The 461,373-nt window shown below is 43.0% G+C and carries 362 protein-coding genes, 3 tRNA genes and 1 other RNA gene (2 of these 366 cut by a window edge); 172 read left to right on the top strand and 194 right to left on the bottom strand.

Features of this window, described 5'->3' with window-relative positions:
* From CLV51_RS16460 to CLV51_RS16480, 4 genes are all read right to left on the bottom strand, one after another.
* Positions 1 to 392, bottom strand: partial view of an ArsR/SmtB family transcription factor gene (locus tag CLV51_RS16460; protein WP_106529151.1) — the 5' portion only. Its footprint begins 280 nt before the window's first position; the window shows 392 of its 672 coding nt (coding positions 1–392); the start codon lies at positions 390 to 392; the stop codon falls past the left edge of the window.
* 105 nt (positions 393 to 497) lie between these two features.
* Positions 498 to 2,348, bottom strand: a complete 1,851-nt coding sequence (locus tag CLV51_RS16465) for an ABC transporter ATP-binding protein (RefSeq protein ID WP_106529152.1) — start codon at positions 2,346 to 2,348, stop codon at positions 498 to 500.
* 447 nt (positions 2,349 to 2,795) lie between these two features.
* Complete coding sequence (locus CLV51_RS16475; RefSeq protein WP_106529154.1) at positions 2,796 to 4,382, bottom strand: vitamin K epoxide reductase family protein; 1,587 nt, start codon at positions 4,380 to 4,382, stop codon at positions 2,796 to 2,798.
* A gap of 204 nt (positions 4,383 to 4,586) precedes the next feature.
* Entirely contained in the window at positions 4,587 to 4,796 is a 210-nt protein-coding gene (locus CLV51_RS16480; RefSeq protein ID WP_106529155.1) for a hypothetical protein, read from the bottom strand.
* 400 nt (positions 4,797 to 5,196) lie between these two features.
* Between CLV51_RS16480 and CLV51_RS16485 the strand changes: the two genes are divergently transcribed.
* Positions 5,197 to 6,042 (top strand): zinc metalloprotease, encoded by an 846-nt coding sequence (locus tag CLV51_RS16485; protein WP_106529156.1) that lies wholly within the window; start codon positions 5,197 to 5,199, stop codon positions 6,040 to 6,042.
* A 95-nt stretch (positions 6,043 to 6,137) separates the two neighbouring features.
* Here the strand turns inward: CLV51_RS16485 and CLV51_RS16490 are convergent, their stop codons facing one another.
* From CLV51_RS16490 to CLV51_RS16530, 9 genes are all read right to left on the bottom strand, one after another.
* Positions 6,138 to 7,790, bottom strand: coding sequence for a serine hydrolase domain-containing protein (locus CLV51_RS16490; protein WP_106529157.1), 1,653 nt, complete (start codon positions 7,788 to 7,790; stop codon positions 6,138 to 6,140).
* Positions 7,791 to 8,023: 233 nt separating this feature from the next.
* Positions 8,024 to 8,518 (bottom strand): anthrone oxygenase family protein, encoded by a 495-nt coding sequence (locus CLV51_RS16495; RefSeq protein WP_106529158.1) that lies wholly within the window; start codon positions 8,516 to 8,518, stop codon positions 8,024 to 8,026.
* 25 nt (positions 8,519 to 8,543) lie between these two features.
* Positions 8,544 to 9,185 carry an NAD(P)-dependent oxidoreductase gene (locus CLV51_RS16500; protein ID WP_245898802.1) on the bottom strand — a complete coding sequence of 214 codons (642 nt, stop codon included), beginning with the start codon at positions 9,183 to 9,185 and terminating at the stop codon, positions 8,544 to 8,546.
* A 66-nt stretch (positions 9,186 to 9,251) separates the two neighbouring features.
* Positions 9,252 to 10,067 (bottom strand): helix-turn-helix domain-containing protein, encoded by an 816-nt coding sequence (locus CLV51_RS16505; protein WP_106529160.1) that lies wholly within the window; start codon positions 10,065 to 10,067, stop codon positions 9,252 to 9,254.
* A 132-nt stretch (positions 10,068 to 10,199) separates the two neighbouring features.
* On the bottom strand, positions 10,200 to 11,462 hold the full coding sequence (locus CLV51_RS16510) for an MFS transporter (protein WP_106529161.1): 1,263 nt from the start codon (positions 11,460 to 11,462) through the stop codon (positions 10,200 to 10,202).
* Between the two features lie 40 nt (positions 11,463 to 11,502).
* A complete protein-coding gene (locus CLV51_RS16515) occupies positions 11,503 to 11,730 on the bottom strand; it encodes a hypothetical protein (RefSeq protein WP_106529162.1) in 228 nt (75 codons plus the stop codon).
* Between the two features lie 41 nt (positions 11,731 to 11,771).
* Entirely contained in the window at positions 11,772 to 12,362 is a 591-nt protein-coding gene (locus CLV51_RS16520; RefSeq protein ID WP_106529163.1) for a TetR/AcrR family transcriptional regulator, read from the bottom strand.
* 117 nt (positions 12,363 to 12,479) lie between these two features.
* The gene (locus CLV51_RS16525; RefSeq protein WP_146151304.1) at positions 12,480 to 13,142 is read right to left on the bottom strand and encodes a hypothetical protein; all 663 of its coding nucleotides are present in this window, start codon (positions 13,140 to 13,142) and stop codon (positions 12,480 to 12,482) included.
* 49 nt (positions 13,143 to 13,191) lie between these two features.
* Positions 13,192 to 13,959: a helix-turn-helix transcriptional regulator gene (locus tag CLV51_RS16530; RefSeq protein ID WP_106529165.1), complete on the bottom strand. Its 768-nt coding sequence runs from the start codon at positions 13,957 to 13,959 to the stop codon at positions 13,192 to 13,194.
* 199 nt (positions 13,960 to 14,158) lie between these two features.
* On the opposite strand from CLV51_RS16530, the gene CLV51_RS16535 reads away from it, so the two are divergent.
* Positions 14,159 to 15,856, top strand: coding sequence for a hypothetical protein (locus tag CLV51_RS16535; RefSeq protein WP_106529166.1), 1,698 nt, complete (start codon positions 14,159 to 14,161; stop codon positions 15,854 to 15,856).
* On the opposite strand, the gene CLV51_RS16540 is transcribed toward CLV51_RS16535, so the two are convergent.
* On the bottom strand, positions 15,846 to 16,037 hold the full coding sequence (locus tag CLV51_RS16540) for a hypothetical protein (protein WP_106529167.1): 192 nt from the start codon (positions 16,035 to 16,037) through the stop codon (positions 15,846 to 15,848). The genes CLV51_RS16535 and CLV51_RS16540 overlap by 11 nt on opposite strands.
* Before the next feature lie 103 nt (positions 16,038 to 16,140).
* The gene (gene nudK / locus CLV51_RS16545; RefSeq protein WP_106529168.1) at positions 16,141 to 16,716 is read right to left on the bottom strand and encodes a GDP-mannose pyrophosphatase NudK; all 576 of its coding nucleotides are present in this window, start codon (positions 16,714 to 16,716) and stop codon (positions 16,141 to 16,143) included.
* Positions 16,717 to 16,774: 58 nt separating this feature from the next.
* On the opposite strand from nudK, the gene CLV51_RS16550 reads away from it, so the two are divergent.
* A complete protein-coding gene (locus tag CLV51_RS16550) occupies positions 16,775 to 17,524 on the top strand; it encodes a DeoR/GlpR family DNA-binding transcription regulator (RefSeq protein WP_106529169.1) in 750 nt (249 codons plus the stop codon).
* A gap of 221 nt (positions 17,525 to 17,745) precedes the next feature.
* Entirely contained in the window at positions 17,746 to 19,095 is a 1,350-nt protein-coding gene (locus tag CLV51_RS16555) for an outer membrane beta-barrel protein (RefSeq protein ID WP_106529170.1), read from the top strand.
* A gap of 48 nt (positions 19,096 to 19,143) precedes the next feature.
* On the opposite strand, the gene CLV51_RS16560 is transcribed toward CLV51_RS16555, so the two are convergent.
* The 8 genes from CLV51_RS16560 to CLV51_RS16595 all read right to left on the bottom strand — a co-directional run bounded on the left by CLV51_RS16560 (position 19,144) and on the right by CLV51_RS16595 (position 29,377).
* Positions 19,144 to 20,292: a FecR family protein gene (locus CLV51_RS16560; protein ID WP_158267043.1), complete on the bottom strand. Its 1,149-nt coding sequence runs from the start codon at positions 20,290 to 20,292 to the stop codon at positions 19,144 to 19,146.
* Between the two features lie 204 nt (positions 20,293 to 20,496).
* Positions 20,497 to 21,054, bottom strand: a complete 558-nt coding sequence (locus tag CLV51_RS16565) for an RNA polymerase sigma factor (protein WP_106529172.1) — start codon at positions 21,052 to 21,054, stop codon at positions 20,497 to 20,499.
* Between the two features lie 444 nt (positions 21,055 to 21,498).
* On the bottom strand, positions 21,499 to 21,771 hold the full coding sequence (locus tag CLV51_RS16570) for a hypothetical protein (protein ID WP_106529173.1): 273 nt from the start codon (positions 21,769 to 21,771) through the stop codon (positions 21,499 to 21,501).
* Complete coding sequence (locus tag CLV51_RS16575) at positions 21,734 to 22,612, bottom strand: hypothetical protein (protein ID WP_106529174.1); 879 nt, start codon at positions 22,610 to 22,612, stop codon at positions 21,734 to 21,736. The genes CLV51_RS16570 and CLV51_RS16575 overlap by 38 nt, the downstream gene beginning before the upstream one ends.
* Before the next feature lie 159 nt (positions 22,613 to 22,771).
* Positions 22,772 to 24,220 carry a SusD/RagB family nutrient-binding outer membrane lipoprotein gene (locus CLV51_RS16580; protein WP_106529175.1) on the bottom strand — a complete coding sequence of 483 codons (1,449 nt, stop codon included), beginning with the start codon at positions 24,218 to 24,220 and terminating at the stop codon, positions 22,772 to 22,774.
* Between the two features lie 18 nt (positions 24,221 to 24,238).
* Positions 24,239 to 27,628, bottom strand: coding sequence for a SusC/RagA family TonB-linked outer membrane protein (locus CLV51_RS16585; RefSeq protein ID WP_158267044.1), 3,390 nt, complete (start codon positions 27,626 to 27,628; stop codon positions 24,239 to 24,241).
* A 186-nt stretch (positions 27,629 to 27,814) separates the two neighbouring features.
* Positions 27,815 to 28,750 carry a FecR family protein gene (locus CLV51_RS16590; RefSeq protein ID WP_106529177.1) on the bottom strand — a complete coding sequence of 312 codons (936 nt, stop codon included), beginning with the start codon at positions 28,748 to 28,750 and terminating at the stop codon, positions 27,815 to 27,817.
* A 96-nt stretch (positions 28,751 to 28,846) separates the two neighbouring features.
* Positions 28,847 to 29,377 (bottom strand): RNA polymerase sigma factor, encoded by a 531-nt coding sequence (locus tag CLV51_RS16595; RefSeq protein WP_106529178.1) that lies wholly within the window; start codon positions 29,375 to 29,377, stop codon positions 28,847 to 28,849.
* 280 nt (positions 29,378 to 29,657) lie between these two features.
* Between CLV51_RS16595 and CLV51_RS16600 the strand changes: the two genes are divergently transcribed.
* On the top strand, positions 29,658 to 30,968 hold the full coding sequence (locus CLV51_RS16600; protein WP_106529179.1) for a sensor histidine kinase: 1,311 nt from the start codon (positions 29,658 to 29,660) through the stop codon (positions 30,966 to 30,968).
* On the opposite strand, the gene CLV51_RS16605 is transcribed toward CLV51_RS16600, so the two are convergent.
* A complete protein-coding gene (locus CLV51_RS16605; protein WP_106529180.1) occupies positions 30,969 to 33,377 on the bottom strand; it encodes an ABC transporter permease in 2,409 nt (802 codons plus the stop codon). It lies immediately after the preceding gene.
* A gap of 258 nt (positions 33,378 to 33,635) precedes the next feature.
* Between CLV51_RS16605 and CLV51_RS16610 the strand changes: the two genes are divergently transcribed.
* Positions 33,636 to 33,938: a hypothetical protein gene (locus CLV51_RS16610; RefSeq protein ID WP_106529181.1), complete on the top strand. Its 303-nt coding sequence runs from the start codon at positions 33,636 to 33,638 to the stop codon at positions 33,936 to 33,938.
* 1 nt (position 33,939) lies between these two features.
* Here the strand turns inward: CLV51_RS16610 and CLV51_RS16615 are convergent, their stop codons facing one another.
* The 6 genes from CLV51_RS16615 to CLV51_RS16635 form a co-directional block, all read right to left on the bottom strand.
* Positions 33,940 to 34,338 (bottom strand): hypothetical protein, encoded by a 399-nt coding sequence (locus CLV51_RS16615; protein ID WP_106529182.1) that lies wholly within the window; start codon positions 34,336 to 34,338, stop codon positions 33,940 to 33,942.
* A gap of 112 nt (positions 34,339 to 34,450) precedes the next feature.
* Positions 34,451 to 35,215: an SDR family oxidoreductase gene (locus CLV51_RS16620; protein ID WP_106529183.1), complete on the bottom strand. Its 765-nt coding sequence runs from the start codon at positions 35,213 to 35,215 to the stop codon at positions 34,451 to 34,453.
* A gap of 99 nt (positions 35,216 to 35,314) precedes the next feature.
* The gene (locus CLV51_RS16625; protein ID WP_106529184.1) at positions 35,315 to 36,322 is read right to left on the bottom strand and encodes an NAD-dependent epimerase/dehydratase family protein; all 1,008 of its coding nucleotides are present in this window, start codon (positions 36,320 to 36,322) and stop codon (positions 35,315 to 35,317) included.
* A 66-nt stretch (positions 36,323 to 36,388) separates the two neighbouring features.
* A complete protein-coding gene (locus tag CLV51_RS16630; RefSeq protein ID WP_211302029.1) occupies positions 36,389 to 36,970 on the bottom strand; it encodes a Crp/Fnr family transcriptional regulator in 582 nt (193 codons plus the stop codon).
* A 58-nt stretch (positions 36,971 to 37,028) separates the two neighbouring features.
* Positions 37,029 to 37,172 carry a hypothetical protein gene (locus CLV51_RS29170; protein ID WP_158267045.1) on the bottom strand — a complete coding sequence of 48 codons (144 nt, stop codon included), beginning with the start codon at positions 37,170 to 37,172 and terminating at the stop codon, positions 37,029 to 37,031.
* 181 nt (positions 37,173 to 37,353) lie between these two features.
* Positions 37,354 to 37,986: a helix-turn-helix transcriptional regulator gene (locus CLV51_RS16635; RefSeq protein WP_106529185.1), complete on the bottom strand. Its 633-nt coding sequence runs from the start codon at positions 37,984 to 37,986 to the stop codon at positions 37,354 to 37,356.
* A 45-nt stretch (positions 37,987 to 38,031) separates the two neighbouring features.
* On the opposite strand from CLV51_RS16635, the gene CLV51_RS16640 reads away from it, so the two are divergent.
* From CLV51_RS16640 to CLV51_RS16675, 8 genes are all read left to right on the top strand, one after another.
* Positions 38,032 to 38,742 carry an NADPH-dependent FMN reductase gene (locus CLV51_RS16640; RefSeq protein WP_211302030.1) on the top strand — a complete coding sequence of 237 codons (711 nt, stop codon included), beginning with the start codon at positions 38,032 to 38,034 and terminating at the stop codon, positions 38,740 to 38,742.
* A 129-nt stretch (positions 38,743 to 38,871) separates the two neighbouring features.
* Positions 38,872 to 40,614 carry an ABC transporter ATP-binding protein gene (locus tag CLV51_RS16645; protein WP_106529186.1) on the top strand — a complete coding sequence of 581 codons (1,743 nt, stop codon included), beginning with the start codon at positions 38,872 to 38,874 and terminating at the stop codon, positions 40,612 to 40,614.
* Positions 40,598 to 42,358, top strand: a complete 1,761-nt coding sequence (locus tag CLV51_RS16650; protein ID WP_106529187.1) for an ABC transporter ATP-binding protein — start codon at positions 40,598 to 40,600, stop codon at positions 42,356 to 42,358. Before CLV51_RS16645 ends, CLV51_RS16650 begins: the two co-directional genes overlap by 17 nt.
* A 45-nt stretch (positions 42,359 to 42,403) precedes the next feature.
* Positions 42,404 to 42,616, top strand: coding sequence for a hypothetical protein (locus CLV51_RS16655; protein WP_106529188.1), 213 nt, complete (start codon positions 42,404 to 42,406; stop codon positions 42,614 to 42,616).
* A gap of 127 nt (positions 42,617 to 42,743) precedes the next feature.
* Complete coding sequence (locus tag CLV51_RS16660; RefSeq protein WP_106529189.1) at positions 42,744 to 43,328, top strand: TetR/AcrR family transcriptional regulator; 585 nt, start codon at positions 42,744 to 42,746, stop codon at positions 43,326 to 43,328.
* Positions 43,329 to 43,374: 46 nt separating this feature from the next.
* Complete coding sequence (locus CLV51_RS16665; RefSeq protein ID WP_106529190.1) at positions 43,375 to 44,589, top strand: MFS transporter; 1,215 nt, start codon at positions 43,375 to 43,377, stop codon at positions 44,587 to 44,589.
* Between the two features lie 71 nt (positions 44,590 to 44,660).
* Positions 44,661 to 45,458 carry a PhzF family phenazine biosynthesis protein gene (locus CLV51_RS16670; RefSeq protein WP_106529191.1) on the top strand — a complete coding sequence of 266 codons (798 nt, stop codon included), beginning with the start codon at positions 44,661 to 44,663 and terminating at the stop codon, positions 45,456 to 45,458.
* A 4-nt stretch (positions 45,459 to 45,462) separates the two neighbouring features.
* Complete coding sequence (locus CLV51_RS16675) at positions 45,463 to 46,587, top strand: serine hydrolase domain-containing protein (protein WP_158267046.1); 1,125 nt, start codon at positions 45,463 to 45,465, stop codon at positions 46,585 to 46,587.
* 135 nt (positions 46,588 to 46,722) lie between these two features.
* On the opposite strand, the gene CLV51_RS16680 is transcribed toward CLV51_RS16675, so the two are convergent.
* Complete coding sequence (locus CLV51_RS16680; protein ID WP_106529193.1) at positions 46,723 to 48,609, bottom strand: glycosyl hydrolase family 18 protein; 1,887 nt, start codon at positions 48,607 to 48,609, stop codon at positions 46,723 to 46,725.
* Positions 48,610 to 49,158: 549 nt separating this feature from the next.
* Between CLV51_RS16680 and CLV51_RS16685 the strand changes: the two genes are divergently transcribed.
* Complete coding sequence (locus tag CLV51_RS16685) at positions 49,159 to 50,442, top strand: glycoside hydrolase family 99 protein (protein ID WP_106529194.1); 1,284 nt, start codon at positions 49,159 to 49,161, stop codon at positions 50,440 to 50,442.
* Between the two features lie 29 nt (positions 50,443 to 50,471).
* Here CLV51_RS16685 and CLV51_RS16690 read toward each other — a convergent pair whose 3' ends face one another.
* Positions 50,472 to 50,867, bottom strand: a complete 396-nt coding sequence (locus tag CLV51_RS16690; RefSeq protein ID WP_106529195.1) for a hypothetical protein — start codon at positions 50,865 to 50,867, stop codon at positions 50,472 to 50,474.
* 458 nt (positions 50,868 to 51,325) lie between these two features.
* Between CLV51_RS16690 and CLV51_RS16695 the strand changes: the two genes are divergently transcribed.
* From CLV51_RS16695 to bioA, 5 genes are all read left to right on the top strand, one after another.
* A complete protein-coding gene (locus CLV51_RS16695) occupies positions 51,326 to 51,859 on the top strand; it encodes a hypothetical protein (protein ID WP_106529196.1) in 534 nt (177 codons plus the stop codon).
* Positions 51,860 to 51,914: 55 nt separating this feature from the next.
* The gene (locus tag CLV51_RS16700) at positions 51,915 to 52,586 is read left to right on the top strand and encodes a response regulator transcription factor (RefSeq protein WP_106529197.1); all 672 of its coding nucleotides are present in this window, start codon (positions 51,915 to 51,917) and stop codon (positions 52,584 to 52,586) included.
* A gap of 48 nt (positions 52,587 to 52,634) precedes the next feature.
* Positions 52,635 to 53,903, top strand: coding sequence for a sensor histidine kinase (locus CLV51_RS16705; protein ID WP_106529198.1), 1,269 nt, complete (start codon positions 52,635 to 52,637; stop codon positions 53,901 to 53,903).
* A 764-nt stretch (positions 53,904 to 54,667) separates the two neighbouring features.
* Complete coding sequence (locus tag CLV51_RS16715) at positions 54,668 to 57,226, top strand: ATP-binding protein (protein ID WP_106529200.1); 2,559 nt, start codon at positions 54,668 to 54,670, stop codon at positions 57,224 to 57,226.
* Between the two features lie 65 nt (positions 57,227 to 57,291).
* The gene (bioA, locus tag CLV51_RS16720; protein WP_106529201.1) at positions 57,292 to 58,572 is read left to right on the top strand and encodes an adenosylmethionine--8-amino-7-oxononanoate transaminase; all 1,281 of its coding nucleotides are present in this window, start codon (positions 57,292 to 57,294) and stop codon (positions 58,570 to 58,572) included.
* Positions 58,573 to 58,628: 56 nt separating this feature from the next.
* Here the strand turns inward: bioA and CLV51_RS16725 are convergent, their stop codons facing one another.
* From CLV51_RS16725 to sppA, 5 genes are all read right to left on the bottom strand, one after another.
* Positions 58,629 to 59,123: a DUF2911 domain-containing protein gene (locus CLV51_RS16725; RefSeq protein WP_106529202.1), complete on the bottom strand. Its 495-nt coding sequence runs from the start codon at positions 59,121 to 59,123 to the stop codon at positions 58,629 to 58,631.
* A gap of 111 nt (positions 59,124 to 59,234) precedes the next feature.
* Entirely contained in the window at positions 59,235 to 59,765 is a 531-nt protein-coding gene (locus tag CLV51_RS16730; protein ID WP_106529203.1) for an SRPBCC family protein, read from the bottom strand.
* Between the two features lie 162 nt (positions 59,766 to 59,927).
* A complete protein-coding gene (locus tag CLV51_RS16735) occupies positions 59,928 to 60,458 on the bottom strand; it encodes an SRPBCC family protein (protein WP_106529204.1) in 531 nt (176 codons plus the stop codon).
* A gap of 39 nt (positions 60,459 to 60,497) precedes the next feature.
* Positions 60,498 to 61,604 carry an ABC transporter permease gene (locus CLV51_RS16740; RefSeq protein ID WP_106529205.1) on the bottom strand — a complete coding sequence of 369 codons (1,107 nt, stop codon included), beginning with the start codon at positions 61,602 to 61,604 and terminating at the stop codon, positions 60,498 to 60,500.
* A 150-nt stretch (positions 61,605 to 61,754) separates the two neighbouring features.
* Positions 61,755 to 63,506 carry a signal peptide peptidase SppA gene (gene sppA, locus CLV51_RS16745; RefSeq protein WP_106529206.1) on the bottom strand — a complete coding sequence of 584 codons (1,752 nt, stop codon included), beginning with the start codon at positions 63,504 to 63,506 and terminating at the stop codon, positions 61,755 to 61,757.
* A gap of 86 nt (positions 63,507 to 63,592) precedes the next feature.
* On the opposite strand from sppA, the gene folK reads away from it, so the two are divergent.
* From folK to CLV51_RS16760, 3 genes are all read left to right on the top strand, one after another.
* Positions 63,593 to 64,078, top strand: coding sequence for a 2-amino-4-hydroxy-6-hydroxymethyldihydropteridine diphosphokinase (folK, locus tag CLV51_RS16750; protein WP_106529207.1), 486 nt, complete (start codon positions 63,593 to 63,595; stop codon positions 64,076 to 64,078).
* Positions 64,079 to 64,359: 281 nt separating this feature from the next.
* Positions 64,360 to 64,989: a deoxynucleoside kinase gene (locus tag CLV51_RS16755; protein ID WP_106529208.1), complete on the top strand. Its 630-nt coding sequence runs from the start codon at positions 64,360 to 64,362 to the stop codon at positions 64,987 to 64,989.
* A gap of 26 nt (positions 64,990 to 65,015) precedes the next feature.
* On the top strand, positions 65,016 to 65,318 hold the full coding sequence (locus CLV51_RS16760) for a hypothetical protein (protein WP_106529209.1): 303 nt from the start codon (positions 65,016 to 65,018) through the stop codon (positions 65,316 to 65,318).
* A gap of 78 nt (positions 65,319 to 65,396) precedes the next feature.
* On the opposite strand, the gene CLV51_RS16765 is transcribed toward CLV51_RS16760, so the two are convergent.
* Positions 65,397 to 66,632 carry a BaiN/RdsA family NAD(P)/FAD-dependent oxidoreductase gene (locus CLV51_RS16765; RefSeq protein ID WP_106529210.1) on the bottom strand — a complete coding sequence of 412 codons (1,236 nt, stop codon included), beginning with the start codon at positions 66,630 to 66,632 and terminating at the stop codon, positions 65,397 to 65,399.
* A gap of 120 nt (positions 66,633 to 66,752) precedes the next feature.
* Here CLV51_RS16765 and CLV51_RS16770 point away from each other — a divergent pair, with 120 nt between their 5' ends.
* The gene (locus CLV51_RS16770; RefSeq protein WP_106529211.1) at positions 66,753 to 69,209 is read left to right on the top strand and encodes an MG2 domain-containing protein; all 2,457 of its coding nucleotides are present in this window, start codon (positions 66,753 to 66,755) and stop codon (positions 69,207 to 69,209) included.
* Positions 69,210 to 69,350: 141 nt separating this feature from the next.
* Here CLV51_RS16770 and CLV51_RS16775 read toward each other — a convergent pair whose 3' ends face one another.
* The 3 genes from CLV51_RS16775 to aspA form a co-directional block, all read right to left on the bottom strand.
* Entirely contained in the window at positions 69,351 to 70,514 is a 1,164-nt protein-coding gene (locus tag CLV51_RS16775) for a porin (RefSeq protein ID WP_211302031.1), read from the bottom strand.
* A gap of 41 nt (positions 70,515 to 70,555) precedes the next feature.
* Positions 70,556 to 71,896: an anaerobic C4-dicarboxylate transporter family protein gene (locus CLV51_RS16780; RefSeq protein ID WP_106529212.1), complete on the bottom strand. Its 1,341-nt coding sequence runs from the start codon at positions 71,894 to 71,896 to the stop codon at positions 70,556 to 70,558.
* A gap of 153 nt (positions 71,897 to 72,049) precedes the next feature.
* Positions 72,050 to 73,453, bottom strand: a complete 1,404-nt coding sequence (gene aspA, locus CLV51_RS16785; protein WP_106529213.1) for an aspartate ammonia-lyase — start codon at positions 73,451 to 73,453, stop codon at positions 72,050 to 72,052.
* A gap of 137 nt (positions 73,454 to 73,590) precedes the next feature.
* Here aspA and CLV51_RS16790 point away from each other — a divergent pair, with 137 nt between their 5' ends.
* Positions 73,591 to 74,691: a lipase family protein gene (locus CLV51_RS16790; protein WP_106529214.1), complete on the top strand. Its 1,101-nt coding sequence runs from the start codon at positions 73,591 to 73,593 to the stop codon at positions 74,689 to 74,691.
* On the opposite strand, the gene CLV51_RS16795 is transcribed toward CLV51_RS16790, so the two are convergent.
* Positions 74,688 to 75,230 (bottom strand): hypothetical protein, encoded by a 543-nt coding sequence (locus tag CLV51_RS16795; protein WP_106529215.1) that lies wholly within the window; start codon positions 75,228 to 75,230, stop codon positions 74,688 to 74,690. The two genes, CLV51_RS16790 and CLV51_RS16795, sit on opposite strands and share 4 nt — an antisense overlap.
* 108 nt (positions 75,231 to 75,338) lie before the next feature.
* Here CLV51_RS16795 and CLV51_RS16800 point away from each other — a divergent pair, with 108 nt between their 5' ends.
* A complete protein-coding gene (locus tag CLV51_RS16800) occupies positions 75,339 to 75,743 on the top strand; it encodes a hypothetical protein (protein WP_106529216.1) in 405 nt (134 codons plus the stop codon).
* A gap of 214 nt (positions 75,744 to 75,957) precedes the next feature.
* Here the strand turns inward: CLV51_RS16800 and CLV51_RS16805 are convergent, their stop codons facing one another.
* Positions 75,958 to 77,163: a hypothetical protein gene (locus CLV51_RS16805; protein WP_106529217.1), complete on the bottom strand. Its 1,206-nt coding sequence runs from the start codon at positions 77,161 to 77,163 to the stop codon at positions 75,958 to 75,960.
* A 658-nt stretch (positions 77,164 to 77,821) separates the two neighbouring features.
* Between CLV51_RS16805 and CLV51_RS16810 the strand changes: the two genes are divergently transcribed.
* Positions 77,822 to 77,895, top strand: a tRNA-His gene (locus CLV51_RS16810).
* A gap of 88 nt (positions 77,896 to 77,983) precedes the next feature.
* On the opposite strand, the gene CLV51_RS16815 is transcribed toward CLV51_RS16810, so the two are convergent.
* Entirely contained in the window at positions 77,984 to 78,949 is a 966-nt protein-coding gene (locus CLV51_RS16815) for a glycosyltransferase family 10 domain-containing protein (protein WP_106529218.1), read from the bottom strand.
* Positions 78,950 to 79,151: 202 nt separating this feature from the next.
* Here CLV51_RS16815 and CLV51_RS16820 point away from each other — a divergent pair, with 202 nt between their 5' ends.
* The 3 genes from CLV51_RS16820 (at position 79,152) to CLV51_RS16830 (ending at position 85,125) form a co-directional block, all read left to right on the top strand.
* Positions 79,152 to 79,745 (top strand): DUF445 domain-containing protein, encoded by a 594-nt coding sequence (locus tag CLV51_RS16820; protein ID WP_106529219.1) that lies wholly within the window; start codon positions 79,152 to 79,154, stop codon positions 79,743 to 79,745.
* 161 nt (positions 79,746 to 79,906) lie between these two features.
* Entirely contained in the window at positions 79,907 to 82,486 is a 2,580-nt protein-coding gene (locus tag CLV51_RS16825; RefSeq protein ID WP_106529220.1) for a TonB-dependent receptor, read from the top strand.
* Between the two features lie 167 nt (positions 82,487 to 82,653).
* Positions 82,654 to 85,125, top strand: a complete 2,472-nt coding sequence (locus CLV51_RS16830) for a TonB-dependent receptor (RefSeq protein WP_106529221.1) — start codon at positions 82,654 to 82,656, stop codon at positions 85,123 to 85,125.
* 238 nt (positions 85,126 to 85,363) lie between these two features.
* Here CLV51_RS16830 and CLV51_RS16835 read toward each other — a convergent pair whose 3' ends face one another.
* Positions 85,364 to 86,017, bottom strand: a complete 654-nt coding sequence (locus CLV51_RS16835; RefSeq protein ID WP_106529621.1) for a protein-L-isoaspartate(D-aspartate) O-methyltransferase — start codon at positions 86,015 to 86,017, stop codon at positions 85,364 to 85,366.
* Positions 86,018 to 86,139: 122 nt separating this feature from the next.
* Here CLV51_RS16835 and CLV51_RS16840 point away from each other — a divergent pair, with 122 nt between their 5' ends.
* Both CLV51_RS16840 and CLV51_RS16845 read left to right on the top strand, forming a co-directional pair.
* Complete coding sequence (locus CLV51_RS16840; protein WP_106529222.1) at positions 86,140 to 87,864, top strand: phospho-sugar mutase; 1,725 nt, start codon at positions 86,140 to 86,142, stop codon at positions 87,862 to 87,864.
* 103 nt (positions 87,865 to 87,967) lie between these two features.
* A complete protein-coding gene (locus CLV51_RS16845; RefSeq protein ID WP_106529223.1) occupies positions 87,968 to 88,906 on the top strand; it encodes a DUF2279 domain-containing protein in 939 nt (312 codons plus the stop codon).
* A 151-nt stretch (positions 88,907 to 89,057) separates the two neighbouring features.
* Here the strand turns inward: CLV51_RS16845 and CLV51_RS16850 are convergent, their stop codons facing one another.
* Positions 89,058 to 89,555 (bottom strand): phosphoribosyltransferase family protein, encoded by a 498-nt coding sequence (locus CLV51_RS16850; protein ID WP_106529224.1) that lies wholly within the window; start codon positions 89,553 to 89,555, stop codon positions 89,058 to 89,060.
* 125 nt (positions 89,556 to 89,680) lie between these two features.
* Here CLV51_RS16850 and CLV51_RS16855 point away from each other — a divergent pair, with 125 nt between their 5' ends.
* The 11 genes from CLV51_RS16855 to CLV51_RS16905 all read left to right on the top strand — a co-directional run bounded on the left by CLV51_RS16855 (position 89,681) and on the right by CLV51_RS16905 (position 100,299).
* The gene (locus tag CLV51_RS16855; RefSeq protein WP_106529225.1) at positions 89,681 to 91,003 is read left to right on the top strand and encodes a 4Fe-4S dicluster domain-containing protein; all 1,323 of its coding nucleotides are present in this window, start codon (positions 89,681 to 89,683) and stop codon (positions 91,001 to 91,003) included.
* 34 nt (positions 91,004 to 91,037) lie between these two features.
* Positions 91,038 to 91,817: a (Fe-S)-binding protein gene (locus CLV51_RS16860; RefSeq protein ID WP_106529622.1), complete on the top strand. Its 780-nt coding sequence runs from the start codon at positions 91,038 to 91,040 to the stop codon at positions 91,815 to 91,817.
* A gap of 23 nt (positions 91,818 to 91,840) precedes the next feature.
* On the top strand, positions 91,841 to 92,344 hold the full coding sequence (locus CLV51_RS16865) for a hypothetical protein (RefSeq protein ID WP_106529226.1): 504 nt from the start codon (positions 91,841 to 91,843) through the stop codon (positions 92,342 to 92,344).
* A 192-nt stretch (positions 92,345 to 92,536) separates the two neighbouring features.
* Entirely contained in the window at positions 92,537 to 93,949 is a 1,413-nt protein-coding gene (gene miaB, locus CLV51_RS16870; RefSeq protein ID WP_106529227.1) for a tRNA (N6-isopentenyl adenosine(37)-C2)-methylthiotransferase MiaB, read from the top strand.
* Between the two features lie 64 nt (positions 93,950 to 94,013).
* On the top strand, positions 94,014 to 95,255 hold the full coding sequence (locus CLV51_RS16875) for a sigma-54 interaction domain-containing protein (protein ID WP_106529228.1): 1,242 nt from the start codon (positions 94,014 to 94,016) through the stop codon (positions 95,253 to 95,255).
* A 23-nt stretch (positions 95,256 to 95,278) separates the two neighbouring features.
* Positions 95,279 to 95,800 (top strand): LPS assembly lipoprotein LptE, encoded by a 522-nt coding sequence (gene lptE, locus CLV51_RS16880; RefSeq protein WP_106529229.1) that lies wholly within the window; start codon positions 95,279 to 95,281, stop codon positions 95,798 to 95,800.
* A gap of 98 nt (positions 95,801 to 95,898) precedes the next feature.
* Positions 95,899 to 97,023, top strand: coding sequence for a hypothetical protein (locus CLV51_RS16885; RefSeq protein WP_106529230.1), 1,125 nt, complete (start codon positions 95,899 to 95,901; stop codon positions 97,021 to 97,023).
* Positions 97,024 to 97,031: 8 nt separating this feature from the next.
* Positions 97,032 to 97,379, top strand: a complete 348-nt coding sequence (secG, locus tag CLV51_RS16890; protein ID WP_106529231.1) for a preprotein translocase subunit SecG — start codon at positions 97,032 to 97,034, stop codon at positions 97,377 to 97,379.
* A gap of 143 nt (positions 97,380 to 97,522) precedes the next feature.
* The gene (gene mltG / locus CLV51_RS16895) at positions 97,523 to 98,575 is read left to right on the top strand and encodes an endolytic transglycosylase MltG (protein ID WP_106529232.1); all 1,053 of its coding nucleotides are present in this window, start codon (positions 97,523 to 97,525) and stop codon (positions 98,573 to 98,575) included.
* Between the two features lie 13 nt (positions 98,576 to 98,588).
* Positions 98,589 to 99,551: a YihY/virulence factor BrkB family protein gene (locus tag CLV51_RS16900; RefSeq protein ID WP_158267047.1), complete on the top strand. Its 963-nt coding sequence runs from the start codon at positions 98,589 to 98,591 to the stop codon at positions 99,549 to 99,551.
* A gap of 139 nt (positions 99,552 to 99,690) precedes the next feature.
* A complete protein-coding gene (locus CLV51_RS16905; RefSeq protein ID WP_106529234.1) occupies positions 99,691 to 100,299 on the top strand; it encodes a redoxin family protein in 609 nt (202 codons plus the stop codon).
* Between the two features lie 85 nt (positions 100,300 to 100,384).
* On the opposite strand, the gene CLV51_RS16910 is transcribed toward CLV51_RS16905, so the two are convergent.
* A complete protein-coding gene (locus CLV51_RS16910) occupies positions 100,385 to 102,913 on the bottom strand; it encodes a M14 family metallopeptidase (protein ID WP_106529235.1) in 2,529 nt (842 codons plus the stop codon).
* Positions 102,914 to 102,981: 68 nt separating this feature from the next.
* Between CLV51_RS16910 and ggt the strand changes: the two genes are divergently transcribed.
* From ggt to CLV51_RS16930, 4 genes are read left to right on the top strand one after another with little or no spacing between them, the layout of a single operon-like run.
* Positions 102,982 to 104,688, top strand: coding sequence for a gamma-glutamyltransferase (gene ggt / locus CLV51_RS16915; protein ID WP_106529236.1), 1,707 nt, complete (start codon positions 102,982 to 102,984; stop codon positions 104,686 to 104,688).
* A gap of 21 nt (positions 104,689 to 104,709) precedes the next feature.
* Positions 104,710 to 105,240, top strand: coding sequence for a DUF1572 family protein (locus CLV51_RS16920; RefSeq protein ID WP_106529237.1), 531 nt, complete (start codon positions 104,710 to 104,712; stop codon positions 105,238 to 105,240).
* A 4-nt stretch (positions 105,241 to 105,244) separates the two neighbouring features.
* Positions 105,245 to 105,667, top strand: a complete 423-nt coding sequence (locus tag CLV51_RS16925) for a hypothetical protein (protein WP_106529238.1) — start codon at positions 105,245 to 105,247, stop codon at positions 105,665 to 105,667.
* Between the two features lie 6 nt (positions 105,668 to 105,673).
* Positions 105,674 to 106,726 (top strand): aminotransferase class I/II-fold pyridoxal phosphate-dependent enzyme, encoded by a 1,053-nt coding sequence (locus tag CLV51_RS16930; RefSeq protein ID WP_106529239.1) that lies wholly within the window; start codon positions 105,674 to 105,676, stop codon positions 106,724 to 106,726.
* Between the two features lie 55 nt (positions 106,727 to 106,781).
* Here the strand turns inward: CLV51_RS16930 and CLV51_RS16935 are convergent, their stop codons facing one another.
* From CLV51_RS16935 to CLV51_RS16950, 4 genes are read right to left on the bottom strand one after another with little or no spacing between them, the layout of a single operon-like run.
* Positions 106,782 to 107,771, bottom strand: a complete 990-nt coding sequence (locus CLV51_RS16935; RefSeq protein WP_106529240.1) for a DUF5007 domain-containing protein — start codon at positions 107,769 to 107,771, stop codon at positions 106,782 to 106,784.
* A gap of 31 nt (positions 107,772 to 107,802) precedes the next feature.
* Complete coding sequence (locus CLV51_RS16940) at positions 107,803 to 108,477, bottom strand: hypothetical protein (RefSeq protein ID WP_106529241.1); 675 nt, start codon at positions 108,475 to 108,477, stop codon at positions 107,803 to 107,805.
* Between the two features lie 32 nt (positions 108,478 to 108,509).
* Positions 108,510 to 110,051, bottom strand: a complete 1,542-nt coding sequence (locus CLV51_RS16945) for a RagB/SusD family nutrient uptake outer membrane protein (RefSeq protein ID WP_106529242.1) — start codon at positions 110,049 to 110,051, stop codon at positions 108,510 to 108,512.
* Between the two features lie 18 nt (positions 110,052 to 110,069).
* Positions 110,070 to 113,225 carry a SusC/RagA family TonB-linked outer membrane protein gene (locus CLV51_RS16950; RefSeq protein ID WP_106529243.1) on the bottom strand — a complete coding sequence of 1,052 codons (3,156 nt, stop codon included), beginning with the start codon at positions 113,223 to 113,225 and terminating at the stop codon, positions 110,070 to 110,072.
* A gap of 825 nt (positions 113,226 to 114,050) precedes the next feature.
* On the opposite strand from CLV51_RS16950, the gene CLV51_RS16955 reads away from it, so the two are divergent.
* Entirely contained in the window at positions 114,051 to 118,835 is a 4,785-nt protein-coding gene (locus CLV51_RS16955) for a translocation/assembly module TamB domain-containing protein (protein WP_146151305.1), read from the top strand.
* 403 nt (positions 118,836 to 119,238) lie between these two features.
* On the opposite strand, the gene CLV51_RS16960 is transcribed toward CLV51_RS16955, so the two are convergent.
* Positions 119,239 to 120,441 (bottom strand): bifunctional 3,4-dihydroxy-2-butanone-4-phosphate synthase/GTP cyclohydrolase II, encoded by a 1,203-nt coding sequence (locus CLV51_RS16960; RefSeq protein WP_106529245.1) that lies wholly within the window; start codon positions 120,439 to 120,441, stop codon positions 119,239 to 119,241.
* A gap of 425 nt (positions 120,442 to 120,866) precedes the next feature.
* On the opposite strand from CLV51_RS16960, the gene CLV51_RS16965 reads away from it, so the two are divergent.
* Together CLV51_RS16965 and CLV51_RS16970 are read left to right on the top strand one after the other, a co-directional pair.
* Positions 120,867 to 124,103, top strand: a complete 3,237-nt coding sequence (locus tag CLV51_RS16965) for a TonB-dependent receptor (protein WP_158267048.1) — start codon at positions 120,867 to 120,869, stop codon at positions 124,101 to 124,103.
* Between the two features lie 104 nt (positions 124,104 to 124,207).
* A complete protein-coding gene (locus CLV51_RS16970; RefSeq protein WP_106529247.1) occupies positions 124,208 to 125,671 on the top strand; it encodes an OmpA family protein in 1,464 nt (487 codons plus the stop codon).
* Here CLV51_RS16970 and CLV51_RS16975 read toward each other — a convergent pair.
* Positions 125,668 to 126,411, bottom strand: a complete 744-nt coding sequence (locus CLV51_RS16975; protein WP_245898807.1) for an alpha/beta hydrolase — start codon at positions 126,409 to 126,411, stop codon at positions 125,668 to 125,670. The two genes, CLV51_RS16970 and CLV51_RS16975, sit on opposite strands and share 4 nt — an antisense overlap.
* 57 nt (positions 126,412 to 126,468) lie before the next feature.
* Here CLV51_RS16975 and CLV51_RS16980 point away from each other — a divergent pair, with 57 nt between their 5' ends.
* The 5 genes from CLV51_RS16980 to CLV51_RS17000 all read left to right on the top strand — a co-directional run bounded on the left by CLV51_RS16980 (position 126,469) and on the right by CLV51_RS17000 (position 131,647).
* Complete coding sequence (locus CLV51_RS16980; RefSeq protein WP_106529249.1) at positions 126,469 to 127,176, top strand: esterase family protein; 708 nt, start codon at positions 126,469 to 126,471, stop codon at positions 127,174 to 127,176.
* A 7-nt stretch (positions 127,177 to 127,183) separates the two neighbouring features.
* Complete coding sequence (locus CLV51_RS16985) at positions 127,184 to 128,260, top strand: ATP-grasp domain-containing protein (protein WP_106529250.1); 1,077 nt, start codon at positions 127,184 to 127,186, stop codon at positions 128,258 to 128,260.
* Positions 128,261 to 128,408: 148 nt separating this feature from the next.
* Positions 128,409 to 129,509 carry a carboxylate-amine ligase gene (locus CLV51_RS16990; protein ID WP_106529251.1) on the top strand — a complete coding sequence of 367 codons (1,101 nt, stop codon included), beginning with the start codon at positions 128,409 to 128,411 and terminating at the stop codon, positions 129,507 to 129,509.
* A gap of 32 nt (positions 129,510 to 129,541) precedes the next feature.
* A complete protein-coding gene (locus tag CLV51_RS16995; RefSeq protein WP_106529252.1) occupies positions 129,542 to 130,438 on the top strand; it encodes a type 1 glutamine amidotransferase in 897 nt (298 codons plus the stop codon).
* 12 nt (positions 130,439 to 130,450) lie between these two features.
* Complete coding sequence (locus tag CLV51_RS17000; RefSeq protein WP_106529253.1) at positions 130,451 to 131,647, top strand: hypothetical protein; 1,197 nt, start codon at positions 130,451 to 130,453, stop codon at positions 131,645 to 131,647.
* 67 nt (positions 131,648 to 131,714) lie between these two features.
* Here CLV51_RS17000 and CLV51_RS17005 read toward each other — a convergent pair whose 3' ends face one another.
* Entirely contained in the window at positions 131,715 to 132,527 is an 813-nt protein-coding gene (locus tag CLV51_RS17005) for a hypothetical protein (protein WP_106529254.1), read from the bottom strand.
* Positions 132,528 to 132,669: 142 nt separating this feature from the next.
* Here CLV51_RS17005 and CLV51_RS17010 point away from each other — a divergent pair, with 142 nt between their 5' ends.
* Positions 132,670 to 133,788 (top strand): hypothetical protein, encoded by a 1,119-nt coding sequence (locus tag CLV51_RS17010; RefSeq protein WP_106529255.1) that lies wholly within the window; start codon positions 132,670 to 132,672, stop codon positions 133,786 to 133,788.
* 50 nt (positions 133,789 to 133,838) lie between these two features.
* Complete coding sequence (locus tag CLV51_RS17015) at positions 133,839 to 134,225, top strand: RidA family protein (protein WP_106529256.1); 387 nt, start codon at positions 133,839 to 133,841, stop codon at positions 134,223 to 134,225.
* Positions 134,226 to 134,323: 98 nt separating this feature from the next.
* Here CLV51_RS17015 and CLV51_RS17020 read toward each other — a convergent pair whose 3' ends face one another.
* The 4 genes from CLV51_RS17020 to CLV51_RS17035 form a co-directional block, all read right to left on the bottom strand.
* On the bottom strand, positions 134,324 to 134,629 hold the full coding sequence (locus CLV51_RS17020; protein WP_106529257.1) for a rhodanese-like domain-containing protein: 306 nt from the start codon (positions 134,627 to 134,629) through the stop codon (positions 134,324 to 134,326).
* Positions 134,630 to 134,667: 38 nt separating this feature from the next.
* A complete protein-coding gene (locus CLV51_RS17025; RefSeq protein WP_106529258.1) occupies positions 134,668 to 135,480 on the bottom strand; it encodes a PASTA domain-containing protein in 813 nt (270 codons plus the stop codon).
* 115 nt (positions 135,481 to 135,595) lie between these two features.
* Positions 135,596 to 136,582: a D-alanine--D-alanine ligase gene (locus CLV51_RS17030; protein ID WP_106529259.1), complete on the bottom strand. Its 987-nt coding sequence runs from the start codon at positions 136,580 to 136,582 to the stop codon at positions 135,596 to 135,598.
* A 149-nt stretch (positions 136,583 to 136,731) separates the two neighbouring features.
* Positions 136,732 to 137,079 (bottom strand): 4Fe-4S dicluster domain-containing protein, encoded by a 348-nt coding sequence (locus CLV51_RS17035; RefSeq protein WP_106529260.1) that lies wholly within the window; start codon positions 137,077 to 137,079, stop codon positions 136,732 to 136,734.
* 95 nt (positions 137,080 to 137,174) lie between these two features.
* Between CLV51_RS17035 and CLV51_RS17040 the strand changes: the two genes are divergently transcribed.
* Together CLV51_RS17040 and CLV51_RS17045 are read left to right on the top strand one after the other, a co-directional pair.
* A complete protein-coding gene (locus CLV51_RS17040) occupies positions 137,175 to 138,173 on the top strand; it encodes an aldehyde dehydrogenase family protein (RefSeq protein WP_106529261.1) in 999 nt (332 codons plus the stop codon).
* Positions 138,174 to 138,595: 422 nt separating this feature from the next.
* Complete coding sequence (locus CLV51_RS17045; RefSeq protein WP_106529262.1) at positions 138,596 to 140,179, top strand: trypsin-like peptidase domain-containing protein; 1,584 nt, start codon at positions 138,596 to 138,598, stop codon at positions 140,177 to 140,179.
* Positions 140,180 to 140,439: 260 nt separating this feature from the next.
* Here CLV51_RS17045 and CLV51_RS17050 read toward each other — a convergent pair whose 3' ends face one another.
* From CLV51_RS17050 to proS, 3 genes are all read right to left on the bottom strand, one after another.
* Positions 140,440 to 141,201, bottom strand: a complete 762-nt coding sequence (locus CLV51_RS17050; RefSeq protein ID WP_078672331.1) for a LytR/AlgR family response regulator transcription factor — start codon at positions 141,199 to 141,201, stop codon at positions 140,440 to 140,442.
* Positions 141,198 to 144,128, bottom strand: a complete 2,931-nt coding sequence (locus CLV51_RS17055; RefSeq protein WP_106529263.1) for a sensor histidine kinase — start codon at positions 144,126 to 144,128, stop codon at positions 141,198 to 141,200. Before CLV51_RS17055 ends, CLV51_RS17050 begins: the two co-directional genes overlap by 4 nt.
* A gap of 146 nt (positions 144,129 to 144,274) precedes the next feature.
* On the bottom strand, positions 144,275 to 145,750 hold the full coding sequence (gene proS / locus CLV51_RS17060; protein WP_106529264.1) for a proline--tRNA ligase: 1,476 nt from the start codon (positions 145,748 to 145,750) through the stop codon (positions 144,275 to 144,277).
* Between the two features lie 291 nt (positions 145,751 to 146,041).
* Between proS and CLV51_RS17065 the strand changes: the two genes are divergently transcribed.
* Positions 146,042 to 147,052, top strand: a complete 1,011-nt coding sequence (locus tag CLV51_RS17065; RefSeq protein WP_106529265.1) for a hypothetical protein — start codon at positions 146,042 to 146,044, stop codon at positions 147,050 to 147,052.
* Between the two features lie 160 nt (positions 147,053 to 147,212).
* A complete protein-coding gene (locus CLV51_RS17070) occupies positions 147,213 to 148,778 on the top strand; it encodes an OmpP1/FadL family transporter (protein WP_106529266.1) in 1,566 nt (521 codons plus the stop codon).
* Between the two features lie 201 nt (positions 148,779 to 148,979).
* Here the strand turns inward: CLV51_RS17070 and miaA are convergent, their stop codons facing one another.
* From miaA to CLV51_RS17095, 5 genes are all read right to left on the bottom strand, one after another.
* Positions 148,980 to 149,879, bottom strand: a complete 900-nt coding sequence (miaA, locus tag CLV51_RS17075; protein WP_106529267.1) for a tRNA (adenosine(37)-N6)-dimethylallyltransferase MiaA — start codon at positions 149,877 to 149,879, stop codon at positions 148,980 to 148,982.
* Between the two features lie 122 nt (positions 149,880 to 150,001).
* Positions 150,002 to 150,583: an IS1096 element passenger TnpR family protein gene (locus CLV51_RS17080; protein WP_106529268.1), complete on the bottom strand. Its 582-nt coding sequence runs from the start codon at positions 150,581 to 150,583 to the stop codon at positions 150,002 to 150,004.
* A gap of 97 nt (positions 150,584 to 150,680) precedes the next feature.
* Positions 150,681 to 152,117, bottom strand: a complete 1,437-nt coding sequence (locus CLV51_RS17085; RefSeq protein WP_106529269.1) for a CCA tRNA nucleotidyltransferase — start codon at positions 152,115 to 152,117, stop codon at positions 150,681 to 150,683.
* 70 nt (positions 152,118 to 152,187) lie between these two features.
* Complete coding sequence (locus CLV51_RS17090; protein WP_106529270.1) at positions 152,188 to 152,757, bottom strand: L-threonylcarbamoyladenylate synthase; 570 nt, start codon at positions 152,755 to 152,757, stop codon at positions 152,188 to 152,190.
* A gap of 21 nt (positions 152,758 to 152,778) precedes the next feature.
* On the bottom strand, positions 152,779 to 153,915 hold the full coding sequence (locus CLV51_RS17095) for a glycosyltransferase family 4 protein (protein ID WP_106529271.1): 1,137 nt from the start codon (positions 153,913 to 153,915) through the stop codon (positions 152,779 to 152,781).
* 171 nt (positions 153,916 to 154,086) lie between these two features.
* Here CLV51_RS17095 and CLV51_RS17100 point away from each other — a divergent pair, with 171 nt between their 5' ends.
* Positions 154,087 to 154,899 carry a 2,3,4,5-tetrahydropyridine-2,6-dicarboxylate N-succinyltransferase gene (locus CLV51_RS17100; RefSeq protein WP_106529272.1) on the top strand — a complete coding sequence of 271 codons (813 nt, stop codon included), beginning with the start codon at positions 154,087 to 154,089 and terminating at the stop codon, positions 154,897 to 154,899.
* Between the two features lie 110 nt (positions 154,900 to 155,009).
* Positions 155,010 to 155,093 (top strand) — tRNA-Leu (locus CLV51_RS17105).
* Between the two features lie 451 nt (positions 155,094 to 155,544).
* On the opposite strand, the gene CLV51_RS17110 is transcribed toward CLV51_RS17105, so the two are convergent.
* Both CLV51_RS17110 and CLV51_RS17120 read right to left on the bottom strand, forming a co-directional pair.
* Positions 155,545 to 156,087 carry a hypothetical protein gene (locus CLV51_RS17110; protein ID WP_106529273.1) on the bottom strand — a complete coding sequence of 181 codons (543 nt, stop codon included), beginning with the start codon at positions 156,085 to 156,087 and terminating at the stop codon, positions 155,545 to 155,547.
* 715 nt (positions 156,088 to 156,802) lie between these two features.
* Entirely contained in the window at positions 156,803 to 157,852 is a 1,050-nt protein-coding gene (locus CLV51_RS17120) for a WD40/YVTN/BNR-like repeat-containing protein (protein ID WP_211302032.1), read from the bottom strand.
* Positions 157,853 to 158,236: 384 nt separating this feature from the next.
* On the opposite strand from CLV51_RS17120, the gene CLV51_RS17125 reads away from it, so the two are divergent.
* Both CLV51_RS17125 and CLV51_RS17130 read left to right on the top strand, forming a co-directional pair.
* Complete coding sequence (locus CLV51_RS17125; RefSeq protein WP_106529275.1) at positions 158,237 to 159,130, top strand: winged helix-turn-helix domain-containing protein; 894 nt, start codon at positions 158,237 to 158,239, stop codon at positions 159,128 to 159,130.
* Positions 159,131 to 159,371: 241 nt separating this feature from the next.
* Positions 159,372 to 159,812: an rRNA adenine methyltransferase gene (locus tag CLV51_RS17130; RefSeq protein ID WP_106529276.1), complete on the top strand. Its 441-nt coding sequence runs from the start codon at positions 159,372 to 159,374 to the stop codon at positions 159,810 to 159,812.
* A 432-nt stretch (positions 159,813 to 160,244) separates the two neighbouring features.
* On the opposite strand, the gene CLV51_RS17135 is transcribed toward CLV51_RS17130, so the two are convergent.
* The 5 genes from CLV51_RS17135 to CLV51_RS17155 all read right to left on the bottom strand — a co-directional run bounded on the left by CLV51_RS17135 (position 160,245) and on the right by CLV51_RS17155 (position 162,596).
* Complete coding sequence (locus CLV51_RS17135) at positions 160,245 to 160,826, bottom strand: YdeI/OmpD-associated family protein (protein WP_106529277.1); 582 nt, start codon at positions 160,824 to 160,826, stop codon at positions 160,245 to 160,247.
* Positions 160,827 to 160,988: 162 nt separating this feature from the next.
* Positions 160,989 to 161,384, bottom strand: a complete 396-nt coding sequence (locus CLV51_RS17140) for a DoxX family protein (RefSeq protein WP_106529278.1) — start codon at positions 161,382 to 161,384, stop codon at positions 160,989 to 160,991.
* 7 nt (positions 161,385 to 161,391) lie between these two features.
* Positions 161,392 to 161,856: an SRPBCC family protein gene (locus tag CLV51_RS17145; protein WP_106529279.1), complete on the bottom strand. Its 465-nt coding sequence runs from the start codon at positions 161,854 to 161,856 to the stop codon at positions 161,392 to 161,394.
* Positions 161,857 to 161,873: 17 nt separating this feature from the next.
* On the bottom strand, positions 161,874 to 162,206 hold the full coding sequence (locus CLV51_RS17150; protein WP_106529280.1) for a VOC family protein: 333 nt from the start codon (positions 162,204 to 162,206) through the stop codon (positions 161,874 to 161,876).
* A gap of 66 nt (positions 162,207 to 162,272) precedes the next feature.
* Positions 162,273 to 162,596, bottom strand: coding sequence for an ArsR/SmtB family transcription factor (locus CLV51_RS17155; RefSeq protein WP_106529281.1), 324 nt, complete (start codon positions 162,594 to 162,596; stop codon positions 162,273 to 162,275).
* A gap of 1,829 nt (positions 162,597 to 164,425) precedes the next feature.
* On the opposite strand from CLV51_RS17155, the gene CLV51_RS17170 reads away from it, so the two are divergent.
* Positions 164,426 to 164,779 (top strand): DUF6463 family protein, encoded by a 354-nt coding sequence (locus tag CLV51_RS17170; protein ID WP_106529284.1) that lies wholly within the window; start codon positions 164,426 to 164,428, stop codon positions 164,777 to 164,779.
* 175 nt (positions 164,780 to 164,954) lie between these two features.
* Here CLV51_RS17170 and CLV51_RS17175 read toward each other — a convergent pair whose 3' ends face one another.
* Both CLV51_RS17175 and CLV51_RS17180 read right to left on the bottom strand, forming a co-directional pair.
* Positions 164,955 to 165,398: an SRPBCC family protein gene (locus CLV51_RS17175; protein WP_106529285.1), complete on the bottom strand. Its 444-nt coding sequence runs from the start codon at positions 165,396 to 165,398 to the stop codon at positions 164,955 to 164,957.
* Positions 165,399 to 165,478: 80 nt separating this feature from the next.
* Positions 165,479 to 165,970 carry an SRPBCC family protein gene (locus tag CLV51_RS17180; protein ID WP_106529286.1) on the bottom strand — a complete coding sequence of 164 codons (492 nt, stop codon included), beginning with the start codon at positions 165,968 to 165,970 and terminating at the stop codon, positions 165,479 to 165,481.
* A gap of 121 nt (positions 165,971 to 166,091) precedes the next feature.
* On the opposite strand from CLV51_RS17180, the gene CLV51_RS17185 reads away from it, so the two are divergent.
* The 5 genes from CLV51_RS17185 (at position 166,092) to CLV51_RS17205 (ending at position 170,865) form a co-directional block, all read left to right on the top strand.
* Positions 166,092 to 167,093: a GlxA family transcriptional regulator gene (locus CLV51_RS17185; RefSeq protein ID WP_342748473.1), complete on the top strand. Its 1,002-nt coding sequence runs from the start codon at positions 166,092 to 166,094 to the stop codon at positions 167,091 to 167,093.
* 95 nt (positions 167,094 to 167,188) lie between these two features.
* On the top strand, positions 167,189 to 168,532 hold the full coding sequence (locus CLV51_RS17190) for a hypothetical protein (protein WP_106529288.1): 1,344 nt from the start codon (positions 167,189 to 167,191) through the stop codon (positions 168,530 to 168,532).
* Positions 168,533 to 168,835: 303 nt separating this feature from the next.
* Positions 168,836 to 169,576 carry an SDR family oxidoreductase gene (locus tag CLV51_RS17195; protein ID WP_106529289.1) on the top strand — a complete coding sequence of 247 codons (741 nt, stop codon included), beginning with the start codon at positions 168,836 to 168,838 and terminating at the stop codon, positions 169,574 to 169,576.
* 230 nt (positions 169,577 to 169,806) lie between these two features.
* Positions 169,807 to 170,373 carry a hypothetical protein gene (locus CLV51_RS17200; protein ID WP_211302033.1) on the top strand — a complete coding sequence of 189 codons (567 nt, stop codon included), beginning with the start codon at positions 169,807 to 169,809 and terminating at the stop codon, positions 170,371 to 170,373.
* Between the two features lie 72 nt (positions 170,374 to 170,445).
* Positions 170,446 to 170,865 (top strand): SRPBCC domain-containing protein, encoded by a 420-nt coding sequence (locus CLV51_RS17205; protein WP_106529290.1) that lies wholly within the window; start codon positions 170,446 to 170,448, stop codon positions 170,863 to 170,865.
* Between the two features lie 36 nt (positions 170,866 to 170,901).
* Here CLV51_RS17205 and CLV51_RS17210 read toward each other — a convergent pair whose 3' ends face one another.
* Entirely contained in the window at positions 170,902 to 171,603 is a 702-nt protein-coding gene (locus tag CLV51_RS17210; protein ID WP_106529291.1) for a LytR/AlgR family response regulator transcription factor, read from the bottom strand.
* 5 nt (positions 171,604 to 171,608) lie between these two features.
* Positions 171,609 to 172,694: a sensor histidine kinase gene (locus CLV51_RS17215; RefSeq protein ID WP_106529292.1), complete on the bottom strand. Its 1,086-nt coding sequence runs from the start codon at positions 172,692 to 172,694 to the stop codon at positions 171,609 to 171,611.
* Positions 172,695 to 172,886: 192 nt separating this feature from the next.
* Here CLV51_RS17215 and CLV51_RS17220 point away from each other — a divergent pair, with 192 nt between their 5' ends.
* Positions 172,887 to 175,325, top strand: a complete 2,439-nt coding sequence (locus CLV51_RS17220; protein WP_106529293.1) for an outer membrane beta-barrel family protein — start codon at positions 172,887 to 172,889, stop codon at positions 175,323 to 175,325.
* Between the two features lie 79 nt (positions 175,326 to 175,404).
* On the opposite strand, the gene CLV51_RS17225 is transcribed toward CLV51_RS17220, so the two are convergent.
* Both CLV51_RS17225 and CLV51_RS17230 read right to left on the bottom strand, forming a co-directional pair.
* The gene (locus CLV51_RS17225) at positions 175,405 to 176,250 is read right to left on the bottom strand and encodes a sugar phosphate isomerase/epimerase family protein (RefSeq protein WP_106529294.1); all 846 of its coding nucleotides are present in this window, start codon (positions 176,248 to 176,250) and stop codon (positions 175,405 to 175,407) included.
* 234 nt (positions 176,251 to 176,484) lie between these two features.
* On the bottom strand, positions 176,485 to 176,874 hold the full coding sequence (locus CLV51_RS17230; RefSeq protein WP_106529295.1) for a YciI family protein: 390 nt from the start codon (positions 176,872 to 176,874) through the stop codon (positions 176,485 to 176,487).
* Between the two features lie 184 nt (positions 176,875 to 177,058).
* On the opposite strand from CLV51_RS17230, the gene CLV51_RS17235 reads away from it, so the two are divergent.
* Positions 177,059 to 178,966: an AAA domain-containing protein gene (locus CLV51_RS17235; protein WP_106529296.1), complete on the top strand. Its 1,908-nt coding sequence runs from the start codon at positions 177,059 to 177,061 to the stop codon at positions 178,964 to 178,966.
* Here the strand turns inward: CLV51_RS17235 and CLV51_RS17240 are convergent.
* The 4 genes from CLV51_RS17240 to CLV51_RS17255 all read right to left on the bottom strand — a co-directional run bounded on the left by CLV51_RS17240 (position 178,953) and on the right by CLV51_RS17255 (position 182,772).
* Positions 178,953 to 179,879, bottom strand: a complete 927-nt coding sequence (locus CLV51_RS17240) for an alpha/beta fold hydrolase (protein WP_106529297.1) — start codon at positions 179,877 to 179,879, stop codon at positions 178,953 to 178,955. The genes CLV51_RS17235 and CLV51_RS17240 overlap by 14 nt on opposite strands.
* A 551-nt stretch (positions 179,880 to 180,430) precedes the next feature.
* Positions 180,431 to 180,988, bottom strand: a complete 558-nt coding sequence (locus tag CLV51_RS17245) for an RNA polymerase sigma factor (RefSeq protein WP_106529298.1) — start codon at positions 180,986 to 180,988, stop codon at positions 180,431 to 180,433.
* A gap of 158 nt (positions 180,989 to 181,146) precedes the next feature.
* Positions 181,147 to 182,241 carry an oxidoreductase gene (locus CLV51_RS17250; RefSeq protein WP_106529299.1) on the bottom strand — a complete coding sequence of 365 codons (1,095 nt, stop codon included), beginning with the start codon at positions 182,239 to 182,241 and terminating at the stop codon, positions 181,147 to 181,149.
* 84 nt (positions 182,242 to 182,325) lie between these two features.
* Positions 182,326 to 182,772 (bottom strand): Crp/Fnr family transcriptional regulator, encoded by a 447-nt coding sequence (locus CLV51_RS17255; protein WP_106529300.1) that lies wholly within the window; start codon positions 182,770 to 182,772, stop codon positions 182,326 to 182,328.
* A gap of 108 nt (positions 182,773 to 182,880) precedes the next feature.
* Between CLV51_RS17255 and CLV51_RS17260 the strand changes: the two genes are divergently transcribed.
* From CLV51_RS17260 to CLV51_RS17315, 10 genes are all read left to right on the top strand, one after another.
* Positions 182,881 to 183,516, top strand: coding sequence for a LysE family translocator (locus CLV51_RS17260; protein WP_106529301.1), 636 nt, complete (start codon positions 182,881 to 182,883; stop codon positions 183,514 to 183,516).
* A 115-nt stretch (positions 183,517 to 183,631) separates the two neighbouring features.
* Positions 183,632 to 184,081, top strand: a complete 450-nt coding sequence (locus tag CLV51_RS17265) for a KTSC domain-containing protein (protein ID WP_106529302.1) — start codon at positions 183,632 to 183,634, stop codon at positions 184,079 to 184,081.
* 131 nt (positions 184,082 to 184,212) lie between these two features.
* Positions 184,213 to 184,296 (top strand) — tRNA-Leu (locus tag CLV51_RS17270).
* Between the two features lie 616 nt (positions 184,297 to 184,912).
* Entirely contained in the window at positions 184,913 to 185,716 is an 804-nt protein-coding gene (locus CLV51_RS17275) for an SDR family NAD(P)-dependent oxidoreductase (RefSeq protein ID WP_106529303.1), read from the top strand.
* A gap of 66 nt (positions 185,717 to 185,782) precedes the next feature.
* The gene (locus CLV51_RS17280) at positions 185,783 to 186,640 is read left to right on the top strand and encodes an RNA polymerase sigma factor (RefSeq protein ID WP_106529304.1); all 858 of its coding nucleotides are present in this window, start codon (positions 185,783 to 185,785) and stop codon (positions 186,638 to 186,640) included.
* A gap of 332 nt (positions 186,641 to 186,972) precedes the next feature.
* A complete protein-coding gene (locus CLV51_RS17290) occupies positions 186,973 to 187,500 on the top strand; it encodes a DUF3237 domain-containing protein (protein WP_106529306.1) in 528 nt (175 codons plus the stop codon).
* Between the two features lie 300 nt (positions 187,501 to 187,800).
* Positions 187,801 to 188,907: a BF3164 family lipoprotein gene (locus tag CLV51_RS17300; protein ID WP_106529308.1), complete on the top strand. Its 1,107-nt coding sequence runs from the start codon at positions 187,801 to 187,803 to the stop codon at positions 188,905 to 188,907.
* Between the two features lie 38 nt (positions 188,908 to 188,945).
* Positions 188,946 to 189,503 (top strand): hypothetical protein, encoded by a 558-nt coding sequence (locus CLV51_RS17305; protein WP_106529309.1) that lies wholly within the window; start codon positions 188,946 to 188,948, stop codon positions 189,501 to 189,503.
* Between the two features lie 20 nt (positions 189,504 to 189,523).
* The gene (gene lepB, locus CLV51_RS17310) at positions 189,524 to 190,207 is read left to right on the top strand and encodes a signal peptidase I (RefSeq protein WP_106529310.1); all 684 of its coding nucleotides are present in this window, start codon (positions 189,524 to 189,526) and stop codon (positions 190,205 to 190,207) included.
* A 4-nt stretch (positions 190,208 to 190,211) separates the two neighbouring features.
* The gene (locus CLV51_RS17315; RefSeq protein ID WP_106529311.1) at positions 190,212 to 192,041 is read left to right on the top strand and encodes an O-antigen ligase family protein; all 1,830 of its coding nucleotides are present in this window, start codon (positions 190,212 to 190,214) and stop codon (positions 192,039 to 192,041) included.
* A 74-nt stretch (positions 192,042 to 192,115) separates the two neighbouring features.
* On the opposite strand, the gene CLV51_RS17320 is transcribed toward CLV51_RS17315, so the two are convergent.
* The 14 genes from CLV51_RS17320 to CLV51_RS17385 all read right to left on the bottom strand — a co-directional run bounded on the left by CLV51_RS17320 (position 192,116) and on the right by CLV51_RS17385 (position 216,117).
* Positions 192,116 to 193,516: a SusD/RagB family nutrient-binding outer membrane lipoprotein gene (locus CLV51_RS17320; RefSeq protein ID WP_158267049.1), complete on the bottom strand. Its 1,401-nt coding sequence runs from the start codon at positions 193,514 to 193,516 to the stop codon at positions 192,116 to 192,118.
* Between the two features lie 20 nt (positions 193,517 to 193,536).
* The gene (locus CLV51_RS17325; RefSeq protein ID WP_158267050.1) at positions 193,537 to 196,605 is read right to left on the bottom strand and encodes a SusC/RagA family TonB-linked outer membrane protein; all 3,069 of its coding nucleotides are present in this window, start codon (positions 196,603 to 196,605) and stop codon (positions 193,537 to 193,539) included.
* A 512-nt stretch (positions 196,606 to 197,117) separates the two neighbouring features.
* Entirely contained in the window at positions 197,118 to 198,029 is a 912-nt protein-coding gene (locus CLV51_RS17330) for a glycoside hydrolase family 25 protein (protein ID WP_106529314.1), read from the bottom strand.
* Positions 198,030 to 198,032: 3 nt separating this feature from the next.
* A complete protein-coding gene (locus CLV51_RS17335) occupies positions 198,033 to 199,337 on the bottom strand; it encodes a hypothetical protein (RefSeq protein WP_106529315.1) in 1,305 nt (434 codons plus the stop codon).
* A gap of 285 nt (positions 199,338 to 199,622) precedes the next feature.
* Positions 199,623 to 200,735, bottom strand: a complete 1,113-nt coding sequence (locus CLV51_RS17340) for a TlpA disulfide reductase family protein (RefSeq protein WP_158267051.1) — start codon at positions 200,733 to 200,735, stop codon at positions 199,623 to 199,625.
* A 35-nt stretch (positions 200,736 to 200,770) separates the two neighbouring features.
* Positions 200,771 to 203,350: a M1 family aminopeptidase gene (locus CLV51_RS17345; protein WP_146151306.1), complete on the bottom strand. Its 2,580-nt coding sequence runs from the start codon at positions 203,348 to 203,350 to the stop codon at positions 200,771 to 200,773.
* Between the two features lie 34 nt (positions 203,351 to 203,384).
* Complete coding sequence (locus CLV51_RS17350; protein ID WP_106529318.1) at positions 203,385 to 204,797, bottom strand: TlpA family protein disulfide reductase; 1,413 nt, start codon at positions 204,795 to 204,797, stop codon at positions 203,385 to 203,387.
* Positions 204,798 to 204,865: 68 nt separating this feature from the next.
* Complete coding sequence (locus CLV51_RS17355) at positions 204,866 to 205,936, bottom strand: TlpA disulfide reductase family protein (protein WP_106529319.1); 1,071 nt, start codon at positions 205,934 to 205,936, stop codon at positions 204,866 to 204,868.
* Between the two features lie 20 nt (positions 205,937 to 205,956).
* Positions 205,957 to 206,820, bottom strand: coding sequence for a hypothetical protein (locus CLV51_RS17360; protein WP_106529320.1), 864 nt, complete (start codon positions 206,818 to 206,820; stop codon positions 205,957 to 205,959).
* A 32-nt stretch (positions 206,821 to 206,852) separates the two neighbouring features.
* Entirely contained in the window at positions 206,853 to 208,349 is a 1,497-nt protein-coding gene (locus tag CLV51_RS17365) for a RagB/SusD family nutrient uptake outer membrane protein (RefSeq protein ID WP_106529321.1), read from the bottom strand.
* Between the two features lie 23 nt (positions 208,350 to 208,372).
* Positions 208,373 to 211,960, bottom strand: a complete 3,588-nt coding sequence (locus CLV51_RS17370) for a SusC/RagA family TonB-linked outer membrane protein (protein ID WP_106529322.1) — start codon at positions 211,958 to 211,960, stop codon at positions 208,373 to 208,375.
* Between the two features lie 143 nt (positions 211,961 to 212,103).
* Positions 212,104 to 213,279, bottom strand: coding sequence for a FecR family protein (locus tag CLV51_RS17375; protein ID WP_106529323.1), 1,176 nt, complete (start codon positions 213,277 to 213,279; stop codon positions 212,104 to 212,106).
* Positions 213,280 to 213,330: 51 nt separating this feature from the next.
* Positions 213,331 to 214,020 (bottom strand): RNA polymerase sigma-70 factor, encoded by a 690-nt coding sequence (locus CLV51_RS17380; protein WP_106529324.1) that lies wholly within the window; start codon positions 214,018 to 214,020, stop codon positions 213,331 to 213,333.
* Between the two features lie 33 nt (positions 214,021 to 214,053).
* Positions 214,054 to 216,117 (bottom strand): carboxy terminal-processing peptidase, encoded by a 2,064-nt coding sequence (locus tag CLV51_RS17385; protein ID WP_106529325.1) that lies wholly within the window; start codon positions 216,115 to 216,117, stop codon positions 214,054 to 214,056.
* Positions 216,118 to 216,558: 441 nt separating this feature from the next.
* On the opposite strand from CLV51_RS17385, the gene CLV51_RS17390 reads away from it, so the two are divergent.
* A complete protein-coding gene (locus CLV51_RS17390; protein ID WP_158267052.1) occupies positions 216,559 to 218,901 on the top strand; it encodes a mechanosensitive ion channel family protein in 2,343 nt (780 codons plus the stop codon).
* Here CLV51_RS17390 and CLV51_RS17395 read toward each other — a convergent pair.
* Positions 218,898 to 219,254 (bottom strand): winged helix-turn-helix transcriptional regulator, encoded by a 357-nt coding sequence (locus CLV51_RS17395; RefSeq protein ID WP_106529327.1) that lies wholly within the window; start codon positions 219,252 to 219,254, stop codon positions 218,898 to 218,900. The two genes, CLV51_RS17390 and CLV51_RS17395, sit on opposite strands and share 4 nt — an antisense overlap.
* A 155-nt stretch (positions 219,255 to 219,409) precedes the next feature.
* On the opposite strand from CLV51_RS17395, the gene CLV51_RS17400 reads away from it, so the two are divergent.
* Positions 219,410 to 220,207 carry an SDR family oxidoreductase gene (locus tag CLV51_RS17400; protein WP_106529328.1) on the top strand — a complete coding sequence of 266 codons (798 nt, stop codon included), beginning with the start codon at positions 219,410 to 219,412 and terminating at the stop codon, positions 220,205 to 220,207.
* A gap of 89 nt (positions 220,208 to 220,296) precedes the next feature.
* Here the strand turns inward: CLV51_RS17400 and CLV51_RS17405 are convergent, their stop codons facing one another.
* Together CLV51_RS17405 and CLV51_RS17410 are read right to left on the bottom strand one after the other, a co-directional pair.
* Positions 220,297 to 221,325: a hypothetical protein gene (locus tag CLV51_RS17405; RefSeq protein ID WP_211302034.1), complete on the bottom strand. Its 1,029-nt coding sequence runs from the start codon at positions 221,323 to 221,325 to the stop codon at positions 220,297 to 220,299.
* Between the two features lie 159 nt (positions 221,326 to 221,484).
* Positions 221,485 to 221,880 carry a DoxX family protein gene (locus CLV51_RS17410; protein WP_106529329.1) on the bottom strand — a complete coding sequence of 132 codons (396 nt, stop codon included), beginning with the start codon at positions 221,878 to 221,880 and terminating at the stop codon, positions 221,485 to 221,487.
* 259 nt (positions 221,881 to 222,139) lie between these two features.
* Between CLV51_RS17410 and trhA the strand changes: the two genes are divergently transcribed.
* Positions 222,140 to 222,784: a PAQR family membrane homeostasis protein TrhA gene (trhA, locus tag CLV51_RS17415; protein WP_106529330.1), complete on the top strand. Its 645-nt coding sequence runs from the start codon at positions 222,140 to 222,142 to the stop codon at positions 222,782 to 222,784.
* Between the two features lie 160 nt (positions 222,785 to 222,944).
* On the opposite strand, the gene CLV51_RS17420 is transcribed toward trhA, so the two are convergent.
* Complete coding sequence (locus CLV51_RS17420; protein WP_245898810.1) at positions 222,945 to 223,808, bottom strand: AraC family transcriptional regulator; 864 nt, start codon at positions 223,806 to 223,808, stop codon at positions 222,945 to 222,947.
* Between the two features lie 94 nt (positions 223,809 to 223,902).
* On the opposite strand from CLV51_RS17420, the gene CLV51_RS17425 reads away from it, so the two are divergent.
* A complete protein-coding gene (locus CLV51_RS17425) occupies positions 223,903 to 224,859 on the top strand; it encodes an NADP-dependent oxidoreductase (RefSeq protein ID WP_106529331.1) in 957 nt (318 codons plus the stop codon).
* 186 nt (positions 224,860 to 225,045) lie between these two features.
* On the opposite strand, the gene CLV51_RS17430 is transcribed toward CLV51_RS17425, so the two are convergent.
* Positions 225,046 to 226,737 (bottom strand): sodium:solute symporter family transporter, encoded by a 1,692-nt coding sequence (locus tag CLV51_RS17430; protein WP_106529332.1) that lies wholly within the window; start codon positions 226,735 to 226,737, stop codon positions 225,046 to 225,048.
* Positions 226,738 to 226,829: 92 nt separating this feature from the next.
* Positions 226,830 to 227,711 (bottom strand): inositol oxygenase family protein, encoded by an 882-nt coding sequence (locus tag CLV51_RS17435; protein ID WP_106529333.1) that lies wholly within the window; start codon positions 227,709 to 227,711, stop codon positions 226,830 to 226,832.
* Positions 227,712 to 227,916: 205 nt separating this feature from the next.
* Here CLV51_RS17435 and CLV51_RS17440 point away from each other — a divergent pair, with 205 nt between their 5' ends.
* A complete protein-coding gene (locus tag CLV51_RS17440) occupies positions 227,917 to 228,930 on the top strand; it encodes a LacI family DNA-binding transcriptional regulator (protein WP_106529334.1) in 1,014 nt (337 codons plus the stop codon).
* Positions 228,931 to 228,979: 49 nt separating this feature from the next.
* Here the strand turns inward: CLV51_RS17440 and CLV51_RS17445 are convergent, their stop codons facing one another.
* From CLV51_RS17445 to CLV51_RS28925, 6 genes are all read right to left on the bottom strand, one after another.
* Complete coding sequence (locus CLV51_RS17445; RefSeq protein WP_106529335.1) at positions 228,980 to 229,339, bottom strand: nuclear transport factor 2 family protein; 360 nt, start codon at positions 229,337 to 229,339, stop codon at positions 228,980 to 228,982.
* Between the two features lie 95 nt (positions 229,340 to 229,434).
* Positions 229,435 to 229,989, bottom strand: a complete 555-nt coding sequence (locus CLV51_RS17450) for a DUF1415 domain-containing protein (RefSeq protein WP_106529626.1) — start codon at positions 229,987 to 229,989, stop codon at positions 229,435 to 229,437.
* Between the two features lie 45 nt (positions 229,990 to 230,034).
* Entirely contained in the window at positions 230,035 to 230,601 is a 567-nt protein-coding gene (locus CLV51_RS17455) for a hypothetical protein (RefSeq protein WP_106529336.1), read from the bottom strand.
* Between the two features lie 60 nt (positions 230,602 to 230,661).
* Positions 230,662 to 231,579: a class I SAM-dependent methyltransferase gene (locus tag CLV51_RS17460; protein WP_106529337.1), complete on the bottom strand. Its 918-nt coding sequence runs from the start codon at positions 231,577 to 231,579 to the stop codon at positions 230,662 to 230,664.
* A gap of 202 nt (positions 231,580 to 231,781) precedes the next feature.
* Complete coding sequence (locus CLV51_RS17465) at positions 231,782 to 232,744, bottom strand: polyprenyl synthetase family protein (RefSeq protein WP_106529338.1); 963 nt, start codon at positions 232,742 to 232,744, stop codon at positions 231,782 to 231,784.
* A 14-nt stretch (positions 232,745 to 232,758) separates the two neighbouring features.
* Entirely contained in the window at positions 232,759 to 233,004 is a 246-nt protein-coding gene (locus CLV51_RS28925; RefSeq protein ID WP_146151307.1) for a hypothetical protein, read from the bottom strand.
* 2 nt (positions 233,005 to 233,006) lie between these two features.
* On the opposite strand from CLV51_RS28925, the gene CLV51_RS17470 reads away from it, so the two are divergent.
* From CLV51_RS17470 to CLV51_RS17480, 3 genes are read left to right on the top strand one after another with little or no spacing between them, the layout of a single operon-like run.
* A complete protein-coding gene (locus CLV51_RS17470) occupies positions 233,007 to 233,435 on the top strand; it encodes a response regulator (RefSeq protein ID WP_106529339.1) in 429 nt (142 codons plus the stop codon).
* Between the two features lie 57 nt (positions 233,436 to 233,492).
* The gene (locus CLV51_RS17475; protein WP_106529340.1) at positions 233,493 to 234,311 is read left to right on the top strand and encodes a helix-turn-helix domain-containing protein; all 819 of its coding nucleotides are present in this window, start codon (positions 233,493 to 233,495) and stop codon (positions 234,309 to 234,311) included.
* A gap of 38 nt (positions 234,312 to 234,349) precedes the next feature.
* Positions 234,350 to 235,165, top strand: coding sequence for an SDR family NAD(P)-dependent oxidoreductase (locus CLV51_RS17480; protein WP_106529341.1), 816 nt, complete (start codon positions 234,350 to 234,352; stop codon positions 235,163 to 235,165).
* 58 nt (positions 235,166 to 235,223) lie between these two features.
* Here CLV51_RS17480 and CLV51_RS17485 read toward each other — a convergent pair whose 3' ends face one another.
* From CLV51_RS17485 to CLV51_RS17500, 4 genes are all read right to left on the bottom strand, one after another.
* A complete protein-coding gene (locus tag CLV51_RS17485; protein ID WP_106529342.1) occupies positions 235,224 to 235,649 on the bottom strand; it encodes a DoxX family protein in 426 nt (141 codons plus the stop codon).
* A 3-nt stretch (positions 235,650 to 235,652) separates the two neighbouring features.
* Positions 235,653 to 236,402 carry an HvfC/BufC N-terminal domain-containing protein gene (locus tag CLV51_RS17490; protein ID WP_106529343.1) on the bottom strand — a complete coding sequence of 250 codons (750 nt, stop codon included), beginning with the start codon at positions 236,400 to 236,402 and terminating at the stop codon, positions 235,653 to 235,655.
* Positions 236,386 to 237,213 (bottom strand): HvfB family MNIO-type RiPP peptide maturase, encoded by an 828-nt coding sequence (locus CLV51_RS17495; RefSeq protein WP_106529627.1) that lies wholly within the window; start codon positions 237,211 to 237,213, stop codon positions 236,386 to 236,388. Before CLV51_RS17495 ends, CLV51_RS17490 begins: the two co-directional genes overlap by 17 nt.
* Positions 237,214 to 237,297: 84 nt before the next feature.
* Positions 237,298 to 237,639, bottom strand: a complete 342-nt coding sequence (locus CLV51_RS17500) for a hypothetical protein (protein WP_106529344.1) — start codon at positions 237,637 to 237,639, stop codon at positions 237,298 to 237,300.
* 550 nt (positions 237,640 to 238,189) lie between these two features.
* Here CLV51_RS17500 and CLV51_RS17505 point away from each other — a divergent pair.
* Complete coding sequence (locus tag CLV51_RS17505; RefSeq protein ID WP_106529345.1) at positions 238,190 to 238,918, top strand: hypothetical protein; 729 nt, start codon at positions 238,190 to 238,192, stop codon at positions 238,916 to 238,918.
* A gap of 7 nt (positions 238,919 to 238,925) precedes the next feature.
* Here the strand turns inward: CLV51_RS17505 and CLV51_RS17510 are convergent, their stop codons facing one another.
* Positions 238,926 to 239,792, bottom strand: coding sequence for a hypothetical protein (locus tag CLV51_RS17510; protein ID WP_106529346.1), 867 nt, complete (start codon positions 239,790 to 239,792; stop codon positions 238,926 to 238,928).
* Positions 239,793 to 239,870: 78 nt separating this feature from the next.
* Positions 239,871 to 240,854 (bottom strand): LuxE/PaaK family acyltransferase, encoded by a 984-nt coding sequence (locus CLV51_RS17515; protein ID WP_106529347.1) that lies wholly within the window; start codon positions 240,852 to 240,854, stop codon positions 239,871 to 239,873.
* Between the two features lie 150 nt (positions 240,855 to 241,004).
* Here CLV51_RS17515 and CLV51_RS17520 point away from each other — a divergent pair, with 150 nt between their 5' ends.
* The 4 genes from CLV51_RS17520 to CLV51_RS17535 all read left to right on the top strand — a co-directional run bounded on the left by CLV51_RS17520 (position 241,005) and on the right by CLV51_RS17535 (position 245,165).
* Positions 241,005 to 241,463: a hypothetical protein gene (locus tag CLV51_RS17520; RefSeq protein WP_106529348.1), complete on the top strand. Its 459-nt coding sequence runs from the start codon at positions 241,005 to 241,007 to the stop codon at positions 241,461 to 241,463.
* A 90-nt stretch (positions 241,464 to 241,553) separates the two neighbouring features.
* Positions 241,554 to 243,092, top strand: a complete 1,539-nt coding sequence (locus tag CLV51_RS17525) for an acyl-CoA carboxylase subunit beta (RefSeq protein WP_106529349.1) — start codon at positions 241,554 to 241,556, stop codon at positions 243,090 to 243,092.
* A gap of 92 nt (positions 243,093 to 243,184) precedes the next feature.
* Entirely contained in the window at positions 243,185 to 244,024 is an 840-nt protein-coding gene (locus CLV51_RS17530) for a UbiA family prenyltransferase (protein WP_106529350.1), read from the top strand.
* Positions 244,025 to 244,061: 37 nt separating this feature from the next.
* A complete protein-coding gene (locus tag CLV51_RS17535; RefSeq protein ID WP_106529351.1) occupies positions 244,062 to 245,165 on the top strand; it encodes a M42 family metallopeptidase in 1,104 nt (367 codons plus the stop codon).
* 119 nt (positions 245,166 to 245,284) lie between these two features.
* Here CLV51_RS17535 and CLV51_RS17540 read toward each other — a convergent pair whose 3' ends face one another.
* The gene (locus CLV51_RS17540) at positions 245,285 to 246,052 is read right to left on the bottom strand and encodes a hypothetical protein (RefSeq protein WP_106529352.1); all 768 of its coding nucleotides are present in this window, start codon (positions 246,050 to 246,052) and stop codon (positions 245,285 to 245,287) included.
* A gap of 201 nt (positions 246,053 to 246,253) precedes the next feature.
* On the opposite strand from CLV51_RS17540, the gene bioB reads away from it, so the two are divergent.
* Positions 246,254 to 247,240: a biotin synthase BioB gene (bioB, locus tag CLV51_RS17545; RefSeq protein WP_106529353.1), complete on the top strand. Its 987-nt coding sequence runs from the start codon at positions 246,254 to 246,256 to the stop codon at positions 247,238 to 247,240.
* Positions 247,241 to 247,288: 48 nt separating this feature from the next.
* On the opposite strand, the gene CLV51_RS17550 is transcribed toward bioB, so the two are convergent.
* From CLV51_RS17550 to ytxJ, 4 genes are all read right to left on the bottom strand, one after another.
* On the bottom strand, positions 247,289 to 248,560 hold the full coding sequence (locus CLV51_RS17550) for a hypothetical protein (RefSeq protein ID WP_106529354.1): 1,272 nt from the start codon (positions 248,558 to 248,560) through the stop codon (positions 247,289 to 247,291).
* A gap of 35 nt (positions 248,561 to 248,595) precedes the next feature.
* Positions 248,596 to 249,021 carry a type II 3-dehydroquinate dehydratase gene (gene aroQ, locus CLV51_RS17555; RefSeq protein ID WP_106529355.1) on the bottom strand — a complete coding sequence of 142 codons (426 nt, stop codon included), beginning with the start codon at positions 249,019 to 249,021 and terminating at the stop codon, positions 248,596 to 248,598.
* A 37-nt stretch (positions 249,022 to 249,058) separates the two neighbouring features.
* Complete coding sequence (locus tag CLV51_RS17560) at positions 249,059 to 249,637, bottom strand: UbiX family flavin prenyltransferase (protein WP_106529356.1); 579 nt, start codon at positions 249,635 to 249,637, stop codon at positions 249,059 to 249,061.
* A gap of 117 nt (positions 249,638 to 249,754) precedes the next feature.
* Entirely contained in the window at positions 249,755 to 250,087 is a 333-nt protein-coding gene (ytxJ, locus tag CLV51_RS17565; RefSeq protein WP_106529357.1) for a bacillithiol system redox-active protein YtxJ, read from the bottom strand.
* 368 nt (positions 250,088 to 250,455) lie between these two features.
* Between ytxJ and CLV51_RS17570 the strand changes: the two genes are divergently transcribed.
* The 4 genes from CLV51_RS17570 to CLV51_RS17585 all read left to right on the top strand — a co-directional run bounded on the left by CLV51_RS17570 (position 250,456) and on the right by CLV51_RS17585 (position 254,543).
* A complete protein-coding gene (locus tag CLV51_RS17570) occupies positions 250,456 to 251,817 on the top strand; it encodes a UDP-N-acetylmuramate--L-alanine ligase (protein WP_106529358.1) in 1,362 nt (453 codons plus the stop codon).
* Between the two features lie 33 nt (positions 251,818 to 251,850).
* Positions 251,851 to 252,624 (top strand): 3'-5' exonuclease, encoded by a 774-nt coding sequence (locus CLV51_RS17575; protein ID WP_106529359.1) that lies wholly within the window; start codon positions 251,851 to 251,853, stop codon positions 252,622 to 252,624.
* 72 nt (positions 252,625 to 252,696) lie between these two features.
* Positions 252,697 to 253,437 (top strand): polyprenol monophosphomannose synthase, encoded by a 741-nt coding sequence (locus tag CLV51_RS17580; protein WP_106529360.1) that lies wholly within the window; start codon positions 252,697 to 252,699, stop codon positions 253,435 to 253,437.
* 224 nt (positions 253,438 to 253,661) lie between these two features.
* Positions 253,662 to 254,543, top strand: a complete 882-nt coding sequence (locus CLV51_RS17585) for a DMT family transporter (protein WP_106529361.1) — start codon at positions 253,662 to 253,664, stop codon at positions 254,541 to 254,543.
* Positions 254,544 to 254,612: 69 nt separating this feature from the next.
* On the opposite strand, the gene CLV51_RS17590 is transcribed toward CLV51_RS17585, so the two are convergent.
* Positions 254,613 to 255,362, bottom strand: coding sequence for a DeoR/GlpR family DNA-binding transcription regulator (locus CLV51_RS17590; protein ID WP_106529362.1), 750 nt, complete (start codon positions 255,360 to 255,362; stop codon positions 254,613 to 254,615).
* 405 nt (positions 255,363 to 255,767) lie between these two features.
* On the opposite strand from CLV51_RS17590, the gene CLV51_RS17595 reads away from it, so the two are divergent.
* The 8 genes from CLV51_RS17595 to CLV51_RS17630 all read left to right on the top strand — a co-directional run bounded on the left by CLV51_RS17595 (position 255,768) and on the right by CLV51_RS17630 (position 267,368).
* The gene (locus CLV51_RS17595; protein WP_106529363.1) at positions 255,768 to 258,941 is read left to right on the top strand and encodes a SusC/RagA family TonB-linked outer membrane protein; all 3,174 of its coding nucleotides are present in this window, start codon (positions 255,768 to 255,770) and stop codon (positions 258,939 to 258,941) included.
* An 11-nt stretch (positions 258,942 to 258,952) separates the two neighbouring features.
* On the top strand, positions 258,953 to 260,611 hold the full coding sequence (locus CLV51_RS17600) for a RagB/SusD family nutrient uptake outer membrane protein (RefSeq protein WP_106529364.1): 1,659 nt from the start codon (positions 258,953 to 258,955) through the stop codon (positions 260,609 to 260,611).
* Between the two features lie 399 nt (positions 260,612 to 261,010).
* Positions 261,011 to 263,863, top strand: a complete 2,853-nt coding sequence (locus CLV51_RS17605; protein ID WP_106529365.1) for a S9 family peptidase — start codon at positions 261,011 to 261,013, stop codon at positions 263,861 to 263,863.
* Between the two features lie 126 nt (positions 263,864 to 263,989).
* Positions 263,990 to 264,664 carry an ATPase gene (locus CLV51_RS29620; protein ID WP_106529366.1) on the top strand — a complete coding sequence of 225 codons (675 nt, stop codon included), beginning with the start codon at positions 263,990 to 263,992 and terminating at the stop codon, positions 264,662 to 264,664.
* Between the two features lie 135 nt (positions 264,665 to 264,799).
* Positions 264,800 to 265,639: a helix-turn-helix domain-containing protein gene (locus tag CLV51_RS17615; RefSeq protein WP_106529367.1), complete on the top strand. Its 840-nt coding sequence runs from the start codon at positions 264,800 to 264,802 to the stop codon at positions 265,637 to 265,639.
* Between the two features lie 59 nt (positions 265,640 to 265,698).
* The gene (locus CLV51_RS17620) at positions 265,699 to 266,145 is read left to right on the top strand and encodes a GNAT family N-acetyltransferase (protein ID WP_106529628.1); all 447 of its coding nucleotides are present in this window, start codon (positions 265,699 to 265,701) and stop codon (positions 266,143 to 266,145) included.
* A gap of 51 nt (positions 266,146 to 266,196) precedes the next feature.
* Positions 266,197 to 266,700, top strand: coding sequence for a cupin domain-containing protein (locus CLV51_RS17625; RefSeq protein ID WP_106529368.1), 504 nt, complete (start codon positions 266,197 to 266,199; stop codon positions 266,698 to 266,700).
* A gap of 50 nt (positions 266,701 to 266,750) precedes the next feature.
* Positions 266,751 to 267,368, top strand: a complete 618-nt coding sequence (locus CLV51_RS17630) for a DUF4230 domain-containing protein (protein WP_106529369.1) — start codon at positions 266,751 to 266,753, stop codon at positions 267,366 to 267,368.
* A gap of 11 nt (positions 267,369 to 267,379) precedes the next feature.
* Here CLV51_RS17630 and CLV51_RS17635 read toward each other — a convergent pair whose 3' ends face one another.
* Positions 267,380 to 268,099: a hypothetical protein gene (locus CLV51_RS17635; protein WP_106529370.1), complete on the bottom strand. Its 720-nt coding sequence runs from the start codon at positions 268,097 to 268,099 to the stop codon at positions 267,380 to 267,382.
* 253 nt (positions 268,100 to 268,352) lie between these two features.
* Between CLV51_RS17635 and CLV51_RS17640 the strand changes: the two genes are divergently transcribed.
* Entirely contained in the window at positions 268,353 to 268,673 is a 321-nt protein-coding gene (locus tag CLV51_RS17640; RefSeq protein ID WP_079468754.1) for an RNA recognition motif domain-containing protein, read from the top strand.
* 415 nt (positions 268,674 to 269,088) lie between these two features.
* On the opposite strand, the gene CLV51_RS17645 is transcribed toward CLV51_RS17640, so the two are convergent.
* The 4 genes from CLV51_RS17645 to CLV51_RS17660 all read right to left on the bottom strand — a co-directional run bounded on the left by CLV51_RS17645 (position 269,089) and on the right by CLV51_RS17660 (position 272,712).
* The gene (locus CLV51_RS17645; protein WP_106529371.1) at positions 269,089 to 270,411 is read right to left on the bottom strand and encodes a dihydrolipoamide acetyltransferase family protein; all 1,323 of its coding nucleotides are present in this window, start codon (positions 270,409 to 270,411) and stop codon (positions 269,089 to 269,091) included.
* A gap of 70 nt (positions 270,412 to 270,481) precedes the next feature.
* Entirely contained in the window at positions 270,482 to 271,729 is a 1,248-nt protein-coding gene (locus CLV51_RS17650) for a CinA family nicotinamide mononucleotide deamidase-related protein (protein ID WP_245898812.1), read from the bottom strand.
* Positions 271,730 to 271,849: 120 nt separating this feature from the next.
* Positions 271,850 to 272,260 carry an acyl-CoA thioesterase gene (locus tag CLV51_RS17655; RefSeq protein WP_106529372.1) on the bottom strand — a complete coding sequence of 137 codons (411 nt, stop codon included), beginning with the start codon at positions 272,258 to 272,260 and terminating at the stop codon, positions 271,850 to 271,852.
* A 44-nt stretch (positions 272,261 to 272,304) separates the two neighbouring features.
* Complete coding sequence (locus CLV51_RS17660) at positions 272,305 to 272,712, bottom strand: DoxX family protein (protein WP_106529373.1); 408 nt, start codon at positions 272,710 to 272,712, stop codon at positions 272,305 to 272,307.
* 320 nt (positions 272,713 to 273,032) lie between these two features.
* Here CLV51_RS17660 and CLV51_RS17665 point away from each other — a divergent pair, with 320 nt between their 5' ends.
* The 3 genes from CLV51_RS17665 (at position 273,033) to CLV51_RS17675 (ending at position 278,940) form a co-directional block, all read left to right on the top strand.
* Positions 273,033 to 276,113 (top strand): tetratricopeptide repeat protein, encoded by a 3,081-nt coding sequence (locus tag CLV51_RS17665; protein WP_106529374.1) that lies wholly within the window; start codon positions 273,033 to 273,035, stop codon positions 276,111 to 276,113.
* 60 nt (positions 276,114 to 276,173) lie between these two features.
* On the top strand, positions 276,174 to 277,823 hold the full coding sequence (locus tag CLV51_RS17670; RefSeq protein WP_106529375.1) for a hypothetical protein: 1,650 nt from the start codon (positions 276,174 to 276,176) through the stop codon (positions 277,821 to 277,823).
* A gap of 187 nt (positions 277,824 to 278,010) precedes the next feature.
* Positions 278,011 to 278,940, top strand: a complete 930-nt coding sequence (locus CLV51_RS17675; RefSeq protein ID WP_106529376.1) for an HU domain-containing protein — start codon at positions 278,011 to 278,013, stop codon at positions 278,938 to 278,940.
* A 6-nt stretch (positions 278,941 to 278,946) separates the two neighbouring features.
* Here CLV51_RS17675 and CLV51_RS17680 read toward each other — a convergent pair whose 3' ends face one another.
* Complete coding sequence (locus CLV51_RS17680; RefSeq protein ID WP_106529377.1) at positions 278,947 to 279,843, bottom strand: SDR family oxidoreductase; 897 nt, start codon at positions 279,841 to 279,843, stop codon at positions 278,947 to 278,949.
* 269 nt (positions 279,844 to 280,112) lie between these two features.
* Complete coding sequence (locus CLV51_RS17685) at positions 280,113 to 282,203, bottom strand: prolyl oligopeptidase family serine peptidase (protein WP_211302035.1); 2,091 nt, start codon at positions 282,201 to 282,203, stop codon at positions 280,113 to 280,115.
* Positions 282,204 to 282,374: 171 nt separating this feature from the next.
* Here CLV51_RS17685 and pfkA point away from each other — a divergent pair, with 171 nt between their 5' ends.
* From pfkA to CLV51_RS17705, 4 genes are all read left to right on the top strand, one after another.
* Positions 282,375 to 283,355 carry a 6-phosphofructokinase gene (gene pfkA / locus CLV51_RS17690; RefSeq protein WP_106529379.1) on the top strand — a complete coding sequence of 327 codons (981 nt, stop codon included), beginning with the start codon at positions 282,375 to 282,377 and terminating at the stop codon, positions 283,353 to 283,355.
* Between the two features lie 12 nt (positions 283,356 to 283,367).
* Positions 283,368 to 284,855, top strand: a complete 1,488-nt coding sequence (gene pyk, locus CLV51_RS17695; protein ID WP_106529380.1) for a pyruvate kinase — start codon at positions 283,368 to 283,370, stop codon at positions 284,853 to 284,855.
* Between the two features lie 193 nt (positions 284,856 to 285,048).
* On the top strand, positions 285,049 to 285,618 hold the full coding sequence (locus CLV51_RS17700; RefSeq protein WP_106529381.1) for a TetR/AcrR family transcriptional regulator: 570 nt from the start codon (positions 285,049 to 285,051) through the stop codon (positions 285,616 to 285,618).
* A 40-nt stretch (positions 285,619 to 285,658) separates the two neighbouring features.
* Positions 285,659 to 287,065, top strand: a complete 1,407-nt coding sequence (locus tag CLV51_RS17705) for an MFS transporter (protein ID WP_106529382.1) — start codon at positions 285,659 to 285,661, stop codon at positions 287,063 to 287,065.
* Between the two features lie 212 nt (positions 287,066 to 287,277).
* Here the strand turns inward: CLV51_RS17705 and CLV51_RS17710 are convergent, their stop codons facing one another.
* Positions 287,278 to 288,438 (bottom strand): MFS transporter, encoded by a 1,161-nt coding sequence (locus CLV51_RS17710; RefSeq protein ID WP_106529383.1) that lies wholly within the window; start codon positions 288,436 to 288,438, stop codon positions 287,278 to 287,280.
* Positions 288,439 to 288,571: 133 nt separating this feature from the next.
* On the opposite strand from CLV51_RS17710, the gene CLV51_RS17715 reads away from it, so the two are divergent.
* The 5 genes from CLV51_RS17715 (at position 288,572) to CLV51_RS17735 (ending at position 292,865) form a co-directional block, all read left to right on the top strand.
* Positions 288,572 to 289,927 (top strand): NAD-dependent succinate-semialdehyde dehydrogenase, encoded by a 1,356-nt coding sequence (locus CLV51_RS17715; protein ID WP_106529384.1) that lies wholly within the window; start codon positions 288,572 to 288,574, stop codon positions 289,925 to 289,927.
* Positions 289,928 to 290,013: 86 nt separating this feature from the next.
* A complete protein-coding gene (coaA, locus tag CLV51_RS17720) occupies positions 290,014 to 290,970 on the top strand; it encodes a type I pantothenate kinase (protein ID WP_106529385.1) in 957 nt (318 codons plus the stop codon).
* On the top strand, positions 290,971 to 291,555 hold the full coding sequence (locus tag CLV51_RS17725) for a Crp/Fnr family transcriptional regulator (RefSeq protein WP_106529386.1): 585 nt from the start codon (positions 290,971 to 290,973) through the stop codon (positions 291,553 to 291,555). It abuts the gene before it with no gap.
* 64 nt (positions 291,556 to 291,619) lie between these two features.
* The gene (locus tag CLV51_RS17730; RefSeq protein WP_106529387.1) at positions 291,620 to 292,066 is read left to right on the top strand and encodes a DoxX family protein; all 447 of its coding nucleotides are present in this window, start codon (positions 291,620 to 291,622) and stop codon (positions 292,064 to 292,066) included.
* Between the two features lie 43 nt (positions 292,067 to 292,109).
* The gene (locus CLV51_RS17735; RefSeq protein WP_106529388.1) at positions 292,110 to 292,865 is read left to right on the top strand and encodes an MBL fold metallo-hydrolase; all 756 of its coding nucleotides are present in this window, start codon (positions 292,110 to 292,112) and stop codon (positions 292,863 to 292,865) included.
* A gap of 74 nt (positions 292,866 to 292,939) precedes the next feature.
* Here CLV51_RS17735 and tssD (CLV51_RS17740) read toward each other — a convergent pair whose 3' ends face one another.
* The 5 genes from tssD (CLV51_RS17740) to CLV51_RS17760 form a co-directional block, all read right to left on the bottom strand.
* Positions 292,940 to 293,326, bottom strand: coding sequence for a type VI secretion system tube protein TssD (tssD, locus tag CLV51_RS17740; protein ID WP_106529389.1), 387 nt, complete (start codon positions 293,324 to 293,326; stop codon positions 292,940 to 292,942).
* Between the two features lie 156 nt (positions 293,327 to 293,482).
* Entirely contained in the window at positions 293,483 to 294,007 is a 525-nt protein-coding gene (gene tssO / locus CLV51_RS17745; protein WP_106529390.1) for a type VI secretion system TssO, read from the bottom strand.
* 76 nt (positions 294,008 to 294,083) lie between these two features.
* Positions 294,084 to 295,259 (bottom strand): hypothetical protein, encoded by a 1,176-nt coding sequence (locus tag CLV51_RS17750; protein WP_106529391.1) that lies wholly within the window; start codon positions 295,257 to 295,259, stop codon positions 294,084 to 294,086.
* Between the two features lie 10 nt (positions 295,260 to 295,269).
* The gene (locus CLV51_RS17755) at positions 295,270 to 296,124 is read right to left on the bottom strand and encodes a TssN family type VI secretion system protein (protein WP_106529392.1); all 855 of its coding nucleotides are present in this window, start codon (positions 296,122 to 296,124) and stop codon (positions 295,270 to 295,272) included.
* A 110-nt stretch (positions 296,125 to 296,234) separates the two neighbouring features.
* Complete coding sequence (locus CLV51_RS17760) at positions 296,235 to 297,197, bottom strand: type VI secretion system baseplate subunit TssG (protein ID WP_106529393.1); 963 nt, start codon at positions 297,195 to 297,197, stop codon at positions 296,235 to 296,237.
* A 225-nt stretch (positions 297,198 to 297,422) separates the two neighbouring features.
* Here CLV51_RS17760 and CLV51_RS17765 point away from each other — a divergent pair, with 225 nt between their 5' ends.
* Genes CLV51_RS17765 through CLV51_RS17775 form a run of 3 tightly spaced genes read left to right on the top strand, consistent with a single transcriptional unit; the run spans position 297,423 to position 300,773 of the window.
* Positions 297,423 to 298,481 carry a PKD domain-containing protein gene (locus tag CLV51_RS17765; RefSeq protein ID WP_106529394.1) on the top strand — a complete coding sequence of 353 codons (1,059 nt, stop codon included), beginning with the start codon at positions 297,423 to 297,425 and terminating at the stop codon, positions 298,479 to 298,481.
* A 9-nt stretch (positions 298,482 to 298,490) separates the two neighbouring features.
* Positions 298,491 to 298,922, top strand: a complete 432-nt coding sequence (locus CLV51_RS17770; RefSeq protein WP_106529395.1) for a GPW/gp25 family protein — start codon at positions 298,491 to 298,493, stop codon at positions 298,920 to 298,922.
* Positions 298,923 to 298,946: 24 nt separating this feature from the next.
* Positions 298,947 to 300,773 (top strand): type VI secretion system baseplate subunit TssF, encoded by a 1,827-nt coding sequence (locus CLV51_RS17775; RefSeq protein WP_106529396.1) that lies wholly within the window; start codon positions 298,947 to 298,949, stop codon positions 300,771 to 300,773.
* Here the strand turns inward: CLV51_RS17775 and CLV51_RS17780 are convergent.
* The 5 genes from CLV51_RS17780 to CLV51_RS17800 form a co-directional block, all read right to left on the bottom strand.
* Positions 300,683 to 301,813 carry a transglycosylase SLT domain-containing protein gene (locus CLV51_RS17780; RefSeq protein WP_106529397.1) on the bottom strand — a complete coding sequence of 377 codons (1,131 nt, stop codon included), beginning with the start codon at positions 301,811 to 301,813 and terminating at the stop codon, positions 300,683 to 300,685. The two genes, CLV51_RS17775 and CLV51_RS17780, sit on opposite strands and share 91 nt — an antisense overlap.
* Positions 301,813 to 302,730 (bottom strand): hypothetical protein, encoded by a 918-nt coding sequence (locus CLV51_RS17785; RefSeq protein WP_146151308.1) that lies wholly within the window; start codon positions 302,728 to 302,730, stop codon positions 301,813 to 301,815. The genes CLV51_RS17780 and CLV51_RS17785 overlap by 1 nt, the downstream gene beginning before the upstream one ends.
* Before the next feature lie 99 nt (positions 302,731 to 302,829).
* The gene (locus tag CLV51_RS17790) at positions 302,830 to 304,200 is read right to left on the bottom strand and encodes a DUF5458 family protein (RefSeq protein WP_106529399.1); all 1,371 of its coding nucleotides are present in this window, start codon (positions 304,198 to 304,200) and stop codon (positions 302,830 to 302,832) included.
* 38 nt (positions 304,201 to 304,238) lie between these two features.
* On the bottom strand, positions 304,239 to 304,685 hold the full coding sequence (locus tag CLV51_RS17795) for a hypothetical protein (protein WP_106529400.1): 447 nt from the start codon (positions 304,683 to 304,685) through the stop codon (positions 304,239 to 304,241).
* A gap of 28 nt (positions 304,686 to 304,713) precedes the next feature.
* Positions 304,714 to 307,164, bottom strand: a complete 2,451-nt coding sequence (locus CLV51_RS17800) for an AAA family ATPase (protein ID WP_106529401.1) — start codon at positions 307,162 to 307,164, stop codon at positions 304,714 to 304,716.
* 582 nt (positions 307,165 to 307,746) lie between these two features.
* Here CLV51_RS17800 and tssD (CLV51_RS17805) point away from each other — a divergent pair.
* From tssD (CLV51_RS17805) to CLV51_RS17845, 9 genes are all read left to right on the top strand, one after another.
* On the top strand, positions 307,747 to 308,136 hold the full coding sequence (gene tssD, locus CLV51_RS17805) for a type VI secretion system tube protein TssD (RefSeq protein WP_106529402.1): 390 nt from the start codon (positions 307,747 to 307,749) through the stop codon (positions 308,134 to 308,136).
* Between the two features lie 3 nt (positions 308,137 to 308,139).
* Positions 308,140 to 309,306, top strand: coding sequence for a hypothetical protein (locus CLV51_RS17810; protein WP_106529403.1), 1,167 nt, complete (start codon positions 308,140 to 308,142; stop codon positions 309,304 to 309,306).
* Between the two features lie 17 nt (positions 309,307 to 309,323).
* Positions 309,324 to 309,794 carry a toxin-antitoxin system YwqK family antitoxin gene (locus CLV51_RS17815; RefSeq protein WP_106529404.1) on the top strand — a complete coding sequence of 157 codons (471 nt, stop codon included), beginning with the start codon at positions 309,324 to 309,326 and terminating at the stop codon, positions 309,792 to 309,794.
* Positions 309,795 to 309,903: 109 nt separating this feature from the next.
* Positions 309,904 to 311,715, top strand: coding sequence for a type VI secretion system Vgr family protein (locus tag CLV51_RS17820; protein ID WP_106529405.1), 1,812 nt, complete (start codon positions 309,904 to 309,906; stop codon positions 311,713 to 311,715).
* Positions 311,715 to 313,103 (top strand): hypothetical protein, encoded by a 1,389-nt coding sequence (locus CLV51_RS17825; RefSeq protein ID WP_106529406.1) that lies wholly within the window; start codon positions 311,715 to 311,717, stop codon positions 313,101 to 313,103. Before CLV51_RS17820 ends, CLV51_RS17825 begins: the two co-directional genes overlap by 1 nt.
* 96 nt (positions 313,104 to 313,199) lie before the next feature.
* On the top strand, positions 313,200 to 313,760 hold the full coding sequence (locus tag CLV51_RS17830) for an RNA polymerase sigma-70 factor (protein ID WP_106529407.1): 561 nt from the start codon (positions 313,200 to 313,202) through the stop codon (positions 313,758 to 313,760).
* 80 nt (positions 313,761 to 313,840) lie between these two features.
* Positions 313,841 to 314,917 (top strand): FecR family protein, encoded by a 1,077-nt coding sequence (locus CLV51_RS17835; protein ID WP_106529408.1) that lies wholly within the window; start codon positions 313,841 to 313,843, stop codon positions 314,915 to 314,917.
* 140 nt (positions 314,918 to 315,057) lie between these two features.
* A complete protein-coding gene (locus CLV51_RS17840; protein ID WP_106529409.1) occupies positions 315,058 to 318,378 on the top strand; it encodes a SusC/RagA family TonB-linked outer membrane protein in 3,321 nt (1,106 codons plus the stop codon).
* A 25-nt stretch (positions 318,379 to 318,403) separates the two neighbouring features.
* On the top strand, positions 318,404 to 319,957 hold the full coding sequence (locus tag CLV51_RS17845; protein ID WP_158267053.1) for a RagB/SusD family nutrient uptake outer membrane protein: 1,554 nt from the start codon (positions 318,404 to 318,406) through the stop codon (positions 319,955 to 319,957).
* A gap of 375 nt (positions 319,958 to 320,332) precedes the next feature.
* Here CLV51_RS17845 and CLV51_RS17850 read toward each other — a convergent pair whose 3' ends face one another.
* From CLV51_RS17850 to CLV51_RS17865, 4 genes are all read right to left on the bottom strand, one after another.
* Positions 320,333 to 321,385 carry a DUF3137 domain-containing protein gene (locus tag CLV51_RS17850; RefSeq protein ID WP_106529411.1) on the bottom strand — a complete coding sequence of 351 codons (1,053 nt, stop codon included), beginning with the start codon at positions 321,383 to 321,385 and terminating at the stop codon, positions 320,333 to 320,335.
* 28 nt (positions 321,386 to 321,413) lie between these two features.
* The gene (locus CLV51_RS17855; RefSeq protein WP_106529412.1) at positions 321,414 to 321,941 is read right to left on the bottom strand and encodes a hypothetical protein; all 528 of its coding nucleotides are present in this window, start codon (positions 321,939 to 321,941) and stop codon (positions 321,414 to 321,416) included.
* 36 nt (positions 321,942 to 321,977) lie between these two features.
* Positions 321,978 to 322,280, bottom strand: a complete 303-nt coding sequence (locus CLV51_RS17860) for a hypothetical protein (protein WP_146151310.1) — start codon at positions 322,278 to 322,280, stop codon at positions 321,978 to 321,980.
* Between the two features lie 151 nt (positions 322,281 to 322,431).
* Positions 322,432 to 323,649, bottom strand: coding sequence for a DUF6807 domain-containing protein (locus CLV51_RS17865; protein ID WP_106529414.1), 1,218 nt, complete (start codon positions 323,647 to 323,649; stop codon positions 322,432 to 322,434).
* A gap of 142 nt (positions 323,650 to 323,791) precedes the next feature.
* On the opposite strand from CLV51_RS17865, the gene CLV51_RS17870 reads away from it, so the two are divergent.
* From CLV51_RS17870 to CLV51_RS17900, 7 genes are all read left to right on the top strand, one after another.
* Positions 323,792 to 325,345, top strand: a complete 1,554-nt coding sequence (locus CLV51_RS17870) for a hypothetical protein (RefSeq protein WP_106529415.1) — start codon at positions 323,792 to 323,794, stop codon at positions 325,343 to 325,345.
* Complete coding sequence (locus CLV51_RS17875; RefSeq protein ID WP_146151311.1) at positions 325,326 to 325,604, top strand: hypothetical protein; 279 nt, start codon at positions 325,326 to 325,328, stop codon at positions 325,602 to 325,604. Before CLV51_RS17870 ends, CLV51_RS17875 begins: the two co-directional genes overlap by 20 nt.
* A gap of 140 nt (positions 325,605 to 325,744) precedes the next feature.
* Complete coding sequence (locus CLV51_RS17880; RefSeq protein WP_106529417.1) at positions 325,745 to 326,368, top strand: hypothetical protein; 624 nt, start codon at positions 325,745 to 325,747, stop codon at positions 326,366 to 326,368.
* A gap of 251 nt (positions 326,369 to 326,619) precedes the next feature.
* Positions 326,620 to 327,756 carry an AAA family ATPase gene (locus CLV51_RS17885; RefSeq protein ID WP_106529418.1) on the top strand — a complete coding sequence of 379 codons (1,137 nt, stop codon included), beginning with the start codon at positions 326,620 to 326,622 and terminating at the stop codon, positions 327,754 to 327,756.
* Positions 327,753 to 328,484 carry a hypothetical protein gene (locus CLV51_RS17890; RefSeq protein ID WP_106529419.1) on the top strand — a complete coding sequence of 244 codons (732 nt, stop codon included), beginning with the start codon at positions 327,753 to 327,755 and terminating at the stop codon, positions 328,482 to 328,484. The genes CLV51_RS17885 and CLV51_RS17890 overlap by 4 nt, the downstream gene beginning before the upstream one ends.
* A complete protein-coding gene (locus CLV51_RS17895) occupies positions 328,477 to 330,846 on the top strand; it encodes a hypothetical protein (RefSeq protein ID WP_106529420.1) in 2,370 nt (789 codons plus the stop codon). Before CLV51_RS17890 ends, CLV51_RS17895 begins: the two co-directional genes overlap by 8 nt.
* A complete protein-coding gene (locus CLV51_RS17900; RefSeq protein WP_106529421.1) occupies positions 330,843 to 333,542 on the top strand; it encodes a hypothetical protein in 2,700 nt (899 codons plus the stop codon). The genes CLV51_RS17895 and CLV51_RS17900 overlap by 4 nt, the downstream gene beginning before the upstream one ends.
* On the opposite strand, the gene CLV51_RS17905 is transcribed toward CLV51_RS17900, so the two are convergent.
* The 3 genes from CLV51_RS17905 to dnaK form a co-directional block, all read right to left on the bottom strand.
* On the bottom strand, positions 333,500 to 334,513 hold the full coding sequence (locus CLV51_RS17905; RefSeq protein WP_106529422.1) for a dipeptide epimerase: 1,014 nt from the start codon (positions 334,511 to 334,513) through the stop codon (positions 333,500 to 333,502). The genes CLV51_RS17900 and CLV51_RS17905 overlap by 43 nt on opposite strands.
* A 33-nt stretch (positions 334,514 to 334,546) precedes the next feature.
* Positions 334,547 to 337,201, bottom strand: a complete 2,655-nt coding sequence (locus tag CLV51_RS17910; protein ID WP_106529423.1) for a 4-alpha-glucanotransferase — start codon at positions 337,199 to 337,201, stop codon at positions 334,547 to 334,549.
* Positions 337,202 to 337,384: 183 nt separating this feature from the next.
* Complete coding sequence (gene dnaK / locus CLV51_RS17915) at positions 337,385 to 339,289, bottom strand: molecular chaperone DnaK (RefSeq protein ID WP_106529424.1); 1,905 nt, start codon at positions 339,287 to 339,289, stop codon at positions 337,385 to 337,387.
* A 280-nt stretch (positions 339,290 to 339,569) separates the two neighbouring features.
* Here dnaK and CLV51_RS17920 point away from each other — a divergent pair, with 280 nt between their 5' ends.
* The 4 genes from CLV51_RS17920 to argS all read left to right on the top strand — a co-directional run bounded on the left by CLV51_RS17920 (position 339,570) and on the right by argS (position 344,267).
* The gene (locus CLV51_RS17920) at positions 339,570 to 340,931 is read left to right on the top strand and encodes an OmpA family protein (RefSeq protein ID WP_106529425.1); all 1,362 of its coding nucleotides are present in this window, start codon (positions 339,570 to 339,572) and stop codon (positions 340,929 to 340,931) included.
* Positions 340,932 to 341,061: 130 nt separating this feature from the next.
* On the top strand, positions 341,062 to 341,547 hold the full coding sequence (locus CLV51_RS17925) for a GNAT family N-acetyltransferase (RefSeq protein WP_106529426.1): 486 nt from the start codon (positions 341,062 to 341,064) through the stop codon (positions 341,545 to 341,547).
* A 79-nt stretch (positions 341,548 to 341,626) separates the two neighbouring features.
* A complete protein-coding gene (locus tag CLV51_RS17930; RefSeq protein ID WP_106529427.1) occupies positions 341,627 to 342,214 on the top strand; it encodes a porin family protein in 588 nt (195 codons plus the stop codon).
* A 124-nt stretch (positions 342,215 to 342,338) separates the two neighbouring features.
* Positions 342,339 to 344,267 carry an arginine--tRNA ligase gene (gene argS, locus CLV51_RS17935; RefSeq protein ID WP_106529428.1) on the top strand — a complete coding sequence of 643 codons (1,929 nt, stop codon included), beginning with the start codon at positions 342,339 to 342,341 and terminating at the stop codon, positions 344,265 to 344,267.
* A gap of 265 nt (positions 344,268 to 344,532) precedes the next feature.
* On the opposite strand, the gene CLV51_RS17940 is transcribed toward argS, so the two are convergent.
* From CLV51_RS17940 to lepB (CLV51_RS17950), 3 genes are all read right to left on the bottom strand, one after another.
* Positions 344,533 to 344,907, bottom strand: coding sequence for a tetratricopeptide repeat protein (locus CLV51_RS17940; protein WP_146151312.1), 375 nt, complete (start codon positions 344,905 to 344,907; stop codon positions 344,533 to 344,535).
* 99 nt (positions 344,908 to 345,006) lie between these two features.
* Positions 345,007 to 345,495, bottom strand: a complete 489-nt coding sequence (locus CLV51_RS17945) for a cytidine deaminase (RefSeq protein ID WP_106529430.1) — start codon at positions 345,493 to 345,495, stop codon at positions 345,007 to 345,009.
* A 140-nt stretch (positions 345,496 to 345,635) separates the two neighbouring features.
* Positions 345,636 to 346,832 (bottom strand): signal peptidase I, encoded by a 1,197-nt coding sequence (gene lepB / locus CLV51_RS17950; RefSeq protein WP_106529431.1) that lies wholly within the window; start codon positions 346,830 to 346,832, stop codon positions 345,636 to 345,638.
* 176 nt (positions 346,833 to 347,008) lie between these two features.
* On the opposite strand from lepB (CLV51_RS17950), the gene CLV51_RS17955 reads away from it, so the two are divergent.
* Positions 347,009 to 347,878, top strand: a complete 870-nt coding sequence (locus CLV51_RS17955) for a MerR family transcriptional regulator (RefSeq protein ID WP_106529432.1) — start codon at positions 347,009 to 347,011, stop codon at positions 347,876 to 347,878.
* On the opposite strand, the gene CLV51_RS17960 is transcribed toward CLV51_RS17955, so the two are convergent.
* Positions 347,875 to 348,522: an alpha/beta fold hydrolase gene (locus CLV51_RS17960; protein WP_106529433.1), complete on the bottom strand. Its 648-nt coding sequence runs from the start codon at positions 348,520 to 348,522 to the stop codon at positions 347,875 to 347,877. The genes CLV51_RS17955 and CLV51_RS17960 overlap by 4 nt on opposite strands.
* A gap of 8 nt (positions 348,523 to 348,530) precedes the next feature.
* A complete protein-coding gene (locus CLV51_RS17965) occupies positions 348,531 to 349,715 on the bottom strand; it encodes a sigma-54-dependent transcriptional regulator (protein ID WP_106529434.1) in 1,185 nt (394 codons plus the stop codon).
* A 125-nt stretch (positions 349,716 to 349,840) separates the two neighbouring features.
* Here CLV51_RS17965 and CLV51_RS17970 point away from each other — a divergent pair, with 125 nt between their 5' ends.
* The 3 genes from CLV51_RS17970 (at position 349,841) to cysM (ending at position 352,427) form a co-directional block, all read left to right on the top strand.
* Positions 349,841 to 350,350 (top strand): GrpB family protein, encoded by a 510-nt coding sequence (locus tag CLV51_RS17970; protein WP_106529630.1) that lies wholly within the window; start codon positions 349,841 to 349,843, stop codon positions 350,348 to 350,350.
* A 139-nt stretch (positions 350,351 to 350,489) separates the two neighbouring features.
* The gene (locus tag CLV51_RS17975; protein WP_106529435.1) at positions 350,490 to 351,302 is read left to right on the top strand and encodes a serine O-acetyltransferase; all 813 of its coding nucleotides are present in this window, start codon (positions 350,490 to 350,492) and stop codon (positions 351,300 to 351,302) included.
* Positions 351,303 to 351,545: 243 nt separating this feature from the next.
* Complete coding sequence (gene cysM / locus CLV51_RS17980) at positions 351,546 to 352,427, top strand: cysteine synthase CysM (RefSeq protein ID WP_106529436.1); 882 nt, start codon at positions 351,546 to 351,548, stop codon at positions 352,425 to 352,427.
* A gap of 142 nt (positions 352,428 to 352,569) precedes the next feature.
* Here the strand turns inward: cysM and CLV51_RS17985 are convergent, their stop codons facing one another.
* Positions 352,570 to 353,604 (bottom strand): pyruvate dehydrogenase complex E1 component subunit beta, encoded by a 1,035-nt coding sequence (locus tag CLV51_RS17985; RefSeq protein WP_425430494.1) that lies wholly within the window; start codon positions 353,602 to 353,604, stop codon positions 352,570 to 352,572.
* Between the two features lie 148 nt (positions 353,605 to 353,752).
* Here CLV51_RS17985 and CLV51_RS17990 point away from each other — a divergent pair, with 148 nt between their 5' ends.
* Positions 353,753 to 354,376 carry a hypothetical protein gene (locus tag CLV51_RS17990; protein ID WP_146151313.1) on the top strand — a complete coding sequence of 208 codons (624 nt, stop codon included), beginning with the start codon at positions 353,753 to 353,755 and terminating at the stop codon, positions 354,374 to 354,376.
* 210 nt (positions 354,377 to 354,586) lie between these two features.
* On the opposite strand, the gene CLV51_RS17995 is transcribed toward CLV51_RS17990, so the two are convergent.
* A complete protein-coding gene (locus CLV51_RS17995; RefSeq protein WP_106529439.1) occupies positions 354,587 to 355,759 on the bottom strand; it encodes an acetyl-CoA C-acyltransferase in 1,173 nt (390 codons plus the stop codon).
* Positions 355,760 to 355,955: 196 nt separating this feature from the next.
* Here CLV51_RS17995 and dnaG point away from each other — a divergent pair, with 196 nt between their 5' ends.
* Positions 355,956 to 357,923: a DNA primase gene (gene dnaG / locus CLV51_RS18000; protein ID WP_106529440.1), complete on the top strand. Its 1,968-nt coding sequence runs from the start codon at positions 355,956 to 355,958 to the stop codon at positions 357,921 to 357,923.
* 9 nt (positions 357,924 to 357,932) lie between these two features.
* On the opposite strand, the gene CLV51_RS18005 is transcribed toward dnaG, so the two are convergent.
* Entirely contained in the window at positions 357,933 to 358,430 is a 498-nt protein-coding gene (locus CLV51_RS18005; RefSeq protein ID WP_106529441.1) for a dihydrofolate reductase, read from the bottom strand.
* A 12-nt stretch (positions 358,431 to 358,442) separates the two neighbouring features.
* Positions 358,443 to 359,264, bottom strand: coding sequence for a thymidylate synthase (locus tag CLV51_RS18010; protein WP_106529442.1), 822 nt, complete (start codon positions 359,262 to 359,264; stop codon positions 358,443 to 358,445).
* A gap of 343 nt (positions 359,265 to 359,607) precedes the next feature.
* Between CLV51_RS18010 and CLV51_RS18015 the strand changes: the two genes are divergently transcribed.
* Positions 359,608 to 362,604, top strand: coding sequence for a SusC/RagA family TonB-linked outer membrane protein (locus tag CLV51_RS18015; protein ID WP_106529443.1), 2,997 nt, complete (start codon positions 359,608 to 359,610; stop codon positions 362,602 to 362,604).
* 30 nt (positions 362,605 to 362,634) lie between these two features.
* Positions 362,635 to 363,951: a RagB/SusD family nutrient uptake outer membrane protein gene (locus CLV51_RS18020; RefSeq protein ID WP_106529444.1), complete on the top strand. Its 1,317-nt coding sequence runs from the start codon at positions 362,635 to 362,637 to the stop codon at positions 363,949 to 363,951.
* Positions 363,952 to 364,131: 180 nt separating this feature from the next.
* Here the strand turns inward: CLV51_RS18020 and CLV51_RS18025 are convergent, their stop codons facing one another.
* Positions 364,132 to 365,310, bottom strand: coding sequence for a proline dehydrogenase family protein (locus CLV51_RS18025; protein ID WP_106529445.1), 1,179 nt, complete (start codon positions 365,308 to 365,310; stop codon positions 364,132 to 364,134).
* Positions 365,311 to 365,493: 183 nt separating this feature from the next.
* Here CLV51_RS18025 and CLV51_RS18030 point away from each other — a divergent pair, with 183 nt between their 5' ends.
* Both CLV51_RS18030 and CLV51_RS18035 read left to right on the top strand, forming a co-directional pair.
* The gene (locus CLV51_RS18030; RefSeq protein ID WP_106529446.1) at positions 365,494 to 366,291 is read left to right on the top strand and encodes a FecR family protein; all 798 of its coding nucleotides are present in this window, start codon (positions 365,494 to 365,496) and stop codon (positions 366,289 to 366,291) included.
* 105 nt (positions 366,292 to 366,396) lie between these two features.
* The gene (locus CLV51_RS18035) at positions 366,397 to 367,242 is read left to right on the top strand and encodes a dienelactone hydrolase family protein (protein WP_106529447.1); all 846 of its coding nucleotides are present in this window, start codon (positions 366,397 to 366,399) and stop codon (positions 367,240 to 367,242) included.
* 193 nt (positions 367,243 to 367,435) lie between these two features.
* On the opposite strand, the gene CLV51_RS18040 is transcribed toward CLV51_RS18035, so the two are convergent.
* From CLV51_RS18040 to bluB, 9 genes are all read right to left on the bottom strand, one after another.
* Positions 367,436 to 368,770 (bottom strand): RagB/SusD family nutrient uptake outer membrane protein, encoded by a 1,335-nt coding sequence (locus CLV51_RS18040; RefSeq protein ID WP_106529448.1) that lies wholly within the window; start codon positions 368,768 to 368,770, stop codon positions 367,436 to 367,438.
* A gap of 14 nt (positions 368,771 to 368,784) precedes the next feature.
* Positions 368,785 to 372,153 carry a SusC/RagA family TonB-linked outer membrane protein gene (locus tag CLV51_RS18045; RefSeq protein WP_106529449.1) on the bottom strand — a complete coding sequence of 1,123 codons (3,369 nt, stop codon included), beginning with the start codon at positions 372,151 to 372,153 and terminating at the stop codon, positions 368,785 to 368,787.
* A 17-nt stretch (positions 372,154 to 372,170) separates the two neighbouring features.
* Entirely contained in the window at positions 372,171 to 374,795 is a 2,625-nt protein-coding gene (locus CLV51_RS18050; RefSeq protein ID WP_106529450.1) for a zinc-dependent metalloprotease, read from the bottom strand.
* 518 nt (positions 374,796 to 375,313) lie between these two features.
* Positions 375,314 to 376,222, bottom strand: a complete 909-nt coding sequence (locus CLV51_RS18055; RefSeq protein ID WP_106529451.1) for an alpha/beta hydrolase — start codon at positions 376,220 to 376,222, stop codon at positions 375,314 to 375,316.
* Between the two features lie 38 nt (positions 376,223 to 376,260).
* Positions 376,261 to 376,851, bottom strand: a complete 591-nt coding sequence (locus CLV51_RS18060; RefSeq protein ID WP_106529452.1) for a TetR/AcrR family transcriptional regulator — start codon at positions 376,849 to 376,851, stop codon at positions 376,261 to 376,263.
* 566 nt (positions 376,852 to 377,417) lie between these two features.
* Positions 377,418 to 378,119, bottom strand: coding sequence for a LytR/AlgR family response regulator transcription factor (locus CLV51_RS18065; RefSeq protein ID WP_106529453.1), 702 nt, complete (start codon positions 378,117 to 378,119; stop codon positions 377,418 to 377,420).
* A gap of 34 nt (positions 378,120 to 378,153) precedes the next feature.
* Positions 378,154 to 379,341 carry a DUF4407 domain-containing protein gene (locus CLV51_RS18070; RefSeq protein ID WP_106529454.1) on the bottom strand — a complete coding sequence of 396 codons (1,188 nt, stop codon included), beginning with the start codon at positions 379,339 to 379,341 and terminating at the stop codon, positions 378,154 to 378,156.
* A gap of 13 nt (positions 379,342 to 379,354) precedes the next feature.
* Entirely contained in the window at positions 379,355 to 380,863 is a 1,509-nt protein-coding gene (locus CLV51_RS18075; RefSeq protein WP_245898815.1) for a sensor histidine kinase, read from the bottom strand.
* A 109-nt stretch (positions 380,864 to 380,972) separates the two neighbouring features.
* Positions 380,973 to 381,617 carry a 5,6-dimethylbenzimidazole synthase gene (gene bluB, locus CLV51_RS18080; RefSeq protein ID WP_106529632.1) on the bottom strand — a complete coding sequence of 215 codons (645 nt, stop codon included), beginning with the start codon at positions 381,615 to 381,617 and terminating at the stop codon, positions 380,973 to 380,975.
* 158 nt (positions 381,618 to 381,775) lie between these two features.
* On the opposite strand from bluB, the gene CLV51_RS18085 reads away from it, so the two are divergent.
* The gene (locus CLV51_RS18085) at positions 381,776 to 382,183 is read left to right on the top strand and encodes a Dabb family protein (protein WP_106529633.1); all 408 of its coding nucleotides are present in this window, start codon (positions 381,776 to 381,778) and stop codon (positions 382,181 to 382,183) included.
* A gap of 35 nt (positions 382,184 to 382,218) precedes the next feature.
* Positions 382,219 to 384,144, top strand: a complete 1,926-nt coding sequence (locus CLV51_RS18090; protein ID WP_106529455.1) for a gamma-glutamyltransferase family protein — start codon at positions 382,219 to 382,221, stop codon at positions 384,142 to 384,144.
* Between the two features lie 88 nt (positions 384,145 to 384,232).
* Here the strand turns inward: CLV51_RS18090 and CLV51_RS18095 are convergent, their stop codons facing one another.
* The 6 genes from CLV51_RS18095 to CLV51_RS18120 form a co-directional block, all read right to left on the bottom strand.
* The gene (locus CLV51_RS18095) at positions 384,233 to 384,931 is read right to left on the bottom strand and encodes a membrane or secreted protein (protein WP_106529456.1); all 699 of its coding nucleotides are present in this window, start codon (positions 384,929 to 384,931) and stop codon (positions 384,233 to 384,235) included.
* Between the two features lie 139 nt (positions 384,932 to 385,070).
* Positions 385,071 to 386,546, bottom strand: coding sequence for an EndoS/ChiA family endoglycosidase (locus CLV51_RS18100; protein WP_106529457.1), 1,476 nt, complete (start codon positions 386,544 to 386,546; stop codon positions 385,071 to 385,073).
* Between the two features lie 49 nt (positions 386,547 to 386,595).
* Positions 386,596 to 388,221, bottom strand: a complete 1,626-nt coding sequence (locus CLV51_RS18105) for a RagB/SusD family nutrient uptake outer membrane protein (RefSeq protein ID WP_211302036.1) — start codon at positions 388,219 to 388,221, stop codon at positions 386,596 to 386,598.
* A gap of 25 nt (positions 388,222 to 388,246) precedes the next feature.
* Positions 388,247 to 391,531, bottom strand: a complete 3,285-nt coding sequence (locus CLV51_RS18110) for a SusC/RagA family TonB-linked outer membrane protein (protein ID WP_158267054.1) — start codon at positions 391,529 to 391,531, stop codon at positions 388,247 to 388,249.
* Between the two features lie 352 nt (positions 391,532 to 391,883).
* The gene (locus tag CLV51_RS18115) at positions 391,884 to 393,083 is read right to left on the bottom strand and encodes a FecR family protein (RefSeq protein WP_106529459.1); all 1,200 of its coding nucleotides are present in this window, start codon (positions 393,081 to 393,083) and stop codon (positions 391,884 to 391,886) included.
* A 75-nt stretch (positions 393,084 to 393,158) separates the two neighbouring features.
* Positions 393,159 to 393,761 carry an RNA polymerase sigma factor gene (locus tag CLV51_RS18120; protein WP_106529460.1) on the bottom strand — a complete coding sequence of 201 codons (603 nt, stop codon included), beginning with the start codon at positions 393,759 to 393,761 and terminating at the stop codon, positions 393,159 to 393,161.
* A gap of 100 nt (positions 393,762 to 393,861) precedes the next feature.
* Here CLV51_RS18120 and CLV51_RS18125 point away from each other — a divergent pair, with 100 nt between their 5' ends.
* Positions 393,862 to 394,923 (top strand): saccharopine dehydrogenase family protein, encoded by a 1,062-nt coding sequence (locus tag CLV51_RS18125; protein ID WP_106529461.1) that lies wholly within the window; start codon positions 393,862 to 393,864, stop codon positions 394,921 to 394,923.
* 54 nt (positions 394,924 to 394,977) lie between these two features.
* Here the strand turns inward: CLV51_RS18125 and CLV51_RS18130 are convergent, their stop codons facing one another.
* Together CLV51_RS18130 and CLV51_RS18135 are read right to left on the bottom strand one after the other, a co-directional pair.
* The gene (locus CLV51_RS18130; protein WP_106529462.1) at positions 394,978 to 395,997 is read right to left on the bottom strand and encodes a DUF4240 domain-containing protein; all 1,020 of its coding nucleotides are present in this window, start codon (positions 395,995 to 395,997) and stop codon (positions 394,978 to 394,980) included.
* A 105-nt stretch (positions 395,998 to 396,102) separates the two neighbouring features.
* Positions 396,103 to 396,468, bottom strand: coding sequence for a winged helix-turn-helix transcriptional regulator (locus CLV51_RS18135; protein WP_106529463.1), 366 nt, complete (start codon positions 396,466 to 396,468; stop codon positions 396,103 to 396,105).
* Between the two features lie 202 nt (positions 396,469 to 396,670).
* Between CLV51_RS18135 and CLV51_RS18140 the strand changes: the two genes are divergently transcribed.
* From CLV51_RS18140 to CLV51_RS18165, 6 genes are all read left to right on the top strand, one after another.
* A complete protein-coding gene (locus CLV51_RS18140) occupies positions 396,671 to 396,994 on the top strand; it encodes an antibiotic biosynthesis monooxygenase family protein (RefSeq protein WP_106529635.1) in 324 nt (107 codons plus the stop codon).
* Between the two features lie 135 nt (positions 396,995 to 397,129).
* Positions 397,130 to 397,726: an RNA polymerase sigma factor gene (locus CLV51_RS18145; RefSeq protein WP_106529464.1), complete on the top strand. Its 597-nt coding sequence runs from the start codon at positions 397,130 to 397,132 to the stop codon at positions 397,724 to 397,726.
* A 123-nt stretch (positions 397,727 to 397,849) separates the two neighbouring features.
* Positions 397,850 to 399,037 carry a FecR family protein gene (locus CLV51_RS18150; protein ID WP_106529465.1) on the top strand — a complete coding sequence of 396 codons (1,188 nt, stop codon included), beginning with the start codon at positions 397,850 to 397,852 and terminating at the stop codon, positions 399,035 to 399,037.
* Between the two features lie 227 nt (positions 399,038 to 399,264).
* Positions 399,265 to 402,579 (top strand): SusC/RagA family TonB-linked outer membrane protein, encoded by a 3,315-nt coding sequence (locus CLV51_RS18155; RefSeq protein WP_245898817.1) that lies wholly within the window; start codon positions 399,265 to 399,267, stop codon positions 402,577 to 402,579.
* 27 nt (positions 402,580 to 402,606) lie between these two features.
* On the top strand, positions 402,607 to 404,250 hold the full coding sequence (locus CLV51_RS18160; RefSeq protein WP_106529466.1) for a RagB/SusD family nutrient uptake outer membrane protein: 1,644 nt from the start codon (positions 402,607 to 402,609) through the stop codon (positions 404,248 to 404,250).
* Between the two features lie 249 nt (positions 404,251 to 404,499).
* On the top strand, positions 404,500 to 405,468 hold the full coding sequence (locus CLV51_RS18165) for an endo-beta-N-acetylglucosaminidase H (protein ID WP_211302037.1): 969 nt from the start codon (positions 404,500 to 404,502) through the stop codon (positions 405,466 to 405,468).
* Between the two features lie 78 nt (positions 405,469 to 405,546).
* On the opposite strand, the gene zwf is transcribed toward CLV51_RS18165, so the two are convergent.
* The 9 genes from zwf to CLV51_RS18210 form a co-directional block, all read right to left on the bottom strand.
* A complete protein-coding gene (gene zwf, locus CLV51_RS18170; protein ID WP_106529467.1) occupies positions 405,547 to 407,055 on the bottom strand; it encodes a glucose-6-phosphate dehydrogenase in 1,509 nt (502 codons plus the stop codon).
* A gap of 83 nt (positions 407,056 to 407,138) precedes the next feature.
* Complete coding sequence (locus CLV51_RS18175; protein WP_158267055.1) at positions 407,139 to 409,187, bottom strand: TonB-dependent receptor; 2,049 nt, start codon at positions 409,185 to 409,187, stop codon at positions 407,139 to 407,141.
* A gap of 231 nt (positions 409,188 to 409,418) precedes the next feature.
* On the bottom strand, positions 409,419 to 409,910 hold the full coding sequence (locus CLV51_RS18180) for a hypothetical protein (protein ID WP_106529469.1): 492 nt from the start codon (positions 409,908 to 409,910) through the stop codon (positions 409,419 to 409,421).
* 3 nt (positions 409,911 to 409,913) lie between these two features.
* Positions 409,914 to 418,388 carry an RHS repeat-associated core domain-containing protein gene (locus CLV51_RS18185; RefSeq protein ID WP_158267056.1) on the bottom strand — a complete coding sequence of 2,825 codons (8,475 nt, stop codon included), beginning with the start codon at positions 418,386 to 418,388 and terminating at the stop codon, positions 409,914 to 409,916.
* Between the two features lie 19 nt (positions 418,389 to 418,407).
* Positions 418,408 to 419,154, bottom strand: a complete 747-nt coding sequence (locus CLV51_RS18190) for a LolA3 family protein (RefSeq protein ID WP_146151314.1) — start codon at positions 419,152 to 419,154, stop codon at positions 418,408 to 418,410.
* A gap of 4 nt (positions 419,155 to 419,158) precedes the next feature.
* Positions 419,159 to 420,397, bottom strand: a complete 1,239-nt coding sequence (locus CLV51_RS18195) for a hypothetical protein (RefSeq protein ID WP_146151315.1) — start codon at positions 420,395 to 420,397, stop codon at positions 419,159 to 419,161.
* Between the two features lie 27 nt (positions 420,398 to 420,424).
* A complete protein-coding gene (locus tag CLV51_RS18200; RefSeq protein WP_106529473.1) occupies positions 420,425 to 431,542 on the bottom strand; it encodes a DUF5977 domain-containing protein in 11,118 nt (3,705 codons plus the stop codon).
* A gap of 44 nt (positions 431,543 to 431,586) precedes the next feature.
* Positions 431,587 to 432,696 carry a hypothetical protein gene (locus tag CLV51_RS18205; protein ID WP_106529474.1) on the bottom strand — a complete coding sequence of 370 codons (1,110 nt, stop codon included), beginning with the start codon at positions 432,694 to 432,696 and terminating at the stop codon, positions 431,587 to 431,589.
* 5 nt (positions 432,697 to 432,701) lie between these two features.
* On the bottom strand, positions 432,702 to 434,924 hold the full coding sequence (locus CLV51_RS18210; protein WP_106529475.1) for a coiled-coil domain-containing protein: 2,223 nt from the start codon (positions 434,922 to 434,924) through the stop codon (positions 432,702 to 432,704).
* 602 nt (positions 434,925 to 435,526) lie between these two features.
* Here CLV51_RS18210 and CLV51_RS18215 point away from each other — a divergent pair.
* On the top strand, positions 435,527 to 437,026 hold the full coding sequence (locus CLV51_RS18215) for a hypothetical protein (protein WP_106529476.1): 1,500 nt from the start codon (positions 435,527 to 435,529) through the stop codon (positions 437,024 to 437,026).
* 47 nt (positions 437,027 to 437,073) lie between these two features.
* On the opposite strand, the gene ssrA is transcribed toward CLV51_RS18215, so the two are convergent.
* The 4 genes from ssrA to CLV51_RS18235 all read right to left on the bottom strand — a co-directional run bounded on the left by ssrA (position 437,074) and on the right by CLV51_RS18235 (position 441,701).
* Positions 437,074 to 437,447, bottom strand: a transfer-messenger RNA (tmRNA) gene (gene ssrA / locus CLV51_RS18220).
* Positions 437,448 to 437,528: 81 nt separating this feature from the next.
* Positions 437,529 to 438,860: an RIP metalloprotease RseP gene (rseP, locus tag CLV51_RS18225; RefSeq protein ID WP_106529477.1), complete on the bottom strand. Its 1,332-nt coding sequence runs from the start codon at positions 438,858 to 438,860 to the stop codon at positions 437,529 to 437,531.
* An 85-nt stretch (positions 438,861 to 438,945) separates the two neighbouring features.
* Positions 438,946 to 440,112, bottom strand: a complete 1,167-nt coding sequence (locus tag CLV51_RS18230; RefSeq protein WP_211302038.1) for a 1-deoxy-D-xylulose-5-phosphate reductoisomerase — start codon at positions 440,110 to 440,112, stop codon at positions 438,946 to 438,948.
* A gap of 89 nt (positions 440,113 to 440,201) precedes the next feature.
* Complete coding sequence (locus CLV51_RS18235) at positions 440,202 to 441,701, bottom strand: GH3 auxin-responsive promoter family protein (protein WP_106529479.1); 1,500 nt, start codon at positions 441,699 to 441,701, stop codon at positions 440,202 to 440,204.
* 379 nt (positions 441,702 to 442,080) lie between these two features.
* Between CLV51_RS18235 and rplU the strand changes: the two genes are divergently transcribed.
* The 7 genes from rplU to CLV51_RS18270 all read left to right on the top strand — a co-directional run bounded on the left by rplU (position 442,081) and on the right by CLV51_RS18270 (position 447,121).
* A complete protein-coding gene (rplU, locus tag CLV51_RS18240; RefSeq protein WP_245898819.1) occupies positions 442,081 to 442,437 on the top strand; it encodes a 50S ribosomal protein L21 in 357 nt (118 codons plus the stop codon).
* Between the two features lie 51 nt (positions 442,438 to 442,488).
* On the top strand, positions 442,489 to 442,767 hold the full coding sequence (rpmA, locus tag CLV51_RS18245) for a 50S ribosomal protein L27 (RefSeq protein WP_079468897.1): 279 nt from the start codon (positions 442,489 to 442,491) through the stop codon (positions 442,765 to 442,767).
* A 65-nt stretch (positions 442,768 to 442,832) separates the two neighbouring features.
* Entirely contained in the window at positions 442,833 to 443,255 is a 423-nt protein-coding gene (locus tag CLV51_RS18250) for a histone (protein ID WP_106529480.1), read from the top strand.
* Positions 443,256 to 443,524: 269 nt separating this feature from the next.
* A complete protein-coding gene (locus CLV51_RS18255; protein ID WP_106529481.1) occupies positions 443,525 to 445,213 on the top strand; it encodes a DNA polymerase/3'-5' exonuclease PolX in 1,689 nt (562 codons plus the stop codon).
* Entirely contained in the window at positions 445,210 to 445,905 is a 696-nt protein-coding gene (locus CLV51_RS18260) for a PrsW family intramembrane metalloprotease (RefSeq protein ID WP_106529482.1), read from the top strand. The genes CLV51_RS18255 and CLV51_RS18260 overlap by 4 nt, the downstream gene beginning before the upstream one ends.
* A gap of 76 nt (positions 445,906 to 445,981) precedes the next feature.
* A complete protein-coding gene (locus CLV51_RS18265) occupies positions 445,982 to 446,617 on the top strand; it encodes a DsbA family protein (RefSeq protein ID WP_106529483.1) in 636 nt (211 codons plus the stop codon).
* Between the two features lie 9 nt (positions 446,618 to 446,626).
* A complete protein-coding gene (locus tag CLV51_RS18270) occupies positions 446,627 to 447,121 on the top strand; it encodes a GNAT family N-acetyltransferase (protein ID WP_106529484.1) in 495 nt (164 codons plus the stop codon).
* Between the two features lie 203 nt (positions 447,122 to 447,324).
* Here CLV51_RS18270 and CLV51_RS18275 read toward each other — a convergent pair whose 3' ends face one another.
* The 8 genes from CLV51_RS18275 to CLV51_RS18310 all read right to left on the bottom strand — a co-directional run.
* Entirely contained in the window at positions 447,325 to 448,704 is a 1,380-nt protein-coding gene (locus CLV51_RS18275) for a di-heme oxidoreductase family protein (protein ID WP_106529485.1), read from the bottom strand.
* Positions 448,705 to 448,712: 8 nt separating this feature from the next.
* The gene (locus CLV51_RS18280; RefSeq protein WP_106529486.1) at positions 448,713 to 449,789 is read right to left on the bottom strand and encodes an imelysin family protein; all 1,077 of its coding nucleotides are present in this window, start codon (positions 449,787 to 449,789) and stop codon (positions 448,713 to 448,715) included.
* 27 nt (positions 449,790 to 449,816) lie between these two features.
* The gene (locus CLV51_RS18285; RefSeq protein WP_106529487.1) at positions 449,817 to 450,251 is read right to left on the bottom strand and encodes a QcrA and Rieske domain-containing protein; all 435 of its coding nucleotides are present in this window, start codon (positions 450,249 to 450,251) and stop codon (positions 449,817 to 449,819) included.
* A gap of 25 nt (positions 450,252 to 450,276) precedes the next feature.
* Positions 450,277 to 451,527, bottom strand: coding sequence for a hypothetical protein (locus CLV51_RS18290; RefSeq protein WP_106529488.1), 1,251 nt, complete (start codon positions 451,525 to 451,527; stop codon positions 450,277 to 450,279).
* Positions 451,528 to 451,801: 274 nt separating this feature from the next.
* Complete coding sequence (locus tag CLV51_RS18295) at positions 451,802 to 454,285, bottom strand: Calx-beta domain-containing protein (protein WP_106529489.1); 2,484 nt, start codon at positions 454,283 to 454,285, stop codon at positions 451,802 to 451,804.
* Between the two features lie 31 nt (positions 454,286 to 454,316).
* The gene (locus CLV51_RS18300) at positions 454,317 to 456,485 is read right to left on the bottom strand and encodes an OmpA family protein (protein ID WP_158267057.1); all 2,169 of its coding nucleotides are present in this window, start codon (positions 456,483 to 456,485) and stop codon (positions 454,317 to 454,319) included.
* A 19-nt stretch (positions 456,486 to 456,504) separates the two neighbouring features.
* A complete protein-coding gene (locus tag CLV51_RS18305) occupies positions 456,505 to 457,419 on the bottom strand; it encodes a PorP/SprF family type IX secretion system membrane protein (RefSeq protein WP_106529491.1) in 915 nt (304 codons plus the stop codon).
* Positions 457,420 to 457,475: 56 nt separating this feature from the next.
* Positions 457,476 to 461,373 carry the 3' portion of a Calx-beta domain-containing protein gene (locus CLV51_RS18310; protein WP_158267058.1) on the bottom strand. It continues 3,179 nt past the right edge of the window, so only the last 3,898 of its 7,077 coding nucleotides appear in the window; the start codon falls outside the window, past its right edge; it ends in the stop codon at positions 457,476 to 457,478.

The raw sequence follows: 461,373 nt of genomic DNA on the forward strand, positions 1-461,373 counted from the left end.
GCCTGTTTCAATAAACTGTCGGCAATGGAAACGCCCATGTTACCCGCCAGATGATCATAGCATGTTCTGCAATGTTTTATGGCAGCATTATGTTTGCTATGCACTATCTTTTTCTGTTGCTCAACAGGAACAAGATTGGCAATAGCTTCTATCGCATAAGCTACCTCTTGCTTTGAGAAACGATAATAAGCATGCCGGCCTTGCCTTTCCACCGTTAATAAATCAGCCTGCACCAGTTTACTCAGGTGCATGCTTATATTCTGAGGAGAAGTATTGGCGCTGATGGCCAGCTCAGTGGCAGTATAAGCCTTGTCGTCCAAAAGCGTCCATAAAATAAGTGCCCTTACAGGATCACCTATCAGCGAGGCAATGTGACCAATTTGAGTTTCCATATACGTTCATAGTTAAGTTCAAATTGAAGTGTCAAAGATAATACTTTTTCATCTTTGCAGTCTAAAAATAACAATGCGTTTATATCAATAATGCAGTAAAATACACTACCGGTAGCCCATAGCCTGTAAATGAAATAATTCCGCATAGTGTCCGCCTTGTGCCAGCAATTCATCATGACTGCCAATTTCAATCAACTCTCCTTTTTCCAGTACCAGTATCCTGTCGGCCATACGCACAGTGGAGAAACGATGTGAAATAAGAACAGAAGACCTGCCCCTGGTGAGATCAGCAAAACGAAGAAATACATCATATTCCGCCCTGGCATCTAATGCAGCAGTAGGTTCATCCAGTATAAGCAATTGCGCGTCCTTCATGTAAGCCCTGGCCAGTGCGATCTTCTGCCACTCCCCTCCGGATAATTCTATGCCCTGGCCAAAACGACGCCCCAGCATCTGATCATATTTTCCCGGTAGTTTTTCGGTGAAGATATTCGCCAGGCTTTGTTTTGCAGCGGAAACAATTAATGCGCGGTTTTCCTTTTCACGGATATCACCGATCGCAATATTCTGGGCTACACTCATCTGGTACCGGAGATAATCCTGGAAAATAATACCTACCTGCATCCGCAATTCAGCAAGATTGTATTCCCGCAGATCATACCCATCCAATAAAATACGGCCTTCCGTAGGATCATATAACCTGCTTAGTAACTTCACCAACGTTGTTTTCCCGGCGCCATTTTCTCCTACAAGCGCTAATTTTTCACCTGCATGTAAAGTAAAGTTGAGATGACGGTTAGCCCATTTTTCCCCATTGAAATATTTGAAACCTACATTCTCAAATACAAATCCATGTTGAATAGGATGGGGAAATGGCCTGGGATTAGCTGCTATCACCATATGTGGCTTGATATCGAAAAAATCAAACAGATCGCGCAGGTAAACCGCCCCTTGCGATATAAAAACAAACCGGCCCAACACACCTTGTAATAGTCCTCTCAACTGCATAAAAGTACCCGCCATAAAGGTGAGATCGCCGATCGACTGATTTCCGTTTACCGTGCGCAGCATAATAATTAAATATGCACCATAGTATCCTGCACTGCCCAATATAGCAAATACAGTTCCCCAGGCAGTGCGGCGGAGGGATAATTGCCGGCTGTCGCGGTAAAATTTACCAGATAAATAATGGAACCGGCTTATCAGGAAACCGGAAAGACTGAATATTTTCACCTCTTTGGCCGTTTCATCACTGGCACCCAGATAGCGGATATATTCCAGTTCACGACGTTCAGAAGTTTGCCCGAAATAAAGCGCATATGTTTTGTTATTAAAATGAGATTCACCTAAAAACGCTGGTATTACAGCTATCAACAGTAACAGGATAAGCCAGGGATTAAACAGGACCAATCCGGTAATAAGAAACCCCATGGTGATAATATCCTGCACCTGCCCTAACGTTTGCGATAATAAGACGGTGCGTCCCACAGTTTGTTGCCGCGCGCGCTCCAGCATATCATAAAATGAAGCATCCTCAAATTGATCAAGATCAAGTATGGCAGCATGCTCCAATATTTTTACCGAGGTATTGTTCGCAAATAGATCACCCAGCAAAGTATCCAATAGGGTAATGATCTTTCCTACACTATCTGATAATATCACCAATCCAAATTCCATAGCCACCAACTGCCACAAATGGTGCCGTGAATGGTTGATTTTATTTTGACTCAGCAATATCACATGGTCAATAATCAGCTTCCCGGTATAAAGAATAGCCAGTGGTATGGCTGATTGTATAATACGTAATAAAGCATTGGTGATAGTGAGCCAGTAATTGGTTTGCCAAACCATTTTAAAAAATTTTGGCAGGTTGCGCAATGCAGCCATTCGCTCACCATAGGTTAATTCATTTTCTCCGGATAATGATTTGGGGAATAGAAAACGCCAGAAATTCATTACTGTAGTTTAAAAATCTGATATCAAATATAGATACACGAAATACTTTGTACTAAACAAAAAGGGGCTGACCCTAATATCAGCCCCTTCACTCAACCATATCCCGGTATACTTACCACCTGTTAGGCTGGCAGCTGCCTGCATAAGCGCAGAAACAATTTAAGTTAGACGGGCCTGCGTAACCGCAGTTGTTACCGTTAGGACCACTAGGGCCATACGGAGGCACGCAATCAGCGTTAAATAAAGAACAGCTGAGAGTCGCTGCTTCACCACCGTTGATGGTTCTTAAATCATTTCTGCTAAGGCTTTTGCCAAAATTCATGTTTTCCATTTTTTTTCGGTTTTTAATATGAGAGAAATAATATGCTGCAAGACTGCAAATTGCAGCATGGTGCTTGTGAGTAGCAGTCCTTCTCACAACTTAGTTTATGATGCGACGATTTTATTTTATTGCTTCACGGTGGCACTGAATGAGGCCGCCAACGAAGGGATCAACTGAAACATATCCCGTATGACATAGTTACGTGGTAACTGGCGTCCGTTAATAAAAAAGGTAGGGGTACCTTTTACTTGTGCTACATGGTCCATCCAGTGGATATGTGCTTTCAACAGGTCATCTATATTTACATCGGGTACAGGTCCCCATTTTTGTTGCCATTTTTCCAGGTCCATCCATTCGAACCAGTCAGATAACATTTCCGACAACTCACCGTTATTATGTATACTACCTGCCTTTTGTAAAATGGCTTTTACCGCCAGGGTTAGTCCGTTTTCGGGATCGTTGTAAGGGAAAAGAAAACGAAATTTTATACATAGTATCCCGTTATAAGTGGCATACAATTCGTCAATAATTTTATGTGCAATGGCACAGGGGCCGCAGTATGGATTACAGGCTATTGTAATTTGCACAGGAGCGGTATCATCACCCAGTAGCAGTTCCTGTTCCCAGGTAGTGCAATCTACATATGGCCTTTGCGCCGCCTGAAAAGTATACAATGATTCATCTTTTTTCCATCTCAACAAGTCTGTTGCCTGCATCAATCTTTCCCTGATATTTTTCACGAATTTCTTTACTACCAGCAGGGAATAACATACTATTACCTGGATGATGAAAAAAGACAAAAAATAGGTAGCCGTTACCCTGAAAGTTTTGATAGCATAGTAAGCCAGAATACTCTGTGCAAGAATTACAGCAACTATTCCCAGGCATATCACACACCATTTTTTAAGTAAAAATTGTTGCGCATACAAACTCAATCCTGCTATCACTATTACTGGTACAGATATTAACAGCGCGGTATGCAATAAAGCAGGATGCCAATGGGATAATACATAGCAACCGGATTGCATTACAAAGTAGGATAGCGAGAAGTCTGCTATTGAAATACCGGCAATTCCTTTGGCGTAACTGCTTCTTAGTACAGCATCGCACCCGGATGCGCTTACTGCGTTACAAACTTCTTTCACTGCTTTTATCTGCATTCCTAACTCCACAGAAATGGCAGCAATGCTAATCATCAATCCGGTAAAGGCCAGCAAACCCCATGCGGCATTTATTAAATAAAAGTTACGGGAGGTCACATAAATAAATACTGATAGCAGCAACATAAAAAATATGCCGGAAACTGTCTTTAAAGAACGGCTTTCCTTGATCAGGCGTGTGTTTTCCTCATAGCTCCAGGATGGATGATCATCCGCAAATAAAACAATACCCGTCCAGTTTTTCTTCAGCAGTTTATTATTGCGCCAATCGTTTTGCCCATCTACCTGTAGCATGTATTCCTTTCCGTCATCTTCTTTTATATGAGCCAGGCAAGGGTAGGTAAATTGTGAGATATAGGCTGCATTGCTTTCGATAGCACGATAATTCATTTTCCCCATGTCCAGGAAATCAATTAGCGAAACCAGTGAAGGGTAGTCAGGATGGGATTTTATCTCCTGAAAAATGAAATTTTTATTCACCTTAATGCCAATCTTACGCAGCCAATTATAAGCGATTTCTTCAAACGCCGTAACCTGTTGATTCGTTTTCATATTTTTCTTTGGGCTAAAAAGTCATTTTGAGTATGGTAATTACAAGTCCATCTTTCCGGAAAGTATGGACGGCTACTTTATTTTAAAATTAGTACACAACAGAAACAACCAACCTATTAAAAAGGATGAAAAATATTTTATTTTTTTTAAATAACAACCACTCCAAATAAAGTGGTTGTTATTAAGAGAATGGCGGTTAATCCATTAGTGACCAAAATTACAGATGCAATAATTTGTTTGATTACAACTGCCGCCGGAAAGACCTAACGACAGGCAATGGGAATTACATAAAGCATTACCTGATGGTAAATAACATATCGCACTTGGCACCCTGTCAAAGGAATTTACGCCACCGGCAATAGTCTTCATGTCGCTTCTGCTAAGGCTTCTGCCTGATAACACTGTTTTTTTCATTTGTTGAAATTTAGAGAGAAAAGTAATTAAGGGGTCTAACAATCATGGAAGGGTATTCATAAGGTTTAACATGTTAAATAAGGGTATTCGGTATAGTATATGTCGGCATTTAATAACTAAGCGTGCTTTCTGAAAGTAAAATTAGACTTTAGCATGTTTGCACCCTAGCCTTATATTAACTCTCTCTTTGCAAAAATTCACCTTGTTAATTTTTCGTTGAACGAAGCGTTAAATTTTTAATCTGATGAAAATATTTTTCAGATTTTTTCACCCGTTTTTTAATCTATGTTGTTTATGTTATACGCCCGAAATTGTTTCATGATAATATTTATTGTTACCCTCAAAAATATTTTAACCCTCAATCAATACTTTCATTTATTCATTATTAATCCCGGTAATTATGAAGAAAAATGCTATCCTATCAACATGTGTGTTATTATTAACCACCCTTTTGTTTAGCTGCCAGAAAGAAACGTCCCGTAATATGTCGGAACACACGAAAGAAAAAATACCAGACGAGTATTTGAATACATTCAATCTTTTGAAGAATGAGAAAGGAATACCTGCTGCCAGTATCAGCTATGAAGCACAAACAAAAGAATTCATTGCAGGAGATATGGTGTTTACGGCAGCGTTGTATAATAATATAATGTATACGCAACAGCATCCGAAGACAGAGCAGCAGTGGAACAATGTATTTGTAAGTTATGCCAGTTCACAACACATCTTATATTATTTAGACCCTTCTCTTTTTCCTTATTATTATTTTGGCCCCCTGGAATGGGCCGTCTGGTACTGGAATGGAAGCAGTCCGAATATTTCTTTCACCCGAACCGGCGATCGTTCGGCGGCCAATCTTATTGTAGATTCTTATAATGATCCAACAGACAGTTCCTGGATAAGAACTACACTACCTGCAGGCAATGGCAATGTTGGCAACAGGATACGGCTTAATCTGGGTGTAAATGAGCGTAACCATTATGTAAATCATATTACCAGCAGCAACGAAGAAAAACTGCTGTTGATGATGCATGCATTAGGCCATACGCTGGGATACCTGCATGCAGATCAGTATGCAGGGTTGTTGATCCCGGGAACGCCTGATCCGGCTTTTCATCAGGCAAATGCGTGTGGCTCTGTTATGCGATCGGTTACTTATGTCTGCGGATGGGGATATGACGGCATTAAAAGATGGAGCCCTTCTGATATCACTGCTATTCAATGGGGTTACAGGTACAAGTATTGAATATAGTTCCGGCAGGGCATACCACTGAGATAAAAGAAAATAAACGCAGAAACCCTTGTAGGTTCAAATCCTACAAGGGCTTTTATTTTTTGGAATTACTTTACTACTGCCGGTAAAATATATCGCTCCATTATTTTATCTACCTGCGAATGACCGTAAGGCGTATTATAAGCCGTAGAAGTGATCACTACTACCAGCGGCAACTCTTTAAATACAAAAATCTTATTCCCTCCATTGCCGCTGCTATAAAACGTTTCCTGCAATTTGCCGTTCACTTTATATGTTTTGTTCCAAAACAGGTATCCATAAAATTCATCTTCGCTACCTGCAATAGGCAGGTATTTGGTGAATGTTTTTTTGACCCAGTCCGCAGGAATAATTTGCTGTCCCTCCCAAATGCCATTATTCTTATACAGCTGTCCGAATTTTGCATAGTCCAAAGACCGCATCTGCAGCCCACCGGCAGTACTTACCACTTTTTGTGGGGTGTACATCCATTGGTATGTTTTTATGCCCAATGGTTGCATCAGCATTTTGTGCGTATACTTTTCCAGGCCTTCCGGAACAGCTTTATTCAGTACATCTCCAAGTACAACTACGCCTGCTGTAAAATACATCCAGTTATTACCAATGATACTGGTACTGTCCATAGGCAGGTCCAATGTAAATTTCACCCAGTTACTGGTGGGATACATTTTTTCTTCATTACCCGGAGAATTATCATCCATATCATAGCCGTCAAACGCAGAACTCATTGTCAATAAACTTTTGAGCGTTACACTATCTTTTTTCGAGGTGTAATTTTCAAATTGTTTCAGGTGGTAGTAGGTGCCTAATGTTTGCTGTTCATTTTTTATATAGCCATTATTGATAGCAATGCCCATCATAGCCGATGTGAAAGATTTCCCCACAGACCGGGTATCATGGAGAGCATCCCGTTTTGCATCATTAAAATATTCCTCTATTAATAATTTCCCGTCTTTGATCACAACGATGCTCGTGATATCTTTAAATATTTTATCAGCAATTTTAAAATTGAGTTCTTTTATTTTTGTTGTATTGTAATCATCTGTTGAAACGTTCCAACCACTTCCGGAAGCTATACTTTGAATTTGCACCGCCTTCTCGTCCACTGCAGGTTTTACTACAATCATTTGAAGGTCGCCGGCAGCAATAACCTCCCCTACTTTTATTTCGGTGGTTCTCACATATGGCCTTGCTTCTATTCTCAACAAATGTGTGCCCCTTGTTAATGCTTCTTCTCCGCCATTTATCATAAATCTCATCCATAAAAACCTTCCCCATGAATCTTCGTTGGTGGTGCTGGTGAAAGGTACCCTGAGTATTGTCTTCGTATTTTTATTTTGCGGAGAACCTGCACCCGGAGAAAGATTTTCCTTATAGACCAGGATGCTGTCTACAAAAAAAGAAAATTGATAGTTCCCTTTTTTTGTCAGTTCCTCCACCGTTAATGCAGGTGCTAACGGGTGCAGATAGTTTGTTAACGAATTCCCTAAAAAGGCTCTTATATTTAAGTCGGATGGTACTTTCCATTCAAACGTTTTCAGAAAATCAGCCGCAGTATACTGCTCAATTGGAATAACAGCCGACATAAAAGTTATCTTGCCAATGTTGGATTGATGCAGCGGACTGGTGATACCATCACTTTTTATAAAGTCTTTTGTTTGCCCGAAAGTTGCACCGGAAAACAGCAGGATGACAACTATCCCAGTAATTTTTGTTTTCATTAGTTGATACTTCATTTATAGGGGTACTAAAGTTGATAAAATGAATGTAGTAGCTGTTTGTTGAGTCTGATAAACTATGTTCTGCTGATGAAAGACGCTGAATGGCGTTGGCGAAAGATGAATAATGCTACGGAAAGATAATTCATTTAACAATATCTTTTAAAAAGAGAAGGATACAACCAGGGAGAGGCCACCCCGCTCCCCTGCCAGGCAGGAGAGCGGGGTGGCTTGTTTTAGCGCTCATCGCTGAGACAAGCCAGCGTTACCAACATCATTGAAAGTATAGAAGTAATGGTGCGAACATTATTCAGGGTATTCCACGGCTGTTCAAACCGGATTCTTTGCGCAGCCATTTCTGCGGCAGAAGCGGCATGTAAATTAAAAGCTTCCATCATGTCATTTAAAGGAACATTGCCAAAAGCTGTAACCCCAAATCCACCAATTAAATATACGATCGTAGCAGCCAGCAGCAATAAAAACCGGGGCGAATGAAAAGATGTATAATTCAGGTAGGTGGCGAGTGGCAACATCACTAACGTACCTAAAAAGCTGATAAAAAAAACAGGATTCAGGATGGCCTTATTAAAGGTTTGTATAGTGGCTATATACGCTTCATCCGGCATGCGGGCCAGCCCTGTGGTAACAGAACAGGACCATGTATAAAAAACGCCTGCCACTAAACCTGTTGTGGTGGCAGCAATCAGCAGTATTATTTTTTGCAGTGTCATGATAACTGGTTTCTGGTGATGATAATTAATAAGAAATACCCGGTGTTTTGTGAAGCCAGGTGTTATCTGTTAATTGTTTTAACATAAAGTCGGCAACATCGGCGCGTGAAACTTTAACTTTAAGCGATTTATCAGTAGCTGCAAACCCATACCTGTACTCCCCTGTACGGTTACCATCCGTTAAATTTCCGGGACGTACTATCACCCAATCCAGCTGACTGTCTTTAATGTATTTCTCCTGCAGCGCATGATCAGCGAAACCTTTCTTCAGTAAGAACGGAACAATAATATTCCTGAAGATAAATGGTGTTTGCTCCAGTACTTTCCGGCTATCGCCATAGCCCAGGGAGGTTTGACACACGAAACGTTTAACCCCTGTTTGCTCCATGGCACGGATAATATTGCGTGTACCTTCCGACCGCACAGTACCGGTTTTATTAGCCGGCTTACCAAGTGCGGATAACACTGCATCCTGTCCCCGCATGGCAGGTTCTATGGAGCGGTAATCCATCACATCGCCTTGCAATACCTTCAGTTGTGGATGTTGTAACTGCAAACCTGCCGGATTGCGCGCAAACGCGGTAACAGTATGTCCCTGCATCAATGCCTGTTCTACCAGTTGGCGGCCCGTGCCACCTGTTGCTCCGAAAATAAGTAACTTCATCATCGTTGGTTTTATAACACAAAGCTATGATGGCAACCATTCCGGAAATAGAACAAAACCGACAGCCTGCTATTTTGTTATTAAAGAAAAATTAGTACCTGCTTCTTTGGATTGTTTCTGATACTGGAAGGGGGAAATCCCTGCAAACTCTTTAAATACACGGATATAATGAGATTGATCCGCATAATCATTTTCAAAAGCTATGTCAGACAGCTTGTTGTAATCGTTATTTCTCAACTGGTCTAAAGAACTCTGAAAGCGGCAAATTCTTGAAAATAATTTTGGCGAAATACCAACACATTGCTTAAACCTGCGCTCAAAGCTCCTTTCGGTAAGCTGTAAATTTTTTTGTAGTTCCTTCAAACCAATGTTACCTTTCGACTGTATAATTTGTGATAATGCGTATTGGGTTATTTCGTCGGTGGGTGCCTGATTTTTTTTAATCTGGATATATAAAAAAGAGGATATTATTTCAATCTGATCAGCAGTAGATGCAGCGGTCATCAGTTTTTCTGATAGCCGGAAAGATGGTGCCGCAGGCAGCAGGTTCAGATCTACACAGGTGTTGGTCAATTCATCTGCATTTAATCCGAAAATAGATTTTAAGGCATTCGGATAGCAACAGATGCCTATTGTGCTCACTTGCCCTATTAACTGAAGCGCTGTATACTTAGTAGTTTGTCCGTATAAAAGAATGTCCGGGAGTTGTTTATTATGCTGATAAAATGTACCTTCTTCTGACCGTTGAAACATAAGTCCCGGGCAACCATCTGCCATTGGTCCAAAGGTTTTGGGTAAATGATCCACGGAAGTACTCTCCAGCGTCCAGAAATACCGGATGTGGTTTTTAAGATAATCAGGTGGTGATAGTTCTTGGTATTTCATTTTTTAACAGCAGAAATTATTACCAAGATATAAATTTTTGCTGATTTGATAAAATCCGGAAGATTGTCTTGATCAGATAAAAGAAGGCTGCACCAAAAACAGGTACAGCCTTCTTTTATTATCTTGTAAAAACTATACTTCCACCGCCACACTCTCCTCCTTTGGCAATTGTTTCGCTGCTTTTGCTTTCACCAATGCACTTACCCTGTACACCATATAAATACAGGGAATGGTGATGCCTACAATCACCCAACCCACTGTATCGTAATGTTCCAGCGGACTAAATTTATCTTTCTGCACTACAATCATTCCTCCAATTGCAGCAGCAACACCACCGGCAATTTGTTGTAAGGAAGAATTGATACTCATAAATGCGCCACGGTCTTCCATATCAGGTATCCCTGTTGTGAGGGTGGTAGCAGGTACCATTCGTCCCATTATACCCACCATCATCAGCACGTTTAAGGCAATCACGATCCACAATGGCTGCGCTGTAAGATGTGTGTAAACAATCACAAAGACCAGCATATAAAGAGAGGAGAAAGTAAACAACAGGAATTTATCAAACCGGTCGCTTAACCTGCCCACTATTGGCATAATAAAAAGTGCGCCAACCCCGGATACCATAAATAAAAGTGGTAATTGTTGTGGGGTTACATGCAGATTATTAATGGCAAAGGCACTGCCAAAAGGCATCATCATAAAACCACCGATAGAAAGCAGCGCTGTAGTTGCAAAACCAATGCGGTAGTTCCTTTTCGCAATTGCATGCCATAAGTGTTTGAAAGCACTCTTGTCCCGCTGCATAGCCAGGTGTTGTGTGATCGGCTCCATGATGAGCATGATTAATGTTACCCCGGCGAGTGCAATACCAGCCACCAGGAAAAAGGGAGCTTCCCATCCCCAGGCATTTGCCAGGTACAGACCAATAGGAATTCCAAGTACCTGGCTGGCACCAAAACCCATTTGAATGAACCCCATTACGCGGCCACGTTGTTCTATCACAAAAAGATCGGTAATAATAGCCAGGGAGATAGAACCAATAACACCACCAAACAAACCTGTAATGATGCGGGCCGCTACCATGGTGACATAAGTATTCGCAAATCCACAACAGATAGTACCTGCAATAAAACCAACATAAAAGAATATGAGCAATTTTTTGCGGTCAAAACGATCCGCGAAGCCTGCAGTAAGCAGACCCGAAATACCAGCGCTGAAAGCATATGCAGATACAACCAGGCCAAATTGATTGGGTTTTATACTCATTGATTTCATCAGCATATCACCGAGCGGCGACATCACCATAAAATCAAGAATAACGGTAAACTGCGTCAATGCCAATAAAGCAATAATCAGTTTTTGATGAGAAGAAAAAGGGATCGTTTGTTTCATATAATAGCCGTGTTTATAGCATATAAAATTTTACCGTTGCTTAGTCTGTTAGCTCCGTACACTCATAATTATACCGGGCTACTATCGCTATCACATCGGCGGGCGACAAATGATAAGATACTACGCGCAGCACACAATCCACGTCCATCAGGTCTACTGTCCATTGCGCTATTAATGGATGCATATCCAGTACGGTGGCTATCTGTTGCCGGGCTGCTGTTGTGGCAATGTTCGTTTTGAAAATAAGTATGTGATTTAGCGTTTCCATATTTATAAGCAAGCGCTCATTTATTAACTTGAGAAAAAAAGCTATTTCTTTAATCCCTTTATTACACAGGCAAAAGTATCCTTCATCAATTTTTGCGAGAATACAAATTTACGGCCGCTAAGGCTCCTCCCCTCATTATGAAATTTTATCAGGGAATAAAGCGGCGCAAAAGCAATAGACCAATACACCTCTAATGACATTTTATCTATTTCTTTACGGTTCAGGGCATTTACTATAAAGTTCCCCATTGTCAGCTCAAACTCCTTAGAAATAGTTTCCAACATTTTCTCTTTATAGGTAGAGTTCCGCAATTGTTCAAAAAATGCGGCCGACAAGTGATTGTTCAGTGCAAATGCTGCCCGGTTCTTCCATTGTATCCAAAGCCCCTCTTCAAACGACATTTCAGGATCAAAACCTTTCAGCGTAGACCTGGTCATCTTTAACCCCTCTTCAATACTGATGCTGGTAAGCAGGTCCTCTTTATCTTTATAATAAATGTAAATAGTGGCCGGTGACACCCCCGCCGTTTTCGCTAATCTGTTTATACCAAAATTTTCCAGGCCATCGTTGGCTACCATCTCAATAGCCTTTTCACGGATCGCCTGAATTTTATTTTCATCTCTGTGCCTCATAGACTGCAAATATAAGTGAGCGTTTGCTCACTTAAAAATATTTCAGGATCTTTTTTTAAAAAACCCTGGAAATAGCAGACGGACCGGGACTTTATCTTACCGGCCCGTCTACTGTTCTTATTGTTGCGTAATCTTATCGAGGTAAATGACAAAAGAAGCTTTTGTCTGCACATCCTTTGCACCACAAATAACGGAAGAAAACATAGGAGAACGACCGCTATGCAAATAAGCATCCTGCTGGCAGGCCATCGAAGGCTCAGGGGAAACTTTGGCAGCATTTACATGAAAACTGCCTGTCAGTCGCAGGTAATTGGCGGTATCCTTTATTTCTGTTAAGGTCAGATACGCTTTACTATTTTTCCCATCCGGATCGGTATCAAAATACTGGAAATAACTGATCCCCGAATATACTTCATCCGCATTCTTACTCCTTATAGACGCACCGCCGGCAAGCGCGATCTCGCCCACCTGCTCCACACCGGTTTGCAGCTGTAACGATAACACACCAGTAGAAACGGAAGTTAAGGTGCCTGCTGCATCTGTAATCCCGCCGGATAATACAAACGTTTCCAATCCTGTTTTGGTGAATTTCAAGTATCCTATCCCTACATCCTCTCCTGTTACGGTATAGCTTTTATTGAAGTCGCCGCTAACGTTTACCATCATTTTATTTAGTGGCTTATCCTTACCGTCCGCATTATTGGTATCCGTATTATTCTTTTTACTACAGCCCATTGCCAACAAAACTAAGCTGGCAAGCATCGTGTTCCTGTATATCATGATTAAAATCTTAGGGCACAAAAATATTATATTCTAATCATTTATCGATTTACCACCAGGTAGTAGATTGGAAGAAAACCTGCGGAGTTTTACCTGTAAAGGCTTTGAAGTCTTTTATAAAATGAGCCTGGTCAAAGTACCCGGCTGCATGCGCGGCATCCGTAAGATTGGCCACCTGCGGATACATTTCTATCAGGTTCCTTAATCTCACAATAGTAGTAAACTGCTTGGGAGACGTACCTATCACCCGCCTGAACCTTTTTTCAAAAGCATCCTGGCTTGTATATAACCCTGCTGCCAGCTCTTTTATCCTGATGGCTCCATGAGCTGCTTTAATCTGCTGTATGGCACTACCTATAAGTTTATCCGGTGGCTGTATTTTTAACTCCGACAGCAGGAAGCGTTCAATAACGGCAATCCTTTGCCCGTTATTCTTTGCCTCACATAACTGTTCTTCAATGATATTTAATTTATGAAGATGGATGAGATGATCGAGTGATAGATTGATTTCGAATAATTCATGCAATGGCTCCTTAAAAAATGCCGCTGCACCTCCTTCATTAAACACCACCAGCAGATTGCCGGTGTGCTTTGCATAATCCAGTAAACGGAATGATTTCCTGAGCCCCGTAATACCCGATACCGGCAAATTTACCCCCTGCTGCACATTAGATACACTTCCCTTATACCTGAAAGCCATTACTATAGCCGTATCTGGCAGCGTATAGCTCTCTATCTTATCATCACTTTCAATAACCATGAAAGTTTTAATATATGGTTTAAGTACATCAGTAGGAAAGTAGCGCTGCATGTTCATCTGGAAGAAAAATAATTACAAAATAAAGGTAGGAATTTCCAACGGAGATTAAACTACCATTAGAATTACCTGCACACTACCTGAAATAAAAGCATAGTCCTTAATTTTGGCCCAGTCTGCAAGGATTATGTCCACTGGCTCACAGGAAACCTTTCGATTCGAGATTTATATCCTAAAAAATCATTTCACTACTACATAGATGAAAGTAACTAAATTAATGGTGACCCTCACAATGGTGATCCTGGCTGCTGCCCGCGTTTCCGGTCAATCTGATTACATCAGCTTAGGCAACAAACAATATCAGTTGCTTGACCGATTAGATATCCGCTCACAGCACGATACCTTACTGGGCTTCACTACCGTTAAACCATACGACCGTAGAAAAATGACAGAACGGGTAGCCTGGATTGACTCCATGGATAGGGCCGGCAGTTTGCCTTTCGTCATAACCCCAACGGATAGATATAATATCCGGCACCTGTTAATGGATAACTGGGAATGGGCCCCTCAATACACCGATTCATTTAATGTGAAACCCATTTTCAATACCTTTTATAAAACACCAGCCAACCTCTACGCAGTAAACACCAGGGATTTCAAACTGGTGATCAACCCATTACTGAACCTCCAGTATGGCCATACCAATGATGGCACAGGTAGCATATTTGTAAACACCAGGGGGGTTATACTCAGAGGAAATATTGCCAATAAACTGGGCTTTTACACCATATTAACCGACAACCAGGAACGGGACCCCGCTTATGTAAGATACTTTGTAACAAAGTATGATGCAGTACCTGGTGCAGGGTTTTATAAACACTATCAGAAAACCGGGTACGATTATTTTGATGCCAGAGGAGGCATCTCCTTTAACGCAGCTAAATATTTCGACTTTCAGTTTGCCTATGATAAACTTTTTATTGGCAATGGTTTCCGTAGCCTGTTCCTCAGCGATTTCAGCAGCAATTACCTGTATCTCAGGATGACTACCCGCATCTGGAAATTTGATTATGAAAATATTTTTGCACAAACCATTGCCCCCTTCGTACCTTATGATGTAGGTGGTCCACGTACCATAAGACCACAGAATTATATGATGATCCATCATTTAAGTCTGCAGGTGGCACATTGGCTAAACCTGGGATTTTATGAAAATATTATGGAAGATGGTAAGCATGGACTTCAACTGAGCTACCTCAACCCTGTTATTTTCTATCGCTCTGTTGAACAACAATTAGGGGCTGCGGGTAAGGCCAATGTAGGCTTCGACTTTAAAGCCAATGTTGCTAAACAGTTGCAGTTCTACGGTCAGCTCCTGATTAATGAATTTGTTACGAAAGAAGTATTCCACTACAGCCGTGGTAACTTTGCCAACAAACAAGGCCTGCAACTCGGAATAAAATATATAGATGCCTTTACCATAAAAAACCTGGACCTACAACTGGAAACAAACCTTATTCGTCCCTACACCTATACCAATTATGACAGTACCACTAACCTTACCAATTACAATCAACCACTGGCACACCCACTGGGCGCCAATCTCAAAGAATTTATAGGAATAGCCAGGTATCAGCCCTTGCATAAATTATATCTCACCGGAAAACTGATGTATAGTAAGCAGGGACTGGATTCAGCGGGACTTAATTTCGGCTCCGATGTATTTAAGAGCTATAATACCCGGCCACGTGACTATGGCTTTTTTATAGGAACAGGTACACCAGTTACCAGCGCTACAGCTGCCCTGAGTGCTTCCTATGAAATATTTGAAAATATGTTCATCGACTTAAATACTACTTACCGAACCTACAATGTGCAGAACCAGCCTAAATCAAATACTTTCTTTTATACAATAGGATTCAGGCTGAATCTCCAACCGAGGGAATTTAATTTTTAAACGGTGGTAATATAGCCGGGGCTTTATTCCATTCATCATTATAATACAACGCATTTTTAATAATGACGTCTTTGGAATTGTTGAGTTTTATCACCTCATCATTATCCTTAGCACGCACTATTTTAATTCTTACTGCCTGTATCGGCCAGCGGACTGCTCCCTTTGTCAAGAATATGCACATCTGTAAATACTACATTTTTGATGTACCCGGTGCTTATAAAATAGAGGAGAAATAGTTAGATAGTTGCTGCAAGAAACTGCATAACTATCCCTCCAAACACCTATCATTGAAAAATATTAAGCGCGGCATATTGCAATAGCATGATTGTCTTTCCATCTTTTATTTCACCTGTCTTAATCATCTCCAACGCCTTTGTAAACGGGAGCTCCAGCACTTCTATGTTCTCATTTTCGGCGGCTAATCCACCTCCTTCATATAATTTCATTTCTTTTGAATAAGCAGCTACAAAAAAATACAGGATTTCTGTTACTGATCCTGGCGACATATACGCCTCAAATACTTTTTCTACAGCTGTTACACTATAACCGGTTTCTTCGGCCGTTTCCCTTCTTATGCATTCTTCCGGATTATCTTTATCCAGCAAACCAGCACAACACTCAATCAGGAAGCCACTCTGGTTGCCATTAATATAGGTGGGCATGCGAAACTGTCGTGTTAATATCACCGATCTGTTTTCTTTGTTATACAGGAGAATAGTAGCGCCATTACCCCTGTCGTATGCTTCCCGCTCCTGCCTTACAACAGCGCCATCTTTATCCGTTACCTCGTACGTTATTTTTTTAAGGGTATACCAATTATCCGACAGTATAGTTGTTTCCAATATGTTTATTGCTTCCATATTAAAATGATCATTTTTGATCGTTTTTGATTATTTTTGATCAATATAGATATTTAAAATGAATTCTCAACTAAGAAAACAGAAAATTCTGGCGCAACTGGCAGCGGCCGGAGAAGTAGATACCAAAATGCTGGCACAGGAATTCAACACCTCTGAAATAACTATCCGGAGAGACCTGCATCAACTGGCAGATGATGGCATGCTTTGTCGTACCCACGGCGGCGCTATTAAAATCACACCACTGGAAATGCCGCATAACTTCAGCAACAAAGCTGCTGTAAACCAGGTGGCAAAAGATAATATTTGCCGCAAGGCGGCAGCACAAATAAAAGAAGGTGATATTATCTTTATGGATTGCGGCAGCACTGTTTTCCGGATGTGTCAATTCATTAAAAACAAAAGGATCAAAGTCATTACCAACTCCATTCCTGTGCTATACGAACTGCAAAACAGCCAGGTATCCCTCAATATTATTGGTGGCGAATTTGACTCCGAAAGACAAGCCATACACGGCAAAATGGCTGAAGAACATATCCGTAGCTACCATGCTACCAAAGCTTTCATAGGAGTAGATGGGATCTCATCACACGGATTATTTGCCCATAGTGAAAAGGAAGCAGCAATTGCATTAGCATTGGCTACACAAAGTGATTACACCTACCTTTTATGTGATGCAGGTAAGATCGGCAAAGCGTCTTATATGAAATTTGCAGATGTAGATCTGGTGAATGCTATTATTACCAATGCGGATAAGGAGGAATTGAAGTTTTGTAAGAAAAAGGGCGTGAAAATTATAAGCACAGAATAATCTCTTTTAAATTAACCATTGGCCGGATATTATACTAATTATCAACCGCTTCATTTTGACAATATCGTCCCATTTTAACAGGGTAGCAAAAGTTTTCAGTTAGTGTAATCTACACACTAACCAATTGGCATTTAGCCGATTATCTTTTATTCTTATTTTATTTCCCGCAGGGCACAACTTTAGTATTGACATAGGTGCTTCTAAAATAAATATAAATAAGAATGAAAAGAGCATTACCTACGTCACTTATACTGACACTTGCCATCTCCTTTGGCTATGCACAACAGGACTCAACCAAACAACATATCATGCCCGTAGTAGATGGTTCTAATGGCAGATGCCTGCCTTCACCGCTTGCCTCCCCTCCTTTTCCCGGGTCAGAATGGGATGGCGCACCCATTATAGGGGCCCCGGCTGAAGCGCCTGATTACCCGCTGCAAAAAGCGCTGGGATTAGCCAAACAAAAGAGTCGCATAAAAATATACGGTTGGGTGGGTATAGGAGGTAATTTCAGTACTTCCCGCAACTCTAATGCACCTACCTCCTACAATATAGTTCCCAACAGTATTGTACTTGATCAGATTATTCTCCGGGTGGAGCGCCAGCCTAATACGGTTCAAACGGATCATGTAGACTGGGGCTTTTTAGTAGACAATATTTATGGCACCGATTACAGATATACTATCGCCAAAGGTATTGTAAGCGATCAGCTACTGAAATCAAATCACCTGTACGGTTACGACCCTACGCAGGTATATGGCTTGTTGTACATTCCCAAAGTGGCGCAGGGATTACTGATTAAAGTCGGTCGCTTTATTTCACCTTCAGACATTGAAGCACAATGGGCGCCAGACAACTACATGTACTCCCACTCCCTGATGTTCACAGTTGATCCTTATACTTTTACAGGCGCGCAAGCTACCCTTCGGATCAATCAGTATTGGCAGGTGGAATTAGGAGTGCATGCCGGTAACGATGTAGCGCCATGGAGCAATTCAGCGAATGTGAATGGTCTTGCTATGGTTCGTTGGGTATCTAAGAACAATAACAATTCTATTTATGCCGGTATTAACTCATTAGGCAATGGTAAATACACAAATGAACATGATAACCTGCAAATGGTGGTGAGTACCTGGGGACACCGCTTTAGTAGCAAAGTGCACATGATGACAGAGCTGTATTACATCTGGCAAAAAGATGCGGCAATGGGAGGAACACCTATCTATGGTCCGGGGAAACCGTACTATATGGGAACAGGTATCGGTACTATTGTTCCGGGAATATCCGCTGCTGTTGGGGCTGTGAATTACTTTCAGATACAATTATCTGCTGAAAAAGATTACATCTCTGTCCGCAATGATTTTTTGAATGATCCACAGGGCAACAGAACAGGCTTTGCTACAGCGTATTCCAGTCACACTATTGGCTGGGTGCATCACTTTAATAATCTGATAAGAATTCGTCCGGAAGTCAGATATGAGCGAGCCTATGATAAAGGTGCTACACCGTATGATAATGGTACAAAGAAAGACCAGGTAACGGGTGCGATGGATCTTATTGTAAGATTTTGATCCTGAAATAACTAAAGGGATGTGCTGTACGGCAGAATGACGTTATGATCATTTAAAGTGTAGCACATCCTTATCAAAATAGTAATCTATTTTCGTTGTCTTTTTCAGATTGCCGAGAAAAGCCGTAATAGGCCGGTTCCTGTTCAGCATACCCGTAAATTGCTCCTTTCCTATAGTAGGATTGTCCATTACCACTTCTATACCAAACCATCTTGGCAATACGGCTGTAATCTCTTCCAGTGTTGCCTGGTTAAAATAATACCTGCCAAGACGCCAGGCAAGCACTTTGTCGGCGTCGAATGACTGTAGCTCAATGTCATTACCGCCATTATACACCGCTTCCATTCCTGGCTTGAGGGACACTTTTTTCCCGGAGGATGCTTTAAAATTTACGGCTCCCTGTACCAGGGATACTTTGACTATTCCACTATCGTAAGAGTTGATATTAAACTCCGTTCCCAATACCTGTACAGTTCCCTGCGGTGTATGCACCAGGAAAGGTTTTGCTGCATCCTGTGCCACTTTCATATAGCCTTCCCCGTTAATAGTGATTTCCCGGGTTTTGCCATTAAATGCAAATGGGAATTGAAGGCTGGTGGCTGAGTTCATCCATACCTCGGTACCATCGGCAAGTTCTACATGGTAATCCATACCAATAGGTACCGTTAAGCTATTCAGGCTTACACTTTCTTCTTTTTTGGTGGTGTTGGCTGCTGAGAAGCTTAATGTTTTATTCACATTACTCAGGCTAACATCGGCAACGCGGATACTGTCCTGGCGCTGCGTAAGGTTTATTACCTGCCCGTTGGCGAGTTTTAATTCAATTACTTTTTTATCTTTTGGAGCAGCGGGTGCAGCTGCAGCTATCGATTGATCCGTTTTGTGGTTAATAAGGTAGAAAGCTCCGAGACCGATGATGACAAGAACAGAAGCAGCCACTGCCAGCTTGCGAATGAGCAGTGTCCTTACATTATTACGTTGAGGCAGACTCGCGATTAAAGTAGGGTCCATCCAGTCCAGCTCCTTGTAGTGGTCAAGTTTCTCTTTGGGAAACTGTCCGCTAAGGCGCTCCCATTCCCGCTTAACGGCTTCATCTTCCCGGATGAGCTGCTCAAGGTAAAGCGATTCCTCCTCGGTGATAAGCCCGGCAAGTTTAGATATAATCAGCGATTGTATATAGTTTGAAGATTCTTTCAAAATAATCATTTTTATCTTTTTTATGCCCATCAATCAAATATTGCTGCCTGGGCATCCAGACACCCGATTGTCACCTGAAAAGCGTGGCATTGCTTTAGGTGACCGCACTACAGGTTGACAGGCAGTACTTGATGAAGCCTCCTGAAGGTTGCTATATGATCTCTATTTATTATAATACACATCTGAAGGGATAAAAGTACTATGTTATAGGATGGGATTAAAATAATGCCGCAATATTTTAACTGCTTTACTGATCTGATTTTTAACGGTCTGAATGGTCGTCTCCATCTCAGCAGCTATTTCCTTATGCGTTTTCTGGTCATAATACCTCAGCCTGAATGCCTTCGCAGACATAGGAGGCACCTTGCGCAACAAAGCAGTATCCAGTCGGAAATAGAGCTCTTTTGTCTCAAAAGGATCTTTTGGAAATTGTGGTTCATCAGGGATCACCCGTGAGAATTTTTTGTCCCGTGCAATTTTGTTCAGACAGCGGTTGCGTATACTCGCGTACATATAGTTTCTCAGCGTACTGGAACCATCCTTGTTATGGAAAGACGAATTAACATTCAGGAACAATTGCTTTTGCCAGAAATCAAGGAAAAACTCCTGTAGCACATCTTGCGCTTCGTTTTCATCCTTTAGCATATCCTCAGCCAGTATCATGAGGAATTGACGGTATTTGGTGTACACAACTGTAAACACTTCAGTATTACCGCTTTTAAGCTGTTCGAGCAGATTAGGTTCTTGGTTGTCTTGTCGCATTCTTTATTCCGCTTTATGAACCAGTAGTGGGTACCTAAACAAAAACGCATACAATAAACTGCATTGTATAGAGGATATATGCGGATTTAAACACGGTCTCAGGTGTTAATGGCGACAAATAAAACAATGGCAAATCTCCCACATGACCGGGATGAAAAACACTCCCCCTTTTAATGCATTCTTCCGTCAACGTTTAAGTCCCAATAAGGGCCCGATTATTTTTTATTATTAACTTAAAATTAACCTTATTAGTCCAATTCCGGGCCCGTAAAACTGTTAATGCCTCGTTAAGCAGAAAAAAAAGAGGGTATGATTAAACGAAAAAAGCCATCAAAATCGTGCTCTATTTATCTTTTCAAAAACGGATAATGATTCATTTAAAAAATGAAACATATATGCGTTCCGGTTATACTAAAATATATTATTGCTCTACCAGGCCCCCCTCTAATGAAAATACCGCCGCAGCACCTGTGCCGGCGTAAGCATACCCGTAGTCTTATTCAAAGAATCCAGCTTTGATTGCTCCAGCTTCGCCATCGGGATAGTCCCTGTTTCCAGCATCCGCTTCATCACCGGCATTTTAGCTGCCGGCAATGTATCCCGCAGGTACTTCTCCATCATCAGATTGGCAATGGGATTTGTAGATGACCAGCCATTAAAACGGATAAATAAATAAGTGCTATTTCCCTGCCTTTTTATACGCGCCGGTACTGCCATCCCAGCTGTATTGTGCGGTTTCTTTTTTTGATGTAAAAATAGTATCTCCTTTCTTATCCGTTTTATCTGTACTCTCTTCTTCTTCCATATTCATAATGATCATATCCGGTTTACCATTTTTTTCTGCCGGAAAAACAAAATTCTCCTCATGATGATAAGCGCCCGCATCTCCCACATTCATTCTGCCAGGTAATGGTACCAGCCTCGCATCGTTGGTCCAGGCATAATAAAAGAAGTTATCCGGAACGCCACAGGCCTGTCCGCCAAAATTCACCACAACGATATTTTGTACATTGCTGAGTCCCAATCCACTCATTACTTTTCCACCGGTAAAATTAGCCGCTTCATCATCATCTATTTTCCATTGTACAGTGCCCATCAGCTTCCCTCCGGAAACAACCTTCAGCTTTATAATAAACTTATGAAATACAGTTGTTTCACCATTCTCCCTAACGGTAGTGTCTACACGCCGGTCCATAGCATAAACAAACTTTGTGTCGCCTCTGCGCATAGGCTCAAATGAGAGCAGCCCACGCCATATAAAGCCTTCTTTTTCAAGACCATTCTTTTTATATTTAATCTGTACCCACGGGGCGGTAATACCCTTAAGTGTAAAAGACTGTTCCGTAATGGTGGCGACTGTAACATCATCGCCGGCAAACAAGGTATCAGCGGGCGTCTGCTTAGTGTCCGTACTTACCCGTACATAAGCGGTATCAGCAAAGATATAACGACTGTCACCAGGGTTCAAACTCCAAATGGTGTATACTTCCTGCGCAAAAGTGACACTTGCAAAACAGCAGGACAGGCATAGCAGGATAACAAATTTCATAGTATGCATGAGATAGATGTATATAATAAGATGCGAAAGTATATCTTCTTAAAATAATTACCAGCATAAAACTATCGGCACTACTTATCCTGATCATTCACTAAAAGAAGAGAGGCTATCTTCATAAAAGAAGATAACCCCTCTGTTGGCAATGGTTATAAACACCTTCTACTTTTTATCCCACCAGATCCTGCTGCTCAGGTCATCTATTCCACCCAAGCGCTGTACTGCTTCATCATAGTTCTTTTTATTCAGCAATGCTTCCCTGGAAGGATAGCCGTGCCTGCGTGGTATTTGCCCATCGCGGGTTTGTGCATTGGCCGGTGGCGTTAGTTTAGGGAAACCAGTTCTTCTCCACTCATGCCATGCTTCCCAGCCATTAAGAAACAGGCCAACCCATTTCTGCGTTAAGATCTGCTCCACTCCTTTTGCCGGATCGTATTTTACACCCGGTGTGGTAACGCAGGTATTATAATCAGCATCGTTATATACACCAAACTGCTGCATAGAAGCCTTGATACCAGCCAGGTAGTAGGTTTCCACATCTGCATCTGTACCGGGTATCCAGCTCAGTTTCACCGCTTCAGCAAAAGAAAACTGCACCTGCGCTGCGGTATAAAAATATACCGGCGATTCAGGTTTGCGCATCCCTGCACCCAACAAAGACGCAGTAGAAAAATCGGTATTGATCACACCATAAGGTTGTCCTTTATAAGTACCATTACCCGCTTTGTCGGCAAACTTCGGCAAACGGGGATCTTTGTTAGCCAGCATCATATCTACCAACGTGTTGGATAACGCATAAGGGTTGTTATCCACCCGCCAGCTGAAGGACCAATAGTTTTCATTATTCTGATCGGATGGCAGATAGTTATACATCACATTGTCTTTGTTATCGAGGATAACACCATCAGCCATGGCAGCATTAAATTCTGTTTTACCTTTGGCGGGATCTATTTTTGATAACCGCAAAGCCATAACCAGGCGCAATGTGCCTGCAAATATTTTCCATTTGGCAGGATTGCCGCTGAACAAAATATCACCTTTTACATTTACACCACCATCAAATTGTGCGGCGGCTTCTTTCAGCTCTTTAAACAGATCATTATAAATATCCTGTTGTTTGTCGTACGCAGGTGTAAGATTATTGTTGCCCTTTAACGCATCAAAATAAGGAATATCTCCCCAGCGATCAGTCATATGCAAAAAGTAATAAGCCCGGAGAATCCGTGCAATGGCCAGCTGGTTGGCATTGGAGCCAAAAGGCAGTGCTTCCGCTTTTTTCACAGGGTCCATATTTGCGGTGATCACTACCTGTAAATCGTTTAAGGCGCCCTGGTAGTAACCAAAATCCCAGTTGCCTTTTACGTATACCCCTTCCCGTTGGTAAGTCATTTCCGATAAATGTTGCGCATACAAAGGTGCTTCCCGGATAGGAGCACCGTTGCTACCCCCTACTGTAGCGGCCATGTCCCGGATGATATTGGTAAGCAGGTAACCCGTGTATGGTTTTTTGGGCATATTCGGATTTGTGTTGATATCGCCGAAATTTCCGGGCTTACATCCGTATAATGTCAATACCAGCAGTAGTGTATATGTTATATATCGTATGTTCATGATTAATTTTTTTATGGCCTACAATACCAGTTTCAGGTTAAAACCAATGGTGCGGGTGGCAGGCACCTGTCCTCTTTCTTCCCAGAAGCTTTCCAGTTCAGATGTATCAATACCTTTCAATGCGGTGTAAATCAACCAGGGGTTTTGCGCATACAAGGCTACATTCAAACTGGTAAAACCGGCTCTTTTATACCATGGCTTCATGGCAAAAGTATAGCCCAGTCTCAGCTCCCGCAGTTTTACATAACTCGCATCAAAAATAAAAGGTGGCGCTACTTTATTAAACAGGTAGGTCCAGTAGTAAGTACGGGCCTCTACATATCCGGTGAAAGGTGTGCCATCGGCCAGTACCCCATCCGGCTTGATGCCGCCTCCTTGTGCTACCGGCAGCCGCCAGTCGTTTCCTTTATCATTGGTACCTACTGTAGATGGATCAAGGCCGGTACCCAGCAGGAACATTTTGGTGAGCGACAAAAATTTACCACCCACCTGGTAGTCGATAGCGAAAGAGAAATCAAAGTTTTTATAAACGATGGTACTTCCTAATCCACCGGTAAATTTAGGCAGAATAGAACCCAGCGGCTGATTTTCGTTGGTGAGATAAGCACCGTTGGTATTTACAATAGGTTTGCCGTTAGATGCACTGGCAATAGGTTTGCCATTCGCATCTTTGGCCTGATAATACTGGAAAGTAGGCCCTACCAGTAATCCCCACTCGGCTCCTTTTCTGTGATCCAGTTCTAAACGCAACCCGTTTTCACGGCCGGCAGCCAGGTAATTGTCCATGTTGGCGGCCAGGTCTATCACTTTGGATTTGTTGGTGCCCGCATTTACATACACATCCCAGGTAATAACTTTATTACGTATAGGCGTAGCAGTGATAGCAATATCTACTCCTTTGCTCTGGATCTCTCCGAGGTTCGTTAGATAACTGCTGTAGCCATTGGTTTCAGAAATCTGCAGTTCCGTCACCTGTTTGGTATTTTTATTTTTGTAGATGCTCACGTCTACCCCTATACGATTATTAAGCAGCTTCAGGGCAAGGCCCCCTTCTATGCTGGTACTAAGGGAAGGAGACAAACGGGGATCCACCAATTTATCAGGTACATTGATAGCCGGAGAGCTGCCATAGGGGTTTTGCAGGTTGTAGCCGGTATTGATGGCGTAAATACCAGCATCCGATCCTGCCTGTGCCACGCCCAGTCTTACTTTACCAAAGCTCAGCCAATTGCTGTGCGGCAGCAGTTCTGTAAAAATAAAACTGGTAGAAACAGAAGGATAGAAATAATAATTTTTAGCGACAGGTAAAGTAGATGACCAGTCGTTACGCCCCGTGAGATCTACATACAACAAACGTTTATATCCCAGCGAAACTTTTCCGTATACACTCCTTACTTCCTGCTCCTGGTAATCGTTAAAAGCATTGGGCCTTTGGTTGGAAGCAGTGATAGCATAGAGGTTCGGGATACTCAATCCTCCTACAGTATTGGCTTCGTTGCGGGTAAATTTAAAATGACGGATGTTACCACCTGCCAATGCATCGATAGACAGATCATGAATTTGTTTGTTGTAATTCAATGTCATCTCGTAGTTAAACTCCCTTGGTAAAGACGAACCCGATTTATACATATCCTGCTTTACTGTACCAGATGCAACCCTGTCGTCATAATCATCTACCATAATATCTGCTCTTATCAACGATTGTAATTTCAGATTCGGCAATATTTTATAATTGAATCCGGTGTTACCGAATATCCTGAAATTGGAATAGCGGCGATAGCTCTCATAGTAAACACTGTAGGGATTATCACGCTTGCGGGGCCGCAAGGCTGATGCCGAATCGTTTCCGTTTGGACCAACAATATTCCAGGTGCGGTAAGTACCATCCGGTGTTTTGTAGGGCCATAATCTTTTCATATCCACAGAGCGTTGAAACTCCTGGTTAAACTGCGCCATAATACTACGCTGATTGGAGTTACCACCATCAAAAGGTTCGGCTATCTGTTTGGTACTTACTACATTGATATCTGCAAAAACAGTGAACTTATCCGTCACATCAAAGTTGCCGGCGAAGTCAATAAAATTACGTTTACGGTTGGCATTGGGATAAATAAGATCTCTGTATTGATTGGCATAGGACAAACGATAAGATGCTTTCTCAGAGCCGCCGGAGAAGGCTACACTATTATTCAGGTTAATACCTGTACGAAAAAAGTCACGCACATTATTAGGATGCGATACAAACGGCGTTTGTTTTCCAAAGTCTTCCCCCGGATACCAGCTAAACCATTCCCGTACCATGGTGCCATCCATTTTAGGACCCCAGCTCTGGTCCATATAATACTGCACCATTTTCTGTCCATCAAAATTCTTCCAGTCGGCCGGATGTTTATTGGGATCAAAATGAAATACATCAAAGTTCATGTTATCACCGGCACCATAAATATTCTGATACGCAGGGATCACCGACAACCGTTCAAAGGCAGTACCGGAGTTAACTTCCACCCGCATCTTTTGATTTCTTTGTCCTGTTTTGGACGTCAGCAGCACAGCACCTGCGGCAGCGCGTATACCATACAATGCAGTGGCAGCGGCCCCTTTCAGCACAGAAATAGATTCAATATTATCGAGATTGATATCTGTATGAGAGATGATGGTACCATCCAATACATAGATCGGGGAACCACCGCTCAAACTATTGGCACCACGTAAACGCAGTCCGGCATCACGAAAGGTAGAACTGGGCGCCCCTACTAACTGTGCGCCGGCTATCTTTCCGGCCAATGCGGTTTTAAGATCGGTGAACTTACTATTGTCTACCTGTTCTCCCCCTATTTTTTGAATAGCGTAACCCAACGAACGTTCTTCGCGCTTAATGCCCAGCGCAGTTACTACTACTTCTCCCAGTTTCTGCAGATCGCCTTCCATGGTCACATTCAGGGTACCTTCGTCTTCTACAGCCTGCTCCTGCTTTTTTAAGCCAGTGATACTGAATACCAGGATAGCAGGAAGACTTTTTAGTTTGATAGCATAGCGGCCATTTTCATCTGAAATAGCACCGTTGGTAGTGCCTTTTTCAAGCACTGTTACGCCAGGTAAGGGACCGGATTTATCACTTACAATACCGGTAGTTTTTTTACCTTGTCTGGAAGAAGGGCCGTCATTGCCGGCTCCGGGCAGAATAACGATCACGCCGGATTGTTCATTAATAACCGACCGGGTGTTTTTTAATACTCCATTTAATACTTCCCGCAATGTTTTGTTTTCATACACCTGTCTGCTGATAGCAAAGTTTTTCAGCTGGTTGGCATTATAAGCGAAATTCAGCCCGGTTAATTTTTCTATCTCTTTAACAGCATCCAGTGCATTCCCTGCATTGATAGTGATGCCGGGAATTTTCTTATCCAATTGGGGGCTTGTTTGCCCTAAAGCAGGAAGGCTGACCACAAAGGGTAGCAGGTATAAAAATAAGCGGACTACTTTTGCCTTAAATAATTGGCAAATAGGTATCCTTTTTCTAATTTTAGAAATGAGAATCATGAGCTTGCATTTTATGTGAGTCATTCAGCAGCATTCGTTCGTGCGAATGCTGTTTTATTTTACATAGACGTGAATTTTGGTGTGTTGGTCCTTCGCTACTTTAAACCGGACATTACTTATTTTTTCTACAATCGTCAGCACCTGCTGCAAAGGTGTATTGGCATTAAAAGTGATTGTACGCAGGGAATCATCTTGCAGCGCATGTTTATCAAACTCAACACCATAGAGCATTTCCAGGCGTTCTAATACATTGGTCAGTGGTTCTTCACGTATTACAATACGGCCACTCATCCACTCATCGGCAAACTGCCCATCTTCATGTGTAGTAGTAAAAAGGTTACTGCGGCTATCAACCATTACCTGGTCTGCCGGCAGGAGCTGACAAAACTCCCGCTTCGCATTGCCCACACTCACTTTACCTGTCTTCACCGTTATCTTCAGCGCGTGCGACTGCTGGTATTTCAGGATATTAAAAGAAGTACCCAGTACTTTGGTGGTAATGCCATCCGACAGCACGCTGAAAGGACTGGCAGCATTGTGTTGTATATTAAAAAAGGCTTCTCCCTTTTGCAGGGAAACAATGCGATCTTTCACGCCAAAGTTGCTGCTATAGCTGATTTGAGAATTGGCATTGAGCATAACAACGGAACTATCGGGTAAGTATACACGCTTTTGTTCATGGATACCGGTACTGATATACGTAAGCTGCAGCGCCTTTTCAGCGCGGTTATGCAGGTGTCCTATTCCCCAGTACAACAATAGTATGGCGGCAGCGGCGCCTGAAACAGCATAGCTCCAGGTGAGCCACCGGCTCCGGCCGGCAGTTGCTGCCGGCTGCCCGGTATGCGCCAGGATAGATTGCATTAGCCGCTCTTTCGCCTCCTGCCGCTCTTCTGCAGAGGCAAAAGGCGTCTCTTTACTTTGTCCGCTTAACTGGTCAAAGAATGCTGCTATTTTCTTCTCCTGTTTATGCCGCTGTCTTCGCCCCATAATTTCCTTTGTGTGAATACAAAGACAACTGAACAGGTATTTTCTGATCAGATGAAATGTTCAATTAACATTTTCTTAACATTGCAGATACGCCTATTATTTTCGCAGGAGCCGCCGCCTTACATTATTGAGCTGGTTTCGGATGGTATGTTCGGAGAGCGATAAATGATCAGATATTTCTTTGATATTGAGGCCTTCCATCAGGTATAGTTTCGCGATCCGCCTCATTTTATCCGGCAGTACTTCCAGATGGTGTAACAGTCTTTTGGTATGCTCTTTTTTTTCGATGATGGTATCTTCTTCCGCAAGACTGCTGATGCTGTTTAGCAGCACCTGGTAATGCGCATGTTTCACCGCATTTGCTTTCAGGAAGTTGTAGATCCGGTTTTTCAGGCTTTTAAACAGGTAAGCTTTCACACTGCTTTCAATATTAATAGTATCGCGCTTATCCCATATGTGCAGGAATAGTTCCTGCAGTACATCTTCTACATGATCTTTATCGGGCAGGATCTTAAATGCGTAACCATATAGTTCTTCCCAATGGCGCGCATACAGCGCTGTAAAGCCTTCTATACTGTTAGCTTTAACCAGGTGAAACAGGGCAATGTCTGTTGAGTGGGCAGTCATATTTGTTTGGTGATCACGCCTGACGAAATTACTTTTATCCGCTTTGTATCTGTGTAACAAGTGTATTAATAAAACATTAATTCAATATGGCAGATCCTGGACTATATTGCGTAATATCACGTGGACATTGCTTTTCATAACGATTCGTAATTGCATTTTGGTTGCGCTGATTTATCGTTTTGAAAATTAATGAAATTGTAAGAAGAAAAACAAAAAATCTGATGATCAGTCAGTCAAACGCATCCGCAACCTGGTAACTTTTTTTGTGTAAATTCGTTCTATGTCAACAACCGAAATCCGGAATACCCTCAATTCTATGAAAAAACTGCTGCCATCTATTATCGGGGATCAACACCAGTTTACGCTGGAAAACCGCATATTCAACGCCATCGCTATGATGGCACTGCTGGTCATTGCAATCAACGTTCCATACAATTACATGACAGGACTTACTGTCACTGCATTGATCTTTTCTCTACTGGTCGTTGCTTTTGCCGGCATTTATTATTTATCAAGATTTAAAAAGAAGGTAAATCTCAGTATAGGCATCTCCGTGATCCTGATCAATGTAACATTTGCGATCAATTATTTTTTCAGCAGTGGTATCCAGGGAGCTTCCCTTCTCTCTTTTACACTTGCATTTTTCTTAACCATGCTGATCTCCCATTCCAAACAATATGCCTGGTGGATTTGCCTGAACCTGTTTACCGTATTGGGTATTATCAGCTATGAATACTACCATCCTGAAGCGGTACTCAATGTATATAAAACCCGGAAAGCTATTTTTGAAGATATCACGCCTACTTATATTACAGATGTAGTGGTTATTTTTATAGGCACCCTTTACCTGAAGAATGCTTATAATAAAGAGAAAAAGAGAGGAGAAGAAAAAGCGCTGCGCCTTGAAACCATGGATTCAGAAAAAAACAAACTTTTCTCCCTCCTGTCGCACGACTTACGTAATCCACTGGCTGCTATTCAGTCCTATCTGCAGTTACTGAATGATATAGAACTGGAACAAAAAGATAAAACACAGATTGAAACGGAGTTGCTATATGTGGTCAACAGCACACAGGAAATGCTGTATAATATCCTGATATGGTCTAAAACACAGATGGATGGCCTTTCGGTGAACCTTGTACCGGTAGATGTAGCCGCTGCTATTCAGCCTATTCTGAAAATAAACAAACTGGCGACCGCCAAAAAAGGGATTCAGCTGGATGCTAATATTGATGCCTCCATAAAGGCCATGGCAGATTTGAATATGTTGCAGCTGATTATACGTAATTTAGTGGGCAACGCCGCCAAATTCACGCCCGCAGGCGGATCTATCAATATTAAAACAATAAGATCCGGTAACAACTGTTTAATAGAAATTAAAGATAGCGGAGCCGGTATTGATCCGGACGGAATAGCAGATATCTTTTCTTTGAAAGTAAGATCCACCTTTGGTACGGAGAATGAAAAAGGTGTGGGCCTGGGACTTTTCCTCTGCAAGGAATATACCACCGCACAGCAGGGCCAGATATGGTTTGAAAGTACAAAAGGCCGTGGAAGCTCCTTTTATGTGTCGCTTCCACTGGCCAATTAATTATTCTGCTTTCAAACTGCTCACAGGATTAGCCATGGCGGCTTTAATAGCGCGGTAACTGATAGTTGCCATCGTAATTACAATAGCAATTAATGCTGCCAGTGCAAATACCGTCCAGCTGATCTGTACACGATAAGCAAAGTCCTGTAGCCATTTATTCATCATATACCAGGCAAGTGGTGTAGCAATTACAATAGCCAGGAATACAAGCTTCAGAAAATCTTTGGATAACAGGGCTACAATACCTGTTACAGAAGAACCCAATACTTTGCGGATACCAATTTCCTTGGTGCGTTGTTCTGCAGCATAAGTGATCAGTCCGAATATACCCAGGGAAGCAATGAAAATAGCCAGCACCGCAAAAGAGATAAAGATCTTACCTGTGCGTTGTTCTGCCTGGTACAACTTGTTGAAATCATCATCCATAAAGGAATACACAAATGGTTGTCCTTCCATCTTATCCTGTGATTCGTATTTACTTTTTATTTGTGCAATCAATCCCTGCAGGTTACTGGTATGAACGCGAAAAGCCATGCTATTACGATATTCACCCAGCCTGATTATCAACGGCGGTATTTTATTCCGAAGCGATCCTACATTAAAATCTTTCACAACACCAATAACCTTCAAAGGCTTCGAACCTTCATAGAGATATTTATTATCAAGGTCTTTGAAGCCCAACTGGTTTGCAGCGGTTTCATTAATCAGCAACGCAAAGGTATCGGAGGGCATCTGTGGCGAGAAGTTCCTGCCACTGGCCATTTGCATGCCCATGGTAGGAATAAAATCTGCGTCTACATACCAATCGTGCAATCCCATTACCTGACCGGCACTCCTGGCAGCATCTTTTGAATAGATGCTGGTATTCATGGCAATATCAGTAGGCAGGGAACCTGTCATAGTACCCGCTTCCACGCCTGGCAGCTGCAATACTTCATTTTTAAAAGGAAGGGCATGTATCCACAGCGAGGCTGTGTTTTGCAGCACCAATACCTGTTCACGGTTATAGCCTAATTTTTTATTACGGATATAACTCAACTGGTTATTGATCACCAATGTACCTACAATCAGCAAAATAGCAGAGGCAAACTGAAATACCACCAGACTGTTTCTTAGCCAGCTGCCCTTAAAACCGGTTGTTAGTCTGCCTTTCAATACTTTCATCGGTTCAAATCCGGAGAGGAAAAAGGCCGGATAACTACCTGCCAGCAAACCAACAACAATACCGATAACAAGTAATAGCGGCAATAACCAGGTAATAGCCGATAACTGAACGGTAATATGCTTACCGGATAACTGGTTTAAAAAAGGCAACAGCGCCAGCGCAATACCTATTGCCAGTACCAAAGCAAAAAGACTGGTCAGCATAGATTCCGACAGGAACTGCAATATCAATGAAGAACGTTGGGAGCCCAATACTTTCCGCACGCCCACTTCTTTGGAACGCCCGGCAGACCGTGCTGTAGAGAGGTTCATGAAATTCACACAGGCAATCAGCAGGATGATGATGCCTACTATAATAAAGATGTACACATATTGTACATTACCGGAAGGTTCTACTTCACTGGCCAACGGAGAATGTAAGTGAATTTTCGTTAACGGAATCGTTACATATCCAAAGTGGCCACCGCTTTTTTCCAGTTCTGCCAAGTTACTACCGGTCATGGCTTTTAGAGGTCCCTCCATATATTTCTTAGTGGCTTCTTTCAGGTAGCCGTTGAGCATCTGCTCAGTAGTACCCGGACGTAACAACACATAAGTGGCGTAATTATCGGCCATCCAGCTTGCATTGCGGCTGTCCTGCAGTTCAGAGATTGCCCGGATAAAATCAAAATGCAGATGTGCCTGATCGGGTACATCTTTTATCACGCCTGTAATTATATAGTTGTTGACATTATCTGTGATTAATGTTTTACCTACTACATCGGTGCTATTGAAATACTTAATCGCCATACGCTCAGATAGGACCATAGAATTAGGCTGCGTCAGCGCTGTTTTAGGATTACCGCTGATCATCGGCAGGGTAAACACATCAAATAAAGAAGAATCTGCAAAGCTGGCGTTCTGCTCTATCAGTGTAGTGGTGCCTTTCTTCACCAGTATTTTCCCCTGCTGTGTAAATCGCACGTAGTTTTCTACCTGCGGATAGTTCTGTACTAATACCGGCCCAAATTGTGAAGGCGCATATCTTTCAAGGAAAGCATTGCCATTCACCAGGAAATCTGCGTCTATACGATAGATACGGTCTGCTTTTTTGTTGTATTGATCATAGCTCAGTTCATCTGTTACAAATAAGGTAATCAGCAAACAGGTGGCTAAACCAATAGCCAGGCCCAAAATAGTGATGGCAGAAAAACCCTTATTCCTCCAAAGGTTGCGGAGTGCTATCTTTAAATAGTTCTTTAACATAGTAATGCGTATCAGCTTAAAACATCGGTCCTTTGATCACAAAGACACTTCGATATACTTTTGGTTGCGCCAAAAAAATGCCGGGATACAAAAAGACTAACAATCAACAGTTTATGTTTGTTATTATCGGTTTAAACGCCCGGTTTTGATACAGATAGTGTTCAATATCGGGCACCTGATAATTGTGTTAATAACATAAGGATACTTGCATCGTTTAAGTATTTCATTTAACTTCCATTTACTTAGCTACTATCCACTATGAATAAACGTATAATAGTATTTGTTATCTACCTGTTGTACAATCTGCTATACCTGTTGGCCGGCGCATACATCATCATTGTAACTGTCCTATATGCTGCGCTGATGCTGATCCCTCCGGCATTTATTTACTTAACGGGCATAATAGAAATAATACTGCTCATTTATGGCAGCACCTTAATTAATAATGCGTTTTTAAGAAAATTTGCGCAGGAGGAAAACCAGTGGCTAATCGTAAAATATACTACCTGGATATTCGCTATCCTGTTAATCCTGGGTGTTTCCTTCACTTTTTGGAATTAAATCATTTACCAATGCAATCTGCAGGTCTTGCCCTTAAAGCAGTCCATGTTTCATCAATGGAAGCACTGGCAATTACCTGCAAATCAACCAGCTCAAAGGCTGCCCAGACAGTTTCTCTTTTTATATCGCTTTTAATTTTTCCTGTGCCCTTTGGATAGCAGGCCCAGAACAGACAATCCGTTACACCATAACTGCTTACTTCTTTTATCAGTTTCTCCAGTTCCTTTTGTGTGGTAGCAAAAACCTGAACAAAATCATATGTTCCTTCTTTTTTCTTTACCGGCTTACTGTCGTATGAAACGCCTTCCAGCATTGTCACGTAGAAAGATGGCGCATTTACAATCAATGCGCTGCCGGCTTTGTGAAAATATAATTTCTTTAATACTATTTCGGAAGACATATATCTGTTATTATATCTTTATGAAGATACAAAAATCTGATCGCAGCAAAATAACAAAACGAAAGCCTGTCCTGATTTAGCGGGACAAGCTTTCGTTTTGTTATTTAATTTCTTACAGGTACATGCCACCGGAGGCTTCAATACGTTGCGCTGTAATCCAACGGGCTTCCTCCGTACATAAAAAGGCTACTATTCCGCCAATATCATCCGGTAAGCCGGTGCGTCCCAGCGCCGTTTGCGATTCGATGTGTTTTACAACATGTGGCGCATGTTCAAATACCGCTTTGGTAAAATCTGTCTGAATAATGCCCGGTGCTACCACATTGGCTGTAATACCACGTGGGCCTACTTCTTTGGCCAGGTATTTAGTAAACACCTCAATCGCACCTTTCATAGACGCATAGGCAGCATAACCGGGCGTTACAAAGCGGGCCAAACCTGTTGAGAGATTGATAATACGGCCATTATCCTTAATAAAAGGCAATGCTTGCTGTGTCAGAAAGTATACGCCTTTAAAATGTACCTGGTATAACTCATCAAACGCCTCTTCTGTTGTATCAGCAATGGCTGCATTGGCTTCAATGCCGGCATTGTTGATTAAAAAATCAAATTTATTGCTGCCTGTTTCTGCTGATAAATAACCTCCTACGGTTGTAAAAAAGGAACTGTAAGTTTTGCTGTCGCTTACATTCAGCAAAAAAGCGGCGGCCTTTTGTCCCAGTGCCTGAATTTGCGCTACCACCTCATCTGCTGCTGCTTTATTGCTATTGTAAGTGATAATGATATCATTTCCGTTTTTAGCAAGATGTAAAGCCATATTTTTGCCCAAACCACGGCTACCGCCGGTTATCAGTGCTATTTTATTCTTCGTTGTCATATTTGTATTTGTTTTTTTTAACGATACAAATCTCCAATAATAGCACCGGTTAGTTATGGTGATAGCTTAAGTATTAATGGTGAGTACTTAAGTATTTTGTTAAAACAGCCGTTCTTTGTTTGCCATAAGATATTGCATGGCGGCTATTACAGCCTGCCGCGGTGGTGTAGGGTTAAAGCCCAGCTCTTTTCTTGCTTTGCTGATATCAAAATTCTGTTGCAGTCCGGAAAACATGGCTACATCATTTACTGTCATTTGTGGAGCTTTGCCGGTAAACCTACTGACTGTTTCCATGAGCCAGGCAACTGTGAACAGTATACTTTTAGGTACAGCAGTGGGTTGCTTAATTTTCAGTTCAGGATATAGCTCTTTGGCCAGCAGTGTTGTTTCCTTTATACTCATGCACTTTTCGCTCGCCAGGATGTATCGCTCCCCGCTTCTCCCGTGGCTGGCTGCCAGGTACAAGCCTTCTGCTACGTCCTTTACATCTACCCAGTTTAAAGTAATATTTGTTTCTACAGGGATCGCTTTTTTCAGGATCAATGCGAGGATATTGTAAGAAACATTCAAAGGGCCGAAGGCTTCATTGCCAATCATGGCAGAAGGCATTACAGCAACCAGCTCTATATTATGTTTGGCGGCTAATTCAAAGGCCAGCCTTTCTCCGTCATTTTTAGAATTATAATACCAGTTTCTGCGATCAGGGTTATATCCATTACTTTCTTTTGCCGGCAGTGTAGCGTAATTCAGCGCAGCAATAGAGCTAACATAAACAATTCTCTTTACACCCGCCTCTTTGGCGGCTTCGATGCTGAGCTTTGTACCCTGCATGTTTACATCATATATTTCCTTCCGCTGATCTTTTGCCCAAAGCTTAAATGCAGCACCTACTGCATAAAAGGTTTCAACACCCTGTAATGCATTTATCAGGGATTTTTTATTCATGATATCTGCCTGTACCAGTTTACAGTCTAAGCCCTCAAACGGTTGTTTGTTGGCAATATTCCGTACAGATGCAGTAACAGGTATACCTTTTTCCAATAAATTTCTAACCAGGTTATTACCGAGATGTCCGTTTGCTCCTGTAACCAATGATAAACTTTTCATGTTATACTTCTTTTTCAGTGATAACACAAAAGTCCGCCAGCGCAGGCGCAATCTGCTTGACCTATGTTAAGAAATGATCTGCTTCCTGATTCTGCTCAGGCTTTCCGGCTTAATTCCGATAAAGGAAGCAATGTATTGCAGTGGAACATGTTGGATAATATCCGGATGAATAGCCAGCAGGTTGAGATAGCGCTGCTTTGCGGTAAGGGTCATGATATCTTTGGTGCGCTGCTCATTGTAAGCAAGTGCCTGTTCATAAATCAAACGTCCTGTTAATCCCCAGTTCGGGCATTCCTGGTATAAGGTGTCCAGGTCTTTTTTAGTAATACGCAGCAAATCACAATCAGTGATACACTGCACTACTTCCGGTGAATTTGTGCCGTTGATAAAGCTGTTAAAGGAAGTGATGAAACCAGGAGGGCAATTAATATGACTGGTAACTTCCAGTCCATCCTGCAAATAATAATTACGGATAAAACCCGAATTTATAAAGTAAAGATGTGTTGCGCGTTTATTATGCGCTACGAGTACAGTCCCTTTTGTAGTAGTAATATGCTCAAATAACCTGGTAGCCATGTTGAGATCATGTGCATCTGTTTTCACCAATTTACTTACCAGTTGCAAAAGCTTTGCATGAGCATTATCCATTATTATCAATCTTTCGTTTGTACTATTGTCAATATCCTGCGGCATTACACAGATGTCGTTATTGTTTGCCGGTGCCTTCCTTTTTTACACGCCTGCCACTCAGAGAGCTTTTCTTTCGTAAATAATACTTTCCACCCAGCTTATAAAAGCAGCAAATACCGATAGTACCTGTATAAGAAAACGAGCTACCCATCCTTGCCACGACAAAATAATATTTACACTTAAATTAAGGGATCTGCGGATCAAAGACAAACGCATTAACAATTCCTGGTATTACTGTATAAAAAAATTAACAAATGAGCGGGAATCCATGTGCTTTCCTTGTGCTTTCGTTCGATTATCATAGGGAGTAAAAGCGCACTTCTATAAGTATATATATGCTGTTATTCCCCCTGCGATATCTTATAAGCACATCTTCTGGCTCCTGCCATTATATGCTCGGTACGCGTTACACTTACATTTTTTCCCAGCACCGCGATAAATGTATCCAGCTCAGATTGACAAAACCGGGTACAACATTTGGCAGCAGCGTGAATGGGACAATGATTTTCTATCAGTAAAAAATCGTTGCCTTCTTTTATATATTCTGCCATATAACCTTCTTTGTTACGGATATCCGTTAATACCTTTATTCTGCTTTCCAGGTCTGTAAGGCCTTTCAGGTCTTCCTTATATTTATTGATACCGCTTTTTTCGTTGGCATCAAGAATACATTTTACCGCATCTGCACCCAGTGCTTCCCGCATAGAGTGCAGGAGCTTCAGCGTCAGTTCTTCATGTTTATCCGGGAACCTCGCATTGCCGGCATCGGTCAGCGCCCATATTTGCTGCGGCCTGCCACGACCCTTCGACTCCGTTGTAGCCTGCACCAATCCTTCATTTGCCAATTTCAACAATTGAAAACGCGCGCCCTCTGTGGTAATCTTCATCTCAGCAGCTATGATATTCAGCGGCTGCGGCCCCATCGTTTTCAGTATCCAAACGGCTCTTTCGTTGTCCGCAAAATTATTAATCATAATAAACAAAGTGTTTATTTGGTTTATTCATCAAAGATACTATCTTTGTCTCAATATCCGGTAGGTATCTCCGGCCATCATCCTTCTATCATCATCAGGTATAATACGCCTGCAGAAAACATATTTTTCGGCAGCAGGCATACTATTGCCTTTACTTTAAAATATCCATCACTAAAACTAAAAACTATGAAAGTAGCCATATTACTGGGCAGCATAAGAAAAGGCAGACAATCACATAAGATCGCCCATTATCTGCAAAATAAACTACAGGAAAAGGGCTTGACTGTAGATCTGATAGACCTCCTCGAAAATCCATTACCTATGCTGGAAGAACGTGTAGGAATGCATCCGGCGCTTCCTGAAGAAGTACAGCTGCTGAGCAACCGTTTACATGCAGCGGATGCGTTAATATTTGTAACGCCGGAATATCATGGCAGTTTCTCCGGTGTATTAAAAAACACACTGGATTATTTCAATAGTGAGTTTACTAAAAAACCAGTGGGTGTAGTAACGGTCAGTGCAGGTAAGATGGGTGGTATAAACGCTGCCAATCAGCTACAGCAGGTAATCCTGAGTATAGGCGCCTTTGCCCTCCCTACTAAGCTGTTGGTACCTGAAGTTTACGGTGCGTTTAATGATTCCTTTGAGCTCACCAGCGAATACACTATTAAATCAGCCAATAAATTTATAGCAGATTATTGCTGGTTAGCAGAGGCTATCTACCAGAAAAAACACCAGCTTTCATCTTCTTTATAAGTAATTGTTCCCTGAATAAATGCGGATTATATAATATCTTGCCGGACATTACAATATCTCGGAGTCCGTATCGTCATCAGGTAGGTATATTTTGAAAAACTACTACACCTACGAAAACATACTATTAACATGAAAAAGGAAGTGGGTATTAAAAAAAAGGAACCCGGCATCTTTAATCTGCTGGGGCCTTATATGGGCATGGTTACCCTGCTGATACTGCTGGCACTGTTCAGCAATGGCCTTAACCTCTGGTTACCAAAGATTATCGGGAATGGCATAGACGCATACAGTCATGGCACCTTTCAGCTTACGCCCATCCTGATAAAATTCACCGCTGCAGTAGTAGCCGTTTTGCTTTTTACTTATCTGCAAAATATCATACAGGTATATGTTTCAGAAAAAGTAGCGCGCAACCTGCGCACAAAAATTTCTGATAAAATATCCGGTCAAAGTTATGACTGGATAGAAAAAGCAAACCCATCGAGGTTATTAACAAACCTCACTGCCGATGTGGATTCCATCAAATTATTTGTGTCGATGGCAGTGGTATCGCTGGCGTCCTCTATATTTATCATTTTTGGTGCGAGCATCCTGTTAATCACCATTAACTGGAAGCTGGCACTGGCAGTGATTGCATCGCTCCCCATCATAGGAATTACTTTTTTCCTGGTATTAAGAAAAGTACGTGCATTGTTTATCAAAAGCCGGGAAATCATGGACTGGCTCAACAAAGTAATCAATGAAAGTATCCTGGGGGCGGCACTTATCCGGGTCATCAACTCACAACAACTGGAATACGCCAAATTCCTGGATGCCAATACCAGGGCCATGAATTTTGGTCTTTCTATTATCCGGCTTTTTGCAGGGCTTATCCCTGTCATTACTTTCACCGCTAACATGGCAGGCTTAACCATCCTGGTGCTGGGCGGTCATTTTGTAATTAACGGCAGCATGAGCCTCGGTGATTTTGCCGCATTCAACAGTTATTTATCGCTGCTCATCTTCCCCATACTGGTACTCGGTTTCATGAGCAACATCATTGCACAGGCTACTGCCTCTTACCAAAGAATCAGTGCGGTAATTAATATGCCCGATGCCATTGCTTCCGGCGATATTACAACACCAATAAGAGGTGATATCGACTTTAAGGACGTAACTGTCAACTACGGACAAAAACCCGTCTTAAAAAGTGTTTCTTTCTCTGTTAAAGCAGGCGCCAAGATTGCCGTCATAGGGCCTACGGCAGCGGGCAAAACACAATTGCTGTATCTGCTCACCGGATTAATAAAACCTACTACAGGCACCGTATCTATCGACGGGCACGCGGTAGAAGCATATAATAGTGAAGCTTTCCATAGCCAGGTGGGCTTTGTTTTTCAGGACAGTATCATGTTTAATATGAGTATCCGCGAGAACATCGCTTTCAACGATACCGTAACAGATGCCTCCCTGGAAAAAGCCATGGCTACGGCAGAATTGAAAGATTTTGTAACGGCCCTGCCGGAACAACTGGACACCATTGTTTCCGAACGCGGTACCAGTCTTTCAGGCGGACAAAAACAACGCATCATGCTGGCCCGCGCCCTGGCCATCAATCCGGAAATATTACTGCTGGATGATTTCACCGCAAGGGTAGATAGCAATACCGAAAGAAAAATACTGGCGAATGTACAGGAGAATTATCCGGGCATCACGCTCTTATCTGTAACGCAGAAAATTGCATCCGTTGAGCATTACGACCAGATCATCCTGCTCATGCAGGGAGAGGTTATTGCCAGTGGTACACATGCTGAATTGATGCATTCCAGCCCCGAGTACAATCAGATCTTTAATTCGCAACAAAGTACCAGCAACTATGAATTACAATCTTAATAAGTTTACGGGAAAGGAACAGAAAACGTCCAACTATTCCGCATTCAAAAATTTGCTGCAGCTTATTTCTCATGAAAAAAGAAATCTGGCGGTAGCACTCATAGCCATTCTGCTGAATTCAACGCTTAATCTGCTGGGCCCCTTTTTAATAGGGCATACCATCGATAAATATGTGCAGCATAAACAATACCACGGCGTACTGGTATTTGCCGGCATATTGCTGGGTATGTACCTGGTGGCGTTGTTCACCAGCTTTTTTCAAACAAAGCTCATGGGCGGTGTAGGACAACGTACCTTATTTACTTTACGCAATGCAGTATTTAGTAAGATACAACAGTTGCCGGTGGCCTTTTTTAACCAGAACAAAGCAGGTGATCTCATCTCGCGCGTCAACAACGACACCGATAAGCTGAACCAGTTTTTTTCACAGTCACTTATGCAGTTTATCGGCAACATTGCTACGATGGTAGGTGCTGGTATTTTTTTACTGCTGATCAATTATAAAATAGGTATCGCCGCCCTCGCCCCTGCTGTGTTGATTTTGATATTCACACGGGTATTATCTCCCTGGGTAAAAAGAAAAAATGCTGCCAACCTGAAAACCGTTGGTGGCATGAGTGCTGAAATACAGGAGAGCCTCAGTAATTTTAAAGTTATCATCGCTTTTAATCGCCGCGATTATTTCAGGAAACGGTTTGATGAAGCGAATGTTAAAAATTATAATAGCGCTATCGGCGCAGGACTCGCCAATAACGTCTTCTTACCTTTTTATGGTATGTGTGGCAGCATCGCACAGCTGCTGGTACTCACCGGCGGTATTTACCTGATTACACAAGGACAGTTCAGCATTGGATTGCTGGTGAGTTATTTAGCATATGCTACCTATTTCTATAATCCATTAAGACAATTAGCTACGCTGTGGGCCAACTTCCAGGTGGCCATGGCAGGATGGGACCGTATCTCTGAAATACTGGCACTCGAATCAGACCTGGTAACAATAGCAGCACCCAATACCGTTATAGCCCCGGCACTGCTGGAGTTCAGAGATGTACATTTCGGTTATCCCGAAGGCAGGGAAATCTTACATAATATCAGTCTTACCCTGGAACAGAGCAAAACTTATGCTTTGGTGGGCCCTACCGGGGGAGGTAAAACAACCACCGCCTCACTGATTGCGCGGTTATATGATCCCACCAAAGGCACTATCCTGCTGAATGGGAAAGACATACGCGCCTATGATGCCGCCGAACGTTCACAAAAAATTGGTTTCATTTTGCAGGAACCTTTCCTGTTTACCGGCACTGTAAAAGAAAATATTCTGTACGGCAATGAGCTGTACAAAGATTATTCTCACGAGCAATTAGCAGCCGTTATCAAAGAAGCCAATCTTGAAAAACTGCTGGCCATCTTTGAAAATGGCCTGGAAACGGGCGTAGTGTCCGGCGGCGATAGCGTAAGTCTTGGGCAGAAACAGCTGATCGCCTTTATGCGGGCCGTACTGCGAAAACCAGACATACTGATCCTCGATGAAGCCACCGCCAATATTGATACCATCACAGAACAGCTGCTGGGAGAGATATTAGAGAAGCTGCCGGCTAAAACCACACGGGTTATTATCGCCCACCGGTTAAATACTATTGAGAATGCAGATGAAATATTTTTTGTGAACTCAGGGGAGGTAACACGCGCCGGTTCGCTGCAGAATGCGATGGAGAAGCTATTACATGGCGTTAGGATGAGCTAGGTAAGAAACCACCCCAATCTGGGATTTTTTGGTTATATTCACCAAATGTCAAAATTCAAAGATGTAGTGGTAACGCTATCAAAGAAACATCCACAAACCACTGAACCGGTTCAGGCCGGGCATACGTTTGTCATTGGAGTTTTAGGGAAGAAAAAAGCTTTTTACGAGATCGAAACCGAGCAGTTAAATAAGCTCCATAATGATGATCTCCAGAAAGCGTTGTTCCACCTGCTCCATCCGCAAACGCCGCACCAATAGCGATCACTCGCAAAACAACTTATTAAATAAAAACGGGAACCTGCATTGATCGCAGGTTTTTTGTTTTTAGAAATGTTTTGTACTAAATGGTAAAGAACATATCTTTGGAGCATAAACAATCAGGAAAATGTCGGGCAGACCTAAAATATTTGATGACCAGGAAGTAATCGGCAAAGCAACAGAACTCTTCTGGCGACAAGGTTACGAAGCTACGTCTACAGAAGATTTGCTGGCCGCTATGGGCATCGGTAAAGGCAGTTTTTACCTGGCCTTCAAAGGAGGTAAAAAAGAACTGTATGAAAAAGTACTCGAACAATTCAATGAAAAAGCCATAACCCGGTCTAAGAAAGAACTGGCTGCCAGTAAGGATCCTATTGAATTTATCCGGAACTTCTTTCGCAGTATTGTTACCAGCCCAAAAAAGATACACCAGAAAGGCTGCTTCTTCGGTAACGCCATCGCAGAACTGTCTAATACAGATATATTGCTGATGCGAAAAGCTGCTAATCACCTGAAAGAACTGGAAGAACTTTTTCATGATGCGCTTACCATTGCACAAAAAAACGGACAGCTGAAAAATCAGCAGGACCCCGCACTGCTGGCACGCACCCTGCTCAGCAACTGGAACGGGCTCGGTATCACCCGGAGAATATACCCCGATAATGAAATCCTGTCTGAACTAATTGAAATGCAATTGAAAATACTCGAATAATTTTTTTATCTAATTATGTACTGTTTGGTACACTATATGAAACGATATGATCGGAGAAATAATAACAAAAGAAGAAAAACAGGTACCAACATCATTATCATCTTCCACCGCATTACTTTTTGCCATTGCCTGCGGACTGGCAGTAGCCAACATATATTACGCACAACCCCTGCTCAATACAATGGGTGCGGAAATAGGCATCCGGCCGGGTTCCGTTGGCATAATCGTTACCGTTACACAAATAGGTTATGCCCTGGGACTACTGCTGCTCGTGCCATTAGGTGATCTGCTGAACCGCCGGAAGCTGATCATCACACAGTTATTACTGGTAGTAGCAGCCTTGCTGGTGGTGGCACTGGCATCTTCACACACAATTCTTTTTACAGGCATTGCAGCAGTGGGGTTACTGGCAGTAGTCACCCAGGTATTGGTTGCCTATGCCGCAGCATTGGCAGCACCGACAGAACGTGGCCGCATCGTAGGACTGGTGACCAGCGGTGTAGTACTCGGCATTTTACTGGCACGTACCGTCTCCGGTACATTGGCCGATCTGGCCGGATGGCGCTCGGTATATTTATTCTCAGCAACATTGATGTTGCTGACAGCCGTTATCTTATCCCGCGTACTACCCCGGGAAGACCACCAAAAGGCAACAGCTACCTATGCGCAATTGCTGGCATCCGTTTTCCTGCTTTTTGTGCAGGAACGGGTATTGCGTATCCGCGCCATCATTGCCATGTTCATTTTCGCTTCCTTTAGTGTACTATGGACATCGCTGGTATTACCACTTAGCGCACCTCCTTATTCCTTCTCCCATACCATAACAGGTTTGTTTGGCCTGATTGGTGTGGCAGGTGCCCTGGGCGCTGCAAAAGCCGGCCGGCTGGCCGATCGTGGCCGCGGACAATGGACTACCGGTATAGCGTTGACACTACTTTTGTTTTCATGGTTACCGCTCAGTTTCACTGCGCACTCCCTGTTGTCATTGATAGCAGGTATTATTATACTTGACTTTGCGGTACAGGCGGTACACGTTACCAACCAAAGTATGATCTACAGTGTACGCCCGGAATCCCGTAACAGGCTGGTAGCAGAGTACATGCTCTTTTACTCCGTAGGCAGTGGTGCAGGCAGTATTGCAGCTACAACTGTTTATGCTTGGAGCGGCTGGACAGGTGTATGTGTTTTAGGTGCCTCCATCAGTGCACTGGGTTTAATTTTCTGGGCATTAACAATAAGGTACATCCCACGAAATATTTAGTCTGTACATTAAGTTTGTCCTGCAAAAAACAATATATTTACCTGCACAAGTTGAAACAAAAACATGTTGTGATGCAGCACATACCCATTTACCAGGTCGACGCTTTTACAGATACACTTTTTCATGGAAATCCTGCAGCCGTATGCCTTTTGGAGGCATGGCTGCCAACTCCTGTCCTGCAGCAAATTGCCGCAGAAAACTATTTACCGGAAACCGCCTTTTTCATTCCCACTAACAAAGCAGGGCACTATGACCTCAGATGGTTTACACCGGAAATTGAAATGGACCTATGCGGACACGCTACCATGGCTGCAGCACATGTACTGTTCTATCACCTGGGATGGGATATGCATTCCATTACTTTTCATACACAAAGCGGACCACTCAATGTCACTAAAAACAACGATATACTGACCCTTGATTTTCCGTCGAGGCCACCGGAAGAAGCCATCCTGCCACCTGTTATCCTGAAAGGAATAGATGTATACCCTTTGAGCGTTTATAAAGCAAGAGACTATATACTCGTATACCAAAGTGAAGATATTATCCGGAATATGGTACCCAATCAGGCCATTATCAACCAGGTAAACCTGGATCCCGGCGGTATTATTGTTACTGCAAAAGGAAATGAGGTAGATTTTGTGTCGCGTTACTTTACGCCACAGGCAAGCATTTTCGAAGATCCTGTAACTGGTTCCTCGCATTGTTCCCTGATACCATTCTGGAGCAAACAGTTAGGAAAAAAAGAAATGGTTGCATTACAAGTATCTCCCAGAACAGGAAAATTGTACTGCCAGGATGCTGGCGACAGGGTACTCATTGGTGGTACCTGCAAGACTTACCTGGAAGGAAAGATTTTTGTACCTTAATGAGATGAAATATTTCTGTTTGCTGTTTTGGAGCCTGTTCCTCTGTATCACCACCACCGCCCAAACCCAGGACCCTGCGCTTCTACAGGTAGATAACCCCGTAAAAGCATTTATGCGGCAATATCATGTACCGGGCATGTCTGTAGCTATTACACGCAACGGCAAACTGGTATATGCGCACAGCTACGGGTACGCAGACACGACGCAACATACGCCCGTTAATAATAGCAACTTATTCCGTATTGCCAGTGTATCTAAATCTATAACGGCAACGGCTATACTTAAACTCACAGAAGAGAAAAAATTATCGCTGGACGACCATGTATTTGGTCCCGGTGGCATACTTGGGGCTGAATATAGTTTACCATCAAACCAACCCAACGTAGCACAAATCACCGTCCGTGAGCTATTACAACATACTGGCGGCGGCTGGACCAACGACGATACAGATCCTATGTTCAGCCATCCAAAAATGACTGCCAATGAATTGATTGCATGGACGCTGGATCATCAGCCATTGCTGCACACACCAGGCACGGTATACGCCTATTCTAATTTTGGATATTGTATACTGGGAAGAGTGATAGAAAAAATTACAGGAATGACCTATGAGCAGTATGTAAAAACAGCCATCCTGCAACCTTGTGGTATCAGTACCATGCAAACAGGCGGCAATACACTGGATGAAAGAAAACCAAACGAAGTAATATATTATGGCCAGCAAGGCCAACAGCCTTATAGCTATAATATTGCCCGCATGGATGCTCATGGCGGATGGATTGCCACCGCTACTGATCTGGCCCGCTTCCTGGTACATATAGATGGGTTTCCTTCCCCGCCTGATATACTCACTGCAACCTCCATTACCGCCATGACCACCCCGTCTGCGGCTAACCCTAACTATGCATTGGGATGGCTGGTAAATGTATACCACAACTGGTGGCATTCCGGCTCCCTGCCCGGAACAGCCAGCGAAATAATACGTGCACACAACGGGTTTAACTGGGTTATCCTTTGTAATACACGCACGGATAAAAGCTTCTTTAATGATATGGATGCACTTATCTGGAAAGCGGTTAATGATTCCACCACACAATGGCCGGATACAAATCTGTTTATGACTAAATAACGTTCATGTATAAACGAAATTTACTTATAATACCAGTGCAGCAAAAGAAGGTTTTTTTATCTGCCCAGCTGACACAAAAAAGGAGAGCGATACAAATACAAACAACGCAATTGTTTTCATAACGATCATTAAATTTTAATCTATGGCAGCCGCCCAGTGTATAGCGTTTCCTAAAAGGATACCATAATTTTTATTTGTTAATAACGATGCATCATGTCCTACTCCTATGTATACAGCTCTCGGAAATTTTTGGTTGGTCCAGATGATCGGATGATCCCCCATTGGCTTATTTTGTTTGTAGGTAGATTCATCTGCGGTAGCCAATACATGCACATTTTTACGCGGACTTTTATCAAACTCATACCATTCGTCAGCGATCTCAAATTTTTCCGGTAAATCTTTGGTGATAGGGTGTTGCCGGTCTTCTATCAACAGCGTAGCACGTTGATACTTTGGATGAGGAGAATAAACAACGCCCCCCATAAAGTCTTCAAACCATTGCCAGTTTTGTCTTCCGGCGGCATAGAAATAACCACCTGTTAAGCCGGCTGCGTGAATACCTACATAGCCATTGCCCTGTGTAATATATTGCTGCAATGCCTGCTGCTGCACAGCAGACATATCAAACGGTGCCAGCTGCAACTGGATAAATACCCTGTAGTTGCGCAGGTTGGCGGTATTAATGCGACTGGTATCATCCGTAATATCTGCTATAAAATTATTTGCAGCGGCCATTTGCTGCAGAAAAGGGGTGGCAGCGGCAATCATTGCCAGGTGATCCTTAGCTTTGGAAGTAAGTACCAGTACCTTGAAGGGCCGCGGTGGTACTCCTCTCAGCGAAGTATTGATCTGATCCAACAGGTATTCCTTTTCATCAGAAAAATATTCCCAGAACATGACACCTGCCATTTTATTAGCAGTTACATAAGCACATTTATTTTGCACAGACCATTCATCATCGTAGGTAATAAATTCTTTTGTTGCAGGATTGAATAAGTAAGGCGCTTTTGCCACCTCATCTCTATAAGCATAAAAACCATTGTAATTTACAAGGCTGTCTTTTGTATACGTATAACCTTTACCGAAAGACTGCGACACAATCTTACCTCCCAGCCCGTTACCACTGGTGTCCGCCATTTTGAAGCGGCGACCGTAAAAGGCAATACCCATCACCAGTTTATTCACCGGCACACCTGCCGCTACATAAGCCTTCACCGCTTTATCTGCCGACTTCCCCGATGGATTGACCGCAGAAGTATAAAGGTTAGTATGATGATCCGCTATTTTATCTGAATAAAAATCATAGGTCATGAGATTGATGTAATCCAGGTATTGCTGTGCCTTACCCATCTCAGTAGTTTCCAGGAAACCTACAAAGCCGCCTACTGCTGTAGTCAGCAGCTTCTGACGATGTGTTTCGCGTTGCAGTTTATCTAATTCCGCGCGTAGCGCAGCAAACATCAATGTAAAATTTTGTTTGTCCTCCGGGCGATATACATTCCCGTCTTCACCAGGTCTGGCGGGATATTCCCAGTCTATATCCACCCCATCCAATCCGTATTTACGGATGATATCCACAGCACTGACAGCAAATGCTTTGCGCGAAGTATCCGTTAACACCGCATCAGAAAAATTTGCACTCCACGACCAGCCACCCACCGAAATAAGGATCTTTAAATCGGGGTTCTTCTCTTTTAATTTATTTAACAAACGCAGATTGACGGTATCTGTATTTTCATTACTCAGCACCGCCCGGTTATGCAATACATTTACAAAAGCATAATTAATATGCGTAAGCTTCTGCGCAGCAATTTGCGTCACATTCACTAATCCACGGTAACCACCTACATAGCCAATAATGACCGGCTTTCCCGGTTCTTTAGCCTTCTGCTGGAATGCGTAAAGCGCAGGGGTAGCAAATAAAGCCGGTAATAGTAGCATGCATAAATAAGCACCTCCCTTTTTAAGTAAATAATGCAAATGCTCCATGATATCTTTTCTTTTGGAATATTTTTTAAGCATATTAGATTTTTAATCTCAACTTTCTTTTTTCCAGGAAACCCACTGTGATAATGAGTATAAGCGCCACCGCAAAAGAGCGGATGATGCCACCAATACCTCTATTGAACCACTGCAGATAATTAAAATGTACCGGGCTGAAAACAGCATACAGCAAATAAGGCATCAGGTAACAGGGGTGGCCATCTTTAACCTGTTACACCGTGGAGATGCCACCCCAGACAGGTAGCAGCGTATAAGATACATTGTTCTTTTCAAACTTTTATGAAAACGTTTGCAATAAAGTAATCATATGACGAAAGCCGGAGCTGTTGTTATCCCATTTTCAAATATTAATGCCACTAATCACAAAATTAATCCGGCAATTAAGGTTTTATTACCCCTTCTGTTAGTGCTCCAACACTTACTTGCATGCAGCATCCGGACATATGGCCGGATACAATAACAAAGGTGAATGCAAAACCTTGGAGAATCCGGTCATTTCCGGATTCTCTTTTTTAAACAACGCATGCCTGCTGATTTAAAAAATCGGCGTTAAAAAAAGATGCCCGTATGAAAAAAATTACCGTTTTACTTTTTGCGATGCTCCTAATGATGGCCGGTAGTGCTGTTAAGGTAAATGCCCAGTTAAAGCATAGCCGGCAAACACAATATCCATCTTATCATGGTCTTATTATGGCAGGTTACCAGGGTTGGTTCCGGGCTGCTGGTGATGGCTCATCAGCCAAACGTTTCGCCTATGGCGACGAAAGCCGCAGTGGCATTGACATGTGGCCAGATGTAAGTGAATATGCAAAAACATATCCTACTCCTTTTAAATTGGCTAACGGAGATACCGCACGTTTTTTCAGCTCCTGTGATAAAAGCACTGTTGAGCTGCATTTCAAATGGATGCAGGAATACGGCGTAGACGGTGTATTTATGCAACGTTTCTTTGGTAATGCCAAACACAGAGACAGCGCCTCCACGGTAATCCTGAAAAATGCATTTGAAGCAGCATCCAAATATAAACGGGCAATTGCCGTGATGTACGACCTGTCCGGGTTAAACGCTTCCGGTGAGGACTGTTCTGCCATTATTGAAGACTGGAAATACCTGGTGGATCAGTTAAAAGTAACCAATCAATCCGGGCAAAAAACCTACTTGCAGGAACATGGTAAACCAGTGGTGGCCATTTGGGGCATTGGTTTTCCTGATCGCCCGTATAACCTCCGCAACATAGGGCTGGAGCGATTAATAGACTTCCTCAAAAATGATCCGGTATATGGTAACTGTGCGATAATGTTGGGTGTACCTACTGCCTGGCGCACACTTAATGCCGATTGCCTGCCCGACCCCTATTTACATACCATCATCAAACAGGCCGACATCCTGCTGCCCTGGACGGTGCAGCGCTATTCTCCGCTCCTGCACAATGATATGGACCGCTACCGCGACAATCTCACAGCTGATCTGGCCTGGTGCCGGGCCAATCACCTGGAATATGTTCCCTGTGTATATCCTGGATTCAGCTGGCATAACCTGAGCCGCTACGAATTCCTGGATGATGTGAAGCCGGTGGCTTCTATTCCACGGCAAGGTGGCCGGTTTTACTGGCAACAAATCACTACTGCACTCAATGCAGGTGCCAGCATGCTTTATGTAGCTATGTTTGATGAAGTAAATGAGGCTACGGCTATCTTTAAGGCTACAGATCAGCCGCCGGTAAGCAGCACTACGCCTTTTATTAATTTAGATGGCAGGCCATCAGACCATTATCTATGGTTAACCGGCGAAGCAGCAAAGATGTTGCGTAATGAGAAACCGCTTAGTATAAAAATGCCGGAACGGAAATAATAGGTATATTATTCCGGCACAAAAGCGTGTTATACATGTTTTGGCTGCACATTCAGCTGATTGGCTTCTTTTGACAGGAGATATGAACCAACCACATAGGAGGCAATTCCCACTACTATAAATAAAATAATAGTGAAAATAATTTTCCGGGAATAGTACCTGCTGGTGGCAGAACGGTTTACCACAATTTCCTCTATTTCAAGCCAGGCAACTGTTGGATCTTCTTTAGCATAATGAGGGTCCAACTGTCCGGCTTTAATTAGACCCTGATACATTTCCGCAATTGATTTTGCGTTAGGAATAATATCCATCAATGCAATCAGTTCTTCTGTTTCATCTTCAAATTCATTTTTTTCCAGCAAAACTATTTCCGGCGATGGTATCTGCAATACCTTATCTAAAATAATTTTTAAATAATTCTTCATAATAATACTTGCATGGCTACTTAATATATTGGATATATGGATACAATACTCTTTCCGCAAGAGTTATATAACACTATAGATTGGGCTGCAGAAAATTGCTGCAGATTTTTTTGGCAGGCCACAGTAGTAGGGTACAATCGGCTATAGATCTTCAAAAACTCACACCTTGTAAAGGTATCGGTCTAAGCTACATACGAAGCAGACCATTGGTATAGATTTCTTCCGGGAAAAATTAATCATTATACCTGACCTCGCTTTAATTTTTCTAATCTGTTACAGGGAAACTTTAAAGCGTTTTAATGCAGGCATCTTCATAAAAATGTCTGTTGGGAATACGTACATTATATTATGCATCGGTATTTTTCTCACTTTTTTTACACTATCCCAATCCCCTAAATTCCACTGCAATCCTAACTCACTTTTTATTATCTTTACCGAACCCCAAAAATGTAAGCGCTATGAAGAATGCCTATCCGGAGAAGCCCGTGCTTCCATACCAAAAAACCAGTGTGTCTATGAACGATGTGATTGCTTACATACAATCAGTTGATACACCTGTTGAAGTAAAACGTGCAGCCTATTGCTTTTTCAGATTTGAATCTGCCAATGGAACAAAAGGACTCAATAATAACTACGCCGGGATACAGGCAGATGGCGTAAGATGGCCGGCTATCTATGATGATACCATTGCAGGTACAGTTATCAAAAAAGAAAATGGTCCCAGCGGAAAAGATAGAATTTTTATCGCCTTTAACAACTGGCATGATAGCCTGAACTTTACTATCAGCAACACAACCCGAAGAGGCCTTTTTATAGGCGGTAAAACATTTCTCATTACACAAATGGAGGTACTCACTCCAACCGATCTATGTATTGCGTACAAGCGGGAATGGGTAACGGGAAGTGCTGCCTATAACCCTGCGGATACAGAGATAGCATCTTTTGTTAATACCTACAATAAAGGGGCAGGCATTTTCGTAGCCCCCAATTAATTACAGCTAATATCATCTACAGAATTCCTTTAGGAATTATCCCTACTTTTAACCCATGAAAGTGTTGATCATAGAAGATGAACCTGCCCTCAGGGCCAGTATCCAGCAATATCTCGAACACCAGGGATACATTTGCGAACTGGCAGCAGATTTTAAACAGGCAATGGATAAAGTAAATGAATTTGAATACGATTGTATTGTGGCAGATATCGGGCTACCGCTGGGCAGCGGGCTGGATGTGGTAAAGGAACTGAAACTGCTGGAATCCAAAGCAGGTATCATTATCATCTCTGCTAAAGATTCGCTGGAAGATAAACTCAGCGGACTGGAACTCGGTGCAGATGATTATCTCACCAAACCATTCCATCTGTCAGAACTCACTGCCCGCATCAACGCTATTTTGCGTCGTAAAAACTTTGATGGTAACACCACTATCATCTTCTTCGAAATCACCGTAAAACCAGCCTCAAAAACGGTGCTGGTGCATGATAAATCCATCACCCTTACCGGCAAAGAGTACCAATTGCTGCTCTATTTCATTGCCAATCAGCATCGGGTTGTCACAAAATCCGCGCTGGCCGGACATCTCTGGGGAGATGCCTATGATCAGGCCGGATCATACGATTTCATCTACACACATATTAAAAATCTCCGTAAAAAAATGCTGGAAGCAGGTGGGGAAGATTATATCAAAACCGTATACGGCACCGGATACCGCTTTGGTTAATCAAAACACAATACCTAACTTCCAACGGCTAAAAGCCAAAACGATATAATGAAGCTGCTTACTAAAACCACTGTATACTTTTTACTCATCATGCTACCCATCTTTGCCGGAGGTGCTTTTTACCTGTTCGGAAAATTCAGCAAAGAAATCAAACATGAAACTGATGAGGAACTGGTGAACGATAAACTGCAATGGTTACGATACCTGGATACCGCAGGTATCAACAGCCCCATCTTCACTTTATCTACATTAGAATTTAATCTTACTCCTACCGACCTGCCTGTTCAGTCAAGACATAAACTCAGTGGTGTAACCCTGTACCAGGAAACAGAAGATTCAGAATCACCATTCCGCCAGCTATCACAGGTAATCAGCATCCATGGTAAAAACTACCAGATGGTACTGCGCAAATCCATGATTGAAAAAGATGACCTCATTAAAAATGTCATCCAGGTAATGCTGTTCGCTTTCTCCGGATTGCTGTTTTTTGTGCTGCTCTCTAACTGGTTTATCAGCAAAAAAATATGGAAACCTTTTTATAGCTCTCTGGATAAAATTCAGCGCCTGCAATTAAATAAACTGGAAGCGGTTACCTTTGAACACACCGATACCCACGAATTTAATCAGTTGAATGCGGCGCTCAACAACATGACAAACCGCGTTCATACCGACTATACAAACATGAAAGAGCTGACGGAAGATGCGGCGCATGAAATGCAAACACCGCTGGCCATCGCTCAAAGCAAACTGGAATTATTGCTCCAGGACGACACGCTGTCTGAAGAACAATTAAAAGCCATACTCCTCAGTTATGATGAGCTGCAACGCTTGTCACGCCTCAATCACAACCTGTTGCTGCTTGCAAAAATTGAGAACCAGCAATACCCTGTTACTGAACAACCCGACCTGCACACCATGGTAGAAAAATACCTGCTGCTGTTTGAAGAACTGATCCGGGAAAAACAACTCACCATCCAAAAAGAAATGGTGGATACCGCGCCCTGGCCTCTGCATCCTGCACTCACAGATATTATGGTGAGCAACCTGCTGGGCAACGCTATCAAATACAACTATCTGCATGGCACCATCAATATTCGCTTAACAACCAACTCCTTTTCCATCTCCAATACCAGTCAAATCCACGAAATACCCGCCGACATGCTGTTTCAGCGTTTCAAAAAACAAAGCAACGGTTACACCAACTCCAATGGCTTAGGTTTGGCTATTATTAAAAAAATAGCAGATTCCTATCAGCTAACACTTACTTACGGATATGAAAACGGGTGGCATACGTTTACGATGAATACAGGACTGTGATTATTATGATAAAGAGAAGACCTTAGCGGATTTTGTCTGAACTGTGATTATTATGATTTTTTTGATTATCCTGATGAGCGAAGATCTCAGCGCGTATTGTCTGAACCAGGATTTTTAGGATTGAATGGATTACCCTGATGGGCGTTATGTTGTTTATGACGAGTATACAATGATCTCCCGCTATAATCTTCGGCACCCATCAGGGTAATCCATTCAATCCTAAAAATCCTGGTTCAGACAATACGCGCTGAGATCTTCGCTCATCAGGATAATCAAAAAAATCATAATAATCACAGTTCAGACAAAATCCGCATGAAATAGAAATAAGCATGAAATAGAAATAAGCAAATATCATATCCCTTGCATTATATATAACGTTCCCGGCTATACGCCGCAGGAGATCAATGCCATTTGTTCACAGATAGATATCTACCCTACCCTGCTGGGCATGCTTCACTGGTCGTACAACAGCAACCTGTACGGCAAAAATGTACTGGAACCTGGCTACCAGCCATATGCACTGTTTAAAAACGGTGGTATGCGGAAATAAATCTGCAGCAATATTATGTTTTGTAACAACGTTGGTAGCAAACATTTTTTTTAGTAAATTTATCTTCCCGGTATCATTTTGAGTACACAACCACGCGTCCGATAATATAAAAAGATTTTATCCAGCATACGCGCTAACAGACCAGGTGGCAGGTTTGTTATAATATTTTATTTATAGGAATATCGATACCAAAATAACTAAATTAAGATTGCTCATGCTGGCTACTACTATTACCGGCCCCCAAACAATTGATCCTGGCGGAGAAGGAAAGGAAGAAACACCCCTGTCTGAAAAAATGTTTCGTCAACAAAAATTGCTGGAAATACTCAGTCATGTTTATAGTGACGTTGCAGCACACCGCAACCCGGTATACGCATATGAAAATTTGCTACAGTGTTTACTTGACTTAACTGACAGCGAATATGGTTTTACAGGGGCAATAAGAAGAGAGCAAAACATGCAGCCATGGCTACATTCATTGGCAATAGCAAATGTAACGTGGTCAAAAGAAATACAAACATATTATCATACGCAAATAGCAGAAGGGTTAAATTTCACCAACTGTCATACTTTATTCAGAGATGTCATCAATACCGGTGAAGCAATGATCAGCAATACACCGGCAACAGATGAACACAGCGGAGCGTTCCCTCCGGGACATCCGGAGTTGCACGCCTTTCTGGGTCTCCCTATTATATTCAATCAGCAACTATTAGGGGTGGTAGAACTGGCTAATAAAACCGGCGGTTACAACACGGATATTATTGCCTTCCTCCAACCGCTGTTGCAGGCGTTTGGAAGTATCATGTATGCTGCCGGCAAGGAAAAAGAATACAGGAACCTGGAAAACGAGCACCGGGAGCTGACAATAGAATGGGATATCCTGATGACCGCACTGGATGATATTGTATTTGAGCTGAATGAGCAGAAAATATTCACCAAAGCGTGGTGTAACCAGGAAAGTCTGCTATTCCGTCCAAAAGAAGAAGTACTGGGCAAAACAATCTCCGAATTGCTGGGAGAACATTCCACTACCTTCAACCGCATGGCAGATAAATTGCTGATCACCGGCGAACCGCAGGAATTTATATACCAGGACATCCGTCCCAACCTGCAACACTGGTATGAACTGAAGATGTATCTCATTAAAAGCAGACAATCTTCTTCCAAACGCATCTTATTACTCATCAGGAATATTTCCACCCGCGAAAGAAAGCATACCGGGTATGTACAATCGCAATCAGAACTGCGGCGAAGTAATCAACTACTTGATATCAGCCAGCAGATGGGCAAAATGGGGGGTTGGGAATTTAATGTGATTACCGGTGAAATGTATTGGACCAAAGAAATATATGAGCTACGCGAAGTACCAACAGATCTGCCTATCTCATTTAAAGCTTCCTCCAGCTTCTATCATCCGGATGACAGGCCCGTTTTTGTAGCAGCCAGGGATAATTTAATACATAACAAAGTAACATACGACCTGGAGCTGCGGCACATCTCAGCCAAAGGAAAAGAAACATGGGTAAGAACCGTAGGCAGACCTGTAACAAACAATAGCGGTATGCTCACTCATTTCCGCGGTATCATCATGGATATCACGGCCCAAAAAGATGCCGAACTGGAACTGGTAGCTGCCAGAGATAGTGCACAAAAAGCAGCACAATCGAGGAGTGAGTTTTTATCTATTATGAGCCATGAAATACGCACACCACTCAATGCTATCATTGGTATCGCCGGCATCCTGGAAAATAATCCTTCCCCTGAGCATACAGAAGTGATTCAAAGTTTACAATTCTCCGCCAATCACCTGCTGGGTCTTATTAACGATATCCTTGATTTCAGTAAGATGGAAGCGGGGAAGATAGAACTGGAAAACATTCTCTTTGACCCTACGGAACTGTTACAAGGCATTGCCCGCAACTTCCAGCCATTGGCCAAAGGAAGAAATATCAAACTATACACCGCCATCGATAACGACCTGCCAAAACAAATCCTGGGCGACCCGGTAAGATTATCTCAGATCCTTCACAACCTGGTGAATAACGCTATAAAATTTACCTATGAAGGAGCTGTTTGCCTGGAAATGCACCGGGAAGATCATCATGACGGCAAATGCAGACTCACCTTTACAGTGAGAGATACCGGTATAGGCATTGCTCCGGAAATGCATGAAAAAATATTTGACACTTTTGTACAGGAAGATTCTGCTACTACACGCAACCACGGTGGTACGGGACTGGGACTGGCCATCACAAAAAAACTGGTGGAACTCTACCAGGGTACTATCTCCCTGGAAAGTAAAAAAGGTGAAGGCACCATTTTCCGCTTTACCATCAATTTTCACCTGCCGGAAAATCAGCAGCAAAACACACATAAAAAATCCGGTTATCCTCCCGGCTTCCTTCAGGGCATGAACCTGCTGGTAGTAGAAGATAACAGTATCAATATCCGTATCATCGAATTACAACTAAAAAAATCAGGAGCTGCCATCACCACTGCTATCAACGGCAAACAGGCCCTTCATAAGCTGCATGAGCAACAATTTGATGGTATCATCCTGGATCTGCATATGCCTGAAATGAATGGCTATGAAACCATTCCCCATATCAAAAAACTGCAGCCCAATACTTTTATCATTGTGCTCACGGCAGATGTTATGCACGAAGTACCGGAACGTCTTGCCAGCCTGGAAGTGAAAGACATGCTTCCAAAACCATATGCAGCAGATGATTTGTTGCATATGCTGCATAAATACGCTAAAAAAGCATAAGCCGGCATCCCTTTTTGCTTTATGCTTTTATAGTACCTTCGCGGCTGCACGAAAAGCCAACAATTATGCAAACACCTTCCTTGTCGGCCCGCGATCTCGACGTGATCTGGCATCCGTACACACAAATGCAAACCGCTCCCGCACCTATTGGTATTGTACGCGGCGAAGGCGCACTTCTCTTCGATGAAGATAATAACAGTCATATAGACGCTACTTCCAGCTGGTGGGTAAATATACACGGGCATGCACACCCGCATATAGCGCAGCAACTGGCCGCACAGGCCCTGCAGTTGCAGCACTGCATCTTCGCCGGATACACACATCCACCGGCGGTAAATCTTGCAGAGCGACTGTTACAGATACTGCCGTCCAATCAACGCCGCGTTTTTTATTCCGATAACGGCTCCACCGCCGTAGAAGTAGCCCTGAAAATGGCAATCCAGTACTGGGATAATAAAGGGCTGCGTAAACATAAAATCCTTGCTTTCAAAAATGCTTATCACGGCGATACCTTCGGCGCTATGAGCGTAAGCGGCAGAAGTGTTTTCACCCGTGTATTTGATGACCTCCTCTTTGATGTGCACTTCCTGGAAGTGCCATCCACTGATAACATCTCCCAAATAATAGCAGATATTGAAGCACAACAGCCGGAGCAGATAGCGGCCTTTATTTTTGAGCCCCTGCTGCAAGGTTCCGGTGGCATGATCATGTATGATATACCTGCCTTTGACCAGCTCCTGCAATACTGCACATCCAAAAATATTTTACTGATTGCAGATGAAGTGATGACCGGCTTTGGCAGAACCGGTAAAAACTTCGCCATGGAATATGTGCACACTGCACCGGATATGGTATGCCTCTCTAAAGGACTAACAGGCGGCAGTATGGCCCTGGGTATCACTACCAGCACTGCGGCCATTTATGAAGCCTTCCTCTCCAACGATAAGCTAAAAACGTTATTCCACGGCCACTCCTTTACAGCCAATCCATTGGCCTGTACTGTAGCCCTGGCCAGCCTGGACCTGTTCACCGATCCTGCCTGCGCGCAACAACGGATACGTATACACGAACAACACAGCGCTTTTTTACTTGAGCTGCAACAGTTATCTATTGTAAAAAATCCAAGACTGCTGGGCACTATTTTAGCATTTGAAATAGTAACTACTAACGCAGACGGATATACGAATGCGTTAGCTGATCAGCTGCATCGTTTCTTTAGATCCAAACGTATTATGCTGCGCCCGCTTGGGAATACCTTGTATATACTACCGCCCTATTGTATTACCAATGAGCAACTGGCGCTGGTGTATGAAAGTATCCGGGAGCTGGCGGCAGAACTGGTATAATACAAAAGAAGGGCGCAGACTTCCGTCTGCGCCCTTCTTTTGTATTATACGATAATTTACTTCACCGGTACAGATACCTTTGTATCATCCCACTCAAATACCACGGCATTACCAGGTAAAGTGAAAGTGAGTTTTTCTACCGGTGTGCTCAGTGCCTGACGGGGTACCTTTACGGCTACCACATCTTCACCTTTATTCTTTTCGTAGTCGTATGCACCCCACTGGCCTAATTTGCCATTAAGGATGACGGTCCAGGTTTTAGCATCAGGAATACTGAAAAGAGTGTAAGTGCCGGCTTTTACAGCTTTACCACCAAAAACAACATCCTTGCTGAAAGTGATTTGAGTGGCTTCATCAGCGCCGGTACGCCATACTTTACCAAATGGTTCCAGTGTACCAAAAATAACCCTGCCTTTTTTGGAAGGCTGTCCGTATACAACTTTAATTTCTTTACTTTCGGCAGTTACATGGGGGCTTTTTCTTTCCTTCTCTTGTGCAAAAACAAGGGTAGTAGCTGCCAGAAATACGGTTGACAATAGAAAGTGTTTCATTTTTAATTTTTTTTGCTGGAAATAGAGAAATGGTTCGAGATATGACAACAATTTAATCCATAAAATCCGGTGTAAACAAATTAATTGGATCAATGGCAAAATAGCTACATGTTATTTTCCTTCACAAATCTTACTCAGCTTTGTCAAACCGCTATCCATAGAAGGACCGTAGATCCTATCCGATACAAAACCCCGCAATTTCCACCAGGGCAAGAGTCCCAATTTTATTTCCATATGCCAGAAAATAGCAGTGCTTTTCCCGTCGGCAGTGGGTTTCAACTCTATACCACCAGTCACCGGACGCATGTTTTTAATTTCCAGCAGGTAATGTATCCCTTTGCTGGGATCGCTGGCCAGCACAGTTACCCTGCCACTGTTTTCTTTACCTTCCCAGCTGTACCAGGCACCTGCACCTGCCGGAGGATTGGAGTATACCAATGTAGCAGTAGTATCCGGGCGTGCCCACGGATTCCATTGCTCCCAGTCCTTCAGGTTGCTGATGTGTGCATATACTGTATCAATAGGTGCATGAATAGCACCAGTACGCTCCACCACCGCAGTGGAAGGAAACAACAGAGATAATAAAAACATCATCCCGCCCAAAATGATCACACTGATCACCAACAACTTTAAAAGACGCATAGAAAAAGAATTACGAATTACGAATTACGGATTGCGGATTGCGGATTGCGGATTGCGGATTGCGGATTGCGGATTGCGGATTTCTGAGGAGATGATATGGTAGATTATTACGTTTATCTACCCACCACTCCGTAATCCGCAATTCGTAATTCATAATTTTTTTTATTGAGTTACAGTTCTTTCAAGGCTTTTCAGTCCTTTCTCAAAATCATTGCCTACCCACTTATCCATCATCAGCCCCATCACTTTTTTCAATGGTTGGTGCCCCATGTTACAGGTCATGCCCCAGGTCACCAAAGTACCGCCGGTAACGGATTCAAAGCGAAAATACCCTTTGGCAACACCCATTCCCATGAAATCTGTATTGGTGGCAATGTATTGGTCCTGCTTCGATTCAGTGATAGCCATATGCCCCTTGCCCACATTACGGTTGTTGCTCTCCCAACTATAACCGGCGCCAGGACCGCTTTCCTTTTCTCCGTAAGTAATTTTAACGGCAGGGTCCTGTTCCTTCCATGGCGACCATAACTCCCAGTTACGCACTACATTCACCAGCGGGAAAATAGCATCCGCTGCGGCAGGTATTACCAGCGAACGTTCTACTTTTACCGTAGGAGACAAGAATAAACTGAAAATGAAAAGCCCCAGTACAAGGACGATCAATGCACCCAGGATAATAAAAAAGGCTTGCATCTGACTGGATTTAGATAGCACAAAGCTAATAAAATCGGTCTATTCCCACTTGAATACTTTCACGGCTACCGCATATACGACTATACCCCATATGGTAAGGATGACAATATCCCAACCTACGTTCCAAAGGTGCTGACCCTCAAAGGCTACCTTACGGAGCGCATCAATCAGGTAAGTCAGCGGCATAATCTTACAAACAGGCTGCAGCCAGCCAGGGAAAGAATCTATAGGGAAAAAAGTACCCGCCAGCAGGAACTGCGGCAGGGTAACGATATTTGCCAAAGGCGGAATAGTACTTTCATTTTTAGCAATACTGCTTACTACAAAGCCAAAACCCATAAAAACCAGCAGCCCGAATACAGACAATACCAGCATTTCCAGGAAAGTAGCAAAGCCATGCACCAGTGTAAATCCAAATGCAAAATGCCCCAATGCTATAATTACAACAGAACTGATCAGCTGAAAGATCATCCGGCTGATTGCTTCCGCCATCACAATATAAGTACGCTTGATAGGGGTGGCAAAGAAACGCTTGAGTACCAGCGTTTGACGCATATTGTAAAACAGGAAGGCTGTACCAAAAACAGCGGCACTCATCAGGGCAAAACCCAGCTGTCCGGGTAAAATAAAATCAATAGTTTTAAACTCCCTGCCCGGCACTTCTTCCGGTATAAAAGTGGCTACAGACGGGCGTTGATAAGCTTTATCATCCAAAAAGGCAGTTACATTTTTCAGTACAGACATCAGGATGACTTTTTTACTGGCATCCGAAGCCGTAGAGGTTTTTATATGCACATCATAAGCAGGCACATTGTCCGCTCCCACCCGGGGCACTATATTGAGGATGGCGATCAAACGGCCTTTCTTCAAATCATCCTCCATCTCTGCTGTTAGCTGATCGGTGATCAGCTTCAGCGTACCGGATCTGGCAAGTCCCTTGTAAAACCCGCTGTTGATATCGGTATGACGATCCACACCCACTTTTACAGAAACACTGCTACCACCAATAAATCCAAACACCAGGATAAATACCAGCGGGAAACCCAAACTAAACACCACGGCGGAAGGACTCCTGAAAATTCCCCTTAAACTTCCTTTCGTGATGGCCAGCATGGCCCTCAACTGACTGTACTTAGCTCCATTCATCTGATCTGCAATTTTAAAAAACCGGGTAAAACTACTATTGTTTTCTTAGCTTTTAGCCTTTAGCTTTTAGCTTTTAGTAAAAATGCAGCGAAGATAGCAGTATAATATGCTGTCTTCGCTGCATTTTTACTAAAAGCTAAAAGCTAATAGCTAAAAACTATAACTATAAGGCATCTTAGCCTGTATCACCCCATGCATTGCCTGCACTTCTTTTACCTTTTGATACAGCTCGTAATTAACACCCAGTTCTTTTTTTACCATGCTGGTGCTCACATCTCCCCCTAAACTCTTCACCAGTTTGGTGAAAGGATCTTTTACTTCGGGATATTCTCTCAGGCGATAAGACGACAATTTAGCCAGTTTAGCCGCACAAACCAGGGCATCATTGATACCACCAATACGATCCACCAGTCCGAGTTCCTTCGCTTGCACACCACTCCATACATGTCCTTGTGCAATGCTGTCCACAATAGCGGGGTCCAGCTTCCTGCCGGCTACCACACGGGATTTGAAGGAGCCATATGTGCTGTCAACGCTGTTTTGAATAAAGCGTTTCTCACCCTCTGTCAGTGGACGGCCCATAGAGCCCAGGTCGGCATACTGCGCGGTTTTAACCCCATCGAAGGTAACACCCAGCTTGTTTTTGAAGAAGTCCTGCATGTTGAACAACACACCAAATACACCGATAGAACCCGTTAAGGTATTAGGTTGTGCAAAGATGCTATCTGCCATACAGGAAATATAATAACCACCGGAAGCGGCATAGTCACCCATAGAAACCACTACTGGCTTCACTTTTTTAGCAAGCGACAATTCCCGCCAGATAATTTCTGATGCCAGCGCACTACCACCACCGGAATTTACCCGGAACACAATGGCTTTCACATTTTTATCTTCACGAACCTTGCGGATTTCGCGGATATAATTTTCACTGGCAATCATATTATCATGGTCAGATTCACCACCAATAATTTCGCCCTGTGCGTAGATCAGTGCAATTTTACTGTCACCCGTACCATTACTGAGGTCTGTTCCGTTATTATATTTTCCCAGGGTGATGAAGTTTACTTTTTCATCTGCCTTGATACCTGCCTTGGTTTTCAGCTCATTTACAACCTCATCATCATACCTCAAACCATCTACCAGTTTGTATTTCAAGGCATCTGCAGCCTCCTGGATCAGGTTTTCATTGGCATAACCATGTAAAGTAGCAGTATCTACATTACGCGCTTTACTGATACCTTGCAGGAAGTTACCATACAATTCACCCAGGAATTGGGTGGTTTGAATGCGGTTAGCAGCCGTCATTTGTGTTTCACGCAAAGGCTCCGTGGCGCTTTTGAATTTACCGCAATAAAATATTTCAGGTTTTATTTCCAGCTTATCCAATGCACCTTTAAAGAACGTAATCTGACTGGAGAAACCAGTGAAATCAACTATTCCCTTGGGATTCAGATAAACTTTATCCGCTGCTGTAGCAAGGTAGTAGGCGTTTTGATCCATCAGTTCACCGTATGCATATACAAACTTTTTGGACTGTCTGAACCGAATCAGTGCATTACGCAGCTCTTCGTTGCTGGCAAATCCGTTGGCGTTGCCATTTACTTTAAGATAAATACCTTTGATATTATCATCATTAGCCGCATTTTCTATCAGGCGGATGGTCTGGAATAATCCAGGTGTCTCTGCTGGTTCATCTTTCATCAGTGCACCCAGGGGGTTCACCACTTTCTGTTCATGGTATGCCTGTCCCGTTTCGAGTACCAGAACCCCATTGGGGGATATTGTCACCTTTTCAGAGGTGAGGGCCTTTCCTATCAACACCGATAAAACTATGATGGATAGCACCGCAAAAACAACGAATGCGAGAAAAGAGGCAAGGAAAACTTTAAAGAAACGCATACTTTTTTGTTAAGTTGAAACTGAGGTGGAAAGATACATTTTTTCAAAAATAAGGAATATGGCTACTTTTGGACCTTGAAATATACATGAATACAGCAATATTACTTATAGGTGGCAATTTAGGCGATCGTACCGGGAACCTGCATCAGGCGGTACAACTGATCGCTGCAACTGCCGGTAAGATCGGGAAGATCTCCGCCTTATACCAGACCGCTCCCTGGGGAGCCGTAGACCAACCGGACTACCTTAATCAGGCTTTACAGCTCCATACTGAGCTGGATGCACTAACGTTATTGCATACACTATTGGAGATAGAAAGAAAGATAGGCCGTATCCGCCAGGAAAAATGGGGATCACGCCTGATTGATATAGATTTGATCTTTTTTAATGAAGAGATCATTTCTTTACCTGAACTGAAAATACCGCATCCGCAAATGCAATTCAGACAGTTTGTGCTGGTGCCACTACAGGAAATCATCCCTGATTTTGTGCATCCGGTACTACTTAAAACGATAAATGAATTACATAGCATTTGCCCGGATGATTTACCGGTAATTCGTCAAGAACTGTGATTTTTATGATTTTTGTGATTAGCCTGATGAGCGAAGATTTTAGCGGGTATTGTCTGAACCAGGATTTAACGGATTGAATAGATTACCATGATGGATGTTATGTTGTTTTATTAAGAAGATATATGCGAATATCTCCGCTATGATCTTCGGCACCCATCATGGTAATCCATTCAATCCGTTAAATCCTGGTTCAGACAATACCCGCTAAAATCTTCGCTCATCAGGCTAATCACAAAAATCATAAAAATCACAGTTCAGACTATCCCTCTAAAAAAACTTTCATGCATTATAAATTTATTACGGTAGAAGGAAATATCGGCGCTGGCAAAACAACACTGGCCAACATGTTATCCCAACATTTTTCAGCGAAACTGATCCTGGAAGAATTTGCCGACAACCCCTTTCTGCCACTTTTTTATGATCGCCCACAGCAGTATGCGTTTCCACTGGAACTGTTTTTTATGGCAGAACGTTATAAACAACTCAAGGAAATGTTGCAGTCGCAGGACCTCTTCAGCGATATGATCATCTCTGATTATCTCTTTATCAAAAGTCTGCTGTTCGCAAAAATAAATCTGCCGGAAGAAGAATATTCCCTCTATCAAAAACTTTTCGATATCATTAATCCACAACTGGTGCAACCGGAACTACTCATCTTTTTAAATGCACCGGTCACCAAATTGCAGGAAAATATCAAAAACCGCAACCGTGTGTACGAACAACAGATCCCGGACGAATATCTCATGAATGTACACGACATGTACATGCAATATATTAAACAACATCCTGTACGTACACTGATGATAGATACCACCAAAGTAGATTTCCTCCGTCAGCCAAAGGACTTCGAAAACCTGCTGCTGGCGCTGGAAAAAGAGTATGAGCCAGGCGTGCATTATCTCAAACTATAATTGTTATCAACCTAAAATTATAACCCGTGGAATTAGCAACCTTTATGACATCACTGAAAGAGGATCATCCTCCCAAAGGCAGCTCAGTATATCTGCAGGCGCTCTGGCTTGATAAAAAAGGGAACTGGACTGCCGCACATGATCTGATTGATAATTTGCCGGGCCGCGATGCTGCCCGTTTACACGCCTATCTCCACCGGGCGGAAGGCGATGAAGGAAATGCATCCTATTGGTATAATAAGGCCGGCGAGAAAAAACCGGCATATGACCTGGAAAAAGAATGGGAAATACTGCTGGAGAAATTTTTGTCTTTCTCCCGATTAGACTGATGATGCTAATCTTTTTATAAATCTTTCAAAAATAATCAGTGTAATCAGCATCATCAGTCTAATCGGGAGAAAGACAAACTACGCTTTCTGCGCTATAGCAGTTGCAGCCACAAACCCACTCGTCCACGCATGCTGAAAGTTGAACCCGCCTGTGATCCCGTCTACATCCATTACCTCACCGGCAAAAAACAAATTGGGTACCAGCCTGCTTTCCATGGTATTAGGATCTATTTCGCTGAGCGTAATACCGCCACAGGTCACAAATTCTTCTTTAAAAGTAGTCTTTCCCTTTACCGGGAACTCCATACTGACCAATAGTTTCAGCAATTTATTCTGATCCTTCGCAGGAAGATCTGCCCAACGCATATCTTCATGAATGCCTGTTTGTTGCAACAGGAACTGCCATAATCTTTGCGGAAGACCGAAAGGATTTTTATTATATAGTTTTTGTTTACCCAGCTCAAAACGCAGTGTTTGCCAGTCTTCCCGCAGGGTATTTTCATTATAGGCAGGCAGCCAGTTCACAATAGCCGTAAAAGTGTATTGCAGTTGTTGTAATTCCCTGGCACCCCAGGCAGATAACCGCAACACTGCCGGGCCACTCATCCCCCAGTGCGTAATCAGCAACGGTCCCTGCTCCTGTAATTTGGTACCGGCTACCTTTACCTGCGCATCCGTAGCTACTCCCATCAGACTGGTAACAGGGTTTCCCGGCATATTAAAAGTAAACAGGGACGGTGCCGGAGGTATAATGCTATGGCCTGTTTGCTCCAGCCAGGCAAATTTACCCGCCTGGGCATAGCCGCCGGCGGCTATGCATAAATAGTCAGCTGTCAGCTCGCGATCATTTTGCAGTTGCAGGCGCCATCGGCCATCAGCGGCCTTTTTAAAGGAAGTTACTTCTGTATTGGTTTGAATGGTGAGCCGGTATTTATCAGCTTCGCGCAGCAAACAATCAATGATGGTTTGTGAGCTATCAGTTACGGGAAACATACGTCCATCGCCTTCTGCCTTCAGTTTCACCCCTCTTTCGGCAAACCAGGCAATCGTATCCGGTACAAAAAATTTCGAAAAAGATTTTTTTACGAAATTTTGTCCGCGTGGATAGCGTTTAGTCATATACGTGATGTCAGGTGCGTTGTGTGTAACATTACAACGACCGCCACCACTCACTTTTACCTTGGATAAGAGCTTCCCTGTTTTTTCCAGCAGCACCACTTCCAGCTGCGGGCATAAACGGGCTGCATTTACCGCACAAAAAAAACCGGCAGCACCACCGCCTGTCACCACTAAACGTTTCTTTTCTGAACTCATTAAAATCTTGTTAAAACCATGGGTTGAGCACGCAATAATAACAAACCTGCCGTAATCTTACTGATTAATCTTCCGAAGTTTATATTTTTACATATATTATACTGGCTCAAATTATAATTCATGCAATCGCACCTAAAGAAAAAGAGACACCACCTGAAATGGCTGGTCCCTGCCGTTCTGTTAACCGGCGTAATGAGTGCACTGGCTATTATACCATCGTCCAATGATTGGTCCGACCGCATAGTAAAGGCATTACAACAATTCAACAACCGCTTTCCGGCAGAAAAAGTTTACCTGCACCTGGATAAAGATTATTACGCTGCCGGCGAAACCATCTGGTTCAAAGGCTATATAACGCTCCAGGGCATGCCCGCTGTGCAGGCTACCAACCTCTACGTAGAACTGCTGGATAAGAATGGCAATATTGTTCAGAAAAAATTAATCGCCATTGGCAATGCCGGCGCTCCCGGTAACTTCGATTTACCGGAAACCCAGAAAGCCGGCGTATACCAGCTCCGCGCCTACACCGCCTGGATGCTCAACTTTGACCCTGCTTTCAGCTACTCCAGAACAATAGAAATATTTGATCCGGCCAAAAAAACACAGCCGGAAGCCGATAGCTCCGCACCCGACTTCGCGGTACAATTTTTCCCCGAAGGTGGTAATCTCATCATTGGACAAGCCAACCAGGTAGCCTTTAAAGCCATCGACAATAACGGTTATCCTATTGAGGTAACCGGGGTGGTGAAAAATTCAAAAGGCGCTACCAGCGCAACTATCAAATCGGTTCACGATGGTATGGGTACTTTTGAAATCACGCCCGCCAGCGGACAGGATGCCTTTCAGGCAGTAGTAAAAAGTGCTAAAGGTCAGTCCAAAACCGTTACGCTGCCTGCTGCTCAGGCTACAGGAGCATCTCTTAAAGTATTCAACAAAGGCGCCCGTATCTTTTATCAGGCGGTACCGGCCAACAGCAACGATTCTTCGCTGAATGACCTGGTGATCATTGCGCAGATGGGACAGCAACTGGTATATAAAGCTACCCTGGATGTAGGGGAAGGTCGTATCAGCGGCTTCATTCCGGCCGACAGACTTCCTTCCGGTATCTTACAGATTACACTTTTCGGAAAAAATGGCCTGCCACTCTCCGAACGTCTGGCCTTTGTGCGCAAAAATGACCTGATGCAAATGGATATCCTGGAATCAGATGTGCATAAAGAACCAAGAACAAAAAATACGTTTGAGCTGAGGTTACCGGATTCCCTGCAAACCAGTATATCCGTTGCCGTTACAGATGCAGATGCGGTACCGGTAGATAAAAATACCAACAACATCGTATCTACCTTCCTCCTGACCTCCGATATCAAAGGAAATGTATATAACCCATCCTGGTACTTCCGCAATGATTCAGCTGCCACATTACAGGCGCTGGACCTTGTGATGATGACCAACGGCTGGCGGCGTTTCAGCTGGGAAAAAATCATTAACAACGAATTTCCGGAAATCAAATACCCTTATGAACAGGGCCTGCTGATGAAAGGGGTGGCTACCATGCTCAATGGTCGCCCTATGCCTACAGGTAAACTGGATATGATCATCCGCCTGCCCATAGACAGCTCTTCGATGTTTGCTTCTGCCCCTATCAATGAAAAGGGCGAATTCCAGATAGCCAATATGGTATTTCCGGACACCGCCTACATCTACTATCAGGGCAATGACCTGGTAAAAAAAGGCGTTGATGTAAATGTGAAATTCGACAATCACTTCTTTGACCGCGCTACACAGGTAAAAATACCTTACCCGCAACGCATACCGCCGGCAGTGGACAATAACGCCCTGAAACAGTTCCTGGCCAATGCTGCAGAAGGCAACAAAGTAAACCGCGCTATCAACAATAAAACGGTATACCTGCAGGAAGTGAATGTAAATGCGAAGAAAGTAAAACCGGTAGAAACAACGGAAAAACGCTATGCCTCCGGTATGTTCTCCGGTGGCGATGGTTATTCGTTTGATCTGACTAAGGAAACACCGATTGCCCTTAACGTTTTTCAATACCTGCAATCCAAAGTAGCGGGCCTGCAAATCAGTGGTGACCTTAGTAATCCATCGCTCTCCTGGCGTGGTGGCAAGCCTGGTCTGTACCTCAATGAAATGCAATCAGATGTTAGCATGCTGAGTACCCTCTCCATTCAGGATATAGCACTCATTAAAGTATTCCGTCCTCCATTTATGGGTGGCTTCGGCGGTGCCAACGGCGCCATTGCGGTATACACCAAAAAAGGTGGCGATAATGCGCAAACACCTGATCCCAGTATCAGAGGCTTTAAACTGTATAAAAAAGCGGGTTACAGCATCGTGAAACAATTCTATTCACCTGACTATTCCGTTAAAAAAGAAGTACACTCACTACCCGATAAGCGTCTCACGCTCTACTGGAATCCGAACGTAGCCGTAGATACACTCACCCATACGGCTAAAGTGGTATTCTATAACAACGATTTCTCCAAACGTTTTCGTTTAGTCGTGGAAGGTATAGCAGATGATGGTAGTGTGGGAAGATTAGAACAGGAGTTCTAGCGTATGTTGTCTGAACTGTGATTTTTATGATTAATATGATTATCCTGATGAACGAAGAATATAGCGAATATCTACACTAAGATCTTCGCTCATCAGGATAATCATATTAATCATAAAAATCACAGTTCAGACAACCTCCGGCTATAAGATTAACAACGGTGCTATCACCCCTACTGAAAAACGGTAATTATCATTGTTCACCATTCCCAGCTTCGTTTGTGCGTAATCGGTATACCTGTATACCCGTCCAACCATATTAGCGTACACTTTCAGGTTCAGATTTTTAAAGGGATACACTTCTACTCCGGGAATATATCCCCATGCAGTACGGAGTTTTTTATTTTTATTGGGATCCGGATTACCATCCCAATAGGCAAAGTCCACCATCCCGGTGAATGCCAGGTGTACCATGTTCGTAATCCGTACATCTGCACTAAGCCAATGGCTCATGTACCTTACACCCTGCACCGCTTTTTTATCCGGTGTAAAGCTGCTTACAATAAGTTTACGGTCCAGGTTTTCCAGGCTCAGCTTAAAATCATATTGCAGCCGGAGATTATGCAGTGTTAATTGATTGCCCAGGGCAATGTAATTCATGTACTGGTGCGTAGCTTCCTTAAAAATGCTATAAGACCAGATAGTGCTGAACTTCCCGTCAAAAAAGGTACCCCGCCAGTTGACAACAGCCGCAAAAGGAAATTTACTTTCTGAGATACCGGGAATGGAATCATACAATTCCTTAAAAGTTTTGGTCCTGCTGTTTAATAGCTGAAAAGTGAACTCATGATTTTTATTTGGCAAATAGCCCAGTCCCGCACCGGTGAGAAAATTATCTGCAAATTCTATGATATCGGAATATTCGTAAATATCGATAGGGTTTGCATCAAACTCATATCCGCCCCAATCGGCGCATAGTTTACCGGCATAAATCTTCCATTTCTCATTAGGGTCAAAACGCAGGAAAGCCAGGTCTGTAGAGCGGCTCAGGTTATCTACTGATTGCGTTGCCGGATCACGGGTATAACGGTCCCTGAAACGGAAATACAGTTTATCTGTCACTTTACCTTTGATCTCCAGCCGGAATTGCTCATTCACAAAGCGGGAACCGGTGTAAGTACCATTCTCAAAATCATTGCGGAAAGCAACACGCATGTTGGCCAGTATATCTATATTATTCAGCAATGATTGTTTGTTAACGGGTATCAGCGGGGTGTGCAGGCTATCATCCTTATCCTCCTGCTGCTGTGCTATCGCAGTAAGAGGTAACAATAACAGGCATGCCATTAGCAGTTTGCGGATATGCATAACAGTTAGATTTCGGGAGTTACCGTCTATTCATCCTATTGCTACCAGAACACTCCTGCCAGGAGGAACCCGGTCGCCACAGCAACAATTGTACTCACAATGCCGGGTATCATAAAGCTATGGTTCACAAGATATTTGCCTATATGTGTACTGCCGGTACGATCAAAGTTAATAGCCGCCAGCAGTGTAGGATAGCCAGGTAAAACAAAATCGCCGTTTACAGCCGGGAACATGGCCACCATATGCGGTGGTATAATGCCCAGCGATAACCCCAAAGGCATAAGGGCTTTGGTGGTGGCAGCCTGACTGAAAAGCAGGATACTGAGTAAAAATAACGCAATGGCAAATGTCCATGGAGCAGCGCGTACCATGTCGCCCAGTGCATGTTCTATCAAACTGGCATTGGTTTGCATGAAAGTAGCGCTCATCCACACTACACCAAAAATAGATACGACAGCCTGCGCGCCGGAATTAAATAAACTTGCTTTGGCTACAGCAGCAGCAGTGGTCCTGCAAAACAACATGATAGCTGCTGCGGCGGCCAGCATCACCAGTTCTATGACAGCAGACATTTTTATATTTCCTTTGGCATCCACCGCCAGGTTGCTGGTACCTTCGCCGAAAGAAGGCAGCATATGCGGGAATGCACCTACCAGCACAATCAGTAAAACAGCCAGGCCAAAAATCAACACAGAGACTTTGGCTCCCGGTAACAGCGGGGCTTGTGCTCCAGCTACATCTGCATTAATACTCTCTGCAAATTCCGGGTCTTTCATTTTTTCCAGGAACAAAGGATCTTTATCCAGGTCCTTGCCTTTTTTCCAACATACCAGCACCCCTGCCAATGTACCAATAATAGTAGCCGGGATACATACTTTCAGGATATCCAACAGCGCTATTTTACCGCTGAGGATAGTGAGTAATGCAGCAGTGGCTGCAGAAATAGGACTGGCAGTAATCGCCAGATGAGCAGCAATAACGGAGATGCTCAATGCCCGCTCGGGGCGTATACGTTTTTTGGTAGAAACTTCTGCAATAATGGGTAACAGTGAATAAGTGATATGTGCCGTACCAGCAAATAAGGTAAATACGTAAGTGACTAAAGGTCCCAGTAATACAATCAGAGAAGGTTTGCTGCGCAGAATTTTTTCGGCCAGTCGTACCAGGTAATCCATTCCCTCTGCGGCTTGTAGCGTGGCTGCTGTAGTTACCACTGCCAGTATAATCAACATTACATCAATAGGAGGATCTGCAGGACGCATCCGGAACAGAAATATATAAATAGCCAATGCCACCATGCCCATCACCCCCAGCCCTATGCCTTTCATACGGGCACCTATTAAGATAGCCCCAAGTAAAATTGCAAACTGTAACCAGATCATATGAAGAATATATATCTGAAGATAACTAATGTCAGCAAAAAATATCCGGTATTCTTATACTGCTATTGGTCTGCAGTAAGGAGGCGGCTTTACCTGATGGTATTATAGATGACCGGCGCAACACGCGCCGGTCATCTATAATACCATATTTCATTACTGAATAAACTGAGGTCTGATCAGGTTATCAAACGTAAAAATTTCATCCCATTTCTCCTGTGTAATCCATTTTTTTTCCTTCACTGCGAGGTCGTGTACGGACTTACCCGTTTCCAGTGCTTCGCGGGCAATGGCGGAACATTTTTCATAACCAATAATAGGATTGAGCTGCGTTACAATACCAATGCTGTTCATCACCATTTCTTTGGTGCGTTCTGCATTGGCAGTAATGCCTACTACGCATTTGTCCTTCAGAGTTTGACAGGCATTACTCATATAAGTGATGGCGGTAAATAATGCAAAAGAAATGGTAGGTTCCATCACATTTAATTGCAGCTGACCCGCTTCCGCGGCCATAGTCACCATCAAATCGGCCCCTATTACGTAGAATGCCGTCTGATTTACTACTTCTGGTATTACCGGGTTTACTTTACCTGGCATAATAGAAGATCCGGGCTGCATAGGTGGCAGATTAATTTCGTTTAGCCCTGTACGTGGTCCGGATGATAACAGCCTTAAATCATTACAGATCTTGGAAACTTTCACTGCAGTGCGTTTCAGCACACCAGATAACTGCACATAGGCGCCGGTATCGTAGGTTGCTTCAATCAGATCCACTGCCAGTAAAAGGTCCAGACCGGTAACAGTGCGTAAATGTTTTGTTACCAGTTCAGCATAACCCTTTGGTGCATTTACACTGGTACCAATGGCAGTAGCCCCCATGTTAATTTCGGAGATCAGGCGTTTGCTGTCTTCAATACGCGATAACTCTTCATTCAGGTTAGTGGCAAATGCTTTGAACTCATCGCCCATGCTCATGGGAACAGCATCCTGTAGCTGGGTGCGCCCCATTTTTAATACATTTCTGAACTCAACACCTTTGTCGCCAAAAGCGTCGGCCAGTTCACCCAGCACACGTTTGTAGCCGGTAAGTTTATTGATCAGGGCTATACGAAAAGCGGTAGGATAAGCATCATTAGTGGATTGTGAACAGTTGACATGATTATTCGGATGACAAAATTCATACTGTCCCTTTTCTTTGCCCATCATTTCCAGGGCTACATTGGCAATTACTTCATTGGCATTCATGTTCACAGAAGTACCGGCACCACCTTGTATCAGATCACTCAGGAACTGATTATTAAACTCACCGGCAATTACGCGGTCAGCGGCTTTGATGATGTATTCTGCAATGTTCTTATCCAGTACACCAAGGTCGCGGTTAGCCATGGCAGCGGCTTTCTTCACATAGCCCAATGCCTGTACAAAAATAGGCTCTACCATCAGCGGAATACCTGTTATATGAAAATTCTCGATTGCACGCAATGTCTGAATACCATAATAAACATCTTGTGGTATTTCCTTTTCACCAAGGAAATCATGCTCCATTCTCTTTGCCATATATAAAGTAATTTAGGCTTGAAAGTTAAACGCTTTTAGAACAATGAAACAGTTCCAATTGTTTTGTTTTATTTTAAAGAAAGTAATATTCAATATCATTTCATTCGTAATTTGTAAGGAGTAATTCGTAATTATCTATGGGGTTCCGTATTTCGCTTATCTGTTTTCTATTTTTATTTTTAGGGAGAGAAAAATCTTTTGCCCAGCACCTTTCTCCGCATTTCAATCCTGTTGAATACGGAGAGCTCCTGAAAATGGGTGATCGTTTAGTGGATACACCATGGACTAAGGTCAGGAGTACCGCTCCCCGCGATTGTAAGCTGGTATACCGTTCGCCAGAAACCGGGCTTGTTAACAGCTGGGATTTGTGGCTGCGTGAGGATTCAGTAGCCATCATTGTTATACGCGGCACCAATGGCACCAATACTTCGTGGCTGGAAAATTTTTATGCCGGCATGATTCCGGCGCAGGGAACAGTAAAACTAAACGACAGTACCTCCTTTCCTTATAAGGTAGCAGAAAATCCCAGGGCATACGTACATGCTGGTTGGATGATTGGCGTAGCTGCTATGGCACCGGACATTGTCAGTAAAATAAATACCTACTACCGGCAAGGCATACACGAATTTATAATTTTTGGTCATAGCCAGGGTGGAGCTATTGCGTTCTTACTGCGGTCTTATCTGCAATACGCGGAGGGCATCCCCAAAAACATCATCTTTAAAACCTATAATAGTGCCGCACCTAAACCAGGCAACCTCTATTACGCCTATGATTATGATTACATCACGCGCGATGGCTGGGGCTTACGGGTAGTGAATGCGCGGGACTGGGTACCGGAAACACCTTTCTCCCTGCAAACCTCGCATGATTTCAATACTGTCAATCCATTTACAGATATAAAGGGCGCATTAAAAAAACAGAAATGGCCGGTACGTGGAGCGTTGAATTATGTGTATGGCCGGTTGGATCGTCCCTCTAAAAGAGCTGCACGCCGCATGCAGCGCATACTGGGCAAAATAGCATACAAACGGGTACAAAAAATACTGCCGGAATATCAGCGACCGGATTTTGTAAACAGTCACAATTATACCCCGGCAGGCACACCGGTTATTTTATATCCTGTAGCCGGCTATGATGAAAAGTTTGCCTTCGATGGCAAAAACATCTTCATACATCATATGTTTGAACCCTACAGGTGGCTGCTGGAGCAGATCTACCATGTAGACGCCGATTAGTCGTTACCACTTTTGTCTCCCGTAAACCAATGCTCCTTATCCCTGAACAATACGTTGAAGGTGGTTAAGGAGCCATAGATACGGGTAATGTATTGCTGCATATTCACCTTCTCTTCATCGGTGAGCACTTTATGGCTGTTGATATTTTGTTCCAATACACGCAGCCGGTCGCGCAGCATCACAATCTTGTGAAAGAACGTTTCAATCGGCAGGTCTTTTGCTTTCAGCGTGGTATCTCCGGGCTGCAATACAAGCGTACCGCCTTTCCAGCGATCACCCAGTGACACCACCTCCGTAATACCGCCCCAGAGGCGCAGGATCTTCAGCAGCGAGGTTTCCACATCAGAGGCCGTTTCTACTTCAGCCGTCGCATTTTCCGCTACTAACACTTCAAATAAGGGATCTGTTTTATCGATCATCTTGATCCCATGGTCCATAAATGTAACACGGTACTGGGCATATTTAACTGCCACCACTACACCAGGACCAAAATGTGCGTGTTGTACCCTTGAACCGATACCAAGCGTGAGTTCTTCCATTATTTTTTTTATCAAACATAAGTAATTCCGGGGAAGCAATTTCCTAACATTTGTTAAGGCAGGGAACTGTATATACACTTACTTTTATGCTGTATAAACACATCCCATATGACACCTTCAGCCAAACTAATGTGTGGTTTAACACTTATTACCGTCCCAACAATTGAATTTGGCGGCTACTTCCTGTTGAAAATAATCAGTGGCAAACTACCTGCGCTTCCACTCACTCCCTTTCAGAAATCCATGTTCCGGGCAGGGCATGCGCATGCCGGTGTATTGGTTATCCTATCCCTGGTTTGCCAGATACTGGCAGATGAAACGCAACTGAGCAATTCTTTGACATGGTTTGTTCGTATAGGCGTTCCGGTAAGTGCCATTTTAGTCAGCGGAGGTTTCTTTGCTGCAGCCGGTGGCAAACAATTGGAGAAGCCCAATAAGTTCATCAGTATATTGTATGCGGGGGTATTTTTGCTGGCGGGATCGGTAGTAGTATTGGGGATAGGGTTATTATAAAGAAGCCTTCGGCCTTTGTCTTTTCTTTAGCATGATTAGACTGATTAAGATGATTATTCTGATTTTATTTTCTTCATTCAAAATATCCATATCTGTTTTAGAAGATCTTTCTAAAAGTCAGCAGAGATATTAAACAGAAAGAAATAAAATCAGAATAATCATCTTAATCAGTCTAATCATGCTAAAGAAAAGACAAAGGCCGAAGGCCTTCCCACTACTCCTTCACTTTATTCAGGAAATAAGACAACTTAAACAGCAGCTCATCCTGCAAACCTGCACGCAGCTTGGCTTCCTCATCGGTAATGCCTAAGCGGCGAAGGCGTTGATAATATACATAAGAGCCGCCTATTAACTCCAGGCATTCTTCTATTTTACGTTTCACCTCAGCATCTTTAGTACGCTTTTCAAATTCTTTTTTTGTGAGAATTTTATCAACAAAGTAGAAGTTATCTTTATCTTCTACCCACTTGGTACCCTCTCTGTGCTGGGGTTTGTATACTTCCAGGTAACAGTTATCAAGTTTCAGTACATCACCGAATTCTGCACGTATATCTACCACAGTAGGTTTCTCTGCTGATGGATTACCCAAACGTTTTTTGATATGATTACTGATCTCCACACCCAACTCATCACTGCTCATCAGTATCTGGTTAAGCTCTGAAAACTCCAGACTGATGGTAATACGGGTATAGCCTCTTCCACTTTTGATTTTGCCAAACAAACTCGGGGTTGTTTGCTCATCAAAAATGATATCTTCTACCTGTACCTTGGTAATGGTTTTATAATTAGGTGTATAGCCTTCTTCTGTAGGAGTAGCGCGCTTATTCACCAGCCTCTCAGGATCCTGCCGGCGGGTATACTGAATAAAATCATCTACAAAACGAAGCTCTTCCTTTTTCAGTTTGGCATACAACTCATGCGTGGAATGATTATGTATTTTGCTCAATAACATCAGATCATTCCAGCTGTCAAAGTGCTGCATTTTTTTAAGTTCATCCAGGATATCTGCTGCCGCCATATTACGACGATAGTATAGTTCCCCTATTAGAAACAATGCATATTCCTGCGCCGGGTAGCCCAGTTCCGGCAGCACATCATACGGACTGCGTTTTTGCTCACGGGCGCTCTCCAAAAGATCTATATCCGACATAACTGGTGCCAGCAGGTATTTACGTGCGGCGGACCTTAATTTTTTGCTTACAAAATCCAACAGCTGGTCACTTACATGACCGTGATGTACAAAATCATGTAGTATTTGTACAAAGCGCCGGGATGTAGGTAATCCAAACTGTGAAAGAATATCATTTTCCATGTCCAGCACGTCCTCAAAACCAGGTTCCTCCTTTCCAGGCTTCACCCGCTGGTCCATTTGCTGGTAGCGTTGATAATATTCCTGCAACTTCAGTTTTAGCTGATCCATAATATATATATAATTAAATATTAAATACTTATCGTAACAAATCAATAGTCTACAGGAAAATTGTCATTTTTTCGTAATCCGGGCTACATATCTAAACCTGATGGCCAAAACACCTGAAAACAGGCGCTCTCTAATGCCATAAACATAACATTAAGCTGATAATCAACTACTTATAAAAACGGGAATGAAATGGGAAAGTGCGCAAAGATAAGCCTTTTCGGGAAGTGAACAAAAAGGACAAAGATTTTAGGATTGAATTGTCTGAACCAGGATTTTTAGGATTGAATGGATTACCCCGATGGGTGTTATATTGTTTAGTATTTTATATAAATATCTCCGTGCATCAGGATCATCATACTAATCATAATAATCATAGTTCAGACAATACTTGTTATGTCTTCTTCGCAAAAAAACATAACACCCATCGGGGTAATCCATTCAATCCTAAAAATCCTGGTTCAGACATCATTCATATAAAACAACATAACACCTATCTTAATAATCTATTCACTCTTTTTTAATCGGAGTTCATTTGCGTTTTGATATCCATATATAACCTGCTGAAAATTTTTTTTAAAAATATTTGGAAATTAAAAACGCTTTCGCTTATCTTTGCACTCCCAACAACGGAATAACACACAAGAATAACGATAAAACGGTGGTTGTAGCTCAGTTGGTTAGAGCATCAGATTGTGGTTCTGAGGGTCGAGGGTTCGAAACCCTTCAATCACCCAAAAAACAAAAAAGGCTTCTGTAAAAAGAAGCCTTTTTTGTTTTATTTATTTTGAAAGAAGGGCACCATTAACCCGGTGCCCTTCGCTTATTTGCTGGTAAGCAGCTTATGAATTTTTGAATGAAGACCATTAAAACAATCGGCAATATATTCAGCAGCATGCGGCTGAAACTTAGGCTGGTTTATAAAGTCGGCATAGCGCCTGGGATGATGGTGTAATTCTTCAACCTGCTTATTCAGGCTGGCAAGACTACCACGGCCATCATAAAACAAAATAGCATCCTTGTTTAAAACATCCGGCTCAGGATTATTATTGCTTCCCCAGTAAATAGGTATCGTATTGCTTTTGATAGCATCAAATATTTTTTCTGTTACATACCCTTCCTTATTCGTGTTTTCAGGGCAGATATTAAATTTATAACTGCCGATAAACTTCCCCTTATCATCATTAAATACCTCCTTTAGCTCGTTTGTATTATTGAGGTACCTCCCGGCACTGGCCACCTTATCAATCTTACTCAAACTCCTGAACAAATTGGTTCTGATATTCTTTTTGTCGTGGCTGCAAACCAGGGAGGCAAATTTTTTATCCTTATCAGCACATAAATCTTTGTTGACAAATCCGGAAATTACCTGCTTAATCATTTTACTATCTGCAGTGGGTTGAAAAGAATAATCTATCCATATTGGAAATCGCTGATAATATTCTTCATTCACATAATCAAACCCTACAGCAATATCCACAATACCCTTGCAATGGTCTTTGTACTTCGGGAAACGACGCAGGTTTTCACCGGTGTAAAATAACTTCACCCTGCTCTCGCTTAACTTAATGGCTTTTTTAGGCCCGAAAACAGAACTTATTAAAAGAGAATTATTTTTGTCCAACAGTGACGAAAAATGATGCACAATAAATTGATAAAGCCATAATTCTTTCGGTTTTTGTGAAGTCCAGAAATTTAACGCTTCAATATGATTGTCATCAGGATGATAGGCATAATCTACAGATTCTCTATATAAGCCCATCTGCGCTAAAAGCGATTTTAAAGTCATATAAGTTATTTGGCCTGGGAAAATGATACTTCTTATGATCGATCGACAAATATATCACAAAAGATTTATAGGTAGGATTACACCCAACATTAAGCCCATTAAAAAATGGGCTCGTTAAAAGAATTTTTTTATTAAATTATTTATTGATTTTTAGATTTTTAAATTTGTGAAAATTCAACATCACTAAATCCGAAAATATTCAATGATTTATCTCATTCCATTTATAGCAGCAATCATTGGTTGGCTGATCAATAGCCTCGCCGTTAAAATGCTCTTTCATCCCCGTAAACCGGTAAAACTGGGCTTTATTACCCTCCATGGCCTGTTTCCCAAAAGACAACAGGACCTGGCCGCTAAAATAGGAGCACTGGTAGGTCAACAGTTTTCTTTTGAAGATATCAAGACCAAATTAACAGATCCTCAAAAGATCAAAAAAATTATACCCCTGGTAGAGGTGCATCTGGACAGCTTCCTGCGCGAGAGATTACCCAAAGCCATGCCCGTATTATCGATGTTTATTGGCGACAGTATCATACAACAAATCAAATCCCACCTGGTGGCGGAACTGGATACCCTGTTCCCTGTAATGATCAATCAATATCTCGATAATATTCAGCAGGAGCTGGACTTTGAAAAAATAGTGTCCCTGAAAATCGAGGGTATTTCTGCTGAACAACTGGAAACATTGACAGATCAATTACTGCATAAAGAACTGCAAAGCTTTAAATTATTGGGTGCTGTAAGCGGACTAATCATTGGCCTCGTAGCCATGGGTATCTCGCTCTGGCAATACTAAAAAAGCGATCTCTGTTAACTACTGTTAAGACCTTTTAGCGCTCATTTTTGCGATTTGCTGCGGATAAAAATCCCACTCATCACAATCTCAAACCATCCATACCGATACCCCGATACATTTGTCCTTATCTGATAAGAAAGTCCGGATAAAAAACGATAAGGATGAAAAAATGCTATGCGGTAATTACTGGTTTGTTGTTGTGGCAGGCGCACACTTTTGCGCAGACGCCTAAAGCAAAAGCGCCACAGCAACAGCAGGGACAAGGGCAACAGGCAAGGCCCAATATGCCGCAGATCGGCCATTTGTATGGTAAACTCATCGATGCAAAAACCGGGAAGCCCATTGAATACGGATCCGTCACCTTACTTAAACTACGCGATTCTTCCCTGGTAACCGGCATGCTCACTAAAGCCAATGGCGATTTCAGCCTCGAAAACCTACCCTTTGGCCCGCTGATTTTGCGGATCAACTTCATGGGATATACCAGCATGCAGAAAAAAGTGACCATCACCGGGCAAACGATGGAACAGGATCTGGGTAATATCAAAATGCAGCAAAACATAAAAACACTGCAAAGCGTGGAAGTGACCGGGCAGAAAAGCGCGTTCACCATGGGCATTGATAAAAAAATATTTAACGTAGACAGAAACCTTACCAGCGTAGGTGGTACCGCACAGGATGTACTGAAAAGCATACCTTCCGTAAACATAGACCTGGATGGAAATGTAACCGTTCGTAATGCGGCGCCTAATATTTTTGTAGATGGAAAACCATCTACCCTAACGCTGGACCAGATTCCGGCAGATGCTATTGAAAGTGTGGAACTCATTACCAATCCTTCTGCTAAATATGATGCAGAAGGCATGTCAGGTATCCTCAATATTGTGCTGAAGAAAAACCGGAAAGCCGGCTTCAATGGCGCAGTGAATGCAGGCATAGGCACTGGCAACAAATACAACGGTGGTGCTAACATCAACATACGCCAGGGTAAATTCAATGTATTTGCCAACTACAATATCAACTCCAACCATAACTGGGCCGATGGAAGTACCAACCGCAGCAACTACCGCAGCAAAGGCGCTGTCAGCGATACCAACTACCTGCTGCAAAACAGTAACAGCACAAGCAAACCACTGTTTCAGTTTGGGCGCTTTGGCCTGGATTATACACTGGACAATCGCAATACCATTTCCCTGGCACAAAATATAGTAGGCGGCGATTTCAAAAGTCATGAAAATCTTTCCAGCATCTTCTCAGACAAAGACCATCATGCTACCGGCCAAAGCAATCGTATCAATGATAATAATTTTAACTTCCGCAACTACACTACCCTGCTGAGTTTCAGGCATACATATGCCAAGCCCAATAAGGAATGGACGGCGGATATGAACTATAACAGCAGCAGCAATGGCCGCAGTGGAGATTATATCACACAGGCACAAAACGCAATGGGCGCGCCAATCGGACAAGCCTTAATGCAAAATAATACCACCAGCGGTAAAACAACTTTCATGACCATCCAAACGGATTACACTAATCCGGTTGGCAAGAACGGTAAGCTGGAACTGGGTGCCAAAGCCACCTTACGTAACTATACCAGCTTATACAATGTGTATGATAAAGACACCATCACCGGTGAGTATATCAACAATCCCTTGTTATCCAACAACTACAAATACAACGAAGAAATTTATGCTGGGTACGCCAATTTTGCCAATACCATTGGTAATTTTGGCTATCAGGCAGGTTTGAGAGTAGAACAATATGTATACGCCGGTGAAAATGAAGGTGTAAAATACAAACCTACCAAAGCTGTTCCAGGCCTATACCCCAGCCTGTTCTTATCACAAAAGCTGAAAAAAGACCAGGAGCTGCAATTAAATTATTCCCGTAGAGTAAACAGGCCCAGCTTCTTCCAGTTAATTCCTTACCGCGACTACAGTGATCCGCAAAATCAACGCGAAGGGAATCCTAATCTGAAACCGGAATACACTAACAGCCTGGAGTTTTCCTATGTGAAAAACTGGACTAACAGTAACTTCCTCGGCAGCGTTTATTTCAGGAATACCAACAATATGATCTCTACCATCAGTACGCCCATAGGCGCTGATACGCTGCTCACACAATTTATCAATGCCAACAGAAGCAATTCCTATGGCGCAGAGCTGACCATGAAAAATCAGATCGTAAAAGGCTGGGATCTGACCACCAACGTGAACCTGTATCAAACAGATATGAAGGTAAATGCAAATGGTCAGAACTTCGATAACAGCGGCTTTAGCTGGTTTGGTAAAATAAATTCCGAAACAAAGTTACCTGCTAATTTTACCGTGCAGGTAAATGCCACTTACCAGGCACCTACTATTGCCCTGCCTGCATCAAGCGGCAGTGGTGGTGGCGGGCGCGGTGGTGGTGGTGGCGGGTTTAACCAGATTCCGTCTTCCGCACAGGGTACGATCAAAGGCTTCAGCACAGTAGATCTGGCAGTAAGAAAAGACTTCCTCAAAAACAAGGCAGCTTCACTTACGCTTAGCTTATCGGATATATTTAATACCCGTCAATATGAGCTGAACCAGGCATCACCAGCGTTTGCGCAGGACTATATCCGCAAACGCGAATCCCGTATCCTCAAACTCAACTTCAGCTACCGCTTCGGTAAGTTTGATACCGCACTGTTTAAAAAGAAAAAGAAAGACCAGAACAACGATACGCAAATGGGCGACCAGATGCAAAGTTTCTAAACATATTAAAGTCGGTGAATGCAAACCACAGGCCGGTAAGTAGCGCTCAAGTGCTCTGCCGGCCATGTTTTTTTATGTACCACTCATCATAATTCGTTAACGTTTAAACAACCGCCTGTTACTTTTACGTGTATCTCTGACAATTGCTATAGTTGCTAAATCCACGCATGCGAAATTTTATATTATTACTATTCCTGCCGTTCGTTATTACATATAACGTTAACGCACAAACGCCAATTACGGCAGCACTGAAAGTATCCGGTAAAGTAGCGGACATCACCACCGGCAAACCGGTGGAATACGCATCGGTGGTACTGCTGCGACAGGCAGATTCTTCCATGGTAACAGGCGCCTACACTTCCCCTGCAGGTGGTTTTTCATTAAATAATATCACACCGGGTATTTATATATTGCGTATCACTTTCATGGGATATGAAAAACTCGAGAAAGCAATAAGAGTGGTGGAAGGCAAAAATACACTCGCCGGAACCCTGCGCCTGCAGCCTGCCGGCAAAGTATTGAACGCCGTGGAGATCAAAGCAGAAAAACCATCTTTTTCCATGCAGATCGACCGGCAGGTATTTGACGCCGGCAATATGATCAACGCAGAAGGTGGTACGGGCACGGATATACTAAAAAATATTCCCAGTGTAGATGTGGACATAGATGACAACATCACCCTGCGCGGTAAAAGCGTTACCATTTATGTAGATGGCAAACCCTCCCCTTTTGGAGATGCAAAAACAGCCCTGCAAATGATTCCGGCCGAAAGCATTGACCGCGTGGAAGTGATCAACAATCCCTCCGCCAAGTTTGAAGCACAGGGCAGTGGCGGCATCATCAACATCGTACTGAAAAAGGATAAAGCCATTGGTTATAATGTAATGTTTAATGTTGGCGGAGCTACCCGTGGAGAAGGCTTTGGTAGCGCCAATGCCAGCTTACGTATGAAACGATTCAACTTCTTTGGTAATTATAACGGTCGCTATGAAGCCGTCAATGGTAGCGGCTACAGCTACCGCCAGAACCTGGTAGCGGACAGCAGCCATACACAATTTTTCTCTCAGGCGAGCAAAAACGAGAACCATAATGTCAACAACGGCGGGCGTTGGGGCTTCGACTATTTTATGGATGACCACAATACCTTCACCATCTCAGAAGGTGTGAATTATAACACAAACCGTAACGAAGATCACATCTTCCTTAATTACCTGGATGAAGCGTATCAACCATTACGTAATGGTCAACGTACCAACAACAGCCATAACAACAGTAATAACAACAATACCAACCTTAATTATAAACACACTTTTGATAAACCCAACCAGGAGCTGACAGCTTACATCAGCTACAGTGGCAATAAAAGTAACAACTACAGCGATTACAATACACAATACCACACCATAGGCGTAGACACCTTACCTAATGCCAACAAACAAAATAATACCGGCATTAATGGCAACCGTTTCTGGAATATGCAATCGGACTACACCTCTCCCATTGGTCAAAAAGGTAAGCTGGAAGCGGGTGTGAAAGGCACGATGCGTCATATCGATAACAACTATACCGCGTTGATATATGATTGGAATGTAAAAGATTATGTGGTAAGTCATGCCTTATCCAACCAATATAATTATGAAGAAGATATTTATGCCGGATACATCAACTATGCCAATGCCATTGGCAATCTGGGTTACCAGGTAGGTGTACGTGCGGAGCAGTCGCACCTCAAAGGCTACGCTGTTACCAGGGATACCACGGTAAATAACCGTTTCTTCAATCTCTTTCCGAGTGTGTTTTTTAAATACAACATGCCAAAAAATCAGAACCAGAGCCTGGTATTTAACTATTCTACCCGAATAGACCGGCCAAATTTTGATCAGCTGCTGCCCTACATCAACAACTCCGATCCGCAAAATATACGCATCGGAAACCCTGAACTGCAGCCGGCATTGTCGCATAAGTTTGAGATAAGTTATTCCGAATATTATCCCAAATCCAATAATTACATGAGTATCAGTACTTACTATGCACAAACCAATGATAACATTGACCGCATCAGTACATTGGATACTATCAGCGGTATTACTACCACTAAACCCATGAACCTGGCTACCCAGCAAAATATTGGTGGCAATGTGTCCTACAGTCTGAATATTACAAAATGGTGGAAAGTATGGGCCAACCTGAACCTGGAATACAATAAGCTCACCAGCATCACGGTGAACAATAAAAATTTCAGCTATGGCCTGAACGGCAACACACAATTTCGTTTACCCGGCAAAGTTAGTATAGAGCTGAGCGGTCATTTCCGTTCACCCAGGATACAGCCCCAGGGCACCTTTAAAGCCATGAATGGTATGGACTTTGGCATTCGTAAGGAACTGCTGAAAAGCAAGGCACTCGTAGTGGCCCTGAATATTTCTGACATCCTGAATACACAACAATTTAATTCTCATTACGAAACGGCTACGTTCATACAGGACTACGACCGCAAACGTACTACCCGCTTCATTCGCCTCAATATTCGTTATCGTTTTGGCAAAATGGATCCAAACCTGTTTAAGAAAAAGAAACCACAGGAAGAGGAAGAAAAGCATGAAGAGGAAAAGCCTAAAGAAGGTGGAGGAAGGCTTTGATATGGTGGCCGGCCTTCGGCCGGGTAAATTATCTTTCTCCCGATTTTTCTGATTAACCGTGATTTTTCTGATTTTTTTAAGCAGATCACTAATTAGCGAAGATCGAAGCGGATGTCATATAACCATCTGCTTCGATCTTCGCTAATCAACTAATACAATATAAAAAATCAGAAAAATCACGGTTAATCAGAAAAATCGGGAGAAAGATAATCTAAGCGGCCGAAGGCCGCCCCACGCGTCACTTTTTCCCTGCCAGCATCGGCACAAAAGAGAAGTTATCGAATAATTCCTGTTCCATCTCGGTATCGCTCACCTTAGTAATCCGCAGCATACGCTGCACCTCATGTCCGCCAACGGGGATTACCATTTTGCCGCCAATCTTCATCTGCTGGAGCAGCTTTTCGGGAATATGCGGCGCGGCAGCAGTTACCAGCACCTTATCAAAGGGAGCGTAAGTAGATAATCCTTCATAACCATCTCCATAAAAAAAACGAAGATTATGATATTGAGATTTGAAAGGGAAAGATTTTACCAGGTCAAATAATTTCCGTTGTCGTTCTATAGTAAATACATTGGCTTTCAGTTCTGCCAGTACGCAGGCCTGATAGGCACTGCCAGTGCCTATTTCCAATACTTTCTCATAAGGTTTTACTTCAAGCAGCTGCGTTTGATAAGCCACCGTATAAGGCTGAGAAATGGTTTGCCCTTCTCCGATAGGAAAGGCACGGTCATCGTAAGCTATACCCTCAAAAGCTGTATCAAGGAAAAAATGTCTGGGAATATTGCCGATAGCCGCCAGTACGTTTTCATCAGTAATGCCTTTCTGACGGATACTATCAACTAGCTGTTTGCGTAATCCTTTTTGTTTATAAGTATCTTCATACCGCCTCATAGCCGCAAAATTAACCATTACAGACGATTTTCAATGTTTTTAGGATTTCGAATTTCCCACATTCATTTTTTTATTTTTACTTTACAATCCATTTGAGCATTACGGCTCACAAAAAAAACACCATGGATATTACTATTCAAAACAAAGTAGCGCAATGGATCAACGGTAATTTTGACGCTGAAACCGTTGCCACGCTGAAGAAGATGCAGGAAGGCAATCCCGATGAACTCAATGACGCATTTTACCGTAATCTCGAATTTGGTACCGGCGGACTCAGGGGCATAATGGGTGTGGGCACCAACCGCATGAATAAATATACCGTTGGAATGGCTACCCAGGGCTTTGCCAATTACCTCAAAAAAACATTTACCGGTGAGGTAAAAGTGGCTATCGCCCACGACAGCCGCAATAATGCCCGTTTCTTCGCTGAAACGGTAGCTAACGTATTTGCTGCCAACGGCATCAGGGTATTTCTTTTTGAAAGCCTGCGTCCTACGCCGGAACTGTCTTTTACCATCCGTCACCTGCAATGCCATGGCGGTGTGGTACTCACAGCTTCCCATAATCCTAAAGAATACAATGGTTATAAAGCCTATTGGAATGACGGCGCACAGCTGGTTCCCCCTCACGACATTAACGTGATCCGCGAAGTGGATAACATCTCATCTCCGGATGAAGTGAAGTGGAGCGGCGGCGAAGCCAATATCACCCTCATCGGCAAGGAAATAGATGAAGCCTACCAGAAAGAGCTGGTAAGCCTCTCCATCAATCCTGATATCAACAAACAACAACACGATCTTAAAATAGTATATACCCCTATTCACGGTACTGGTATCACACAGGTGCCGCAGGTGCTGCAGCAATATGGTTTTACCAACGTTAACATAGTAACGGAGCAGGCTACACCGGATGGCAACTTCCCTACTGTAGTATATCCTAACCCGGAAGAGTCAGAAGCCATGAGCCTGGGCCTTAAAAAAGCCAAAGAACTGGATGCAGACATCCTGCTGGGTACCGACCCTGACGCGGATCGTGTAGGCATTGCCGTTAAAGACCTCAAAGGAGATTGGATACTGTTGAATGGTAACCAAACAGGCGTATTGCTGTTTAACTACATCGTGGAAGGCCGCAAGCTTAAAGGGCTGGCCAAACCGGAAGACTACATCGCCAAAACAGTAGTTACCTCCGACCTGATAGATGTATTTGCCGCTAAAAACAATATTAACTGCTATAATGTACTCACCGGCTTTAAATGGATCGCCGACATGATCCGCCGTAAAGAACCACAGGAGAATTTTATCTGCGGCGGGGAGGAATCTTATGGTTATATGATCGGTAACAACGTACGTGATAAAGATGCTATTTCATCTGTGGCGATGATCTGTGAAATGGCCGCCTACGCACGAAGCCAGGGCAAATCGCTCTTTGAACAACTGATCGGCATTTACATCCGTTACGGTTATTACAAGGAAAGCCTGATCTCCATCACTAAAAAGGGAATGAAAGGTGCAGATGAAATTGCAGAGATGATGCGCGGCTATCGTGAAAACCCACCGGCAACAATTAACGGTGTACCTGTGGTAACCCTGTACGATTATGAGTTACAGCAGATCAAGGATATCAAAACCGGCAACATAAAAGCGCTGGACCTTCCTAAATCCAATGTGCTGCAATTTTTACTGGCAGACGGCTGCAAAATATCTGCCCGTCCTTCCGGTACTGAACCCAAAATCAAATTTTACTTCAGCGTAAATGCGCCACTGGATAGCGTTGCCAACTACGACAAAGTAACAGCTGAACTGGATCAGAAAATAAACGGTATTATTCAGGATATGAAGCTGAAATAAAACAGATCATCTGCATAAGATGAGATAAACCGGGAATGTTGAACGAAAGGATTTGATCAAAACACCCTCCTTTCAGCATTCCCGGTATTGTTTATACACCCGCATGAGAAAAACGCTGATTACCCTGGCCTTCCTGCTGCAGTCAATTTGTAGCATGGCACAAAAAAAAGTGCCCTTCTTTTCTATTCCCGATACTACTACCAAATCGCATGTATGGATACTCAGCGGCACTACGGTGGCCTTGTATGGTTCCACCCTGGCGGTTCTCAACACAGCCTGGTATAAAGGTTATCCCAGGTCAAGCTTCCATTTTTTTAATGATATGGGAGAATGGAACCAGATGGATAAGGCCGGGCATATATTCAGTGCTTATTTTATTGGCAAGTATAGTCGCGAAATGTGGCGCTGGTCTGGTTTGCCACCTAAAAAGCAAATATGGATCGGTGGTTTAAGCGGCCTTGCTTTTCAATCAGTGATTGAAGTACTGGATGGCTATTCTTCTGAGTGGGGCTTCTCCTGGGGCGATATGGGCGCCAATGCGGTAGGTTCTGCGCTGCTGATCAGCCAGGAACTGGCCTGGAACGAGCAACGTATCCAGGTCAAATTTTCTTCTCACCTGCAATCCTTTGATGATCCGGTATTGCAGCGGAAAGCCAACGAACTTTTTGGAACCTCCTATTGGGCCAGAACACTGAAAGATTATAACGCACAAACATATTGGTTGTCTGTTAATCTTCACTCCTTTAACAAAGACAGCTGGTTACCCAAGTGGCTGAACATAGCCGTGGGTTATGGTGCAGATGGCATGTTAGGTGGCAGGGATAACACCTGGACCGATAAAAATGGTATTGATCATGATTACGGTCATATAAAACGTATCCGGCAATTTTATCTCTCACCGGATGTAGATTTTACAAAAATCCGTACTGGGAAAAAGGGTGTGAAAGTAATATTCCAGGTATTGAATATGCTGAAATTCCCTGCACCAACGATAGAGATTAACTCCCAGGGCAATATGAAATTACACGCATTATATTTTTAGTCTGAACCAGGATTAAAGGATTGAATGGATTACCCTGATGGATGCCGAAGATCTTAGCAGAGATATTCGCGTATATCTCTTTAATAAAACAATATAACGCCCATCCCGGTAATCCGTTCAATCCTGAAAATCCTGGTTCAGACAACCTTCGTTATTCAAAATATGCAGATACAATCTCCTCCCCATTCATTTCTACCAACACCATATTCTGCAAAGTAGTAGCCAGTGAATAACCTACGAAGTCCACTGACAGCGGAAAGGATTTGTGCTTGCGATCTACCAGCACAGCAGTTTGAATTTTTTTAGGAAGATATGCCAGCAGCGGTTTTAACGCATACAACATGGTGCGGCCGGAGTTGGCCACATCATCCACCACTACTATTACTTTATTATTGAAGTCTATATTTTCAGATACAATTACTTCACCCGGATTTTGTTTATCCAGCCGAAGCTCTATGATATGGATTTTCAGGGGAGATATCTGTTCCAGGATCGCCGCTATTTTATGCGCTATGATCACACCTCTGTCCCAGATACCCGCTAGTATGATATCTGTGCCATCGCTGTTCATTTCATAAATTTCATACGCGATGCGTTCAATTTTCTTTTGAATGATATCCTGTGTTAGAATAATGTTCCTGCTTTCCATGAGGGCAAAAATAAGCTTTTAGCTTTTAGCATTTAGTCATTGGTAAAAAAATCATCATACTAAAAGCTAACAGCTAAAGGCTGATAGCTAAAAAAGCCATAAATTAGGGTGTCAAATTTGAAATAATGCAAATCGTACAAGAGTTGTTATTTGTAATCCTCTTTGGACTGGCAGTATACCTGTTCACCAAAAAGGCACGCCAGATCAGGAGAAACATCCTGCTGGGTCAGGACAAAGACCTGAGTGATTATCCGGACCGGCGGTGGAAAAATGTGCTCTTACTGGCATTTGGTCAGAAGAAGATGTTCCGTAACCCACTGGTAGCAATACTGCACTTTTTCGTATATGCCGGATTTCTGATCATTAACCTGGAAATCCTGGAGATCATCCTGGATGGTATATTAGGCACACATCGTTTATTCGTTCCCGTATTAGGCAGCTTATATCCTATATTAATCGGCTTATTTGAAGTGTTGGCGGTACTGGTTACCCTTGGTTGCGCCATCTTCCTTATACGCAGAAACATATTGAAATTAAAACGCTTTATCAGCAAGGATCTGGATGGCTGGCCACGTTCAGATGCCAATTATATCCTGATCACTGAAATAGCTTTGATGCTGTTATTCCTCACCATGGATACCGCAGATCAGACCATGCAGCTCAGGGGGTCTCCACACTATATTACTACCGGCAATTTCTGGATTTCAGGTATGCTTACACCTATCTTCAGCGGTATGTCTGATGCCAACCTGCTAATGCTTGAGCGCAGCTGCTGGTGGCTGCATATTGTAGGTGTGCTGTCATTCTTAAATTATCTTCCTTATTCCAAACATCTCCATATTATACTTGCCTTTCCCAATGCGTATTATGCTACACTGGAACCTGTTGGTGAAATGGAAAATATGCCGGCCGTACAACATGAAGTACAGCTGATGCTACAGCCGGACCTGGCCGCCAACGCGCCCGTATCAGATGTAGTGCCTAAGTTTGGCGCCAAAGATGTAATGGATCTTACCTGGAAAAACCTGCTGGATGCTTATAGCTGCACAGAGTGCGGCCGTTGCAGCGCTGCATGTCCGGCTAATATTACCGGCAAGGTGTTGTCGCCCCGCAAGATCATGATGGATACCCGCGACCGCCTGGAAGAGGTAGGCCGCAACATACAAGCCAACGGTACCTTCACAGATGATAACAAAACACTGTTACGCAATTATATTACAGAGGAAGAGCTACGCGCCTGCACTACCTGCAACGCCTGTGTACAGGAGTGCCCTGTTAGTATAAGTCCACTGGATATTATTGTACAGCTGCGCCGCCACCTCGTAATGGAAGAATCCAGCGCTCCGACTGAATGGACCGGCATGTTCAGCAACATTGAAAATAATATGGCCCCCTGGAAATTCAGTATGGACGACCGCGATAAATGGGCAGCGGAAATGAATGGATAGAAAAAGGATATTTACAGCAGATAAAAAATACAGCATGCATATTAAAACAATGGCAGAATATGCCGCAAGCGGAGAAACCCCCGAAGTACTTTTTTGGGTAGGCTGTGCAGGCAGCTTTGATCAGCGTGCGCAAAAAATCACCAAAGCATTAGCCACCATACTGGAAAAGGTAGGCATTCAGTTTGCGATATTAGGCAAAGAAGAAAGTTGCACCGGCGATCCGGCAAGAAGAGCAGGTAATGAATTTATTTTTCAGATGATGGCACAAAACAACATACAGCTGTTAAATATGTATGGTGTAAAAAAAATAGTAACTGCCTGTCCACATTGCTTTAATACACTGAAAAACGAATATCCTGCATTGGGAGGCAACTATGAGGTCATCCATCATACCACTTTCCTGCAATCGCTGATAGATGAGGGCAAAATAAAAATGCAGGAAGATGGCACCTTCAAAGGGAAAAAGATCACCTACCACGACTCCTGTTACCTGGGTCGTGCCAATAATATTTATGAAGCCCCCCGTAAAGTGCTGGAAACACTGGACGCGGAGCTGGTAGAAATGAAACGCTGCCGTAGCAAAGGCCTGTGTTGCGGTGCCGGTGGCGCGCAGATGTTTAAGGAAGAAGAAAAAGGCAGTAACCGCATCAACTTTGAACGCGGCAAAGAAGCCGTTGATACCGGCGCTTCCGTTATCGCTTCCAATTGCCCGTTTTGTATGACTATGCTCACTGATGGCGTAAAAGAAGTAGGCAAAGAAGAAACCGTAAAAGTGCTGGATATTGCCGAATTGATTGCTTCCAGCATGAAGTAATCCGAATTATGTAAATTTGCAGCATGAACACACCAATAAATTTCCCGACAGGCTTCTCTCCGGCTTCCAGGGTTTGGATATACCAGAGCAACAGACCATTCAATGAACAGGAGACCACAGAAATCAACGAGCAGTTGCATCAGTTCACCTCCCAGTGGAACGCGCATGGCACACCTGTAAAGGGTTGGGGCCAGGTAGTGATGGGCCAGGTAATAGTACTGATAGCAGATGAATCGCAAACAGCGGTAAGCGGCTGTAGCACCGACAGCTCCGTACGTATCATCAAAAGCATCGAAAAACAATACGAGGTAAATATGTTCGACCGCCTCCTGCTGGGCTTTATCGTAAAAGATAAAATACAGCTGCTGCCAATGGCACAACTGTCCTACGCAATGGAAAAAGGATATATTGATGAGAACACCATCTATCTCAACAATACCGTGCTGAACAAACAGGAACTGGATACAAAATGGCTGTTACCTATAAAGGATAGCTGGCTGGCTGCAAAGCTGGGTGTAAAAGCATAATACGTAATTTTATATTAAAAAGCCCTGTAACGTGCATTTAGTGCTTGTTACAGGGCTTTTTAATTTCAGCTGATTTCCAGCTGGGTTAACTCCCTGCCCGGCTTTTTTACACTACCCTTAATTCATTTGCTGCCATTATGGCATTTTTCCGTTTTAATTGCGTATTTTTGCATTCCAAAATTTTTGTTAGGAATGCTGGACCAGGATACCAAAGTGCATGATGAAAGTCGCCAGGGAGAAGCTTTTGCTCCTGAAACGATTAGTGCTCAAACATATAGTAAAAAATTTTATATAGAAAGTTACGGCTGTGCAATGAATTTCAACGATAGTGAAATTGTTGCCTCCATCCTTAACCAGGAAGGATATGGCCCTACACGCAATGTAGAAGAAGCCAGCCTTATCCTGCTGAATACCTGCTCCATCCGGGAAAAAGCAGAATTAACAGTACGTAAGCGTCTTACTGAATTCAAAAAAATAAAACAAAGCACCCCTGGCTTGCTGGTAGGCGTTTTGGGCTGCATGGCCGAACGTATAAAAGGCAAACTGCTGGAAGAAGAAAAACTGGTAGACCTGGTAGTGGGACCGGATGCTTACCGCAGTCTCCCTGCCCTCATAGCAGAGGCGGAAACAGGTCAGAAGTCAGTGAATGTACTGCTGAGCCGCGAAGAAACATACGGTGATATCAGCCCGGTGCGACTGGATAACAACGGGGTAACCTCCTTTGTATCTATTATGCGTGGTTGTAACAACATGTGTTCTTTCTGCGTAGTACCTTTCACCCGTGGCCGTGAACGCAGTCGTGATGCCTATTCCATCATAAAAGAGGCAGAAGAGCTTTTTGCAAGCGGCTACCGCGAAGTAACACTGCTGGGCCAGAACGTAGACTCCTACTACTGGACCAACGATGCCGGTACAGAAACCATTACGTTTGCATTATTGCTGGAAAAAGTAGCGCTCATCAATCCTTTGCTGCGCGTACGTTTCAGCACCTCTCATCCTAAAGATATTACAGATGAGGTACTTTATACCATCTTAAAGTACGATAACATCTGCAATTATATTCACCTGCCGGTGCAAAGCGGCAGTACGCGCATCTTACAGCTCATGAACCGCACTTATACACGTGAATGGTACATGAAAAAAGTAGCCCGTATCCGTGAGCTGATCCCCGACTGTGGCTTATCTACCGATGTAATCACCGGCTTCTGTACAGAAACGGAAGAAGATCACCAGGATACCCTCAGTCTCATGGAGTATGCCCGCTACGATCTGGCCTACATGTATTTTTATTCCGAACGTCCGGGTACGCTGGCAGAACGCCGCTATAAGGATGACATACCGGAAGCAGTAAAGAAAAGAAGGCTGGCAGAAGTTGTTGAATTGTACCGTGGTCATTCACAGGCTACTATGGAGAAAGAAGTAGGTAAAACCTTCAAAGTGCTGGCAGAAGGCGTTTCCAAACGCTCCGATGCTGATCTCTATGGCCGTAATGATCAAAATAAAGTAGTCGTGTTTCCAAAAGAAAACTTTAAGAAGGGCGATTATGTTATGGTGAAGATAGAAAGCTGTACATCAGGTACGCTGATAGGAAAAGCAGTGTATTAATAGATAGGCGTGATGTTATAGATTACGCCAAATTTTAAACCATCAAACAGGAGATTAACCGCTTATGGACATACAGGCTATAAAAAACAGATTCGGCATTATTGGTAGTAGTCCGGCGCTGAATTATGCGCTGCAGGTGGCTGTACAGGTGGCTAACACAGATCTTACCGTACTTATTAACGGAGAAAGTGGTGTTGGTAAAGAAGTTTTTTCGCAGATTATTCATGCACTCAGTGCGCGTAAACACAATCCTTTTATAGCCGTTAACTGCGGCGCTATTCCGGAAGGGACAATTGACTCCGAACTTTTTGGCCATGAAAAAGGGTCATTTACCGGTGCAGTTGATAGCCGCAAAGGTTACTTCGAAACAGTAAACGGCGGCACCATCTTCCTGGATGAAATTGGTGAAATGCCACTGGGCACACAGGCCCGCTTACTACGTGTACTGGAAACCGGTGAATATATCCGCGTAGGCTCTTCCAAAGTACAGAAAACAGATGTACGCGTAGTAGCCGCTACCAACAGGGATTTACTGGAACGTACCCAACAGGGTAAGTTCAGGGAAGATCTTTACTACAGGCTGAACACCGTGCCTATCCGCGTTCCCGCATTGCGCGACCGCAAAGAAGACATTCCTTTACTGTTCAGAAAATTCTCTGTAGATTTCTCTGAAAAATATAAAACACCTTCCATACAACTGGATGAAGAAGCCCGTAATATACTGGTCAACTATCCCTGGCGTGGTAACATCCGTGAGCTTAAAAATATTGCAGAACAGATCTCTGTGTTATCATCCGATAAGCTGGTAACTGCCAATGATCTCAAACGTTTCCTGCCGGAACAACCTGCAGAAATGAACCGCCTGCCCATGCTGGCATCACAGCAACAAAACGGCGACTTCACCAGCGAACGGGATATCCTGTACAAGCTTTTCTTCGACATGAAGAAAGATGTAACAGAAGTAAAGAAAATGTTTTTCGATATCCTGCAAAATCCATCTATGGCACATGCGGCAGATTATCATCCGGAAAACCACGTGCTGCACAGTTATCCAAACACCGGTGAAATGAACACACCGGCCACTAACACTAACATCAGTAATGCCCAACCTATTATCTTACAGGATAATAAAATTGATCATCACGAAGAAGTAGAAGAAACATTATCTATTGCCGACAAGGAAAAAGAGCTGATCGTAAAAGCCCTGAAGAAACATAAAGGCAAACGTAAAGATGCTGCCCTTGACCTGGGTATTTCTGAAAGAACGCTTTACCGCAAACTCAAAGAATATAACATCGCTGAATAAACGAATTTAATATTAGTACAACAATGATCAAAAGCATTAAAGTATTTATAACGATAGCCTTACTGGCTGTATTAAGCGGTTGCAGTGTTAAATATTCTACTACCGGTGCCAGTATAGAACAGGGAGCTTCTACCGTAAACGTTCGCTTTATTGAAAACAGGGCACCTATCAACAACCCGTCTTTAAGCCAGAAACTGACGCAGAAACTGCGTGATAAAATTACTTCACAAACACGTCTGACCCAGGTAAATGAAAATGAAACCAAGGCCGATTACGAGTTCAAAGGAACCATCACCGGCTATTCCTTTTCCAATGCGGCCGTAACAAACGTAGACCAGGCCGCTACCTCCCGCCTGAACGTGACAGTGAATATTACCTTTATCAAACGTACTGGCGATAAAAAAGGCTTTAGCCAGTCATTTAGCCGTTCAGCAGATTTTAATGCCAGCCAGCTCCCCAGCACTGTCGAAAACAGGCTGCTGGATGAGAACATTATTCCGGGTATTACCGATGATATTTTCAACCGCGCTTTTGCAAACTGGTAATGCAGAAAATTACGAATTGAGAATTGTAAATTACGGATCAAAGCGATCTTCGCTGATAACCGTAATTCGCAATTCTTTTTTTATTACATTAGCAACTTATGACGGCAAACAGGATAATCGCGCATGTCTTTCTACAACCTAACCTGCAACAGGTAGATGAAACAGTAATGGAACAACTGGTGGCGGATCACCCTTATTTTTCCGCTGCACGTTTGTTGCTGGCGAAGAAAGTATGTAGCTATACAGGGGATCTCCACAGCCCGGCTGTGAAAAAAGCCTTGCTATATACCAGCCAGCAGCATCACTTATATCAGTTTCTTGCCGAAGAGCCGGGATTACAGGAAGCAGAAGACCGTATAGCCGCCATGATCGTGATTCCTGAAGATAACATTGAGCCTGTGGTGGCCAAGACAATAACAGCAGTTATACCGGAAGCCATCCACATTCCTGAACCGGAAGCAACTGTGGTGATACCTGAATTAGTTCACACCTTTGAGCCGGAAGCTCCGGTAGTGGTACCTGAATTAATTCACTCCCCTGAACCGGAAGCAGCTATAGTGATACCGGAAGTTACCATACCTGAAAGGGTAACAATAGCCGCCATCGGCGATTTTGAACCAGCTGCCTTTAACACAACAAAAACAACGGCCCCGGAAGAAATCATTGAAACACCTCCCATTATAATCCCGCCTGTAATAGAAAGCAAACGGGCGATAGTGGCAGATGAATCACCTGAGTCTACCGAGCCGATTAAAATATTTCCTTTGGCGTTACCAGTAGAAGAAGAGACAGTCCTTACCTTTCAGCCTTTATATACCGATGATTACTTTGCCTATAAACGGTTGAAAAACCCGGGGGCAGCAGATGAGTTAAATGAGCAGGGGGCAGCAGAAATGAAAAGCTTTACATCATGGCTACGGCAAATGAAAGACAGTTTTGCCGGAAAAGCCAGTAAAGACTGGTATCATCAGCAATTACACAAGATTTATGAAGAAGATGAAGAACCGGAAGTATCAGAAACAGTAGAGAAGATGGCGATGAGCTCTATTACATTTAATAATGATATCGTATCTGAAACACTGGCGGAAATCTGGGTGCGTCAGCACCAGTATGGTAACGCCATTAAGATATATCAAAAATTAAGTTTGCTTAATCCCGACAAAAACGCTTATTTTGCGCAAAAGATAGTAGAATTAAAGTCAAAAACAGACAAAAATAAATAGTAATTTCTATGTTGATAATTTTTGGTATCCTGATCATATTAGCCTGTGTGTTGTTAGGCTTTTTCGTGCTGATCCAGAACCCTAAAGGTGGCGGCTTGTCTGGCTCCCTTGGTGGTGTAGGTAATCAGGTGATTGGGGTGCGTCAGACTACTGACGTGTTAGAAAAAGGTACCTGGATCCTGGCTATTGTGATTGCATTATTATGCCTGACAGCTCCTTTCTTTATTGGTAAAAGCAGCAAAGGCCCGGTAAGCGCTCCTACTGCAGTAGAAAGAGCTTCCGCTGGTCAACCGGTACCACAGCAGGCACCTCCTGCTCAGTTGCCACAAGCTCCGGCTCCGGCCCCTAAGAAATAATCATCTTATCTGAATAATAATTCATGAAACCTCGCCGTTAAAAGCGAGGTTTTTTTTAATGGCGACTGATGGAGTATATTGAAAACCCTTCCGTTATCACGGTACTCACTCTTTATCGCAATACGTAATGTTGAATACTATCTATGGCTAAAAAAAGCAAACAAACCAGTCAACGATCTGTCTGGATAAGGCGGATACTGGTCATTGCCGGCTGTTTAGCTGCCGGCGCCCTGGTATACATCTCCTACCGCGTGTTTGGCCCGAATACAAAAGCTTTTGGCGATACCAAATACTTCTATGTACGTACTAACAGCACCTACGATAATGTGCTGGACGGACTGGAAGAACAAGGCATTGTACGCAACCGCAACAGCTTCAACTGGGTGGCTAAGGAACTCAGTTACCCTTCCCGCGTAAAAGCCGGTCGCTATAAAATAGTCAGGGGCATGAGCAATTTTGATATTGTGAAATTGCTGCGCTCCGGAAAACAATCACCGGTAGACCTCGTAATCAATAAATTACGCACTAAAGATGATTTTGTAAGAAAGATATGCACCAGCCTGGAGGCTGATTCCACCGTATTACGCTCCCTGATGCAAGATCCTGTATACCTTCGGCAGTTTGGACTGGATACCAACACCGTGATGTGTACCGTGGTGCCCAACACCTACGAGTTCTATTGGAATACCGGCGCTGAAGCAGTGTTTAAAAAGCTGGAAAAGGCAAGAGAAGAATTCTGGACACCGGAACGAAAAGAAAAAGCAAAGGCACTAGGCTTAACTCCCAATGAAGTAACAATACTCGGCTCCATTGTAGAGGAAGAAAGCAATAAAAATGATGAAAAACCATTGATTGCCAGCGTATACCTGAACCGTTACCGCAAAAACATGCTGCTGCAGGCTGATCCTACCGTAAAATTTGCACTACAGAATTTTGGACTGAAAAGGATCCTTAAAGCGCATACCCAGTTCGATTCACCATATAACACTTACCAATATGCCGGGCTGCCGCCGGGCCCCATCTGCACACCTTCCGTAAAAACTTTAAATGCGGTATTAAACACACCGGAAACAGATTACCTGTATTTTTGTGCCAGATCCGACTTCTCCGGCTATCATGCTTTTGCAGCCACCTATGCAGAACACCTGGTGAATGCAAAACTGTACCAGGCCGAATTGAACAAGAGAGGATATTAAAATTAAAATCAAATTGGCATTCAGACCCGAAAACATCATTTTCCGTTCACGCCCTTACCGCCGGCTGGTGGATCGCAGCAAAACGCTGATCTTGCCTGGCTTTGAAGGCTTACCGCTATATGATGTACTCAAACATTTCGGGCAGGAAACCAAAAACAGGGGGTTGGGCGACCGGGCCAGGGCTATTTCCTTTAACTTCCTGTTGGCCATTCCTCCATTTTTTATCTTTCTGTTTACATTGGTGCCTTATGTGCCTGTGAAAAATATAGAAGCCACCCTCTATGACCTGGCCCAGGATCTTACACCTAACTATAAAACCTACAAGATTGTACGGGACATGATGCATGATTTCCTGTATACACATCGTAACGGGTTATTGTCTGTGGCATTTCTGATGGGGTTCTTCTATTCTTCCAACGGGGTGATGGGTATCCTCCGGTCTTTCAGCAAAATAGGCGGTGCAGGTTTCCGGAGAAGGAAGTGGTGGCAGAACAGGCTGATAGCACTGCAGCTCACCGCTATACTGGTGCTAATATTGCTGATCACTGTAGGACTGATCATTGCCCAGGGCGCCACATTACGCTGGGTATTTAACCTGGTAGGCATCAAAAGTACACTGCTGCGCAACGTTATTGATATTGCCCGATGGATACTGATCATTATGTTGTTTTACTCCATAAATTCAGTGCTGTACCGCATCGGTGCTGCTACTACCAAAAGATGGAAATTCATTACCGCCGGTGCTACCGTAGCTACTATTTTCATGATCGTGGTAACGGTGGGCTTCTCTTATTTTGTGAATAATTTCGCTAATTATAATAAGATCTACGGCTCTATCGGTACTATCCTTGTTTTTATGCTCTGGATCTTTCTCAATTCTTTCATCCTGCTGATAGGATTTGAGCTGAATGCCAGTATCCGCGCCTTGAGCGATAATGCACAGGAAGAGAAAAAGAAACTGTTACGTACTTTATAACCTGATTTTCGAAGCTACACTTTGTAAATATTTCTATTTTATAAAATATTTATATATCTTCCTTAATTATTGCCCCTTAAACGCAATAAAATACTGTCGCATTTTGTTATATTTAGTAAGGACCTGAAAACCATCAATTATGATTAAGGCCACCTTTTATTTATCCTGTTTTACCATTCTGCTCACCGCATTTCAACCAGGCAGAGAAACATCACTGGATTTGGGTGCTCCCATACCAAAACAGGAAGCTACCTGGCTGGATGTTTCCGGAAAAGAAATTTCTTTAAATAGCGCCAAAGGAAACAATGGCCTGCTGGTGGTATTCGCCGGCAACCACTGTCCGTATATGGTGCGTAACCAGGAAAGACTACATGTCCTCTGTACATTTGCACGCAAAAATAATATTGGTGTGGTAATGGTCAATTCCAACGAAGCCGCGCGTAACGAAGGAGAATCAATGTCTGCGATGAAAGAGTATGCAGTAAGGCAGCAATTTTCATGGTATTATATAATAGATAAAAATGCAGCTTTGGCAGATGCTTTTGATGCTAACCATACACCGGAATGTTTCCTCTTCGATAAAAATAGCAAGCTTGCTTATAAAGGTGCGATAGATGATAGTCCGGGTAACGCAGATGCCGTAAAAGCCCGCTTACTGCAAAATGCCATGAATGATGTGTTGGCTGGAAAAGCAGTAGCAGTAGGCAGTTCCAATTGTATGGGTTGTAATATAAAAAGAAGATTATAAAAAAGAATTACGAATTGAGAATTACGGCTATAAGCGAAGATCGCTGCGATCCGTAATTCTCAATTCGTAATTCGTAATTCTTTTTTTATTGTCCTACCAGGAACACAGCATTACTAAATAACAACTTCCCATTCTCCCAAAAACTTCTGAACAACGGGTTATCTGCCATAATAACTACTTGCCCGCTACCAATATCTTTTACACCAAATAGTAATCCGTCTTTCAACTGCTTAAGGGTTTCGGCGCCTACAAAACCACTGAGATAGTTATCTTTCTTTAACACACCTACGTTCCAGCCACTGCTGTCAATGAATTCGTAGAGGCGGGAATCTTGTTTTAAGGTGTAATAAAAATCAGGATATCCAAAGGCAAGCGGATGTGTTATATCTAATTGCACTTTGTAAATAGCACCGGGTATGAATTGTTTCACACTTTCGCGTTCGCGGTTAGCATAGGGTTTCAGCACATTATAAGGATGTTCAGCGGCTGCTTTTTCCTTTGCTTCTTTATCTTCCTCATCTTTCTTCAACTTAATACCCCAATCCGCACCTGCTACCTGGGCAGCTGCACCTTCCAGTGCAATCAGTTTACCACCATTGGTGATCCAGTCTTTCAAACGCTCTGTGGCAGCCTTATCAGAGAAGAGCTTGTATTCACCTTCCGGCAAAATCAACACATCGGTCTGTTCCCAGTCCATTGCAGTCAATCTTCGTTCATTCACCACCGTTAGTGGGAAATCCAGTTGCTGTTCAAAGAAATGCCATATTTCTCCCATGCCCAGCGATGAAACCTCATCGCCTACTACCAGCACTACTTTGGGCGATTTAATATATCTTATTTTATCAGATCCGAAGTCAGTCCCTTTGTCTACAAAACCGCTGGGAACTGCATCCAGTACAATTTTAAAGCGATTAGCCTGTGAAGTGATAAAGTTGTCAAACTGTTCACCTTTACTGGTGTTACCGGTACGTGTAATGATAAGTGTTCCCGCAGGAAAATCTTTACCACCCACACTAAAAGGCACTTCTGTAAAACGCACTTTTATATCATGCTTCAATAAGGCCGATAAAAATTTCACGTCCCGCAGGCTATTCCATTTTGCTACATAAGCGTATGGTTTTTGCGCTATCAGTGGGGTGTTGTTACGTACTGCCGGCGAATCTGTTGCAGGTGTAAGCGGCTGTGTTACTGCATATGCCGGCAAACCGTATGCATAAGGCAATGCCCAGGCAGTAATATCATAAGTAACAGAATCTGTTAAGTGAGATACCGGTTCAAATAATACCCGCAGCATATTGGAATGCGGCTGGTAAGCATTGATGACCAGGTCTTCTTTATCTATATTAAAATGTTCGGTTTTACCGGTAAAATAGTTAAATCCGCTGGCACTGCCGGTATTGGAACCAAAGCCAAAAGTAATATTATTCCTGCGCAACAATTCCGCCAGGGTATTCAGCTTTTCTGTATTGCCGGCTGCTTTTACCACGTATGATTTATAGCCTCCCTGCGGGTCTTTTTTTGCTACCTCAAAGTAATGTGTAAACTCGCTAAGGATCTTTGGTGCGTTTTGCGAAGCTACTTCTATAGTAGACATCCCCGTAGTAAAATGATGCGCAATACGATCTGCTAATGTAAGGGTGTCACCATCCTTTTTCAAAACCGCTACGCCTGCTCTCCCACTACCGCCTTGTTCGAAGGTCATGCCGATAGCACCATTATACATCGGATAGGTATCTCCATAGCTGGGATAGAAAAGGTCGAAACGTTCTTTTGTGAAATATAACCAACCCTGCTGATCAAAATATTTTGCATTATTTCTACCGATCTTCTCCTGCATCTCGCGCTGCCAGGGCGTTATAGCATCATGAAAAGGTTCCGCTGCCGGTGCAAAATAATAAGGCGCTTCTATTTCCTGTTCATGAAAATCTACGTGTAGCTGCGGCATCCACTGGTTATATTTTGTTACCCGTTGCTGCGATTCCTGCTGCGTTTGCCAGGCCCAGTCGCGGTTCAGGTCAAAATAATAGTGGTTGGCCCTACCACCGGGCCAGGGCTCATCATGCTCCCTGGAATAGCGGTATACATTGGGGTGCAGGCCACGTGTGCTGTTGTAAAAGTTCACATACCTTTCATGTCCGTCGGGGTTCAGGCAGGGATCAATGATCACTACTGTATGCTGCAGCCATTCCTGCGTTTGTGCATTGCCGTTATTGGCCAGTTCATAGAGTGTTTTCATGGATGCCTCAGTAGACACCGCCTCGTTGCCATGTACGTTGTAGCTGAGCCAAACAATTACCGGCTGGTTGCTTTTACTGTTATCCCGGGCATTAGACATGTCCAGACTACGCTGCCGGATCTCTTCCAGTCTGCCGGAATTTTCAGGAGAAGCTACAATCGCCATCATCAATGGACGACCTTCATAAGTAGTACCGTATTGCTCCAGCTTCACATTTTTAGCCGCGGCGGCAACCTGTTTAAAATACTCCACCACCTTGTAATGTGGGGTAAATTGTGTTCCCAGAGGATAACCGAGGAACTGATCGGGTGTTGGCACCTGGGCTTGTATCCGGGAAAAGCCCAATAATACAAAAGCCAATAATACATATCTGCGCATAGAAAGCGAACAATTAGATAACGTAAGATAGGGATTGTTTTCTTAATTTAGACCCAAACACTAAACCCATGCGTTTCCTGATTCTGCTTGGTATGACTGTGTGCACCATGTACGCTGCCTGTGCCCAACAACCGGTTGATGAGCTTCATCCTTACAACTACACGATTGATAAAGATATTAAAGTACTACACGGTGCTGTAGTATCGGCACATCCGCTGGCCAGCCGTGTAGGTGCTATCATACTGCAGCAGGGTGGCAATGCAGTAGATGCAGCTATTGCCACGCAACTGGCGCTGGCTGTGGTTTACCCCGGTGCAGGCAACATTGGTGGCGGAGGCTTCCTCGTGGCGCATTTAAAAAACGGCCGTAACATAGCTATCGATTATCGCGAAACAGCACCAGCCAAAGCCGGCAGGGATATGTACCTGGACGCCCTCGGCAATCCAATCACGCAACTGAGTCTTGATGGCCACCTGGCTGCCGGGATACCCGGTACAGTAGCCGGACTCTTTGCTGCTATGAAATATGCCAAACTGCCTTTTACAAAACTCATAGATCCTGCTATCCGCCTGGCAGACAAAGGTTTTGCCATCACAGAAGCAGAAGCAAACGGCCTGAATACCTATAAGGCGGAATTCGAAAAACTGAACACAGCAAAAACAGTATTCATAAAGGAGCAACCATGGAAGGCAGGTGACACCCTGATCCAGAAAGAACTGGCACATACGCTCACGCTTATACGAAATAAAGGCGCTGCAGGGTTTTACCAGGGAGAAACGGCCGCCAACATCGTAGCAGAAATGCAACGCGGCCACGGCATCATTACCCTGGAGGATCTTAAAAACTATAAAGCCTGTGAACGCATCGCTGTTGCTTTTAACTATAAAGGCTATACGATTTTAACGATGCCGCTGCCTTCCAGCGGTGGTATTTGTTTGCAGCAGATGATGGGCATGGTAGAAAATTACCCGCTGGCACAATGGGGCTTTCATTCTCCCCAGGCCATCCAGCTGATGGTGGAAGTAGAAAGAAGAGCCTACGCCGACAGGGCACAATTCCTGGGTGATCCCGACTTTGTAAAAGTGCCCGTAGCTAAATTAACAGATAAAAAATACCTCACTACCCGCATGCTGGACTATGTGCCGATGAAAGCCGGCTCCAGTGATAAAACAAAAGCCGGTACTTTACCCGAAAGTGAAGAAACTACACATCTCAGTATCATAGATGCCGATGGCAATGCCGTTTCTGTTACCACTACACTCAATGGCCACTACGGCAGCAGAACAGTGGTGGGCAAATCCGGCTTTCTGCTCAACAATGAAATGGACGACTTCAGCGTAAAACCCGGCGTACCTAATATGTACGGACTGGTAGGCACAGAAGCCAATGCCATCACACCCGGCAAACGTATGCTCAGCTCAATGACACCTACCATTGTTTTGCAACAGCAGCAACCATTATACTCACTGGGTACACCTGGTGGCTCTACCATCATCACCTCCGTTTTTCAAACGTTAATGAATACACTGGAATTTGGCCTCTCTCCTGCTGATGCAATAAACCAGTCAAAGTTCCATCATCAGTGGCTACCGGATGAAATTGCAGTAGAGAAAGATTTCCCCGACAGCACCGTACAATCCTTACAGAGCATGGGTTACAAGGTGGTGAAGCGGGGTCCTGTTGGTCGCACGGAAATCATTAAAAGAGCGCCTGCCCTCCGTTTCCTGGATGCTTCCGGAGATAAACGTGGCGACGACAGTGCAGCAGGATATTAAACGAAACTCAAAATATATATTATGTCACTTGCATCCATTTATTTACAAAGCGTATTATCACGCCTGGAAATACACCGTCAGCTGGGGTTAAAAACCATTCATCGTTTGGATACTGCGCAACTGCACTGGCAAGCGGAAGGTGAACCTAACAGCATTGCATTTATTATAAAACACCTGCATGGCAATATGTTATCGCGGTGGACCGACTTCCTCACTACAGATGGAGAAAAACCCAATCGTAACAGGGACCAGGAATTTGAAGATGATAATACCTCCCATGAACAGCTCCTGCAACAATGGAACGAAGGCTGGGATTGTATGCTGAATGCCATCCGTAGCCTACAGGAAGCTGATCTCGAAAAAACAGTATTCATCCGTAAAGAGCCACATGCCGTAGTAGATGCTATTAACCGGCAGCTGGCACATGTACCCTATCACGTAGGACAAATTGTATATATCGGTAAAATGATACTCAAAGATAAATGGGAAAGTTTATCCATTCCCAAAGGACAATCAGCTGCATACAACAAAGAAAAAACCGGGAATAAATAAATACATGAAATTACGTATAGTCTTATCGGTTATTACTGCTTTGTTAGCGATGACCGGCTGCAAAACGAAAACAACTAACGAGCTGCTGATGCATAAAAAGTGGCGGGTATATGATGTACAAATACCACCCGACGCACCTGTCAGCAATACACAATACATCCAGGCAGCAGACCTGAAAAAGGGCTACTACAGCGATGTGTATTATCAGTTCCTCGATGATAACCTTTTTGTAGCCACCATTGCCGGCAAACCTGATTCCGGTAAATACTTTATACTCAGTAACGGAGCTATGATCTCTGTAACGGCATCTAACGGCGACCGCAAAGTGGAAAACCTCGTTACGGTGATGAAGCTAACCGATACTAACTTTGACATGAAAGTCACCTCTACTGATTTTCAGTTTATCTTATGTACAAAGAAAGAATAAAGGCACATGCTGTACACAGATACTACACCAGGAAGAACGGTGATGATGGAAGGCAGGAACTGCCTCTTCTTTTCGGGCTTCTCTTACCTCGGGCTGCATCAGCATCCTGCTTTTAAGGCATTGCTGATGACCGGTACCGAAATGTATGGTACGCTGTTCCCTTCTTCAAGAGCGGGTAACTTACGGTTATCCCTATACGAAGAAATAGAACATGCACTCTGTACCTTGCTGCAGCAACAAGCCGCAATAGTATTTTCTTCCGGTTACCTCGCTTCACAGGCAGCTATACATTATGCAGTCAACTGCGGACAACTGTTGTACGCACCGGATACACATCCTTCGTTATGGCATCACCTGCCCGCGCTGCCGTTGCAGGACCGGGAAACCTGGATCAGCCAGACCATAGAAAAAATAAATGATCATCCGGACAACAGCTTTGTGATTGTCAGCGATACCGTAAACCCGCTTACCAGCACCATCCACCATTTTAACTGGCTGCGGGAGCTGCGTCGCAAAGTACTGGTAGTACTGGACGATTCCCATGGCATCGGTATCCTTGGGCCGGACGGGCAAGGCAGTATTCACTTCCTGCCTGTCACCGATAACGCACGTTACCTTCTCACTGCCTCTCTGGCAAAGGCTTACAGCCTGGAAGGCGGCGTAGTGGCCGGTCATGCAGCAGATATCATGGCATTAAAACGAATGCCCTTTTTTTCCGCCAGCACCTCACTCATGCCCGCAAATGCTTATGCATGGCTGCAATCCGGCGAGCTGATGCAAAAAATGCGCAGGTTATTGCAACAAAATATAGCTTACCTGCTGCACTTAACAGCAGACACTAAAGTGTATAACCCACATGGGTTACCGGTATTTTTGCTGCCGCAATATGATAATACACCATCGCTGGTGAACTATCTCTCAGACAGAGATGTGATCATCTCCAGCTTCGCCTATCCGCAACCTCACAGTATGCCTGTTAACAGGGCCATTGTATCTGCCTTGCATTTGCAGGAAGACATGACAACGCTGCATCAGTTTTTACAGGAATTTGGGGTATAAAAAAGGCCACACAGCTGATTTGCTGTGCGGCCGCTTAACACTAAAATTCAAATTATCAACCAGCTTTCTTCGTTGTCTTCGGCAACCTGATATCTATCAGGTAAGTTCCTGCTTTCTTGATCTGAAAACCAAAACGGGGGTTTACATTGCAAGGAGCTGAGGGTAAATTTGGAATGCTTTTATCCAGTATAACAAACTGACTGGGTATACGGTAATAAATGAGGTAACCAAAACCAGGTATCTGTTTTACCGGGAAAGGGGTAATTTCATAATTACACGCCATAGTAGAGTCTGTGTATTCAACCGGATGAAATTTTGCATAACTCTCAAAGGTTGGCCGGGTTGTACCACGCTTAATAATCTGGCCGGTTTTGGGATCAAAAGGTGTCCCAAACTGATCTGAGATCTTTACAATTACAGATGTACCCGAACCACTTATCCGGGAAATATTAATTTTCAAATCTCCTATGTTACCACTGGTGGTAGTAAAATCCTGGAACCAGGCACACCCCTGTCCTGTCAGCTCATACAGCGGAGGATCTATCGTTCTTAGCAACCCGATATTCTTATACACTTTTGAGCCGGCTACATTGGTCACCTGTACATCATATTCATAATCTACATCAACAGGAACACTATCTGTAGCAGCATTAAAAACAAACTGACCACTTTCCAGGAACGCAAATGGCTTCATTTTTTTTAATACGCGTTTAGCATTTACCTGTTCAATAGTTGTATCTACATTCGGATCTATCGCAGCAGTGTATACATATACCGGGTATTCCTGGAAAAATTCATCCGCATGTTTTTTATTGTCTACTCTTCTGATATCCAGCAGAGTTACCGTCATAGGCTGTGTTGTGCCATCCGCAATCAAAGAAGATGTTTTCTGGAATGGGTTACCGCGCTCTATTTTAATAGGGCTATCGGGAACATATAATCCATCACTCAAAAAGCCTTCCGTAATTTTCTTACAACCGGTAGCCAGCAACATCACCATCACAGCAGCACCCAGCATTCTTTTTATGTTATATTTACCTGACATAATACTTTTTTATTTTTTAGTGATGGCATTACTATCTCCAGTAGAAAAAATGATTGTTATTCAATACATGCAACACGCCTGTTTTCGTAAGGATCCCAGTTGTCCGACATATATCTTCCTTATCAATATCTGCTTTCGGGAATCCTGGCGGCAAAGGTTCCGGATCTTTACCGTTAATGATTTTTGTTAAAGACATATAACGTACAGGCTTGTCAAAAATGCCACCGTAATCAGTTGTTTCTCTAAGGCGAACTACAAAATCCTGTCCATCGAGGTTTTTGTAGAATGTTGGATCCAACGACAAATCCTCCCTGACAATTTTACCTTTAAACATATAAGCCCTGATAGAATCTCTCAACTCAGCAGGGGGAAAACTATCTATTGTGTAGGTAAGATTCTCATTGTTATGAGCTAACTGCAATTGAGATGAACGCGCATCCAACAGTAATTTAATTGAATAATTAGTAGATGCAAAAAAAGTAACATCACCGTTGATCTCATCTTTCATGCCCGCTTTGTCTATCAGCATAATGAGCGTATCAAACAGCTTGTTCTGTTTCAAATAATCGTAAGTAGTCAAATCTGTTTTAGGACTTGTAGCACTCCCACCTATAAAGTGATCATCTTTTTTGCAGGCGGTAACCATAATAGTGGCGAACAATAATACCCATCCGCACCTGGTCGTATATAGTTTCAGTTTGTTCATGATTCTTTTTTTATTGTTATTAGAAAACGGTGTTATTTCACTTTGCCAAGCCAATAACTATTTTGAGTAAGCACCGTATTATTCAGGAATAATTTGCGTGCAACCGGCCATTTCCAACCTTCTGCATTATAGCGGGTATCTGTAAATTTGCCACCGCTTTCTGTTTTCAGGTAACCTGTGCGCACAAGATCATACCAACGTTGGCCTTCTCCATACAATTCACGGGAGCGCTCACGGAATACTTCATATTTCACATCTCCGTTCCCATCAGTATCTGCAGCACCGGCACGCCTTCTCACCTTGTTAATATCACTCAGTGCAGCACCAGCATTTCCCTGATCAGCATAAGCTTCGGCGCGTAACAGGATTAAATCTGCATAACGCAGCAGGATGATATTAGCATCTACAGCAGCACCAGTATTATTACCAGGGTTTTTATAATAAATGTTTTGTGCATTAGGACCCGCAAATTTGCACAGTATATGTTTTGTTATATTAGTTTCTTTTAACCCATAGAAAAAGTAGTTTAAACGCAGATCGGTACTATCGTCATAAATATCATTCATCAGGTCTGTGTTAAGAATAGCCGGCGACCCGCTTTTCTTAATAATAAGGGGATCCTGGAGAATATTATAGTAATATCCATCTTCTGTCTGTTGTTCAATGGTAGACACCTGCATGTTCAACTCAAATATTCCCTCGCTTGTTTTTCCATGGAATATGCTGGGATAATTCGTAGCCGGTAACAGCTGATATTGACCACTGCTTTCAAGAGTATCTACAGCAGCAATAGCGTTGCTGAGATAAGCCGGATTACTTCCCTTTGTCAGGAAATTTTGCCACATGTAAATATGTGCCAGCAAGGCATAGGCAGCTCCCTTATTTGCTCTCACCGCTACTTCCGCACCCTTTTTATTAGTCCAGGGCAACAAGTTAATGGCTTGTTTCAGGTCATTAACACAACTATCCAACACCATTTTTTCATTGGTACGCGGTACATTTTTAGCATGTGCCGGATCAGCATCATACTGGTTTATCAGCGGTACATCTCCCCATATCCTCGTCATATAAAAATAAGTGTAGGCACGCAGAAATAAGGCTTCCCCTAAAAACCTGTTACGTGTTGGCGTAGGTGTTTCTGTAAACTGATTATCTGGTATTTTAGGTACGTTATATAAGATGATATTACTTTGGGTAATTATTTTATAGTAAGGTGTCCAGTCTGCTAAAGGATCCAGGTAATCTCCCAGAAAATCAGCAGTGGCCATACTATTACCGCCATTTACCAGAAAACTGAGGTCATACTGATTAAACACTGAAAACTCATAGGCAGGAAGACTACCATAAGCAAAATTCGACATGTAGCCGCCAAAGGCGGTATTGGTAGTTAGCGCATTTCTCAGCAATGCGTAGTTGCCGGCAATACCTTGTTCCGCATCACGCTGATTTTGCCAGAATACACTATTGTAAGGAGAATTGATAGGCTGCTGCTCCAACAGTTTTTTACAGGATACAAAAGGAGACAATAGCATGCCTGCAACCGCCACGGTGAATATATTTTTAAGACAATTCATATCTACTTCTTTTAAAAATTAAAAACCAACATTTACACCCAAAGTGAATTTCCGTGGTATTGGATAACCTCCACCGGTATAAGTTCCCCTTTCATCCACTGCTTCTGCATCCGGAACATTTGCTTTCTGGAACATTTTCACGTTATCTATCACACCATATACCTGCAGATTGCGCATTTTAATACGATCCAGGAATTTGCGGTTGAAAGTGTAAGACAGGTTTAAATATTTAATACGGGCATAACTGCCATTTTCAACAAATGCAGTAGAGAAAGGCAGGTACTGATAATAATAGCCAGGCGCATAAGGAAGCAGTTCAGAATATTTGGCATTATCACCCGGTTTGTGCCAGGTATCCACACTGGCAGGATCTATGCCAGCAATAGTTGCATAGTCGTTACGCAAACCCGTCAGCTTGTCGGACATATATTTGTTATAAATTTCACGACCCAGCAGGAAGGTGACGAATACTTCCAGGCTCACACCTTTGTACGAAAAAGTATTGGTGAATCCACCGGTAACACGCGGATTAGGATTACCACCCGCTACCTTATCATTCCAATCCCACACATCATAGTCATGGTTCTGATCTGTCCAGTTAAAATCACCTGCCTGTACAGTATGATTGCCATTCCAGTAAGTCATTTTTTCACCGGTATAGGGATTGAATGGAATATCTTTCTCTGTTTTATATACACCATTGCTCTTGATCATATAAAATTCATTGATCGGACGACCCTTTGTCAGGATATAGGTAATTCCAAGGTTATCATCAGACACAACAAGATCACGGTTACCATTAGGCAGCGCAGTGATCTGATTTTTGTTGAACGAAAGTATCAGGCGGCTATTCCACTGGAAAGCACTGGTAGGTGCCAGTATACGTCCCATAACAGTAAACTCGATACCTGTATTCCGCAATCCTACAGAGTTGGTATTTACTTTATTGTAACCACTGGTGGACGGTAACAGGAGATCAAACAGCGTTTTGGTTTTACCACGGTTGTAAGCGTCAACAGTAGCAGATAAACGACCATTGAAAAAACCTGCATCAAAACCAATGTTTGACTGGATAGATTGTTCCCATGTTAAACCTTTCTGGGCAACACCACCACTGAAGTTAGGCGTTACTGCATTCACCCCATTATAAGTGCCGGCAGAGGAACCACCATAAGAACCCTGGTTAATGCTGTAATTATTATAAGGAAGGTAATATCCCCCTGGTAAGCTACCGGTTACACCATAACTACCACGGATCTTAAACATATCCACTATATGCTTGAACGGTGCTGCAAATGGTTCGTCCAATATATTCCAACCGGCAGATACAGACGGGAAGTAACCCCAACGGCTGTCACTACCAAAACGGGAGGAAGCATCTGCACGCCATGCAAACGACAACAGGTATTTTTCTTTATAGTCGTAGTTGACACGTGCAAAGAATGATAACATACCGGCAGACTCATAATTGGAACCGGAAATAAGCGTACCATTGGCATCTTTCTGCACAAGATAATTCAGGTCATATCCCTGTACTACCTTCACATTATCATTGGTAATAGCGCCACTACCAATACCAGTATATTCGTTTTTAACATTATTGATCGTATTCCCTAATAACACATTTAAGTGATGATCTTTATTAGCAACGTCCGTTGTAAAATTCAACGTGTTATCCACGTTCATATTCTCATAGCGGCTCTTACTGCTTTGTGCATAAGACAACCCAACTATATTCAACTCACCTGGTCTGAAAATGTCACGTGAGTTGATACTGGATTGAACTGATCCGATAGAGGCAAAATGAAGTTTTGGTGTAAAATCATAATTCAATGTAATGCTCGCGGTAATATCATCGTTCAGGTTTTTATCCCGACCGGAAGTCAAATCACCGGTATAATTTTTCTTCTCTAAATCAGATATATTAAACAGAGAGGAAAGATATTGTCCATTCTGCAACGGGATCACATCTTCACCAGGAAACTGGCCACGGCCACGGGATCTGTCACCGCGACTTAAACGGAAAAGCGCATCCACATTAAATTTAGACGTCAACTTCATACCCATTACAGCAGAAACAGTATAACGCTTAAAGCCGGTGCCTTTAATAATACCATCTTCGTTATAGTAGTTACCACTGATGCGGTAATTGGTAGCTTCATTTGCTCCGGAAACAGACAAGTCATAGTTCTGCACAATACCATTCTGATAAAATAAATCCTGCCAGTCGGTAGCGCCACTAAAAGACGGATTCAAACTATCCGTTAACAGCATAGGAATAGCTGACCTCTTTAAATCATAACCCAGATGGTTTTCGAGGTAGTTCATTTTAAACTGCCGCTCTTCGGCTCCACCATATACTTTTTCCAGCTTTGGTTTCATGGTTTTACCAGCATAGCTCGAAAAATTCACCTGTGGTTTACCTGACTTACCACGTTTTGTTTTCACAATGATTACGCCGTTGGCGCCACGTGAACCGTAGATAGCAGCAGCAGAAGCATCCTTCAGAATGTCGATGGACTCAATATCATTCGGATTCAAGCCAGCAATATAGTTGGTACCGGTGTTATCAAATTGGGCCGCATCATCCAGTGAAATAGGAATACCGTCAATTACAAATAAGGGAGAGCTTAATGCGCGTGAATTATCTATAGAGCGACTGATAGAAGTATTACCACGTACCACAAACGAACCGCGTACACCCGGCTCACCGGTAAAATTCTGAACATTCAAACCAGCAGCACGACCTTGTAACAACTGATCAAAACTTGGTGAAGGCAGATTTTCTATCTCTTTCCCTTTCACGCTGGACACAGCTGCTGTTACCGTTTTGCGCTTTACTTCCTGGTAACCGATTATCACCACATCTTTCAGACTTTTCGGATCCGGGTTCAATGAAATATTGTACACCTCTTTATCAGACAGCTGCAATGTTTTTGTTTCAAAACCGATAAATGAAATGGTAAGCTGATGAGCAGTACCTTTTAATGTAAGGCTAAATTTACCATCAGGATTAGTAGCTACCCCATTATTGGTACCTACTTCCTTTATAGATACTCCCGGTAATGCTACCCCCTTGTCATCTCTGATGGTACCGGAAATTTTTCGCTCCTGGGCCCATACCTGCAGGCATAGCAATCCCATTAGCGCTAATAATAGCAACTTTTTGTGCATAGATTCTGGTTTAATAAACTACTTCGGAATTATTGGAATTGGTTGATTGGATTTAAATGATGCTCACTGTTTGTACTCACTGATTCTTTGAATAATTGTTTCAATGTTAAAGTAAAATGATTGTTCCTGTTTTGTGTGTAGCTGCCCGTTTAATAAACTATGTCGGAAAACTTGGATGGTTGATTAAATTATAAAGATGTTTACTGTTTTATGCCCACTATTATGTTCACTATTTTATATTCACTGATTTTCGGCTGATTATTCACTGTTGACATAAATGATTGTCCACTATTTATGCATTATCAGAGTGGAAATTATAAATGTTAATGTTTTCCTAATAACACAATAATAAGTTGTGACTTTAATATGACAATATGCATTTTAACAAATATAATGTAATTGTAGTTCTATAAAAAAATAATAATCAACTATTTATGTTTAAAAAGATAAGAATTAATCAATTACTCCTTATTTTTACATTAAAATCATATTATAAAATGATAAATTAACATCAATATCATAAACTATTCAAGACAATCTCATGATGGTATTAAACTTATCCAGTAGCTATATTACACTAAAATACCCGGTTTCAGCCCATAAATTACCCCGCTGCAAACAACAGCTTTGCTCTCCTACTCACCCCAACCCATATACGAAATAACTATTCGCTCTTTACAAATGCCTTTATGATACCGCTCATTTGTCCCAAAATAATCTAATTTGTTATTTACTATCCAGTTAATGACATGGACTGACAACTATTAATTATTTTTGCCGGATAAACTTTGCCGCCTGAAAAAAGTAAGGAAAATATTATCAGTTGTGTTACTGTGTTTGTTAGGCCTCATCATTTTGATAGGGATACTGGTAAACATCCCTGTGGTACAGAATTTCCTCGTGCATGAGGTCACCAGCCGCCTGTCGGAGCGGCTGAAAACACGCGTGGAAATTGACCATGTAAGCCTCCGGTTGTTTAACAGCATGCAGCTGGAAGGTGCACTGATAGAAGATAAACATAAAGATACGCTCCTGTACGCAGGCAAATTACAGCTACGCATCACCGACTGGTTCTTTTTTCAGGATAAACCAGTGATCAAATTCATAGGCCTCGACAATGCACAGATCAACCTGCACCGCTCCAGCACTGATTCTGTCTGGAACTTCCATTTCCTGGAAGAAGCCTTTGGATCATCCAAACCCGATACCAGCCAACAACCAGCCAAAACCATTGCGCTCGACCTGAAAAAAATTGACCTCCGCAATATCCAGGTGAAACAGGTGGATGCCTGGGTAGGAGAAGATATGCGGGCATCTGCCAAACGCATTTATATCGACGCTAAAAACCTGGACCTGGAGAAACATAATATAGATGTGCAGGAACTGTTGCTGGATCAACCAGCTTTTATTATCAGCAGCTACGCATCCTCTCCGCTCCGGCACAAACGCCCACCCACCGGCAACAGCAATCCGCTGCCCGATACCGGTGCGGCACACCAGCTCCGCTGGAACGGCGCCAACTGGAAGTTACTGGTAAAAGAACTGACTATTAAAAACGGAATGTTTGGTGTAGATAACCCCGACGACACTACGAAAATAGTACCCGGCTACTTTGCACCACATCACATCCGCTTCAACGAAATCAATCTCTCTCTTACTAATACCAGTCTCATAAAAGACAGTGTGATAGGAGATCTTAGCCTCAGTACCAAAGAACGCTCCGGCTTTGAAGTGAAAAAACTTACCAGCAGATTTAAGATGTCGCCCGTGGAAATGGAGTTTTCCAGGCTGAACCTGGAAACAAACCGCAGCCATATCGGCGACTATTACACCATGCAATACGGAGATATCAGCGATATGAGCGACTACATCAACGATGTGTTTATGCAGGCCCGCTTCAAAAACTGCAGGCTCTCCTCCGATGACATTGCCTTCTTTGCCCCACCCCTCGCTACCTGGAAAAAAGAAATTACTCTCACAGGTAAAGCCCGCGGACCAGTGAGCAACCTGAAAGCATCAGAAATAGAACTGCAGGCAGGTAATACCACCCGCTTAAAAGGTTCCCTCGAAATGCGCGGTCTGCCTGATATCTACCAAACATTCATCGACTTCCACTTAGAAGAACTGGTTACTACCGGTAAAGATGTAATGCAGATCATGCCCATTGTAAAAGATGTGAATGCCGTTCGCATAGACCGCCTCACTGCTATCCGCTTCCAGGGAAGTTATACCGGTTTTGTGAATGACTTTGTGGCCTATGGCCAGTTCCAGACCAATCTCGGCAAACTGAACTCGGATCTGAACTTCAAAACAAGTCGCGATGTGCCCGTATACTCCGGGAGCTTAACCGCTACCAACTTCGATATAGGCAGTCTCTTTGATAACAGCAACCTCGCTACCATTTCACTCGATGCTAAAGTAGATGGCGCCGGCTTCAACTTCAAAACGCTGAAAGCCAGTGTAGATGCAGATATAAAAGAGATATCACTTTTTGGATACAACTATCAGCACATCAAAACAAAAGGTGAAATGAGCCGTAAGTTTTTCAACGGCTCCTTAACTGCTAATGATCCTAACCTGGATATGGACTTTGCCGGTACCATCGATTTCAATGAAGCCCTGCCAGTATTCAATTTTAATTCGGAGATCCGCAAAAGTGATCTCAAAGCCCTGCATATCACTCAGGATTCTGTTACGCTGCAAGCCAAGCTGGACCTGAACTTTGCAGGTAGCACCATCGATAACTTTGATGGTGTGGCACGTATGTACGAGGTATCTGTATTTAAAGATAACCGCCGCCTGGAGTTCGACTCCCTCAACGTGTCTACCCATATACAGGATAATATTAAAGTACTGGAATTTGCCGGCAGTGAAATAAGCGGATATGTAAAAGGAGACTATAGTTTCCTGCAATTACCGGATGCTTTCCACCTGTTGTTATATAAATATTATCCCAGCTTTTTCAGCGCACCGCAAAATCCCAATATCAATCAGAATTTCAGCTTCGCCTTCCGGTTCGGAGATGTGGACAAACTGCTGAAAGGCTTTACCAAACAGTTTTCCGGCTTCAGTCAGACAAAGGTAGACGGGGCACTCAATACGATGAACGGAGGCAACCTCGCCCTAAACATCCTCATACCGGAGGCCGCTTATCTCAACTACCATGTTCAGAACCTACAGGTAAAAGGGAATGGCAACTTTAACAAAGTAAACATCAGCACCAGCATAGGCAAGGTACTGTCCGGGAAAAATGTGGTCCTGGAAAACCCACTGATACTGGCCAGTTCCGGGCATGATACCTCTTTCATAAAAGTAGATCTACAGGCAGAAGACACCTCTTCACTCGATGGTTTTTATGCCCGGGTGATCACGGTACAGGATGGCCTGAAAATCAATTTTCTGAATAGTGCCTTCACCGTAAACGAGCGGCAGTGGAACGTTACACCCGGTAATGAAATTTACTGGAGCAAACATTTCCTGACAGTGAAAAACCTGCGCGTTACCCGTAATGACCAAAGTATTACGGTGGAAACGAATGAATATAATCCGGATGAATCCAAATTTATTGTTACACTCAAAAACCTCAACCTCGCAGATGTAATACCGGCGCAGCTGATATCTACCCGCGTAGAAGGCATCACAGACGGGACTATCCATATTTCGGATCCTACACAAAACCTGGATATCAACACCGCACTGAGAACGCGGGAACTGCGTATAGACAATGATTCCATCGGCGTAGTAAATGTTGATGGTACGTATCATCAGCAAACCGGTGACGCTACCTTTGTCATCAAATCTGATAACGAAGGAAAAGCTTTCCTGGCGCAGGGCAAGGTAGGGTTATCTTCCACCAACAAAGCCATTGATGCAAGCATCAATGTAAACGGCACTTCTATCAGTTTATTAAATAAGTACCTGACGGGCTATGTATCTAATCTCACAGGAGCCGTAAACGGTAATCTCAACATTACCGGTACTACCAGTCAGCCTTCCGTTAAAGGCACCCTGACACTGGATACCGTAGGCGTTACAGTGGATTACCTGGGTACGCATTATAAGATACCTAAACTGAATGTGAATATCGATGACAACCTGATTGAGTTTGGCAACTTCTCCCTAATAGATAAATATAACACGGTAGGCACTGCCAGCGGTTATATCAGTCACGATCACTTTGATAAACTGAATTTTGATTTTGATGTTACCGGTAAAAAATTCCTCTTCCTCAATACCAGTGCAACGGATAATGATTTATTTTATGGAGATGTTATCGCGGATGGTAAAGTATATTTTTCCGGTCCGCTGAACGACATGCAAATGCACATTCTCGCCCGGCCAATCAAGGGAACACATTTCTATTTGCCTATGTCCGACAGTAAGGATATTGGTAAATACGATTACATCACCTTCAAGTCCTACGGCACAGAAATAAAAGATAAAAAGAAGAAAAAAGATAATACAAAACTTACTGTAAAGCTGGATATCGCTGCCAATCCGGATGCGCAGATTGATGTCATCCTCGATGCCACTACCGGCGATGTTATCTCTGCTAATGGTACCGGTAACCTTCAGATCACAGTAAATACGGAAGGTGAGTTCAGCATGTTCGGGAATTATGAAATCAATAATGGTTCCTATAATTTCAACTTTCAACGCCTTACCAGCTGGAAGTTTGATATAGAAAAGAACAGCACTATCACCTGGAATGGTGACCCACAGGATGCCAAAGTAAATATCATGGCTAAATACTCGCTGCCTAAAGTAAGTTTATACAACCTCGTAGGACAGGGAACCAATATCGCCACCGACAAACTGGCTACCCGCACAGAAAAAGTGGATGTAGAAATTAACCTGCGTGGCGCACTCCTCAAACCGGATATTACCTATTCCATTCAGTTGCCGGAAGTGGGCAGTCTGGCTTATGAGAGCGGTGTGGCGGCTCACCTGAAAGAAATCAACAATGATCAGAATAAAGCATTGTTCCAGGTATGGGGACTGCTGTTTTCTAATCAGTTCCTGCCAGACGATGCTACAGGCGCAGCTACCAACGTAGGTATTACCGGCAAAAACAGTGTGGGACAGGCATTATCAGCACAGGCGCAGGCCATTCTGAACAATATCACAGGGGTGTTACTAAAAGGTACCGGTATTGGTGTGAACGTAAACTACCGGGCTTATAATGTGGGTGGTCCGGCAGTGGACAACTCCTCAGTAGACCGTAACCAGGTGAGTGCCGGTATTACCAGTAACTTATTCAATAACCGTTTCCGTTTATATGCCGGTGGTGATTACGATTGGGGGAAAACATCTACATCTGCCAGTACCAACCGCTTTGCGGGCGACTTCCGCATAGAGTACCTGCTCACAGCTGATGGCCGCTTCCGTATCAATGCTTTTAGCAAATCAGATTACGATGTATATAACCTCAACAACCGTACGAAATCCGGTGTTGGCATCTCCTATATCAGGGAATACAATAAATTCAGTGAGTTGTTGAACAGGCGCAGATCTACGCCGCTATTGGATTCTCTACGCAAAGTAACAGCACTGAAAGAGAAACAGGAAGACTCGTTAAAAGTGAGGGGGGATACTAGTACGGTGCGCTAAATTTTCTTTCCCAGGATTAGACTGATTATGCTGATTACACTGATTTTATTTTTTTTGATTACAAAGGATTAAAAAAGATTGGCGGAGATCATCGCAGAAGTTGTCTGAACCAGGATTAAAGGATTTTACGGATTACCCTGATGGGTGTTTTGTTATTTAAAACATATAATTACATCGTATAAAATAAAAAGAGAAGGTCTGGAAATCCCAGACCTTCTCTTTTTATTTTCTTTCAAATATAAGACAACAAAACACCCATCAGGGTAATCCGTAAAATCCTTTAATCCTGGTTCAGACAACTTCTGCGATGATCTCCGCCAATCTTTTTTAATCCTTTATAATTAAAAAAATAAAATCAGTGTAATCAGCATAATCAGTCTAATCCTGGGAAAGACAACATCCGCTAACCGCGTAATATTTCATGACCGAGTTTATCTCTTTTGGTCCGCAGATAATTCTCATTATGCGGATTCGGATGTATTTCAATCGGCACATTTTCCACGACTTCCAAACCATAGCCACTCAAACCAGCACGTTTGCGGGGGTTATTAGTGATGAGACGTAATTTGGAAATATCCAGATGCCGGAGGATTTGTGCACCAACGCCATAATCGCGTTCATCCATTTTAAAGCCCAGTTCCAGGTTAGCCTCTACTGTATCGAGTCCTTCTTCCTGGAGTTTATACGCTTTTAATTTATTCATGAGACCGATACCACGACCTTCCTGGTTCATATATAATATAAGGCCTTTGCCTTCTTTCTCTACCATTTGCATGGCGGCGTGCAATTGCTCACCGCAGTCGCAACGGAGTGAATGCAGGATATCGCCGGTAACGCAGGAAGAATGTACACGTACAAGTACGGGTTCATCTTTGGTCCAGGTACCTTTTCTCAGCGCCATGTGTATTTCGCCGGAATTGATTTGTTTAAAGGCGATCAGTTCAAAGTTGCCGTATTTGGTAGGCATCTGTACCCTTACTCCCTCTTCTATCAGCGTTTCGGTGCTGAGCAGGTAAGTGATCAGGTCCTGTATAGAGATGAGTTTCAGATCAAACCGGGTAGCTATTTCGCGAAGTTGCGGTAAGCGTGCCATGGAACCATCTTCATTCATGATCTCTACCAGTACACCGGCTGGTTCAAAACCTGCCAGTCGTGCCAGATCAATAGTTGCCTCCGTATGGCCGGAACGGCGTAAAACGCCACCGGTTTTGGCTTTCAGCGGAAAAATATGTCCTGGTTTACCCAGGTGTTCTGGTTTGGTAGTAGGATCTATCAGTGCCTGAATGGTTTTGGCCCTGTCATGTGCAGATATTCCTGTGGTACAGCCATGTCCCAGCAGATCTACGGATACGGTAAATGGTGTTTGGTGTAAAGCCGTGTTATCGCGTACCATCAGCTCCAGTCCTAACTCTTCGCAACGCTCTTCTACCAGCGGTGCACAGATCAGGCCACGGCCGTGGGTGCTCATAAAATTGATAATTTCGGGCGTTACATTGCGCGCTGCAGTTATAAAGTCCCCTTCATTCTCACGGTCTTCATCATCCACTACAATTACCAGCTTACCGTTTCTTATATCTTCTATTGCTGCTTCTATTTTATCTAACATATAATATTCCCTCCGGGTAAGAAAATGTTGAATTGCGCAAAGTTACGACATATAGATGTTAAAAGATAAGGTGTAAAACATCCCTTTTACTGTTAAAAAAACGTTGCAGGAATGTTAATTATGCAGGCTGATTTTAACACATACAAAATAGCTCGCATTTATGATAGTTTATACACCTAAACAGGCATAAAGTTCAATCTGGGTATGGGTTTCATGCATTAATAATATCATCAATTTGAGGAATCATAATTTTTAAGGATTTTCTTGCGAAATCCTTTTATTTACGGGCATTCGGATAGATTATATCCAATTTTTTCCATATGGTTCGAGATATCAACACCGGGCTTAACAATTTGTTAATTCGGCGTTAAATTATTGCCAGGAAATTTTAGCAACTTTGCGCCATGAAACAAACTTCTAAAATCATGAGATTTAGAAAATTACTCTTTACATTTTCTTTATTACTTACAACATTACTTACCTATGCACAGGTTACGACCAGTAGCATCACCGGTGTTGTGACTGATTCAAAAGGGCAAGGGCTCATCGGAGCTACCGTAAAAGCCACACACACTCCAACCGGAACTGTTTATGGAACTACTACCCGCAATGGTGGCGAATTCACGATCCCTAACGTTCGCGTTGGCGGACCTTACAAAGTGGAAGTGTCCTTTATCAGTTACGGTACGGAAACTTTCAACGATATATTCCTGAAACTGGGAGAACCGTTGAAAATCAATGTAAAACTTTCTGAAGGCGCAACCAACCTGAAAGAAATAAGTATCACCGCTACTAAAAACATTGCACAAGGTAATGGCGGTACTGCACTGAACGTTTCCCGCACACAAATGGATAATATTCCTACTGTGAACAGAAGCGTACAGGATTTCGTGAAACTGAGCCCACAGGCATCTGTTTCTACAAACGGTAAAGATGGTTCACCTATGGGTATCTCCTTTGGTGGTCAGAGTAATAAATACAACCAGTTTGCAGTAGATGGCGCCGTAACAAACGATGTATTCGGCTTATCTGCTTCCGGTACCAATGGCGGTCAGGCAGGTGCCAACCCTATTTCTATCGAAACTATTGATCAGCTGCAAATTGTACTGAATCCTTACGATGTTAAGCAAAGTGGTTTCACCGGTGGTGGTATCAATGCTATCACCAAAAGTGGTACTAACCAATTCCATGGTGCTGCCTATTTATATTACCAGAATCAGGGCATGGTTGGTAAAGCTCCGGACTCTACCCGGTCCAGTTATGGTACCTTCAATAATAAAATTTTCGGTGCCAGCGTCGGTGGTCCGATCATCAAAAACAAACTGTTCTTCTTCATAAATGCTGAAAGATCTAAAAGGGTTAATCCAATCGATTTTAACCCGGGTACAGGTTCTTCCAACGTAACTGTAGACGAACTGCAAAATGTTTACAATCACGTAAAAACCAAATATGGTGTTGATCTGGGTGGTTTCACTGATCAGCAACGTGAAAAACCAGCCACGACTTTGTTTGGCCGTATTGACTGGAACATCAACAGCGTTCATAAGCTGACCTTCCGTCACAACTACCTGAATGCAAGCGATCTGGTATACAGCAGAACTAATAGCGCTGCAGCTTATTACAACAACTACTATACTTTCCCTTCTATCAGTAATTCAAGCGTAGTTGAATTAAACTCCAACTTCTCTAATAAACTTAGTAACGAGTTAAGGGTAGGATATAATAATGTAAAAGACAGAAGAAAATACCTTGGTTCACCATTCCCGAATGTTATTATCAACGACAACGGTCGTACTATTAACCTGGGCAGTGAATTCTCTTCCGGCGCCAATTCACTGAATCAGAGCATCTGGACTATTACAGATAACCTGACCATGTACCATGGCAAACACACTATCACAGTGGGCGCCAATGCTGAAATATACAAGATCAAAAATACTTTTATTCAGGGTGCTTTCGGTGCTTACGTGTTTGATTCCATCGCTGGTTTCGTAAATGACCTGAAACCGAAACAATACCAGATCAACTATACCACTGCAGATTCTACTCTTAGAGATGGTATCGGCTTCAAAGCTGCACAGATCGGTATCTACGCACAGGATGAATGGAATATCAGAAGAAACTTCACCCTGACCTATGGTGTAAGAATAGACATTCCTATATTCCCGACAACACCTCCGAATAACGAATCTTTCTCCAAAAATCCAAACTTTGCAGGCTATTCTACTACCACTATACCTAAATCAACACCACTCATTGCACCACGCGTTGGTTTCACATGGGATGTAACGAATGACGGTAAAACGATCATCCGTGGTGGTGTAGGTATTTTCACCGGCCGTGTACCTTTTGTATGGATTTCCAACCAGTATACCAATACCGGTAATATATACACGAACGTGAACCTGAGCGGTAACGGATTACCTAACTCATTCCGCTTCAACTACGATGGCAACAGTCCTTTCTACGGTCAATACTCAGCAGCAAATCTGTCTGCTATGGGTGCTAACGTAGGTAGCAAACCATCCAACATCAACCTGTCTGACAAGAGCTTTAAGTTCCCTCAGATGTTCAAAACAAACCTGGCTGTTGAAAGAAAACTGCCATGGGGTATGACCGCTACATTGGAAGGTAACTTTACAAAAACTGTCAACAACGCTATCTGGAACAACCTGAACGTTACAGCAACAGGTGACAGCGTTTCACTTGGTGGTGGTGTTAAAAGACCAATGTGGAAGAAAAAAGATCCTAACGCAGGTGACCAGATCCTGTTATTACAGAACACCAGCGATGGTTATACCTATAACATCTCCGGTGAGCTGACCAAAGTAACCAAAAACGGTCTGTTCTTCAAAGTAGGTTATTCCTATGGTGATGCTTATTCCGTTAATGATGGTACTTCTTCTACCGCTGCTTCCAACTGGCGCTTTGGACCAAACATCAATGGTTTGAATAACCTGGATATGGGCCGTTCTAACTACAGCATGGGTAGCCGCGTACTGGCAGTAGTTTCCAAAGCCTTTACTTATGGTAAAGCAAAACAATTCCGTACTTCAGTTACCTTATTCTACAATGGTCAGTCAGGTGTGCCTTATTCATGGGTATACTTCAACTCTGTTGATCCAACCGGTGATGACTTAGGTAGCAATGGTAACAATGACCTGATCTATATTCCTAAAGCTTCTGAAGTAAGCACCATGCGCTTCGATCCGATCTCTCAGAAAAATTCTGCCGGTGCAGTCATCTACACCCGTTCAGAAGCTGAACAGAGAACAGACCTTGAGCGCCTGATCAGCAACGATAGCTATCTGGACAAACACCGTGGCGAAAACGCGAAGAAAAATGCTTCCCGTACGCCGTTCGAAAATATCTTCGACTTCAAAGTGGCACAGGTACTGCCTATCTACAAGAATCATAAAATCGAACTTACTTTCGATATCCTGAACGTAGGTAACCTGCTGAACAGCGATTGGGGCAAAACTTACTTCATTAGTAACAACGCTGCTACTCCGCTTACATACAGAAAAGCGGATGTAAACGGTCCGGTATTCCAATATGACAGAAGAAGGGTTGTAAATGGTTTTGGTGATGAAAAACCTTACGCTATCAACAACTTTACTGCACGTTGGAGAGGACAGGTAGGCGTTCGCTACAGCTTCTAATTGAAATTACTATATACTTTACAAAAGACCTCCGTGCCATCACGGAGGTCTTTTTTTTACAATAAATCCATCCGGCTTCCCGTTATATCCCAAATCCTTTACCCTTGTCCCGTTTACGTTGTCTCCTCCTCCTTGCCTGTACAATCCATCTGTCCACTATCCATGCACAGAACATAGTACCTAATCCGGGCTTTGAAGATGTGAACATTTGCACAGAATATTCCGCACCCTGCGCGCCAAGCGCCTGGCAAGCGGTAGCACCGCATATCAGCAAAATCGTTTATAAAGATGAACTGGGCCAGCATTATGTTATGCTGACGATGCAAAGCCGCATCAATCCTGCCTTCCGGTCCTATTGCCAGACCCAGCTGCTATGCCCCCTGGAAAAAGGCCAGACATATAAACTGCGGCTATTTACCATGAGCAACCAGGATCAACTACCCCTCCCGGATATACGATTTGACACTGCACCCGTCTTCCGCAATCTCGCCGAAGCACTGGAATTACCCGCCTCCCTACATCTTACCAAAAAAGATATTGTTCGTAAATATTATAACTGGACCATCCTGGAAAAAACCTTTACAGCAGATAACGATGCCGGCTATATCGTTATTGGTAATTTCAGTAAACCGGCTGCTATTTATAAACAGGAGTTTTATCTCTATCTCGACAGCGTAACTATTACCCCGTTATCCGGTAAAATATGTAAGGATGCTGATACTGTAAAGGCGAAGCTGTATGCGTTTCACAAACGCCACTCCTACTATTCGCCAAACGCAGGAGGAGATGGAAGCCCCTTTGGCAAAGCAACGCCCGTACTGCCATTGGCCGTATTTCAGCGCAGTGGCATCTGTGATACCATCCTGCTGAGAAGTGATTTTTTTCTGCCCCGCAGCAAAGACGTAAATCCTTCTTACCTGGCACAACTGGAAAGCACCATGAAAGTGCAGCGCGATGATGTACGTAATAAAATTATGCTCACCGGCTATTCACATAAATCTCCCAATCCAAAATATAATGAGATAATGGCACAGGACCGCGCCAATGCAGTAGCCACTTATCTCGTATACAAACAGGGATTCAGTTATGACGATTTCATCATCACTGGTCTAAGTAAACCCTCACCAGGAGAAGATTCCAGCGAAGTGGTAGAATTGATTAGTTGTCAGCCTGCACCGGAACTAACGGCGCCGGTTATACGAACAGATACACTGCTGATTCCTGATCTGCTGTTTAAAGTCAACAGCCATGAACTGAATACAACCCTGCATGCCTCACTGGACAGCCTCATTGGCAAAATTTCGGTAAATGACAGTATATCCGTCACCGTTACCGGCCATACCGATAATACCGGCACCAGCGAATATAACCAGGAACTATCCATGCGGAGAGCTGTTACCGTAGCGGATTACATCCGCACTAAAAAATCAGGCAGTAATATCACACAGGTAAATGGTATGGGAGAATCCATGCCGGTGGCAGATAACAATACCGCCGCAGGAAGAAGAAAAAACAGAAGAGTAGAAATCATCATCTATCATCTTCCTAAAAATAATCTATCGCATTAAGAAAAGAAAGGCAGCTGAAGAAACACTTCCATGGCGGTTTTCCACGTAGCTATATCATGCCGTCCACCTGGAATCTCCAGGTAGTGAATATCCTCTTCCGGCTTATACCCTTTTAACACCAGTTCCTTTATCAGGTCTTTGGTGTCATCAATACTGTCAATAACACCGTTGTTATTACGATCTGCCGTTTCATCAGCAGTACCACATTCAAAAAAGAACTGTAACCCGGCACGGTAACCGCCTGAACGGATCAGCCGGTGCATGATACGGTCCTTGTCATCATGATAATCCCCGCCCAACGGCTTGCTACGCCACCATAATGCGCCAGAAAAAACACCCGCCAGCTGGAAAATGTCCGGATGATGCCAAACTATATCCAAAGCAGACAATCCTCCCAGTGAAAAGCCCGCAAATGCATGCTGCGTAAAGGTCATAGCCGGGTACTGCTGCTGAAGGAAAGGTAATAATTCACGGATAATAAAACGCCCATACCCCTCTGCCATGGCTCCATATCCCTGGTGATCCAGCACACCGGCTGTGCCATACTCTGCCCTGCGATGTACACCTGCATGAATACCCACCACTAAAACGGATGGGCTGGTATCAGGCAGTAAACCGGCCAGGTCCTGCCCATCATTTACCAGCAGCAGCACAGAAGGTGCTTCCCCCGTAAAATACGTGTCCAGCAATACTTCCCGCTGTAAAAAGGAAGAATTAATATGATGATGATGTGTTTGCACCCTAACAATTTACTGATAAACCAATAATCTTTTTTAAATTTATCTAAACACTTTCCCGTGACCGAAAACTATTTGAAATGGCATTCTCCCAACCTGGGAAAGGAATTTGAGATGTTGGTATTTGGCGATAGCGGATATCCGTTATTGCTTTTCCCTACCTCCATGGGCCGCTATTATGAAAGCAAGGATTTTGGCCTTATAGATGCCATCCGCTGGTTTATTGAAGAAGGCAGGGTAAAAGTATATTGCCCCGATAGTATTGACGCCAGCAGCTGGTATAATAAAAGTATTTCACCGGAACTTAGAGCGTATAATCATACCTGTTATGACAAACTGTTGATGGAAGAAGTACTGCCCCGCATGGAAGCAGAAACAGGTCATCAGCGGATAGCCGCCGCAGGCTGTAGTTTCGGCGGTTACCATGCCGCAAATTTTGCCTTCCGGCACCCGGATAAAGTGTCTTATTTGTTTAGCCTCAGTGGCATATTCGACATCAAACCACGCATGGATGGCTATTACGACGACAATGTATATTTTAATAATCCTACTGACTATGTACCGGATAATACACACGCAGACCTCTGGCGCATGGGCATTGTACTGGGCGTAGCGGATACCGACGTTACCAGGCCGCAAAATGAGCTGCTGTCAGGTATCCTGGCGGAGAAAAAGATTTCGCACTGGCTGGATATACGTCCGCATACGGTACACAACTGGCCCGTATGGCGTGAAATGCTGCCGCATTATCTATCACTTATCAAGTAAGTACTGTATGAAAAAAATAGGCATTCTCTTCGGACAGGAAAACACGTTTCCGCAGGCATTTGTAGACCGCGTAAACCGCATCAATCCACCAGGCATTTTTGCTGAATTTGTAACCATAGATAAAGTAATGCAGGGAGCCGATACCGGCTATGCTGTAATAGTAGACCGTATTTCACAAGATGTACCCTTTTACAGGGCCTACCTGAAAAATGCCGCTGCAACAGGTACTGCGGTTATCAACAATCCTTTCTGGTGGAGCGCCGATGATAAGTTCTTTAATAATGTGCTGGCAGAAAAAATTGATGTAAACGTGCCCCGCACAGTACTGTTGCCTTCTTATAAATTGCCGGACGACACTACTGATAAATCATTCCGCAACCTCATTTATCCGTTCGACTGGAATACTATTTTTGAATACGTTAGTTTTCCTGCTTACATGAAACCTTATGCCGGTGGCGGTTGGAAACATGTATACCAGGTAGATGATAAAGAAGATTTTTTTCGTAAACACAGTGAAACCGGGCAACTGGTGATGATGTTGCAGGAAGAAATTGATTTCAGCCAGTATTACCGCTGTTATTGCATTGGTGGCAAAGAAGTGCGTATTATGCCCTACAATCCTAAAAATCCGCATCCCCAGCGCTACCAGGCCGATTATAGCGGCAGCCCGGAGTTGATGGAAGAAATCACCCGGCAGGTCATTGCTCTCAATGAATATCTCGGCTACGATTTTAACACAGTGGAAATAGCTGTACGCAGTGAGGTTCCTTATGCTATTGACTTCTGCAATCCCGCACCGGATGCAGATCTTCATTCTGTAGGCCCGGAACATTTTGAGTGGGTGGTGGAAACAAGCGCCAGATATGCCATTCAACGGGCTATTGCGCAAAAGCCAGGGAAAGATAACCTTACCTGGGGCAAATTTGTACAGCGCCAGCCACACAAAACAAAGAAAGCAGCTGCAGCAACAAAGGAAACTAAGAAGAAAACAGTATCAGTTAAAGAGAAAAAAGCAACAACCACAAAGGAGAAAAAAGCGACGGCAAAAAAAAGCCCTGTTAAAAAGCAACAAAAAGAAAAGTGAATCGTTTTACTGGGCTACATTTGTAGACAGCCTTTAGCAGTTAGCTATTAGCTATTAGTAGTAACACTAAAAGCTAACCGCTAAAAGCTAATCGCTAAAATATCATTCACGCTAAAAGCTAACAGCTAATAGCTAAAAGCAACAAAACATGTTTAAGGCGTTCACGCTGGGCATTGAAGAAGAGTACATGGTAATGGACCCCAGCACCCGGGAACTCAGATCACATGAACAAAAAATTGTAGAACAGGCGCATAAAGTGATCAGCGACCAGGTAAAAGCCGAATTTCATCAGGCAGTAGTGGAAGTAGGCACAAAGATCTGCGCCAATATCCACGAAGCCAGGGCAGATGTATCCTTACTGCGCCGTACCATTGCGCAGATAGCCGGCGACCTTGGTTTCAGCATTGGTGCATCCGGCACACATCCCTTCAGCAAATGGGAGAAGCAACTGATCACCGATCATCCCCGCTACTTTGAAATAGTGAACGAAATGCAGGATGCCGCCCGATCCAATCTTATCTTTGGACTGCACGTGCATGTAGGTATGGAAAACAGGGAAATGGCTATTCATATAGCCAACTCCGTTAGATACTTTTTACCGCATATTTTTGCGCTCAGCACCAACTCGCCTTTTTGGGAAGGTCGTAATACCGGCTTCAAATCCTTTCGTACCAAGGTTTTCGATAAATTTCCCCGCACCGGTATCCCCGATTATTTTGCCAGCATAGAAGAATATGACAACTATATCAAGCTGCTGGTAAAAACCAATTGTATCGATAACGCCAAAAAAGTATGGTGGGATTTACGCGTACATCCTTTCTTCAACACGGTAGAATTCCGCGTGTGTGATGTACCGCTCACGGTAGACGATACGATAATACTGGCAGGATTATTCCAGGCTGTATGCGCCAAGATCTACAAGTTGCGCATGCAAAATCTCAACTTCATCATCTATAACCGCGCGCTCATCAACGAAAATAAATGGCGGGCATCCCGGTATGGTATTGATGGCTATCTGATTGATTTTGGTAAAGAGATGGAGATTAATACCCGCGCACTCATTTTTGAATTACTCGATTTTATTGATGATGTAGTGGACGAGCTGGGTAGCCGCGATGTAATTGCAGCCACTACCAGGCTAATGGAAAGAGGCAGTGGCGCAGACAAACAGCTGAAAGTATTTGAAGAAACCGGTAACCTGATAGCTGTTACCGACTTCATACAACAGCAGTTCCTGCAGGGGTGTTAGTGAAGAAGGGAAGTAATTCGTAATTTTGTAGCATGCGTCCAATTAAAAACAGCTGGAAGGTAGCCGTGCTGGATATGTATGAAGGTGTTCCTAATGAAGGAATGCGATGTATCCGCGAGATACTGTCGAAATACGCCAGCATGCACGCACTCGACCTGCAATTTGATGAATTTGAAGTGCGGCAGCAACAACAGGTGCCAGACACTTCTTATGATATTTATATCTCCACAGGTGGCCCCGGTAGCCCGGTAGACAGTGAAGGCAGTGATTGGGAAACCGCTTATTTTTCCCTGATCGATGCACTGCTGGAATGGAACCGTACACACGAAATCAGTAAGCCGGTATTCTTTATATGTCACTCCTACCAGATCATGTGCCGGTATTATAAACTGGGAAATGTATGCAGGCGCAAATCACCTGCGTTCGGCGTTTTCCCCGTGCATAAAACCGCTGCAGGCATGCAGGAGAAAGTATTCAGCGCCCTGCCCGATCCTTTTTATATAGTTGATAGCCGCGACTGGCAAGTGATAGAGCTCAACTATAAAAACTTACAGGCAATGGGTGGCCACGTATTAGCACTGGAAAAACAAAGACCGCACGTACCGCTGGAACGCGCTACCATGGCCATTCGGTTCAATGATCATTTTATTGGCACCCAATTCCATCCGGAAGCAGATGCGGCCGGTATGCATATGTACCTGCTGCAGGAAGAAAAGAAAAAACAAGTGGTTAACAACCACGGCATTGCTAAATATAACAGCATGATCAGTCAACTCACTGATCCTGATAAGATCATGCTTACGCACGATCGTTTCATTACTGCCTTCCTGGATTATGCCATTTATGGCAGCTTGTCTGAAAGACTCGCCGCTATTGAGCGATTGGTACAGGTAGCCACTCATACAGATAATGAGCATTCTTTTTTCTAATTAAAAGACACCATGATTACCGCAGTCAGAACATCCTATAATAAGCAATTCACCCCGGCTAAGTACAAGCAATTTTTAGCTGGTATCGCACAGGACGCTGGCATAGCGCCCGCTTTCCGCATAGCGGAAACGCCGGTATTTATACCCGCAGCGCTCAGCACAAAGCTGGTACAGGCCTGCGAAGAAATTGTGAATGTCATCCTGCGCCCCGATTTCAAAACCATTACCACGGATGCCATTCCGGCGGCACTGAAAGTACCGCATGAAAATGATCATCCACATTTTATTGTCATTGATTTTGCCGTATGTAAAGCAGAAGATGATTCGCTGATTCCTCAGCTTATAGAACTGCAGGGCTTTCCCACGATGTACGCTTTCCAGGAAGTAATGGCCCGTCAGTTTAAAGAACATTTTGATATCCCGGCATCACTGAATAATTTTTTTAACGACCTGGATGAAACCTCCTATTACCAGGTGTTGCGCGAAATGATTATTGGAGATTGTGCGCCGGAAGAAGTGATCCTGCTGGAAGTGAAACCGGAAGAACAAAAAACCCGTATTGATTTTTATAGCACTGAAAAAGCATTGGGGATCAAAACTGTTTGTTTAACAAAGCTGATACAGGATGGTAAAAAATTATTTTATGAGAGAGATGGCATTAAAACGCCCATCCGACGCATCTATAACCGTATTATTTTTGATGATCTGCAGCAACAGTCTGCTACCCTGGGCGAGCATGTAAACCTGTTCCAGGACCTGGATGTGGAATGGATCACCCACCCTAACTGGTTTTACCGCATCAGTAAGTATATGATGCCTTTTATTCACAGTGAATATGTGCCTAAAAGCTGGTTCCTGCATGAGTTGCCGGTAATCCCTGCCGACCTGGAGAACTACGTGTTAAAACCACTTTTTTCTTTTGCAGGGCAAGGCGTACAGATTGATGTAACACCGGAAGATATTGATAAGATAAAAGATCCTGAAAACTGGATACTGCAACATAAAGTAAAGTATGCACCTGCTATCGAAACCCCAACGGGGTCTGCTATTTGCGAAATACGCATGATGTATATATGGGCAGATGGTGCTGCTCGCCCTGTACTGGTACATAACCTCGCACGAATCAGTAAGGGAAAGATGATTGGCGTAGGATTTAACAACAAAGATACCTGGGTAGGTGGTAGCTGCTGCTTCTTTGAATTTGAATAACATGGTTATTTTGTTTCAATGCAGCTATACTGTTGAAACAAAATAACCAGTCACTTATATCCTGATATTATTTTTTTTGCTCGGAAAGATACGCTTCGCGTTCTTTTTCTGTCCATAAGTTCTCTACCAGCGGACCTTTCGTATACTCACTCCTGTTGCCCACACCTATCGCTATCTCCCCATTGACATTGCTTTTGGCAATAATATACGGCTGACCATATTTTTGTTGGCCTGCAAAAATAACAGCGATGTCTGTGCAGGAAAATTCTTCTGTTTCATCCAGTGTAATTTCCTTGTTATTGTCCAGCAGATTTTCTGTCTTATAATTAATCTTACTACCCTTCCGTACATATAATTTTTGTCCGATGTACTTTTTCTTCAGCCACTCATAATTACCATTGATGATAACAGGTGTGGTGGAAAGATGGTCGGCATCTACCTGGTAGAGTACTGTTTTGTGATCCGCATCCCAAAGTGTAAATATCAATAGTGTGCTGCCATCTTCGTTGTGTTTCCTGTCGTAATCAACAATTTTAAAGGTTTTATTTTCCACCGCTTTGTAAGGGGTATAAAAATGGCCGCCCCTGAGTACACCTTTGTAAGGCACCTCCACCATGCTTTTCAGCTTTATATTATCCAGCAGAGAATCTTCTTTGTTCTTCGCCAACCGCTTTGGGTTCAGCTTTAAAAAAGTGATCTCCTGCCCTACCAGTGTTAGCTGAGCAATATCAGCTGTCAGGTGCTGAAAAGCAATACTACTGTCGTAAGGAATCAATGTTGGCTTCGTTGGCTTCTTCTCCGTGTCTCTGTAGGTTATCTGTGCGGAAGCGCCGGATGTTGCTACCAACAACAGAAACAGAGATAAATTTTTCAATTTCATATGAATTCAAATGTGCGCAAAGATATAATGTCTATGGCTATACGAACGTCCAAAAAGCAAATACATTGCGTAGCGCCTTACTATCTTCATAATAATATTTACATTTATAGCTATATCTATATGTCAACTAATACCTATCCTTATGTTTAGTAACCTGGCCATCGACGTTGCCTTGGGCCTTATTTTCATTTATCTGCTTTACAGCCTGCTGGCATCTATTCTTCAGGAACTGATAGCAAGAGTATTTAATTCCCGTGCACGTATACTCACCAAAGGTTTGCGCCGGATGCTGGAAGAGGATGACCATAGCGCCGATCTGGGATTTTTAGGAAGATTTACCTTTTTCAACTGGTTTTGTGAATTGGGTTGGAGCGTGTTCTATTTCTTTGCACCTTTTAGAAAACAATCTTTTCTCAAAAAATTTTACGATGCTCCTTCCATCCGCTACCTGGGTGAAAACAGTGCCGCAGCCAGACCAGCATATATTAGTCCGCAGATTTTTTCTCAAACCATGCTGCACCTGTTACGCGGCAGCAGCAAAGAGCCTCAGGCTACAGATGCCCTGGCTATCAGGGATAGTTTGGCGCATAACTATCTGCAAATGGCACCGGATACACAAACGCATCTGCAAAATCTCTTTGAAGATGCCCATCATGATGTAAAACAATTCCGCGTCAATATGGAAGGCTGGTTTAATGAAACCATGACGCGTGCCAGCGGCTGGTACCGTAAACAAACACAAACCTGGTTACTGGTAATAGGCATTGGTATTGCAGCTTTGTTTAATGTAGATTCCATTGCCATTGCACGTATCCTGATGAAAGATAAAAATGTAAGGGAACAAATGGTGCAGCTGGCAGTGAGCCGCACACCTGCCTATACCGCTATAACGGATACGCTTATACGTAAAAACATTGTTCACAAAGACAGCGCCTTTTTCCGTTCCGATACCTCGCTGCGTGTATTCGTAAACGATACAGCCCTCATCGGTGTATATGCAATGCTGCGCAATGATGCAGGAGATGCTAAGAACGTATTGGGAATCAGCCGGGGATGCCTAACAGATAGTTCCGGCGGACATAAAATTACGCGTTGCGGCTTTACACATCCTTTCCAGCAAAATGGTTGGCTCATCTTTGCCGGATGGCTGGTAACAGCGCTTGCTATCTCCCTTGGTGCGCCCTTCTGGTTTGATTTACTGGGAAAAGTGGTGAAATTCAGGTCTACAGTACCGGCTCCGGAAACTGCGTCCCCACAATAAAGAAGATGTTGTAATTTTGGAGATCTTCTCATCTCTCTAAAATATACCGTATGAAACGTACTATTTACTCTTCAGGGGCTATATGGGAAAGCAAAGTAGGCTATTCCCGGGCAGTAAGGGTAGGCAATGTAATTGAAGTATCAGGCACCGTAGCGGTGGACAATGATAAAGTAGTGGCAGAAGGTAACGCCTATGAGCAAACGAAATTTGCACTGGCAAAAATTGAAGTAGCACTCATCAATGCCGGCGCTACACTACACGATGTAGTACGTACACGTATGTTTGTTACAGATATCTCTAAATGGGAAGAATACGGACGGGCACATGGGGAGTTTTTTAAAAGCATCAAACCTGCCACTACTATGGTAGAGGTGAGCAAACTGATAGACCCGCGCTACCTGGTAGAAATTGAAGCTACTGCTATTGTGCAACTGTGATTTCTATGATTTTTTTGATTCTCCTGATGCGAGAAGATTATAACAAAGATCTTCGTAAAAATCTCTACTCATCAGGAGAATCATATTAATCATAAAAATCACAGTCCCAGTTCCAGCCACTTATTCATACCACCGACCAGGTTTTTGGTATTGGTAAAGCCCATAGTGTCCAGCAACATGCAAGCCTGACCGCTGCGGTTACCGCTGCGGCAGTATACAATCAGTTCTTTCTCTTTCCACTCTTCCAGTTCATCTACCTGCATCGCCTGTATATGACCTAATGGAATATGTACACCACCGATGTTGAATTCAGCACGCTCACCAGGCTCTCTTACATCCACTATATAAAGCTCTTCGCCGCTGTCTATACGCTGTTTCAGCTCTTCTGCTGTTATGTTTTGCATAGTTATAAAGAATTTAAAATCAAATTACACCATTTTCACTATTCCTGTGGAATAGGCTTTTGCGCAGCACTATCACCTGTTGGCTTAGTTGCCGACAACCAAAAGTCCACACTTTCACCGGCTCTCACCATATTAAAATCACCTATTTCATTTTTGCGGGTAGGTACCTGCTTAATAATAAAGGCGTTCACGGTATCTGTTACACTTGGATCTATAATGATTGTGCCGGCACTCAGGTTGCTGGCGCTCAGCATTTCCCTGGCTTCTGCGTAAGTAAGTCCTACAAAGTTAGGCACCGGGTTTTCCACACTGCCGGTACCGCTGCTGAGGATCAGCGTAATATTGCTGCCTTCCGCTACCGGTGTGCCGGGCTTGACTTTTTTACCGTTCAATAATTGCTGTAATACTGTATTGGTAGCAAAATCAGGCTTATAAATAGTGTCTCCCACGTTCAGGCGCATACTTTTCAGCATCATTTCAGCACTACGGAAAGTAAGTCCTTCCAGATCCGGCATTTTCACCATTGGTGCCACCATTTTATTCACCGTGAGGTAGATGGTTCTACCCACCTTTACCTGTGCGCCTTTGTCGGGTGTTTGCGAATATACCGCCAAAGGAGGAATGCTATCAATATAAATAGAGTCTCTTACATCCGCTTCAAAACCTGCTTTTTCCAGGGTGGCAATAGCTTCCTTTACATTTTTTCCGCGCACATCAGGCACTGTTAGTTGCTGTCCGTGTTTGGTAATGAAGCCCAGCATGGAAAAAAACAGCAGCGCCAGTATAAAAAAGAAGGCAATAACAGCTAAGAGATTAAATCCAAATGAGCGTTTGGTAATAAAGTCGAACACGATAATTGTATTAAGTGTGATAATCTTTGGAATTACGAATTACGAATTGCGAATTACGGCGCTGTCGGCAGATCTTCGCGAAAATTCGTAATTCCCAATTCGTAATTCGTAATTATTATTTCATGCATTCTTCGAGCAATGCGCCATAGAATGCCTGTAAAGTTTGCCCCGATGCTCTTACCTGTTGCGGCACCAGGCTATTCTCTGATTGCCCTGGCATAGTATTTACTTCCAGAAAAAATAATTTCCCGCTGGCTTCTTCATATATAAAATCAATACGCGTAATTCCCTTACAGTTCAGCTTATTATACAATATGGTAGCTGTTTGCTGCACCAGGCGTGTAATTTCGTCTGATACTGGAGCCGGCGTAATTTCATTAGATACACCTGGTGTGTATTTGGCTTCGTAATCAAAAAACTCTTTGCTGCTCACCACTTCGGTGATAGGCAGCACTGTGATGCCGCCGTTGGCACGATACAGGCCAATGGTCAGCTCACGGCCTTTGATAAACTCTTCAATCAATACCTGGGTATCTTCCTTAAAAGCTTTTTCTATAGCAGGTTGCAGCTCTTCAGCAGTCTTCACTTTTGACATACCAATGCTGCTGCCTCCTTCAGCTGGCTTAACAAATACAGGTAAACGCAGTTGCTGTAATATCTCTGCAACAGCATAAGGCTGATCACGGAAAATATGCACTGATTTGGATACATTCACTACCTGCAGTGCATCTACCACTTTATTGCAGTAACTTTTGTTGAAAGTTAACGCAGAGGTAACCATACCACAGCTGGTAAACGGAATACCAAGCATTTCAAAATAGCCCTGTAAACGGCCATCTTCGCCTGGTGTACCATGAATACCTATAAATATTGCATCAAAAGTGATTTTTTTGCCGGCTATCGTTAAAGAAAAATCATTTTTATCTACTTCAGTTACATGCCCATCCGCGCCGGTATAGCTCCAGTTCTCTTTTGTAATGATAATCTTGTATACCGCATATTTACTGCTATCAAGGTTATTTTCAATTGTTACCGCACTTTGAACAGATATCACATATTCTCCGGAATATCCACCGGCTACCAAAGCTATATTCTTCTTCATAAGATATTTTACAATAAGCGGGTAAAGTTAAAGGTTATTTGTTAATTGTCAAGAGCCGTACCCCCGGCCGCTCGTTAGGGTTCAAATTACATAAAAAAAACCGTCCCGGCCAAAGCCGCGACGGTTTTTTAAGCTTCCTTTACCATATTTTAGATGTGCAGTTTGGCTTTCTTTCCTAGCAGCTCATCAACTGTTTCCTGATACATTTCGTCAGGTACACAACAATCTACCGGGCAAACAGCCGCACATTGCGGTTCTTCATGAAATCCCTGGCATTCAGTACATTTGTTGGGCACAATATAGTAGGCATCTACACTGATTGGCGCATTTCGCTGGTCAGCATCCATTACTGTACCATCCATCAATGTATAGGAGCCTTTTACGGTGGTGCCATCAGCAATGGCCCATTCTACACCGCCCTCGTATATTGCATTGTTGGGGCATTCTGGTTCGCAGGCGCCACAGTTTATACATTCGTCTGTTATCTTAATTGCCATAGTGTAAACTTTTTAGTTAAGTAGTAAGCCATTAATTTTGTGTGACAAAAATAAAATTTTCCCGGTTTAATTAAGTCAATTATTTATACAGTTTCATGAATATAGCAGAAAAAGAAGCCGCGTTGGTTCGTTTAGGCCAGTACCTGGCGGATAAAAGCCCGGAATTGGAAGCAGTGAAAGAACGTGCTTATATCGCAAACGGATGGTTTATTCCGGCATTTATTGACAAAGCAATCGATAATATCTGTCAATATTTCCTGGCTCCCGCACCTTTACAGCAGTGGTTACAGCAGTATCCGGAAGCCGCCAATGGCCGTTTTCCCAAAAAAGTGGGCATCGTGTCTGCCGGTAATATCCCGATGGTAGGCTTCCACGACTGGCTTTGCGGTTTCGTAGCCGGACACCAGGTAAAAATGAAACTTTCCGGTAAGGATGAAATACTGATGAAACATATCCTCCAAAAAATGGGAGAATGGTATCCTGACCAGGCGCAACAAACAGAAGTGCAGGATATGCTGAAAAACTGTGATGCCTATATTGCCACCGGTAGCAACAACTCTGCCCGCTACTTTCACTACTATTTCGCAAAATATCCACATATCATCCGGCATAACCGCACCTCAGCAGCGATACTCACCGGCTCAGAAACACAGGTTGAGCTGGAAGCACTGGCAGATGATGTTATGCAATACTTCGGATTGGGTTGCAGAAACGTTACCAAAATACTGGTACCGGTAGGCTACGACTTTACACCGCTGCTCACCGCCCTGGAAAAATACAGTTACCTGGCAGATCACCACAAATACAAAAACAACTACGATTATAACCTGGCCCTGCTGCTGCTCAACAGTAGCCCCTACCTTACCAACGGTAGCATCCTGCTGCATGAAGCCACCTCCCTGTTTTCGCCCATAAGTGTATTACATTACAGCTACTATGTGGATATGGCCCAGTTGCAACAGGAGCTCACCGGAGAGGAAGTATTACAGTGCCTCGTAGGTCGGTCCTTCACGCCCTTTGGTTACGCACAACAGCCTTCCCTGAGCGATTACGCAGATGGTGTGGACACCATGAAGTTTCTATTAAGTGTATAATGAAGTTTTGTCTTTCTCCCGATTAGACTGATTATGCTGATTACCCCGATTTTATTCTTTTGATTTAAAAAGATTAGCGAAGACTAAAGCGGAAATATCAGCTTCGATCTTCGCTAATCTTTTTAAATCCTTCAAAATCAAAAGAATAAAATCAGGGTAATCAGCATAATCAGTCTAATCCTGGGAAAGACAAACGCCTTCTAACAAATTGTCGTAATTACTTGTTATATTGACAGATAACCTGCCATACATGTCAGACTTGTATTAAGGCGTATTTAACGATTGCTGTAAAAAATTGTTAAAGTAAAATGGCCCTGCTATGTTTCATTCCTTCACATAATTAAATTTGTACCCAAGGCATGTAAATTGATGACATCCCAGCGTTATTATATCAGTTAATCATCACGCAAACACACTATAATATGAAATTCAAGCAAATTGTTGCAACTGTTCTTATCAGTTTTGTAACTGCCGCTGCCTCCATATTTGTGTACAGCAAATATCTCCAATCAGGGCGGTCTAATTTTTTCCAGAATGGCAATACTGAAGTCCCCGTAAATTATGCGCGTTACATGCCCGGCACCCAGGGGCGCTCCAACGCTGCAGCCCCCACTGATTTTACGGCAGCCGCTAAAACAGCTGTTCCCGGCGTAGTACATATCAAAACAAAGATCAATCCACGCCCCGTTACCAATGGCAATAATCTCCAGCAAAGACGCAGTATCCTGCAGGATCTTTTAGGAGATGACTTCTTTGGCAATGAATTCAATGGTGGCGGCGATGGCCGTAAATACTATATTCCCGGCCAGATGGCCTCCGGCTCAGGTGTACTTATTTCTGCAGATGGTTATATCGTTACTAACAATCACGTAATAGCGGATGCAGATGAAATCAATGTATCACTGAGTACCGAAAACAAATCCTTTAAGGCTAAACTCATAGGTGCCGATCCCAGCACAGATCTGGCGGTGATTAAAATAGAGGCCAAAGCTTTGCCTTACCTGTTGTACGGTAACTCAGACAATGTGGAAATAGGCCAGTGGGTGCTGGCGGTAGGTTATCCCTTAAATCTGGATGCTACGGTAACTGCCGGTATTGTAAGTGCCAAATCGCGCTCCATCGGTATCAACAGAAGTGGTGGAAAGGTAAACACGGCTATCGAGTCCTTTATACAAACCGATGCGGCAGTAAACCAGGGCAACAGTGGTGGTGCGTTGGTAAATACCTCCGGTGAACTGGTGGGTATCAACTCTGCCATTGCTTCTCCAACCGGCTCTTATGCAGGATATTCCTACGCTATCCCGGTGAACCTCATCAAAAAAGTAGTGAACGATATCCTGAAATATGGTAACGTACAAAGAGCTTACCTGGGTGTAAAATACCCTACACAGGCAGCTATATCTGCTATGAGCGATGAACAGTTGAAAGAAATTGGTATCCGCAGAGATGTGAATGGTGCACAGATCACAGAGGTGATTCCTAACGGTTCCGCAGCAGCGGCCGGTCTTCGCTCCGGAGATGTGATTACCGCCATCAATGGCGTAAATATCCCGGGACCTTCCCAGATAGGCGAGCAGGTAGCCCGCTACAAACCAGGTGATAAGATCAGCATTACTTACTTGCGCGACGATAAAGAAGTAACTGTGAATAATGTGATCATGAAAAACGTGAAAGGCAATACTGATGTGGTTAAAATAACAACACTGGATCGTTTGGGCGTTGAGCTGTCTGAGCTGGACAAAGAAGATGCTGCCAATATGGGGATTAACGGCGGGGTACGGGTTACTGATATCGGCAACGGTATTATTAAAAAACAAACCACGATGGCACCAGGCTTTGTGATACTCAAGGCTGGTAATACCTCCATTACCTCCGTAAGTGCGTTGAGCAATGCACTGGATCAACAAAAAACCCTGAAGCTGATAGGATTCTATCCTGAAAAAGGTGGCAATATCTATTACTACAATATCAATACCGGTACCGGAGCAGGCACAGAAAACCTGTAACACCGGCGATGTATAATTTAAACAAAAAGTCCCGTCTCGGTTAAAGGAGAACGGGACTTTTCCATTAAGTCAATACATGTAGTGCCTGGATAGACTTACCATGCAATTAGCCATCTATGAAAACCCATATTAAAAATAATATAAGTATATGATTGACTTTTACATTACTTCGTCAAAGGCTAGATTAGTTTAGGGAACGCACAGAAAAGCCGGTTAAGCGCTAAGCCACCGGCAGTAATGTATACGCAATAATTTTAATCTTACAGGTTAATCACCCCTTTCAGTTGTGTAAAGAATTCGTCCTTTTTGCGGGAAGAGATAGGAATATTCTTCTGATCGCTCATCACTACAGCGGTTCCAAGGCCTTTGATGATTTTTACGATGTGATGAATATTGATAAGGAAGGATTTATGAACACGATAAAAACCCTTATCAGAGAGCATTTCCTCATATTCCTTCAAGGATTTTGAAATAAGATGAGAAACGTTATTGATCAGCTGAATTTTGGTGTAGCTGTCAAATGCTTCACAATAGATGATATCCTTGAGGTCAATTACATTATAACCATCATTTACCGGGATTACAATCTTTGAGAAAGCGTTGTCATTGTTCTTTACATAATCTTTCAGAATAGATGCCAGTTCGTTAAGCCGGCCCTTTTTACTTTTCTTTACTTTTTCCAGGGCATCTTCTACCTCACTCACCTTGATAGGCTTCAACAGGTAGTCCAGTGCGGCAAATTTAATGGCCTGCAGCGCGTATTCCTGAAATGCGGTGATAAAAATGACTTCGAAATTCAACACCGGAAACATCTCCAGTAATTGAAACCCATTGTGTGGAGGCATCTCAATATCAAGAAACAGTACATCAATGGGGTTGTTCTTAATCATTTCTGCCGCCTCATTGATATTTTGCGCTTCACCGACAACTGTCACATCTTTGCAGTAGTTCTCTAGTATATTGCGTAAAATATGAATGTTGCGGACTTCATCGTCTACAATGGCAGCTTTTATATTACTCATAACATCTTAACAATGGGAATCAGTATTTCAACTAAGGTACCTTCCTTATTGCCGAAACCAGATTTAAATTTATCAATAATTTCTAACTTTCCAACACTTCCATTAAAAGATTTTATAATCTGCAGCCGCTCCTTAATCACGCTGAGCGCTGTGGACTCGTGTTTTATCAGTCTTGAATTTTTAATGCTGTTGGACTTGTCCCAGCCTATTCCGTCATCATCTACCGAACAATATAACAGGTCATCCACCATTTCCAGGCGTATTTCCATGTAACCGCTAATATTCTTGGGTGCCAGACCATGTTTAATAGCATTCTCCACTATTGGTTGAATAATCATTGGCGGAATATAGATAGTATAATCCTTCAGCGCATCTTCCATGATGAAGTGATAGGTAAATGAATGCGCAAACCGGATCTTTTCCAACTCAAGGTAACGGGTCAGAAAAGCGATTTCTTCTTCCAGAGAAATATAGGATTTGCGGGAATTGTTGAGCATCTGACGCATTAGTGTTGCAAAATCTGCCAGAAAATTCAATGCCTGCTTCTCTTCTTTTTCCAGGATAAGGTGTTGTACCGAGTTCAGCGAGTTGAAAATAAAATGCGGATTCATCTGGTTGGTAAGCGCTTTAGCCTCCAGCTCCGCGATGCGCCGGTTATATTCTGTTTTCCTCTTCTCTGCCTGCTTGATACGCCTTACAATATAGCGCAAAACAACGAGAATTAATAATACTCCTGCCAGGAGGAGTATACCCCTCGCCCACCATTCCTGGTACCAACGGGGCAAAATATTCACGTCCATGCTCAATGCAGCAGACCATTCGCTTTTATACTTCCGCGCCCTCACCATCAGTTTATAACTACCAGGTTGCAGGTCCGGAAAAGGGATAATATTGGACATGGTGGTTATCCAGCCATTAGTCGTATCTCCCGAAAAATTATATTGGTACTGTACCAGCTCAGGCAAATCAAATACGATGGTACCAAATTCTGCTTCAAAAGACGCCTTGCGCTTGTAGAGGTGCACAAAATCATGACCAGGCAGGAAGGTGCTGTCGCCATACCGGATATTACTAAGGTAGATGACCGGTGGGATTGTATCTACCGGTATATGATCTCCGTTGAAATAACAGAGGCCATTGGAAGTGGCTATGTACAGAATGCCATCATCGTTGAATACTCCCCTGATATCATCTGACATGAGGCCATCATTGGAAGTGATATTGCGGGTGATGGATTGCGCTATTACATCAATTACAGAAACACCACGATTGGTGGCCACATAGAGCCGGCCTCTGCCATCATAATATAACTGCTGGCAAATATCGCTGGCGAGGTTATTGGCGGAAGACAAGTGTTTTACAATGGAGTCGTTGTGCATTACATAAATACCCTGATCACTGGTACCTATCCACAGGTAGCCATCTACCCATTTAAGGTCTTTGATGCTTAGTTTGCGTAAGGTATCCGCGCCGGCAGGTTTTAGTTGTTTTTGCCCATCGGTACAATAATACAAGCCGGTGTTGGTACCCACATAATAGGCCGAATCGTTGATACAGGCTACAGAAGTCACCAGCATATCCAGGTCGCCGATGGTATAATCATCTAGGGCAATAACCTGGTTTTTGGCGGCTATCCTGATTTTGCCGGCAGGTGAAATATCTACATCCTTCAGCATTTTAACTGCTTTCAGCAATAATGATTTCTGTGTGGTGGTGTTAAAACGGTATAGCCCATTGTCCGTTCCAATGAGTACACTATTATCATTGGAAGGCAAAATAGTCAATACACTGTTATGGCCGGTAGTAGTGTCCAGCGTAAACTGTTTAATATTGTTGTTGCGGTCTATAGTATTGAGGATACCTGCATTTTGACCAATCAGCAGCATCTCCGATTTTTTATCTTTGCAGATGCTGAAGATGGAGTGCGAATACAAACCATTGGTATTATCCAGATAACTGAAATAGAAATTTTTATACGGGATATTATATACACCATCGCCAAAAGTGGTGATCCAGATATTACCATCTCTGTCTTTCAGCAGAGAGGTGATATAGTGGTTATCCAATAGTTTGATGACTTTCCGCTCTCCCTTAAAAAAACCTTTGAGATAATATAAGGCGCGCTGTGTGCCCACCCACAGGTTATCATTATCTATACAAATATGACTGATGTCGTCATGGATGCCCCATTCAGCACCATTTAAGAAACATATCGCATCTTTTGCAGTGTAGGAGTACAGGGCGTTACGCACTATTACCACAGCATTATCGTTAATGCGTGTTAACAGTTCCGGATCACCTAACGGGTACGGACAAACGGGAAATATTTTCTGAGAAGGGTTATTGGGATCCCGGAGACCATCTACATGAAAAGATGCTTCCAGGGGATGAAAGATGCTATCATTACGGATCAGGAAAAACAGGTCTGTGCCGCTGGCACCCAGTTTATCGTAGATTGTTTTTTTACCGGTGTACTGAACAATCCTGTTATTGGTATTGAGGAACCATATGTACCCCGCTTTTCCTTCAAAAGCGTATTGCATATAATGGCTACGACTGTTAAAGATAAGGGAAGAATCGTTTGCCTCACTGTGAATGACTGATTTATCATAGAAAGAGGGCTTGCCGTTGAGCGTAAAAAACCACACCCGGCCTTTGGTATCGGCAGCCAGTTTAAACACATCATTATCCGTGAGCCCGTCTTTTTTGGCGTAGTTACGGAAACGTTTTCCGTCAAATTTGCTGACGCCGGTAGGAGTAGCAAACCATATGAACCCGTCCTTATCCTGCACAGCAGCATAAACAGTGGCGTTAGCCAGCCCGTCTTTTACATTATAGTTACGGATCATAAGGCCCTGAGCCAGGGCTGTTGTAACTGTGCAAAAGAAGACCAGCCCCCATAACATTATGTAACGGATAAAGGGCATCGGATCATTTTAATGATTTATTTCAGGTAATGGGCTCCAAATTACGAGTTGGGAATTACGGATTAACAGGGAGATATTACCGATAAATCTACGGGAATATCTACCCACAAATCCGTAATTCCTGATTCGCAATTCGTAATTCCTTCCTAATATGCTCTTGCAAACAACACCCTTTCTTTGGATGGTTTACCTGTTAGTATACAAGTTCCTGTTTCCTGCGGGTTATTGAGCGGGATACAGCGTATAGTAGCTTTTGTGCGGTCTTTGATCTGTTCTTCTGTTTCAGCTGTTCCATCCCAGTGAGCAGACACGAAGCCACCTTTTTCATCCAGCACTTTTTCAAATTCTTCAAAAGTGTCCACAAATGTAATGTGATCATCTCTGAAAGCTTTTGCTTTATTAAAGAGGTTGAGCTGAATTTCTTCCAACAGTTCCTGGATACGGGCTGGTAAACCATCCAGTGACAGGCTCATTTTTTCTTTTGTGTCGCGGCGGGCAACTTCTGCCACATTATTTTCAAGATCTCTGGCGCCAATGGCTATGCGAACAGGTACGCCTTTCAGTTCGTACTCTGCAAACTTCCATCCCGGGCGGTTATTATCTGAATCGTCATATTTAACGCTGATGCCTGCACGCTTCAGTTCTGCTACAATAACGTTTACCTTTTCATCGAGGGCTGTTTTTTGATCAGCGCCTTTATAAATTGGTACAATCACCACTTGAATAGGGGCAATTTTGGGCGGCATTACCAGGCCTTCGTCATCGCTGTGCACCATGATCAGGGCACCAATGAGGCGGGTAGATACGCCCCAGGAGGTAGCCCAAACGTGTTCCAGCTTATTTTCTTTATTGGAGAATTGTACATCAAATGCTTTAGCAAAGTTCTGACCCAGGAAGTGAGAGGTACCAGCCTGCAAAGCTTTACCATCCTGCATCATTGCTTCCACGCAATAGGTTTCTACTGCGCCTGCAAATCTTTCGCTGGCAGATTTCACCCCGCGTATTACCGGTACAGCCATGAAATTTTCCGCGAAATCAGCGTAGATGTTCAGCATCTGTTCAGTTTCTGATATTGCTTCCGCCTGGGTAGCATGGGCAGTATGCCCTTCCTGCCAGAGAAATTCAGTGGTACGGAGGAACAGGCGCGTACGCATTTCCCAGCGCACTACGTTTGCCCACTGGTTGATCAGCAGGGGTAAGTCGCGGTAGGACTGTATCCAGTCTTTATAAGTATTCCAGATAATAGTTTCGGAAGTAGGGCGAACGATGAGTTCTTCTTCCAGTTTAGCTTCCGGGTCTACGATTACACCGCCACCGTTGGGGTCGTTTTTCAGGCGATAGTGGGTTACTACAGCACATTCTTTTGCAAATCCTTCTATGTGAGCTGCTTCTTTACTCAAAAAGCTTTTAGGAATGAACAAGGGGAAATATGCATTCTGATGACCTGTATCCTTGAATTTACGGTCCAAAACATCGCGCATGGCTTCCCATAAGGCAAACCCGTATGGTTTTATTACCATGCATCCACGTACAGCAGAATAATCTGCCAGTCCGCCTTTCAACACCAGGTCGTTATACCACTTTGAATAGTCTTCTGAACGGGCTGTGATCTCTTTACTCATAAAAAATATCCCTTATTTATATATCCTTGATTTTGATCTGTCTTGTCTTCAATTTGTCATGTAAAAATTAGGCCGCTGCCGCAGCTGACAAAGCATGAATTGGCTTAATTTTTGTCTTAATATATTAGTACATAAGAAGAAAATGTCACAAACATAGATGATAATCGTAAAGCGACAAATAGTTATCATAAAATAATATAACGTACCCTGTGTTATTGTAACTTTCTTCCTGTTAAATTCGTTAAAAAGGAGTAAATTTACTATACGAATCACGCATAAAATATATTTCAAATGAAGCCTATACTATATATTGCACTGGCCGGATCGCTCGCATTGGGAGCCTGTTCCAGTACATACAAGACGGCTCAGACCCCGGACGATGTGTATTATTCTCCGCGTCAGCAGCAACGTACCTATGCTTCCACCAATGGCTCAAATGGTAACAGTAAGCAGGATGAAAATGCCAATTATACCCAGGCTGCAGACGAAGAAGGTACTTATGTAACTTACCAGGATGAAGATCAGGGCGACTATCAACGTCGTTTGAACCGTTTTGGCAGCAGCGGCAACAGCTATTCCGGTGGCTACTGGGATGGTTATAACGCAGCATCCTCCAGTCTTTATATGAATAATTATTACGGCATGAGCCCTTACAGTGGCTTTGGCATGATGTATAGTCCATATAGCAGCTTCTATGGCCCTTCTTTAAGCTTTGGTCTCGGCTTTGGCTACGGTGGTGGCTATTGTAGCCCATGGAGTACAGGGTTTTACGGCGGTGGCTGGGGTTACCCTTACATCGGCAGTTATTATCCTTACTACGGTGGTGGTTTTTATGGTGGTGGATACTATGGCGGCGGTTATTATGGCCATGGCGGATACGGTGGCGGTTATTATTCCCGTCCTTCCAACTCCTACGGACCGGTAAGAGGCAGCAACGAAAGAATATCAAGACCTACTTATACCAATAGTGGTGGTAATGGCGGCGGCGGATATACCCGCCCTTCCAGAAGCGGCACATTACAACCATCAACTGGTGGTTACAATGGTGGTACTCCGTCTTCAGACAGACCACGCCGGATATTCCAGCAGTCTAATTCTGAAAGACCTGTTACCAGACCTTCCGGCAATTATCAAAACAGCGGCGGTAACAATAGTGGTTATTCCCGCCCACAAAGAGTTGAATACTCCAGACCAGCATCTACACCAAGTTATACACCTCCCAGCTCAGGCAGCGGTCGTGTAAGCGGTGGTAGCAGCAGCGGTAGTGGCGGATATAGCCGCCCTTCCAGAGGAGGCCGTTAATAAAAACATTTTACAAGATAAGCGTAGCATAAAAACCTACGCTTATTTTTTATACCTGCACACGTTTTCTATTGATGAAACGTTATACAGCATATCGCGAACACGTTAGTATTAGCAATAGTATACCCGCATAGCAATCTCAATTTTAAGAATACAGTATATGATTAAAAGACTTTATCCTCTTTTAGGCGGCTTGTTTATATCTGTAACAGCCATGGCACAAAGTTCCAACGACGCACTACTTTACTCACCCAATCAACCTATCGGAAGTGCGAGAGCACAGGCACTTGGTGGCGCAGGTGTTGGACTGGGAGGAGATTATTCATCCGCGCATACTAACCCGGCAGGTATTGCCATGTTTAAAACAGGGGAATTCCTTATTTCTGCTGGTGTAGGGATTAGCGGCAATACTTCCATGTATCAGAATAATAACACTGCTGATAATAAAGGAAGCAGAACAAACTTCCAGCTCCCTAACATCGGGGTAATTTTTGCTACTAATAAACACAGCGGCAGCAGCTCCTGGAACAATATTACTTTTTCCATCGGCATGAACCGCCTGGCGAATTACAATAATAAATTTGCTATTGCCGGCTATAATAATGTGTCTTCCTACTCCGATTCCTGGGTAGATGACCTGGTGGGCCAGAACGGTGATGCCTATAAATCAGGATTTCCGCTGGGCGCCAGTCTCGCTTACCAAACCTATCTCATTGATCAATATACCAATCCTACTACCGGTAAGATTGAACCACTAAGCAAAGCATCTCCAACAAGACAGGTGGGTGGTCCTATTGCGCTGCAGCAACGTGGTACCATTGAAACAGAAGGAGGACTCAATGAATACGCATTTGCAGTAGGCGGTAACTACGGCGACCGCTTATACATCGGCGCCAGTGTAGCTCTTCCCAGTATCAATTACAAGGAAACCCTGACATGGTCGGAAGATGATGCCAGCAGTAATCACAACAACGACTTTAACTATTTTGACTATAAAAAATACCTGAAACGTACTGGTTTAGGTATAGGTGCCAAATTTGGTATCCTGTATAAGGTAACAGACCGCTTCAGATTGGGAGCAGCTATACATACACCTACTTTCTATAGTATGCACGACAGCTACACGGCAGACATGACGGCCGATGTAGAAGGTACCAGAGGAGTTACCAGTTATTCCTCTAATGATATCCTGAACGGATATCCGAAAGAAAACGATTATAACTATACAGCACCTTTTCGCGCAATGGGTGGTGCATCCTACTTCATCGGTGATATTACTGATCCGAAGAAAACACAGGGTTTCATTACCGCTGATTATGAATATGTAAATCAATCTTCCGGCAAGTTCAAAATGAGCAACGACCGGAATTTTGAAAGTGAACTCAATGGTAATATCAGTGCTATATACAAGTCGGTATCCAATGTTAAAGTGGGTGCGGAAGTGAAATTCTTATCTCTCTATGCGGTAAGAGCAGGTTTTGCTGCTTACGGAAATCCGTATAGTAGTGACAGTTATAACGCCGGTGTAGATGCATCCCGTAAAGTATACAGTGGTGGCCTGGGTATCCGCAACAAAGGTATCTATGCTGATCTGACCTATAGTTATACACAAGGTAAAGACAGGTATCAACCATATACTGTTGTTGATGCAGGTTACACACCTAAAGCAGCCACACTGGATTATACCAGGAGCAATATTATAATGACTGTAGGTTTTAAATTCTAAACCGCTGATTTTTGTGATCAGGATGATTATCCTGATTTGCGAAGATAGAAGCGATGTTTATAAAAGCAACAGCCTGTTACAGTTGGTCTGTAACAGGCTGTTGCTTTTATATTTTTATTCCGTCTTAAAACTATGCTATCCTTGTGTTGACATTCGACTATCTTTCGATTCGCATTCGTCTGTCATTCGATTAATCTCGTATCAAAGTTTTTGCTGCAAACAGGTAATCATCTCCTTTCCTTCCCTGGCATCAAACCATTCAAATGCAGGATCTTTTTTGAACCAGGTGAGCTGGCGTTTTGCATATTGGCGGGTATGTGTTTTAATATCTTCTACCGCTTCATCTAAAGAGATATATCCGTCGAGGTAACTAAATATTTCCTGGTAACCTACGGTGCGTAAGGCGTTGTGTTCGCGGTAAGGGAGCACTGATCTGACTTCTTCCACCAAACCGGCTTGCATCATGAGATCTACGCGGTGATGAATGTTCTGGTGCAGTAATTCTTTGGGTAAAGTAATACCCATTTTAATGATCCTGAAATTGCGTGGAGAGCGGGTAGCACTACGGAAAGTGGTAATGGATTGTCCTGTTGCATCCAGTACTTCCAGGGCGCGGATAAGTCGTTGCGGATTTTGCGTTTCTGCTGTTGCAAAAAATGCAGGATCCCGCTCCTGTAGTTGTTGTTGCAGCCATACAAGGCCGTGTTGTGCAAACTGTTCGTTCAGGTGGGTGCGAATGCCTGGAGCAATAACCGGCATATCGTCTATTCCTTCCGCGAAAGCCCTGATATAAAGACCGGTGCCGCCACACATGACTGCTACATCGTTCTTTTCGAATATTTGTTGCGTGTATTGCAGCGCGAGTTTTTCGTATATCCCCGCATTTACATCTTCCTTAATACTATGTGAGTTGATGAAATAATGCGGAACAGTGGCCAGTTCTTCAGGTGATGGCTTAGCCGTACCAATGGAGATTTCCTGGTAACATTGCCTGGAATCTGCAGAAATAACGGCAGTTTTGAACAGTTGTGCTATTCGTACGGATAATGCTGTTTTACCGGAAGCAGTAGGACCAGCAATAATTATGACTGTTTTTTGCATGAACCCATATTAAAAAAAATTACGAATTACGAATTGTGAATTACGGTGTTATAAGCGAAGATCGCCCCGATCCGTAATTCGCAATTCGTAATTCGTAATTTTCTATCAGCGACTTATTATAATTAGAAATTATTCTCTTCTTCTCCGCCAAATTCTTCACCACCATCGCTGCCCATAGCATCTTCCTCTTCTTCCCCTTCTTCGCCGAAGCCGTCTGCATCCATACCTTCTTTATTGAGGTCGTATTTTTCTTCCATCTCTACCAGCTTATCGCCAACCAGCCCTTTGGTGCCATATTGGCTGGGGGCCAAGCCTTCTTTGCGTACACAGGAAGGGTATACTACTTTGCTGTTTTCATCTTTGGAAACACCGATCAGTTCTACCAGGAACGACCAGTTTTTAGCGAAATCGTAGAGATAGATAAATTTCTGATTGGGATCCTTTACTGCCGTAGCAATAATGGTTTCCGCCATCAGCAAGGGCTCCGCCTTACGTGGTTGTTTGTCCAATTCAAGGATTATTTCCCGGCCACGTTGCCAGTTATCGTTGCTACGGAAAAAAGTAGCTTTATGTTTTGAATCAAATTCGAATGCTTGCAGAATTGCCTGATGAAATAATAAAAACGTCTGATTCGGCTTAATGGCGATGTCTCTGTAGACACTTTCATCTTCTTCCCAGTAAACTCTGAATTTCAAAACCGGCATGACAAAAAGGTTATAAGTTATATAAATGTTTAAACACTCGGTTAAGTGCAGTGATTATAATTATTCGTGTATTTTCGGCTCTGTAAAATTACCAATTTTATTTAACTGGGGTAAGATTCAATGCACCTGCTTTTTTCAGCAAAAATGCGTATGCCGCCTCGTACGTGTTAGGGATTTCGCCATCGAGAATAGCTTCTCTGATGGCGCTTTTCAGATCACCTACGATCCTACCCGGTTGCAGCGCGAATGTTTCCATAATCATTTCGCCGGTTACCGGAGGCTGCCAGTTGCGGATCCGGTCACTCTCCTCTACTTCCTTCAACCGCTTGCGCACTAACTCAAAGTTCTCCAGGTAACGTTTTACTTTGGTTTTATTTTTTGAGGTGATGTCTGCTTCGCACAACATCATCAATCCATCTATATCATCACCTGCATCAAATAGTAATCTTCGGATAGCCGAATCCGTTATATTTTCTTTTGTAAGACTGATAGGCCTGAGATGTAGTTCTACCAGCTTCTTTACCAGTTTCATTTTATCATGTAATGGTAATTTGAATCGGGTAAAAATACGGGTGACCATTTTACCTCCCACCGCATCGTGTCCATGGAATGTCCAGCCATGGCCAGGTTCAAATTTTTTGGTAGCAGGTTTACCGATATCATGCAGCAGTGCTGCCCATCTTAGCCAGAGATCACGTGTATTTTCTGCTATATTATCAACTACCTGCAAGGTATGATAAAAATTATCTTTGTGCCCTTTTCCTTCATACATCTCAACACCCACCATATCAATCATTTGTGGGAAGATGATTTTGAGGAGTCCGGCCTTATATAGCAAGTCCAGTCCCACAGAGGGTTTAGGGGAAAGCATTATTTTATTAAACTCATCTGTAATTCTTTCCTGGGAAATGATACGGATGCGTTCTGCATTTTCCTGAATAGCGGTAAATGCGGTGGCTTCAATAGTAAATTGCAGCTGCGACGCAAAGCGGATAGCGCGCATCATCCGTAGCGGATCATCACTAAAAGTTTGAGCCGGTGCGAGTGGTGTGCGGATAATTTTTTTATCCAGGTCCGCCAGTCCGTTGAAGGGGTCCAGCAGTGTGCCATAATTGGCTTCTTTCAGGCTGATGGCCAATGCGTTGATCGTAAAATCACGGCGGTTCTGGTCATCTTCCAGGGTACCAGCCACCACTTCCGGGTTACGGGACTCCTGCCGGTAACTTTCTTTTCTGGCGCCAACAAATTCTATTTCCAGGTCGTTCCATTTTACCTGGGCGGTGCCATAGGTCTTAAAGAAGTTCACTGCAATATTATTGCCTAAGCTCTCTGCTACTTTGTGTGCCAGTGCGATACCATCGCCTACACACACTACATCCATATCTTTTGTTCTTCTTCCCAACAGTTTATCCCGCACAAAGCCACCGATCAGATAGGCTGGTACACCCAGTTCATGGGCTGCCAGTGCTATCTTCTCCAGCACTTTTCTTTCCTGCAGGGAGCAGGGTATGTCCAACGGCTTGCTGCTGATCATATAAAAATATTCCTGTTAAATTTTATTCCTTTCGCTGAAACCAGGGCGCAAATGTAATAAATAAACAATTTTAATCCCGGATTATCGCGATTGAACCATCTTTTCCTATCCTGATGATCCTGGATGCAACGTTACCGGCGGCTTCTTCCTGCCGGTGACGTACAATATAATCCACTCCTTGTTTTATTACCGGCGACACTTCGCTAAACTGTGCCGGGGCGGGCGCTCCGCTGATATTTGCAGAGGTAGATACCAGTGGTTTACGCAGTCGCTTGATCAGGTGCCGGCAAAAAACGTCCTTTACAATACGGATAGCAATGCTGCCATCTTCGCTGATCACATTTGGCGCAAGGCCCAGTGCACCTTCATAGATCACTGTAGTAGGACGGGTGAAGCCAGCGATGATATCGGCAATATCCGGGCGGGGATTGGCCACATAATGCAACAGGTCGCGTACATCGGCCAGGAGTACCACCAGGCTTTTGCTTTCGCTACGTTGTTTGAGGGCAAATACTTTTTGCACCGCCGCTTCATTGGTAGCATCACAGCCAATGCCCCAGATGGTATCTGTAGGGTACAGGATCAATCCGCCGTTACGCAGTACCGGCATAGCTGCGCTGATATCATCTTCAAAAATCATATGTATGTTACTCTTTTGATCTTAGTTATTTAGCTTCCTATATACTTTCATCATGTCTGCCGCACATTTTTCCGGTGTGAATAAATGTGCATGCTTCCACCCTTTTTCCTGCATATCCTTTGCCAATACCGGGTTATTCACTATCTGCCGCATTGCGGCGGCAATGGTGCCGGGATTCAGTGGATCCACATAAAGTGCCGCATTGCCCGCTGTTTCCGCGAAGCAGGAACCTATAGACGTAATCACCGGTGTACGGCTCCACAGCGCTTCCAGAATAGGAATACCGAAGCCTTCAAAAAGCGAGGGATAAAGTAATGCCGTAGCGCCCTGATAGAGCAGCGGCAGCTCATTGTTTTCCAGGCGGCCATGTTCATTGAGGAATATCACCTGTTGTGTGAGGCCATTGGTTTCCAGGTAAGCTTTTACTTTTTTCTTGTATTCACCACCGCTGCCAAGCACCACCAAAGGCAGATTAACCTCTCCTTTTAGTGTATGCATGGCCGTTACGATCCCCAACAGGTTCTTACGTTCAATGATAGAACCCACATATAAAAAATACCGGGGAGGCAACTGGTATTTAGTCCTCAGTGCCGCTATCTCCGTAGCTGTGTGACTCACTGCAAAGGCTGGATCACAGCTTTGGTATACTACTTCAATTTTATCTGCCGGGGTATTGTAATATGTGATCAGGTCCTGGCGTGTCTGCTCGCTGATAGCCACTACCTTATCTGCATAACGGCAGGCGTAGCGGGCCTTCCGGCGATAGGTGAGCACATCAACCGGATTATACTGCCGGGGATATCTCTCAAAAATAAGATCATGCATCGTTACCACCGATTTAATACCGCTCTGGTGGATGCCAAAGGGTAATTCATGGCTGAGTCCATGGTAAAGATCTATATGATGCCGTTGCAGGTCTTTTACCACAAAGCGGCTGCGCCAGGCAGACTTAAACCAGCGATGGACAGCCTTTTCAGGCAGTACCACCTGCAGATCCGGCCATTCGCTTATGTCATACATATTTGTTTGCTTAGGAGCAAACAGATAGTATGCATGCTCCGGAAAGCCCGTCACCAGTGATGATATGAGCGTGCGGCTATAGTTACCTAAACCTGTATCGTTCTGGAAAGCGCGCTTGGCATCGAATCCTATCTTCATAAATTTTTGCGAAGTCAAAAGTCAAAATTACGAATTACGAATTGCGAATTACGTACTTATGAGGCAGATTATGTGAAGATCTTCGCTAATATCTCCCATAAATCTGTAATTCACAATTCGTAATTCGTAATTTTATTTTCTAGGTATTATGTTTGCAAAAAATAAAAAAAGATGGATTTACAACAACAAATACTGGCTGCCTGGGCTGATCGCAGTCTTTTACAAGAGGTGCAGTACACAGATGCAGTAAAAGCAGTAATAGAGGCAGTAGATAAGGGACATCTGAGAGTTGCTGAGCCAACTGACAATGGTTGGAAGGTAAATGAGTGGGTAAAACAGGCGATATTACTGTATTTCTCTATTCAGCCAATGGAAACAATGGAGTTACCTCCGTTTGAATTCTATGATAAAATGAAGCTGAAATCCAACTATAAAGATTTAGGTGTGCGCGTGGTTCCTCATGCGATTGCACGTTATGGTGCTTACATTGCCAAAGGTTGTATCCTGATGCCATCTTATGTAAACATCGGTGCTTTTGTAGATGAGGGTACTATGGTGGATACCTGGGCTACTGTTGGTTCCTGCGCACAAATAGGCAAACATGTGCACCTGAGCGGTGGTGTTGGTATTGGTGGTGTACTGGAGCCATTACAGGCAAGTCCGGTGATCATTGAAGACGGTTGTTTTATCGGCTCCCGTTGTATTGTAGTAGAAGGTGTAGTAGTAGAGAAAGAAGCGGTATTAGGCGCTAACGTAGTATTGACGCAGTCTACCAAGATCATTGATGTAAGTGGCAGCGAGCCTGTTGAATACAAGGGCCGTGTACCGGCACGCAGTGTGGTAATTCCGGGTACTTATGCCAAGAAATTCCCCGCAGGTGAATACCAGGTTTCCTGTGCTTTGATTATTGGTCAGCGTAAAGCATCTACTGATCTGAAAACAAGCTTAAACGATACCCTGCGTGAGTTTAACGTAGCTGTATAAAAATATTTTTTTGCAAAGGTGAGCGAAGTTTTTTTTGATTATCAGATAAAATATTTGGAGAATTTAAAAAAGCGCTTACCTTTGCAATCCGTTTTACGGGAAGCATTGATGCCCAGATGGCGAAATTGGTAGACGCACTGTGTTCAGGTCGCAGCGTTCGCAAGGATGTGCTGGTTCGAATCCAGTTCTGGGCACAAAAATAGCAAGACCCGCTCTTAGAGCGGGTCTTGCTATTTTTATTATCTCTTGATGTTTTATAAGTATTTCATATTCAACCTGAAATTGGTTCGATCAAAACTTAGCAACCATGTTTGATGCCTTATAATATAAACATGGCTGGGGTCAATTGATGACTGACTGTCAGATCAAGTATTAGCTATTACAAATATGATAAGCTGCAAGCCCCATGTTATACGCCGCTCTTCCTCTTTTTGCAGCACTAAGTTATTGTTAATCTGTTTTGTTATATTGTATGTTTAAAATTTAAAATAAAAGTCCACAGGATAAAAATGTAGACCCCACCTGTCGATGCCGAAAAATGTACCGACTGAAGGATAATTCTATCTTAAAATTGTCAGCAATACTCATTACTTCTGACCCTCTTTACGTTTAAAGTCTGTAAAGGTCTTTCCATCATAACTTTACTCAGCAGCCGCCTTTGCGAGGGGCACGTTTATAAATTATTTTACCATCTCGTTCTGCATAGTCGCCCGATACAATTGAATATGAATACTTGGGCGCGTACGATACAAAATGGCTTCTTATAATTATTTTGTCGTTAACTTTCAGTCTATGCAATTGCTGAAATTCATTAGAGTTTTCCGGCCCAAAACTAAGAATATAATCGTCACCATTAATCCTGACCATCATTCCGAAACCTAATCTTGAGCCTGGCGGAAGAGAAAGAGAGGTTACAACAGCTTCCATATTGGTAGAAGCACTTGTATGGTTCTTTATTTTAGCCGCACCGGCAAGCACTTTTTGACCTTCGGGAGACGCTTCCCATTTTTTGAATTTTATACCTTCAGGGGTAGCTTCCCATTTTTTCAATTCGACTTTCCTTTCAGAAGCAGAGAGTGGCTTTGGGGCTGATTTTTTTGAAGTTTCGTTTTTGGTTTCGCGATTGGCAAATACTAGTCCGCTTACTACAACCAGCGGTAAGACCAGCGCATAAATAACTTTTTTCATATTTTTTTAGGTTTAATTAACATATATCTATCTCCTGATAAATCAGATCCGTTTAAGGCTTATCCTTTTAAAGTTGATGCAACAAAAATACTTTGATTTATTTCAGCCTAAGGAATCTGTATTGTAAATAAAAGTGTAAACTTTGTAAATAATGTCTTGACATTATGCTTGTTAGAAGAAATCTCCTGCCCGTCAAACGAAAGCACCGGGGCGCATGGTTATTACTCTTGTTTATCTCTTGAATCTGTGTGGCTTTCAGCATGACCGGCAATGATGGCTTTGACTTTGCCAGAAGAGAAGTCTTGCTTCGCCGAATCGGACATACATTGTAATGCTTCATCCTTTCAGCAATGGAATGCAATTTACCGTCGATAACCAAGCCTCCCGATAGGTTGGTTTCCACCTGGGTGATCTGTTCGTTTACGGCTTTAGAATATTGCTGTTGTGCGGTGACCGTAATAAGGCTTTAGCAAGGCCGGCTTTGGTTGGGCCGTTAGGTCCGCGTGGGACAACACCTATAGCTTTTACCGAATCAACAGTTCCTGTATAAACAGAATCTGTACTACTTTGCCCGGAGCAAAAAAAATCCTGTTGCCACCATCATCAGTATCATTATACTTTTTTACATCGTTTTTATTTTTTTCAGCTGTGCACAACTAATCATATCCGCCACCTGCGGTAATTTTAAACAATGCATGAATGTTAATCTGAGTTTTCAACATCCCCCCTTGCTGGGTATGGCATAGATCACGTTGCCTGAAACAAATAAATTGAAGACCTTATTTTCTATAGAAGGAAGTAATAATTTCCATGTTTTCCCCTTGTCTGATGATCTGAAAATGCCGTCAGGATGAATACAAAATAAGTTTTCACCAACCTGGATAATTGAAGTCATGTAGGCTTTCAAAAGAGGGCGATCATCCCAGGTCCGCCATATTGAATCCTTAAAATCTTTGCCCTGAAGGCCGGCATCAACGGGCTGCCAGGTTTTACCTTCGTCGTAGGATGTCATTAGCCCCCTGGTATTAGACGCTGAACTGGAAGTGACAGCAGCGAATCCACCTTTGATCTTTTTTACATCCCAGGCCACAACCCCCTCACTGCTCACCAACGCCCAGTTTTCGCCATTGTCGGTCGATCTTATTATCCTTCCCGTACTGATCGCCACCAGCACGCCATTCGACTCTGCCAAATGCCCTACCAGGCTTCCGGTATGGACATGTTTCCAGGTTTTCCCATCGTCAGCAGTTTTAAAAAAGCCTCTGTCGATTCCGATAAAAATTGTACCTCCGGCAGTCTCAAAAACGCTGCGTATTCGTGGCTCCAGTAAAATTTCGAAAATCGGCGACCATACACTCGTTCCGTTTGTTTTTTTCAAATTTATACCCCAGTAATTGTTGGCAAATATCCCGGACTTACCGGGGGCAATGCTGCTATGTTCGTCAGGGAAAATCTCTTTGGTCCAAAAAGGAGTTGTGGCATTTGGTGTACTGTGATAGAGTCCGTTTCCAACCCTTATAAACAGCCCTTTATCATTTGCAAAGAAGCTATTTCCCTTGATACTATCTTTCCGCAAATTTTCGGGCAGCCCTTTGCTGATGTCCTCCCAGGTTTGTCCGCCATCTATAGATTTGAAAACGATGTTTACAGGCTCTGATTTAGCCTCTTCGGTTGTTTTCTCTACCGCTTCCTTTTCTTTTAGCACAAAAGAATTTAATAGAAATACCAGGAGGATAACCGGAACAAACACAAATAATCTTTTCATTTTTTTAAATTTAGAGTAAAACATATTGATTAATAATTAAAAACATATTGATTAATAATTAGCGGAAAGTAGCAGGTAGGGCAGCACATATCATTTCTGCCCCCTCTTTACTTTAAAAAACTGTGATGGTCGTTCCATCATAGCGATACAGCTTACCCGTAGTTCCAACCCCTACGAACCAGACATGGTCCGATAGCGGTCAATGCAGTGCTCGTTGTCCGTTTCCTGGCAAAAACTAAACTGTCAATCAGGGTGTTCAAACGGATTTTTTTATTTTTCATCTCCTGTCAAATTTTGATAAAGCGAATTACCTTGTTATTTTTCGGCTGGGGAGATTTGGATTGTAAATAAAAATGTAACCTTTGTAAATAAATCGTAAATACTGTGTTTGATAACCGAAACGTCCTCTCCGGGAAACGCAAATACCTGTTCGGGTTGATACTAACCTTGTTTATCTCTCTAGTCTGCGTGGCTTTCAGTATGGAGGATAGTGACGATTTTGATATCTCCAGAAGGGAAGTTTTACTCCGCAGGATCGGACATGAACTGCTTTTACAGTCGGGCGACAGTACATCGAGGGTTCTTCCCGTAAAAAAGATCGCTGAAAATGAATATCAAATCAGGTTTGAGCATGATTTTACTTTCCAACCGGACGCACTGGTGAATACGACCCGGCGTTTATTGGCCCAGGACCCGCTGGCAAGTGATTATGTTGTTAACGTTCTGAACTGTAGCAATTCCAGCGTAGCTTATGGATACGCTATATCCAAAAACAGAAAAGATGATATTGTAACCTGTATAGGAAGAAAGCAACCCAGAGCATGTTACATGATCAACATTAAATTTAAAACGTTGGGCACAAATACAGTAAAAACCGGGTATCTTTTGGGTAGCCTGTCATTTTTAGCATTTGTTGGTTTTCTTTTTTTGAGATCTGTTAAGCCGCGAAGGGCTTTACCTGAGGATGGTCAGCATACGGGCATGATTACTTTGGGCTCAGTTTTGTTTGATGCGAAGAATCGTAAGCTTATAATAAATGGACAGACGACAGACTTAACCGGAACTGAAACCCGTGTATTGGCTATTTTCGCGTTGTCTCCTAACGAGATAATAGAGAGAAGCCGGTTGCAAAAAGAGATCTGGGAAGATGAAGGTATTATTGTTGGGCGTAGCCTGGATATGTTCATATCAAAACTTAGGAAAAAACTAGAATTTGATCCGAATGTCAAAATTGTGGTGATACGTGGCAAAGGCTATAAGCTTGAAATTAGCTCTTAAAAAGAATCTTCTCACCCAAAACTGATCAGTTTCTCTTACCCGGAAATTGCTATAACAAAAAAGCACTGCATAAATTGCAATATCTGTTACTTGATCTGACACTAGATCTGTTTCATTAAAGACTTAATAATCAATAACATTTGGTTCGATAATTTACCGTTACTGGGCATTTGGCGAGAAGCCGGAGATACTATCTCCGGCTTTTTTTTATAAATCAAGGAGAATGTTATTATCTTAGATTATGCTTTATGATCCCGCAAATCCGGTTGTACAATTATGCGTAAAAGGCATAGAAACTGAATATAGTGGCAACCTTGAGAAAGCTGATACTCTATACAGGGAAGCATGGGAGTTAGCCAAAAATGATTTGGAATTTCTTACTTCAGCACATTACCTGGCCAGAGTTCAATCAGACCCTAGGGAGTCATTCAGATGGAATTTGCTAGCATTGGAATATGCAACTAAAACAACGGATCTGGATATAATTGCTTTCTATCCGTCATTATATCTCAACGTTGCTAAGTCTTATGAAAACTTGAGAAGCTTCGCGGACGCTTATAAATACTATTTGCTTGCGCATGACTGCATACAAGATCTTCCAGATGATGGGTACGGTATTATGATTCGTAAAGGAATTGAGGCTGGCCAGGAAAGACTTAAAGAGAAGACACCAATTAGTTAGTAACAATACACAAACGCCGGAGATAATATCTCCGGCATTTGTGTATTGTTATCTTCTCAACTACATTTCAAAGAGGATGGTGATCAATTTTTATTAGCTGGAATTATTTAAATTGTAAAAAGGCGGCCGGTAGACATAAGATCTGGATGATATAGAAAAAATTACTCCGGCGAATAATTAATCTAATCCCCACTTAACAACTTTATAATCAATAATATTTGGTTCGAAAACATACCGGTAGTGGGGCACTCCATAGCTCTGTAAGTCATTGATTTACAGAGCTATTTTTATTCCCCGAATGTCATAAAATCACGCTTTTTAGCCCTTTCTCCCACTATTTACGACACTCAAATGACACTCAGTTTTGCAGGCATCTTCGCAAGGTGAATAGCATCGCCCCCCTTGTTGGTAGATGGGATTTCCTACGTTTGCTTAATCATCAATTCCTTTGCCATCTAAAATATGCTGATAGTATTTTTCAATTCTTGCCTCTCTTGTTTTGGGTTGTTTAGCTTGGTTGAAGTAAAATAAATATCCCGTTTGCCGTCCGGGTGTTAAAGAATAAAATGCTTTGTTTAATACCTCGTCCTCGTCTAAAACTCTCTGAAATTCTTCAGGAACAGGGTAGTCAGCAGCTTTTTTCATTTCTACTTTCTTTCCCGATTTTTCGATTTCAATCGCTTCCTTAATGTATTCTTTAATAACAGATTCTAGTTTAATGATTTGTCCGGCATCGGTAAATCTGATTTGTCTTGCCGACTGTACATTGTCGGTTTGCTGAATCATAATGCTTTTAATGTCTCTCATCAAAACACCTTTATAAAACAATAATGCACAGTATTCCTTAAATCCGTGAATGAGAACGATGTTTTTTCCCTGAAAAGTATAACAGGGATGCATCCATTTATAATCTTCTTCAAGCGATTTGTTTTCGCAGACTATTTCTCGCAATAAATCAAACTCTTCTTTCCATTTATTGGCTTTCTCGAAAAAGTATTCTGCTTGTGCGTTCATAAAATGTAGGTTTAATTTTATCCGAAATTTTCTATCAGCTGGCTTGAAATATCAGGATACATATCGTAAGTAATGCAAAAATGAATAGTGCAATAAACTCCGAACAACTGTTTTCACAGTTGTCCACAAAGTCCTGCCGAACTCTATGGACAACTGTGAAATTTAATTTTTATTCAAAATGATTTTTTTCTCGGCAGGTCTAAAATACCAAGACACAGCAATAAGAACAAGATAAAGCAAAGCAGGAGCCATTAAACCGAATGAATCGCCTGACGCTATGTGTGAATACAAAGCTCCGGTAACTGTAAAGAAAATTCCAGCATAAGCCCATTCTTTCAATAAGGGATACTTAGGAATAAGCAGAGCCACTACTCCCAATAATTTCCAAATTCCAAGCAGGGTAAGTATATAAGCAGGATATCCTAAATGATCTACATTTTGCACTCCACCAGCTCCTTCTGTTTTTATCTTAAAAATTTGTATTGCGGCTGTTGATACCAACCCTAAAGCCAACCATATGGTAGCAATCCAGTAAATTATTTTATTTCTCTTCGTCATAACCGTATTATTTTAGTTTATTTACAACTTCCTGCAGCCTGTTATGGGCCATATTGATACCTTGCGCAAAAGGCATTTGCAGCAAATTATTTCTGAATTCAACAGACTTAAACACAATGTGCATGGTGAGTTTGCTGGTAGCGTCCGTTAGTTTCTCAAACTCTAAATATTCAAGTTGAACTTGGAAAGGTGAGTTTTCCATTTCAAATGTCCGTGTGATTTTTTTGTTCGGAACAAATTCGTGTATTGTTCCGTTTGCAGAAAAAACCACATTGCCATTATGTGATGTTTCAAATTGGTAACTACCGTGATTTTTATTTTCAAGCTTCAATACTTTTGTTCCCATCCATTGTTCAATAATTTCGGGTTCTTCATAAGCTTTAAAAAGCAATTCCAAAGGCAAATCAAATTCCCTTGTGATTACGATTTGCTGTTTGTCGTCTTCGGCAGTCACTTTTGTTTTTTGTTCCATGCTATTTTGTGTATTGTTTAAATTTGAATAAGCCCGATAATATTGCCGCTAGTATCTTTAGCGCTTGCTACCAATCTTCCTTCCCCGACATCAGTTATGTCCCGAGTAATTTCGGCTCCCGAGTCAAGGAGTGTTTGTAAACTGTTTTTAATATCGGCAACATGGAAAAATGCGGCTAAGCCTCCTTCAGGACTATCAGGAACCAAACCTATATCCTGATTGTCGACTTTAAAGCCAATGTAATACGGACTGTCCGCATACGGCTCAACACCTAATAGTTTTGCGAATAACGCTTTTGATTGTGTCATATCCTTAACTGGATAGAGAACTGTTTTAATTCCTTGATTCATGAGTTTTTATTTTTTCTACTCTTTTGGATTTTCGGTTACTCCCGTTTTTTCATGGTCGCTGCTCCACTATTTTTTTGATTTGTATTGTTTCATCACTGCTTCGAGTTTATTAAATCTATCATCCCACATTTGGCGAAATGGTTCGATAAAGTCTGCTACTTCTTTCATTTTTTTTGCATTTATGTCATAATAAATTTCTCTGCCCTTTTGCTCTTGCTTCAGCAGTTCGCATTCTGTAAGGATTTGCAAGTGTTTTGAAACAGTGGGTCTTGCTGTATCAAAGTTTGATGCAATTGCACCTGCTGTCATAGATTGGGATGCAACCAACAGAAGTATTGCTCTTCTTGTAGGGTCGGCAATAGCCTGAAAAACGTCTCGTCTTAAATTCATCCTGAAGTCATTTGGCTACAAATATACATGTAGTTATTTGACTACCAATTTTTTTTTATTTTTTTTCAATAACCAAGACAATGTTAGATACTTATTAGAGAAGATGTTTGCAGTAACCTATTAATTATCAATACAATTTGGTTCGAGAATCTACCGCTACTGGGCACAAAAACGACAAAACCCGCTCTAAGAGCGGGTTTTGTCGTTTTTGTGATTTGCGTTGATTATAATAAAGAACGCTAAATCCTTGTTGATTAAAGGTTATGTTGATTCGATTTCAGCATTGTTTACCTTTCCAAAGGTTTATTATACTTGTATATACGATTTTGCTAAATTAAAACTTAGATCTGCTCCTACCTGCTTATCTCCTGTTCCTGATGTAAGTAAAATACCCCCGGGTCATAACCCGGGGGAGCTTGTTTTTAAAAGCTGGTCATTGGTATCATTATTTATAAAGATCACCAAGGAGTACAGCCAAATGTACAGTCCATAGTACATGCCTGATATTGTGATGCACATGGATCAGGCCGTACTGTAGTGGGACCTGAAGGACCTACAGGTCCGGAAATTGCATTACCACCCTGAATTAATTGAGCTCCGTTCCTGCTTAAGCTGGTAACCTTGATCATGCTCAGACTTAACTTTTTTTCTGATTTTTTTTTCATGTTAACAAATGTTTATAATTAATGATAAAAAACTACGGTAACGGGTATACGATTTTATAGATGTAAATACTACAGCAACATTCCAGTTAACAGGAAATAATAGTTTTGTGGTATTTTTTTGAGTTGGAATGATGGGCTTAGCTACAGGGATAACCAGCCCTTCCGCATGAAATAGTGTTATTGCCGCCACACCCGTCGCATATCTGGATAGAAGAAGTAACAGCCCTTTGGCTCCTTGCATGGTTTCCAGGTTAGTCAGTTTATTTTCTTCAGACTCAGTTTTTTTTGATACTTTTTTTCATAACTGATAATTGTTTTTGGGTAAAAGAATGAGCATATTTTCCTGCCTCGGATAAAGCAGTGCTAACAGTATAACTACATGGCACTTTCAGGTGATCACCCTGGCATCAGGTGATAACGTGTGTCTGTTTGATGGAGGAATTTCACATGAAAGCAAGGCAGCATAAGCAAATAATTCGTTCTCGCTTCATGAATAAAACCTATGGGCAGATTCAGAGATCACATTTTAAATAAATGTTACACAGATCTCTTGAAGGGGAAATATATGATGATATCTTTATTGTCAACGGGTTTTAAAACTTATGTAATAGGGTTTATATCTGACATCAAATGTTGACACAAATATGATGTTTTTAGGATGTTCACATTTGATATAAATTACCAGATTGTTTACCGATTTTATCCATTTAGCACGAATATTATCTTGACCATTTGATTGAATAATTGATCCTGGCAATAATGAGCGAACTTACTAGCTAATTAATCAGAAAAGATGTAATTCCTTAATACCTTCAAAACTAATAAGAATTGGTTCGATATTATTCCAGTTCCGGGCACAAGAAATAAAACCCGCTCCTAGAACGGGTTTTGTCGTTTTATAATTCGAGCTGCATACTGACGATTTCTAATTACTTCTTAGTTCAAACTAACTTGTTTTCCAATATCCAATCATTTTTGAAGTTAAGATGATCCCGGATACTTCTCATTTCATATCTAAATATAGGCAGTCCCGCCCTACACGTTAAATTTCCCGAAGAATGATAATTATCATATGCCTCTCATATACCAACATCTACCTTTGATTAGCAGTTAACAGACACATTTAAAATTATCAGATCGTTTATCAATTTAAAATCCTCTTATATGAAAAATCCCTGGATAGGAAAAACGTTAATAGGAATAGCCATCATACACACGATGTTTGGATTGGTTGTATTCAGAGATATTTTGGGACAACTATACCACGATGGCCTACTTAACACCATAAAGGTTGAATCGGACAGAAATGCCGCTTTTTGGTTTTTATTTACCGGATTTGTATGGATATTACTGGGAATCTTTGTTAACAGCGCAGAAAAAAATCAATACACGATACCTCCTGTAATAGGTTGGAGCCTGCTGGTTACAGCCTTGTTAGCTGTTATTATTATGCCTGCTTCCGGTTTTTGGCTGTTGTTTATTCCTGCAATAGCGTTAATAAAAAGGAATAAGCCGTAAAATATAAAGGGGTGGCGGTATTCATGGTTTATAAGTAACAAGTAAGTTGAAAGCTGGCAGCATACTTATTTCACTCAATTGTTTCAATAACAGTAATATTTGGTTCGATATTATTCCAGTTCTGGGCACTAAAGCCGGTCAACATTGACCGGCTTTTTTTATTTTCCACCCTGAGTTATTTTAACTCAGGCGTTCCTTTTCCTTCCGTTAATAATTTGAACAAACTTCCTTTTATATATTGGCCCCAAGCGTTTGTGCAACTATTATAACATTCTACTTCGGGAACTAATCCAATATGCGTAAAATTGATTTGCGTTTTGCCGTCCTTTTCAGCAATTTCAAAGCTAATTTTAGTGTTGGTCCATTCATGTTTGTCTTTAAGAAAATTAAGTTTGCTGTCAGTAACAAGCCATACTACTTTTTTATCTGGAATAACTTCGACTAATTTTTGTTTTGAAACATGAATGTCGTCAAAACGAACTGTAAATTCATCATTCAGTTTTTGCGAACTGCCTTCCAAATTTTCTGTCCACCATTTTGAAACGCTGTTAATGCTTTCGAATGCTTCTTGTGCTGTAGCATTAACCGTAATAATTTCATTATAATCTTGTGTTTTCATTTTCTTTTTTTTAGTTACACAATGGGAGAATTCCTCCCTCGTAAACATGATCTGCAAAAGCTTGTCAAATCGTATCGCAACTACCTTACAGCAGACTGAAATTTCTTTTCATCTGCAGTTCTCGGGGTGTCTGTACTGTTCGGCTGGCCTTTACCTGTAGTGATCAAGCTCAATAAACTTTGCTGTACATATTGGCTCCATGCATTTGAACAGATATCAAAACATTCATATTCGGGAACTAAACCCAGGTGAGTAAAGCGGATTTGTGTTTTGTTATCCTTTTCAGAGATTTCAAAACTAATTTTTGTGCCTGTCCATTCGCTTTTGTCTTTAGTAAACTTAAAATAATTGTACTTAACAAACCAAACGACTTTTTCGTTGGGAATGACTTCTATTAATTTCATCTGGCAATAATGGACATCTCCGTAATGATATGTAAACTCATCATTGAGTTTGTCTGTACTGCCTTCAATTTCTTCTGACCACCACCCGCGAACATTATTGATAGCATTGAATGCTTCTTCCGGAGTTTGGTCTACCAGCAGTGTAGTGCTAAAATCTGATGTAGTCATTTTATTTATGATTTTGGGTTCTGGGATTTTTATACAGCAAAGGTATTGTCTAAATACTACATAATTAGCGGGCAAAATGGACTTTTTATCGGGTTGATTTGGACAAAACAATCAGTTACCTTTGTCCAAAGATTTTACAATGAAACAAGTGACTATAGTTGTCCCAAAAGGGATCGCCACTAACCTGAGCAGTATAACGGGTTCATTTGAAATCCTGACCAGTGCAAATGAGTATTGGCAAAAGATAGGAAACAAGCCAATGATTGAAGTCCGTATAGCAGGTTTTATGACAGAACTGAAATTGGATGCCGGCTTCTTTTCGATTTATCCTGTAAATATTAAGGAAATAAAAAAAACCGACCTGCTGATTATACCTTCCCTTTCCAGCGATCATGATAATGTAATTAAAGAGAATGCAGCACTTATTACCTGGATCATGGAGCAATATAAAAGTGGTGCTGAAATTGCGAGTATTTGTACAGGTGCATTTTTGCTGGCCGCTGCCGGCATACTGGAAGGAAAAACCTGTTCCACTCACTGGAATGCGGCAACCGATTTTAGGCGGCTGTTTCCAAACGTTCATCTTCAAATTGATAAACTGATTACTGTTGAAGAGGGCATATACACCAACGGTGGTGCATACTCATTTTTGAACCTGATACTTTTCTTAGTTGAAAAATATTTTGACAGGGATACGGCTATCTTCTGCTCAAAAATTTTTCAGATTGATATTGAAAGATCATCGCAATCAGCTTTTTTCATTTTTCAAACGCAGAAGAACCATGGTGATGAATTGATTTGCCAGGCGCAAACTTATATTGAAGAAAATTTGAGCGAAAAAATTTCTTTCGAGGAACTGGCCTCAAAACTTGCGATTAGCAGACGAAATTTTGACAGACGCTTTATCAAAGCTACTGGCAATACCCCTGTGGAATATTTGCAGCGTGTAAAAGTAGAAGTTGCAAAAAGAACTTTAGAAAAAGGCAGGAAAAGCATTTTTGAGGTAATGAATGAAGTAGGCTATTCAGATGATAAAGCATTCAGAGAAGTGTTTAAAAAAATAACAGGCTTATCGCCTTTGGATTACAGAGTGAAGTATAATAAGAAAGCCGTTTTGGTATAGCGTATCCGGCCCCGGGACGTTTCATTATGTATAGGAGGTAACAATTTAGCCCATCCGTTGATATACCTGTACATAACACCCAAACATACCCGATTATGAAAATAATAACTACTACCATCGCACTTATAATTTACAGTACTATGCACCTCGCTGCACAGGAAAGCAGGCCAGGACAACCCATCAAAGGTATTATTGTAAAGGGAGGTAAAAATCCCGGAGGAAATATCTCACTTACCACCAATATGGGCTCCTCCCCTTCAAGCGGTGTATCCAATGCTTTAAGTTTTAATCCTAATGTAGGGCTGGAATTATTTTGGGGTGGATTTGGTATTGGTGCAGATGCAGGTACATTTACCAGCGAAACGGATATGGACTTCGGTAAATATGTAGCTCCTTTAAAAGGGAAGGACATATTCGCCATCAGCAATACCCGCAGTAAATGGACCAGTACTTATGTCCTCGCCGGCCCTCAATATACCTTCAGAAAAAGGCCAGGTGCATTGGCACTTACCCTCTCTTTAAAAGGAGGAATTACACACCGTAGTACTCCGGAACTGATGGTAAAGGATAATATTTCCGGAAGCAATGTAGCTGCTTACACACCTCCGGCTGATGAGCAAAAAAATGTTTTTACTATTAAGCCCGGGTTAAACCTTGCTTACGGAATTACAAGCAGATTGTCTGTTAATGCCAATGTGCAGTGTCTCCTGCAACCAACACAAAAGGAAGCAGTCATAACATACAAAGACCTTGGGAACATAGATTTTAGCGAGGATGCAAAAATAGTAAGCGCCCAGATTTCAAAGCAACCTTATATTACCAGTAATACCAAAGGGCCCGATAAATACATGAGTGCAGGAATAGGCATCAGCTATACCTTCAGAAAGGGTCGTACCGATGAAGGGAACGCAGGAAAAAGACGTCACTACAAGGGCAAAGTCACAAGACCCGGTAGCTTCGACTTCCAGGTAGCGCCTATCACAGACAGTACCGTAACAGGTGGTTCAGCCTCAGGAGCAGCGGAAGAAAAACGCACTTATACCGCTGGCCACAAGAACGAAGAACAGCCAGCAGCAAAGGGTATTACTGAAAAAGGTGTTTCCCGTCCACATAAACAGGATGTTGCATTTTTAAACACCCTGTTTATAGATAACGGAAACGGGAAAGAATTAGATCCCAAACTTTTTAAGCAGGTAACAGAAGACCGTGACTTAAAAGGGATGAAAGTTTCTTTCAAAAAAGATCATAAAATATATAAATATCTGGGTGATCAGGATCGTATTGTGGAAATACTGAAATCCGCCAATCGTCCAGCCGGCTGTAAAGATTGTACCACCAGGGAATGTAACGGGAAGGTATATGAGTGTGCCTGTGTAAACAGCTTTTGTTATTGTATTATTTGTGTAGAAATAACAAAACTGAGTGAACTGGCGGAATAGTTAAAACAGGAACCAATTCCTCTTAAAATGAAAAGTCGCATAAATCGTAGGGTTTATGCGACTTTCTTAATTTATTAAGATAGAAGAATACACCCTGAGTATAGACCTGAAGCCCTAAATGTTGGTCAAAATTTTAAAAAGTATCACCCCGTTATTAATCAAAGTTCTCTAATGCTATTCCCAAAAATGTAAAAATATTTCTAAAATAATACCAAATGGTATATTTTTGTGTCAAATCTCTTTTGGGGGATTTAAAAATTTTTCTTCATAAATATACCGATCGGTATATTAAAATATATAAGTATGAAAATATCAGGTAATACGGTGCTGATCACCGGTGGCAGTGCAGGTATTGGTCTTGAAATAGCCAGATTATTATCTCATAATAATCATGTTATTATTACCGGCAGAGATCCTGAAAGACTGGCACAGGCAGCCAAACAGCTGAAGAATGTGACTGCTATTGTATGTGATGTAACAAAAGAAAAGGAAGTAAACAAATTGGTGAAATCTTTACAGGATGATTTTCTTCAACTGAATATGCTCATCAATAATGCAGGTCGTGCTTTTGTATACCGGTTATCAGCCAGCGCAAATGCCTTTGAAAAAGCAACAGATGAAATGCTGACCAATTATTTTGCTATCATTAGTCTGACAGAAAAATTGCTGCCCTTACTGAGTCAGCAAACGGAGGCAGCTATTGTTAATGTTTCTTCTATTGTAGCATTGGTTCCAAGTGCTCGCACTCCAACTTATGCAGCGAGCAAAGCGGCTTTACATTCGTATACACAAACGTTGCGACTCACACTGGCACCACAAAAAAATATCAGCGTTTTTGAACTGATGCCGCCGTTGGTAAACACTGATTTCTCGCAGGAAATTGATGGCCACAGGGGCATACCAGCAAAAGAAGTGGCGGAATGTTTACTCAACGCACTGGAAAAAAATGATTATGAAATTCATGTTGGTCAAACCGCACAAATTTACCAACTGCTGCAATCTTCTCCCGCGAATGCCTTGCTGGCAATGAATCCTACAAAGTGAGGAAAAGGCCGGAGATCTCCGGCCTTTTCCTGATCAAAAATTCAGGGAATTACATAACTAACAAAATTGCCGCTTCCCGTATTGCAGCAGGCAGCAGGCAGCAGGCACAATTGATCTGAAAAACAATATGGCAGAGACAGGAATGATGCCCGCAGCGACCGCCAGTTTTAACTTAAATTATCAAGCCTTGGTATCATATTTGGTTTATACAGGTTATAAAACAATATTTTATGAAAAAGATACTGTTTATCACCTGTGTAACAGTACTTGCCTTTGTTTTCGGACATCAGGTCAGTGCACAGGTCCGCGTAAATATAAATATTGGTAGTCAGCCTGTATGGGGGCCAACCGGATACGACTACGCCCAATATTATTACATGCCGGATATAGATGCCTATTACTATATACCCGACCGCCAGTTTGTTTACCTGGAAGGTAATCGCTGGGTTTTTGGGGCTTCATTACCAAGCAGATACAATTATGATTTATACCGTGGCTACAAAGTAGTGATTAACGATCCCCGCCCTTATTTACGCCCGGATATTTACAGAGAAAGATATGGCAGATACAGAGGCTGGTATGGCAGACAACCTGTCATCCGGGATAGCCGTGATGAAAGGTATTACGGCAATGACAACTGGAGGAAATACAATGAAGGCAACAACAATGATCATGGAGACAGACACGGAGGCGATCATGGCAACGGCCGCGGGCATGGTGACGAACATGACAACGGGCATGGTCATGGAGAGGGACATGACAATGGTCACGGACATGGACACGACCATAATGACTAACAGTGGCATGGCTTCACATATCGCTTATGAAAAAAACAGCGTAAATTGTATGTACACTTAAACGCTATTGTTATGTCTAAAACGATTGTTCAGGATGTGCTGTTCAAGAACACCACCCCTAAAGACCTTTATGACATCTATATGGACGCAGGCAAGCATTCAGTGGCTACCGGGGCACCTGCAGAAATTACCGCCACAGAAGGCAGTAGCTACTCCGCTCATAGTGGGTACATAACCGGTAAAAATCTCCAGTTGATCCCCAATCGCCTGATTGTGCAAACATGGAGAGCCCAAAGCTGGTCCGGCGATGATATTGATTCTACATTCATCATTTCCCTGGAGCAACAAGGAAATGACGTAATGCTGCATGCAATACATGCCAATGTTCCCAACGATGCTTATGATGACCTGGATAGCGGATGGAAAAAAATGTACTGGGAACCGTGGAAATTATATCTTGCCGGAACACCTATTGCAAAAGCAGCTATGTAGGTAAGGCAACCACCGCATACTATTGCTTCAGATGGATTAAACTGTTTTAATTGTTTTATAAACATACGCTTTATAGCTGTCACCGATGGGCAGTTCAAGGCTGCCCATCTCAATATCGCTGGCCGTAAAAGCGGTGATATGTTTAAGGTTGACGATAAATGAACGATGAATCCTTAAAAACCCTTTACTGGTCAGTTCTTTGTCCAGGTCACCTATTTTATATTTGGCGGTAATTACCTTTTCTTTTGTATGCACTTTGATATAATCTTTCAGGCTTTCTGCGTATATGATATCCTGCAGGTCTATTTTGAAATACTTATAACCGGATTTTATATAGATGAATTGCGGTTCCGAAGAGGACAACAGGTTGGGAGCCGCCTGATTGCTGATTCGCAGATAACGCTCTATTGCTTTAAAAAAGCGGTCAAAGGTGACTGGCTTTAAGAGATAATCCACTACGTCCAGCTCGAAGCCATCCAGGGCGTATTCGCGGTAGGCAGTGGTCAGGATAGTCCTGGGTGGCTTATGCATGGTTTTCAGCAACGCTAACCCTGATATTTTGGGCATCCGGATATCCAGGAAGAGGAGATCGATATCCTGTGTATTTAAAATTTCAAGTGCCTTGATTGCATTGTTACAGGTACCTACTATCTCAAAAAAATCCAGCTGCTCTAAATGCTTTTGCAAAAGCTTTATCGCTAAAGGCTCATCATCAACCAGCAGACAGCGTATTTTCATTTTGATCAGGTTATTACATCAATCAGGAGGGTTACCGTATAAAAAGTTTCTGTTTGTGTGATAGCTAAGGTATGCCTTTCAGGATAAATCAACTCCAATTGCTGCTTTAAATTTGATAACCCGATCTTACCATTCAGCTCCTCACCGGGCTTTGTGTTAAAGGAATTAGCAACGATAAAACTAAAGGCAGTTTTACCAGCCTGCAGATCAATATCTATAACCGGATTCCCTATATCCTCGCTGGCACCATGCTTAAATGCATTTTCAACAATGGATAACAGGATCAATGGTGGAATGGGTATATCCTGCTCAATACGGGTATTAAAATTCACTTTCAGGCGGTCATCGTACCTTAATTTCTCTAATCCAATGTAATTATTTAATAAATCGATTTCACCTGAAAGCGGTACATACAAACTATTGCAACGATACAGAATATAATCTAAAATTTCTGATAACCTGCCTATGGAAGCAGAAGTTACCGGTGAGTTACTTAATGAAAGCGAATAGATATTGTTTAAAGTATTAAATAAAAAATGAGGATTCAATTGTGTTTTTAACAACTTCAACTCTGTTTCGGCCTTTTCCTTTTCCAGGGAGAGGGCACGCTTTTGTATTTTATATTGATCTGCCAATAGCTTTATAAACAAAAAAACAAATGCTACAGAAAAGATCCGGAAGAAATAAACGTATACCAACTTAGGAACATTCGTAAAAATTTCATAGAACGTTTCCCAATTTTTAGGCGCCTGTCCGGCCATTGGTTCTGCAATATGTATAGTGATAACCCTGGCCAGCACACAAATAAGGTAACTACCGATAAAAAAATAAATAAATGTCTCCGGATATTTTCTCCTTAAAAAAAATTTCGGAATGATTAAATAAGCTAAGAAATAAGCAGCCATTATTTGTGTCACCAGCAATAATCCACAATCGGCTAACGTAAAAAGAAAAGAAAAATGAAGCTGGTGGTGGTCATAATAATATTTGTTTTCACTGACCGACAACAAGAGTAACACCCCCCAAAAAAGCAGGTGGCTTAGCACAACATGTTCTTTATTATAACTAATGATCTTTTCGAGAAATTTCATGGCAGCTCAATTATACTATTTTTCCGGCTATCATCGGGTCATAGTAGACGAACAAGCGAAACTACCGCCTGAATCACTACCCTCTGCCCTTCAAAACGGGTTTATCATGCGGATAGTGCGTTATGACGATGATGCAGTTGTATATATCACCTGCTCAATTTTCAGGTTCATATAATCGCGATCATTGGGTAAATGAAAAAAACAAGCATCATATTAGTCCTGTTTTTAGGCTCCGGAACGCTGTTACAAGCGCAAATATCTGATACAGGAATTATTAAGGGCCGTGTAGTTGACCAACAAGCCTTCCTGTTACCGGATGCCACCGTATTGCTGAAAGCTACCCGGGATTCAGGGATATATCGTACAGCACTTAGTCGGCAGGATGGTAAATTTTCTTTTAGCCAGGTAAAGGCAGGCAACTATTTTATAGAGATCAGCAGGATAGGTTTTGAGAAATTAATAACCCCTGCAATAAACATAAACGAGACAAATACAGGCACCGATCTGGGAGAATTAACTTTAAAGAGCGTATCAAAAATGCTTGCCGGGGTTACTGTTAAAGGGAATGCTCCCCTGATCGAAAGACAAATCGATAAAACGGTTGTAAATACCGATAACAGTATTATCAGCGCCGGCTCCACTGTTTTGGAGATGATGCAAAAATTGCCCGGCGTTCAAATGACAACAGAAGGACAGCTCACGTTGAACGGGAAATCTGGTGTTAATGTATATATTGATGGAAAGGCCACTTATCTGTCTGCCGGAGATCTCGCCAATTTGTTGAACGGCATGTCTTCCTCCACCATTCAAAAAGTTGAGATCATGACCAATCCGTCTGCTAAATACGATGCAACAGGCACAGGTGGGATTATCAATATTGTGAAAAAGAAAAATCATAAAGAAGGTTTAAACGGCAGTGTAAACGGGAGCGTGGGGCAGAGCCATTATGGCAAATACAACGGTAGTTTCACGATAGGTTATAAAAACCAATATTATAACCTGTTTTTTAATAACACCTTCTCTTATAATAAAACGCTTTTCAACAGGATCGTCAGCAGTAATATTTTAAATGATGATCATTCTCTGCTAACAGAACAGGTATCGGATAATAATAACATCAATATCAACAAAACATACCGTCCTACGCTGGGTATCGATCTTTATCTTTCTAAAAAAACTATCCTTAGCTTATCCGGTACCGCAAGCACAGGGCTTTCGAAAGATCAGACCATTTCCATAATGGATATACTGGATGGTAGCCGGAAGCAAATAAACCGCGCGCTTTTCACCAGTAATATCAAAGGCCCATCTTCCAATTATACCATCGATATGCAGCTGGTACATCAAATAGATACGCTGGGAAAGGAACTCTCCATAGATATGGATTATGCTGATTACCGGAATACCCCCGCACAAAACAATGTAAATATTTTACATGATGCCGGTGGTAACTTTATCAGCGAATCCGATGCCCTATTGCAACAGCACCGGCAATTAAATATCTATGCCGCAAAAGCCGATTATGTTCAACCACTGAAAAACGAAGGCCGACTGGAAGCTGGCTGGAAATCAAGCTATGTAAAAGCCATTAATGATAATACCTATTATAATCAAACCGGCGGGCAAAACATTATTGACACTGCGCAAAGTAATTATACTGTTAATGAAGAAATGATCAATGCCGTTTATATTAATATCAACAAGGTTTATAAAAAGCTTACCGTACAAGCAGGGCTCAGGGCTGAACAGACCATCACTAAAGGAAAACAATTACCCGCCGGCCAGCTTGTTGAGCGAAACTATTTACAGCTGTTTCCTACCTTGTTTTTTGATTATAAATTGAATGATCAAAATAGATTCAACATTAAATCAGGCAGAAGAACAGAGCGTGCGGCTTATTCAGAGATGGTGCCATTTCGGCGGCCACTCACACCCACACTGTATTTCCAGGGCAATCCGGATTTAAAGCCGCAACTCTCCTATCATAGTGAACTTACGTGGTCTTATCAAAATACTTTTTTCATCACATTGGGCTATGATATTTACCGGGATTATATCCGCACATTGCCTTTCCTGGATACCAATAAGATCAACATCACCAGAAGACCTACCAATATTCAAGGGGCGCATTCCTGGAATATAGATTTCTCTTATTCCAAAAAAATCACCAACTGGTGGTCTACTGATAACACTTTATCTGTTTATAAAAATGCTTTCAATGGAGATGTGAATGGTTTCCGGCTGGATGATCATGGCATTTCATCTATCTACTTAAATTGCAATAATAGTTTTCAGATCAATAACAAATTATCAGCGGAATGTTATTTTGAGTATAACTCCAAACGTCAATTGGTGACGTCCACTTTTGGTCCCTACTCCATCCTGAGTGTTGGCGTAAAACGGCTGGTACTGGCTAACAAAGGAACTATCAGTATCAATGCAAACAATATACTGCAACGTGAGGGGCATAATGCCATTGACAGGTACAGCAATTTATATCAGTACTCTTACTGGAGATATTACACCAGGTCTGTGAGTGTTAATTTTATTTATCGTTTCGGAAATGGAAAGGGTGTTAAGATGCGTAATGATGCCGGGGCTTCTGATGAGCAGAAACGTGCAGGAAATTGAGTTTCCTTACTTCTCGTTCACCCCAGAGTAAGTGAAAAAGCCTTGCAATCCCAATGATTACAAGGCTTTAATTTTGTGCTTATCCGCGGTCAACTGTATTGATCACTCCTTTTAAATAGCCGGTGGACTCAGCTATTCCCGGTAAAGGGTCATTCATATCTTTTTCAAATTCTATACTGCAAATACCCTGGTACTTAATTTTTTCCAGTGCCTTTATCAATCCGTCAAAGTCAATCACGCCTCTCCCTATTTCTGTGGCTTTTCCATCTTTTTCCGCCGCTGTAACATCTTTGATATGCAGATCAAAGATCCTGTTTTTGTAAGCCAGGATGGCCTTACCCGGCTCCTCCCCGGCTCTGGTGGCATGGCCGATATCAAGACAAATACCCATCCGGGCATCTCTGTTCTTAATCTGGTCATATACATTCTTTGGCCCCGGATAAAGTTTATCTTCCGGACCATGATTATGGATAGCGAGCCTGATATTTGTTGCTTTTACTTTTTCTTCCGCATAATCAAGGAGATCAGGATTAGGAACACCTACTATTAACGACATGCCTACCCTTTTGGCATAATCAAACGCATCATCAACCGCCTTCTTTGATTTCATGTAAATGACTCCAACAGCATACACCTCAATACCAGCGGCTTTGTATTTGGATAATACCTCCTGAATTTTCTCCGGACTGCTATCCAATGACAAATGAATATCTTTTAAGGAAATGTATTTAATGTTTACCCTGTTCATGATAGCAATGGATTGGTCCACATCAAATTTCGCAAACGTGTAACCTGCTATTCCTACCTGTAAAGGTTTTTTATCAATATTACTTTTACCTGTAGCAGCTGCCGCTACAAATGGCGAAACAGTAGTTGCCGCCATGCCCAATGCCGTTTGCAGTAAGAAGTTCCTTCTTGAAGACATATGTTTGATTGATTTATTTTAAAATTTTTATTTCGATTTGTTGCCGTAAACAGCCGTTCAATCTAATTGTACAGGACTGTGCCAACGATGAAATCATTACAAGGAACAACATTTTTTACAATACTTCTATTATTGGTCGCCTCCATTCATCACATTTATGGCGCCATTATATATGATACTCCCTGTCGGATGCATATCATTTTCATTGCTCTCACTGTGATGATCCTGGTGTATCTACCGGTTATGTTTTTTAGGATATTCAAAACCGGTAGATGCTTCTTTCATTTTAACCGGACGGACTTCAATTTTCGCCAGCTTGCTATAAGCGAATTCAGGATTGCCTTTAGCAATAGCAATCGCTGCTTCTATATCTTCTGCCAGCACGTGATAGTAGCCAACAATAATTTCGCTGCCTTCGTGATAAGGGCCTTCTTTCCATGCACCGGGCGTGCCGGAAATCATTTTCCCTTCTCTTATAAGTGGCTGAGCACTTATGAGTGCTCCCTTCTTTACCAGTTTTTCAATGTAGATCTCACAATCCTTTAAAAATAACTGGTGTTGCTCAGGCGAAAGCCCGGTTTTCTGGTCGCCTTCATTGCGAATAAGTAACATGAATTCTTTCATCTTACAATTATTTTTTAATTAAAACCAGTAAACTAACGATCGGAATTTATGCAGCCAGTGCAGGATGTCTTTTAGTTTCCCCTGCTTACTACAGGGTGTTATAGTTAAGTTAAGATATTTTTTTAACTAATACCAGAAATGCCATCCGCTTCTTTAACAATCAGGAACCCCCTACCTTTGCAGGATGGAATATTTCAAAAAGCTACTGGATCTATTAAAAACCGAGCGGGAAGAGGACCGGAAATCATACCAGCAACTGACGGAAAGCTCCTCTGTATCGGAGCGCAGGGCCAATGGACTTACCTGGTATCCTATTGCTATCAGGGGCTCAGAAATGAGCAGGGGTGATTATCTGACGGTAGAAATTGAGCGCACCACCCACCAGGATATTCCACATCAGCTACGTTTTGGTGTATCTGCAGTGCTTTTTTCCAATCATGATCCAAAAAAAGATAATATAGAAGGCACCATCTCTTATCAGGGTGGCAGCCGGCTTAAACTCACGTTACGCACGGATGAGCTGCCGGAATGGGCCAGCGACGGGAAATTAGGCGTTGATCTCCTTTTTGACGATAATAGTTATGATGAAATGCAGAATGCCCTTAAACTGGCTACTACACTCAATGACAAGCCGGAAGAAGGACGCCTGATAAAAATCCTGACGGGTGAAAAACCACCTACCTTTCAAACAGCCATTCCTTCTTTTGCCAGCACTACATTAAATGCTTCACAAAAGACAGCAGTAGATAAAATCTTAGCAGCCAACGACCTGGCTATCGTGCATGGCCCGCCGGGAACCGGTAAAACCACCACACTGGTACAGGCTATCAAAGCACTGATCAAACAGGATCACAAACAAATATTGGTGGTAGCGCCCAGTAATACGGCAGTAGACCTGCTGAGTGAAAAATTATCTGAAGAAGGACTGAACGTGCTTCGTGTAGGCAATCCTGCCCGCGTTTCCGAGCGATTGATGTCGTTAACGCTGGATAGCAAAATGGCGGAACATCCCAGTGTCAAAGAAATAAAGCGGCTGAAAAAACAAGCCAATGAGTTCAGGGATATGGCGCATAAATACAAGCGCAATTTTGGCAAAGCAGAAAGAGACCAACGCAAAGCACTCTTTGATGAAGCACGCAAGATCATCAAGGAAGTGGGCAATACAGAGCAATACATCATTGATGACCTGGTAGCTAAGGCACAGGTCATTACCGCCACCCTGGTAGGCGCTAATCATTATACCGTACGGAATCTTAAATACCAGACCATTGTAATAGATGAAGCAGGACAAGCCCTCGAACCGGCCTGCTGGATACCTATCCTAAAGGCGCAGAAAGTAGTTTTAGCCGGCGATCATTGCCAGTTATCCCCTACTATTAAGTCGGATGAAGCAGCCAGGAAAGGATTGAGTACCACCCTGCTGGAAAAATGTGTAGCCATGCATCCGGAAGCGGTTGTTTTACTGGAAGAACAGTACCGTATGCATGAAATCATTATGGGCTATTCTTCCAGCATCTTTTATGAAGATAAATTAAAGGCACATGCTTCTGTTGCGCAACATTTGTTGTTTTCAGCAGATACACCACTGGCATTTGTAGATACCGCCGGTTGTGGTTTCGATGAAAAAACAGCAGGTACCAGTACTACTAATCCGGAAGAAGCGGCGTTCCTGTTTAAACATCTCACACAACTCGTTACTGAACTGGGTGCGTATTATCAACCCGGAGATTTTCCTACCATTGCGGTCATCTCTCCCTATAAACAACAAATTCAGCTACTGAAAGAACAGTTGTTGCATTCGCCTGTACTACAACCTTATGGAGATAAAATCTCCGTAAATACGATTGATAGTTTTCAGGGCCAGGAACGCGACATCGTGTATATCAGTATGACGCGCAGCAACACAGAAAATAAAATCGGTTTTCTGTCGGATATCCGTCGCATGAATGTGGCTATGACCAGGGCCAGAAAAAAACTGGTGGTGATTGGTGATAGCGGAACGCTCTCCCAATTGGGCTTCTATGCTAATTTCATCAGCTATGCAGAAAATAAAAATGCGTATAAGAGTGCATGGGAATTTATGGATGTTTAATTAATGCCTGCATCACCATGTTGAGTTGTTTATAAAAATCCTGTTGTTGTTCAAACATAGGAAAATGACCGGATGCCTGGACCCAGTGCAATACAATATCAGGGCGAATTATTTTTAGTTCGTAGGTATAGAAAGATAGAGGGTCCTGCCTGCCGGCAATCACTTGTATCGGGCCTGTGTAATGATATAATGTTTTACTCAGGTCGTAATGAATGCGAATGAGATCACTCACCATCAGCTGCTGCATCGTAGTGTTGGGCTTAGCTACGTAAATCTTTGCCAACAGGCTGTCGATGATCGTTTTGTTATAAACATAAGCCAGTCGCACAGTTCTGTTATACTGTGCAGAATCAGCGGCACCAGCCTTTCCTGCTTCCATCTTTTTTTCCAGCGAATCCATTAAAGCCAGGTCTGAAACACCCAATTTTCCCCGCAGATTATTGACATGTGTAGTAAAAAAATCCGGATCAAATTTGTAATAGCCGGGAGATGCCAACACCAACGACTTCACCTTTTCCGGATACTTTGCGGCAAAACTCATGGCCAGCATAGCGCCCCAGGAATGCCCATAGATCACTACCTGTTTTAAGTCAAGATGATTCATCAAACGATTCAGATCGTCCAGTGCTGATTGCATATTGATGGTAGTAGAATCCATCGGCACAGGAATAGATAACCCGGTACCACGTTGCTCCGGTAAAATACTCTTGTAATGCTTACCCAGCTCGATTGCTACTTCTTCCTGTTGCAGACAGGAATTACCTGGTCCGCCAGACAAGACAATGACAGGCTCACCCTGACCATAAGTGTGATAGTAGAGATAACCATTGGTGTATTTGATGGAGTCCAGTTGTTGTGCGTTGGCATGCAGTACACAACATGGTAAAAGAGTGAGCAGATAAAAGAGTTTCATAAGATGTAAGTTAAATATTTAAGCGCGAAGATTTAGCGGATATTGTCTTTTTCAGGATTAGGCTGATTATGATGATTACGCTGATTATTTTTTGTAAGATTTAAAAAGATTCGCGAAGATTTAGCGGATATTGTCTTTTTCAGGATTAGGCTGATTATAATGATTACACTGATTATTTTTTGTAAGATTTAAAAAGATTCGCGAAGATTTTAGCGGATAATGTCTTTTTCAGGATTAGGCTGATTATGATGATTACACTGATTTTTTTTATAAGATTTAAAAAAGATTCGCGAAGATTTTAGCGGATAATGTCTGAACCAGGATTTAACGGATTGAATGGATTACCCTGATGGGTGTTATGTTGAGTATTAGAGAGATATAAGCGAATATCTCCGCTACAATCTTCGGCACCCATCAGGGTAATCCATTCAATCCGTTAAATCCTGGTTCAGACATTATCCGCTAAAATCTTCGCAAATCTTTTTAAATCTTACAAAAAATAATCAGTGTAATCATCATAATCAGCCTAATCCTGAAAAAGACAACATCCGCTACAGCAATCTATGTACTGCTACCAATACTAACACCAGTTCCCCATTCGTAATAAGCTCCTGTTTAAGCAGTCGTATGGCTTTACTCATATGTTTTTCCACCATACTAACGGAGACGGACATACGTAGAGATATTTCACGATAAGATAAGCCCTCTTCCCGGTGTAACAGATAAACCTGCCGGCAATTATCCGGTAGCTGTGCAATGGCTGTATCCAGCGCCTGTAAAGATGCACGGGAATTTTCTGCGGGGAGGGTAATCAATTGATGAGCTTCTTCCTGCACCGTTTCCAGCCAGGCCGTATCTTCTTTCATACGGCGACGGATGACATCTATCAACAGGTTGCGTGCAATGGTTTTGAGTAGGGGTAATGCTTTTTCTATATCCTGAATATCTCCCATCCGTTCCCAGACTTTCAGATAAGATTGCTGCATGAGGTCCTGCAACAAATGCGTGTCCTGTGTATAACTATGGAGATAATTATACAGCCTGTCGCGGGAGGCGTGGTATAATTTTGTGAAGACAAGTTCCTTATTATACGTAGTTGCATCGGACATAAGTATTACAAATATAGGATGCCCCTCCCTGAAATATAGTATTACCAAATTGTTAATTACTTCCTTTCGCAGTGTTTTTGACGGAAGCAAACAGCCGCCGGGAGATTACAGGGAAGTACAATACCCCGCAGACATATTGTTTTGTCTGCGGGGTATTTTTATACCAATACATCCGCTTCTGCTACTGGCGGAAAAGGTTCGCCCATAACATGCTCAAAATCGCGTGTGGGGATACCATTAGAAACATGTGTGGGCCAGTCGGGGTTGGCCAGTGCTGCTTTGCCTAACGCAATAAAATCAGCGTGTCCTTCTTCAATTACTCTTTTGGCAATAGTCAGGTCATGCAGCCCACCATTAGCGATTACCGGTTTGTTTGCTATTCGTTTAGCCATGCCTGTTAGTGACTCTCCTGTTGTATAGAAACCCACTGTATCCCAGGTACCTCCTTCTGCTGAAATATGTACATAGGAAGGAGCCGCTTTATTTACTTCTTCCAGGATAGCTGCTGCAGTGGCTGCACCTGCGGCCCATCTGTAGGTATAATTATTCACCTTTCCTTCGGACAGGCGCAAACCGATGATAAAATTGGCCGGTACTGCTTTTTTAATGCCTGCAATAATTTCTGCGATAATACGGAACCTGTTTAGAATAGTACCACCATAATCATCATCCCGGAGGTTAGTATAATCTGTTAAGAACTGATCCAGCAAATAACCGTTGGCCGCATGAATTTCGATGCCAGCAAAACCGGCCAGCGCAGCGCGTTGCGCTGATGCTACATAACCTGCTATTACTGCTTTAATATCGGGAACGGACATAGCAGCAGGTATTGGAAAGGGTCCGTCTCCCCCACCGTAGGAACGCAGCTTTCTGCCCAGGGGTTCAATTACGCTGGGCGCCTGTGTATGTTGCAAATGCTGCGATATAGCCCCGGCATGCATGAGCTGTGCAATAAACAATGCCCCATGTGATTTTATCTTTGCGGCTAATGATGCCCAGTTGTCTGTTTGTTCGGGTGTAACCAAACCCGGCTGATGCGGATATGCCTGGCTGGCGATATTATCTGTGTATAAGCCTTCGGAGATGATGATACCGAAGCCACCGCGGGCAAAATTTTCATAGTAGGCGTGCATAGCCGCAGTAGGTACGCCCTGCAATGTAGCGCTGGCGCGACTCATAGGAGCTACCACCGTTCTGTTTTTAATATGCTGTTGTGCTAATTCAAATGTTTCGAAAACAGGATGTATTGTCATGTTAGTAGATTTAAGGCAAAGTTGCCGGATTTGCCTCCCTCCTCCATTGACATTTGGTAATAAATAATTGTAACAAAGATCACCTTAGTCCTTCGTTATTTTATTACGGATACGGCTCAACGATTCCCTGGTGATGCCGAGATAAGCAGCGATCTGGTGCTGTGGCAGTCTGGCTTCCAGGTAGGGGTATCTGCTGGTTAATTCCTGGTACCTGTCTGCAGCAGGCTTCTGCCCTTCCAGCACATCGATATTGAATAATGATGGTTTATTGGTGAGCATACTATCGAGGTCGGTGATCCACCATCCTTCTATGCTGAATTGCAATACATTTTCTTTTCCTTCTATATCTATTTCAAATTGTCTGCAACAACCGCTGAGCACAAAAAATTCGTACCTGCAAATCTGGCCTTCCTGCAACAGGTATTGATGCCGGCGGGTTTTCACTGCATCAAAAAAATCAGGGATACGTTTTTGTTCTTCTTCCGTCAGTGTTACATGTTTTAAAATACTTTCTATCAGCAGGTGCGCCATTCGGGTGAAATTTAATAGTTATGGTAAAGGTACTTCTGCTTTTATTTCTTTCGCAAGTCTTATCTTGCACTGTTTTTTTTAATTTTCCTACACTTTAATTGAAAAACGATGATACCTGTCAGCCAATTACTCCTTTTTGCATTTACTGCGCTGCTTATGGTGTTAGTGCCCGGACCTAACATGATTTACCTGATTTCAAGATCTGTTACGCAGGGAAAAAAGGCAGGTATGATTTCCCTGGCAGGGGTGGCCTGTGGGTTCCTGTTTCACATTACGCTGGTGTCGTTTGGCTTAACGGCTGTATTATTTGCTGTTCCCTTTGCTTATACCGTGCTGAAAGCCACTGGCAGCGGCTATCTCCTGTATCTGGCCTGGCAGGCGGTTAAACCGGGCGGTAAAGGCATGTTTGACACCGACAAGCAACCGGAGGCCGACAAACCGCTGAAACTATTCAGTATGGGGCTTTTTACCAATGTGCTCAATCCTAAGGTGGCCGTATTTTATTTATCTTTCTTTCCTCAGTTTATCAAGCCGGCGTATGGATCTATACTTGGACAGAGTTTTATGCTGGGTTTTATGCAAATAACCATCAGCTTCACAGTAAATCTATTCATCATTTTATCTGCTACAAAAGTAACCCGTTGGTTTGCTGCTAATCCAAAGTGGGTACGCATGCAGCGATGGTTTATGGCCAGTGTATTTAGTGGTCTTGCGCTAAAAATGGCCTTAGACAAGGGGAAATAAATCAGGCATTTACTTGTCAGGAGCTTAAAATACCGTACCTTTGCAGGTTTTTCGGGTAAAATAAATAATGCACTGTTCCTTTTGAGCAGTCTATTTATTTGAGAATAAATACATTATGAGTAAAATAGTTGATTACAGAAAGCTTTTGGGCGTTACCAAAACCACTGAAGTAAAGGAATTAAAGACCATCTACAGGAATTTAATGAAAGAGTGGCACCCTGACAAGTTTGAAGGTGAGGAAGAGGATAAAAAGCAGGAAGCAGAGGCAAAGAGTAAAGAACTGATTGAAGCGTATCATTTTTTAGTGAGCATTGCTCCTGAAACAATTGCGGCAGCACTTCCACAATATACAGAAACGATTTCCGCTTCTACCATTATGGATTTCTCTTATCTGAAACAAACATTGCAGCTTACTTTCCAGGACGGCAGTAGTTACGAATATCTTGATGTACCCAAAGCATTGTACATTAAGCTGGTTAACTCTGATACACCGGGAAGATTTTGCCGCAGACATATCTATCATGAATTTGTATACCGTAAGGTAAGCAAGGCGGTTGAAGTATAGTCAACTGATAAAAACGTATAGTCGTTTCCGTGTTATGGTCATTGATAGCAAAGATTTTTCTCGAAAGATGAAAAAAAATTTGGCAAAATGCTTTCTCTGCCTATCTTTGCACCCCTGACACAATATCAGTTGCCCAGATGGCGAAATTGGTAGACGCACTGTGTTCAGGTCGCAGCGCTCGCAAGGGTGTGCTGGTTCGAATCCAGTTCTGGGCACGTAGAAGCCTTGTAAGTAATTGACTTACAAGGCTTTTTTAATGCTGTCAAGTGTCATTTTCCACGCTTCCTCCCACTATTGTTGACACACCAATTTATTCACCTACTCTCGGGTAATATTTTGTATTTGTGTTTACGAAAAAGGCGTTCTAAAAATTCTTCCAACCAAATTACAAGAGGAAAATTATTTCTAAATTTTGTCAGCTATCTCTTAGCCAGTTTGTCAGCTATGACAACGTCTGTGAAAAAATTTAATAAAGTTTTTTACTCACTCTTTTTCACACTTATTCCCAGTTTTAAAAGTATATGCGAAGATGCCTCCAAATTGGCTACCATGGCGTATTTGTTGTGCTATGATTTTAGTAATCCTAAAAACATGAACCTATGAACATGCAAAAAAGATTGAGTAAGAAAGGAGATAAAATCACATTTTACTATGACTTTGGACGCGGTCCTGGTCAGCGTCCGACAACTGGGATCTTTATCTATACACACCCAAAAGATCAGGAAGCATTAAATTACTTGTAATCAATAATTTATATCGAATTTTAAAATTATTTCACAAAAACCCGATCGTTTTGCGCGGCTAAATCGTCAAAAGATAAAGCCAAACAAAATGAACAATTTAAAAGACAAAGTAGCTGTGGTATTTGCGGCATCGGGAGAAATTGCAGGAGTAGTTGCCCGTTCATTCGCCCAACATGGGGCAAAGGTGTATGTCACCGCCAAGAACCTGAATGCTGTAAAAGCTTTGGCAGAAGAGATCGAAGCCAATGGCGGACACGCGGAAGCAGGCAAAGTGGATGCATTGAACGAGACCGAGATCGACAGCTATTTACAAAAGGTCATTACAGAGAATGGAAAATTGGATATGGTATTCAATGGTATCGGGAGCTACTACCAGGATGCGGGTAGCGGCACACCTACGACAATAGCCACTTTCGAGCAATTCCTGAATCCTTTACAAAGGATTTGTGGGTCGCAGTTCCTTACTTCGAGGGTCGCTGCAAGGCATATGATCCAATCCGGGTCCGAGGGCACCATCTTACTGTTTAACGCATCTATGGCGAGGACTAAGACCCCCAATATGGCAGGATTCGCCGCCGCCTGCGCGGCCATAGAAGGATTGACGAGGGTAATGGCTGCCGAATTTGGCCAGCATGGGATCAAGGCGATCTGCATTTGCTCCGGCGCCTTGATGGAGACGAAAAAGATATCCGGAATGATCAATGATTTTTCCAAACTCGCAGGCATTTCCCCGGAAGAAATGGCTTTGAACTACACAAGGTTTGATATCCTGAAATCAGGGCCGACATTGAAACAACTAGGCGAGACAGCCGCCTTCCTGGTTTCTGAAAATGGGGTAGCTTTCAATAGTCATGTTGTCGATTTTGATTGCGGAAAAGTAAATGTATTATAATATATTTATTTATCGGGTTGCAGTCTTCCTGCAACCCGCTTTATTATAAAGCACTAAATCGATTAAATGGAAAGAGAAGAAATACTTAAAAATGCATTGACCGGGGATATTAATTCATTTCAAACGCTGTTTGCCGAATTTCAAAACCAGCTGAAATCATATCTCTATCGTTTACTAACAGATCGCAATGATGTGGACGACCTCACGCATGATACCTTCATCAGGGCATTTGACAAGATATCCACTTTCAACCAGGATTCTTCGCTCAAGACCTGGGTATTTAAAATAGCTACCAACCTGGCCTATGATCATTTAAGAAAATTAAACAGATGGCCGGCAGATGCACAGGATAAGGGCGCATATTTAGCCATCGGTACTGAGGAGATCGGACAATCGTTCAGAATTGTTCACCAGGCCTCCAATGCCGGAGCCTATGAAATGAAAGAGCACATCGATTTTTGTTTCACCTGCATCTCGAAAACCTTACCCATAGAAAACCAGGTAGCACTGATTTTAAAAGATATTTACGATTTTCAAATCAAAGAAATTTGCCTCATCCTGGAGAAGACGGAAGGAGTTGTAAAACATCTCCTGAACTATTCCCGAGATACGATGACCAGCATTTTTGATAACCGTTGTGCCCTGGTAAACAAAAATGGCGTCTGCGACCAATGCAGTCAACTGAATGGAATATTTAATCCAAAACAAGATCAACAGGAGCAGCGAATGAAACTGGAATTAGTAAAAGAGTCCAGTAAATTTAACAGAGCGGAACTTTTTACCTTGAGGACAAAATTGGTAAAAGCTATTGACCCCCTGCATAGTTCCGGCGCAGACCTGCAGGATATTATTATGAGATGCACCAGGACGGCAATTGGTGAAGTAGGTGATTTTTTTGACTCGCCCCAGGGTAATGCTGACTAACGCTAAAACCAATCCTCATCATATTTTGATGGGGATAGAGAACGTCGTAGATTTTATTTTGCATCGTAGATTTTGTAAAATTTAAAACGTATGATTATGTTATCAACAAGTGATGTAGCTAGTGTGTATGACGCCATTTTGAGCATCCCTGGCATGGACGAAATTGTGAAGATTAATTTGAAAATTTCGCGTAAAAATGTTCAACCCTGTACACACAGAAAATTAAATGGAAAAGATAAATATTTTTTATATCACTACAATTCCGTACGCATTTAAGTTACGTGTCATGGTATTATAGTAAATCAATCTTGGAAAAATCAAACCCTAATAAAATGAAAAAAGTAATCTTTCTTGCCGTTTTTTTTTCTACTTGTTTTTATGTGCAAGTACATGCGCAGGAACTTAAATCAGAATTTTTATTTGATTTGGAAATCAGCCTCAGCCCACCACAAATAATTGGGCCTGTATTGACGGGAACGCGACTAATTTTTCCGTTTAAAGATGGCTTTGTAAAAAGTGATAAAATTAATGGCAAAATATTAGACTGTAGCGGAGAATGGGGGCTTATTGTAGATTCTACAACTTTTAAAATGGACGTCCGTGCTACCATTAAGACAGATGACGGTGCTCTTATTTACATAACCTATTCCGGATATAACTATGCCAGTGCACAAAAATCTGCGTTAATACGTGTAGGAAAAGGCAATGAACTTTCGCCTTCTGAATATTACTTCAGATCAATCCCCGTATTTGAAACCAGCTCTCCAAAATATGCCTGGCTTAATCATACTGTTGCCATTGGCGTAGGCCGTTTTCCGGCACCTGGCAAAATAATTTACCGCATATATGCAATTAAGTAAAAGTAAGGGCACCTACAATTTGGAATATTTTTATTATTTTTTGATATGATGAAGCACAGGAAATTGCGCACGAAGAAGAAACAGAAACTGAATGGTGGAATAACATTGATATGCAGCTAACTGGTCAGTGGCTGCTGCTGTATTAATACTGGCAGGTATAACTGCCCTTTATCTGAATACAGATAAAACACATCAGCAAGTTATTGTAAAAAACACTGTTGTTCGGGATGCAGCTCCTGATACCGCTGCAATCATGAACCCATCTGCATCAGAATCATCACGTGTATCATCAGATATAACATGGACTGTAATTATAAAAGCCGCTTGTGCTTTACTGTAATGTCATTTTTTACCGGCATGCTATTGTTCGCCTGTAATAACGACAAACCAGATGCAGATGCAGCATTCACGAACATTACAACTAATGTAACATTCTCATCATTCAGTGTAAAGAACGATATCCCGATCAAAAAGATGGGGCCTCAGCTGGGGGATGTATTGGATATGCAGGTCATGGATTCATTCCTTATCGTTTCTACGCTCAGAGATTCTGCTGTGTTACAGATTATTCATATTCCTTCAGGCACAGTGGCAGGCCATCTGATCAGCCGGGGGAAAGGAGATAATGAATGTCTGAATATAGCTACTATATTGCCAACCTCAGATAAAAATATTTGCTGGTGTTATGATATTACATTAGGAAAATTCCTGAAAATAAACGTGCCCAAAGCTTTATCAGCAGCCGCTTACATACCTGAAAAGACTTTCATGTTAACACCAGCTACCAAAGGAGCGAAATCACCATCCTGGATAAACGACAGCACTTTCGCTGCCTGTTCTTATTTCATGAACGATTGCCGGTACTTTTATTTTAATAGTCAGGATTCCGGTATCAGAAAAGCAGGACAGCTCCCTTCTCCCGGAAAAGGCTGGCCTGATGAAAATCCAAAGGGAAAATTCAGTCTGCTTGCTACGGCATATAGTGCAAATATGAAAAAACATCCGACGGATGATTTGTTTGCAGTTGCCTATAATGTTACCGGCCGGATGGAATTATACGAAGGAGGGAAATTAAAAAGATTGATCAAAGGTCCCGAAAGTTTCCAGCCGATCTATACTTTCAAATATGACGGCGAATCAAACATTCCTGTTCAGAACAGTAAAACACTGTTTTCAAATGTGCAGCTAAAGGTTACAGAAAAACATATTTACCTGCTTTATTCAGGTAGAAATGAGTTTCAAACCTGTGGCCAGAAAATACTGGTGTTTGACTGGCAGGGAAATCCACTCAGCATGGTAAACCTGAATGCTGATTATTGTTCCTTTACTGTGGAGGAGAAGGGCAACCAATCCCTGATATACCTGATTAACAAAGATACCGGTGAACTGGTCTCTACATCTATTTAATGATAAATAATCCCTGATCCTTAATAACCCTTAAAGCTATGAAGTATCTGATTTTTGCCTCTTTAATGATTGCAGTAATCACATGTTCCTGTAAAACGAAATGTGCCCGTGAAGATGCCAAAAAATTAATGGGGACATGGTATGAGAAAAAGATCCAATTATCCGATAACTGGACTTTAATCAATGATAGCAGCGTTGCTGCTGATAATCGTTTTGACATGCATCACCCTGATTCAAAATTTTACGTACTGCATTATTTTATGGCAGATTGTGATAAATGTATCAATGAATTACTGAAGGCCCGTGATTTTATCAAAAATCATAAAAGCTCTTTTCCTGGTACTAAATATGTATTCCTGGCATCCGGTCCTACACCTGTGTATATAAAAGAGGCAGTAGATAAGTCAAAATTTGAATACCCGGTATACTATGAAAAAGAGTATTATGCTTTTAAAAAATCTAACGGGTTCCCTAAGTTTGATAATCTGTATAATACGATGCTTATTGATAATCAGAATAAACTGTTATTGTTTGGTTTTCTATACGACAATAAAAAAGCGAGTGATATCTATTCAGGCATCATTAATTGTAATTAATTCTTCTGACAACCTAAAATATGAAATACCTCGTCTATATACTGGTGGCTGTTACCGGCCTTTTTTTTACCTGGAATCATTTTTTTGATGTATACCTGGTATCACACCATTCTATGGCGTCTACACTTATAGATGGAGACAAAGTACTGGTACACAAAAGCGGTATTTCAGCTATAAAAAGGTCCGGTATTATTTTATTCAAACAGTTAGGAGGTGTTTATATTAAAAGATGTGTAGGCCTTCCCGGCGAAAAGGTGGAGATCAAGGCAGGAAAGGTGATTATTAATAATAAAGAAATTAATACGCCTGCTACTGTTTTACTATCAGCAAAACAGGATCCGGCCTATAATCAGATCATCTTTGATTATTATAATAATAACTGGACCAGTGACGATTTCGGACCTGTTGTGGTGCCCAAAGCAGGCTGGAGTATTGATTTGAATCGTGTAAATCTTAACATTTACAAAGCAGCGATTCAACAGGAACAGCAAATTACAACAGCGGAAGCATGGGATAAGTTTATTTCCATAAATAAAAAATATACATTTCAGCAGGACTACTTTTTTGTTTTAGGAGATAACAGGCATCATTCTGAAGATTCACGCACTTTCGGATATATAGCACAGCATAAGATCATAGGCATAACCGAACGTATTCTATTTTCTTATGCTGATGCCAAGAGAACGCTCAGAAAAATAGAATAGGAATATGCTACATTTAACACGCCGGTCTTATACTTTCTACCTGGTATTAATTCCGCTGATCCTGCTTATGCTGACGCCGGTAGTATATTCTTCGAATCTTGCATTGGGTATATTTTCAGCCAAATATTTCTGGCTGTACTTTCTGGCACTCTTATTAATACCCCTGTTAATCTATCAATCTTTCGCGCAGTCAAATTCTCTCAACCGGACAGATTACCTGTTGATCATTTTCGTTGTCTACATTTTGATACAGTCTTATGTGCTGAACAATGGCTTTTCCATGAATAAGAAAGTTACCTGGTTGTTGGATTCCGTTCTTGTTTATCTGTATATAAGATGTATACAGCGATTAAAAGGCGGGTATAATGTTTTATACTTCCTGTTATTAACTGTTTTTACCTGCGTAATTATTGCGGCCATTGCAGCGGTACTTCAGCAAGCTGGTATAATATCTTCCTTCAATGCATATTACCCGGTCACTGGCACCTTCTTTCATCCTGCTGTGCTTGCGGGATTTGCCGCAACTGTTTTTCCTTTATCTTTTTATTGTTGTTTCAGTACTTTGAAATATGGTACTGATGATAATTATTTATACCTCTTAAAGTGGTTATCGGGTATTACTTCCGGCATTATTCTTCTTATTATTCTCCCAATTGCTAATTCAAGAGCCGCTTTTCTCTCATTGGCGGGAGGGACAGCATATATACTTTTAAATACGGAAAAAGTAAAAACGTGGTTAAGTCATTTTAATGGCAGGAAAAAAAGTCTATTCTTAGCGGCGATATTTATCATTTTAATCCCCTGCTCCTTTTTCATTTACAGGCTAAGGCCGGCATCAGTGGAAGGCAGATTACTTGTCTGGAAGATAAGTTTACAGATGCTGAAAGATAAGCCCCTCACTGGTCATGGAATAGAGTCGTTTAAATACAGCTATCCGAATTACCAGATAGCGTTTTTCAAATCAGGAAAGGCAACAGAAACAGAACGTTTTCTGTCTGATGAAGTGACAGGAACATTCAATGAGCCACTGCAATTGTCATGCGAATTGGGGATAACGGGAATACTGATTATTATATTACTGCTGGTATCGATATTTAAAGCAGTGCCACCAAGGGTATTTAGAGAGAATGCCCGTCCTGTTGTTTATAGGGTCTCTATCACAGGTGCAAGAGGAGCTTTATTAGCATTTATCCTATTTTCTTTGTTCTCCTATCCTTTTTCCTTGCCTGAATTGACCCTTGTTTTTTTCACATTACTGGCATTGGCCAATGGTGGTGGTATAAATGAGCCATCTGCTCCCAGAAGGAAAAGGATACTATATCCTTTGTTTGTCTGTTTGTTATCTGCCGGTATTATTTCCCAGCTGCCCAGGTTATATCATCAATTACTTGCTTACAATAAATGGTTCATTGCTGGTAGTTCGCATGATCCGGAGGAGTCGCGCAGGATATACGCTTCGGTTTTTCCGGTGCTTAAGGATAATGACCTGTATTTATCTGCCTATGCAGGGGATCTCTCCGGATTAAAGCAATATGACTCCAGTATATTTATATTGGGCTTAAAAAAGGGTAAAACTTATAACGATTTAATGTGTCTTGCAGATAACTACAAAGCGATAAATAACAATGAGCAGGCGATAAAATATTATCAGGAGGCATATTACTTATTACCTCATAAATTTTACCCGTTATATTTTATAATGACGATTACCCGTTATAGTAATCCGGCAAAAGCAAAGCTGGTTGCCCGGCAAATATCAGACATGAAAATAAAGGTGCAGACCCCGGAAGTACTCGCTATAAAAAATGAGGCCCGTAGTATCCTGGATCTTTAAAGCCGGCCTAAAAGCGTTATTCTGCTCCGGCCGGCTCCATTAATCAGCAATCGTTACCAAACAGTGGATATTATTTAATTAGCGTCCCACCAAACATGATCAGCAAGGGTAGCCTTTTGATCCGGTTGCGGGTTGGTTAATAATTCGCTGGCCGGATAAGGCCACCTTCTTGGAATACTCTTTACAATCTCGCTCTGATAAGGCATTAGCTGCGGGTATCCTGTACGCCTCCAGTCATTGTATACTTCCGGAGAAAGAAAATCAGCTACATATTTTTCAGTAATGATTTGTTGCAAAGCATTAGCAGCAGTAAGTGCCGGACGGGAAGCAATATAGGTTTGCTGTGCAGCAGCAGGAATCCCCAGCATGGTCATATGTGCTGCAATAGCTGCCTGATAAACAGGAGCAGCGGCAGCGGCGCCCTGCTTTATAAAAGTAGCTTCCGCCTTTATAAACAATGCTTCACTATAAGTAGCGAGGTACAAATTTGCGTCTGCACCTGCGTAAAGCGTATTCACCTTTGAAATAAGATCAGGACTAATCGCCAATGGATCACCCACCTTTCTACCAACATAAATACCAGTTTTATTTTTGGTAGCAATAACCGGCAATCTTGGATCATTGCGTGTTATGAGTGAATCTATAAAAGATTTCGCCATCACCACACCACCTGCTGCCTCACCCGTGTTCACAAACCAGGGGCTTTCTGCCTGACCGGTGCCGGGATAAGCCACCAGGGCATTATCTGTATTGGCGCCCAAACCTTGTTGTAAAGCTGCTAAGGCACTATCTGCCTGCAGCGACGCGGTGCGTCCGGGTGCTTTGGTTAATCGCAGGTAATACCTTGCCTTCAGCGTATAAACAAATTTTTCCCATTGCTTTACATCACCGTTATAAATATAATCATCAGCGCCCGGCACCACCTTACTTCCTAGTTGATGAAGATAATATAATGCGCTGTCCAGCATGGTTTGAATGGTAGTATAAATTGCTTCCTGTGAATCATATTTCGGATGCATATTCTTCGGAATGTTGAAACCCTCGGTATAAGGAATATTGTTCCACAAATCCGTAGTAATAGCCAGGTTATACGCAAACAATGTTTTACCTATACCCACATATTCATAGTGCTTAGCCGTTTGCGCCTGCGCTATCATGATCCGGAGGTTTTCAAATACACTTGCATACAAATAATAGCCCCAGGTGTTATTTGCATCTACTGATGTGATATTGTACGATTCCAGGCTGGGTACAGGTTGATTAATAGACAACTGCTGCATCCAGTAGGCCGTAATGTTGGCGCTGGCACCTCCTACTATTAAAGTAGACGTATTTATTTCCACCGGCGCCAGTATCTGTGCTTCTTTTACCGTAAGTGGGTTATTAGGATCTGTATTTACATCAAGGAACTTTTTGCATCCTGTACTGGCAAAAATTATACAACCAAACAGGGCAAACGTTTTTATATTATTCATGTCCATTTCTTTTAGTGTTATTAAAACATAACTTTTAATCCTACAATAATGCTCTTGTTGGAAGGCACCGGGAAATTTGAAAAGCCTTGCCCGTTACCACTTCCATTCAGGCTCACTTCCGGATCGGAACCCGTGTAATTTTTATGTAGTATAAAATTGGTACCGGTCACCGTTAACACAAAAGTTTTAAATGCTGTATGTTTCAACAAGGTTGCAGCCAGGTTATATCCTAATGACACCTGGCGTAACTTCAGGTAGGAACCATCTTCCACACTATTTTCATCTACATTGGAATAATAAGATTTATAGTAGGTCTCATTCAATGTAATAGCAGTCTTATTGGGAGCATTTGTTTTTTCCACCACACCCGGCAACACGACAGAAATACCTCTGTTCTCAGTTCCTTTGGCTGTACCATAATAATACAGGGAAGAATTATCAAGATTAATAACATCCCCTCCGTGTTTATGATCCAATACAAATGAAAAAGAGATGCCTTTATAGTTGATGTTATTGGTGATACCACCCATCCATTTAGGTGTAGAGTTGCCTATAGGACCAAAGTCATTACTTCTGGTAGGGTAACCATTCTCTGTGAGTATTAGCTGATGTTGCTCATTGCGTATATAGTGATTGCCATAAATCACGCCATAAGGCTGATTAGCATATGCAAAAATGCCGGGATCAGTAAATCCTGCCAATTGGATATAATCAATACCGTTGGCCAGGTTAAGTACACGATTATCTATCTTCGTGTAATTCACACCTATATTCCAGGTAAGGTTCCGGGTTTTAACAGGTGTAACGCCCAGGGTTAACTCTATGCCTTTATTACGCATAGCTCCGGCGTTTAAGGAGGCTCCCGTGAAGCCGGTAGCCGCTGAAATAGGCGATCCTGGTGTTAATAAATTGCCACTCTTTTTATTAAAATAAGAAACTTCCAGCGATGCCCTGTTCCGGAAAAATTTGGTTTCCAAACCTATTTCAAATTCTTCCAGCGTTTCATTCTTCAATGGAAAACCATAAGTATTGGTTAAAGCATATCCATTCTGTCCCCTGAAAGGAAAAGTAATATTTCCTACACCTGCCTGGTAAAAGGAATTGCTAAGTGCATAAGGACCTACATTATCATTACCTACTGCAGAATAGGAAACCCTTATTTTACCGAAATTCATTATCGGGTTATCCGCCATATTCAATGCTTCGGTGAAAATAAACCCTGCACTTACAGATCCATAGGGATAAAATTGTTTATCCTGTGATAATACAGAACTACCTTCGTAACGGCCGGTAAGCGCCAATGTCAGCATCCGTTTGTATTCCAGGTTAGCCTGGGCATATAAGGCGGCTTTTCTTTTTCTGTAATATCCATAGCTGGAAGTAACCTGGGAAGCATTACCAATATTATAAAGCTTATCAACAGATAATCCTACTCCCTGTACAAAAGAATTATCACTATAGTTACTGAGAATATTACTTCCAATAAGCAGATCCCCAAACCAATCTTTATTAAAATCTTTTTTAGCTTCAATCATCAGGTCATTATTGAACTGCTGATATTTAATATCGCGTTTATATACCTGTCCTATAATGGGTGTTGCCCCATTACTTCCCCATCCTATAGTACCGGGCGCCTCGTGATAATCAGTAGTGGTTACATACATATCAGCACCTAATCTTTCGGTGATGGTAAGCCATGATAATGGGCTGTAGCTAAGACTTACCACTGGAATAATGCGGTTGGCTTTATCCTGCAAACCGGTATTATCCAATATCCAGTAAGGGTTATTGCGGGCATTGCGGTATACACGTTGTGATCCGTCATCATTTACATTCGGATGAGGATCCCAGGAAATAGGTGCTCCATATACTGTCCAAAGCGCGTTCGCAAAATTATTTCCCTCCAGGTAGCGGTGATTATCTGTTTGGATATAATTGAACTGTGTATTCAGTTGCAGATTCTTCAACACATTTACGCCATATTTCACGAACAGCGAATGTCTCGAATAGTCTGTTTGAGGAACAGTACCATTTGTTTTGAGGTAGGAATAAGATACGAGGTAATTAGACTTATCTGAAAACCCACTCACATTTATATTATTATCTGAGGTGTGACCGGTTTTAAAGAATTCTTTTGCCTGATTATGTTTGGGCACCGGTGCACCATTTACTTTTAATGTATCCAGTAATGGTCCCCATGATGATGAACTTTTTCCACCATTATTACCATCCACATAGAACCCGCCGGAACCCTGTGCATACTTGTCCTGGAACTCCGGCAAAATAGGTTTAAGGAACGAATAACTGCTGCTGAAGGATACATTGGGCTTGCCCTGGTTGCCCGTTCCTGCACCATTTTTAGTAGTGATCATCACTACTCCCCTGGCTGCTGCAGATCCATATAAAGCCGTAGCCGCTGCCCCTTTTAACACCGAAATACTTTCAATAATATTCGGATCAATATCACTTGCCCTGTTTACAGTACCTCCTGAATATTCAGGTCTGTTAGGATTGCCGGCCTCACTGTTATCCATTGGAACACCATCTACTACAAACAAAGCCTGGTTATCACCTACCAGGGAAGTGGTGCCACGAACTACGATCCTTGCAGAGCTCCCGGGGATACCGCTGGAATTAGTTATTTGCACACCTGATATTTTCCCGGCCATGGAATTTACCAGGTTATCCTGTTTGGCATCTACCAGCGTAACACCTTTGACTTCCTGTACACTATAGGTAAGCATTCTTTTATCCCGCTTAATACCTAATGCCGTTACAATAACTTCATTAATCTGTTTTGAATTCTCCACCAATGATATATGGAGAGATAATTCATGACCTACTTTTATTTCTGCTGTATTAAATCCAAGAGCCGTAACAAGAAGTATATCTCCATCTTTGGCTGCAATTGTAAACCCGCCATTGGCAAGAGCAGCTGTACCAATATTTGTTCCTTTTAAATGAACAGAAGCACCCGGAACCGGCGCTCCATCTTTGTCTGTAACCTTTCCGGAAAGAGAAGGTGATTGCGCATAGGCAAAAGCTACCGCTAATAGCAGCCATATTGCTACTACAATTTGTTTTTTCATAAGTGTCATTATTGTGGTGGTAATAATAGCGGGCAGCAACATCCATTAGCCGGCTATATGCAGGCAATGTTTAAAACAACCCGAAAAACTGGAATTAGAACAGTGATAAAAGCTTTGCGTCCTGGTTGATTCACACTTTTACATAACAACGAAGGCTGCGTTGTAGTAAAACGGAATATCTGTTAAGATGTAATTTTAATGATCAGTTAGTTACTTTTTGTTGTAAACTTATTGCAATTGCACCTGGTTGATGTATCGGCATAACAACACCAGACTGCCCTGCAGCCGATAAATATGTTACGGAAACTATTTTATCAGGAAGTAAAACTAAGTCATATTAGTGTATGTGCTTACGCTATAATTAACCACTTCTTTGCCAATTTTAACCTCACATGATCTTGAAAATATTGACAGGATGTATTACTGATGGCTAAAACCTTTACTAATAAGCATTACGCAGGGGGTTAAAATATGCTAAGTTCTCATGTGATAGCATTTGTACTATCCTTATGTTATGTCAGGGGAATAATGGTTGGGTCCTTTAAGATGCTAAGATCCAGTTTAGCATTCCCGCCTATGCCGGCTTTATCTGTAAATTGCCAGATGGCCCAGTCAGACCAGCCGTGAGGGCAGGCTAACTTATGGCAATCAGTAACAGAATAGTTAGCTAACCAGAGTCTGTATTTGCCCAATGTATGATTTGGCGGCAGCTTCCTGTCCAGGTATTCTTTGCGGCTATAGATCACCGGACTAGTACCTGTTACGCGTTGCACATGGGCGATAAATGTTTCAATCCACATGGTATACGCGATTTTTTCCAACGGCGTATCCCAGTTGTTTTCATTTTCCAGATCCAGCGCCAGGGGGAGTTGCGCAGCCGGTAGGTGCTGAAAGAGGTTGATAGCGTTATTAGCTTCTGCAACGGCGTCGTCTTCTATAGTGCCTGTGTTTTTCCTATCAGGACGGCAAAAGTGATAATAACCAACTTTGATTCCTAATTGGAGCGCATTATCAGCGTGTTCCTTTACTTTACTATCCTGAGATCCAACACCTTCGGATATTTTGAGATAAACAAAACTTACCCCTGCCCTATTAATGGCAGCCCAATCCGGCCGGTCATTATAGTGTGAAAGATCAGCTCCCAACATATACCCTTCAGGAAGATTAAGGGGAAGTCCACCAACCGTAATGATTTTTCTCTGAGGGGTACTTCTTGCAGCAATGATCAGGCCGCCGCCCCAATAATAAAAGCCGTCGCGGTCTTTATACCATTTGCCAAGCGGAGAATTCAGGCCCTCTTTTACTTCTTCTCCTTCAAATTTATATCCCTGCAGAACAGTACCAATAATGCTATGTTTTTCTGCAAAACTTTTGGGAATAGTATTGCGTTTATTTAGCTTTTTGACAGTTACTATGAGTTGCATAATTTATCCTACAGCCTCCTCACTGGTTTGAGTGTTAACATGAATTGCTACCGGTGCAGGGGCAGGCGCTGTACCCGCTGCTGGTGTACTGGTATCCGAACTATCTATTTTAGTGCCCGTGCCTCTCAGTTTCATGAACTTGTTTAAGAGATCAAACCAGAAACCAGCGCCCATAGATAACGCCATGGCTGTAAGCAGCCAGCCAAGGATACAAACAAAAAGACTATCATTTTCGTGAAGCGGTGAATAAAGGCCAAAAGAAAATTTACGGCCACTAATAGTAAAGGTTTCAACAGCATTCTTTCTCCATCCCAAACCCAGTGCTTTATTCATGTCCATGATATCTTCCTTGTATAACTGATTTGCTGCGGCCATTAAAGAGTCGGATTTCTTTTTCAGGTCATCTGAGATAGCTGCCAGTTGCCCCGCAGGGATTTGGGTTGGCCCTGTATAAAGCTGTTTATTTTGTTCAAGATATACATTGGCGCTTTGTACCAGTTCTTCCCGCAGTTTGGGATCATGGCTGAGCTTTGTAGCGATGCTGATAGAGTCTACATTAAAACTAATGGCGATGATCAAACCGACGATGAAAAGAATCGCTTTTGTATAACGTTTATACCAACCGGTAGCCCGATCCATGGTATCGTCAAACCATTGCTCCAGCAGCTGCCTGAATTTATCCGGGTCTGCCCCGCATTCCTTCCACAGCGACTTCAGGAAGAGGCTTGTATCCTTATCGAGGAATGACACATTTGCGGGATTGATACCGATCATGTCTGACCTGTCCTCTTTCTCCAATTTGTTGTTTAATTGCAGGCGTAAAGCCACAATAGCCGGATTCCGGAGGTCGGTATTAGGGTTTACCGGCAGGTGATATATGGTCCCTGCCTGTATGGAATCATTCATTTTCTGCAGTTCATTTCCTTCACTTCGTTCAAGCCCTGCAAGCAGGTCAATAATTACTTTAGAGAAATTCTGTGCAGAGAGATAAGCAGGCTTGCTGTAATAACTGTCCTCACCCAGGTATTTTATTAATGGATGCACATAAAACCAGGTGGCTATTTCCTTGTTTTTTAAGAGGTTGGGCTTCCCGATTAAACTCACAAGTTCCCGGAAATGTCCAAGGAGCCGGATACCTGTTGCAGACGTTGCGTCTTCCAACATGCGGATAATGGCCTTCTCCAGTATTTTGGAACGAAAAGCGAGTTTGGTAGCTAACATTTCCTGGATAATAGTAGCCAGTAAACTGTACAATAAATAGATAAACACGAGGCCAATTACTACATCCAAAACAGGATTTTGAAACATAGCATCTGAATATTTAGTGCGTTGTATTTGCCTACTCTAGTTCTCCGTTTTCGGCAAGCCGGTTAATGTAAAAAAGCAATTGAGTAGAAGAATCGTCTGTTTGGGGTAAAAAATCTGGGGTCGAAATGTATGCCTTTCCTATATCTAATATTAAATGCGTAATTAAATCTACAGATAAATTCTAAAAGCACCAACTATTATAGGTAAATAAATTATACTGCCTGTAAAAAAACAGCCCCGCAATAATGCAGGGCCGCTCTTTCGTATATGATATCACTTGAACAATTATGGCAGCAGCTCTGCTAATCTCTTTTCCAAAGCATCTCCGTGAAAACCAATATTAATTACTTTTCCGGTCGGATCAATCAAAAAGCTGGCAGGAATAGCCATCACACCATAATCTTTAGCAACTTTGCTGTCTCCACCTTTTAAATCAGATATATGTGTCCACGGAAGTTTATCTTCTGCAATTGCCTGTAACCATTTACTTTTTTCTGTATCTAATGATACTGATAAGATGGTAAAGTTTTTATTCTTAAACTTTTCGTAAGCTGTTATCAGGTTAGGATTCTCTGCCCTGCATGGTTTGCACCAGCTGGCCCAAAAATCAACTAAAACATATTTACCTTTAAAATCTGCCAGTGATACATTTTTTCCATTTACATCCGGAGCGGTAGTAGCAGGTGCCTGTTTGTCAACTAATCCCATCATGATGGTGCTGCCACCAACCAGTTGGCTCATCATTTTTTTAATGGTAAAGGTGTTCTTTGCGTCGGGGCCCAGTTTATTGATTAATGCTACTAAATCTGCCCTGGGCATGGCATCCGACAAATACACATTTATTAAATACGATGCTACACCAGAATTAGGGTGCTTGTTGATCCAAAGTAAACTGGCATCCACCTCTCTCTTCTTAAGCGCTGTTTTCTTTGCTTCTGCTGCGTGTGCAGCCTCTGTATCACCGATCGACTGTGCGGCCATTAATTGATCTTCTGCTGCCTGTTTTTGGCTTACACAAGTATCTCCATCCAGTATATTAGCAGAAACATCCATCCAATCAGCAACAAATGGACTACCTGTATATTTTGCGTTCTTAAAGTAAGGTCCTTTACCGGTGATATTCACCTTACCGGCTTCAAGATAAAGCACTGTACCCTGGCTATCTGCACCACCTACCTGCAGTATGTAAGTAGAACCACCACCGCTCATATCTACATCAAAACTGAAACCACCATCTTTGGTGTAGGTAGAATCTGTTTTCTCTGTAAGAGGACCCCATAAGTACACCACTGTATTATTGGGTAATCCGGCTATTTTGGCGGTAAGTTCCAGGTTTTTCTTTTGTGCATTTGCCGCAAAAGTGGAGCATAAAGCAAGCCCTAATAATATTTTCTTCATACGCATTCTTTTAATTAATTAGAATTGTTACTTATTTATTTTCCAGCTAAAAAGTCAATTTTGTTTAAACTGAGCACCTCATCTTCTTCATTAAAATTGCTGATGACCATAGTATATGGCAGCGTTATTCCCTGCTGCTGGCGGTATCCGGCAAATTCCAGTTTACTGTACAACAGGCTATCTTCCGGATTTCCTTTCCGTTCTTCCTGTATTTTATAACCTGTATGCGCATCATAATAATAATTCCACTTTTCGCCGATAAGTGTGGTCACTGTTATAACATAAGCATACATACCATCTATATGCAGTAATGAATCTGCCAGGACGGTATGATGGTTATCATCAAAAAAAAGTAATTCGGGAAATAATTCAGTAGCAGTGCGTAGCTGATCCTTTTGCTGTGTGGTTAAAGCCGTTGGTGTACTCAGTTGGGTATAGGCAACACTCGTGTCAGTTGTTACAATGCTTTTCAGGGTAAGGTTTATATTGTTTAACGTGACAGTAACATTATTTTGCTGCGGGTATTTATACTTTTTTGTAAATAAATATTCTCCGCTATCAAATGATGCATACGTTAAAGATCCCTGTTTCACTTGTGTGATGCGTTCTTTTCCTCCAATTGCAGTAAGGTAACGATCGATTATAGTGCGGGCAGTTATACTCTTTACTGCCGGCAGTTTTGCCCCGGTCCCCTTCCAGGCATTGTTTGTACGGTCAATATCCGGTATGCTTTTTTTAGGATCTATTATAACAGCGGTAACAGGTGTAGTGGATGGGTAATGAAAAGTATGCGTATCCCCTAACTGCCAAACCTGTGCAGGTAGCTGCAGGGTATGCAATTGCCCGTTGAACTCCCGTATTTCGATGGTAACGGGCATCACCATTTTGTTTTTATTTTCGATGGTAATGTCTATCCCATGCGATGGATCATTATCAACATATATTACTTCTTTAATAGCCTGATCCAACTTCCAGTCATTTAAAAACCAACTGCGCCAGAACCAGCTAAGATCCTCACCGGTACCGTTTTCCATTGCACTAAAAAAATCGTTGGGGGTAGGATGTTTAAATGACCAGTCTTTTATAAACATCTTAAAAGCATCATCAAATCTTTCTTTACCAATTACGTTATTACGCAAAAGGCATAGTGCCACCGCAGGTTTTATATACATGAGCATGGCCATGCTGGCCGGTGGTACAGTAGCAGCAGGCGTATGCACCGGTGGCATTGTTTTTTTCCCAGATAACCATCCTATCGCATCACTCATCATAAATGACGGTTCTCCATGCAGCGTATCGCAATTAATGAGGTTGATGAATGTATTTAAACCTTCACACATCCAGCCATTTTTGCTATCGACAGCTACCATCATATTAAACCAGGTATGTCCCAGTTCATGATTGGTTTTTGTCCATACCGTATTGCCAAAACTAGTGGCTGAATAATGTAGCAGCGACACTCCGGGACCTGCAACACCCGTTATTGAACCGGCGATGTTTACCGAAGTATTATAAGGATATGGTGTCCATAAATTGGAATACGTTTCCAATATATGTTTCATACTGATAGTGGTAGTTTTCCAATCAGGATTGCTTTCGGGTGGATACAAGGCCATAGCCAGTGCAGTACGGCCATCCGGCAAATTTACTTTTACGGCATCCCACAGGAAGGCGGCAGATGCAGCCCACAAACCATCTCCGGCATTTGCTGAGTGAAAATGCCAGGTAAGATCTTTCCCTTTAGGATGCAATGATGTATTGTTGATGTCTTTTGCCGATCTTATGTTTATAACAGTATCACTTTTCCATGCTTTTTCATAGCGCTGTAACAAATCCGCAGGCAGCACCTCTTTTGGATTCATTAACTGGCCGGTACCCTGTACAATTAAATCAGCCGGTGCGGTAAAGTTGATGTTCAGCTCACCGGGTTCCACATAATAGCCCGAGGCAAACACATTCCATCCCTGTACATTATCAAATACGGACATACGCGGAAACATAGACCCAAATTGAAAAACAGTACCATGTGGAGTAGGCAGTATCCCCATAAAATCTGATCCATTACGTGGTAATGTAAAATCATATTCGATGGCAATAACTGCCTTACTACCTGGTGCCAATGGTGTTGGCAATTGTACTTTTACATAGGTATCTGTAACCTGGTAGCTTGTATTTTTTAATGGTTGGTCTTTGATGCTTGTCTGCAGAGAATGTATCCGGCATCCATCCGTAAATTCCTGTACACCAAAACGACTGCCTTTAGGCGGTGTAAGTATAGCAGTACGCGAATCTTTTCTGAAACGATTTTGCCCCACTGATAACCAAACATACGGCAACGGTCCGGGGCTGTTATTGGTATATGTGATCGTAACCTTTCCCTGTATATTCCGGGTAAGTGTATCCAATACTACCGCTACATTATAATCTGCCCTGTTTTGCCAATATGCTGCACCAGGCTTGCCGCTGGCAGTCCTGGTGGCATTTCCCTGTGGGTACACCATCGGGGCAAAGGCTTCCATCGCATTATAAATGGAATCCTGTTTTGATTGTGCAATACCATTTAAAGCGGATATTAAAATGCCTCCTGCTAACAGCGACACAAATTTACGATGCATGGAAGTGAATTTATTACCAGGAGGGATCATCATTTTAATTTCTTGACTTATAAAAATTAGATATTTTTTGTTCAAAATCTACGTCAAACGGAGATCCCAGGCCACCATCCAGGAAGTTACCATTTTCATCAATGGCCATACAACGGGTTACACCTGTTAAACAATATTTTTTGCGGAACTGGATGCATTGTTCATCGGTTTCGTCAGATGGAAGCAGTAAATTATTAACGCCATCTATCTGATGATCTTTAGAGAATTTTTTCCAGAAATCCTCTGCCATCGGGTCATCCCAGGCAATGGTTAGAAAAACAATATCTTTTTTATCTTTATAGGATGCCACTATTTTATTATAGACAGGTAATGATTTTACACAACCGGAGCACCACGTAGCCCATATATCAATGATGACCATTTTTCCTTTGAAATCAGACAAACGAACGATATCTCCTTTGTCATTTTTTAAAGCAAAATTAAAAGCAGGCTTTCCTTTTTCCAGTTGCTGATAGGAATGGTATATAGAGTCGATCGCCTGCATACCTGGACATGGTTTCAATAATGCTTTAATAGCAGGGTAAATCCTTTTGAGCTTTGGGCTAAGGTATTTATACCTTGCTTCCACGTAGAACCATCCTAATGCCACTTCCTGTTTTAATAATTCGCTTTTGGATAGCTGGAGGATCTCTATCACTTTAAACTGATCTTCCAGGGTGGAGTCCTGTGCTTTTTTACCGTACCACCATACATTTACGGTCTGTTGGGAGATGCTGTTGTCGCCAATTTGGGAATAAGCACTACTGGTTATATCAAAATCTTTGAAATACCAGTCGTTAAAATCTTTTGATTGTGTAATTTCTTTATGAGCGTCGGTGTAATTACACTTTAGTAATAATTGTCTTGATTGTTCATACACTTTTATAAGTGCGAGATTGGCGGAATCTGTCACCTTTGCTTTAACAATTGCTTCCTGTACCTGTTGTGAACGGGTTTTGAGCTGATCGTTCAATTCCGCAAACGTAACTTTATTATAGTCTATATTATACAAGCTATCAATGATATAAGGGATCGCTTGCCTTGCTGCATTTTTTCCACTCCAGTCAGCACGGAATTGATAATTGACAATATTCGGATCACTTATTTTAGGAGATAAAAATAATTGTACTTTATCTCCTGCATTTACTAAGGTGGGAATGCTGTTTAAATAAATGATTTGTGTGCACGCAGGTAATTGCCGGGAATAGACCTCTGCAGGATTATCTTTTTTCAGAAAGAAGATTTCCCGCTCATATGTCATAAACTGGCTGCCTTTTAAATAATTAAAAGTCATGTTGCCCGCAAAGCCGGATCTGGCCACTACCTTAACTTGCAGAGACGTGACTGTGTTGGGCGTGGTATTCGCAAATAAATGAGTGCTGAAAGCCATCATTAATAATAAAAATCTATTTCTCATGATACCATTATTTGTTAAACTATAGGCGACATAAATGACTGATAGGGTGAAGGACCGGAGCTGTTTTTTTAGGTATGTAATAATTCAGCTAACTTATTTTTCATTATTGTCAGTTCTGCATCATCCAGTTGCTGGCTTAAAAAAGCAATTTTTCCGTCACGACCAATGATCATTACTTTTGTAAGACCACCGTTTTCTTTCACAAAATGCTGAAATATTTTCCCATCAGTATCGAGCACTAACGGATAAGTGATATTCATATCTTTTGCGAATTCCAACACAGTTTCTTTCGGTTCTTTGAAATCGATACCGAAAGCCAGTAACCCTTCCGGCTGATATTTTTTCCAGATATCATTTTCCAGATGTGGCATCAGTTTGCGGCAAACACCGCACCAGGTAGCTGTAAATTCCAGTAATACTACCTTACCCCTGAGATCCTTCATGGTATAGGTTTTACCATTGGGGACCACCAATTGCAGATCAGCCGGCAGTTTATCTCCGATGCTTACTTTATAATCCCAGTAAGGTTTATGGCTTGCTACATCTATCCGTTCCTGTTGCAGTCTCCACATTTTTACAAAGTCAGGAAATGTTGTATCAAAAGGGGCTGGTATAGATGAGCAAAGAATATCACCTTTTCTGCCAATGATAACGGTGCGTGGAATAGCTGTTACTTTGTAATCTTTCAAAAATGCGATTGCAGCTGCATCTTTTGTATTGTTTGATATTACAATATGCTGAATATTGTTTTTGTTTTGTTTGTTCATGAATTGTTTCCATTCCTCCAATTTGTTACGTGCAATGGAGATGAAAACAATACTTGCATCATCTTTGATGGCTTCCGCTTCTTTATTCACCACCACCTGTTGCTGCATGCTCTCTTTATCGAGTGTGCTCCAGATATTGATGATGACCACTTTCCCTTTAAGGTTTGCCAGGCTGATGGTTTTACCTTTTACGGTGGTAAAGGTAAAATCCGGTGCCTGCGAACCAAAAGGCAATTCACCCGGATCGGACGATGCATCTGACGCACCAGCAGTAAAAGTTTGACCGGCTGATTGAGCATAACCAACATTTGTAATACCGCTGGTAAATGCAAACGCCATTACTAATACGGACAGACTACGAGAGTATAGCATGATATTACGTTTAATAATTTTTAAGAATGATTCCCAATTGCCTGTAGATCCACACCAAACTGAGATTGGTAATAATTAATAATAGCATCGTACTTGCCTTGAATAAGCCCGTTTATATCCACAGCCGGGTTTAGGATAGTAGCATCTAATTCAGCCCTGGTATGGCTTGTAATAGCAGTAATGTAGCTTAGAAAATCTATTAGCAGGGTTCCCCCATTGTTATAGTCATCTATCAATCCAGCTGCATATTTACCCCCGGCAGGTAGAAAAGCATAATCATTAGGAGCCAGTTTTATAAAAACAGGGGGGATACTGATACTACCGCTTTTGATAGCCTGTTGGGCATAACAGCTATGTAACCACCCTTTCATCTGTGCCAGTTCTGCGGGTGTTTTTTTCGTCAGGGTGCTATCGGTCCATCCTATGGCCATCATACTGCTACTTGCTGCAAATCCTGTAACCGACGGATGTGCCAACATTACATCACCCAAGGAGTAGAGGCTATCTATGTGGGCAGCCAATATAATTTTAAGCGGTAATGTTTTACGTAAGAAACTCTCCGGATAATAATCCAGGCACTGTGTTCTGAAATAGTCTAATGTTTGCCCTACGTAAGCAGGGTTACCAATAGTGGCAGTATAGGTGATATAGTTATTGTAATCGTATGCGAAATCTATATTTGTAAATTTGTACAGGATATAGGTGCCATATTTTTTATGAAACGCTACAATAGAATCATCATAAGGCTGATTGCCTTGTGGCAGGGTATAAAAATCGGGCACCTTAGTAGGAGTAAGTTTGGCTTCTTTATTACAGGCGGCCAAACTCCACACCATTACCGGCAAACAAATTATTTTAATAGTACGCAACAAAAAATGATGCATATAGTATGATTTATGAATGATGAAATAATGATTTAATTAGGCAATCTCTGACCACCCCGTTGCGGGTTTTGTATGATAGTTGGATTACGTAACAGTACTTCATTGGGAATAGGTAATACATATTGCGGATCGCGGGCAGGAAGCTCATACACAGATGATGTATTCATTGTTCCTGCAAAAACGTGTTTAATAGCAGGCATGCCATATCTCCGGAGATCAAACCAACGGTGTCCGCCTTCTGCAAACAGTTCGCGTCTGCGTTCAGTACGACACATGGTTAGCAGGGAATCTGCCGGCTGAATTGTCCAGGGGGTAAAACTACTTTTATCGATCCGGTTGGCACGGAGCTGGTTAAGGCTCTTTAAAGCTTCCTGTGCCGCACTGGCATCGCCTTTTAATCTGTACTTTTGAATATATGCTTCTGCACGATTCAAATATACTTCTGCACTGCGCCAGCTGCATCCAAGTGCAGGCTTGCCTTGAAAAAGGTCGATGTTAAATTTCATCTGACCGTAATCACAGGCATTAAATGGTTTTGCAAAATCTGGTATTATGGAAAAAAAGATAATATTGCGAAGATCACTTTCTTCGAAACAGTTGGCAAGATCATGAGAAACATCGTAAGCAGTGCCGGTACCAGTAGGGGAAGTTTCCAGCGTAGTACCATAATGCCAGATGGTTTCAACATTTTTGGGTCCTATAATAGGCTTCTCTACAGGATCTCCATATCCTCCCCAGTTATTAAGGTTCATTAATTGCGGGTGATACATTAACACATAATCCGCCTGCGCAATGGCTTTATCCCATTGTTCCATATACAGGTACACCCTGCTGGCTAAAAAATGCGCCGCTATATGTGAAATGCGATATGATAGCTGATCAGGTTTGGTTTTATCCAAAAAATACATAGCACTGTCTAAATCCTTTGTAATCTGATCGTAGACTTCTTTTACGGTGTTCCTGGAAAGCATTTTTTCAGATAGATCGGCAGATAATCTTATTGGGATGCCAGGGCTTTTATCCGGTGTGGAGCTGACATCGTTATATGGTTTTGCATATAAATTAACAAGCATAAAATGATAAAATGCTCTTAACGTATAGGCTTCTCCTTTATAAATTTCTTTTTCGGTTGTTGAACCTTTTGAGTTATCTAAATATTGTAATGCTACGTTAGTGCCTAATATCAGCTGATAGTAGTTTTTCCATGAATTAAAATTCTGTCCATCAGGGCTCCCGGCACTTTTGCACACATCAATAAAATCAGGTTGCCACTGAAAGGCGCCCGCATTGGAAGTTACATCCGACTGCTGACCACTCAGCGGCTGCCCGTTGTAACATTGTATATCATCATCCATCAGGGTAATATACGGCTGCATTAAAGTAACACTGGGATATCCGGCTGTAAATAATAATTGACCAAAATCTTTGGTTGTTTCCGGTATTACATCTGTTTGAGAACGTTCTGCTAAAAATTTTTTACATGAAAACATGCTCAAAGAAAGCAGGGTGATTATTACTGTTTTTTTCATAATTACTTTTTTAGTTTCCACCTTTAAAAATCTACACGTAAACTCATGGCATATTGTCTGGTAATAGGGAGGGCAGTAGTACCAACACCATCAATTTCCGGATCCTGACCTTTTAATTTTTTGCTGGTGATGGTAAACAGGTTATTGACAGATAAGCCTGCAGTCATGGATCTTACACCTGCTCTTTTACATAGCACGGGAGGAATTAAATAACTAAAATTCAGATAATTACATCTTACAAAACTGCTGTTTACTACCCTGAAATCAGACTGGTTATAGGCAACATATGGACTAACGCCAAGACCGGTGACTTGATTTTCTAGACCATAGGGAATCCATATTTTATCAGTAATCGGGCTAAGCTCTTTCACGACAGGGATATTGGTGGTTGTTTCATCGCCAGGTTTACGCCAGCGATCTATCAGATCCTTGCTTACATTGGCCAACGGATTTGGCACGCCATTGTAATCATTTTTTACAATCAGGCTATTTAAGCGCCTGCTGGCACCCACGCTGTAATAGAAATTAGCCGTAACGGATAAACTTTTGTACCTGAAACTGGAGGCGAAACTACCATGTAGCAAGGGTTGTGTTTGTCCTGAATAAACAAGGAACCGGGTAGGATCTAATGCACTTTTTTGATTGTCAAGGTTTTTAAAAGTTGGTATACCTGTGTTGTGATTAAGACCATTATAAGCGTAGGAATAAAAACCACTTATAGGTTTACCGGGTGTTAAAGCGCCTCCGGTAAAATAAGAAGGATAAGCATTACTATATTCATCTGCCGCCACCTGGTTGTAATTTTTACTGTTCTGGAAGGTGAAGGAAAGATTCGTATTTTTTCTACGGATGGCTTCAATAGTTAATGCTAATTCCCAACCCCGGTTTAAAACGGTACCGGCGTTTTTATACATGTCATTCATGCCATACTCAAATGGAATGATTCTATTCGTAATTAAGTCAACACTTTTTTTAGCATAATAATCTACGCTCAGATTTACTCTTCTTTCAAAAAAGGAAATATCTGTACCTATATTCCATTGGTAAGTTTTTTCCCAGCGTAAATCGGGATAGGGTAAACTTTTAATAGTGAGTGATGGCTCGCCGGTAACCTGATTAATGGCATCCGCGCCGGTATAGGAGGCAATCAGATTAGGTCCTACCGCATTTACAACATTCCCTTGTGTACCATAGGAGGCCCTGAATTGTAAACCACTTACCTGGCGGCTGTTTTGCAGCCAGGTTTCATTGCCGGCATTCCATTTGGCAGATAGACCATAGTTGGGTAAAAATTTTGAGTTTGAAAATTGTCCAAACCTGTTAGAACCATCTGTTCTGATGGTAGCACTTAATACATATTTGTTATTCAAACTATAGGCAGCGGTAGAAAAATACGATACTGTATTGGTAGTGGTATTGGTAATATTGTGCTGACTGTAGTAATGTCTGCTTAAATCGTTTGCGTAGAAGCTTTGTCCGCGATCCGGGTAATAACCGGGTTCGGTAGAGCTGACACCTTTACTTTGTGCGGAAGATATTTCATTACCTGCTGTAAAATTAAACAGATCGCGTTCTTTGAAAAAGGAAGTATTATATTCTACCATATTACGGGTGCTGACAGTCACCGCATTTTGATTGATGAGTGTAGCCAGGCCGCCATTAGCCATCTGGGAAATATTTTTCATTTTATCTGTAGGTACCACACCATAATTCCAGCCGCGTTGTATGCCAATAAAATAGCTCTGCTCATAGGCGGCTGTCATGGCATCAGAAGCATCCGTGATGGCATTGGTGGTATTATGAAAAATCCATCCACTCGCTATTTTATAGGTTAATGAAATATTAGCCATAGCAGATCTTGTACTGGCAGAATTTTCTGTTTGTGCGAGCTCATTTAACATATTAAATGTTAATGGTGCAGGCAGTGGTTTGATAATATTGATGCCAGAAGCTTTTACCGGGTAAAAGTCGTCCTTATCAATAATACGGGCTGTTTGCAGAGCATAACTTAATGGGTTAACAGTAGAATAGTATCCCTGTGATTTATTATAATTTCCCATTAACTGTACATCTACACTTAATTTTTTTCCTAATTCAGAATGTATACTTATATCGGCAGTATATCTTTTAAGGCCATCCAGTTTGGCTGCGCCTTTTCTGTCGGCATAACTTAACGAGGCATAATAAGTTGTTTTGCCAGCACCACCGCTCAAACTAATGGCATGGGTCATACTCATGGCATTTCTGAAAAGGAGTTTGAACCAGTCCTGGTTACGGGTTTCCAGCTTACTTACACCTGTTTTGAACTGATCTTCCGTTATTTCTCTTGCATGTAAACTTTGCAATAATCCTTCGTAAGAAACCCTTTCTGTAAAACCATTATCATTTCTGTAAATAGTTCCATCCTCTGCTAATTGCCTCGAAAGCGCTACGCGTTCTTTCGAATTCATCAGGTTTAAATTATTATAAGAGGGCCGTGCCTCAAAAGAAAGATCAGTATTATAAGATACCTGCATAGGGCCAGCCTTCCCTTTTTTGGTAGTTACCATAATAACCCCATTTGCTGCACGTACACCATAGATAGCAGTTGCAGCAGCATCTTTCAGAAAGGTGATACTTTCTACATCATAAGGATTAAGCCCACTGACAGCATTGCCAATAAGTGCGTAGTTACCATTCTGTGCATCGCTCACAACATTGTTTAACAGCGTGGAGGAAAGATCAACAGGATCCGGGCGTACCACTCCATCTATTACCCATAAAGGAGACGCATTACCCACAAACGTAGAAGTACCCCGCATACGGATGGTAGGCTTGGCATTAACACCACCGGAATTATTGATGATCATCAGTCCGGGTACTTTGCCCTGTAACATTTTGTCTACTGAAGATGCTCCCGGCTGCAGGATCTCTGCTGCAGTGAGTTTAAACACTGCAGCAGTAGACATGCGTGCATCAATTTTCTGATAGCCGTTTACCACCACTTCCTGGATAACCTGGGCCGCCGTATCCATTTTGATACTCAGTAAGGTCACTTTCTTAGCTGTTACATAAACCGTTTTCATCCCTACCAAAGAAACCCGCAATTGCTCCTTTTCTTTTACTACTAATGAAAACATACCATCTGCCAATGTAACAGTGCCTTCTTTTGAACTAAGCGCTTGTACTGTAGCTCCCTCCAATGGCTCATCATTAGCAGACCTCACCTGTCCGGTTACAACAATCGACAAATCGTCACTGGTATTGGGTTGGGGCTTATCCGGATAAATAACGATTCCTCCCATATCAACACTAAACTGTAGTTTGGTATTGGCTAATATCAATTTCAACAGCTCTTCTAAAGTGCCCTGCTTTAAACTTACAGTGACCGCAGGCTGGCGGCGAATCAGATCAGTATTATACGTAAAACGAACATTGGTAAGTGAACGAATTTCTTTTAATACAGTTGTCAATGGCAATTTACTTGCCTGGTAAGAAACCTTTTTGTCCAATACAGATGGCTCCTGCGCCACCACTATATTTGATACAAGTAAAAGTGACAATAACAGTAAGCGCATGGCATAGCCCTGCATGACCCTCTTGACGGAAGGCAAGCCCAACGATCTTTTCATTTTGGTTCGATATTAAAGTTAAAGCGGCAACCGGCACATGATAACCGGCTAAATACAATTGGTGAGATATGATGCGTGAGGACTACGCTATCTCTATTTTCTACATACTAATTACGAATGTTGTTCTCCTGATCCTTTTAATTTTATTGATTACTTACATATACAGTTCTCCCCTGTACCCTAAATTTTATATTGCCAATAGTTCTGCTGATTTGGTTGAGTACTTCCTGCAACGTAGCAGGTTTACGCATATCCAACGTAAAAGTTAATTTTTCAAGTGCTGTATTTTCGAATTGAAAATCATAGTCAAATCCGCGGCCAAGGCTATTTGCAATGTCTGCTAATGTGGCATCGTCAAAATAAAGGTAACCATCTTTCCAGGCTGTAAATGCCCTGGTATCTACCTGCCGTTTATTTAAAGATCCACTATTGTTGCTGTAATTGGCCTGTTCACCGGGCGATAACATAACCGTTTCAGTAGCAGCGGTAGCAATCACTTTTCCACTGGTTAAAGTGGTTTGTATAACAGTATTATAGGTATTTACATTAAAACTTGTGCCTAAAACCTTTACCTGCATATTGTTGGTATGAACAATAAATGGTTTTTGCGGATTGGCTGCCACATCAAAAAAGGCTTCTCCTTCTACGGATACTTCACGGGTATCGTTATTAAATGCAGCCGGATAAATTAATTTAGATGCTGCATTTACCCATATGCCGGTACCATCTGCCAGCGTCACCTTAATTTGGTTTCCTTTTGGTACCACCAGCGTATCCATAGCTGATATGCCCGCCTGGCCATTGTTAGCCTCGTAAACAATACTAATACTGGTTACCTGGATTTGTATACCTAAACTATCCCGTAACAACTGAGATTCGTCAGTTGGCGTTACCTTTTTACCATTTGAAAGTAATAACTGTACATGGTTTGAAGGCTTTAAATCAGCTTTCGCCATTAGTACCACTGGTTGCTTTATTGCCTTCCGATGCTGTTTCGACATCCATACACCCGCTGTAATAACGATTACAGCAGCTGCCGCAGCAGCAGATATTTTATAGAATGATTTCCACCAGGTAACTTTAACCACCGTCGCTCCCTGCCGGTCACTACGCGCAGTGTCAAAGCGCTGCCAGCCCTTATCAGCAGAAAATTTCCCCTCTACTCCACCTTCTTTCAAACGCACACTCATCTCCTTAGCAGCCAGCAACATCGCTTCCTCGTCTTTATTCAAAGGCCCGGCGGTTCCGTCGGAGAGGTCTTTTCCCTCCAAAGGTGTTAATAACTTGTCCCAATCTATTTCATTACCTGGTTTATTCATATAATCTACATTATAGGCGACAATGTTTAAAAAAAGGGTGAAGGCAGGTATCTATTTTGATAAAAAAAATATTATCGAAATAAATTTTATCATCCATTCACATTCTTTTCTCAGGTATTGATAAGCTAATTTGATTTGTGTTTTAACTGTATTTACAGAAATATTCAATTGGGTGGCAATATCTTTATACTTTAACCCGTCGCGGTTACTCAATAAAAATATCCGCTGCCGCTGGATTGGTAAACGCCCAATAGCCGCCCATAGGGCAGCATTTCGCGTTTCTTCCTGTTCATAATCTTCGTTGGGTAACTGAGCTGCTGTGCTTTCTATTAAAGAAGGTTCCTCAAAAATAATTTTATTTGATATTTTCAAGTAGCTCAAAGAAGCATTCCTTATGGCACGGGTGGCATAGCTCTTGAAATTTTGCGTGATTTGAATCGTAGACCGCTTATTCCAGCAATAAAGAAAAAAGTCCTGCACTATGTCTTCAGCGGTATCTTCGTCTTCTACTACATAGTACGCGGTAGCACATAAAAAAGTATAGTGAAGCCGGAATAGTTCTTCAAATGAAGACGGCTCACTTGAATTTGGTTGATACATAGCCCTTTTGCGCCTCCATAATTTTGCAGCACAAAATAGAATAAAATTTGAATTAATGCACGCAGTTTCAATATAATAGTTCAAAGGATTGCTAAGATGGCAGATACCGTAAGTCAATTTCATACGTTGAACAGCCACCATAACAATCCTTTTTGCCTTTATCTATACCCTTTCTTATTTATTCATCATGTCATTTATTATAGCTGCTGTTTGCGCAAGGTAAACGTCTGCCGAAAGTATTTTGATCCATTCCTGGTACCGGGTAATCTTATCTGGGGCCTGGTTTTCCCGGGCAGTACCATGCATTTTAAGCTGTTTGTCTGCCGGCAGTTTTAAAGCAGCATCTAAACTATTGTTGCGCGACTGCACTTCATATAACTGTTTTTTAAATGTTTTTACATTCAAACTAAGCGGTTGGTCTTCGTTCTCCTTCAGCCATTTAACATCTTGCTGGATATGATCAAACGTCCTGTCATGGCTTACCTTCCCCTTCTCTGCAGCAATAATGGCCGGTAAAGTTTTGGCTGCAGGTGAGTTAATAAAATAGGCACTTTCAATGGTATCGCAGGAAAGCGCGGTACCATTATCTATTTCTTTGATTTTAAGATATTCCATTTTACCGGGAAAAATCACATCCGGGGTTACTCCTTTCAGCTGTGTAGTAGTACCATTAACCCGGTAGAACTTTTTAATGGTAAGTGTTAAAGTGCCATAACTGATATCGGGAATACCTTTTGATTTATCGCCTAATTTACCCATTGGTATCGCCATTTGCATGGTACCTTTGCCATATGAAGGACTACCAACAATAATTCCACGTTTATAATCCTGTATAGCAGCAGCAAATATTTCGGAGGCTGAGGCACTTCCTTCATCAACCATAACTGTCAGCGGGCCGTCATATAAGGTCTGGTCTCCGTTCTCAATATCATAACGTTCTGTTTTTTCGCTGCTCTTTGCTAATACTGCGGGGCCGGATTTAATAAAAAAACCGATCATTTTCACTACCTCATCCAGGGAACCACCGGGGTTGCCTCTGAGATCCAGGATAATGCCGCTCACATCTTCCGCCTTTAATTTCAATACTTCTCTTGCAACGTCAGCAGCACATTGCGCCCCATCTATTCTCTTAAAATCTCTATAAAACTCTTTTAAAGAGATATAACCTATTTTCTTATTTTCCTCATCAATAACCGCGCTTTTAGCCGCATTTTCATCTTCAATCACTTCACCACGTGCAACAGTTACTTCTTTTTCTACACCGGTAGCTTTTCTCACCAGTAATTTTAAAGTAGTTTCTTTTTCCCCCCTGATCATTTTAGATACATCTACAATACTCATCCCGCTCACACTTACCATTTTGCCGCTACCATCGCTTAATTGCAGCAAATTATCATTAGCATGCAGTAAACCACTTATATCTGCCGTTCCGCCAGGCAATACCCTTTTGATGATAATATCACCCTCTTTGGATATTAATTCCAAACCCAATCCATAATAACGATGTGCCATCATAGCATCCCGCGTTCTTGCATCTGCGGGCGCAAAATAAGAAGTGTGCGGGTCCATTTCAAATGTAACCGTATTAACATACGCACTAAATCTTTCGTCGGCAGCATTGTTAGCTAACAGGTTTTTGAACATGCCGTCCATCCATATTTCTATTTTTTCCCTTGCCTCTTTTTCTGCAACGGCATCACTTTTTTTATTATCAGCAGTTTGTATTTCGATCATTTTCTGTAATACAGAATGCATAATGCTTTTGCGCCATACTTCTTTCCGTTCTGCTTCATTTGCAGGAAAATCAGCATTGCCACGGCTTGCAGCTACTGTTTCATGGCCGCTAAAATCTAATGGCTTCGATAATATATTTTTATACAAAACAGTCACCTCGTTCAATCGTTGCATGGAGAGTGCGAAAATTGTATTGAAAAATTCAAGCGAAGGCGCTTGCAATTCATCATCAATAGTTGTTTCGTATTTGCGTAAATTTTCGATATCCGTTTTTAAAAAGAGATTTTTATTACCATCGAGTACGAGCAGGTATTTTTTCCAGATAGCCCTGGAAAAGTCATCGTCTATTGCTTTTGGTGCATAATGCTCTTTTTTAATACGATTTATCACCAGGCGTATCACATTTTTACGGATCATTTCTACATCTTCTCTCTCTTTATTAATAAAAGAAGATAAGCTGATCGCAAGAAAGAGCAGGAAGAGCCAATATTTAGCAGTTGTCATATCACAATAATTACGTTTTTGTAAATATTACCAGCCGGCTGGTAATTACCCGTAAATAAGTAAGGCGATCAAATCACTAAAAAGGGTGAAGCGGGGTTTTATTTTTATTTGCTACCTGTTGTTTGCCAGTATAATTTTTCCGCCAATAATAATCTATAGACACAAAAAAATGCATCAATCGGAGATAGTACAAGGAGCAGCGGAAAAACATTTATATCCCTTCCAAAACATTCCCCTCTGCACCATATTGGGGAAAATGAATGTAATTAAGTATTTTACTGATATTTAGCGGCCAATGACTAAACCCTATGGCATTTTGATAGTCTATATAGCCATTTTGCCCGCCCCATCCGTGGGGCATGTCCGAATTTATTTTTGAAAGCCAGTTAATTTAAAATGCAAAAAGTGGATAAAAGTGTTTTTCTGACTAAAGTAAAGTCCATGAAAAAGTACGGGTTGTTTATTATGCTTTTTTTGATAAGCAGTATGGTTTCCGCACAGGATACCGTAAGACCGGCCAGGAAACATGCCGAGACCTCCTTTTTTGCAGATAGTACAGGCCCCGGCAGGAGCGATTACCTGGAAGGTTTTGAAAATATTTTCCAAACCCTTAACAAAGTACCGGTGATCACCGCTTCCTTCCTGGAGCTCACGGCTATTCGCGACCACCTGGCACAATCCGATTCTACACTGGCCATTTTAAAAGCAAGACTTTCCGTAAGCGATAAAGCACTCACCATCCGGAACCTGCAGATGTATAATACGCTGCTGGATGAATTGGATAATAATATCTCAAGCTATACAGACAACCTCGCTGATTACAGCGACACCCTGAAACAGATCAAAACACAGATCCTGGTATTAAGGCAAGACACGCTTATCGGACGCATCTCCAGGGATACCTCGTTGCGCACCACTTTCATCCCCCAGTTACAGCAACTGCGTACCAAATGGAAACTGGCCGACAGCCTGTTGAGAAAAAATACGGCTGAGGTCAATGACCTGAAAGCACATGCTTCCGCCAATGCCATCATTGTTGCTGAATTGCTTTACAGGACAGATGCAGGGCTGAAAGCCCTTGGCATCAACGCTTTTAAGAAAGAACAGACTTATTTATGGGAATCCTCTGCCAGTAACCTGGATACCAGTACTTATAAAAATTCATCGCGCGATGAACGAAGACTTACCCGCTATTATTTTACCAATACCAGCAGCAACCGGCACTGGTTGTTATTAACCTGCCTGCTATTCTTCTACTGGATATGGTATAATTTCAGAAGCCTTAAACGATTGAACAAAATAGACGCTATCAATAGTTTTGGCTTCCGTTATATCAGCCGCCTTCCTATCGCTGTTTCATTGCTCTTTTTATTAAATCTTGCGCCGCTGTTCGACCTGCATGCCCCCGCTGTTTATATTGAGTTTACACAGTCCCTGTCCATGCTTTTGCTGATGATCATTTTCTGGAAATGTTTTTCACGCAAGGTATTTATGCAGTGGTGCGTGTTTATCTGCCTGTTCCTGCTGTCTTCTATGTTCAGGACGATTGATACGATGTTGACACTTCAGCGCTGGATTTCTTTTTCCCTGAACCTGGCGTCCATTGTTTATGGACTGTACTTTCTGTTCATATCTCTGAAAAATACAGAGCTAAAGGCACTAAAATTCGTCATATTTTCTGTCGCATTATTTGTGTTCCTAAGCTTGCTGGCAATGCTGTGCAACCTGTTTGGCAGAACAACACTGTCAGACATCCTGAGCCTGACTGCCTTTTATGCATTAGCCCAATCTGTCAGCCTCGCGGTGTTTGTGCAAACAATTGTAGAAGCATTCCTGTTGCAGATACAAAGCAGTCGTATCCGCAAGCATTACCCGGAATATTTCGAATCCAAAACTATTACCAGGTCCATTTTCAGGGTCGCCACTATACTGGCTATTGTTTTATGGTTGATCGTATTTACCACCAATCTCAATCTCTATGACACGCTCAACGATTGGATGGCAAACACTTTCACAGCCGCACGCCATGTAGGAAACACCACTTTTACTTTCAGTGGCATCGTTTTATTTTTAGGGATTATTTGGGCCGCCAATTTTTTACAACGATTTATTGCTTACTTTTTTGGCGATACAGGTGATGATGCCGCTATTGACGACAAAGGCCAAAGATCAAAGTTGCTGATTACCCGGCTCATTTTATTAATAGCCGGCTTTTTGATGGCAGTAGCCGCATCGGGCCTTCCACTGGATAAGATCACTGTACTCCTTGGCGCTTTGGGTGTAGGTGTGGGCCTTGGTCTGCAAAGTATTGTGAACAATTTTGTGTCCGGCATTATCCTGATTTTTGACCGCCCTTTACGTATAGGCGATACCGTTGAAATAGGCGACAAAAAAGGAAAGGTGAAGGAAATCAGTATCAGGTCCAGTACCCTGCTCACCGATAATGGTGCAGAAGTCATCATTCCCAATGGCGATATACTTTCACATAATATTGTTAACTGGACCCTCAGTAATAATCATGTGCGGGCAATGCTTACATTTACCATCGACAGAACGGAACATACAGCTGATATCCCATCAGATATTAAAGAGATTATACGGGCTAATCCCAATGTACTGGCACGCAAGGAACCAGAAATCGTAATGAGTACCATTAATGCAAAATCGCTGGAAATGAAAGTGTATTTCTGGAGTAGGGACATCTCTCAAAATGACCTTACTTCCTCCGAAATACGCTCGGCTATTTACAGTTATTTTGAGCAAAAAGGATTGGAGGTAGCTTAGTCTTGCTTTTTTTCCATTAATTGTTCAAAAACGCTTTGGTATTCATTGCCCCATTTGTCCATCGCGGCTACAACAGGTAATAAAGATTCACCGAACTCTGTAAGAAAGTACTCCACTTTCGGCGGGAGTTCGTGATATATTACCCGTTTGATGATGCCATGAAATTCCAATTCCCGGAGCTGAAGATCGAGTACCCGTCTGCTGGCAGAAGGCACTGCACGCTGCAATTCACTCGGTCTTCTCACGCCTTTATTGATCAAATACACCAGGTAAGATTTCCATTTGCCGCCAATAATTTCCATAATAATAGCCATCCCGCATGCAAAACTTTTAGGCATCTTTTTCTCATACATAGCTGCGCACTTTAATAGGGACAAAATTATCCCTAATCCCTGAATTACAGGCGTACGGATAAAATTATCCGTACCAGAATATAATATCCGTTATTGTTCTTCTCCCGCGATCTGCGTCTCTTTGCAACATAAATTTTACTAAAAATAATAATGACATGACAGCAGCAACTGCAAACAATTATACTACCAGGTATACAGGCAAAAAAGTGGTAGTTACTGGTGGCACCCATGGTATGGGCATGGCCACTGTTAAAATGCTGGTTGCCGGAGGAGCTGAAGTGCTGCTTACCGGTAAAAACGAACAAAACCTGGAAGCCGCACGCCAGGAACTAGGGTCAGGAGTACATGTTGTACAATCCGATACAGCAAACCTTAACGATATTCACGCGTTAGGAACTATTGTTGAAGAAAAATTCGGACAGGTTGACTTTGTTTTTATCAATGCCGGTTTTTCGCTCCTGGAATCATTTGATAAAGTGACCGAAGCAACTTATGATAAAACATTTGCTATTAATGCCAAGGGAGCATATTTTACCGTACAACGGCTGGCGCCTCTGGTGAAAGATCATGGCTCATTTGTATTTACTACTTCCATCGCCAATAACTCAGGTTATGCGGGCATGAGTGTTTACGCCGGAGCAAAGGCCGCGCTGACATCTTTTGTTAAAGGATTTGCTGCTGAACTATTACCAAGAGGAATCCGGGTGAATGCCATAAGCCCGGGTTTTATTCACACGCCTACGATGGGCGTCTCCGGTGTTTCAAAAGAAGACCTGGCAGCATTTGAAAAACTGGGCAATACCATCACGCCGTTAAAACGTAATGGCAGGGCTGAAGAGGTAGCACAAGCAGTATTATTCCTTGCATTTGATGCCACCTTTACTACGGGAGAAGAAATAACTGTGGATGGTGGTCTTTCGCAAAGGCTTACTCCTCCGGACGGAGCTCATTAAGCTAAATTTGTATCAGCTAAAAATGGGCTACCGGGTTAATTAAGAAAAAATTATTTGAAGTTTGAGGCCAATGGTCTCAAACTTCAATATTAATATTTCTTATAGTAGATCAGCTCTCCCGCTTCTCCGCTTCCGGCACCTTCACCCGGAACAAAGAGGGTGATCAAAATAGCCGGTTGCCCGCCAATATTCAAATTAGTAATAGTAGGATTGGCAAATGCCGTGCTGCCATGATCAGTAACAATGTGCATGGTATCTGCATTGCCGGTCTGGTAATCGTATAAATAAGTTCTCCAGCTGCCAAAGTCTCCTTTGATGCCCTGGCCTTCAATTACACCGAAGTTATATCCTTTGAAAGTAGTGGCATCCCTGTCGCCGATGTTACCTTTAACGCCCCAATATAAAATAGCATTGTCAAAATTGTTTTGTTGCTGTGTGGTCCAGGAATTAAAATTGGTTAAGGTACCTCTGGCCTGGCGGTCCACATCACAGTTGGCATAATAATGATGCCCCACATCTATACGGGTACTGCTGGCAGCATAGATATTAGGTGTGCCTTCTGCGCAGGCAGACAGTGTTTGCGGTGCATCATAGCTTTTACTTACTACGCCGTTTTTCAGGTTATTCCAGCTGGTGAAATAAGTAAATTTCAAATGATTTTTAGGTTCCTGTTCCCATGCCATTACAAATCCTCCGTCGGAAGCTACTGCTATGGTAGGCTGAGAAGCGCTGCCGGTATTGCTGCCCGCCAGTTCTCTTACCCAGGTCCAGTTCAGCACATCTGCTGAAGTAGCCAGGTTTACCTTCGCAGATCCATTTACGTAGGTATGGTACACCGCGATGTATCCTCCGGCAGGATTGGCAATAATTTTAGCGCAATCCATGGTATGTCCTGCGTTGTCTTTAGCGTTGTATATGTGTGCATCAGACCCGGTAACATTTTCAATGTAGCCTCTGAGTAAGGCCCTGGTAGGATCGGAAGGTGCACCTGCGGATATAGCCGTTGCCGTTAGTAGCTGTCTGTTATTTTTTTCTTCCGGTTGGCCAAGATATCCTGCCTTGCCACAGGAAATAACAAGAAGGCATAACCCTATTACCTGCGTGGATGTAATGCTCATGGAAGTAAATTAAATTGTCTTATTAAGATAATCTTATTAATACGTAAAACATAACTTTCATTACATTTTTTCTTTTACCATCCGGGCAGATTTAAAAATATTTTTCCTTTTGTTATCGCTGCTTATACTTTGAAATGATGCACCATTGAATGGTATCATTTAAAACGTTTTATTCATTGAAGAAAACAACAAACGTACATTCGGATCACGTAAGCCTAACCCCACCCATACCAATATGCCAAAAACGATGGGGAAATAGTATGGTGCATGTGCACACACCATAACAGCAACAGCTCCGCCCAGGTAACCTGTCAGCAAAACAGCACCAAGAATAGCAGTACGTGGAAGCGCATAAAGAATGGTACATATCAGCAGAACGATTCCTAACCCCATCACTGCATCCCCGGGCCAGCCCAGTTTAATACTTCCTTCCATTGAAGGGGTTGACTTAACTACTTTCATGATGGCATCTACCAACAGAAAAAGTATACATAAGATACTAATGACCCTTCCGGTCCAGATAGAGGTATTCGATAATGTTTTTTTTGTTTCCATGATAGTTATTTTTTTGGTTGTTTTAATTGTTGATACAAACTTACTTCCATTCAGGATTATTTGCACTGTGTAAATACGACATTCATCGGGTCAATTGCGACATTCCGATACAGCCATCCCTCGAAATCCGGTATACCTTGATAATCACATAGACAAACTCTATCTGCAGCGTTATGGATATTGTTCTATTTTCGCAGATATAAAGGCGAATGCATGAAAACATCGCTTATTCAGACTTACAGGATAAAAACCGGCATCAATGGCAGACAGTGTGAAAGTATCAACATACACCCGCAAACAGGAAATAGTAAATGGACTGATACATGGTATAGGTATCGTATTTGGCCTTAGCACCCTTCCCGTTTTAACAGGCATCGCTGCCACCCATGGCAATACAGCCGGAATTGTAGGAGCAGGTATTTATAGCTTTTGCTTTTTATTACTTTTTACCAACTCTACTATTTATCATCTCTCGCAGGAAATAGCTGTAAAAAAGGTTTTCCTCATCTTTGATCATATCAGTATTTATTTTTTAATTGCCGGCACCTACACTCCTTTCCTGCTGGTATATATGAATAATGCTTTTGGCATCACATTACTATCTATACTATGGGGACTTACCCTTGTAGGTGTTTTGTTTAAAATATGGTTTACCGGAAAATATGATATCGTTTCCACCATCATCTACCTGCTGATGGGATGGATCATGGTAGTAGGAGGCCGGCGTTTCTTTGATAGCCTGCCGCTGTCTGTACTAATCCTGCTCGCTGTGGGTGGTGGCTTATATACGGTAGGGGTTATTTTTTATCTCTGGGATAAATATACATATACACATGCTATCTGGCACCTGCTGGTACTGGCTGCAGCGGTATGTCATTATGTAGCGGTATTGCTGGCCATGTAAAAAATCTGTCAGTGGTTCCACTCCTGCTCCCATTGCCAAACGTGCGGTAGTACTCAGTGGCAGCAATTTTTTTGTACGGCATCGCGATGGAAATATTATTGAATACCTGCAGCTGAATGCCTAAAAAACATATGGTTCTCTAAGTGGGGATGAGCCCCGCTTAGCTGGCCTTATGTAGTTTACGGAATTCAGTAGGATTTATTCCTGTATATTTTTTGAAAGTTCTGTTTAAATGACTTTCGTCTGTAAACCCAAGCTCATCCACTATCTCACTCATCCGCATATCGCTGTACTGCAAACGCGTTTCCACCAACTTCAATTTATAGTTGGTAACATAACGTTGTATACTCTCACCGGTAATCTTCTTCACATACTCACTGATATAATTCAAAGAGATATTAAATTGTGATGCCAGTTTTTCCGCCCTTAATTTCTCCGGATAATAAATATTCTGATGGATATAATTGATGATATCGCCGGATGCATCGCTACCGGCAGTGTTCTTTTCCGGAAAGGCCAGTGAAACATTACGTGCTACAATTGTAATGAGTGTATTTACCAGCTGCTGTACCACCTCATTACGCAACGACTGCTGACGCGGATATTCCAGCGTCAGGGCATTTATCAATGCTTTTACAATAGGCTTATCTTCTTCGTTCCGCAATATGCATCCCGGAAAATGATTGTTATTGTGGTAAATATATTCCAGTCTTTTTGCCCAATCGCCCAGGTTACTATGGGCATTATTGGTTCGTTGGGCTTCCAGGTAGATACCATTAAAACGGATAAATAAAAAGTTCGTTGTATTTTTTACGATGGTATAATGAGCTTCCTGCGGCATTAATAAAAAGAGGTTTTCTGCCTGGTATTCAAATGCATGCTGGTTGCTGAACAACGTTCCTGTGCCTTTCCGGATATACATTAATTCAAAGAAAGTATTCTTATGATTACCCATCGGGCATTCATCCACCTCGCACTGGAACATGTCAAAAGGCTGAAACAGATTTATTACTTCTATACCCATAATTGTACAAAATGAACCCTGATTCATACAAGGGCCTGCATGCAAATTTATTGGAATTTTGACTTATCAAATCACAAAAAACAATTTATCCGATATGAAAGCAATTACATTAGCAAAAGCAGGAGGAGTCGAAAACCTGGTTATTAAAGAGCTTCCCGTTCCAACTATCAAAGACAACGAAGTATTGGTACGTGTAAAGGCCATCAGCGTAAACCCGGTAGACGCCTTTGTACGGGGCAATGAAGGTGCCCTCAAAGCCATCCTGCAATTAAAGGAAGGCGAGCAACCCATTATTATAGGATGGGATATTTCCGGTGAAGTGGTAGCCACAGGGAACGCAGTAACCCAATTCAATAAAGGTGATGAAGTATTTGGTATGGTAAACTTTGCCGGTCACGGCAAGGCATATGCCGAATATGTTGCCGCTTCTGAAAGCCACCTGGCCCTGAAACCAGCCAACACTTCCCATGAAGAAGCCGCAGCAGCCACATTGGCAGCACTTACCGCCTGGCAATCGCTGGTGCAGTACGCTAAAATTAAGGCAGGTGATAAAGTCCTCATCCACTCTGCCGCCGGCGGTGTAGGCCACTACGCGGTACAAATAGCCAAACACTTTGGTGCTTACGTTATCGGCACTTCCTCTGCTGCCAAAAAAGACTATGTGCTGAGCCTTGGCGCCGATAAACATATTGACTACACCCAACAACGTTTTGAAACCGTGGTAACAGACGCCGATATCGTATTGGACGCCGTGGGTGAGCCAGGACACCTGGATCGTTCCCTGGATGCCTTAAAACCAGGAGGAAGGATAATCAGCCTGCTCATTCACTTTGATGATAATTTTAATGCAAAGGCTAAAACCAAAGAGGTGTATGCAAAACGGTTGAGCGTTGTATCCAATGGTGCGCAAATGGCGGATATCGCAGCACTGCTGGAAAAAGGTGATTTACATTCGCATGTTTCTCACACTTTCAATTTTGATGAAATGCCATTGGCACATCAACAGGTAGCAACAGGGAAGACGCAAGGGAAGATAGTGGTGGTAGTGTAAATGTCTTTCTCCCGATTAGACTGATTATGCTGATTACCCCGATTATTTTTTATGATTATAAAAAGATTGGCGAAGATCAGCGGGAATAATACCCGCTTTGATCTTCGCCAATCTTTTCTAATCTTTCAAAATCAAAAAATAAAATCGGGGTAATCAGCATAATCAGTCTAATCGGGAGAAAGACATCTACCAGAACTTCACATATATCGCCGATAACAACAACAATATCGTAACGATCAATATAACAGAAGACGGTTTTAATTTAAACATCTCATCATTCAATTCAAACGCTTTGGCACTGACTTTAGGACCCGCAAGACTAATACCCACCATCACCAGCACGGTGGTCAGGAAAGACCAGCCAAGGCTGATAAAAAACGGGATTTCATAATCGCCCTTTGCATTGTGGAAAGCAGTATAAAGAACTGTTTCAGGGCCCATCATTTTCACCGCTACCTGGTTAAAAAACAAGGAGGCCGCAAAACCGGTAATGATGCCGGCAATGGCTGCGGTACCACTGGTTCTTTTCCAGAACATACCCAAAATAAAGGTGGCAAAAACACCCGGACTAATAAAACTGGAATACTTCTGTACAAAAGTATAACCGCCTTCTCCGCTGATACCTAAAAGATCATTCCAGGTAAACAATACCCCAATAACAGTGGCTACCAGGATGGTGATTCGTCCCATCCATACCAGCTGCTTTTCATCTGCTTTTGTATTGATGTATTTCTTGTAAACATCTAAGGTAAAAATAGTGGAAATACTGTTGGACTTTCCGGCGAGAGAAGCTACAATCGCTGCCGTTAAAGCCGCTACTGCTAGCCCTTTCAGGCCGGCCGGCAATAACGTAAGAATAGCCGCATAGGCACCATCTTTATGTCCGCCTTCCAGTTGCGGCAAATGCCCGCTCTGGTATAACACATACGCCACTATCCCGGGCAACATTACAATAACAGGCATCAGTATTTTTAATAGCCCGGCAAATAAAATACCGGTACGCGCAGTTTGCAGATCCGCGCCCAGTGCCCGCTGGGTAATATATTGATTGCATCCCCAATAGTTAAGGTTGCTGATCCATTGCCCGGCCATGTACATACCAAAACCCGGTAAGATCAAATACTTATTAACATATTCCTGCGGCGCAGCCACAGCAGGCTTCTTCAGCATCATATGAAAGTGGTCCGGTGCTTCTCTCATCAGTATATTAAATCCTGCAATCACATCTTTCCCCATCCCAAATTTTTCACTCACTACTGTTAAGGCCATATAGGTAGTAGCCAACCCACCAATGATCAAAACACCTACCTGTATTACATCTGTGTAACCTATCACCTTCATGCCGCCAAGTGTTATAATAACGGAGAAGATGGCCAGCACAATCATTACTTCGTGAAAATAAGCACCTCCCAATAAGCCGTTAATAGCCAGGGCACCGAGATAGAGAATAGAAGTAAGATTAACAAAAACATACAGGAACAACCAAAACACCGACATGATCAACGCTACCGTTTCATTATACCTTGTTTTGAGAAACTGCGGCATGGTGTATATTTTGTTTTTAATATACACCGGCATTAAAAATACGGCTACAATAATCAATGCGGCTGCACCTACCCATTCATATACGGATACTGCGATGCCTACAAAAAAACCATCACCACTCATGCCTATAAATTGTTCGGCGGAAATATTGGAAGCAATGATAGAGGCGCCAATGGCCCACCACGTAAGCGAACCCTCGGCCAGAAAGAAATTTTTTGACTCGCTGACGGCACCTTTCTTCTTTCTTTTATAAATCCAAAATCCGTAGGACGCAACAATAATAAAATACAAAGCAAAAACCAGGTAGTCTTTTAAGACAAGTTGATTACTCATAAGTGGACCATATCATTGATGAAAATTGCTGCGGTTGAACAGCTGTTTGTTACGTGGATGTATGCACCTGGATTGAAATGTAGTTTATTTTTTTAGAATTTTAAGGTAGATGGTAAATATTTAGCTACCAGATCTTCATAATAAGACTTCAGCTTTTTCCAGTCTGGTGGAACAGGACTCTTGGAATACAGATCATATGGGTTAAACAGGTCTACCCACTTAAACATTTCATGATCATGTGCATTCATTAAATGTCCGTAGGCATGCTCCCGGTGCTGCGGATAAAAGGAATGATAGCGCAACATATATAAAGCCGGTTCAGGCAAATGATCTTTCATCATATTGTACACATACTCATCATGTCCCCAGCTCAGGTGTACATTATCCAAACCGCAGTTGGGTTCATACACGCCATATTTGGTGTTATAATCAGGGTTGTTGATATCCGGATTGTTTTTAAAATATTCAGGAAAGACAATCTTATCGGAAAATGCACAACCTACCGGGAAAGTATCTCCTACAACAGCCCACTGTGGCTCACCAAACAGACATAATACTTTTCCCATATCATGAAACAAGCCGGTAAGTACCATCCAGTCGGGGTGACCGTCGGCACGAATAGCTTCTGATGTTTGTAGTAAATGCTGGAACTGATCCAGGTCTGTATCCGGGTCAGAGTCATCTACCAGCTGATTCAGGAACTCAAATGCTGCCCATACAGACATCTCTCTTTTGTTGAAAGAAAGGAACTCTTTTTCTTTATCTCTTACAAAAGCATACGACTGGTAAGTATGATTAAGGCGATAAAATTCGCGTACTGTATCCCGTGGCGGACTATCATAATTCCGGAACGCTGCAGTGGTCTTTTCCTTGGTGATGGCGGCAGGATCAGGATAGCGATGTAGTAGATCATCTTCCCAATGATCCAGAGAAGTTAATGGTGCTGGATTTGGCTGCCCTGTAACGTTATCCATAGTTTTAATTTTTTTAATAAGATAATAATTTTATCATATACGCATGTCCGTGGTAACTAATCGTCGTTGTGGGGGTCTCGTGGTTTGTGGAATATCTCATCAGTATGCTGCCCACCCCATCATAAATATGCAATCTTTTTAAAAATCTTCCGCATAATAGAATAACTTTATTTACTTAACCGATTAAGTAAAGTACAGGCTAACTATGGAAAATGTAACACTCAGGATGCTCGCCGAAAAACTGCAATTGTCCACTGCTACTATTTCAAAAGCCCTGAATAACAGCCATGAGATCAGTAAGGAAACGAAACAGCGTGTACTGGCGCTGGCTACCGAACTCAATTATGTACCTAACCCATATGCCAGTAGTTTAAGAAAAAAATCCAGTAGCACTATTGCGGTAGTGATTCCGGAGGTGGCAGACAGCTATTTTGCAGAAGCCATTAACGGCATTGAAACCATTGCCCAGGAAAAAGGATACCATGTATTGATTTATTTAACACATGAAAATTTCGGGAAAGAACAGGCTATCCTGAGAGATTTTCAAAGCGGCCGGGTAGATGGTATACTGATATCCGTTACCACCGAAACAGCTGCCGCCAAACATGACCTGGAACAACTCGCCAAAGAAATACCCTTGGTATTTTTTGACCGCGTTTGCGAAGAAGTGGCCGCTGCAAAAATCACCACCGATGATGTGGAAAGCGGCTATAAAGCTACAGAACACCTCATTGCAAATGGATGCAGGAACATCGCGCTATTATCCGTTTCTAAAAACTTATCTATCAGCAATAAACGTATGGAAGGCTTCCAGCAGGCCCTCGCCGCTCATCAGCTGCCATTCAGCGAGTCTGCTGTTACCTATTGTTCCAACGATGCGGCCGCCAATCATGCACTCATTAAAAACGTTATACAACTGCATCAATATGATGGCATTGTTGCCACTACAGAAAAGCTCTCTACTGCTATTTACCTTGTATGTGAAGAATTACAGTTGCACATACCAAACGATATAAAAGTAATTGGCTTCTCTAATCTCTCTACTGCGCGGTTCTTAAATCCATCATTGACCACTATCACCCAACCCGCTTTTGATATGGGGAAAGCCGCTGCCACACTGCTGTTTAAAGCATTAAAAAGTAGCGGCTTTAACTTACAGGAGGAAAACCTGGTAATTCCTTCTACCCTCATGGTGAGAAATTCTACCGTAGGAAAATAAAAATGCCGGTAAGAAAATCCCACCGGCAAAAAATAAATGTTTTATTTATCTACATAAAAAATTGCTCAGACACCACTTTACCATCTTTCACCTGGTAAACACAAATCTCATCAAATGTCATACGGTCTTTACCTTTCATGGTAACATCCATGCTTAAAATAAAGGCAATGGAATTACCGGTTACCAATGGTTCAGAAACCTTGCTGCTATGAAATGCTTCCACCATAGATTCAAATTTGTGGCCCTTCTCAAGGATATTGGATAAGCCTTTCGTTTCTTTATCAAAGTCGGGGGTAGCATAAGGTTCAATGCTCACTACATCATCCGCATATAATTCTTTTTGCGCCGCTTCATATTGTCCCTGCTGACAAAGTTCTGCGAGGCGGGTAGCAATTTCTTTTGTAGTCATGGTATTATTATTTTTAGTTTTAACTCACCAAATCTAACAAATTAAGACCGTTAATGTATGCTTCGGGCTGCTGATCAGGTAAATATAATAATCGCTTAAAAACAGCTGTCCCTAAGCATTTTCATATAGGCAATGCCTTTTTCACGGGCAAAATTTACATTACGATCCGGAATATGCTCCGGGTGCGGATAATGGGCTAATGCCTGCTCAATACTCTCTTCTCTTAAAAGATGCAACATCGGGTACAACGACCGGTTGGTATAATTTGCTGCATCATCCAGGGCAGTACCGGCAAACTGGTAAAGCGGGTGAAAACTGGCCAACTGATAGATGCCTTCGTATTTTTTCTGTCTCAATAATTTTTCTCCGGCATTCACCAGGTCGAGGTAATCCGTAAACCGGGGAAATCCATCCGGAAAAATCAGTAAAGTAGTTTCAACAGCGGGGTTTTGATCCAGGTATATACATTCCTGCAATAAGGCTTCCCGGGCAGCGCTGAGCGTGGTGGCGCTATTTACCTGGTAACGAATACTATCGCGCTTTACTTCCCGGGCTGCAAACGGACAGAAATTACATCCCACTACCAGCTCTCTGATCCAGTTTTTTGTTTGTGTAATAATCTTATCTGTTTGTTCCACGTTGTATATCATAGCTGCAAAGGTAATACAGCACCCGGACTTATCAGGCAATAACGTTTAAGTGAACAGTGGTGCGTTGATAGATAAAGGCGCAAAATATTTAGCCACCACAGCTCCAAACTCCTGCTCCAGTGCCTGCCACTCTGCTGTAGCTAATGGTAAAAATCCTAATGTATCATTACCACCGGAAGCAATACAAAATCTTATTTCAAAATCCGGTTGTAAGGCATTATTTAATGCTATTAATGTGAGATCCCTGTCTTCTGGTGTAATACTTAACTTCAGCTTATGCGCTTTTCCTTTATAGTGTATAATCAGCTCCAGCCCTGCATCTTTGAGGTCATTTACCGTCACCGTAAGATGACCGGTATGCAATACATTTTCACAATACCGGATCATTGCTTCTTCTTCATCTCCCCAATCAATCCACATCACTATATCGTTGGTATCTCTGAAAGTATCATCAAAAAAAGTGGCTGATCCGTTTGATAAATAAGTCCTGATCAGTTGCATCTTATCACTACGATCCATTTTCTTTTCACTACCCTTGGGGGATGTAACCTTTGCCGGATCAGTATTTCCACTATTATTTCTGGCAAACCAGTTCTTAATTAAATCAAACATATTCTTTTTTTGAAAAGGGGAAGATCCATTACTTTTTATAATAAAAAATGCTGGCAATAATTATCTTCTCGTAATAACAGTATTCTGAAAATGATCATCTACCTGGTAATGACGGATATCATATGTATCTGCTGATAAATATTCTTCTATCATGGGTAACTGTGGGGCATAATGATAACTACCACCGGGTTGCAGTGCACCGAGGATTTCCATATATTTTTTTGCATAGCCCAGGTGCTGCCCGTTACTACGCTGATGATGATGTAAGAAGTGATTAGAAAAGGAGAGATTGGAGATAATAGTACCCCAGTAATTGCCGGCCAGCTCGTATTCCAGCCAGTCGCCCGCCTGCAGGTAATATTCCGGATCGTCAATAAAACGATCTATTCCAAAGGCCTCCACGCCGTTTTGGCGCAGGTGACGCACCAGGTTAGCGTTTTGTCCGCAGCCGATATCCAGCACCGGACCTTTCATGGTAGCGATATCCAGGCGTAATACAGCCAGCTGAATAGCTGGTGAATATTCCGCGCAAACTACTTCCTGCACATGCGAATGCGCAATGCCATTCACTTCACGGGCAAAAGGATTGGTTTGCAGCAGCCACTGCGTGAGGCGTTGTCCATGTAGTCTTTCCAGGTTGTCAAAATCATGAAATCTACTGCTGAGGGTGGTCACAATGTCGTCCAGCAGCGTGCTATATATGGCTTTTAAAGACACACCCGCAGCGCCCGATACATCTATGTACTGGTTAGCAGCACAGAAAGCCAGTTGCGCCTGTACGGTCAGGTAATGAACCAGACCTGCTGTCTGCCCATCCGCATCTAACTGTAAAATTTCCTGCGGATAGGTAGCCAGCAAGTACCTGGTATAAGGGGTCCACGCCAATAAGGCATCTTTCCCACCATAGAAAAGGTTTAGATTTTTGTTATGATGATGTTGTGATGATATACTTTGAATGACCTTTTGGATAACAGACATGCGAACACTTTAGAAATACAAAGATACGCCGCCTTTAAGGATTACTGGTAGGTAATCCGTACAATCCTCCTGGTGGTAGAGTAATCGTGCTTTGTAAAGCCATCAACATCGCCTTTTCGCCATTCTGCGGTAAAATCCTGCTGATACCACCGCTCACAGCATTATCGTTAAGAGAAATGCCTCCACTGGCCGATATAGCTAACTAATATTCCCTGTCTGTAGTGTACCGCACCAACTCTTCTAATGCTGTTCTTGCGGGCGACGCAGGGAAAGTATATAATAACTGAAACGCTTCATCCCTATACGTCATCATCTTCTCTTCCGCATACTGCAGGCCGCCGGACTTGTTCACTTCTTCCACTACATAATTCACTTTATCTTTATCTGTATGCTGGTACTTTACTATATGGAGCAACTTTTTACGGAGTACAGGATCGCAATGTTGGAGTGTATATATAAGTGGCAGCGTCACTTTTCTTTCCTTGATATCATTTCCGGTGGGTTTACCAATATTTGTTTTACCATAATCAAACAGGTCGTCTTTCAGTTGAAATGCCATGCCTACTTTCTGACCAAAATCATGCAGCTGCCGGATGGATGTTTCATCATCAAAGGTAGAAGAGGCACCGGCGGCACAAGCCGCTGCCAGGAAAGAAGCCGTTTTTGCATTGATCAGCTCATAATAGTCTTTCTCTTCAAAACTCAGCTTATTGGTTTTTGTCATCTGCAACAACTCCCCTTCAATCATCTGCCGGATAGCAGCTGAATAAATATTGAGAATTTTGAAGTCGCTGTTATCCAAAGACAACAATACACCTTTTGTAAAAAGATGATCTCCCACCATAACGGCTATACGATTTTTCCACAATGCATTTACAGAGAAAGCGCCGCGCCGCTTCATAGAGTCGTCTACCATATCATCATGCACAAGGGAAGCAGTATGCAGGAGTTCCACCAGTAAGGCAGCCCGGTAGCTGCTATCATTGATAGTACCTCCCAACTGGGCGCATAACAGTACAAACATAGGCCGCATCTGCTTTCCCTTATGGGCAGAAATGTCCTGCATGATCCTGTTAAGCAATGCCACGTCACTTTTCATGGCATCATTAAATATCTCTTCAAACCGGTTAAGCTCCGTACCTATAGTTTCCCTGGCTAACTGCATAATAAATAAAGCAACTAAATGCGGCCGAAATTACTACTTCTGCGGGAAACCTGAGCCTGCGCTATTTTATCAGTAGGAAGCAATGCTTTATTATTGCTGTAGAGCAACCTCTTCCCCGACGGCGATAAAATTCCACACATTGTACCGTACAAATATTTTACGGAGGCCAACAAACCCGCCATGGAAGGGCTTCTGGCAATGGCATTTCCTTTGCACTTCACAAAAGATAACCTACTGGTAAAATCAGGTAAATTTTTCACGGATGTTTAATAATATTCAGATAATAGTAGCCGAAGATGATCCCGAAGACGTATTTATTATGCAGATGATGAGTAAGGAACTGTCATTTTCGGATACGATTCATTTTGTGAAAGATGGAGTATATGTACTGGATTACCTGGAAGGACTACACGAAAACCAAATGCCTATGCTGATTATCCTGGATCTCAACATGCCCCGTTTATCGGGCACACAAACCCTGGAGGCATTGAAACAAGACGAGCGGTATAAAAATATACCGGTCATTATCTATTCCACCTTCCTGAATGAAATTCAGATGAAAGCATGTATGAAATTAGGCGCAAAAGCCTATATAATTAAGCCCAATACCTACGAAGAAGGATTAAAAACAATGCAGCAATTCCACGATTATAGCATTGGAAGCATCGCATATCCGGCAATGACAGGTTAAATAAATACCCAATTAAATTCCCCGGGCAATTTCATCATTCCTGATTATCTTTATAACATGTTGCAATACCAGGAACTTTTACCGCTGTCGCCCCGGCTGCTGCCATACATTGAAAGCTACTTTACCATCTCAGGTGCGGGAAAAATTCCCACAAAGTATATCATGCCCCGTCCGGGAACAGCCTTAACCATTGATTTTACAGGTAAGTATTACAATGGAGACAATTTCCTGAAAATGGCGCTCTGCGGACCACATGAACAACCCTACCTGATCAGTTCGCACACTTCCCAAACAGACTGCATCGTTATAAAATTTACGTCCTTCGGGCTTAGCCGTTTTATCAATATCCCCCTGAATACACTGGTGAACCAGGTGGTAGATGCAACGGATATTTTTGATAAAGAGATGACCACCTTATTTTCCCGGCTGGAAGACCACTCCTCCCCTATACAACGGATACGCCTATTGGAAAACTATTTACTGCAACGCCTGAACGAACCCGTGAACACTGACATATCTATTTTCCGGATGGCCGGTCAGATTGCATTACAACAGGAAAATCTGTCCATACCCACGTTGCTGGAGGATATCCCACTGAGTATCCGCCAAACCGAGCGTCGTTTCAAACAGCTGATCGGAACCGATCTGCAAACTTATCTCCGCGTTTGCCGTTTCAACGCAGCTAAAAAACTACTGCTCCATAGCACCTCCCGGCGCCTCACCGATATTGCCTACAATGCGCAATACTACGACCAGGCCCATTTCTCCAATGAATTCAAACGCCTTTCCGGCATCAGGCCCGGCAAATACGATGCCTGTGGCGAAAGCCGGCATGCAGCCCCACACACAAAAGATGTCGTTCTGATACAATTCTGAAGACCCGCCGCCATGTAAATTTGTATAAAATTACAAACATGGATCTCGGATTATCAGCTAAAACAATACTCATTACCGGTGGAAGCAAAGGCATCGGAGAAGCTACTGCAATGGCATTTGCCAAAGAACCCGGCACACAGGTAGCTATCACTTATTTTCAGGGCAAAACGCAGGCGGAAAGCATCGTTGATAAAATCAATGCTGCCGGTGGCAAAGCCATGGCTGTATACATGGAGCTCGGCAACCACCCATCCATCATACAAGCCGTGGAAGAGGTAGTACAGGCATGGGGACAAATAGATGTGCTGGTAAATAATGCTATCCAATGGGGTAACGCTGAATACCGCGGAAAACACCTGGAAGAAATTCCAATATCTGCCTGGGAATACGTGATTAATACCAATCTCTTTAGCCTGGTAAAACTTACACAACTGGTATTGCCGTATATGCGTAACCGTAACTGGGGCCGCATCGTAAATATCTCCAGCGATCTCGCCTTCGACAGCATGAAAGGTTCCGGTGCATACAGCGCCTTAAAAGCCTCCCTGTTGGGTCTTACCGCCAATCTGGTAGAAGAATATTCGCCCTATAATATTCTCACCAACACCGTCGTGCCCAGCTGGACACAAACCGAAAAAGCCCTGCAATACTTTCCGGCCAGTTTACATGAAGCTATGAAACAAGCCTTTCCCACCGGAAGGATTACCCAGCCGGAAGATGTAGCCAATACCATCTTGTTTTTGTGCTCCGCAGCCAACGGGCATGTAAATGGAGAAACCATCAGGGTTACAGGTAAAGGAGCAATGCCATTGATGAATCACGTGATCAAAGGGCATATGGCAGCGGCAAAATAATTATGGTAAAACCCCGGAAGGGCAGCATTCTGTCAAAATGGGGTTTTGCTTTATATGATTACCTGCGTTCCAAAAAGTAATCAATACCAATCCTCCCGCTACCAAATATTAACAGCGTGAACAGCATAATAATATAGTACAGCGGAATTTCATAACCATTATCACCGGCTGCAAAGCCATTGGCCCCGTGTACAGTGATAATAGCAATGATCAGGCTAAAAATCAGCGGAATGGTAATATAGCGTACAAACAAGCCCAGTGTTAATAACACCACGCCCAGCACTTCTGTAATGCCTACCATGTAAGCGCTCACATAAGGCATGGGTATATGTAGCAGCACAAACCAATCGCCAATACCGTGAATATCTTTCCACTTCATAGTAGCCGGTAAATAAAAGCCATAAGCCAGTACCAGCCGCATTAACAGTAAAGGCAAATCCTTTAAGGATGATAGGCGACGGGCAAAAGAAGCGTAGGTGCGCATATGTTACGATTGAAAGCCCAGCACGAAGTGCTGTTGCTGCATGTGTTGTAAAAAGTCGATGGTATCTTCTTCCAGTGTATCCGTGTCCGTTATATTCAACTGCGGTGCATAATCCAGTATATCCCTTACCGTTATACCCAATACCAGTTGCTCTGTTAAAAATGCCAGCCAGGGCGATAAATCTATAAACTCCACATTACCTGTTTCCGCATCACGATACAGCAACACAAAATAAGCTCCCTTATTTTGTATCATTTTTTTGGGATTAGCTTCCAGGTGAACAGGGTAGGCAAAAGAAAGCAATTTATGCTCAGGATTCAATACCAACGGCGTTTCCAGCCAGTCACCCTGTAAGGTAAAAGGTGGTGCAGGGATATCTTCCATATTATACACTTCCATTTCTGCCCACTCAAAACCCAGCAGGTCATTCAGATAAGGAATGTCATATACTTCTTCCCAATTATTTTCTACAGCATAAGTGTAAAACTCCAGCGGCAATTTCCACACCTGGTACGACTGACAGGCATGGTTGGCAAAAAAATCTTTCACCATCTTATTCCATTTCCTGACAGGAATATTTTTAAAGGCAATAGGGAAAGCACTTTCCATGGTGTCGTTAATCATGTTAAACACCAGGGCGCGGTAGTATTTCAGCCTGTTGGGAGTAACGCCGGGCAAGCGCACTTTTTCACCTGTTCTGCAATAGGCAGAAAAAGTTTGCTGTATATGATAGGTGTCAGGCAACAAGTTCATTTTTCAGTTTCCATTGTTTGTGACAAATATTTTTCAGTCTTGATAACTCACCCTGCAGCTCCTGCATCTCCGGAATATTAAAATCCCTTTCAAGCAATACAGGTACGGGTTGCAGGTGTTGCAGCGTCCATTCAAACAGGTCGTATACCGGATCAATAATGGGCTCACCATGTGTATCAATAATCAGATCAGGCGCCACCTGCTCATGACCAGCCATATGAATGTAAGCTACCTTATCCAGCGGCAGCTGCTGTATAAACGCTTTTGCATCGTACTGATGATTAAAAGCATTTACATAAATATTATTAACATCCAGCAGCAACTGACAACCAGATTGACGTACAATTTCATTGATAAAATCCACCTCACTCATTTCTGCCGCCACAGGTGTATAATAAGATACTATTTCCATGGCCAGCGGCCGCTCCAGATAATCCTGCACCTGCCGGATGCGGCCCGCAATATGTTTCACGGCATCCATCCGGAATGGGATAGGCAACAGATCATACATATGCGCGTTATCGCATTTGGAATAGCTCAGATGCTCAGAATATAACTGCACTTTATATTCGTTCAGAAATGTTTTGACGTAATGCAGAAACTCTTTGTTTAACTCCTCCGGACTACCAATAGACAAGGAAAGTCCATGACATAAAACCGGGTATTTCTCCACCACACGATGCAATACTTTCTTCCAGTAGCCGCCGATGTTCATCCAGTTTTCAGGAGCAAACTCAATAAAGTCGGGCTTTATATGTTCCCCGCTGATCATCTCTTCCGCAAACTCTCTGCGAAAACCTATACCTACCATGATGATAATATTTATGGCGTTACGGTAAAAACAGTGAAAGGCCGGTTGTTGCGTACCACGCCGGCCTTTCAACTGGTTAAAAAACTATTGGCCGGATTTGGCAGTACTGTCGGCTTTATGTTTGCCTTTCTTGCCACCTTTCTTATTACCACATTTGCCTTCACCACATTTGCCCTGTCCGCATTTGCCTTCTTTCATTTTACCTGCAGCAGTGCTGTCTTTCTTTGCACCACAAGACAGTTCAATGGAATTAGCAGCAGTAGTAGCAGCACCGGTTAAAGCGCTTCTTACAGCAGCACCGGAACCCATGTTGGTGTAACTTACAGGTTTTGCAGATACCTGTAGCGTTGCCAAACCAAGGATCGCGCTGGCAACTAAAGAACCGGAAAACAATACTTTTTTACTGATTGAATTGTTGTTTTTCATGTTTTGAGAATTTTAATACTTAGTGAAAAAATTTATGTGTTTATCAGGTAGACGTGATTAATTACTATTCATTAGCACTGCTTACAGTTAATTACAGGAATGCTTCAACCCGATTCGTTGCATACAGCATAATTGATGTTGCAACTGCTTTTTCGCCGGTATGGTAGCCGCTTTACAGCAAGGCATTAATATATGTAAGTGCTTTTCCATGCTTAATTACTGAACCAGTTTTAATCAGGGCAAGCACTTAATACAACTTAACCCGGATACTGATTCAATGATTAGACGTTCTGATCGAAAGATCCTTACAAATTGTTGCAGATTTTTTTTGTAGTGATATTTCTGATGGAAAACAATTTATCCTGTTTTGCATATATCACTGTAGAAGCTTACGGAAAACTACTTCTTTTAGTTTTCTCACCCTCCAAAAAAAATGTTAAAGGTTAAAAGGAGATTAAAGAATGATAAACAGGTGACCCCGTATAACACTGATTCAGCATTTTATCCTATTTTTGGCTTGTACCCAATGAATTTGCTATAAACTCGTCTCATGAAAAATGAAATGTCTCCTGTAACGTCCGTTTACTTTGTAGCGTTAATAAAGGCATATTTACGTGGTACTAAAACCAGGCAGGAAGTAATACAGGACCTATACAACACTACTTCTCTCCTGCAAAAAGAAGAAGATAACGGTAAAGAGGTAACACAACTGCTGTTTAAAATCGCCAGCGAAATAAATGAAAACTATTACCAGGACATTGTAACAGGTATTACACACGCTTCAGATACTACGCCTACCCGCGAGGGTATGGTACATCAGCTGCAAGCCATGCTAACAGGTTTTATTACCCCAAAACAATTGTATCAGTGGGCTACCTGGCACAATAATAATGAAGCCGATACCGACAGCGGCAGCAGCTTTTTTGATGATATTGCGGTTGATTATTTTTGTACACAACTGCTACCCGCATCATTTGAAGAACTGACCACCGCACAATATAAACAGGCACTGAAAATATTTCAATCTACTCATCATAATACGCTGAAAGACAAAGTAGCATTGGTATTGCTGTCGGATAAAGAAAAACAACGCTTTTTATTTTATCTGGGAGATTATATCCAGGGACATACCTCTCCGGAACAACTGGATGTATACCTGCTGCATAAATTTGGCATGGATCATCACTCCTTTCCTTATATGTCTTCTTTATCTGCTATCATGCAGGAACCCGGCAAACTGAGTGCACTATTGAATATGGCCGCTATGATAGAAAACTAATGACAGGCTACCGGATCACATCCATTACCGCTATCTTCCTGTTCTCTCCCCTCACAATATCTGTTGTATAAGTAATCACTTTATCGCCGTTGCTATACTCTAAAAGCATCTCCAATGGCATGGCCACCGGCGGATAGCTGCCGGCAATAAGCATGGTTTCTATCTGATCCTTATAATTTTCAGGAATAAAGGCGTAGCCGGGAAACAAAGTATGTGGCTGCATGGGCACCCATACCCGGGCACCGATCAGGGCACGGCTGGTAATGTTCACTTTCCCGGAATCAGACCGCGCGTTATTGGCCTGGTATTCTTCACAAACGATGCCGGCAATCACTTTTTTATCGCCTGTTTTCACCAGCTGGTTCAAATAGCCCGTTTCTCCGGGATACACCGGCTCCATCGTTTGCAGGTCCAGTTTTTCCCTGGTACCACTGCCTATTTTGTGGATGGCGGTAATACTTAGTTGAGATCCTTTAGCGAAATCAGCATAAAACTGATAACGGGCGCCGGTGCTCTTACTGATGAGATGCACGCCCAGCTGAGGGGCAGCACTACTATAATAAATCACCACGTCTTCCCCTCCCTTAATAACCCGTTGGTTACCTTGCCAGGCTTCGGTTTCCTGGTATACAGCAATATCAAATTCATATACAGAGTCTACCTGCACCTGGTCATTACCACCAATGATCAGCGATGGATTTTCGTTTACCGGCTTTAAGTTAGTAGTTTCATAAGGCCCCTCTTCTTCTTCCGTGGAATCCACTCTGGCCGTGGTGAGGCTGTGGACCTTGTCCTTCATTTTTTTCAGGAACTGCGCCTGGATAGTGTTTACGCAGAGGATACACGCAAGGAGTAGCAACACCCGCTTATTCATAGGAATAGTTTTACTGTAGCAATTTACATTAAATAAATTTACTATAATATAACGGCAGCGGTTAAACGGAAGAAGCAGCTAGCTCACCATCAGGCTGCAACCCCGGAGTGCAGAATTATCCAGTCGCCCCAGCACTTCAAAACGGCCATCCTCCTGCATCCGGCCTATATCTTCTGTGGCTATAAATGCGCAGGAATAAATGTTGGCAAGGTCTATTACATTCATCACACCGGCACCTTTACCGGCTGAAATCTGGAAAGGATCGTTTTCATCGCGCAGCAGCACTTTCATCCATGGGGGTGTTTCAAACAGGCCATTACCTTTGGAATAAGCCTGCGATAAGAGTTCTGTCATGCCATATTCCGCATGAATAACCGTGGCGCCCAGCCTTTCCTGCAAAAAAGCATGTACTTCCTGCCGGGTCCACTCTTCTCTTCTGCCTTTCATACCACCGGTTTCCATCACAATAGTATTTTTCAACTGCAGGGAGTATTGTTCTGCAAAGTCCAGCAAGCCAAAGGTGACGCCAATCAGCAGTACTTTTTGCCCGCGGGCTTCCAGCACCTGTAACTGCTGATACAACTTATCATGCTCATAGAGGTAAAAGCCACTCTCTTTCCGGCCGCTACGAACCACCATTTCCTGTACCATACGTACCAGCGATGAATGTTGCCGCTCCAGGTAAGAAGGCAGCAAACCCACAATTACATAATCGCTCACCGGACCATAAAACTGCTCAAAAGCGGTCATAAAGCTTTGGGTATAGATAGCCGCGTCCTTCACCAGGTGCCGGCTGTTGACCGTTTGTGTAGTGCCGCTGCTCTCAAATACCAACTCCGGCTCAAACGTGCCGCATACAACCGTATGTGTTTTGAAGAACTGTATAGGCAGAAAAGGAATCTTTAATATACTTTTCACCGTATCTGGTTGTATATGCAGGGCATCGGTGTAAGCGCGGTATAGCGCATTTTCCCGGTACTGGTATTGAAACAGCTCCAGGGCTGCGGCTTCCAGCCCACTTGCCTGCAATGAAAAAATATGTTCCGGTGAAATGACGGTCATGTATATCTGGCTTTAAAATCACACAAAGTTAGGCAGAAGAATAAATTTACCCACGGTAAGTAACAATTGTACCAAAAAAAACGTTTTGTGAAAGATGGGTTGAGATAGCTGATTATTTGTATATTTCCTAAATTAATGTAGGTTTGTTTTATGAAGAAAATTCTGTTTTTGTCCCTGGTGGCCGGTTTGCTTTACGCCTGTAAAAAGGATAATATTGGCACAAAACCTATTCTCACCTTTTCACGTTACAGCCAACCTTCACTTGATAGTGGTACACAACAGTTTGATGTGGTGTTCAATGTACGTGATGGTGACGGAGACATCGAAAATGTAATTGCCTGGAAAATTCATTACATTCAAACACCGCCCACCCCTCCTGCCGATACATTCACCTATTCCACAATGCCCAATATTGGTCAGAACAAAGGCAATAGTGTAAAGGCCGAAGTATCCATAAACATGCAAACCATTTCCTTTAATCTGTGGAATCCGGATAAAGGCGCCAAGCCTGACAGCCTTTGGTATACCGCTTTTATATTGGATAATGCCGGACACTCCAGTGATACAATCGTAACACCTAAAATACCGATATTTAAGAGTAAGTCCTGATTACAAAATACCTTACATTTACAACATACAAAGGATTCCTTCATCAAAAGGAATCCTTTTATTTTTAGCTTTACTTTTCATTTTCAGCATATGAATAAAATAGAAGAATTACAGTCGAAGATAGCCGAAGCTATGTTAGGTGGAGGCGAAATACGTGTTGCTTCGCAACACAAAAAAGGAAAGCTCACTGCCCGCGAAAGGTTACAGTTATTGTTGGATGAAGGTTCTTTTGAAGAACTGGACATGCTGGTTACAAACCGCAACCGTGGCCTCACCGCCGACCAGGAGCAGTTCCTGGGCGATGGCGTGGTAACCGGTTATGGCACGGTAAACGGGCGACTGATATATGTCTTCTCACAGGATTTTACTGTTTATGGTGGTAGCTTATCCGAACCACATGCCCGCAAGATCTGCAAGATCATGGACCTCGCTGTGCAAAACGGCGCTCCGCTGATAGGACTGAACGATAGCGGTGGTGCACGTATCCAGGAAGGTGTAGTGAGTTTGGGTGGTTATGCAGATATCTTTTACCGCAACACCCGGGCATCCGGCGTTATTCCACAGATTTCAGCCATCATGGGGCCCTGCGCCGGCGGTGCGGTGTATTCTCCTGCTATCACCGATTTTATCCTGATGGTGGAGCAAACATCTTATATGTTTGTTACCGGACCTAATGTGGTTAAGACTGTTACCCATGAAGAAGTAACTTCTGAAGAACTGGGCGGTGCACAAACACATGCTTCCAAAAGCGGTGTTACCCACTTTGCCTGCAGCAATGAAGTAGAATGTATCCAATACATCAAACAGCTGTTGAGCTACATGCCGCAGAACTGCGAAGAAACGGCACCTGTTTACCCATATGAGCCTGGCAATGAAGTGAGAGAAGCCCTCAACACCTTGATACCAGCCCATCCCAACCAGCCGTATGATATGAAAGAAGCGATTGCGCTCATCACGGATACGGACAGCTTCTTTGAAGTGCACAAAAATTTTGCAGAAAATATGATTGTGGGCTTTGCCCGCATTGCCGGTAGAAGTATTGGTATTGTCGCCAATCAACCTGCGCACCTGGCGGGCGTATTGGACATCCATGCGTCTGTAAAAGGTGCCCGTTTCACCCGCTTCTGCGATGCCTTCAACATCCCGCTGCTGGTACTGGTAGACGTACCCGGCTTCCTTCCCGGCACCGACCAGGAATGGAATGGTATCATCACCAACGGTGCTAAACTGCTGTATGCGCTCAGCGAAGCCACCGTTCCAAAACTTACCGTTACCACCCGCAAAGCTTATGGTGGCGCCTATTGCGTGATGAACTCCAAACACATCGGTGCTGATCTCAACTTTGCTTTTCCACAGGCAGAAATAGCCGTAATGGGCGCTAAAGGGGCAGTAGAAATCATCTTTAAAAAAGAAATTGATAGCGCTCCGGACCCGGAAGCACGTATGAATGAACTGGTAGCCGATTATACAGAAAGATTCGCGAACCCTTACCTGGCAGCGGAAAAAGGGTATATCGATGAGGTAATCAAACCAGAGCAGACACGCATCAAACTGATAAAAGGTTTCAAAATGCTCGAAAATAAAGTGGTAAATATGCCGCGAAAAAAACACGGCAATATACCTTTGTAATAGCCTTTAGCGATTAGCTGTTAGCTTTTAGCAGATCAGTAAAAAGCGCATGATCAGGACAGCTAAAAGCTAATCGCTAAAAGCTAAAAGCTATGCTTAGAACCATTTTCAACTTCATTCTATTCACATCGATCTATATTTCGCTGTGTGCGCTGCTGATGATCTGGCAAACCAATCAGTTGCTGCATCTCCATTACAAGGAAAATACCTTTTACCTGTTTGTCTTTTTCTCTACCATCTGCAGTTATAACTTCCACTGGTACCTCACACCCGGCACTTACTCCTCCTCAGAAAGAATCCGCTGGGGAGAAAAATACCGTACCCTGATGTTGTTGCTTTGTGGCATGGGCATGATCGGTTCCCTGTATTTCTTCTGGCAGCTACGGGAACACTGGCTGGTATTAAGCGGCAGCGCTATGCTTACCTTTTTATATTCCGCACCTAAAGTGCCGCATAAAACATTTACCTGGCTCAGCAAAATAGCCATTGGGAAAACATTATTCCTCACGTTTGTGTGGACGTATGTATCTACGCTACTTCCTGCACTGGTAGCGGATCATCCTATTACAGTACCGGTGGTGTTCCTCACCCTGCACCGTTTCTTTCTGATTTATGCTATCTGCATTTTATTTGACTACCGCGACCGGGAGTCAGATAAAAAAGAAGGCATCCGTAGCCTGATTACCTATCTCGATACAAAAGATCTCAACAAACTCTACTACTTTTCCTTGCTGATGGCAGCCGTCTGCGCCGGGCTGATGGGCCCTTTCATCTCTTTCTCCGCGGTTATTACACTGATGATTCCTGTAATAGCTACTGCCCTCATTACCCGTAAAGCACAACATACCGCCTCCGACTATCTCTTCTACTTTGTACTCGACGGATTTATGGCTTTATCCGCATTACTGTATCTGATCGTGGCTTTTATCTAAAATTGTTACATTTGCCCGATCACAATCTGCAAAAATTATGTCCAAAAAACAGAAATCCATATTCACGAAGGAATCATTAACGTTCCTGGAAAGCTACCTGAATAACCCATCTCCTACCGGTTTTGAGAAAGAAGGCCAAAAGCTCTGGCTGAAATACCTTACCCCGTACATTGACGAACATTATGTAGATGCTTATGGCTCTGCAGTAGGTATTATCAATCCCAAGGCAGCATTTAAAGTGGTGATAGAAGCCCACGCCGATGAGATTTCCTGGTTTGTAAACTATATCTCGCCGGAGGGCCTGATCTATGTAATCCGCAATGGTGGCTCTGATCAACAGATAGCTCCTTCAAAAAGGGTAAATATACATACAGAAAAAGGCTCCGTAAAAGCAGTTTTTGGCTGGCCGGCCATTCATACCCGTATGCGTAGCAGCGGCGATGGTAAAGAACCACAACCTAAAGTAGAAAACATTTTCCTGGACTGTGGCGCACGCTCCCGCAAGGAAGTAGAAGACCTCGGCATCCATGTAGGCTGTGTATGTACTTTTGATGATGGTTTTGAAGAACTGAACTACGATTATTATATCTGCCGTGCTATTGATAACCGCATTGGTGGCTTTATGATAGCAGAGGTAGCACGTCTGCTGAAAGAAAAGAAACAGCAATTACCATTCGGTTTATACATTGTAAATGCAGTGCAGGAAGAAGTTGGATTACGTGGTGCAGAAATGATTGCCAAACGCATTAAGCCTGATGTAGCCATCATTACAGATGTAACGCACGATACCACCACGCCGATGATCAATAAAAACATTGAAGGCGAAATCAAATGCGGTGGCGGTCCCAGCATCACTTATGGTCCTGCTGTACACAACATCCTGCGCGATCTCATCATCAAAACCGCGAAAAAGAACGATATCCCGCATCAGCTGCATGCCGTAAGCCGCAGTACCGGTACCGATACCGATGCTTTTGCTTACAGCAATGATGGTACACCCTCTGCGCTGATCAGTCTTCCTTTACGCTATATGCACACCACCGTGGAAATGGTGAAGAAAGATGATATCGAACATACCATCCAGTTGATTTATCAAACATTATTGAATATTACACCTAAGACAAATTTTCAATATCTGTAGCGTATTTTGTCTTTCTCCTGATTAGACTGATTATGCTGATTACACTGATTTTATTTTCAATCTTAATAAATCAAAAAAATAAAATCAGTGTAATCAGTCTAATCGGGAGAAAGACAAAATCAATTGCGGAAAAAATCCGCTGCCCGGCTCACTTTATCTACCCAGGCTCCTGAGCTTGCCTGTAACACATACTCACTCAATCCCACTTTAGTCGCACCTGGCGCCCAGTCGTAAGTATAGCCCATCCGTGTCCATGGATAATGATAATCTGTAGCGGATGTTAACGGCCGGTAATACGCGAAAATAATGTAGTTATTAAACCAGGTTACAAATGCCGGAGGTGCGTTGTTAACCAGCACAGCACCGCTGCTTTTGGTATCAATGGCAGGATTACCTGCAGGACGATACAAACGCGCTGCATTCACCCATATTTCAGCAATATGTGTATTGCTTTTGGTGTTGACAGGCGGCAGGCCAAGCAGCTGGCAAATACGCATAATCGTATCTGATGTAGGTGTAAAAGACGCTGCTATCCTGCTCTTCATCTGTTTAGGAATAAACAGCCAGGATTCGCCCCATACGTTGGTGATAGAATCACCTACCGGATAACTGCCTGGATAGCGCATGAAGGTGGCCAGTAATACATAAGATTGCCCATTAATGGTTTTCCATTGCAAATCAGGATTATCAGGCGTTATGGGCGATAACGCATTGGAAATTTCGCTGCTATCTGCCACCATGGCGTCCTGTACGGCTTGTCCGTACAATTGCTCCATGTTATACACTGGCTGAACAACGGGGGTATCATTTTTTTTACACCCGGTAAATGCAATAGCAGCAAATAAAAAGTACGCGGGCAACTTAATGCCGGAGGGGAAATTTTTCATAGAAGTGGTTTTCTGGATGGACGGTTATTAAATTTGAGTACCGCAAATAACTGTTTTTCAATGGAATGAACAAGTTTTTAATTAATTACGAATTGCGAATTACGAATTACGGATAAGAGCGATCTTCGCTTATATCCGTAATTCGTAATTCGCAATTCGTAATTAATCATTAGGTTTGCCACTTAAATAATACCTATCCAAATGCAAGATGTGCAGATCCGTCATGACTGGACGTTAGAAGAAATTAAAGCTATTTACAACACTCCGTTGCTGGAACTGGTGTACCGTGCTGCCACTATTCACCGCCAATACCAGGATACAGCAGAAGTGCAGGTTTGCACCCTCTTATCCATCAAAACAGGCGGATGCCCGGAAGATTGCGCTTACTGCCCCCAGGCTGCCAGATATAACACCGACATCAATGTACATGGCCTCCTGAAAAAAGAGGATGTGATGAGTTATGCCCAAAAAGCCAAAGACGCCGGTTCTACCCGTTTCTGCATGGGTGCTGCATGGCGCGAAGTACGCGACAACCGCGACTTTGACCGTGTCATTGAAATGGTAAAAGGCGTAAATGAACTGGGCATGGAAGTATGCTGTACACTGGGTATGCTGAACGAAGAACAAGCTAAAAAGCTGGCAGATGCCGGTTTATTCGCATATAACCACAACCTGGATACTTCCAGAGAACACTACGAAGAAATCATCACCACCCGTACTTACGACGACCGTTTACAAACACTGGACAACGTAAGAAAAGCTGGCGTGAGCGTATGTTGTGGCGGTATCATTGGCCTGGGCGAATCGCATGAAGACCGTATCGCCATGCTGTATACCCTCAGCAGCCTCCCGGCTCACCCCGAGTCAGTGCCTATTAATGCCCTGACCCGTATAAAAGGTACACCGCTGGAACATCTCCCTAAAGTAGAATTCTGGGACATGGTACGCATGATCGCCACTACCCGCATCCTCATGCCTAAGGCCATGGTGCGCTTAAGTGCCGGCCGTGCAGAAATGAGTATGTCTGATCAGGCATTATGCTTTATGGCAGGCGCCAACTCCATCTTTACCGGAGAAAAATTACTGACTACAGGCAATCCTTCTTTTGAAGAAGATCATATGATGTTTGAACTGCTGGGACTGAAAGCCAGAGAGGCTTTCAAAACAGAAGCAGCCAGCTGTTGCTAAAATAAAAAAGGCCGCATACAAAGCTATTTTTGTATGCGGCTTTTTATTTTATTCCAGTATCAGCTTGATTTCATTATTCTTTCGCATATCGGTGCTAAGGCGCAGCGTTTTAGTTTTCAGGCCATACCGGATCCGCAGTGCTGCCGTATTGGGTGGGATCTTTCCGAGATTATCGGCCATAAATAGCAATGTATTTTCACCCCGTTGCAGCCTTGCTGAAATTGTCTGTGGTGCGTTCTTCACAGGAAAACCAGTGGCTATCCAATTTCCGTTCAGACACAAAGAAATACTATCTCCATCTTCCCTTTGTGCATCCCATAATTCCAACACTATATCAGCAGTATCCACCTGGATGGTGGCAACAGGCGTTGTTACCCTTCCTTTGGCAATACTGCTTAATTTATTATTATTTTCAGATGGTTTGTGGTAAATATCTGCTACAATGAATGTGGCAAATACATTAGATCGTGTGCTGAAATTCAAGTTATATTCCTTGTTGTCAATTTTCATATACAGATACCCTGTATTGGGCGGAATGCCCCCAAGATTGTCAGCAAAAAAAGTAAAAAGGTTCCTGCCCGTATCCAGTCTTACATTCAGCCGCCGGTTCTTATCATTTACTTCTTCCTTGCTAAATAGCGGTTTACCATTTTGCAGGAGCGTAACAGTATCCCTGTCATATTTTTCCTGGTCTTCCACCTGCATTACCACCATACTGTCACTGGACATAATGCGGCCATTGAGGCCCAGGTAAACATTACTGATTTCAGGATGAAGGATACGCTGCACACTGGAATCTGACAGTGGGTTGTTGCTGATTTTCTTTAACGTGATGGAATCTCTGTACAGGAAGTCCCGTAATGCCACTTTACTATGCTCCCATAAGTCTCCATCAGGATCTCCCTCATATTCCATACCTCTCATCCAGATCCCAAATTTGTCTACCCACTTCCGGCTCACTGCTATCTTAGCATTATTGAAATCCAGCGTACCATTGAGATACCACAGCCAGATGCCTAGTTTATAAGGGGTTTCCAGCAAAGGATATTTACCGCGGCCAATCCCTAGTTGCTGATCATTTTTCCCGACCAGCAACAGCTCATAGATACCTGTAAATTTTCCGTATTGTAATTTTATTTTGGCAGGATATAGCTGCCCGTTATCTGGTGCACCTATTTGTAACTCCAGGGTGATGGCGGCCATCTCGCCCGGGAGCTTACGGGACATTTGCCAGGTACCAGACCATTTATCGGCCTGGGCAACTACACCAGAAGCAGTGCAGGTTAACAAAAAAAGGAGCACGAGCAATTGCTGTTTCATTGCCGTAAAATAAGGGTTGAATTAAACTTAAAATATTATAAGTCGCCCATGCCAAAATACTCCACTCCCAACTGGTATCCCTTCAAACCTAATCCACATATACTTCCTATACATTTAGGGGCGATGAGTGAAATATGTCTGAATTCTTCGCGGGCATATATGTTGCTGATATGTATTTCCATTACAGGTGTTTTAATACCGGCAATAGCATCGCGGATAGCGATAGAGGTATGCGTATAGGCGCCGGCGTTAAGCAGGATGCCATCGTAAGAAAAACCTACTTCATGTAAATAATTAATCAGCTCTCCTTCTATGTTGCTTTGAAAATAAGTGAAATGTACTGCGGGGAATTGCAATTGCAGACTTTTAAAATAATGATCAAAAGACTCACTGCCATAGATACCTGTCTCACGCTTGCCCAGCAGGTTCAGATTAGGCCCGTTAATTATAGCTATTTGCATGGTTATGTTTATAGAATGATGAATGTGACGAAGATACTCAATCCTGTTTATTATTATCGCTGCCCCAACGGTAAGTTTGTTGCTCAATACCAGCCAGGTCAATGATGCGGTCTACTACCGTAGCAGCCATTTCTTCCATGTTGGCAGGAACGCTGTAAAAGGAAGGAGTAGCCGGGCAAATAATACCACCGGCCATGGTTACGGCTTCCATATTTTTTATGTGAATGAGGTTGTAAGGTGTTTCACGCACCACGCATATCAGTTTTCTTCTCTCTTTTAATACAACATCTGCTGCACGGGTAATCAGGTCATTGGAAATGCCTGTGGCAATGCGTCCCAATGTGCCCATTGAACAAGGGCAGATGATCATGGTATTAAAACGTCCGGAGCCGGAGGCAAAAGGTGCATGGAAATCCTGTTGGGTATACAGGCGGAAAGGCAACTGTTGATAATCTTCATTTCTCAATTCTGTTTGCCATACAGTTTTGGCGTTTTCTGTCATAACTACTGCTACCTGGTCCAGCTGATCATGGGCAGCTTGCAGCTTTTGCAGCAACTGCCGGGCATAAATGGAACCGCTGGCTCCCGTAACTGCTACTACTATACGATGTTTCATTTGGCTATCCTATTGATAGTGCAAAGCTAGCCTATTATACGTTAAGGGAATACAGCAAGCCTTAAATACCCGGCCGGGGCCAGGTAACCGACAAGCAGAGAATAGCCTGGAGAAGGATTATATTCCTGCCTGTGCTACAATTTCATCCATTAAAATACCGCTGTGGCTTTCATCATAGATACATTCGCCGTTGCGGATCAATAATAACTGTGGGGATTCGTGAGGTATGTTATAAGTTTCAGCCACTTTGTTGGAAAGCGCCCGATTGGCGATGAGATCAAGATAATAAAACGTTAACCCTTCCGGAGCAGCTGCACGATCTAACCTGGCTTTGGCCATCGAGCTGATAGAACATCGCGTGCTGTGTTTAAAAATAGCTACCGGCTGATGAGCAGATGCCGTATTTATTTCGGGAAGTTGTTCCTCGCTGATTAACGTTTTCCAATTCATTTAACAAGTTTTAATATGTTTTATCGCAGGCGCTTTAGCCATTCCCCTCATCGGACATCCCAATTTCTGGTGGCTTGCGCAGGACGTTAAAAAAGCAGCAAAGATACAAACCATACCGGCGTAGCCCAAAATTCTTACATAAGATCGCATACTGGGAAGATTTAAATTATTCATTAACTAAAACGAAATTTCACAGGAAATATGATACCACTCTTTTTTAATCGTGTTTTGTAACGTTATTTTGCAAATATAGAAAATACATTAAAAAAAACAACACTATGTGATGTTAGAATGTTGAGATAATGGACCGTGAAAAGCTAATCGTCTACGTCTCAATGGCTTCAATTTCCAAATCGTGATCTTGTTCTATGACAAAAGTACATTTTATTGCCATTGGCGGCAGCGTAATGCATCAATTAGCCATTGCGCTCAAACATAAAGGTTATGAAGTAACCGGCAGCGACGATGAAATATTTGAGCCAGCCCTTTCCAATCTGCAGCAGGCAGGCATCCTCCCGGATACTATCGGATGGAATGCCGCCAGGATCACACCAGACATCGACGCTGTCATTCTGGGCATGCACGCCCGGGAAGACAATCCAGAGCTGGTACGCGCCCGGGAACTCCAGCTGAAAATTTATTCTTTTCCGGAATACATCTACCAGGAAAGTAAAAATAAAACGCGGGTGGCCGTTGGCGGCAGCCATGGTAAAACCACTACCACGGCTATGATCATGCATGTGCTCCAGCAACAGCACAAAGCATTCGACTACCTCGTAGGCGCCAGGCTCGATGGTTTTGCACAGTCGGTAAATATTACAGATGCCCCCGTAATTGTTTGTGAGGCAGATGAATACCCGGCCTCCGCCATTGAGCGAAGACCTAAGTTCCATTTCCTGCATCCGCAAATAGCAATATTGACGGGTATTGCATGGGATCACATCAATGTTTTTCCTACCTACGAAATATATAAAGAACAATTTGCCATATTTATCAGGCAGATGAAACCCGGACAGGTACTGATCTACAACAGCTCCGACAAAGAGCTGGTAAGCCTCGTTACCGCCACCGGAAGCCACCTGAAACTCATTCCTTACAGTCTTCCGGAGCACACCATCCACAACGGCATTACCCGCGTTTTCTTTGGTGAACAATATGCAGACCTGGAAGTATTTGGTGGCCATAACCTCCTGAATATGTATGCAGCCAAATTGGTATGTAATGAATTAGGCATCTCCGATGCGGAATTCCTGACAGCAATTGCTACCTTTAAGGGCGCTGCAAAAAGACTGGAGCTGGTGGCAAAAAACGGGCATAGCGTTATTTATCGTGATTTTGCACATGCTCCCTCCAAGGTAAAAGCTACCATGGAAGCCGCTAAGCAACAATTCCCCGATCGGAAACTGATTGCTGTTCTTGAGTTACATACTTACAGCAGTTTAAATGCAGACTTCCTGGAACAGTACCAGGGCGCCATGGATCCGGCAGATGTAGCAGCCGTATTCTACAGCAAACACGCCCTGGAGATTAAGCGTATGCCTGATCTGGCTCCAGAACTGATTGCACAACGCTTTGGCCGCCCCGACCTCCATATTTTTCACGAAAGAGAAAAGCTGGAAGCATTTTTAGCCGCCCAAAACTACCGGGATGCCAACCTGTTGCTCATGAGCTCAGGAACGTACGACGGGCTGGATTTCAGTAAGTTGAACGCGCTGCTGACAAATAACTAAATTACTAACTCAACAAATACTAAATACTATATAATGCCTTCTTTGCTCCTCAAAAGGCCACTGGCCGTTATCGACCTCGAAACCACAGGTACTAATGTGGCTTCCGATCGTATCATCGAAATTGCTATTATCAAAGTTTTCCCGGACAAAACCACACAGTCCAAAGTAAAACGTATTAACCCCGGAATGGCGATCCCTGCAGGATCTACAGCAATTCATGGTATTAAGGACGAAGATGTAAAAGATGCTCCCACCTTTAAACAGGCAGCCCACGAACTGAAACAGTTTATGGAAAACTGTGATCTGGCCGGATATAACTCCAACCGCTTCGATATTCCCCTGCTGGTAGAAGAGTTCCTTCGGGCAGAAATAGAATTTGATGTATCAAAACGCAAATTTGTAGACGTACAAAGGATTTTCCACCTCATGGAAAAACGTACCCTGGGCGCCGCTTACAAATTTTACTGCGATAAACAGCTGGAAAACGCACATAGCGCCGAAGCGGATGCACTGGCTACCTACGAGATCCTGGAGGCACAATTGGGCCGCTACGACCAGCTACAGGTAGATATTGACTCCCTGGCTGACTTTACCAAGGAAGAAGACTACATCGACTTTGCACGCCGGCTGGTAATGCAGGGCGGACAGGAAGTTTTTAACTTCGGTAAATATAAGGGACGCCCCGTAAGAGACGTACTGAAAGCGGAGCCACAGTACTATGACTGGATGATGAAAGCGGATTTTCCCCTCAATACAAAGCAGAAATTGTCTGAGATATTTCACAATATGATGTTAAAAAAAATGTAATATTTTTCAACAACGGCATATCTTGCGCCGGAATTGAATTATTTTCGCCATCCAAAAATATCATCTGCTGAATTGGAAAAGCTTGTCATCATACCTACGTACAATGAAAAGGATAACATCCGCAATATCATTGACGCCGTATTTTCCTTACAGGAGAATTTTCATATTCTGATCGTAGATGATGGATCGCCGGATGGTACCGGCGCTATTGTAAAGTCGTTACAACAGCAACATCCCGGCGAATTATTCCTGGAAGAAAGATCCGGTAAACAAGGTCTGGGTACAGCCTACATCCATGGCTTCAAATGGGCACTGGCCAATAACTACCAGTACATTTTTGAAATGGACGCTGACTTTTCCCACAATCCTAAAGATCTTGTGCGCCTCTACGATGCCTGCGCCAAAGATGGCGCCGACGTATCAGTAGGTTCCCGCTATGTGAAAGGTGGCAACACCGAAAACTGGCCATGGGACCGCGCTGTATTGTCTTACGGTGCATCCATCTATGTAGGCATGATCACCTGGATGCCGGTAAGAGACCCTACCGCCGGATTTGTATGCTATCGCAACACCGTACTGGAAGCCATTAACCTGGATCAGATACAGTTTGTTGGATACGCATTCCAGATTGAAATGAAATTTACAGCGTGGAAGCTGGGCTTCAAAATAAAAGAAGTCCCTATCACCTTTAAAGACCGTAAAGAAGGATACTCTAAAATGAGTAAAGGCATTGTGAAAGAAGGTGTTCTTGGTGTATTAAAGATTCAATGGCAGAGCCTTTTCCGCAATTATAAAAGAAGAGTTCAGAATTAATTGCGAATTTTGTCTTTCTCCGGATTAGACTGATTTTGCTGATTACACTGATTTTTATCTTTTGATTTTATAGAGATTTAAAAAGATTAGAGAAGATCAGAGCGAATAATAATATTCGCTTTAATCTTCTCTAATCTTTTTAAATCTTTCCAAAAAATCATATAATCAGCAAAATCAGTCTAATCCGGAGAAAGACAACATTCGCAATTATTATAAATGCATTCATGAAAAAAGCATTTCTCCAGCTGCATCTCTCCGTATTTCTCGCAGGATTCACTGGCATTTTAGGTAAATTAATCTCCCTCAACGAAGGACTACTGGTGTGGTACCGGCTAATGATCACCTCCGTTACCCTGTATGTATTATTTCGTTTGCAGGGCACGCTGAAAAAATTACCCTGGAAAGATATTTTACCAATCGGTAGTACTGGCATTGTAGTAGCCCTGCACTGGCTCTTCTTTTACGGCAGTATCAAATATTCCAACGTATCTATCGGGGTGATCTGCTTTTCGCTGACCAGCCTGTTTACGGCTATCTTTGATCCGCTGATCAACAGGCGCCGCTTTGATGTAGCAGAAATGTTACTCAGTCTGCTCACGTTATTCGGCATATTACTCATTTTTCATTTTGATACACAATACCGCACCGGTATTATCCTAGGCATTATTTCCGCGATGTTTGCCGCTTTATTCACTGTTTTCAATAAACGGCTGGTCAAACGTTTTGACACGTACACCATCACCTTTTATGAGCTCTCGGCAGGCTTTGTGGCATTAACTATTGCCCTGCCTTTTTACCTCTATACTTTCCCTGTTACCTCTATACTGCCTACGTCCATGGATTTCGTCTATCTGCTGGTATTGGCCTGGTTCTGCACCGTATGTATGTACCTGCTGAGCATGAGTGCACTGAAAAAGATATCCGCCTTTACAGTGAATCTTTGTTTTAACCTGGAACCGGTATACAGCATCATTATGGCGTTCGTTCTATTTCATGAAAATAAATTCCTGAACCCGGCCTTTTATGCAGGTCTGGCGTGTATTATATTATCAGTAGCGTTACAGATGGGAAGAGTGGTATTACAAAACAGGGCAGCGAAAGCCTGATATCTTTTTAAAAACGAAAGCGCCGGTAAGGAATGAATTCCCTGCCGGCGCTTTTTTATATGATATAAATTAAAATAATTCCAGGTCCAGCTGCTGATAAGCTGACATCAGGTGGTTTTCCGGCGGCAGCTCTGTAATGAGATAATGAATAAGATTCAGATCGCACACTTTCATACGCTGGGAAGAACCCAGTTTTTCTGCGATACTCAGAATGGCCAGTTTCTTGGAAGCCCGTATCATGGCCCTTTTCACCTGTACTACTTCCCAATCAGAATCTGTCATGCCCTCCTCTACGGAAAAGCCATTGGCTCCCAGTAAACACAGATCTACTTTAATATCTGCCAGTTGGTTAATAACGCTGGCGCCTATATGAACATTGGAGCTTTTAGATAGTTGTCCACCAATACTGATAACCGTAAGATGTGTGTGTTCCACCAGCTGCAAAGCCACCAGCGGACTGATAGTAAAAAAAGTAGCACGCAGGTTTTCCGGTATGCGCTTCGCCAGTTCAATCATCGTGGTACCGCCACCTGTGAGCACCACCATATCATTTTTCAGGAGCCGGATCGTTTTTTCTGCAATCTGTTGCTTGGCCTCCTGGGCATAAACCATATTCTCCGTATTAAACGGATGATGAAAAGAGCGGCCTATAGCCCCGCCATGCACCTTCAGGATCTTACCCTCTTCCGCCATCTCCTTCAGATCCCGCCTAACGGTATCTTCAGAAATACGCAACATCGTGCTGAGGTCTGTAGATAAAACCTTGTTATGCAGATTAATCTGTCGCATGATAAATGCCTGACGTTCTTCTTTCAACATTCGTGGAAAATTTTTCAAATATACAAATCTACCCACAGGTAGGTGCTGCACACCTTAATTACACACTATAAATTTTCAGCATCTAAATCCATTTAATAATGCGTGTTTTAGCATATTTAATCATACAATAACCTGCATTTTAATGCATACTGCTATAATTTACGAAAATTAAACTATAAATTCATTGCATAAAACGCAAATACACGCAAATTGTCGTGTAGCCGACATGGTAGTAAGCGTAGCCTGTAGACGGTAAGTCTGGAACACCAGCACGCCAATCATCCACCAAAAACAAGTAAAGAACAAGCCTATAGACCTGAAGCCCGTTGCCAGCGACCCATAAGATCCGCTTATAAATCTTAATAAATCAAAACTCCGTTTCAACTATCATCTAAACTCTGTATTATGAAAGAGCGTCTACTTTCTACATTCCTGTTTTTATTATTTTATGCCAGTTCCTGGGCCCAGCAAGGGATTTCAGGAACCGTGACAGACAAAAGCAGCGGACAACCCATTATCGGTGCTACTATCACCACCGGTAAAAAAGGGGCCGTTACTGATGCAAAAGGTAAATTCTCCATGGTGCTGCCGCCCGGTACCAGCACCATCAACATTACTTCTATTGGCTACAAACAGCTGGTAGTCCCCGTTACCGCAGCCGACAACTACAATATTGCCATGGAAATCGATGAGCGGTCCCTGGAACAATTTGTAGTGGTAGGTTATGGCACACAAAAGAAAGCCAACCTCACCGGCGCTGTTACCACCGTAGATGTAACCAAAACAATGGAAGGCAGACCCGTCACCGATCCTTCCAAAGCCTTGCAGGGCGTAGCCCCTGGCCTTAACATCAGCTTTTCCAATGGTGGCCTTACACAGGCGCCCAGGATAAATATCCGGGGCATTGGCTCTGTAAACGGCACCAGTAGCCCGCTCATACTGGTAGACAATGTGGAAACACCGGACCTTACGCTCATCAATCCGGAAGATATTGAAAGCATCTCCGTATTAAAAGATGCTGCCTCTACCTCCATCTATGGCGCCAGAGCAGCTTTTGGCGTAGTCCTGATCAAAACAAAATCCGGCAGGCGTAATACTCCTACCGTTGTCAGGTACAGCAACAACTTTGGCTGGAGCACCCCTACTATTCTGCCAAACTTTGCCGATCCGGAAAAAGAACTGACAGGGCTATACGAAGGAGCTACCCGCGCAGGTACTACCAGCCCGGAATTATTCGGTATGCAACTACTCAAACTACGCGACGGCATCAAAAACTGGAAAGCGAAATACGCAGGAAACCGCACCAGCAATGAAATGGTGCCTGGTGAAGATTTTGTAATAGATCCTGCTGGTGGACCCACCTACTTCTACCGCATTTGGGATGCAAAAGATATGATGCTGAAAAAATGGACCCCGCAACAAATCCACAGCATGAGTATAAGAGGAGGCACTGAAAAATTAGCCTACTCCATATCCGGCGGTTACAGCAATACCGGCGGCATTCTGAAAATGAATCCCGACAACATCAAAAAATATAATATCACCGGCAGCATCAGTGCCAGCGTTACCAAATGGCTCGATGTAGATCTTAAAATGATGTACCGCAATTTCGAATACGATTACCCCTATCAATACCAGGGCTACTTTTATTACATGTGGCGCTGGGGTGCATTCTTTCCTTACGGCACCTACCAGGGAAAATACTTCCACCATACACCCGGATACCTCGCTAACGCACAAACCAATACGCTCACAGATAACTACCAACGTATTAACCTGGGTGCAACGCTGAAGGTCACGAAAGACCTGAACATCCGCGCTGATTATACCATTGGCCGCGATAATGCGGTACGTCATGTAATAGGTGGAAAAGTAATTGCATGGGACTATTGGGCCTCCGGTCCTTTATCACTCGGCAATATTGCCACACCTGCGCAGGATGTGGTAGCCTACCAGTCCGGCAGCTATAAGGTGAACACATTTAACATGTACGCTACCTACGATAAACGGTTATCAAAAAGCCATCAGCTAAAACTAATGGCCGGTATCAACGCAGAAGATGAAGATACCATCAACTTCTCCGCCTATCGCCGTAATGTGCTGGACCCCACCAAAGCCGAAATACCATTGGCCAGTGGAGATCAGCTGGTAGATGGTAATCATCTTGCAAATGCCTACGCCGGCTTTTTCGGCAGGATAAATTATATATACAAAGACAAATGGATGCTGGAACTAAACGGACGTTATGACGGTGCTTCCGCATTCCCGCCCGCCTACCGCTGGGCCTTCTTCCCCTCTGCTTCCATGGGTTATCGCATCACAGAAGAAGCATTTATGCAGTCGTTTAAAAAAGTACTGAGCGACATGAAGTTCCGCGCCTCCTATGGTACCCTGGGCAACCAGGATATGGGTGGCAAGTGGTACATACCCTCTATGAGCACCAACAACCAGGTAAACTGGATGAATGGCGGCAACTATGCCTCCGGCGTTAACCAGCCCATTGCCGTAGCCAATTCCCTCACCTGGGAAAAAGTACGCACCCTGGATGTGGGTACAGATATCAGCTTGCTGAATAATCATATAGGCGTTACCGTAGACTGGTACCAGCGCAGCACAGATGGCATGCTTACCAACAAAGCCATTCCTGCTACATTTGGTACAGGCGCTCCCCGCATAAATAACGGCGCACTCCGCACCCGTGGCTATGAAATTGCAGTAGATGCCAATTACAACCTCAGCAAAGACTGGATGATATATGGCACCCTGGCCTTCTGGGATAATAAAACAGTTATCACACAATGGGATAATCCTTCGTTACTCATCTCACAAAACTATAAAGGAAAAAACTATGGGGAAATCTGGGGATTTGAAACAGACCGCTATTTTACCAAAGATGATAATATGGCTAAAATGCCCGACCAGTCAAAGTTACAGGATGGCAACTTTGTGTATGGCCCGGGCGATATAAAGTACAAAGACCTGGATGGCAACGGCGTAATTGATGGAGGTAAAGCTACGCTGACCGACCACGGCGACCTGAAAGTAATTGGTAACACGCTCCCCCGTTATCAGTACAGTATGCGGATTGGAAGTACTTTCAAAAATTTTGATATCGACATCTTCCTGCAAGGCGTTGGAAAGCAGGACTACTGGGGCTTCGGAGATCTCACATTGCCCATGTATCGCGGCAGTGATATCTTATACGCCAACCAGCTGGATTACTGGACCCCGGACAATATGAATGCGTATTACCCACGCCCTTATGCCGGCAATGCCAACGGCAAAATTGCAGGTCTGGCCAATGGAGGCAATAATTTCTATCCACAATCCAGGTACCTGCTGAACCTGGCTTACCTGCGCCTGAAGAATATCACACTGGGATATACCCTACCTGCTGAAATTTCAAAACGTATTCACATCCAACGTTTACGCATATACGGCAGCGGCCAAAATCTCGGTGAAATATCCAACGTAGGTGCGCCTATTGATCCGGAAATCACCACCGGTGAATCAGGATTTACCGGCAGAACATTTCCATTTCAACGCACCTGGTCTTTTGGCGTACAGGTTACACTCTAAACTAACTACAAATGAAAAAGCGTATATTCTTACCCGTTATATTGATCGTTTTGCTGGCTGCTGCCGGTTGTAAAAAATATGTAGACAAAGGTTTACCTGACCAGTTCGATGACAAAACCTTCTGGAGATCAGAAGATAACGTACGCAGCTACAGCTGGCCGTTTTATGAATTGTTCCCCGGATACGGTAATGGCGGTTCTTTCGGAGATTTTTATTTTACTTCTTTTACAGATGATCAGGCGAATACTACTTTTCAGAATTTCACCCTGAATGTGCCCTCCGCTGCATCCTCCTGGGATTTTTCCACGGTGAGAAAAGCCAACATCATGCTGGAAAGAATAGATGCGGTGCCTATGCCTGATGAAGCAAAAAAACACTGGAAGGGAGTAGCACGTTTCTTTCGCGCATTGGTTTATTTTGCGCGGGTGAAAGATTACGGCGATGTGCCATGGATAGGCCGTTCTATGGATATCAGCGATACTGCCATGATCTATAAACCACGTGATCCGCGCACCCTAGTGATGGACAGTATACTCTACGATATCAACTATGCAGTTGATAATATGCGTGTAAAAGATCAGACCAACACAGTTAACCGCGATGTGGCACTGGCACTGAAAGCACGTATATGCCTATACGAAGGCACATGGCGCAAATACCATACTAAACTGGGCTTACCGGATGCCGGCAAATTCCTGCTGGCAGCCAAAGATGCCTGTGAAAAGCTGATGGCATCACCTTATAAATTATCAGCCGACTACCAATCCAATTATAATTCGCTGGACCTCGCCAATAACGGGGAAGTAATACTGTATAAAAAATATTTACCCGGTTACCTCACACATTCTGTCATCGGCTATACTACCAGCAGCAGCCAGATGTCCGGATTAACCAAAGCAGCGGTAGAATCCTATCTCTGCACAGACGGTTTGCCCATCAGCTTATCTCCGCTTTATCAGGGCGACAACACTATAAAAGTCACAAGATCCAACAGGGATAGGCGTTTGCTGCAAACTATCGATACCTTTCTTTGTTATAATGGCAACCTGGTGCAAGGTATGAGCAGCAGTACCGGCTATCGCCCGTCCAAATTCCTGCAACCGCTGGTAGCCAACGTGCTGGCACCTTACAACGATACAGATGCTCCCCTCTTCTGGCTGGCAGAAGTACTGCTGAACTATGCAGAAGCCGCCGCAGAACTGGATAACCTTGGTCAGTACGCTTTTGCACAAACTGATCTGGATAAATCTATCAACCTGCTGCGTGTCCGCGCTAACCTCCCGCCTTTGCAATATGCAGGCGCACAAAAGGTAGCGGTGAATGGTGCCGGTTATGCAGATCCTAAAAAAGATGCAGATGTAACCTCCCTCATTTGGGAAATCAGGAGAGATAGAAGAGCTGAGCTGATGATGGATGGCTTCAGGTATGCAGACCTTATGCGTTGGTCAAAAGGCGATTACATGAGCAGTGCCACGCATCCGGATATTTTTAAGGGTGCCAAAGTACCGGACAATGGAGCGGTATTGAGAGATGCCAACGGCTACATAACGCCTTATAAAGCTGCCACCTCCCGTACTTTTGCAGATCCGAAAAATTACCTGTTACCAGTGCCCAGCGGCCAGATTTCGTTGTATCCGAATGGTACACTGGCGCAAAATCCTGGTTGGTAAAATAAGGCCTTCGGCCTTTGTCTTTCTCCCGATTAGGCTGATTATGATGATTACCTGATTTCTTTCTTTTTTGATTTAAAAAGATTAGCGGAGATCTCAGCGGATGTTGTCTGAACCAGGATTTTTAGGATTGAATGGATTACCCTGATGGATGCCGAAGATTATATCGAAGATATTCGCGTAAATCTTCTTTATAAAACAACATAATACCCATCAGGGTAATCCATTCAATCCTAAAAATCCTGGTTCAGACAACATCCGCTGAGATCTCTGCTAATCTTTTTAAATCAAAAAAACAAAATCAGGGTAATCAGTAGAATCAGCCTAATCCTGTGAAAGACAAAAGCCATTCTCCACAAAATTCGTAATTTGGAATCCGTAATTATTACTTTAGCGCTTATGAGAAAAGTTTTACTGGGGATATCCCTCCTGGGATCAACCCTGTTTACCTATGCACAACAATCTGCCAAAAAGCCGCTGGATCACAGTGTATACGACAGCTGGCAAAGCATTGGCACTAAACTGATCAGCAACAACGGACAGTGGGTGGTGTACACTATCACACCTCAGGAAGGCGATGCCAACCTGGTGATTTTTGACCGAAAAACAGGTCAGTCCATCAACATTCCACGTGGTAGCAGCCCAGTTATTACAAATGATTCCCGCTATGTGGTATTCAGCATCCGGCCGCTTTTTAAAGATACCCGCGACGCGAAGATCAAGAAAAAGAAAGCAGCCGAAATGCCGAAAGACTCTATGGGTATCGTTACCCTGGGCAAACCGGATGTACTGAAATTTCCTACAGTTAAATCTTTTAAAACGCCGGCAAAAGGCAGTGGGCTACTGGCTTACCTGGTAGAAAAACCAGCAGCAGATACTGCTAAATCTAAAGGCAAAGGATTTACACCACCTAAAATAGCGAAAGATAACGATCGCGCAGACGATGATAAAGGCGCCGGTGCTGGCACAGAAGGCGGTACGCTGGTAATCAGGCAACTCCTCACAGGTATGCAGGATACAGTGAAAAATGCCGCTGAATATACGTTCAGCAAACCAGGAAATAATTTACTGATAGAAATAGCAGAAGATAAAAAAGATTCGCTTTCCCGCAACGGTGTACTGCTATGGCATGCTATCAACAGGAAGACAGATACGCTTAGTCGTGGTTATGGCGACTATAAACAGTTTGCTTTTGATGAAAAAGGAGAACAGGCAGCTTACTTTGGTACACGCGACAGCACCAAAGCATTGCAACCGTTTTATAAATTGTATTACTTCAAACCAGGCCAGGACAGCGCCTTTGCGGTTGCTGATAAAAGTAGCAGCGGTCTGCCGGCTAACTGGAGCATCAGTCCCAACAGCCTGATTTATTTCAGTAAAGATGGACAACGGTTGTTCTTTGGTACTGCACCAATATTGCCGGTAAAAGATACCAACATCGTAGAATTTGAAGTAGCCAAAGTAGATATCTGGAATTATAAAGATGATTATCTGCAACCCATGCAATTAAAAAATGCAGATAAAGAGCTGAAGAGAAGTTATGCAGCGGTATATTATCCTGCTGCCAAACGTGTGCTGCAACTCAGCGATAAAGATCTTGAAAACGTAGTAGTACCCGCAGAAGGCAACAGCACTAACGCACTCGGCTATACGGATAAAGGAGAACGTGTTCCGCTACAGTGGGTGGGGCGTACACTAAAAACAGCCTGGCTTGTTAATGTAAATGATGGCACCCGCAAGAAAGTAAAAGAAAAGCTGGACGGAGATTTTTCTATCTCTCCCAATGGAAAATATATTACCTGGTATGACCTGGTAAACAAACAATGGTTTACCTACGAAAATGCCACCGGCACAGTGATAAATATCAGCAAAGGTATTCCCACCAAGGTTTTTGATGAGGAAGATGATCATCCTGATGTGCCCGAAGCGTATGGCATAGCAGGATGGATGGAAAACGATCAGTTTGCGTATATCTATGACCGTTATGACATCTGGCAGGTGGATCCAACAGGTAAGACAGCACCTGTTGCAATCACCGGTAATGTAGGCCGTAAAGACAAGATCCGTTTCCGTTATCTCCGTCTGGACCCGGAACAAAAATTCTTCCGTCCCGGTGAAACGCTGATGCTGAGTGCTTTCCAGGACAGCACTAAATATAACGGCTACTACTCCCTTCAGCTACCGGCTAAAAAAAGTAAAGCCGTATTACCCAAACAAATTGTTTTAGGTCCTTATACCTACGCTGATCTGTTGAAAGCAAAAGATGCCGCAGCTTATACTTTCACAAAAGGCAATTACGTATTATCACCGGATGTATATGCTGGTGTGCAGATAGATAAAGCAGATAAGGTTAGCAGTACTAATCCGCAGCAACAGGGTTACAACTGGGGCACTGCGGAGCTTTACAAATGGACTACTTTCAGCGGTAAGCCGGCAGAAGGTATCCTGTACAAACCTGAAAATTTTGACAGCAGCAAACAGTATCCTGTCATCTTTTACTTCTACGAAAAATTAACCGATGGCCTGTACAACTACCAGGCACCGGCACCTACGCCATCGCGGTTAAATATTTCCTTCTTTGTGAGTCGTGGTTACCTCGTGTTTGCGCCGGATATCAGCTATGAAAACGGCTATCCGGGTAAGAGCGCCTATAACTACATTGTGAGTGCTGCAGAAGACCTGGCAAAAAAGCCATGGGCCGATGGCAAAAACATGGGGATCCAGGGCCAGAGCTGGGGTGGCTACCAGGTAGCTTATCTCATTACACAGACAAATATCTTCAAAGCTGCATGGGCAGGTGCTCCTGTAGCCAATATGACCAGTGCTTACGGTGGTATTCGTTGGGAAAGTGGTATGAACAGGCAGTTTCAGTACGAGCATTCGCAAAGCCGTATAGGTGCTACTTTATGGGAAAAGCCGGAGTTATACATTCAAAACTCTCCACTCTTTAACCTGCCACGTGTAACCACACCGGTAGCTATCATGTCTAACGACGCCGACGGAGCAGTTCCATGGTATCAGGGCATTGAAATGTTTACCGGCTTACGTCGTTTAGGCAAGCCCGTTTGGTTGCTGAATTACAACAACGAAGCACACAATCTCATACAGCGTCAGAACCGTAAGGATATTCAGCGCAGAGAACAACAATTCTTTGATCACTTCCTGAAAGGCGCAGCAGCACCACAATGGCTGGAAAGCGGCGTACCTGCCACTGAGAAAGGCATTAACTGGGGCTGGGATTTGCAACAGTAATATTTTCATTTTGATAGACAACGCTACAAGTACCTGATACAGGGGCTTGTAGCGTTTTTTGTTAATACGGGTTTATTAAAAGTAATTAATGTAACTATTCGCAGTTGTTTAGTTATATTTATATAGATGCCTAATCTATATATCATAGCTGGTTGTAATGGTGCCGGAAAAACTACCGCAAGTTATACAGTACTGCCTGAAATGCTTAACTGTAAAGAGTTTGTAAACGCGGATAGTATAGCAGCAGGGCTATCGCCATTTAACCCAGAGAGCGTAGCTTTTGAAGCGGGTAGAATTATGTTGCGAAGAATAAAGCACTGCTTAAGTGAAAAAGTGGACTTTGCCTTTGAAACAACTTTAGCTACAAGAAGCTATGTTTCGTTAATTAAAACAGCCAAAAAAGCAGGGTATGAAGTCACTCTACTCTACTTCTGGCTTAAATCACCCGAATTTGCTAAACAGAGGGTTGCTGAACGGGTAGAAGCAGGAGGCCATAGTATTCCAGCTGATATAATCGAACGCAGATACTACAGAGGAATTTCCAATCTTATGAATTTATATAATCCTGTTTGTGATAATTGGCTGGTTATTGATACTATGAAAATTATTCCGAATGATGTAATGAGCGGACCTGACAATACAAAAAAAGATCTAACTGAAAAGGTGATGCAAGGCATGAGAAAAGCCATGCGTAAACTTGTTGAAACCAGTGCTGTCAACAATAAAGAGCTGGTTGTAGGAGATAAAAATGGTAATCCCCAAAAAGTACCGGCAAAGGATTTATTAAAAACACTCCGATAGTCTGCGTGATTTCACCCTTAGATTATTTTTTCAATATAAAATATTTAACATATATTTACAATAACATCGCCACTTTAGCGTATGGTGTGATTTGCAGCGATAGCGATATCCTTTAAACACAACATTATTGTACCTATGAACTTCCATATCTATCACCCTTCGGATGCGCTGCGTCCATTTGTAAAGCAATACTATTATTGGGAAGATAATACCAGCGGTTTGATACAGCTGCCGCAAAACCTGTTTGCCCTCGGCGATCAGTACATGGTATTTATCCAGGAAGGGGAAGCCAGTATAAAGCCGGCCCATCACAAAGCCTTTACCCTGCCTCAAAATGCCATCGTCGGACATTTTACCTGTGCCTGTCAACTGCAGGTGAAGGGGCCCATCAAAATGGTGGTGGTACAATTAAACGCCTATGGCTGCTATCGCTTACTGGGACTGGATGTACCCAACTTTACCAATTATTACCGCAACCTCGCATTGCATGATAGTCCGCTATGGATGCAGTTATCAGCAGCATTGCCTAACATACAGCAACAGGAAATAATGCCGTTACTCAATACTACCTTCCAGGAAGCATTGGAACAACAGGCATGTACACTGAAACAGGTAGATGAAATGGCGGATTACCTGCTAACCAGCCAGGGTAATGTGAGCGTGGAGGAATTAACGCATATTTTCGGGATCTCCCGTCCTACGCTGGAGCGCATATTCACGGCTGTTGTGGGCTTACCACCGCAGTTATATGCACGGATGGTTCGTTATAAAACCGCGCTACGCTCTTTACAACAACTGAACTTACCACAATGGCAGGCCCAGGTAACACCTACTGCTTATTATAATCAGTCGATGTTTATACAGGATTATCTACTGTTTAATCATGAAGCACCTTCTTACTTTACACCTGCTGTGGAGGCCACCATTGCGCATATGCCGGCTTCCGGCCTGCAACAGGTAGCCGTTGCCAGTTAAGCAGCTGCAAATAAAATTATTTCCATATTTTAGTAAGCTCAATGCTAACTGAAATAAATATGGAAACCATCGAAGTAAAAGAAGGAGATTATATCATCTCTACAGATAAATCGAAACTGGACGAGAAAGCCATTCATGATTTTCTGGCCAACGAATCTTATTGGGCACAAAACATTCCCCTCAGCGTTGTAAAAAAATCGCTGGAGGGATCATTGTGTTTTGGGGTATTTCATGAAGATAAACAGATAGGCTTCGCCAGGGTAATTACAGATGGCGTTGCTTTTGCTTACCTGGCGGATGTATACATGCTGGTGCCTTACCGCGGAAAAGGGCTGTCGAAGTTCCTGATGCGCACCATCATGGCGCATCCTCACCTGCAGGGACTAAGGCGCTTTATGCTGGTGACCGCGGATGCGCATGAACTATACCGGCAATTTGGGTTTACCAGTGTGCCCAATCCGGAAAAAATCATGCAGATACATAACCCGCAGGCATATACGAAATAAAGCATACCATACTTTTTGATTAACTTACTCCAACAACATAACAGGTAACCTATGCAATACAGTGCTGCACATTGGCGTGAACAACTGAAACTGCAATCCCATGTAGAAGGCGGCGCCTTCCGCGAAACTTATCGCTCTGAATGGGTATTGGACATGACCACCCTTCCTGCCGGTATTACGGGCAACAGGAATGCATCTACCTGCATTTATTTTTTGCTGGAAGAAGGCGAGTTTTCTGCCTTTCACCGCATTGCAGCAGACGAGATCTGGCACTTCTATGATGGCCATACCCTCACCATCTATGAGATCGCTCCGGGTGGTAATCTGTTGATACACAAGCTGGGACGCGATATACAAAACGGAGAAAATTTACAGGTAATCATTACTGCCGGCAACTGGTTTGCTTCCCGGGTAGAAGTCCCCGGCGGTTACGCCCTTACTGGTTGTACCGTTGCTCCGGGCTTCGATTTTGCCGATTTTGAACTGGCAGAAAAAGCGCCCCTGCAGGCAGCTTATCCACACCATACTGAATTAATTGCCTCCCTGACCCGATAACGGCAACGGCTAATCGCTCTTGACTCCGGTCTTTTTACTAAATTACAGGTATGAAAAGAACCATCTACCTCGTTGTATTAGTATTGCTGGCAATCCTGATATTCTGGCTGGGCAAGCGTTTCGGCAGTACCTCGGTGAGTGAGCAGGTAATTTCCAACAGTACCATCGTAAAGGAAATTGCTGAACTGGCCAGTCTGGATGTACAGGGCTCCGCCAGTATTAAGCGCAGCAATATTGAAGAGAGCGGAGACTGGACCGATAACCTGAAGAAAACTTTTCTCGAAAACACCATCTGGGTAAGTATTCCTTACCAGGCTAAATTTGGTGTAAACATTGATGAAAAACTGTTTAAGGTAGAAATGACAGCTAAAAAAATTGTCATCAATCTGCCAGCTCCCCATCTGCTTAGTTATGAGCTGAAAATGGACCGGATGGAAACTTCCAACCGCAAAGGCTGGCTCCTTTTCCAGAACGATGAAACCTATACAGACGTTCAAAAAAAATTGTACCAGACCTCCAGGGCGCAACTGGAAAACAATACCATCTATATTGAGCAATCCAAAGAAAAAATAAAGAAAGTGATGATGCAATATTATGCACCATTCCTTAAAGATCATACGCTGGAGATTCGCTATGGTACAGCCACAGCAGCGCCGGCGCTAAAATAGGCTAACTGCCTTTACGCAGCGTTTTGCGCAATATATTTCACCAGGCTTTTTTTGGCAATAGGCAACAATGTTTCATCCACTGGCAATACCAATGGTGTTTCCACACAATATACAGCCGGATTAGGTAAGCTGCTGCGCTGACGTATCAGCATGGTTTTAATATGCCCGGTGGTATATACCAGGTCCTTTTTATATGCCTCCAGGTATTGTGTACGGATGCCCCGGAATTTCTCATCATGCCTTTCAAAAATGGTAAGGCGGTAAGTATAAACAAGCGTGTCGCTGTAACGACCATCGCACAGGAACAGGTAACCTTCTGCGGTTTCAAGGGGTACCAGTCCTACGGGGGTAATGCTTAGTTTATCTTCCACAAACTCATAGATCTCTGTACCTTCCTTTATAGTGCTGTTTAACTGCGGCAGGGAATATTGGATAATCGTCTCCAGTTCCTGCATCAGTTCATCGTCTGCTATCAGTTGTTCATATAGCAGTTGCAGTTTCTCCATATTAACAGCGGTGAGCCGTTTTGGAAACTGCTGTTGTAAAAACTGTTTGTTCTCCCTGAATGCCAACAGGTTGTTGTAATGGAAAATGATATCTGCCAGTTGTGGGTAGAGTTTGCTTTGGGTGAAGTAGTGATTAATGTCCTGCAGGTAGGCAAGCAAGGTATATTTTTTCAGCTCAAAGTCGATATAACCGTCTGCAAACCAGGTGTCGCTAAGTGCTCCCATGTGAATTTAATTTAATGGATCATGTACTGAATTTACGAAAAAAAAACCGCAAAAAGGAAGGTTATTTTAAGAATGAAAACTATTTTTAATAATAATTCAGCACCCCTGAAACCATTTACAGCAAAGGATCTAAGTAGGTAAAAGGGTAGTAAAAGAGTAGGCTATAGGAAAAATATTTTATTACTAACTTTTTTATTAGCGTAATTTTCATAACTTCAGTATATTATTTTTCATTTTTTTAATTTCAGTTATCATGAACATTTACGTAGCCAACCTGCATTATAGGTTGAACGATGAGGATCTCCATCAGATTTTCAGCGATTTTGGAGAGGTTACCTCCGCTAAGGTTATCAAAGACCATGAAACCGGCCGCTCACGTGGTTTTGGATTTGTGGAAATGCCTAATCAAGAAGAAGGAGCAAAGGCTATGGATAGTTTGAACGGCAGCGAGATCGAAGGTAAGCAATTGATGGTAAACGAAGCAAGACCTAAACAACCGAATAATAATTTTAAAGGTGGCGGTGGTAATAACCGTGGCGGCGGAGGATATGGTTCCCGCGACCGTCGTTATTAATCCCCTTATTCGGCACAAAGGAACAAGAAAAAAGGCGCTCTTAGGAGGGCCTTTTTTCGTCTTAAACTGTGATTTTTATGATTAATCTGATGATCCTGATGAGCGAAGATTTCAGCGGGTATTGTCTGAACCAGGATTTTTAGGATTGAATGGATTACCCTGATGGATGTTATGCTATTTTAGCAAAGACCATCTTAATAAAAAAAAAGTTAGATAAAGTATAACTAAAAGAAGAAACCCATATCGGTTAACCGATATGGGTTTCTTCTTTTAAAATATTGTTAATTAAGATAATCAACCTGATCTTCGGCACCCATCAGGGTAATCCATTCAATCCTAAAAATCCTGGTTCAGACAATACCCGCTGAAATCTTCGCTCATCAGGATCATCAGATTAATCATAAAAATCACAGTCTTAATAGCTCTTCTTTGGATCAAAATTCTCCAGCTCCTGCGCTACTGCACTCAGGAAAGTAGAACCCAGTGATCCGTCAACGATGCGATGATCATAGGACATGGAGAGATACATCATATGCCTGATACCAATAGTATCACCCTGTTCAGTTTCTATCACTACCGGACGTTTTTTGATAGCGCCAACGGCCAGGATAGCTACTTGTGGCTGGTTAATGATAGGTGTTCCCATCAAACTACCAAAGGTGCCCACATTGGTGAGGGTAAAAGTACCGCTCTGTGTATCTTCCGGTTTCAGCTTATTCTGACGTGCGGAATTAGCCAGGTGATTTACCTGTTTGGTAAGACCTACCAGGTTGAGTACTTCTGCACTTTTAATAACCGGAACAATCAGGTTACCACTTGGTAACGCAGTGGCCATTCCTATGTTGATATCTTTCTTAATAATAATTTTATCCCCATCCAGTGAACAGTTGATCAACGGGAAACGCTTGATACACTTCACAATCGCCTCTATAAACAATGGTGTGAAAGTAAGCTTCTCGCCTTCGCGTTTTTCGAAATCACCCTTTACACGATCGCGCCATTTCACCAAATTGGTGACATCGGCTTCTGCAAAGCTGGTTACGTGCGGGCTGGTATGTTTGCTCATCACCATGTGATTAGCAATCAGCTTACGCATACGATCCATTTCAATAATCTCTACATTACCGCTATAGGTAGGAGAAGAAACGGTGGTAGTAACCGCCGGTGGACGGGCAGCAGCAACGGAAGCTGTTACCGGTGCAGGTGTAACGTCTGCAACGATTTTACCTTCTTTACGATCTGCTACATATTGTAAAATATCTCTTTTTGTAACACGGCCATCATTGCCGGAGCCAGGAATCTTCTCCAGGTCAGCAAAGCTCACGCCTTCCTGTTGTGCAATAGTGAGTACCAGCGGAGAATAAAATTTAGCCCCACCGCCGGATACAGCTACTTCCCCAACAGATGCGGAAGTATGAACCGGTGCGGAAGTAAATTTAGGTTCCGTGGAAACAGATGTCACAGGTGCAACAGGAGATGAAGCCGCTGCTGCATCAGCATTGGTATTAATGCGGGCAATGACAGTACCGACAGCTACCACATCATTTTCATTAAAGAGCAGTTCCGTGATCTCCCCTTCTGCAATAGAAGGAACCTCGCTATCCACTTTGTCAGTAGCAATTTCAAGCACGGTTTCATCCACTTTTATGTGATCACCGGTCTTTTTATGCCAACGCAAAATGGTGGCTTCCATGATGCTCTCCCCCATTTTTGGCATTACCAATTCTACAATGGCCATAAGATTGATTTTAGCTTTAGTGCCCAACAAAAATAAGGGAATTGTACCAATTCAAAATACGCCAATATCCTTATTCTAAGATCAGTTTACGCAATTCATTCATAGCGTAAACTGCCGTCATTTGTATATTCCTCTCCCGGTCGTAGCGCAGCTGATATTTTACTGTCACTGCTTTAGTGGCATCCCCTACCGCTATCCATACAGTGCCAACGGGCTTCTCCGGCGTACCACCATCAGGTCCCATGATGCCGGATACGGCAATGGCGTAATCAACTTCCAGCAATTTGAGCGCGCCTGCCAGCATTTCACGTACGGTGGCCTCACTCACAGCTCCATGTGCCTCCAGCGTTTCCTTTTTCACCCCTAACAACTTCATTTTCATTTCGTTGGCGTAGGTAACAGCACTGCCTTTAAAATAAGCCGAACTTCCGGGAATAGCGGTAATAGCGCTCGAAATATAGCCACCGGTGCAGCTTTCAGCGGTACCCATGGTTTTACCTTTTTCCAGAAGCAATCTCCCTACTACATCACTGATAACAATATCCTGATCAGTAACCGTAATATCCAATAATATCTCTTTCATTTCATGAAAGAGGATACTCAACTCCGCAGCAGTGGTAAGTTTATCATCACCAAAGGCGGTGAGCCGCAGTTTCAGCAAACTATAGCTGGGCAGATAAGCCAGTTTAATATGTGCAGGCAACTTAGTTTCAAAGGCTACCAGTCGCTCGGCAACAAAAGATTCTCCCATACCGGAAGTCACCAGTGTTTGATGCACAACAGAAGGGGTACGAAAATGTTGCGCTAATTGCGGCAACACGTAATTTTCCATCATACCCTGCATTTCGTGCGGTACACCGGGCATAGACACATAAATCTTACCTTCTTTCTCAAACCACATGCCTGGTGCGGTTCCTCTCATATTATCAATGACCGTACACGCTTCCGGCACCATACTCTGATCTATATTGCGCTGCAATAAGGGTAAACCCCGGCTTTCAAAAATATGCAGCACATTTTTCAGTGCTACCTCATTTTGTACCAGGTGCGTATTAAAATATTCGCAAAGCGTTGGTTTTGTGATGTCATCTGCTGTGGGGCCCAGTCCTCCTGTGATCAGTACAATATCCGAAACAGCGGCCTCTTTGGCCATGGCTTCCATGATATCTTCTTTTATATCGCCAATGGCTACACGCCGATGCACCCAGATACCAATAGCATTCAGCTGCTGCGCTATCCAGGCGGAGTTGGTGTCGATTGTTTGTCCTATCAGCAGTTCATCTCCAATGGTGATAATACTGGTTGTTATCTTATCCACGTGGTTTCATTTTAATGGAAGCATTTAGCCTTTAGCGATTAGCTTTTAGCTAAATACAGCGAAGATAAAATAGTATTCTTTATTGCATTCAGCTAAAAGCTAATCGCTAAAGGCTAACAGCTATTTAAAAAACGGCGCCAGCACTTCTTTAAGTGCATCCGGCAAACCTGCTTTTTGCCGGGTATTTACATCTATAAATACCAGCGTGGTTACACCTACATTTAATAATTCGTTCTTTTCATTATACAACTCACTGTGAAACTGTATCTTAGAACTGTTGGGCAGTTCTTTTAGTATAGTCTTCACCGTTATCAGGTTGTCGTAATAAGCAGGGCGAAAATATTTTACATTTAATTCGGCAACCGGCATCATTACGCCTTGCTCTTCCAGCTCGCGATACGTGAAACCCAGTTCCCGTATAGCTTCTGCCCTTCCTACTTCATAATACAAGCCATAGTTGCCATAATACAGGTATCCCATCTGGTCTGTTTCACCATAACGCACCCTGATCGTAGTTGTACTGATAAACATGGTTCCTTCAATATTTTTTATCCGAAAAAATTCACACTAAATTTTTATTTACCCAATGCGCCATCTAAAGAAAATTTGCCCGGGCCTGTAAACAGGAGCGTTACAAATGCTGCCAGAAATAAAACAGCTAATTCTTTCTCCGTGATTGGCTTAGCCCCATCAATGATAAAAATGATGACGCTCATACAGATGATCAGTGGGATGGTGGCCAATCTGGTCAACAATCCCAATATCAGGAATACCCCACAAAATACTTCCGCAAAAACTGTCATGCCCAACGAAATTTTATGTCCTACACCCAAAGGATCGGGAAAAGAATTCATTTTGGCAGTAAAATTGATCAGCTTGGGCCAGCCATGCGTCAGTATCAGACCACCAAATACCAGTCGGAGTACTAGCATGGAAAAACTTACGGCGCCATTTGTAAAGCCGGTAGAGAACAGTTTTCTCATAGTAGGTAAGGTTTTTGCGCTTAAAATAATTTGTCGCAATATAGCTTAATAGCCTTTTTCTTGTATCCGGAGTTATCCACATTGTTGGAAACACAATCGAAAAAGAAAAGATATAACTTTTATATTTGCTGATACCGCAAAGACTTTTCCCGTAAAGACGCATAAGCAGCAAAGGCGCAAAGATAAATTGGTAGTAATAGCAAAATTCTTTGCGCTTATGCGTCTTTGCGGGAAACAAAAAGTTTGCATACCCCCCGGCTGGAAAATATTTCCTTCCGGGAATCGTTTTAAACGCATATTCAAGATATAACAGCTAAAGCATGCAATTCATAAGAAAAATTTTTATTCCCGGACAACTGTATTTATTCCTCCTGGCCTTTGCCGGTGCAGGTATTGCGGGCCTGCCTGCAGCACAGGCGCAGCAAACACGCACTTACACTGATCCGGAAAAAGTATTCAAGGATGCACAACAGTATTTTCAGCAAGAGAAATACGCAGTATCCATGCAGCTTTTCAAGCAAACAATTGATAATATCGATTATTTCCATGAAACAAACCGCGACCTGGTTAAAACAGATGCCTACTATTATTATACCATCTGCGCACTGAAACTGCAACAGGATAATGCGGAGAAACAGGCATTGGCATTTCTTAAACTGGCTAACAACAACGCCCGCGAAGAACTCGTTAGTTACCAGCTGGCCAAATATTATTTCCATCAAAATAAACTCAAAGAGGCCATCCCCCTCTATGAGAAAGCCAACATAGAAAACTTATCCAACGCGGAAATTGCCGAAGCGAAATTTGAACTGGCCTACTGCTACTTTAATGTAAAAGACTTTAAAAAAGCACAACCGCTGTTTGCATCTATCAAAGAAATACCCGGTAAATACTACATTCCTGCAAACTACTACTATGGCTTCATTACCTACTACAACCACCAATACGGTGAAGCCCTCAGCAGCTTCCAGAAAGTAGTAAAAGAACCTAAATACAGCAACGTAGTCCCTTATTATATAGCTGAGATCTATTATTTCCAGGGTAAAACGGATCAGCTCATCGCTTATACAGAACCCCTGGTTAATAAAGGCGGCCAATACTATGAAGCTGAAATGAAGCAACTATTAGGGAAAGCCTATTTTGAGAAAAAAGACTATAAAAAGTCTCTCCCCTATCTGCAGGACTTCCAGGATAATGCTGATGAAGTAAGAAACGAAGATATCTACCAGTTATCTTATGCTTACTATCAAACCAATAATCTCAGTAAAGCTATTACAGGATTCAAACAACTGAGCAGCTCCAAAGATTCACTGGGACAAAACTCCATGTACCTCCTGGGCGACTGTTACCTGCGCACCGGCCAGAAAGCCAATGCCCGTAATGCTTTTGCCTTTTGTGCCAACAACAGTTCCAATGCACAGCAACAGGAAATATCCCGTTTCAACTACGGCAAATTATCTTATGAGCTGGGTTATCCGGATGCTGCCCTCAGCGAGCTGACGCAGTTTGTACAGAAATACCCCAAATCCACTTATGATAAAGAAGCCAGAGAGATCCTGGTGAATCTTTTCATGAACAGCAATAACTATAAAGATGGTTTGGCTACGATTGAAATGATTAAAGATAAAAATCCTACAGTGCTCAAAGCCTACCAGAAAGTAGCTTACGGCCGCGCCACCCAGCTGATCAATGATCAGCAACTGGCAGAAGCCGACCGCCTGCTGGATATTGCTATCAGCAACCCATATGATCCACAGATCAAACAACTGGCGCATTTCTGGAAAGCAGAAATTGCCCTGCGACAGAATAAAACAAGCAATGCTATCACTAACCTGAACGCCTATCTGAATACGACGGCTCCTGTTTCCGGCGAAGCCAACGCACAAACGGCCAGTTATAACCTGGGCTACAGCTTGCTGAAAGAAGATAAGTACAATGAAGCGCTGCCTTATTTTGAAACGGCGCAAAGGACCAGTGGTCCTAATGCACAGCGTATTGCTACCGATGCTGCCCTCCGCAGCGCCGATTGTTACTATATGCTCCGTCAGTTCCCGAAAGCTATTACACTGTACGACCGCATCATTAATAACAATGAGCCCGGCTCTGACTATGCTACCTATCAGAAAGCCATCATCCTGGGTTTACAGGGTAAACAAAGTGAGAAACTGGCTTTGCTGAAACAACTGGGCAACAAATTCCCTTCTTCCGGATTCACCAACGAAACCGATATAGAAATCGCCAATACCTATCTCTCTGAAGAAAAATATTCAGAAGCTATTCCTTTCCTGGAAAATGTATTACAGAAACAACCAAATGGTGTCAATGCTCCACGTGCATTGCTGAAACTGGGTTTATGCTACTACAATAAAGACAACGACAGCAAAGCACTCGCTTACTATCGCCAGGTAGTGGAAAAATTCCCCGGCGCACCGGAAGCAAACGAAGCACTGCAAAGCATCAAAGCCATTTATGTAAGTCAGGGTAAAACAGACGATTACCTGGCCTTCCTGAAAGCAAGTGGCAGAACAGTAACTGCTTCTGCAGAAGATTCCCTTTCTTATGCCGCAGCAGAAGCAAGGTTTACCAGCAACGACTGCGCAGGCGCGACTTCCGCTTTTAACAGCTATATCCAGAAATATCCGAACGGTCAGTTTATCCTGCCCGCCTATTTCTACAAAGCAGAATGTGCCTATAACAATAAAGACTATACGAGTGCACTGCCCGCATATGAATTTGTATTATCCCGCAATAACAGTTTGTATGCCGAAAGATCTGCACTGCAAGCGGCTAATATCAATTTTTATCAGCAAAAAAATTATGATAAAGCGAGAGGCTATTATTTACAGTTACAGGACCTGGCTACCAGCAAGGAAAACAGCCTGACTGCCACCAGGGGCTTACTCCGCAGCAATTACCAGCTGAAACGCTGGGATGAAGTTTCCAACTACGCAGAAATCCTGTTGGGTGCTGCCAACATCAGTACTGATGATCAGATCATTGCACACTTCTACCAGGGTAAAGCAAAACAACAGGCCAAAGACTACGCCACCGCTATCACAGCATTCAAAACGGTAGCGTCCATGACCAAATCGGAAACAGGCGCTGAAGCCCGTTACAGCACCGCAGATTGTTACCTGCAACAAAACGATCTCGCAGCTGCTGAAAAAGCAGGTTTCGATGTTATCAAAAACACCCCCTCTTACGAAAACTGGGTGGCTAAATCATATATCCTGCTGGGAGATGTATACCTGCGTCAGCAGGACTATTTCAATGCCAAAGCTACTTACCAGAGTATTGTTACCAACAGTACTATTCCTGAACTGAAACAGGAAGCAAAAGATAAACTGGCGAAAGCAGAAGCAGAAGAAAAAGCAGCCGGTAAAAAACCAAAGAAACAATAATCATTTTCGGATTTCGATATTTTGGAATTTTCGGATTATCAGATTTAAGCTCAAGACAGCATGAACATTCAAACAATATATAGCAAACGAACTTTCATAATAACAGCACTGAGTGTTGCCGGTCTGTTGTCTTCAAAAAAGGCAGCAGCACAGGAACCGTTGAAACAGGAAACGATTGACATCATCTCTACCAATCAGCCTAAACTGCGGGACGCCTACAAACTCAATCTCACGGCCTCTTTGCCGGGTATTGACACCAGCAGGCCATCGCTCAAATACCAGGTACCGGCACTGAACCTGAATTTCATGTACCAGGCAGCACCATTAAAACCACTGGCACTGGGCAAAGACTCTCTCAACGCGTTGCAGAATAACTTTATTAAACTGGGTTACGGCAATTATAAAACACCATTCCTGCAGGCAGGCTTTGGCAGTGGCAGACATGACATGTATAATTACGGTCTGTATGTAAACTACACCGGCTCAAAAGGAAAAGAGATTCCAGACCAGGACTACAGCAACCTGAATGTACTGGCTTCCGGATCTTACCTGTTGCCTAAATTCCAGTTCAACGGCAGCCTCGGATATGATCGCAACACCGTTCACTACTACGGCTACAACCATGATACAACGAAGTACGAAAAAAAGGATATTGAACAAACCTTTAACCAGCTGACTGCTACAGTAGGTGTACAAAACCGGCCGCAAAACGACTGGGCATTTACCTTTCAGCCGCAGGTAAAATTTATTCTCTTTAATGATTCCTACAAGCGTACAGAAAATACTTTTTTACTGAAAGTACCGGTACGTAAACAGGTATTTGAAGATATCTACATTCAGGTGGAAGGAGTATTTGACCTGTCTACTTATAAACAAGATAACAACCGCGCCATCAACAACAATCTGGCGGCTATCCATCCTGCAGTAGACATCATGAAACCCGGATTTGTATTGCATGCCGGCGTAAATCCTACCTGGACCAACAGCAAATTTTATCTGCTGCCAGACATCGTGAATGAGTCGCACCTGATCCGTAAAAAACTGATCCTGAGCAGTGGATGGATTTCTTATTTTGAAAAGAATTCCTACCGCAACCTCGCCAATAAAAATCCGTTCCTCGCCGGCTTGCCGGGGGATATGATGAATACCCGTGTAGAAGAAAAATATACCGGTATCAAAGGTACGCTGGGCAGTCATTTCAACTATAACACCAAATTTGCTTCCGTTACCTGGTATGATATGCCGCTGTTTGTGAATGACAGCGCCAACACCAAAGTATTTACTACCCGCAACGAAACCATGTTGCGTGCCTTCCAACTGCATGCAGAAGTAGGTTATATAGAAGAAGAAAAATTCCAGGCACGTGTGAGCTTCGATTGGTACAACTACAACAAACAGGAAACGGAAGTGAAACCATGGCACCTGCCTCCTTTCCAGGGCGACCTGTTTGTACAGTATACGCTGGCTAAAAAATTACACCTGAATGCAGACATATTTGCACTCAGCGGTAGCTATTACCTGCTGCCAAACAAAGATTTCGGTAAAACCAAAGGCGCATGGGACCTGAACGCCGGCGCTTCATACGATATTGGCAGGAACTTCAATCTATGGGTGAATGCAAATAATATTTTCAATTCACACTATCAGCGCTGGTACCTGTACCCTACTTATGGGTTCAATGTGGTGGGTGGTGTGATGATTAAGTTTTAACTTAGCTGTGATTGTCTTACTCAGGATTAGACTGATTAAAATGATTATGCTGATTATATTTTATATAATCGATAATCCATACTGGGCTTACCCGATTCTTACAAAAAAATAAAATCAGCATAATCATTTTAATCAGTCTAATCGGGAGTAAGACAATCGGACTATTTAATCACCAAAAAATCTCACTTTGATACTTCAACAATACATTCAGGAAGTGCTGTTTAAGCAGCGGGTTTGTGTAGTACCACAGCTGGGAACATTTACTGTACAACATTTTCCCGCGCAATATAACGTTGCCGCACATACGCTGACCGCTCCGCGTGAGCAGGTAATATTTACCCAGCAATGGCAGGATGATGGCTCGTGCCTGGAGTGGATTGCACTCAAGGAGAACCTTGTTCCTGCTGTGGCACAACGGAAAATGGAAAAATACCTGGAAGAACTCAAGACTACCCTGCAATCAGGTAAACCATTGGTATTACCAGGCATAGGACAGCTCCAAGGCGATTTTACCGGCAATATCCATTTTCATGCAGAAATACTGCCGGTAGAACAGGAGTCAATACCTATTACACCCATACAACGACAAGAAACTAAAGCACCTGCACCCGCTCCCCAGGCGCCACCTCCCGTTACCATGCCACTGGAGCCAATGATGACGGAAGAAATGGAAGATACGCTGGAAGCAGTAACAGAAGAAGGTGGTTTCAAATGGTGGTGGGCAGGTATTCCTATTGCAATGGTAGTAATTGGTTTAGCTACCTGGTGGTATGTGTCTTCTCAGGCTGGTTCCCCGGGCCCGCAGGTACAGGCAGTAAATACAGATTCAATTAAAGCAAAGCAACTGGCAGATAGTATAAAAGCAGCTACACCGGTGACACCGCCCCCGCCGGATACACTGGCATACTTTGCTGTGGTGGAAGAGTTTAAAGACAGTGTAAGAGCCGCCAGACAAACAGCAAAAAGACAAGCGTGGAAACAGGAAGTAGTGATGTATAAAAGAGGTAACAGCTACAAGGTAGCCGCACCAATCAGATCCATTGCCAGCGATACCACTGCTGAACTGGAAAAAAAGAAAGTTTATTTTAAGAATAATAGAATATACCTGGATTTTTAATCCTTATTATTTTATTTCACCCGCCACAATCTCCAGCCCCTCTGCGAAAGTATGGGGCTGGTATCCCAGTTCTTTCACGGCCTTATCAATCAACAATCCTGTTTTGGCAGGTCGTGGTGCAGGCTGGGCAAGACTTCTCGCACTTATCTTCTCAACCAGTGCAGTGTCCAGTTTAAAATATTCGGCTGTTTGGATAGCCATATCATATGGCGTGAGTATATCTTTTCCGGAGATATTAAAAAAGCCGGTTGCCTTTTTATTGGCGATCAACAGGCAGCCCATCGCCAGATCATGACAGAGCGTGGGAGTACGCCACTGATCATCTACCACTTTTACTTTCTTGCCTTGCTGCAAATTATTTTTCACCCAGGTAATCATGTTGCTGCGATGCGGATCGGCTACTACGCCATATACCAATACCGTGCGTACAATCGCCCATTGTAATTTACTGTTGTGTACCAGTCGCTCTGCAGCTACTTTACTGGTGCCATAATAATTAATTGGATTCACTGCAGCCTCTTCACTGTAAGGTCCCTGTAAACCATCGAACACAAAGTCGGTGGACAGGAAAATGAAGAAAGCATTGCAACTCTCTGCTGCATGGACAAGGTACCGTGTAGCACCTACATTGGTGTCCCAGCAGCCATCTTTATTCTTCTCGCAGTCATCCACCTGCGACATCGCACCACCATGAATAATGATGTCCGGTTTATGCTTTTCTACCAGCTGCTTTACGCTGCCGGCATCACGGAGATTGACCGCTTCATAAGTGTAATTATCCCTCATGGGAAAACGATTAGGCCCTCTGCCAGTGGCTATTACATCATATTTTCCATCTTGCAGAAAAAGCGGGATCAAATGTTGTCCCAATAATCCGTTACTACCAGTTATAAGTACCTTCATAAAGCCATATTCAATACGCTATCTTTAAAGATAAGGAAAAAAAGCAGAAAGAAGGCCTTCGGCCTTTGTCTTTTCTTTACCATGATTTTGATGATTAATCATGATTTTTCTGATTTCATTTTCTTTTAAAAGATAGCTATTACGTTTAATAATATGCTTTGGGAAAATCAGTAAGCATACTGATTAGCAAGAAATAAAATCAGAAAAATCATGATTAATCATCAAAATCATGGTAAAGAAAAGACAAAGGCCGAAGGCCTTCCCCTTCGCTATTTTTTCATTCCCAGATTATACATTGTAAATGCCCAGATATCTGCCGCCTCATCAATCAATTTGGAAGTGGGTTTACCCGCTCCATGCCCTGCCTGTGTTTCAATCCGGATCAGGGTTGGATTAGGTCCGGCGTTACATGCCTGCAAAGTAGCTGCAAACTTAAAGGAATGTGCAGGCACTACACGGTCATCATGATCTGCAGTAGTAATTAATGTGGCAGGATAAGATGTACCGGGTTTCAGGTTGTGCAACGGCGAATATTTTACCAGGTATTTAAACTGGTCTGCGTTGTCGCTACTGCCATATTCCACTGCCCAGGCCCAGCCTATAGTGAATTTCTGAAAACGAAGCATATCCATCACGCCTACCGCCGGTAAGGCTACTTTAAACAGCTCCGGACGTTGGGTCATACAGGCACCTACCAGTAGTCCACCGTTGGAACCGCCGCGGATGGCGATCTTAGCAGGATTGGTGTACTTTGTTTGGATCAGGTGTTCTGCTGCGCCAATAAAATCATTGAACACATTTTGTTTTTTGTCCAGCATACCTGCCTTGTGCCATGCTTCGCCGTATTCGCTGCCACCGCGTAGTGCTACCACCGCATATATACCTCCCTGCTCCATAAAATACAGGTTGGATACGCTGAAGCCCGGTGTTTGCGCGATGTTAAAGCCACCATAACCATAAATCAGTACGGGATTGTTGCCATCCGGTTTGATTCCTTTCTTATATGAGAGGAACATAGGTACGCTTGCACCATCTTTACTGTGAAAGAATACCTGTTTGGTTTCGTAATCCTCCGGATTAAACTTCACCGCTGCCTTATTATATAAAGAAGAGGTGCCACTGCTGATATCGTATTTATATACAGTAGGCGGTGTAACAAAAGAAGTATAGGAATAAAAGATTTCCTTATCTTCTTTTTTACCATCAAATCCGCTGGCAGTACCTATTCCAGGCAGTTTAATTTCATGCCCCTGTTTACCGTTATAATCATATTGATACATGGTAGTAGCTGCATCTTTCAGGTAAGCAAGAAATAATTTGCCGCCTGCAGTGTGTGCGCCCTGCAATGCGTCTTTCTTTTCGGGCACAATGATTTTCCAGTTGGCAACTGCCGGATTAGCCGGATCAATCAATACCACTTTATAATTAGGCGCGTCGTGATTGGTGCGTACCAGTAATTTATCGCCATCATTATCTATTACCTCAGGCTCGTAGCTGAAACCTTTTATCAGCAATACAAAATCTTTCTGAGCAGGGTTTTGCAGATCGCGATACCAGAGTTCGCGGCCGGAGGTGCCTTCTGAAGTACCCAGAATGAGAAAACGTTCATCTTCTGTGACGCTCACACCGGCGTTGCGCAGCGGATGATCTTTATCTGCATAAATTAATTCATCCTGCTCCTGTGCATCACCGAGTTTGTGATAATATACTTTCTGGAATTCATTCTTTTTAGACAGCTTGCTTTGTTCATCGGGTTTATCATAGCGGCTATAGTAGAAGCCATTCCCTTTCCAGGCAAGGCCACTGAATTTAACCCATTCCAGTTTATCAGACAGCAGTTGCCTGGTTTCCACGTCCATGACAAAACCTTCCTGCCAGTCGGAGCCGGCTTTTGCAAGGAGATAGGCCAGATGTTTACCATCTTTGGAAAAACTCATCGTACCTAAAGCAGTGGTACCGGCGGCAGAGAGTTTATTGGGGTCGATAAATACTTCCGGGGTTCCGCCTAAAGTGGCGGTGCGATACAGGATAGCCTGATTTTGCAATCCGTCATTTTTAAAGAAGTAGTAATAATTACCATGTTTAGTCGGCGCACCGATTTTGGGGTAATTCCACAATTCTTCCAATCTTTTTTTTATCCCGCTGCGGAAGGGGATTTTTGAAAGATATTCCTGTGTTACTGTATTTTCTGCGTCCACCCAGGCTTTTGTTTCCGCGCTATGGTCGTCTTCCAGCCACCGGTAAGGGTCTGCGACTTTTGTGCCGTGATAATCATCTGTCGTATCTACTTTCCTGGTGTCGGGATAGGTGATAGGGTGTTGTTGTGCTGTAACCTGTCCTGCCATTAGTGTCATGCTCATAATTAGCCAAATCTTATTATTATTTTTCAACATGCATAATATTTTTTAAAAAAATTAGCTACTTTGTTTGATGGAAATTAAAAATTTAGGTTATTTCATCAGATAACTGTTAGAAAACAATTGCAAAATGTTATTTTTGTGCGCCTTTAAGATATTTTTTTAGCAATTTATATGAAAAAACTGAACAACATTGCAGTCCTTACATCGGGAGGAGATGCTCCTGGCATGAACGCCGCAGTTCGTGCAGTTGTAAGAACGGGCATTTATCATCAGCTGAATGTGTACGGCATAATGTACGGCTATAGGGGAATGTTGAAAAACGAAATCTTCCCGATGGAGTCCAAATCTGTGGCTAACATCATTCAACGCGGGGGCACCATCCTGAAGACCGCCCGTTGCAAAGAGTTCTATGAATATGAAGGGCGAAAAAAGGCTTACGAGAATCTGAAAAAACACAACATTGACGGGTTAGTGGTAATTGGTGGAGACGGCTCGTTTAATGGTGCGCAAAAGTTCAGCCAGGAATTTGACATTCCGTGTATAGGCTTGCCTGGTACTATTGATAAGGACATTGCAGGAACTGATTCTACTATTGGATTTGATACCGCGGTAAATACTGCGATTGAAGCCATTGACAAGATCAGGGACACAGCGGATGCACATGACCGCTTATTTGTGATAGAGGTAATGGGCCGCGATGCCGGTTACATTGCTTTACACAGCGGCATTTCTACCGGTGCGGAACACATCCTGCTGCCTGAGCGAAAAACCGAAGTAAATGACATCATTGAAGAACTGCAGGCTAATGAACGCCGCAGAAAACTGGTAAACCTCATTGTAGTAGCTGAAGGTGATGAAACCGGTGGCGCTGCTGAAGTTGGCCGTATCATCAAAGAAAGATGCCCGCAGCTGGATACCCGTGTATGTATCCTTGGCCATATCCAACGTGGTGGCGCTCCCTCCTGTACAGACCGTATACTGGCCAGCCGCATGGGCTACGCAGCCGTAGACGCCCTTCTCGAAGGCATACACAATGTAATGATCGGTATTGTTAATGACAAGATCCATTACACTCCTCTTGATAAAGCTGTTAAAGCCAAACAGGAAATTGACCCCGAATGGTTTAAGATTGTTAAAATTCTTGCGAGTTAAAAAATTAGACTTATGAGTACAAAGGATCTATCGAAATACTTTCACAAGCAGATGGATAACGCTGCGGGTAGAGAGCACTCTTCGCACAAAACTAAAATTGTAGCTACTGTAGGCCCGGCCTGTGATACCTATGAACAACTGCTTACATTGGTAAAAGCCGGTGTAAATGTGTTTCGCCTGAATTTTTCACACGGTTCACATGAAGATAAATTAAGGATCATCGGATATATCCGTCAGATCAATAAAACCGAACCTTACACCGTAGCTATCCTGGCCGATTTGCAAGGACCTAAACTGCGTGTAGGTGAAATCGAAAACAATGCACTGCCGCTGAAGAAAGGTGATATCCTCACTTTCGTAAACGAGAAGCTGGTAGGCAACATGGAAAAAATTTACGTTTCCTATCCCGACCTCTATAAAGATCTTAAACCCGGCCAGAAAATTTTGCTGGACGATGGTAAAATAGAAACAGTTGTAAAAGAAATCACTGCCAACGGTGAAATCAAAGCAGAAGTATCTTTACCTGGTGTATTGTCTTCTAAAAAAGGCTTCAACCTGCCAGATACCAAAATATCCCTGCCGGCACTGACAGAAAAAGATATCGTTGACCTGGAATTTATCATTGATCACGAATGTGATTGGGTAGCGTTGTCTTTTGTAAGAAGTGTAAAAGATCTGTCTGAACTGCGCAAACGTCTGGAAGCACGTGGTTCCAAGATGAAAATCATCTCTAAAATAGAGAAACCTGAAGCTATTCAGAACCTGAAAGAAATTATATGGGAAAGTGATGGTGTGATGATTGCCCGTGGTGACCTCGGTGTAGAACTGCCGGTAGAGCAGATCCCGATGATCCAGAAGGACATTATCCGCAAATGTATCCACCGTGCCAAGCCTGTAATTGTGGCTACACAAATGATGGAGAGCATGATGGACCGCACCCGTCCTAACCGTAGTGAAATCACCGACGTGGCCAATGCAGTACTGGAAGGCGCTGATGCCGTAATGCTGAGTGGTGAAACCGCTACCGGTATGTTCCCTGAACTAGTGATACAAACCATGAACAAAATCATACAGGAAGTGGAAAAAGAAGCGATCATTTACAACCGTAACCTGATCCCTCACCGCCACTCTCCTACCTTCCTCAGCGATGCACTGTGTTACAACGCGTGTAAAATTGCGGAAGACCTGGATGCAGATGCACTCATTGGTATGACCCAGAGTGGTTACACCGGCTTTATGCTGAGTAGCTACCGTCCACGCAGCCCACTCTATATCTTTACCAAAGAAAGATCACTGGTTAATCAGCTGAGCCTCAGCTGGGGTGTACGCGCTTTCTACTACGAAGAAGAAGAAAGCCTGGATGATATCGTTTTCGATCAGATCAACATCCTGAAAGAAAGAGGATTTATTAAAACTGGCGACGTAGCGGTTAATACCGGTAGCACACCCGTTAAACAACACTTGCCAACTAACATGCTGAAGATTACGAAAGTAGAATAATATCTGGCAATTAGCAATTAGCGCTTAGCTTTTAGCTTTTAGTAAAATGCAGCGGAGATTAACATATATACTATGTTCTCCGCTGCATTTTTTGCTAACAGCTAAATGCTAAGCGCTAATTGCTTATCCTCTTTTTTTTAGCACCAACATATACAGACTTGTCTGTTTTAAAAATAAAGTCTAATATTGTATCATGAAAGAACAGGGCGCCAAAGAAAGAATTATCAGTACAGCCTGTGACCTGTTTTACAAACAAGGTTATCAGGCCACTGGTATTAACCAGATCATTGAAGAAGCCGGCATTGCCAAAGCCAGCCTCTATCAACACTTCCCATCGAAAGAAGCATTGCTGAATGAATACCTGCTGATAACCCGGCTGAATAATTATGAACACCTGCTACAGTTCACCGCTAAGATGCATCCTGGAAAACAAAAGCTCATGGGCCTGTTTGAATGCCGCCTGGAACGTATGGAAACCAGCAACTTCAAAGGCTGTGCATTTATTCGCATTGCCTACGAATTACCAGGACTGAACCAGGAAGCCACCGCACAGGTACATGCACATACACAAGGACTCAAAACTTTTATAGAAGAACAACTGCTCGTTATCAAACATTCTTTTCCGAAAGGAGAATTAAGGGAGATGACCGACATGCTATTAAACTTATACGAAGGAGCCGGCCTCCAGGGCTATATACAGCGATCCGTTAAACCTATGGAAGACACCAAAAAAGTAGTCCGGAAACTCATCGCCACTTTATAATCAAGACGCTTATTTTATCTCCATAAAAAAATTTATCCGAATGAAAACAGACCAGTCTGTATATATTCAGCCAACCACCATTAATCCATGGCTATCACTGGCAGTTATCCTGCTGGCACCATTAATAACGGTCATTGATGTATTTATTGTAAACATCAGCACACCGGCTATCAAAGCATACTTTCATAGCTCAGATGCAGCACTGGAACTGGTAATAGCCTCCTATCTATTGGGATACGCTGTGTTCCTCATCACCGGCAGTCGCGCAGGTGATTACTTAGGAAAGAAAAAAGTATTCATCATTGGTCTGGCCGCATTTACCATCACTTCTGCACTGTGCGGATTTTCCAATTCTATGGAGATGCTGATTATATCAAGATTCCTGCAGGGAATTTCAGCTGCTTTTACGGTGCCGCAAACCATTACACTGATCCAACTGAATTTTCAGACACCGGAAGACAGAGATAAAGCCTATGGCTTATATGGCATGGCATTAGGCACCGGCGCCACATTGGGACAATTCCTGGGTGGCTACTTTGTAACTTCTCACCTGATTGCCGACAGCTGGCGGTTGATCTTCCTCGTAAACTTACCAGTAGGGCTGATTGCCATTACGCTCGCTTACTTTTTTGTACAGGAATCACAACAAAATAAATCCACCCGCTTTGATGTACCGGGTATTATATTACTGACACTGGCGCTAACGCTTCTCATCTATCCTATCATACAAGGCACAGAGCTGGGTTGGCCTGCATGGACCATCGGCATGCTGATAGCAGCAATACTGTTGTTGATAATTTTTGTATGGTATCAGAAAAAACTAAGAGATCAGCAACGCGATCCGTTGGTACCGCTGGACCTCTTCCGCATAAAAAGTTTTAACACCGGTATCATCAGTGTGCTATTCTTTTTTGGTGTAAATACAGCCTACATTTTTGCGGTATCTATCTTCTTTCAAAATGGTTTTCATATGTCGCCGTTTACAGCAGGAAATTATTTTGTGATGCAAACCATTCCCTTTCTGCTGGCCTCTTTATGGTCCATTAAAAATGCAGCGTGTTATGGCAACCGCTTATTACAGGTGGCCATTGCCCTGCAAATGACTTCTTTCATAATGCAATTAATATTGTTTCGTGGTACCGAATTAAGTCCTTATGCTATTCTGCCTGCTTTGATCCTTTACGGTACAGGCTCCGGAATAGTCATGCCCTCACTTTTAAAAGTAGCCATGTGGGATGTACCTCCTGCTAAAGCAGGTGCCGCAAGTGGTGTGTACTCTACCATTCAGCAGTTTGCTTCTGCGTTGGGAGTAAGTATGCTGGGGGGAGTTTTTCTGTACCTCGCCCGTACTACCGGCAACTTCTATATGGCGTATAAAGTAGCCTTATTTTGTATGATGGGATACCTCCTGGTGGTGATGGTAACACTAAACAGGAATAAACGTTAGAAGGCCTTCGGCCTTTATCTTTTCTTTAGCAGGATTAGACTGATTTAGATGATTTTTCTGATTTTATTTTCTTTAAAAGATGATTATACTATTTTATAATATGCTTTTAGAAAATCAGTAAAAATATTGATTAACAAGAAATAAAATCAGGGTAATCATCTAAATCAGTCTAATCCTGCTAAAGAAAAGACAAAGGCCGAAAGCCTTCCACACTACTTCTCTTTTTTATATGTTGTCAGATAAATTATAAACGCCAGTGTAATTAAAGCGGTGCCCGCAATACATACGCCATTCCATTTTGCTACAGACCACACCCACAGCCCAATACCGGAGCCCAGCGAAGTACCGATAAAGCTAAAGGTCATGAACACGGTATTCAAACGATTACGCGCTTCTGGTAACAAAGCGTAAATACGTGTTTGATTGGATACGTGAATTCCTTGTAAACCAAGATCTATAGCGATAATGCCGATAATAATACCGATCACATTTGCCTGGAATATATAGAAAAGAAAATAACCAATAAATAAACAGATAATACCATACCCAATGGCTATACGCGGATTTTTTTTATCAGCGATACGTCCTATCAATGGTGCCCCCAAAGCGCCGGCAGCGGCTGCCAGTCCCATGAAACCTATTTGTTCACTTGTATAATTAAACGGCGCATCATTTAATAAAAATACGACTGTTGTCCAGAACATGCCAAACATAGCAAAGCAGCATGCATTGATAGCAGATGCCTCACGCAGCATAGGTTGTTCTTTGATCAGCGTTAACAACGACTTCATCAGATCACCGTAAGTACCACTGAATTTAGGTTTGCTTTTAGGGAAAGATAAAATCATAATCACTGCCAGTAACGTACTGATTCCTGCTGCTATCCAGAACATCCCGCGCCAGCCAAAGTGGTGGCCAATGATGCCGCTGAGTGTGCGGGATAATAATATACCTACCAGCAGGCCGCTCATAATGGTACCAATCACTCTGCCACGACTGGCAGGATCTGAAAGATTAGCCGCCAGTGGTAAAATCAGTTGTGGTACTACAGAAGTAAAACCGATAAGTAAACCAGTGATCTTGAGCATCGTAATGTTCACAGACATCGCTGCTGCTATCAGCGCCAATACCGCCGTGAGCGTCATAACGACGATCTGCCCTTTACGCTCCAGTTTATCGCCCAGTGGTACACAAAATAATAATCCCAGGGCATAACCCACCTGCGTGAAAAAAGTTACCTGTCCTGCGCTGGCGTCGGATACGCCAAATTCCTTTCCCATCAGTGCCAGCAAAGGCTGACTGTAATATATATTTGCTACAATCAACCCTGTACAAAGGGCCATGACCATAATATTCCATCTGCTAAGAACCATATAATCGTGCTATTATTTGCGAGGCAAAGATACATAAAGCAGTTAGCCTTTAGCTTTTAGCAGTTAGCTTTTAGCGGAAAAAGGTAAATTTGTAATAGTAGCTACTAAAAGCTAACTGCTAAAAGCTAAAAGTATGTTTACAAGCATTAATCCGTTTACACAGGAAACCATTGCAGCATATGCAGCACACACGGAGCAGGAAATAGAACAAAAATTACAGCAGGGTGACAAGGCTTTCCGGCAGCTGTTACAGGTATCATTGGAGCAACGCCGGCAGTGGATGATGCAGGTAGCAAAATTGCTGAAAGACAATGTAACGGAACATGCTGCCCTGATCACCAGGGAAATGGGAAAAACACTGAAAGAAGCGAAAGCAGAAGTATTGAAATGTGCCACATCAGCAGAATATTATGCAGAAAATATTACTGCTATGCTGGAACCCAAGCCCATTATCTCCGATGCCTACAAGAGCTATGTATCTTATGAGCCCAAAGGTATCATCCTGGCTATTATGCCCTGGAACTTCCCGTACTGGCAGGTTTTCCGCTTTGCCATTCCAAATATACTCGCCGGCAATACTGGTCTTTTGAAACATGCCAGTAATGTAAGTGGCTGCGCATTAGCCATAGAAAAGGTTTTCGCTGATGCCGGCTTTCCGGCAGGCACTTTTCAGTCGGTGCTGGTATCTTCCAAAAATATCGAACCAATCATTGCAGACCCACGTGTACAAGGCGTTACGCTTACCGGCAGCACACCGGCAGGTAAAAGTGTAGCTGCACTTGCAGGGAAGTACATCAAAAAAACGGTGCTGGAACTGGGTGGCAGCGATCCTTTCATCGTTTTAAAAGATGCGGACCTGGAAGCCGCCGCCAAAACAGCAGTGCAAGGACGCATGCAAAACGCCGGACAGTCGTGCATTGCAGCCAAACGCTGGATTGTGGAAAAAGAAGTAGTACCCGCCTTTACAGCAGAGGTAAAGCGTATCCTGCAAACCCTTCAACAGGGTGATCCTACATTGGAGACGACCAACATGGGGCCCATGGCGCGTCCTGACCTCGCAGCAGCATTAGCCAAACAGCTACAGGACACTATCAGGGAGGGCGCCATACTGGAGTTGGGTGGCACGTATGAAGGCTGTAACTTTGCGCCTACTCTGCTCACCGGGGTAACAAATAATATGACAGCTTTTAAAGAAGAAACTTTTGGTCCGCTGGCAGTGATCATTGAAGCCGCCAATGAAGAAGAGGCCATCGCACTGGCCAACGAAACAGACTTTGGCCTGGGTTCCGCACTCTGGACCAGCGACCTGGATAAAGCAGCACGGCTGGCTACCCGGATTGAAAGCGGTAACGTATTCATTAATGCCATGGTGCGCTCTGATGCCCGTTTGCCCTTTGGTGGTGTGAAACAATCCGGTTACGGCCGCGAACTATCACTGGAAGGCACACACGAATTCCTGAATGTAAAGACAGTTTATATACAACAATAAAAATTTCTCATTTTGATATTTATGTTCCAATCTTTGTGTACATCAGATATCTGAACATCGACCTGAGAAAAAGCTAAATTCAAACGATGACCACCTCATTGAAACGAGACCGCTACACTCCCTATATCAATTTCTCCCGTAAAGAATGGGCAGAAAGAAGCGGTGATGCTATGTTACAGCTGCAGGATTATGACCTGGAGGCATTGCATGGCATGAACGAACCATTAACACAGGAAGAAATCACGCAGGTATATCTGCCGCTGGCACATCTGCTGAACCTGTATGTAACTGCTTCGCAACAGCTACATACCGCCACCAGCAATTTCCTCAGCAGCCGGGTACATAAAGTGCCCTATATCATTGGCATTGCGGGTAGTGTGGCGGTGGGCAAAAGCACTACTGCCAGGGTATTACAAAAGCTCCTGCAGGCATGGAATAATCACCCGAGGGTGGATCTGGTAACGACAGACGGATTTCTCTATCCCAACAAAGTACTGGATGCCAATAATATCATGAACCGCAAGGGTTTTCCAGAAAGTTATGATATCAAACGGCTGATCCATTTTCTGGCAGATGTAAAATCGGGCAAAGAGCGGGTTGCAGCGCCCTTATATTCACATCTTGAGTACGATGTATTACCAGGGCAGCTACAATGGATAGAACAGCCTGATATTGTGATTGTAGAGGGCGTGAATGTATTGCAGGTACGTCCGAGGCAACAACAAAAAGATCCGGCTGTTTTCGTATCTGACTTTTTTGACTTCTCCATTTATGTGGATGCAGCAGAAAAAGATATCCGCAAATGGTATATCGCACGTTTCGAATCATTGCGCAAAACTGCTTTTCAGAACCCGGACTCCTTCTTTCACCGCTATGCGCACCTCTCGGATACCGCTACAGTGGAATTAGCGACACAGATCTGGGACGATATCAACAAACCTAACCTGGAACAAAATATAGCACCCACCCGTTATCGCGCCGGTCTGATCCTGGAAAAAGGGCATCATCATTTTGTGCAATCCATTAAACTGCGCAAAACATAAATGCCGGATCTGCACACCATAAAGCAGCAGCTCGAAACACTACTACAGGAGCCGATACAACACTGGGAGCAGTTTGAAAATATACTGCGTCCGGTTACTTTTAAGGCAGGAGATTATCTCTCTGAAGCCGGCAAAGTATCCAACGCCATTTACTTTATTACAGCAGGCATAGTAAGAGTGTATACCATCCACCAGGGAAAAGAAATCAGTATGGATTTTGCCTTTCCGGGTATGTTCTCCTCTTCCTATGCCTCTTTCATTACGCAAAAACCGGCCGTAATGAATTTACAAGCCATTAATGCCGTTACCGGTTATGCTTTTTATCATCAGGAGCTGCAACAGCTATACGCTTCCTCTCATCAATCAGAAAAGATAGGTAGAATGTTTGCAGAGCAACAATATCTCCGGAAATACCACCGTGAATTATCTTTTCTGCAACTCACCGCACAGGAGCGATACGCCCAGCTCTTGCAGGAATATCCGGAAGTAGTACAACATATCCCCGTAAAACAAATTGCTTCTTACCTGGGTATTGAACCTGAGAGCCTGAGCCGCATCCGGAAAAATATGAGAACTGCAGATTAACTAACATTTGTTAATCGTAGCGCAATATAAGATGCCGACATTTGCATCACTAAAAACATATACTATGGCGTTCTTCTCAGGCTTATGCAGCATCGGATTGTTGTTACTGGCTATTGGTTATATTTTTCACATTCCCACACTGCAGTTGCTACAAAATGATGCACGTATATCCGCTGCCGTTATGTTCCTCCTTATTGGATTTTTCCACATCGCCAAACCCCGCAAACTTACTTACATGATTGAAGGCATGTTGCCTGCGCCCAATGCGTTGGTAATATTTACAGGTGTACTGGAACTGTTACTGGGAGCTGGTTTACTGTTCCCTCTCACAAAGCACCATGCAGGATGGGGATTAATTATTTTATTGATCGCCCTTTTTCCGGCCAATATCAGGGTAGCTGTAAAACAATTACCACCGCCAGGTGGCCTGCCCGCCAAACCCTGGTATACCTGGAGCAGATTATTGTTTCAGCCGGTGTATATTTTGTGGATATGGTGGGCAATACAATAAGCTAAGAACAGATAACTTTGTTCCATTCTTCAAAAACTGAATCATGCGCATACAATTTTTACGCAATGCCACATTGCTATTAGAATGGAATAATAAGAAAATATTAGTTGATCCTATGCTCGGTGCAAAAAGCAGCATGGACCCCGTTGCCAATGCAGCTAACAGCATCCGTAATCCAACCACGGATCTGCCCATTAATGAGGAAGCACTCAACAGCATGCTGGCTTCCCTGGATGCCATCATCGTTACACATACACATCGTGACCACTGGGATGTGGCTGCACAAACTTTATTACCAAAGGATCTTCCACTGTTCTGCCAGCCTGAAGATGTTGAAATAATAACAGCACAGGGTTTTACACAGGTAATTCCGATAGTAACAGCTGCTACCTGGAACAACATCCGGATAACACGTACCGGGGGGCAGCACGGAACGGGAGAAATTGGAAAAAAGATGGCACCGGTATCTGGTTTTGTTATGAAAGATGAGCAGGTTACTTTATACATCGCGGGAGATACCATCTGGTGTGAAGAAGTAACCACTGCGATGGATTTGCATCAACCGGATTACGTGGTAGTAAATGCCGGCGCAGCGCAGTTCCTACAGGGAGATCCCATTACTATGACAGCAGCCGATGTAATAAATACCATACAACATCCTGCACATAGCAAAGTAATTGCGGTGCATATGGAGGCTATTAATCATTGTTATCTTACACGTGAGGCATTGGCCGCAGCAGTAGCTGCACAAAATTTAACGGCTATTATTCCGGCACCCGGTGAGTGGATAGATGCCTGACTGGCCGGCTATAACAACAAATAAAAAAAGGGGCTTTCTTGCGAAGGCCCCTTTCTGCATAATGTCAGGAGTTGTTACACCCATTCATTAACATGTTTTGCGTTACCCATGCTAATTTCACGGGCTGAGATGGTGAAAGAAATGACCATCGGATTTTTGTTTTCGTAGTCAAAAGACTCTTCAAACTTAACCAGATAACCTTCTTTAAAATCCAACGTTTTCAGTTTGGAATCTGTGTCTCTTTTGAAGAAAGTAATGGTACCATCTTTTCTTTCAAAGTTGTTTACCATCCACTCAAAGAGATTAGTTTTACCAGTAGATTCTACGGTCAGTTTAATGCGACCACCACGGGTGATAGCAGAAGGGCGGCCGGTAGCATCTGTTTCCTGGTTGAGATCGTAGGCTACGTGCAATACATTGTACGTTTCACCGCCTGATTCAAGATGTGCTTTGAAGGACATGTCGGGTTAATTTTTAAGGTTACAATTAAGAATAAAAAATTAAAATTTATTTAGTTAGTTATAAGCCTCAAATATAGGATGAAATATCTCAATTGTCAAGAGTCCTAACAAATAAATTTTATTCGCATATTTACACAAATGACATAGCCGTATATGTTAGTGCGTACGATTATTTAGTATCATCATTTGTCTGCAATTATCAAGATCCCTGCTCTTACTTTCCAGCTGACTTTGCAGATTTATTACCTGTTCTTTTAAGCCCACAATATTTTGTTGCGCATTCTGTAATTCACGCAACTGTTGTTTCGTTTGCTGAAGAGATAAACAGTTCTGTACTACATTGTCATACAGTCCGTAATGGGTTACTGCTTCTTTAGGGATAGAGTTCCGCATATCAGCCAGGGAAGCGGCTATCACCTGATCCATATAGCTGGCATTCTGACCAGGTATATTGATAGAATCGAGGTTGTGTTTTACCTTATCCAGCTTCTGTAAAAACTCTGTCTGAAAGGCTTGTTCTTCTCTGAATGTACTGAGCTCTTTTCGCAGTGAAGCATTCTCTCTGGCAGGCACCTGGTAATTAAAAAATACCGCTAATACAAACAGCGCTACTGTTATAATAAAAAATAACAGGAACCACATAAAGGAAAAGGTTCTCTCCTGCTTGTTTAATACTTGCATATCCCTGGATTAATTTAAGGTTATAATAATTTATTACTGAAGTTGTCTTGTTCGTTATTTTACTGAAGACAAATTACTAATCGGTAAAAAACCACCGCTTGGTTTTATGTTTGCGCAGGTATTCAGAATCCTCCTGCGATTCTTCTTTCACAAAGATGTTACCGTCTTGTTTGCGACCAATATAATCCAGTCTGCTGAGGCTTTCAAACAGCTTGTTTACCGCGCGTACAAAAGGAATCATGGGTTGCAGACATTCGCGTACATCCAGGTGTTTATACCGGATATTGGCGCAATTGATCATCAGGTTCTCCAGTTCACCCTGTCGTAATTCACACCATTCAGAAAGGTAATTAAGGAGTTCTTCCTTACCTGCACCGGCACGTTGATCAATAGCGTTTTTCATGGTACGCGCCAGGCCGGCAATAATTTCCAGCATCTGCGCAGGCGTTTGATTCAGGGAGAGCCATCTGAACTGCGTGATACGCGTACCCAGGAACTGCACCATTTTCTCAGTGATATATAATACTACCAATGCGAGATCGTTATTCTGGTTTCTGCCATAGATCTTTTGTATGATATGCACACCATACAGTTCCATTTGTCCAAGAAACTGATCCAGCTCATGATGCAGATCTATCAGCGAAGGATGTGCGCTCACTATACTGCAGGGAGGAATATAATCATCATCCATCTGTGGTCTTCCGTCTGCTACTATTATCCTGGCCAGTACCATCTGATAGCTACCCAATTGTCCTTGCGGCAACTGTGAAGCAGGAGCTACATACAAACTATATTCTGAGGTGGCATATGGTAGTCTTGGCGGATCTTCTTCCAGCAAGGGTTCCCCACTCGGCTGACGATTAAAGGGGTTTACCTGCATCAGCACATAATAAGCGCTTTCGGTATGCTGCGGGTCCCAGGTATAAACAGCCTCCGGAAAAGTGGTGGCATATTTCAGTGAATGAACAGTATGTTCCGGAATCTCAATACGGCCACCTCCGGGTGTTACAGCACGGCATTCCGTGAGCTTAATACGCCATTGCTGCTGATTATCATTAATAAACCAGCAACGCAGCGATTCCTTATTTTCTGCTTTGGGAGGTAATAAGCCATAGTTGAGCGCATTCAGTCCGCAGGAAAGGGCATCTCTGATCTGGTCAAGCATGGCATTTTCTGTATCGATAAAATGCTGCTTCTTTATCTTCATTCCATCTACCCAGTTGACGGGGAAATGTTTTAGTGGCTCTGCCATAATGCTGCTTTTAGGATAACATAATTCTGTTACAAATGATCACACTGTTTTCTTTGATGCCATTCATAAACACTGCTTTATTGGGGTCCAGTGTTTTTGCTGCACCAAACCAGCGGGGCTTCATATGAAACACCCACCCATACGGTTGTCCGTTGCCATCTACGAAATCAATAGGCGTGTTCGGGTAGCGATCATTATAGTCATTGATAAAGTGGTAAAACAAATCGCCCAGGTCCATTTTTATAGGTGTACGTGCCCTGAAGTAAGTACGGTTATTATCATGATGTCCTTTCTCCATTTCAAGACCTATCACAATGAGGTCTCTCATTTCATCTTCATTTACTTCCGGTACTTCTTTATACATCGGATATTGCCACCACTTATGCACCTTCACAGGGATGGCCATCATCTTCTCAAATGTTTTATAAACAAATGTTGGTAACACAAAAGAAAACATACTGGCCAGCATAGGATAATAGAGAAAAGTATCCTTGTCCAGAAAACGATTCACCAGCACAAAGCCTACGCCACCAAACAACCAGATAGCTATTATAAAAGCCAGTTCAGATATGATCGTCGTTTCATTGGCCCAGAAACGGGTATACATAAAATGACAGTGAACTACACCCAGCCCCAGAAACCATACTTCATAAAAAAGATATTGATTCATCAGGTTCTGATGTGTAAACAGGAAAGGGACAGAGCTGATAACGGCAAATATCAGTGTCATACATAATAAATACCACAGCGCTTTCTTTTTATAAAGACTGAAATTTTTAATGTATCTGCTGAGCAAAGCCACTATGATAGAGCCCACGGCCATAACGCCGGCCAGCATAATATAGAATTTAGCGGTATATCTCATAGTTCTTTCGGTATGTCAGGTTTTTCGGGTGTGGGTTTTAACATATAGCGTTTTTTTTGCGCGTTAACAATATTAGCAAAAATAATTCCACATCAACAGGAACAAGCTGGTTAGAGGAAAAAATTATATCCCATAATACCTTGTTCTGGTTGCCTGTCGGAAATGGCTACTTTTTTCTCCTTCGGGGAAGGCTCCAGTTCCGTATTGATTTCCACATCAGCGGGAAAAAAGTATCCGTAACATGTTTCCAGCAACCGGCCATAGGGCTGCCAGGGCAAATAGTCGTATATCCGTTGACGTTGAAGCGGACCAATGGTAACTGTTACCCGGGGCATATCTGTATAAAACAGCTCTCCTACCATGGCATCCACTCCGAGTAAACATTCTCCCAGTGGCACACTGTTATTACTCCTCACTACCTGCGGCTCCCGGTTCCACACAATATCCACATCTTCTTCCAGTACCAGCTCCAGGCATAATTTGACCAGTGACATATTGCCGGCTATACGATGTGCATAAGGCAGTAATTTCACCAGCCTGTTTGCCGCTGCGGCAGGAAGGCCCCTGGGCAGCTCCCAGAATTCGTGGAACAACTGGTCTGCATCTTTCCCGAACACATCAAACAACAAATGTTTTTCACGTCGTTCCAGGAAAACCCGTTGTAGGAAAAACTCGTTTTCCAGCGGCTGAAAAAACTTACGGGCCTGCTGCTGTTGTTGCTGCTGCTTTTTATAACGGGCCACCATGCCCCCTACACCACTTTGCCTGGACTGCTGCTCTTGCGAAAACTCATGAAATAATCCCTGCGGCAACCTGTCGTAGATCCCGTCGCGCGAAAGCGACATGGATATAAAAGGTTGATAAGGCTGACTATCATCCAGTTTTACATTGATAATATCTGTAGTAAATGAACGGGTAAACACATTTCGCATCTGCGCCACAACTTCATCTTCCCGAACATGGTTATCCAGTAATTCGCCCACCACCACTTCTGCCCTTACATCATAGGGCAAAGCGTTGATATGCTCAATTACTTCTTCGAGTACCGCAGCCTTTTGGGCGTTGTTTACCATGAGGTTATCATTTAGGTTCTTCTGCTCAGCTATTAGCTAAAAACTGTTAGCATAACTATCATTTATCTATGGTTCTTTGGGCTAACTGTTGACAGCAAAAATAGGGGTTTGCTTTTATTATTATGTATTATTGTGGCTTAAATTTTGATCTAAAAAAAATTCTCCCCAACTAACTTTGGCAATTTATCTAAAAAAATATTAAAATTGTAAAAACCTGAAAAACCGATGGCCCCCCGTAAACCCGAAAATGAGCGTAAAGTAACATCATTCAGCCCCTTTGGAAAAATTGCCAGTCATGTTGACCCCATGGTGCTCTGGACATTCCTGGCTTTGTTTCTTGTAAGTATTGTACTCCTTGCCTTTCAGCTCGATGGCCGGGAAGACTGTACCAACACAGATATTGTTCTTAGCCACAAACAACACAACACCGGTAAAGCATATGTCGTAGGCGAAGTAATTACCTTCAACGCGGAAGGCTCAGATAAAAAAAGAAGAGACTATACCTGGGAATTCAATGATTCCACTTCCAAAGCCACCGGCCCGCAAGTGTATCATTCTTTCAATAAAGCAGGTAGTTACGTAGTAACCCTAACTGCCGGTAAGTGTAAATGGAATAAAGAAGTAATCGTTGTAATGCCTATGATTACTACGCCGGTAGGCCAGGAAACGGACGTATTCCCTGTCATTGATGGTCCTACAGAAGTATTCGCAGGCAGACCTGCTACCTTCAGCAATAAAACAGCTACTGCCCGCAAATGGAGCTGGCACCTGCTGCAGGATAATGCGGAAACACATTCCAATTCATCTGTTACCTATACGTTCTCTACACCCGGTGAAAGAACCTTATCGCTGATCATTAATGGCGATAGCAGTCATATGGTGTTGAAACATATAACCGTGTTCCAGGCGCGCCCTGCTGCACCTGCAGGGAACAACAAACCGGAAGTGTTCCTGCCACCGCCACCACCGGAAGCACCAAAACCTGTAGTGCCGGAGAAACCAAAGGTACCTGCCATTGCGGATGAAGAATTCAAATTCATGCTGACGCAGGTGACCACTAAACAAAAAAGTGCCACCGACTTCTCCCAATATCTTTGTAACAACCTGAGTGCAAGGGTGCTGCTGAATGACACCGACTCTGACAATTTTGCACATTTCTGCTCCCGCATTTATGGTAAGAAGAAATTCAAAATAGAAAAGGTGAACCTCATCAAAGATCAGAATGGCTGTGTAACAGAGATCCGTATCATATACGACCGCAAAAGAGTATTAGGTATATTTTAAGCAGATAAGATGAAAGGAAAATATTATAAACTTCCCATAGACTTTTCGCAACTACTGCAGAAAAAGGATATGCCGGCTATTCCCCTGGAAGAGTCCATCGGACAGCATATACACCTGCTCATTACCACCGTGCTGGGAGAAAATAAAGATGATCCCCAATACGGCTGCCAATGGTGGGATAGCGACTTTGATATCAAAGCATCTAATAACGAAGTAAAGGAACAGATAGAAAACGCAGTGAAGTCGTCCATTATACGATACGAAAAAAGACTATCACAAATACGGGTAACAGCAGCCGTAAACCAGGAAGAGCTGATGCACACAGCGGCACGAAAGATGAAAAAGAAAATCCGCGTAACTGTTACGGGAACTGTAGCTAAAAACAATAACCCGTTTCAGTACAGCAGCTTTTTCTACATCAGCCCGTTATCGTATGATTGATCACTTGTTTATTAACCACCTGTCATGAAAGAAAAAAAAGAACGGATAAAAGACCGGATGTTAAAAACCGCTGCACGCCTCTGGGGCTACCCTGATGCGGAAGTGGAAACCTCTTTTGACCCGGTAGTGCAACTCTTACTGGAAGCCTGTGCCAGTGAACTGGAAAAAATTTCCGGTGAAGTGGATGTATCACATGCGCGCCTCGTAGAGCGATTAGCACAGATCATGATGCCGGAACCCATCACCAGCAGCCAGCCCTCCTATGGTATATTACATGCCATTGCCACGGAGCCCATTGCTGATATTCATACCGACCACCAGTTTTATCATCATAACAAAACAGGTAACAATACCCGTGACCTCTTCTTTTCGCCGGTAACCAATCACCGGCTTTTCCGCGGACAGGTACAATACCTGGCCATCGGTAACAAGGTGTATGAAACCCGCGACAACTGGTTCAAAGAACAGATACTGCAGGGACAACAATTGCCGGATATGCCCCCCAATCATTTATGGATAGGCTTATCCATGGAAGATGTACCACATACCTTTGAAGGCATGTCGTTTTTCTTTGACCTGCGCAATGTACACCAGCAGGAAATGTTTTATCACTATCTCCCGCTGGCACGTGTGTTTGTCAACGATAAAGAACTGACAGTAAAAGGCGGATATCACCACAGTCGCAGTACTGCGGAGGAAGAAGTAGATAACATGATACAGGTAGCTGTAGATACAAATACCCGGTACAGTCAGCATATATTACAGCGTTTCCGCCGCCACTTCCTCACAGTAACGGATAAGCATACACGTGCTGCTGCCGGTTTGCCGGATCAACTTACGCGAATATTTGGCGTAGAAAGTGCCCGGTTGAGCAAAGAAGTACAATGGCTGCGGGTAGAATTCCCTGAAGCCCTGCATCATACGCTGCTGGAAGATCTGTATTGCAGCATCAACTGCTTTCCGGTCATCAACAAAAAACATAATGAGCAGTCGATGAAGCTGAATCGTTATCTCAACATCATTCCACTGCAAACACCGGATATCTTTTTTGATGTCAAACGGGTATATGACCTGGAAGGCACCGATTACTACGTACGCAACTTTTCCACTGCCGGACAAATGCAGGAAGGTGAGCTGGTGGTGCGCAGTAGCGGTATTGGTCGTTTTGACTCCCGCGAAGCCAAGGAAATTATTGCCTACCTGATGGAAGTGATCCGCGATGAAAGCTCGCTCTTTGAAGAAGTGAAAAATGATTACGTGACCAATCGTATGCGGGAGCTGCATCAGCTGATTGCCTCATTGGAAGAACAGCTACAACCCAGCTCCAACAAAGGCAACATTCCTTACGTTATGGTGAAGCCAAAGGAAAATGCAGAATACATCTTCATAGAATTTTATTCTACCAATGGCACGATAGCCAATAATATCCGCATGGGCAGCAAACTGCTGGAATATGGCAGTATTAACGCACGTCCCAACAGCATTACCCTGCTTACCAATACACAAGGTGGAAAAGACAGGCTGAATATTGACGAGAAAATAAATTTATACCGTTCCCATTTATTATCGCATAACCGGATTGTAACGCCGGAAGATATGAAAGCATTATGCCGTACGATCTTTGGTAAAGAGATGAAATCAGCGAGCGTAATAAAAGGTGTGGCCATGCAACCGGGCACTGGTGCCGGCTACAACCGTACACTGGATATCCGTATTACACTGGTACAACCCGTAGCCAAATATCCTGCGGCCCACCTGACTTATCTGAAAGAAGAATTATTGTTGCAACTGGGTGAGAAATCAGCGAATACATTTCCGTACCGCATATTTATAAACGAGGCACTTATGTGACCAGCCGCACTGAGGAGTTGTACATCGCCGCCGGTCTTTAACTGATCGAGCGGCACTCCTTTTTTACCGTCAGCTGCACACAGCACAATGCTGTTACCAAAGCCCAGATCTACATATACCCGGTTACTCACCACCCATCCTTTGCCGGACAAACTGGAGTTTTTCCGGATATACACCCCGTTAGCCTGCAGATCGTCGAGCAACTGAATATTTACCAGCTGCCCATCCTGGAAAGCGGCATTATTTTGTAAACGCGCGGCGTATATTACTGATGCCTGCTTATGCACCGGTTGTTTACCAACAGTGATACGGATAGTGTTAAAATCCTTATCGGTGGCAAATTTACCGGCAGGTGGCGGTGTAGAAAAAACAGATCCGTTCACACTGCTTTTACTGAATACATTATAACCAAAGCCCGGCATATACAACTCCGGACTTTCAAAAAGTTGTTTAATTGCGATGATCTTGTAAATATACTGGGCGGTTTCATTATTCAGCATCAGCTGGTAGTAGTCGCTGCTGCCCTGTCGCTTTATGTTTTTGGATATATTGCCGGAACCGGCGTTGTAAGCGGCGGCGGCCAGTGTCCAGGAGTTGAGTTGTGCGTGCAGCATGCGAATCAGTTTACATGCGGCATGCGTAGCTTTGATGAGATGATTACGTTCATCATATCCTCCGCTGACAGTAAGCCCTAACTCCGCGGCGGTGCCGGGCATAATTTGCCATACGCCCTGCGCACCCACCGGCGATGTAGCATTACTTAAACCACTTTCCACAATAGGCAGGTACTTAAAATCCAGCGGCACCTGGTACTGTTGAAGGATAGGTTCTATAATGGGAAAATATTGTTCTGCTTTTAGTCGTAATGCTGGCAGATAACCCTGATAGCGCAGATTCCGTTTGATCACATCCATCAGGCGATAGGAAACAAAATCTCTCTCCATCGGTACAGCTTCTCCACAGAAATCAATCTGTTGCGCTATACCGATGCGGGTTAACAAAAATAACAGCAGTCCTGTTAAGCACCAATGTTTCATCATTATTTTGTGACCATGTACTTGGGTAAAACGGACGCCGGCAAGTATAATACCAGCGGTTGCTTACCTTCTGTTGTTTGCAAAACAATAATTACTTCGTCTTCTTTCTTAAACTGTTTGGACGGCACCACAAATACTTCAGAGGCCTCTTCATGTGCCGCTATGGTGGTCGGTCCTTTTTTATACAGGATAGGCATGGAATAGAGTGATGCCGTATCCTTTCTTTCTTTATGCAGCAAGCTGGCTTTTACTATTTTGAATGGCTCTTTGCTCTTATTTTTGATACGATAACAAAAGTAGTTCATACCACTCAGGGTCATCGCCTGTGCATATCCCACACTCACTCCATCTATCTTTTCTTCATGCTGATGATTTACTTTTCGGTCACTCCCAAAGTCTTCCGCAATTTTTGACACTGTTACTGTATCGATATTGAGCAGATTGGGGCTTTCAGGTAAATTGCTGATGCTAATAAGATCTCTTTGCCCTGAACCGGCACGGGGAGCCTGACTGTCATCATGCGCCACCACTGCCACTCCGCTGGTTCCGTTTTTGCCGGACAAGGCATATTTCAGCCGGGTCAGATCTGCCTTATCCTGGTAAGCGATGATCATGTAATGAATACTTTCACCTTCGCGAACAATCAGGTTAGTAGGCCTGGGAGCTGCTACCGTAGGTCTTAAAAAAACCATGTTACCATCTACAATGCGGTAATCATATTCTGTATTTTTCCCGTCTCCGATCTGAAAGGTACTGATAGGAGATCCGGAAGTAATAAGGGTTACAGCCCCTTTCGTAGTTAAGATGGTATCAGTTCCTCTTTGCGCGCTTGCACGCATTACCGAACCTGTTGTTAACAAACAAACCAACAAACTGCACAACACTTGTTTCATCGTTGCTTCTCTTTTTATTTTCTTCATAAATAAGGGGTAAAACAGCTATTAGCTATTAGTTGTTAGCTATTAGCTTTCAGGCCACTCAAAAAGCACATCTAAAAGCTAATAGCTAGGGGCTAAAAGCTATTTACCGTCCTGTTCGTAGGTAGTTTCCCAATCCGTTGCATCATCCCCTTTTTGACCCTCCATTTTGATCAGGAAGTTCTTGGCAGGAAAATACGGCTTCAGATGAATATCCAGGTGGATACGATCTTTTTGTATAGGGTCCTGCTCGAAGCGGCGGATATTAAAGTCTTCAATCAGTTTATCCGGACCGGTAATACCATCGAGGAAGCGGATGATCTGCTTCATGAGGTCCTTACGGGTATTGGCATTGAAGTTTTCGAAGGCACGGCGGTTGAGAAAGTCCATCAACACTTTGGTAACGAAGTCGAATACACGAACTACGGAATATGTTTGCAGTCCGAGGTTATCGCCGTTGAACAACGTTTTGGCACTGAAGGCCATTACCTTGCCATATTCTTTCACCATGGGTACCAGGCCCATTTTTTCCAGGCTGGCGATTTCACTCTTCTTCAGTTCAAATTTAACCCCATCTACTTCGTTCATGCCACCGAATTTTTTACCGGCAGTTACCTGCGACATGAGGGTTTTATAGATCTTACCTGCCAGCGCACCGGAAGGGGGTACATATAAGTGATCCTGCTCTCCTACTTCATCAAACTTGCCACGGCCTACCAGCCAGTTGCAGGACATGATTACATTGGAACGGTGGATTTCGCCACCGGTAAGGTTTGCCAGCTCAAACATTTCCATCACATCATCCGGTGCATCCAGGTGTGCGAAGTCTGTTACCAGCATGGTTTTACTTTCATGTGCTATTTTAGCCCATTTTTCTACCACCTTGTTGGAACCCAGGTAACCTGGAATTACCAGCAAACTGTAGTTGGTGCGCAGATCAAGTCTGTCATAGTTATTCACCAGTTCCGTATTGATCGCATCAATAAAGCGGGTATTGTCCAGGTCTTTCAGCTGTTCCAGTTCCACGTTAATGAAGGATACATTCTTTACTTTATCGGACTCGGTGTTTTTGAAGAACAGTGCTACGTTGCGATAGGATTGTTCCAGTTCACGGGTACCTTCTACTGCTTCTCCCAGGTTGGCAGACAATACCTTTTCAGATTCTGCTGCGTGTGTGGTGCAGTAGTCTACCATTTCCGGCAGCTCTGTTGCTTCAGATAATACTTTTTCCCAGAGAGATAATACTTTTTTGAGTTTATCTCTTTCTGTTTTTTTGCCGGCTTCGGTTAAAAATATATTACGACGCGCTTTGCGTTCGGGGTTAAGATTTTGCGCGCCTTCTACCGTTGCTTCCAGCAGGTCAAAGCCGCCATATTTGGCCAGCTCTTCTATATTTTGGGCAAGGTTAACTTCCTGCTGCTGTGAAGACTGACTGCTATTTTGCAGTTCCTCGTTTTTCTGTAATTCTGCCATAATGAAAGAAGTTATGTTCCGGGATGGGGAACAGTTAATTATTTGGTATTAAGATCTTTGAGCATGCCGCGAATAGCACCCAACATGGCTTTGCGGGCATCCGGATCGGTAAGTGCTGACTTCAGGATCTTATTTGTTTTCAGGTTCTTCATGATTTTCAGGTACTGTTCCTTCTCTGTTGCCAGGTCGTTAAGAAAAGCACTTTGCGCCGTGATTCCTTTTACCCCAAAATCACCCAGGTTGTGGAACTGTAGTTTTTCAGGCACTGTACGTCCTTCTGCATCATGAAAGCTTACGTTTACAGCTGGTTTATAATTTTCAAAAACAGCTTCCACGGAAGTAAGCCCTTCCACTATTTCTGGTTTAACGGGTGCTTGCTGGGTTAACTTTTCAGCAAACAAGGTACGGTTATGCGAAATTTCCGCGATGGCTTCATTGGCATCCAGCTTCACTTCTGTGCCGCCAATTCCGTAGTTGTCATTCATATCATTTGGGTTTTGAGATGTTGGAATTTCAATTTATCAGCCAGTCTAACTTTTCATCTTTTATATCCAGCGTTACTGCCGCACCCTTTTGGAGGCTGCCATCGATGATCATGCGCGACAATGGCTTGCGCAGCTGACCACGGATTACCTCCCGCAGGGGACGGGCCCCGTATTGCGGTGAGTAGCCCATGAGTGCCAGATATTGACGGGCGGCTGTTGTAACAGTCAGATTAATTTCCTGTTGTTGCAGCAGCTGCAGTAAATGCTGTAAGTGTATATCAAAGATTTTTTCTACATTCTCTTGCTGAATAGGCCCGAAGGGTACGATCTCTGTAAGTCTTCCTAAAAACTCTGGTCTGAAATGGCGGGCCATCAGTTCCATCAGTTGTTGCGAAGGTGGTATAATTCCTTGTTGAAAAGACTTTGTAATGGTATCACTGCCAATGTTGGAAGTGAACAACACCAGTGCATTGGAGAAGTCACCTGTTTTTCCGAGCCTGTCGTGTAATTTTCCTTCATCCATAATCTGTAAAAAGATATCAAATACAGATGGATGGGCTTTTTCTATTTCATCAAACAAAACAACCGCATAGGGTTGCTGCCGTATTTTATTAACCAGCAATCCGCCTTCCTCATATCCCACATATCCCGGAGGGGCGCCATACAACAGGGCTGCGGCGTGTTCCTCTTTAAATTCCGACATATCAAAGCGGATCATACAGCGTTCGTCCTGGAACAGAAAGTCTGCCAGAGATTTTGCGAGTTCTGTTTTACCCGTACCGGTTGGTCCGAGAAAAAAGAAGGATCCGATTGGCTGTCCGGGCCTGCTGAGACCGGATCTGGACTCCAGGATAGCATCCGCCACTGCTTTGAGTGCGTGGTCCTGTCCTACTACCCGTTTGCGTAAATGCAGGTCCATGGTCACCAGCCGTTCTCTTTCCTGCGATTGTATTTTACCGAGGGGAATGCCGGTGATAGCAGCAATCATTGTGGCCAGGTCTACCGGGGTTACTTCCTCCTGTTTACCGGCTACCACTGTAGCGAGTTGCTCCAGCAGTTGTTGCAGGTATACTTTTAGTGCAGCCGTGTCCGTTATTTTATTTACTTCCTGTGATGTATGGAGTTTACTGGATAACAGGTTGCCGAGGCGCTCCATCATTTGCCGGTAAAACCATAACAGGTCATCATGTTGAGAGGATTCCCTATCAGCCAGTGCGGCAAATTCAGTTTGCAGTGTCTGGAGTAAAGGTGATCCGGTATCCTGCATAGCGCGTATAGCCGCCATGGTACGATCCAACAGGTTGATAGCACTATCCGGCAGGCATCTTTCTTTTAAATAGCGCCTGGATAAACGGATAGCTTCGTGTATCCCTTCGGGTGATACCTTGAGTTGATAGAAGTTTTCATACACCGGCACCACTGCGGTCATCATGCGGGTAGCCTGTGTTTCATCCGGTTCAGACAGCGTAATGGTTTCAAAACGGTGCCGTAATATAGCATCCGGTTCTATGAGCTTACGGAAACCTTCCGGGGTAGTGGTACCGATGAGGATGATTTCTCCTTTACCCAGTGCAGCTTTGATCACATTAGCCATACCGCCGCCGGATTGTTTGTCCAGCAACGTGTGGAGGTTATCTATAAAAAGTATATGCCTGCCTGTTTGTTTCAGTTGTTGTATAATTTGCAGGAGGCGGTCTTCCAGTTCATTTTTATATGCAGCCCCTGCTATGAATGCGCCATAGTCCAGCGCATAAATATCTGACGACTGTAATTGCAGCGGCACTTGTTTTTCCACGATGGCACGGGCCAGTCCTTCTGCCAATGCAGTTTTACCTACTCCTCCTTCTCCGATGATCAGCACACTTGCGCGATCCTTACGGGTAAGTATTTCTGTAATAGCTCTGACTTCGCCATCACGGCCAATTACGGGATGGAAAGTTTTAAGCAGTTGAGGATCGGTGATCCGGTATACATATTTCAGTGCGCCGGGTTTGATCGTATTGGTTTGTGTACCGGAATTAATATCTGAAGTATTGCTCTTGCCTTTTTTACTGGCAGCAATCAGTTGATCACGGGTGAAGGGGAATGTTTTGAGCTGATCGTAAGAGAAGCCTACACCAGGTGTACACAATGCAATGAGCAGGCTCCAGGCATCGGTTTCATTACTATCATTTTCTAATGCAATATTTACGGCTTCCTGCAATACTACTGCGGCGGCCTCGTCAGGCTCCGGTTCATCCGGGATGCGCGATGCTCTTGGCATTTCATCCAGTCGTACTTCTGCCCATTCTTCGAGGTAATAAACATCAATGTCCATTTGATGCAGTGCAGGTATTAACCCTGTTTCCTTGTGCATACAGGCACGCAGCAGATGCGCAGGTGTATACTGCGAATGATGATAATCTTTGGCGATTGCTTTGGCAATCCTGATGGCGGATTGCAAATCAATGCCGAATATGGTCAGTGTTGACAGGGTCATTTGGGTGATTCCAGGTTTTTCTAAAAAAAAGTTAACAATAAATAATCAGTATTCCTTTGGGTATCTCCTGAAAGGAGACGCGGTAAAGATACAGCGAAAACATATACATAGAATTCAATCCAAAAAAAAACTCTATAAGTGGACACCTAACATTTTTCCGCTAAGTCCATGAATGTTTCACCTCATTGATACAATCACTTACAATCTTTACCAGGTGGGCTTCTGCATTAATAATTTATATTTATATTATATATTATTTAAAATACATTTAAAGATACTTCTCTCCTCCGGATCTTTCAGAAAATGCCCACATGACAAGAACACATAGAGAGGATGTCTACCGATTAAATATGTTACAGGCGTTACTTATCTCTATTAAAAATAAAAAGAGAATTTAATGATTGTTTCTAAGGTAGAATAATTATTTTCGCAATAGCCATCATTGAGAGAAAAACTATTAACATCCATAAAAAAGGAACCCATGAGAAAAACCTTTTACCCAAAATAGTATTGTGGTCTTCCCCATTTATACACAATAAATCCAGTAAATAAACTGATCATTCACACAATAAATTTTCACTTATGTCTTTTCTGGCAGAGCTAACCATAGCAGGAAAAACAGTTAATGTATTGGAATGCAACTACGGCTTTTCCCAGGGCACTGACTCCGTTGGCAAGCCCAATACGATGCCCCGGGGCGGCACTATTTCCCTGGTGTTGGAATCAGCGCGTGATACAGACCTGGTGCAATGGATGGTATCGCCGGACGAAAAGCGCGACGGCGCTATTGTTTTTAAACGGAGAGATGGTGATTCCAGCTTACGCACCGTTCAATTTACGGAAGGCGTATGCGTGCAGTTTCATGAAAGCTATCACCATAGCGGTACCAGTCCGATGATCACACATATCGTGATTTCTGCCCGGGAGTTAAAAATAGGTAATGTTCAGTTTAACAGAAAATGGGAGAAATAAGCCATGAACCCAAAGCCGGAAAAAAATGAACTGATTGCCTGGTTTATAATGCATAACATGGAAACCACTTTTAAAGAGGTGGACATGGCATCATTGATAAACGAGCGTGATAAAATCATCTTCCAGAATCAATTTAAAACAAAAGATTTTACGGATCCTGCTATTCATTTCACACCTGCGCAAAACAGCATCCTAAGAGCCGGCATGCTCAAACTGGCGTGGCATATGCCCACCTTTTTGTTTAATAACGGCATCACAGACAAACTCATTCCTGCTTCCAGCGTTCATTGCATTTTACGGGACAAACTATTAGGTGTAGATATTGATGGAATCGGCACATTCATCCTGGATATTGAATACGGAACATTTCATGCTACCATCTGGAAAAAAGGCTACAACACACCAGCTGTAAATGAAGGAAAACCAATAGCACTCGAAGAATTCAATATTACAGCCAATACACATAAACGAAACCTGCGTGTAGAAAGGGATTACTCTGCCTCCATTAACCGGGATCTCGATTATTTATCAGATCAGCTGAAAGATAAATTACGCGAAAATAACATCCCTGCTTCCATACAGGATTTGCTACCGACACTTCGTGTAAATTGGATTAAAAACCGTGGACTGGTAAGGGCCCTCAGTGGATTTCATGAAGTATATAAAGGCCTTGGCAATACTCCTGTAGACAAAGAACTCTATAGCGATAGTCCTTTAAAAGCTATTTATGATATTGGTACAGCACAAGCCGGTAAAGGAAATTTACCAGGATTAAATGGCATCACAGGAGGCGAATACCTGGTGAATACACTAGGCAACGACGTCTTTGAACAACAGGAACTGGACCTGATTAATGATGTTCAATCCCTCTCTCCCGAAAAAGGAGGTGGTTATGAAGTATTGGTTAATCAAATGGAACGTTACAACTACAGATGGGATAAACCTTTCGTAGGCTATTACCTCAACGAAGAACAACTTGCATTCTTTGAAAAACTGGGCGGCATTCCTGCTGACATCGGCTTTACTAAAAACTTTTCAAAGAGACCTGTTAACCACGCAGATAATAAGCCCTACAGATATTTTATTTATGTAAGAAGCGAAAAGCTCCAATACAGCTGGTTAAGTATAAATGACATTGGCGTCATTTATATCAATCCTGGAAAAGATTAACAACAGACAAAAAACGGATGAGAAAACTATTCCTTCTAATTGGCATTTCAACGCAGATCCTGGTAGCAAATGCAGGGTGCAAACAACCACATACTGAACAGTCCACTACACAGCAAAACAACAGTGATCCTGCAGTAGTTGACACCACTGCATTCAGACTGAAAGAAGTACGTGCATTTAAAGCAGACAACGAGAAAAATGAATGGTGGGTAAACAAACAGGATAGTAACTACTATATCATCAAACAATATCGGAATGATATCCTGGTCAGCTTTACCACCTATAAAAACAAAGTAAGAAACGGATATACACTGATCTGCTACGAGGATGGTAAAAAGATGCTGGAAGGCATGCTGGTAGACGGAAAAAAAGAAGGAATGTGGAAAGGATATGATAAAAAAGGAAATCTCGCGAGTATCCGGACATTAAAGGCAGATGTTATCCTGGAAGAAAGATTTTTGTCCAAAGATTCAACTGATAAACAATAGTAGTTAATTAAAAAGGAGCTGATTTCCGGCGGTACTTCATCCGCTGTGCATTGATGCTTTTCGCATATTTCACGGCAACGAACAATAACCTCATTATAATACTACAATTATGGGTGAAGATAAATTTCTGAGTAAATCGGCCATAGGTATAGAAGGATATGCCAGCCCTGTGGAATTTAAAAATGTTACCCTGGAACAATCTGTTGGTAACCACCACTACTTCAGCTTTTTGTGGCGCCCCGGTGGTGTTGGCAATGATTTGGCCTATCAGCGGAAAATTGTTGAGAGTTATATCGGTAAAGGTATTTCTATCTCTTTTGATGATTTCCGTTTTAAAGGGCTTATCACCAGTATTGGTTTATTGGAGGAAGATGGCGCTGCTACCGGTTTCCAGGTATCAGGCGTGAGTCCTACCATATTGTTGGATGATGTACCACAAAGTTCGTCCTACTACCAGCAATCATTGCAAAACGTAATACAGGGTGCGTTGAAAGATGCCAATACCAGTTTGCTGAAAACACAGATAGTACCCGCTTACAAAACCACGCTCCCCTACTGTGTACAATATAACGAAACAGACTTTGACTTTCTGGCGCGGCTGTCGGCCCGCTATGGAGAGTGGATGTATTATGATGGCAATACACTGGTGATTGGTGATGTACAAAAAACAGAAATAAAACTAACCACCAACGTTACCCTCCATAACCTGAAAACAGTAGCCTCTGTAACGCCGCAGCGGGTGCATTATGTGTCGTATGATGTGATGTCAGCATCACCGCTGAATGAAAAGTCGCAGAAAGCCGAAGCCGGCTCGCATCCATTGATGCAGCTATCCGCCGCCGCTTCGGACGACCTGTATTCCGCATCTTCCGGTAAACAAACGTTTATCCATCACGGTTATAGCGCCGGTGAACTGAAGCATGTACGGGAGTTGCAAACCAAGGTAACTGCTGCCGCATTTGTTAAAGTAAGTGGTATCAGCGAACTACCTGTTATGCCGGGGCAAAGGATCAGCATTGCTAATGGCAGCAGCCAGTCTGCTTATTCCGTGATTGCCGCCACACATTATGCCAGCGGCCCGGGTAACTATCACTGTGCATTTACTGCTATTCCGGCCGATGTAACCGTACCTCCCTATAGCAATCCCCACCTGGTACCTAAAGCAGAAATGCAGAGTGCCCTCGTGAAAGATAATAACGATCCGGATAAACTGGGACGTGTAAGGGTTAACTTCTTCTGGATGGCGCCCAATGAACTGAGTCCGTGGATCAGGCAGGCTTCGCCCGCAGCCGGCGGTGGCACCGGGTTCCACTTTATCCCGGAAGTAGGGGAAGAAGTAGTAGTAGGATTTGAAGGCGGCAACGCAGAAATGCCTTTTGTACTCGGCAGCAAATTCAACGGCAAATCCAAAAGCGGTTACGGCGATGCACAAAATAATATGAAAGCCATCAAAACCCGCAGCGGCAACCTCATTCAGCTGGATGATAACTCCGGCAGCGTTACCGTTACCGACAAAAATGGCAGCACTATGATGATGGATGGTACCGGTAATATTACTGTACAGTCGAAGACATTGGTAACGGTAAAAACAGAGGATAGAATTGTAGTAGATGCACCTAATAAAATAGAGTTCATCTCAAAAGAAATACATATCAAAGGCTCTGAAATGGTGGTGATCGGAGAAGGGGCCGCGCAGATCAAAATTGACAATAAAACGAACAAGATCACTTCCGATGCCGACAAAATTGAGTCTACCGCCGTTACTCTGCACCAGACGACCAGCAAGGCCAATTTGAAAGTAAATGCGGAACATTATGAAGCCACCGGTAGTACCAAAGTAGCTATCAACAGTACAGAAATAAAAGTAAATGGAAAGGCTACCACAGATATTAATGGCGGCATGTTAAACCTGAACTGCTGATGAATGAACATAATCCCATTGCACAGGAGATTAACAAAATACAGGCGCATTGGCGCAAAGCAATGGATGCGCATCCGGATCTGCACCTGGTACGGCTGATGATAAAACCAGAAGAAGCGCGGGTATACGAAGGTTTCTGTAAGCTGGAATCAACTTCTTACGGACAGCTGGAAGAAGTATTTGTGACCCACCTCACCTCTTTTGAAAACGAAGACACTTTTAGTGCTGCCATTATAAAAGACTGGCTGGAAACATACGATAGCAGCACCACGTTGCTACAGGAAATGGAACAGCGTGGCGCTCCCCTATTATGGGATGCAACACCCTTCCGTCAGTCGCTGACATATGACCCCAACATACCACAGGACGCATTGCTGCTTCAGCTGCTGCAATCGTTCCGGGCTGCATTACCGCACCCACCCCGGCAACTGGTGCTGGCACTGCTGCCGAGGCAGGTAAGCGATACCCGCAGCTTCGCAGCATGGCTCACCACCCTGCTCCGCAAAGGTATCCCCGCAGGTGTAAAGTTATTGGTGCTGGATCATGTGGGCAAAGACCATCTGCTTATCAATGACCGGCCTTTCCCGGGACAGCTGCTTTCCATTCATGTGCCGCTGCAACTGGAAAATGCTATACAGAAACTGGCCACCGCGGGCAATCCGAATGATCCCGAAATACAGTTCCGCAAATGCCTGTTTGAAATGGGCGCCGCCTTACAGGATAAAGACCTGAAACGTTTGCATTACTGGGGGCAACGAATGTTGGACTGCACCCAACAAAGTGGTAACAAAGGATTGTTTGCTACTGCGCATATTTCCTATGCCGGCATGCTGTTTAATTTTAAGCGGGAACCGCAAATTCCACTCCTGCTGGAAAAAGGCAGCCGCATCGCCAAGCAGGGCATGCTACAGGGCGATCCGGCCTGTTTGCCACTGGTCATCCAGTTCTACGGCTATCAGGGCGCTTATGCACAACTACGTAAAAGATTTACGGAGGCTATCGACTGGTATATTCAACAGGCAACGCTGGCGCAGCAACATAAATTCCTGCCCCAGGCCATGAATGCCTGGTACCAGGCAGCTGAGCTATGCCGCCGAAAAGATAGCAGCCGTTATTACACTGTACTGGAACAAGCCTGGGAAAGCGGTAAACAGATGACGGATGATGAAATAACCGCTTCTGTGTACAGCTACCTCGTACGTGATTATCACGACTATGCCTATACGAATAAATTAAGCAACGTGGTGCAACAGATAGAAGAAACCATGGGCCGCATTTTCGGCAAAAACTGGAAGGAAGAGATTGACCGTATGAAAAAAGCCAACACCCGCATGATCATGCAGCCACAAATAGAAACAGAAACGGAAGATGTATCCTCCTCTTCATAAAGCAAAGTATATAAGATGATAATATAACACCATTAAATGTTAATCTACCGTAAAAACTGCATTAAAAGAAGTGCTAGCTTTAGTTCATAAGCGATTATGAACAGCAAACAACCAGATTATACTTCTTTTTGGGAATCGGGAGATATTGCATCATTTAAAGAATTGATGAAAGCATTTAGTGCTTCTTTGCAGTATTTCGCGTGTAGCATTGTTTGTAACCAGGAGGAAGCAGAGGAAATTGTTGCAGATGTGTTCATTAAAATATGGCAGCAACGACAACACCTGCCCTCTCCGGAAAATATTAAGTTCTATCTTTTTAAGGCGGTAAAAAACACCGCCCTCAACTATCTCAAAAGTAACGGCCGTCGCATCACCCATCATGCTGCCTGGGAAATACAGGTAAACCGGCATAAGAACCAAAACCCGGAAGACATCCTGATCAGCAAAGAACAGGTAACCCTTATCCAGTCAGTGATTCAGTCCTTACCTCCCCGTTGCCGCCAGATATTTATTCTTATTAAGGAAGATGGGTTGACATATGAACAAGTGGCCGTACTACTGGATTTATCCAAAGCTACTGTGAATGTACAAATGACCCTGGCCATGAAAAAAATATGGGCTGCACTGGACCCTGTACTCAAATATTCTCACTCTTAACTATTTTTTTAACGGCTTAATTGTTTTGCTTTTTTCAGTTGTCTTATTACTGAAACAATTTGAGCATATATTTTCTGTAAATGACCAAACGACTATGGGAATTACTGGCCCTGCACTGGAGTGGTGATATTTCAAAGGAGGAACAAGCCGAACTGGATGAACTGCTACTGCAGCATCCGAGCGACTGGCTTAAATCCGGCCTGTTGGAGCAGCTCTCCTACAGAAAAATATCTGTTATCGGTGAAGAGGAAACGGATAACCTGATGGCAAAGGTGAATAATGCCATCCTGGAAGAAGAAAACACATGGCAACAAACGGGTGAACAGGAAGTAAAGCCACGTTTCCCGTTGCGCAAACTGCTGCTATCCCTGTTACTGCTCATCAGTTGCGGCAGCGCATTCCTGGCTTACCGCTATTGGGAACAGCAGCATTCCGGATACAAGGTAGTAACCACAGACGCAGGCATGAAAACCAGGATCAGGTTACCCGATGGCAGTACTATCTGGCTTAATGCCGGCAGTACGCTGAGGTATCCCGAAAAAATGGATCAGCCGCAAAGAGAGGTATATCTCAGCGGGGAAGGATATTTCGATATTAAGCAGGCTGCCAGCAAACCATTTATTATCCATGCAGAGAAAATGGATATCAGGGTGCTCGGTACTGCGTTTAATGTACGCTCCTATAAAGATGAAGACTTTGTAGAAACATCGGTGATCAATGGTGCAGTAGAAGTGTCCGTAAAAAATGAACATGCCGTCAGCAGGCTTACACTTACCCACAATCAGAAGGTTATACTCAGAAAAAAAATAATCGACAAAACCGAAAATAAAAATATCACCAGCCAAACAGATGAAAAAGAAGATATGCTGATAGAACGTCAATCACTATCTCCCATATCCTCACAAGACAGCAGCAATGTGCCGGAAACAGCGTGGATGAGCAATCAGCTGATATTCCGGAATGAAACACTACGCTCGTTATCGCAAAGATTAGAACGTTGGTATGGAATAAAAATTATCATCCAAAATCCACAACTGGCTAAGCTAAGATTTTCAGGACGGGCAGACAATGTATCAATGGAAAAACTCCTGAACATCTTGCAGGAAATTCAACCATTTAATTATTCCATTCAGGATGGCACCGTAACTATTCAGTAAACATATTAACATGAAGGCCATGAGTATCATTGGGGAACACCCTCCCTAGCGGGGATTGCTATGTCATATTTTTTTTGATGCCATTAGCTACTCCGGAGAAACCAACATTTTTGGATATTAATTAGAATCCCATCCAGGTTATGAAAAAAACAACAATACAAGCAGACTTTGTACTGCCACGTTATGCACGAAAATTGTTACGAATGTTCAAATTCACAGGTATCCTGCTACTGATCTTCTTTCAAACCTCCGCAGCAGGCTATTCACAAAACAATTTATCCATTTCCTTTGTAAAAACAGACATAGAAAAAGTGTTTCATTATCTCGAAAAAAAATCGGGATATACTTTCTATTACAGCAATAACGAAGTGGAAAACCTCCCTAAATTGAGTATCAAAATGGAGAAAGCCGCTATGCGGGATATACTCGACGAGGTATCACACTTAACAGGTTTGCATTATGCCATCATGGAAAACAACATGATCGTATTTAAAAAATCAGTGAATGAGATCCAGGCAAAAAAAATCAATGGTAAAGTATCGGATGAAAAAGGAATGCCCTTACCCAATATTACTGTGCAGGTAAAAGGCACTACCACAGGCACTTTAACCGCAGTTGATGGCTTATTTTCCTTGCAGGTTCCTGATAATGCAGTACTGGTATTTTCCGGCATCGGTTTTCTTAAACAGGAAATTCCTGTAGCGGGTCAGACTTTATTAACGGTTACTATGAAAGAAGATGTAGCAGGATTAAATGAAGTAGTGGTAGTAGGATATGGTACCCAGGAAAAACATAAACTGACCAGCGCAGTAGTTACTGTATCCGGTGCAGATCTTAATAAACGTATCGCCACAAACCCCGCAACGCTGTTGCAGGGCCAGTTACCGGGATTACAGGTAACACAGGGCTCCGGAGAACCTGGTAATGAAAATGTACAATTGCGTATCAGGGGTATCAGTACTTTCAGCGGAGCAGGCAATGATCCATTGGTGATAATAGATGGATTACCCGGTAGTTTGAGTGTATTAAATCCTAATGATATCGAATCCGTTTCTGTTTTGAAAGACGCTGCTTCTGCGGCTATTTATGGCTCAAGAGGCGCCAACGGTGTAATTGTGGTGAAAACAAAGAAAGGAAAAGGAGGGGCTTTTTCGTTGACATATGGTTATAATCTCGGTATCTCCCAGGCATCAAAGTTGCCCAACATTATTACCAACTCTGCAGAATACATGCAGCTGTCCAATGAAGCACACACCAACTCCGGATTAGCACCATTGTATAATCAACAACAGATTGATCTCTATCAAAATGCTACTGATCGTGTTAAATATCCTAACCACAATTGGTTAAACGATATATTCCACACTGCTTATACACAGAATCATTATCTGAACATGAGTGGCGGAAAAGAAAGTACCACGTATAGTCTTGGAATAGGCATCAGTACACAACCCGGTGTAATGATCGGTTTCGACTATAAAAAATATACGCTCGATCTGGGATTAAGTTCCAGGGTAAATAAAAGAATTACCATCGGAACCAATGTACAGATGCGTTATGCAGATAGAAAATATCCGGAGAATGGTGCAAGCGATATGTTCCTCTCTGCATTAGCCCAGTCGCCACTCTACCCTGCTTCCAGCGATGGAAAATGGATTAAAAAAGCCTACTCCAATGAATTAGGTAATAAGAACCCGGTGGCTATTGTACAGGAAGATGTCAGAACAAGGACCAGCGATTATTACGCACAGGGGAATTTGTCGCTGGATATTGATATCATAGATGGTTTGAAATGGGAGAACCGGGCAGGTATGAACTACGACAACTACAAATACAATGATTTCAGACCGGTAGTGCCTACTTATTACTTTAGCGATATGAGTCCTGCCGGATTGCTGGATGATGGCACACCGGGGCTCACAGTGGGCAATTCAGGAAACATCTACACTGTTTACTACAGCCAGTTTACTTTTAAAAAGAAGTTTGGCGAACATAACGTGTCGGCACTGGCAGGTTATCAACAAGAGCAAAACAAGGCAGACAACCTGGATGCCAGCCGCACGCAATTCCCTACCAACCTCCTGCGGGAACTCAATGCAGGACCTGAACAGGGCCAGGCAAATGATGGTACATCGAGTAAATGGGCCATCCGTTCATTTTATGGCAATGCCAATTATGACTATAAAGATAAATACCTGTTTGGTACCAGCGTAAGATATGATGGCACTTCCCGGTTGCCATCAAATACCAGATGGGGATTATTCTATTCCTTCTCAGGCGCCTGGCGCGTCTCAGAGGAATCATTTCTAAAAAACATTTCCTGGATCAACGATTTAAAATTACGTGGCTCCTGGGGTCAGTTGGGTAATCAGAACATAGGTACCTATCCTTATCAACCTTCTCTGGATGGCAGGTCATATGCATTTGGCGGCACCGTTACCAACGGTGTGGCAGGTAGTTCACTGGTAGACCCCAGCCTCACATGGGAAACTACCAGGGTGCTCGATTTTGGGATTAATCTCACTGCGCTTAATAATAAACTCACTTTCACGGGCGATTGGTTTAACAAATACACCTACGACATCCTGAGAGGTTCGCAGGTACCGCTGTGGCTTGGTTTAAATGCACCCACCATCAATAATGGTGCGGTAAGAAATAAAGGGTTTGAATTTAATGTGCAATACAACGACAGGATCGGCAAAAACTTCACCTGGTATGTGGGCGCCAATTTCCAGACCTACAAAAATACATTGGAAAAATTCGGGAAAAGAGAAATTGGTGGCCATACAATTCGCGAAGAAGGACATGAGCTGGACGCCTATTACATGTATGTATGGGATGGTATTTTTCAAAGCGCAGATGAAATTGCAAAATCCCCCAAACAACCAGTAGACGCCACTCCCGGAGATCTCAAAATAAAAGACGTGAATGGTGATGGTGTTATTAACGACAAGGACCGTACTTATGTAAAAGGCAAATATCCCTCTTTTCAATACGCCATTAACCTGGGAGCTTCCTGGAAAAACTTTGACATAAGTGCACAACTGTATGCTTCACAAGGGCAAAAAATATATGTAAATGGCTGGGGCATTGAACCATTCAGACAAGGATCCATTCCTACTACAGACTGGAGAAACCGCTGGACACCAGAACATCCCAGCACTACCATGCCTAAAATTTATGTAGCAGACGGATATCAACCGGTACAAAATTATGCATCCACTTATTTTCTAAAAGATGCCTCTTTTATTCGGCTGAGAAATCTTCAACTGGGCTACACCTTACCCAAAAACCTGATCAGCAGAATAGGTATGAAATCACTGCGGGTTTATTTCACAGCAGATAACCTGTTTACCATCAGCAAATACCCCGGCCTTGATCCGGAACGTGTGGATGAGGGTAGATATGTTACCTACCCGCAAACAAAAACATACACTTTTGGAGCCATGGTTCAATTTTAATTCCATTCTGTTAAATGATTTAGATATGAAAAAGTACCTGCAATATATAATATTGACCTTATGCCTCGCCACCGCCATGATAAGCGGATGTAACAAGGATTTCCTGGATGTCACACCTCCTGATAAATTATCTACTACTATTTTCTGGAAAACAGCATCAGATGCGGACCTGGCATTAACAGGCTTATATAACTATCTCTACGCAGACGGTGGCGGTTATGCGACTTCCCAGTTTTCAGTGTTCGCATGGGATAACTTCACAGATGACTCCTACGGACAATACAATTATGGCGGAGGCCTGAATGCCCTCACTTCCGGCATTACGCCACAATCCGGAGATTTCGTCAGCGTCTATTATAGCAACAGCTATAAGGCCATTGCATCTATTAATTCCTTTATGGCAAATGTGGGTAAAGTAATCACTGGTGATCAGCTGACGAAGTATAAAGGAGAGGCTTATTTTCTGAGAGCATTTCATTATTTCTGGCTGGCACAGCTCTATGGAAACGTGGTGATTGTTACAGAAGATCCTTTCACCATAGATTATAAATCTACCAGGGCAAAATCAGACAGGGCTGATGTATTAAAGCTGGTACTGTCTGACCTCGATGCTGCCATTGCAGCATTACCGGACAATGCGTATGGCGATGGTCATGCGGTTAAAAGCACGGCACAGGGATATAAGGTGCGCGTATTACTTTTTCAAAAGAAATATGCAGAAGCCGCCGCTCTGGCAAAGGAAATAATGACCGGTTCTAAATACGCTCTCAATACCAGTTACACCGGAAATTTTTATAAACCGGATCAGAATAACAGTAAAGAAATTATGTTCTCTGTAAAGTACCTGCGTCCTAATATTTTGCACCAGGATGTGGCTATCGCTGTAAATATTCAGCGGTGGAAAGGGGAACAGGGCACACAGGATTTAATCAACGAATACGAAGCCGCAGATGGTAAAGACACTGCTTCTTCTGCAGTATATGTTCATGGCAAGCCCTATGAAAACAGAGATCCCAGGATGCGTCAGACCTTTTTCTTCCCGGGTGATACAAAGGCGCAGGGATGGCCATTTACAGGTGCGCTATCAGTGGCTACTCCCGGAAAAGACAGCTGGACAGTGGGCTATTATGCTGTAAAGAAATGGTTAGATCCATCTTTGGTGGATCCTGATTACGGCACTATAGATGATAATGATTTTGTATTGCTTCGTTATGCTGATATTTTACTCATGTATGCAGAAGCACAAAATGAAGCAGCCGGACCGGATGCATCCGTATATGCCGCAATAAAACTGGTCAGGAACAGAAGTAATATGCCGGATCTTCCGCAGGGATTATCCCAAACTGATATGAGCGCCCGTATCAGGCATGAACGGCGTGTTGAATTTGCCCTCGAAGGATTACGTTATTTTGATTTGAGAAGATGGGGAATTGCCGCGCAAAAGCTAAATGGCTTTGTTCCCAATCCGTTGCAGCCAACGATCAAAACCAAATACCTGGTGAACTATGAGTTTTGGCCCATTCCTCAAACGGAGATAGACCGTAACGAACCAGCGCTCCTTCAGAATAGCGGGTACTAAAAAATTACGAATTGCGAATTACGGTTATGAGCGATGATCTCAGCGGATGTTGTCTGAACTGTGATTATTATGATTTTTATGATGATCCTGATGAGCGGAGATCTCAGCGGATGTTGTCTGAACCAGGATTTTTAGGATTGAATGGATTACCCTGATGGATGTTGTGTTGTTTTTTATTTAAAAGAGATACACTAATATCTTTGCTAAGTTCTTCGGCACCCATCAGGGTAATCCATTCAATCCTAAAAATCCTGGTTCAGACAACATCCGCTGAAATCTCCGCTCATCAGGATCATCATAAAAATCATAATAATCACAGTTCAGACAATATCCGCTAAGATCTCCGCTATCTGTCATACTATTCGTAATTTTAAATTAAGAGCGCGAAAAAGCCGTAGTAGTCCAGATGCTTACATTTTGTTTAAGATCCTCCGCCAATTGCAGCAGCGACATAAAATCCAGGTAATAATCCTTTAACATCTGACGGTCGCTGAGCGATTTGTTTAAACTGATTTCAAAATAATCCAATCCGTGGCTGATACCAACATAGATCCGGTTATTGTAAAAGGAAATAAACAATTTTGCTTGTGAGCGTTCCTGCAATGCCTGTATCTTTTCCATCAGTGCGGGTGTCAGCAGTTGCTGGGCTTCTGTTGTATCCTGTGAATACACCATAAACGATTTGTTGAAGTTGCTGTCTGCCGGCAATACTTTTTTCCCAAGATTCCAGGTTTCTATAAACCCGCTATCGGAATGCGTAGAAGAGAACAAATTTTCAGTGGTGGTATTGCGTGATATAATGTATACTGGTGTACTAAAATACCGGGGGAACTGTCCGATGAAATAACTGCCGGAAAATACAATATCAGGGCCTTGTCCGCGTAGGGTGAGTACAGGCATATGTGTAACGGTCAGGTCACAGAACTGAAAATTCATTTCGCCCATTTTACCATATACCTGGTCATTACCATTGATCACATAGCTTTTCTTTGAGAACAATCCGCTCTCTGTAAATTCTTCGTAGCTGGCATGATTAATCGGCTGATAGGTATACTCAGGATTAATAAAAGCAATGATAGGTCTGACTACCTTGTTCTTAAAATCCTGCTTATAATCAGTTGCCTCACCGGCTCCTTTCTGCCGCATCATAAAGTAGCGAAGGCCGTAGCTGCCTGCAGTGAATAACAGCACAATACCAAGTATCAGGAATATCTGATTCCCTGAGCCGGCCGCAGCTTCCGATGATTGTTGGGCTGCTTGCATAGAATATCTGAACATGCCCACAGCAAACACTACTACAAATAAAATACTTCCCGCCCACAGCCACCGCATCCAGTTTTTGCCTGCCTGCCGCTGACGCTCCAATTGCTCCAAATCACTGTTGAGCTTTATCTCCACAAAAGCATTAAATTCTTCTAATGTTTTCATTATTCAGATATTATTAATGAAGATCAGACTAGTTGGAAGACCAATTTGCAGAAGTGCTGCTACCCGCAGTGGCATTGCCATTAAGATCAGTTCTGCTGATAAGCGCTTTAAAGGGTTGCACATTTTCTGTTGACAAAGGCAGCTTAAAAGCAGTGCGGCTTTGTCCCACCATTACCTGTGCATATTCCATCGGAAACAGTCGCACCCTGATCAGTCGCAAAGGCAATATGAGTTTATAATCTGTGTAGGTGTTGATATTATTTACAGACTCTCCCTGTTGCAGGCGGTTAATAAAATCTTCAATCCTGGCAGGACGTTTTTTTATCTGCACCAGCATAATGATATAGGGTACCAGTGCACCTATCGGTAAACATGCCAGTATCCATAAGACATAAGCAGGCACCTGCGAACTATTACCGGAGAAGATGGAACTGCCCACCAGCGCCAATAATAACAGTGTCATTACTTCTGCAACAATAAGGGCTGTTATGGTTTGTTTTTTATCTTTTTCATGGATTTCCAGCAGTTTCGCTTTGAGTTCGGGCAGGTTGTTCATTTGATTTTTCTTATTTTAAAAACAGGAATAACATAATTATTTTGCTGTCAGTTTAGTATAGTTACTGACAGCAAGGTAAAAACCAACAACGGATACCAGCGCATAAGCAGCTATCAGCGCCCAAAGGCTTTTACCGGTAGTTTTATAGATTAACATTTCAATTTTGGTGATGCTGATATTTTCATCACCTATACTATGAAATTGATTGTAACGGTAAAAGATCAGGGCAACGCCTGCAAAGCCCAGTAATAAACCAACAATAACACCACCCCAGGATGGACCGTCATCATCCGCAGGCTTATTCGTTTTTTGTGATGCAGGATCGTTTATACTGTTCATAAAGAAAGATGTTATGGTTAAGGGTGCAAAAATAAAGGGTTCCGTCATTTAACTTGTCCTGATAACAGGCTTCTCCAAGGTTAACCTAAGCAATACCAAATCATTCAGGGCACTAAAATAATGGAAAATCATATAAAACGCAAAACGGGAATTATTCTCCCCTGATCACTTCCGGCGGATGCGCATACTCCTGCCAGGCAGCCTCCGCTTCTTCCGGAGTAAGATCTCCGTTATATACCATGACCCTGTATTTTAACTGATACTGCACACCGGCATGCAATTGCCAGGGTTGCATGCGTGTAGGTGTATAGTTGAACATCAGCTCTCCTCCTTCCATGTTTTCCGGCCATACCCGTAAAGGTTCCGGTGAATCATAATTTTCCGGATAATTCATGATTAATAATCCTGCCTTCCCTTTTGGAGTAGTGCCGGTAATTTTTACCCAGCGTGCCCGGGTGCTGTCTGCATCTTTCCTGGTTTTACCTTCAGAAGTAAGCAGCTGGCTGGTGGTAGCTATAAAATCAGTGGTTGTTCTTAACGCAAATCCGCCGCCATAACGATATTGTAATAAGATAATGCCATCAGGGGTAGCAGGTGAAAAAGTGGAGGTTAAATCCCACTGCCGGCGGTTACCACCATCAGTAGCCGGATATGCCTGTACCAGCCATACTTCATTGATCGCTGTTTTTTCGGTACCATCTTTCAGCAATGCAACATGTTCCTGGCCGGCACTGAAGCCGCACCATACGCTTCCGGAGAAAGTTTCCATTTTTCCTGCATAGCGCACTTTGCCTTCTCTCTTTTGTACATTCCAGAAATCGGTTTCCCGGCCTTCAAACAAGGTATGTGTCCAGGAGTTCCAGATGCCCATATGATGCCGGTGTCCGGCATTGGGGAAAATATTGGTAAGCACTGCACCATTGGGCGCCCAAAGAGGGTGGATAAAACCACTGCGACGAAACACCGTATCCGTGCCGGCAGGTGGATCTACTGTTTGATAATTATATTGGAGGATTGGCTGTTCGCCCTGTTGCAGCAGTAAGCTACCGGATTGGATGCCTGCTATCATCAGGGGGCGGGCAGTTGTTATTCCTTTTTTCAGCTCATATTTTCTTACTGTACCTGCCGGTGTTTTTCCACTCATTACCCACCATACTTTTCCTTTTAATGCATTAACGGGAACGGGCACACGTTTTTTACCGGTTACCTCTTCCAGTACTACAGCATCAGTATCACCGGTGTTATAGGTAGCATATACCAGGCTGTTATTCCTGTTAATATTACCGGCTTTTACCGTGAAGCAGGCAATAGTTTGTGCGCTGGCACTTACAGATAACAAAAGAAGAAATAACAGGGGGAAGTTTTTCATAAAACGGGCAATAGATTTACAGAAAAATACGCTTTACTTTTTCACTATGCAAGTACCTTGCGTAGCGGCGACTTAATATTATGACCAACGGGGGGAATGTTATCTTTTAATTCAATATTTTTGACAGATTAATCAGGATAACATGGCCACCCCAATTACGAATATGCTGACTACAAAACTCATAATAACCAATAAAGCAGCATTGCAAAAAAAGTACGGCGATAGCCATACAGCTATCCTGGACGACTTAAAAGCATTGCAGGCATTTGATGCCACCCGGCACCTGGATTCACATATCATTTTCGTAGATGATGCGGTGCAGATGCAGGCCAGCCAGGCTACACCGGTAACTGATCCAATAGACGAGGCGCAAAACAAAAAAGCAGTGGACGACTTGTACCGGTTCTTTTCACCCGGCTATATGCTGCTCATTGGTGCACAGGATATTATTCCATTTCAGCGTTTAAAAAATTTATTATCGGGAAACAATGATCCGGACACACTTATCCCCAGCGATTTGCCATATGCCTGCGATACTCCTTATGATACAGATCCCGGGAAATTTATTGCCCCCACAAGGGTAACAGGCCGGTTGCCGGATGTGCCAGGACTTACAGATACCGCCTATCTGCATACGCTCATTACTGACGTCATGGCTTCCAAACCTTCACCACAAAGCGACTACCAGACCTATTTTTCCATCAGTACGTTTGACTGGCAAAATTCAACACAGAATAGTTTACAAAATATTTTTGGCAACAATGCCAGTTTGCAGCTGTTCCCCGGAGATGCCACTCTCGACGGTACCAACTGGACCGCGCAGCAATTGCAACCCAAAACACATTTCATCAACTGTCACGGTGCTATCTATAATCCGGGCTATTATGGCCAGAAGGTCGCAGATTTTCCGCTGGCATTAAGGTCCGATGCATTGCAGGCTAAGATCACTTACGGCACTATTGTGGCAGCAGAATGCTGTTACGGCGGACAGTTATTTGATCCGCAAAAGAACAGCGGCAAACACATCAGCGTTGCCAACAGTTATCTGCTTAATCATGCCCTGGCATTCCTGGGTAGTTCTAATATTGCTTATGGTCCACCTACCGGACAGGGACTTGCGGACCTGCTCACACAGTTTTTTGTAATTAATGTACTCAACGGCGCCTCTACCGGCAGAGCCCTGCTGGAAGCAAGGCAACGTTTCCTTCATGAAATGGGGCCTACCCTCGATCCGTACGAACTCAAAACAGCTGCACAGTTCTATTTGCTGGGCGACCCTTCGTGGCAGCCGGTTATCAACGATAAAGATCCCAGTAGCACAGGAGAGAGCGAGCCCTTCATCAACACCGTGCAAAACCGTCGGGATAACCTGGAAGCAAGAGGTAAGATGCTGGACGACTTCATCACCATTCCACATCCTTCAGATGGCTCCCATGCCACAGATCCGGCCTTACACACCGCCATGCACAGCCTGCTGGATGAAAAAAACTTTGCAGAGAAACGCGACCCGAAAGTATTTGTGAACAAAAAAAATAATCATTTGGCCAAAGAAGATACAAATGCTTCCATGCCATCTGTAAAATTTCACGTATTTTCGGAATCTTCCGCCGATGGGGAAAATCCATCGACAAAAGTGCTCGTCGTAAAAGAAAAAAACAATCAAATACTGGGTTATCGTGAATATGTCAGCCGATAAAAATAACGGGGATAGCAATGTACCCACCATTACATTAACAGGACGCCTGGTGCTTCGCACCTTTGGTAAACATACCAAAAGTGAGCATCTCGGCGTATACCTGGTATCTGATCAGGGAGACTACCTCATACGTCCTACTGGCACCAACCCCTTTATGGACAATCCACTGATGCCCCTCGCCGGTAAAACTATTATTACGACCGGTTACATCCTGGATTATGTTTTCCTCGCCAAAACCTGGAAAGAGGTAGACGAATAGCCATTAGCTCTTAACTAACAGCTAATGGCTAAAAGCTAATGGCTCATTGCAGATATGTGTTTTTTTTATTATTTTGTCTTTTTAATGTTAACTAGTAGCTATTTGCTTACAGCTGATTGCTAACAGCTAAATGCTGACCTATGAACTTATCCGCCTTTATTACCCACCTGGTTCGCGAAGGACAGGTGACTGTGGCAAGTAATATTCACCTATTTTCCCCGCAAGAATTACAGAATACTATTGTTGTGTTACAGGAGTATTACGACAATGATATACAAGACATGCCCGGTACCGCACCCGCATTTGACAGCAACGCTGCCTTATGGGCTGCCCGATATATTTACAGAGCCGTACAATTAGCCATGCTGCGGCAATTAGGTGAAGAAGAAATAACCACGCTCTTGCTTCCATATGACCAGCCCGTCACCGCAGCAACCATATATGGAGCCGATCTCTGTTTACGTTACCTGCCCGACCTGCTCAGTCTCAGCAAAGGATTATCACCGGAAGATCCCCTGGTAAAACACCTTCAGGAAACTGCCAAACAATGGCCTTTTTCATCTACCGGCATAAATATCCCGGCTACACAAGGCATTGACATCATTGTATCAAACCCATCCCTGCTACAAACCTATGTCGACAGGATCATCGCTACCCGTGATACAGGCAGATGCAATGTACAACCAGTATTGGCCGCCGTTAAAGCTTCACTCGGCAATTATGCAGAAGTGCTGTGGCCCGATTTTAAATTACCTGAACTGTGATTTTTATGATGAATATGATGAGCGAATATTGTCTGAACCAGGATTTAACGGATTGAATGGATTACCCTGATGGATGCCGAAGATCATAGCGGAGATATTCGCTTATATCTTCTTAAGAAAACAACATAACACCCATCAGGGTAATCCATTCAATCCGTTAAATCCTGGTTCAGACAATACCCGCTAAGATCTCCGCTCATCAGGCTCATCACAAAAATCATAAAAATCACAGTTCGAATTATTTATACACTATGAAAGAATTATTACTGGTAGATAAACTGAATAATGTTTTACAGCATTTGAAAAACACCTTTGTGGGTAAAGATGATATCATTGACCTGATGGGCATCTGCTTAACAGGCCGTGAGAACATGTTCCTGCTCGGACCTCCGGGTACTGCTAAAAGTGCCATGGTAAGAGAACTCGCCAAAACACTGGATGGTAACACATTTGAATACCTCCTCACCCGCTTCACCGAGCCTAATGAATTGTTCGGTCCTTTTGATATCCGCAAACTACGCGAAGGCGACCTGGTAACAAATACAGAAGGCATGCTGCCGGAAGCATCCCTGATTTTCCTCGATGAATTACTGAATGCCAACAGTGCGATACTGAATAGTTTACTGATGGTACTCAACGAAAGAATATTTCGTCGCGGCCGTGAAACCCGGCAACTGCCGGTACTCATGATTGTAGGCGCCAGCAACCACCTACCGGAAGATGAAGCATTACAGGCACTTTACGACCGCTTCCTCATTCGTGTGAGATGCGACTATGTGGATCCCATGCAACTCAATGAAGTACTGCACGCTGGCTGGAAGCTGGAACAGACAACTGTTCCGGACCAAACGATCAACCACGAAGAAATAAAACAACTGCAACAACTGATCAGCCTCGTGAACCTGGATGATATCCGGCCAGCTTATATCACCCTCATACAACAACTGCGCAATGCCGGTTTGATGGTATCCGACAGACGCGCAGTGAAACTACAACGGCTCATTGCCGCCAGTGCCTTATTATGTAAACGTTTGGTAGCAGTACCTTCCGATATGTGGGTCATGCGCTATATCTGGGATACAGAAGAGCAACAGGAAATTATCGCCGGTATCGTAAATACAGTGATAGACACAGACACCGTTGTAGCCGGACAACATCCACGTGCAAAAATGAATAGTGTACCCAATGCCGATGAAATTTACCAGGAGCTGATGTACATGACCACACAGTGGCAGGACCCCGCTGTCAGCGGTGCGCAACGGGCTGCCATCAAAGACCGGCTCCGTTACCTCAATGGCCGTTGCGAATGGATCACCAATCCAACCCAGCGCAAATATGTGATGCAACCTATTGATGAATTGTGGAAGAAAATAATGCAGGCACAATGACGCGCAACATCAAAGAAATAGTAATGCAGCTGCCGGCAGATAAATATGCTACACTGGGCGCCGTACGCTGTTTACCGGGGCTCCTCGCAGCTGTTGACGATGACGTGCTATGGTTAAGAGGGATACCTTTTACCGGAAAACCCGACCCGGAAATCCGGCGCCTGCCGGCTACACATACTTTCCTGCTGGATGAAACCAATCTCCTTTTTCCAACAGACAGTCTAACGCCGGTGGCTACACTAAAATCGCTCCACTGGAAATCACTGCCGGAACTTTTACAGATCGTATTACCCGTATCTGCTATGCCGGCAGAGATAACAGCAAAATACCAGGTACAGCTGGCACCAGCAGAAAAACAACAAACCACGCATGCACTGCTGACTACACTAACCGCATGGTGCAACTATGCCGAAACAGCGCCGCTGATACGGTTACAACCACTCACATTTGCAGCTTCCGATAAAAACGAAGTACTGATAATGGGACAACCACTCCCCCCAATACCCGGCAAAGAATATGTGTTGCAGCATAAGCTGCTGCTGCCGGCAGGATATGAATTTAACCCGGCTGGCATTGCATTCCTGGTAGCAGCAAAATTAAATCCACAACAGGAAGATTATTTAATTTTTGATGCAACAGGTACCTGGGAGTGTATTCCCGCAACCGCTTTTGTAAAGGCAGGCAGAAGCGCCATCAGATTAACAAAACGGGAAAGAGAAAATGGATGATCAAACAAATCTTATCGACAGTTATTTTTCAGCCCCTAAAGATTATATATGGAGTTGGGGAGATGATGGAGAAGTACTGGAATGCAGCGACTTCACCATTTGCTATACAGATGAGCTGATAAACATACTCGGGGAAATGGCCCTGCAGGGCTGGCCACCATTGGGAAGTATCCTGCTGGTGCTTTGTGCCTGCAAGGATGCCCGTAAATATGTAGAGCGGGTGATCGAAGTGATGAACCTGTATAGTACAGCAATTAAATCTGATGCGCGCAGCAAAGAAATAACCCTTCAAATACATAAAACACATCGTTTACTTGAAATAATTACACAGCTACCCAAAAAATACCGCTCCGCTAACAACAGGGCATTATTGCTGAAAACAATCTTTGAACCTATAACTCCGTATATCGAAAGTGGTCAGGCTTCACAAACACTTCACTTTTTTTATAAATCCGTTTTCACACGAGCGCACTCACCGGTAGAACAATTATCAGCAGAATTAACTTATCTGGCTAATGCCGCAACGCATGTAAAAGATAGTGCTTCCCTTGAATTGAAACTGCGTACCAGCCTGGAAAAGCTCCCGGAAGTATTGCCAGTTTCGTTACCGGAAGAATCCGAAACAGATTTTTTCACCCGGTTGTCTGATGATGGCAGAACAGCAGGCATAAGCCGGCTGGCAAAACGGCTACAAGCTGCATTGCATGTACCCATGCATACATATAGTAGTAGTGAGCTGGCCTTTGGTGGTATATCAGATATTACCAACAAAGGAAACTATGACCGGTTGCTGCTGAGTGAACTGGCACAAGATGATCAGTTGCTGATGGCTCGTCTTGCCAATAACGAAGCGCTATACCTGCGCAGAGAAGACCTCCCGGCTGATCGTAAAAAAAACAAAGTGATACTGGTGGATACAACTCTGAAAATGTGGGGTATTCCGCGGGTATTCGCCGTTTCCGCTGCCCTGGCATGCATACACCAGAAAAAAGAAGATACTAACGTACAGGCATACTCGTTAAAAGGGGTAAGTACAACGGCCATAGATCTATACAGCAAAGACGGCGTTATCAACGCTTTATCAATATTGGACAATTACCTGCATGCTGCTAAAGGACTGGAGAATTTCATGCAACAGGAAAAATCAGACAGTACGGAATATTTCCTGATCACCAACGAACAACTTATGCTGCAAGCGGATTTCAGACAAACCGTAGCAAACCTGAAACCAAAACTAACTTACCTGATCACTGTAAACAGGAACGGGCAATTCCATTTTTATGATTACAACGGCTCCAGCAAAAAACTGCTGGCATCCGCATTGTTAAACCTGGAAGAAATATTATTTGCACCAGTAAAAACAGCTAGTAAAAAAAATATTCCCATTTCCCTCCCAGCCATATTTCTTCGGCTACGTCCAATGCCCTTACGCTATCCAGCCTCCCGCCTGAAACGTTTGGAAAACAATAGTTTCGATACAGAACAGATTGGAGTAGTCAACATCACTACAGATCTGAGAGTGCTTTACTGGCCAGAAAAAGATAAAGCTGCTATAGAACTACATGAATCAATTGAAGAAGGAAATTATTATTTTGGTATAAACGGGCATCAGCATATTTATATACTCGTAAATCCTAAGCAACCATCTACTACTATTATCATATACGCCTTTAATGTGCCTAACAGGAGTTACATCAGATACAATACAAATACTCCTTCCGGTGATTACAGGATAGTTTATCAGGACGGTATTTTCACTATCAGGAAAGGTGAACAACAATATGCTTACGACGCCTTAACCGGCAAAACCGCAATAGCTATGGACGCAGTGACTCATTTTAAACATACAACGAAACGGGGCCAGCTGGCAAAATATAAAATGAGAGATGTATTCAAATTCCTTAACAACGGTTACAGTACTATTAGCCGTATTCAAAGTATCTACGTGAGCGATACCGGGGAGCTGATCATTGAAAACCGGCAATTGTTCTTAGTTAATGAGCAGGATCTTATCCTCACAGACAAAGGAAATTATCTCCCAAATAAAACAATACCGGTAAATGATATACCGGAAGAAATACAGTTATCCACCAATGCAAATATCAAACTATCACGTTTTACCTGGGCCGATGGCAGTGAAGCAATCGCTGATCCCCGTGGATTCCTGCACCTACGGAGTTCCGACAAAACACTCCCGGAAATCACTATTACGATGGTGTTAGGGATCACACTTGCTGCATGGTCATCAGCGGGTACATACTGTGGCAATTCTTATTTCACAGAAGATGGTCTGGCATTGGGACTCAGGGCTAAAGAGTTTTACGCAAATTATATTCAACGGTTCATAGCAGGATTAAAATGAAAATAACACTCGGTTTACAATTTAATCAACACACACATCACGTTGCCGCCGGAGCCTTTATCCACGGGAATACTGTAGAAAGCTGGCTGCATGAAATAAATAGCTGGGAAATGGATATGAACCGTTTGTCAGCGATATGCATCCCGGAAAACAGCAGTTCCAATATGCCGGCAGGATTATTTGTACTGTTTAACAATATCACGCATCCGGATATCAGTCGCCTCATCAGGCACCCTTACCGGTTGCTTGGTGGCAAACTGTTTATTCCCTTCAACGCAGCACTCACACCAGTTATCAGTGATACCGAATTACCACAGCTACTGATATGGGATTGGCAAATTTTTCACCCTTCCCTCGGTTTTATAGGTTTTGAAAAGAAAGATGTGCTGTCATTAAGCGCTTTATTATTATATACTCCACCCCGCAATACAGATTGGGAGTATGCGCGTATAGGTATAACCCCAACGGCTAAACTAAAATATATTGGTATAGAAAAACAGGAAGAAGAAACATTTGCAGCTGTTGAAAAATCAATTGGCAATAAAAAGCTGGAGGAACTTATCAGCAAAGAAGAAGAAGTGCAGCCTGTCGAAGAAAACTCCACCTTCGTTAATATTGTCACAAAGCTACTGGCTAAGATCCTTCCTGGTAAATATGTGCAGCAATTCCTGCAACGCAGGATAACAAAGAATAATGATGATGTGGAGGTGAAAAGAAGGCGGGAACTGGAAAAGTTAATTAAGATGTTTGATACGGACAAAGATATTGCCTTACAGTATGCTATTCCATTAAATAGTCCTTATGAAAAACGTGGCGTATCAGCGCAAAAAGGTACGGAACTTCAAAGAAAAGACGCCTTTTTTACCTCAAAGGGATTAAACGACAACGCCCCCGCAGACAGCTGGAAAGTAGATGATTTCTACTCCGAGCTTAGGGATAAATATCAGCAGGCCGCGGAGGATGCGCTAACAGCCAAAGACTATGACCGTGCTGCCTACGTGTATGCACATCTGTTAGGCGACTATCAAACAGCTACCAACCTGCTTGAACAGGGAGGTTATTACCGCGAAGCTGCTGCTATGTATACCACACATTTACATAACCAACCTGCTGCCGCCAACTGCCTGGAAAAAGGCGGTTTGCTACTGGAAGCTATTGAAATATATGAATCGCTTAACCAATATGAAAAATCCGGTGACCTATATACGCAGTTGGATCAGCCGGAAAATGCCGCCCTGCTATATAACAAAAGTGCACAGATAGCTGCCAGCAACAATGATATGCTGAAAGCAGCCCTCATTATGTTAGAAAAATTACATCAAAAAGAACAGGCAAGAAGCTTTCTGCTGGATGGCTGGAATCGCCAGGCTAAGCCTATAGAATGTTTGCAGCAATATTTTGGATTATCCGAAGCTGACCTGAAACAACAGGTGCCTGACATCTATAAAAATCATACTACTACCTCGCAGCAAACGAATTTACTCCGTGTATTAAATAAGATAGCTGATAAGGAGGAAATAAAAGATATTACTATCGATATTATGTATGATATAGTAAGTCAGCAAACACTCACCGGCAACATGGAAAATTTGTGGGCGCTGAAAACTTTCATACCGGAAGACCCACTGCTACCAATTGATTCCAATCGTTTTGTCAATAATACCAAAACAGAAACTATCATCAAAGCGGCGGCACCATCCTTTAAATTTGCAGCAGATGTAAAATGGTTAAGCGGCACCATGCTCAAAGGACAAGCGCTGCTGATCGGAATCAAAGACAACAGCGTTTACCTGCTTCATTTCAACATGATCAATCATTGGGAGTATAACCTATGGACTAACCTGTGGACAACTGCCATCGACAACAATATTCAATTCACCCTGGTGAGTGATGGGCGTTTCCATAACCGGCTGCTAATACATAGTAATCCTGAAATGTTACTGGAAAACAAAGTGATGGAAAAACGAACAAGTCATGACGGCTTTATGCATGAGGTCATGGTTGGTGGAGCAAACTGGCTGCCAAAGGGCTTGCTGGGCATATGTTTCACTGAGAAAGATGTTGTTACCATTCATGTTGCCAGCGGCGTACTGGTATTCAGTCATTATACACCGGATGGTATATTACAGCGTGCAAGGGATTGTAAGCTGAATGGAGAAACCTTACAGGTAGATGCCAACATGCATATAGTAGTACAGGAAATCATCTACCGGCATCAGCATTTCTTTTTTTCCATAGGGCAATACCTGGTAAAATCAGATAAAGCGGGTAACCTGGAAATGAATGATATGGGATATCATATTTATCAACTCAGCCCCAGTAGTTCCCACACAGTGCTTCGTATGGCAGTAGCCTCTTCCGGTGGCACTTTCATTGCATTATTTGCCGGCAGCCACCTGAAATCAAAAAGCAATATGTTTACTCATGACGGCACTCCTGGTACAAGGGTCCAATATCTGTCAGATAATTTTGTGCTGGTATATGCGGAAACATTAGTGCAGGTATTCAAAGCATCAGGTGAAAAAGTAACGACCTATTGCAAAATAGCCACAGATACAGCAGTATCTACTATTTTACAAATGCCTCAACCTGCACATATAGCTGTTTTTGAGCAGGGCGGAAAAATGAATATACACCACCTGAAAAATTATAATCATGGTAGCAATATTGCGCCGGTGCCTGATCTGTCTGCATAAATAATGCGGCCATTTTCAATTTTGATACCATCAGCAGTATCTTCTGCCAGTAACAGCGGACCATCCATATCTACGTAATCCAGCAAAGGCAGCAGGTGTGCTACAGCTGAGGTGCCTGCTGTGCTTTCATTCATACTGCCGGTCATCACCTTCATGCCTAAACGTTTTGCTTCCGCAATCATACGTAGTGCCGGTGTGATGCCACCGCATTTTGTGAGTTTTATATTGATGCCATGAAAATAGCCATGGCATTGGGTTACATCCTGTTCTACAATACAGCTTTCATCGGCAATAACGGGCAATACTACTTTTTCATACACCTGTTTCATGCCTTCTTTATCTGCCGCAGGCATGGGTTGCTCTATAAATTCTACACCTAACTCTTTTAATGCAATAGCATTCCGCAAAGTTTCGTCTACTCCCCAGGCACAATTGGCATCTACCCTGAAAACCGCGCTGGTATGCTTTCGCAGCGCTGTTATAATGGCAATATCTTCTTTTGTTCCCAACTTAATTTTATAAACAGGCCAGGGAAACTCCTGGAGTTTGCGTACCATATTTTCAATAGTATCAATACCGATCGTATAATCAGTTAGCGGGTTATGAGAGATATCCAGCTGCCATACTTCATACAGTTTTTTCTGTTGCTGCTTGGCGTATAAATCCCATGCGGCGATATCCAGTGCACAGAGTGCAAACAGGTTATCTTTCAATAAAGGGTACATCTCCTGCCAGAAAATTTCCGGTGTGGTTAAGGTATAATTTTCTATAAAAGTACGGTGCGCATTAATGGCATTCATCAGGAGCGGCACCGTCATGTTGTAGTAAGCGTTATCGGCTGTTTCTCCGAGGCCACTGTATCCATTCTGCTCCAGTTTCGCTACCAGTAAGGGTTGTACATCTTTTGATTTACGGGAAATAGTAAAGGTGTGCCTGAATTTCAGTTCAAAAGGATAAAGTGTAAGTTTCATTTTATGACTGATTACCTGTTGTAAAATTTCAAATTACGAACAAAAGATATCTTCGCTTATATCTGTCATTCGCAATTCGTAATTTGTAATTATTCCGGGTATTCTATACCGCCAATAATGCGATGAAACTGCCGGAATATTAATCCTTTCCGCATCCGGGTGTTGTGTTGTGATATGGCCCGCTGCTGCCAGCAGATCCTGTATCTGAAATATACGCCACATAGCTGGCGCCTGCAAGTGTTGTGTAATAATTTCCCGGATTAAAGTAGCATCAGCTGCTACAGGAGCAGGTCCGGTATGATGCAGCTCCTGTTCGTAATATTTTTGGGAGATGCCTGCATTCTCTTTCCACCAGCCGCGCAGTGTGCTCATATCGTGGGTAGAAGGCGTTAATACCGAGAGATAAGGTGCGCGGGAGATGTTGGCAAATAACACATCAACATCCTTGGGCATACGCTGTATTTCCAGGCTTAATATGCCTTGTGCCTGCATCACGCCGGGCACACAATGAGGTACCATGCCCAGGTCTTCCCCACAAATGAGCATATGGGTAGCTCTTTTTATCAGTGGCAGCTTATGTACCGCTTCTTTTCTCCAGCAGCTCTCCTGTCGTACGTAGAAATAATCATGATATAAGGCCAGCAGATTTTTTTGCGTAGCCTTGTCCAGTGCTGCAAAAGAATGGGTGGCTGCCATATCATAGCGGGGATGATAAACGTTTCTGTTTTTGCCTGTTACCTTAATAAACAACACATCTGCAATGAGTGCATAGAGAACAGTCTTTACCGCTTCCGGCAGTTCCATTTCCTTTACCTTATGTTGGGTATTATAGGCTGGGAGCAGCTTATAATGTCCGCCTGCAACAGGTTGCAGGAGACTGTCCCTCATCATGCCCGCATAGTTGCCGAAGGCATCCTCCAGGATCTTATCAGTGATATAAGGAGTGCAGTATCTGTCTTCTTCAAAATCAATTCCACGTTGCAGCAGTTCTTCCCGGCTAACGGGAACGGCTGGATGAAAATATCCCAGCAAGCCCTGTACTGCGTCCAGCGGTATCTGCCAGATACGGAAGAAGCCAAGGATATGATCAATGCGGAAGGCATCAAAATAAACTGACATGTGGCGGAGCCGTTGTTGCCACCAGTCGTACCCATCTTCCGCCATGCGTTTCCAGTTATAGGTAGGAAACTCCCAGTTTTGCCCATATGAGGTAAAGCTGTCAGGCGGTGCGCCTGCCTGCATGTCCAAGTGATATAGCTCCGGATTCATCCAGGTGTCTACACTGTACCTGGCAATACCAATGGGAATATCTCCCTTCAGTACTACCCCATAGCTATGTACAGCCTCCACAGCAGATTTCAGCTGCCGGTGCAGGTGATATTGTACAAAAAAATGGTAATGAGCTGCGGCGGCGGCGGCTTCATCTGCTATCACCAGTTTATTAATAGCCGTGTAGTCGTATACGTTATGAACAGGCCATTGTGAGAAATCACCTGTTTGATAGGTTGTCCGCAGGTAACAGAAGATCGCATAAGGCAACAGCCAGTGTTCATTGGAAGCAAACCACTGCCAGTAATCACGGGTCTGCAGCTTCTCCCCTTCTGCCTCGTATAATGCCTTGAGATAAGCCAGCTTAAAGGAAAGTACGGTTTCATAGTCCACCGCATCTTTTTCGTTCAGCCATTGCCGTAATTTATCAAATTGCCGCTGCAGCGGATGTGTATCCGGCAGTTTACCTACCTCGTCCAGCCGTATGTATTGCGGGTGCAATGCAAAGGAGGAAATAGCTGAGTAGGGATAGGAATCTTTCCAGGTATTTGTTTGGATGGTATCGTTCACTGGTAGTACCTGTATGAGTTGCAGTCCGCTTTGCTGTGCCCATTGTGCCAGGAGTGGCAGATCTGCAAATTCGCCTGTACCAAAGCTTTCGGGACTACGCAAACTAAACACCGGTACAGATACGCCAGCCCCTTTCCAGGGTGTATGTGTTATCCGCATCATGCCATCATGCATAATTACCTGTCTGCCTGCTACTGCCACGGTATGCATTTCCCTGTTGTCACCATCTTCAAAGTGTACAAACTGCTGTGTATCCAGGTCATAAACACCGTATTTGTAATGCAGGGGCATGGGTACACCGGAGAGGTCTAACGCTACAGAAAACCAGTCCTGGGCATCGTATTGCAGCAGTACTGGCTGTAATATGTTCCAGTTGCCGGTTTGCGAAGTACTGCCTGATAAACAAACTGTTTTATTGCTTGCTAACAGGGGTGCCTGCACACGAAATATATGCGTAGCCGTTAGTGTTCCTGTTGTAGCGGCGATGGGTCTTTTAAAAAAAACACGGGTAAAGGGAGCGGTGAGCCAGGCGTTTTCCCGTTGGGCGGCATCATTCCAGGTATCAGTAAAAACCAGTTCCCGGTGAAATCCGGGCATGATGGTAAACGCTCTTACAGCCCCTTCATACACAATATCTTCCAGCTCTTTTAAAATATACTGATACTGCAGGGTGAATATTTCTCCGGGGGCCAGTTGAATATCCGTATACCACCAATCTTCACTCAGCCACTGCATGCGATGTGCGTGTTGCGGCACATCATTACCCAGCAAAGGTACATTTCCCAGCAGGTATATATCCTGCCCGTAATGAGTGTGGTAACGAAGGTAAAAACGTAATCTTTGATGCATCTGATCCCGGCTAAGCCAGAACAAAGTAAGGAATTAAGCGGAAAGGAGAAAGCGATTAGCTGTTAGCCATTAGCTTTTAGTATAAATGATTGAAGCGAAGACAAAAGCAGATTATAAAAATCCGCTCTCATCCCCGCTTCAATCATTTATACTAAAAGCTAACAGCTAAATGCCAACAGCTTTTTATTTTACTTCTTCAAACTCAGCGTCAGTTACGCCATCGTTAGCCGCATTAGGTTGACCCTGTTGCTGACCACCGTTAGCCTGTGCGCCTTCCGGTTGACCCTGAGAAGCTTTGTACAGCTCTTCAGAAGCAGCAGTCCAGGCAGCTTCCAGTTCAGCAGTAGCTGTATCCAGCTGTGCACCGTCCTGAGTTTTGTGTGCTTCTCTCAATTTTTCGAGTGCTGCTTCAATGGTAGCTTTTTTATCAGCAGGTAATTTATCACCGTATTCTTTCACTTGTTTTTCAGTTTGGAATATCAGGCTATCTGCTTTATTCAGCTTCTCGATTTTTTCGCGTTGTTCTCTATCTACTGATTCGTTAGCTTTTGCTTCGGCTTTCATCTTTTCGATTTCTTCCTTGCTCAAACCGCTACCAGCTTCAATTCTGATGTTCTGGGTTTTACCAGTACCAGTATCTTTTGCAGTTACATGCAGGATACCGTTAGCATCAATATCAAAGATAACTTCGATCTTAGGCACACCACGCGGAGCAGGAGGAATATCGCTCAAAATGAAACGACCCAACGTTCTGTTCTGGTTAGCCATTGGTCTTTCACCCTGCAATACATTGATTTCCACACTTGGTTGGCTATCAGCTGCTGTAGAGAAGGTTTCAGATTTTTTGGTAGGAATAGTAGTATTGGATTCGATCAGTTTGGTCATTACACCGCCCATTGTTTCGATACCGAGAGACAGTGGAGTAACGTCCAGTAACAGTACGTCTTTCACTTCACCTGTCAATACACCACCCTGTATAGCAGCACCTACAGCTACTACTTCATCCGGATTCACACCTTTATTAGGTTTCTTTCCGAAGAATTTCTCAACAACTTCCTGGATTTTAGGAATACGGGTAGAACCACCTACCAGTATTATTTCATCAATTTCGGAAGTGTTCATACCGGCATCTTTCAGTGCTTTGCGGCAAGGCTCCAGTGTTCTGTTCACCAGGTCATCGCTCAGCTGCTCAAATTTAGCGCGGGTTAATTTTTTCACTAAGTGTTTAGGAACGCCATCAACAGCAGTGATATAAGGAAGATTGATTTCAGTTTCCTGAGAAGAAGACAATTCAACCTTTGCTTTTTCAGCAGCTTCTTTCAAACGCTGCCAGGACATTGGATCTTTATGCAGATCTACTGCTTCGTCTTTCTTAAAGTCGTCAGCCAGCCAATCCATGATCACTTTATCAAAGTCATCACCACCAAGGTGTGTATCACCATTAGTAGATTTTACTTCAAATACGCCGTCACCTAATTCCAGGATGGAGATATCAAAGGTACCACCACCAAGGTCAAATACAGCGATTTTGCTATCATGATGCTTTTTGTCCATACCATAAGCCAGTGCAGCTGCAGTAGGCTCATTGATAATACGACGTACTGTTAAACCGGCAATTTCACCGGCTTCTTTGGTAGCCTGACGCTGTGCATCGTTAAAGTAAGCAGGTACAGTGATGACCGCTTCGGTAACTTCCTGACCTAAATAATCTTCAGCCGTTTTTTTCATTTTCTGCAGGATCATGGCTGAAATCTCCTGTGGTGTATATAATCTACCGTCTATATCTACACGGGTAGTGTTGTTATCACCTTTTACCACTTTATATGTAACGTGACTAACTTCATTGGACACTTCGTCAAAATGACGGCCCATGAAACGCTTCACTGACATAATGGTATTTACGGGGTTGGTTATAGCCTGACGCTTTGCAGGGTCACCTACTTTCCTTTCTCCGTTTTTCAAAAAAGCCACTACAGATGGGGTTGTTCTCCTTCCCTCATCATTGGCAATCACTACCGGTTCGTTACCTTCCATTACGGCAACGCATGAATTGGTAGTCCCTAAGTCAATGCCTATTATTTTTCCCATAGTATTAAAGATTATCCTTTAGTTGTAAGTATGTTTTCGTGTTTGTCGTAGGTTTGTCAATGATTATGCCAAGCAAAAAAATATGAAATTATGTCAGTCAGGTACCTTATATTTGGTTAAGTCTTAACTATTTTGTGATTGTCTGAACAAAATACCGGTAATACCAAATACCCCGGATTATTCATAACCACCGCCTTTCTTTTTTGCGCTATTGATTCCTAACCTCATCGTTTTTATTATCCAATCAGTCTTACAAATTCAGTAACCTAACGTTATTCTTATGAAAAAATCCACTCTCTGGCGGGCTACAAGCTTGCTTTTGGCTGTACTCCCCATGATCAGCCAGGCTCAGGATCAACTATCCGGCAAATCCGCTTCTTCCTCCTCCGGAAGGCTTTTTAACGGTACCGGCGGGTACAAAACATGGTCTATTGGCGTTAATGGTGGCTTATTGGCACCCGTAGCCCTCACCGGTGGCAGTAATGACTTTACCAAATGGAAAGTATCTGCCGGCTATGGTGGTTATGTAAAATACCAGCTCCTCCACTTCATGGCATTACGCGCAGACTATGTAGGTGGCAAATTACAGGCCGATAACAGTAAAAGTCTCAGTGGTGTAAAGCCCCTTACCAGCCCCTACAGCTCCTATGAAACAAAACTGAAGTGGTCTGCCACCTTAAATGCGGTATTTAATATCACTACGGTGAACTGGCTCTTCCGTCAAAACTTTGTTCAATTGTATGCCTCTGTGGGCGGCGGTTTGGCTGGCTACAACCCTACCCTTACCACAACCAGTGGCAAAACGATCAACGATAAACCCAGTGGCAGCATTAAAGAACTGATCATTCCTGTGGGAGCAGGATTAAAATTCAGGCTCTCTGAAATGATCAACCTCGACCTCGGCTACACTATGTATTATACAGATGGAGATAACCTGGATGGTTATGTTCATGGCCCTAGCAAGGATAAATATTCTTATGGTTATGCAGGACTGGAATTCGCGCTGGGCAGGGCCGGCAAGAAACAGCTGCAATGGCATAATCCAGCTAAAACCATGTACGATGAGCTGGAAGCACAGAAAATTACCCTCGCCGCTTCGCTCGATGCTGCCAATCAAAACAATGCCAGGTTGGCTGCTGACGTAGATAAACTGACAAAAGACAGTGACGGAGACGGCGTTTCTGACTTCTTCGATAAATGCCCCGGCACACCTGCCGGCGTGAAGGTAGACGGCGCCGGATGTCCGCTGCCAGTAGCGGTAGAGAAAAAAGAAGAAAAAATAGTTATTACGGAAGAAGATACCCGTATCGTAAAAGAAGCGATTCAGAACCTTGAATTTGATTTCGCTAAAGCCAGTATCAAACCACACTCCTATCCGGCACTGGACAGGGTGGCAGACCTCCTGGTACGCAAAAACCTGAACCTGAAACTCAGCGGCCATACCGACAATGTAGGTAACAAAGAACGCAACCTGGCACTGTCAAGAGAAAGAGCAGAATCAGTAAAAACCTACCTGGTAGGTAAAGGCGTAAATAGTTCCAAGATTGAAGCCGTTGGCTATGGCATGTCACAGCCTATCGCCAGCAATAAAACAGCTGCAGGCAGACAGAAAAACCGCAGGGTGGAGTTTACTATATTTTAAGCAACCGCTTTAGAAAATTACGAATTGCGAATTACGGATTACGGATTTGTGGGGAGATATTTAAGAAGATCTACATGAATATCTCCTCACAAATCCGTAATTCGCAATTCGTAATTCGTAATTTTATTTAATGGAATCTATATTGATAAGAACAATTATACCGGCAGATGACCCGGTGGTAGCCCACATCGTGAAAACTACCCTTACAGAATTCGGCATGAACAAAGCAGGAACTGCTTTCTCCGATCCTACAACAGATCATTTATCTGCTCTCTTTAATATCCCACGCGCGGTCTATTATGTAGCTGAAGAAGAAGGAAAGATAATTGGTGGCGCCGGCATTCACCCACTGGATGGTGGCGAAGCACATATATGCGAGCTGCAAAAAATGTATTTGCTGCCGGAAGCCCGTGGTAAAGGCCTCGCAGGGAAACTCATTACCATGTGCCTGGAGTATGCTAAACAAAACGGCTATGCGCAGTGCTACCTGGAAACCAGCCCGGAACTGGCACGGGCCAGGAAAGTGTATGAACAGTTTGGGTTTCGCTACCTGACAGGCCCTATGGGCAGCACCGGCCATTTTGGCTGTGACAGTTGGATGCTGAAGGATTTGTAATTTCTACAACATGTAGTTTTTATTTCGTTATGTAAACCGGCATATTTATTGCCAACAAGGCGTTACAAAAAAACATATCATGAAAAAACTTATTCTGTCTGGCGTATTGGCCATCGGGACTATGCTGGCAGTACAAGCACAAAATGTCACATTTGGTGTTAAAGGTGGATTGAACCTGATGAAGCTGACCAATTTCGATGGTCATAAAACACGTGCTTCTTTTAATATTGGTGGATTAGTAAACATTGAACTGGATAAAAGCTGGGCTATACAGCCGGAATTATTATACTCAGGTCAGGGAACAAAATACAGCAAAAGTATTTTATGGGGAGCGATAAATACCAGCGGCACCCTGAAAACAGATTATATCAATATTCCCGTAATGGTGCAGTATACTATTGTACCTTCCTTTTACCTGGAAGCAGGGCCACAGGTAGGCATCCTGGCTGGTGCCAAATGGAAAGCAGGCGACAATTCCACAGATATTAAAAGTGACATGCGATCCACAGACTTTGGTCTGAATTTCGGTTTTGGTTATAAAACAGACATGGGACTGGGCTTTGGTGGCCGATATAACTTTGGTCTGACCAATGTTTTTAATACTGACAAGTTTAATCATGACAGCAAGAACTCCGGTGCACAGATCGATGTGTTCTATATATTCTAAAAAATAAGACATAAGCTACAAAACACAATATGTGCCTGAGGCACATATTGTGTTTTGCCAAAGACAACCTTCGCTGCTTTCCGCTAATTAGCTATCTTTGCCCCTCGCATTAATCATTTTCAGCATGAGTGTTGTACAATCAATCAGAACGGCCGCAGTGGCCGCCGTTAAATCACTTTACGATCAGCAGGTAACTGAGTCAGATATCTCTATCAATATTACCAAGCCAGAGTTCGAAGGTGAATATACCATTGTCGTTTTCACTTTCACAAAATTCAGCCGACAGAAACCCGAAGAAACTGCACAGCGCATCGGTGAATATCTTACTACCCACAACCCGGAACTGATTGCCCGATTCAATGTTGTGAAAGGATTTCTTAACCTCAGTATAAATGAGGCCTGGTGGTTGCAATTCCTGCAACAGCACTACAGCGATGTAAACATTGGTATACAGCCGTCTAATGGCAAAAAAGTAATGGTGGAGTATTCCTCTCCCAACACTAACAAACCTTTGCACCTTGGGCATCTACGTAATAATTTCCTCGGTTTTTCGATAGCAGAGATCATGAAAGCCAATGGTTTTGAAGTTATCAAAGCCAACCTGGTAAATGATCGTGGCATACATATCTGTAAGTCCATGCTGGCATGGCAACTTTTTGCACATGGCGATACGCCTGCGACTTCCGGTATTAAAGGAGATCACCTGGTAGGTGATTATTATGTAAAGTTTGAGTCTGTAGTAAAAGAACAAGCCGAACCTATCATTGACCGTGTACTGGAAAACGATTTCCGCGATTTTGAAGAAGCAGACACCGAAAAACTGGAGAAACTGGTAACGGCACTGCACAAGCCGGAAACGAAGGAAGACAAAGAGAAGACAACGAAGATCATGGACGACATCAAAGAGATGTCACGTAATAAAACAGAAATCATGCAGCAGGCTAAAATCATGCTGCAGCAATGGGAAGCCGGCAACCCCGAAGTACGGGAACTGTGGGCTACCATGAATAGCTGGGTGTATGAAGGCTTTGCGCAAACCTACAAACGCCTGGGCATTGATTTCGATCAGATGTACTACGAAAGCGAGACTTATCTGTTAGGTAAAAACCTCGTAGCTGAAGGACTGAACAAAGGAGTATTATTTAAGAAAGAAGATAATTCTGTCTGGATAGATCTCACTGCTGACGGACTGGATCAGAAGCTGCTGCTCCGCGGTGATGGCACTTCTGTGTACATGACACAGGACCTGGGCACGGCACGTTTGAAATACGAGCAGTATCACATGGACCGGAGTTTAATTGTAGTAGCTGATGAACAAAACTATCACTTCAAAGTACTACAGCTGATTTTACAAAAGCTCGAAGAACCTTCTGCACCGGGTATTCTGCACCTCAGCTACGGCATGGTGGAATTACCGCATGGCCGTATGAAGAGCAGAGAAGGTACTGTAGTAGATGCAGATGATCTGATTGTGGAAATGGTTAATACAGCCGAAGAAAAAACACAACACGCAGGTAAAAAACTGGATGATTTTTCTGAATTTGAGTTGAAAGAATTGTATGACACCATCGGTATGGGTGCCATGAAATTTTTCCTGCTGCGCGTAGATCCTAAAAAGAAAATGGTCTTCAATCCGGAAGAGTCTATTGACTTGCACGGGTTTACAGCACCATTCATACAATATGCTTATGCGCGTATTAAATCAATTTTGAGAGATGCCGGTCCTGTAGAAGCACTGGAGCAATATAAATATACCGGTGAGTTATTACCGCTGGAAAAACAACTGATCATCCTCAATGAGCAATTCCCTGGCATACTGGCGGAAGCCCACCGGGAACTGAGCCCGGCTGTTATTGCCGGTTATGCCTTCCAGCTGGCGCAATTATTCAATTCATTTTATGCAGAGAAAATAGAAGGTGTACCTACCTATTCTATTCTCAGGGCTACCAGTGAAGAAAAGAAAAAGCTACGTTTACAAATCATAATGCTAACCGCCCACACTATTGCCCAGAGCATGAAAATGCTGGGTATCCGTGTACCGGAGCGGATGTAAAAAATAGCTTTTAGCTTTTAGTAAAAATGCAGCGGAGATCAAATATTATACTTGATCTCCGCTGCATTTTTACTAAAAGCTAAAAGCTAACTGCTAAAAGCTATACTTAAAACGCTGCGGACCTCGCGGACCGCAGCGCTAGCAGCTTACAGCCGCCGTGGCTGAAGCTGCCGAAGAAAATACCACAGTAAGCAGCGCAGCGAAAAAGAAGCTTGCCTATCCTTTTTGCGCTGTTTAAAATCCCTCTACACTGTGGCGAATGATATTATTCAGTTGTTATTTTTCCAAATCCAGGCACCATAGCTTTATCACACAGGGCAGCACCTTTCTCTTCCTCACCTAAACCCATATACGATTTTCCCAGCATAAACATAGCAAAAGCATTGGTAGGTTGCAAGCGCAATAATTTTTTCCATTGCACTACTGCCTGCCTGAAATGGCCTTTGTTATACAAATCATGAGCCTGTTGTTCGTATCGCGCAGCTATTCGTAAACTATCCTTGTTTGCGTGTATACCTTCCCGGTAGTTGATTACAGCGCATGATTTATTACCAAAGTAAATATCATCCGGTTCACTATAGGCAGCAGTAAACAGCAAAGTAAAAGATAGACAGCCTAACAGCTGGCGGGTTATCATCAATTGTGGCACATTTAAGGTTGCCCGACAAATATAAATATTTAATAATTTATATATGCATTTTTTAAATGGAAAATAAATGATATGTAACAGCTAAAAAAATCAGGTATTCAGGTCGCTGCCGGAAAACGAAAGCGGTAACAGATCATTGGCACGACTAATCACATATATTTTACCACTTAATCCGCCCAGGATCAGCCGGATAGGGCTCGCCTGCTTCATCTCGTACTCAGACAGGGCCTGCCGGCACATGCCACAGGGTGATATGGGGCGGGAACTATCGCCGTTCAGGTTATGGTAGCTGATAGCGATGGTGTCAATATCAATATTAGGATATACAGAGGCAGCGGAGGCTAAGGCAACCCTCTCTGCGCAAAGGCCGATAGGGAAAGAGGCGTTCTCCTGGTTGGAGCCGGCCACTATCTCACCATTGGCGAGTTTAATCACTGCACCCACCTGAAAATGAGAATAAGGGGCATAAGCATGTGCGGTTACCTCCCGCGCTTCTTTAAGCAGCCAGGTATCGGAATCATCCAGGCCGGTGATGTCGTTATATACCAGGTATTCAAACTGTTGGAGTTGTTTTTCCATATCAACAATAGTAATGGGTTTTACGTATAGCCTTTACTGATAGATCGTACACAAGTCAGTACTAGTTGGGGGTAAAGACAACTACGGACCGGCAATATGCCAGTCCGTAATTTACTTTAAATTATATTTCCTGCAATTGCTTACCTGATATTTCTGAAGAGACGTCCCCAGCGGATGCCGCCTTCGCCGTAACTCATCCAGATAAGCCATGCTTTACCTACTACGTGATCTTCCGGCACAAAGCCCCAGTAGCGGGCATCCAGGGAGTTATTGCGGTTATCTCCCATCATCCAGTAATAGTTCATCCTGAAAGTATAGGAATCAGTTGCCTGTCCGTTGATGATAAATTTACCATCTTTTCTTTCAAGTGTATTGCCTTCATACACGCGGATAATACGGTCGTAGATAGCAATGTTGCTGTCGTCCAGCTTTACAGTAGCTCCTTTTTTAGGGATATACAACGGACCAAAGTTTTCATCGGTCCATTTGTAATGCGCCGTATCATGCGGGAAGATATTGTTGTAGTTGAAGTCCGAATAATTGGATTCTTCATAAACAGTAATATTCTTTACTATCGGGAATTGTTTCAATGCTGCCACATTTGCAGGTGTCAGGTTATAAAGAAACTTGTTTCCCTCAATCTGGTAAAAGTCGGGCGATGTAGTAGCAATGCCCAGTTCTTCCAGGCGGCTGCTGTTCAGCTGATCACCAGTGGTTTCTACCACATATTTATGCTGGCTGCCAGCGGGAACCGGTGCTGCCTGACCATTAACATATACCACACCATGAACAATCTTCAGGGTATCTCCTGCTTCTGCCATACAACGTTTGATGTAGTTCTCGCGCTTATCAACAGGACGGTGAAGGATCTGAGAGGAGTTCTGCACTGTTTGCCAGCCAAGTTGTCTTACCTGACCATAGTAGCTCGGATCAGGTGAATCCACTGCAACGGTATCACCTTCCGGGAAGTTGAATACCACTACATCATAGCGTTTAATTTCAGAAAATCCCGGTAAACGTCTGTACTTCCACTGCACCGCTTCAGAATAAGCTTTGGCAGATTTAGTGAAAGGCAACGTGTGGTGCACAAAAGGCACTGCCAGTGGGGTCATTGGAATACGGGGGCCGTAACTGATCTTACTTACAAACAGGAAGTCGTTTACAAGTAATGTCTTTTCCATTGAAGGCGTCGGGATCGTATAGGCCTCAAAAATAAATGTGCGGATAAGCGTGGCTGCTATAATAGCAAAGATACCAGCGTCCAACCATTCCCTTACCGCAGATTTCTTCTTCTTTGGCTGACTGTCTTTATTTTTTTTCCAAAATGCCAGGTTCATTCAGTTGCGCTTATTAGATGCTTAAAAAGGCAAATATAATATTCTGTTGTTAGCCAGTTGCTTTTCCTTTACAAAAGTTTTCTTAAAAATAGATTAAGGAATTATTTATTATAATTTTAATATATATATTGAAACAGCTCCGAATTACCTAAATTTGGCCCTTTACTATACCTGCGTTGAATAAATTTACCATTAAGGATATTGAAAATTTTACTGGTATAAAGGCACATACCATACGTATCTGGGAGCAACGTTATCCACTTTTCCAGCCCAAAAGAAAGGATACCAATCACAGAATTTACGATAACGATGATCTGAAAGCGTTGTTACGTATCGCCTATTTGTACCACCACGGGACAAAAATCTCGCGCATAGCTGCTTTGTCAACAGCAGAACAAAATAAATTATCGCTGGAAATTGCCGGAGACAGTGACACATACCTCATGCAGGTAAATGAATTGATTGCGGCCACGCTGGACTACGACCAGCCCAGGTTTGAAAGCATTTTTCTCAACCTCGTATTACATGCAGGCTTTGAAAAATGTATCACACAAGTCATCTACCCTTATCTTGAAAAAATTGGTGTATTATGGCTTACCGGCAATGTGAATACAGCACAGGAACATTTTTCCTCCAATATTATCCGCACTAAAATACTGGTGGCTATTGACGGACTGCCGATGAATTATCAGGCAGATGATCATTTTTTGCTATTTTTACCGGAAGGAGAATTTCATGAAATTCCTTTGTTGTATGTACAATACCTGCTGAAAAAGCACGGCAAATGGGTAACCAGCTTCGGTCCCAATGTTCCCGTGTCTGACCTGGCTCCTTTTGTAACTGCTAAAAAAATAACGCACATCTACACACATATGCTCACTAATCTTACCCGCAAGGCCCTGAACAGCTTTGTAACAGATCTGAGCCTTCAGTATCCACACGTAAAGATCCTCTTATCAGGCCCGCACATCTCACCCTTCAGCCACCCGCTGCCGGAAAATGTGCAGTTACTCAGCAATCTTGACGCATTGACCAATAGTTTTTAAAGATTAGCGGCCAGTATCTTATTAATTTCTTCCGCGCGGTTCAGCACCATAAAGTGGCCACCATCGGGAATTACGTGGGTAGGCTTTAAATATTTAACAGGGAAAGGCCAATCCTTTGCGCCATGAATATGAATCAATCCATCCGGCACTATTTCGTTTTCCCAATGCAGAATAACATTCACCGCCCAGCGCATATAGGTATAATCCCGCTTCGCGAGATATTCATTTACCAGGGTCCTTTCTGCTGCTGTTTCTATATTCAGAAATCTTTTGACAATGACATTCCTTCGCTGGTAAAGGATTTGATCAGGAAGCTTATGTAATCCCAGTTTCCTTACCCAATTATAGTAAGGTGGTTTTTCTGCTGTTAGTTTAATACTGGAGAGGAGAATGTTTTTTTCTACCGGGATATGCCTGGCTATTTCCAGGCTCATTATGCCGCCAAACGACACACCCATTAATGTAATGGGCCCATCGGCCTTTATGCCTTGCGCCATGCGGGCGGCATAATTGCTGATGGGCTCATCTGGCAATGGTGTTATCCATTGCAAATAATGCACCTGGTAGTTCCCGGGAAAGCGCAGGTTGTTAAAAATGCGCTCATCAGCCCCAAGACCGCTGATCAGATACAGATGTTTTTGCATATTGTTGGTTATGAACTCACTTTTTTCTTATCGCGGTTAGGCACCACAAAATCATCTACATCTTCTACGGTAATGGTTTTACCGGATAAGATGATCAATCTTTCCACCACATTGCGCAGCTCACGGATATTACCGGTCCAGTTATGGCCTTGCAGCGCCTTCATGGCATCTTTGTCCAATACCTTACGGGTAATGCCATATTCAATACAAACCGCGTCCAGGAAGCTATCTACGAGTAATGGCACATCATCTCTCCTATCATTCAGTGACGGCACATGAATAAGGATAACACTTAAACGATGGTATAAATCCAGGCGGAAATTTTTCTCTTCCACTTCCTGTAGCAGGTCTTTGTTGGTAGCTGCTACGACCCGCACATCCACATTGATTTCCTTGTCGCCGCCCACACGGGTAATCTTGCCTTCCTGTAATGCACGTAACACTTTTGCCTGTGCACTTAAACTCATATCCCCTATTTCATCCAGGAACAGGGTACCACCACTGGCTTGTTCAAACTTGCCGATACGTTGTTTCACCGCAGAGGTAAAGGAGCCTTTCTCGTGACCAAACAATTCACTTTCTATCAGTTCACTTGGAATGGCAGCACAGTTCACTTCTACCATAGGGCCGGCAGCGCGGTTGCTGCGTTCATGCAGCCAGCGGGCTACCAGCTCTTTACCCACCCCGTTTTCACCGGTAATGAGTACGCGGGCATCAGTAGGAGCTACTTTATCTATTGTTTCCTTGATCTTCAGAATGGGTGTTGACTGACCAATCATATCCGGCACCTTATTCACTTTACGGCGCAGGGTTTTGGTTTCAGTTACCAGCGTGGTTTTATCCATGGCATTACGCAGGGTAATGAGCAGGCGATTGAGATCCGGTGGTTTGGAGATATAATCGTACGCGCCTTTTTTTACCGCATCAACAGCAGTATCAATATTACCGTGGCCGGATACCATTACAATAGGTATATCAGGATTCACTTCCCTGGCTTTTTCCAGGAATTCCAGTCCGTCCATTTTAGGCATTTTGATATCGCATAATACGGCATCATATGGCTTTGCCTGGAACATTTTAAATCCTTCTAACCCGTCCGCAGCCTCATCTACCTTATACCCCTCGTAACTCAATATTTCCGTGAGTGTTTTACGGATGCTTTTTTCGTCGTCTATTATTAAAATGTTAGCCATAGTAAATTTTAGGTTTTGTACTACCGGCAATGTCCGGCATTTATACAACGGGCAAAAATAAAGATTAATCAGTTAAAATTGCAGGATATCTAAGATCATTTAATATGGGGGAAACAATTAAAATAATGCCATATAATCCATTGTGGCCATATGAATTTAAGGAGATTGCCCGACAATTGCAGGCTGCCATTGGAAAATATGCATTGGCTATTGACCATATAGGCTCCACCAGTGTGCCAGGCTTGGCTGCCAAAGATGTGATTGATATACAGGTAACGGTTACATCACTGGAAGTGCCGGTACAGGCCCTGTTAGAGCAGCTTGGATTTAAAAGAATAATGCACCTGCAGGATCACCGGCCTCCGGGAAGGGATGATCTGGCGGCAGATGAATTACAAAAGCATTTCTATCACAAGAACGAAAGAAGCGTAAATTTACATATACGGGTGCAGGGGAAATTTAATCAGCGCTATCCTTTGCTGTGCCGCGATTATCTGCGTGCACACCCGTTGGCAGCACAGGCCTATGGCGCTATCAAACAGCAGCTGGCCAGGTATTTCCCTGACAACAGCACTGCTTATTACGATATCAAAGACCCGGTGTTTGATGTAATCATGGAAGGCGCTTATGCATGAGCAGCGGCAAAAGAATATAAATGATTCAGCTGCAACCCTTATGCAGTTTGATATTTAGACAACAGTCTACTAACTTTACGGGATAAATGCGTAATTTCAGTATATACAAACTAGCCAATACCTGTAATCTCATCCGCATATGAACGATTTTCTCGAAGAGCTAAAGCGGAGACACCAATTGGCGGCGGCAAATGCCTATCCGGCCACAGGTGCGGTAAATGATTTTGCCACCAACCTGATTAATTGGTTATTTCCTGAACACACCGGCCAGGTAATGGCTGATCCGGTAATGTTGGAGCAATACAGTCATCAGCTGGAAACACAGCTGGAACTCCTGTTGCAGTCTATGGTACATCAGTTGCCTACAGATGCTGCTTCCATCAGTAATGCTTTTATGAATAAGGTACCGGTGATTTATGATGAACTCACCAAAGATGCCGAAGCCATTTTTCAAGGCGATCCGGCAGCCACCTGTTTATATGAGGTAATCCGTGCCTATCCGGGCTTTTACGCCACTGCGTTTTACCGGATAGCCAATGCCCTGCATCAACTGAAGATTCCTTTGCTGCCACGCATGATCACTGAACTGGCGCATTCCCGCACCGGTATAGATATTCATCCCGGCGCCACCATTGCTCCCTGGTTTTGCATGGATCATGGTACCGGCATTGTGATTGGCGAAACCTCTGTGATCGGACAACATGTAAAGCTGTACCAGGGCGTTACGCTGGGTGCACTGAGCATAGAAAAAAGTATGGCACGCAGCAAGCGCCATCCTACTATCGAAGAATACGTGGTGATCTACGCAGGTGCCACTATACTTGGCGGCGATACAGTGGTGGGGCATCATAGCGTTATTGGCGGTAATGTGTGGTTAATTAAAAGTGTAGATCCTTTTTCGCGGATCTATTATAAAGCAGCACATAAATTTTCGGAGACGAACCAGGAATAATATATGCCCGGCTTCGCCGGGGAAATTATCTTTCCCAGGATTAGGCTGATTAACCATGATTTTTCTGATTACATTTTTTTCTATAAAAAGAGCAACACCAAATATTACTATTATCAGATCTCAATTAATTTAAAAGAGAAATGTAATCAGAAAAATCATGGCTAATCAGCCTAATCCTGGGAAAGATAATCTAATAACGACCGAAGGTCGTCCATCTTTGTAAATTGAAAATAATTACGCTCAATGGCTTCCATCATAGACCTGATCGGCAATACGCCGATGGTAGAATTAAAAAAGATTGCGGTGAATCCGGCGGTGAAGATATTCGCTAAACTGGAAGGCAATAACCCGGCTGGCAGTGTAAAAGACAGGGCTGCTTACGGCATGATCAAAGGCGCGCTGGACAGGGGCGAAATTAAACCCGGCATGAAACTGATTGAAGCTACCAGCGGTAATACCGGTATTGCGCTGGCTATGATTTCCAGTTTATTTGGTTTGGAGATTGAACTGGTAATGCCTTCAGACGCCACACAGGAGCGCGTCCTCACAATGGAAGTGTATGGGGCTAAAGTAACACTCACCCCTAAAGAGCTGTCTATGGAAGGCTCCATTGACTACGCCAATGCGCGGGTAGCAGAAGGCGGTTATTTTATGTTAAATCAGTTTGCCAATCCTGATAATTACGGCATGCATTACAAAACTACCGGCCCGGAAATATGGAAAGATACAGCCGGCCAGGTGACGCATTTTGTAAGTGCCATGGGAACTACCGGTACTATTATGGGGGTGTCCCGTTATTTAAAAGAACAGAATCCGGATGTACAGATAGTGGGTTGTCAGCCTACGGAAGGTTCCAGGATTCCAGGCATCCGTAAATGGCCGGAGGCGTATCTTCCTAAAATATTTGAAAGACCACGGGTAGACCGTATCATGGATATTTCTGAAGCAGAAGCCAGGATCATGACCAAAAGACTGGCCAAAGAAGAAGCTATCTTTTGTGGTATGAGCAGTGGTGGTGCGGTAGCAGCAGCTGTACGTGTATCCCAGGATTTACGTAGTGGCGTGATCGTTAGTATCATCTGCGACCGGGGAGACCGGTATTTATCCAGTGATTTGTTTTTATAGCTTTTAGCAGTTAGCGATTAGCTTTTAGCTTTTAGCTTTTAGTAGAAATGACCAAAGCGAATGAACATAAAAAAGAACGGAGCGAAGATGATCTTCGCTCCGTTCTTTTTTATCCTAAAAGCTAATCGCTAACTGCTAAAAGCTATTTCTTCATATACATTACTTCTTTCACCAGTTTCACTGTACGCTCGATATCGGGCAGGTACATTTTAACCAGGTTAGGAGCATAGTGCATGGGTGCATCTATCGCAGTGATACGGCGAACCGGCGCATCCAGGTAGTCGAAACCTTCTTTCTGGATACGGTAAGCGATTTCAGAAGAGATGCTGGCGAAAGGCCATTGTTCTTCTACGATTACCAGGCGGTTAGTTTTTTTCACTGATTCCAGGATGGTGAACCAATCGAGTGGACGAATAGTACGCAAATCGATCACTTCCGCTTCAATACCTTCTTTCGCGAGTTCTTCAGCTGCACCCAGCGCCACTTTCATCATTTTGTTGAAAGATACGATGGTAACATCTTTACCTGCACGTTTGATATCTGCTTTACCAATAGGAATGATATATTCTTCTTCAGGTACTTCACCCATATCACCGTACATTACTTCACTTTCCATGAAAACAACCGGATCGTCATCGCGGATAGCCGCTTTGAGCAAACCTTTTGCATCATATGGATTGGAAACGGACACTACTTTCAGGCCCGGGATATTGGCATAGTAGCTTTCGAATGCAGTGGAGTGCTGAGCGCCCAGCTGTCCGGCAGAACCGTTAGGTCCGCGGAAAACGATAGGGCATCCAACCTGGCCGCCGCTCATCGCCAGCATTTTGGAAGCAGTGTTGAGTATCTGATCCAGCGCCAGTACAGCGAAGTTCCAGGTCATGAATTCAATAACCGGACGCAGGCCGTTCTGGGCAGCGCCTACTCCAATGGCAGCAAATCCAAGTTCTGCGATCGGCGTATCAATAACGCGTTTTGGACCAAACTCATCCAGCATTCCCTGGCTCACTTTGTAAGCACCATTGTATTCGGCTACTTCCTCCCCCATTAGGAACACCCGTTCATCACGGCGAAATTCCTCCTGCAGGGCTTCTCTTAAGGCTTGTCTGAAAGCTATCTGACGCATGCTATTCTTAATTGAAAGTTTAAATGCCTTATCGAAAGGCAGGGCAAAAATATTGTTTGTTAACGAAAAAGCAAAGTAAACGCCCGATTAATAATTATTATGACCCATGACACACATATTCTCTTTTATTTATTATGATAATTACATATATTTATATTTTTTAAACCTAAACAGCGCCTGCCAACAATTTTTTGCTGTCATGATCACAATAACTATCCTGACCTTATGCTTCCTGGCTGCCCTTTCCTGCAAAATTAAAAAAGCAAATGCGCCGGTCCTGAGAGCCCTTACCTGGTACCTTCACCTGGTTTTCCTCTTCCTCTCCCTGTTATGCCTGTTGCTGATGATCAATGATTATGGCTTCAAAGGCACACAAACAGAGCGGATATTTTTCACCCTGTACGCAGGCACCGGCATGCTGGTATACGGTTTATCCAAACCAGGTAACGATGCACGGCATGTATACCTGATGTCTTTTTTTGGATTTCCATTCCTGTTATTGTTTGGATTATTACTGCCGCCACTGCGCACGATCACATTGGTAGCTGCTATTACATTATTATCTGACAGCGACTTTCACCGTTATGAAATAGATGATGATTATGCGCTGCAAACCAAAACCAGCGGCATTTTATCTACCTATCCCGTTTATAGCCTGGTAGAAGATAAATACTTATTTTTTGAGAAGATAACACCCGATGTGGTAAAGCCACGGGCCTTTTTGCGCACCCTGAAGATGGATAAGAAGGGAATGGATAGTGTGCGGATACAATTGAGGTATTCGGGGAACAAAATAGATACGGTTATTGCACTGAGGCAGTAGGAAGGCCTTCGGCCTTTGTCTTTTGTCTTTTTCAGGATTAGACTGATTAAGATGATTTTTCTGATTTTATCTTTCTTTATAAAATATCTATATCTGATTTCTATAAGATTATTGAAATGAGATTGGGTTCTTTATAAGAAAAAAATAAAATCAGAAAAATCATCTTAATCAGTCTAATCCTGAAAAAGACAAAGGCCGAAGGCCTTCACATCAAACTCTTTCTATAATAATCGCACTTGCACCACCACCGCCATTACAAATACCGGCTACACCGTAACGGGCATTGTTCTGATGCAAAATGGCATTGAGTGTAACAACAATACGTGCGCCGCTACAGCCAATCGGGTGGCCCATAGCTACTGCTCCGCCCCATACATTCACTTTATCCAGGGAAACACCCAGGTCTCTTGCATTGGCAATAGGCACGCAGGAAAACGCTTCGTTTACTTCTGCATAGTCCATATCACCAATTTGCAGGTTGGCTTTTTTCAGTGCATTGTCAATCGCTTTTACGGGAGTGGTAGTAAACCATTCCGGTGCCTGAGAAGCATCTGCAAAGCTGATGATCTTAGCCAGTGGCTTTAATCCCAGCTCCTTCAGCTTCTCACCGCTCACCAGCACTACTGCTGCTGCGCCATCATTAATATTGGAAGCATTGGCTGCTGTGATGGTACCATCTTTCTGGAAAGTAGGTTTCAGTGTGGGTACTTTTTCAAAGATTACTTTTTTGTACTCTTCATCTTCTGATACGATCACCACTTGTTTACCCGGTACCTGCACGGGCACTACTTCTGCGTTGAAATAGCCTTTTTCCCAGGCAGCAGCTGCCCGTTTGTAGCTTTCAATAGCAAAAGCATCCTGTTCTTCGCGGGTAATGTGATATTCAGTAGCACATAATTCAGCTGCATTGCCCATGTGAAAATCCTTGTATGGGTCCCAGAGGCCATCGCGGATGATACCGTCTGTTATGCTGCCATGGCCCAGTTTATAGCCTGTACGGGCTTTATCCAGGTAATAAGGTACTGCACTCATGTTTTCCATGCCACCGGCAACCACTACGTCGTTGTCGCCCAGTAAAATGCTTTGTGCACCCAGCATAATCGCTTTCATACCGGAAGCGCATACTTTATTCACAGTAGTACAAGGAACCGTGTTGGGCAGACCTGCAGCCAGACTAGCCTGATTAGCAGGTGCTTGTCCGAGGTTAGCGCTGAGCACATTGCCCATGTAAACTTCATTCACTTCAGTGGCTGCAATACCGGCCCTTTCCAGTGCAGCTTTTATAACGGTGGCGCCCAGTTGTGTGGCAGGAACGCCCGCCAGCACGCCGTTAAGCGACCCAATGGGTGTACGGGCAGTGGCTACTATAAATACTTCTTTCATCTGATAAATAAGATTGATTTGGCTTATTGGATAATCTATCAAATATAAGAAATTGCGAATTACGAATTGCGAATTACGGATGGTAGCGGAGAGATAAGCAAAAAGTCTCTCCTGGTGTTGATCTCCACTGCAATCCGTAATTCGCAATTCGTAATTCGTAATTCTGGCGTATGTTTGCAGTTGCATTGATCGTACCGTGATATCTCAAAACTCCATACAACAGATCCTCAGCCGCATAGACATTGTGGAAATAGTGGGTTCCTTCGTGAAATTGAAAAAAAGGGGCGCCAACTACCTTGGTCTGTGCCCGTTTCACAATGAGAAATCCCCTTCTTTCACCGTTTCTCCCGGCAAAGAGATCTATAAATGCTTTGGTTGCGGCGCCAGCGGCAATTCCATCAGCTTTATCATGGAGCATGAGAAGTACTCCTATGTAGAAGCCTTACGGTGGCTCGCACAGAAGTACCAGGTAGAAATTGAGGAAACAGAAGTAAGTCCGGAGCTGAAACAGCATCAGCAATTGGCGGATAGTTTGTTTATCATCAACAACTACGCCCGCGAATACTTTGCAGACACCCTGTTTAATAATGAAGAAGGGCAAAATGTAGGGCTCAGCTATTTTGAAGAACGTGGCTTTACAGCCGAAACGATCAAAAAATTCCAGCTGGGTTACTGCCTGAATACTTTTGATGCCTTTGCCAAATCGGCCATTGCCAAGGGTTACAACCTGGAATATTTACAGAAAACAGGGCTGGTTACCATTCGCAACGACCAACCGGCAGATAATTACCGTGGTCGCGTTATCTTCCCTATTCATAATCAATCCGGTAAAATACTCGGTTTTGGTGCACGTATCCTGGTAAAATCAGACCGGGCGCCCAAATATATCAACTCACCGGAAAACGAGATCTATGTAAAAAGCCGGGTACTGTATGGTACCTACTTTGCGCGGCACGCTATTGATAAACTCAATGAGTGCTTACTCGTAGAAGGTTATACGGATGTGGTGTCCCTGCACCAGGCAGGTGTGGAAAACGTGGTTGCCTCCAGCGGCACCTCACTTACGCAGGACCAGCTACGGCTTATAAAAAAATATACCAACAACCTCACCATCCTGTATGATGGTGACAGCGCCGGCGTAAAGGCTGCCTTACGCGGTCTGGATATGGCCATCGAAGAAGGCCTCAACGTGAAGCTGGTATTGCTGCCCGACAAAGAAGATCCGGATAGTTATGTACAGAAGCTGGGCGCAGAGGCATTTCGCGCATTTATCCAGGAGCATAAGCAGGACTTCGTACTGTTTAAGCTGCAGCTGACCATGCAGGAAGCCGGCAACGACAGCAACAAAAAATCGCAGCTGGTAAATGAGATCGCGGAAACTATTTCCAAGATCGATAAAGCAGAAGATTTTACCCGTCAGCAGGACTATATCCGTCAGTGTAGCCAGTTGTTGCATATTGATGAACAGGGGTTAGTAGCACTGGTGAATAAATACATCCGTGACAGGCTCGTAAAACGGGAGCAGGCGAATGCCCGCAACCATCCTGCCCCCAGCGATGACACCCTGAGTGAAGAGGCTATTGCCGCCATGGAAGCCGCTGAAACAGGCGTTTCCGTGGAATCATTGCTTAACGGCCATGAAAAGCAGGAAAAAGAACTGGTGAAAATATTGCTGCGTTTTGGTGATAAACCTTTCAGCGAAGAAGAACAGAATACTGTGGCAGATTACATCTTCCATCTCCCCTATGATTTTGAAGCATTGGCGGAAAGTGAGATCGTAAAAAGAATACTGCGGGAATACAAAGCTTTATATGACAGCGGGAATTTACAGGATAAGAAATGGTTCTTGTATCATGAAGATCAAAACCTGTCTAAACAAATAGCTAATATCCTGGAAGATAAAGAGGCCGACCTGAGTATTAACTGGAAAGACCGTTTTGAAATTGACACTGTGTACGGAGACAATGCCTATTTAAAAGACACCATCTCCACTACAAACTATCTTATTCTCCGTAAGATCAAAAAGCTGATTTACGAAAATCAGGAAGAAGCTAAAAAGGCCACTGAAATAGAGCAGATTAAAAGGTGCCTGGAAATGCAGATGCACCTGAACTTATTGGAAAAGGAACTCACCAATGGTATGGGTACCGTTATTTTCAAGTAGCCGTTTACATCAATATTTAATCCGCTCCCACACCTGGAAGGAAAACGGATGCTCGTTTTTCTCATCTGCTTCATGACGCTCATCACTTACCAGCTCAAATTCACTACCATCTATTTGTGGAAAAAATGCATCTCCGGGTACTACGGCATATACACGGGTAAGATAGATACGTTCTATTAACGGCCATGCCTGTTCAAAGATCTGGGAACCGCCGGTAATAAAGAGTTCTTCGCCTTCAAAAGTTTTGGCCTTTTCAATTCCTTCTTTAATGGAACCTACCACATACACGCCTTCCGGCTGATAATCTGCCTGACGTGTAATCACTATGTTGGGACGACCGGGCAGTGGTTTACCTAAAGATTCAAACGTTTTACGCCCCATCACAATGGGTTTGCCCAGGGTGGTGGATTTGAAGTATTTCAGGTCGGTAGACAAGCGCCAGGGCAGCATGTTATTGATCCCGATCACATTATTTTCTGATGCAGCAACGATGATGGATACAAGCATATTTTTGGGGGATTATACAGCAACCGGTGCTTTAATAGCCGGATGGAACTGATAATTCACCAGTTCAAAATCTTCATATTTAAAGGAGAAAATATCTTTTACGTCCGGATTGATTTTCATCACCGGCAATGGGAATGGTTGTCTGCTTAATTGCAGCTGTGCTTGTTCCACATGATTACTATACAAATGCACGTCGCCAAAAGTATGTACAAAATCGCCTGCCTCCAGGTTGCATACCTGTGCCATCATCATGGTTAATAAGGCATAGGAAGCAATATTAAACGGTACACCGAGGAATACGTCTGCGCTGCGCTGGTAAAGCTGACAACTCAGTTTACCGCGGGTTTCGCCTTTGGTGGTATCGGCTGGTGTAACATAAAACTGGAATAAACAATGGCAGGGGCTGAGCTTCATTTCAGACAATTCGCCTACATTCCAGGCATTCACAATAATGCGACGGGAATCGGGATTATTTTTGATGGTATTTATCGCTACAGTGATCTGGTCGATAACTTCACCGCTACGGGTTTCCCAGCTGCGCCATTGTTTGCCGTATACAGGACCCAGGTCGCCATTTTTATCAGCCCACTCATCCCAGATGCTTACGCCATGCTCTTTTAACCAGCCAGTGTTGGTATCTCCTTTTAAAAACCACAGTAATTCATAGATAATGGATTTAAGATGCAGTTTTTTAGTGGTTACCACCGGGAAACCGTTCTGCAAATTAAAACGCATCTGATAGCCAAAACAGCTGGTAGTACCGGTTCCGGTACGATCTGTTTTAACTGCTCCTTCTTTGATAATATGTTGTAATAAAGATAAATACTGATCCATAAGGCCGCAATTTACGAAGTTTTGCAGTGGAAAAAATATAACATAATTAACGCAAAGAAAAAAGGCGGAAATCGTTACAAAATTTCGTAATCTGCTAATAGATTTCACAGTTACAACAAACGTTACAACAAAGTCTGGCAATACGAAAACACCTGTTGTCTGGGCGTAATGAGAAACCCGTGACAGCCTGCGCCCACAGGGACCCAACAACGAAAGTAAAGTTATTACTGAACAACCAAAATTCTGAGTATATACATTCCTCACAAGGGAATATCGTATTTGGCATATGATGCTATAACCATTTTTTTATCAATCATCATTTTTTATTAAATCGCAACATGCTATGCTTCTACCAAAATCCAGCTTGCTGGTGCTGTTTTGCTTATGCAGCACCCTTGCATTATTTGCGCAGCAAAACATTTCGGGTAAGATAAAGGATGCCGTTAGTGGCAACCCTATCCCCGGTGTTACCGTGCGCGTACCCAACGTTAACAAAGGCACTATTTCCGATGCCGGTGGCGCTTATACTTTGAGCGTTCCTTCAGGTACTTCCAGCCTGATTCTTAGTTCCACAGGGTACAAAACCAAAACAATCTCTCTGGCACCCGGTGCTTCCGTTGTTAACGTACAAATGGAAGAAGATTTTGCCCGTTTAGATGAGATCGTAGTAACGGGCCTGGCTACTACCGTAAAAAGAAGTAACCTCGCTAATGCAGTAGCCACTATTTCAGGCAAAGAACTGAATGGCGTGGCACCTGCGCAAACCTTTGATGCGGCACTCAGCGGCAAAGTGCCCGGAGCCCTCATCACAGCCAACTCCGGCGCCCCCGGTGGTGGTATCTCTGTAAAACTACGTGGTATTACCTCCATATTCGGCAATTCCCAGCCATTATATGTGGTAGATGGTATCTTCTTCAACAATAGCAGTATTCCTGCAGGGTTGAATGATGTAACCGGTGCCGCCACAGCAGGTAATCCGAATAACCAGGACAATCCTTCCAGCCGTATCGCGGATCTGAACCCGGAAGACATTGAAAACATTGAGATCCTGAAGGGTGCATCTGCCGCTGCCATGTATGGCGCTAAAGCTGCTGCAGGTGTAATTATCATCACTACTAAAAAAGGGAAAGCCGGTAAAACAAAGATCAGTGTAAACCAGGAAGTAGGATTTACCAAAGTGCGGCATCTCATGGGGGTACGCACCTTCACGCCTGAAACAGCGGCCGACCTGGCTGGTCCGTCCACCAGCGCAGATCCTAGTGTACTAGCTGCCCGCGCTGCAAATACAGCCATGTATAACAAGGCTAAAAGTGATGGAAAATTATATGATTATGAGAAAGAAGTTTTTGGAGAAACAGGACTGGTACTTAATAGCAGCGTATCCCTCAGCGGAGGCTCTGAAAAAACAACTTTCTATCTCGCCGGTAACCGCAGACAGGAAGCTGGTATAGTTAAAAACACCGGGTATCTTAATAACTCTATCCGGTTGAATGTAGATCATAAAATAAGTGATCGTGTATCCCTTGGCGTTACCACCAACTTTATCAATTCCTCTGCAGACAGAGGACTCACCAACAATGACAACAACGGTATCACCTATGGGGTGGCTTTATCATCCACGCCCTCATTTGTAGAACTGCATCCGAATGCCATCGGGGAGTATCCACGCAATGGCTTTGCGGCTTCCAATCCCCTGGAAACCCGCGACAGGATGATCAATAATGAAGGTACCAATCGTTTTGTTGGTGGCGGTAACCTGGAAGTTCATTTACAGCAAAGTGAGCATTCCACCACCCGCTTTATTGGGCGTGCCGGTGTGGATTATTTCAATTATAAAACAATGGCACTGTTTCCCCGTGATCTGCAATTTGAAGAAAATGGCGCACAGGGTAATTCCATACAAGGTACTACCAACAACACCAATACCAATCTCGGTGGTTTTTTCGTGAATACATTTACACCCAGCGATAAACTGAGTTTAACCAGTACGGTAGGCGCCACAATGGAAACCGGTTTTATGGATAATATCGTAACCTCAGCCACCAATCTCGTTTCCGGACAAAGTAACCTGGATGAGAGCGGAAATGTTACCACACGACAATTCCGTCAGAAGTACCGTGACAACGGCATGTTCATTCAGGAAGACCTCAGCCTGATAGAGGCGCTCACCCTTAGTGGCGGCGTGCGTTTTGACCGGTCCAGTAACAACGGTGATTACCTGAAATATTATGTATTTCCCAAAGGCTCTTTCTCCTGGAATCTCACCAAAATGAAATTCTGGAATATAGACAAGATCGATAACCTGAAACTGCGTGCGGCTTACGGTCAATCCGGTAACGTACCTCCTTACAGCAGTAAATTTACTGCTATGCTAAGCAGCAACATTGGTGGATTTCCTGGCATACTGGCAGATAACCTCCTGGGTAATCCTGCTATTAAACCAGAACGGCAGACAGAATTTGAAACGGGGTTAGATATCAGTATCCTCAATGGCAGGGTGAGTCTTGAAGCTACCTACTACAACAAAAAAATTTATGACATATTGCTGCGCCACTCGCTGCCAGGCTCCACCGGCTTTGCAACAGAATGGAAGAATAGCGGTGACTTGAAAAACCAGGGTATTGAACTGGGATTAACAGTGATCCCTGTAAACACACCTAATTTTAAATGGACCTCTAATATCAACTGGTGGCGTAACAGGTCTAAAGTAACCAAACTACTCATTCCTGCTTTTGCTATCGGTGCATTTGGTAACTCACTCGGTACTTTTTATCTCGAAGAAGGGCAACCGGCAACACAGATCAAAGGTACTGTGGGCGGTGTGCTGAAACTGCTCGGAGATGCAGAGCCGAAATTCCAGATGAGCTTTTTTAATGAGCTGACGATCTTTCAAAATTTCTCCCTGCGCTTTCTTATTCATTGGAAAAAAGGTGGTGATAATATCAACCTCACACAATTGCTGACTGACCTGGGAGGTACCACTGTAGATTATGATGATATGATCAAAGGTCAAAAAGTAGGTGTATACAGGCCAAATGCAGGTGATGCGTCTATTTATGTACAGGATGCTTCGTATATACGTATCCGTGAGATCGGTTTGTATTACAATGTGCCGTTGAAAAATACCAAAACTATCAAGGCGATCAGATTAGGTATATCTGCTAACAACTTTTTCACCTGGACAAAATATGTTGGTTATGATCCGGAAGTATCCAACTTCGGCAGTAACACCATTACGACCTCGCAAAGCCGCGGCAGCAATGGATTATCTACCGGTGTGGATGTTACGCCATTTCCTGCGTCTAAAAGAGCCAGTTTTCATGTTGGCATTGATTTCTGATCATTATCTATCTACTAAAATCATTCACATATGAAAAAGTATTTCGCACATATCTCCGTTCTCCTTTTACTGCTGGCTCTAAATGCTTGCCAGAAAGGGGAAATCCTGAGTCTGAATACACCCACGGTAGGTGGCATTGTAACCAATCCCAGTAAAAGCGATCTTTTTAACCTCACGACCGGGATAGAATCCGGTATGCGTAATAACTTAGCAGCATACCTCGATGGTGTTGGTGTTATTGGTCGTGAAATATATCGCTTCTCCGGCGCTGAACCACGCTATACCACTGATTTGTTGGGAGGAGGTTCCAGCGTATTGGATAATAATACCTTCTACCTTAACAATCCATGGGGATCGCGCTACCAGGTAATGCGGCAGTGTTTTATACTGATGGATGCCATCAAAAATACCAGTACAGCAGTGGCTTCAGATGCGCAAAAGAAGGCCTTCAACGGCTATGCCAAAACAATCATTGGCTATCAGCTGTTGCTGAATATTAACATGACCGATGCCAATGGTGCGCGTATACCGGTACCAAATAATACGCCACTGGGTCCGGTAGTAACCGATCCGGGTGCTGTAATGGATGCTATACTCAATTTTCTGAATGATGGAAAAACAGATCTGACAGGAGCTGATGTAATATTCCCGCTATCATCCGGCTTTGCTGGATTCAAGGATGCAGCTGGTTTGCTTAAATTTAACCGGGCCATTGCTGCCAGGGTATACCTTTACCGGAAGAACTGGCCTGCTGCACTGACGGCGTTAAATGAGTCATTCCTTGATCTTAATGGCAACTTCAATACCGGTATTTATCATACCTTTTCCACCAACGGTGGCGACCTGGCCAATACCATGTTCCTGATACCTAATGGTAATGGTGAAGTACGGGTAGCTCATCCGTTATTTGCTGCAAACATTGGTGCTACTGATGACCGCATCAACAAAACCAGTTTACGCACTTCCTCAGCAAGCCAAAGTGGTTTGAGCGGCAACCGCGATGTAGCCCTCTGGCCTTCTCTTAACTCCTCTATCAGCATCATCCGCAATGAAGAGCTGATACTGATTTATGCAGAAGCCAAAATTCAATCCAATGCTTTGCCAGAGGCTATTTTAGCACTGAACAGGATCCGTACGGGGCATAATCTTCCTGTATATGTAGGAGCTGTTACCCAAGCTGCACTGATTACAGAGATGTTATATCAAAGGCGCTACTCCCTGTTTATGGAAGGCCATCGCTGGATAGATATGAGGCGGTATAATATGTTGGGAACATTACCTATAGACAGGGCAAATGATGATGTGTGGGCAAGGTATCCGCTACCGCAAAATGAGAGCAATATTTAGTCTTTCTCCCGATTAGACTGATTATACTGATTACCCCGATTATTTTTTATGATTATAAAAAGATTAGCGAAGATCTAAGCGAGTAAAATACGCGCTGATCTTCGCTAATCTTTTTATAATCATAAAAAATAATCGGGGTAATCAGTATAATCAGTCTAATCGGGAGAAAGACAACAACACTTAAAGCGCCCTCCTCTTCAGTTCTTTTCTGATCAATCCCAGTTCTCGGCCCATTTGTCCGGCAATAGAGGTATTTTCCTGGGCCCTGCGGAGCAGGTAAGGCATTACGTCTTTTACAGGACCATATGGCAGGTATTTGGTCACTTTATAACCAGCGTGTGCCAGGTTAAAAGTGATGTTATCGCTCATACCTAACAGCTGCGAAAAGCTTACGTGTGGGTGATTGTGGGGAAGACCTTTTTCATCCATGATGCGGGCAGCCAGCATGCAGCTGTTTTCATTGTGGGTACCGATAAATAAACCAACTTTATCGATATTATCCAGGCAGAATTTCACAGCAGCATCGTAATCCTTATCAGTAGCGGATTTGCTGGGCTGAATAGGAGTTGGATAATTGTTTTCTGCAGCACGTTTATTTTCTTTTTCCATATATGCACCACGTACTAGTTTGGCACCCAGCAGATAACCCGCTTTGGTAGCCGTTTGCAGGGATGCCTGCAGGAAACTGAAACGATCGTGACAATACATCTGGAAAGTATTGAATACAACTACTTTTCCCTTGTTAAACAACGACATCATCTCATTCGTGAGGTCATCTACCGGTTGTTGAATCCAGGATTCCTCTGCATCAACCAGGATGGCTACATTATGTTTGGCACCGGCGGCAGTGATGGCATGTACACGGGCACGTACGCGTGCATATTCTTCCTGTTCGGTAACAGTCAGGGTATCACCCCGGTGTACTTTCTCCAACAGCTCAAACCGGGCAAAACCAGTTATTTTTATGGCGATAAAAGGAATATCGGGTCTGGTAGCAGCATACTGGATAGCACGAATAAATTCCGGTACTGCATCATCATAGCTGTGCTCTCCTTCCATGGCTTCCACACCATAATCCAGCACTACCCCTACATGGTAATTACCCAACTGCAAAGCAGTAGTAGCGGCTTCTTCCAGTGTTTCACCACCGCAGAACTGTGAGAAAATGGTGCTTTTGATGATGCCTTTGATTGGTAACCGTAGTTTGAAGGCCAGTGGTGTCATCACTGAACCAAATTTTACCACCCAGGGTTTCCCGATATTGCTAAAGAGAAAGTTGGCTTTTTTCAACGCGTTGTCGGTCTTGGCCTCAAATGCTATAGCGGTATTATCAAACGATAAAGGTAGCTGCTTTTCCATGGGCCGCAAAGTTAGGGTGCGCCTTGCTCTTAAACAAAAATCATTATAATATCAGCACATCTTTTTAACAGGATTATCCGATATTGTCTATTGCTTCTCATAAATTGTTGAAGCGTGGATATTTGCTGCTATTTATTTTAATTACTTTTAGGTCTTTTCTCTTAAATACAAAATTCCCGGAATATGCTATTAAAATCTGATACTATCTCCCGTTATTATTCATGGCCGGATGCATTTATCCTGCTACTTGTTGGGGGTATAGTACTGTCGGGCTGCAAAACAAAAGCACCTGAAAACACGACTGTAAAGCTGCAAACACCGGGCACTAAATACATCACCTATAAAGGCCAAACCGGTCGCCGGACCAACATTACATTACCTGACAGTTCTCATGTGATCCTCAATTCATTATCTGTACTGGAGGTACCTGAAAACTACCAGCACGGCAACAGGGCAGTAATACTGGATGGAGACGCTTTCTTTACAGTAACGCCATCCACTGATACCTTTACCGTTACGAGTGATAAACTGAGAGCTACGGTATTAGGTACATCTTTTAAAATGAGATCCTTTTCCAGTCAACATGGCGCTACTGTGAACCTCCTTACCGGTAAAATCCGTGTCAATAAATCCTATCATTCTGCTTCCGATAACCAACCGGAAATACTGGAACGCGGACAAATGATCCTCGCTAACAATGATATTGATCTGATGGAAAAGGAAACCTATCATCCCGAAGAACTGGAAACCTGGTTGTCAGATACCCTGACTATCAAACAAGCCAACCCTATGGCTGTTTCCCGCATACTGGAAGAATGGTTTGGGGTAGAGATAGAAATGCGGGGAGATGCAACTAAAGCACGTATTATTACGGAAGCTGCATTTTATAATGCTTCGCTGGAAGATGTATTGAGCAATTTAAGTGCACAACAGGATTTTAAGTATAAAATCAGCGATAATAAAGTAGTGATTACTTTTTAGTGTAGCCGATACCGTTAGTAAGTATTATGAAAAGGTTTATCAATTAAATTATCCTGCTGTATCAAAAAATTTGTACCTTATAAGGACCAAAACACCTTCCTTATTATGAAACCACTATCAATACTAACGCTCCTGCTATTAATGGTTGCGGGCGCTTTTGCACAAACTGCTCCCTGTTGTCATACAGACGCTGTTACTGAATTTGCCAGTCTTGCCAACCGGGAAGATTTCCGTATGGCGCATAAAGATCCGCTGCCATACACATATACCAGCAATGCCGGCGTACCTGTTACTTTTAACACACCGGACGGAACACCGGCACATGGCTTTCTGTTCAAAGCAAAACAACCTACCAATAAATATTTGTTTGTTTACCAGGAATGGTACGGACTGAACGACTATATCAAAAAACAATCTGAAAAGCTTTTTATTGATATGGATGGAAAGGTAAATGTGCTGGCAGTGGACATGTATGACCAGAAAATAGCCACTAACCGGGAAGACGCTGCAAAACTGATGCAGGCTGCTTCCCACGAAAGGTATAAAGCCATTATGCAGGGAGCGCTCGCCTATGCAGGCCCATCGGCCAAAATTGCGGCTATAGGGTGGTGCTTTGGTGGTGGAATAGCTTTACAGTCAGGCTTGCTTAACGGAGCACAAAACATTGGTGTAGTGATGTATTACGGCATGCCTGAAAAAGATGTGGCAAGTCTGAAAACACTGAACGCACCAGTACTGGGATTTTTCGGCAATAAAGACAAAGGCATTACACCCGCCATAGTAGATGAATTTGAAAAAAACATGAAAGCAGCAGGTAAAACGTTAACGGTTAAACGTTATGATGCAGATCATGGTTTTGCTAATCCCAGCAATCCTATTTTTGATAGCGCTGCTACTGCTGATGCGTATAAATATGCGCTGGCATTTTTGAAGCAGCAATTCGGACTGTGATTGTCTTTCCCAGGATTAGGCTGATTATGCTGATTACCCTGATTTTATTTTTTTGATTTTAAAAAGATTAGCGAAGATCGAAGCGGATATACTCGCTTTAATCTTCGCTAATCTTTTTAAAATCAAAAAAATAAAATCAGGGTAATCAGCATAATCAGTCTAATCGGGAAAAAGACAATTTCCGCTTTTCCTTTTATTCGCTCAGCAATGGGTTGTTCATGATGGCTTCCCTAGGGATCTTAATAGTATACCGGGGATCGCCTGCTTTTAAAGTATAGGTTTTCCCTTTTAAAGTATGTGTTATAGCGGGTTGTGTTGTTCTGCGCAGATCAAACCAGCGATGGCCTTCAAAAGCCAGTTCACGGGCTCTTTCATCGTAGATTTCATTTAACAGGTCGGTACCGGAAAGACTGGCAATACGTGTTTCTTCTGTTGAATAAAATGCCGGTGTTAAGCGGTTCTTTTTCAACTGATCCAGGTAGGTGCGGGCTACTTCCGGTTGTCCTAACCGAGCAGCTGCTTCTGCAGCGATCAGGTATACTTCTGCTACACGGAACGACTGACGGAAATTATTATTATTGAGGATTTTCAATACTGTATTATTGCCTTTGCTATCTTTTCCATAAAACATTTTCAAGCGCAGATCGCCGGTGGTATTATACATGGAAAACAGGTTATCAGCTACAAAAATACTCTGTGTAGTACTGGCAACATATATCATTTCAAAAGCCTGTATAGATTCTTTTGAATTATACTTTGTTGGCAGTTCTGTACTACTATTAAAGTCCACCAAAGTGTTCTTTTTATCCAGCACCATTTTCGCAGCAGCCAATGCCTTATCCCACTGATGAGTATAGAGATATATGCGTGCAGCCATTGCGTATCCGGCTGTTTTGCTAAACTTGTAAGAAGCAGCTGTTTCGAAAGCATCTACATTTACCAACGACAAACCTTTTTCAAGATCCGCAAATACCTGGTCATATATTTCTTTCACCGTATTACGGCGCGCTACCTTTTCCATATCTATTTCCGTTATGATGGGCACTGCTTTATCAGTGCCTGCAGTAGCCGGATTATAGGCATTTCCGTACAGATTTACCAAGTTAAAATGTGTATACGCACGCAGCAGGTATGCTTCTCCTATGAGCTGCGCTTTTTCTGCTGCACTGCTTCCTCCCGCCGCCGGTGCCGCCTCAATGATATGATTGGCATAAAAAAGTATCTGATACTTCTTTTGCCAGTTATAGGTCAATGATTGTAGTTCCACCCCGTTTTCATCCCATAGAAAATTATTCCGGAGCATGTTCACATCACCGCTACGTGCTTCATTCATTCTCACTTCGTCGCCGCGGTAAGTAACCAATCCTTTATCAAAATCGGGCATCACATACGCGCTCCTTAATTCTTTTTCGAAATCAGGAATGGTGGTAGGGATTACCTGCCCTACAGGAACAATATCCAGGTATTTCTTACAGGACATCGCTGTCATAGTTAATACCAGCCCGGTGGCATATATAATTTTACGCATCTTGCTTCAGTATTTTAGAATGTGGCGTTAAGGCCAACAGTGAATGTTTTGGGAATAGGCTGTGCATATACATTTCCCATTGTTTCCGGATCAAGAAAACCATCATAGTTTTTAGCAAAAACAAATGGATTCCTGGCTTCCGCAGTAATCTTCAATCCTTTCATCCGGATTTTGTTACCTACTGCATCCGGCAGTCTGTATCCAAGCGTGATATTACGCACCCGTACATAACCACCATCCTTAATCCATAAACTGAGGGAGTTATACTGATGCATCCTGTCCTCCAGCCAATGGCCTAAAAGCTTCTGTTCAGGATCTGTAGTGGCGCTATTTCCAAAGAGTGGTGGATATTTTCCATTAGGATTGGCTATGCTCCAACGATCCAGGATAGCTGCGTTGCTGTTGGTACCACGATTGTAGAGTACAGGGCTATAGTATGGCTGTACTTTTATCTTTTGTCCCAGGTTAAACATTAATCCAATAGAGAGATCAAATCTCTTATAAGTAAAGTTATTGCTGAACCCACCCGTATACAAAGGATCTGACGTACCCATATTACTGAATAACGCACGTTGCTGCTCACTTGTAAGTGTAGAATAAGGGTAAAGCCCTCCAAGATCCGGATCGCCCGCAAAATCGTCCTGTAGCTGCAGCAGTTCCACCAATGTTTCTTTCTTACCCTGGTAATTCACCATGATCATTCCCTTATTATTCAGACCTGCGTAATCCAGTCCCCAGACAGTATTAATGGCGGACCCTTCCCTCGAAGGATAGTCAGCATTGTTACGCAGCGTTTCGCGTAACACGGTATTCTTGTTATAGGAGAAATTAAAATCTGTCGTCCAGCGGAAATCCTTACGGGAAATATTACGGGTATTAATACTTACTTCCAGGCCACTGTTACGCATTTCAGCCCAGTTGACATTCATTGTCTGGAAACCGGTTTCTAACGGTAACGCATACATGTTGATAAGGTCTTTACCATGACGGTCATAATAATCTACCGTTACATTGATCTTATTATTCAACATCGAAAAATCAATCCCGATATTTTTATTGATGGTTTTTTCCCACCTCAGCTTAGCGTTGGGGGGACTTGTTACTTCAATATTCTGCAGCGGATTACCCGGCAAAATAGGGACGTTTGTGTACTTACCTACTACAAACGGAGAAGTGGATTTATCGACATTACCCTGCAAACCATAGGAAGCACGAACATTCAACATATTAATGAAACGCACACCCTTCATAAACGGTTCTTCCATCACACGCCACAAACCACTCACGGACCATAGCGGGAGATATTTATATTTGGGATTGACGCCAAACATATCTGATCCGTCAAAACGAATGCTACCTGCCAGGGTATACTTGTTGTTGTAGGTATATGAACCTGTACCAAAGAAAGATACAAATGCATTTTCAGTATACAGATTTTTGTCCTTAAACAAGACAGCAGCTTCATTATCATTCTTAAACTGCGGTGCAATAGTAGTCAACGTTTGTGGATCATAGCCATAACCTAGTTTAGTAAGACCTTTGGTATTAATTCTTCTTAACTCATTACCACCCATGAAATTGAAATCATGCTTTTTATTCACACTAAAACTATACTCTACCAAAGATTTCAGCGTTAACTGCTGCAGGTTTTGTTGCCCATTATTGATAATACCTCCCTTAGGTAAAAAGGTCGATTTAGTGCCGGTTACAGGATCAAATCGTATTGCATTATCTGCCTGCTGTCTTACGAAATAAGTATTTTCCAGCGCAATAGCTTCTGAACTAGTATTCTCAGACTGGATACCCAACTGAGAGCTGACATGCAGTCGTGGAATTACCTCGTAATCCAGTTTAAAATTAGCGTTTACAGCCTGTGTTTTACTAATGTTAGAGGTATTCTCCCGTTCTTCCAGTACATTAAAGTTGAGGACACTCTCATCTCCGAGGATGTTCTTATCATACACATAATTATCATTGGCATCTTTCACCTGTGTATAAGGATTTGCCCGTCGTGAATAATATAAAGGATTGGTATTAGCGGAGGTATTGGTCAGGTAAGATGTTTGTGTACGCTGATTAGCAAACAAACCGGCTGAGAATTTCAGCTTCTCTGACAAGTCGAAATCTGTTTTCAGTGTGATGTTATAACGCTGTGCACCCGTACCAATTGTGGCACCCTTTTCGTCATAATAACCACCACTGAAATAATAGGCAGATTTATCACTACCACCAGATACACTTACACTATGTTCCTGCGTAAAAGCACTGCGAAACAACAGATCGTTCCAGTTTGTATTGATACCGCGTAAAGCATTTATTTCATTGCGGGCATCCGCATTAATACCACCAAAACCTTTACCGGAAAGATCTTCGGCAGACACTCCATATTTATTCAGGATACGGGACACATCTCCATAATCAGCGCGATAATTAAAATCAGAAGTATAAAGATCCAGTTCCAGGTTTACTTTCTGGTCGCTGTTCATCAGGTTCAAACGGTCTATATCCGGCTTTTGCGTAAAGGTGAAGTTGTTGCGATAGTTCACAGACATCCGCTCTCCTTTTTTACCTGACTTAGTCGTTACTACAATCACGCCATTCGCTGCACGGGCGCCATAGATAGCAGTAGCCGCTGCATCTTTTAATACAGTAATGCTTTCAATATCTGCCGGGCTATAACCTGCTATAGAAGAAGTATACAACCTGTCAATATCTTTTCCATCTGTATTCGGAAGGTTATTGCCTTCAACAGGCAATCCGTCTATCACCCACAGCGGGTCTTGCGTACCTTGTAAAGAAGACGTACCACGGATACGGATCTTAGGCGCCTGACCAGGTGCACCGGAAAGGCTGCTTACAGCCACGCCGGACAGCTGTCCTTGCAACATCTGCTCCACACTCATTACACCACCTATATCAATTTTCTCCATACTGATCTTGTCAATAGCACCGGTAGACTTATTCTTACGAATAGTCTGATACCCTGTAAATACAAACTCGTTCAGGTTTTTACCGGAAGCAGATAAAGAGATATTATAATTGTTACCGTTGGAAATAGTTATCAACTTCGTTTCATATCCCATGTAACCTACTGTCAGTTGTTTCACTTTCAGTGAATCAGACAAGGAGAGTGAGAACTCCCCTTTTTCATTGGTAATAGCGCCGATACTGATATTCTCGATGATATTATCTGTACCAGTGGTGGTACCAATCGTTTTATTACTGGCGTATACGGACACCCCGATCAGTGCTTCACCTGATGTGGCATCCACTACTTTACCCTTAATAGTGCGCTGCCCATTTTGTGCCTTCACCAACCACGGAGAAAGGCAGACAGCCAGCACCAGCAGTACTGTTCTTAATAAAATTGTTCCTTTTTTCATGTACACAGATAAATAGATTATTTGTTATTTAAAGCCTGGTTGATACGCAGGATGAGATCATTGTAATGATCTGCAGTGGCCCTGTCAGCGTTATTCTTCTTTGTATTTAATAATTGCAGCAGTCGTTGTAATTCGCCACGTTTTGCACTCACGGCATCGGATACACGATTTACAGCGAAGTACATCATATTACGGGAGGCACGGTCTTCCTGGTGCGACTGTAATGAAAAAGTGCAGAAATTTTCTGTAGCGGCAGGTAACCATTCTTCCTGTAGTTTTTTAGCATCTGTACGTACCACCGATTTGTCAATACTGATAATCAGTGCGTCCACAAAACCTTTCTGGCTGTTACGCTCGTAAATATCCAGTGATTGTCCACGTAAAGTTCTGGCAAAAATGCCCTGGTGCATATCGCTCATCAGATCTGTTACGGTATAAGCCGATTTGCCGTTGGCGGCTTCGTTTTCCAGCATACGTGACAAACGTTCATCACGCAGCAGATCATAATACACGTATGACTGTAAACTTTTTGCATATACCAATGCACCGTATTCGATATTGCCTATCGGGCTTTCTTTAATCGGATAACTTTTAGTGTATACATCATTTTTAAACAGCCATCCTGGTGTGTTAAATACTTCTTCTACCAGGTATTTCACTGCATCCTGCTGTTTCTTTTTTTCAACATGTTGATAAGTATTCTGCAATTGACCGTATACAGTAGGTGTAATATAGATGCCGCCTACATTTGCCAGTACGTGATAAGCATATTGGTTCCACTGGCCAATGGCGCCGTTTAACATTTTACCGGCTTCATCATAATTATCACCTTCTTCTTGGGTCCAGCTTAATATTTGCGGAACAATACGTTTCAGGTTGAGGAGGCCATATTTACTGGCTTTCACGGCATCATTACCCAGGTCTTCAATTTGTGAGCGGGGATCAATGGCATCGCGTACATCCTGCTGTTCGCCGAAAGCGTATAACGGATTATTTTCGTATAGCCGTAACTGTTTTTTGAGTGCTGGTTGTTCTTCGTGGGGAGTTTTACTACCGGTATAACGGTAAGCCCAGTCAATAGCGAATTTATCGTATACGCCAATAGCCGGTGTAATTTGCGTCACCTGATCACCTGGTTGCGCCACGTAATTGAAACGGGCATAGTCCATGATAGAAGGTGCAGTGCCACCCATTCGGGACGTAAATTCCGGCGAGCGTAAGGAGTCTACATCAAAAGCAAAGGAGCTACCCATGTTATGCTGTAAGCCAAGTGTATGGCCTACTTCATGGCTGGATACAAAACGGATAGCATGGCCCATCAATGAATCGCTGAAGCGATTACTGCGCGCCCGCGGATCAATAGCACCTGTTTGTATGCGCACCCAGGAATGCAAAGTGCTCATTACGTTATGCCACCAGATGATATCCGCCTCCAGGATTTCACCGGAGCGCGGGTCTATTACTGAGGGGCCCATAGCATTAGCTTTTGCAGAAGCTGCATAGGTGACCACAGAATAACGTACATCATCTGCATCAAAATCAGGATCATTAACAGGGGCATCTTTTGCCACTATTGCATTTTTGAAACCAGCTGCTTCAAATGCTTTTTGCCAGTCTTCAATCCCTGCTTTAATGTATGGGCGCCACTTTTCAGGTGTGCTGGCATCTATGTAATACACAATTGGTTTGGCTGGTTCCACCAGTTCACCATTGCGATAGCGCTGCATATCTTCCGGCTTGGGCTCCAGGCGCCAGCGGGTGATGAGTTGCCTTTCTTCCAGTTTATGTTGTTCATCGCTGAAGTACCAGCGTGGCGTAGTAAATAATCCAACTCTTCTGTCGGAGAAACGTGGTACCATTGGGTTTTCGCTGAGCAGTACCAGGTTGGTAGTTGTTTCGATAGATACTTCTACACCGGTAATTTTTGCCGTGAGTTCAGACTTTGCTACTATATTATCTTCAAATGTTTTGATAGCACGGATACGCGACAAGTCTTTAATAGGCGAGCTACCCATTCCAAGCGCATCAAATACATTATTAATGCTGTTGTTAGTACCGTCAAATATTTTTGAGACGTTGATCAACAGGGCAGAAGTATCTGCATTGTAGGCTTCAATTTTAAAATAATCTATAACAGACGGAATAAAGTTATCTGCTACAGATTGCGCAATAGCATTGCCGGCAGGCACTTCCAGGAATGGGTTCTGTTTACGGATAAATACTTTACTGAGCAGGGTATCTCTCTCAAAAGAGATGACCATATTCGCATAATTCATTCCTTTGTTCACACCGGCATCGTTGAGCGGTTCCGGTACTTTAGATAGTTTGTTAACTACCAGCAGCTGCCGCCCTAAGAGTTTCAGGGGAATTTCAAAGTAAAAATCGGTCTTCACCCGGTGTACTTTAAATAATCCGTCTTTAGAAACTGCATCTGCTGTAATTACCTCCTTGTAAGGCTTCAGTCCTTTCGTATCCGGTTTCTTTTTGGTAGTAGTATCTGTTACTACTGCCGGTATTTTTTTGCCGAACAGCCCCCAGCCTTTCTTTTTTGATTGGGCGACAACATCTGTCAATGCAATGCATTGCACTGAAAGGGCTACACAAGGGAGTAACCATAACAGTTTCCCGTAACTAGTTTGCATAGTGCGTTATTGAGGTGTATACTAAATTTTACACAAGGGGAAACGGCTGGCCGGCCACAGCTGGAGTTGTATAATTTTCCACAGCGGCATATATCCGCGTGAAAATGCAGTTGGGCTATACCCCCAACAATTAAACCCAGCAAGGGCCGGGCTACAAAGGATGATGAATATAGTGCCGTAAAGAATAGGCGTGGTTGCTAAAGTACAGACGCATGCTAAAACTTCATAAGCAAATTAGTATCACGTGTTTAACATTTCTTTAACCACGGGGTGCAAAGCTATTGAAAACTATTTAGAGAAAGATACTGGGAGATCAATTACTGATAAATTTCGTATAGGCATCATAGGATGATACTGTGAAATCATCTACCACAAAGCATTACAGCTGGCACCTATATTTTTTAAAAAAAGAACTGGATTACTTTAGACAAAGCATATCCAAAGCAATCCAGTATAATATTATCAGGCTGTCTTGTCCACTTTCCCAAAACAGTACTTTTTTCACCTGGCGGTAATTGTTATTTTATATCAGCGGCAACATCTGTTTTTACCACTCCTTCCTTTGCCAGGAATTGCATGATACCTTCCAGTACTGCCTGATGACGGGCAATACGAAAATGGCCATCACCGGTAATTTTGAGCGATTCAATAGCGGGATATTGTTCCAGGAAATGTATTATATCAGTAGCCGGAGCCAATGTATCAGTAGTATCATATGCTATCCATATTTTATCTGCTTTGATTTTATTGATATACCGATACAGATCCAATTCTTCCAGGCCTTCTTTTAATCGTTTATGGATCAACGTTAGCAGTTGTGGCATCACTACCGGATGAATACGAAACAGCCGGAATGCATCATTAAAAAAGACAGGTGCACTTAAAGCAATGCCTAACATCACCAGCCTGGGCACCTTCACATTTTTGCGGGAAAGTGTGAGTGCAGCATTAAGTCCGCCGAAAGAGTGACCTACAATAGCATGCAGCGGCCCTTCTTTTTTGATTACCTGTTCCAGCACATGCATCCACTGCACCAGGTTGGTGCGCTTGCCGCCGGAAGCACCATGGGCCGGTCCGTCATAGGTCACCACCTGGTAACCGCTTTCCAGCAATGTGGTAATAAGTTGTTTAAAATCGAACGGACTTCCGCCCCATCCATGCAGCAGCAATACTTTCGGGCCGGTGTTACCCCATTTATAAGTAACAATAGGCAATGGCGTGTAATCAAAAGGATAACTGGTTACCTGCAATTGATGTGTGATAGCTGTATCGCGTAGTTGCTCATGCGTAGCCCGCAGCTTACGGGCTGGTGGTGTGCAATACAGCCGGTAAAACAACCTGGCGGTAATACCGGGAAAAGGCCGGCTCATGGCGGAAAGAAACACTCCTGCCATACGCAGGGACAATGGTAAAACTTGTTGTTGCATTTTTAGACCGATTGGTTTATTTATAGCAATAAAAAAGGTCACAGCGAGTGACGTTTAATTTCTTCCCTTAAAGCATCCAGCACTACCAACATCTGTTTATTATTATTCATAACATTGGTAACCAGGATAGCCCCTTCCAACATAGTAAACATCCTGATGGCGAATTTTTTCTCATCCCAGTCTTTCCTGAATTCGCCATTCTCCTTGCCATACTGCACCATTTTTGCAATACGTGATTCAAAGTATATTATCAGCTCGCTGACTTTCTTTTTTAAACCGGGATTGGTATCATCTGCTTCCACACCAAAATTCAGCATGGGACAACCACCGGCTATCGCCTGGTTCATGGGATAACGGGCGTAGTGTGCAAAGAGGGCCTCAAATTTCCCCGCAGAAGTAGTGGCTGTTGCAGTTACCATCCTGAGCCTTTGTTTCTCTTCTTCGGTAATGTAATCAAACACTTCCATTACAATTTCCTCTTTAGAACCGAAATTGCCGTAAATACCACCCTTAGCCAGTTTAGTGGCCTCCAGGATATCACTGATAGAAGTACCGGCCACCCCTTTCCGGTTAAAAATGGGCGCCGCCTTTTCAATGATAAATTGCCTCGTTTTTTCTGCTTTTCCCATGCGAAAGTGAAATTAGACCAATTGGTTCAATTTTCAAAAAAAAATGCGGATTTTGTCTTTCTCACGATTAGGCTGATTATACTGATTACCCTGATTTTATTTTTTTGATTATAAAGATTTTGAAAGATTAGCGGAGACATAAGCGGATATTGTCTGAACTGTGATTTTTATGATTAGTATGATTATCCTGATTTTTTTTGTTCATAAAAGATGAGCGGAGATCTCAGCGGATATTGTCTGAACCAGGATTTAACGGATTGAATGGATTACCCTGATGGGTGTTATGTTATGTTATTTTATTAAGAAGATATATGTGAATATCTCCGCTATGATCTTCGGCATCCATCAGGGTAATCCATTCAATCCGTTAAATCCTGGTTCAGACAATATCCGCTAATCTTTCAAAATCTTTATAATCAAAAAAACAAAATCAGTGTAATCAGTATAATCAGTCTAATCCTGGGAAAGACAATCTCCGCTAATCTTTTTACAATCTTTCAAAATCAAAAAAAATAAAATCAGGGTAATCAGTATAATCAGCCTAATCGGGAGAAAGACAAAAACCGCTATAGGTTCAATATCTTTTCTATTGCCGGCCCATACGCCGCACCAATAGGAATGGGAATATTTTTGATGTACAGGGAATTACGGTCTGCCCGCTCTATTTTATTATTGGCTACAATGTAAGAACGGTGCACCCGGGTAAACAGGCCTGCAGGCAACAGGTCCACAGCTTCCTGCATAGAGAGGCGGGAGATAAGTTTGCGGTCGGTGAGAATGAAATTTACGTAGTTACCGGCGCTTTCCAGGTATAAGATATCATCTAATACAATACGGAATTGTTCGTAACCACTTTTTACAAAAATGTATTCAGGCACATCTTTAGTGACAGGTGTGCCATTTTGTTTTAACTGCAACAGGCTGTTGGCTTTATTGCAGGCTTTAATGAAACGTATAAGAGAAAAGGGTTTCAAGAGGTAGTCGATAGCATCCAGTTCAAAACTTTTTACTGCATGCTCTGAATAAGCAGTAGTAAAAATAGTCATCGGCGGCTGTGGCAGACTGGATAAAAAATCCAGGCCCGAAATATCCGGCATTTTGATATCGAGGAAAAGCAGATCTACTTTTTCTTTACTCAAAAAATCCATGGCTTCAAATGCATTGGTAAAGAAACCTTTCATGTCCAGGAAAGGCACCATGGCCGCATGATTTTTTATGACAGCCAATGCAACCGGTTCATCATCAATAGCTATAGCAGTGAGCTTCATATGGGCAACATTTAGCTGTAAGCAATATAGGGATTTACATAATTTTACCCAGCAACAATTTTTTAGCCTGTTGCCACAAGTGGCTGTACTGGCTATCTTCCCGGTTATGCCACTCTTTTACCAGTGCATCGGCCTGTTCACGGCGCATATCCTTTGTGGAAGCAAACAGATGATCTACAGCAGCCTTATCAGCTTCCAGGGCGGCGGCCTGATAGTGTTGCAGCAATTCCTTTCCTGCGGCTGCTTCCAGCTGAGCAGCTTCTACTCCCTGCGCAGTAGCACTTGCCAGCTTTTCATCGTACTCTCCTTTGGGCATCAGCAATTTGCTGAGCAATGGCATAATTTCTATGAGGGTAATGATAAATACGATCAGCCGATAACGTTGCTTCAGTGGTGGATGTGTATCTGTCAGGTCATGCAACGCCTCTATCTGCGACAGGAAGCCATCTGTGAGCGTGCTCACGTACACCGTTTCCTTGAGACTGTCTACGCTGTGCATACGGGCCATTTGCGCCTGTAACTGCTGCTGCTGTGGCTCCTGGGCTCTTTGCATGGCCTGCAACTCTTCTTCTGATTTGAGGTAGGCCGATTTTTTTACACGGGCAACAGCCGACTCTCCTATTCTGCCGGAACCACCAGTACCGTCGGTTTCTTTGATGTAGCTGTCTTTATAAAATTTCAGCTCCGCCTCTTTTTTTGCCAGCTGTTGTTTGCCCTGATCAATAGATTGCTGCAGGGTAGCCTGTTGACCGGCATTGAGTTTCACCAGCTGCTCACGGAAAGCATCCAGCTTTGTTTGTTTATTCAGTTCCAGCTGTGCATTGATATCTTTCTTAAATAACATTAATACTACCGGCTGAGAAATAAATAAACCAATGGTAACGGCCAGGACTAAACGAAAAGCAACCGGCATAAATTTTACATTGCCGTTACTACGCGACATTGCTGCAATGAGCGTACGGTCTATGGATAAAATAGCAAATCCAAAGAACAGTGCCAGTCCCAGTACTACCATATCATCATTCACAATGGTAGAAAAGAAATAACCCCAGGCCAGCGTAGCAAACATCCAGGTAACAAGTACGGATATCCCGATGATACGATACCGTTCTTTTTCTGTACGGCATTCCTTCAATATATCTGCATCGGCCGCAGCCAGCCACCAGAGAAAGCGTGTAATCCCGTCCGGCGCTGTTATCATTGGCCCTTCTTCTTTCTTCATTTTTCCTGTTTATTTATTTAACGTCTATAGTAAGGTGTATAAAAAACTCAGTGCCCGTTTGACGGATGCTCAGTTCATGTTTATGCGGATATAAAAGGGCCAGTCTTTCTTTTACATTATTCAGTCCAATACCCATCCCCTCACGTTCCGGGTCATTCTCCGGCCGCGGATGTACACTGTTATACACATCAAAAAAGATCTGATCTGTTGTACAACTCAATGAAATAACAATACGTGAACGATGCCGTAAACTGATCCCGTGTTTGAATGCATTTTCTACAAACGGAATGAGGAGCATCGGCGCAATTTCATGCTGGCACTGGCTTTCATCTATATTTACTTCAATGAGAATATCAGGCGATGAAAGTACACGTAACCGTTGCAGCGCGATATAATTTTGAAGATAAGCAACTTCTTTATCGAGTGCTATTTTTTCCAGATGATTATCATGCAGCATAAACCGCATCATGTCACCCAGCTTCTGAATACCCTCACTGGTGCGGGCAGCTTCCTCCTGTAAGGCAGTGCCATACAGTGTATTGAGGGCATTGAATAAAAAATGAGGATTGATCTGCGAACGTAAAAAATCCAGGTTAGCAGCAGAATGACCGAGTGCTTTTTTCAGATTTACTACCGTAGATACCTGTTTTTGTTGTGTTTTATATAAATACCAACCAATAGGGAATACCCCCATAACAGACACCATACAACCTATTGCTGCCATAGCAACAAACACCTCCCCCCGCTCATGCCCGATAGACCTGGCTAACAGCGCCATCAGCAAATTACACGCCAGCACTGTGATAACAATATCCCGTATAAAGAAAGCCTTATTATGATGCTCATCCACGAAGCCGGGAAATACCTTATAACGTAATATAAAGAATACAGCAATTTGTGAAGGGCCAAAGAAAAATATCATTACAAAAAGATCCCTGGAATCACTGAAAGCCAGGCACATAAACACCAGCAAGGCACCGGAAGCCCAAAAAATTTCTTTCATCATCTTCCTGTATACCATATCTTTTGATAACCTTGGATACAGATAAGCAGAGAAAGCATTCTTTGCAAAATAATAAGCAACATATACTACCGCCGAAAAAATGGTGGTGATGAAAGCCGACTTGGCAAAGTGCATATGCGCACCTCTTACTGTGTTATATACTCCCAGCAGGTAACCGTTATAATAAGAGTTAGCCACCATCATCATCAAAAAATAAAACAGCAGGGTAGGAACCAACAGGAGTACACCTCCCAGCCAACGTCCCTTCTCAAAAAATTCCGGTACGATGACAAAATTTACCAACAGGAAACTAACATATACTACGGTAAAACTGCCCACATAAGGCAACAAATAATGCAGGTAATAATCAAATACCTGGTGATACTGTACAAACTTATAACCGTATATGTCCTGCAGTTCAAATACATTGTATACGATGCTGGGATAGAGCAGCGAAAATGTAAGCAACAGGAAGATCCCTGTTATAATGCCGAATTCAATTTTCCTGAATTGATCCATAAGGGGGAAGGTATTTACAGCAATATTAACAATTGCAATTATGTGGCGGGGCTAAATGGGATGAAAGTAGCAGAATGAGGGGTGAAACAGGAAAAAATGACAGGAACAGTTAATAACCTTCCTTAAATACCACAGCCTGCTTCATTTTACGCTTTTCCCACTGTAATATTTCCAGCTCCGGTTGTGTATAAAAACCGTTTGTATATCCTACACACAAATAAGCCACCAGCTTATTTTCCATGGGAGCGTTCAGGATATGCTTCACTTTTTCTGCATCCAGGATACTTACCCAACCAATGCCAATATTTAATGCGCGGGCCATGAGCCACATATTCTGCACGGCACACACCACACTGTACAGGCCTGCTTCCTCCATAGATGTTTGTCCCAGTACCGGCTTATCCGAAGGTTTGTAAAATACCGCAATATTCAACGGGGCTTCCATAATACCTTCCAGTTTAAGGCGGATATAGTCCGGTTGTTTCTCTTCGCTGAAAACGGGGACCGCCTTTTCATTTTCTTCATTAAAAGAAGCTTTAATGCGTTGTTTCACCGCTTCATCGCGGATCAGTACAAATTCCCATGGCTGGGAAAAGCCTACAGAAGGGGCATTCAGGGCAGCCGTCAGTAACTTGTCCACCACTTCTTCTTCCAGTGGTTTGGAGAGGAAACGGTTGCCCCTTACGTCCCGCCGGTGGAGAATAATATCCTGCAATACTGCTACTGCTGTTTCTTCGAAATGCTTGCCTTCCATGAAATACCGGTGATTTAACAGGCAAATATAAATTTTACGGTAATCTTTCCCCATTTACTTTTAAATATGCTTTAAAAAGGCCACAGTACTGCGGAAAGAGGGAAACACTATAATAAATGGCAGATCTTTATTATTTTCATCGCATCAACGGCGCAATTATGAACAAATCAAACAGAAGAGCATTTATAGGCACCGCTGCAGCCCTTGCCGCCGGCACAGCTGCATCAGCAATACCCTTAACAAATATGGAAAAGAGATATCCGATTGTACATCACGTATTTTTTTGGCTTAAAAATCCGGATTCCAAAGAAGACCGTGATAAACTAATAGCCGGTGTAAAAACTTTATCAAAAATAGAAACCGTGCGCGAACTGCGTGTAGGCGTGGTAGCGAGTACTGAAAAGCGTGATGTGGTAGATAACAGCTGGGGCGTATCAGAACTGATATTCTTCAGTGATCTGGCAGGACAGGCCACCTATCAAACACATCCGGTGCACCTGGAATTTGTTAAAAACTGCGCGCATCTGTGGGAGAAAGTAATTGTGTATGATGCAGTAGAAGTATAGTCAACCCAATTTGTAATTCTTTTTTAACTTGCCTTATGAGATATTCACTCCTTCTGCTGCTGCTATGCTATGTTACAGGCACGCAGGCACAACAAACACAAAAGCCACCGCTGCATGGTAAAAGCTGGATGGCTGTTACCGGTAAGCCTTTGGCAGCCGCAGCAGGTGCAATGACTTTTCAGAAAGGAGGCAACGCAGTAGATGCTGCCTGCGCTATGCTCGCAGCTACCTGCACTATGTGGGATGTACTGAGCTGGGGAGGCGAAACACAGGCACTCATTTATAATCCCAAAACGGGAAAAGTAATTGCCATCAACGCATTGGGTATAGCGCCTACCGGGGCTACTCCACAGTTCTTTAAAAACAAGGGATATGATTTTCCACCGGAATACGGTCCACTGGCGGCGGTAACACCAGGCACCGCTGGCGGTCTTTGTTATATGCTGGCAGCATATGGTACCCTTAGTTTGAAAGAAGTACTGGCACCAGCTATAGATATGGCCAGTGGATATGCCATTGAAGCGCAAACTGCCAACAGCATGGAACGCGGCAAAAATTATATTAAACAATGGCCTTACAGCAAAGCAGTATTCCTTACACATCCCGGTGAAAAAAGAGAGGCACCCGAAGCAGGAGAAATTTTTGTGCAGAAAGATTTGCTGGCTACACTCACCAAAATGGTGGAAGCAGAACAAACAGCCCTGCGCAATCACAAAAGCCGTAAAGAAGCTATCATGGCTGCTTACAACCGTTTCTACAAAGGCGACATTGCAAAGGAATTTGTGCGTGGATGCCAGGAGCAAGGTGGATTAATTACCATGGAAGATCTGGCCAGATGGAAACCTGTTGAAGAAGCCCCGCTACATATAAATTACAAGGGTATAGAAGTATATAAACTACAGGAATGGACACAAGGCCCTATGCTCCTGCAGAGTTTAAATATCCTCGAGAACTTTGATCTGAAAGGGATGGGATATAATTCTACGGAATATATACATACGCTTTACCAAACGATGAGCCTCGCCTTTGCTGATCGTGATTTTTATTACGGCGATCCTTACTTCAATCCTAACTCCGCCATCAAAGGCTTGCTGAGTAAGGATTACGCAAAAGACAGGGCAAAACTTATCAACACAGCACATAACGATGCCGGTGCTGGTCCGGGTGATCCGTATCCTTACATGGGCAAAACAAATCCATACCTGCACTTTCTGCAGGAAAGAAGTTTATTAACAGATACCGCCAACCGCAAACCCGGTGGATTTGTACCTAAACATGATGCTACTACATTATTGCAACACGGTGATATCAATAATATATATGCAGCCAATACAACAGACAGTGCCTACATGGATAGGCTCTGGCGTGGCACTACCAGTGTGGAAGCAGCTGATAAGGAAGGATGGGTTGTATCTATTACACCCAGTGGCGGCTGGCTACCCGCCTGCATTGCCGGTAAAACAGGAATCGGTATGAGCCAGCGCCTGCAAAGCTTTGTACTGGATTCTGCCCAATGCCCGTTTAATGTAATTGCTCCCGGAAAACGGCCAAGGGTAACGCTTACACCATCGCTGGCGTTGAAAGATGGTAAACCATTTCTCTGCTTTGGTGTACAGGGTGGCGATACACAGGATCAGAACCTGTTACAGTTTTTCCTGAATGTAGTGGAATTTGGTATGACCGTACAACAGGCAACAGAAGCTGCCAACATTAATACCAATCAGTTGTGGTTATCATTAGGCGGCACTACTATCAAAGACAGGGAGCCCCGTCCCGGAAGCATCCTGCTGAACAATAACACCACTGAAAAAACGCGGAAAGCATTGGAGCAAATGGGTTACCACCTCAGCTTCGGCGAGCGCACCAGCGGGCCTATAAATGCGATTTTCCTGGATAAGGTACATGGTACTATTTGGGGAGGCAGCAGTAATCACGGGGAAGACTATGGTATTGGATGGTAAAACAATTACGAATTGCGAATTACGGATCATCGCAAAGATCATCGCGGAGATCCGTAATTCGCAATTCGTAATTCGTAATTCTTAACAATTATGGTCTGCTCCATACTTCATGTATCACATCTCCTTTGGGACTCAATCCATTATTATCCCAGTTATTTCCATCCACTTTACCTTTAAAGCTAAGTGCAAGACCGATACGGGCGTTATCCTTTGAGAAAAAATCTATCTTTTCTGTATAGGTACCATTTTCAAAAGTGTAGCTGCCACCACCGGTATCAGAAAATTCTCCGTTTTCAACATTAATCACTACCCATTGAAACCGGGTACCACTAAGCATTTTAAAGGTTTGTGTTGCACCAGGTGTTATAGGATTCATCTTACCATCCTGCTCTTTGGCGGTCATCTGCCAGTTACCGGCCAAAGTTCCTGTTCCATCATCCAGCCGGGTCCATTCCTGTTTGCCTCCACCTGGAGCGGATGTTATAAGATGACCATTTTCCAATCCTACCGGCACGGTGGCATCCTGCCCTGCCTGCGATGGATTGGCGGTATTAAAGGTAATATGAACAGCAGTTTCGCCTCCGTCTGCCGCCTTCCAGGTACCGCCATAGCTGGCGATAAAATTTTTATCACTAAAGTCCGTAACTGTAAACCAGGAAGGGGAAATCAATAATATGCTGGTTGTTTCTCCTGATACTGCTTTCCAGGCGCCCACCGGAGAATTTTGCGCTTTAAGTACTCCCAAAAAAGAAAGTAATAAGGTGAAGATGATAGATAACTTTTTCATGGCATAGTGTTTAATCTTAAAAGTTACGGTATCAACAGCAGAAATAAAAGCATTTTCGCTACGTAACAACAATATAATACACCGCATAAAAAAGCCCTGCCAATCAGCTGATCGACAGGGCTTCTCTATATAAACATGACTATTGTAAACGGGTAAACTGCCACTGTTGTGCGTTGGTGCCGTTATCTGTCCATATCTGCACCTGTGTACCATCAGCAGTGCCTCCATTACTAACATCCAATGCACTGCCCGGTGCATGTTTAGGTGTTAACTTAAAATAACCATTGCCGAGATCAGTAATTTTCCATTGCTGATTTGCCCCACCTGCGCTCTGCCATAGCTCTACTTTAGTACCATCTGCTGTTTGTGCACCGTATACATCCAGCACTGACGCAGTAGCACACTGCGGTTGCAAATAGAAATATCCACTGCTGGCCGCTACCAGTTTCCATTTCTGTGCATTTGTTCCATTACTGGTCCATATCTGCACTTTAGTTCCGTTTGCTGTTCCACTGCCAGATACATCCAAACGGCTGCCGGCAGCTACTCTTGGAGCAATGCTATATATTCCGCCAGCGGCAATACCGCCGGAAACAGCCACCGGGTTCATAATAGAAATCAGCTGACGGGTTACACCAAAATCAGGTGCTATAATGTTATCCGTAAAAACAGGTACATCGCGATCAATGGCATAAGCAAAGATGCCGCCTTTTTTCACTGAACCACTGGGTTCCCAGCGGGCATAGTCATAAGCGCGACCCGTACCATCTCTTGGATAAGTAACATCATACCAGATGTTGCCCGCTGCCTGCCCGTTTTCTTCATAAAATGAAAATCCGGGTATAAACTTGCCGGCACTGATATAGCTGGAATAGGTATTGAATGTACCTTGCAGCGTGCTGGCTCCCCTCCCGTAAGCCTGTAAAAACACGTAGTCTACCAGTGTATAAACCTGTGTAAAAAAATTATTCGTAGATCCATCCTGGTTAGTATCGTATGTTAATAGTTTACCGGTACCGGAATGAGGGCCCATGTAGCCGGACAATGCTTTGTAGATGCCCACCATATCCGTTAGCGTACTGCCGGAAGGGTTGCTTTCTACATCCACATCATATCCATCCAATCCTAAATAATTGATCGTAGAATCCATGATAAACTTCGCATAGGCAGCATAACCTGTAGCATCGTGTGTATAACCTGCCGGCAATGTAATACCGCCGGTGATGATCACTTTGGTGCCTCTTGCATGCAGATAAGGAATATAGGATAACCTCAAACTATCTGCAAAGGGAGTACCCGGATTAAGACCACCAAAAACCACTGCAATATCCACGCTGTCGGGGATGTCCTTAAACGTAGCGGTATTGCGCGGATCGCCGGCAGCCTTATCGCGCCAGGTTCTGAAATAACCCATCATGATTTCATGCGGGGACTTTTTATAAGCGATCAGATCTGCCAGGCTGGTAGTAAGGTTAGTGCTGACAGCAACCGCCGCCAGTTTACCATCTAATTTTTGCAGAGAATTATCTTTTAAATCTTTTTGACAACCAGTAATCAGTAGAAGAAAAGTTGCCAATAAGGATAGCGCTAAAAGTGCATTTAATTGTCTTTTCATTTATCTGTTTTTATTACGAGTGAAAAATAAAAAAGAGGTCATTGAAAAATTATTTCTTATCCCACCAAAGCTTTGTGCCGGGGTTATCCGGGCCACTCAGGAAGGCTGCGGCCTTACCCACTTCGGTGGTATTATTCTGGTATTCAGAAAGCGGGAATGGTAATCTTCTGATCTGCACTTTTGTATCAATGATACCACCGCTGTTATTCACTACAACAGGAAATATTTTAGGATAGCCGGTGCGTCTGAATTCACTCCAGGCTTCCTCCCCATCAGGATAAACGCTGATCCATTTTTGTGTGATGATACGTTCCAGCTTTCTTTCGAAACTATCTCCATCATTCCATTTGATGGTAATGGTGCTCAGGTCGGATGAAGGATCCGCCACATTATTGGCAGCGTTTACCGGATCAATATAAGGCGCAGCCTTACTTACAGCATCATTGATGTAGTTGGTGGCATTGCCGGCAGAATGCTGATCAAAGGAAACAGCTATTCCCTGCTCATATAAACTTTGCGGAGTTCCGCCCATATTCCAACCCCATAGTGCACCTTCTGCACGGAGGAAGAATATTTCTGCAGCAGTCATCCATTGTACAGGAGATGATTGCTGAAAATTCAACTGGGAAAATCCTTCTCTGTCTGATTTGGCTACAATCTGGATACCATTGCGTATTCCTTTGTACTGGCCGGGGAATGCCACGGAAGGCTTAAAGTAGGATGATAACCGGGGATCTTTATAACCCACTAAAAAAGATTCCATATTAGCACTCATCCTGATATCCCCATAAGGATCAGTAATTACCCATAAAGGATGTGTAATGATGATACCGTTGGTGGTTTTAACATTGGCATTGTCGTCATTGGTGGTTAATACACCATAACTGTTACTAACCGCTTCTTCTGCCTTTTGTTTTGCCAATACCGGTTCCGCATATACGATACGCATTGCCAGGCGTAACTTCAGGGAATTGGCAAACCGGATCCATTTTTTATAATCGCTGCCGTATACAAAATCGGATTTCTGTAAAGGCTTCTGACCAGGATTTGCCTGCACAAAGGCAGTCAGCGTTTGAATGGCGGTATCCAGTTCACGGAAAAAAGAGTGATAGATTGAGTCCTGGCTGTCGTAAGGAATGGTAATTCCTCCGCCACCAAAGCGGGTATAGGGCAGCGGACCATAAATATCAGTAACGCGGTGCATGGCTTCCACCTTTACGATGCTGGCCACTGCGTACATGTCGGGATGCGTTGCTGCAGCTCTCCTTTTTACTTCATTCCATGCAGACATAACACTGGTATATCCCACGTTAAAGGCCGCATTGTTCCAGCCCTGCATCATGAAGTAATTGGAATTATTTTGTCCGCCGTTGAATGCAGTAGGAGTGCCCATGTACCCGGAATATAAATCGGCACTCAGGTTCTGGGCCACCTGGTAAGCGGATGCATCGCCCGAAGTAGCATTGGGAAAAACATTGGTTTGTTCCTGTGTTATAAAAATACCTAATCCCACAAAATCCAGCTTCAACATGGAATCCGTTACCTCTACAGGATTAGTATTAAAACTTTTATAATCTTTGGTGCAGGAAGTTTGTGTAAACATCAGCCCCGCCGCCAGCACAACAGGAACCATTCTAAGGATCCCTTTATAGTTATAGTTAGTGTTAAATTTCATACAACAGTTTTAAACAATCAATGACTTAAAATGACACTTTGATACTCGCACCAATATTCTTCAGACTGGGAGGATTAAAGTAATCGAAGCCCTGGAAGAAGGTGCCGGTAGCTGCCACAGATTCCGGATCATAAGGCGCATTGTTATAAATCATCCACAGGTTTCTCGCTATCAGGGAAAATTTAATGCTGCGTACTTTATAGTTTAACGCACTGCCGGGTAGTGTATATCCTATCGAGAGTTCTCTCAAACGCACGTTGGTAGCGCTGTAGGTATAGAGTGCCATTGCACCGGTAGAACCACCGGAAGCACCTGCCACTTTGGAGTAATAAGTTTGTGCATCTACCTGTTTACCATTAAAGAATACACCCCCTTTATCTCTTGCATCAGCACTGGCTGTGGAAACACCATAAAAATCCATGATGGATTGTGTGGCTGAAATTACCTTGCCGCCAACTCTTGCATCTATCAGGAAACTCAGACTGAAATTTTTGTACCCGAAACTATTGTTGATGCCCAGATTAAAATCAGGATTGGTGGAACCTATCTTATCAAAACTTTTGCTGATAACAGGAAACCCTTTATTATCCGTTGCATAATTACCGTTGGCATCTTTTTCTAATCCCTGCGCATAAATATCGCCGGTACTACCGCCTTTGGCCAGCTTCATTTCATAAGAACCCGCACTGGCTGCTACCAGGCTATCCTGTTTTACCGTTACACCGGTATAAGGATCTGTAAAGGCAGGTAACATTTCCAGTATCTTATTCCTGTTTAAAGTAAAGGTTACATTAGGATTCCAGGATACATTGCCTACATATCCGTTAAAGCCCAAAGAGGCTTCTATTCCTTTGTTCTGTACCTTACCTGCATTTACATAATAACCGCTTACACCTACACCTGCTGACGGCGTAACGGTGAATGTCTGGTTACGGGTATTCGCATTGTAGTACGTTAAACTGAAATGGATCCGGTCTTTCGAAAATCTCAGATCAGCACCAGCTTCATAGGAGGTTGTTTTTTCAGGTTGCAAACCGGAGAAAGGCCGGGTAGTAATAGTACCGGGTGTACCATTCGCGCTGATCGGATAAGTAGGATTGGTCAGATAAATTGGCGGGGCATTACCTACACCACTATACGATGTTCTTAATTTGGCATAAGAAATAAAAGCCGGCAGATGTAACATATCACTGATCACACCGGATAAACCTACTGACGGATAAAAAAAGGAAGACTTTGTTGCATATGCCAGTGCAGAAGACCAATCATTTCTAGCCGTTACTTCCAGGAATAAACGGTTTTTATAACCCAGTTGTCCGCTGAAAAAGATGGCCTGTGTCTGATCACGGCTCAGTGTTTGTGTAGGGCGTGAATTAGCAGCGTCTATATTCGTCAGAGAAAAGAAGTTAGGCACCATCAGTAATTTACCTCCCTGACCAATACCATTTATTTTATTATCAACAATACTGCTACCCAGTGTAGCCATTACATTAAAATCATTGAATTGTTTGTTCATATTCAGCAACACATCTGCATACACCTGTTTGGTATTAGTGGTACTATGTGTATAACCGCCGTTATCCCCACCTGCCAAAAGCTTAATGGTAGTAGCATACAGGTCTGAATCATAGGTATCATTGGTATTATCCAGTTTTACCCTTCCGGATACATTCAACCAGCTGTTGATATTATACTTCAACGCCAAAGATCCCATGAACCTGTCGCGCTTAGTATTGAACATATTCCTGTTAATGATCCACCATGGGTTCTGTGCCTGGAATCCGAGATCTCCGTAAGGCCAGTATTGTGTACTGAAATTCCTGTTGGGATCAAATCTTTCAAAATCCTGGTACTTGCTGATGGTATCACCACGCGGGAATAAATATACCGGCAGCAATGGATTAAAATATTGTCCCGGACGCGGAGGATTCTGTTGTTCCTGGGTCAGGTACATAGCACCTACATCCAGCGTTAATTTATCTTTATACAGCTCGCTGGTATTGCGTGCAGAAAAGTTATATCTATGAAAAGTATTATTGGGAATAATACCTTTTGCATTCACCGCAGCAGCTGAAACATAGGTCTGACTTCTTTCTGATCCGGTAGAAACATCTATAGAATTAGTAAAGTTGGTACCTGTCTGGAAAAAATCTTTAGGCTGATAGTTAAATGGTTGTTGCAATTTTGGTCCCCAGCTTAAAAAAGAACCCGGAACAGAACCGTAGGTGGTTTGTGTTTGAGGCAGTACAAAAGGTTTGTACATTGTAGCACCGGAACTGAAATTAACACGTGTATTACCTACTTCCCCTTTCCTGGTGGTAATGATAATAGCACCGTTGGCCGCCTGGCTACCGTACAATGCAGCAGCAGAAGCACCTGTTAATACCGACATACTTTCAATATCTTCCGGATTGAAATTGGCAATACCATCTCCCCCATCTGATCCGCCGAAAAGACCAGAAGGTTGTCCGGTAAAGAGATTAGGCAAAGGAATACCGTCTACCACATACAGCGCATTATTATTATAGAACAATGATTTCACCCCACGCATGATCACGCGGGTAGAACCACCTATACCGGAAGTACTGCTGTTGATGGTTACACCAGCCACCTTGCCGGTAAGACTGTTTATAAAACTCGGATCTTTTACGGTGTTCACTTCCTTTCCGGAAATGGTTTGCACATTATAAGTAACTGACCTGGATGATTTTTGTATACCCAGCGCGGTTACCACCATTTCCTGCAGTTTACTCACACCTGCTTTTAATATAACCGGCACCGTTAGTGTTTCGCTACCTACTTTAATTGTTTTTTCCTGTGCATCAAAACCAATGGAACTAATAACCAGCGTATAATTACCGGGAGCAATCCCCTGCAGGGTGAACTCTCCTTTTACATTGGTTTGTGTACCTTTTTTCAGTTCTTTAATGAATATGGTTGCACCGGGTACGGGATCACCTGCCGCATCGAGCACTTGCCCGGTGATGATTTGGGGAGGAAAGACCAGGGGAAAGTCGGCTTTTTTCCGGATGATGATGATGCTTTTAGTGATAACATAGGTCAATGGCTGATCCTTCAAACATTCATTCAGTACGTTTTCCAGCGTAGCATCCTTTACATCGATATCTATATTTCCCGAATGCCGGATGAGTTTATTATCGTATAACATGGACAAGCCGCTTTGCTGCTGGATAGCAGCGAATACCTTGCTTAGCGGGATATTCTTTTGGGAGAGCGTGATTTTCTGCGAAAATCCTTTAGCACTTACGTGGAGGATTCCTGCTAATAGCAGAATGGTTGTTAATCTCATTATCCACAATAATTTAGTCAGCAAAGCTCCACGCCCTGGCGCGGTTTTGCGTAGTACGAATAGATACATACCTTTGTTTGGTTTAGGTTTAAATAAAAAATAGCAGTAAACGAGCATTTTAAGTTTGGCCTGAGCATAGTGAGCCGGGAGTGCTTCCAACACTCCTGGTTTTTTTTATTGCTCCGACATTACCTTTCAGTAATTTTTTAATTCTTACGATTTAGCGTGGGCCTGGTTGTTACGGCATATACATTTTTTTCAAGGTGGAACAGTGCGTTTTTAATAACTGGCATTCAAATCATCGTGACATTACAAGTGTTCAGATATTATTGTAGTACAAGTGTTCAGCTTATTATGGCATTACAATCAGCCGGTTTCCATTGAGCCTGCAATGTACATCGCTCAGTTCCAGGGCTTTGATCACTTCTGACAAATAAACGGTCCTGGAAATTTTCCCGGTAAATTCACGTTCCGGTACTTTGTCTTCGTACACGACTTCCAGGTTATACCAGCGTGCTATTTGTCTTATCAGGGCTGCTAAGTCAATACCATCAAACTGAAAGTAACCGTTTTTCCAGGCAACCGCCTGGTCTACATCCGCGTCTTTTATTAGTTGCATAGTGCCGTTGCGGAATAGTTGCCCCTGTTGGCCAGGGATTAAGCGCAGTACAGCAGTTTTATCGTGAAATTTCACTGCGCCTTCCAGCAGTGTGGTTTTTATCACGCCTTCTTCTTCATAGGCATTCATATTAAAATGAGTGCCTAATACTTCTACCGTCGCTTCTTTTGATTGTACAATAAACGGCATAGCCGCGTTTTTAGCCACTTCAAAATAACCTTCACCTATAAGTTCCACCGTGCGTGTGGCGCCGCTAAAACTGGCAGGAAAACGCAGAGAAGAGGCCGCATTCAGCCATACACCTGTACCGTCCGGCAATTCAATGTGGTATTGTCCGCCGTTAGGTGTGGTAATAGTATTAAAAGGTGCTTCCCCATTACTTTTGCTGGCATTATAAGCCAGTTGCCCGTTAGATAACTTGATGACCTGTGTATTGCCCTGCTGCGACAACACACCATTCTTAGCGCTGTCCAATACAATGGTAGAACCATCTGCCAGCGTGAGTACGGCACGATTACCACCAGGTGCCGGATCTGTATTTTGTGGCTGTTGTTGCGCTACCACTTCTTTTCCACCAGCGCGGTAATGTTTATATACAAATGAGCCGGCTATTACCATTAGTGCAATGGTAGCAGCTACTGCTATTTTCTTTCCGTATAAATAAAAGATACCTGTGTGACTGTCCACTTTTTCCTGCTGCTCCTGCTGATCAATCCGGGCTTCCAGCGTAGCTTTGAACGTGTCCGGCATCTGCGGATACGCACGGAAAGTATCAGGTATATTTTCACATTGGTCCAGCAGCGCCTGAAATGCGGATGGTTTCACCTGTTGCATCCAGCTGGTCAATAACACTTCTTCCTCCTGCGATAGCAGGATTCCCTGTGCATATTTCTCTATGATCGATATTATTGCTGCCTGATTCATGCGCTTCATTGCTATAAAGACGGATGAACGGAAAAACCGGACACCCTAAAAGGAAAAAAAAGTAGATTTTTTTTGGAGTAACCGTTACCGGAGATACTGACAATAACACAAAACCACTACTGTGGCCCATTCTGCATGATCTTTGAGCTGTTCTTTGATAAAACGGATGGCCGCATATAGCTGCTTCTTCACCGCCGACCGGGAAATATTTAATGCACGGGCTATCTCATCCAGTGTCATTTCCTCCTGTGCGCTCATGAGGAAGATCGCTTTTTTGCGTGCCGGCAACTGTTCAATAGCAGTGATGGCTGTTTTATAATACAAACTATAAATGAGGTCCTTTTCTGTACGGTCATCTGCTTCCGGCAATTGCCGGGCTACCTGTTGCACCATTTTTAATTTGGTAGCCTGACGCCGGGTCATATCTACCAGCTTGTTTTTGGCCATGCGAAACAGGTAATCTTCAAAAGAAGCGATCGTAATCAATACGGCTCTCTTCTCCCAGATCTTCAGTAAAACCTCCTGTATAATTTCTTCTGTATCTTCCTGCGATTGGCAGATAAAATAGATAAACCGGTACAAAAGCGGGTAATAATGTGTATACAAAATGGCATAAGATGGTCTGTCACCTTCGGAAATTAGCTGCAGCAGGTTCTTTTCATCCACTATCCGCGATGTATATTTCATAAACTACCGGTGGAATAAATTTATAATTATTTAATGGTGAATATAGGAAATAAATGATTAGATGGTGGCTGACGGATAGATAAAACCCGTACATTTCAGTATGCAAAGCAATTCTTTTTTGCTCTACGGAGCCAATGGATATACGGGTGAACTGATAGCCCGCTATGCTGCTCAATACCAGCTGCATCCCATTCTGGCAGGCAGACGGGAAGCAGCCCTGGCGCCGTTGGCAGCAAAATTGAACTTGCCCTATAAGGTGATTGAGTTAGATGATACCACTGCTTTATTAAGTGCTTTAAAAGAAGTGAAACTGGTGATTCATGCAGCCGGGCCATTTCATTTGACAGCCAGACAAATGGTGGAAGCCTGCCTTCAAACCGGTACCCATTACCTGGATATCAACGGTGATATCAGTGTTTTTGAAATGCTGCACCAATATGACCAGGCCGCTAAAGCCGCCGGGATCATGCTTTTACCAGGTGCGGGTTTTGATGTAGTACCTACCGATTGTATAGCCCTTCTATTAAAAAAGTTATTGCCGGATGCCATTGACCTGCAACTGGCTTTTGCCACTACGGGCGGCGGTGTATCTCATGGCACCGCCATGTCTATGATATACAAATTAGGAGAAGGCGGCGCTATCAGAAAAGCAGGGAAGATCATTCGTACGCCCCTGGGGCATAAAGGGCAGTGGATTGATTTTGGTCCGAAGAAATTGTTTGCCATGAGTATTCCCTGGGGAGATATATCCACCGCATATTTCAGCACTGGTATTCCTGATATTATTTCCTACACAGGGATGTCTCCGAAAGTCTATCGCCTTTTAAAATTGCAGGGATTATTTAACTGGTTGTTACGCACCTCCGCGGTACGTAACTTTATTAAAAAGAAAATCAAACAATGCCCGGCCGGCCCCAGCGATGATATGCGCAGCAAAGCTTTCAGCCTGGTATGGGGACAAGCCACCAATGCTGCCGGAAAAACAGCTACTGCCAGGTTAACAGGCCCTGATGGATATACGCTTACGATGTACAGCTGTTTACTGATTGCACAGAAAATATGGAATAATCAATGGCAGCCTGGCTATCAAACACCTGCCACTGCTTACGGAGCAGACCTTGTACTGGAAATCCCCGGTGTGAAAAGAGAAATTGTTACATGATCCGGCGCCTGTTTTTTATTTTAAGATAAATACAACAGCTATCAATCAGCGGAGCTAAGCCTCTTCCAATGCACGTTTCAGTACATTAAGATTAGATACATACTCCGCTGTGTGTTCCCAACCTGCTATCAACTGTGCCCATATGATTTGTCTTTCAATAGCAATTTTAATAATCGGTTTGTTTGCTGTATCCATTACACCCTCATCTACCAGTTGGCCAAAACCAGTTGCGATCACAGAAATATCAAGTGTAAAAATATATTGCTGATCATCATAATCAGGATCATTCATGTTACGTTGAATCAACTCTGCCTGTAACAGGTTTTCATTGTAATCAGCAAACGTCATTTCTCCGACTGATTCAATGGTCCATTTTAAGCATTCGATGGTAGGGGTATCCGGATTGGCTTTCCGCCAGTTCCTGAATTCAGCCAGTCCTTCATCACCTTCATCAGAACCAAAAGGAGCCAATTCATCTGAACAATCCCAGAAAAATTCTTCCGGGATCAATGCAACTGCCCTTTTATGGGCATGGTCCTGATCTATTCCATAGATTTCATCATTCATGAAAGTTTCCTTATTTGTTTTTCTGTCCCATCCCCGGGCATTAGCACATGTTTCAATACTATGTACGGAATACCGGACAAAGTCTTCTCCAAACAATTCTTTATATACAACATACCCGATAAAACCAACAATCTCTGCTTCCGCATCACTGGTAGCCTTAGCCGGGTTGTTATCAATCATATCGTAATATGCTTTTCCCATGCCCACTATAAAACACCTGCAATAAAGAAAACCATCATCTGACCCACTTGTATATTGATGGATTTCTTTCCGGTCAATATGAAACAACCGTTCCTCCATCATATGATTAAACTTAGTCAACCCTTCTTTATCAAGCCCCAGCAGTATTTGCCGGATATTATTTGTAATGGCACCGTATACTTTTCCTGTAAGATCTTCAATTAATGATGGATCATTTGTTTGCAATGCGCTTGCACGCATAGCCTGTAAAGCCGGTGCAGCAGTCCATGCATCTTCAATAATCTGCCAAAAAACAATTTCATTCATAAGGGTACAATTAACTATCGCTGATGGAATAAATCCGGTTGGGAACAGATGTAAAATAACACCTTAAACCGCAGTGTACATGCGTAATGCCCGGATCATAAATATTTATTTATACAGATGCTGATCCTTCAGATAATCTATTCCCTGTTCTTTTAAATATTTTATTCCCCATTCACTCACAAACGCATACAACGGTGAGAGCGACTTCCCCTGCACAGACAGAAAATATTCTACCCTGTATGGTTTCAATGCCAGTATTTTCTTCTCCACCAATTGATCCCTTTCCAGTTCCTTCAATTGCTGGCTCAACATCTTTTCAGAAATACCCGGCAGGTTATCTCTTATCTCACTATAACTTTTTCTATCAAACTGATGCAGATGGGAAAGAATAAGCAGTTTCCACTTACCCCCGATAAAACCAAGGGTTACATCTACCGGACAAGTGTATGTTTTATTGTTGAGCTGTATCATACTTACAAAAATTAAGGCATTACAAAATAACAATATTCAGGCACTGCCAGCCTACTTTTTGGTAAGGTCTGTTTCAGCATAAAACCCGTCATTACATTTGTATTCCACAAATAATAAAGAAAAAATGAAAACTAAAATCCTTTGTATTGTTTTTATGATCTGCTGTTTAACCAAAACATTTTCACAAAATAAAAATCCAGTAATGAGCGTAGAAAAAAATTATACGGTTGAAATCATCCGGTATAATATTCCTGAAAATGAACACCGCAATTTTGAAACAGCCTATGCTGAAGCCGGCAAACAGCTGCAGGCTTCAAAATATTGTCTTGGCTATGAAGTCATTCATGGTATAGAAGAACCCAACCACTATATAGTTACCATTCATTGGACCTCTAAAGACGAGCACATGAGCGGTTTCCGCAGCAGCCCGGAATTTATGCCTTTTTTTAACCTGGTAAAACCTTTTTACAACAATATAGAAGAAATGAAACACTACGACCTGACGGGTAATAAGTGGAAGAGATAGTAAAAAGTCAACATGGCGATTCATCCTCCATCCCACCATGGAGGATGAATTTAGATAAATTATTTTATTATTAAATCCGGGTCCCCTAAATTTACCTTCGTTATTAATTTTGTATAGGTAAATAAATGTTTCACTTTGTCTATCGCCTCCTTACCTGATGAGCAGGAATTACTAAAGCAGGTTGCCCTTGGTGATAAAAATGCCTACACTATCCTTTTTCATCATTACAGTAAACAGGTATTTGATGTGGGGATGCTTTACCTGAAAGACAACGGGCTTTCCCGGGAAATTGTACAGGAAATATTCCTGAAGGTATGGCTGAAAAAGGAAGAGATGAACATGGTGAAAAACTTTAAAGACTACCTGTTTATTCTTACCCGCAACCATATCTACGACGGCTTTAAAAAACAAATGGTAAGGTTAAAAGCATATGATCTTCATCATCAAAACCAACCTGCCGCAGGAAATGATACTGATCACCTCCTGATAGAACGGGAATACGAAAAGCTAATAGACTCCGCTGTTTCCTGCCTCCCACCTGAACGTAAAAAAGTATACCTGGCAAGAAACCAGGGATTTAGTAACGAAGAGATCTCTATTCGCTTAAATATCTCTATCCATACCGTCAAGAAACAAATGAGCATTGCTGTTCATGCTGTCCGGGCTTTTGTAAAAGCACATCTTCAAAACGACATCCTCCTGCTGATCATCCTCCTGATCACCCGCAAATAATTCTCCGCCGTCAATACCCCCATTTTAAGTAAATATCTCCTTTAAAAAATATTTTCACCCGGAGTACTCCTTTTTTCTCCGTCGCTCGTCTTTACCTCCAATCACCCTTCCAAAATCTTGTTTATGTCCATAAAGGAAGTAATGTTATTACTTGAAAAATTTAAGAATGGCCAGATCAGTCAGGAAGAATTGCTGCGCTTAAAAGCCATGGTAGCACAGGATGATTATGGATTAAACATTAAAGAAGATATTCTCGCCTCATTATACAGCGATGTACCTGATAGCGGCTGGAAAAAGGAAGACGCAGATAAAATACTACAAGCTATCCTGCAACCAGCGGAACAACCGGTTTATCCAATACATACCGTTAACAATAGAAAAAGATGGTACATGGCTGCTGCGGCCATACTGGGCGCAGCATTGATCATTGGCAGCCTGTTCCTCGTACAAAAAAGGCATGCTGCCCCACTGGCAGCCATAAAACAGCCCCCTTTATCACCAGGGTCCAATAAAGCCGTGCTGACATTGGCAGATGGTAAAACAATTCCCCTGGATAGTGCCAACATCGGAGCACTGGCACAGCAAGGCAGCACACGTATTGTAAACACGATCCAGGGACTGGCCTATACCACTGAAGGCACAGCAGAAAAGGTAGTATACAACACGGTATCAACACCCCGCGGAGGACAATATCAACTAACACTGGCAGACGGCAGCAAAGTATGGCTGAATGCAGCCAGCAGCATCCGCTTCCCCACTGCTTTTACCGGCAAAGAACGACTGGTGGAAATCACGGGGGAAGGCTACTTCCGGATCGCTGCTAACGCACAAATGCCTTTTAAGGTAAAAGTAGCCGGCACAGCTGACATGGAAGTAAATGTATTAGGCACCAGCTTCAATATCATGGCTTATCCTGATGAACAAACCATCACCACCACATTGGAGGAAGGCGCTGTACAATTAATACATGGCAGTAGTCAAAGCCTGCTCAAACCCGGGTTTGGAGGCAGTTTGTCGCCCGGAGACAAACAGTTTGTAGTAGAAAAAGCTGATATGGAACAGGCATTGGCCTGGAAAGAAGGGAAGTTCCGCTTCCGCAATACGAGCATACAAACCATTATGCGGCAGGTGGCAAGATGGTATAATGTGGAGATAGCCTACCAGGGAGATCTTTCAGATATACGCCTCACAGGCATCATTTCCCGCAGGGAGAATGCCGCCGCATTATTGAAAATTTTAGCAACAACCAAACGCGTTCATTTTGATATAACCGACAGCAAGATCACGGTAAAACCGTCGGATCTGCCATGATAAAGCATCCTGTCCACAGGTGCCATTGATAATTAAACATTTTATGTTATGAAGACGTAATGAATTCCACTATCGGGTGCAAAAAAAACCGGAAGCGCTGGAACGCTCCCGGCCATAGCTGGCAACCCAACTCCCTAACGCTAATTAAGAAAATTGAACTTTTAAGCCAACAAAACAAAAGTATGGAACTACTTGGTACCTGCAAAGCCCAAAGTAAATACGGGCGTATGCAAAGAAAATTACTGTTGATTATGCGATTAACTGCAATACTTACTTTGGTACTCTCCCTGAACCTGAGCGCCAAAACATTTTCTCAATCTGTTACCATCAAGGGGAAACACCTCCCCCTATATGATGTGTTTAACAGTATCAGCCGGCAAACCGGCTATGAGTTTATTTATGATGAAAAATTACTGCAAAATGTCCCGCCGGTAAACATCAATATGAACCAGGCCTCTCTCACAGATGTACTCAACAGCTGCCTGAATAATAAATTGTTTAACTACAGTATTGTAGACAAAACAATTGTGATCAGTCCTAAAACAAAAGAAGCAACAACAACACACACCGTCAGCGCTCCGGCAATTACCATACAGGGAAAAGTAGCAGACGCCGGGGGGCAACCACTGGCTGGTGTAGTAATACAGGTAAAAGGAACAACCAGAGGTACCATCACCAATGTACAGGGTGACTTCACCATACAGGCTAATGCCGGTGATATCCTGCAGGTCAGCTTCCTGGGTTATGAAAGCAAACAGGTAACTGTAGGCAGTGATACCAATCTGCAGATTGTATTAACCATCGCTAACAGCCAACTGGGCGCCGTGGTAGTAACTGCATTAGGTATTAAAAGAACAGAGAAATCTATTACTTATGCCACGCAGCAGATAGATGGTGTTGAGCTTACAAAAGCAAAAGATGCCAACCTGATTAATACCCTGAATGGTAAAGTAGCCGGCTTAACTATTTCTTCCAGCGCTTCCGGCGTGGGAGGTTCTGCTAAAGTGATACTGCGCGGTAGTAAATCCGGCGTTGGCAGCAACCAGGCATTGTATGTGATTGACGGTGTACCAATGAATAATACCCTTACCACGCAACCATCCAGTATATACGGTGGCAGCACCGCTTATGATGGCGGAGATCCCATCTCTAACCTGAACCCGGATGATATCGAAAGTGTATCCGTGCTGAAAGGAGCTTCTGCTGCTGCTTTGTATGGCAGCCAGGGTGCCAACGGTGTGATCATTGTTACTACCAAGAGCGGGAAATCCGGTCGTACCGTGATCAATTTCTCATCCGGCTTCAATATTACAACAGCTGCCTACAAACCTGCTTTCCAAAATCACTATGGTCAAACAGCAGCGGGAAAAACCCAAAGCTGGGGCCCGCAAATAAATGGTGCGCCGGATAACCTGTCCGCGCTTTTCCAAACCGGCCAGAATTTCACCAACTCCATCAGCCTGTCTGGTGGTACAGAAAAAATGCAGACTTATTTTTCTTATGCCAACACATCTGCAAGAGGCATAGAACCAGGTAATAAACTGGGTCGTAATAACCTGGATTTTAAAGAAACCGGCCATTTTTTAAATGATAAACTGACCGCTACTGCTGACGTTAACTACATCACACAAAAGATCGATAATACACCACTTTCCGGATTGTACTTTAATCCGCTTACAGGATTGTACCTGTTTCCACGCGGGCAAAATATAAGACCTTATAAAGATCAGTTTGAAACACCGGATCCTTCCAGGAACTTTTTAAATGTGCAGAACTGGCCGTTTGATGAAGATGTACAGCAAAATCCATGGTGGATTATGAACCGCAACATCAATTCATTAACACGCAACAGAATCCTCGCTAACGCCAGCCTGAAATATGATATCAACTCCTGGCTGAATATACAGGGAAGAGGAAGTATTGACAGGATCAGTGATGTGTACGAACAAAAAATATATGCCGGCACCAACCATGTACTGGCACCTGCCAATGGTGTGTATAACTACAGTAATAACACCACTACACAACAATATGGCGACCTGATCGCTAATTTTAATATACCGGTGCAATCCTTCCGGATCACGGGTGTACTGGGTGGTAGTATCCGTGATGTAAAGACTTTAGGAGATTTTCTCAATTCCGGACAGGATGGCCTGAATATTCCTAATCTCTTCGCCCTGCAGAATTTTAAAACACTCAATGCAAAAAATTCCGGCTCTTTGCCGCAAAATCATAACCAGGTTCAATCTGTATTTGCCAGCACCAATATCTCTTATAAAGACTGGCTGTACCTGGATCTGACCGCCCGCAATGACTGGTCATCCAACCTGGCATTTACACCCAGCGTATCTTATTTTTATCCGTCAGCAGGGTTAAACGTCATCCTGAGTCAGCTGGTACACATGCCGCAGCATATCAGCTTCGGAAAAGTACGCGGATCCTATGCAGTAGTGGGTAATTCGCCACTGGTGTATCAAAGTAATGCAGCACGAAATACATTCGGCGCCGGAGGCTCTGTTCTTCCTAATACTTTTGCACCCTTTAATACCTTAAAACCAGAGAAAACAAAATCACTGGAATTAGGTACAGAATGGCGCTTTTTTGAAAGCCGCCTGAGTGTGGATCTTACCTATTATAAAACCAATACCACTAACCAAACGATGCAAATAGCTGCTTCCAATGGTACCTTCCTCGATAATTTTTACATTAATGCCGGCAATATTCAGAACCAGGGTGCAGAGGCAGTAGTACGCTATGATGTACTGCGTCATACTAAACTGAAATGGAATACCGGAATCAATTTTGCAACAAACGAAAACAAGATCATTTCCTTGTCGCCACAGGTAGATCGTTTCACTATCAGCGGTGCTTCCGGTGCTAACTATGTTTCCCAATTTAAAGTAGGTGGTTCCTTTGGAGATATTTATGGCAATGTATTAAAACGCGACGATCAGGGACGGATAATGATAGATGCTGATGGCAAACCTATTAAACAGGGTGGTGATTTTGTATACCTGGGTAACGCTAATACAAAGTGGCAGTTAGGATGGAACAATAATTTTGAATTCAACAATTTCAACCTCTCCTTCCTGATTGATGGCAAGTTTGGTGGAAAGGTAATGTCAGTAACGCAGTCTATGCTGGATCAATATGGTGTATCCAAAACCAGTGGTGATGCCCGTGATGCCGGCGGTGTAAAAGTAAATGGTGTGGATCCCGGCGGCCATCCGGTTACAACAGTAGATGCACAAAAATGGTATTCCACTATTGGCGGACGCGAAGCTATCTCCGGAGAATATATGTACAGTGCTACCACAGTAAGATTGCGTGAAGTTGCACTGGGTTACACCGTACCGGTAACACATTCATTTGTAAAAACACTGAAGTTCTCGCTGACAGGTCGTAACCTGTTGTATTTCTCTAAGAAAGCACCTTTTGATCCTGAACAAAGCATGTCTACTGCAAATGGCCTGGGCGGTGTAGATGTATTTATGTTGCCTGCTACCCGTAGCTATGGCCTCACATTAAATGCTTCTTTCTAAAAATCATTTACTGAAAAATTGAACAAGATGAAACTTCCTAATAAAATACTTCGTCATAAATACAGCATATGTGTAGCAATAGCAGCACTACTACTGGGTATGAGCGCATGTACCAAAAATTTCGAAAGCTATAATACAGATAATACCGGTGTACCAGATGGCAGTCTCACTGCTGATTTTAACGCCTTGGGGCTCTATCTTAAATCTGCCGAGATGGCGATTTATAATTTCTCCGGCGGAGGAGATCCTAACTCTTTCCAGGTACAGCAAAACCTGAATGCAGATTGTTTCTCCGGATACATGATGTCGCCCAATCCTTTTGGTGGTCAAACTAACCTGAATTATTTCCTGGTAACCGGCTGGAATGGTGAAGCATTTAAAGTTGGTTACCTCAGCGTTATGTCGCCTATCAGCAAGTTGCGCAACACCGGCGTGGAAAATACATTTCCTTCCATATGGGCAGTAGCACAGATTGTACAGGTAGCAGGCATGAGCCGTGTAACTGATATTTATGGTCCTGTTCCATACAGCAAGGCAGGTACAGCTAAAACAGGTATCGCTTACGATAGCCAGCAGGATATTTACAATCGTTTCTTCAGGGAACTGGATACTGCCACTACCAATCTGCGTACTTATATCAGCAGTGGCAAACCGCTCCCATTCAATTTCAGCACCTTCGATGTTGTGTATGCGGGTAACTTTACCCAGTGGCTGAAATTTGCCAATTCGTTAAGGCTCCGTCTGGCGATGCATATTATCAAAGCAGATCCAACAACGGCAAAGGCACAGGCAGAGATAGCACTCAATCCTGCTAATGGTGGCGTAATCACGGATAACACGGACAACATGACCGTAAAAGTATCCGGTGCAGGTTTCACCAATCCGCTTGTATTTCTCCAACAAAACTGGGCTGATTCAAGGGTCAATGCTTCTATTCAATGTTACCTGACGGGTTATAAAGATCCGCGTACCAGTAAATACCTGGATAAATCAACAGATACTTCCTTTCCTGCACAATACAAGGGTATACGTATCGGCAGCATCACAGGATCAAATGCTAAAAGTGATTATGTAAATTATTCATCTATTAATTTAAAAGATGGCCCTTCTCCTTTCTTCACACTCACTACACCAGTGCAGTTAATGACTGCTGCTGAAGTGTACTTCCTGCGGGCAGAAGCAGCGCTGCATGGATGGAGTAATGCAGGTGGTACTTCACAGCAACTGTATGAACAGGGTATTACCACTTCACTGGCACAATGGGGTGTTGCCTCTGCTACCTATATAAATGACGCCATCAGCGTACCAGATGCTTATACAGACCCTAAAGCTCCGGCTAACAATGCCCCCAGTCCTTCTTCCACTACCATCAAATGGAATGATGCTGCTCCCGACAACATAAAAATGGAACGCATCATTACACAAAAATGGATCGCTATGTTCCCTGAAGGACAGGAAGCCTGGACTGAGTTCCGTCGCACCGGTTATCCAAAATTATTTCCGGTAGTACATAACAATAGCGCAGGAACCATTTCTACTGATGTTCAGATCAGGCGACTGCCTTTCCAGCAAAATGAATATAACACCAATCTCACAGAGGTTACTAAAGCTGTTCAGATGCTTGGTGGCCCGGATAATGGTGGCACCCGCCTTTGGTGGGATAAACCATAATTAAGCATTTTTTATATCAACAATACGGCTGGCCTGAAATACTTTTCCACTTTTAGGTCAGCCGGTTAATAAATAAAAATCAGAGTGATCCCATTACAAGTGGATATACATAAGTTAGTGTGAGCCCAATTAAAGCATCGTTTGTCATTAAGATCATAAGATAGGATCAAGCCCAATCCCCGTAACCAAAATCTGAATCAAATTTTTGAGCATTTAATAATTCCATCATTAACATTCAAAAATTCCGGTATGAAAAAACAATTCCACACCTTGCGGCAAACAGCCGTAATGCTGACTGTTGCTGCATCCATCCTCTTCGCAGCTTCCTGTCAGAAAGAAAAAGACAATAATATTGGTGCATTAAAAGGAGCAGCAGCAGATGTGCTGAAACCCGCTGGTGCAAAAACAGTGACTAAAAGCGGTGGTATTTCTGTTTGTTATGTAGAAGTAAACAGCAACAGTCTGCTTAACACTGGCAAATACACCTTAACTAAAGGCGGCCAACAGCTGTTTGATATTGCGATCATCTTTGCCGCCAATATCAATTATAATACTACCACACACACGGCAGTATTATATAATAATCCCAACGTTTCAAATGTGTTAGCCAACAAGGCTACACAAATAGTGCCCTTACAAAATAAAGGCATGAAAGTATTACTTTCCATACTGGGCAATCACCAGGGAGCCGGCATCTGCAACTTTACCAGCCGGGCTGCTGCCAAAGCTTTTGCAAAACAGTTAAGCGATACGGCTACTTTCTACGGTCTTGATGGAATTGACTTTGATGATGAGTACGCCGATTATGGCAACAATGGTACTACACAGCCCAATGACAGTTCCTTCGTGATGCTGATAGATGAATTACGGAAAGTGATGCCTTCAAAAATTATTTCGTTTTATTATTACGGTCCTGCAGCTTCCAGGTTATCATGGGGTGGCAAGAAAGTAGGCGACTTTGCCAACTACAGCTGGAACGCTATTTATGGTACCTATTCCGTACCGAATGTTGCCGGCCTGGCCAAAAGTAACTTAGGCCCTGCTGCTGTGGATATTCAAAGTACCGGTCAAAGTACCGCCAATTCACTGGCCACACAAACAAAAAATAACGGCTACGGTGTTTACTTATGGTATAACCTTACCAGCACCGATAAGCACACTTATTTTTCAGGCGTTTCCAATATCCTTTATGGTAGCGGTGTAACCTATACTCCCTGATAAATAAAGCACTTAAAAACATAAAAAAGAAGCCGGCTTTAAATTAAGCCGGCTTCTTTTTTATGTTGATGTAAACCTTTACTTTCCTTTTATTTCTGCTCTCGACGACAACCGGAACCATTCTTTAGCATAGGGTTTTAATATAGCATTGGATGCAGTGGGTCCCCAGGTACCGGCTTTATATAAATGCAGTTCCTTCGCAGGATATTTTTTCCAGGCGTCTACTATTGGCATAACCACTTTCCAAGCCGCTTCTACCTGGTCGGCACGCATGAATAAAGTAGCATCACCGTGCAATACATCCAGTAGTAAGGCTTCATACGCTTCGGGTATTGTTTCCGTATAAGATTCCTGGTAAGTAAAATCCATTTCTACGGGCTTCAGTTTCATTTGCAGTCCGGGAATTTTGCTTTCAAACAGTAAACTGATTTCCAGCTCTGGCTGTATACTGATGATCAATCTGTTGGGTACAATATCATCTTTAAATATTTTATGGGGAGAATCTTTAAACTGCACAACGATGATCGATGATTGTATAGGCATGGATTTACCGGTCCGTAAAAAAAACGGTACTCCCTGCCACCTTTCATTATCAACAAAGAGTTTGGCAGCTACAAATGTTTCTGTATCAGAAGAAGAGAGTACATGATCTTCTTTGCGATAAGCCTGTCTTGGCGCATCATCAATATTACCGGCGGTGTATTGTCCGCGAATTACATTTTTAAATATCTGGGGAGTAGAATAAGTTCTTATACTTTTCAACACCCTGGTTTTAGCATCCCGGATAAGTTCAGACTCATACTCTTTAGGACATTCCATGGCGATGATGCATAACAACTGCATCAGGTGGTTCTGTATCATATCGCGCAAAGCGCCGCTGCTGTCATAGTAGCCACCACGCTTACCAACGCCCACCTGTTCGGCTACACTGATCTGTACATGATCAATAAACTTTTTATTCCATAATGGCTCAAATACATAGTTCGCAAAACGGAAAGCCATGATATTCTGCACCGCTTCTTTACCGAGATAATGATCAATACGATAAATCTGTTTTTCTGCAAACCGTTTACCTAAAAAGCGATTGAGTTTTTTAGCAGATGTAAGATCGGTGCCAAAAGGTTTTTCTACTACTATACGATCCAGTCCGTCGCGGTTACAGAGGTTTTGTTGATATAATGCCTCTGCTATAATTTCAATAAAACGGGGTGCAGTGGCGAAGTAAAAGATCCTTGTGCTGTTTTGTTTATTTTGTTTTTCAAAAGCATCTAACTTGCCTTTCAGGCAGAGATAGGTATCTGCTTTCAAAAAATCACCTTGTATATAGGAAAGTCGCGCTGCAAAATCATTCCATTTTTTCTCATCTGCAATGCCATTACGGCTAAATTCATTGATGCCGGCGAGCAGATCATCCTTAAAGGCTACTTCATCCACTTCCAGGTAATCTACACAATAGATAGTAAATACAGGAGGCAGGTGGTTGTCGGTAAATAAATTATAAAGAGCTGGAATGAGCTTACGTTTGGTCAGATCTCCCTTTGCCCCAAAGATGGTAATAGCCGCTGGGTACACTTTTCCATTTTTCATAATTGCTGAAGTTTATATCAATGTTATTGCATCTCGTTTGTTGAACAAACTAAGCAATTTATGTGACTTTTAATCAAATGCAATTAAAGCTTAACAACCACGCCCAGGTTAGCCACAGCTCCGCTTCCCTTTACATAGTATCTTCCATCATTGGTAGCACCTCTGACTTCAGCATGAACAGGATAATAATTTGTATTAAAGAGATTATTCACTGAAAACCGGAACAAAATATTTTTAATCTTATAAGAAGTATAGAGATCAAATATCCGATAGCCTGTAACAGGATATTTACCATAGTTATATTCCTGTGATGTAAAAACATCGCGGGAACCGATACTCACCATTTGCAACATAAGGCTCCAGTTATCTGTAAGCTTTACATTGGCGTTCGCATTGATTTTAAGCGGAGAAATAACGGAGTTATCCAGCTTGCCATCAAAACTACCCGTATTCTTTGTATCCTGACGGCCATCCATATAACCTAATACCCCACCGAGGTCCAGCCATCTTGTAACCTTAATTCCCAGCTCAGCTTCTATCCCGTATATTTTCTGTGGCACCTGGATTAATTCATAATTCCCTGCACCGCCTACTTCTGTATAGGTGGTTCCTTTCTTTGAAAAACTGTAATAGCCGGTAAGCTGATAGTTGATGATCCCCTTTCTGCCACTAAAACCCAATTCATAATTTTCTACCAGCACAGGTTCAGCATTGATAGCTGTTAATGGTACACCATTTCTGAGTACCAGCCCTACATCTCCGATGGAATATCCTTGTGAATAACTAATAAATGGTTGCAGGAAAGAAAGTTTGTTATACCTGGCACCCAGGTTAAACACTAGTGCATTATACTTATCAGCTGCTCCTTTGGTGGTTTGTCCGTTGCTCCTGGTCAGGTCACCTACCGCAAACCCAATATGCTCATATCTTAATCCACCTTTAACAATCCAATCATCTGCAATATTGAATTTGGACTGTAAATAAGGAGCAATGCTGGTCATATTCATGCTAGGCGTGATCAGTTTATCTGCCATATCCTTTTGCACTGTATGATCTTTTAAAAAGTCCATGCCATAGATCAGTGTAAGCCTGTTCCTTTTTCCCAATGCAAACGGTGTATTAAAGTTCAGGCGGGCTCCCCAATGATCCGAGTAAACCTGGTTGTAAGCTTCAAATACGGTGTTCATATCATCGTAATAAAAGCTGATATTGGCGGCTGTTTTACCCCAGTCACCCAGGTATTTTATATTAAAGGTTTTATTATAGGGAGTACCACCTCTGATAGCAGTATCGCCAGGCACACCTATGGCGGGTGATATACCGAATTTTCCGGTAGTACCAATATATTGGCTGTTCTGGACACTGCTATAATAATTTCCCATTACTTCCAGCCGGTTGCTGGCATTAAAATTATATCCGACTTTAGCCAATGCATTGTACGAATTCGTTTCGCCCAAACCATAAAAAGGGCTTACCACCTGCCCGTCTGCAGACCTTATCACGCCACTTCTGGCGATTTTTCCCTGTACCAGGTAATCAAATTTATCTTTTGAACCGGAAAACACCTGGGCAAGGTTATATCCATAAGTTTTGCCGGCATTCGCGAGGTTCATGGAGTTGTTCAGGTAAGTAGTGGAAGTAAACGGCTTATTTTGCGCAGGTTTTTTGGTAATGTAGTTGATGATACCGCCAGCGGCGCCATTTCCATACATAGCTGAAGCCCCGTTTATTACTTCAATATGATCAATAGCACTAACATCGATAGATCGAAGATCACGACCACCATTCCTCAACGGAGTTGATTGTGGAATGCCGTCAATCAATACCAGGAAGCTGCGGCCCCGTAGCTTCCCTATGAAGTTGTTCTGGCTTTCTTCACTGGGTGAAATGCCCGGAACTTTTTGCATCAGTATATTGGGTAAGTTATTATTGATCTGACTTTGTTTTTCCACTTCTGTTCTTGAAATAACGGTTACAGTGGAAGGAACTTCATGGATACTTTCTGCTACTCTGCTGGCAGTAACAATTATTTCATTTAGTTTATTGGTAGTATCTGTTAGCCTGGCTCCTGATTGTCCCTGTACAGATACATGATATACTATAAAAACCAGTAAACTTAAAATGCGCTTCATATAGGTCCCGTCTTGATTGATGAGGCGCAAAGCTAGTTGGAAAAGGTATAATGAGTAGATCGGATCGGGAAAATATTTTATGTATTTGCACCTTTCATTTGTACCCAACTCACGGTCCATACATACAGAAAAGCCGGTCGCTGACCGGCTTTTCTGTATGTATGGATACAAAGCTAAACATCAAAAGAACAAGTCCTAACTGTCAGATTAAATCGTAGCTATTTCAAATAATCAATCATTTCTATCTATTTTCTCCTGCTTCCGACAAAGTAAATCAAACCTTCGTTTTATCTGATCAAGGTCTTTCGAAGATAATTTCTCATATTTCCAAAAATCTTGTTCAATAGATTGTAAAACATCTGGCTCTAGATATTGCAGAAAGAAACACGATTTCGAATAAATAGACATCACTTTTGCAGTATTTTGTCGTAATATCATCCTCTCTTTTTGAGTTTTATGCTTAAACGAAACTGATCGTGCATCAAGATTTCCATAATAAAAGCCAGACAATTGACATATTCTCACCAACATATCATAATACTCAACATCTGAAATAGCCGTATCACTCAAGTTATCGATTACAGATAAAACATATGATGTATCTTTTCTTTCAAATGCCTCTTTTAAGCACTTTTTATAAGTCAGTCTTGAAACATACTTATTGGATCCAAATCTGCAAGATAATGCCAAACCCAATAGACATATGAAAATTATCAACCTCATAATTTAGTGCTTTTTATTAGGAGTTTTTTGGGGCGTCGCGGCTTTAGGCTTCTCTGTTTCTTTTTCATGTTTAGCCTTAACAACATCTGACATCCTGTCAAAACGACTGAAGTTCCATTTTTTAGGCTGAATCGTATGACCTATATATTCAATTTTCAAGAGCGAAATTTTATAGGTTTTCTCCCATGGTATCTCAGGAGGATCATTACCTTGGATAGTTGTATAAGAATCTAGATCCAATAGGCCTTTTCCTTTATGAACGTTAGTAACAGTTTGACTATGGCCCGCACCGTCATTATGGTCCCAAGATACCATATCTCCTGTTTTTAGATTACTCCAGGATATGTCCTTTGTAAGCTTATCATTGTTAAATAAATCTAACGATCCATAATCATCCTCTATGGCCTTTGAAAACCTTTCCCATTCACCTTCCTCAAAAGTAACGTTGACTCCTTTTTTGTTTACATAACCATAGTTATCATTTGAAATAGTCGGATCTGCCTCTGCCTTGTAATCTTCGAAGTAGATAGGTAATTTATATTTAGCACTAAATGCCACAAGCGCTCTGATTGATAAATTAGCGCAGTCAAACTCTTCGTCACCATCCATAAACTGCTGCATTACTTTAGGAGATCTAACTTGCCAAAGCTGCGCATATGTCATACCTTTTATGTAATCTTTACCTATTCTTTCAATGACCGCTTTATCAGTTACTTTGTCTGACCATTTATGCTGGCTCTTCCATTCTCCCCCATCAATATCAACCCCATTCAAAACTCTATTTTCTGCATAAGCATAAGTACTATTCCAAGGGTAAGATTTATATAAAGGGTCCACACTCAGGAACTTTCCTATCCTCGGATCATACACCCTCAACCCATAATCCTGCTGATTCCCATCTCCCTTGATTTCGTTATCATTCTCCTTTCCGTTAAATCCGTATCTATATCCCGCTGCACCAAATCCTCTTCCCACTAATTCCATCCCAAACGGCGCATAATCCTGCGCGCTTATTATAAAGGGTTCATAGTGATCAATGGTTGTATTATCTGAGGTTATCTGTCGTTTGCGATCAGAGATAGTTGCTAATACATTTCCCAGGTGATTACTCAATTCAAAGACCTTATTTCCCCTGCTAAAGATAGTATTATATCCATTTCCTAATCCGGGCATATTCAGTATATCCTGGTTTATAATATGCTGCACATTAGTTCGCTGATTCAATAAACCCAGGCGGTTGCTGCCATACATATCAGATTCAATCAGGGTAAGGTCGCCGTTGTTAACATTGCTGTCACCTGAAGTATACACACCCATAACATTGCCCGTAGCATCGCGTACATACCAGGTGTCCACATTGTTTACCCGTTTACTAATACGGTGACCGGCTACATCATACGTATAGGTGATGATTGTACCATCTGATTTCCTGATCCGTTGTATTTTTCCATACACCGTCCAATAGATACTGTCAATTTTGCCACCCTTATCGGATATAAGATTACCGATCGCATCATAAGAATAGTTACCCGGTAGCTGCTTATCGATATCATTGGAATAATTATTATCATCTACCTTATCATCTATATAATCGAGCTGATTGTTATTCAGTTTATAGCTGTATGTGAGCTCGTCCATGGCTTGTGGCTTACCGGCAAAGGTGTGGTTACCATTGCGGTGGTAAGACTGAATATTGCCATTGGCATCATAGGTCAGTGCTTCCTCAAAATCAGGCAGCTTAGCCGGAGACCAGGTATTAGTGGTAGCATTCAGACCATTGGCGGCTGTCATACTGCTAAGGCGGTTCAATGCATCATACCGGTAAGTATAAAGCAGAGGATCACCTACAGCAGGTAGATTTACACTCATAGCAGCGATATTGCCATTGAACAGTGGTTTGAAGATACTGGTATCGCCTGCTGCTCCTGCTGCAAACGCATTTACATTATTACCTATAGCCTTGTAATCACGATCCCCGAAATAATGCAATGCATATCCAAAAGCATCCCTGGCAACCAGGCTTCCTTTGCTGCCATCATTACCCATATCAAATGCAGGGGTTAATGAAGTGCTGTTAACACCCTTTAACCACCCTTGCAGGGTATAAGCGTAATCAATACCCTGTACCTGTTGCTGACCAAGAATGGCCTTTGCCAGCGGACCATGTTTATGATACTGGTAGTATGCATCATTTTCCCAGTAAAAATCATCTGTACTGGTTTCTACGTTAGTGATGCGGTTTTCAGCATCATAAGTATAACGATGATAAAATGCATCAGGCATGCCTGCCTGGTAAGCTACTTTATCTACCTTACCGGATACCAGGTCGTAACTATATTCCAGCTTCTTGAAACGGTTATTTTTATCCGCCATGGAGCCCTGTTTGTAATCCTGTAACAACGTATCTACGTTACCGTGAATATCATAACTAAAGTAGGTAGCGCTGGCATGATTCAGGTTATCCATTTCCGGTCCTGTATTATATACGGCACTCCACGATACCCTGTTACGCAGATTGCCGGCTGCCATTACCGGGTCTATGGGAGAATAAGCCTCATCATATACCGTATGGGTTATCTGCGATTTGGTAGCCGCAGCGGCATCCACCCATTGCTGTAGTTTATTATTATCCCGGCTGATAAGAGAAGACATAGCAGAATCCTGCTTTATTTGCCCTACTTCCGTAATTCTGCCCAGGTAGTCGTACAACGTATAGCTGTAAACGTTATTAGGCTGCTGATTGGCATTTTGTGATACCGACAGCCTTCCCAACCTGTCGTACCAGAACTTGCTGTAACCACCATCAGGTGTTTCCTGCGACACTACCTGGTTTAGTGTATTATAACGATACATTGTTGCCAGCGTATGTGCCGGCACTTTGGTAACACCTGCCCGCCTGGCAGCACTTACATTGTTCAGCCACGCATTGGACCTGTCTACCACTGCTCCTGCAGGAGGAACTGTTTTTACCAGGTTACCTGCCTGATCATAAAAATAAAGTGTGTAATGATATTCACTCAACCCGTGGGTCACCGTAAAACTTTCACTCCCGGCTGCCTGAAGACAACTATTGATATAAGACTGATTAAAATCATCATTCAGGGAATCTGAATAGGCTTTGAATATTTCTGTTGCAGTATTTACAAAAAAGAAGCTGCTGTCGGAACAATTACTCACCAAATTCACCGGTACTGTATCAAATACAGATTTGGTGCGGCCACACAATAACGGGCCTTTGTACAGGGAAATACAGTTACCTGTATTGCAATATTCCTTGTTAATATTAAGTGGTAAAGCAGCTATAGTAACGCTGTAATCAAAAACACCGTTATCAATGGTCATATTAATTGGTAGAGAAATAGGTTTTATCACTACTGTTGCCGTTCCAACAGACATCTGCAGGATGCTATCATTACAAGCGGCTTTACCATTAATATCAAAAGTAAAGAGCGCAGGGTTGTTTCCCAGGTTACCACTTGCTGTGATGGTAGTGTCAGAGCTGATCCAGAGCTTCATTATCCTGCTGCCGGGGGCTCTTTCCAATAATCTTCTTGACCAGGCAAAGGTGCCATCAGCATTCATCTTAGCAATATAGATTCCGTTATTGGCCTCATCCAGGTCAGGCGAAAGCAGTAAACTACCATCAGGGAGCTGGGTTGATGCAAGCCAGTAGGTATCTGTATTCATTGGTCTTGACAGCCGCAGGGCCCTTCTTATAGATCCATCTCCATTGATATCTACCACTGCACCCGTTCCATTAGTAGAACTAATATCTGTAGCGCCCACCAGTGTCATACGGTAGCCACCTCCCGGCAATTTGTAAAGCCCTGTTATATCTGTTTTAAACTGCTGATCATAATTTTTTATATCGAATAACACCCCTGTATGCTTATCCAGTTTTAATATATTGGGATTAAACTGCGGATAATCATAATTCGAGGCTGCCATTACCAGCGTATCACCGTTTTCAATAATGGTTTGAGACAGATCGGAGCTAGTGGTACCCATGCGTTTAAACCACTTCTGTTTGCCTGTGCTGTCCACCACACCTACGATCCAGTCGCAAACAGTACTATAAATATTGTAATCCCCGGTAAATGCAATATCTCCGTTACTTAACTCGATAGCCTCCCTGATATCATCCCCCGTAGGTGAATTGGCATAAACGCCTTTATTCCATTTCACATTCCCCTGCGAATCCAGCCTGACAATCGTGGCAAATCCGGGCACACTGGCTGCCAATGCATCAATCAGTTGCGGTGTGGAAGATCCTCCGGTTGCAATATAGCCACCATCAGCAGTTTCGTTCACCCTGTTGAAATAATCATCTCCGGTTCCTACATCAAAGGTTTTTGCCCAGATGACTTCCCCTTTAGGCGAGGATTTAATCAGCAACGCTTTATCCCATCTCTGTCCGACAGCGTTACAAGTGTAACCAGCCATAATAAAGCCACCATCCCTGGTATGCTTCATATCTGTCAACTTCGCTTTATTACCGGCAACAAAAGAAGCAGTGGTGGGTGTTTGTCCACATACAACGGAATCACCATATCCATAGCGTTGACAGCTGTCCCGGAAGTTGAGATAATCTACTACCGACAAACTATAACCCAACCGGTTATTCATATACGTTGTAAACAATTCATTCTTGTGTTGCTGCAAAGTATCCGTTTCAGGAAGCGCAGGAATGATGCCTGGATAAGCGGTTTTAAAGGTATTGTACAAGCTGTCTGTTACCCTGCAGTTAGTACATGGTGGAGCTGTATAACACTGGAAGGCAGGTGGTATATTTACTGCATGGTCCATATAGGTACAACCACCTGAAGCATTACAGGCATTTAATAAATTATCCAGGTCGGCCTGTGTTATTTGCAGCTTACGTGTTCTCGCCAGGTAAGCAGAGAAATTTTCCTGAAAAAGGTGTGCAATATCATACTCCTTTTTAAGGCTGGTAATTTTGCCGCATTCACAATCATTCGGTTTTGTAAAAGTGGGTCTTGATACAGTCAATGTTTGTCCGTAATAAGAGGCAGGTGTTGTAATCAGTAAGCCATTACAACCTGCTATATTGATATTATGAGCTGCGTTATAGTTATTGATAACATCTTCAAAAGAGCGGTTCACAGCGATACTGCTGTTGGGAACTGAGCTCGCGCCGTATGGATGATCAGTATCAGCCCCCTCATTGCACACTGCCAGCAATTGCTCTTTTATGTCCGCAAATGCGGTGGAATCGTACGCACAAGGTGCCAGCTGTTTCATCCAGGTAGACACATAAGCGTTACAGTTGGCACTAAACGTTTGCTTCAGTGCACTTTGTGCAGAATCACTACCCGTCTGCTTAATAAGCGCAGGATTATTCAAATAGCCAAGCCCGTTTTCAGACAGCGCGTTTGATGCGTTATTAAAGTTGGCCACCATACCTGCCAGTCCCAGATCAGCAGCACTTACTTTCGCCGCTCCGTTCGGACAAGCAGCATTATCTATCAGTCCCCATATATAATCCTTTTTCAATTTCAGATAGGATTCTCTGAAACTCCGCCATATCATGTTCAGATCTCCCGCACACATCGTAGCTTCATTGAACACATTGCCGGGAGCCGAAAAATTGTTAACACAAGTTGCATCTTCACCACAGATAACGGTAGCGCCACTAACAGACCAGATAGACATGCTATGGCTATAGTTACTCATGAGGTTTTCAATATCAGCTTTATAAGTGCCTCCATTTTCCTGTACCAAAGGATCCTGGTTGGCGCTGTTACTGCCAAAACTGGTGAATACGCCAGTGGAGCCATTGGTTGGATTCAGATAACCTTTGGATTTCGCTTCCGCATAAGTATCTACCCCACCAAACTTTGCATCCCATTGCTGGCTATCTTTATGCTTCTCATACTCCAGCAGCTTACAATATTCAGGATGTAATGGTAACAAGGCATTTGCCCAGGATTGCTGAAACTTGGCTGTAAACTGCGCCGGTAAAAGGTCCTGTGGTTTTACCAGGATATTGGTATTTTCATTAAACACCTGTGCAGGTTTGCCGTCATCATCAAGGTAGATGATGTTATTATTTTTATATCGTGGATTCACCGTACCATCTCCATTATTGAATATAGAATAGGCATAATGGTTATCATCCGGATTGGCATACTGACCGGAAGGCGGACTTACATCCATCAGCATTGCCTGCCTGATTAGATCAGACACAGGTACCGTTTGGCATATCAGGTTACAGGCATCCGTTGCTTTTGCATATGCAGTAGTAATTTCCGGGCTGTAGTTAGCCGAATCAGGAACATTCAGCCCCGCCTGTTGCATATAAGTGGTAGCAAAAGTATTGTAGGTACCTAACCGGGCAAGGCAGGACTGACAGCCGGGAACACATTCGTTATTGTTCACCAGGGTCCGTTGCTGCTGAATAAATTGTTGCAACGTAGTACATACATTGTTTTTCAGGAAGATATTATTACGATAATAGCTAAGCGCATCCTGGTTGATCTTCAGCGATTTACTGATCTCGTAATTTCCTTTCAGCAAATGAAGGGAAAACGAAACGGCTACTGGTGCAGGTGTAGTACAATCAGCAACAATATTACCTGCATTGTAATTACTGATAATGGTATCGAAAGGATGTCCACCCAGCAGCTGATTATAGGAATCATCCGTAATCTTTATCTCCAGGTCGAATTTTCCAATATAACAAACATCATTACCATTACAATCTTTCTTCTTTAACACCGGCGGTGCCAGGGAATAGTGGAAATCATAATTTCCATCTGCTTCCACAAACTGCGATTTATGGGTACTTAACACCAGATCATTGATACTGGTTTTATTAACTCCGGATAGTGTATCCGTTACCGTTACTACAATATTAGAAGAAAGACCTTTGAGTTCCGCACTGTCAGGTGTGCCTGCAAGCGCAGAGGCAATAGTGCGCCCATGCATATCGAGATAACTAACGCTATACTGCCCGTTAGCATCCCGGACCATGTTCTTAAAATAATGGGATTCATCGCCGGCTTCCGTACCAAAGATGGCATCAAGATCTTTCTGCGTTGCACTGGCATAGGAATATTTTGTTTCGTGATTGCCGCCCAGCTTATATACTGGTCCTACTCCGCTTTGGCGGCTAATCCTGCCGGTATTATCCTGTGTATATACTGTTTCTGTAAACGGATAACCTTGTGCATCCGGTATGGATCTGCTAATTCCTCCACCAGCATCAGGATTTCCAGCAGAATAATATTTTGAAGCACCGCTTATTGTATCCATTGGATTAGCTGCAGCCTGCAAAAAATGATTGGGACTATCAAGGCTATCATACTGACTTTTATCGTATTCAGCGCCATTGGCAACTGTATTAAAATTGCGGCTGTATTTAATAATAGTATTCAGCGTAGGTGCAGGCAATACCTGGATAACAGGTCTTCCCTGGTAATCATACATGGTTTCCCCCACTATGGTGGTTTGGGTGGTATTATCCTTTGTTACTGTTTGACGGTTGCGTAAACTGCCATCAAAATACTGAACTACCGCTTTTCGTTTGCCTTCTTCAGCATAACTGATACTGGATTGCCAGTTCAGTTTACGCTGGTGTCCCGTAAAATCAAAGGTGGCCATGCCACCAGTAAAATCACTGCTCCATGAAGTTTCTCTTCTTACATTTTTATCTTTTACCTGTACAGCCCTTACTCTTACAAACAGGGTACCACTGTTATCGTATAGTAACGGTATAGCATACACGTTTCCACTGACACTAACCCTGGATGCATTATTACGGAATACCTGGTTACGATTAACCGGACTGCCATATCGCTGATTGGCGAGGGCTGTAGAATCAATATATGCCCATTCCAGGTCATATTCATCCGCACCTGTTACAGCAGACCACTGAACCAATATTTCATCTGTAGAATCTGTATTGGGAGTATTTTTAAAGTTGATATTCCTGATGGCATCATTAACAATATCCAGTTTAAAAACAGGTTTAACATTCATTTCATTTTCCAGCATAAGCGCCCCCATTACAGCTGGTGTGCTACTGGTAACGCTCAATATTTTGAGGGTTACCCGATGTGCGTTGCTGAAAACAAAACTATTACGGCCGTTGTAAGTAGCAGCAGTATCGTAATTGATGGTCAGGGTCTTTTCAACAGAATCAAGGGCCAGATCCGGCCGGGTATAGATGATCCGTACACTGGCAGTGGCAGTAAATGCGCCACCAAGGTATACCGAGCTGTATTCATTCAGTTTAAAGGTGACGGCATTTCTTACCGGGTAAGCCGACTCCAGTTTATTCTGCAAACTGGCATCAAAATAAACACTGTCCTGTACTGTAACAGCGCCATTTGCTACCAGCTCTCCTTTACTGCCGTCCAGCATCTTTTTTATTGTGATACCATTCTGGGCAGTAGTGCTGGCAGCAACCAATAGCTGTCCCGCAACCATCAAAAAGAATAATATATTTCTAAGCATAGGATGCATAATATCTCTGTTAAATATTCGGGGTTCCAATAAAGACTTCGTAATCCTCATATGCAGGAGCAGGAATAAGCGTGTCTGCCTTACGGGTAAAAAATTGATTTTCATTAAATATAGCAGGATCTGTATGCCCTGTCTTATAATGATAAAAAGAAGCTTTCACCAATGCGTAAGCTTCATATCCTTCTCCTGCTACCTGCCCTGATTCGGACAACATGGAACTTTTGATAACAAACTGCAGCTGATTTATGTGCCAGTTTTTATTATCCAGCTTTATCTCCATATACTTATAGACATTGTCGGGAGGGAATGTGAAATGTATTTGTGTAATATCTCCTTTGCGGGTAATCTGACATGTTTTAATTCCTGCCTGTCTGATGGAAGCAGCGATCATTCCCAAGGGAGATGCATCAAGAGAATCAGAAAGCATTGGTTTGGATACATGTATTAGTTTATCTTCCTTAAAAACAGCAATATTATAATGCGAATTCTTCAGGAGAATAGTATTTCCAATAGCAGAACGATAGTTACCCTGCGATAACTGCATACTACCGTGCAGGGAGTCCAGCAGCACACCAGGCTGGTGTTCATTGGCATAAGTATAATTAAGGTCAAAGGATAGTTCACCGGCCCCATAAGACTTACTGACCTTATCCAGTATTTCTATCGCCTTATCCATGTTTTCAACAGACTGTCCTTTTAAGGGTATGCTGCAAACCAGTGAGAGAAAGCAACAGCAGATCCAATTCATGTAGCTCATGTTATCAGGGGTTTTCATCTTTGATTAATGCACTTCTCGTTTCACGAATAGTTTTGATACCACGTTCTGTTTCTTTCTTCACCCGCACAAGTGTGCCATCATCATCATACTCATAGAAAGTAGCGTAGTTATTCTCATCCAGTTCCGCCATGAGTCGCAGTGACACCGGGTCATAGGAAAAGGATTTCATATTTGCATTGTACGGGTGAATACGTATATCATCAAAATAAACAGCACTGTTACCGGAAGCAATTAGTGTAACTGTGAAAGTGGTAGCTCCTGCAGGGATATCAACTACCTGTTCAATGCGCTGCCAGCCTTCTATGATATTACCGGCGGGCCTTGCAACAATGTTGCTGGTCCCTGTTTTAACTGTAATATTACTATTAGTATAACTGCTGCATTGGCAATCCAGCGCTTCTTTTACCCATGCACTGAGCAGCATGCGCTTTCCCACCAGTGGAGAAAAAGATGGTAATATTACTTTGCTGTCTGCCCGGATACTTTGCAGTGCTACCATGTTCACACTGCACCCGATATAACCCGTATTCACAGTAAAATCAAAGTTCTCCGGATCATCTGCCACCACTGTAGTACCTACAGCCGCACTCTGACCTGCTTCTATACGCAAACAATATTTCCCGGTATGAGAAACGGTAGTGTCGAAATTTAATTTATAAGGAGAATAATCAAAATTCCTGTTACCGGAACAAGTAGTATCACAATTGTTATTTCCGAAACCATAGTCTTCAAATCCTTCAAAAACTGATTCCCGGTAACGGCTGTTTTGAATAACAGCTACAGGCATAGCGTTATCGTAGCCATATAAACCGGCATTGTAGCGCCCCAGGGGGTCTTTATTCTCCATTTCAAAACCCTTTACATTAAAAAGAGTTGACTGCGCATTCCATACCCATGTATTGGTATCATATGCCGGCTTCCAGCTGCTGTCTATAGCTTGCTGATTCCAGAAAGGAACAAAAGAAGAAAAAGTACCATTTCTGCGGATATCTGTTTGCGATGAAGCATCCTGCTCTGCCCTTCCTCCATAATAAACATAAGTGCGGTAAGGACGCCAGTTACCGGCGATACCCAGGCTATATGGATTCACAGCTGTATCTAGGATAGCACTGAAACAGGTACCTGATGTATCCGGTCGCATAGCAGGAGTAGCTGCTCCAGCCTCCTGCCCTTGTAAGAGCAGGAGATTTATGAACAGAAGAAGAGATAAAAACTTATACATGTTGTACATGGATATAATCAGTTAATATTATTTGACAGTAAACGCGCTATTGGGGGCGATTACGAATGTATACGTGAGTCTATAATGTTCAGTAGGTACTACTTCCATATTACCCTCCCATTTTCGATAGTCGATGTTAGTAGTAAAATTAAATGAACTCTTCAGTAGCATAGATGAACCATTTATGGTATAGGCTTCCGTAGTTGGTGTAGTACTACTATTATAGCTGCCTGAACTAGCGTCATCCCAGGACTCGCTTTTGGATGTAACATTCAGTATTATCGGTAAATTGGTAACACTAAGCGGCACAGTACATGCTGCATCTGAATAGAAGCTTATAACAAGATCTCCTCTCCAGTAACTCGCATTTTCAGTCTCATTTGTCTCAGTTACATAATCATAAGATGGATAACTAAGTTTTGCATAAGCTGCCTGGCAGGTACCATTCGCATTCGCATAAGCCTGTCCGTTACTATTGATATCAGTCTGCGCTTTATTATCTGCATCTGCCTGGCTTATTATTGAACTATATTTCGCAGCAGGCACAGTATAAGTTATTGTAGATCCTATTCCACCTGCACAATTATTCTTTGTAAATGGCTGACTTTTCGCAGCATTATAAAACGTACAGATACCATTGGTATTCGCATAAGCCTGACCATTGGCTGTAATATCTGCCGTTGCTTTAGCATCTGCATCCGCCTGACTGATAGTTGAACTGTATTTTGCTGCGGCTACGGTATAGGTTACTGAAGAGCCGGTGCCACCTGCTGCACAATTATTACGTGTGAATGCCTGACTTTTTACAACGTTATAAAATGTACAGATACCATTGGTATTCGCATAAGCCTGACCATTGGCTGTAATATCTGCCGTTGCTTTAGCATCTGCATCCGCCTGACTGATAGTTGAACTGTATTTTGCGGCGGCTACGGTATAGGTTACTGAAGAGCCGGTACCGCCTGCTGCGCAATTATTACGCGTGAATGCCTGACTTTTTACAACGTTATAAAATGTACAGGTACCATTGGTGTTGGCATAAGCCTGGCCATTGGCTGTAATATCTGCCGTTGCTTTAGCATCTGCATCCGCCTGACTGATAGTTGAACTGTATTTTGCTGCGGCTACGGTATAGGTTACTGAAGAGCCGGTGCCGCCTGCTGCACAATTATTACGCGTGAATGCCTGACTTTTTACAACGTTATAAAATGTACAGGTACCATTGGTGTTGGCATAAGCCTGACCATTGGCTGTAATATCTGCCGTTGCTTTAGCATCTGCATCCGCCTGACTGATAGTTGAATTATATGCGGCAGCTGCTACGGTATAGGTCACGGAAGAGCCGGTGCCACCTGCTGCACAATTATTACGTGTGAATGCCTGACTTTTTACAACACTATAAAATGTACAGGTACCATTCGCATTCGCATAAGCCTGACCATTGGCTGTTATATCTGCCGTTGCTTTACCATCTGCATCCGCCTGACTGATAGTTGAACTGTATTTTGCTGCGGCTACAGTATAGGTTACGGAAGATCCGGTGCCCCCTGCTGCACAATTATTACGCGTGAATGCCTGACTTTTTACAACACTATAAAACGTACAGGTACCATTCGCATTCGCATAAGCCTGACCATTAGCAGTAATATCTGCCGTTGCTTTACCATCTGCATCCGCCTGACTGATAGTTGAACTGTATGTTGCTGCTGCTACAGTATAGGTTACTGAAGATCCGGTGCCACCTGCTGCACAATTATTACGTGTGAATGCCTGGCTTTTTACAACGTTATAAAACGTACAGGTACCATTGGTGTTGGCATTAGCCTGACCATTGGCTGTAATATCTGCCGTTGCTTTACTATCTGCATCCGCCTGGCTGATAGTTGAATTATATGCGGCGGCTGCTACGGTATAGGTTACTGAAGAGCCGGTACCGCCTGCTGCGCAATTATTACGCGTGAATGCCTGGCTTTTTACAACGTTATAAAATGTACAGGTACCATTGGCATTGGCATAAGCCTGACCATTGGCTGTAATATCTGCCGTTGCTTTAGTATCTGCATCTACCTGACTGATAGTTGAACTGTATTTTGCGGCGGCTACAGTATAGGTTACTGAAGACCCGGTGCCGCTGGCTGCACAATTATTACGCGTGAATGCCTGGCTTTTTACAACATTATAAAATGTACAGGTACCATTGGTGTTGGCATAAGCCTGGCCATTGGCGGTAATATCTGCCGTTGCTTTATTATCTGCGTCCGCCTGACTGATAGTTGAATTATATGCAGCAGCGGCTACAGTATAGGTTACTGAAGATCCAGTGCCGCCTACTGCGCAATTATTACGCGTGAATGTCTGGCTTTTTACAATGTTATAAAATGTACAGGTACCATTGGTATTCGCATAAGCCTGACCATTGGCTGTAATATCTGCCGTTGCTTTAGCATCTGCATCTGCCTGACTTACGATTGAACTGTATGTTGCTGCTGCTACGGTATAGGTTATTGAAGATCCAGTGCCGCCTGCTGCACAATTATTACGCGTGAATGCCTGGCTTTTTACAACGTTATAAAATGTACAGATACCATTGGTGTTGGCATAAGCCTGACCATTGGCTGTAATATCTGCTGTTGCTTTAGCATCTGCATCTGCCTGACTTACGATTGAACTGTATGTTGCTGCTGCTACAGTATAGGTTACTGAAGATCCGGTGCCGCCTGCTGCGCAATTATTACGCGTGAATGCCTGGCTTTTTACAACGCTATAAAACGTACAGGTACCGTTAGTGTTGGCATAAGCCTGACCATTAGCTGTAATATCTGCTGTTGCTTTAGCATCTGCATCTGCCTGACTGATAGTTGAACTGTATGTTGCTGCTGCTACAGTATAGGTTACTGAAGATCCGGTACCTCCTGCTGCGCAATTATTACGCGTGAATGCCTGGCTTTTTACAACGTTATAAAACGTACAGATACCATTCGCATTCGCATAGGCCTGGCCACCAGCATTCACTTTCGCCATTGTTTTACTATTGGCATCTGCTACGCTGATCGCAGAAGAATCGGTATTAGCCGGAAGCGTATAAGTAACTGTTGAACCAACTCCACCGGTGCAATTATTTCTGGTAAACGTACCGCTCTGCGCTACATTATAGTACTTACACGTACCGTTCACATTTGCATAGGCCTGGCCACCGGCATTCACTTTCGCCATTGTTTTACTGTTGGCATCAGCTATACTGATATTAGAAGAATCGGTATTAGCCGGAAGTGTGTAAGTAACTGTTGAGCCAATACCGCCAGTGCAGTTATTCCGGGTAAATGTACCGCTCTGCGCTGTGTTGTAGTAGGTGCAAATGCCGTTCGCATTCGCATATGCCTGACCACCAGCATTCACTTTCACCAATGTTTTACTATTGGCATCCGCTATACTGATATTAGAAGAATCGGTATTAGCCGGAAGCGTATAAATAACTATTGAGCCAACTCCACCAGCACAGTTGTTTCGGGTAAATGTTCCGCTCTGCGCAACATTGTAGTAGGTACAAATGCCGTTCGCATTCGCATAGCCCTGGCCACCGGCATTCACTTTCGCCAATGTTTTACTATTGGCATCAGCTATACTGATATTAGAAGAATCGGTGTTAGCAGGAAGTGTGTAAGTAACTGTTGAGCCAACTCCACCGGTGCAATTATTTCTGGTAAACGTACCGCCTTGCGCTGTGTTGTAGTAGATACAAATGCCATTCGCATTCGCATAGGCCTGGCCACCAGCATTCACCTTCGCCAATGTTTTACTGTTGGCATCAGCTATACTGATATTAGAAGAATCTGTATTAGCAGGAAGTGTATAAGTAACTGTTGAACCAACTCCACCAGTACAGTTATTTCGGGTAAACGTACCGCTCTGCGCTACATTATAGTACTTACACGTGCCATTTGCATTCGCATAAGCCTGCCCACCGACGTTCACTTTCGCCAATGTTTTACTATTGGCATCCGCTATACTGATATTAGAAGAGTCTGTATTAGCAGGAAGCGTGTAAGTAACTGTTGAGCCAATGCCGCCCGTACAGTTGTTTCGGGTAAATGTTCCGCTCTGCACAACATTGTAGTAGGTACAAATGCCGTTCGCATTTGCATAGGCCTGACCACCAGCGTTCACCTTCGCCAATGTTTTACTATTGGCATCGGCTATGCTGATATTAGAAGAATCTGTATTAGCCGGAAGTGCGTAAGTAACTGTTGAGCCAACTCCACCGGTACAGTTGTTGCGGGTAAATGTTCCGCTCTGCGCAACATTGTAGTAGGTACAAATGCCATTCGCATTCGCATAGGCCTGACCACCGGCGTTCACTTTCACCAATGTTTTACTATTGGCATCTGCTACGCTGATCGCAGAAGAATCGGTGTTAGCAGGAAGCGTATAAGTAACTGTTGAACCAACTCCACCGGTGCAATTATTTCTGGTAAACGTACCGCTCTGCGCAACATTATAGTACTTACACGTGCCGTTCGCATTCGCATAGGCCTGACCACCGGCATTCACTTTCACCATTGTTTTACTGTTGGCATCCGCTATACTGATATTAGAAGAATCCGTATTAGCAGGAAGCGTGTAGGTAACTGTTGAACCAATACCGCCAGTACAGTTGTTTCGGGTAAATGTTCCGCTCTGCGCAACATTGTAGTACGTACAAATGCCATTCGCATTTGCATATGCCTGACCAGCAAGGTTCAATCTTGCCAAAGCCAGGTTATCTGCTGCCGACTGGCTTACAGTAGATGAATCAGCACCTGCAGGAACCGTATACACTACAGAAGATGCAATACCATCCTGTCCACAATTATTCTTAGTAAAAGTTTTTGATTGCAGCACACTGTAATACCAGCAGATGCCCTGCACATTTGCATATGCCTGTCCTTCTATATTTAATCTTATGCGAGCCAGACTATCTGCCTGTGCTTTACTAACAACAGAAGAATCTTTTCCTGCCGGTACGGTATATGAAACACCTAACCCTCTTGCTCCTGTCGGACAATTATTAGGGATAAAAATACCCGTCTGTGCTGAGTTATACCAAGTACAAAATCCATTAGCATTGGCATAACCAGGTCCTCCTGCCACAAGCCGGTTATAGGCCTTGGAATTGGCATCAGCGGTGCTGAGATTGGAGGAATCTGTACCTGCAGCAATAGTATATTTCACCAGGCTACCAATTGCGCTATCACCACAATCATTCTTGCGGAAGGGAGCTTTCAGTTCCCAGTTATAATAAGTACACTTCCCTTGCTGATTAGCCAGGTACTGACCATTATTATCCAGGTAGTCCGATGCCCATTCGTTTACAATAGCCTGGCTTACGACTGATTTATAGGTACCTGCCGGCACAGTAATCACTACACTGCTTCCTGTACCATCTGCACCACAATAAGTGGTAAATGTACGGCTCAACGCCTCATTTCTGAATGTATCGATGATCACCCCAGCCTTTTTCCTGTCCGGCACTTTCCAGAACTCCTTAAATTCTGTAACAGATGCATTAATGATACGGGATGAATCGTTCAATACAAAGGCATAGCTATTGCCATTCTTCACAAGTGGATTGCGAAGCATAGCAACACTTCCGGCACCTGCTGCAATATTTCTTCTGCCTGAACGGGTTATTTTAAGGGAAATATCACTACCGGTAAGTGGGGAACCATCCTGGTTAACAAAATAAATATCCGGAGCACTGCCCTTCAGCATATTGGCATTTACCACCCATACTTTATAGGCAGCAGGCCAGCGGGCTATTTCAGGTTCACATTCAGTACCTGCCACTTTTCGTTTAGAGAATACCAGCAATTCATCACCGGTGAAAAAATAATCATTTGCATTGCCCTGCAAACCGTTGATGATCCGTCCTTCCTTAATATCGATATGATCCATTACTACACCCACATTCTTGTATGCACCACTCATCCCTTCATAGATCCAGGCAGCAGGATAATTAAAATTATATACGGGATCATTAAATTCATTTTGTATAGATGTCAGCACCGGATCTCCTGTTTCAGTATCATATAAGAGATTATGCGTAACTACACGACTGCCTTTATCTATCACAACTACACTATCCAGTATACCATGCCTGTTGATAACTTTAGTTGCGGCTACTGAACGGAATGTATTTTCTTCCCGCTGAGGCAGGTGGATCATAGAAGGAAAAGTAAACGGCAATATACCCGCCATGAAGAAATCACCATTAACGTTCAGGTTCACTCCATTGGTAAGAGATCGTTGTTCCCTCATATCCAGCATTAACTCCAGATCCTTACCTATCAGGCTCGTATCAATAATACCTTTGGCAGAAATGGTTAGTGCCCTGTTATCAAGATGTTTTATTGCTGCCTGCTGATTATCTACTTTATAAAAATTCTCCGTATAGGTAATCCAATGATCAGGATCTGTTTCTGCATATGATGCCTGTGAACGCATCTTTCCATTCATATCATTCAATTCTATCTTAAACCCTTGTGAGATCGTCAGGAAATGTCGTGCATTAATCTTCAATAAATTACCCAGGTCATTTTTGAACCTTTTCTTCGTATCTCCACTGATGGTAGTACGTTCTGTAATGGTTGGAAAATCTTTTGTTGTATAGAAGCAGGTTTCGTCAAAACCATTAACAGACCGGGTATTCTTTGCATTGATCGTTCTCACCCTTACCTTGCTGTATCCTACAGCCGGAGCAGGAAAGAAAGATTCTCCAAGAGGCTCTTCTGTATAACCAAGATTTACCGGTGCCAAAAGACTTACCTGTTCCAGGTATTCAACCGGCATGTGCCATGGATTCTCCTCTCCTCCCAGTGCAGGTTCATATGATGCAACACCGCTACTGATATTCAATGTATCACCATTGACAATTTTAGTAGTGGTATAATTATATTCCTTTCCATAAACCGATTCACGCTGACCAGACATCTTATTCCAATGATCGTAACTAAGAATATTTTTTACACGAAGTCCGCCACCATACTTTTTAAACACAGGGCTGTTCAATCTGGCCACAGAACGTGAGGTATCTATGTTCTGTGCCCACCCTCTCGGCCGGGCATTATCTTCAAATGAATGCAGTGTATTGGCTATATTTTCTGCCTGCGTCAACAGCATTTTAACTCCGTCCACCATGCTGGGGTTATCCCCTACATCGGATCCGGGGTAGGCTTTGGATGGCAGGTTTAATTTAAGAAACTGAAAGGCCGCCTTTACCAATGGGCTGTTGCTTCCGCCTTCATTTCCCCTTTTATCAATACCCGACAATTTTACCCATATAGTATTACCATTATTGATGTAACCATATCCTCCGTTTGCATCCAGCCTGGCATAACATGGCACAAATTCACTACCATCGCCAAATTTGTCGGATGGCATATTCACAAACAGCCGGAAGTATATTTTACTGATACCTTCCAGATAGCGGGCATATACCTCATCATTGGAATGCACCTGGTACGGTACATTAATAGCAACGTACATGTAATCTTCCGCAGGCAGCCCTCCATACATTCTGCCGGATATATCCTGCAGAGAAGAAGGTGCGTTTTTACTGAAGCCTGCTACCTTACACATCTGCATAGCACGCTTGTTCTGTACATATGCATAGTCATCACTTTCGTAATTGATCTTCAAACGGCCTCCTGATGGCATCACTATTGAATCGAGTGTCCATGCCGCAACATTGGCGGCTGCAACAGTGCTGTCCTGTAAAGCATAAGGGTAATCGGAGTTTGTAATCAGGTTAGCAGCCGTAGAGCCAGGGTTTTGCAAAGGATCCTTATAATTGCCCCAACGATCATACTTACGTGCAGAATAAGAAGGATTCAGCTTATTATAATTGAATACATATGCATTCCTGCGGTTCTTGTCATTACCATTATAACTAAACCATATTCGCTTCAGGGTTAGTTTCCCTGTTCCGGCAGCGTTTCCCTGAAATCCATTAACACCAGTACATAATTCATAGGTGTAATCAAAGTGCACGGTTTTAACTGGTGTAGCACCTGTATTATACTTCAGAAAATCAGCTTTGGTATAAAGGTCTATCTGATCAAGACGTTTAGCGCCACCATCGCTCTTAATTCCATTGGAGTCAATTTGTAACAGGTCTTTCCTGGGAGATAACCTGAATACAGCAATCATATTCTTTGATTCTATGGTGTTGAGATACCATAACTCCTTGGCACCAGATACATAACTACCCTTATCATCCCGGTAATCTGTTTTCATTCCTTCATTGTAGGTAGCGCTGTCATTATAGGGTGTACGCCACTTGAAAGGATTTGCAATACCGGCCGTTTTGGTGTAGTTAAACCTGATCGCATTACCCGGGTCATCATCCGTAATACCATCACCCGTAATATCTGTATAATCAGGAGAAAGTATACCCGTCAACAGGAAAGAATGGGCATACGCCGGCATAAACTCTCCACTGTAATAATTATCATTTCCCTTATTATTATGTAATCCATCATCCTGGCCGGGTACGTATTTAACCAGTCCTTCCGTATTATTACCATCCTGTTTGTCTACAGAAAAAGTAGCTTCCTTTTGCTGCAGGTTATATACAGGAATTCCATACACATACTTCCTCCCATCGCTGTTCAGCACATCTATTTCAGAGATGTGATCTGCTTTACGGAATGAGTTGATCCGCTTTTCACGCGACAATACATTATTAACGACAAACGTATCAATGTTCTTGGTAAGGAAAAATTTATTTGCTGGAACCAGCTGGTAGTCCGGATTAGGGCCAAGGGCGTCCGACTTCCACTTCATAAGTAAGACTGCATCACGGCCTGCATTATAATAATCCACACGCAAATTATACAGCTTGCCGCCCTCCATATTTACTTTCACCCATTGCGACTTCACACTGTGTGCTGACAGATCACTATAAATGATCTCATCATTCATAAAAAACTGGAATCCATCATCTGTATCAAATTGAAACCAGTAAGTCCCGGATTGCGGTACTTTTAACCTGCCTGTATACTTTGCTGAAAAATCATCGTTCAACCATTTTTGCCCCTGCTGGTAGTTCCGGTTAAAATCGTCATTATTATAAAAATCGAGTGCAGGCACCACTCTTTCAAAGGCCACGTTGTTAAAGTCTTTGTAGTCATAATAAGTGGCCTTCAGTCCATCTCCGTTGCCATAATATTCATCTACAAATTCTGACTTACAATTATTGGTTCCATAATTATTCAGGCTATAGTTCTCTATATATTTGGACAAACCAACTTCACTGGCTTCTTTGGCAGTCAGATAAGAGATTGACTGTGTACGTTTTTCGCGGGCAGGTTTTACGACATTATTGCTGTTAAGTGTAATATCCGGTTGAGGCACCGCACCTTTGTAAGGCGTTAGCCTGTTGGTAGAAGTAATAGTAGATGAGAAACCATCCTGGTATAGTCTCGGCGTAACTACATTATCACCGCCCAATGCATCATAAAAAGAACTGGCATTGATCGTCTTTTCTCCGGGGTTTCTGAAATAGGAAGCTTCAAATGCTTTATCTGATTTCCTGAAGGCAACAATAGCTGCCAGCGGATTCTGATTGGCCCAAAGTGCCGACCTTGTAAAAGCCCTGGTATAATTAATATCCACACCTCCATGTACTATTTCACCAAAGCCTACGTCACCACTGAATCTCCTGGACTGATCACGGGTGGTAACCTCATGATCATATACATAACCGATGTCGTTACGGTAGGCCCTGAAACTTCCCCCCGTTCCTTCTCCCGAAATAGAAAATATATCATAACTGTAAGAAGGGACGGCAATATTTGGCACAGCCGGACTTTCGCGGTAAGGCACTTCTTTTTCGCGATTATAATCCAGCAATGCACTGAGGTTGTTAGCAGCTGACTGATAATTCAGATAACCAAATGCAGGCAGACTTAAACGTTTATCTGCATCTGCAATAAATTGCCTGGTAACATATCCGCTTGCAAAGAAACTGGGATGCAATATCGTAATCACGCCTCCTATCTTAAGTGTTACTGTGGTCATCTCATTTGTATAGGGTATACTGATAGTTGGCGTATATCCCGGATAAGCAAATGAAATATCAGACCCAAACACACTGCCGGTTCCTGTTTTATTTCCTGTTTTATCAGCCTTTTCTTTTTGTGCGTACTGACGAAGCCCACCAGAAAGTTGCAGCCCCTTCATCCCATATCTGGAGTTATAGGAAGTGCCCACCGACAAACTTCCGCTATAGCCACCTTTCTCCTGTGCGTCTTTACTCGGAAATGAATAACCCAATGAAGGCGAAATAGTCAATCCTTCCTGGGAATTATTGGTGACAGATAATCCTCCGGTCAAGGATCCCGTACCTTTACTACCCGCATTGATACTGGCATTCATACTGGTTTCAAATCCCCATCCCTTGTAGGAATTCTTAAATATACCCAGACTTCCTCCCAGTGACAGGTTTATCGGGCTTCCACCTATTTCTATATCACCTCCGGCACTAACACCAACTGTTTTATTTTCCTTGATGGTCAGTTCTTTGGTGATAAAGTCTTTGCCATTGAAATCATCAGGAATACCACGCAGGTTCCTGGTAATGGTACCCGGATTAATATTCCATCCAAGTCCAACCCAGCTGGCTTCCTGATCCATGTTTATCCCGCTGTTGTAACCAATTGTTACCGGATACCCGCCAACATCCAGCAAAGGAATGTTGTAATTAAAATCCCCGCTGAAGAGATCTACCATATTTTCATTTCCAGCCGAATGAAAAGCCTGCATCTCAGGCTGTGTAGGCCCTCCAAGATCAAGATGATCTGACTGACCCTGAAAATGGTTGATACCCCCGGAGGTTTTAAGGGAGGTACTTCCGGCAACATCATTGACAGATAAACTTTTACCCGCTTTACCTGTAGCCGGTAATGCGACCGGCATATGAGGTTGGGTTTCTGAAATCATGGAAGCAGGCCGTATTGCATTGCTGCTTATATGCCGTTTATAAGATATTCCAACAACAGGCAGGGAAGCCCCCAACAGCTGTGTAGGTATTACTACCTCGAGATAGATAACAGCAAGCATTAAACTTGCAAATATTTTCCTCCCTCTCGCTACTAAAGCCAGTATCATGTAAAATATATTTGTTAAGGTAAGGGCGTTGGATCAGGTATAGTTTATAACTCAGGGTTATATATAAATTTTATTTCCCAGTTCTCAGTTCGGCTGTTATACAAACGAAATACATACAGTTTTCCGGATGATAGTTTGCTCCCCCTATCGAGCGGAAGTGCTATCATATTGGTTCCTGGCTGCAGGGTTACGTTTCCATGGCGTACTACGCGGTTATTATCTTCAAGCGACAGTATTTCATACTTCGCTTTTTCATCTCCCGCATCATTCACATAACTGCATTTAACCGTGTTACCACAATTGATTACATTACCGCTACTACTTCTTTTAAGCTGTACATAAGCCGTCGGATCGTCGTGTAAAACCTTCCCGGGTTGCTTCATGTGGAAAGTCCAGGTATTTGTTTGTGCCGCAAACTGCCGTCCGTTATTGGAAGTTATCATCCATGCGTAGGTGATGCCGGTATCTAAAGCAGGAGCGCCTGCAGGATAATTCATAAAAGGCTGATGCAAACCTGAGATACGGTAAACAGGGATATTAAGTTGTACAGCCTCCTCTGCAGACTGATTCTCATCTACCTCTACCAATACCAGGTCATAATTCAGATCGGTGAATAAATTAAGGGGCGTGGGAGGTATCCAGGTAAACTGAGGTAAAAAAGCATCCACCTGCGCGTTATTTATTGGTGTGTTCAGCATAGGTGGACTTACCGGTTCAACAGTAAAGTTCACACAATCCTCTGCCATCGGGCGCGCTGTTTTATCACCTGTTATCACAACACTATAACAAATAGTATAATTCCCCGGAGGCAGCAGTGCATTGTCCCGGCGATCAGCTACCGGCGAAAGATATTCATATTCTACAGGGCTCACATCTTTTAACTGTAGTTGTTTTGCTCCGGCAGGCAGCTGAATACTGCGGGAGATACCTGTTAACACAGGTTGTCCGCTACCTGCATCAGATAACCGTATCATCAGGGTTACGGCTACAGGAGTAGTGTAGGAGTTTGTGAGTACCATATTCCACAACTGGGATTGCTGTATTATACCGGCAGGAGGTACCTGCACAGACATTACAACCTGGGCATACAACTTCATGGATGAAAGGAGGCAAAATAGCAGTGCTCCAATCAATAGGGATTTAAATCGGTTCATATCTTTTAAAATATCCTGGTATAGGTTAATCTTCCTGTATTATTTGACACCAGCTGTTTGCCGGAGCCAGGTAAAAAACTTTTATCTGCGTGTAATGCAATCTCTCCCACATTAGGGATATGCATTCTCGAATTTCCCCCATATCCCCACTGTTGCAGGTTATAAACTGTTTGCCGGTTATATTTAAGGGCACCTCCGATCTCCAGCCAGGAGAGCGCCTTCCAGGATACCTCACCGGTAACATTGTAAAGTGAATACTCCTGTGTCAGTGCAGCAGATGCCTGCCCTCCTAAAGTAAATTTTTCGAGGAAAACAGTATGACTGGCAAGTATGTTCCTGCTATTAAAATAAACAAAGGCGGTATCTGTTTTCCTGTTATAAAACCTGGAATACGTTAACATACTATTCATCATAGTCCCATGATATTTGTAAGTATGTGTAGCCGTTCCCGTTAGCATATAAAAAAGGTTCTCGGTATAGTGAGTATCATCCAGCTTCACCAGTTGTGAAGACGGCTGATAACCCAGGTTTATCACAGGCCAGTGGGGGATGCGTAAAGATACCTGCAGGCTCTTGAAAACAGTATTGCTTTCATAATTGGAAGGCTGGTAAAAAGTAGCGTAATCATTTTTTCTTATTGACCCTGTTACCAATAATCTTTGTCGAAAGAATGGCTGCTCCGCCTGTATATTCCAGGCTATCTGCCTTGATCCCGTGGTATAAAGACTGAATGACTGGAAATTATTTCCCATCCACTTATACATACTGCTGATACGTGTTTGGCTACGATTGATCAAGGTGTTGAATGTAGCCGTGTAAGCTTCATTTGTATGCCCGGAAAAATTTAACATGCTGTTGAAATTACTTTCATTGTGTTCTTTCCTGGCATTAAACGGCAATGAAGATTTGGCCGCTTCTGTAATTAAAAAGGTGTTCTTCCCCAGCTTCCATTGCACTTCCAGTGCCATTCCCATCAAATGATTATCTACTGGCTGATCCTGTGTTATAGCATTAGCACCATATAATTGTTTTTTACCGGTATAATAGGTAAGGAATACATGGTTATCTTCCTTCATCCCGATACCTCCACGTAAAAGATTGATATACTGAGGTGATCGCTGCTCTCTGACTATAAAATTACGGAAGCGATAATCGACTACCCCGCTTGCTACTGCCAGGTAATAAGAAGGATTATATTCTACCTGGACACCTGTAATACTTATATTCTTTGCAGTCAGCTCCGAATAATCTGCCATTGTTCTTCCAATACCAAAACTTCTGATAGCCAAAAGTGTACGAAAACCTTTTGGCAGTACACTGTCCGGAAGATTCATGTCACCCAACGCATCAGATAATTCTTTGTTATTCCTGCTGTGTTGTAAAACATCCATCAGGTTAGCCTTTTGCCGGTTCATTTTTACAGCAAGTAACTCATAACGCCTGTGCACCTTGTTTAATTCCTGCTCTAAAGAATCTATTTGCTGTTTATGTGCATCCACATCTGCCAACATTGCATGATACAATGAATCTTCCTTGTTTATTCCAGACACTTTTCCTGATAAAGAATCTCTTTTCGCAAGCAATGCCCGTTCCCTTGCTTCTATCAGGCGCTGTAACAAAGCTGGTGCATTCGCCTGGCTACTCAACCCGGATATCCGGTTATTTAATCTATCTGCATATTCCTTTAAAGTGTCCAGCTCTACCTGCTGTTTCATCTTCACTCTATTCCAGTTTTTTGCATTTGATAAGAGCAGGTTTTTAAAATCACGGTTAGTGTAGGAAAACCTCGCTCCTGTGAGGTTTCGGAACAAGGAAGAATTACCTGCCTGCGTACTGAATGCTACCCTGAAAGGGTACCTGTTTTTGACAGTAACACTAAGATTTGTTTGTATGGTATGTTGATAAATATCCCTTTCAGTATACGGGGTATCCACATGTGATTGATAATAAAAATCATACAACACACTTCCTTTCACAGATAAAAATGGAACATGCGCAGGAACTTGCTGATGCTGTGTTTTCCTTATAAAAACACGTACACCTGCAACATCTGTGGAGTCTGGCCTGGAATACAATGCAACTGGTACTCTTACCAATACTTTACAACCTCCATGTATAAAAAAATAGCCTGTATCGAAGGCATTCTTGTCTCCTAAAGACAAACGCTGTCCTATCGCAGGTATTCCTGCAAAGAGGGTAACAATAAGGATAACAATGTATATTTTCACAAGACTTCTTAATTACTATAAAACAGATAGTACTGGCATGCAAAGCAACTGGCCTATTGTTTATGTATATGTTTCAGGGATAATTACAAAGTAAACGGCATTCATTGGCATGTTGATCTTGGTCTTTAGGCTAATGACAAGGGTTACTACAATAATGTTTCCTTATTCAATAGGTATAATCGTTTATAAATCTGCTCAGCAAAAATATATCTTTTTTAATCACGTCAAAATTTTTTCATATTAATTTAAAAAATATTTTGCCTGGATAGGTTAGCACCTCCATACATTTCATTTTTAAAACCATCATGATATAAAAAGCATAAAGACAGTTAAAGCGGTCTTCTTTCCTGCAATATTTCTCCTGCTGAATGCAGCAAACAATCTATATAAATATCGGCAAGGCTGCAATATCTTATCTTAACAGGTCTGAAATCCAGAATTATTTTATAATTTATAGATTATAATAAGCACTAAATAAGAAGAATTAATAAAAGCCCCGGCATTTACCAGTAAAGAATTATATGATTGTACAAGCTTCCTGATATTTCAGTCATAAATCATTGCCAATTGGAAATCTTTATTAAAGATAAAACGTTAGCGATATGAAAAATCAGATAACCAAAACCAGTGAAAACACAGGTAGATCTGTTGCAGTATCGCATTCCGAAACCTCTTCCAATGATACCCCCGCTTTTCAATTCACGGATAACCGCGAGGAAGCTGTAACCCAAAGAAAGTTGCAGGTAATGGCCAATAACAGCGCACAGGTAAGGCAGCTAAAATCCTTGCAGGAAATGGCTAATTACAATCGCCCGGCTTCCGTTATTCAAAAAATGGATGGTGATCCTAAAGACATGAAAGCTGATATACCACCCGTCGCTGCAGCAGCGGCTGTGGTACCTGCAGCAGCGGCTGCGGCGACAGCAGTACCGTATAATAAAGTAGATAATGTGGGGTGGCGTTTAACAAAAAATGGATCCGTTATAATGTTTGAACTCGTGGATGGGACCACATTTTCAACTTCAGGCACAAAGGAGTTTGAACATGTAATCGATATATTATGGCAGCAAGAAAGAATAACGGAGCTGGTTAATTTAGCAATAGCAGTGAGTGCGGCAGGAAAGGAAACAGCAGATAAAGTTTCAGCAGCGATGCTGTTTACTGGTTATAAAGATCAGATAAATAATGTACTTAAAAGGAAGCGGGCTACGTATGTATCATCCGGCAGTGACCTCAATGATTTTCTGATCTATACCGGGCAATTATTTTCATGGACCCCTGAGATGCTGAATAACCGCCTCCTGCTCAATCCTAAATGGGGAGGAAAACCGAATGAGCCTAATATCATCAGAAAAAAAATAATCAGTGTAGCATTGGAAGCCAGGAAAACACTCACAAAACCCCAGAAAGATTTGTGGGAAAATAATGCGGGAGATTATACTGAAGAGTCGGATTTGGGACTTGTTGATAAACGGATAAGCAACTACGCTGCCAAGGTCAAAGCATTTGCTGAAAGCATAAAGGGAAAAAAGGTGGAGGCAATAAAACAACTCAATGAGTTGTATACAATTGCTGCTGTTGAATTGTTGCCGGAACTATACAAGACAGGATTATTTCCCCCACTGGAACTGGTACCTATGGGCGAGGATTGTACATTCAGCAGGGAAGCGTGGAAAATGCGGATCGATTATAAACCGATGCCACTGGTGGTGATGAGTGAGCTCAGTGCTTCTGTATTGCATGAAACCAGGCATGTAGAACAGGCCTGGGCATTGAGTACAATTGCGAAAAAGAAAATACCTGTCAATGCAGATATTGTTAAAAAAATAGGGAAAGGCTGTCCATATCCTGCTGATATAGGGAAACAGGTAAAGGATACTGCTACACGTGGTGAGAGTTTTCATGTAAAATGGGAGGAAGTAGAAAAATTACAGGGTATGCTCTCGCTGACCTTAAAAGATGATGCGGCTGTAGAAAGCGTAGACTGGAGCTTACTGAAAAAGTATTTTGACCTGATATACTGGTATTACAACCACCCCAGGGAATACGATGCATACGCGAGCGAACAGGTATACACACATGCTTATAAAAAGCTGAAATGAGCTGAAAACTTATGGGCATAAAAAAAGCCTTGCAATCTGCAAGGCTTTAGTGGAGTCGGCGGGAATCGAACCCGCGTCCAAACATATTCGCCGAAAGCTTTCTACATGCTTATTTACGCATTGGTGTGTCGGAACTTGGCAGGGGCGTAACAAACCAACCTTGTCCTTATCCGTTGTAGCTTCAGTATTCACTCACAGAAACCATGAATACCTATCCCTATGGGTTTATGATTCGGCGGCGGAAGTCGCATAAGGCGACAACTTCAAGCGGCTATAATGGGTGTCTAATCTCTGATTAGGCAGCCATGGCGTAGTTAGATTCGCCAATTAGAGTTTGAATATTCAGATTATCGTGCTAATTATCCAACGCACGGCATGCTTACACTTTCAAAGATCTATGCTGTCAAAACCAGGCGACCCCGGTTGAAGAACTACAAATATACGAAATATTTGATAAAAGCGGGCAGCATTGAGTAAATGCTGCCCGCTTTGCTGTTATTTTTTAGAAAAATTTGCTGATACTTCTCCAGATATCCAGTCCGTTAGCGAACAGTAACAAACTAAATAGTATGACCATTCCACCTATCTGTGCATACTCAAGGAATTTCTCGCTGGGCTTGCGACCAGTAATGATTTCATAGAGTAAGAACAGTACGTGTCCACCATCCAGTGCGGGAATCGGTAAAATATTCATAAATGCCAGGATGATAGACAAAAATGCAGTCATTTCCCAAAACATCATCCAGTTCCAGCTTTCAGGAAAGAGGTTGGCTATACTTCCAAAACCACCCAGCGACTCACTTACTTTCACTTCTTTCGAAACAAAAATCAGACGGAGTTGCTGTACATATGATACCAGCTTGTTTATACTCTTGCTGAAACCAGCAGGAATAGACTGAAGGAAAGTATATTTTTTGGTTTTATACTCAAAAGGATCTTTCGGATAAACACCAAACTCGCTTTTATCATTCAGCTTGGCCGCCAGGTTCAGCGTATCCTTTCCGCGGATCACGCTTACAATAACGTCTTCATTTTTATGCTTCTTGATTTCCTTTGCAAATTCATTGTAGTAAGGAAGTGCTATGCCGTTAACAGCTATCAGCTGATCTCCTTTCTGTACACCTACTTTGGCGGCAGCCGTTCCGGGCTTTGTGCTGTCTGCAATATAAGGGAACCGCGGTAAGGCAAATGGCGCCTTCTGCTTAAGCAACTGCCTGATGAAACCTTCCGGGATAGGGAGGTTCAGCTGTTTGCCGTCGCGTTCTACCTGTATGCTTTTTGCTTCATGCAGGATCACATCGCCAGGAATAGCATCAAATGCTTCCACGTGATGATTATCTATCGTGATGATTTTATCACCATCACGCATGCCGATGCTTTGGGCAAGGGAATCTGCTACGATACCGTATTTAGCACCTGTTGTAGGCAGGTAGCTTTCGCCCCAGTACCATAACATCATCGCATATATGAAAAATGCAAGTATAATGTTTACGGTAACGCCACCTATCATGATGATCAGTCGCTGCCATGCAGGTTTAGCGCGGAATTCCCAGGGCTGTGGCGGTTGTGCCAGCTGCTCCTTATCCATGCTCTCATCTATCATTCCGGATATTTTTACATATCCTCCCAGCGGTAGCCAACCGACGCCATATTCAGTTTCCCCTTTTTTAATTTTAAAAAGAGAGAACCATGGATCAAAGAATAAATAGAATTTTTCTACCCTGGTTTTAAATAATTTGGCCGGGATAAAGTGGCCCAACTCATGCAATACAACCAAAATAGAGAGTGACAGTAATAACTGTCCGGCTTTCACCAATATTACCTCTGTAGTCATTTACTTGTTTCTGCTTTAATCTGCCTAATATATTAGTTTTACTACATATTCCGGCAAAACTCTTTGTTAATTTTTATGGACAACTTTATATAACGATAGAATTGATAAGGGAAGCAGCATGTTCGCGTGCGGCATTGTCGCACTCGTAATAATCATGCAGGGTAGGTGTTTCTATAAATGGCACCTTGCCCATTGTTTCTTCAATCACTTCTGTCATCTGCAAAAATCCGATCCTGTTTTTCAGAAATGCATTTACCACTTCTTCATTGGCTGCATTCATTACGCAGGGCGCATTTCCGCCTTTATGCATCGCCTCAATGGCAATAGCAAGGTTACGGAATGTTTTGGTATCGGGCTGCTCAAATGTGAGCGTTGGATTGTTTCTGAAGGAGAAACGGGGAAAATCATTGGCTAAGCGGTCGGGATACCCCAAAGCATACTGGATAGGCAGTTTCATATCCGGTAATCCCATCTGGGCTTTCAGCGATCCATCCACAAACTGCACCATGGAATGTATGATAGATTGTGCGTGTATCACCACTTCAATATGTTCAGGTTGCAAACCAAAGAGCCAGCGCGCTTCAATCATTTCCAGCCCTTTATTCATCAGGGTGGCAGAGTCGATGGTTATTTTAGCGCCCATGCTCCAGTTAGGATGCTGCAGTGCATGATCCTTTTTAACATTGATAAGAAAATTGGGTTTCTTACCGAGAAAAGGGCCGCCGGAAGCAGTCAGAATTACTTTTTCCACTTTACTGAAAGGCTCTCCCAGTAAGCATTGGAAGATAGCGGAATGTTCTGAATCCACTGGTATAATGGGTACATTTTTCCTGCGGGCAGTAGCCATTACAATATCCCCGGCAACTACCAGGGTTTCTTTGTTGGCCAGTGCTATAGGGGTGCCCTGCTCAATAGCAGATAAGGTAGGTGCCAAACCGGCAAAGCCCATAATGGCCGCCAGCATCATATCAATAGAGCTCCACGCAGCCACTTCTACCATGGCTTTAGGACCGGCAAATACCTTAATGCCTTTATCAAATAATACGTCTTTTACCTGCTTGTATTTGTCTTCGCTGCCTATTACTACTGCATTAGGCTTGAATTTCAGCGCCTGCTCAATAAGCAGATCTGCATTTTGCTGTGCAGTAAGCACTTCTACGCTGAATCTGTCGGGATGCGCCGCGATCACCTCCAGTGCCTGTATGCCAATAGATCCGGTAGACCCGAAAATGGCAATCTTTCGTTTATTCATTACGGTGATTTACTTTTTTTTCAGTTAACAAAAATGACGAATCAGCGGCGGACATTGATCCGGCTGCTGTTACACCTATGAATGCCAGGCTACCGCTGTAAATACTGTGACAGCTCATCTGCCAGCTTCCTGTCGTTACTTAAACGCGGCACTTTATTTTGCCCGCCCAGTTTTCCGATCGCTTTCATATAGTCGATAAAGCCCTGTTTGCGTACAGTCCTTATCTTAAGGGGTTGCAATATGTTGCCGGTTAAAAGATCATCATAATAGATATTCTTCTGACGCAGATTTTCATCTACCTTTTTCGCAAAAGATGCCAGGTTTGCCGGCATATTTTCAAACTCTACAAACCATTCGTGGTAAGGCAGTTCACCGGAAGTTTGCACCATCGGTGCTACCGTAAACTCTGTAATGTGTACATTTTCTTCCGCAGCTGCTTTCATCAGGCTGTGTTCTACTTCTTCCCCGATCACGTGCTCTCCGAAGGCGGAAATAAAATGTTTGATACGACCGGTAACCAACAGGCGATAAGGATTTGTGGAGATAAATTTTACGGTATCACCGAGGTTATAACCCCATAATCCGGCATTGTTGTTTATGATCATGGCGTAATTTACGCCTGTTTGTACATCTTTGAGCGACAACCGGGTAGGATTTTCATTGAAGATTTCCAGTGCGGGAATAAATTCATAGTAGATCCCGGAATTGGTGTTGAGCAGCAGCCCTTCCTGCTCCTGTGAGTCCTGGAAGGCAAAAAAGCCTTCTGAAGCCGGAAATGTTTCCACGGTGTGTATAGGTGCGCCAATAGAAGCCATCAGCTTGGCCCGGTATGGCTCAAAGTTCACCCCACCATATATCAGCACATCAAAATTCCTGAATATTTCCTTGATCCGTTTGCCATTGCTGCGTTCCATCAAACGATCGAAGTACATCTGTACCCATGGCGGTATGCCGCTGATCAGCGTCATATCCTGGTTGATGGTTTCTTCTACAATCCTGTCCAGCTTGGTTTCCCAGTCATCAATACAATTGGTTTCGTACGATGGCAGCTGGTTGGTACGCAGGTATCTTGGAATATGATGATTCACAATACCACTCAAACGCCCTGTGGGTATACCTCCTACTCTCTCCAGCTCAGGGGAACCGGACAAAAAGATCATTTTTCCGTCGGCAAACGCAGTGTTGCCGGTTTCTCCCATATAATTCAGCAACGCATTACGGGCTGTATCTATATGATTAGAAATAGATTCTTTGGAGATGGGAATATATTTAACACCACTGGTTGTACCCGATGTTTTGGCAAGATATATAGGCTGGCCTTTCCATAATACATTCTGTTTCCCCTCTTTGATACGCTCTATATACGGCTTAAACTGCTCGTAATCCCTTACAGGTACCGCCTGTTTAAATTCATCATGGGATTGTACGGCGTTAAACTTATGATCTGCTCCGAATTCAGTCTTCTTGCCCGTCTTTATCAGCTCCTGCAGGATAGCATCCTGATCTTCCACCGCCCTTAACATTTCCTTCCTGATCTTATTATGAACGATGGAAGCAAATGGTTTGGCCAGCAGTGATTTAAACTTCATGCCCTTTATTTTATGATTGAAAGACTTAAAGATTGGGATATTTTCTAATAATTACGAATTGCGAATTACGAATTACGGACTGGAGCGATCTTCGCTCACAACCGTAATTCGCAATTCGTAATTATTCCCCCGATCCATCTGTATTTGTTCGTGTAAACGACAAAAGTATACAAATTTGCGTTGGTTTGTGCGGCAAGATAACTGTTTTTACGGCATCCTTATATAGCACAAAGAGGGGGATGTACCGGCCCGGTGGCGCAAAGCATAATTTGTTAAAATAATTTAAAATTCAATAAAGTATGTATCTTTGAAAAGATTAAGCTTTATCGGGTCCTTTCACATCTGTTTATACATGTGAATTAAAAAAGACCGAAAATCTTTGTCTATTATAAAACAAAAGGTTACTTTTGCGGAAATTATATTTTGGATAATTATGTTTGCAGTTGTAAAAATCGCAGGTCAGCAATTTAAAGTACAAAAAGACCAGGAAATTTTTGTACAGCAGTTACAAGGAAATATTGGAGACAAGGTGGAGTTTTCCGATGTACTGTTAACGGATAATGCCGGCACGCTGGCCGTAGGCACTGATGTAAAATCAGTAGTAAAAGCAGAGATCTTGGCTCATGTTCAGGGTGACAAAGTCATCGCTTTCAAAATGAAGAGACGTAAAGGCTTCAGAAAGAAAATAGGACATCGTACCCACTTTACGAGAATCAAGATCAATGAAATAGCTTAATTCCTTATTAAGCTAAATTTATTTATTAGACAAGTTTAAAGTAGTTATACAATGGCACATAAAAAAGGGGAAGGTAGTGTAAAGAACGGCCGTGACTCCCATAGCAAAAGGCTGGGCGTAAAAATCTTCGGTGGTCAACCAGCTATCTCCGGCAACATCATTGTTCGCCAGAGAGGTACGGTTTATCATCCCGGTCAAAATGTAGGTGTTGGTAAAGATTTTACCATTTTCGCAGTAGCAGACGGTGTTGTGGAATTCAGAAAAGGTCGCGAAAACAAGACTTACGTTTCTGTTAAAGCATTTGATACCACTGCCCAGGCGGAAGCTTAGTCAGTGTTAGCCATAAAGTTTTTTTTAATACCCAATTTTTTTTACTAACCCAAATTCAAAAAACAATGGCAACAATTAAAAAAGCGGCTGCTAAGAAAGCTGCGCCTAAAAAGAAAGCTGCTGCTAAGAAAGCTGCTCCTAAAAAAGCTGCTGCTAAGAAAGCCGCTCCTAAAAAGAAAGCTGCTGCTAAGAAAGCTGCTCCTAAAAAAGCCGCTGCTAAGAAAGCTGCTCCTAAAAAGAAAGCTGCTGCTAAGAAAGCTGCTCCTAAAAAAGCCGCTGCTAAGAAAGCTGCTCCTAAAAAGAAAGTTGCTGCTAAGAAAGCTGCTCCTAAAAAAGCTGCTGCTAAGAAAGCTGCTCCTAAAAAAGCCGCTGCTAAGAAAGCTGCTCCTAAGAAGAAAGCCGCTGCTAAAAAACCAGTTGCTAAGAAGAAAGCTGCTCCTAAAAAAGCACCAGCTGCTCCTACTGCACCTGCAGCTCCGGCGAACTAAGATCGGATTTACAAAATGTAGTTATAAGGATCCTGGCATTTTTGCCAGGATCTTTTTTTATTGTCTTACTCAGGATCAGGCTGATTATACTGATTACCCCGATTAATTTTTTTGATTATAAGAAGATTAGCGGAGACCAAAGCGAATAATACCCGCTCTGATCTCCGCTAATCTTTTTAATCTCTCAAAATCAAAAAAATAATCGGGGTAATCAGTATAATCAGCCTAATCCTGCGCAAGAAAATCTGTTAAATCCGTAATTTCACGCCATGGATAATTACACAATAGCAGATAACTTCTCCCTACTCTCCAAATTAATGGATATCCACGGAGAAAATAGCTTCAAAGCCAAATCCTTCGCCAGCGCGGCGTTTACTATAGAAAAATTACCCACACCACTAAAAGATACTCCCCGGGATGAAATATTCCGGATCAAAGGTATCGGGGAATCTACCGGTAAAAGCATCCTCGAAATGCTGGACACCCAAAAATTTACCCTGCTGGAACATTATATCGGCATCACGCCCCCAGGTATCCTGGAAATCATGAAGATCAAAGGACTGGGACCCAAAAAAATAGCCACTATCTGGAAAGAACTGGAAATAGAATCCATGGGGGAATTACTTTACGCCTGTAATGAAAACCGCCTGCTCCTGCTCAAAGGATTCGGCGAAAAAACACAGGAAAGTGTTCGCCAGAATATCGAATTCTATCTCTCTAACCGCAACAGGTTTCTTTACGCAGAAGTAGCTACAATCGGTGCCGATCTGGAAAAACAATTGCAACAAATCATGGCACCCGCTGCTGTATCTTTAACCGGTGCCTTCCGCCGCAACAGTGTGATCATAGATGAGATTGAAGTGCTGATAGCCCTGCCAGTAGCCGATGTACAGCAACAAATAGCATCGCTGCCAGGCTTTACACTCACCACCGCTAACGATAAAAATCTGGTGTGGAAACTGGATGATAAAATAAAAGTAATCACCCATAGCTGCGAACCCGCTGATTTTTTCTCCCAACTGTTTATCACTACGGCGGCTCCCGCTTTTATGGATAAATTCAATGCCGCAGGAGGTGCCGCACACCTGCACGCCGCCGCATCAGAAGAAGCCATTTTCAGCGCTGCCGATATGGATTACATCCTCCCCTGCTTACGGGAAGGCATACACGAAATTGAGCAGGCACTCCATCAACAGCTGCCGGTACTCATTGTTACCAGCGATATCAAAGGTATTATCCACTCCCACAGCCAATGGAGCGATGGTGTGGCTACCCTGGAAGAAATGGCTGTTGCTGCAAAAGAACAAGGCTTTGAATACCTGGTAATCAGCGATCACTCCCGCTCCGCCTTCTATGCAAACGGGCTGCATATCGAAAGAGTATTGGCACAACACACACAGATAGATGAACTGAATAAAAAAATGGCTCCTTTCCGCATTTTTAAGAGCATTGAAGCCGATATTCTGAATGATGGTGCATTGGACTATCCGGATGAAATACTGGCCAAATTTGACCTTGTAATTGCATCTGTACACTCCAATCTTAAAATGACAGAAGAGAAAGCCATGGCCCGCTTACTCAAAGCCATAGAAAACCCATATACCACTATACTGGGTCATATGACCGGCCGTTTATTGCTAAGCCGCAATGGCTACCCGGTAAACCATAAAGCCATCATCGATGCCTGCGCTGCCAACGGTGTAGTGATAGAACTCAATGCACACCCCCGCCGTCTTGATATCGACTGGACCTGGCTGCCGTATGCACTGGAAAAAAATGTACTCATCTCCATAGATCCTGATGCACACAGTATTCAGGGCTTTCATGATATTCACTTTGGTACCCTGGCAGCACAAAAAGGCGGCGTCACCAAAGCAAACAATCTTAGCAGTTTTACTGTTGACATGCTCGACAATTATCTGCAACAACGGAAAAAACAAAAAAACATCCTTTCATGATCCTGCTGGCATTGGCTGTAGCTCCCGGATTTGCTATCTGCCTGTTCATCTACGCCATGGACAAATATGATCGTGAACCCATTGGCTTATTACTGAAAAGCTTTTTGCTGGGCATGGGCTGCGTGATATTTCCATTAATCATCCAGGCCCTGGCAATGACCGTCGGCATGAAAGAAAATAATGGTACTATCCTGGGCACCGCCACCTTTGCCTATGGCATTGTAGGCGTATCAGAAGAACTGGCCAAATTCCTGGTGCTGCTCTTCTATGCCTACCCTAAAAAGGCTTTCAATGAACCAATGGATGGGATTGTGTATGCCGTTATGATAGGAATGGGCTTTGCTACCCTGGAAAACATCGCCTACGTTGGCCGCTTTGGATTCAGCACCGGCGTGGCACGTATGTTCCTGTCGGTACCCGCCCACGCTACCTTTGCCATATTAATGGGATACTACACCGGCCTCGCGAAATTCATTCCGCAAAAAAGTGAATCACTACTGCTGCGTGCTTTGCTGGTGGCAGTGTTCTTTCATGGCACATTCGATTTCTTCCTTTTCCTCGGTAATAATATCTTCCTGATGGGCGCTTCTCTGATTACACTCCTCATTGCAGGAAGACTATCTGTCAGGGCTATACGAAAAGATAGTGCATTGTCTAAAAAACTATTTGAGCAACGGGAAAAGGACGGTTAGCTTTTAGCCGTTAGCTTTTAGCTTTTAATTATCTTTGGTACACAATAGTTAATAGCTAATTGCTAAAAGCTGACTCATGAGATTCATATATGTTTATGATCCGCTCTGCGGCTGGTGCTATGGTTTTACACCGGTGGTGCAGGAATTGCAGCAACTCAGTAATGGCAACATGGAATTTGACATCCTTTCAGGCGGCATGATCATTGGCGATAACCGTCACCCTTTTTCCTCCATGGCCGCTTATATTCAAAGGGAACATACCAATGTGGAAGAAATGACCGGCGTAAAATTCGGGGCCGCTTTCCTGAAGAAACTACTCCCCTCTGCCGAAATCATGGACTCGGAAAAACCCAGTATAGCGCTCACTGTATTCAAACAATATCAGCCGGAAAATGCCATCAGCTTTGCCCACGATATGCAGGTAGCACTCAACTATAATGGGCAGAGTCTCAATAACGACAGTACTTACAAAACATTAATAAAAAAATTCAACTTACCGGAAGATGAATTCATCAGTCGCCTGCACGATGAACATTTCCGCTACGAAACACAACAGGAATTTCAGCTGATCCAGCACTGGGGCATCACCGGATATCCGGCAGCGATACTGGATACCGGCAAACAACTTTATCTCTGTGCCAGAGGCTTCACTACGCTTGACAGATTACAACAAACCATCGAAAATATCCTTCGGGAAAATAACAGCTTATAATTTATAATAATGTACAGGATTAAAGCGGCTACAGTAGCAGATATTTCCACTATCCAGGAACTGACGGATAAAATATGGAGGCCTACCTATCAGGCTATTCTTACACCGGAACAGGTTGAATATATGATCGGGATGATGTACAGCACAGATTCCCTTACCAATCAAATGGTAACGCTTGGTCATCGTTTCCTCCTGCTGCTGGATGAGGACAAGCCCATCGGTTTTGCGGCTTACAGCACAACAGACACACCAGCTATTTACAAACTGCAGAAGATATACCTGGATCTCAGTTACCAGGGTAAAGGCGTAGGCAAGTTCCTGCTCCTGCAAGTGGCAGATCAGGTAAAAGCCCTCGGCGCCAACATCCTCGAACTGGATGTAAACCGCTTCAACAAAGCAAAATTATTTTACGAGAAACAAGGATTTACCGTGTATAAAGAGAAGAATACAGATATCGGCAACGGCTACCTGATGGAAGATTTTGTGATGCGTAAACCGTTATAAAAAAGAGCCCGGTAAGGATATACCAGGCTATTCCCAAGTTAACCATTAAAAGACACAACTCTTTTATGTAAAGTGTTTATATAATTATTATTAAACTCTACTTTATGTACGAGAAAGAATAACAGCCGGATTGAATAAGATAAAAAAAAACAGCATCTTTTATATTTTAATATAAAAGATGCTGTTTTTAAATTTATTGAAGTTTACAATGATTTTAAGAAGAGGACCAGGTTATCTCTTTCAGATGCAGATAATTGTATGAATTGCCGGCGGCTGGCAGCAGCCTCTCCGTCGTGCCATAAAATGGCTTCAGGGAGACTTCTGGCTCTTCCGTCGTGCAAATAGTAAGGAATCCCATTCGTTCTTTCAAACAACCCAATTCCCCACAGGACAGGTGTTTTCCATTCACTGCCCCCAGCCAGAAAATCAGGACGGCCATCTGCCAGACCGGCACCCATATCATGCAGCAACAGATCGGTGTAAGGATGGATACGTTGGTTGCTAAGCGCTTTAAAACGTACGTCCGTTCCCGTTTGTACAGTGGGAATATGGCAACTGGCACAACCTGTTTGTGCAAACAACACCTCTCCCTGTTTCACCTGTGGATCCGTTGTATTTCTGCGGGCAGGTACTGCCAGCGTTTTAATGTAAAACACCGTCGCGTCTAAAATAGTATCCTGCAATTCAGGGTCATCATTGCGACCATCATACTGCGGCTGGCCATAACTGCTTTCTTTGGGAAATACCCTGCTGGTAATACCCATGTCCTGCTGATAAGCAGCAGCTACCTGCGTAAGCAACGTAGCGGTATTGGCTTTCATCCCATAACGCCCCAGCAGCTTTTTCCCGGCAACAGGATCATATACATAGTTGGGCCTGCCACTGATACCTTTGTTATCACTGGCCTGCTGTGCAGCAAAGCCGATAATAGCAGACTCCGGAATCATATCCAGCAGCCCCAAACCAAAAAATGGCGGCGCCATACGGGCAGACAACATTACATTACCCGGTAAAGGCTGATAAGGATTCAGGAGAATGTACGCCGGTTTATGCAATACCGTAATAGTACCATCCGGGTAAATAACGTTTTGATCTGTATACACAATATTCACCTTCGCCTCCGGTTGTTTACCGTAAATAGCCAGGTCCTGCAATTGCAAGCCGAAGCCCGGAACCGGCAATGGGCCCCCATTTTCATCACTACCGGGAATGCTTACACGAACAAGCATGGAAGAAGTATTTAATCCTGTAGTAGGATTCCCCTTTCCATCGTTATGATGACAACTCTTACAGCTTACGTTATTGTAAATAGGCCCCAGTCCACTGTTAACAGGCGCAGGGGCAGTTACAAATGTCTGGTCCGACTGCTCATCGCCCAGATCATGCGCATGCTGATCGTTCGCATTAAGGCCGGGTATGGAATGCCCGAAAGCCTTGCTGGTAATATCAAAAACGGTCGACTCGCCTCCACTCAGCTGAGGATCGTAGCCGCTTTCATCGAAAGTGTCTGCTCTTCTGCACATCATCAATAACATGGGTGATGCCAGCAACAAAGCGACTACATATATTTTTTTAATTTGCATTGCAGGTCTTAATCGGTAATATTATCAACAACAAATTTTTTCAGCTGGGTATTCAACACTCCCTGCAGCTCATTAATAGCTGTCATCACCTGTGCACACTGCGTACGCTGGCTACCAATGGCTACTTCGTAAGGAACTGTAATTGCATTGAAGGAGTTGATGGCTGCCTGAAACTTTTCCTGCAGATCTTTGTCGAGTGAAGTGTTTTTTGCAGCTACTACCTGGTCTAAGCCTACGCCTTTGTTACCCAGAAAATTACCGGTGTAAACATTGTAGGCACCAATCAGGTTATTTTTAAAATCAGTTAATGAGTTACCACTAAAAGGAGATTCTACTTTCATACCATCTCTCTGATCAAATGGTTCTTTCATTTTATTATTGCCTACTTCTTCACAGATGCTTGCCATAGCGCTTACTACTGCTGTGTACACATCCTGTTTTTTGTGATAAAGTATGCCACCATTACCAGCTGTCAGTAATTTGGAACCATAATCTCCACCGGAAGGAATCCAGCTGGAAGATAATTGCTGACATACATTTTTCAGATCGAGGGTCAGACTGGTGATATACTTCATTTCGCGGGCATTAATATCTGCGGCTTTCCGTTTCCCGTCTGCTCCCCATAAAATGTATTCAATAGGATGATACCCTCTTAATGAAAGGGCCAATCCTTGAATATCAGTTATCTCAAGCGGATTGCTGCTGCTAATCACTGAGTCCAGCTGTACCCGGTCTACCGGCCAGGTATCCATACCTGGATCGAGGTTATCATCTTCCACAGGGCCAAATAAAAAACCTTCACACTGTTCCCAGGTGCTACGCATATCGCGCCAGGCCTGCTTTGCAGCAGCCAGGTTTTCTTCTGTTGGCGCGCCTTTAAAAATAGTTACCTTATCATTAAAAGTAGCTGACCGCTGCGCCAGATCGTTATATCCGGTTATCGCTGTTTTGTTAACAAAATCAGTAATAAAAGTATTTTTCAGTGTGTTGAAATCAGTACCCCCTTTATCAACAGTATCACTTTTGGAGCAGGATATGGCGCCTGTTGCTACCATTCCTATTAAGGCCAATGCTATCTTTTTCATATTTATATATGTGGGTTACGTATATCCTTATACGTGAATGATGAGATTATTTTGCTGTACTTCCGTTTTAAGTTGCAACAAGTGCGTAGCTGCGGGCCCTTTTTTTGCATTCCCTTCCTTATCAAACTGGCTGCCATGCACAGTGCACAGATAGCCGTTGCCCGTAGGCGTTAGCGGATTATGCTGATGCGTACAACGTAATAGCAACGCCTCGTAAGTATTGTCCGGCAGCTTACGCACAGCAATTTCATAGGCGTAGTTTTTAGGACTCACCATTTGCAACGGGGCAGTATCAAATAAGTTCAACGGCACTTCCACCTGGCTGCCATGCATGGCAGCACTGTAGCTTTTCATAGGCGTACTGCAGGACGACAGCAAATCTGCCATAGAAATACTCACCGCACCCACCAAACAAGCTTTGCAGGTATCTCTCAGAAAATTTCTTCTATTTATATTGCTCATAATAACAAACGTTGATTGTTGAACATTAAAAAGAATAACCGATACCGATGTTCAGGAAAGAATTATTGGTTTTGTAAGGAATACGCGAAGGGCTGGGATTAACTACCAGATCAGGGTTTTCATCGCCTGTATGCATCAATCGTACATCTGCCTTGATCACCACATTAGGAACAGGCAGGTAACCCAAACCAATGAGCAGATGCTGTTGTTTTTCTGTACCATCATAGATAGCGTTATAAGGAACAGCACTGTTCAGGTCAAACATTTCATAGCGGGCAAATACATTCAGCTGCTGATCTGCCAGGTGGTGGCTTTTTTCAAACAGGTTATAAGCACCTTCCAGGTAAGCACCATACATCGCTTTACTTGTGTTGCCGGCATATGCTTTATTCACCTGGTCTGCTTCCGGGAAAACAACGGATGTACCCAGTAATTTAACTGCAAAACCATTACGTGCATATTGTATATCAGCTTCGCCAAGATACAGCGGAATAGCACCCGCGCCATAGCTAAGCCCCAGGCTATCAGATTTTCGTTTATTTAAACCGTTAGTACCACCTGCATAACCAGCTACCTGGAACTTGAAATCCTGCCAGAAATACTGCACCGAAGCGGTAATGGCCAGGTTGTTGGCAAAAGCCCCCTGCCCTTCTGCACGGCCATCTTTAAAACCGGTACCATGTGTAAACGCGGCTGCATTCAAACCATTTACCAGCGCAATGCTATAGTTAACGGGTAAGTTCCGCAACCGGCCATAGAAGCCTATGCCCAGCTCACGCCAGGTAGCGGGGATAACAATCTGCTCTACCAACGGACGTTCTACACCATTAAAATTTACAGGAAGATGATTTTCATTGATGATGCCAATGCGGGGAATAAATAAGCCCGCTACCAGGTACTGACGAGGGTTTAGGTTAAAACGCAGATAAGCCTGTTCCATGGCTATTTCACCGGCAAAACCATTGTTCTCCTGCCCTATACCGGCTTTAGCATTCTCCAGCTCCATTTCGCTGAAAAAAGATATTTTGGCATTAAACTGATGCCCTACAAATAATACCGCACGTTCCAGTGTGGCAAAAGATAATTGTTCATTAAAATTTCTCTGGTAATAAGCAGATCCGTAACCGGAGATAACTGTTTTGTTTTTGGCGATACCTGCATTAAGCGAATCTTCATTGGTTTTTAAAACAAGTTGTTGAGCGGGTGTTAATTGTTGCGCACTAGCAAAAGACATTGCAAACAAACAACCCAGTAGCGTAGAAATGACCGTTTTCATTGCACAAATTTTGAATAATCGCGCTGATTAATAACTATCGTACACGGAAAAATTTCAGACAAAATCTGTTATCTGCTGTTTGCAACATTGAACATATTAATTATCAATATTTTAATTGCGGGATTCTTTATCCGCTACAGTTAATTTGGGAGAAACACTAATCAAAAGCGGAAAATCCATCAGCATCTCCATAAAAAAAATTCCCGCATAGCTAGCTATGCGGGAAAATAGGTGTGCCTGAAACGCGTATATCGGTTATTGATCCAAGCCGTTATTATTTAGCTGTAAGCACAGTTCCGTCGTCGTTGTCGTCATCATGGATGATAGCAACCGCTTTATTCAGTTTCAGCTCAGGTGAAATTTTCAACATGCCGGCATTGGATGCAGCAGTTGCATCACGCAGTTTCACTACCACCAGTGCATCTGGTTCCTTGATACGATCATTTACCAAAGCCACCTGGATATCAGTTTCACTGAAAGCACAGTCGCCCGTGATCTTCACCATATCGCCGTTCATGATCACATAGTCCTTACCGTAAGTAGCTGTACTGGATGAATCCACACCAAAGAAGATGTTGATATCGCTACCGGTACAATTGGTTTGTACAGATTGATCAGCTGCTTTTACCAGGATACATTTAAACATACTCACTGGTGCAGTAGCAGATTCGTTTGCATCTGTAAGCTTTACCAGCGTAATATATGCTGCCTGATCCTGTATGTATTGAGAAGCAGAGATAGAAGTTACGTCACCGTTGTAACCAACCACCGCTTCATTTTCTGCTTTGATTTCGCTTAATACCAGTACTACGGTTTCTGCCAGCTCAAAACGATTATCGTCTTTTACTTTTACATTCAGACTTGCAGTAGTAGCACCGCTGTCAATAGCAAAAGGCGCTTTAATGCTGCTTACAAAATCTACGCCTGGCAAGGCTGTTCCGTTACCAAATTTATACGTCAAACGTACCGGTTTAGAAGTAGCATTCACCAGCGGGGTATTATCTCTCTTAAATAATCCGGCAGAAAATACTACATCGGTATTAGGTTCAGCACCATTGCTGCCGCCAATAAATTTCACCATCGCCGGTTGATCCAGGATCGTTACTTCACCCTTGGCTTTGGTGAGATATAATTCAGATGCATCCAATACTTCTACGTGGAAAGTTTCTTTACCTTCCAGCAGGTTATCACTCTTAATAGGTATCTGAATAGTTTTAGAGATGATGGCGCCAGCTGCAAATTCAGAAGGAACAAAAGAAATAGTACCTTCTGTTACATCAAAGTCACTTGGACCTGCACCACCTTTATGCGGTATAGTTTTGTAATGCACGTTAACGGGCGTACGAACACCATTGCTTCTTAAAAAACCGGATAAGGTAATAGTCAGTGTAGCATTGGATAAGCCGTTCAATGGCTCAGAAACAGCAATATCATTAATAGATACGCCATGACTGATTTTGATGATACGGTTACCATCTTCATCGCCACCACCTGCTGCCAGGATTTCGCCGGAAGGGCTCATCACCAAAGAAGCCAGCGAGGTTTTAGCATCGTATTTACCCAGCTGTTTGTCGAACATCATTTCGCCATCAGGGGTCAGTTTAATTAAGCGATAACCTTCTTTGGTTACCACACACATCTCATCTTCTTCAGTGAGTAAAAGATGCTGGAAAACAGAACCTACATTCTTATTTACCACCATAGTGCCATCAGGCAGCAGTTTCACCACTTTACCGGTGTTAGCGCCGATGTTACCACCCGCAGCTACTACCTTACCGTTCTTGCCTACTTCAAGCGCATACAGTGCTGCATCTACTTCTTTATTAAATAACTCGGTGCCATCAGGACGTAACTTAACAATACGACCTTTATCTTTTTCTTCTGCACAGGCAAAGATCTGACCGAGGTCGTTCACTTTCATGGCATTAAATTTACCATCTACTGTGCTGTATTCTTTATCAAATACAACCTGACCTTCCGCATTCACTTTAGCAATACGGCTGGCGTTGCCTGTACCATAAGCGCCTCCGCCCATAGCCAGTACAGCACCGTCTTCCAGTAACAGCATCTTTTCAAAAGTAGCACCTGGTTTACCGAAAGAAAGCTCGTATTGTTTTTCTCCCTTACCATCTACTTTTACCATGTATGCCTTGCCCTGTCCATCGCCTACATCACCACCAACGGCAATAATGTTTTCATCTTCATCAATCAGCACATTTGTAAATACATTATGTGCACCAAAACCTTTGTCAAATTCAACTTTACCATCGGGCGACATTTTGGTGATGCGTGCCTGTGCAGGCTTGCTACCATCTACCCCAACAGTAATATAATTACCATGACGATCTGTAATAATCTTTGTAAAATAGCCACCTTGGCCATTTCCAATACTCTTATCAAATACCACTTCGCCGGTAGCCGATAAGCGGGTAATACGGGCATTGCCATAAGCAATGGTACCACCACCTACTGCCACCAGTTCATTTTTAGGCAGTAAAAGCAGATCCTGGTAGGCTACCAATCCGCCTTTATTCAATTTGGCATTATAAATAAGATTTCCTGTAGCAGATAATTTGGTAATACAACCATTATCTGATCCGCCGCCGATAGCAACAATAGCGTTGTTCTCCGCAATAGCCAGTTTCTTATACTGGTTTTTGGGAGCACTAAAACTCTTGTTGAACACAACAGGCATTTCCTGTGCGAAGGTTTGTGTACCTATCGCCAGTAAAAGCATTAGTGAAGCAATTTTGTTCATTTGTAATAGTTTGATATACGCAAAAAAATAGTTAGAGTATTTTAATTTCACACCTCCTGTTCACCCCTTGCAGCTGTATAAACATATCCCTGTCCGATTCAAGGTTATGCTGGTTTGCAACCAATACGGGGCGGGTAGATCCGAAATAATTGATCCTGATCTTGTCTGCATCCACACCTCTGCTCAGCAAACATTCCTGTATATATACCGCGCGATTTTTTGATAATGCCAGGTTGTACTTTTCAGTTCCTATTGTATCAGTATGACCACTTACAATGATGATCCGGTGTGGATTGGCTTTCCACAACTGGAAGATAGAGTCGAGCTTGCGCCACTCCTGGTCTTGCGGTACATAAGAATTCAGGTCATAATAAATAGCACCGGGTACCCGCCACAACTTGCCGGTAGCTTTCCTGGTGCTGTCGTGTTGCTGTGTGTAAGTGATGCTGTTATCAGGCTGACCGATATATTTTACGGAAGGTGCATTTCCATTGCTAACGCCCTGTTGCCAGGACATTTCCTGCGGATGACTGTTGGCAGCCTGGCTGGCAAATGCCGGAACAGCCATACTGTTGGCTACTGCAGGAGCAGCCATAGCGGTATTGGAAGGTGTACTTGTTTGCCAGGGAATCATTTCCGGTGAGCTGTTGGGCGTATCATTGGAATACTCCACAATCTTACGCTCCGGACTAACGGCAACGGCTACTTCTTTTACAGGCATCAATACAGCACTATCCACCTTCTTTTCCACAGGCAGATTATCATATTGTTTGCTACCTATTAAAGTCAGCTGCTGACGGCTATCCGCCTGATTCATGGTATAAGGCACTTTATCATCATCTTTTACCGGTTTGCCATTAGGCAGATCCAGTTGTTTCAAAGGATTTTTCTTCAGATTTAATACATAGATATGATCATTATCGTGCGCACCTGAACGATCTGACGTAAAATATAACAGCTGTCTGTTCTCATCCAGCACCGGATTCAGGTCATCAAACTGCGTATTCACCGGGTAAGGCAAGTGTACGATGCCTTCCTTAGGATCTTTAATATTGATCATGTATATGTCCAGTCCACCAAAGCCACGAAGACCGTTAGAGGAGAAGAATAACTTATCGCCAACCACAAACGGATACAATTCATTTCCGTTCGTATTTACCTCAGGGCCCATATTCACAGGCGTTTTCCAACGTTTTTCTTCTTTATCCCAGTCGGAGTAATAAATATCTGTACCACCCTGACCGCCAGGCATATCGGATGCAAAGTACAAACGTTTACCGTTAGGTGCAACTGATGGGTGCAGGAAAGAGTAAGAATCTGCATTTTTTCCCAGCTTCACCGGTACCGGTTTGCTCCATTGATCATGATCAGGCTGGTAAATAGCAAATAATAGCTGGGTACCATTGTTATAATTGATATAGGAATTCTTCTCATTCTTCACATCCGTAAAACGGTTGGAAGTATAAATAACCCGTTGTCCGTTATCAAAAAAAGAAGCAGGACCCACCTGCAATACACCGCGTAAACTGCTACTGAAAGGTTCAACACCATCTTCCGAAATCATATATAATTTGGAATTGGTGTAAAAGGATTGCGCTTCATTCTTCTTAATATCATTGGAAAGAAACACCACATCATTACGATATAATGCCAGTCCGTACTGATATCCCGGGAGGTTCAACCGCAAGCTGTCTACCTTTATATTCTCCATTGAGTCGCGGTTAAAGAAGGTATAGTAATCCTTCAGAGATTCCTGCAGATTGGAGAAACGGGCATTGTTCTTATAGTTATTGGCATATACCTCGCTGATCTCTTTAGCCCTGATAACCCTGCCGGTGCGTTTCAGCAAATCGATGTAGTTAGTTACATCCGTTACCAGTACATCTTTTGCTGGTTTGTACAGCAACTCATCATACAGGCTGATTGTTTTTTCAAACTGCCTGGTTTCAAAGTATATGCGTGCCAGTTGTAGTTTAGCCCTACGGGATACATCCTCCGCACTTCCATTATTAATTACTTCTGTACACAAAGCGATCGCTCTATCATACTCCTGTCTTTTGTACAGGCGCTCTGCTCGTTTTACCTTCGCCATACTACCCAAGCCCCCAATTTGTACATGATCTTTTATAAAACCGCAAGAAACAAAGAGGGAAACAATGCTCAGGAAAAGTATGAGGTATTTGAAATTGAATTTTCGCATACGATTCATGATTTACAATTTAGAAATAACGCGGTGCAACCACTTTCCATTTAGACCAGCTAAACCGATAGTTAACCATCAACTCATGAGATACCGTTTGTGCACCTTTAAGATTCGACTGCATAGGTGTATCATATGAATAACCTATCTGAAGATTTTTAGTAGCCTGTACCTGTACTAAACCGGTAACTGTTTTTTCAGAGCGCCATGAGGCTCCCAGCCATACCAGGTTTTTCAGGAGTATATTAGCATTAAGATCATACTGAAAACCTGCTCCCTTCACCGCACGCAGCAATACGTTCGGCTTCAGTTTCACATCATTATTAATAGTGATGAGATAACCGGTCTGAACGTAATAATGCGATTCTACTACTACTTTATTCACACTGTTCCCCATATCAAAACTTTTGAAAGTAGGTGATGCCAGTCCAATAAAAAAGCGATCCGTGAAAATCATAAAACCAAATCCCACATCCGTTTTCCAGTAGCTCTGATTGTGTGCAAATGCCGGATCGGTGGTAGAAAGTGAGCTGTTATCTTCCCGGAACTGTGCCATTCCACCTTTGATCCCCATCGCCAGGTAAATTTTCTCATTGAGCTTTACCCGCTGGGAAACGTTGAAGTTGACAGCCGTTTGTGAGTTCACCGTAATTTTTTCGTTCATCAGCGATACACCGAAACTTGTATTGGTAGCTTTTATTGGTGTATAAAAAGAAGCAGTAGCCGTTTTAGGTGCACCGTCCACTCCTACCCACTGGTTACGACCCACCGCAGTAAGACTGGATGACTCGTCCATAGATGGATAAGCCGGATTGATAACCATCCCGTTAAACATATACTGAGAGTACAGCGGTTCCTGTTGTGCCCGCGCCTGCAAGCAACAACACCAGCATAATATAGCAACCCCTAAAGCTTTCATAAGACGCTTTTTCATAGGTATCAGCTTAAATATTTTTTCAAAATCATCTTACTAAATAATTCGTACATCCGTTAACGTTTTATCACAATAAACCCTGTGTAACGCTCTGTCTTCCCACCATCCGTCCATATAGTTATACTATAGAAATAAGAACCGTCCGGTACATCTACTCCTACCTGACCACCCGCATTAGAGCGACCGTTAAAATTGTTGGATCTGTTATTATAGTTGGCGGTCTTAAATACAGTACCTCCCCAACGGTTGAAAACAACGACTTCATTATGCGGATACTTGTTGATATTTTTAATATACATCAGCTCATTACCCATTCCATCTCCATTAGGCGAAATAGCGGGACTTACCTGTATTTTACCTTTATCATCATCCTGCCAGTGTCTGTCTGTAATGTACTGGGATACTGAATCCGGCACACCATCACCATTGGAATCACACAGTTTGCAATAAGGGTCATCATTTAATATTACACCGGTAGCTGCAACAGGTGCTTTTGCCACCGGAACATTTTGTCCGGATGGTACCGTCATTGACACCAGTTTTACATCAAATTTTCTATTCCTTTCAAATGAAAGCACCTTAACCGGGAAGGTACCAGTAGTCTGACCCGCAGCCACGGTGAGTTGTTTGTTGCTGTTATCAAAATCAACTCCCGGCGTAGCATCATACAGTTTGAAACTATATGGCAGCGTAGTTGTAGCAGCGCCGAAGTCATAGTTTACAGTAACAGCGCGGGAACTCTTACGATTGAATGTAAGACCGAATGAGAGTGTATTGCTTACGCCTTCTCTAACCGAATCTATATTTGTTGAAAACGAAACCGCCAATGAATCATTATCCAGTATAATCACATTTGGATCCGGCGCGTGTCCGTGTACATAAGGCGGTGTATTGCTATCCGACTGATAAGGCAATACATTGAGTTTCAGGAATCCATTGTCATCATTAACATCGTTATCAGCCACTGTAGCTGTAAATGTATGTTGCAGCTGACCGGCAGGTAACATGATAATCACGCCATCACTTGCAGGCAGGCCTTCCGACAAGGTTACATTCCTTATTGCATCGTGGTCCAATTTGATATGTACCGGTAAATCAACAGGGGATGTTCTGGCAGCTTTCATGGTAATTTGTACACTTCCTCCCTCTGTAACATTAGGCGATGCTGCCAACAGGTCAATTTTAATTGCTCCGTTGTCCTGTATAATTACCTCTGCGGCTGCATTTGGTCCTGTTTGCCATACTACACCGGCGATATTACTACTAACACTTTGCAGTTGCAGATCCACTGTCAGATCGTCTCCTGAAAGGTTTTTCTTCAACTGCACCACCTTTGTTGTTAATCCGTTTTGCCCTGCAGGGATGATTAAAGAACCGGAAAGTTTCGTGTAATCATTATCCGGGGTAGCAGAACCAGCAATGCTGTAATTAACTACTACATCTTTAACAGCAGTAAGCCTGGTATCAGTGAACCTTACCCGGAAAGACCCGTCTTTTCCTACACCTGTAGCATCTGCTATCTTTTCTATTATCACTTTTCTGTCTTCCGCTTTCTGTCCGCTATTATTACTTTCATCATCATGCACTAATACTTTTAGTGTATCCTGATCATTTACATTAAATACATAATTCTTACCAAACCGTTTCATCTGCGCCAGCATCAGTGACACAGCGATTTGTTCATCCCCCTCAATCACAAAATTATCTATCACATTAACGGGAATGCTTACACTGTTTTTACCAACAGGTATCACCGCTGATGTTTGTATAGGGGCAAAGTTGGTAGCACCTGCAATGTTGCTTACATAAAATACCACTTTCACATCTGCAGCTGCCGTGCTGGTACCAGGGAATTTAATCAGGAACGAGCCATTGGTGGCAGGTTCTGCGGCATCTGTACCTTTTTGCAGTTGCACACTCATATTGCCGGATTCAGGGATGAGCAACATTCCGGGTTGTTGAATAGTATAACCAGGTGTTACTAATTGTGCTACAAACTGCACCTGCTCATCTCCTTCCAGTATGTTATCATAAATCACATGCAGTTGCTGGATCATACTGTGTTGTCCTGCCTTTAATGTAACCTGGGCAGGTAACCCGGAATAATCCGAAGCATCAGCAGTAGAAGCGACAGCATCCCTAGAAATATTTATAATAATGTCATCTGTAGAAGTGATCTGATCATTGATAAAACCAAAGGTCACAGCAGTGTTGCTACCTTCATGGATCACCGCAGAATCGATGCGCATTTCTACTCTCAGGTTGGAAGGATCCAGGTGAGTAGCATCATCTATAATTACATCCAGGCTATCCGCTTTCATACCCGTGAAAGTTTGCGGAGTAGCTACAATCCTTAACAGTTCTGATTTTTCGAGTATAAAATCTGTTTTGGCAGTGAATGTGAATGTCTGAGATGTTTGTCCTACCGGTATTATTACTACAGAAGGTAACCCTGTAATATCGCTAGCATTTGCCACTGAGGCAGCGCTTAATGTTAATCCAACAGAAAAAGGTTTGCTGGAAGTAACACCCGGTGCCAATGAAACACTTGCTGTATAGGTATTTCCTTCGAGTACATGTGTGCCGGGAGTAACCGCGATGAGATGTATATATCCTGTTGCAGGATTATCGCGTGTTTTGTCATGAATAATAATGGTGGTATCCTTTACAACAGCACTATTGAAAACCGGATCTGTAACAGTACCTTTTAATATCACCGTTTGATCATCTTCCAGGATCATATCTGCCACCGCATATAATTTCACCGGGGAAGCCGTTTCGTTGTCACCTTTCAGAATAGTTATAGATGCAGGCAATGCAGTGTGATCTGTTGCCAAAGCAGTAGAAGCTGCACCCTTATCTATTTTCACAGCAATGGGCTGACCCGCCTGCAAACCATTTGGCAGCTGTACAGATAATATAGTGGGCACGCCACCTTCATCAATAGCAGCCAGCGAACTTTTTATGATAATAGGGCCAGGCAGCGGATATTGAGAAGGATCATCATTGATAACAATATTGGAAATATTTACCTGGTAAGGATCAATAGGATCTGAAGCGGTACCGGTAAACTGAATTGTTTCAGGACCCTCTGTAAAGTTGTCGTGCTTAATTACTAATGGTGTAGTAGTATTGTTTCCGCTACTAAAAGTAGTGGTTACTGCCAGCGTGTAATCAAGGCCTGCTTCTGCTGTTCCACCGGTTTGTGGAATATTAACAGTAATAGGAACTTCGGTAGTAACACCTGCCGGTAAACTGAAAGTCATGTTACCCAGATCACCTTCTGTCAGCGGCGACGGTTTAAATGTTGTTGCTGTTATTATCCGGTTATTAGGATCTGTACGTGTGAGGTCCTTGATATGCAGCGACAGATTATTTACTGTATAGTGTATGTTGGATGTGGTAGTAGCGGAGCTCAGCAATGTTAAAGACTCATCTTTTTCCAACACCATATCCGAAAGCGCTTTTACCACATCAAAGGTGGCGGTTTGCGTTCCGGGTGTTAAATGCAAAGGAGTATTGATTAAATTATAATCAAGTGCTGCTGTAGCTTCGGATGCTGCATCTGCACTCAGGTTGATATAAATATCTTTTGCAGATGCATACGGTATACTTACCGTAATTTTTGCAGTCTGCCCTTCTGGTATCAATGTCATGTCAGGAGTCAACGTAATATTTTTGGCTCCTGGTTGATTGATAGTATTATCTTTTATGAAGATGGTATCATTGGTAGTCCCCATGTTTGGATCACCGGAATTTCCCTTCATGATAACATAGGCATCATCGTCCAGTATGTTATTGGTAGTTGTATTCAAAGGTATAGCAGCTGTGCCATTGCCTTTGGTAGCAGGAATAGTAACGGTTGCAGGCAAAGAAGTATATCTGCCGGCTCCTGCAGTGGATGCCACATCTTTGGTAAGCGCAATCACAATATCCTTACCGGCAATCCAGCTA

This window comes from Chitinophaga niastensis, from assembly GCF_003014755.1.
Lineage (GTDB): Bacteria > Bacteroidota > Bacteroidia > Chitinophagales > Chitinophagaceae > Chitinophaga > Chitinophaga niastensis.

What these genes read in the sequence shown, in the direction of transcription:
- CLV51_RS16465 (WP_106529152.1), bottom strand. Translation starts at nt 2,348, where the DNA reads ATGAATTTCTGGCGTTTTCTATTCCCCAAATCATTATCCGGAGAAAAT.
- CLV51_RS16475 (WP_106529154.1), bottom strand. Translation starts at nt 4,382, where the DNA reads ATGAAAACGAATCAACAGGTTACGGCGTTTGAAGAAATCGCTTATAAT.
- CLV51_RS16480 (WP_106529155.1), bottom strand. Translation starts at nt 4,796, where the DNA reads ATGAAAAAAACAGTGTTATCAGGCAGAAGCCTTAGCAGAAGCGACATG.
- CLV51_RS16485 (WP_106529156.1), top strand. Translation starts at nt 5,197, where the DNA reads ATGAAGAAAAATGCTATCCTATCAACATGTGTGTTATTATTAACCACC.
- CLV51_RS16490 (WP_106529157.1), bottom strand. Translation starts at nt 7,790, where the DNA reads ATGAAAACAAAAATTACTGGGATAGTTGTCATCCTGCTGTTTTCCGGT.
- CLV51_RS16495 (WP_106529158.1), bottom strand. Translation starts at nt 8,518, where the DNA reads ATGACACTGCAAAAAATAATACTGCTGATTGCTGCCACCACAACAGGT.
- CLV51_RS16500 (WP_245898802.1), bottom strand. Translation starts at nt 9,185, where the DNA reads ATGATGAAGTTACTTATTTTCGGAGCAACAGGTGGCACGGGCCGCCAA.
- CLV51_RS16505 (WP_106529160.1), bottom strand. Translation starts at nt 10,067, where the DNA reads ATGAAATACCAAGAACTATCACCACCTGATTATCTTAAAAACCACATC.
- CLV51_RS16510 (WP_106529161.1), bottom strand. Translation starts at nt 11,462, where the DNA reads ATGAAACAAACGATCCCTTTTTCTTCTCATCAAAAACTGATTATTGCT.
- CLV51_RS16515 (WP_106529162.1), bottom strand. Translation starts at nt 11,730, where the DNA reads ATGGAAACGCTAAATCACATACTTATTTTCAAAACGAACATTGCCACA.
- CLV51_RS16520 (WP_106529163.1), bottom strand. Translation starts at nt 12,362, where the DNA reads ATGAGGCACAGAGATGAAAATAAAATTCAGGCGATCCGTGAAAAGGCT.
- CLV51_RS16525 (WP_146151304.1), bottom strand. Translation starts at nt 13,142, where the DNA reads ATGATATACAGGAACACGATGCTTGCCAGCTTAGTTTTGTTGGCAATG.
- CLV51_RS16530 (WP_106529165.1), bottom strand. Translation starts at nt 13,959, where the DNA reads ATGAACATGCAGCGCTACTTTCCTACTGATGTACTTAAACCATATATT.
- CLV51_RS16535 (WP_106529166.1), top strand. Translation starts at nt 14,159, where the DNA reads ATGAAAGTAACTAAATTAATGGTGACCCTCACAATGGTGATCCTGGCT.
- CLV51_RS16540 (WP_106529167.1), bottom strand. Translation starts at nt 16,037, where the DNA reads ATGTGCATATTCTTGACAAAGGGAGCAGTCCGCTGGCCGATACAGGCA.
- nudK (WP_106529168.1), bottom strand. Translation starts at nt 16,716, where the DNA reads ATGGAAGCAATAAACATATTGGAAACAACTATACTGTCGGATAATTGG.
- CLV51_RS16550 (WP_106529169.1), top strand. Translation starts at nt 16,775, where the DNA reads ATGAATTCTCAACTAAGAAAACAGAAAATTCTGGCGCAACTGGCAGCG.
- CLV51_RS16555 (WP_106529170.1), top strand. Translation starts at nt 17,746, where the DNA reads ATGAAAAGAGCATTACCTACGTCACTTATACTGACACTTGCCATCTCC.
- CLV51_RS16565 (WP_106529172.1), bottom strand. Translation starts at nt 21,054, where the DNA reads ATGCGACAAGACAACCAAGAACCTAATCTGCTCGAACAGCTTAAAAGC.
- CLV51_RS16570 (WP_106529173.1), bottom strand. Translation starts at nt 21,771, where the DNA reads ATGGCAGTACCGGCGCGTATAAAAAGGCAGGGAAATAGCACTTATTTA.
- CLV51_RS16575 (WP_106529174.1), bottom strand. Translation starts at nt 22,612, where the DNA reads ATGCATACTATGAAATTTGTTATCCTGCTATGCCTGTCCTGCTGTTTT.
- CLV51_RS16580 (WP_106529175.1), bottom strand. Translation starts at nt 24,220, where the DNA reads ATGAACATACGATATATAACATATACACTACTGCTGGTATTGACATTA.
- CLV51_RS16590 (WP_106529177.1), bottom strand. Translation starts at nt 28,750, where the DNA reads ATGGGGCGAAGACAGCGGCATAAACAGGAGAAGAAAATAGCAGCATTC.
- CLV51_RS16595 (WP_106529178.1), bottom strand. Translation starts at nt 29,377, where the DNA reads ATGACTGCCCACTCAACAGACATTGCCCTGTTTCACCTGGTTAAAGCT.
- CLV51_RS16600 (WP_106529179.1), top strand. Translation starts at nt 29,658, where the DNA reads ATGTCAACAACCGAAATCCGGAATACCCTCAATTCTATGAAAAAACTG.
- CLV51_RS16605 (WP_106529180.1), bottom strand. Translation starts at nt 33,377, where the DNA reads ATGTTAAAGAACTATTTAAAGATAGCACTCCGCAACCTTTGGAGGAAT.
- CLV51_RS16610 (WP_106529181.1), top strand. Translation starts at nt 33,636, where the DNA reads ATGAATAAACGTATAATAGTATTTGTTATCTACCTGTTGTACAATCTG.
- CLV51_RS16615 (WP_106529182.1), bottom strand. Translation starts at nt 34,338, where the DNA reads ATGTCTTCCGAAATAGTATTAAAGAAATTATATTTTCACAAAGCCGGC.
- CLV51_RS16620 (WP_106529183.1), bottom strand. Translation starts at nt 35,215, where the DNA reads ATGACAACGAAGAATAAAATAGCACTGATAACCGGCGGTAGCCGTGGT.
- CLV51_RS16625 (WP_106529184.1), bottom strand. Translation starts at nt 36,322, where the DNA reads ATGAAAAGTTTATCATTGGTTACAGGAGCAAACGGACATCTCGGTAAT.
- CLV51_RS16630 (WP_211302029.1), bottom strand. Translation starts at nt 36,970, where the DNA reads ATGGATAATGCTCATGCAAAGCTTTTGCAACTGGTAAGTAAATTGGTG.
- CLV51_RS16635 (WP_106529185.1), bottom strand. Translation starts at nt 37,986, where the DNA reads ATGATTAATAATTTTGCGGACAACGAAAGAGCCGTTTGGATACTGAAA.
- CLV51_RS16645 (WP_106529186.1), top strand. Translation starts at nt 38,872, where the DNA reads ATGAAAAAGGAAGTGGGTATTAAAAAAAAGGAACCCGGCATCTTTAAT.
- CLV51_RS16650 (WP_106529187.1), top strand. Translation starts at nt 40,598, where the DNA reads ATGAATTACAATCTTAATAAGTTTACGGGAAAGGAACAGAAAACGTCC.
- CLV51_RS16655 (WP_106529188.1), top strand. Translation starts at nt 42,404, where the DNA reads ATGTCAAAATTCAAAGATGTAGTGGTAACGCTATCAAAGAAACATCCA.
- CLV51_RS16660 (WP_106529189.1), top strand. Translation starts at nt 42,744, where the DNA reads ATGTCGGGCAGACCTAAAATATTTGATGACCAGGAAGTAATCGGCAAA.
- CLV51_RS16665 (WP_106529190.1), top strand. Translation starts at nt 43,375, where the DNA reads ATGATCGGAGAAATAATAACAAAAGAAGAAAAACAGGTACCAACATCA.
- CLV51_RS16670 (WP_106529191.1), top strand. Translation starts at nt 44,661, where the DNA reads ATGCAGCACATACCCATTTACCAGGTCGACGCTTTTACAGATACACTT.
- CLV51_RS16675 (WP_158267046.1), top strand. Translation starts at nt 45,463, where the DNA reads ATGAAATATTTCTGTTTGCTGTTTTGGAGCCTGTTCCTCTGTATCACC.
- CLV51_RS16680 (WP_106529193.1), bottom strand. Translation starts at nt 48,609, where the DNA reads ATGCTTAAAAAATATTCCAAAAGAAAAGATATCATGGAGCATTTGCAT.
- CLV51_RS16685 (WP_106529194.1), top strand. Translation starts at nt 49,159, where the DNA reads ATGAAAAAAATTACCGTTTTACTTTTTGCGATGCTCCTAATGATGGCC.
- CLV51_RS16690 (WP_106529195.1), bottom strand. Translation starts at nt 50,867, where the DNA reads ATGAAGAATTATTTAAAAATTATTTTAGATAAGGTATTGCAGATACCA.
- CLV51_RS16695 (WP_106529196.1), top strand. Translation starts at nt 51,326, where the DNA reads ATGAAGAATGCCTATCCGGAGAAGCCCGTGCTTCCATACCAAAAAACC.
- CLV51_RS16700 (WP_106529197.1), top strand. Translation starts at nt 51,915, where the DNA reads ATGAAAGTGTTGATCATAGAAGATGAACCTGCCCTCAGGGCCAGTATC.
- CLV51_RS16705 (WP_106529198.1), top strand. Translation starts at nt 52,635, where the DNA reads ATGAAGCTGCTTACTAAAACCACTGTATACTTTTTACTCATCATGCTA.
- CLV51_RS16715 (WP_106529200.1), top strand. Translation starts at nt 54,668, where the DNA reads ATGCTGGCTACTACTATTACCGGCCCCCAAACAATTGATCCTGGCGGA.
- bioA (WP_106529201.1), top strand. Translation starts at nt 57,292, where the DNA reads ATGCAAACACCTTCCTTGTCGGCCCGCGATCTCGACGTGATCTGGCAT.
- CLV51_RS16725 (WP_106529202.1), bottom strand. Translation starts at nt 59,123, where the DNA reads ATGAAACACTTTCTATTGTCAACCGTATTTCTGGCAGCTACTACCCTT.
- CLV51_RS16730 (WP_106529203.1), bottom strand. Translation starts at nt 59,765, where the DNA reads ATGCGTCTTTTAAAGTTGTTGGTGATCAGTGTGATCATTTTGGGCGGG.
- CLV51_RS16735 (WP_106529204.1), bottom strand. Translation starts at nt 60,458, where the DNA reads ATGCAAGCCTTTTTTATTATCCTGGGTGCATTGATCGTCCTTGTACTG.
- CLV51_RS16740 (WP_106529205.1), bottom strand. Translation starts at nt 61,604, where the DNA reads ATGAATGGAGCTAAGTACAGTCAGTTGAGGGCCATGCTGGCCATCACG.
- sppA (WP_106529206.1), bottom strand. Translation starts at nt 63,506, where the DNA reads ATGCGTTTCTTTAAAGTTTTCCTTGCCTCTTTTCTCGCATTCGTTGTT.
- folK (WP_106529207.1), top strand. Translation starts at nt 63,593, where the DNA reads ATGAATACAGCAATATTACTTATAGGTGGCAATTTAGGCGATCGTACC.
- CLV51_RS16755 (WP_106529208.1), top strand. Translation starts at nt 64,360, where the DNA reads ATGCATTATAAATTTATTACGGTAGAAGGAAATATCGGCGCTGGCAAA.
- CLV51_RS16765 (WP_106529210.1), bottom strand. Translation starts at nt 66,632, where the DNA reads ATGAGTTCAGAAAAGAAACGTTTAGTGGTGACAGGCGGTGGTGCTGCC.
- CLV51_RS16770 (WP_106529211.1), top strand. Translation starts at nt 66,753, where the DNA reads ATGCAATCGCACCTAAAGAAAAAGAGACACCACCTGAAATGGCTGGTC.
- CLV51_RS16775 (WP_211302031.1), bottom strand. Translation starts at nt 70,514, where the DNA reads ATGCATATCCGCAAACTGCTAATGGCATGCCTGTTATTGTTACCTCTT.
- CLV51_RS16780 (WP_106529212.1), bottom strand. Translation starts at nt 71,896, where the DNA reads ATGATCTGGTTACAGTTTGCAATTTTACTTGGGGCTATCTTAATAGGT.
- aspA (WP_106529213.1), bottom strand. Translation starts at nt 73,453, where the DNA reads ATGGCAAAGAGAATGGAGCATGATTTCCTTGGTGAAAAGGAAATACCA.
- CLV51_RS16790 (WP_106529214.1), top strand. Translation starts at nt 73,591, where the DNA reads ATGGGGTTCCGTATTTCGCTTATCTGTTTTCTATTTTTATTTTTAGGG.
- CLV51_RS16795 (WP_106529215.1), bottom strand. Translation starts at nt 75,230, where the DNA reads ATGGAAGAACTCACGCTTGGTATCGGTTCAAGGGTACAACACGCACAT.
- CLV51_RS16800 (WP_106529216.1), top strand. Translation starts at nt 75,339, where the DNA reads ATGACACCTTCAGCCAAACTAATGTGTGGTTTAACACTTATTACCGTC.
- CLV51_RS16805 (WP_106529217.1), bottom strand. Translation starts at nt 77,163, where the DNA reads ATGGATCAGCTAAAACTGAAGTTGCAGGAATATTATCAACGCTACCAG.
- CLV51_RS16815 (WP_106529218.1), bottom strand. Translation starts at nt 78,949, where the DNA reads ATGACTTTAAAATCGCTTTTAGCGCAGATGGGCTTATATAGAGAATCT.
- CLV51_RS16820 (WP_106529219.1), top strand. Translation starts at nt 79,152, where the DNA reads ATGATTTATCTCATTCCATTTATAGCAGCAATCATTGGTTGGCTGATC.
- CLV51_RS16825 (WP_106529220.1), top strand. Translation starts at nt 79,907, where the DNA reads ATGAAAAAATGCTATGCGGTAATTACTGGTTTGTTGTTGTGGCAGGCG.
- CLV51_RS16830 (WP_106529221.1), top strand. Translation starts at nt 82,654, where the DNA reads ATGCGAAATTTTATATTATTACTATTCCTGCCGTTCGTTATTACATAT.
- CLV51_RS16835 (WP_106529621.1), bottom strand. Translation starts at nt 86,017, where the DNA reads ATGAGGCGGTATGAAGATACTTATAAACAAAAAGGATTACGCAAACAG.
- CLV51_RS16840 (WP_106529222.1), top strand. Translation starts at nt 86,140, where the DNA reads ATGGATATTACTATTCAAAACAAAGTAGCGCAATGGATCAACGGTAAT.
- CLV51_RS16845 (WP_106529223.1), top strand. Translation starts at nt 87,968, where the DNA reads ATGAGAAAAACGCTGATTACCCTGGCCTTCCTGCTGCAGTCAATTTGT.
- CLV51_RS16850 (WP_106529224.1), bottom strand. Translation starts at nt 89,555, where the DNA reads ATGGAAAGCAGGAACATTATTCTAACACAGGATATCATTCAAAAGAAA.
- CLV51_RS16855 (WP_106529225.1), top strand. Translation starts at nt 89,681, where the DNA reads ATGCAAATCGTACAAGAGTTGTTATTTGTAATCCTCTTTGGACTGGCA.
- CLV51_RS16860 (WP_106529622.1), top strand. Translation starts at nt 91,038, where the DNA reads ATGCATATTAAAACAATGGCAGAATATGCCGCAAGCGGAGAAACCCCC.
- CLV51_RS16865 (WP_106529226.1), top strand. Translation starts at nt 91,841, where the DNA reads ATGAACACACCAATAAATTTCCCGACAGGCTTCTCTCCGGCTTCCAGG.
- miaB (WP_106529227.1), top strand. Translation starts at nt 92,537, where the DNA reads ATGCTGGACCAGGATACCAAAGTGCATGATGAAAGTCGCCAGGGAGAA.
- CLV51_RS16875 (WP_106529228.1), top strand. Translation starts at nt 94,014, where the DNA reads ATGGACATACAGGCTATAAAAAACAGATTCGGCATTATTGGTAGTAGT.
- lptE (WP_106529229.1), top strand. Translation starts at nt 95,279, where the DNA reads ATGATCAAAAGCATTAAAGTATTTATAACGATAGCCTTACTGGCTGTA.
- CLV51_RS16885 (WP_106529230.1), top strand. Translation starts at nt 95,899, where the DNA reads ATGACGGCAAACAGGATAATCGCGCATGTCTTTCTACAACCTAACCTG.
- secG (WP_106529231.1), top strand. Translation starts at nt 97,032, where the DNA reads ATGTTGATAATTTTTGGTATCCTGATCATATTAGCCTGTGTGTTGTTA.
- mltG (WP_106529232.1), top strand. Translation starts at nt 97,523, where the DNA reads ATGGCTAAAAAAAGCAAACAAACCAGTCAACGATCTGTCTGGATAAGG.
- CLV51_RS16905 (WP_106529234.1), top strand. Translation starts at nt 99,691, where the DNA reads ATGATTAAGGCCACCTTTTATTTATCCTGTTTTACCATTCTGCTCACC.
- CLV51_RS16910 (WP_106529235.1), bottom strand. Translation starts at nt 102,913, where the DNA reads ATGCGCAGATATGTATTATTGGCTTTTGTATTATTGGGCTTTTCCCGG.
- ggt (WP_106529236.1), top strand. Translation starts at nt 102,982, where the DNA reads ATGCGTTTCCTGATTCTGCTTGGTATGACTGTGTGCACCATGTACGCT.
- CLV51_RS16920 (WP_106529237.1), top strand. Translation starts at nt 104,710, where the DNA reads ATGTCACTTGCATCCATTTATTTACAAAGCGTATTATCACGCCTGGAA.
- CLV51_RS16925 (WP_106529238.1), top strand. Translation starts at nt 105,245, where the DNA reads ATGAAATTACGTATAGTCTTATCGGTTATTACTGCTTTGTTAGCGATG.
- CLV51_RS16930 (WP_106529239.1), top strand. Translation starts at nt 105,674, where the DNA reads ATGCTGTACACAGATACTACACCAGGAAGAACGGTGATGATGGAAGGC.
- CLV51_RS16935 (WP_106529240.1), bottom strand. Translation starts at nt 107,771, where the DNA reads ATGTCAGGTAAATATAACATAAAAAGAATGCTGGGTGCTGCTGTGATG.
- CLV51_RS16940 (WP_106529241.1), bottom strand. Translation starts at nt 108,477, where the DNA reads ATGAACAAACTGAAACTATATACGACCAGGTGCGGATGGGTATTATTG.
- CLV51_RS16945 (WP_106529242.1), bottom strand. Translation starts at nt 110,051, where the DNA reads ATGAATTGTCTTAAAAATATATTCACCGTGGCGGTTGCAGGCATGCTA.
- CLV51_RS16950 (WP_106529243.1), bottom strand. Translation starts at nt 113,225, where the DNA reads ATGCACAAAAAGTTGCTATTATTAGCGCTAATGGGATTGCTATGCCTG.
- CLV51_RS16960 (WP_106529245.1), bottom strand. Translation starts at nt 120,441, where the DNA reads ATGTTAGATAAAATAGAAGCAGCAATAGAAGATATAAGAAACGGTAAG.
- CLV51_RS16965 (WP_158267048.1), top strand. Translation starts at nt 120,867, where the DNA reads ATGAGATTTAGAAAATTACTCTTTACATTTTCTTTATTACTTACAACA.
- CLV51_RS16985 (WP_106529250.1), top strand. Translation starts at nt 127,184, where the DNA reads ATGAAAAAAATAGGCATTCTCTTCGGACAGGAAAACACGTTTCCGCAG.
- CLV51_RS16990 (WP_106529251.1), top strand. Translation starts at nt 128,409, where the DNA reads ATGTTTAAGGCGTTCACGCTGGGCATTGAAGAAGAGTACATGGTAATG.
- CLV51_RS16995 (WP_106529252.1), top strand. Translation starts at nt 129,542, where the DNA reads ATGCGTCCAATTAAAAACAGCTGGAAGGTAGCCGTGCTGGATATGTAT.
- CLV51_RS17000 (WP_106529253.1), top strand. Translation starts at nt 130,451, where the DNA reads ATGATTACCGCAGTCAGAACATCCTATAATAAGCAATTCACCCCGGCT.
- CLV51_RS17005 (WP_106529254.1), bottom strand. Translation starts at nt 132,527, where the DNA reads ATGAAATTGAAAAATTTATCTCTGTTTCTGTTGTTGGTAGCAACATCC.
- CLV51_RS17010 (WP_106529255.1), top strand. Translation starts at nt 132,670, where the DNA reads ATGTTTAGTAACCTGGCCATCGACGTTGCCTTGGGCCTTATTTTCATT.
- CLV51_RS17015 (WP_106529256.1), top strand. Translation starts at nt 133,839, where the DNA reads ATGAAACGTACTATTTACTCTTCAGGGGCTATATGGGAAAGCAAAGTA.
- CLV51_RS17020 (WP_106529257.1), bottom strand. Translation starts at nt 134,629, where the DNA reads ATGCAAAACATAACAGCAGAAGAGCTGAAACAGCGTATAGACAGCGGC.
- CLV51_RS17030 (WP_106529259.1), bottom strand. Translation starts at nt 136,582, where the DNA reads ATGAAGAAGAATATAGCTTTGGTAGCCGGTGGATATTCCGGAGAATAT.
- CLV51_RS17035 (WP_106529260.1), bottom strand. Translation starts at nt 137,079, where the DNA reads ATGGCAATTAAGATAACAGACGAATGTATAAACTGTGGCGCCTGCGAA.
- CLV51_RS17040 (WP_106529261.1), top strand. Translation starts at nt 137,175, where the DNA reads ATGAATATAGCAGAAAAAGAAGCCGCGTTGGTTCGTTTAGGCCAGTAC.
- CLV51_RS17045 (WP_106529262.1), top strand. Translation starts at nt 138,596, where the DNA reads ATGAAATTCAAGCAAATTGTTGCAACTGTTCTTATCAGTTTTGTAACT.
- CLV51_RS17050 (WP_078672331.1), bottom strand. Translation starts at nt 141,201, where the DNA reads ATGAGTAATATAAAAGCTGCCATTGTAGACGATGAAGTCCGCAACATT.
- CLV51_RS17055 (WP_106529263.1), bottom strand. Translation starts at nt 144,128, where the DNA reads ATGCCCTTTATCCGTTACATAATGTTATGGGGGCTGGTCTTCTTTTGC.
- proS (WP_106529264.1), bottom strand. Translation starts at nt 145,750, where the DNA reads ATGAGTAAAGAGATCACAGCCCGTTCAGAAGACTATTCAAAGTGGTAT.
- CLV51_RS17065 (WP_106529265.1), top strand. Translation starts at nt 146,042, where the DNA reads ATGAAGCCTATACTATATATTGCACTGGCCGGATCGCTCGCATTGGGA.
- CLV51_RS17070 (WP_106529266.1), top strand. Translation starts at nt 147,213, where the DNA reads ATGATTAAAAGACTTTATCCTCTTTTAGGCGGCTTGTTTATATCTGTA.
- miaA (WP_106529267.1), bottom strand. Translation starts at nt 149,879, where the DNA reads ATGCAAAAAACAGTCATAATTATTGCTGGTCCTACTGCTTCCGGTAAA.
- CLV51_RS17080 (WP_106529268.1), bottom strand. Translation starts at nt 150,583, where the DNA reads ATGCCGGTTTTGAAATTCAGAGTTTACTGGGAAGAAGATGAAAGTGTC.
- CLV51_RS17085 (WP_106529269.1), bottom strand. Translation starts at nt 152,117, where the DNA reads ATGATCAGCAGCAAGCCGTTGGACATACCCTGCTCCCTGCAGGAAAGA.
- CLV51_RS17090 (WP_106529270.1), bottom strand. Translation starts at nt 152,757, where the DNA reads ATGATTTTTGAAGATGATATCAGCGCAGCTATGCCGGTACTGCGTAAC.
- CLV51_RS17095 (WP_106529271.1), bottom strand. Translation starts at nt 153,915, where the DNA reads ATGAAGATAGGATTCGATGCCAAGCGCGCTTTCCAGAACGATACAGGT.
- CLV51_RS17100 (WP_106529272.1), top strand. Translation starts at nt 154,087, where the DNA reads ATGGATTTACAACAACAAATACTGGCTGCCTGGGCTGATCGCAGTCTT.
- CLV51_RS17110 (WP_106529273.1), bottom strand. Translation starts at nt 156,087, where the DNA reads ATGAAAAAAGTTATTTATGCGCTGGTCTTACCGCTGGTTGTAGTAAGC.
- CLV51_RS17120 (WP_211302032.1), bottom strand. Translation starts at nt 157,852, where the DNA reads ATGAAAAGATTATTTGTGTTTGTTCCGGTTATCCTCCTGGTATTTCTA.
- CLV51_RS17130 (WP_106529276.1), top strand. Translation starts at nt 159,372, where the DNA reads ATGCTTTATGATCCCGCAAATCCGGTTGTACAATTATGCGTAAAAGGC.
- CLV51_RS17135 (WP_106529277.1), bottom strand. Translation starts at nt 160,826, where the DNA reads ATGAACGCACAAGCAGAATACTTTTTCGAGAAAGCCAATAAATGGAAA.
- CLV51_RS17140 (WP_106529278.1), bottom strand. Translation starts at nt 161,384, where the DNA reads ATGACGAAGAGAAATAAAATAATTTACTGGATTGCTACCATATGGTTG.
- CLV51_RS17145 (WP_106529279.1), bottom strand. Translation starts at nt 161,856, where the DNA reads ATGGAACAAAAAACAAAAGTGACTGCCGAAGACGACAAACAGCAAATC.
- CLV51_RS17150 (WP_106529280.1), bottom strand. Translation starts at nt 162,206, where the DNA reads ATGAATCAAGGAATTAAAACAGTTCTCTATCCAGTTAAGGATATGACA.
- CLV51_RS17155 (WP_106529281.1), bottom strand. Translation starts at nt 162,596, where the DNA reads ATGAATTTAAGACGAGACGTTTTTCAGGCTATTGCCGACCCTACAAGA.
- CLV51_RS17170 (WP_106529284.1), top strand. Translation starts at nt 164,426, where the DNA reads ATGAAAAATCCCTGGATAGGAAAAACGTTAATAGGAATAGCCATCATA.
- CLV51_RS17175 (WP_106529285.1), bottom strand. Translation starts at nt 165,398, where the DNA reads ATGAAAACACAAGATTATAATGAAATTATTACGGTTAATGCTACAGCA.
- CLV51_RS17180 (WP_106529286.1), bottom strand. Translation starts at nt 165,970, where the DNA reads ATGACTACATCAGATTTTAGCACTACACTGCTGGTAGACCAAACTCCG.
- CLV51_RS17190 (WP_106529288.1), top strand. Translation starts at nt 167,189, where the DNA reads ATGAAAATAATAACTACTACCATCGCACTTATAATTTACAGTACTATG.
- CLV51_RS17195 (WP_106529289.1), top strand. Translation starts at nt 168,836, where the DNA reads ATGAAAATATCAGGTAATACGGTGCTGATCACCGGTGGCAGTGCAGGT.
- CLV51_RS17200 (WP_211302033.1), top strand. Translation starts at nt 169,807, where the DNA reads ATGAAAAAGATACTGTTTATCACCTGTGTAACAGTACTTGCCTTTGTT.
- CLV51_RS17205 (WP_106529290.1), top strand. Translation starts at nt 170,446, where the DNA reads ATGTCTAAAACGATTGTTCAGGATGTGCTGTTCAAGAACACCACCCCT.
- CLV51_RS17210 (WP_106529291.1), bottom strand. Translation starts at nt 171,603, where the DNA reads ATGAAAATACGCTGTCTGCTGGTTGATGATGAGCCTTTAGCGATAAAG.
- CLV51_RS17215 (WP_106529292.1), bottom strand. Translation starts at nt 172,694, where the DNA reads ATGAAATTTCTCGAAAAGATCATTAGTTATAATAAAGAACATGTTGTG.
- CLV51_RS17220 (WP_106529293.1), top strand. Translation starts at nt 172,887, where the DNA reads ATGAAAAAAACAAGCATCATATTAGTCCTGTTTTTAGGCTCCGGAACG.
- CLV51_RS17225 (WP_106529294.1), bottom strand. Translation starts at nt 176,250, where the DNA reads ATGTCTTCAAGAAGGAACTTCTTACTGCAAACGGCATTGGGCATGGCG.
- CLV51_RS17230 (WP_106529295.1), bottom strand. Translation starts at nt 176,874, where the DNA reads ATGAAAGAATTCATGTTACTTATTCGCAATGAAGGCGACCAGAAAACC.
- CLV51_RS17235 (WP_106529296.1), top strand. Translation starts at nt 177,059, where the DNA reads ATGGAATATTTCAAAAAGCTACTGGATCTATTAAAAACCGAGCGGGAA.
- CLV51_RS17240 (WP_106529297.1), bottom strand. Translation starts at nt 179,879, where the DNA reads ATGAAACTCTTTTATCTGCTCACTCTTTTACCATGTTGTGTACTGCAT.
- CLV51_RS17245 (WP_106529298.1), bottom strand. Translation starts at nt 180,988, where the DNA reads ATGTCCGATGCAACTACGTATAATAAGGAACTTGTCTTCACAAAATTA.
- CLV51_RS17250 (WP_106529299.1), bottom strand. Translation starts at nt 182,241, where the DNA reads ATGACAATACATCCTGTTTTCGAAACATTTGAATTAGCACAACAGCAT.
- CLV51_RS17255 (WP_106529300.1), bottom strand. Translation starts at nt 182,772, where the DNA reads ATGGCGCACCTGCTGATAGAAAGTATTTTAAAACATGTAACACTGACG.
- CLV51_RS17260 (WP_106529301.1), top strand. Translation starts at nt 182,881, where the DNA reads ATGATACCTGTCAGCCAATTACTCCTTTTTGCATTTACTGCGCTGCTT.
- CLV51_RS17265 (WP_106529302.1), top strand. Translation starts at nt 183,632, where the DNA reads ATGAGTAAAATAGTTGATTACAGAAAGCTTTTGGGCGTTACCAAAACC.
- CLV51_RS17275 (WP_106529303.1), top strand. Translation starts at nt 184,913, where the DNA reads ATGAACAATTTAAAAGACAAAGTAGCTGTGGTATTTGCGGCATCGGGA.
- CLV51_RS17280 (WP_106529304.1), top strand. Translation starts at nt 185,783, where the DNA reads ATGGAAAGAGAAGAAATACTTAAAAATGCATTGACCGGGGATATTAAT.
- CLV51_RS17290 (WP_106529306.1), top strand. Translation starts at nt 186,973, where the DNA reads ATGAAAAAAGTAATCTTTCTTGCCGTTTTTTTTTCTACTTGTTTTTAT.
- CLV51_RS17300 (WP_106529308.1), top strand. Translation starts at nt 187,801, where the DNA reads ATGGACTGTAATTATAAAAGCCGCTTGTGCTTTACTGTAATGTCATTT.
- CLV51_RS17305 (WP_106529309.1), top strand. Translation starts at nt 188,946, where the DNA reads ATGAAGTATCTGATTTTTGCCTCTTTAATGATTGCAGTAATCACATGT.
- lepB (WP_106529310.1), top strand. Translation starts at nt 189,524, where the DNA reads ATGAAATACCTCGTCTATATACTGGTGGCTGTTACCGGCCTTTTTTTT.
- CLV51_RS17315 (WP_106529311.1), top strand. Translation starts at nt 190,212, where the DNA reads ATGCTACATTTAACACGCCGGTCTTATACTTTCTACCTGGTATTAATT.
- CLV51_RS17320 (WP_158267049.1), bottom strand. Translation starts at nt 193,516, where the DNA reads ATGAATAATATAAAAACGTTTGCCCTGTTTGGTTGTATAATTTTTGCC.
- CLV51_RS17325 (WP_158267050.1), bottom strand. Translation starts at nt 196,605, where the DNA reads ATGAAAAAACAAATTGTAGTAGCAATATGGCTGCTATTAGCGGTAGCT.
- CLV51_RS17330 (WP_106529314.1), bottom strand. Translation starts at nt 198,029, where the DNA reads ATGCAACTCATAGTAACTGTCAAAAAGCTAAATAAACGCAATACTATT.
- CLV51_RS17335 (WP_106529315.1), bottom strand. Translation starts at nt 199,337, where the DNA reads ATGTTTCAAAATCCTGTTTTGGATGTAGTAATTGGCCTCGTGTTTATC.
- CLV51_RS17340 (WP_158267051.1), bottom strand. Translation starts at nt 200,735, where the DNA reads ATGAAGAAAATATTATTAGGGCTTGCTTTATGCTCCACTTTTGCGGCA.
- CLV51_RS17345 (WP_146151306.1), bottom strand. Translation starts at nt 203,350, where the DNA reads ATGCATCGTAAATTTGTGTCGCTGTTAGCAGGAGGCATTTTAATATCC.
- CLV51_RS17350 (WP_106529318.1), bottom strand. Translation starts at nt 204,797, where the DNA reads ATGAGAAATAGATTTTTATTATTAATGATGGCTTTCAGCACTCATTTA.
- CLV51_RS17355 (WP_106529319.1), bottom strand. Translation starts at nt 205,936, where the DNA reads ATGCTATACTCTCGTAGTCTGTCCGTATTAGTAATGGCGTTTGCATTT.
- CLV51_RS17360 (WP_106529320.1), bottom strand. Translation starts at nt 206,820, where the DNA reads ATGCATCATTTTTTGTTGCGTACTATTAAAATAATTTGTTTGCCGGTA.
- CLV51_RS17365 (WP_106529321.1), bottom strand. Translation starts at nt 208,349, where the DNA reads ATGAAAAAAACAGTAATAATCACCCTGCTTTCTTTGAGCATGTTTTCA.
- CLV51_RS17370 (WP_106529322.1), bottom strand. Translation starts at nt 211,960, where the DNA reads ATGAAAAGATCGTTGGGCTTGCCTTCCGTCAAGAGGGTCATGCAGGGC.
- CLV51_RS17375 (WP_106529323.1), bottom strand. Translation starts at nt 213,279, where the DNA reads ATGAATAAACCAGGTAATGAAATAGATTGGGACAAGTTATTAACACCT.
- CLV51_RS17380 (WP_106529324.1), bottom strand. Translation starts at nt 214,020, where the DNA reads ATGGTGGCTGTTCAACGTATGAAATTGACTTACGGTATCTGCCATCTT.
- CLV51_RS17385 (WP_106529325.1), bottom strand. Translation starts at nt 216,117, where the DNA reads ATGACAACTGCTAAATATTGGCTCTTCCTGCTCTTTCTTGCGATCAGC.
- CLV51_RS17390 (WP_158267052.1), top strand. Translation starts at nt 216,559, where the DNA reads ATGAAAAAGTACGGGTTGTTTATTATGCTTTTTTTGATAAGCAGTATG.
- CLV51_RS17395 (WP_106529327.1), bottom strand. Translation starts at nt 219,254, where the DNA reads ATGTATGAGAAAAAGATGCCTAAAAGTTTTGCATGCGGGATGGCTATT.
- CLV51_RS17400 (WP_106529328.1), top strand. Translation starts at nt 219,410, where the DNA reads ATGACAGCAGCAACTGCAAACAATTATACTACCAGGTATACAGGCAAA.
- CLV51_RS17405 (WP_211302034.1), bottom strand. Translation starts at nt 221,325, where the DNA reads ATGAGCATTACATCCACGCAGGTAATAGGGTTATGCCTTCTTGTTATT.
- CLV51_RS17410 (WP_106529329.1), bottom strand. Translation starts at nt 221,880, where the DNA reads ATGGAAACAAAAAAAACATTATCGAATACCTCTATCTGGACCGGAAGG.
- trhA (WP_106529330.1), top strand. Translation starts at nt 222,140, where the DNA reads ATGGCAGACAGTGTGAAAGTATCAACATACACCCGCAAACAGGAAATA.
- CLV51_RS17420 (WP_245898810.1), bottom strand. Translation starts at nt 223,808, where the DNA reads ATGGGTATAGAAGTAATAAATCTGTTTCAGCCTTTTGACATGTTCCAG.
- CLV51_RS17425 (WP_106529331.1), top strand. Translation starts at nt 223,903, where the DNA reads ATGAAAGCAATTACATTAGCAAAAGCAGGAGGAGTCGAAAACCTGGTT.
- CLV51_RS17430 (WP_106529332.1), bottom strand. Translation starts at nt 226,737, where the DNA reads ATGAGTAATCAACTTGTCTTAAAAGACTACCTGGTTTTTGCTTTGTAT.
- CLV51_RS17435 (WP_106529333.1), bottom strand. Translation starts at nt 227,711, where the DNA reads ATGGATAACGTTACAGGGCAGCCAAATCCAGCACCATTAACTTCTCTG.
- CLV51_RS17440 (WP_106529334.1), top strand. Translation starts at nt 227,917, where the DNA reads ATGGAAAATGTAACACTCAGGATGCTCGCCGAAAAACTGCAATTGTCC.
- CLV51_RS17445 (WP_106529335.1), bottom strand. Translation starts at nt 229,339, where the DNA reads ATGACTACAAAAGAAATTGCTACCCGCCTCGCAGAACTTTGTCAGCAG.
- CLV51_RS17450 (WP_106529626.1), bottom strand. Translation starts at nt 229,989, where the DNA reads ATGATATACAACGTGGAACAAACAGATAAGATTATTACACAAACAAAA.
- CLV51_RS17455 (WP_106529336.1), bottom strand. Translation starts at nt 230,601, where the DNA reads ATGTTTGATTTAATTAAGAACTGGTTTGCCAGAAATAATAGTGGAAAT.
- CLV51_RS17460 (WP_106529337.1), bottom strand. Translation starts at nt 231,579, where the DNA reads ATGTCTGTTATCCAAAAGGTCATTCAAAGTATATCATCACAACATCAT.
- CLV51_RS17465 (WP_106529338.1), bottom strand. Translation starts at nt 232,744, where the DNA reads ATGCAGTTAGCCAGGGAAACTATAGGTACGGAGCTTAACCGGTTTGAA.
- CLV51_RS17470 (WP_106529339.1), top strand. Translation starts at nt 233,007, where the DNA reads ATGTTTAATAATATTCAGATAATAGTAGCCGAAGATGATCCCGAAGAC.
- CLV51_RS17475 (WP_106529340.1), top strand. Translation starts at nt 233,493, where the DNA reads ATGTTGCAATACCAGGAACTTTTACCGCTGTCGCCCCGGCTGCTGCCA.
- CLV51_RS17480 (WP_106529341.1), top strand. Translation starts at nt 234,350, where the DNA reads ATGGATCTCGGATTATCAGCTAAAACAATACTCATTACCGGTGGAAGC.
- CLV51_RS17485 (WP_106529342.1), bottom strand. Translation starts at nt 235,649, where the DNA reads ATGCGCACCTACGCTTCTTTTGCCCGTCGCCTATCATCCTTAAAGGAT.
- CLV51_RS17490 (WP_106529343.1), bottom strand. Translation starts at nt 236,402, where the DNA reads ATGAACTTGTTGCCTGACACCTATCATATACAGCAAACTTTTTCTGCC.
- CLV51_RS17495 (WP_106529627.1), bottom strand. Translation starts at nt 237,213, where the DNA reads ATGGTAGGTATAGGTTTTCGCAGAGAGTTTGCGGAAGAGATGATCAGC.
- CLV51_RS17500 (WP_106529344.1), bottom strand. Translation starts at nt 237,639, where the DNA reads ATGAAAAACAACAATTCAATCAGTAAAAAAGTATTGTTTTCCGGTTCT.
- CLV51_RS17505 (WP_106529345.1), top strand. Translation starts at nt 238,190, where the DNA reads ATGAAAAATGAAATGTCTCCTGTAACGTCCGTTTACTTTGTAGCGTTA.
- CLV51_RS17510 (WP_106529346.1), bottom strand. Translation starts at nt 239,792, where the DNA reads ATGAATAAGCGGGTGTTGCTACTCCTTGCGTGTATCCTCTGCGTAAAC.
- CLV51_RS17515 (WP_106529347.1), bottom strand. Translation starts at nt 240,854, where the DNA reads ATGACCGTCATTTCACCGGAACATATTTTTTCATTGCAGGCAAGTGGG.
- CLV51_RS17520 (WP_106529348.1), top strand. Translation starts at nt 241,005, where the DNA reads ATGAAGAAAATTCTGTTTTTGTCCCTGGTGGCCGGTTTGCTTTACGCC.
- CLV51_RS17525 (WP_106529349.1), top strand. Translation starts at nt 241,554, where the DNA reads ATGAATAAAATAGAAGAATTACAGTCGAAGATAGCCGAAGCTATGTTA.
- CLV51_RS17530 (WP_106529350.1), top strand. Translation starts at nt 243,185, where the DNA reads ATGCTTAGAACCATTTTCAACTTCATTCTATTCACATCGATCTATATT.
- CLV51_RS17535 (WP_106529351.1), top strand. Translation starts at nt 244,062, where the DNA reads ATGTCCAAAAAACAGAAATCCATATTCACGAAGGAATCATTAACGTTC.
- CLV51_RS17540 (WP_106529352.1), bottom strand. Translation starts at nt 246,052, where the DNA reads ATGAAAAATTTCCCCTCCGGCATTAAGTTGCCCGCGTACTTTTTATTT.
- bioB (WP_106529353.1), top strand. Translation starts at nt 246,254, where the DNA reads ATGCAAGATGTGCAGATCCGTCATGACTGGACGTTAGAAGAAATTAAA.
- CLV51_RS17550 (WP_106529354.1), bottom strand. Translation starts at nt 248,560, where the DNA reads ATGAAACAGCAATTGCTCGTGCTCCTTTTTTTGTTAACCTGCACTGCT.
- aroQ (WP_106529355.1), bottom strand. Translation starts at nt 249,021, where the DNA reads ATGCAAATAGCTATAATTAACGGGCCTAATCTGAACCTGCTGGGCAAG.
- CLV51_RS17560 (WP_106529356.1), bottom strand. Translation starts at nt 249,637, where the DNA reads ATGAAACATCGTATAGTAGTAGCAGTTACGGGAGCCAGCGGTTCCATT.
- ytxJ (WP_106529357.1), bottom strand. Translation starts at nt 250,087, where the DNA reads ATGAATTGGAAAACGTTAATCAGCGAGGAACAACTTCCCGAAATAAAT.
- CLV51_RS17570 (WP_106529358.1), top strand. Translation starts at nt 250,456, where the DNA reads ATGACAAAAGTACATTTTATTGCCATTGGCGGCAGCGTAATGCATCAA.
- CLV51_RS17575 (WP_106529359.1), top strand. Translation starts at nt 251,851, where the DNA reads ATGCCTTCTTTGCTCCTCAAAAGGCCACTGGCCGTTATCGACCTCGAA.
- CLV51_RS17585 (WP_106529361.1), top strand. Translation starts at nt 253,662, where the DNA reads ATGAAAAAAGCATTTCTCCAGCTGCATCTCTCCGTATTTCTCGCAGGA.
- CLV51_RS17590 (WP_106529362.1), bottom strand. Translation starts at nt 255,362, where the DNA reads ATGTTGAAAGAAGAACGTCAGGCATTTATCATGCGACAGATTAATCTG.
- CLV51_RS17595 (WP_106529363.1), top strand. Translation starts at nt 255,768, where the DNA reads ATGAAAGAGCGTCTACTTTCTACATTCCTGTTTTTATTATTTTATGCC.
- CLV51_RS17600 (WP_106529364.1), top strand. Translation starts at nt 258,953, where the DNA reads ATGAAAAAGCGTATATTCTTACCCGTTATATTGATCGTTTTGCTGGCT.
- CLV51_RS17605 (WP_106529365.1), top strand. Translation starts at nt 261,011, where the DNA reads ATGAGAAAAGTTTTACTGGGGATATCCCTCCTGGGATCAACCCTGTTT.
- CLV51_RS29620 (WP_106529366.1), top strand. Translation starts at nt 263,990, where the DNA reads ATGCCTAATCTATATATCATAGCTGGTTGTAATGGTGCCGGAAAAACT.
- CLV51_RS17615 (WP_106529367.1), top strand. Translation starts at nt 264,800, where the DNA reads ATGAACTTCCATATCTATCACCCTTCGGATGCGCTGCGTCCATTTGTA.
- CLV51_RS17620 (WP_106529628.1), top strand. Translation starts at nt 265,699, where the DNA reads ATGGAAACCATCGAAGTAAAAGAAGGAGATTATATCATCTCTACAGAT.
- CLV51_RS17625 (WP_106529368.1), top strand. Translation starts at nt 266,197, where the DNA reads ATGCAATACAGTGCTGCACATTGGCGTGAACAACTGAAACTGCAATCC.
- CLV51_RS17630 (WP_106529369.1), top strand. Translation starts at nt 266,751, where the DNA reads ATGAAAAGAACCATCTACCTCGTTGTATTAGTATTGCTGGCAATCCTG.
- CLV51_RS17635 (WP_106529370.1), bottom strand. Translation starts at nt 268,099, where the DNA reads ATGGGAGCACTTAGCGACACCTGGTTTGCAGACGGTTATATCGACTTT.
- CLV51_RS17640 (WP_079468754.1), top strand. Translation starts at nt 268,353, where the DNA reads ATGAACATTTACGTAGCCAACCTGCATTATAGGTTGAACGATGAGGAT.
- CLV51_RS17645 (WP_106529371.1), bottom strand. Translation starts at nt 270,411, where the DNA reads ATGGCCATTGTAGAATTGGTAATGCCAAAAATGGGGGAGAGCATCATG.
- CLV51_RS17655 (WP_106529372.1), bottom strand. Translation starts at nt 272,260, where the DNA reads ATGTTTATCAGTACAACTACGATCAGGGTGCGTTATGGTGAAACAGAC.
- CLV51_RS17660 (WP_106529373.1), bottom strand. Translation starts at nt 272,712, where the DNA reads ATGAGAAAACTGTTCTCTACCGGCTTTACAAATGGCGCCGTAAGTTTT.
- CLV51_RS17665 (WP_106529374.1), top strand. Translation starts at nt 273,033, where the DNA reads ATGCAATTCATAAGAAAAATTTTTATTCCCGGACAACTGTATTTATTC.
- CLV51_RS17670 (WP_106529375.1), top strand. Translation starts at nt 276,174, where the DNA reads ATGAACATTCAAACAATATATAGCAAACGAACTTTCATAATAACAGCA.
- CLV51_RS17680 (WP_106529377.1), bottom strand. Translation starts at nt 279,843, where the DNA reads ATGAAGGTACTTATAACTGGTAGTAACGGATTATTGGGACAACATTTG.
- CLV51_RS17685 (WP_211302035.1), bottom strand. Translation starts at nt 282,203, where the DNA reads ATGAGCATGACACTAATGGCAGGACAGGTTACAGCACAACAACACCCT.
- pfkA (WP_106529379.1), top strand. Translation starts at nt 282,375, where the DNA reads ATGAAAAAACTGAACAACATTGCAGTCCTTACATCGGGAGGAGATGCT.
- pyk (WP_106529380.1), top strand. Translation starts at nt 283,368, where the DNA reads ATGAGTACAAAGGATCTATCGAAATACTTTCACAAGCAGATGGATAAC.
- CLV51_RS17700 (WP_106529381.1), top strand. Translation starts at nt 285,049, where the DNA reads ATGAAAGAACAGGGCGCCAAAGAAAGAATTATCAGTACAGCCTGTGAC.
- CLV51_RS17705 (WP_106529382.1), top strand. Translation starts at nt 285,659, where the DNA reads ATGAAAACAGACCAGTCTGTATATATTCAGCCAACCACCATTAATCCA.
- CLV51_RS17710 (WP_106529383.1), bottom strand. Translation starts at nt 288,438, where the DNA reads ATGGTTCTTAGCAGATGGAATATTATGGTCATGGCCCTTTGTACAGGG.
- CLV51_RS17715 (WP_106529384.1), top strand. Translation starts at nt 288,572, where the DNA reads ATGTTTACAAGCATTAATCCGTTTACACAGGAAACCATTGCAGCATAT.
- coaA (WP_106529385.1), top strand. Translation starts at nt 290,014, where the DNA reads ATGACCACCTCATTGAAACGAGACCGCTACACTCCCTATATCAATTTC.
- CLV51_RS17725 (WP_106529386.1), top strand. Translation starts at nt 290,971, where the DNA reads ATGCCGGATCTGCACACCATAAAGCAGCAGCTCGAAACACTACTACAG.
- CLV51_RS17730 (WP_106529387.1), top strand. Translation starts at nt 291,620, where the DNA reads ATGGCGTTCTTCTCAGGCTTATGCAGCATCGGATTGTTGTTACTGGCT.
- CLV51_RS17735 (WP_106529388.1), top strand. Translation starts at nt 292,110, where the DNA reads ATGCGCATACAATTTTTACGCAATGCCACATTGCTATTAGAATGGAAT.
- tssD (WP_106529389.1), bottom strand. Translation starts at nt 293,326, where the DNA reads ATGTCCTTCAAAGCACATCTTGAATCAGGCGGTGAAACGTACAATGTA.
- tssO (WP_106529390.1), bottom strand. Translation starts at nt 294,007, where the DNA reads ATGCAAGTATTAAACAAGCAGGAGAGAACCTTTTCCTTTATGTGGTTC.
- CLV51_RS17750 (WP_106529391.1), bottom strand. Translation starts at nt 295,259, where the DNA reads ATGGCAGAGCCACTAAAACATTTCCCCGTCAACTGGGTAGATGGAATG.
- CLV51_RS17755 (WP_106529392.1), bottom strand. Translation starts at nt 296,124, where the DNA reads ATGAGATATACCGCTAAATTCTATATTATGCTGGCCGGCGTTATGGCC.
- CLV51_RS17760 (WP_106529393.1), bottom strand. Translation starts at nt 297,197, where the DNA reads ATGGTAAACAACGCCCAAAAGGCTGCGGTACTCGAAGAAGTAATTGAG.
- CLV51_RS17765 (WP_106529394.1), top strand. Translation starts at nt 297,423, where the DNA reads ATGGCCCCCCGTAAACCCGAAAATGAGCGTAAAGTAACATCATTCAGC.
- CLV51_RS17770 (WP_106529395.1), top strand. Translation starts at nt 298,491, where the DNA reads ATGAAAGGAAAATATTATAAACTTCCCATAGACTTTTCGCAACTACTG.
- CLV51_RS17775 (WP_106529396.1), top strand. Translation starts at nt 298,947, where the DNA reads ATGAAAGAAAAAAAAGAACGGATAAAAGACCGGATGTTAAAAACCGCT.
- CLV51_RS17780 (WP_106529397.1), bottom strand. Translation starts at nt 301,813, where the DNA reads ATGATGAAACATTGGTGCTTAACAGGACTGCTGTTATTTTTGTTAACC.
- CLV51_RS17785 (WP_146151308.1), bottom strand. Translation starts at nt 302,730, where the DNA reads ATGAAGAAAATAAAAAGAGAAGCAACGATGAAACAAGTGTTGTGCAGT.
- CLV51_RS17790 (WP_106529399.1), bottom strand. Translation starts at nt 304,200, where the DNA reads ATGGCAGAATTACAGAAAAACGAGGAACTGCAAAATAGCAGTCAGTCT.
- CLV51_RS17795 (WP_106529400.1), bottom strand. Translation starts at nt 304,685, where the DNA reads ATGAATGACAACTACGGAATTGGCGGCACAGAAGTGAAGCTGGATGCC.
- CLV51_RS17800 (WP_106529401.1), bottom strand. Translation starts at nt 307,164, where the DNA reads ATGACCCTGTCAACACTGACCATATTCGGCATTGATTTGCAATCCGCC.
- tssD (WP_106529402.1), top strand. Translation starts at nt 307,747, where the DNA reads ATGTCTTTTCTGGCAGAGCTAACCATAGCAGGAAAAACAGTTAATGTA.
- CLV51_RS17810 (WP_106529403.1), top strand. Translation starts at nt 308,140, where the DNA reads ATGAACCCAAAGCCGGAAAAAAATGAACTGATTGCCTGGTTTATAATG.
- CLV51_RS17815 (WP_106529404.1), top strand. Translation starts at nt 309,324, where the DNA reads ATGAGAAAACTATTCCTTCTAATTGGCATTTCAACGCAGATCCTGGTA.
- CLV51_RS17820 (WP_106529405.1), top strand. Translation starts at nt 309,904, where the DNA reads ATGGGTGAAGATAAATTTCTGAGTAAATCGGCCATAGGTATAGAAGGA.
- CLV51_RS17825 (WP_106529406.1), top strand. Translation starts at nt 311,715, where the DNA reads ATGAATGAACATAATCCCATTGCACAGGAGATTAACAAAATACAGGCG.
- CLV51_RS17830 (WP_106529407.1), top strand. Translation starts at nt 313,200, where the DNA reads ATGAACAGCAAACAACCAGATTATACTTCTTTTTGGGAATCGGGAGAT.
- CLV51_RS17835 (WP_106529408.1), top strand. Translation starts at nt 313,841, where the DNA reads ATGACCAAACGACTATGGGAATTACTGGCCCTGCACTGGAGTGGTGAT.
- CLV51_RS17840 (WP_106529409.1), top strand. Translation starts at nt 315,058, where the DNA reads ATGAAAAAAACAACAATACAAGCAGACTTTGTACTGCCACGTTATGCA.
- CLV51_RS17845 (WP_158267053.1), top strand. Translation starts at nt 318,404, where the DNA reads ATGAAAAAGTACCTGCAATATATAATATTGACCTTATGCCTCGCCACC.
- CLV51_RS17850 (WP_106529411.1), bottom strand. Translation starts at nt 321,385, where the DNA reads ATGAAAACATTAGAAGAATTTAATGCTTTTGTGGAGATAAAGCTCAAC.
- CLV51_RS17855 (WP_106529412.1), bottom strand. Translation starts at nt 321,941, where the DNA reads ATGAACAACCTGCCCGAACTCAAAGCGAAACTGCTGGAAATCCATGAA.
- CLV51_RS17860 (WP_146151310.1), bottom strand. Translation starts at nt 322,280, where the DNA reads ATGAACAGTATAAACGATCCTGCATCACAAAAAACGAATAAGCCTGCG.
- CLV51_RS17865 (WP_106529414.1), bottom strand. Translation starts at nt 323,649, where the DNA reads ATGAAAAACTTCCCCCTGTTATTTCTTCTTTTGTTATCTGTAAGTGCC.
- CLV51_RS17870 (WP_106529415.1), top strand. Translation starts at nt 323,792, where the DNA reads ATGGCCACCCCAATTACGAATATGCTGACTACAAAACTCATAATAACC.
- CLV51_RS17880 (WP_106529417.1), top strand. Translation starts at nt 325,745, where the DNA reads ATGAACTTATCCGCCTTTATTACCCACCTGGTTCGCGAAGGACAGGTG.
- CLV51_RS17885 (WP_106529418.1), top strand. Translation starts at nt 326,620, where the DNA reads ATGAAAGAATTATTACTGGTAGATAAACTGAATAATGTTTTACAGCAT.
- CLV51_RS17890 (WP_106529419.1), top strand. Translation starts at nt 327,753, where the DNA reads ATGACGCGCAACATCAAAGAAATAGTAATGCAGCTGCCGGCAGATAAA.
- CLV51_RS17895 (WP_106529420.1), top strand. Translation starts at nt 328,477, where the DNA reads ATGGATGATCAAACAAATCTTATCGACAGTTATTTTTCAGCCCCTAAA.
- CLV51_RS17900 (WP_106529421.1), top strand. Translation starts at nt 330,843, where the DNA reads ATGAAAATAACACTCGGTTTACAATTTAATCAACACACACATCACGTT.
- CLV51_RS17905 (WP_106529422.1), bottom strand. Translation starts at nt 334,513, where the DNA reads ATGAAACTTACACTTTATCCTTTTGAACTGAAATTCAGGCACACCTTT.
- CLV51_RS17910 (WP_106529423.1), bottom strand. Translation starts at nt 337,201, where the DNA reads ATGCATCAAAGATTACGTTTTTACCTTCGTTACCACACTCATTACGGG.
- dnaK (WP_106529424.1), bottom strand. Translation starts at nt 339,289, where the DNA reads ATGGGAAAAATAATAGGCATTGACTTAGGGACTACCAATTCATGCGTT.
- CLV51_RS17920 (WP_106529425.1), top strand. Translation starts at nt 339,570, where the DNA reads ATGAAAAAATCCACTCTCTGGCGGGCTACAAGCTTGCTTTTGGCTGTA.
- CLV51_RS17925 (WP_106529426.1), top strand. Translation starts at nt 341,062, where the DNA reads ATGGAATCTATATTGATAAGAACAATTATACCGGCAGATGACCCGGTG.
- CLV51_RS17930 (WP_106529427.1), top strand. Translation starts at nt 341,627, where the DNA reads ATGAAAAAACTTATTCTGTCTGGCGTATTGGCCATCGGGACTATGCTG.
- argS (WP_106529428.1), top strand. Translation starts at nt 342,339, where the DNA reads ATGAGTGTTGTACAATCAATCAGAACGGCCGCAGTGGCCGCCGTTAAA.
- CLV51_RS17945 (WP_106529430.1), bottom strand. Translation starts at nt 345,495, where the DNA reads ATGGAAAAACAACTCCAACAGTTTGAATACCTGGTATATAACGACATC.
- lepB (WP_106529431.1), bottom strand. Translation starts at nt 346,832, where the DNA reads ATGAACCTGGCATTTTGGAAAAAAAATAAAGACAGTCAGCCAAAGAAG.
- CLV51_RS17960 (WP_106529433.1), bottom strand. Translation starts at nt 348,522, where the DNA reads ATGCAAAAACATCTGTATCTGATCAGCGGTCTTGGGGCTGATGAGCGC.
- CLV51_RS17965 (WP_106529434.1), bottom strand. Translation starts at nt 349,715, where the DNA reads ATGGCTAACATTTTAATAATAGACGACGAAAAAAGCATCCGTAAAACA.
- CLV51_RS17970 (WP_106529630.1), top strand. Translation starts at nt 349,841, where the DNA reads ATGCCATATAATCCATTGTGGCCATATGAATTTAAGGAGATTGCCCGA.
- CLV51_RS17975 (WP_106529435.1), top strand. Translation starts at nt 350,490, where the DNA reads ATGAACGATTTTCTCGAAGAGCTAAAGCGGAGACACCAATTGGCGGCG.
- cysM (WP_106529436.1), top strand. Translation starts at nt 351,546, where the DNA reads ATGGCTTCCATCATAGACCTGATCGGCAATACGCCGATGGTAGAATTA.
- CLV51_RS17990 (WP_146151313.1), top strand. Translation starts at nt 353,753, where the DNA reads ATGATCACAATAACTATCCTGACCTTATGCTTCCTGGCTGCCCTTTCC.
- CLV51_RS17995 (WP_106529439.1), bottom strand. Translation starts at nt 355,759, where the DNA reads ATGAAAGAAGTATTTATAGTAGCCACTGCCCGTACACCCATTGGGTCG.
- CLV51_RS18005 (WP_106529441.1), bottom strand. Translation starts at nt 358,430, where the DNA reads ATGCTTGTATCCATCATCGTTGCTGCATCAGAAAATAATGTGATCGGG.
- CLV51_RS18010 (WP_106529442.1), bottom strand. Translation starts at nt 359,264, where the DNA reads ATGGATCAGTATTTATCTTTATTACAACATATTATCAAAGAAGGAGCA.
- CLV51_RS18015 (WP_106529443.1), top strand. Translation starts at nt 359,608, where the DNA reads ATGCTTCTACCAAAATCCAGCTTGCTGGTGCTGTTTTGCTTATGCAGC.
- CLV51_RS18020 (WP_106529444.1), top strand. Translation starts at nt 362,635, where the DNA reads ATGAAAAAGTATTTCGCACATATCTCCGTTCTCCTTTTACTGCTGGCT.
- CLV51_RS18025 (WP_106529445.1), bottom strand. Translation starts at nt 365,310, where the DNA reads ATGGAAAAGCAGCTACCTTTATCGTTTGATAATACCGCTATAGCATTT.
- CLV51_RS18030 (WP_106529446.1), top strand. Translation starts at nt 365,494, where the DNA reads ATGCTATTAAAATCTGATACTATCTCCCGTTATTATTCATGGCCGGAT.
- CLV51_RS18035 (WP_106529447.1), top strand. Translation starts at nt 366,397, where the DNA reads ATGAAACCACTATCAATACTAACGCTCCTGCTATTAATGGTTGCGGGC.
- CLV51_RS18040 (WP_106529448.1), bottom strand. Translation starts at nt 368,770, where the DNA reads ATGCGTAAAATTATATATGCCACCGGGCTGGTATTAACTATGACAGCG.
- CLV51_RS18045 (WP_106529449.1), bottom strand. Translation starts at nt 372,153, where the DNA reads ATGAAAAAAGGAACAATTTTATTAAGAACAGTACTGCTGGTGCTGGCT.
- CLV51_RS18050 (WP_106529450.1), bottom strand. Translation starts at nt 374,795, where the DNA reads ATGCAAACTAGTTACGGGAAACTGTTATGGTTACTCCCTTGTGTAGCC.
- CLV51_RS18055 (WP_106529451.1), bottom strand. Translation starts at nt 376,222, where the DNA reads ATGCAACAACAAGTTTTACCATTGTCCCTGCGTATGGCAGGAGTGTTT.
- CLV51_RS18060 (WP_106529452.1), bottom strand. Translation starts at nt 376,851, where the DNA reads ATGGGAAAAGCAGAAAAAACGAGGCAATTTATCATTGAAAAGGCGGCG.
- CLV51_RS18065 (WP_106529453.1), bottom strand. Translation starts at nt 378,119, where the DNA reads ATGAAGCTCACTGCTATAGCTATTGATGATGAACCGGTTGCATTGGCT.
- CLV51_RS18070 (WP_106529454.1), bottom strand. Translation starts at nt 379,341, where the DNA reads ATGAAGAAAGAAGAAGGGCCAATGATAACAGCGCCGGACGGGATTACA.
- CLV51_RS18075 (WP_245898815.1), bottom strand. Translation starts at nt 380,863, where the DNA reads ATGGATCAATTCAGGAAAATTGAATTCGGCATTATAACAGGGATCTTC.
- bluB (WP_106529632.1), bottom strand. Translation starts at nt 381,617, where the DNA reads ATGGAAGGCAAGCATTTCGAAGAAACAGCAGTAGCAGTATTGCAGGAT.
- CLV51_RS18085 (WP_106529633.1), top strand. Translation starts at nt 381,776, where the DNA reads ATGAACAAATCAAACAGAAGAGCATTTATAGGCACCGCTGCAGCCCTT.
- CLV51_RS18090 (WP_106529455.1), top strand. Translation starts at nt 382,219, where the DNA reads ATGAGATATTCACTCCTTCTGCTGCTGCTATGCTATGTTACAGGCACG.
- CLV51_RS18095 (WP_106529456.1), bottom strand. Translation starts at nt 384,931, where the DNA reads ATGAAAAAGTTATCTATCATCTTCACCTTATTACTTTCTTTTTTGGGA.
- CLV51_RS18100 (WP_106529457.1), bottom strand. Translation starts at nt 386,546, where the DNA reads ATGAAAAGACAATTAAATGCACTTTTAGCGCTATCCTTATTGGCAACT.
- CLV51_RS18105 (WP_211302036.1), bottom strand. Translation starts at nt 388,221, where the DNA reads ATGAAATTTAACACTAACTATAACTATAAAGGGATCCTTAGAATGGTT.
- CLV51_RS18110 (WP_158267054.1), bottom strand. Translation starts at nt 391,531, where the DNA reads ATGAGATTAACAACCATTCTGCTATTAGCAGGAATCCTCCACGTAAGT.
- CLV51_RS18115 (WP_106529459.1), bottom strand. Translation starts at nt 393,083, where the DNA reads ATGAAGCGCATGAATCAGGCAGCAATAATATCGATCATAGAGAAATAT.
- CLV51_RS18120 (WP_106529460.1), bottom strand. Translation starts at nt 393,761, where the DNA reads ATGAAATATACATCGCGGATAGTGGATGAAAAGAACCTGCTGCAGCTA.
- CLV51_RS18125 (WP_106529461.1), top strand. Translation starts at nt 393,862, where the DNA reads ATGCAAAGCAATTCTTTTTTGCTCTACGGAGCCAATGGATATACGGGT.
- CLV51_RS18130 (WP_106529462.1), bottom strand. Translation starts at nt 395,997, where the DNA reads ATGAATGAAATTGTTTTTTGGCAGATTATTGAAGATGCATGGACTGCT.
- CLV51_RS18135 (WP_106529463.1), bottom strand. Translation starts at nt 396,468, where the DNA reads ATGATACAGCTCAACAATAAAACATACACTTGTCCGGTAGATGTAACC.
- CLV51_RS18140 (WP_106529635.1), top strand. Translation starts at nt 396,671, where the DNA reads ATGAGCGTAGAAAAAAATTATACGGTTGAAATCATCCGGTATAATATT.
- CLV51_RS18150 (WP_106529465.1), top strand. Translation starts at nt 397,850, where the DNA reads ATGTCCATAAAGGAAGTAATGTTATTACTTGAAAAATTTAAGAATGGC.
- CLV51_RS18155 (WP_245898817.1), top strand. Translation starts at nt 399,265, where the DNA reads ATGCAAAGAAAATTACTGTTGATTATGCGATTAACTGCAATACTTACT.
- CLV51_RS18160 (WP_106529466.1), top strand. Translation starts at nt 402,607, where the DNA reads ATGAAACTTCCTAATAAAATACTTCGTCATAAATACAGCATATGTGTA.
- CLV51_RS18165 (WP_211302037.1), top strand. Translation starts at nt 404,500, where the DNA reads ATGAAAAAACAATTCCACACCTTGCGGCAAACAGCCGTAATGCTGACT.
- zwf (WP_106529467.1), bottom strand. Translation starts at nt 407,055, where the DNA reads ATGAAAAATGGAAAAGTGTACCCAGCGGCTATTACCATCTTTGGGGCA.
- CLV51_RS18175 (WP_158267055.1), bottom strand. Translation starts at nt 409,187, where the DNA reads ATGAAGCGCATTTTAAGTTTACTGGTTTTTATAGTATATCATGTATCT.
- CLV51_RS18180 (WP_106529469.1), bottom strand. Translation starts at nt 409,910, where the DNA reads ATGAGGTTGATAATTTTCATATGTCTATTGGGTTTGGCATTATCTTGC.
- CLV51_RS18185 (WP_158267056.1), bottom strand. Translation starts at nt 418,388, where the DNA reads ATGCTTAGAAATATATTATTCTTTTTGATGGTTGCGGGACAGCTATTG.
- CLV51_RS18190 (WP_146151314.1), bottom strand. Translation starts at nt 419,154, where the DNA reads ATGAGCTACATGAATTGGATCTGCTGTTGCTTTCTCTCACTGGTTTGC.
- CLV51_RS18195 (WP_146151315.1), bottom strand. Translation starts at nt 420,397, where the DNA reads ATGTATAAGTTTTTATCTCTTCTTCTGTTCATAAATCTCCTGCTCTTA.
- CLV51_RS18200 (WP_106529473.1), bottom strand. Translation starts at nt 431,542, where the DNA reads ATGATACTGGCTTTAGTAGCGAGAGGGAGGAAAATATTTGCAAGTTTA.
- CLV51_RS18205 (WP_106529474.1), bottom strand. Translation starts at nt 432,696, where the DNA reads ATGAACCGATTTAAATCCCTATTGATTGGAGCACTGCTATTTTGCCTC.
- CLV51_RS18215 (WP_106529476.1), top strand. Translation starts at nt 435,527, where the DNA reads ATGAAAAATCAGATAACCAAAACCAGTGAAAACACAGGTAGATCTGTT.
- rseP (WP_106529477.1), bottom strand. Translation starts at nt 438,860, where the DNA reads ATGACTACAGAGGTAATATTGGTGAAAGCCGGACAGTTATTACTGTCA.
- CLV51_RS18230 (WP_211302038.1), bottom strand. Translation starts at nt 440,112, where the DNA reads ATGAATAAACGAAAGATTGCCATTTTCGGGTCTACCGGATCTATTGGC.
- CLV51_RS18235 (WP_106529479.1), bottom strand. Translation starts at nt 441,701, where the DNA reads ATGAAGTTTAAATCACTGCTGGCCAAACCATTTGCTTCCATCGTTCAT.
- rpmA (WP_079468897.1), top strand. Translation starts at nt 442,489, where the DNA reads ATGGCACATAAAAAAGGGGAAGGTAGTGTAAAGAACGGCCGTGACTCC.
- CLV51_RS18250 (WP_106529480.1), top strand. Translation starts at nt 442,833, where the DNA reads ATGGCAACAATTAAAAAAGCGGCTGCTAAGAAAGCTGCGCCTAAAAAG.
- CLV51_RS18255 (WP_106529481.1), top strand. Translation starts at nt 443,525, where the DNA reads ATGGATAATTACACAATAGCAGATAACTTCTCCCTACTCTCCAAATTA.
- CLV51_RS18260 (WP_106529482.1), top strand. Translation starts at nt 445,210, where the DNA reads ATGATCCTGCTGGCATTGGCTGTAGCTCCCGGATTTGCTATCTGCCTG.
- CLV51_RS18265 (WP_106529483.1), top strand. Translation starts at nt 445,982, where the DNA reads ATGAGATTCATATATGTTTATGATCCGCTCTGCGGCTGGTGCTATGGT.
- CLV51_RS18270 (WP_106529484.1), top strand. Translation starts at nt 446,627, where the DNA reads ATGTACAGGATTAAAGCGGCTACAGTAGCAGATATTTCCACTATCCAG.
- CLV51_RS18275 (WP_106529485.1), bottom strand. Translation starts at nt 448,704, where the DNA reads ATGCAAATTAAAAAAATATATGTAGTCGCTTTGTTGCTGGCATCACCC.
- CLV51_RS18280 (WP_106529486.1), bottom strand. Translation starts at nt 449,789, where the DNA reads ATGAAAAAGATAGCATTGGCCTTAATAGGAATGGTAGCAACAGGCGCC.
- CLV51_RS18285 (WP_106529487.1), bottom strand. Translation starts at nt 450,251, where the DNA reads ATGAGCAATATAAATAGAAGAAATTTTCTGAGAGATACCTGCAAAGCT.
- CLV51_RS18290 (WP_106529488.1), bottom strand. Translation starts at nt 451,527, where the DNA reads ATGAAAACGGTCATTTCTACGCTACTGGGTTGTTTGTTTGCAATGTCT.
- CLV51_RS18295 (WP_106529489.1), bottom strand. Translation starts at nt 454,285, where the DNA reads ATGAACAAAATTGCTTCACTAATGCTTTTACTGGCGATAGGTACACAA.
- CLV51_RS18300 (WP_158267057.1), bottom strand. Translation starts at nt 456,485, where the DNA reads ATGCGAAAATTCAATTTCAAATACCTCATACTTTTCCTGAGCATTGTT.
- CLV51_RS18305 (WP_106529491.1), bottom strand. Translation starts at nt 457,419, where the DNA reads ATGAAAAAGCGTCTTATGAAAGCTTTAGGGGTTGCTATATTATGCTGG.